We start from the raw sequence: 460,063 nt of genomic DNA, 5'->3' as shown, positions 1-460,063 counted from the left end.
ATGGGCGTCTCGCGCAATGCGCGCGCGCTGCTCAATCCGCTGATCGAGTTCTACCGACCGCTGCCGCCGCTCGGGCTCTATACGCTGCTGGTGATGTGGCTCGGGATCGGCGAGAGCTCAAAACTGTCGCTGCTGTTCCTCGCCGGCCTGCCAGGCATCGTCATCTCGACGATCCAGGCCGTCACCAGCGTCGATCCCGTCTATGTGCGTGCCGCACAGTCGCTCGGCGCGACTCGGCGCGACCTGCTGTTTCACGTCTACTTGCCCGCAGCCGGCCCGTTGATCCTCGCCGGCATGCGGATCTCGCTTGGCTTCACCTACACCGTTCTCGTCGCCGCCGAGATCGTTGCCGCATCCGCCGGCATCGGCTGGATGATCTGGGACGCCGCGAAGTTCCTGCTGTCCGATGTCGTGATCATGGGCCTGATCGTGCTCGGCCTCACCGGCGTCGTGCTCGACCTCATGATGCGCGGCGTCGCGAAACTATTGATGCCATGGGCCTGATTCCAATCCGAGGGGAGACCAGTATGATGAAGAGACTTGTTGCCGCGCTTGCTGTCGCCACGTTTGCACTCACGTCCACCGCACGCGCCGAGGACAAGCCGGCCAAGATCACGGTCGGCTATCTGAACCTGGTGAACGCGCAGCTCGTGACGAAACACCTCGGCCTGCTCGCCAAGGAGATGCCGGGGGTCGACATCAAATACGTCAAGGTCGGCGGCGGCGGCGACATGCTGCGCGCGATCGCCGGCAACGACGTTGATTTCGGCGGCCTCGGCAATCCGCCGACGGCGATCGGGGTAACGCGTGCCTTGCCGATCAAGGGCATCCTCGTCATCAACATGCTCGACTATGTCGAGGCGATGGTAGTCCGCGCCGACAAGAACATCACCTCGTTCAAGGACCTCAAGGGCAAGACGGTCGCCGCGCCGTTCGGCTCGACCACGCATTATCTGCTGCTCCAGGCGTTGAAGGACGAGGGCGTCGATCCCGCCTCCATGAAGATCCTGGATCTCGCGCCGTCGGATATCGCAGCGGCATGGCTTCGCGGTGACATCGATGCCGCCTGGTTCTGGGAACCGAACCTCGACAAGGCCGTGAAGAACGGCGGCAAGATCCTCGTCACCTCGGGAGAAATGGCCAAGCGCGGTTACCCGACCTGGGACATCGGGGTTGTCATGAATGCGTTCGCGGACAAATATCCTTCCTACGTCGAGAAGTTCGTCAAGGCCGAGTGCGAGGGGATCGATTTCTGGCTGAAGAACCCGGACAAGACGGCCGAGATCATCGCGGAGGAGCTGTCGCTGCCGCTCGAGGATGCAACGCGCATGATGAAAGGCACCGGCATGGTCCCCTGCGACAAGCAGCTTACCGGGGAGTATCTCGGCACGTCCGCGAAGAAGGGCAAGTTCGTCGATACGCTGGTGTCGACCGCCGACTTTCTGGTCAAGCAGGAACGACTGCCGAAACTTCTACCGCGCACCGACTTCGAAGCCTTCATCCAGCCGGCCTATATCGAGAAAGTCATCGGCCACTAAGGCGAGTGCCGGCGCGCTTGTCCCGCCGGCACAGTCCCGTTCCTGCAGGTACATCAGCGACAATGGATATCTCCCCCCGCCGTCTCCGCGCCGCCTATCGCAGCGGCGCGCTCAAGCCGTCCGATGTCGTCGCGCATGTGCTGTCGCGCCTTACGGACGCCGACCAGAGCGGCGTCTGGATATCGAAAGCCAAACCCGAGAATGTCATGGCCGCCGCGCGTGCGCTCGATGCGCGCGCCAATGAAATCGACAAGCTGCCGCTTTACGGGCTGATCGTCTCGGTGAAGGACTGTATCGATGTCGCCGGCGAGCAGACCACCTCGGCCTGCCCGGAATTCGCCTATGTCGCGAAAGATACGAGCCCGGTTGTCGCTGACGCCATCGCCGCCGGAGCCATCTATATCGGCAAGACGAACATGGATCAGTTTGCCACCGGCCTCGTCGGTGTGCGCTCGCCCTATGGCATCGCGCGCAACCCGTACAATGCGGACTACATTCCCGGTGGTTCCAGCTCGGGCGCCGCAGTGTCGGTCGCAACCGGCACGTCGTCCTTTGCCTTCGGCACCGATACCGGCGGATCGGGCAGAGTGCCGGCGTCCTATTGCGGTGTCACCGGCTTCAAGCCGGCACCGGGTGCGTTCAGCCAGCGCGGCATGGTCTATGCCTGCCGAAGCTTCGATACCATCTCGCTGTACACGCGGGAGCCGGGCGACGGCTATGACGTCTATCGCGTGCTGGCGCGACGCGACCCCGCGGATTGCTTTTCGCCGGTCGATTTTGCCGGCTGGACGGAGCAGATCTCTCCGGCTCGGCCCTTCCGGATCGCGACACCTCGACCGGACCAGCTCAGGTTCTTCGGCAACGAGGAGACGGAGAGGCTGTTCGGCAGCGGGCTTCGCAAGTTGCGGCGGCTTGACATGTCGGTCGCTTCCACCGATTTTTCGCCGTTCGCCTCGATCAACGATCTGATGTTCTTTGGGCCGTTCCTCGCCGAGCGTGATGTTTCGGTTGGCGCGTTCCTCGAGGCCAATCCGGACGCGGGCATCAGGATCGTGCGCGATCTTGTTATCGGCAGCCGGAAGTTCAACGCGGCCGACACTTATCGCGCGCTCTACGAGGTCAAGGAGGTCCAGCGCGTGCTCCGCGACTTCTGGCAATCTCACGACGCGTTGGTCGTGCCCACGGTCGGAACCGTGCTCAGGATTGACGACGTCGCGCGCGATCCGCTGACGGCAAATTTCAACAATGGCTACTACACGAACTACGCCAATCCGCTGGGGCTCACCGCAATCGCGGTGCCGAATGCGATGACCGGGGCAGGCGTGCCCCATGGCGTCACCTTTCTGGCGCCGGCGGGGCGGGAGCGCCTGCTCACCGACCTCGCCTGTGCATTCATGGAAGCGGAAGCCCAGGCTTGAACACTTTCCCTCGCGTTGCAATCTGACCGGAGACCTCCTAGCCTTCGAGCCGGCACTCGAAGGGAGACCGATGGTGGGGCGCAGTCATGCGCAGGAGGTGGCCGATCCGGGTGAGGCTCCAAGTGAGCCTTGCGCCGAGATGCAAAGGGCCGGGACCGGACGTTATGTGCTGAAGGCGCTCGACAAGGCCGATCTCGACCTGGTGATGCGGACCGGCAGGCTCGCGGCCTACCAGAACCGCGAATATCTGCTGCGGGAAGGGGAGCCTGCGAACGGCATCCACATCATCCTGAACGGGATCGTGGAAAGTACCCATGCCGGTACGCAGGGGCGCGAGCTGATGCTGGCGACCTGGGAGGCCGGCGACTTCGTCGGTGCGCCCTACATTCTCGGTGATCACCGCCATAGCTGGTCGGCCCGCGCGCTTGGCCGGGTCGAGGCCCTGCATCTCGACCAGGACGCGATCCGAACGTTGATCGCGCAATCTCCGTCGTTTGCGGTGGCACTGATCGAGTGCCTCGGCTTCAAGGGCGAGACTTATTCGATGCTGGCGCAGACGCTGGCGGGGCAGAAGGCGGCGGAGCGGCTGGTATTGCTGCTGGTGAAGCTCTGCGAAAACGCTGCTCAGGACGAGAGTGGCCCAATTTCGCTCGGTCGGATCACGCAGGCCAACTTGGCGCGCATGATTGGTGCGACACGACAGTCGATCAGCCTGATCCTCAGCCGCCTGCAGGACGACGGTATCATCTCGACCGGTCCGACCAAAATGGTCGTCAATGATCTTGCGGCGTTGAGGAAGCAGGTGACCGAGTAGCGAGCGCGCAGCAGAAAGTCATTTCGAAGCGAGCTTCGTTGGCGGCGCCAGCCCCATGCAGCGCTGCACCTCGGCCGGCACGTTGTAAGTCCGCATGATATGGCGGCTGTCGCGCAGGCCGGTGGCCTCGCGCTGGACCACGAACATCCAGAGCGCCTGACCGGCCTCCATTACCAGCTTGCGCCTCGCCGGCTGCATCGCGGCCGGCGTCTCCGAGGACGACTCCGAGGACTCATGGGCGGCGTCGAATTCGCGCAAGTGCGCCAGCGCCTGTTCGAGTGTGCGGCCCATCCGTCCAAGCGCTGAGGCCTGTTCCTGGACGATCTCATAATGGAGGATATCGACCGGCGGGCGAAGATCACGGGACATGGCGCTCACTATAATGCGGCGCCAACTGCAGGCGCAACGCGTCGCCGGCTTCCGCTCACTTCGCCTTGTACGCGGCCAGGAACATCCGCGTCGCGCTGTCGATCACTTCCGCCATGCGCTCTTCCGAGGGCGGCGGCGCGGCCTGGAAGACGAAGGGCAGGAAGAGCGAGGCCTTGCACAGTTCCATGAACTGCGAGGCCGCAAGGTCGCAATCGTCGATGGCGAGATCGCCGGAGGCGACATGGGCCTTCAGATATTCGGACAGCCGGTTGATGGTCTTGTCCAGCACGCGCAGATAATAGCGGCGGCCGACGTCGGGCATGCGCTCGGCAATCGCCATCACCGTGCGGATCGCCGATCCGCCGCCGGGCCGGCAGAGCAGGTGCAGATAGGCCTGGCCGAAATCCTTCAGCGTGGTCTCGGCGTCGCGCGCAGGGTCGAAATTGAACACGACCTGGCCGTGAAACAGCGCTTCCTCCTCGAGGATGGCCTCGAACAGCGCGCTCTTGTCGGCGAAGTAGACATAGAGCGTCCCCTTGGAGACGCCGGCCGCGCGCGCGATCTCGCCCATGCTGGCGCCGTCAAAACCCAGATCCATGAACACCTTACGGGCGCCGGCCAGGATCTGGCGGCGCTTCGAGCTGTCCTCCTCTTGGAGGATTTGCAGATGTTCGCGGCCGGCTACAACCATTGGTTCAGCGTCTCGGAAGGTTTTCGGATCAGGGGTCGAAGCATGAAACCCAAATAAAGGATTCGGGCCAATAGGGTTCGCCCGGGAATATTATGTATATTGACCGAACCGTTCGGTCAATGATATTTGGGATGGACGAACGGGATTGCGGCCGCGCGACGGCTGCCCCGGTTCGCGTTTTTATTGGGGAGGCCTTTATGGCCACATCGAGAGACCAGGCTGCGCGCGTCCTTCGCCAGGAAGCGGTGGAGACGAATGCGACGAACGGCGAAGCTGCGCCCGGGGCATCGGTAGCCCTCGCCGAGCAGCTGCGGTCTCATGTGGTGGAAGAAAGCAAGCGCCGCACCAGCGAGGCGCCGGAGAAGCCTGTGGCCGATCAGCCGGCTCCGACCGCACCCACCACTGCCGCGCCGAAACCCGGCAAGCGCAAATTCGTCATGATGGGTGTGGGCCTCGTGCTGGCGCTCGCGGCAGCAGGCTACGCCGGCTACTACACGCTGGTCGGCCGCTTCTATGTCTCGACCGACGACGCCTATGTCCGCGCCAACAACACCATGCTGGGCGCGCGCGTGGCCGGTCATATCTCCTCGATCCTCGCCAAGGACAACACGCTGGTGCATGCCGGCGACATCGTCATGCGTATCGATGACGGCGACTACAAGATCGCGGTCGATGCAGCCGCAACCCGGATCGCGACCCAGCAGGCCACGATCGACCGCATCGGCCGCCAGATCGCGGCGCTCGACAGCCAGGTCGCGCAGGCCAAGGCGCAACTCGTCTCCGCCGAGGCGGGGCTCAAGCGCGCCGATCTCGACTATGAGCGCCAGCAGGCGCTGAGCAGCAAGGGCTTTGCCTCGCGCGCCACCTTCGAAACTTCGGAAGCCGGCCGCGACCAGGGCGCCGCCGCGGTCAAGGCCGCGCAGGCTGCCTATGACGTTGCGGTGAGCAATGTCGATGTCGCCGAGGCCCAGCAGGCCGAAGCCCAGGCGCAGCTCGCCGAGCTCAAGACTACGCTCGCCAAGGCCGAGCGCGACCTCGCCTTCGCATCGGTGCGGGCGCCGGTCGACGGCACCTTCTCCAACCGTCTCGTCAACGCCGGCGACTTCATTGCCGTCGGCCAGCGCCTCGGCAATGTCGTGCCGCTCGACGAGGTCTATATCGACGCCAATTTCAAGGAGACCCAGCTCAAGCGCATCCGTCCCGGCCAGCCGGTGACGATCAAGGTCGACGCCTACGGCATGCGCAAGTTCTCCGGCGTTGTCGACAGCATCGCAGCGGGCGCTGGCTCGGTGTTCACGCTGCTGCCGCCTGACAACGCCACCGGCAACTTCACCAAGATCGTGCAGCGCGTCCCGGTCCGCATCCGTGTGCCGAAGTCGGTCGCCAGGCAGAACCTGCTCCGCGCCGGCATGTCGGTCTACGCCACCGTCGACACCAACAAGGGCGCGGCCGACGCCGACAGCGAGACCGATCTCGACGATCCGACCATGATCCATCCGCAATAGGCGCGCGATCGGCGCTGCGAGGGTCAGACCATGGCGAACGCCACGACTGCTTCACCTGCCATGATGGCAGATCCCGCTTCGGAGCGCATTGCGCCGAAGCGGCTGTTCGCCTTCATCATCATGGTGTTCGGGATGTTCATGTCGATCCTGGACATCCAGATCGTCTCAGCGTCCTTGAGCGAAATCCAGGCCGGCCTGTCGGCGAGCTCCAGCGAGGTCTCCTGGGTCCAGACTGCCTATCTGATCGCGGAAGTGATCGCGATCCCGCTGTCGGGATTCCTGTCGCGCGCGTTCGGCACGCGGCTTTTGTTCGCGATCTCGGCGGCCGGCTTCACGATTTCGAGCCTGCTCTGCGGCTTCGCCACGACCATCGAGGAGATGATCCTCTGGCGCGCGCTGCAGGGCTTTCTCGGCGCCGGCATGATCCCGACGGTTTTCGCCTCCGCCTACACTGTGTTTCCGCGTTCGAAATTCCACATTGTCGGTCCCATCATCGGGCTTGTCGCGACCCTTGCTCCCACGATTGGTCCGACGGTCGGCGGCTACATCACCGATTTGATGTCGTGGAATTGGCTGTTCTTCATCAACGTCGTGCCCGGCATCGGCATCACCCTCGGTGTGTGGGCGCTGGTCGATTTCGACGAGCCGCATTTCGAGTTGCTCGACCGCTTCGACTGGTGGGGCCTGCTGTTCATGGCCGGCTTCCTCGGCACGCTGGAATACGTGCTGGAGGAGGGGCCGCAATATGAATGGCTGCAGGACACCTCGGTGGCGATCTGCGCCTGGATCTGCGTCGTCTCGGCGATCGCCTTCTTCGTGCGCGTCTTCACGGCGGCCGAGCCCATCGTCAATCTGCGCACCTTCAGCAACCGCAATTTCGCCGTCGGCTCCACGCTGCAATTCTGCATCGGCATCGGCCTTTACGGCCTGACCTACATCTATCCGCGCTATCTCGCCGAGGTGCGCGGCTACAGCGCGCTGATGATCGGCGAAACCATGTTCGTCTCTGGTATCACCATGTTCCTGGTGGCGCCGCTGGTCGGCCGGCTGATGGCGAGCCTGGACATGCGCTACATGGTCGCGTTCGGCCTGATCGTGTTCGCGATGGGCTCCTACCAGATGACCTGGATCACGCGCGACTACGATTTCTACGAGCTGCTCATTCCGCAGATCCTGCGCGGCGTCGGCATGATGTTCGCGATGGTGCCGACCAACAACATCGCGCTCGGCACGCTGCCGCCTGATCGGGTGAAGAACGCCTCCGGCCTGTTCAACCTGATGCGCAATCTCGGTGGTGCCGTCGGGCTCGCCGTCATCAACACCGTGCTCAACGATCGTACCGACCTGCACATCACGCGCCTTCAGGAGCGCATCACCTGGGGCAATGCGACCGCGACCGAAACCCTGACCATGCTCCAGCAAAAATTCCAGGGCCTCGGCGACTCCGCGCTGATGGCGATGAAGCAGCTCACCCAGATCGTGCACCGTCAGGCTGTGGTGATGAGCTTTGGCGACGCGTTCTTCATTCTGACGCTGTTCTACCTCAGCCTCAGCGTGCTGGTCACGTTGCTGAAAAGGCCGGCCTCGCCATTTGGCGCAGGCGGCGGTGACGCACACTGACGCGAGCCATATATTTGGTGTCGTCGCCCGGCTCGACCGGGCACCCCAGTATCCCGGAGGCGTGCATTGGAGAGCTCGCTCTCACCATGTCCGCCGCGACGCACGGGATGCCCCGCCCCCCGCGCGCAATTGCGCACTAGGCGGGGCATGACAGCGACAATTGAGGCGGCAGCCCCTCGCACCAAAATGCAACACTCGTGCGTGATCTCGCGCAGGCCCCGTTGCAAACTGCAAATCACACATCTATAAAGCGCACCTCATTTCAATCGAACCGGGGAGAGATTTGCATGATTTCGTCGCATTCGCAGATCGTACGCCCGCGCTCGATGTTCTGGCTCGGTACCTGCTTGGCCGCCTAGAGGCCGCTTCCGCCAGCTTCGATCGGATTTTTTACCCCGATCGCTCCGCTTCCCAACTGTAAGCCAATTCAAGTGACGCTGCTTCGGCCCTCGCGGCCGGCTTGTGTCCATCGATGGAGCCGGCCCGCGCCAACAGCGGCCGGATAATGTCATGACCGCCTTGTCGAAAAAGCCCGCGGCTATCCGCGTGGTTCTGCGCTTTGTGTTCCGGCACTGGCTGAAGCAGCCGGGGCGGGCGCTTGCCATCGCCGTCGGCCTGTTAGGTGCGACCGTCGCCGATCTGTTTATGCCGGTGTTCTCAGGACATCTGGTCGATGCGCTGACGCGCGGGCCGTCCGATCCCGATGCGCGCCACGCCGCCCTTGTGGCGCTGGGTGGCATCGTGGTGCTGGGCGCTGCGTCGATGGTGCTGCGCCTGAGCGGACTCCAGGTGATCGTGCCGTTCACGCTGAAGCTGATGTCTGACGTCGCGCAGGATGCCTTCCTGCGCGTGCAGCGCTTCTCGACCGACTGGCACGCCAATTCCTTCGCCGGCTCGACCGTGCGCAAGATCACGCGCGGCATGTGGGCGCTCGACCTGCTGAACGACACCATCCTGCTGGCGCTGCTGCCGTCGCTAGCGGTGCTGATCGGATCGATGATCCTGCTCGGCGTGCACTGGGCCTCGCTTGGTGCGGTGATCGCGCTCGGCGCGGCTGCCTATGTCACGATGACGGTGCTGTTCTCGATGCGCTACATCGCGCCGACCGCGCGTGTCTCCAATGCCTGGGACACCAAGGTCGGCGGCACGCTGGCGGACGCGCTCACCTGCAACGCGGTGGTGAAATCGTTCGGCGCGGAAATGCGCGAGGATGCGCGGCTCGCCCGCGTCATCAAGCGCTGGCGCGTGCGGGTGCGACGGACCTGGTTCCGTTACAACTACACGGCCATGTCGCAGCTCTCGCTGCTGCTGTGCCTGCGTGCGTCCGTGATCGGCGGTTCGGTGCTGCTGTGGATGTCGGGTCGCGCCTCGCCCGGCGACGTCACCTACGTGCTGACGAGCTACTACGTGATCCACGCTTACCTGCGGGATGTCGGCATGCACATCAACAACCTCCAGCGTTCGGTCAACGACATGGAGGAACTGGTGGCGATCCATGACGAGCCGATCGGCATCGCGGATGCCGAAGGCGCGCTGCCGATCGCGATCGAAGGCGGCGAGATCGTGTTCGACGACGTCACGTTCCATTACGGCGGACATCGCGCGCCGCTCTACGACGGATTGTCCTTGACGATCCGCGCCGGCGAGCGTGTCGGTCTCGTCGGCCGCTCCGGCTCCGGCAAGACGACGTTCGTCAAGCTGGTGCAGCGGCTCTACGACGTCACCGGCGGCCAGGTGCTGATCGACGGGCAGGATATCGCGCTCGCAACGCAGCAATCGCTGCGCTGCCAGATCGCGATCGTGCAACAGGAGCCGATCCTGTTTCACCGCACACTCGCCGAGAACATCGCCTACGGCCGGCCCGGCGCCAGCCTGGAGGCGATCGAGCAGGCGGCGCGGCTCGCCAATGCGCACGATTTCATCCTGCGCTTGCCGAAGGGCTACGGCACGCTGGTCGGCGAACGCGGCGTCAAACTGTCGGGCGGCGAGCGGCAGCGCGTTGCGCTGGCGCGCGCCTTCCTGGCGGATGCGCCGGTGCTGATCCTGGACGAGGCGACCTCGAGCCTCGATTCGGAATCGGAGGCGCTGATCCAGCAGGCGATGGAGCGGCTGATGAAAGGCCGCACCTCGATCGTGATCGCGCACCGGCTGTCGACGGTGAAGAGCCTCGATCGCATTCTCGTGTTCGACCGCGGCGAGATCGTCGAGCAAGGCACGCATGCCATGCTCGCGAGCAAGCCCGGCGGGATCTATCGCAGCCTGTTCGAGCGCCAAGTGGTGGAGCTCGGGCATATCGCAGCAGCGGAATGACGCGCGGCGGCAGGGCGAAAGCCTTGCCGTCACGTCGTCGAGGATGGAATGACATGAAGGACCTGACGCGCGGCTCCATCGTGAGCCACATTCTGAGCATGGCGCCACCGATCGTGGTCGGCATGATCACGATCATGATCTGCCAACTCGTCGACCTGTACTTCGTGTCCGGGCTCGGCGACGCCGCTGTTGCCGGTGTCGCCGCGGCCGGCAACGCCGGCTTCCTCGTCAACGGGCTGATGCAGATGCTCGGTGTCGGCGCGGTCGCGTTGATCGCGCATGCCGTGGGCCGCAAGGACCGCGACGACGCCAATATCATCTTCAACCAGTCGGTCGTGCTGTCGGTGCTGTTCGGGCTGCTGACGCTGCTCGGCGGCCTGGCGCTGGCGCGCCCCTATATGCGCGCGATCTCGGTCGACGCGGCCACGATCGAGGCTGGCGCCACCTATTTTCACTGGTTCATGCCGGCCTTGGCCCTGCAATTCGTGACGCAAGTGATGGGGGCCGCGCTGCGGGCCACCGGCATCGTGCGGCCGAGCATGCTGGTGCAGGTGCTCGCCGTGCTCCTCAACATCGCGCTGGCGCCGGTCCTGATCACGGGCTGGGGCACCGGACACGCGTTCGGTGTCGCCGGAGCGGGCCTTGCGAGCTCAATCGCCGTCTTCATCGGCGTGCTGATGCTGTTCGCTTATTATCACAGGCTGGAGCGCTACGTCGCCTTCCATCCGGAGCAATGGCGTCCGCGGCTGCGGGAGTGGAAACGGATCCTCAATGTCGGTCTGCCCGCGGGCGGCGAGTTCGCGATGATCTTTATCTTCATGGCCGCGATCTATTACGTGCTGCGCGATCTCGGTCCGGCGGCCCAGGCCGGATTTGGCATCGGCACGCGCGTCATCGGCTTGATCCAGATGCCGGCGCTTGCCGTCGCCCTCGCGGCGGGGCCGATTGCGGGCCAGAATTTCGGTGCGGGCAACAGCGAGCGAGTGCGGGAGACCTTCGTCAGGGCGGCGTTGATTGCGACGGTCTTGATGATCGCGCTCACTGTCTTCGTGCAGCTCGCACCCGGATTGTTGCTCACCGGCTTCTCGAATGATCCGGAGACGATGAGGGTCGCGTTGCTGTTTCTGAAAATGATCTCGCTGAACATGGTGGCGCAGGGATTCATCTTTGTCTGCTCCAGCATGTTCCAGGGCCTCGGCAACACCAAGCCGGTGCTGTGGAGCTCGGCGACACGCGTCCTCACTTATTCTCTGCCGGCGATCTGGCTTTCGACGCGGCCGGGCTTTCGGATCGAGTACGTCTGGTACATATCGAACGCGGCGACGACGCTCCAGGCCGTCCAGAGCCTGTGGTTGTTGCGCCGCGAGTTCAGGAAGCGGCTGGTGACTCCGACGGAGAATGCTGAAGAGCCGGTGAGTTCGGAGCCCAGCGCGCCTCTGGCCCGCGAGCCTGCGTAGCGACGGCTTGTTCCATCCCCGCGGCTCCGGCTAATTTGCCGGGCTGCGAGGGTGGGATTGTCGAAGGGACGAATGGGCGGAGTGGCGAACGAGGGGCGGCCGGCGACCTGGCTCTCGGCGATCTGGGCGGCGCGCTACCGCACGCCGGCTCGTTTTGTCGCGCTGATCGCGCTGCTGCTGCCGTGGACGACGAGCGGGACGACGTTCGCGCTGATACCCTGGCTGATTGCCTTCGCGTTCCTCGATCTGCGCGACTTCCCGCGCTCGCTGCTGCGTCCGGTCTGCCTGCTGCCGATCGCGCTGGTGGTCCTCGCGCTTGTCGGCATGCTCTGGTCGGAGGCCCCGTGGCCGGAAAAAGTTCATGCGATCGGACCGGTGTTGAAGCTCCTGGTGATCCCGCTTCTGATCTACCAGTTCGAGCGTTGGCCCTACGGCGTCTGGGTGTTCGTGGCTTTTCTCACATCCTGCGCGCTGGTCATGCTGGTCTCCTTCGCCGTCGCTGTTGACCCCGATCTGTCGCTGAAGCTCTATCTGTCGCGCGGGCCGTATAAGATCGAGAGCGGTGTCGCGGTGCGCAACTATATCGACCAGAGCCAGGAGTTCGGGCTCTGCGCGATTGCGTCGATCTATCCGATCGTGGCGTTGTTTCGCGAGGGACGCGTCCGTATCGCGATGCTGCTTACCGCGATCGCGATCGGCTTTCTCGCCAATATGACGTTTGTCGTGGTCTCGCGCACGGCACTGGTGACGCTGCCGATCCTGCTCGTGGTCTTTGCTCTCCTGCATCTGCGTTGGCGCGCCGCCTTGCTGGCCGCGGGTGCGATGGCGTGGTTGGCTGTGTCACTCTGGACGGTCTCGCCGCATCTGCGCGCAACCGTCGCGAAGTTCCAGGGCGACTACGAGATGAGCGTGGAGGACAAGCAGGTCAGCGGCATGGGTTCACGTCTGGAGTACTGGCGGAAATCCCTGGGCTTCGTCGCTGATGCGCCGCTGGTTGGCCACGGCACCGGCTCGATCCGCGCTCTGTTCGCAGGCGCGGCTGCGGATGCGGAGGCCGATCCGCTGCGCGGCGAGATCGTCAGCAATCCGCACAATCAGACGCTGAGCGTTGCGGTGCAATGGGGCGTGGTGGGCGTGCTGGTTCTCTACGCGCTATGGTTTGCGCATTTGCTGATGTTCCGCGGCGAGGGGCTCGCCTGCTGGATCGGCCTATTGGTCGTGGTGCAGAACATGCTGTCCTCGATGCTCAACACCCATCTGTTCGACTTCACGCCGGGCTGGATCTACGTGCTCGGTGTCGCGGGCGGCATGGCGCTCGCGAAGAAGAGCTAGAACGCACTGACGCTGTTCCAAACCAGGGTCGCGCCCGAGAGGAATAGCAGGCCGAGCACGACGTCGCCAAAATGCTTGTCGCTGAGGGCGTGATAGACGCGCGCCCCCAGCCATGCGCCGATCAACGTGCCCGGGAATGCGACCATCGCGAGCCACACCACCTTGAATGCGACGAGGCCCGAGGCGGTTTGCAGCACCAGCGCGGTCGCAAGCACCGTGAAATTGAACAGCTGGAAGATGCCCCGCCGTTCGTGCTTGTTCCAGCCGCGGATATTGGCCCACAGGATCGGGAGCGGTCCGGACAGGCCGGCGAGCCCGCCCAAAATGCCGCCGGCAAAGCCGATCACGCCGTCGGCGATGCGGCCGCCGAAGGTGACGGCGAACTGCTTTTTGTTGAAGTAGAGCGCGCTCGAGAAGATCAGCAACAGGACGCCGACGCTCAGTTTGAACACTTTTGGATCGGCCGAAGCGACCAGCGTGGTTCCGATCGGCACGCCGAGCAACCCACCGATCAGGAACGGCCACACCAGCGAGAGGTCAAAGCTTTTCCACATCGATGGCAGCGTCGAGGTTTGTGCGATCACCGAGCAGATCAGCACCAGGGGCACCGCGAGCGAGGGCGGCAGCACGTAAAGCCAGATGCCGAGCGCCATCAGCGCGGTGCCGAACCCGGCCAGCCCCGAGACGAACCCGCCGGCCAGCGCGCCGAACAGCAGCAGCGCAATCGTGAACGTTTCCACGCCTAAGTTCCTGTTGTCGCGATCTCGTGATCACCGCACCGTGCATAGCACAGCCGCGGACGTCGAGGTCAATGCATGCTTGCACGCAAATGCGACCTGCAATCGTCGGGCATTTTCGAACGATACGCCCAGGAAAATGGAGAACAACCATAGGTGCGCCGCGCCGGTGATGCCACCGAAGTGACTAATCGTGAACCCGCTCCTTGTTGGAACGGCGGGACCTCATTCGTATCTGAGCCGGGGCGGCCGTCGATTGGAGAGACAGCAATGCGTATGATTCTGGCTTCGAGCCTTTTGATCGCCCTCATGGGCTCTGCGAACGCGGCTACGGTGCACCATGCGCACCGACAGCATGTCATTGTTCGTCCCGATCAGGGAGGAGGCGCCTCAGACCCCGCTTCGGCCTTTGGCTACGCACCATCCGGGCCGGCGATCTATCCCCGCTCGGCACCGTACGGTGAATATGAAATGTATCCGCGGGATTCCCAGGGCTACGCGCCTGGCGAACGCGAGCAATTTCTCGACAGCGTGAGACGAGGCGGCTGACGCGCCTTAGACGATCTGCCTGGTATCCGCGGGCCTCTGCAGCGTGCCGATCAGAATCCGGAGTGCTTGCGTCAGCTCCGCGCGATTGCGCGCGGCGCCGAGCGACAGCCGTGCAGCATTCGGCGGACTGCCATCGACCACGAAAGAGTCGCTGGCCACCACGGCGAGCCCATCGCGCAACAGCTGCGCGGCGACATCGCGGCGGCCCGATCCCTCCGGAAGCCGCAACCACAGATGATGCGCGGCGGGGTTGGCCTGGAACTGAAACCCCTTCAGTGCGCGCTGCGCCAATTGCTGGCGGCCGACGGCCTCGTTGAGGATGGCCGCGATGATGCGGTCGGCGACACCGTTCTCGAGCCAATGCGTCACCAGCGCGACCATCAGCGGCGCCGGCATCTGCACTGTCGCTTGCAGATGGCCGCGCATCTGAAGCTGCGCGTCGACGTCGGGCGCCAGGAGATAGGCAACGCGCAACGCCGGCGCGATGCATTTTGACAGTGTCGTCGCGAGATATGTCCGCTCCGGGATGAGGTTCGCAATCGGCGAGGCCGATCGGTCGAGCAGCCCGTAGGCATCGTCCTCGATCAGGGCAGTATCGGCATCGCGGACGATCTTGGCGATTGCACTGCGTCGCTCGGCGGAGAGTGTCGCCGTGGTCGGATTGTGCAGGGTCGGAATGAGATAGACTGCCTTCGGGCCGTGCGTGCGACAGGCCTTCGCCAGCGCATCCGGCAAAATGCCCCCGTCATCCATGGCGACACTGACGAGCTTGACGCCGAGCTGCGCAGCCGCCGCTTTAATGCCGGGAAAGGTGAGGGCCTCCGTCAGCACGACGTCGCCTGGCCGCGCGAGGTGGGCGAGGAGGTTGAACAGGATCGTCTGTGCGCCCGGAAAGATCACGAGCTTGTCGGCCTGCGCATGGGGAACGCGCGCACGCATCCAGCGCGCGGCGACCTCGCGCTCATGCGCGCTGCCGCCCGGCGGCTGGTAGTTCAGGAATGCGGTCAGGCCCGATTGCGCGCGAAGGGCCTCAAAGCCGGCGATGATGCGCTCGTCGAGCTGCGCTTCGAGCGGATGCGGCGGCACGTTCATGGAGAGGTCGATCGTGACCGGATGTGGCAGGTCGACCGTACGGCGTGCACTGGTCTCCGACACGAACGAGCCCTGGCCCACGCGGGCCTCCATGATGCCGCGGCGTCGTGCCTCGGTGTAGGCGCGCGTCACCGTGGTGAGGTCGATGCCCAGCGCTTTTGCCAGCGCACGCTGCGTCGGCAATTGCTGTCCCCGCACCAGCCGGCCCGTCGCGATGTCGGCCTCCATTGCGTCGACGATGCGCTGGTAGCGCGGCCCTGAGAGCTCCGAAATTGTAGGGGTCCAATCCATGCAATTTAGGCCCATATCCTTTGAATGTATGGATGCAGGATATTATTGTATGGATCATCAAAACGGAAGAGGTGTCGTCATGACGACCGGTTCAGTCTCTCTGGCAAAGGCGATGTGGCGTGGCTTTCGCGGCAAGTGCCCGAATTGCGGCGAAGGGCACGTGTTCGGCCGTTTCCTCAAGGTGGCCAGCGCTTGCGATCATTGCGGCGAGGAGCTGTTCCATCAGCGCGCCGACGACTTCCCGGCCTATCTCGTCATGGTCGTGGTCGGCCATCTCGTGGTGCCGGCGATCCTTGCGGTCGAGACCGCCTATGCGCCGCCGGTCTGGCTGCAACTCGCAGTGTGGCTGCCGGTGACGCTGTTTGCTTCGCTTGCTCTGCTGCAACCGACCAAAGGCGCGATCGTCGGCCTGCAATGGCAGATCGGCATGCACGGGTTTGAGGCGAGCAAGCTGCGGCGGGAAGCCGGCCAGCTTGCGCCCGTGCTGGTGAAGGCACAGCGCGCGGCCTGAGGCAGCTCGCGGCGTTTACATCGCGCGGCCCATTGCTACACTCCATCGCATCAAAACAAGAACGATGGAAACGCCAATGGCCGCACGCGCAAAAACCTTCCTGCTTTGTCATGGCGCGTGGTCCGGCGGCTGGTCCTGGCGCAAGATGCATCCGCTGATGGCGCAGGCCGGCCACCGCCTGGTCGCGCCCACCTACACCGGGCTCGGTGAACGATCGCATCTCGCCAGTCCCGCGGTCGATCTCGACACGCACATCCAGGACATCCTGGGCGTCATCAAGTTCGAGGATCTCGACGACATCGTGCTGCTCGGCCACAGCTATGGCGGCATGGTCGCGACGGGCGTTGCCGATCGCGCGCGTGAGCGCGTGACGCAATTGATCTATCTTGACGCCTTCGTGCCGCGCGATGGCCAGTCGCTGTTCGATCTCAACGAAGGTGGACGCGAGCCGATGCGCAAGGCTGCCGCCGCCGGCGATGGCTATCGCATCCCGCCGAACCCGCCGCCCCCTGATACGCCACAGGCCGATCTCGATTGGCTCAACGCCCGCCGAATCAACATGCCGATCAAATGCTTCGAGACGAAGCTGAAGCTTCAGCACGGCGAGCCGGCAATGCCGCGCAGCTACATCTATTGCGCCCGCATCCCGCCCGGTGATGTGTTCGGGCAATTCGCAAGGCGGGCGAGGAGCGAGCAGGGCTGGCGCTATTTCGAGCTCGACGCCAGCCACGCGCCGAACGTTACGGCACCGGGGGCATTGATGAAGGTGTTGCACGAGATCGTGGCGTAGAGCGGCGCCCAAAATTGGTGAGGGGTCCGATGCGTTGGCATCGAACCCCTCGTTGCAAGATATCAGCCGGCCTGTAAGCCGGGTTCTGTAGGGCACCGCCTGCTTGCGCAAACGATACGTGACGACCATTCCTCTGGGACCATGTTTGCACATGACCTCGAGCAACCTACCCGGACGGCGGGCCTGACATCGCCCCGCGGCGTTATCGCTTTCGCGAACAGCCCGCTATGCCGTCCCTATTCGGTTTTGCTCCCGGTGGGGTTTACCATGCCGGCTCCGTTGCCGGACCCGCGGTGCGCTCTTACCGCACCTTTTCACCCTTACCCCGCGAAGCCCGAAGGCGAAGCGGGGCGGTTCGTTCTCTGTGGCACTTTCCCTGGGGTCGCCCCCGCCGGACGTTATCCGGCACCGTATGTCAAGGGAGCCCGGACTTTCCTCCCCGGCGGCCTTTCGGCGCTTGCCGGAGCGGCCGTCCGGCCGACTGACTGACAAGGCAATGGGCATTTGTGACGGTTTCGTCAAGCCAAGATCGTGGCGCACGCGGCGGCGGAAATAATTTATCCTGAAGATGTCGTTGGGCGCGGACCCCGTTCGACTGGATGTCGGCGATCCAGCCGAAGCACAGGAGTAAAGCGATGCAATATCTGCTGCTGATCTACCGGAACGAAAACTACATGACCGACATGAGCGCCACCGACCGCCAGAAGCTGATGGGAGAATACGGCGCCTACACCCAGTCGATCATCCAGAGCGGCCATTTCAAGGCCGGCGATGGGCTGCAGCCGACGACGACCGCGACCACGGTGCGCGTTCGCGACGGCAAGACCATGACCACCGACGGCCCGTTCGCGGAAACGCGCGAGCAGCTCGGCGGCTACTATCTGGTCGAAGCCAAGGATATCGACGATGCCGTTGCGCTCGCCGCGCGAATTCCCGAGGCGAAGCGGGGCTCGATCGAGGTCCGGCCGGTCATGATCTACAATTGATCGCACCGAGCGACATCGACAAGATCTTCCGCGACGAGGCGGGGCGGGCGCTGGCCACCCTGATCCGCCTCGTCGGCGATTTCGATTTGGCCGAGGACGCGCTGCAGGATGCGTTCGCGGTCGCGCTGGAGCGCTGGTCGGCGTGCGAGATCCCTGACAATCCGCGCGCCTGGCTGGTCAATGTCGGCCGCAACAAGGCGATCGACCGCATCAGGCGCCAGGCCGCCTTTCGCGGCAAGCAGCAGGCGCTCCTGCATGAGCTCGAGCTCAACGCGAATACGCCGGCTGAGCCGCCCGCGGTGCTCGACGACGACATGCTGCGGCTGATCTTCACCTGCTGCCATCCGGCGTTCGCGGTCGAGGTCCAGGTCGCGCTGACGCTGCGCACCGTCTGCGGCCTCTCCGCCGCGCAGGTCGCGCGCGCGTTCCTCATTGGTGAGGATGCGATGGCGCAGCGCCTCGTCCGCGCCAAGCAGAAGATCAGGCTCGCCGGCATTCCCTATGAGGTGCCGGAGCGCGACGCGCTGGCGCCTCGGCTCGACGGCGTGCTTGCCGTGATCTATCTGGTCTATACCGAAGGCTATGTCGCAACCTCGGGCACGGACCTGATGCGGCCCGATCTCGCGACTGAGGCGATCAGGCTGGCGCGCTTGCTTGACCGTCTGATGCCGGATCGCGCCGCGATCAAGGGCCTGCTGGCGCTGATGCTGTTGCACGATGCGCGCCGCGCCGGCCGCGAGACCGCGGCCGGCGACATCGTCCTGCTGGAAGAGCAGGACCGTTCGCTCTGGGATCGCGCGCAGATCGAGGAAGGCTTGCGCCTCGTCGATGACGCGCTGCGCGTGCCGGGCCGGCCGCAGCCCTATGCGGTGCAGGCCGCGATCGCCGCGTTGCATGCCCGCGCGCCGAGCTTCGAGGCGACAGACTGGCCGCAGATCGCCGGGCTCTATGAAGTGCTGTTGCGCATCAGCCCGTCACCGGTGATCGAGCTCAACCACGCCGCCGCCGTGTCGATGGTCGACGGCCCCGCCCGCGCGCTCGATCTCGTCGACGCGATCACCGCGCGTGGCGGCCTCGATGGTTACGAGATGTTGCCGGCGGTGCGCGCCGATCTGCTGCGACGGCTCGGCCGCAAGGATGACGCGCGCGAGGCTTATCGCGTGGCGAGCGAGGCGACCCAGCTCGAGCCGTTGCGACGGCTGTATGCGCGGCGGCTGCGGGAGCTCGACTAGATGCCGAGCGCACTCTGATAGGCGAACAGGGCGGGGGCGCCGCCCGTGTGCAGGAAGATGACGTCCTCGTCATTGCGCCAACGCCCCATCCGGATCATCGCGATCAGGCCGGCGAGCCCTTTGCCCGAATAGACGGGGTCGAGCACGAGCGCCTCCGTTTGTCCGGCGAGCCGGATCGCCTCGATCGTAGCCGCGTGCGGCACGCCATAGGCTGGGCCGGCGTGACCGGCGACCACTTCGACCAAGGCCTCGTCGAAATCTGCGTCGAGCAGATCCGCCGCTTGCCGCGCAAGCCCCACCACGTCAGTGCGCACCCGCGCCGGCTCGGCATCGATGTCGATCCCGATGACTTTCGTGTCCGGCATGGAGATGGCCGCGCCGACGATGAGACCAGCCTGCGTGCCGGCACTACCGGAGCAATGCACGATCGCGGATGGTTTGAAGCCAGACAGCGCCGCCTGCTGCGCGATTTCGGCGATCGTGGTGGCATAGGCAACCGCGCCCAGTACATTCGAGACGCCGTAGGGCACGAAATATGGCTTGCGTCCTTTCGTCCGGAGATCGTCGACGAGCGTGCGGATGGCGGCATTGCGGTCGCCGGTCCAGGGCACGTCGTGCAGATGCGCGCCGAACAGCCGATTGAGAAAGGCATTGCCCGAGGTCTCGTATTCCGGTGTCGGCGGCGCGAGCCGGCCGTGATAGACGGCGAGATGGCAGGGCAGACCGAGCTTTGCCGCAACTGCCGCGACCTGCCGCTGGCTATTCGATTGCACGACACCGCCTGAGACGATCGTGTCCGCGCCTTTCGAGACTGCATCGTGCAGGACGTAGTCGAGCTTGCGCAACTTGTTGCCGCCGAAGCCAAGCCCCGTCGCGTCGTCGCGTTTGACCCACAGCCGCGGCCCGCCGAGATGAGCCGTCAGTCGCTTCATTGGCTCGAGCGGCGTGGGAAGATTGGCGAGGCCCAGGCGCGGAAAGGCTGCGAGGCGGTCGATCAGCGGCTTGCGATCCCCAGGCATCGTTTGCCTCGTCCCGTGTGTCCGACGATCTGACCATAGCCCGACGTCGGGAATTGCAGGGACGATAGTGCGATCACATTCAGGCGAACTCTGGGACGCGCTACTTCGACGCGGCAGCAGTCCCATCCGCCGGCAGGCTCGCCAGCAGCGCCTGCAAGGTCGACAGCGTCGAGTGATCGGCAACACCGTCGAGGCGCGCGGGGCGGAAGTGGCGCTGGAAGGCGGTGACGACTTCCATGGTCGATGCGTCGTATTTGCCCGACAGCGGCACGCCATAGCCGTAGCGGGCGAGCGCCTGCTGCAGGCTCAGCACCTCGTCGCTGATGGTGCCGAGCATCAGGGTTTCGCCTCGCACGATCGGCGCCGGCGTCACCCAGTGGCCGACACCGGAATTGGCGAGGGAATGCCAGGGAAATTTTTCGCCGGGATCCTTCTTGCGCGCGGGCGCGACGTCGGAATGGCCGAGCACCCGCTGCGGCGTTACCTTGCGGCGGAGCATGATGCCCCGGCACAGCGCGATCACGGCGGCGATCTGGCGCAGCGGATATTCCGGATAGCCCCAGTCGTGGCCGCGATTGATGATCTCAATCCCGATCGAGCAGGAGTTGATGTCGTCTTCGCCGGCCCAGGACGAGACGCCGGCGTGCCAGGCGCGGCGCGATTCCGGCACGCATTGCACGATGCGGCCGTCCTCCAGCACGACATAATGGGCCGACACTTCGGTGCCGGCCGTGCACAGCCGCGCCAGCGCGCCCTCGACGTCGGGCATGCCGGTGTAGTGCAGCAAGATCATGTCCACCTGCCGTCCCTTGTTGCGGTCGCCGTGATTGGGCGAAGGGATGATGTCGGAGACGATCGACGAATCCGGCTCGAACGTCCGCATGCTCGCTGCGGCCTTTGGAACCGGGAGAACGCGCTGACGCTTCGAATCAGTTCCAGACGGTGTGGACGGACCGGACGACATAAACAGCTCAGAATCGGAGGACGAGTGGGCCAAGCCCTTCTCTTTACTATTTCTTTACTGTCCGGTCCGCGCAATCGCGCAGGTCAGTTAACGCGTGCATTTTGGGCCCAGTGTGTGGACGACGCATCACCACCCAAGCACCTTTTCGAGATGTAATGAGCCGATCAACGCTTTCTTAACGCTAAGCGCCGTTACTGAGAGGTGAAGAGCCGACCCGCGTCCGGAGGCGGCCAAAAGCGCTTTTGGCTCGAAATCCCATGGCAGCCCGACATATTCCGCTGGGAACACCGGGTCTGCCGCCCGGGACGACCGGACGCGGTGCGCTTGCTGAACTGGGGCTTTGTCGTGGAACCGCCGCGACGCGGAGTTATTCGAGGCGTGATGGGCTTGCTCGCCCCCGATTTCACCTGTCCGTCCGACGGGTGCGGCGCATGAGTGATGCGCCGCACATTCCCGTGCTTGGCCGTGAGGCGATCGAGCATCTCGCGCCGCGCCAGGGCGGCATCTACGTCGATGCCACCTTCGGGGTTGGCGGCTACAGCCGCGCCATACTCGATGTACCGGGAACCCGCGTCATCGCGATCGATCGTGATCGCACCGCGATCTCCGGCGGCGCCGAGCTGGTCGCGCGCGCTGGCGGCCGGCTGACGCTGGTCGAAGACCGTTTCTCGAACCTCGCCGAGGTCTGCGCCGCGCAAGGCATCGATGCGGTCGACGGCGTCGTGATGGATGTCGGGGTGTCCTCGATGCAGCTCGACCAGGCCGGCCGCGGCTTCTCGTTCCGTCTCGACGGTCCGCTCGACATGCGGATGGGGCAGACCGGGCCGACGGCCGCCGATGTTGTCGCGCGCGCCTCGGAGAGCGATCTCGCCGACATTATCTATCTCTTCGGCGAAGAACGGCATTCGCGCCGCGTCGCCCGCGCCATCGTTGCCGACCGGCAGGAGACGCCGTTCACCACCACGCGCGCGCTCGCCGATCTCGTCGGACGCGTGGTGCGCTCGAAGCCCGGCGATATTCATCCGGCAACACGAACGTTCCAGGCGCTGCGCATCTTCGTCAACGAAGAGCTCGAAGAGCTCCAGACCGCGCTTGCTTCCGCCGAGCATGTGCTCAAGCCTGGTGGCCGTCTCGTTGTGGTCTCGTTCCACTCGCTTGAAGACCGCATCGTCAAGAATTTCCTTAGCTTGCGTGCCAAGACCGGCGGCGGCTCGCGGCATCTGCCCGAGGTGGCGCAAACAGCGCCGAGCTTCCAGCTTCTGACGCGGCGGCCCGTGATCGCCGGCGAAGAAGAAGTTGCGCACAATCCGCGGGCGCGTTCCGCAAAGCTGCGCGCCGCCGAACGCACTTCGGCGCCGGTGCATGCCGACGACGAGCCATCGTCCTGGCCAAAACTCTCCGACGTGATGAGGGGCGGCTAGCAGATGCGCTTCATCCACCTTCTCGTCATCGGCGCGCTGATTTTCGCGGCGGCCTATGTCTACCGGATCAAGATGGATTCCACCGCGCGCACCGAGAAGGTGCTGCGGCTGCATGCGGAGATCCGCGAGCAGCGCGATGCGATCGCGCAGTTGCGCTCCGAATGGGCCAGGCTCGATGCGCCCTTGCGCCTGCAAGGCCTCGTCGAGCGGCATCTGCCGCTCAAGCCCGTCAACGGCACGCAATATGACTCACTGAAGAACCTGCCCGACCGTCCGCCGCGGATGTTCCGGCCGGGCGAGCCTGATCCGATCGGGTCCATGATCAACACCATCGAAGCCGCGAGCGATCCCGACAGCGTGACGGGCTCGGTGCCGCAGCCCGAGGACAAGCAATGAGCGCTGTTCCGGCCAAACCGACCGAACCGTGGCGCCAGCGTCTGATCCGCAGCCTGCTCTACGGGCGCAATGTCGATCGCGCCGCGAAGGCGCGCGCGCGTGTCGGGCTGGCGATGGTCGCCTTTGCCATGGTCTATGCCCTGATCGGCAGTCGGCTCGTGATGTTCGCGATCGGCGCCGACGCCCATAGTGCGCGCCGCGCCGCCTCGCAGGAAGTGGTCGCGACCGCGCGGCCCGACATCGTCGACCGCAACGGCGCGATCCTCGCGACCGATGTCAAGGCCGCCAGCATGTTCGGCGAGCCGCGCCGCATCATCGACAAGGATGAGGCAATCGAGCTGTTGACCGCGACCGTGCCCGACCTCGACGAGACCGAGGTGCGCGAGCGCCTGTCGTCGCGAAAAGGTTTCGTGTGGCTGAAGCGCGAGATTACGGCGAAGCAGCAGCAGGACATCCACAAGCTCGGCATTCCCGGCATCGGCTTCCTGCGCGAGAACAAGCGGGTCTATCCGACCGGCAACGAAGTCGCCCACCTCATCGGTCTCGTCAATATCGACAACCAGGGCATCGCCGGCATGGAGAAGTGGCTCGACAACCAGGGCCTCGCCGATCTCCACCGCGCCGGTTTTGCGACCGACCGCCTGCAAAAGCCGGTCGAGCTGTCGGTCGATCTGCGCGTCGAGCACGCGTTGCGCGACGAGCTGCTGAAGGCCAAGGAAAAGTTCCACACCAAGGCGGCCTCCGGTCTCGTCACCAATGTCAACACCGGCGAAATCATAGCCATGGTGTCGGTCCCGGATTTCGATCCGAACAATCCCAAGGAAGCCCACGATCCCGATCGCATCAATCGGCTGACCACCGGCGTCTACGAGATGGGCTCGACGTTCAAGGCCTTCACGCTCGCAATGGCGCTCGATACCGGCAAGTACGGCCTCGATTCGATGTGGGATGCGCGCGGGCCGCTGCACTACGGCAAGTTCGCGATCCATGACGACGAGCCGAAGGGGCGCTTCCTGAACATGAAGGAAGTGTTCACCTTCTCCTCCAACGTCGGCGCGGCGCGCATCGCACTGTCGCAGGGCGTAGAAGCCCACAAGGCCTTCCTGCGCAAGATGGGCCAGCTCGAGCGGCTGCGGACCGAATTGCCGGAAAGCGCCTCGCCGATCGTGCCGAAACGCTGGGGCGATCTGAACACCATCACTATCGCCTTCGGCCACGGCATGGCCGTGGCGCCCTTGCAGGCCGTGATGGGCGTCAGCGCGCTGGCCAATGGCGGCCTGTTGATTCCGCCGACCTTCCTCAAGCGCACCGAAGAGGAAGCGCGGGCGATCGCAAAGCGCGTGATCAAGCCCGAGACGTCTGACAAGATGCGGTTCCTGATGCGGCTGAACGCTGAAATCGGCACCGCCAAGAAGGCCAACGTTCCCGGTTACTATATCGGCGGCAAGACCGGTACCGCGGAAAAGGTGGTCAACGGCCGCTACGCCAAGAAGAAGGTGCTGACCGCGTTCACCGCGATCCTGCCGGCCGACAAGCCGAAGTACCAGCTGCTGATCATGCTCGACGAGCCGCAGCCGCTGAAGGAGACCTACGGCTTCATCACCTCGGGCTGGAACGCCGTTCCGACGGCCGGCAACGTCATCACCCGTATCGGGCCGCTGCTCGGCATCGAGCCCCGCTACGACCTGCCGCCCGCGGACCGCCTTATTCTTGCAGCATCCAGGACAACCCAGTAATCAATCGGGTAGGCCGCAGCCGCTGCTGAGTCGGGGATTTTCCCTCAGGATTCGGCTTTTCCGGCGCGGCAACTGGAAGACCATGAAGCTGCGCGACCTCATAGGTCAGGATATTCTGGGCAATGATGCCGCAATCGAGCCCGCCGTTGCGGCGCTCGATGTGACAGGCGTTGCGCTCGACAGCCGGGTGGTCAAGCCAGGCGATCTCTTCTTCGCACTTGCGGGCAGCAAGACCGACGGGGCGCGCTTCATCGACGCGGCCGTTGCGGCCGGTGCTGTGGCCGTGGTTGGGGATCACGCACCCGACGGATGCAAGGTGCCGTTCATCACGGTCGCCAATCCGCGCCGCGCGCTCGCGCTGGCGGCGGCCAGATTTTTCCCGGCACAGCCTGCGACGATCGCGGCGGTGACCGGCACCAGCGGCAAGACCTCGGTGGCCGCGTTCACGCGTCAGATCTGGGAGCGGCTCGGGCATGCTTCGGCCAGCATCGGCACCATCGGCCTCGTCTCGCCCAAGCGCACCGTCTATGGTTCGTTGACCACGCCGGATCCGATCGCGCTGCATCGGCAACTTGATGAGATCGCGCGCGAAGGCGTGACGCATCTTGCGTTCGAGGCGTCCTCGCATGGCCTCGACCAATATCGGCTCGACGGCGTGCGCGTCTGCGCCGGCGGCTTCACCAATCTCACGCGCGACCACATGGATTATCATCCGACTGTTGCGCACTACCTCGCGGCAAAGCTCAGGCTGTTTCGTGAGCTCATTCCATCAGGTGGCGCTGCGGTGATCTCAGCCGATCATGATTGCTCGGCGGAGGCGATCGATGCGGCGAAGACGCGCGGTCTGCGCGTGATGGCGGTAGGACGCTACGGCGATGGGGCCGGCGAGGGCATCCGTCTCGTCGAGGCCACGGTCGAAGGCTTTTCGCAGAAGCTAGCCCTCGAACATCGCGGCAAGCATCACGCGGTGCGGCTGCCGCTGGTCGGCGAATTCCAGATCGAGAACGCGCTGGTCTCGGCCGGCCTTGCGATCGGCACCGGCAGCGATGCTACCAACGTGTTTGCGAGCCTCGAACATCTCGAAGGTGCCAAGGGCCGGCTCGAACGCGTCGGCGAGCGCAATGGCGCCCCTGTTTTCGTCGACTATGCGCACAAGCCCGATGCACTGGCGAAGGCGTTGCAGGCGCTGCGGCCTTACGCCAAACGAAGACTGATCGTCGTGTTCGGCGCGGGCGGCGATCGCGACGCCGGCAAGCGCCCGATCATGGGGCAGGTTGCTGCGGAGAACGCCGATCTCGTCATCATCACCGACGACAATCCGCGTAGCGAGAAGCCGGAAGCCATTCGCGCCGCGATCCTCGCCGCCGCCAGGGGCGCGCGAGAGATCGGCGACCGCGCGGCCGCGATCCGCGCTGCGATCGAGGAGCTCGAAGATGGCGATGCGCTGCTCGTCGCCGGCAAGGGCCACGAGATCGGGCAGATCGTAGGCCACGAGGTCCTGCCGTTCAGTGATCACGAGGCGGTCGCCGCCGCATTAGCAACGAGGGTCGCATGAGCGGGCCATTATGGACGGTTGCCGAGGTGGCGCGTGCACTGGGCGTGTCTGGATCATTCCCTGATACCCCGATCGACTTCGTCACCCAGGACAGCCGCCTGGTGAAGCCCGGCGGCCTGTTCGTGGCGCTATCAGGCACGCCGAGCGGCGGCTTCATCTCGGCCTTCGCCAGTGCGCGCGACGGCTGGGAGTTCGCGGACAAGGCGGAAGCGTCAGGCGCAGTCGCCATGATCGTGCCGCACGAGATCGCGGGCATCCGCATTCCCCAGATCATCGTCAAGGATACGCTGATCGACGGCCTCTGGGGCCTCGCGCGCGCCGCGCGCGCGCGTTTTAAAGGCCCGGTCATCGGCCTCACCGGCAGCGCCGGCAAGACCAGCACCAAGGAATTTCTCGCTGCCTATCCCAATGCCTATGCGAGCCCCTCGAGCTTCAACAATTTCTGGGGCGTGCCGCTGACGCTGTGCAATGCCCGGCCTGACGCCAGCCTTTGGGTCGTCGAGATGGGCATGAACCAGACGGGCGAGATCGCGCGGCTCAGCGAATTGACGCGGCCGACCGTCGCCCTGGTCGTCAACGTCCAGCCGGTGCATCTCGAAAAGCTCGGCTCGCTGGAGGCGATCCGACGCGAAAAAGTGTCGATCGCGCTCGGCCTGCCCGAGAACGGCGTGCTGGTGCTTCCCGCCGGGCTCAAGGCGTCGGAATGGAAGGGCAAGGTGGTGCGCTTCGGCGAGCATGCCGAGGTGCACGAGGTCAAGCACGCGCCGCATGGCGAGAGCTGGCAGGTCGTGGCCGCGATCGGCAGGAAGGAGATTGCCTTCAGCCTGACGCCGGGCGCGCCGCACCGCGTACAGAATGCGCTGGCCGCGCTCGCCTCTGTTCATGCCGCGCATCTCGATGTCGCGACGCTCGCGATCAAGCTCGATCGTGTCGGCATCATGACCGGCCGCGGCGTCGAGCAGGCGGTCGGCGGCGTCACCGTGATCGACGACAGCTTCAACGGCAATCCGGCGAGCGTGGCCGCCGCGCTGCAGAGCCTTCAGGCGCGTAACATGACCGGCGGTCGCCGCATTGCCGTGCTCGGCGACATGCTGGAGCTGGGCGACGATGCCCCGCACTACCACACCGCGCTGGCCTCGCATCTCGACGGCATTGACGGCATCTATTGCGTCGGGCCGCTGATGCGTCACCTCTTCGACACGCTTCCATCAGGCAAGGGGCTCGGCTGGCACGACGATCCCGCCACGCTGAAGGCCAGCGAGGTCGCTAACTTGCTGAAGGCAGGCGATGTCGTTGTTGTCAAGGGCAGCAAGAAGATGTTCTGGGTCAACAAGTTTGTGCCGGGCCTAGTGGCCGCCTTGCAGGCAAAGGCGTAAACTGCTTGGAAGGCGCAGTTCCCGAATCCCACCCTTTGCGGCGCGCCGCCGTCCGGTTTCTTTGAGGTCGCCGACCCCATGATGAAGACCAGAGAAGGTGCGTGAGAGATTGAGGCCTGCGCGAAGGCCGCGTGCGAAAGGCGCCATAGGACCGACTGAATGTTTTACTGGCTGATCGAGCTCTCCAACACATTTCCGAGCTTCGGTGCGGTACGCACCGTATTGAACGTCTTCCGCTACATCACTTTCCGGACCGGCGGTGCGATCGTCACCGGCGCGCTGTTCGTGTTCCTGTTCGGGCCCTGGATCATCGATCACTTGCGCATCCGTCAGGGCAAGGGCCAGCCGATCCGCACCGATGGTCCGCAATCGCATCTGGCCAAGAAGGGCACGCCCACGATGGGCGGGCTGATGATCCTGTCCGGGCTGACGGTCGCCACTGTGCTCTGGTGCAATCCGCTCAATCCTTACGTCTGGATCGTGCTTGCGGTGACGCTCGGCTTCGGCTTCGTCGGCTTCTACGACGATTACCTCAAGGTGACCAAGCAGACCACGAGCGGATTCGGCGGCAAGCTGCGCCTCTTGATCGAGGCCATCATCGCGCTGGTCGCCTGCTACGCGCTGGTGCGGTTGAACCGCGATCCCGCGTCGACCGCGCTGACGATCCCCTTCCTCAAGGACACCGTGCTGCATTTCGGCTGGTTCTTCGTCGTGTTCGGCGCCTTCGTCATCGTCGGGGCCGGCAATGCGGTGAATCTCACCGACGGCCTCGATGGCCTTGCCATCGTGCCCGTGATGATCGCGACCGCGAGCTTTGCGATGATCGCCTATCTCGCCGGCAACGCCGTCTTCGCCGACTATCTCCAGATCAAATATGTCGCGGGCACCGGCGAGCTCGCGGTGCTCTGCGGCGCGCTTATCGGCGCCGGTCTCGGCTTCCTCTGGTTCAACGCGCCGCCGGCCTCGATCTTCATGGGTGACACCGGCTCGCTCGCGCTCGGCGGCATGCTGGGTTCGATCGCAGTCGCGGTGAAGCACGAGATCGTGCTCGCTGTCATCGGTGGCCTGTTCGTGCTGGAGGCGGTCTCGGTGATCGTGCAAGTGGTGTCGTTCAAGCTGACGGGCAAGCGCATCTTCCGCATGGCGCCGATCCACCACCATTTCGAGCAGCTCGGCTGGACCGAGCCGCAGATCGTGATCCGCTTCTGGATCATCTCGGTGATGCTGGCACTCGCCGGTCTCTCCACGCTGAAGCTGCGGTGATGGTCCCGCAATGATCCCCGTCACATCCTTCGCCGGCAAGACGGTCGCGGTGTTCGGCCTCGGCGGCTCGGGGCTCGCCTCCTGCCGTGCGCTGAAGGCCGGCGGCGCCGAGGTGATCGCTGCCGACGACAATGCCGAGAACGTCGCCAAGGCGGCGCAGGCCGGCTTCATCACCGCGGATCTGCGCAATGTTGCCTGGGACAATTTCGCAGCGTTGGTGCTTGCGCCCGGCGTGCCGCTGACCCATCCGGTGCCGCACTGGAGCGCGCTGAAGGCGCGCGAGGCGGGCGTCGAGGTGATCGGCGACATCGAGCTGTTCTGCCGCGAGCGGCGCCGTCACGCCCCGAACGCGCCGTTCGTTGCCATCACCGGTACCAACGGCAAGTCGACAACGACGGCCTTGATCGCGCATCTGACCAAGGTCGCCGGCTACGACACCCAGATGGGCGGCAATATCGGCACCGCGATCCTGTCGCTGGAGCCGCCGCGCACGGGCCGCGTCCATGTCATCGAGATGTCGTCCTATCAGATCGACCTCACGCCCTTGCTCGATCCCTCCGTCGGCATCCTGCTCAATGTCAGCGAGGATCACATCGATCGTCACGGCACCATCGAGCATTACGCTGAAGTGAAGGAGCGCCTGGTTGCGAACGTGCAGGCAGGCGGCACGTCGATCGTCGGCGTCGATGACGGCTATTGCCGCGACATTGCCGATCGGCTCGACCGCGCCGGCAAGAACGTGGTGCGCATCTCCGTCAAGAATCCGCTCGCTTCAGGCATCCATGTCGAGCACGGAACCATCGTGCGCACCTCCGGCGGCGCCCGCAACGAGATCGCCAAGCTTGGCGGCATCGGCTCGCTGCGCGGCCTGCACAACGCGCAGAACGCCGCCTGCGCCGCCGCAGCCGCGCTCGCGATGGGCATCAGCCTCGACGTGCTTCAGAACGGCCTGCGCAGCTTTCCGGGCCTGGCGCACCGGATGGAGCAGGTCGGCCGCCGCGGCAATGTGCTGTTCGTCAACGATTCCAAGGGCACCAACGCCGACGCCACAGCGCATGCGCTGTCGTCCTTCGCGGACATCTTCTGGATCGCCGGCGGCAAGCCCAAGGCGGGCGGCATCACCAGCTTGACCGGTTTCTTCCCGCGCATCCGCAAGGCCTATCTGATCGGCGAGGCCGCGCCGGAGTTTTCCGGCACACTCGGTACGGTCGCGCACGAGATCAGCCAGACGCTGGACGTTGCTGTCGAGCACGCCGCGCGCGACGCGGAAGCATCGGGTCTTGCCGACGCGGTCGTGCTGCTGTCGCCGGCCTGCGCCTCATTCGACCAGTACCGCAACTTCGAGATCCGCGGCACAAAGTTCCGCGAGCTGGTGCAGGCGCTGCCGGGCGTGAAGCCGGCGGTGTGAGCATGTCGCGGCGACGCCGGATCGCAATTGTCGTCGCTGCTCTTGCTATTCCGATGGGTTTTTTGGGTGTCGTCCTCGTTGACAGCCTCATGCACCAATTCGGCGCGTGCCGCGTCGTTCGTCAAAGTGCATTTGCCTCCCCGGGCGGTGGTCAGTTGGTTGTCGTGGTCTGGAAGACCTGCGGAGCAACCGACAGTACGCAAGCCAGCCTCGTGGCGCGCGGCCGGACCTTCTCGCCCGAGGACACACCGACCTTTGTCAGCGTGGCCGGGCATCTCGATGTCGTGGTCGCCTGGAGCAGCGAGCGGTCGGTCAGGATCGGTTTCATTCCAGAGCCAGGCGAGGTCTACAAGCGCGATCAGCGCGCGGGTGACGTCGCGATCAATTATGAGTAAGGCCTCTCGTGTCCCGGACGCGGTGCAGCGCGCGGCTCTGCAGCGCACCGCGCCGCGAAGAGGCGCCGCGCTGCGCGGCGTCCGGGGCACGAGACTCTTCAAAACTTGAACGGTCTATTAACCTCCCGGTAACCAACCTCGGCGACCAATGGACGGACCTCTGTCCGAAAGCGGCCGCCCATGCTCTCCCGTGAAGAACGCACCCCCTTTTCCGAGTGGTGGTGGACCGTCGACAAGCCGCTGTTCGGCGCGATCCTGTTGCTGATGCTGACAGGCGTCATCCTGTCACTGGCGGCGAGCCCATCGGTCGCGACCCGTATCGGCCTCGATCCCTTCCATTTCTTCAGCCGTCACGTGATGTTCCTGGCGCCGTCCTTCATGGTGCTGCTCGGCGTTTCCTTTCTGTCGCCGCGCACGATCCGCCGTTCGGCGCTGATCATCTTCACGCTGAGCATCATCCTGATCGTGGTGACGCTCGCGGTCGGCCCCGAAGTGAAGGGCTCGCGGCGCTGGATCACGCTGCTCGGCATCAATATCCAGGCCTCCGAAATCGCAAAGCCCTCCTTCGTCGTCATCGCGGCCTGGCTGTTCGCGGAATCGACCAAGCGGCCGGAGATGCCGGCGACCTCAATGGCACTTGTACTGCTGCTGATGCTCGTCTCCCTGCTGGTGATGGAGCCGGACTTCGGCCAGACCATGCTGATCCTGATGGTGTGGGGCTCGCTGTTCTTCATCGCGGGCATGCGCATGATCTGGGTGTTTGGCCTTGCCGGCCTCGGCGCGGCCGGCCTGTTCAGCGCCTATCTGTTCGTCCCGCACGTCGCCGGCCGCATCAAGCGCTTCATGAATCCGGCTTCAGGTGACACCTTCCAGGTCGATACCGCGATGGAGGCTTTCTACAACGGCGGCTGGTTCGGCTTGGGACCGGGCGAGGGAATTGCAAAACGCAGCCTGCCTGACAGTCACACCGACTTCGTGTTCGCGGTTGCCGCCGAAGAGTTCGGCATTATCCTGTGCCTCGCCATGCTGGCGCTGTTTGCCTTCGTCGTGATCCGCACGCTGTCGCGCGCCTATGCCAATGAGGACATGTTCTCGCGCTTTGCGGCCTCTGGGCTAGCGATCCTGTTCGGCGTGCAGGCGGCGATCAACATGTCGGTCAACCTCCAGCTCATTCCCGCCAAGGGCATGACGCTGCCGTTCATCTCCTACGGCGGTTCCTCAATCGTGTCGCTCTCCTATGGCGTCGGCATGATGCTGGCCCTGACGCGCCTGCGCCCGCGCACCGAGGTCGAGGCCAGCGGCCACGCCGAGGCGATGCGCAGCTACGCGTAAGCCGTTATTGCGAGGAGCTCGTGACAAAATTGCAGAGCAATTTTGCACTGAAGCGACGAAGCAATCCAGACTATCCCCGTGAAGCGATTCTGGATTGCTTCGCTTCGCTCGCAATGACGGGAAAGACCTTGTAAAAGGCATCGTCATGGACACCTCCCCCTTGATTCTTCTCGCCGCGGGCGGCACCGGCGGCCATCTGTTTCCGGCCGAGGCGCTCGGCGTCCAATTGATCCGGCGCGGCTTTCGCGTGCGTCTCGTCACCGACGAGCGCGCGCTGCGCTATAGCGGGTTGTTCAGCAAGGACATGATCGACGTTGTCGCGAGCGAGACCGCGCGCGGCCGCAATCCATTGCAACTCGTCTATGCCGGCCTCACGCTCGCGACCGGCACGCTCTCTGCCTACCGGCTGATCAAGCGGCTGAAGCCCGCTGCTGTCGTCGGCTTCGGCGGTTACCCGACCTTGCCGCCATTGGTTGCGGCAAAGTTCGCGGGCGTGCCTGGGATCATCCACGAGGCCAATGCCGTGCTTGGCCGCGCCAACCGTTTCCTGTCGAGCCGCGTCCAGGCCATCGCAACGTCGTTGCCGGGCGTGCTCGACCGCGATCCTGCGCTCGCGGGCAAGACCACGACGGTCGGCACGCCGATGCGTCCCGCGGTCCTTGCGGCCGCCGCCGTGCCCTATGCCGCACCGGAAGTGAACGGACCGCTGCGTCTGCTCGTTGTCGGCGGCAGCCAGGGCGCACGCATCATGGCCGACATTGTGCCCGATGCGATCGAGCGGCTCGAGCCCGCGCTGTGGGGGCGGCTCGTCCTCACCCAGCAGGTCCGCGACGAGGACATGACGCGCGTGCGCGCGGTCTACGACAAGCTCAAGATCAAGGTGGAGCTCGCGCCTTTCTTCACCGATCTGCCGGCGCGTCTCGCCTCCAACCATTTGATCGTGTCGCGTTCCGGCGCGGGCACTGTGGCCGAATTGGCCGCGATCGGGCGGCCCTCGATCCTGGTGCCGTTGCCGGGCTCGATCGACCAGGACCAGTTCGCCAATGCGGGCGTGCTGGCCAAGGTCGACGGCGCGGTTCGTATTCCGCAGACCGAATTTACCTCCGATCGGCTCGCCTCGGAGATCTCCGCCTTTGCCGCCGAGCCGGCGCGCCTTGCCGCCATGGCTGCCGCGGCGAAAGCGGCAGGCCGGCTCGACGCCGCCGAGCGGCTGGCCGATCTCGTGGTCAAAGTCGCGGGAATCTGACGCGAAAAAGCCCTTGTCTTCGTCTTCCAAAGCGGGGCATCCAGTAAGGACGGCGCGGCTGATTTGGCCGTGATCCAGACGCCGCCTGCGCAAGGCGGCGAGGTCAGGGAACAGAGCATGAGACTGCCGCGCGAGATCGGACCCATCCACTTCGTCGGGATCGGCGGGATCGGCATGAGCGGCATCGCCGAGGTGCTGGTCAATCTCGGCTATGCCGTGCAGGGCTCGGACGCCTCCGACAATTACAATCTCGACCGCCTGCGCAAGAAGGGCGCAAAGGTCTCGGTCGGCCATAAGGCCGAGAATGTCGATGGCGCCGAGGTCGTGGTCGTCTCCACCGCGATCAAGCGCGACAATCCGGAACTGATGGCGGCGCGCGAGCGTCGCATTCCCGTGGTGCGCCGCGCCGAGATGCTGGCCGAGCTGATGCGGCTGAAGAGCTGCGTCGCAATTGCCGGCACGCATGGCAAAACCACGACGACCACCATGGTCGCAACGCTGCTCGATGCCGGAGGGCTCGATCCGACCGTCATCAACGGCGGCATCATCAACGCCTACGGCTCCAACGCGCGTCTGGGGGCCGGCGACTGGATGGTGGTGGAAGCCGACGAGAGCGACGGCACGTTCTTGAAGCTGCCGACGGATGTCGCGATCGTCACCAATGTCGACCCCGAGCATCTCGATCACTTCAAGACGTTCGATGCCGTGCAGGATGCGTTCCGCCATTTCGTCGAGAACCTGCCGTTCTACGGCTTTGCCGTGATGTGCATCGATCATCCCGTGGTGCAGACCATCGTCGGCAAGATCGAGGATCGGCGTATCATCACGTATGGCGAGAATCCGCAGGCCGACGTGCGGCTGCTCGATCTCGCCCCGATGGGTGGCGGCTCGAAATTCAAGGTCGCATTCCGCGATCGCAAGACCGGCGCCGTGCCCGAGATCGCCGATCTCATGCTGCCGATGCCGGGTCGCCACAATGCCTCCAACGCGACGGCCGCAATCGCGGTTGCGCGCGAGCTCGGCGTGTCGGACGATGCGATCCGTAAAGCCATCGCCGGCTTCGGCGGCGTCAAGCGCCGCTTCACCAAAACAGGCGAGTGGAACGGCGTCACGGTGATCGACGATTACGGCCATCACCCCGTCGAGATCGCGGCGGTGCTGAAGGCGGCGCGGGAATCCACCAACGGCAAGATCATCGCCGTGGTGCAGCCGCATCGCTACACCCGCCTGCAATCGCTGTTCGAGGAATTCTGCACCTGCTTCAACGATGCCGATGCGGTTGTTGTCGCCGACGTCTATGCCGCGGGCGAGACGCCGATCGACGGCATCGACCGCGAGCATTTCGTCGCGGGCCTGCGCGCGCATGGCCATCGCGAGGTGATCCCGCTGCCGGCAGCGACGGAGCTTCCGGGCATCGTCAAAGGGCTCGCCAAGTCGGGCGATCTGGTCGTGTGTCTCGGCGCCGGCAACATCACGCAATGGGCCTATGCGCTGCCGGATCAGTTGAAGGCGCTGGGGTAGAGCAGTGAGCTTCCCCGACATCACCCCCTCACTCAAAGCCGCGATGCCAGACTTGCGCGGTCGGTTGCTTGCGAACCAGTCGCTGGCCGAGCTGACCTGGTTTCGCGTCGGCGGGCCGGCGCAGGTGCTGTTCACGCCGGCGGATGAGGACGATCTCGCTTATTTCCTCGCGCATCTCGCCAGCGACGTCCCGGTCTATGTCGTCGGCGTCGGCTCCAACCTGATCGTGCGCGACGGCGGCATTGCGGGCGTGGTGATCCGGCTGGCGCCGCGCGCTTTCGGTGAGGCGACGGCGAGTGGGGATGTCGTCACCGCAGGGGCGGCCGCGCTCGACAAGCGCGTCGCGGAGGTCGCGGCTGGCGCCAATATCGGTGGGCTCGAATTCTACTTCGGCATTCCCGGTACCATCGGCGGCGCACTGCGGATGAATGCGGGCGCCAATGGCGGCGAGACCAAGGACGTGCTGGTCGAGGCGCGCGGGGTCGGGCGCGACGGCACCAAGCACGTCTTCTCCAACGCCGATATGAAGTTCGTCTACCGCAGCAGCGGTGTCGATCCCTCGATCATCTTTACGTCCGCACGCTTTCGCGGCGAGATCAGGGATGCGGAGGCGATCCGCGCGCGGATGGCGGAGGTGCAGACCCACCGCGAGACCGCGCAGCCGATCCGCGAAAAGACCGGCGGATCGACGTTCAAGAATCCGCCGGGCCATTCCGCCTGGAAACTTGTCGATGCTGCCGGCTGCCGTGGTTTGCGGGTCGGTGGTGCCCAGGTGTCCGAGATGCACTGCAACTTCCTGATCAACACGGGCGAGGCCACCGCGCACGACATCGAGACGCTCGGCGAGACCGTGCGCGAACGCGTGAAGGCAAATTCCGGAATCGAGCTGCACTGGGAAATCAAGCGGATCGGGGTTTCCGCGTGAGCGTCATTCCGGGGGCACGAAGCGCAACCCGGAATCCCGAGATTCTCAGGTGCGCAAGTGCGAACCATAGTTCGATGCTGCGCATCGCTCCGGAATGACGAACATAGACAGGTGACGGACCAAAAAACATGCGCATCACCATCCTCTTCGGCGGCTCCAATCGCGAACGTCTGGTTTCGGTCGCTTCAGCCCAGGCGCTGCACCAGGCTCTGCCCGAGGCAGATCTCTGGTTCTGGGACGTCGAGGACAAGGTGCATGTCGTGCAATCGAAGCAACTGCTCGAACATGTCAGGCCGTTCGAAGACGAGTTCAAGCCAGGAACGCGTGGCATTCCGCTGGCGCAAGCGCTCGACCAGGCCAAGGCGGAAGATCGCGTGCTGGTGCTGAGCCTGCATGGCGGCTGCGCCGAGAACGGCGAATTGCAGCTGATGTGCGAGACGCGCGGCGTGCCGTTCACCGGCTCCGGCTCGGCCTCCTCCCATCTTGCCTTCGACAAGATCGCGGCCAAGCGCTTTGCCGCGCTCGGCGGCGTGACGCCGCCTGTGGGCATTGCGCTCGAGGATATCGATGATGCTTTCGCCGACCATGGAAGGCTGATCGCAAAGCCGGCGCGCGACGGCTCGAGCTACGGCCTGATCTTCGTCAACGCGAAGCAGGATCTCATCGCCGTTCGCAACGCCGCCAAGCACGAAGAGTATGTGATCGAGCCCTACATCGCGGGCATCGAGGCGACCTGCGGCGTGCTGGAGCGGCTGGATGGATCGATCGTCTCGCTGCCGCCGATCGAGATCATTCCGGGCGAGGGCAATTTCGACTACGCCGCCAAATATCTGCTGTCGACGACCCAGGAGATCTGCCCCGGCCGCTTCACGCCCGAAATCACCGCCGCGCTCAAGACCCAGGCGATGCTGGCGCACCGGGCGATGTCCTGCACCGGCTATTCCCGCTCCGACTTCATCGTCTCGGAGAAGGGGCTGGTCTATCTCGAAACCAACACGCTGCCCGGGCTGACCAAGTCCTCGCTCTACCCCAAGGCGCTGAAAGCCGAGGGCATCGCCTTCGTCGACTTCCTCCGCGGCCTGATCGAGCTCGCCGAGCGGCGGGTGCGGAAATAGTTAGGATTGGTTAACGGCCGAACCGGCAAAAACGCCCGGTTTGGTGGCCAAAACCGGTAAAATGCCGGGGATCGTGGCATAAACGCCTCACAAGGTTGGGCAAAAAGCACGCCGCGTTAACGAACTTTACCTTTTGTTTACCAGGACGTCCGAAGGTTAACGCTGGCGGCGCATATGGCGTTTGGGCTGCCGGCGCGTGAACCGTTTCGGATTGTTCCCGATCGGCGAACGCTTTGAAGGGGAGCGGTTTCTTCTGCTGAAGACCATCACCCGGCCCGGCACGTCCGAGACGTCATGTTCGCCAGGACCCACGCGATGTCGTGGGCAAACTGTTGACGAGCTCGTGCAATGGATGGAGCAGGAAGCCTCACCCGATCGTTTATGAGATCGCTGAGGCCCCAAGCTGACCTGAAGGCGGCCGCTATCGGAGCGGTCGTGCTTCTGCGCGAGTGGGTGCAGGAGAAGCGTGCTGAGAAGCGCGCCGCCAGCAAGCAGAAAATCAAGGCCAAGGCTGTCGTCGAGCGCGAGCCGCCGCCGCGCCTGGTGGCGCTGGTCGAGCGCTATCTGCCGCGCCGGGTCGGGATCACGATGACGGTGCTGCTGCTGATCGGCAGTTGCGGCCTCGGCATCGTCAAGGGCGGCCATCTCCAGGATTTCATCACCGCGGTCAGCGACGCGCGCAACGCGATGGCCAATTCGGCCGGCTTCCGCATCACCTCGGTCGTGATCAACGGCCGCAAGCAGCTCAGCCAGGACGAGATCCTCGCGATCGGTGGGGTCAGCGGCCGCTCCTCGCTGTTGTTCCTCGATGCCGACGACGTCCGCGACAAGCTCAAGGCCAATCCCTGGATTGCGGACGCGACCGTGCTGAAGCTCTACCCGGGCCAGCTCATGATCGAGATCACCGAGCGCAAGGCCTTCGCGCTGTGGCAGGAGGCCGGCCGGCTCTCCGTCATCGCCGACGACGGCGCGCTGCTCGAGCCCTATGTCTCGCGCCGGTTCCTGTCCCTGCCGCTCGTGGTCGGCAAGGGCGCCGACACCCAGGCCCGCGACTTCCTGGCGCTGCTGGCGCGCTATCCGCAGGTGAATTCGGTGACTAAGGCCGCGATCTATGTCGGTGAGCGGCGCTGGAACCTGAGGTTGAAGGACGGCCTCGACGTCCGCCTGCCGGAGCAGGACGTCGGCAACGCACTCGCCGCGCTTTCCAAGCTCGACAAGGATGAGAGGCTGTTCTCGAAGGACATCGTCGCGATCGACATGCGCCTGCCCGACCGTCTGGTGGTGCAGCTGTCCGATGACGCCGCCAAGGCGCGCGAGGATCTGTTCAAGGACAAGAAGAAAAAGAAGGCCGGGGACGCCGCATGACCGGTCTTGATCGCACCCAGACGCCGAAGACGCGCCCGATCTCGCACAAGCGCGGCGGCCTTGTTGCCTGCCTCGACATCGGCACCAGCAAGATCGCCTGCATGATCGCGCGGCTGAAGCCGTCGGCGCCGAGCGAAGCCCTGCAAGGCCGCACCCATGCGGTGGAACTGATCGGTTACAGCCAGATCCAGTCGCGCGGCATGAAGGCCGGCGCGGTGGTCGATCTCGCCGAATGCGAGCAGGCGGTGCGCCAAGCCGTAGGGCTTGCCGAGAAAATGGCGAAAGTACGCGTCGAGTCCGTGCTGCTGTCCGTTTCCGGCGGCAGGCTCTCCGGCCAGCTGGTCGAAGCTGCCGCCGATATCCGCGGCGGCGCGGTCACGCCGGCCGATGTCAGCCGCGTGACCTCCACCGGCATGCGCCACGCCACCGGCGAGGGCCGCACCGTGCTGCATGCGCTGCCGGTCGGTTACACGCTCGACGGCGTCAAGGGCATCCGCGATCCCCGCGGCATGGTCGCGCATCAGTTCGGCGTCGACATGAATGTCGTCACCTGCGACGCCACCGTGGCGCGGAATCTGATGCTGGCGGTGGAACGCTGCCACATCAATGTCGAAGCCATGGCAGCGAGCCCATATGTGGCCGGCCTGTCGGTGCTGACCGACGACGAGGCCGATCTCGGCGCCGCCGTGATCGAGATGGGCGCGGGCACCACCACGATCGCGGTCTATTCCGGCGGCCGCTTCGTGCACGCGGCCGGATTTGCGGTCGGCGGGCAACACATCACGATGGATCTTGCGCGCGGACTCTCGGCGACCATTGCCGATGCCGAGCGAATCAAGACGTTATACGGCACCGTTATCACCGGTGGATCGGACTCGCGTGAGCTGATGTCTGTACCGACAGCCGGTGACGATCAGGATCTGCCGCAGATCGTTTCGCGCGCCACCATCGCCAACATCGTCAAGCATCGTGCCGAGGAAGTCTTCGAAATGGTTCGGGACAAGCTGAAGGATTCGCCCTTCGCGGCAGAGCCCAAAGGCCGTGTCGTGCTCTCGGGCGGCGCCTCGCAGCTCACCGGCCTCGTCGAGCTTGGAACGCAAATTCTCGGCCGGCCCGTGCGGGTCGGACGTCCGCTCGGTTTTGGCCGGCTGCCCAACGAGGCGAAGAACGCCGCGTTCGCGGTGCCGGCCGGACTTCTCGTCTACCCGCAATATGTTCACCTCGAACATGTCGAACCGCGGCATACGCGGCAGCAGGTCAAGACAGGGACCGGCGGTTATTTCGGAAAGGTCGGACGATGGCTACGCGAGGGCTTTTGATGACCCATTTCCGCAAATGTCTGATTTCACCAACTCCCGCGGCCGCAGGCCGGGGCGAACCCACGCGCGCGTGATCGAGAGGCAAACATGACCATCAGCATCAACGTTCCTGATATTCACGAGTTGAAGCCCCGCATCACCGTGTTCGGCGTCGGCGGCGCCGGTGGCAACGCCGTCAACAACATGATCACGGCGGGCCTTCAGGGCGTCGACTTCGTGGTCGCCAACACCGACGCGCAGGCGCTGACGATGTCGAAGGCACAGCGCATCGTGCAGATGGGCACCGCGGTGACGCAAGGGCTCGGCGCGGGTTCGCAGCCGAACGTCGGCGCGGCGGCTGCTGAAGAAGTGATCGACGAGCTGCGCGACCATCTCTCTGGCGCCAACATGGTGTTCGTCACCGCCGGCATGGGCGGCGGCACCGGCACCGGCGCAGCTCCCGTCATCGCCAAGACCGCGCGCGACATGGGCATCCTCACCGTCGGCGTCGTGACCAAGCCGTTCCACTTCGAGGGCGGCCGCCGCATGCGCACCGCGGAAGCCGGCATCAACGAGCTGCACAAGGTCGTCGACACGCTGCTGATCATCCCGAACCAGAACCTGTTCCGGGTCGCCAACGAGAAGACCACCTTCGCCGACGCCTTCGCGATGGCCGACCAGGTGCTCTACTCGGGCGTCGCCTGCATCACCGATCTGATGGTCAAGGAAGGCCTGATCAACCTCGACTTCGCCGACGTCCGCGCCGTCATGCGCGAGATGGGCAAGGCGATGATGGGCACCGGCGAGGCCTCCGGCGACAAGCGCGCGCTGACCGCCGCGGAAGCCGCGATCGCCAATCCGCTGATCGATGATTCGTCGATGAAGGGTGCCAAGGGCCTCCTGATCTCGATCACCGGCGGCAAGGACCTGACCCTGTTCGAGGTCGACGAAGCCGCGACCCGCATCCGCGAGGAAGTCGACCAGGACGCCAACATCATCGTCGGCGCGACCTTCGACGAAGCGCTCGACGGCCTGATCCGCGTCTCGGTCGTTGCCACCGGCATCGAGCAGGCCGCGATCGCCCGCAACAGCCAGGCGACCTCGGCTCCGGTCGCGAACGCCGCGCCGCAGCAGGTGCAGCAGGCTCCCGCGGCTCCGGCCGCTGCCGCCGAGAGCCGTCTCGCCGACCTGACCGCGCGCCTGCGCGCCGACAATCAGCGCCTGGCCGAGCGTGCCCAGAAGATGGAGGCGCAGATCCCGGCCGCCGCACCGGTCGCGGCTGCGCCCGCCGCCCGTCCCAATGTCGAGCGTGCTGCGCTCGCCGCCATTGCAGCGGCCGTTTCCGAAGTCCCGCCCGCGCCGCAGACTTACGGCGACGTCACCGTGCGTCCGATCGCGCAGAAGCCCACCCTGTTTCCGGAACCTGAGCAGGCCCCGCTTGCCATCCAGGAGCCGATGACGCCGGAAACCTTCATCCCGCCGCAGGCCGAGCGCGCCCCGGCTCGCGCGCCCCGGATGCCGCGCCTCGACGAGCTGCCGATGCCGGCCCAGGCCGAGCTTCGTCAGGCTCGTGGCGAGGTGGAAGAAGAGACTCCCCAGAAGACCCGCCTGTCGCTGCTCCAGCGCCTCGCCAATGTTGGCCTCGGCCGTCGCGACGAGGAAACCGAGGCGCCGATCGCGGCTCGCACCGCTGGCCCCGCCATGCCGGCGTTGCCCGAGCGCAAGCCGCAGCGGTCGGTAGCGCAGCAGATCGCTGCCAACGAGCCGGTCTCGGAGTATGCCCGCCGGCCCGCGCCGCAGGGACTCGACGCCCATGGCCGCCCGGCACCTGTTGCGCCGACGCCACAGGGAGACGACCATCTTGATATCCCGGCCTTCCTGCGGCGGCAGGCGACCTGAGAATTGTTACAATAAGGCAGACGCAAAAAGGCCCCGGCGGGATGCTCGCCGGGGCCTTTTCCTATTCCCCGTGCATATCCGGATTGCACGTTCAAGCAACTGATTTTAAATCATTAATTACCTGTTGGGTGTTTCAGTAAAGCTGCCAATAACGGCCCCAAACCCAGGTGCAATTTGGTTAAGCCTTGGCGCGAATACGGCGGGTTTGGGGTAACAATCGGTAAAAAAGCGTGAGTTGGCGCTCTTTGAGGCAGTGACTATGGTTTGCCGTGACTTGGGGATACGGAGATTCGAACGGTCGATCTCAATCGATCAGTCGAGTTGAGTATAAGTCGCAGTGGGTCGTAGTGGGGCGGGTTCCTGATGAAATTTAGCCGGCAAACAACGCTTCGTGCGCAAGCCACCGTGGCCGGCGTCGGCGTTCATTCCGGTCTTCCCGTCACCCTTACGCTTGGACCTGCACCTGTCGATGCGGGTTTTATTTTTGTCCGCACCGGGCTTGAGGGAAGTGACCGCGAGATCCAGGCGACCGCCGAGCAGGTGGTGGCAACCGATCTCGCGACTGTCCTCGGTGATCGCAATGGTCCGCTCATCTCCACTGCCGAGCATGTGCTTGCTGCGCTGCGAGGTATGGGTGTCGACAACGCCATCATCGAAGTCGATGGTCCCGAAGTGCCGATCATGGACGGCAGCGCCGCGGCTTTCATCGCAGCGATCGATCAGGCTGGCGTCGTGACCCAGCCGGCGCAGCGCCGGTTCATTCAGGTTTTGAAGCCTGTTTCGGTCAAGATGGGCGACTCCTTCGGCGAGCTCAGGCCCTACGCCAACGGCTTCCGTGCCGAGGTCGAAATCGACTTCACCAATCCCGTCATCGGCCAGCAGAGCTATGGCTTCGACGTGAGCCCCGAGCGCTTCCGCCGCGAGGTCGGCCGCGCCCGGACCTTCGGTCTGATGGGCGATGTCGCCAGGCTCTGGAGCGCGGGCTACGCGCTCGGTGCCTCCTTCGAAAATACCGTCGTGTTCGACGAGGAGCGGCTGCTCAACACCGAGGGCCTGCGCTACGCCGACGAATGCGCCCGCCACAAGGTGCTGGACGTGATCGGCGATCTTGCGCTGGCCGGCCTGCCGCTGCTCGGCGCCTATCGCTCTGTGCGTGGCGGCCACAAGCTCAACCACGCCGTCCTGACTGCATTGCTCGCCGACCGTACCGCCTGGCGGGTGGTCGAGGGTGAGGCAGCCCGCCGCACCACTCGTCCCGTGGTCGAGGTCGGCAGCGGTATTGTTGGCGGCCGGATCGCCGCGGCCTACGGTCCGGACGTGTCCTGAAGGGCAGTTGCGGCAGACGGCTAAGCGGGGATTTCTCCGGGAAACTCCTGGTAACCATGATCGGCTAGGATTGCGGCGCTTTCGCCTTAATCCGGGCGGAATGCCTGCCTATCCGATGGGTTAACGATCGTTTTCCGGTTACACCGACGTGGTCGCATGGCAGGCACCACGGACACATTTCGCGCCCATGACGGGGATCATGGGCTGGCGGGCACCGCATCACAGGGCGTCAGGTCTTAAATTCATGTCGGCACAGCGTATGACGCGCGGATATCTCTTGGTCTCACCGCGAGCCCGTGGGCTGCTTCAGGTCGCGACACTCGTCCTGCTCGCATTGCCGCTGGCCGGTTGCGGCACCGGCGCGCTCTGGGACAAGTTCATGAACAAGGACGACACCTTCGTCGAGGAGCCTGCCGACAAGATCTACAATGAGGGCTTGTACCTCATGAACGAAAAGAAGGACATGAAGGCGGCGAACAAGAAGTTCGAGGAGGTCGACCGCCAGCATCCTTATTCCGACTGGGCGCGCAAATCGCTGCTGATGTCGGCCTACGCATCCTACCAGGGCGGCGACTATGACAGCTGCATCGGCGCTGCGACCCGCTACGTCACCCTGCATCCCGGCAGCCCGGACGCCGCTTACGCGCAATATCTGATCGCCGCCTCGCATTACGACCAGATCCCGGACATCAACCGTGACCAGGGCCGCACCGAAAAGGCGATCGCCTCGCTGGAAGAGGTGGTGCGCAAATATCCGAACTCCGAATATGCGACCTCCGCCAAGGCCAAGATCGAGGGGGCACGCGACCAGCTCGCCGGCAAGGAAATGTCGGTCGGTCGCTACTATATGCAGAAGCGCGACTACACGGCCGCGATCAACCGCTACAAGGCCGTAGTGACGCAGTACCAGACCACGCGTCACGTCGAGGAGGCGCTCTACCGCCTCACCGAGGCCTATATGTCGATCGGTATCGTCGGCGAGGCCCAGACTGCCGCCGCCGTGCTCGGCCACAATTTTCCTGACAGTCGCTGGTACAAGGACGCCTATAATCTTGTAAAATCCGGCGGTCTCGAGCCGAGCGAGAATCAGGGGTCCTGGATCAGCCAGACCTTCAAGAAGATAGGCCTCTAAGTCTCGGCTAGGAAATCTGGTTCCATGCTGGCGCGTCTGTCGATCCGTGACATCGTCCTGATCGAACGGCTCGATATCGAATTCGCCACCGGACTTGCGGTTTTGACCGGCGAGACCGGTGCAGGCAAATCCATCCTGCTCGATGCCTTTGCGTTGGCCCTCGGCGGCCGCGGTGACGCGGGCCTCGTGCGCCATGGCGCGGAGCAGGGGCAGGTGACTGCCATCTTCGATATCCCGAAGAATCACCCCGCAACGAAGATCCTGGCCGAGAACGGGCTCGACGATACCGGCGAGATGATTCTGCGCCGCGTGCAGCTCGCGGATGGTCGCACCCGCGCCTTCATCAACGACCAGGCGATCAGCGTGCAGACGCTGAGGGCGGTCGGCGCCGCGCTGGTCGAGATCCATGGCCAGCATGACGAGCGCGCGCTGGTCGATGCCGCCACCCATCGCCTCCTGCTCGATGCCTTTGCCGGCCTCGAAAAGGACGTCGCTGGCGTCGAAACGCTCTGGGACGCGCGCCGCACCGCCAACACCGAACTGGAAGAGCATCGCGCCAGCATGGAGCGTGCCGCGCGCGAGGCCGACTATCTGCGCCATGCCTCGGGCGAACTGAAGCAGCTCGCGCCGACGGACGGCGAGGAGACCTCGCTCGCCCATCGCCGCACCACCATGATGCAGGGCGAGAAGATCGCCTCCGATCTGCGCGAGGCGCAGGAGGTGGTCGGTGGCCACAACTCGCCGGTTGCGGCGCTGTCGGCCGCCGTGCGCCGGCTCGAGCGCCGCGGCGTCAATTCGCCGGCGCTGGTCGAGCCCGCGGTGAAGGCGATCGACGTCGCGATCAATGCGTTGGAGGAGGCCGACCAGCATCTCCTGGCCGCGCTCGCCGCAACCGATTTCGACCCGGCCGAGCTCGAACGCATCGAAGAGCGGTTGTTCGCTCTGCGTGCCGCCTCGCGCAAATATTCGACGCCGGTCGATGGCCTCGCCGCGCTCGCCGCCAAATATGCCGCCGACGTCGTGCTGATCGATGCCGGCGCCTCGCGCCTGAAGAAGCTGGAGCAGGCCGCGATCGAGGCTGACGCACGCTTTGCGGCGGCAGCGAAAAAGCTCTCCGCGGCCCGGCAGAAATCGGCCGAGAAGCTCAACAAGGCGGTCAACGCCGAGCTCGCGCCGCTCAAGCTCGAACGCGCGAAATTCATCACCCAGGTCACATCAGACGAAGCGACGCCGGGGCCGCAAGGCTTCGATCGCGTCGAGTTCTGGGTGCAGACCAATCCAGGCACCAAGCCGGGTCCGATGATGAAGGTCGCCTCCGGCGGCGAGCTCTCGCGCTTCCTTCTGGCGCTCAAGGTCGTGCTGTCCGACCGCGGCTCGGCGCCGACCCTCGTGTTCGATGAAATCGACACCGGCGTGGGCGGCGCGGTCGCGGATGCGATCGGCGCGCGGCTGGCACGGCTCGCCGGCAAGGTGCAGGTGATGGCCGTGACCCACGCTCCCCAGGTCGCCGCCCGCGCCGACCAGCATCTGCTCATCTCCAAGGATGCGCTGGACAAGGGCAAGCGCGTCGCCACCCGCGTCAACGCGCTCGCCGCCGACCACCGCCGCGAGGAAATCGCCCGCATGCTCGCCGGCGCCGAGATCACGGCCGAGGCGCGGGCGGCCGCGGACCGGCTGCTCAAGGCGGCGACGGCTTAGTTGTGTATCCCGGACGCGGCGCGTTGCGCTGCATCCGGGGAACAAAGAGACTAACCCGCCTTTACCGTCCCGCCCGCTCCGTCGTATCCAAGCACCATGGCCAGAGCAGCAAAAACAAAACCGCTTCGCGACGTCGCCGATCTCACCAAGGCGCAGGCCAAGGTCGAGCACATGCGCCTGACGCTCGAACTCGAACAGCACGACAAGCGCTATTATCAGGACGACGCGCCGACCGTGACCGACGCGGAGTACGATGCGTTACGTCAGCGCTTCAACGCGATCGAAAAACGCTTTCCGGAATTCGTCAGCGCGGACTCGCCCTCCCAGAGGATCGGCGCTGCGCCATCGGGACGTTTCAAGAAGGTGCGGCACTCCGTTCCGATGCTGTCGCTCGACAATGCCTTCGCTGACGAGGACGTGCGCGACTTCGTCGGCCGTATCGTGCGCTTCCTGAAGCTCGATGACGACAAGATCAATTTCTCTGCCGAACCGAAGATCGACGGCCTGTCGATGTCGCTGCGCTACGAGGGCGGCGAGCTCGTCACCGCTGCGACGCGTGGCGACGGCGCAGAGGGCGAGGACGTCACCGCCAACATCCGCACGCTCGAAGACGTGCCGCAGAAGCTGAAGGGCCGCAACGTCCCTGACATCTGCGAGGTGCGTGGCGAGGTCTACATGACCAAGAAGGCCTTCCTCGCGCTCAATGAGCGGCAGAAGGCCGCGGGAGACACCATCTTCGCCAATCCGCGTAATTCGGCCGCGGGCTCCTTGCGGCAGAAGGACCCCGGCATCACCGCCTCGCGGCCACTCGGATTCTTCGCCTATGCCTGGGGCGAGATGAGCGCGATGCCGGAGGGGACGCAGACCGGCATGATCCACTGGTTCGAGCGCTGCGGCTTCAAGACCAATCCACTGACCAAGCTGTGTCACTCCGTTGAGGAGCTGATCGCGTTCCACCAGAGCATCGAGGAAGGGCGCGCCGAGCTCGACTACGACATCGACGGCGTCGTCTACAAGGTCGATCGCATCGACTGGCAGGAGCGGCTCGGCTTTGTCTCGCGCACGCCGCGCTGGGGCATCGCGCATAAATTCCCGGCGGAGCGCGCCATGACGGTGCTGCGCGACATCGAGATCCAGGTCGGCCGCACCGGCTCGTTCACGCCGGTCGGCAAGCTCGAGCCGGTCGGCGTCGGCGGGGTGATCGTGCAGAACGTCACGTTGCACAACGAGGACTACATCAAGGGTATCGGCAACAAGGGCGAGGTGCTGCGCGAGGGGCGCGACATCAGGATCGGCGATACCGTCGTGATTCAGCGCGCCGGCGACGTGATTCCGCAGATCGTCGATGTCGTGCTCGACAAGCGGCCGAAGAGCGCCAAGGAATTCTCTTTCCCGAAGAAGTGCCCGTGTCCGCTGCACACCGACGTCGTGCGCGGAGAAACGGCTGCCGGCGAAGAAGAGTCTCGCGCCCGCTGCAGTGGCGAGTTCGCCTGCCCCTATCAGAAGATCGAGCACTTGAAACTGTTCGTGTCGCGACGCGCCTTCGACATCGACGGTTTGGGGGAGAAGCAGCTTCAGTATTTCTTCGACGAGGGATGGGTCAAGGAGCCCGCTGACATCTTCACGCTGGAGAAGCGCAATGCGAAGCTGAAGCTCGAGGAGATCGAGGGCTACGGCGCGACCTCGGTGCGCAACCTGTTCGGCGCCATCGAGAGCCGGCGCAGAATCGCGCTGGAGCGCTTCGTTTATGCGCTCGGCATGCGCCATGTCGGCGAAACCACCGCGCTCGCGCTGGCGCGTGGCTACGGCTCCTGGGATGCCTTCCACGACGCCTGCCTCAAGGTCGCCAAGGGCGACGAGGAGGCGATGGCGGAGATGGACGCGCTCGACCAGATCGGCGACACCGTGATCAAGAGCATCGCCGATTATTTCGGCGAGAACCATAATCGCGGCATCGTCGAGCGGCTGACCAAGGAGGTCGAGATCGTCGACGCCGAAAAGCCGAAGAGCAACTCGGCGGTCGCTGGCAAGACCGTCGTGTTCACGGGCTCGCTTGAGAAGATGACGCGGGATGAGGCCAAGGCCACCGCGGAGCGGCTTGGCGCGAAGGTCTCCGGCTCGGTGTCCAAGAAGACGGACCTCGTCGTCGCCGGCCCCGGCGCAGGCTCGAAGCTCGCGGACGCCAACAAGCACGGCGTCAAGGTGCTGACCGAGGATGAGTGGCTGACGCTGATCGGGGACTGAAGGTCTCTCCTCGTCATTGCGAAGAGCTCTTGCGACGAAGCAATCCAGAATCTTTCCACAGTGACAGTCTGGATTGCTTCGCTGCGCTCGCAATGACGGGGATAGGACGCGCCGCGCCTCACATCATCCCCGTCTCTTCCTCCTCTGCCTGTTCGATCATTTCCTCGCTCACCACGATCTCGCGGCGCGGCACGACGAAGGCCATCATGCAGGCGCAGAGCAGCGAGATTGCAAGGACGGCCGAGGTCAGCGGCAGCGTCGTTGCGGAATGGCCGCCGAGATAGGCGCCGGATTGCGACATCAGCGCGCCGATGCCTTGCTGGAGGAAGCCCATGGCGCCCGACGCAGTGCCGGCGGCCTCGGGGCGGATGCTGATGGCGCCGGCGGCGGAATTGGCCATCACGAAGGCGTTGCCGACCATCACGATCATCTGCGTGCCGAACAGCCAGCTTGGAGCCTCGTTCCAGCCGATGAAGCTCCAGAGCAGGTTCAGCAGGCTGCCGCAGAGTTGCAGCGCCAGGCCAAACCAGATCAGCTTCTCCAGCGAGTGCCGCGGTGCAAAGCGCACGCAGAGCAGATTGCCGACGAGATACGCAAAGCCGGTCGTCGCGAACCACGCGCCATATTCGGCGCTGGTCCGGCCCATCTGCGTCACCACGATGTAGGGACCGCCGCCTGCGAAGGTGAAGATGATTTGCGACGCCAGCACCTGGCACATCACATAGCCGATGAAGGCGCGGCTCTTGATCAGGCTGCCGACGTCGCTGCGAAAGCCACCGCTGCCGACCGCGCGATCGCGCCGCGTCTCCGGCAGCGCGATTGCGATGCCGACGGCAACGGCGACCGCGCCGAACGTGACGGCGTAGAAGATCGCGCGCCAGCCGAACGCGGTCTCGATCAGGCCGCCGGTCAGCGGCGAGACCATCTGGCCGATCATCAAGGCTGCGACCACGAGGCTGATCATGGAGGCGACGCGCTCGCGCTCATAGATGTCGCGGATGATGGCGCGGCTGATCACCATGCCCGAGGCGCCGCCGAGGGCTTGGAAGAAGCGCGCCGCGATCAGCTGCGGCAAGGTCTCGGCGAAGATGCAGGCGACGCTCGCCGCGACCATCAGCGCAAGGCCGCCAAGCAGCACCGGACGACGGCCGAACTTGTCCGACAGCGGCCCCATGGTGAGCTGCGACAGCGCGATGCCGACCATGTACAGCGACACCGTCATCTGCGCGATCGAGATGTCGCGGCCGAACGTGGTCGCCAGCACGGGCAGTGCCGGAACCAGGATGTAGAGCGAGATCGGCGCGATCCCGGTCATGACGACCAGCAACAGCAACACCACGCGCGAGGTCGCGATGTTCTTGTTCGCCGTCTCCGGCGTCCTGCTGATCATGCCGTGCATGCGTGTCCGTCTTTCGAAGTCGAATCGGACTGTAGCGTGGTCGCACAGGACGGATATCGGCGTTTCGGAATGCGGCTATACCGATTCCGGGACCGTTATAATAACGGTGCGTGGGAAGCCGTCGCTTTACGGAGATGCGCAGCGAGGAACGCGCCGAGACAGTCGCAATCGCGGGCAAAAGGCGGCGGAGCCTTGCGCAAACCGCGTAGCGCCATGCGGAAGCCGCTTAAGCCTTCAGCTCCGCCGTAGCCTGATCGAGCCAGGCCTTTGTCGCCTCGTCCAGCGCCGGCCCCACTTCAGTGCGAACGCGCGCGTGGTAGGCATTGAGCCAGGCGAGCTCGTCGCGGCTGAGCATCGCGGCATCGATCAGCCGGCGGTCGATCGGCGCGAGCGTCAGCGTCTCGAACGCGTTCATCGCTTTCTCGGCGTCCTTGATGTCGGCCGCGACCACCAGCTCGAGGTTCTCGATGCGGATGCCGAAGCCATCGGTCTTGTAGTAGCCGGGCTCGTTGGAGAGGATCATGCCGCGCTTCAGCGGCGTGGTGCCGAGCTTCGAGATCCGCGCCGGGCCTTCGTGCACGCTGAGATAACTGCCGACGCCGTGGCCGGTGCCGTGCTCGAAATCGATTCCGGCGGCCCAGAGATATTGCCGCGCCAGCGTGTCGAGCTGCGCGCCCGTGGTGCCGTCGGGGAACACCGCGCGCGCGATCGCGATATGGCCGCGCAGCACGCGCGTGAAGCGGTCGCGCATCTCGTCCGTCGGCTCGCCGATCGCCATGGTGCGGGTGACGTCGGTGGTGCCGTCTTCATATTGTGCGCCGGAATCGATCAGCAGGAGATCGCCGGGCACGATCCGCCGGTTGCTCTTGCGGGTGACGCGGTAATGTACGATAGCGCCATTCGGGCCGGTGCCTGAGATGGTCGGGAACGACACGTCCCTCAACGCGCCGGTGTCGCGGCGGAACGTCTCCAGCGCCTCCACCGCGTCGATCTCGGTGAGCTTGCCGCTTCCCGCCTCGCGATCGATGAAGGCGAGGAAGCGCGCAAGTGCGATGGCGTCACGGCGGTGCGCCGTCTGCGTCCCCTTGATCTCGGTCGCGTTCTTGACGGCCTTCAGCAGCGCGATCGGATCGCTGCCGCGCAGCGGCTTGCCGCCGCCATCAGCGATCAAGCGGCTCAGCGCGTCGGCCGCGGTGGCGCCGTCGAGTGCGATCGCAGCGCCGCTCTTGGCCAGCGCCATCAGCGTCGGCGCCAGCGCATCGGGCTCGCGCACGTCGGCCGATTGCTCGAGATGGTCACGCGTCAAATTGGAGAGCTTGCGGTTGTCGATGAACACGGTGGGACGGCCGACCTTCGGCACCAGCGCGTAGGACAGCGGCAGCGGCGTATGCGCGACGTCGGCGCCGCGGATATTGAAGGTCCAGGCGACCGCGTGGCTGTCCGACAGCACCAGCGCATCGGCGCCCAGCTTCTCGATCTGGTTCTTGATCTGCGCCACCTTCTCGGCCTCGGCAACGCCGGCATATTGCAGGCCGTGGATCGCGACCGGTGCGATCGGCGGCTGCGGCCGGTCCTGCCAGACCGCGTCGATGGGATTGCTGTCGACCGCGACCAGCTCGGCACCGACCTTGGTGCAAGCGGCGGAAAGGCGCTCGGCTGCCGCAAAAGTGTGCAGCCACGGATCAAATCCTAGGCGATCGCCCGATTTGAGATGCGCCGAGACCCAGCTCTCCGGTGGGGGATCGATCAGCGATTCCACCGCCCATGCCTTGGCGTCGACCTGCTTGGCCGCCTGGATCGTGTAGCGGCCGTCGACGAACAAGGCGGCTTCCTGGGCCAGCACCACGGCAAGCCCCGCTGAACCGGTGAAGCCGGTCAGCCAGGCGAGCCGCTCTTCGGAGGGCGCCACATACTCATTCTGCTGCTGATCGGCGCGCGGAACGACGAAGCCGGTCAGCTTGCGGCGGGCGAGTTCTTCGCGAAGCGCAGCGAGGCGCGCCGTCAATGCGACGCCGGCCTCGGGCTCCTCGAATGTCTGGAAGTGTGCTTCGAACATGGCTCAGTTTAGGATCATGGGGATCAGTCCGCAATGTAGACGCAATTGCCCCCTCATCTGGCATGGACTGTGCTTGAAAATATCCCATTCGAATTGAGTGGAGTAATGGATGCGGCTGTTGCGCTTCGTCCGGATAACAGGGAAGTTCGAGCAAGTGGTTCATCTCAACGGCGAGGGGACACACGATGCCAGCGTTCACCTTTGAGAAGATTTCGCCGCCGGTGCGCCGCGCGCCGGCTGCAACGACACCGAAGAAGCCGCGCGGCCTCATCAGCCAGGTGATGGACCGTTTCGCCGAACGTCGGGCAAGGCGGGCGCTGCAGGGCGAGCGCGCGACGAGCCAGGACGAGAAGCCGGCGGAGTAGGGCGCTCTTTTTCCACCTCGCCCCGCTTGCGAGGAGAGGTCGATCGCGAAGCGATCGGGTGAGGGGGACTCTCCGCGAGTTCAACTCTCACCGTCCCCGTGGAGACTCCCCCTCACCCCAACCCTCTTCCCGCAAGCGGGGCGAGGGAGCGCACCTCGCTCACCCCACCTTCCTTAGCAACAGGCTGCTCCATCCCTCGATCCGCAGATGCCGCATCGGCACCAGGCCGCGGGCGCGATAGGCGGCGATCACGGCGGGGGCCTGGTGAGTCAGCAGGCCGGAGAGGATGACGCGAGCGCCGGGCGCAAGATACCGGGCCATCGGGCCCGCCAATTGCCGCAGCGGATTGGCCAGGATGTTGGCCAGCACCAGGTCGAACGGACCGCTTTTGGCAAAGTCCGGCGCGGCAAAGCCTGTGGCGCGGATCACCCGCAAATATTGACCTGTTTCGTTCAGGGCCGCGTTCTCGGCTGCAACCCGTACCGAGGGCGGGTCGATGTCCGAGGCCAGCACCGCCTGATGCAGCGCCTTGGCAACCGCGATCCCCAGCACGCCGGTCCCGGTGCCGAGGTCGAGCACGCGCTTCGGCCGCGCATGTTTCAGGACATGGTCAAGCAGAAGTAAACAGCCGCGCGTGGTCCCATGGTGTCCGGTGCCGAAGGCGAGCGCAGCCTCGATCTCGATGGCGAGCTTGTTTGGCGCCACATGGTCGCGGTCGTGACTGCCATGGACGACGAAGCGTCCGGCCGGCACCGGCACGAGGTCCGCCAGGCTCGCCTTGACCCAGTCCTTGGCCTCGACCGTGTCGAAGGCAAGCGTGGCGGCGATGTCATTTCCTGCTGAAGTTGCAACGAGTTCGCGCAGCAATTCCTGATCCGGCGCCTCGGCGAAATGCAGCGTGACGTCCCATTGTCCGTCCGGCCGCTCGAAAGCGGCGACCGCGGCATCGCCGTCGAAAAATACCTCCGTGAGCACATCGACGACACGCTTGGCAGCCGCCTCGTTGCCGATCGAAAAGCTGGCGCGATGGGTGGGCAGGGGCTGCATGCAAGGGTTCCGTTGAATTCAATTTGGGGAACTTTTGTTCCCAATTTTCCGCATAACTTGCGGTTCCCAGGTTAACTGGACCGTAGGTTGTCCTCCGTAGATTTCCTGATGTTCCAACCAACACCGCTCGGAATGGAAATGGAGGCGAGTCTTGAAGCATATGATTTCGAAGTTCTGGTCCGATGAATCCGGCGCGACTGCGATCGAATACGGCCTGATCGCGGCCGGTATCGCGCTGGCGATCATCACTGTGGTGAACAGCCTGGGCACCACGATGAACGACAAGTTCGGTTCGATTAGCACCTCCTTGAAGTGATTTCTGCCTCCCATTTCCCGGCGGGGCAATTTTCTTCATAGACGGCTTTTTCGACGACCGCCCGCCGGGGAGTTGCCCCCCGGTGGGCGATGTCGTTTTTGGGCAAGCGAGGCTGACATCGCCTGTGCCCACAGCTTATCCACTCGCAATTGTGCAGCCTTCCACCGGCTTGTCCGCCGTCGATCCAGTCCCTTCTCCACAGCTTGATACCTGGTTGCACCCGGCGGTAGCGGGAGGATCCCACCGCTTCATCACAGCTTTGCCAACAGAGCTGCCAACAGGCCCGTCCACAGCCCATCCACAGGCCTATCCACGGCTTGCGAACAGGCTGCGGTGATCTCGCAAGATCGTCTGTGCCGCATTGTGGCCGGGGGCGCCGGTGACGCCGCCGCCGGGATGAGCGCCCGAGCCACAATGATAGAGGCCCTTCAGCGGTCCGCGATAATCGGCATGACCCAGCATCGGACGCGCCGAGAACAGCTGGTTGAGCGTCAGCGCGCCATGAAAGATATCGCCCCCTAACAGGCCGAATTGCCGTTCCAGATCGAGCGGGGAGAGTATCTGGCGGCCGAGCACGCTTGCGGCAAAGCCCGGCGCGTAACTGTCCACCGTCGCGACCATGAGATCGGCGACCTCCTCGCGATGGTCGTCCCAGGACTTGCCGTCGGGCAACTCCGGCGCGACGTGCTGGCAGAACAGGCTCGCGACATGTTGCCCCGCAGGCGCGAGCGTGTCGTCGAGCGTCGAGGGGATCAGCATCTCGACGATCGGCTGTTTGCTCCAGCCCTGCACCCGCGCATCGAGATAGGCGCGGTCCATGTAGCCGAGATCAGGGGCCAGAATGATGCCGGAGGTGAGGTGGTCGCCGCTGCCGGGCAATGCCGTGAAGGAGGGCAGGCGGTCCAGCGCCACGTTCATGCGGAAGGTGCCGGAGCCGTTCTTCCAGTGGCGGATGCGGGCGAGAAAATCTGCGGGCAGGGCGTCGGTGGAGATGAGCCGCGTATAGAGCAGCTTTGGATTGACGTTGGCCGCGACATATTTCGCGCGAATGGTTTTGCCGTTCTCCAGCACCACGCCGACGGCGCGGTCGCGCTCGACGATCACCTCGCGCACGCCGGCATCAAGGTCGATCGTGACGCCGCGCCCGCGTGCCGCGCGCGCCATCGCCTGCGTGATCGCACCCATGCCGCCAATGGCGTGGCCCCACACGCCCTTCTTGCCGTTCACCTCGCCGAAGGCGTGATGCAGCATCACATAGGCCGAGCCGGCGGCGTAAGGGCTGGCATAATTGCCAACAATGGCATCGAAGCCGAACAGCGCCTTGACCAGATCGTGCTCGAACCGTTCGTCCAGCATCTCGCCGGCAGAGCGGGTGAAGAGATCGAGCAGGCTGCGGCTCTGCTCAAGCGTCAGGCCGCGCAGGATGTTTGCCGTCGCGAGCGCATTCGCGGCCTCGCGGATCGCGCCAATGCCAAAACTGTCGAGCAGGTTCGGCGGCGCGCGCAGCACGAACTGTCGCAGCACGTCGGCAATGTCCTCGAGCTCGCGCGAAAAGCCGTCGAGCGCATCGGCATCGCGCGCGCTGAGCCGCGCGACCGACGCTCTCGTCCGGCCCTCGCCAGTGAGGAGATAGGCGCCACCGGGCGCCGGCAGAAAGTTCTGCGCACGCCGCTCGACCACGCACAGGCCTTGCTCTGTAAGTCCGAGGTCGCGGATCACCTGCGGATTGAGCAGGCTCACCGTGTAGGCCGCGACCGAGTTGCGAAAGCCTGGATGAAACTCCTCCGTGACCGCGGCCCCGCCGACCACCTTGCGGCGCTCGACAACATGCACGCGCAAGCCCGCCATCGCGAGATAGGCCGCGCAGGTGAGGCCATTATGGCCAGCGCCGATGATGACGACGTCGGTTTCGGTCATGAGGAGTTCTGGTGTTCCGCTGTCATTCCGGGATGGTCCGAAGGACCTGGCCCGGAATCTCGAGATTCCGGGTTCGCCTCTTCGAGGCGCCCCGGAATGACATCTCTATATCAAGCATTCCTCGCTGCAACATCACGACACCCTTTATTGCCCGTTCAGGCGCGGTGTGCTCCATTGCGCGCGCCCGGCGCCCGCCGGGGGAAAGCCGGAGCTCCCATGGATTCGATCGTGCAACCCGCCGCCACGGAGCAGCCGTCCGCCTCGCGCAACCGGCTGCTGCTGACGGTCTATACCGCCGCGATCTTCGTCAGCGCGCTCCTGCTGTTTTCGGTGCAGCCGCTGTTCACGAAAATGGTGCTGCCGCGGCTCGGCGGCTCGCCGGCGGTGTGGTCCGTGGCGATGGTGTTTTTCCAGTCGTTGCTGCTGGCGGGTTATGCCTACGCGCATCTGCTGATGCAGGTCAAAAGCCGCATGGTCCCGATCGTGGTGCATCTGGTGCTGCTGATCGCGGCTTTCGTCACGCTCCCGCTTGGCATCGCCAGCGCCTATGGCGAGCCGCCGGCGTCGGGCTACGCATTCTGGCTGCTCGGCCTGTTCGTAATGTCAATCGGCTTGCCGTTCTTCGCGCTCGCTGCCAACAACCCGTTGCTCCAGGCCTGGTTCGTCCGCACGGGCCACCCTGATGGCCGCGATCCGTACTTCCTCTATGCGTCCTCGAATATCGGCAGCTTCCTTGCGCTGCTGTCCTATCCCTTTCTGCTGGAGCCGATGTTCACGTTGCATGCGCAGAACCGGCTCTGGACCGGCGGCTATGGCCTTCTCATTCTGCTGATCGCCGCTTGCGGAGTTCTGCTGCTTCGCTCGCCGAAGGTTGCATTGGCCGATGTGCGGACCGAAGAGGCGAATGCGCCGGCGCCAGGCATTGCGACGCGGCTGCGCTGGATCTTCCTCGCCGCGGTGCCGTCAGGCCTGCTCATCGCGGTCACAGCGCATATCTCCACCGACGTCGCGGCGGCGCCACTGCTATGGGTGCTGCCGCTGTCGCTGTATCTCCTGACCTGGGTGGTGGTGTTCCAGTCGCGGCCGCTGTTGCCGCACAAATGGATGCTGATGCTCCAGCCTGTCGCGATCGCGGGCGTCGTCATCCTGCTGGCCTTTGGCGGCGAGCAGAATTTGCTGCTGACGCTCGGCGGCCATCAACTCTGCTTCTTCATCATCGCCATGGCTTGCCACGGCGAATTGGCGCGGACGCGGCCGGCCGCAAAGTACCTGACCGGCTTCTATGTCGCGCTGTCGTTCGGCGGCATGGTCGGCGGCCTGTTCGCCGGTCTCGTCGCGCCCTTCACCTTCTCATGGATCGCCGAATACCCGATCCTGGTCGCGCTTGCCGCGCTGTGCCGGCCGTCGGCGAACGAGCGTCTTGCGGGCATCGTGAGATGGTACTGGCTGGCACTGGCCGTGCTCGCGGTCGCGCTGATTGTACCGTCCTACACGACGGGCGGACTCACGACCTGGTTCGAGGATCAGCGCGTCTGGGTCGCCGGCGCCGTCGGCGTGCTTGCAGCGCTGCTGGCGCTCGCGCTCAATGCCGGCCGCTGGAAGATCTTTGCCACCGTCGCGCTGGCGCTGGCCTTGACGCGGATCTATCCGGCCGACGAAGGCCGCGTCACGACGGTTCGCAGCTTCTTCGGCGTGCACAAGATCGTGGAGACGCCAGGCGGCTATTTCCATGTGCTGATGCACGGCACCACGATTCACGGTGCTGAGCGCTTCCGCAACAATGACGGCACGCCGGTCACCGGCCGACCCGAGCCGATCACCTACTATCACAAGGACGGTGGCATCGGTCAGGCCATCACCGCGATCCGCGAGCGCAAGGGTGCGCCGTTGAAGGTCGCGGCTATCGGTGTCGGATCGGGCACGCTTGCCTGCGCCGCCGAGCCCGGCGAGGACTGGAAATTCTTCGAGATCGACCAGTCCATGGTGGATGCTGCGCGCGACCCGAAGAATTTTCGCTACATCTCGAGCTGCCTGCCGAACCTGAAGCCGGTGATTGGCGACGCGCGCCTCACCTTCGCAAGAGAGCCCGACGGCATCTACGACCTCATCATCGTCGACGCCTATTCGTCGGATGCGATCCCGATTCATCTCGCAACCGAAGAGGCGATGAAGATCTACAAGGACAAGCTCACCCCGCACGGCGCCGTGGTGATGCACGTCTCCAACCGGCATCTCGATCTCGAGCCCGTCGTGGTGGGGATCGCCGACGCCAACGATCTCAAGAGCTGGGTCTATGACGAGGATTCGGGCCGCGATGCCGATTACATCTTCTCGACCGACGTCGTCATCTCCGCGCGCGAGGCCGAAGACGTCGGCAAGCTGGCGTCCTCCAAGCAGTGGGAGGAGACCGACCCCGACGAGAAGGTGCGGGTCTGGACCGACGACTATTCCAACATCCTCGGCGCGCTGTACCGGCGCTTGCGGTACGGGGAGCAGTAGCTCGCTTGCTAGAGCATGATCCAGAAAAGTGTGAAGCGGTTTTCCGAAAGATCATGCTCAAACAAAGAGCTAAAGCGCGACGACGATTCAGCCAAATCTCATCGCGCTTTACGGCTGGACCGGCGTCCCAGCCGGCAGCGCGATGCCCTTCTCGCCGGCGATCTGCCTCAGCAGGTCCGGCCTGTCGGAGATGATGCCGTCGACGCCGAACTCGATCATCCGGGCCATGTCGTCTGGCTTGTTGACGGTCCAGACCACGACGCGCAATCCCAGCGTATGGGCCTCCGTGACGAGCGCCGCGGTTACGTCACCGAAATAGGGCGACCACACCGCACCGCCCGCGGCCTTGATGGTGCGCGGCAGCGAGCCGCCGTGATCGGCCGGGTTGAAGCCGGCGGTCCAGCTGGTGGCCTTGTCGAGGGCGTTCGTCGGTGCCGAGCCGCGCTGCAGCGTCAGGTACACGGTTGGAATTTTCGGGGCCTGCTGCTGAACGAGCAGCAGCGTCCGCCAGTCGAACGACTGGATCATGACGCGGTCGAAGAATTTCTCGTCCTCGATCACGCCGAGCAGCTTCGTGACGAAGGCCTGCGGCCCCAGCGATTCATCGGGATGATCCGGATCGATCTTGGTCTCGATATTGAAGCGCACGCGTTCGTTGCCGGATTTGCGCACCAGCGCGAATAGCTCCTTCAGTGTGGGAATGCGCGTCCCCGGCACGGCACGCTGGTCGGGAAACTGCTTGGCGTAGGCGCTGTCCGGCCGGATCCGGCCGACATCGTAAGTTCTGACATCGGTGAACCGCAGCTTGACGAAGGGCGTGCCCGGTGCCGCGACATAAGCGCCGTTCGCATCCCGCGCGAGATCGGGATTGAGGCCGCGCTCATGCGACACGACCACCTCGCCGTCCGAGGTCACGCCGACGTCGAGCTCGAGCGTGTCCACGCCCATCGTGAGTGCGTTGGCGAAGGCTGGCAGGGTGTTTTCCGGCAGCAGCGCCCGTCCACCGCGATGCGCCTCGAGATCGAACGCCATCGCCTTGCCAGTCATGGCTTGTCCTGTGGTGAGAACCGAAAGCACGGTCAGAATTGTCGCAACACGTGACGGCATCAGAGCTCACAGCGCAAGTGAAAAGAAAAAGCATATGAAATCTTCGCTGCATTCGTCCAGTCCCGTGGTCGACAGGGGGCGCCGGCGCCCTTATCCTCTCAGGATTGCCATTCGATGCGCGTGACGGGATTTTCACATGAGACGCGCCCCCTTGTTCGTCGCATTCTTCCTCGCGGTCCTGGCTTGCGGACCAGCTTCCGCCCAGCGCGCCAATGACTTCGATGCGCTCCTCGCGCAGATGAACGCGGCGACGCAAGGAGGGCGCTGGGCCGAGGGGCTGGCTGCCGCGCAGAAGCTGGAAAACCTCGTGAGGCGCCGCCAGGGCGCCGACAACGTCAATTATGCAGGCGTGCTGCATAACGAGGGCATGTTCCTGCACAATCTCGGGCGCTACGGCGAGGCCGTCGACAAGCTCAATGCCGCGCTCGCCATCAAGCTTCGCAACAACGACGTTGCCTCGACGCTACGTACCTCCAACCTCCTGGTCGGATCGCTCGGTATGCTCGACCGGCGGGCCGAGGCGACGACGGTGGCCGAACGGGCGCTGGCGCTCGGCACCACCGCGTTCGGCGCCAATGACGTCCGTCTCTCGGACACGCTGGCCGCGCTCGGCGGATTGGCGCGCGACAGGGAGAACTACAAGGAAGCGGCCGGTTATTTCGAACGCGTGCTCGCGGGGTTGCAGGCTGCCAACGCGCCGCCGATCGATGTTGCTTCCGCCCTGGATAATCTCGGCGATGTCTACGGTCTGCAGGGGCACTTCGACGACGGCGAGCGGACGTTGAAGCGGGGGCTTGATCTGCTCGACCGCAGCTTTGGCGGCAACGCAGAAGCTGCGCCGAACTACGACAAGATGCTGAACGATCTCGGCAACCTCTATCTCGATGCCGGCCGGTTGTCCGACGCTGAAGCCACGATGCGGCGCGCGTTGGCCATCGCGCGGGCGCGCAGCGGCGATGCGCATCCGAACGTTGCCGCCACCATGGGCAATCTCGCGACTGTGCTGGAGCATGAGGCGCGCTACACCGAGGCCGAGAAGCTCTATCAGCAGACGCTGCAGGCCTATGAGCGGATCTACGGGGCGAACCATCCCACCACGGCGATCGGGCTGAACAACCTTGCCAACGTCTATTCGGCGCAAGGCAAGAACGAAGCCGTCGCCGGCCTGCAGGAGCGCGTGCTCGCAATCGATGAAAAGGCCTTTGGCCCCGATAGCCCCGATGTCGGACGCGCCCTCAATAATCTCGCCAACAGCTATGCCAGCCTCGGCCGCAACGAGCAGGCGCTCGACCTCTACCGCCGCTCGCTGGCGGTGATGGAGCGCAAATTCGGCGAAGGCAGCGGCGCGAGCGCGCTGGCGGCGGGCTCACTCGGACAGGCCTTGATGGAGGCCGGCAAGACCGACGAAGCCAGGCCATATCTGGTGCGCTGCCTCGAGATCGACGAGCGCGTGCTTGGCGAAGCGCACCCGCAACTGATCAAGGATCTGCGCGCCGTCGCGCTGCTCGACCTGCAGACAGGCAACCTAATTGAGGCTCGCGGCCGGCTCGACCGCGCGCTGACGATCGCCCAGAACAAGCTCGGGCCGAACCATCACGACAGCATCGCAACGCTCATCAACCTCGCCGACGTCGATCGTCGTGACGGGAAATGGCAGGATGCGCTGGCAAGGTTGCGGATCGCCGAGACCGCGCTCAATGCGCAGAGGACCGTTCAATTCACTCGTTTCACCGAGCTTGATCCCTGGCTGATCGATGCGGTCTGGCGTGTCTCCGGCGGCAGGCCCGACGCCGCAGCCAGGGACGAAGCCTTCGGTGCCGCGCAGCGCGCGCATGAGACCAAGGCGGGCGCTGCGCTGGCGCAGATGGCGGCCCGCTTCGGTGCCGGCAATGATGCGATCGCGGGGCTGGTGCGGCGGCAGCAGGATCTGAAGGCGAGCCTCGAGACGCTCGACAAGCGCGTGACGTCCGAGCTTGGGCGGGGAGATGGAAAGCGCAACGACCAGCTGATTGCGAGCCTGCGTGCGCAAATGTCGCAAACGCAGAAGTCGCTCGATGACGTCGCGGCGCAGCTTGATCGCAGCTTTCCGGCCTATGCCGACCTGTCCAATCCGCAGCCGCTGTCGCTTGCGCAGACGCAAGGCTTGTTGAAGCCGGACGAGGCGCTGGTGGCGTTCATCGTGCTCGCTGACACGACCTATGCTTTCGCGGTGACGCGCGAGGCGAGCGCGCTACGCCGGATCACCCTCGGCAGCCGCGAGATCAGCGACCGCGTCGCGCATCTGCGGCTGGGGCTCAGCGATCCCGAGGCGGCAAGATCCGCGTTCGACCTCGATGCGTCGTTCGATTTCTACAACGCCTTGTTCGGCCCGATCGGCGCCGATATCGCCGGCAAGCCGAAACTGCTGATCGTCCCTGCGGGCGCGCTGACCAGCCTGCCGTTTCACGTGCTGGTGACAAAGAAGCCCGATGGTGCATCCGCAGATCGCTACCGGCGGGCCGCGTGGCTGCTCAACGATCACGCCATTACGGTGCTGCCCTCGGTGCCGAGCCTGCGCGCGCTGCGCAGTTTTGCCAGGGACTCGCGTGCCCAAAAGCCGTTCATCGGCTTTGGCGATCCGGTGTTCCAAAGCACGCCCGGCGACAAGCGCGCAGGACGCAACGTGCAGCCTTACAAGAATTATTATGAGGGCTCTGCCGTTGATCTCGACCGCCTGCGCACCGGCCTGCCGGCGCTGCCGGAGACCGCAGGCGAGCTCCAGGCCGTGGCGAGGGCGCTCAGAGCCTCGCCGCAGGATGACGTCAAGCTCGGCGCAGCCGCGACCGTGACCAACGTCAACCAGCTGCCGCTGGACCAATACCGTGTCGTCGATTTCGCCACGCATGGGCTGGTCGCAGGTGAGGTCAAAGGCCTCAGCGAGCCCGCGCTGGTGCTGACGCTGCCGGACCGGCCAACCGGCGATGACGACGGTTTGCTCACCGCGAGCCGTGTCGCAAAACTCAAGCTCGATGCCGACTGGGCGGTGCTGTCGGCCTGCAACACCGCCGCGGGCGACAAGCCGGGCGCGGAAGGCCTGTCGGGTCTCGCGCGCGCCTTCTTCTATGCCGGCGCGCGGGCGCTCTTGGTTTCGCACTGGCCGGTCGATTCCGATGCGGCGGTGCGTCTGACCACGGGCGCGTTCTCCGAGCTCACCGCGCATCCCGGCATCGGCCGTGCCGAGGCGTTGCGGCGGTCGATGAAGGCCCTGATTGCGGATCGGTCGTCCCCGCGTAACGCCGATCCGGCCGTGTGGGCGCCATTCGTGCTGGTCGGCGAGGGTGGTTGACGACGGCCGAAGAAAGCCGAAACTGGTCTGCAAAAAAGATCCGGAGCTACTCACATGCGGATCATCTTCATTGCAACGACGGCGGCTCTGATGGTTGGACAGGCGGCGGCCAAGGACGTGTTGTCTGGCGCAAGTCTCTACGCCGATGTGGCGCGCTATGCGTCCTTCGGTCTGCACCGCTTCGGCTCATCCGGCGATCGTGCGACGGCCGACTGGATTGCGGGCGAGTTGTCCGGAGCCGGCTACGCGATCAAGTTCCAGCCCGTCGTGCTGGGCCGGCAGTATGCCGTCGAAAAAGCCAGCGCTGAAGCGGCCGGCACGTCTGTCGAGGCGACGCCGTTCTGGTGGCCGCCGGAGGACAAGGCCAGCTTCCATCTGTCGGCGCCGCTCGTGCGCGATGGCGATGTTGCCGGCAAGATTCTTTGGCTCGAGCTGCCGTTCGATCGTGGCGCCTATCTTGGTCCGGCCCATCGTGCTGCGATCGCAGAGGCCGCAGCAAAGAAGCCCGCCGCGATTCTGCTGATGATAGGCAATCCCGCCGATGATCGTTTCGCCTACAACGTCGCGCAGGAGGACACACCCTGGCCGGTGCCGGTGATGGTGGTCGGCGCCAAGGCGCGTGCGACATTCGAGCGTGCGCTCGCATCAGCCGCGCCTGTCACGTTCGAAGTTTCAGGTCATTACGAGCGCAATGTGTCCGGGCGCAATGTCATCGCCGAGACCGGCATGGGCCGTGGGCCGACCATCGTGGTCTCCACGCCGATGACCGGCTGGTACACTTGTGTCTGCGAGCGCGGTCCCGGCATTGCCAATTTCCTGGCGCTGGCGCGCACCGCGGCTGCGGAGAAATGGCCTGCGCATTTCGTCTTCATCGCCACCGCAGGCCACGAGATCGGCCATGGCGGCATGGAGCTGTTCCTGAAGGACGGTGCGCCCGCGCCGAAGGAGACGCTGGCCTGGATTCACTTCGGCTCGTCGAACGCGTGCTATGGCTTGGCGGAAGGCGCGCGTACCAGCACGCCGGAGGAGGAGCGCTATCTGGTGCTCAGCAAGTCAGCCGTTGCGCTGACGGACGAGGCCTTTGCTGGGGTTGCGGCCAAACGCCTGGTAACGGAGAAGCAGGCGGTCGGAGAGCTTCGTGACGTCCATGCGGCTGGCTACGCCAATTTCCTCGGCATGGCCGGCCGCCATCAAACCTTCCACACGCCCGCGGACGATCTCAGCGCGACCGGACCTGACATCCTCGAGCCGGTCGCGCGCGCCTTCGTCGATGCTGCGCGGACAATCGTTGAACGCGGCGAGGCCGCGTTCAAACAATAGCGTCAGTTCTGGTAGTAATAGTTACGCGGCTGGTAATACTGGCGCGGCTGTTGTTGCTGATAGTAGTAGCCCTGCTGCTGGCTATAGGCCGGATCGTAGCCGTAGCCCGGTTGTGGTTGCGGCAGCTGCTGGTAGACCTGCGTGCCATAGGGGCGGGAGATCGGGCGCGGCGCCGGATAGCGCGCACCGGTGTCGCTGCCGTCGGCGGGATAGATGTAGTTGTCGTCATAGCGCCGCGCAGGCTGCATCGGCGGCGTCAGGCTGACGGGATCGCCTGAGGTGGTGTACTGCTCTTCGGCCGGCTGCTGGGCGCGGGCCACCGCATTGTTGGCGCGGCCGTGCGGGTTGCGGGCCAGCGCGACCTGCGCAGATCCGGTGAGAGTCACAGTGGTGTTGAGCACGCCTTGCTCCTGCACCAGTGCGTAGAGCGTCGAAGCGTTCTGACGCGACAGCCGCACGCAGCCATGCGAAGCGGGCGTGCCCAATCGTCCAACCGAGTCGGTGCCGTGGATGGCGTGCCCGATCTTGGTGAAGAAGATCGAGTGCGGCATCGGCGCGTCGTCGAATTCCTTGGAGAAGTGATCCTCTTCCATGCGGAAGGCGCGGAAGGAGCCGTTCGGCGTCTCGCGCGAGGGGATGCCTGTCGACACCGGCCAGTGGTAGCGCGTCACGCCGTCGACCACGACCGTCATCTGCTGATTGTCCTTGTCGACGGTAATGTCGACCTTGGCCTGCGCGGTGCCCGCGCCCAAAAGCAATAGCGAAGTGAACGCAATGAAAAAGGAACGCATCTGACGTCTGGCCTCCGGCCTCCGGCCTGTTCTTGCTAGCGCCGCGGCTCACCGTCCCCCGGCATGCACTATGCCTGCAATCCGGCTTTCGTTCCAGCGGCCTGCCGAGCTAGCCTTCCTGCCATCGTTAACGCGATGCCGGGCGTAAGCAAGGCCGCTTTGTGCCGCGCCGGCTCTGGCGCCGCTGACATTTTCGCGAGCGGACAGACGTTCATAACGCCGACAATTCGTCACAAAGACGCAACCATTTGGCCGCCTCGCGCGTTGATCATGTCCTACCGTTCGGCGGCTTTCGCCGCCGTCTCTTCCGGGGACTCAAGATGAACAAAGCCCGTGCTATCGCCGCCGCTATGCCGGCCGGCTTGCCTGTCCGCCTGCTGTTCGCAGTCGCTGCCGTCCTGCTCGCCCTGTTGCCGCTACCGCGAACCGGCCACGCCCAGGGTATCGTGCGCGGTGCCCAGGAAGGGTCCTATGAAGGTAACAGGATCGCCGGTCCGGTGGGCGGTGCGGTCGGCGGTGTCGTCGGAGCCGGTGTCGGTGGCGCTGTGGGCGCCGTCGACGGCATCCTGGGCATTCCGTACCACGGCCGCCGCCATTGCCGCGGCTACTATGACGGCTATCACCACTTCCGTTGCTATCGGTAGGTGCCGCTCCATCCGAGCTACTGGCCGCATCAGTTCTTCAGCCGATAACCCGTCCGGAAGATCCACCAGATCACGGCGAGGCAAATCGCCAGGAACGCGACCGTCATGCCGATGCTGACGGAGACGCTGACATCAGCGATCTCGTAGAAGCTCCAGCGGAAGCCGGAGATCAGGTAGACGACGGGGTTGAGCAGCGCCAGCGTGCGCCAGGTCGACGGCAGCATGTCGATGGAATAGAAGCTGCCGCCGAGGAAGGTCAGCGGCGTCACCACCAGCATCGGGATCATCTGCAGCTTTTCGAACCCGTCCGCCCAGATGCCGATGATGAAGCCGAACAGGCTGAAGGTGACCGCCGTCAGCACCAGGAAGGCCAGCATCCAGACCGGATGATGGATGTGCAGCGGCACGAACAGCCCGGCCGTGGCGAGAATGATCAGGCCCAGAATGATCGACTTGGTCGCGGCGGCGCCGACATAGCCGAGCACGATCTCGAAGTAGGAGATCGGCGCCGACAGGATCTCGTAGATCGTCCCGGTGAATTTCGGGAAGTAAATGCCGAACGAGGCGTTGGCGATGCTTTGCGTCAGCACCGAGAGCATGATCAGGCCCGGCACGATGAAGGTGCCGTAGCTCACGCCCTCGACCTGGCTGATGCGGGAGCCGATCGCAGCACCGAACACCACGAAATAGAGCGAGGTCGAGACGACGGGCGAGACGATGCTTTGCAGCAGCGTGCGCCAGGTGCGTGCCATTTCGAAAAGGTAGATGGCGCGAATGGCGCGGTGGTTCATGACGTCCTCACGAGGTCGACGAAGATGTCCTCGAGCGACGATTGGGTCGTGTCGAGATCGTTGAAGCGGATACCGGCGGTGCGGAGGTCGCTGAGCAGGCTGGTGATGCCGGTGCGCTCGCCCTTGGTGTCGTAGTCGTAGACCAGCGTCGCGCCGCTGTTGCAGAGGTCGAGCTTGTATTGGCTGAGGCTCTCCGGCAGCGCACCGAGCTTGTTCTGCAGGTGCAGCGTCAGCCGTTTCCTGCCGAGCTTCTGCATCAGGGTCGTCTTGTCCTCGACCAGCACGATCTCGCCCTTGTTGATGACGCCGATGCGGTCGGCCATCTCCTCGGCTTCCTCGATGTAATGCGTGGTGAGGATGATGGTGACGCCGGATTGCTGCAGGCCGCGCACCACTTCCCACATACCCTTGCGCAGCTCGACGTCGACGCCGGCGGTTGGCTCGTCCAAAAACAGGATCTGCGGCTCGTGCGAGAGCGCCTTGGCGATCATCACGCGGCGCTTCATGCCGCCGGAAAGCGTGATGATCTTGTTGTCCTTCTTGTCCCAGAGCGAGAGGTCCTTCAGCACCTTCTCGATATGGGCGGGGTTCTTCGGCTTGCCGAACAGGCCGCGGGAGAAGCTCACGGTCGCCCACACGCTCTCGAAGGCATCGGTGTGCAATTCCTGCGGCACGAGGCCGATCAGCGAGCGGGCCTTGCGGTAGGAGGTCTGGATGTCCTCGCCGCCGACCAAAACCCTGCCTTCGCTCGGATTGGCGATGCCGCAGATGATTGAGATCAGCGTGGTCTTGCCGGCACCATTCGGGCCGAGCAGCGCGAAGATCTCGCCGCGCTTGATGTCGAGATTGACGTTCTTGAGTGCCTTGAACCCAGACCCATAGGTCTTCGACAGGTTGGCGACGGAAATGATGGAGGACATGAGGGCCCGCTAGGGGTGGGGGGATGCGCCGGAACCTGCACCCTGGCGGGGGCGTCCGGCGGACCCCCGAAATAGGAACGGCCTTGCCCGGTCGCAATCGCCTGGAGAAAAATGGTCTCAAAACCGGCCCTTCGGTGGTAGGTTTCGGGCAGGTGTTGCGCGATGGTCACGGACAGCGGCGAAGATCGCCGTTCACGCGGCTCTTTGTTGCGTCTGCGAGCGGGCCGGGGCTACGATTCCAGCCAATCGCAAAGCGTATGTCCCCAGGGAAAAACAAATGAGACTGAACGGCCGTCACACCGCCGGCGCAAGCCAGTTGCCCGCCCTCCGGGTGTGGGCGATCTGCCTGCTCCTGCTGTCAGCTGTTGCCATGAACCCGACCACCGCCAAGGCGGCGCCGACCCAGGCAGCCGCGACGACGCATGTCTATCTGCTCCGCGGTGTGCTCAACATCTTCTCGCTCGGGCTCGACACGATCGGCTCAAGGCTCGAGGCGCAGGGCATCCCGGTGACCGTCGCGAACTTCGTGTCCTGGTCCTCGCTCGCCGATGAAGCCGCGACCGCCTACAAGGCCGGCCGCCTCAAGACCATCGTGCTGGTCGGGCATTCCTCGGGCGCAACCGCGCTACCCGACATGATCGCCAAGCTCAACCAGCTCGGCGTGCCCGTGAAGCTCGCGATCGGCCTCGACTCCGTGTTCAAGACCAAGCTCTCCACCGGCGCCGAGCGCTACATCAACATCTATATCGGCGACGGTCCGGGCGAACCCGTGCGCGCCGCGTCTGGCCTCCGCGGCAAGCTCGACAATGTCGACGTTCGCGGCAGCGGCGTCGGCCACATCACCATCGACAAGAACGAGGCGATCCAGCGCCGCGTCATCGCCGAGATCGACGCAGCGATCGCCCGCTCGCGCGGTCCGGCTGGACCGGTCGCCGAACCCGGCACCGCACCGCGGGCCGCACGCTCGGCGGCGGCAACGGCGCCGGCGAGGAACTGAAGCCTGGCGCCTGAAGATGCTGATTTGATCGTGCCGCCGTCGACTTGAGTGTCGTCGGCGGCATTGTCTTGCCCATGCATCAACCAATCGATCGCGATGCCAACAAGTGGGTTCTTCGGAGGCGTTTTGAGGAACCCGGCGCACAATCTGGTGTTGTCACACCATGGCAAAGAGACGAGACGTCGGCCCCATGCTTGTCCAGCCCGAACGTATGTGGGCGGCTCGACCGGTCGCCGAAAGTGCGCCCGCAAACACGTCGCAGCCGCGATCGACCCGTTTGAGTGCGACGCGGGCCGGCTTGTTGCGGCAGCACGCACTCCGGATGCAGCGCGCGTTGCTTTCCGCTATAAGCGGTAAGGGCTCCGCGAAGTCATAGCCCGTTTTCCGGTGAGCCGTCGGTTCAGGACTGCAGTACGTGAAAGAATTTCAGTGTCCGTCGTGCCGAGAGCCCGTTTCGTTCGAGCACGTCGCGTGCGCAAATTGTGGCACTCAGTTGGCGTTCGACGCCGCATGCATCGACATGAGAAAGCTTGGGCCGAACCAGGCCTGCCGCAATCGCGAGATCATCGGCTGTAACTGGTGCGTCGAGGGTGCGGATTGGTATTGCGGATCCTGCCGTCTGACGCGCACGACTCCTGACCTTGGCGGCACGAGAAACATCATGCTCTGGCGGCGCATGGAGGAAGCCAAGCGCCGTCTTCTCTACGACCTCCGCCGCTTGCAACTCCCGCTGGTATCGCGCAGCGGCGCGCAGGTGACGTTCGACATTCTCTCCGACGACGTCAATCCGATCCTGACGGGGCATCTTGCGGGGGTGATCACGCTCAATCTGGCGGAAGCTGACGACGTCGAGCGCGAGGCCCGTCGCGTCGCATTCCGGGAGCCGTACCGCACCCTGCTCGGGCATTTCCGGCACGAGATCGGCCACTTCTACTGGGACCTGCTGGTCAACAGCACCACTTTCCAGGCGCCGTTCAAGCTGGTCTTCGGCGACGAGACGCAGGACTATCAGACCGCGATCAGTACCTATTACAGTCGGGCCGATCGTTCATACGACCGGCGCGGCTTCATCAGCGAATACGCGACGTCGCATCCCTGGGAAGATTGGGCGGAGACCTTCGCGCATTTTCTCCACATCGTGTCGACTCTCGACTCGTTGGCCGGCTTGCCGCTGTCCCTGGACGGGCGCGCCCGGCAGACCCTGACCGATCCTTATTTCGAGAGCGACTTCGAGGCGCTGCTGGCGTTATGGGTGCCGCTGTCCCGCGGCATCAACGAACTCAACCGGTCGCTTGGGATGAGCGACGCCTATCCGTTCGACATCTCGCCGGCGGTAAAGGGCAAGCTGCATCTCGTCCACATGGCGATCAGCGCGTTTCGCGATCAACAGAAGCTAGCGGCGTAACGCGGCAGCGGGCAGCTCCTGTTACGTCAAGAAGGCGCGAATCGCATCGGCGATCTCCGTTGCGTGCGTCTCCAGCGCGAAATGGCCGGTGTCGAAGAATTTCACGACGGCGTTGGGATTGTCGCGCTTGAACGCCTCGGCGCCGGGCGGAATGAAGAATGGATCGTTCTTGCCCCAGACCGCGAGGAAAGGCGGCTTGTGCTTGCGGAAATACTCATGGAAAGCCGGATAGAGCGCGACGTTGCTCTTGTAGTCGCCGATCAGATCGAGCTGCACTTCGTCGGAGTCCGGCCGTGCGAGATAGAAATTGTCGAGATTCTGGCCGTCCGGCGACACCATGGTCGTATCGGGGACACCATGCGTATACTGCCAGCGTGTCGTATCCGGTGTGAGAAATCCGCGCAGCGCCTCGCGATTGGCGGGCGAGGGGGCCTGCCAATAAGCCTTGATCGGAGTCCAGCCGTCGCTGAGGCCCTCCTCATAGGCATTGCCGTTCTGCGAGATGATGGCGGTGATCCTTTCAGGGTGGCTGAGCGCGAGCCGGAAGCCGGTCGGGGCGCCGTAGTCGAAGACGTAGATCGCAAAACGGTCGAAGCCGATCACCTCGGTGAAGCGCTCGATCACGCGCGCGATGTTGTCGAAGGTGTAGCTGAAGGTTTCGCGCGAAGGCATGTCTGACTGGCCGAAGCCTGGAAGGTCCGGCGCGACGATGTGAAACTTGTCCGCCAGCAGCGGGATCAGGTCGCGAAACATGTGACCTGCCCTCGGGAAGCCGTGCAGCAGCAGAAGCTTCGGCGCGCCGAGGCGACCGGCTTCGCGATAGAACACCTTGAAGCCGTTGACGTCGGCCGTGCGATATCTGGTGGAGGTCATGATAGTCTCCATTAGTGTTGCCTTGACGAGATGAGATCCGATGCTCGCGCGGTGGCGTGCTACTTGCCGTTCACCGCGTGCACTGCGTCGCCAATGATGTCGGCGACGACCCCGGGCGCGGTGACGCTTGGGGTGCGATCAACGGCGAGCGAACGGATGTTCGCTTTCATGCGCTCCGCCATGAAGCGCTGCGTCTCTGGAACGATCATGCGGTCCTGCTCGGCAATCAAGAACCAGCTCGGAACGTTCCTCCAGAGCGGGCGCCCCGCGGGCACGGTGATGCAATTCAACGAGATCGGCCGCTGCACGGCCGTCAGCACAGCGTGATCTTCCGAGGCGGCGTTCTGCGCGAAGGCCACGGCGAAGGCGTCCTCGGGCAACCAGATCAGGCCATTGTCGTCGGGCGCAAGCTTGGGGGCCTGTGGGTGCGGAGGAAGACGGTAGAACACGTCCGCAACCTTCTCGCCTTCGTCGGGCGCCAGCGCCGCCACATAGACCAGCGCCTTCACCCGCTCGGGGCGCGCGAGGGCGATCACCGCACCGGCATAGGCGTGTCCCGCGAGCACGATCGGGCCATTGGTACGATCCAAACTCCGGTTGAGGGCGGCGACATCGTCCGCGAGTGAGGTCAGCGGCAGCGGTGCCGCCTTCGCCTTGATGCCCTCGGCAGCGAGGGCCGTGATGACCCGCGCCCAACTCGACCCATCCGCCCACGCGCCGTGGGCCAGGACCACCGTGACGTCGCTCTTGGCCATCATTGCCTCTGCAGTAACCTGTATAATAGCACTAATAGGGTTACGACTGGCTTAGTAACTTGTCAATATGTATTTTACAGGTTACGTTGTGGTTGTTTTCGGCTGGGAGCCAAGCGTGCCAAACAGACCGCCTGCCATGTTCATCGCCGACTCGGTCGGTCTCGATTTCCTCAACTCGATCGCGACGCCGGTCGATACGCCCGTCGACTGGATCGACGATGGCGACGGGCTGATCGATTGGCTGGCGCAGGCGAAACTGGTGCCCACGGACGAGCTGGAGGCGTTGAGCGCACGCGCGAAGCCCGACGAGTTGGACAAGGTCGCGGATCAGGCGCGGGCCTTGCGCGAATGGTTCAGGGGCTTCGTGCGCAAGCATGCGGGCCGGCCGCTGACAGCGACGGCTCTGAAAGAACTCGGTCCGCTGAACAGTCTTCTGGAACAGGACGAAGTCTTTAGCCGGATCGAACCGCGACACGACGTCAGCCATCACGGTCTCGCGTTGCGGACCACGCGGCACTGGCGATCACCGGAGTCGCTGCTGTTGCCGATCGGCGAGGCGATGGCGAAGTTCGTCTGCGACGAAGACTTTTCGGACGTGAAAGCGTGCGAGGGCCATAACTGCACGATGCTGTTTGCGGACCACACACGTCGCCGTGCGCGGCGATGGTGCATCATGGCGGTCTGCGGCAACCGGGCCAAGCAGGCGGCGCATCGGAGCAGACTCAAGAGCCGTCAATAATCGGGCCACAGCCGCAACTGGTCGGCAACGATCTCAACGATGTCGCTGACCAGCTGATCGCGCGTCACGGAGCCGGTTGACCCGGCGGGTTTCGTGCCCCAAAAACCACCCAATCGGCGGTCACTAACCGCCGCGGAGGGGGCGCTTGCCCCCTCGTGGTAGGACTGCGGGACTTGATGATTGATCCAAGGCGACTTGTGGTGTTGGCAGCTCTTGTGCTGCTCGCCTTGAATCCTCCTCTGGCCGCGGCCTCACCCGCCAAGCCGAAGCCGGCTGCGAGTCCTGTGGTCGCGCCGCCGCCTCCTGCTCCGCCGGTCGAGCCGCTGCCGCCGCCGAAGATCTACTTGTTTCGCGGCGCCATGGGGCCATTTTTCTCGACCGGGATCGACCGGCTCAGCGAGAAGCTGACCAAGGCCGGCTTCTCGTCCGACGTCTACGAATTCACCTTGTGCCGCCTGATCGGCAACCGCGCCATCGCCAGCTACAAGGAGAGCCCGGCGCCGATCGTGCTGATGGGCCATTCGATGGGCGGTCTGTGCTCGGTCCTCATTTCCGAGATGGCGGCCAAGGAGAACATCCCGATCAGCCTCGTCATCGCTATCGATCCCGCGCACGCGACCGACGACGTGCCGCTCAACGTCGAGCGCTTCATCAACATCTTCCTGTCAGACAGTGTTCTCGGCGGCGGCGATGTGGTGGCGGTGCCCGGCTTTCGCGGCCATTACGCGAGCTACGATCTGAAGCTGAACAGCCGCGTCACGCACATCAACATCGAGAAGTCGGACGACATCCACCGCCAGATCGTCGAAATGGTGACGCAGTTGCCGCGCATCCAGGCGGGGCAGACCGAGGCCGATGCCGTGCCGCTGCGTTATCAGGTCCCCGGGGACACGCTGGTCGAATTGTGGGACAGCGGCGTGCGTATACCGGTCCGCACAGGCGATACGATGGAGAGCATCGCGGCAACCCATCGCGTGCCGGTCTGGGCCATCGCGCAGAGCAACTCGCTGACGGAGAATGCGACGCTCACGCCGGGCCAGTCGATCATTGTTCCCAGGCATTTGACGCCGCCGGACACAGCGGCCGCGGCCGCGATGGCGGTGCCGCCGCCGGCGGCACCTTCTGGACGGAAGAAGTAGCTTTCGCTCAGACGTTCGAGCCGTGGATCGCGTCGATCACGGCGTCGGTCACTTCCCTTGTCGTCGCCTTGCCGCCGACATCGGGTGTCAGCACGCCGGCCGCACAGACCTGCTCGACCGCCTTCATCAGCCGCGCGGCTGCATCCTTCTCGCCGAGATGCTCCAGCATCTGTGCGCCGGTCCAGAACGTCGCGACCGGGTTGGCGATACCCTTGCCGGTGATGTCGAAGGCCGAGCCGTGGATCGGCTCGAACATCGAAGGAAAGCGGCGCTGCGGATCGATGTTGCCGGTCGGCGCCACGCCGAGACTGCCGGCAAGCGCGCCGGCGAGATCGGAGAGGATGTCGGCGTGGAGGTTGGTCGCCACGATGGTGTCGAGGCTCTTCGGATGCAGCGTCATGCGCACGGTCATGGCATCGACCAGCATCTTGTCCCAGGTCACACCAGGGAATTCGGTCGCGACCTCGGCTGCGATCTCGTCCCACATCACCATGCCATGGCGCTGCGCGTTCGACTTGGTCACCACGGTCAGGAATTTGCGCGGACGCGACTGCGCGAGCTGGAATGCATAGCGCATGATGCGCGTGACGCCGACGCGGGTGAAGACGGCGACTTCGGTGCCTACTTCTTCTGGCAGGCCCCTATGCGCGCGGCCGCCCATGCCGGCATATTCGCCTTCCGAGTTCTCGCGCACGATCACCCAGTCGAGATCGCCGACGCCGACATTGCGCAGCGGTGAGGCCACGCCCGGCAGGATCTTGGTCGGACGCACGTTGGCGTACTGGTCAAAGCCCTGGCAGATCGGCAGGCGCAGGCCCCACAGCGTGATGTGATCGGGCACGTCGGGGGCGCCGACCGCGCCGAAATAGATCGCGTCGAACTTCTTCAGCTCCGTGAGACCGTCGGCCGGCATCATCACGCCATGCTTCTTGTAATAGTCCGAGCCCCAGTCGAACGTCCTCACGTTGAAGGCGATGTCGCCGCTGCGCCTGGCCAGCGCCTCCAGCACGCGGACACCGGCAGAGATCACCTCGGGGCCGATGCCGTCGGCGGGGATTGCTGCGATCGAATGGGTGCGCATGGGAAGCTCCGTTGAAGATGGCGGTGGAGTTGCGGAAACTGGATGGTCCACCTCGCCACCGAGTCTAGGCGGGCGTGTCGGGTTACTCAATTGGCGCTGGTTTATACAAAAAAATGATATAATCATCGCTTGGCGAAACGAGGAAAGTCCTTTTATGGAATTGCATCAGCTTCGATGCTTCGTGGCGGCCGCCGAGCAGCTGCATTTCGGCCGCGCCGCGCAGCATTTGCAGATGCTGCCGTCTGCGCTCGGCCGCCAGATCAGGCTGCTGGAAGAGGATCTGGGAGCGCGACTGTTCGCGCGCACGACCCGCGCGGTCTCGCTCACCGAGGACGGCAACACGTTGCTGCGCGACGCCCGCGCCATCCTTGCTAGAGTTGAGGCCGTCGAGAGCAATTTGCGCAACCGCTCGCGCGCAGGTGCCGCGCGGCGGCTGCGGATCGGTGCCGTCGATAGCGCGGCGGCAGGGTTGCTGCCGCCATTGCTGCGCGACTTCCGCGCCAGGCATCCCGACGTCGCGGTCCAGCTTATCGAGGACAAGACCATCAGGTTATTGCCAAAGATCCTGACAGGGGCGCTCGATCTCGCCTTCGTTCGCCCTCCCGACCCGGCGGACAAGCGGCTCGAGTTACGCCCGCTGCTCCAGGAGACCGCGATCGTGGCGTTTCCGCAGCGGCACGCGCTCGCGGCACGGAAATCGATCACGCTGGCTGATATCGCCGGCGAGGCGATGCTGGTGCCGGACCGCCGATCGCGGCCGCACAGCCACGACCTCACGATCAAACTGTTCGAGCAGGCGGGCTTGACGCCGCGCATCGTGCAGGTCGCCGATGAGAAGCAGACCATCATCAATCTCGTGGCAACGAGGCTCGGTGTTGCCGTCGTTCCGCGCTGGACCACGCGGATGGCGGTGACGGGCGTGCGCTTCGTGTCGCTCCGACCGAAGCAGAGCGGACCGGTCGGCCGGCTGCCGCTGGCGGCGGCCTGGCTGCGCGGCTCGCGTGATCCGGCCCGCGATGCGATGCTGGCGGTGTTGGAGGCGCGCCTGCGCTTCTATGCGCGGGAGGCGTGAGCGGCTATGACACTGGTCTGGATAAAAAGGTGGATGCGATGACCGATCAGAAAGCCTCGAACGACTTGCGAGTAGCGATCGCGGGCCTGGGCTCGATCGGCAGCAAGATTGTGACCGCGCTCGATCAGGGCATCGAAGGACTGGCGCTATCAGCCGTGGCGGTGCGCGATCCTGCCAAGCATCAGGCTTTCCTCAGTGGCCTGCGTCATCGGCCGCAAATCCTGCCGATCGACCAGCTTGGCGACGCCGCCGACATCGTGGTCGAATGCGCGCCGAGCAGCCAGTTACGCGCGATCGTCGAGCCCGCGGTGAAGCGCGGCAGGTCCGCGGTCGTCGTCAGCGTCGGCGGGCTGCTCGACAATTTCGATCTCGTCGATCTGGCCCGCGCCAAGGGCGGTCGCATTCTTGTCCCGACCGGTGCGCTGATCGGGCTCGATGCCGTCAACGCCGCGGCAGTCGGCACCATCCATTCGGTGAAGATGGTCACGCGCAAGCCGATCGACGGGCTGAGGGGCGCGCCGTTCATCGTTCAGAACAACATCGACATCGACAATCTGCGCGAGCCGCTCAAGCTGTTCGAGGGATCCGCACGTGACGCCGCAAAGGGCTTTCCGGCGAACGTCAATGTCGCCGTTGCGCTGTCGCTGGCGGGCATCGGGCCTGATCGCACCCAGATGCAGGTGTGGGCCGATCCCACCGTGACGCGCAACGTTCACCGTATCGAGGTCGAAGCGGATTCGGCGCGGTTCTCGATGAGCATCGAGAACATCCCGTCCGAGAATCCCAAGACCGGAATGATCACCGCACTGTCCGTGATCGCGCTGCTCCGCAAGCAGCGCGCCACGCTTTGCGTTGGAACGTAATTCTTAAGCGCCCGTCACGCGCCAGATCACGTTGCCGACGTCGTCGGCCATCAGCAGCGACTTCTTGTCGGGGCCGATCACGACGCCCACCGGGCGTCCGTAGGACTCCTTCTCGTCCGGGGACAGGAAGCCCGACAGGATGTCGCGACCGGGGCCGGAGGGTTTTCCGTTCGCGAACGGGATGAAGACCAGCTTGTAGCCGGACAGCGTGCTGCGATTCCACGAGCCGTGCTGGCCGATCACCATGCCGTCTCCGAAGCCGGGCAGGGTCCCTGCGGGCATCCAGCACAGGCCGAGCGAAGCGGTATGGCCGCCGAGCGCGTAATCAGGTTGCAGCGCCTTGGCGACCATCGCCGCATCCTGCGGCACCCGGTCGTCCACCGTCTTGCCCCAATAGCAATAGGGCCAGCCGTAGAAGCCGCCGTCGCGCACCGAGGTGAGATAGTCGGGCGGCGTCTCGTCGCCGAGACCGTCACGTTCGTTGACGACGGTCCAGAGCACGCCCGTCGTTGGCTCCCACGCAAGCCCGACCGGATTGCGCAGGCCCGCGCCGAAGATGCGATGCGTGCCGGCGGCGAGATCGAGCTCGTAGACCGCGGCGCGGCCTTGCTCGACCTCCATGCCCATTTCGGCGATGTTGCTGAGCGAGCCGACGCCGGCATAGAGCTTCTTGCCGTCGGGGCTGGCGAGCAGGCTGCGCGTCCAGTGGCCGCTCGGCTTGAACGTGGTGAGCCGCTTGCCCGGCGCGGTGATGCTGTCGGCATTGGCGACATAAGGAAAGGCCATCACGCCGTCGGTGTTGCCGACATAGAAGGTGTCGCCGACCAGCGCCATGCCAAATGGCTGGTTGAGGTTCTCCATGAAGGCGCCGCGGACTTCCGCAACGCCGTCGCCGTCCTTGTCGCGCAACAGTGTGATGCGGTTGGCGGAGACGCCCAGCGCCGCGGCGCGCCGCATCGTCGCCTGCATCGCGTAGTGGAACACGCTGCGCGGGGCGCCCGCGATCTGCGTCGCTTCAGCGATCAGCACGTCGCCATTGGGCAGCACCTCGATCCAGCGCGGATGGTCGAGCTCGCTCGCGAACGCGTTGACCTTGAGCCCGGCTGCGACCGTCGGCTTCTGGCCTTGGCTCCAGCCGCGCGCGGTCGGCATCTTCAAGGTCGGGATCGCGCCTTGCGGCTTGGCCTCGGGAATGGAAGGGGCCTGGCCCCAGGCCGGCGCCGCTTCAGTGCCGGTCAGCTTCCGCCATTGCAGCGCGATGCCGCCGAGCACTGCGACGAACTGCGCAAAGATGCTGGAAAAAGTCATGAGAAGCCCCTGTCGAACCCTGCGGCACAGTCCGGATCGCATCAAGCCCCGCGCGGGCTTGAGGCCTGACCGTCGATCTCGCCAGATCGACGATGGAACGTCGACGTGCCCTTTTTGCGCGCGCATCCAACTGGGTCACGGTCAAAAGGTCAACCGGGCCGGAACTCGATCCGTGGCTATTCCCGTGGAATGGCTGCTGATCGAATTTGCATAGGGGGATGCGGATCAGTGCCGAACCTGCTGCTCCGGCCGTCGAGCATGCCTGAAATCATCGAGATGATGGACGTTCGGCGTGAGCGCTGCCTCCTTGGACAGGAGATGATAGACGCGCGCGACGGTGCGCTGCTTCAGCTTCGGCCGCCCTGGCGGCAGCGCCCGCGCCTTGCAGAGTGCCGCAATCGCGTGCGCGCGAAAATAATCGTAGGCGTCCGACATGGCGCAATGCTCTGCGTCTGGAGCAGGTGTCACGGGGCTAACGGGTGAGTGGAGAGGCGGTTCCTGCCTGATCCCGCGCTTACCAATCCGTCATCCTGAGGTGCGAGCCATGGGGCGCAACGCGCGCCATGGGGGAGCCTCGAAGGATGAATGGCCCGGCTGCATCACGGCCGTGCATCCTTCGAGGCTCGGCTTGCGATGCATGCGCATCACAAACCTCGCACCTCAGGATGACGGGACGAGGGGAGCGCTCTGCGGCGAATGCGATAGGCGGACGTCCGCAGCTTCACCGCGGCGACGTGAACGGGATGATCATCGGCACGCGGCGGCAATAGGCGCCGTAGGCGTCCTCGCCGAGCTCCTTCGAGAGGAACACCTCTTCCATCCGGCCCTTCTGCCACATGCCGAGCGAGATCAGGATGGCGCCGAGGATCGTCGTCACCATGCCGATCGCAACGCCGGTCACCAGCATGCCGAAGATCAACCCGGTGTAGATCGGATGACGGACGATGCCGTAGGGGCCGGTGTCGATGACGCGGTGGTCTTCCTTGTGGGTGATGGTGTTGGACCAGAACTTCCCGAGATGCAGCCGCCCCCACCATGCGAAGGCGATGCCGGCGACCGAGAGGATCGCGGCGATGGCGATGCCGGTGTTGCCGAGCACCCAGAGCGGCTTCCAGCCCATGACCTCCGCAATGAATGGCGTGTACAGGATGCCGCCGACCAGGATCGGCAGGCGATAGCGCTGCGACTCCAGCGTCATGACCTGCTTCTTGGTCTGTCCCTGCCAGAACGAAGCGCCCACCCAACTGGCGAGAAAGGCGAGCCAGATCAGGGCCAGGAGCTCGGTCGGCCAGGTCGTGGTCCAGCCACCCCAGGCCACGGAGAGAAGCTTGCTGAAATCAAAGGACATGCGGAAAGGTTCTTTGGTTTGGGCGGCAGATCAGCTCGCGCGCGAGGAGAGCGCGTGATGCTCGATGGCGCCGGAGGGCTGCTGGCCGTTGCGGGCGAGCAGGTGGGTGATGGTTTCGCGCAGCACCGGCTCGATCGGGCGCGGCGCATAGCCGAGCTCGTCACGCGCCTTGCCGATTGAAAGGTCGCTCGCGGCCAGCGCGATGCGCACGCCCTCGGCGGTGCCGTTGGGCGGACGGCGCGTGATGTGATCGGAGACCTTCTCGAGCATGATCGCGGAGAGCTCGGCGATCTTGCCGGGAACGACGACCGGATATTGTCGCCGTCCGCTCATCGCCGACATCATGCGCAGGATCTGCCCGAGCCTGACGCAATCGCCGCCGAGGATGTAGCGCTGGCCGATGCGGCCACGCTCCATCGTCAGCAACAGGCCCATGGCGACGTCGCGGACGTCGACGAGATTGACCAGGAAGTCGAGATGCGGCTGCACCTTCTTCTGCAGGAAGTACCACAGCATCGCCGTCGGCGGCGTCAGATTGTGGTCGGCAGCGCCGATCGGCATGGTCGGGGTGCCGATCACGAGCGGGAAGCCGCTGGCCGCGGCCTTCGCGGCGTGATGCTCTGCGAGCGATTTCGAACGCGTATAGGCGCCGGGCATCGCGTCGGCCGGCTGCAAGGCTTCCTCGGCGGCCACGCCGTTGAGGTTGGCGTAGGGGAACAGGATCGATTCCGTCGAGCAATGCAGGAAGCGCGAGATGTTGCGCTTCATCGCAGCTCCAAGCACGACCTCGGTGCCGCGGAAATTGACGTCGTGGAAGTCCTGCTTGTTGGCGACCCACATGCCGGGCAGGCCGGCGAGGTGATAGACCTGATCAACTCCCGAAACCGCAGCATCGACCGTGGCAGCGTCCAGCACCGAGCCGCGCACATACTCGACGTCCGCATTCGCGGTCGCCGGCGGCCTGACATCGAGAACACGTACCCGCTGCCCACGGGCGCGGAGCGCTTCGACGAGATGCTGTCCGATGAAACCGCTGCCACCGGTAACCAGTACGAGAGTCATGCAGAAGGTTTGCTGTTTCGCTTCTAGAACTAACGGATCGAAAGGGAATTGGTCGGAACTGGCGCCAGAATCGCGGCAAGGTCGCGACGGAAGCCCAATGCAATGAATAATTTTGCCATAACGAACATCGGTCCAAGCAGGAAATGCGTGGGGTGGTCGACCATGGACGGTTGCCGTTCCTCGAACACCTTGTGACCAACGGTCTGGGCCGCGACGCCGGATCCGATCAGCACCACAAAAATAGACCACATCATGGCGGTCGAAACCTGATTGCCGATCGCGGTTGCGACCGATAGCAGCACGATCATCGACACCAGGATGCCGAGCCCGACGCCGGCATCCAGCATCAGCCAGTATACCAGCACTGGCAGGGCCAAAATCACCGCAAGGCTCACCTCGACCCCGAACACGGAGAAATGGACCAGGGTCAGCGGCAGCGTCGCGCCAGTGAAGAGCAGGACAATGCCGACCACATGCATCGCGCAATTCCAGGGATCGCGATGATATTCGACATAGTCGGCCAGTTGGCGTTGAAAATAGCCAGCCATTTCAGTCTCGTGCAGCACGGGGTCGGGAAGGGCGAAAACAGCCTATAGCACCTGACAGGGCAGTGCACAAACCGGCACTATTGTCGCGCAAGACCTTGATGTCGCGCTGTGAGACAGGTCACAAAATAATCAAAACTTCAACGGGTTCCGCTGCCGTGAAGGCCGGGCGCTCAGCGTTTCTTGGCGGGCTTTTTCGCCGCAGGCGCAGGGGCCGCCGCCGGATGCGCAGGCGCTTCTTCGGGCACTTTGGCAAAGGTCAGGATTTGCAACTGGCCGTTGACGGCCGAGGTCGGCTTGGCGCGGTCCAGGAACTGCTCCTCGCCGAGGCCGATCGGCTGGAGCCGCTTGGTCGAAATCTTGAACGTGTTCACCAGCACGTCGCGGATCGCATCCGCCCTGCGCTGGCTCAGGATCGCGTTGGCCTCGCGCGTCTTCTGATTGGACTCGACGTGGCCGACGATGAGAAACGTGTAGGGAAGCAGCGACGCGTGAACCAGCGCGTCGGCGATCCGGCCAACGGTCTGGTAGGACTCCGGCTGGATGATCGGCGTATCGGCGTCGAACTGGATCTGCGCGTTGAAGGCGGGCAGCTTGGCGAGGTCGGGCGCGATCGGCGGCCGGTTCACCGGACCCGGATCGTTCTTGATCCTCGCCTTGGCCCGCTCCATCACCTGCTGCTTCAGCGCGGGCAGGTCGACCTCGGGGGCCTCCTCGAAATGATTGAGCTTGCCGACGATGTCGTCGCGGGTCGGCGCAGTCTGCGCGGCCGCGGCGCCTGCGAGCAGCGCGAGGCCCAAGGCGATGCCGATGCCGGCGGTGCTGTGCCCGGTTGCGCGCATCATCGATACCCCGCCTCGTCGACGGCCTTCAGGCAGTTGTTGCTGATGCCCTTGGGCGTCGAGATCAGGCAGGGGATCGACTTGCTGGTCTCCTTTGTCGAGCCGCCGCAGACCTTGACGATCTCGCGCTGGCAGGCGTTCGCGACCGTGACACGGGCGGCGACGCGCTTCTGGATGGCGTCGAACGCGGTGAGGTAATCGCTCTGGCACTGCTGGGAGAGCACGTCCCGGTTGCGGGACAGGCATTCCTTCAGGCGGGTCGAGTCCGGATTGACGCCGCGGCAATTGGCGACGATCTCCGCACCGCAGCTCCTGGCCAGGAGCCCGATCGAATCGCCAAAGCTCATGGTCTCCGCCGCGCTGAGCGACGGCGTCCCCAATGCAAGCACGATCAGTGTGATGAAGCCCCGGATCATGGTTGCATCTGATACGGGGAAGTTCGCCATGGTCAAGGGCTGATCGCCCCCGAACTGTCGAGAGTCCGGCGAGTGCGGCGAACAGTCCTCACTCCTCGGCGAGGGGTGGCCATTCGATCAGGACGGCCGTGTGGTTCCGGATCGCGTCGGCAAATTCCGGGGCAGCTTTGAGCTCGTCCAGTGTTCGCGGCGGAGGAAGCTCGCCACCGTCCGCGATCACCTCCTCGGCATAGAATGCGATGGCCTCGGGTGCGTTCTCCAGGGCCTCGTCGATGTCGTCGCCGCCGGACATGCAGCCGGGCAGGTCCGGAAACCACAGGCTGACGTCGTCAGGGCCGTTGTCTTCAATGATGGCCACGTAGTGCGCCATGTCGGCGCTCACGCCCGCTGCACAAAGCTGTCCACGACCTTCTTCTCGCCGGCCTTGTCGAAGGCGATGGTGAGCTTGTTGCCGTCGATCTTGGTGACGCGGCCGTACCCGAATTTCTGGTGGAAGACGCGGTCGGAGAGCGAGAATTCCGACGTCGTGCCGGTGGATTTGGCGACCAACTCGCCTTCGATCGTCAGGGGACCGCGGCGGCGCGAGGAGAAGCTGCCGAAATCGGGGCCTGACGACGACGAGGAGAACGTTGCGGCTTCTTCCTCGAAGCCGCCGCGCCCGCCACCGCCATTGCGGCCGCCACCGCGGTTGCGATTGGCCTGCGCGCGCTGCCAGCCCGGCGTCGAATAGGTCGAGCCAAAGGCTTCCATGTCGTCGAAGCGCGAAGCACCGTAGCCGCCGGTGCCGCCCCAGGCCGAGCCGCCCTTGGATTCCGTGATCTCGACATTGGCCGCCGGCAGTTCGTCGAGGAAGCGCGACGGGATCGTGGTCGACCAGGTGCCATGGATCCTGCGGTTGGTGGCGAAATAGATCATGGCGCGGCGGCGGGCGCGGGTCAGGCCGACATGGCCGAGCCGGCGTTCTTCCTCGAGCCCCGCGCGGCCCTGCTCGTCGAGGGTGCGCTGGCTCGGGAACAGGCCTTCCTCCCAGCCGGGCAGGAACACGTTGTCGAATTCGAGGCCCTTGGCCGAGTGCAGTGTCATCAGCGACACTGCGTCGTCCTCGGCGCCGCCCTCGCGGTCCATCACCAGCGAGATGTGCTCGAGGAATCCTTGCAGGTTCTCGAACTCCTCCATCGAGCGCACGAGCTCTTTGAGGTTCTCCAGCCGGCCCGCGGCATCGGCCGAACGGTCCTTCTGCCACATCTCGGTATAGCCGCTCTCGTCGAGCACGATCTGGGCGAGATCCGTATGCGCGGTAACCTCGCGCTGGGCGCGCCAGCGATCGAACTGGGCAACGACGTCGCGCAAGGACCCGCGCGCCTTCGGCTTCAGCTCGTCGGTCTCGACCACCGCGCGCGCCGCGTCGAACAAGGGAATGCGGCGCTTGCGGGCGTGATCGTGCAGCAACTGTATGGTGGCATCGCCAAGGCCGCGCTTGGGCACGTTGACGATGCGCTCGAAGGCGAGATCGTCCGCGGGCGAATTGATGACGCGCAAGTAGGCCAGCGCATCGCGGATTTCGGCGCGCTCGTAGAAGCGCGGGCCGCCGATGACCCGATAGGGCAGGCCGAGCGTGACGAAGCGATCTTCGAACTCGCGCATCTGGTAGGACGCGCGCACGAGAATGGCGATCTCGTTGAGCTTCTCGCCCTTGCGCTGGATCTGCTCGATCTCCTCGCCGATGCCGCGAGCTTCCTCTTCGGAATCCCAGGAGCCCGTGACCGTGACCTTCTCGCCGTCATGGTCCTCGGTGCGCAGCGTCTTGCCGAGCCGGCCTTCATTATGCGCGATCAGGTGCGAGGCGGCGGCGAGGATGTGGCCGGTCGAGCGGTAGTTGCGCTCGAGGCGGATCACTTTCGCGCCCGGGAAATCGTGCTCGAAGCGCAGGATGTTGTCGACCTCGGCGCCGCGCCAGCCATAGATCGACTGATCGTCGTCGCCGACGCAGCAGATGTTTTTGACGTGGTTTTTCTCCCTCTCCCCGTCCTTTACGGGGAGAGGGTTGGGGTGAGGGGCTGCTTCCACGAACCCAGCTTGCGGAGAGTCCCCCTCACCCGCCGCGCTTTGCGCGTCGGCCTCTTCCCGCACGCGGGGAGAGGCGAGAGACGACGGCGCCTGCGACAGCAGCCGCAGCCACAGATATTGCGCGACGTTCGTATCCTGGTACTCGTCGACCAGGATGAATTTGAAGCGCTGCTGATATTGCCGCAAAATATCCGGGTGCTCGCGGAAGATGCGGATGTTCTCCAGCAAGAGATCGCCGAAATCGGCGGCGTTGAGGATCTTCAGCCGCTCCTGGTAGCTCGCATAGAGCTTGCCGCCCTTGCCGTTGGCGAACATCGCGGCTTCGCCTGACGGTACCTGCGACGGCGTCAGGCCGCGGTTCTTCCAGCCGTCGATCAGTCCGGCCAGCATGCGCGCCGGCCAGCGCTTGTCGTCGATGTTCTCGGCTTGCAGGAGCTGCTTGAGCAGCCGCACCTGGTCGTCGACGTCGAGCACGGTGAAGTTCGACTTGAGCTGCGCCAGCTCGGCATGGAAGCGCAGGATGCGGCCGCCGATGGAGTGGAAGGTGCCGAGCCACGGCATGCCCTCGACGGCATGGCCGAGCATCTGGCCGAGCCGGTGCTTCATCTCGCGCGCGGCCTTGTTGGTGAAGGTCACCGACAGGATCTCGGCGGGGCGGGCGCGGCCCTGGCTCAGGATGTGCGCGATGCGCGTGGTCAGCACGCGGGTCTTGCCGGTGCCGGCGCCGGCCAGCACCAGGACCGGGCCGTCCAGCGTCTCCACGGCCTCGCGCTGCTCGGGATTGAGGCCGGAGAGGTATTTCGGGCCCACGGAGGCGCGCGCACGCGCGGCGATGCCGCCGGCTGCGGGCTGGTGGTCGGGTACGCTGGTGATCTTGCTCGGCTCGGTCATGCGAATCATTGGCCCCACGATGGCACCGCGGGGTGGCGGAAGGGAGCCTTCTTAACAGGGATTGGCCCCTATATGGGGCGGCCCGACGAGGTTTTCCACGTGCACGGCGGGCCGATTTGTTCCTGGACGCCGAGCGAATTTCCGGCGGCCGGCGGCCGGAACCAATGTTCCGAGCCGGCGATTGTTTCTGCAAGTGAGGCGCCTCAGTCGCGCCGAACGCAGGCAGTCATCGAAACAGAGGTTTTGACCATGCTGAGCTGGGTTGTGACGTTTCTGATTATCGCACTGATCGCCGGTATCCTGGGCTTTGGCGGCCTCGCCGGCGCGTCGATCGAAATCGCCAAGATCATCTTCTTCGTCGCGGTCGTGCTGTTCCTGGTCTCGGCCGTGGTCGGCCTCGCCCGCGGCCGCAGGATCTAGCGCGCGCTCTTCACCTCTCCCCGTCGGGGAGAGGTGGACGGCAGCATCTTCTCTTATCGCTTCGAGGGCATCGCCACGTTCCGGCCGATGCCCTCGGGTCGCGGCACGGCGCTGTGGGTCTTGACGACGGCTGCGATGCGCTCGCGGATATCTGGCGGAAACGCCGCCACCTTTCGCGAGCCCATGTCGATGTGCAGCGACATGTTCTCGGAGGTGGCCGACAGCCAGCCTTCGGTCGCGTGACGCAGTTCCTGGAATGTGTGCAGGCGCTTGTCGTCGGCTTCCAGCAGCCAGACCGAGACCTGCACGGGATCGCCGAGATGAATCTCGCGCAAATACCGCACGTGGCATTCGGCCGTGAAGGTCGAGCCGTTGCGGTCCTTCATATAGGTTGGTCCGATCCCGAGCTGCAGCCACATCTGGTCGATCGCCCGGTCGAACATCACGTTGTAATAGGCCATGTTGAGATGGCCGTTATAATCGATCCATTGCGGCTCGATCTGCATGATCGAACTGCGGAACGGCTCGGCGGGCTTCGAAGCGGCACTCTCCGGCATGTCTCATTCCCTGGCTATGCGTCCGGTCGCTTGACTTGACCGGTGAGATGTCCTTTGCCACGGTTTCTTCTGTCGGGAGGACGATCCGTGGGTACATCAATCACCAATAATCCGCCGCGGCCGGAGCCGAAAGCCCTTGCAAGCGCGCTGGAGCAGCTTGCCGCACGCTTCGGCAACCGCCTCATCACCTCGCAGGCCGTCCGCGAACAGCACGGCCATACCACGACATGGATCGTCAACCAGCCGCCCGATGGCGTGGTGATGGCGCAGGAGACGGCCGACATCCAGGACGTGGTGCGGATCTGCGCGAGGAACGGCGTGCCCGTCATTCCCTTCGGCACCGGCACCTCGCTCGAAGGCCAGGTCAACGCGCCCGCCGGCGGCATCTCGATCGATCTGCGCGACATGAACAAGGTGCTCGCGGTCCATGCCGAGGATCTCGACTGCGTGATCCAGCCCGGCGTCACCCGCAAGGCGCTCAACGAGCATCTGCGCGACCAGGGCCTGTTCTTCCCGATCGATCCCGGCGCGGATGCCTCGCTCGGCGGCATGGCCTCGACCCGTGCCTCCGGCACCAACGCGGTGCGCTACGGCACCATGCGCGACAGCGTGCTGGCGCTGAAGGTGGTGCGTGGCGACGGCGAGATCATCACGACAGGGACGCGTGCGAAAAAGTCGTCGGCCGGCTACGACCTGACGCATCTGTTCGTCGGTGCCGAAGGCACGCTCGGCATCATCTCCGAGCTGACCATTCGCCTGCGCGGCATCCCGGATACGATCGCGGCCGGCGCCGTGTCGTTCGAGACCGTGCACGGGGCGTGTCAGGCGGTGATTCTGGCGATCCAGACCGGCATTCCCGTCGCGCGCATCGAGCTGCTCAATGCCGCGCAGGTGAAGGCCTGCAATGCCTATTCGAAGCTGACGCTGCCGGAGACGCCGCTGCTGCTGATGGAATTCCACGGCAGCGAGATCGAGGTCGCCGAACAGTCCAAGGCATTCGGCGAGATCGCGAAAGACTGTGGCGGCGGCGATTTCTCCTGGACCACTAAGCCGGAGGATCGCACAAAACTGTGGCAGGCACGGCACGATGCCTATTGGTCCGTCAAGGCACTGCGGCCCGGCGACAGCATCGGCGTGGTCGCAACCGACGTCTGCGTGCCGATCTCGCGCCTTGCCGATTGCGTCAGCGAGACCGAGGAAGATCTCAAGCGCCTTAATTTATTGTCGCCGATCGTCGGCCATGTCGGCGACGGCAATTTCCACTGCTCGCTGGTGTGCGACACCAACGATGCCGCCGAGATGGCCCGCGGCGAGGAGTTCATGCACCGCCTCGTCGAACGCGCGCAGGCGATGGACGGCACCTGCACCGGCGAGCACGGCATCGGCCAGGGCAAGCAGAAATATCTCAAGGCCGAGCTCGGCCCTGAAGCGCTCGATGCGATGCGTGCGCTGAAAAAGGCACTCGATCCGCAAAACATCTTCAACCCCGGCAAGATCGTGCCGGAGGCGTAGCCTGCTGCGTCGCGGAACTTTCCGTTGATATGCCGGTTCCATCTCCCGTCCATTTCCGATGCCTCAATGGCGGGAGGATGCGATGTTGCGACCGGTCATTGGAATCGCCGTGGCGGCGCTCGCCTGCATGCTGGCCGGAGCGGCTCTGGGTAAGGGCGGACACGGTGGCGGCCATGGTGGCGGTGGTCACGGTGGCGGGCATGGCGGTGGCCATGGTGGTCATCATGGTGGCGGACACGGTGGTGGACATGGGGGTGGGCACGCGCATGGCGGCGGGCATCATGGCGGGCCTCGCTTTGCGGCAGGCGCTCGACATGGCGGACCGAACTTCGGTCAGATACGCAATGCGGCCGTTCGCCCGGCGAATTTCCACAACGCGCTCAATTTGCATTCAAGCGCCTTCCGCAACGGTCGTCTGATCAGCAATCCGGCGGCGCGCGCCCAGATCGCAGCTGCGGCCGCCCTCGCCAGCTGGCATGGTGCGAGCAGCGGATGGTGGCAACATGCAGGGGGCGGTTACGGCTGGGTCGGACCGCTGTTCTGGCCGTTCGCGTACAACGACCTCTACGACTACACGATCTGGGGCGACGGGCTCGGCTTCTGGGGCTACGGCTTTCAGGACATCTATGCCGGCCTGTTCGCGCCCTATGGCTACGACGCTTTGTCAGCCTATCTGCCGTCACGACCGCGGGGACGCCGGCAATCGCGAGGCGTCGCGCTAGATCAGCTTTGCGGCAGCGACCGCCGCGAGATCGTCGGTCTGCCGATCGACCAGATTGCCGCCGCGGTGCAGCCGACTGAAGCACAAGGCGCAAGCCTCGACGAGCTCGGCAATGCCTCGATAGATGCGGCCGGATTGATCCGCGCGTCATGCCCGACGCAGGTCGCGGCGACGGCGCCCGGCCGGCTGGCGGCGATGCAGCAGCGCATCGAGGCGATGGAGAAGGCCGTCGATCTCGTTCAACCGGCCCTCGATAAGTTCTACGGGTCACTCGCCGACGAACAGAAGGCGCGCTTCAATGCGCTCGCTGAAGACCAGCGGCGCGCGACCAATTCCGGCAACGCCGGTGCATCGCTGATCCAGAATTGCGGTGCGCCTGCCGCGCTCGATTGGCCCGGCGCCGAGATCGAGGCGAGGCTCCATCCCAACGACACCCAGCGCGCAGCGCTGCAAGTGCTTCAGGACACCAGCGCCAGGGCCAGCACATCGCTGAAGGCGGCCTGCCAGCCTGACGAGGTGATGACGCCGCCGGCGCGGATGGCCGCCGTCCGCAAGCGACTCGATGTCATGCTCGACGGCGTCAAGTCGGTTCGCGCGGCGCTGGAGGATTTCTACGGCACGCTCAATGACGAGCAGAAGGCGCAGTTTGAGGCCATCGGACCGCGTCGAACATCCTGAATGCGCGCCCTGCGAAAGTTCGTGACGTAAAAATCGTCTCGCCGATCTCGATTGGTCTCTCTATGCTCAGTGAGCCTGGAGTGCGGCAGATCGACGTCTGGAAGACCGCGGATGGTGGGGCGATGAAGTGGTTTGCGAGGCAGCAGCGGGCAGACATCTGGGACGAAGCGATCGAATCGCCGCTCGGCGACATCGAGGCCGCCGCGCGTATCCGTGCCATCTGTGACGCTGCGGCCCAGAGCGCCATCGCCACTGCGCGAAACGACAAGGGCGAGAGTGCTCGTTATGAGCGCGCGGCGAAGGTCGCGATGGAGATCGCCATGAAGATTTCCGACGGCCTGATGCGCGACGATGCGGTGCATCGCATCGTCAATCTCTGCATGACGGCGAACGACCTCAAGACCGCGCAGATCCTGTTCCGCGCGATCCACACCAGTTGGATCCGCGAGGTGGCGCAGCGGGATCATCCGGCGCTGGTTCAGTAACGGCAGCTATTTCGCGAGCTTGTGTACGGCCTCGTCCACGCTGTGGAAGACGTGCTCCTTCGGCAGGACTTCGAACAGGCGGAAGCGCTCGAAGGCGTCCTGCGCCCGCACTGATTCCAGCCGCGCCAGTGCGACCGTGACCCCTTGCGCGTTGCACACCTTGAAGACATCGAGCAGGATCTGCGCGGCGGTGAAGTCGATCTCGACCATGCCGCTCGCCTCCAGCACCAGCAATTGCGGTGCCGCCGTGCCCAGAACCTTGCTCACGTCGCTGCGAAAACCCGGCGCGTTAAGAAAGGACAGCGGTGCCTGCAGCCCGATCACGGCAACGCCTGCCACGCGCTCGCCGGTGATGTGCGGATGCGCGGGCCACCAGATCGTGGTGCCCGGCACGCGCTCGAACTCGACGAGTCGCGCGCGCGTCGTACTCCAGATGCCGTGCAGCAGCGACAGCACGATGCCGAGGAAGGCGCCCTGCTGGATCGGCAGCACGATGATCAGCGCCGCGGTGGCGACGATCAGCAGGAACTCGCTGAACGACTGGCGATAGATCGTCACGATCTGTTGCACACGGATGATCCGTAGCGCCACGAACAGCAAGATGCCGCCAAGCGCGGCGTCCGGAACGTGGCGCAGCAATCCGGTACCGAATGCGAGCAGCGCCAGCACGATCGCCGCCGCGGCAAGGCCTGCGAGCTGCGACTGTCCGCCGGTCTCGGCGACGATGCCGGTGCGCGGTGGGCTCGCATTGACCGGAAACGCGCCGAACAGGCCTGACAGCACGCTGCCGGCGCCGGCGCCAAGGAAGTCGCGATCAACATCGGCGGGCTTGTCGGGATCGGACGGGAAGGACCGCGTCGTCGCGGCAGTCTGCACCATCACCACAACGGTGATCACAAAAGCGAGCGGCACCAGCCGCACCCAGAGCTCCGGCGCAAGATCAGGGAAGGTCGGTCGTGGCAGCGTGCCCGGTACAGTGCCGACCGCGTTGACGCCCTTGCTCTCGAGACCTAGCGCGATGGTGGCCAGCGTTGCGCCGACGAGGCCGATCAGCGCGCCGGGAATTTTTGCGCTGATGTTCTCGGAAATGAAGACCACGGCCAGCACGCCGAAGCCGATGCAGAACGTGATGGGATTGGTGCGCCCGATCTCGCTCGCGAGCACGCCGATGCGGTCGAGCGTCGGGCCACCTGGCGATTCCAGTCCCAGCACTCCAGGCAATTGCGACACGATGATGTGGACGGAGATGCCGGCGAGGAAGCCGACCATGACCGGCATCGACAGGAGGTTCGCAATGCCGCCGAGCCGGAATGCGCCGCCAGCCAGCATCATGGCGCCGACCATCAGGGCCAGCGCGATCGCAAGCCCCTGATATTCAGGTGAGCCGGTAGTAGCTAGCGCAGCAAGTCCGCCGGCGAAGATCGGCGTGATCGTGGAATCGGCGCCGCAGGACAGGAAGCGATTGCCACCGAGCAGCGCAAAACCGAGCGATCCCGCCATGAAGGCGAAGAAGCCGATCTGCGGCGCAAAACCGCCGAGCCGGGCGGTCGCCATCTGCTCGGGGATGGCGATGGCCGCGAGCGTCAGTCCCGCCATGAGATCGCCGGGCAGGGCATAGGGCGCGAGCGATCGAAACAGCGGCCATGAGTCTTTGGCGTGAGCGTCTTGCGGCATCGATGTCGAATCCCCGGAATGTGCGTATCGGCCGATCAGACTACAGCATTTCCGGAAGGGAGACAGGTAGCGGCCTCTCCATCGTCATTGCGAGCGCAGCGAAGCAATCCAGAATCCCTCCGCGGAAAGACTCTGGATTGCTTCGCTGCGCTCGCAATGACGGAGGGCAAGGTGGCCCTCCGCTTCACGATCAATAATCTCAGTATCTGTTCCCGCGGCCGTAATCGCCGTGTCCCATCTCTCCGCCACGGCCTCCGCCGCCCATTCCCATGCCAATCCCGACACCGATGCCGATGCCTTGCATGATGGCGGCCGGCGGCGGGCCTTGTTGGGGCGGTGCACGCTCGACCACGACTTCATCAGGCGGCGGCCGGCGCTTCGGCGGCGTGTCGACCACCTTGCGCTTCGACGGCGGCGGCGTGTCGTCCACGCGCTTCTTGATGATGGGGGCGATCGTCGGGTTGACCGGCGTCGATGCCGGCGGCGTCGGGGCCGAGCACGGGCAGGTCGGCGCCATGGCGACGGCGACCGGGACCGCAGCCGCGGCAACCGGCAAGACATAATTGCGGTTCTGCACGCGCAGCAAGAGCCGGCGCGCGGTCGCGGCGAGGTCGCTGTTGTCCCAGTTCGCCAGATAAGCCTCGTAGGACGCACGGGTGTTGATCGCCACCGCGCGGTCCCATGCCAGCATCTGGCGCCGCCGCTCCATGACTGTGCGCAAGCGCGGCGTGCGGAGATCCTGCGCGTACAGTTCGACATAGGCCTGATAGGCTTCCACCGTGTCGTCGGCGATCACGAGATCATAGGCGACCTTGGCATCCTTGCCCTGCAAATCCTTGCGCCAGTCAGCGACGCTGCGCGGGGTGCTGGCGAGCGCCATCGCGTTTGCGCCCGGTGCTGCAGGCTGGCCGCTGCTCTCGCCGAAGAACTTGAAGTCGGTCGTCAGCGACGAGCTTTCCCAGGGGATCTGACGCCCGTCGGTCGACTGCGCCACGGCGATGCGGATGCGCTTGAACACTTCCTCGATCGGAACGTTCGGCTGCTTTGCGACGGCCAGGGCTGCCGTGGTGTAGGGACTGTCGGCACCGGAGCCGTCCTCGGCTTCGGCGCCGGGCGAGGTCGAGTAGGAGATGAACGAGCCGGGCGCGCCGGCCTTGGTGTCGACGATGGCGAGCCCGTGGCCGGCGCCTGAGAGCGCCGGGAACGGGTTGTTGCGGCACGCATCCAGCATGAAGATGCGCGCCCGCGTCGGCAGCGCGCCGAGGGTGTTGAGCATGTCGTTCAGCCGCACGCCCTGGAGCGGGATGTCCGCCTCGCGCTTGGGATCGAGATCGACGGGAACGAGATAGTTCTCGCCGTCGATCTGCAGGCCGTGACCGGCATAGAACACCAGCGCGACGGTGTCGGCGCCGCTGGCGCTGACCTTGCCGGCAAAGTCCGAGATCGCCTGGCGCATCTCATTCTGCGCGAGGTTCGGTGCTGACGTGACAGTGAAGCCGGCATTGCCGAGCAGCTCGGCCATGCCTTTGGCATCATTGGCGGCGTTGGGCAGCTCCGGCACCGTGCGATAGGCGGACTGGCCGATCACCAGCGCAAGCCGGGCTTCGGCCGCAGCTTCCGTCGGCGTCATCAACTGGGTGAGCGCAAGGAGACCGGAGGCAAGAATCAAATTGCAAAGGACTGGACGGCGCATGATGTCACCTCCATTGGCAATGGGCGCGAGGATGTCACCTTTTCTAGTCGTCCGCCATTGCTCTGTCTGTGCGCTAGCTCACGCTCGAGCATGATCCGGAAAAGTGGGGCAGGGGCTCTGCCGCAGCCGTCGCGTCATGCCGTGCACTGTCAGAACAACCCGCGATCCCATGGTGGATCAGGTGCAAAGCGCGCAGCGAGGAAATCGATGAAGGCGCGCACTTTTGCCGGCGGGCGACGATCGGGCAGGTAGACCGCATGCACGGCAGATGACTGCATCTCCGGCTGGTCGAGTGGAAGCGCGACCAGCGTGCCGGCGCGCAAATCGTCGGCAACGATGAAGGTCGGCTGTCGCGCGAGGCCAAGGCCAGCCAGCGTCGCCGCGCGCAGCGCATCGCCATTGTTGGCGCGCAGATTGCCGGAGATCTGGACGCGGATCTCGCCATCCGCGCCGAACAGCCATTCCGCAGCGCTTGCCTGCTGCGACAGCGTGTAGCCGAGGCAATTATGCGCGGCGAGATCGGCCACGCTGCGCGGCGTGCCGTGCTTGGCGAGATAGGACGGGGCAGCGCAGACGACCAGGCGGTTCGGCGCGAGCTTGCGCGCCACCATGCTGGAGTCACGCAGTTTGCCGATACGGATCGCGAGGTCCCAGCCTTCCTCGGCGAGATCGACCAGACGATCGTTGAGGCCGAGCTCGATCGTGACCTCGGGATGACGCTCCGAGAAGTCGGCAATGAGCGGTGCGATCTGGCGTGTGCCGAACACGACGGGCACGTTGACCCGCAGCGAGCCGCGCGGCTCGACGCGCTCGCGCGCGACCGCGGCGTCGGCCGTCTCCATGTCGGCGAGAATCCGCTCGGAGGATTCCAGATAGAGCCGGCCGGCCTCGGTGATCGACAGCCGCCGCGTGGTGCGGTGGAACAGCCTGATGCCGAGCCGCGCCTCGAGCGAGGCGACATGTTTGGTCACCATGGTCTGCGACAGGCCCATCGCCCGGGCCGCGCCTGACAGGCTGCCGTTCGCTGCCACCTTGGCGAAGACTTCCAGGCTGGTCAGCCGGTCGAGCATCGATTTCACTCTGATAGTGTGAAGTATAATTCCAAAATAGCAGATTATCATTCTTCTGAGAATAGATCATAGATCGCGTAACAATGGAGACTGCTATGATCGATTCCCGTACCGCTCCCTACGCCGCGCTGGTGCTGCGCGTGACCTTGGGCGCGCTGTTCCTGGCCCATGCCGGCCTGAAACTGTTCGTTTTCACCCCCGCCGGCACCGCAAAGTTCTTCGGCAGCCTCGGCTTCCCGCCCGAGCTCGCCTACGTCGTCATGACCGTGGAGGTTCTCAGCGGCATTGCTCTGATTCTCGGCGTCTGGACCCGCTATGCGGCGCTGGTCGGCATTCCCGTTCTGCTCGGCGCGATCTTCACCGTGCATGGTGCGGCCGGTTTCTTTTTCACCAATCCGAAGGGCGGCTGGGAATATCCGGCGTTCTGGGTGATCGCGCTGGTCGCGCAGGCGCTGCTCGGCGATGGCGCCTTCGCGCTGCGGCCCTCGCGCGATGTCGAGGCGGCGAACGGACAGCTGAGCGTCGCGCCGTCGCGCTGATCTCGTCGATCGCTGAAAAAGGCAGAGCTGCGGGATTCCGGTCCCGCAGCTTTTTGCTGCGTGCCCATCAATCTGCGTTCGGCATTGATCCATACCTGAATTGGATCGATCTGCGTCAATCTTGCATGGAAGCCGTTCGGCCGCGATGCGGCATGATCGAAAACAACCGCAAATATAGGCATTTCCCAGCAATTCGTGCTGGCGTGCCTGCCGCTCGCACGCGCATCGCGCTTGACGGCAAGCCTTGCCTGCCTCGTCGCTTTGGCCATACTCTGCGCGCAACAGGCCGTGGCAACGACCGTGGCCAGCAAATAAAAACATATTGGGGAGAGACATCATGACCCTCGTGCCCGTCAGCCGTCGCACGTTCATCAAGTCGTCGACGGCGCTGACCGCCGGCCTCGTGCTCTCTCCCGCCATCATCGGCCGCGCCGAAGCTGCGACGCTGAAGCTGAAATGCTCCTCCTCGCTGCCGAACGATCCCAAATTCGCCAACGGCCGCGTCTACTACGACAATCTCGTGAAGCAGATTAAGGCCAACGGGCTTGGCGAGCAGGTCGAGGTCGCCTTCTTCCCCGACAACCAGCTCGGTCAGGAGATCGACGTCATCAACTCGGTGAAGCTCGGCGTCATCGACCTCATGATCTCGGGCTCGTCGATCTCGGCCAATCTGGTCCCGCTGGTCGGCACCTACGATCTCGGCTTTCTGTTCGCGAGCTTCCCGCAGCAGACCAAGGCGTTCGACGCGGGTGCGGCCAAGCCGATCGAGGACGCGCTGCTCAAGGGCAGCAACATCCGCATCATCGCCTGGGCCTATAATTTCGGCTCGCGCAGCGTGCTCGCGAAGAAGCCGGTGAAGACGCCTGAGGATCTTGCCGGCCTCAAGATCCGCACCCTGCCCAATCCCGTCATCACCGAATGCCTGCGCCTCATGGGTGCTGCCGCGACGCCGCTGGCGTTCGGCGAAATCTACACGGCGCTGCAGGCCGGGGTGCTCGACGGTCTCGAGCACGATCCGCCGACCATCCTTGCCAGCAAGTTCTATGAGACGGCAAAGTCCTATGCGCTGACGCAGCATAATTTCTCGCCGCTGGCGGTCTATTTCAGCGACATGACGTTCAACCGCATGGATCCGAAGCTGCGCGAGGGTTTCCTCGACGCCGCCAAGAAGGCCGCGGTCGACACGCGGGCCCACGGGCTTGCGGTCGAGAAAGAGGCGCTGACGGCCTTGACCGAGAAGGGCGTGACGGTAGCCGAATGCGATCGCGAGGCCTTCAAGAAGCGCGTGGCGCCGCAGATCGATAACTTCATCAAGGCGCGGCCGGAGTCCAAGGCCGTGATCGACATCATTCGTTCGACGCAAGCCTGAGATGGCGATGGCAGAAGCCGTATCGCTCCCGAGCGGCCGCCGCGGGGGCATCGGGTTGCTGCTTCGTTGCAGCGACGCGATCGCGGCCATCCTTTTGGCCGCCGATCTCGCGGTCGTCTGCGGATCGGTGCTGCTGCGCTTCTTTTTCAACGCTCCGGTCGAATGGTCCGATGACGTCGCGCGCGGATTGATGGTCGGATCGGCCTTCTTCGGCGCGGCGAGTGCGCTGGCGCGCGGCGAGAATGTCGGCGTGTCCTTCTTCCGTGATCTGCTGCCGATGCGGCTGCGCACGCTGGTCGATGCGGCAAGCAGCCTGCTCGTCGTGCTGATCTCCGGTTATGTCGCCTATAACGCGATCAAGCTGGGCTCGCTGACATCAGGACAGACAACCGGCTCGGGCCTGCCGCTGGAATTGACATTCTACCCGATGGGCATCGGCGCGCTGTTCATGACGGTGTTCGCGATCGATCATCTCTGCGCGCGATCGCTGCCGGAGATTGCCAGGGGCCTCGTCGCAGTCGCCGTCGTCACCGGCCTCTATCTCGCATGGGACACTCTGTCGCCGTCCTCGGTGCCGTCGGCGGGCACCTTGATGCTGATCGGCTTCTTCGCGACGCTGTTCGGCGGCCTGCCGATCGGCTTTGCGCTGGCGCTGGCCGCGCTGATCTTCATCTGGGTCGAGGGCGCGCTGCCCGGCGTCATCTTCGCCCAGCAGATGGCGCGCGGCATCGACAATTTCGTGCTGCTGGCAATTCCGTTCTTCATCCTCGTCGGCTACCTCATGGAAGCCAACGGCATGTCGGTACGCCTGATCGAGCTGCTGCAGCGCGCGGTCGGCCGCATGCGCGGCGGCCTGAATGTCGTGATGGTCGCCTCGATGGTGCTGTTCTCCGGCATATCAGGTTCGAAGATGGCTGATGTTGCCGCCGTCGGCTCGGTGCTGATCCCGGCAGCGCGCCGCTCGAAGCAGAATCCGGGCAGCGCGGTGGCGCTGCTCGCGGCGTCCGCGGTGATGGCGGAGACCATTCCGCCCTGCATCAATCTGATCATTCTGGGCTTTGTCGCAAACCTTTCGATCGGCGGTCTGTTCATGGCAGGCCTGCTGCCCGCGGCGCTGATGGCGGCGGTGCTGATCGCCTTCTCCATCATGTCAGGCAAGACGCCTGATGACGCCGAGGAGGTCGAACCGCAGGTTGCGGTCTCGGGCCTCTGGAGCGGCGCGATCGCATCGTTCGGCCTGATCTTCATGATCTTCTTCGGCTTCAAGAGCGGCTTTGCCACGGCCACGGAAATCTCCGCATTCGCCGTCGCCTATGCGCTTGTCGTCGGCAGCGTGGTGTTCCGCGAGCTCAGCCTCAGATCGACGGCGCAGAGTTTCGTGCAGGCTGCAACGCGTGCGGGCCTGGTGCTGTTCATCGTCGCCGCGGCGCAATCGCTGGCGTTCACGCTGACCTTGCAGCAGGTGCCGCATGCGGTCGGCGACTTCATGCTGGGCCTGTCCAAGACGAGCGGGACGTGGCTGTTCATCCTGCTCGCCATCGCCGTGCTGATCGTGATGGGCTCGGTGCTGGAAGGGGCGGCCGCGCTGATCATTTTCGGGCCGCTGCTGTTGCCGGTGGCAGTGCAGCTCGGCATCGATCCCCTGCATTTCGGCGTCGTGCTCGTGATTGCGATGGGCGTCGGCCTGTTCGCGCCGCCGCTGGGGCTCGGGCTCTACGGCGCCTGCCTGATCGGCAATGTGCCGATCGAGCAGACGGTGAAGCCGATCCTCGGCTATCTCGGCCTGTTGTTCCTGTGCCTGCTGGTCATCGCCTTCGTGCCGTGGCTGAGCACCGTCTTGCCGCGCGCGTTCGGCTACTGAAGGAGTGCTACCCGTGAAAGTCCTGCTGGCCCACACGCCGGAGATGCGCCGCAATTACTATGGTGATCGCAGCCTGAACGGCTTGTGCGCCATCGCCGAGGTGATCCTGCACGAAGGTGACCAGGCGCTCGACTCGGCGAACCTCGTCAATGCGGCCAGGGACGCCGACATCATCGTCGCCGATCGCATGACCGAGGGCCGCGGCGAGATTTTTGGGCAATTACCGCGCCTGCGAGCCTTCGTGCGCTGTGCCGTCGATATCAGGAACGTCGATGTCGAGGCGGCCTCGCAAGCTGGCGTGTTGGTGACGCGCGCCGGTCCCGGCTTCGTGCAGGCGGTCGCCGAGCTCGCGGTCGGCTTCATGGTCGATTTGTCGCGCGGCGTGTCGCGAGCGACGGCCGACTACCACGCTGGCCGCAAGCCGGAGGCGCGGATGGGCCGGCAGCTTGCCGGCAGCACGATTGGCATCATCGGTTATGGCAGCATCGGGCGCTATCTTGCCGAGATCGCGAAGGTGCTGCACATGCAGGTGCTGGTGGCCGATCCCTTCGCTGATGTCAGCGACAGCGCGATCCGGCATGTCGCGCTCGACGAGCTGCTCGCGGCCTCGGACTACGTCGTGTGCCTCGCCATCGCCAACGAGCAGACCGAGAAGCTGATCGGAGAGGCAGCGTTGGCGCGCATGCAGATGCATGCCGTCTTCATCAATCTCTCGCGCGGCAATCTGGTCGACGAGGCGGCGCTCGCCAAGGCGCTGCTGGAGAACCGCATCGCCGGCGCTGCGATGGATGTCGGCCGTGCGCCCGACCAGATGCCGACACCGGAGCTGGCGAAGTTCCCTGGTGTCATTGCCACGCCGCATGTCGGCGGCCTGACGCCGCAGGCGATCGAATACCAGTCGCTGGAGACGGTGCGGCAGGTCGATGCCATCATCAAGGGCGAAGCGCCGCAAGGCGCGGTCAACGCCGAACGCTGGACGCGGCGGTCGTGAACTGACCTACAGCCGGTCCACCGGCTTGAACGTCCCGTCCTTCTGAATCACGGTGAGAAACACCTTTGGCGGCGTCTCGATCGCGCGCGCGCCAACGGTGACAATGCTGCCGCTGATGTCGAAGCGGCCGATATCGCTGATCGTGCGTAACAGGCCGGCGCGGGTCGGATTCGGTCCGACTTTTTCCAGCGCAGCCGCCACGAGGCGGCCGGAGAGATAACCTTCGAGTGCCACGAAGTCTGGTGCCAGCGTGGGATCAAACGCGGTCTGCGCCGCCTGGTAGTCAGCCACGAGCTTGATCGAACGATCCCAGGGGAACGGCACGACCTGCGCGACGACGACGCCTTCCCCGTCCGGGCCGAGCTCCTTGGCGAGCGCGGTCGCGCCGACGAAGGAGATGTTGACGAATGTCGGATAGACGCCGCTGCGGTGTGCGAGCTTGATGAACTCTGCACTGGGGCCGTAGGTCCCGACCATGACGATCGCCTCGGGCTCGGCGCGTTTGATCGTGCGCCAGGCCGCGCCGACCGCGCGGGTGTTGCGTTCGAAAGTGCCTTCGGCGGCGAGCTCGAGGCCGCGTTTGGCGAGCGCGTTCTTCACACCCCTGAGCCCGTCACGGCCGAAGGAATCGTCCTGGTAGAAGATGCCGATCCGGGTGAAGTGGCGATCCTCGGTGAGATGCCCGATGATGGTCTCCGTCTCCGCGCCGTAACTGGCGCGGATGTTCACGACATTCGTCAGTTCCACGTCGCGCAGCAGTGCGGCCCCGCTGAGTGGTCCGATGAACGGCACTTCGCGGGCGCTCGTGATCGGGATCGTCGCCATCGCAGTCGGTGTACCCACCGCGCCGATCAGCGCGAACACCTTGTCGTCCTCGATCAGCCGCAGCGTCTGGACCACCGAACGATCAGGGTCGTAGCCGTCGTCGCGGCTGATGAGCTGGAGCTTGCGGCCGTGAATGCCGCCATTGGCATTGACTTCAGTGAACGCCGCGACGATGCCGTGCCGCATGCGTTGACCAAGTTGGGAGGAGGGACCTTCGAGCACCGCCGCCTGGCCGAACAGGATCGCGTCCTCGCTGACGCCGACTTCGTCGGCTCTTGCCGTTGGCATTGCCGCTGCCAGCAGCGCGGCGGCAAGCGCGATGCCTAGCGCTGCGCGCGGTCGTTTCATGAGAGAGTTCGCCGGAAGCTGGAAAAGTCGTGGCTACAATAGGCGCGCAGGCTGAACAGGGCGCTAACCGGCCTCGAGAAGATGATCCGTAGGATTCCGGGTAAATGCGGTAATTGGCCGTCAGATTGCGGGAATGCGCGGATCAATCGTTAACTACACCGCGCAATGCGCGGCGGGTCGGTTCCGACATTGTGCAGTTTTTAACCCCATTCCTTGTCCGATAGTCCCCACGGCGGCTCAACCCAAGGTACTGCTGGCGCGCCGAGGGGACGTTTCGGAATCAAGATGAGCGATCGCGATCAGAACGATCAGGATCGAAAGCGTATGACTGGACGGTGGCGCGTTGCGGCGCTGCTCGGCCTTCATCGCCCTGCGCTGGTCGCGGCTGCCGTTGGCCTGCTGTTCTCGCTTGCGGGCGCCGCTGCGGTGGCGCGCTGGGAAGACCGCGTCAATAAGATCGAGTTCGAGAACGCGGCCGAGACGCAGGCCATCGTCATGCAGAACGGCATGAACGAATATATCAGCCGGCTCGTGGCGCTGCGCACCCTGTTCGAATCCTCCAACGAGGGCGTCACCCGCAGCGAGTTCGAGACGTTCAGCGGCAAGCTGTTCGAACGTTATCCCGGCCTGTTGCGGATCGGCTGGCTGCCGCGGATCACCCGCAAGGAGCGCACCGAATACGAGGCGGCCGCGATTGCCGACGGCGTATCCGGCTATCACATCAAGGCGCTCCAAGGTGGCGACTTCGCCACTGCGCCGCAGGCCGAGGAATACTTTCCGATCTTCTACTCGACGCAGGCCAAGACATCGCGTGTCTACGGCATGGACTATATGAGCGTGCCTGACCGCAAGGTCGCGCTCGAGCGCGCCCGGGACAATGACAACATTGCCGCGATCCGCACCGAGCTCTATGCCCGGAACGGCGCCGGCCAATTGCCGAACGTACTCGTGATCGTGCCCGTCTACGCCAAGGGGACCTCGCGCGACGCCGTCGCCGACCGCCGCCGCAATATCTCGGGCTTCGTTGTCGGCATCTTCGACCTGCCCCTGCTGATGCAGGCCATCCGTGTCAGGACCGGCGCGAGCCCGGCGGTCAGCATCAACGTCTATCAACCCTACAGCGCCCGGATCATCAGCCTGGAGGGCATGCTGCCCGACTACGCTTCCGCAGCGGACGCACCGCAGTCGATGCGCGATGTCGCGCGCGGCCGGCACTGGTCGGGCGGCCTCAAGATCGGCGACGCCGATTGGCAAGTACGGGCAATTCCGACGGCCGGCGGCCCGCTGGAGACGAGCTATGACCGCGCCGGCGCCGTGCTGATGGTCGGCATGCTGCTGACGTTGTCGCTGTCGACCTATCTGATGCTCGCCAGCCGCAATTCGCGGCGACTGTCGCTGGCCAACCGGCGCGTGCTGGAGCTGGCGCAGACCGACGTGCTGACCGGATTGCCGAACCGCGCCTTCTTCCTGACCCGGCTCGACGAGCTCAACGGCCAGCTGGAGCACGGCGGCTGGTCCTTCTCGATCCTGATGCTCGATCTCGACCGCTTCAAGAACGTCAACGATTCCCTCGGTCATGGTGCTGGTGATGCGCTGCTGCGCCTGGTGGCGCAACGGCTGAAATCTGCGGTGCGCGCCACCGACGTGCTGGCGCGGCTCGGCGGCGACGAATTCGCCATCATCCAGGAGGGCTGCGAGGATCAGCGCGCCGCTTCGACCGAACTCGCGGCGCGGATCGCCAAGCTGGTCGCCGAGCCATTCCTGCTGCCCGGACATCGCGTCGAGATCGGCACCAGCATCGGCATTGCCGTCGCGCCGGATCACGGCAGCGACCAGGAGCAACTGCTGAAGAAGGCCGACCTTGCGCTCTATCGCTCGAAATCGGCCGGCCGCAACTGCTTCACCATCTATGACGAGGCGATGTCGGCCGAGCTCGAGGCGCGCAACACGCTGGAGGGGGACCTGCGCGACGCCATCGCGCTCTGCCAGCTCGAGGTGCACTATCAGCCGTTCATGGATGCCAGCACCGGCGCTCGGCGCGGCTTCGAGGCACTGGTGCGCTGGCGGCATCCGACCCGCGGGCTGATCCCGCCCGATCAGTTCATAGCGCTCGCGGAGGAGACCGGGCTGATCGTGCCGCTCGGCGAATTCGTGCTGCGTCGCGCCTGCGCGGATGCGGCCGGCTGGCCGTCCGACCTGATGGTCGCGGTGAACCTGTCGCCGATCCAGTTCAAGGAAGCGGATCTGTTCGACGTCATCACCATGGCACTGCGGGATTCCGGCCTGTCACCGGAGCGCCTCGAGATCGAGATCACCGAATCCGTTCTGCTGGAGCGCGGCGCCGAGAATCACGCCTTTATGGAGCGGCTGAAGAGCATCGGCGTCGAGCTCGCGCTCGACGATTTTGGCACCGGCTATTCCTCGCTGAGCTATCTCACCGCATTTCCGTTCGACAAGATCAAGATCGACAAATCGTTCATCCGCAATCTCACGTACCAGCCGCGCAGTTCCGCGATCATCTCCTCGATCGTGACACTGGCGCGCGGGCTCGACATGTCGGTCACCGCCGAAGGCGTCGAGACATCAGAGGAGTTCGAGCGTCTGAAGGCGCTCGGAGTCAACTTCGCGCAAGGCTATCTGTTCGGGCGTCCGCTGCCGATCGACCAGATTGAGCTTGATGGGTCCTCCGAAGGCTCGCGGCGCGACGCGGCCTGAGCGCGCCACGCATCCGGCATTCGCGAAAATCGCTTGACCCCGCCGTCCCCAGATGGTCCGAAGGATCGTCTAGGGGTGAAACAAAGAAAAATGCGGCTTCCGTTCTTCTACGGCTGGGTCGTGGTTGCTGTGACATTCGTCACCATGGCGATCGGCGTCAACGCGCGCACCTCCTTCTCGCTGTTCTTTCCGCCGATCATTGCCGAGTTCGGCTGGGAGCGCGGCGTGACTGCGGGCGCGTTCTCCTTCGGTTTCGTTGCCTCTGCCGTGGCCAGCCCGCTGATCGGACGGCTGATGGACCGCGCCGGCCCGCGCGCGGTGATGGAGCTCGGGGTGCTGCTGATGGGCGGCGGGCTGCTGCTCGCACCGCTGACCAGCCAGCCCTGGCATCTCTATCTGACGATCGGCGTCATGGTCGGAGCCGGTTCCGTGTGTCTCGGTTATTCCGGCCAGTCGCTGTTCCTGCCGAACTGGTTCATCCGCAAGCGCGGCTTTGCCATCGGCATTGCGTTCGCCGGCGTCGGCATCGGCTCGATCACGCTGCTGCCGTGGGTGCAGCATTTGATCGAGCAGACTGGCTGGCGCACCGCTTGCACCGCGATGGGCCTGATGATCCTGGTCGTGCTGGCGCCGATCAATCTGCTGCTGCACAAGCGCCCCGAAGACATCGGCCTGCAACCCGACGGTGACGCCGCGCCGGTCACAGGCGCCGCAAAGCCGGTCTCCAACATCGTCGATCCCGACTGGGCCGCCACCGACTGGACGCTGAAGCGGGCGGTTGCGACCGCGCGCTTCTGGTGGATCGCGCTCGGTTATTTCTGCGGCCTGTACATCTGGTACGCGGTGCAGGTGCACCAGACCAAATTCTTGCTCGACATCGGCTTCAGCCCGAGCGTTGCGGTCTGGGCGCTCGGTGCCGTCAGCCTGCTTGGTATCCCCGGCCAGATCTTCCTCGGCCACACCTCCGACCGGATCGGGCGGGAATGGGTCTGGGCCATCAGTTGCGCCGGGTTTGCGATCTGCTTCGCGGCGCTGATCGCGCTGAAATACCAGCCCTCGGTCTGGCTGGTCTGGCTGATGGTGTTCACGCAAGGCGCGCTCGGCTACGGGCTCACCTCGATCATGGGCGCAGTGGTGTTCGAGATTTTTCAGGGCCGCCAACAGGGCAGCATCTTCGGCATGATCATGCTCGCGGCATTGGCGGGCGGGGCGGCCGGGCCATGGGTGACAGGCCTGCTCTACGACCGCACTGGGAATTATACGTTCGCCTTTGCCATCGCCATCCTCGTAAGCCTCCTGTCGGCGCTGTCGGTCTGGCGGGCCTCGCCGGGCAAAGTGCGGGCCGTGGCCGGCCGGCTTCACACGCTCCGGGCGGGAACTGGCGCGGAATAGGTTCCACTCGCACTGGATTACCTCTGCATCTTTCGCGGACTGTTAAGCATGTCGCGGCTTGGCCGAACGCGGGTCGGTTGCAAAAAGGTCTTGGACACCATCGACGCGTTAACCTGGAGCCGATTGCCGTATCTTGCTGATGCTGCCGGGTTCAACGATGTCTGCCTCCGACTGCTCCGTGACCGAAATGCCCGACGTGCTGCGCGCCGTGCTCGAATGCGCCGACGACGGCATCGTCATCGTCGACGATGCGCATCGCATCACCTATTTCAACGCCGGCGCTGAGCGGATCTGGAAGCTCGCTCGTGCCGAGGTGCTCGGCGGCGATGCCGCCATTCTCACCCTCAAATGTCTTCACGCCGATCCGGTCGTGGACTTTCGCGACGAGATCAGCCTGGTGCGGCGCGACGGCAGCCGGATCAAGGCCACGATCGCGTTGTCCTCAACGACCATAAACGGCGCCACCCATTACATCGTGTTCGCGCGCGACGTCACCGCCGACGCCGAGCGTCGCGTCAGGATCGGGCTGCTCAACGCAGTCTCGGACCAGACCAATCGCGCGGTGATCGTCACCGACGTCGAGCAGAACATCCTCTACGTCAATTCCTCTTTCACGACGCTGTTCGGCTACACCAGCGAGGAGGCCGAGGGCCGCCGCGCAGGTGAGCTGATCGCCGGATGCCACACCAACCGCACCGCCATTGCCAAGCTCGTCAAGCGGCTCCTCGACGGCGGCCGGCGCGGCGAGGTCGAGACACTGGTCTATAACAAGGATGGCGAGGAGATCTGGATTTCCGCCCGGATCGACGCCTTCCGCGACAACAAAGGCCGCGCCAAGCACATCTTCGCACTGGTCGAAGACATCACCGAGAGCCGGCAGTTGCGCTCGCTGCAGCAGCTCATCATGAGCGCGCTCGCCGACGAGGTGCCGATCACCGAGATTGCCGACCGGCTCTGCCGCCGCGTCGAGGAGATCGCGCCCGACGTCGTCTGCTCGCTGCTGCATGTCGATGCCGCAGGCCTGATTCATCCGCTCGGCGGTCCGAGCTTGCCCGCGGACTATTCCCGCGCGCTGGACGGCATCGCGATCGGCCCCAATGTCGGCTCCTGCGGCACCGCCGCCTTCTATGGCGAACCGGTGTTGGCTGAAGATCTCGACACCGATCCGCGCTGGCAACCTTACAAGACCATGCCGCTGGCGACCGGCTTGCGTGCGTGCTGGTCGACCCCGGTCAAGGCCAAGGACGGCCGGGTTATTGCCACCTTCGCATTCTACTATCGCGAGCCTCGCGCGCCGAGCAATTGGCACCGGCGCATTGTCGATGCCTGCGTCGACCTCGGCGCCTTCGCCATCGAACGCAAGGAAGCGCGCGCCGAGATCGCGCGGCTTGCCTATCACGATATTCTCACCGGCCTGCCCAACCGCGCGCAATTGCGACACCTGATCACGACCGCGATCAACGCCTGTCCGACCGGCAGCCATGTCGCGCTGGCCTTCCTCGACGTCGATCACTTCAAGGACGTCAACGACACGCTCGGCCATGCCGCCGGCGACGAGCTTCTGATCCAGCTCGCGCAGCGCCTGCGCGAGCAGATCGGGCCTGAAGACATGCTGGGCCGGCTCGGCGGCGACGAGTTCGTCATCCTGCTGCCGCATCGCAATGCCGAGGGTGCCGAGCAGATCGCTGCTCGCATCACGGAAGCGCTGACCGCGCCGTTGCGGCTCGGATCGAAGCTGATGCCGATGTCGGCCAGCATCGGCATCAGCCTCTATCCCGACCACGCCACCGATATCGACACGCTGATGCAGCAGGCCGATGCCGCCATGTATATGGCCAAGCAGGCGGGCCGTTCGACTCATCGCATGTTCAACGCCGAAATGAACGGCCTGACCGAACAGCGGCTGGCGATGATCGCGGCGCTCCGCCGCGCCATTGCCGAGGGCGCGCTCAGCCTCAGCTACCAGCCGCAGATTCGCAGCTGCGACGGCGCCATCCACGGTGTCGAAGCGCTGGCGCGCTGGCACGACGCCGTGCTCGGCGATGTCTCGCCGGCCAAATTCATCCCGCTCGCCGAAGAATGCGGCCTGATCGAGCAGATCGGCCTGTGGTCGGTGCGCGAGGCCTGCCGGCAGATGGCGGCCTGGCGTCGCGCCGGGCTCAACATTCCCAGCGTCTCGGTGAATTTGTCGCCGATCAATTTCCGCCACGTCGCGCTGGCCGCACGGCTCGAGGACGTCCTTGCCGAATACGATCTGCCGCCGGATGCGTTGATGCTGGAGATCACCGAAGGGACCTTCATGCAGGACGGCGCCGCCGCGCTGGAGACGATGCACGCGATTCGCGCGCTCGGCATCGGCCTGTCCGTGGATGATTTCGGCACCGGCTATTCGAGCCTCAGCCGGCTCGCCCATCTGCCGATCCGCGAGATCAAGATCGATCGCAGTTTCATGCGCGACATCGAGCGTGACGCGGGCGCACTGGCGATCGCCACCGCCGTGGTGCGCGTCGGCCAGGGCCTCGGCATGACCGTCGTCGCCGAAGGCGTCGAGACCGAAGGCCAGCGCAAGATGCTGGCCGAGCTCGGCTGCGACGTCGTGCAAGGCTTCTTCTACGCCCCTGCGCTCGCGCCTGTTGCCTTCGAGCGCTGGCTGATCGAGCACTGTGCCGAGCAGGCACGGGCGATGCTGGGCCGGCTGGATGTCAAGCCTGCGGATGTGGTTGCGGTGAAGCGGTCGGCGTAGCGCGCGTTCCAATATGACACCGGCGACCTCGAGGTCGCCGGTGTGTTTGTTGAGGTCTCCGCCCGGCACAGGGCAATTTGCGCTTCACGCGGCGCGGATGAGGCCGAGCTGCTGCAAGGCCGTAACCCCGTCGTCAAGACCGATTTCCTCGAGGATCTTTCCGTCCTTGAGTTTCAACACGGTCGTGCCGGTGAACTTCATCTTGCGGCCGGTGTTGGCCGGCAGCGATCCTGCCAGGAAGTCGCCGAACGCCGGCCCGGTATGCGTGCCTCCGCCTTCCCATCGGCCGACGACATAGTCGCCTTCGGCGATGAGATCGGCAGCGCCCCAGAAATTGAGATCGGGGAACGCTTTCCGAAAGTCCGTCATGAACGCCTTGATGTCGTCGCGCCCACGCCGCGGCTCGTGCAGCGAGTATTGCAGCAGCATATCTGGCGCTGCCAGTTCATCGACAATTCCGAGGTCGCAGGTCTTGCCCCAGAACTTCGTGAACCACTGGCCAACGATGGCCTTGTTGTCGTCTTCAATCGACACGGTCACTTCTCCTGTTGTGCGCTTTGGCGCCCACCATGAGAAGTTATGACGATGTCATGGCCGCCGGCCCACCCGATTCCCGATGTCGTGGCCGCCTTGCTGCGTCCGTCATTCCATATGAAGCTCGTTCAGCGAATTCTCCGACATCCCCGCCGCAGAATAGAGCTCGCCGTCCTTCATGAAGAACACGGTGTTCTTCGGTACTTTCGCCGCGTACTTCATGATCGCGCTGCGACGGTCGCCTCCGAATTCCCGGACGCTCATTTGCCCCGGCCCGCGATACATGTAGGCGGTGTCGGATTTGAAATCCCAGCACGCTTCCGAGAACGCCTGGCTAGAGATGATCGCGAACGCAGCCGTTGCGATGGTCGTCTTTGACAGGAAGGCCATTGGAAGTTCCTTTCGGTGCCGGTGTGACGCGCGACCGCCGGCAGCGCCCGCCGCTACGAATGCGTTCGAAAAACTATCCCGCGCGACAAAGCGCGGCTCTTTCGAAGACGCATCCTCGTTTGCGAGAACACACGATATCGCGCGTCGCTGGCGCGCCCTAGTCCGACGCCAATCCCGTCCTGCGTCGCAAATCGCTTATCGCGCGCAGAAAGCTGTCGGCCGGCGTGGTCTCGGGATCGATCAGCCGGTGCAGGCGAAAGCCATCTTCCAGCGCCAGCACGACCGAAGCCATCCAGGGCGGGTTCAACGTCTCGCCTTTGGCGCTGTCCTTCAAGGTCGCCTCGACGATATCGGCGATCAGCTTGCGCCGCGCGCGCAGGCGTTTTGCAAGTTCCGGGCGACGCTTCTCGGCGCGCGCGACGAACAGGATCATCTCGATATGCAGCAGCGGCGAGCGGGCGAGGGGGTCCTGCCGGGCGCGGTCCATCGTCCTCAGCGCCGCGATGAAGTCGTCGAGGTTTTTGTGTTGCGCCAGGATCTCCATGTTGCGCCGGATCGATTGCTCGACATGGTCCTCGAGCATGGCGAAGATGAGCTCGTCCTTGCTGTTGAAGTTCGAATAGAACGCGCCGCGGGTGAAGCCTGCCTCGGCCGCGATCGCCTCTATGCTGGCGCCGCCGATGCCGTCCTGCTCGAACACGCGTGCGGCCGCCTCGAACAGCGCCTCGCGCGTGTCGTCCCTGGTCGGCCTGGTCCTCAGCCTTGACATCGCAGCAGTTTAGGGCAAAATGCAACTCGATACAACAATGTATCGAGTTGATAATTCATCAGGGATGGTTACGCCGGCTCCGGGGCTGCAACCGGCGTATCGTGTCATGCGGCAACCGATGTGAGGTCACCATGAACGAGCAAGTTCAGAGCGTCGCCAGCGATCCCCTGTTCAATCCGCTGGCGCCGGACTTCATTCGCAATCCCTATCCGCATTACGACCGGCTGCGCACGATCGACCCGATCCACGTCACGCCGTTCGGCCAGTTCGTGGCCAGCCGCCATGCCGATGTCAGCCTGGTGATGCGTGACAAGCGTTTCGGCAAGGATTTCGTGGAGCGCACGACGCGCCGCTATGGCCCCGACATCATGAAGGAGCCGGTGTTCCGCAGCATGGGGCACTGGATGCTGCAGGCCGATCCGCCCGACCACACCCGCCTGCGCGGCCTCGTCGTGAAGGCCTTCACCGCCCGCCGCGTCGAGGACATGCGGCCGCGTATCCAGGAGATCGTCGACCAGACCATCAATGCCGTGATCGACCGCGGTCATATGGACCTGATCGAGGATTTCGCCTTCCGCCTGCCTGTCACCATCATCTGCGAGATGCTCGGCATCCCTGAGGATCATCGCGAGGTCTTCTACAAGAGCTCGCGCGACGGCGGGCGGCTGCTCGACCCGGTGCCGATGACATCGGAGGAGATCGCGAAGGGTAACGCCGCCACCACGATGGCGCAGATGTATTTCCAGCAGCTGTTCGAGCTGCGCCGCAAGACTCCCGGGGACGATCTCATCACCCAGCTGGTGCAGGCCGAGGAGGACGGCAACAAGCTCACCAATGAGGAGCTGACGGCGAACATCATCCTGCTGTTCGGTGCCGGCCACGAGACGACGGTCAATCTGATCGGCAACGGCCTGCTCGCGCTGCATCGCAATCCGGACCAGCTCGCGCTCCTGAAGGCGCGGCCGGACCTGATCACCAACGCGATCGAGGAATTCCTGCGTTACGATTCCTCGGTGCAGATGACCGGCCGCGTCGCGCTGGAGGAGATTGACGATCTCGGCGGCAAGAAAATCCCCAAGGGCGAGACCGTGCTCTGCCTGCTCGGCTCGGCCAATCACGACCCGGCGGTTTACCCTGATCACCCCGAGAGGCTCGATATCACCAGGCCGAACGTCCGGCCGCTGTCGTTCGGCGGCGGCATCCATTTCTGCCTGGGGGCCCAATTGGCGCGCATCGAGGCCGAGATCGCCATCGCCACGCTGCTGCGGCGCCTGCCGGATTTGCGCATCGACGACGTCGAGAACCCGGAATGGCGTCCGACCTTCGTGCTGCGGGGCCTGAAGCAGCTTCCGGCGAGCTGGTGAGGCCTGTTAGTAAGGCTTGGGGCATTAACCGCCGCGCGCAACAGTCGCTGTGACTTCGCCACACTTCCCCCTATATAAGGGGCTGTTCCGGCGCGCCTGAAGCTTGGTTTGTCAGCTTGGGTTTGACCCGGGTGCCGGCTTGGCCGAGGGGAGACCCGTGCAGACGACGCTGCTCGGATTGGCGATTGCCTTCATCGTAGCGCTGCTGGCCGCGCTGATCGGGCCATATTTCGTCGACTGGAACCAGTTCCGGCCCCAGTTCGAGGCAGAGGCGACCCGAATCATCGGCGTCCCGGTGCGCGTGGCCGGCGAGCTCGATGCGCGGCTGTTGCCGGCGCCGAAATTGCGGCTGCGTTCGGTCACCTTCGGCGGCAACAACGATCTCGGACGCCTGCGCGCCGACAAGCTCGACGTCGAGTTCAGTCTGAGCTCGCTGATGCGCGGCGAATGGCGCGCCACCGAGCTCTCGGTCGGTGGTATGGCGGTGGACCTCGGCCTCGACGCCAAGGGCAAGGTCGATCTGCCCTCCACCGCGACCGGCACCTTCAATCTCGCCTCGCTCGCCATCGAGCGGCTCAACCTCACCGGCCGCATCGCCCTCCACGATGCCGCCAGCCGCTCGACGCTCGAGCTCAACGACATCGTGTTCTCCGGCGACGTCCGCTCGCTCGCAGGCTCGGTGCGGGGCGACGGCAATTTCAACGCCAATGGCGTGCGCTATCCGTTCCGCGTCTCCTCCGGTCCCAGCCCCGACGGCAGCGCGACCCGCGTGCACCTCAATATCGATCCCGGCGAGCGCGCCATTCTGGCCGATCTCGAAGGCGTGCTTGCCTTCGACAACCGCCTGCCGAAATTCGATGGCGCGCTGACGCTGGCCGTGCCGCCACCGAAGAAGGCAGGCGAGGCGGGGCCGACGCCCTGGAAGCTCGCCGCAAAACTCAAGGCCGATCCGGCCGGTGCCAAGTTCGACCAGATCGACGCGAGCTTCGGCCCCGAAGACAGCGCGCTGAAGGTCGGCGGCGTCGGCGACCTCAGGTTCGGCGCCTCGCCGCTGTTGCGTGCGGTGCTGTCGGCGCGGCAGGTCGATGCCGACAAGCTCGCCGGCCGCGCCGATGCCGAGCCGCTGCGCATCCTGCCGGCCCTGCGCGCCGGCCTTGCCGCGATCCCGCAGGCGCCGATCCCTGCGCAGATCGAGTTCAACTCCGACCAGATCATGCTGGGCGGCCGTCCGCTCCAGAACATCACGACCGAGCTTCAGACCGATGGCCGGTCCTGGACCTTTCAGCGGCTCGACCTGCGCGCACCTGGCATGACGCAGGTTTCGCTCAACGGCGCCGCGCCCGGCGCCGACAGTTTTAGCGGCCGCCTCGGCGTCGAATCCTCCGATCCCGATACGCTCATGGCCTGGCTCCAGGGCCGCAGCGAAATTATCAGGCGCAGCACGCGGCCGCTCCGCCTCAACGGCAATTTGACGATCGCCGCCAACCATCTGGCCATCGACGGGCTGAAGGCCGATATCGAAGGTGGCACCGTCGAGGGACGGATCGCCTTCGTGCAAACGGGCGCCAACAAGGGCTCGCGGATCGATGCGGAGCTGAAGGCGGATCGTCTCGATCTCGATGCCGCCGCGAGCTTTGTCCGCGCGCTCGCAGGTCCGCAAGGCGAATGGCCGGAGGAGGCGAAACTCTCGCTCGAGATCGGCCGCGCGATCTCGTCGGGGCAGGAGTTGCGGCCGTTCGCGGCCAGGCTGGGCTACGGCCCGACGGCGCTGTCGCTTGAGCAATTGCGGTTCGGCCAGGCCAGCGGCGTGACCACGGAGGCATCAGGCAGTTTTGACCGCACCAGGGCCACCGGCAAGCTCGCACTGAAATCCTCGGCCAATTCGCTGCGCGATCTCACGGCGCTGCTGGAGCCGATCGCGCCTGCGGTCCGCGCGCGCTTCGATGCCATCCCGGCCTTGCCGGGCGCGACGCGCCTGACGCTCAATCTCAGCCTCGACAAGAACGCCGAACATGCCGACCGCAGCGATGCGCGCGTCGCGCTCGACCTCGATGCACCGCAGCTCAAGGCCTCCGCGACGTTCGCCGCGCAGCCCCAGGTCGCTGATGTCAACGGCATCGACATCGACAAATTGCGCAGTAGCGACTTCACGCTGGAGACGAAAGTCTCGACGCCGCAGGCGACCGCCCTGACGGCGCTGCTCGGCCTCGATCGCATGGTCGCCGCAGGCGAGGGCGCCTCGCAGATCGAGGGCAGGCTCAGCGGCGCCTGGCGCAAGCCGATGCAGCTGAACGCAAAGCTCGGTGGCGGCGGCCTGGACGCGGATGCGCAAGGCAGCGTCGACTTGTCGGCGGCAGAACCGAAAGCAAACGTGAATCTGCGTGTACGCAACGCCAATCTGGCGCCGCTGTTTGGGACCGCTCCGGCCGACAAATCGGCTCAGACCGTAAGCCTGTCCTCCCGCCTCACGCTGTCAGGCAATCGCCTGACCTTCGACGATCTCGACGGCACCGCATCCGGTTCGCGCCTGCGCGGCCATCTCGCCGTGACGTTCGACCAGGAGAAAAGCGTCGACGGCGAAGTCGGGCTCGATACGCTCGACCTGATGCCGGCGCTCGCGCTTGCGGTGGGCGCTGCCGGGCGCGGCAGCGGCGAGCCGTTGAGCGCGGGCCTTGTCAGCGGCTGGCGCGGCCGCATCGCATTCCAGGCGTTGCGCGGCAACCTGCCCGGTGGAATCGAGATCCGTCCGTTCAGCGGCACGCTCAGGAGCGACGGTCAGTCGCTCGCCTTCGATACGCTCAAGGGCGGCCTTGGCGGCGGCGAGATGACCGCAAGCCTCGACGCGCGCAACGGCCCCAACGGTCTGGCGCTGAACGCGCATCTCGATCTCACCAATGTCGATGCGGCCTCGCTGCGTTACCGCGATCTCGCGCTGCCCAAGGGCCGCGCCTCGGCCCAGATGACGCTGACGAGCCAGGGCCGCAGCGTCTCGGCGCTGACAGGCGCGCTCGCCGGCAACGGCACGGTGACGCTCGATGCGGCCGAGATCAGCGGCCTCAATCCGCGCGCCTTCGAGATTGCCATCCGCGCCAGCGACGGCGGCCAGGTCTCCGACGACGCCAGGCTGCGTCAGCTGGTCGAGCCCGCATTGTCTGCGGCCCCTATCGCGGTCGCCTCGGCGCAGATCCCGTTCACGATCCGCGACGGTCGCCTGCGCGTCGGCGCAACGCCGCTGGAAGCGAAGAACGCCCATGCCATCGTCTCCGGCGGTTACGACATCCCCGCCGACCAGGCCGATATCCGCGCCAGCCTGACGCCGATCATGACCGGCCTCTCAGGCGCGCCGCCGGAGATCCAGCTGTTTGCGGCAGGTCCCCCCGACAAGCTCAGCCGCACCGTCGATCTCACGCCGCTGTCGTCGTGGCTCGCGGTGCGCACGATCGACCGCGAGACGCGCCGGCTCGACGCCATCGAGCGCGGTGAGCCGCCGCCGGCGACCGCCGCGCTGCCGACGCTGGTCTCGCCCGAGCCCGTACCCGAGCCGTCGCTGACCGACGTGCCGATGCCCGGCCGCGATCCGCGCCGCGCGCCGCCGAAGGCGAAGGTCGAGCCCAAGGTCGCACCGACGCCGAAGCCTCCGCTTGCCGCGCCCGCCGTGCCAAGCCCGCCGCTGGCGAGCCAGCAGGTCGCCCCCTTGCCGCCGCCGATCGACGTGCGGCCCGCCCCGGGCCCGCCGCCCGCAAAGCCCCGGCCGAAGCCGCCGCTGATCCTGACGCCACAGAATCCGTAACGTGGAGCAGCAATCCGCTGGGGCTCTCTCTCGGTGCTCACCTCTCCCTACGGGAGAGGTGAGCAGCCTTACGCCCCGGTAACCACATTCGCTCGCATTTGAACGAAGTTTTGTCTGCAAAACTGATGTGACGGTTTTACTGGATTCTCGCGTTTGTTCCCTAGTGTGGCTCCCAGAGGAATCCGGCGTCCTGCCCGCATCGGCAGGATGGCTCGCCAGGAACTGGACCAAGAACTGGGGTTATCGACATGGATGGGGCGAAGACGCTTCTACAGGATCTGGACGACGCAATCGCGCGCGGCACAGACGAGAGCCGGGCAAAGGCGTTGTGGCATGCGACTGATCTTCTGATCACAGGTCGCTACGTCGACGACGAGATCAGCATGTTCGGCGAGGTCATCGGCCGGCTTGCGGACGAAATCGAGGTCGCCGCGCGAACGCAGCTCTCCGAATTGATGGCAGGCTGCGATCACGCGCCGCTCAACGTCATCGAGAAGCTCGCGCTCGACGACGAGATCGCGGTCGCCGGCCCCGTGCTGCGCGACTCCAACCGGATCGGCGAGAAGGTGCTGGTCGAAAGCGCCATGACCAAGGGCCAGGCGCATCTGCTCGCGATCTCCCAGCGCGAGGCGATCGGCGAGGCCGTGACCGACGTTCTCGTCAAGCGTGGTAACCAGGAGGTTGTCACCTCGGTCGCCAGGAACGAGGGAGCGCGCTTCTCCGGCTCGGGCCTGCTGCACATGGTCCGCCGCGCCGAGGGCGATTCGATTCTTGCTGAACAACTTGGCCTGCGCAAGGACGTGCCGCGCCACATCTTCCAGCAGCTCATCTCCAAGGCATCGGAGGACGTCCGCCGCCGGCTCGGGACCGAGCGCCCGGAGATGATGTCGCAGATCCAGAGCTCGGTGACCGAGGTCACCGGCGATCTGCAGTCAAAGTTCGGCCCGTCCTCGCGCAGCTACTTCGTCGCCAAACGCGTGGTGACGACGCAGTACCGGCAGGGCAACCTCAACCAGGTCTCGATCTCGAACTATGCGCGCCAGCATCGCTTCGACGAGGTCCAGATCGGCCTGTCATTGTTGTCCTCGCTCCCGGTCGACGTGATCGAGCGCGCGCTGATGGATCGTAACCGCGAGATGATCCTTGTGCTGTGCAAGGCGCTCGACTTCTCCTGGGACACGACGATGTCGCTGTTGTTCCTCGGCGCCAAGGATCATCTGATCACGGCGCGCGAGCTTCACGACAACGAGCGCGATTTCAGCCGGCTGAAGATCGAGACCTCGCGCAGCATTCTGAAATTCTACCAGTCGCGCAAGAACAGCGCCGGCGCCGATCCCGCCACGGGTCGTCAGCCTGAGCTCCAGGTTCACTGAGCGGGATATCGAGGGAGTATTTGCAATGTTGCCTCAATTCGGCACCGCAGTTCGCAAGAACAAGAGCCTCGCCAAGCCGCTTCCCGCCGAGACGGGCGGGGCGGCTCCGGAGAAGGCCACAGTCGACGCCGCATGGCTCGTGCTGGAAGCCGCCAACGACCTCGGCGACCACGCCGCGATCGAAGCCTGCCGCCGCGTGATCGACGCCGAGCTGAACGGCACGGTCGCCGCCAGTGCGGACACCGATCTCGTGGTCGGATATTTCAGGTAAGCAAGCAAAGCTCAGTCTTGCTTGCGGGCGCTCGACCAGAGCCTGCTTAGCCGCAATTCCAGATCGCGCCGATCGGCGTCCGCGTCCAGCACGGACCGAAGCTGCCGCCATTGTAGCGAGAGCCGCCAAAGCCGGGCCGGCCGAAATAATGCCATTCGCCGTCGAAGTAGCGGTAATAGGCCGGCACCGGATCGATGTACCAGGGGCGCTGGTTTTCGCGCGCATAACGACGAAAGCCGTTCTTCTGCATGAAGATCGGCTGGCTGTTGCTGAGCGGCTGGCGATAGCCCGGCAGGAAGCCATAGCCATGCCAGCTTTGCTTGGGCTTCTTTGCGACGGCCTCGGTCGGCGCAACGGCCGGCAGCAGCGACAGGATGGCAGCAATAAACAGACATGAGATGCGCGACATGGTCAGACCATAGACAGTCGATTGCCGGAAAGCCATTCAAATCCCAGTGGTTTTTTTGCGGCCCTCGCGCGCATAAAAAATTCGGCCGGGCCGAATCGCTGGCCCGGCCGTCATGTCCTTGTCGCTTAGGCGTTGGCGCCACCATCGACGGTGAGCGTCGAGCCGGTGATGTATTTTGCCTTCGTGCTCGCCAGGAACGCGACCGCATTGGCGATGTCGTCAGGCGCGCCGTAGCGGCCGACCGCCATGAACTGCTTCAGCGTTTCCGCGGTCGGGCCGTGGGCCGGGTTCATGTCGGTGTCGATCGAGCCCGGCTGCACCAGATTGACCGTGATGTCCTTGGGACCGAGCTCGCGCGCCAGTCCCTTCGTGAACGCTGATAGCGCCGACTTCGAGGCCGAGTATAGACCGAGCACCGGCGCCGGCACGCGATCCGCAAAATAGCTGCCGATGGTGATGATGCGCCCGCCCTTGCCGAGATGGCGCAGCGCGGCCTTGCTTGCCACGATCGGCGAACGGACGTTGACGTTCAAGAGCGCGTCGATGTCGGCGAGCGACATGTCGTTGAGGCCGCCCAGGCGCAAAATGCCGGCATTGTTGACGAGGATATCGAGCCCACCCAGGGCGGCGACGGTCTTGTTGACGGAAGCCTGGACGGCGGCGACATCGGCGCTGTCGGCCTGGATCGCTACGGCCTTCCGCCCGCTCGCCTTGATCGCGTCGACGACGCCAGCGGCGCTGTCGGCGGATTTTTCGTAAGTGATGGCGACGTCCGCTCCTTCGGCGGCAAGCGCCTTCGCGATGGCCGCGCCGATACCTCTGCTTGCGCCAGTCACCAAGGCCCGTTTTCCCGTTAGCGTCATCGTGTTCTCCTATTCTGTAACGATCGACACAGAATATCTGGGATCTTGATCAGCCCGGTCAAGTCAATTATGTGTTGATCATTACAGAAAGAGAGGTCATGGCGGGACGGCCACGGGAATTTGATCGCGAGGCGGCGCTGGAGGCGGCCATGCTGCTGTTCTGGCGCAAGGGCTATGGGGCGACCTCGATGAACGATCTGTGCGAGGCCATGGGCGTGCGCTCGCCGAGCCTCTATGCCGCGTTCGAGAGCAAGGAGGTGCTCTACCTCGCGGCGATCGAACATTACGTCGAGACCGAGGCGCCGCCGGTCTGGGGCAGGCTCGCGGAAGGCGCCACCGCGCGTGAAGGCATCGAGAACTTCCTGTTCGCGGCGGCCGCGATCCTGCCGAAATCGCGCTCCGCGCCGGCGGGCTGCATGGCCGTGCTGGGCGCCGTCAGCGATGAGTGGCCAGCGCCGATTGCCCGCGCGATCAGGAAGATTCGCCTGGAGATGCTCGGCAATCTGCGTGCGCGGATAGAGGCTGCGATGACCGGCGGTGAACTGCCTGCCGCAACGGACGCCGATGCTCTGAGCCGGTTCTATCTCAGCGTCTATGAAGGAATGGCCATCCAGGCCAAGGACGGCGCGACGACCGACGAGCTCAAAGGTGCGGCGAGGGCGGCGATGGCGGCGTGGCCGGATCGTCCTTAGGCGGGGTAGAGGTTCGACGAGCTGCGAGCCCCGTCCAAGCAAAAAGGCCTCGCCGAAGCGAGGCCTTCTTGTTTCACGATGCTGGCACGACCTAATCGTCGTCCCAGTGATGACGGCGGATCACGACGCCGCGGTCGTAGTTGCGGTCGTGGTGGTACCAGCCATGATGCCAGCCGCGGTCATGCTCGTAGATGCGTGCACGCGGGCCGTAATCATCGCGGTCGCCGCCGACATAGACGCCGAAGCCAGCCGCGTTGGCGATGGTGGGGGCACCGATTGCAAGTGTCGCAACTGCCGCAAGGGCGTAAGTCAGCTTCCTCATCTGTTCCTCCTCCTTCTGCCTCGTCGGTTCGTCAACGGATGCCGCCGTCGCCTGTTGCAGGAACTGACAAGAAACTTTCTTGAACCGCTGTTCAGGTTTCATGCGGTTCATCGTGAGAAAGCCAAAAACACGTGGTGAACTCCGCACGGTCTGGAACATTCGTGTCGAGCCAAAGGCAAGCATGTCGGAACCGCCTTCGATCCTGATTGTGGAGGATGAATATCCGCTTCAAGGCGTGCTCGAGAGCGTTCTGGCGGATGCCGGCTTTGCCTCCGACATCCTTTCGTCCGGTGAAGAGGCGATGACGGTGTTCGTCGCGCGCGGCAAGCGTCACAGGGCGCTGGTGACCGATGTCAATCTGGGCGGCAAGCTCAATGGCTGGGATCTCGCCCGGAAAATGCGGGAAAAGGATCCGGCCCTTCCGGTCGTGTACATCACGGGCAGCGCCGGTGCTGCATTGTGGACGTCGCAGGGCGTGCCCGACAGCGTGCTGCTGGAAAAGCCGTTTCATCCCGAACGGCTGGTTGCGGCGCTGATGAGGCTGTGAGCTGCCGGCATGTCATGCATCATCGCCTGATGCGATAGATCACGACGTCTTCGCCGTGATGCGAGGTGTGTTTCTCTAGCGCATAGTTCGCCTTCTCCAGCACGCGCCGCGAGGCGCAGTGCTCAACAGCGACGAGACCAATGAGGGACGGCAGCTTCAGCTGTGATAGCCCGATCTCGGTCAGCGCGGTCGCAATCTCGCTGGCGAGCCCCTGGCCCCAGAGGTCGCGTTTGAACGTGTAGGCAATCTCGACCTCGTCCACGCCGTCCACGAGGATATGCCTGATGCCGGCCCGCCCGGCGAATGCGCCGTCTTTCGTACGCAGCACCCAGAGCCCAAAGCCGTGCTGGTCCCAATGCGCCATATTGGTCGCGAGATAGGTCTTCGTGACCTCGGCGGAACGCACGCCACCGAGATAGCGGGAAACGTCCGGATCGAGATGGAGTGCGACGAGGTCGGCGAGGTGGTCCTCGCGCAGGCGCTGGGCCGTCAATCTCGCGGTGCTGAAATGATCCATGATTTGATCCATGGGGGCAGATGGCCGTGTTCGTCGCCCTGCGTCAGTGGTCGATATCGCTGGCGTCTCCAGAATGCCGATTGCGGCAAAGTGCCCCGCAGTCTATTGGTCCGCGCAGCAGGTAAGGGATGATGACGAGCAAAGCCCGCGAGTACATCGATTTCTGGATCGAGACCAGCGTTCACGCGGCAGAGCAGTACGGTACCCCCGGTGCCTCCCAGAGCGTGAACGACCTGGTCAGTCGCCTCATTGAGGGAGCCAGGGGCCAGGGTATTTCCGAACGGGACATGGCGAACGAAGTTGGCGACCTGACGGGATACGTCCGGGACAAGCTCTCCGCTGCGAACCGGGCGGAAAACGATCGCCGTCACTAGGCCTTGTCATCGGCGTGTCGCAGCCAAGATGGGACGAACGCGGCGTTATTCCGGCGCTCGCAATCCGGGCGATCTCAGCCAGTCGCTCATGTGCGAGCCGGTCTCGCACTGGCGGGCTTTCCGGAGCATTTCGTCACGGATCGCTCCGGGCTCGAGCGCCTTGGCTTCCTCGCGAAGCCGCTTGGCCTCGGTGGCCAGGCGTGTCTCCAGGTTCGCGACCTGTTTGCTCCGACGGCGCTCCATGACGACACTCCTTGGCGAAAAGGCCGGAACCTCAATCCCGGATCGAGGAACAAGTTCCTCTGTGGGGCACCCCTCCGGATCGCAGTGTTCGAAATCGTACACAGTCGGGGGCTTCCCACAACTATCGTTCCACCGCTGATGGAACCAGTTGTTCCCTGCTGCGTTGGGCCCCGGCATATTGGGGGTCTCAGCGCGTCACGCTGGGCGATCGTGTTGCCGGGGGCAACGACTTACCGACAAATTCAGCAGGACGCAGGCGGGCATTTGCCACCGAAGTGCCGCCTACGCTCAACGAGTGGCTGCGGTTGTGCGTGATCAAGGAGAACAGGAATGGCTGGGCAAGTGGGCAGTGACGTCGCATCGCTCGTAACCCGAAACGAGCAAAACATTCTCCCCGAATGGGTCGAATTGCAAAAGAACGCCGGCACGCTGCACACCGGGCGCATTTCGGAAGGCGAACTGCAGTCCCAGTCCAGAAACTTCCTCCATCTGCTGCGCGACGCGCTGACGCAATCCGGAACAGACACGTTAGCGGCGCCTTACGAGCCCGCGAAAGCCATGCTGACCGAACTGTCGCGAAGCCGCGCATTGCAGGGCTTTTCTCCGAGCGAGACGGCCACATTCGTCTTTTCGCTCAAGCAGCCGCTGTTCAATGCGCTGAACCGCGACAAGACCTTGTCCGGGGAGCAGATCGCGTCGACGGTGTGGTCGTTGACCGTTCTGCTCGACGAGCTCGGTCTGTTCACGCTGGAAATCTTCCAGAAGAGTCGCGAAGAGATCATTGTCCGCCAGCAGCGTGAGATCGCCGAGCTGTCGACTCCCGTCGTCAAGCTGTGGGAGGGCATTCTGGCCCTGCCGCTGATCGGCACGCTCGACAGCCAGCGCACCCAAGTGGTGATGGAAAACCTTCTGCAGACGATCGTGGACTCCGAGGCCGAGATCGCCATCATCGATATTACCGGCGTGCCGACGGTCGACACGCTCACGGCCCAGCATCTCCTGAAGACCGTCGCGGCGGCGCGCCTGATGGGCGCCGATTGCCTGATCAGCGGCATCAGGCCGCAGATCGCCCAGACCATGGTGCATCTCGGCGTCGAGCTGAACGTGATCTCGAAAGCGTCTCTGGCTGACGCCTTCGCAGTTGCATTGCGGCAAACCGGGCGAGCCGTTGTCAAGGCCAGGAGGATCGAGGGCTTCGCGCTTCCGGAGAAGAGCGGCAGGCAGGGCGCCTGACGATGGATCGCATTCCCATCCTCAAGTTCGGCAATGCGCTGCTTGTCACCATCCAGGTCGACATGCACGACCGACTGGCGACCGCGTTGGAAGAAGATCTGACCAGCAGGATCGTCTCGAACAATGCGCGCGGCGTCTTGATCGACATTTCGGCGCTCGAGGTCGTCGACAGTTTCATCGGCCGGATGCTCGACAACATCGCAGCGGTCTCGCGTATTCTCGACGCTGACACGGTCGTCGTCGGCATGCGGCCGGCCGTCGCGATCACGCTGGTCGAGCTTGGCCTGTCGCTGACCGGAGTGAAAACCGCGCTGAACGTCGAGCGCGGCATGGCCATGATCCATGATCGCCTCGCCGGTTCGGAGGCTGACGATGCCGACGACGAAGACTGAACGTCTCGGGATCAGGATCTCGGACGACGTGGTTCGGGTGCGGCAGCTGACCCGGACGTTCGCGCTCGAGGTCGGCCTCGGTCTGGTCGACCAGACCAAGGTCGTCACGGCGGCCAGTGAGCTTGCGCGCAATACGCTCGACTATGGCGGGGGTGGCGACGTGACCGCGGAGATCGTGGAGCAAGGCGGCCGCCGCGGCGTCCGGTTGACCTTCGAGGACAAAGGCCCCGGCATTGCCGACATCGAGCAGGCCCTCAAGGACGGTTTCACCTCCGGCAAGGGCATGGGCCTCGGCTTAGGGGGCGCCAAGCGACTTTGCAACGAATTTTCGATCGTCTCGGAGCCGGGCTTAGGCACTAAAGTCACAATCGCACGTTGGAAGTGATGATGAAATCCGTCGGCGTCAACGATCCAAGCGGCGTCGCGGAGGCAAGGCGGGCAGCAACTGATCTCGCCCAACGCGTCGGCTTCAACGAGACTGATAAGGGCAAGCTCGCCCTGATCGCGACCGAACTTTCAACCAACCTCGTCAAGCACGGCTCGGGCGGGGAAATTCTCGTCGGAGCCTATGAGGACAATGAAAGCCAGGGCATTGAAGTTCTTGCCCTAGACAAGGGTGCCGGCATGAGCAACGTCGCCGCATGCCTCGAAGACGGCTACTCCAGCGCAGGCACCGCCGGGCGCGGCCTGGGCGCCGTGGTACGGCAATCGCACTTCGTCGATATCGGCTCGTGGCCGGGGGTAGGGACTGCCGTGTTGGCGCGTGTTGCGCCTGGCGCTGCGCCTTCCCTCAAGCCGCCGACTGTCCCAACCTGGGGCGCCGTCTCGATTGCCAAGGCGGGCGAAGATGTCTGCGGCGATGCCTGGAGCCTCTCCAACACGGGAGATGTCCGCACGCTCTTCGTGGCAGACGGCCTCGGGCACGGGCCGGAGGCGGCCGAAGCTGCCGTCGAGGCGGTGCGAATTTTCCATCGCTATAATGGTCATACCGTCGCCAACCTGCTTGACTACGTCCATGGCGGCCTGCGCGCGACACGCGGCGCGGCCGTGTCCATCGCCCGCTTCGACCCCGCAACCGGGAACGTCAACTTTGCCGGGATCGGCAATGTCGCCGGCGTCATCATCGCCGCGGGCGAGACCAAACGGATGGTGTCGATGGCGGGGACGGCGGGTTTCAACACGCGAAAAATCCGCGCCTTCGATTACCCGTTCACGCAAGGTCTGATCATTCTGCATTCGGACGGTCTGGCCTCAAGCTGGACGGTCGACCGTTACCCCAATCTGGCCGCGCTTCATCCCTCGCTGATCGCCGCGATCCTCTATCGCGATTTCAGTCGCCATCGCGACGACGCGACCGTGCTCGTGGCCAAATGGTGAAGGTTATGGCAGCAACCTCGAAACACTGGCCCATCGTCACAGTCCCGATCGAGAACGAGAGCGATGTCGTCACAGTTCGGCAGCGTGCCCATCGCGTTGCCGATCTCTTGGGGTTCGAAAGACAGGACCAGACCCGGATCGCGACTGCGGTCTCCGAGCTCGCACGCAATGCCTATGGCTATGCCGGCGGCGGCCGCGCCGAATTCGCGCTCGATGCGGCGACGATCCCTCAACGCTTCGTCGTTCGCATCTGCGACAGCGGACCGGGCATCGACAATCTCCAGCTCATCCTCGACGGGCAATATCGTTCGCCGAGCGGGATGGGGCTCGGCCTGATCGGCGCGCGCCGTCTGATGGACACGTTCAGCATCGATTCCGTGCCCGGCAAAGGGACAACTGTCGAAGTTGGGCAGAAGCTGCCGCTCCGCGTCGCGCCATGGCCGCGCGCCAAGCTCACCGACATCGTGTCCAGCCTGAAGAAGGAGACGTCGTCAGATCCGCTTGCGGCGCTGCGGGAGCAGAACCGCGAGCTGATGCAGAATCTGGAGGAGCTGCGGCGCCGCGAAGAGGAAAGCCAGCAGCTCAACCAGGAGCTCGGCGACACCAATCGCGGCGTGGTGGCGCTCTATGCCGAGCTCGACGGGCGCGCCGAGCAGTTGCGCCAGGCGAGCGAGCTCAAGACGCGCTTCCTCTCGAACATGAGCCACGAGTTCAGGACGCCATTGAATTCCGTGCTGGCGCTGTCGCGCCTGCTGCTTGACCGCATCGACGGCGATTTGACGCCGGAGCAGGAGCGACAGGTCGGCTACATCAGGCGATCCGCCGAAAGCCTGCTCGAACTTGTCAACGACATGCTGGACCTGGCCAAGGTCGAGGCCGGCAAGGCGGAGATCAAGCCCGTGCGGTTCGCGGTCGCCAGCCTGTTCGGCGCCTTGCGCGGAGCGCTGAAGCCGCTGTTGACCAGCACGGCGGTCGAACTTCTGTTCGAATCGCCGAAAGACCTGCCGCCGCTCTACACCGACGAGGCAAAGGTCGCGCAGATCCTGCGTAATTTGATCTCGAACGCGCTGAAATTTACCGAAGAAGGCGAGGTGCGGGTGACCTCGCGCACCAGTGACAACGGCGCCAGCGTGGTGTTCTCCGTTCGCGACACCGGCATCGGGATTGCGTCGGAGCACCATGAACGCATCTTCGAGGAGTTCTCGCAGGTCGACACGAAGCTGCAAAGAAAGGTGAAGGGCACGGGGCTTGGCCTTCCGTTGTCGCGATCTCTGGCGCGCCTGCTGGGCGGCGACCTCACGGTCGAGAGCGAACCGGGGCAGGGTTCGGTGTTCTCGCTGAAGATTCCGGCCTCGCTCGGCGATCCAGACCGCGAAATGCCGATTCCTGCCGGCGACGGCAGCAGGAGTGTGCTGCTGATCGACGATGACGAGACGTTCCGTTACGTCATGCGGCAGATCGTCGGCAACGAGACGCGTTACGAGTTCATGGAGGCCGACGGCGGCGAGGAAGGACTGCGGCTCGCGCGGGAAAGAAAGCCCGATGTCATCGTGCTCGACCTGCAAATGCCCGCGATCGACGGCTTCACCGTGCTCCAACAGCTCGCCGCGGACGACCGCACCAACGACATCCCTGTCGTCATCTCGACCTCGATGACGATCGATGGATCGCTCCGATCGCGTCTCCCCGAACATGTGCGCCTGATCTCCAAGAATGCGATCTCCCGGGAGAGCGTGTCCTCCTTCCTGCGTGACGCGGTTCAGGGGGCCACATGAGCGCCAGCGAAAAGGTCGTCGTGCTGAACGTCGACGATCTCGAATCTCAGCGCTATGTGAAGACACGCGACCTGAACGCTGCCGGATTTGCCGTGATCGAGGCCCAGACCGGCGCGGAAGCGCTCCGCCTGATCGAGCAGCACAAGCCGCCTGTCGTGCTGCTTGACGTTCAATTGCCCGACATCAGCGGCTTCGAGGTCTGCGCCTTCATCAAGCAGAAATGGCCCCAGGTGATGGTGTTGCAGACATCGGCGACCTTCACTGCGACAGAGGATCGAGTGAGCGGACTGAACGCGGGCGCCGATTCCTACCTCGTGCAGCCTGCCGAACCGGTAGAGCTTGCCGCTGCGATCAATGCGCTGCTGCGCGTGCGCCGCTCCGAGGATGCCTTGCGAACGCTGAACGCCACGCTGGACAAACAGGTTCGAGAGCGCACCGAAGAGCTTGAAAAGGCCAACGCGCAATTACATCGGGAAATCGTGCAGCGCCGCAAGGCAGAATCCGAGTTGTTGCAGGCCCAGAAGATGGAAGCCGTCGGACAGTTGACCGGCGGTCTCGCACACGATTTCAACAATCTCCTGACCGCGGTGGTCGGCAATCTCGACCTGATCCGTGCTCGCGCGACCGAGCCGCGCATTACGCGGCTTGCGGAGAACGCCTTCAAGGCGGCCGAGCGCGGTTCGAAGCTCACGGCGCAATTGCTGGCGTTTTCACGGACGCAGAAGCTTGCGACCGAATCCGTCGACCTCAATCGACTGATCATGAACGCATCCGAGCTACTCAACACCTCGCTCGGCGCCAGCATTTCGATCAAGACCGAGCTTGATGCGCGTGCGCCTTTCGTGGTCGCCGATTACAACCAGCTCGAGGTCAGCCTGCTCAATCTGGCGATTAATGCCCGAGACGCGATGCCAGATGGCGGAACATTGACGATCACGACCGCCTGCGACGATCCGGACAATCGCCGGGTCATGCTGTCAGTGGCGGACACCGGGAAAGGCATGCCGCCCGATGTCATCGCCCGCGCCTTCGATCCGTTCTTCACCACCAAGCCTCCCGGCAAGGGGACGGGTCTTGGCCTCTCGCAGGTCTATGGCCTGGTGCGGCAGATGGGCGGAGACGTCGACATCAAGAGCGAGGTCGGCAAAGGCACCTTGGTGCAACTGTCGCTACGCCGGTCAATCGCCGGCACCGAGACGGCCGCCGAAGCGCAGGCTGCCGCCGAAAGCGGACATGCCGAGCGCATTCTGGTTGTGGACGATGATCATGACGTCCGCGGCCTGATGACCAGCTTTCTGGCCGAAATCGGATACGTCGTGCACGAGGCTGACCACGGCAATGCGGCGCTCGCGATGCAGAAAACCGTGAACCCGCAATTGATGATCATCGATTTCTCAATGCCCGGCACTAACGGCGCCGAGGTCGTCAAGGCGGCGCGAGCCGTGCAACCCTCGCTCCCGGTCCTGTTCGTGAGCGGCTACGCCGATTCCGCAGCGCTGGAAGCTGCAATGGGGAACGCGCCGTTTCTGCGCAAGCCGTTCCGGCCCGCCGAGCTTGCGTCGGCGGTTCGGACGGCACTGGATTCAGACAGCTCGCATCAGTGAACCGATCGGGAGCGGTCTGTCCCCCAAGCCCGTCGTAATCCTTCGATGGTGTCATTGTGCCGGTGTTTTGCCCGACGCGTCAACGGATTTTCCGAAGCGTGTAGCCGGTTGGAGCGCAGCGTGGCCGGTCGGGCATCGCGCGAGGGACCCCCCCGTCTACTGTGCATGGGGTTGTTTTCGCGTTTTGGTTTTGCGGGGCGCTAGCCGGCGCCCAGCGCAACCGCGGCGTTGTAGGTCAACAGGCTCGCCGCATAGGCCAGCACCAACATGTAAGTGAAGGTCGCCGCCATCCAGCCCCAGCTTCCGGTCTCGCGCCTGATGACGGCGAGGGTCGAGGCGCATTGCGGGGCGAAGATGTACCAGGCGAGCATCGACAGCGCGGTGGCGAGCGACCATTTCGTCGCCAGCACCTGGCCGATCTGCTCCGCCGCTTCCTTGCCGCCCTCGATCGCATAGACCGTGCCGAGCGCTGCGACCGCGACCTCGCGCGCCGCCATGCCCGGGATCAGCGCGACCGCGATCTGCCAGTTGAAGCCCACAGGCGCGAGCAGCGGCTCGATCGCCTTGCCGATGATGGCCGCGAGGCTGAAGTCGATCGCGGGCTCTGTCGAGCCTGCCGGCGGCTGCGGGAACGAGGCCAGGAACCAGATCAGCACCATCATCGAGAAGATCGTGGTGCCGGCGCGCTGCAGGAACATCTTTGCGCGGGTGAAGATGCCGATGGCGATCGATTTCAGCCGGGGCACCTTGTAGTCCGGCAGCTCCAGCATGAAGGGGGCAGGCGCATAGTCGCGCAGCATGAAGAATTTGATGAGGAACGAGACGGCCAGCGCGCTGGTGATTCCGGCGGCATAGAGGCCGAACATCACGAGGCCCTGCAAATTGATGAAGCCCAAGACGTCCGTTGCCGGAATGAACGCCGAGATGATCAGCGTGTAGACGGGGATGCGCGCCGAGCAGGTCATCAGCGGCGCGATCAGGATCGTGGTCAGCCGGTCGCGCTTGTTGTCGATGACGCGCGTCGCCATGATGCCGGGAATGGCGCAGGCAAAGCTCGACAGCAGCGGAATGAAGGCGCGGCCATGCAGGCCGGCGCCACCCATGATGCGGTCCATCAGGAACGCGGCGCGCGCCATGTAGCCGAAATCTTCCAGCAGCAGGATGAACAGGAAGATGATGATGATCTGCGGCAGGAACACGATGACGCTGCCGACGCCCGAGATCACGCCGTTCTGAAGGAAGCTCTGCAACAGGCCCGCGGGCAGGGTGGCGTGCACGAACTCGCCGAGCGCATCGAAGCCGGATTGCAGCAGCTCCATCAGCGGCTGCGCCCAGGCGAACACCGCCTGGAACATCACGAACAGGATCAGCGCCAGCACGATCAGGCCGCCGACCGGATGCAGCACGATCGCATCGATCCGCGCGGTCAAGGTGTCGGGCCTGGCAGGCAGGCTGACGCAGTCCGAGATAATGCGGTCGGCCTCGCGCTGGGTCGCGCGCAGCTCGGAGACGCTGAGTGCGCGCCAGTTGTTTGGCTGCGGCTCGGCGGCGAGTTTTGCGGAGATCTCGTCGGTCAGCTTCAAGAGGTCGGCCGTGCCGCCCTTGCGCACCGCGATCGAGGTGACCACGGGCACGCCGAGCTCCTTGGCGAGCCTGTCGACATCGACTGAGATGCCGCGGCGGTTCGCGATGTCGAACATGTTGAGCACCAGCACCAGCGGCCGGCCGGTGCGCTTCAGCTCGAGCAGCAGGCGGATGGTGAGACGCAGATTGGTGGAGTCCGCAACGCACAGCACGAGGTCAGGCACGATCTCGCCGGAGGCCTTGCCGAGCACGAAGTCGCGGGTGATCTCCTCGTCGGGGCTGCGGCCGCGCAACGAATAGGTGCCGGGCAGGTCGACGATCGAGACCTGGCGCCCGAGCGGCGTGACGAAAAAACCTTCCTTGCGCTCGACGGTGACACCCGGATAGTTCGCGACCTTCTGCCGACTGCCGGTCAGCGCATTGAACAGCGAGGTCTTGCCGCTGTTTGGCGTGCCCACCAGGGCGAGATGCAGAAGGGGTAATTCCATGGAAACAGATATCCGGTCGCGCGCTTAAGCGACGATGATGGCCATGGCCTCACGGCGGCGCACCGCGATGGTGATGTTGTCGACACGCACGGCGATCGGGTCGCGCCCGACCAGCCCCTCGTGCAGGACCTCGACCCGGGCGCCCTCGACGAAGCCGAGCTCGATCAGCCGGCTCTCGAGCTCGATATCCGAGAGAGCCGAGCCCGCCTCCTTGGCGGCGAGGTGCTGGATGACGCCGGTGTAGCCGCGCTGGGCCAGGCCCAGCGGCATCTCGCGGCGCATATCATGAGTGTCGGTCATGCCCTGTATTTTCAACGCAAGGCATGTAGGTCAAGCGCGCGCGCCCATGGAAACTGCACCTTAGAGGGATTTTAAAGTGCAGATCACGAAGCCGTGCCCAGGCGCCGGCGCTATTGCGCCGGAACCTTGTCCGGCTGCATGGCGGCCAGGGCGCGGCTCTTGAAGTAGTCGAGCACGAACAGGCGGATCGCCGAGGACAAATTGCCCTGCTGGCGGGCGCCGTCGATCTCGCCGACGAGCTCGGACAGCGTCATGTTGCGCAGGCCCGAGATCTCCTTCATGCCGTTCCAGAACGCCTCTTCCAGGCTGACGCTGGTCTTGTGGCCGGCGACCACGATCGAACGCTTCACGACGGGCGACTTCATGGCTGCTCCTCGCGATCGATCCGGTGCTGGTCCAGATGCGCCTTCGTCTGGTCCGCCTGCTTCTCCTCCGCCGATCGATCGGCCTTCGTGCGGCCGAACTTCGTTCGGTTGGCGTCCGCCTGCTTCGCCGAGGCTTCCCGCTCGGCGCGCTTCCTGAAACGATTCAGGTTGATGACGTTCCCCATGCCGCGTCTCCATCACCTGATCCTCTGCCGGCAGGATGTTACATTCAGAAACAGGGCGCGGCCTCGCGCCCCACAAGGCTTGATCGTGGTCATTCGCTTGTCCTCGTCAATTGGCCTCGAGGGCCATCAAACGATGAATTTCGCCCCGTCACGGGCACGAAGGCATTGCGTAGCACGCACCTCCGCAGGAACATTGACGGTAATCAAATCCTGCGCCCTAAACCTCATAATTATGAGCTTCAGGGCTCCGTATCACTACGGATGACTATCGGAATTCGGAATTCACCCGGGCCGCGTCATCTTCTCCGGCTGTACCAGGCGGTCGAATTCGTCGGCCGAGACGAAGCCGAGCCGCAGCGCCTCCTCCTTCAGCGTGGTGCCGTTGGCATGCGCGGTCTTGGCCACCTTGGCGGCGTTGTCGTAGCCGATCTTCGGCGCGAGCGCAGTCACCAGCATCAGCGAACGCTCCATCAGCTCCTTGATGTGCTTTTCGTCGGCGCGAATGCCGCTGACGCAATGCTCGGTGAAGGAGCGCGCCGCGTCCGCCATCAGGCGGATCGAGTGTAGCATGTTGTAGGCGAGCACGGGCTTGTAGACGTTGAGCTCGAAATGACCCTGGCTGCCGGCGACCGTGATCGCTGTGTGATTGCCGAACACCTGGCAGCACACCATGGTCATCGCCTCGCACTGCGTCGGATTGACTTTGCCAGGCATGATCGATGAGCCCGGCTCGTTCTCCGGCAGGATCAGTTCGCCCAGCCCCGAGCGCGGGCCCGATCCGAGCAGCCGGATGTCGTTGGCGATCTTGAACAGGCCTGTGGCGACGGAATTGATAGCGCCGTGCGCCAGCACATAGGCGTCGTTGGACGCGAGTGCCTCGAATTTGTTGGCGGCGCTCGTGAAGGGAAGCTTCGTGATCCTGGCAACGTGCTTTGCAAATAGCCTTGCAAAGCGCGGCTTGGAGTTGAGGCCGGTGCCGACAGCCGTGCCGCCCTGCGCCAGCGGATAGAGATCCTTCACTGCGACCTTCAGTCGCGCGACGCCGCTTTCGACCTGCGCGGTATAGCCGGAAAATTCCTGGCCAAGCGTCAGCGGTGTCGCGTCCTGGGTGTGCGTGCGGCCGATCTTCACGATCTTGGCGAACTCCTTCTCCTTCTTGCGGAGCGCGCGGTGCAGTTCGCCGAGGGCTGGGACAAGATCGGCATTGATGCGGCTTGCGGCAGCGATGTGCATCGCGGTCGGGAAGGAGTCGTTCGACGACTGGCTCATGTTGACGTGGTCGTTGGGATGCACGGGCTTCTTGGCGCCGAGTTCGCCAACGAGGAGCTCGTTGGCGCGGTTGGCGATGACCTCGTTGAGGTTCATGTTGCTCTGGGTGCCCGAGCCGGTCTGCCACACCACCAGCGGGAAATGATCGTCGAGCTTGCCCTCGATCACCTCGTGCGCGGCACGGATGATGGCGCCGGCTCTGCGCTTGTCGAGCAGGCCGAGCTCGAGGTTGGACTGTGCCGCCGCAAGCTTGACGATGCCGAGCGCATGGACCAGCGAGATCGGCATGCGATCGATGCCGATGCGGAAATTCTGCCGCGAGCGTTCGGTCTGCGCCCCCCAATAACGATCTGCGGGCACCTCGATGGGACCGAAACTGTCGGTCTCGGTGCGGGTCGCGGGGCGGGCGGTCTTCGCAGCTTTGGCCATGAGCACATCCATTCTGCCGCGCGCGGTGCCGCACGGCGTATTCATGTGCTCTTCTATATAGGGAGTTTGGCCGGACGCGACGCTCTCGCGGCCAAGCCAGATCATTTCTTGCGGAAACGATCGAGCCGAACGACTTCGGCGCCGCCCTGGTTCGGCGGGCTCGGCTCTTCCGCGGTCTCCGTCGGCTCAACGGCCGGCGTGGGCATCGCGACAGCCGACGGGGCAGGGGCAGCCGGCAAATTCTCGCCCGCCACCTCGTCGACATCGGCGGTTTCGAACTGGAGGCCGAACTTCACGGACGGGTCGAGGAAGCTCTTGATGGCGCTGAACGGCACCACCAGCCGCTCCGGGATGCCTCCGAAGGAGAGGCCGACCTCGAAACGGTCCTCAAGCACAGTCAGGTCCCAGAATTGGTGCTGCAGAATGATCGTCATCTCTTCCGGATATTGCGCCAGCAATCGGCTGGATAGCTTCACGCCCTCGCCCTTCGATAGGAAGGTGATGAAGAAATGATGCTCGCCCGGCAGGCCATGGGCCGCAGCGTCAGTCAGCACTTTCTTGACCACGCCGCGCATAGCCTCGCTCGCCAGCACGTCGTATCGGATGTGATCGGTCGCCATGGTGGTCCTGTTGCATTCCAGGAGACGGGCCCCGCCGGTCCGACTCGCCAAGCCGCAATAGTACCGCGCCTGACGGGTCGGCAGGAGTCCCCGCCGGGAAGGAAATCAGAGGTAAGTGGAGGCTTCTGTTGCCAGGTGCCTCCGAACCCCGCCTAACGGAGCTTAACCCGTTAGGACTTTAAGTTGGTCTTTCAAACTGCGTTACGCAGCCTGAGCAACCGGAGCAAAGTTGTCGTTGGCAACTATTGCAGTAGCCCGATAACGGCGGAACAATACCGGGAAAAAGCACGCCCTTTACGCCCTCGTCGATCCTATTTCGCCCCCGCCAAAGCCCGCTTTCGGGTCAGCCCGTTGGTGGGCTTTGGTGGAGGCGCCGGGTACCGCCCCCGGGTCCGAATGGTTTATTGCGACGACCGTTTATTTCCATAGCCGGCGAACCGGCACCCCCAATATAGGGGGCAAAGGTTTCAAAAAACAGAGGTTTCGAGCGGTGAGGGCACGGTTCCCTTTGGATAGGTCCGAGATCGCCCGCAGCCTGATCTTGGCCGCCCTGCGGCTCGCGTTCTAAGCTCCTGACATGTCCACGGATTCAGCACCGGCCGCCCAAGAGCCGGATCATCCCGCCATCCACGCCCCTCCGCCCGGCCTGCCAGCGCTGTTCCTGGCCTTTGCCCGGATGTCGCTCGCCGGCTTCGGCGGCGTCCTGGTATTTGCCAGACACGCCATAGTCGACCAGCACCGCTGGATGACGGCGGATGAGTTCAACGAGACCTTCGCGCTCTGCCATTTCCTGCCCGGGCCTAACATCGTCAATCTGTCGATGGTGTTCGGATCGCGGCTGCGCGGCATCGCCGGCGGTGTCGCGGCCTTCACTGGGCTTTTGCTGCCGCCGACGTTGATCATGACGGTGCTCGCGATCATCTACGCCCGGTTCGGCGATGTGGAGGTGTTGCGCCGCATTCTCGCAGGTATCTCCTGCGCCGCGGTCGGCCTGCTGATCGCCGTGGTCTTCAGGATGATGACGCCGCTGCTCAAGCGGATGGACGTCGTCGTGCTCATCCTGATGCTTGGCGTGTTCACAGCCATTGGCGTGTTTCGCTGGCCGTTGCAGGCGGTGTTGCTCATTGCAATCCCGCTCAGCATCGCGGTCACCTATGTGATGCGACGGAAGGTAGCAGCATGAACAGCCAGAACCCGATCTGGGCGCTGATCTCCACCTTTGGACTTATGTCTTTGTTCGCGGTCGGTGGCGCTGCCGCCGCAGTGCCCGAGATGCACCGCGTCGCCGTCGATGTGCATCACTGGATGACCGACAAGCAGTTCGCGGATGCCTATGCGATCGCGCAGCTCTCGCCGGGTCCAAACGTGCTGATCGTCACCTTGATCGGCTATGCCGTTGCCGGCATTCCAGGCGCGCTGGCCGCGACGCTCGCGATGTGCGTGCCGACCGCGCTGCTTGCCTACTATGTCAGCCGGCTGCTGAATCGGCCGAACCAATCGCGCTGGCCTGCCCTGATCCAGGCTGCATTGGTTCCGCTGTCGATCGGATTGATGGCGGCGAGTGCCTTGATCCTCGCACAGTCGACCGATCGCACCATTGCTGCGCTGCTTCTGACCGCGACGGTTGCAGTGATCGCTTCCGTTACGCGGGTCAATCCGTTGTGGCTTCTACTCGCAGGCGGACTGTTGGGTTTTGCTGGTATTGTGTGATGAAAATCGCTAGGCAATGATCAGGGGCGGATCGATTTCCAGCCGATTAGAACAACAGTGCTCGTGACTTACGGGTCGCGGAGGAGACATGCATGGCCGACACAATGGGCCACTCGGCAACAGCCACCAAAAACACCTCGGTGGCCCTCGGCTTCTGCCTGCTGGCGCTCGCCCCTCAGATTTTCGAATTGATCTGGTCGATCGGGACGGTCTTCGGCTGGGGCGCCGGACGCGGTCCGGCCACGGTCCTGATCAGCCACACGACGGCGCTCGTCGCCGGCGCGCCGGCTGCGCTGCTCGGCGCGATCGGCGGTGAGACCAAGAAGGCATCATCGGATGTTTTGTTGGCGCTGATCTATTCCTATCCGTTGTTTGCAGTGGCGATCGTCACGCTGTTCATGACGATCAAGTCGGGGCAGGACTACATCGGCGGCGTCATCCTGATGGCCCTCGCGCTGTTCGCGCTGTGGGCCTCGAGCGATTTGCAGGGCATGCGCGGCTTCTCCTTCGGTGCGGGCACCGCGCCGCGGATGTTCGGCGGACTGCTGGTGGCTCTGTCCGCGGCCATCGCCCTGACCGGCCTTTTGCATGAGGGACCGGCACTCGCACATTATTCCTGGCGAGGGCCGCTGTTCGTGATGTGCGCGATCCTGTTCTTCGCCCTGGCGATCCGGCCTCTGGGCCTCGTGGTCTCGGCATTCGTGAGCTTCATGATCGCTGCACTCGGATCGCATGAAACACGCTGGGTGGAGGCCGCCATCGTCGGCGCCTGTTTGACGCTCGGCTGTGCGCTGCTCTTCCCCTACGTGCTCGGCCTGCCGATGCCGATGTTCCCGCGTTTCCTGGTTCAGTGAGGCTGTCATGGAGCTTTTTGCCAACCTCGCTCACGGTTTCGTCGTCGCTTTCTCTCCGATCAACCTTCTGATGTGCCTGATCGGCGCGCTCGTCGGCACGCTGGTCGGCGTGCTGCCGGGCATCGGCACCATCGCCACCGTCGCGATGCTGCTGCCGATCACCTTCGGATTGCCGCCGGTCGGCGCGCTGATCATGCTCGCCGGCATTTATTACGGTGCCCAGTATGGCGGCTCGACCACCTCGATCCTGGTCAACATTCCAGGCGAGGCGACATCGGTCGTCACCGCCATCGACGGTCACGCCATGGCCAAGCAGGGCCGCGCCGGTCCGGCGCTGGCGATTGCCGCGATCGGCTCGTTCTTCGCCGGCTGCGTTGCGACCGTGCTCATCGCCGTGCTTGGTGCGCCGCTCACGAAGCTCGCGCTGGCGTTCGGGCCGGCGGAGTATTTCTCGCTGATGGTGCTCGGCCTGATCTTCGCGGTCGTGCTCGCCAAGGGCTCGGTGCTGAAGGCGATCGCGATGATCGTGTTTGGCCTGCTGCTGTCGATGGTCGGCTCTGATATCGAGACCGGTGCCTCGCGCATGGCCTTCAACATTCCGGAGCTTGCCGACGGTCTCGGCTTTGCAACGGTTGCAATGGGCGTGTTCGGTTTTGCCGAGATCATCCGCAATCTCGACGCCGGCGCCGAGATGAACCGCGATCTCGTGCAGCAGAAGATCACCGGCCTGATGCCGACCAGGAAGGACCTGATCGACTCGGCGCCCGCGATCCTGCGCGGCACCGCGCTCGGCTCGATCCTCGGTATCCTGCCTGGCGGCGGTGCGGTGATTGCGTCGTTTGCGGCCTATACGCTGGAGAAGAAGCTCGCCAAGGATCCGCGGCGGTTCGGCCGCGGCGCGATCGAGGGCGTGGCGGCGCCGGAAAGCGCCAACAACGCGGCTGCGCAGACCTCCTTCATCCCGCTGCTCACCCTCGGCATTCCGCCGAACGCGGTGATGGCGCTGATGGTGGGGGCGATGACCATTCACGGCATCGTGCCGGGTCCGCAAGTGATGCAGAAGCAGCCGGACCTCGTCTGGGGCATGATCGCCTCGATGTGGATCGGCAATCTCATGCTGATCATCATCAACCTGCCGCTGGTCGGCATCTGGGTGCGCCTCCTGCGCGTGCCATACCGGCTGATGTTCCCCTCGATCGTGATCTTCTGCGCGATCGGCATCTACTCGGTGAACAACGCGCCGGTCGATGTCATCCTCGCCGGCGTGTTCGGCCTGGTCGGCTATTGGCTGATCAAGCATGATTTCGAGCCGGCGCCGCTGCTGCTCGGCATGGTGCTCGGACCGCTAATGGAAGAAAACCTTCGCCGTGCGCTGCTGATCTCGCGTGGTGACTGGAGCGTATTCCTGACGCGTCCACTCTCGGCTGCGCTGCTCGCGATCGCGGCCTTCCTGCTGGTGCTCACGCTGCTACCCATGCTACGCGCCAAGCGCGACGAGGTGTTCACCGAATCCGAGAATTGAGAAGTGGACTCCGGTGCTCGGCCGGCAAGTTTAATCAGAATAATCAAGCTGATAGGAGAGGGGCGGGACGCGAGTTCCGCCCCTTGTCGTTTGCGGCGGGAAGGGTCACCTTTTCAGGGTATAATCTGTGGGCGCAGCGAATCGCCGCTGTTGCAGCGGAGGGGGCGCCGTTATGTTCGCCGCCTCCCCAAAGGCTCATTTGGCACATGCACCAGTATCAGGACCTGCTTGAGCGGATTCTTTCAGACGGCGCCGAGAAGACGGATCGGACCGGCACCGGCACGCTGTCGCTGTTCGGCCATCAGATGCGCTTCAATTTGTCCGCCGGCTTCCCGATGCTGACGACCAAGCGGCTGCCGCTGAAGGCGATCGTGCATGAGCTGTTGTGGTTCCTGAAGGGCGACACCAACATCAAATATCTCCGCGACAACGGCGTCACCATCTGGGACGAATGGGCTGACGCCAATGGCGATCTTGGCCCGGTCTACGGGCATCAGTGGCGCTCCTGGCCCGCGCCTGATGGGCGCAGCATCGACCAGATCGCCGACGTCGTCGACATGATCAAGCGCAATCCGGACTCGCGCCGCCTGATCGTCTCGGCCTGGAATCCGGCCGAGGTCGACAAGATGGCGCTGCCGCCGTGCCACTGCCTGTTCCAGTTCTACGTCGCCAATGGAAAACTGTCGTGCCAGCTCTACCAGCGTTCGGCCGACGTGTTCCTCGGTGTGCCCTTCAACATCGCTTCCTACGCGCTGCTCACCATGATGGTGGCGCAGGTCACCGGACTGAAGCCCGGCGACTTCGTACATTCGTTCGGCGACGCGCATCTCTATTCGAACCATCTGGAGCAGGCGCGCCTCCAGCTCTCCCGCGCGCCGCGCGCGCTGCCGGTGATGAAGATCAATCCTGACGTGAAGGACATCTTCTCCTTCCGCTACGAGGATTTCGAACTCGTCGGCTATGATCCGCATCCGCATATCAAGGCGGAAGTCGCGGTCTAGAGCATGATCCGGAAAAGTGTGAAGCGGTTTTCCCTCGCGACAAGCGCAAAATGCGTTTGCGCCGCGATCATGCGGGCACTGTAAGGCGATGTCGCTCAACATCCGCCGCGCGCGCTCGGACGAAGCCGGGCTCGTTCTGGATTTCGTCCGCGAGCTTGCCGCGTACGAGAAGCTCTCGCATGAGGTCGAGGCGACCGAAGCTGACATTGCGGACGCCTTGTTCGGTCACGATCCCAGGCTGTTTTGTGCGATCGCCGAATGGAACGGCGAAGCTGTCGGGTTTGCAGTGTGGTTCCTGAATTTCTCGACCTTCAGCGGCCGTCATGGCGTCTATCTCGAAGATTTGTATGTGCGGCCGTCGCATCGGGGCAAGGGTCTCGGCAAGGCGCTGCTGATCTATCTGGCGAGGGAATGCGTCGATAACGGCTGGTCGCGCCTGCAATGGGCGGTGCTCGACTGGAACGCGCCCTCGATTGCGTTCTACAAGTCGCTCGGCGCCGCGATGCTGGACGACTGGACGCTGTGTCGTGTTACGGGGCCTGCGTTGACGCGACTTGCAGGGGGCTCGTCCTGATGGAGATCGTGTTCGTCGTCGCGATCGCGGAGAACGGCGTCATCGGCGCTGGCAATGCGATGCCGTGGCGTTTGAAATCCGACATGGCCCGCTTCAAGGCGCTTACTATCGGCAAGCCCGTGATCATGGGCCGCAAGACCTTCGAGTCTTTGCCGCGCCGGCCGCTGCCCAACCGCACCAACATCGTGATCACGCGCGATGCGGCCTATCGCGCCGCCGGCGCCATCGTCACGACATCGGGGGCGAACGCGTTCGCGGTTGCGCTTGGCGATGCCCTGCGGCGTTCAGCCGCTGAAATTGCCGTGATCGGTGGCGCCGAAATCTTCCGGCAATGGCTCCATCGTGCTGACCGCCTCGAGATCACCGAAGTGCATGGGCGGCCCGGCGGCGACACGCATTTCGACATCGACAAGGCAACGTGGGAGGAGACGGCGCGCGTCCGCCATCCCGCCGGCCCGGACGACAGCGCCGACTACTCCTATGTGACATATCGTCGGCGGCCGCCCCATTAACTGCATTCGCCAATGTTTACATTGACTTTTCCGCCCCCGAGCATAGCTCGTGAGACGGTCAGGCTTGCGTTGTAAGGGTCCTCTCGGTCCCCTATAAAGCCGGACCGGACAATGCGGGCCGGCTTTAGTTCTAGTCCCGGTCTGCCGAGGAGAACGTCGAATGCCGTGGAAGAATCAGGGCGGTGGCCCGTGGGGCTCGGGTCCGAAAGGACCATGGGGCACAGGCCCGCAACCGGTCGGGCCGAGGCCGCCGGATCTGGAAGATCTTCTGCGGCGTGGCCAGGACCGGCTGCAGCAGATCATGCCGGGCGGTTATTTCTCCGGTATCGGCATCACGCTGATCCTGCTCATCGTCGTCGCGCTTTGGCTGCTGTCGGGCTTCTTCCGGGTGCAGTCCGAAGAGCAGGGCGTCGTGCTCCGTTTCGGCAAGCATGTGCGCACCGTCGACCCGGGCCTGAATTATCATCTGCCCTATCCGATCGAGACAGTGCTGCTGCCGAAGGCGCTGCGCGTCTCCACCATTTCCATCGGTATGACGCTGATCGACGATCCGGCCCGGCGCGGCCGCTCGATCCGAGATGTGCCCGAAGAGAGCCTGATGTTGACCGGCGACGAGAACATCGTCGACGTCGACTTCACCGTGCTGTGGCGCATCAAGCCCAACGGCGTCGGCAATTTCCTGTTCAACATCCAGAACCCCGAGGGCACCGTGAAGGCGGTAGCCGAAAGTGCGATGCGCGAGGTGATCGGCCGTTCCGACATCCAGCCGATTTTGACTGGCGCGCGGACGCAGACCGAGGCCACCGTGCAGGATTTGATGCAGAAGACGCTCGACGGTTATGGGGCCGGCATCCAGATCACCCAGGTGCAGATGCAGAAGGTTGATCCGCCGGCGCAGGTGATCGATGCGTTCCGCGATGTGCAGGCGGCCCGCGCAAATCTCGAGCAGCTGTCAAACGAAGCGCAGACCTATGCCAACAAGGTCGTGCCGGAAGCGCGCGGCAACGCGGCCAAGATCCTGCAGGCCGCCGAGGGCTACAAGGAGCAGGCGGTCGCCGAGGCGAAGGGCCAGAGCGCGCGCTTTCTGAAAGTGTACGACGAATACAAGAAGGCGCCTGAAGTGACCCGTGAACGGATCTATCTTGAGACGATGGAGCGCGTGCTCGGCGGCTCGGACAAGCTGATTTATGACGGTGGTCCATCGGGCCAGGGCGTTGTGCCCTATTTGCCTCTCAGCGAATTGTCGGCCAAGAAGCCCACGACGCCGGGCCAGCAGCCGAGCGGAGGCACAAGATGAGGTCTCCGGTTACTGGCATTGTCGTGCTGCTTGCGGCGCTTCTGGTCGCGATCGTCGCCTACATGTCGCTGTTCACGGTGCAGCAGACCGAGCAGACCATTGTGCTGCAATTCGGCAAGCCGGTGGACGTCGTCACCGACCCCGGGCTGCACTTCAAGGCGCCCTGGAACTCCGTGATCAACATCGACAAGCGGATCCTCGACCTCGAGAATCCCTCACAGGAGGTCATTGCCTCCGACCAGAAGCGGCTCGTGGTCGATGCCTTCGCGCGCTACCGCATCAAGGATGCGCTGCGCTTCTATCAGAGCGTCGGCTCGATCCAGGCGGCGAACCTCCAGCTCACCTCGCTGTTGAACGCGGCGCTGCGCCGCGTTCTCGGCGAAGTCACGTTCATCACCGTGGTGCGTGATGAACGCGAAAAGCTGATGGGGCGCATCCGCGAGCAACTCGACCGCGAGGCTGGTGGTTACGGCATCGAGGTTGTCGACGTCCGCATTCGCCGTGCCGATCTGCCGGAACAGAATAGCCAGGCTGTCTACGACCGGATGAAGTCCGAACGCCAGCGCGAGGCGGCTGAGTTCCGAGCGCAGGGCGCCCAGAAGGCGCAGGAAATTCGCTCCAAGGCCGACCGCGATGTGACGGTGATCATTGCCGACGCGAACTCCCAGGCCGAGCAGACGCGCGGCGTTGGCGACGCCGAGCGCAACCGTCTCTTTGCCGAAGCCTATGGCAAGGATGCTGACTTCTTTGCGTTCTACCGGTCGATGGCGGCCTACGAAAGTGGGTTGAAGCCGAACGATACCCGTTTCCTGCTACGGCCGGACTCGGATTTCTTCCGGTATTTTGGTAACCCGTCCGGCAAGACGTCGACCGAGACGCCGGCGAAACCGTAAGTTAGACAAGGGCGGCAGGTTTGGCCGCCCTTCGTCCAGACAAAAACAGCACCACGGGAGGTTCCAATCCGATGAGGTCCATTGCGTTCGCCGACTTCCTCATCGGCTTGGGCATCCTGTTTGTGCTGGAAGGCTTGATGTTCGCGGCAAGTCCGAACTGGATGCGCAAGGCCATGAAGAGCGCCATCGCCACGCCCGATAACATCTTGCGGGCGGTCGGGATCGGCTCGGCCGTGGCCGGCCTGATCCTGATCTGGGCGATGCGACGTCCGATCTAGCGGCAGCGCCAACGCCAAAGTGAAGGCGAGCGGCGGGTTTTCGCCGTATTATCCGGGTGTTGAGGCCCGTTAAGCTCCGCGCTTGCGCCGTGCCCCCGTTCGAGCGCAGTCTTGACGCCGAATCCTTGTCTCTGGAGACCACAATGTCCGCTGCCACCATTGTCCCGACCCGCTTGCGCCAACACGCGCGATTTGGGCTGGCCGCGCTCGCGCTCGGTGCTTTCAGCGTGTTCGGCTCGCCGGCTGAGGCGCGCGGACCGGAGGGCATCGCCGACGTCGCCGAGAGGGTGATCGACGCGGTCGTCAACATCTCAACCTCGCAGACGGTCGAGGCCAAAGGCGGCGGCAGCAACACCATGCCGCAACTGCCGCCCGGCTCGCCGTTCGAGGAATTCTTCGACGACTTCTTCAAGAACCGCAAAGGTCCCGGCGGCGGCAGCAAGGGCGGCGACAATAGCCCACCGCGCAAGACCAACTCGCTCGGGTCCGGCTTCATCATCGATACGTCCGGCATCGTGGTCACCAACAACCACGTCATCGCCGATGCCGACGAGATCAACGTCATTCTCAACGACGGCACCAAGATCAAGGCCGAGCTGGTTGGCGTCGACAAGAAGACCGACCTCGCTGTCCTGAAGTTCAAGCCGCCGAAGCCGTTGATCTCGGTGAAGTTCGGCGACTCCGACAAGCTGCGTCTGGGTGACTGGGTGGTCGCTATCGGCAACCCCTTCAGCCTCGGCGGTACGGTGACGGCGGGCATCGTCTCGGCCAAGAACCGCGACATCTCCTCGGGACCCTATGACAGCTACATCCAAACCGACGCTGCCATCAATCGCGGCAACTCCGGTGGTCCGCTGTTCAACCTCGAAGGCGACGTCATCGGCGTCAACACGCTGATCATCTCGCCCTCCGGGGGCTCGATCGGCATCGGCTTCGCCGTGCCGTCGAAGACTGTTGCGGGCGTGGTCGATCAGCTCCGCCAGTTCGGCGAACTACGCCGCGGCTGGCTGGGCGTGCGCATCCAGAGCGTCACTGACGAGATCGCCGAGAGCCTCAACATCAAGCCGGCGCGCGGTGCATTGGTTGCCGGCGTCGATGACAAGGGCCCCGCCAAGCCCGCCGGCATCGAGCCCGGCGACGTCGTCGTCAAGTTCGACGGCAAGGACGTCAAGGATCCGAAGGATCTCTCCCGCGTCGTCGCCGACACCGCGGTCGGCAAGGAAGTCGACGTCGTCGTCATCCGCAAGGGCGAGGAGCAGACCAAGAAGGTTACGCTCGGCCGCCTGCAGGATCCCGACAAGGTGCAGGCCGCAGTAAAGACCGACGAGCCGCCGCCGGAGAAGCTGGTGACGCAGAAGGCGCTCGGCCTCGACCTCGCCGTGCTGAACAAGGATCTGCGCGCGCGCTACAAGATCAAGGACAGCGTCAAGGGTGTGGTCGTCACCAATGTCGACGCCACTTCGGATGCCGCCGAGAAGCGGCTCTCCGCGGGAGATGTCATCGTCGAAGTCGCACAGGAAGCGGTCTCGAGCGGCGAGGACATCCAGAAGCGGATCGACCAGCTCAAGAAGGACGGCAAGAAGTCCGTGCTGCTGCTGGTGTCCAATGGCGACGGCGAATTGCGCTTCGTGGCACTGAGCGTGCAGTAGGAGCGCGGTTCGCTCTACTCTCAACTGTCGTGCCCCCGCGAAGGCGGGGCATCCAGTACGCCGCGGCTTCTCGGCTTTTAGCACTGCGGCCTCTCGAATACTGGATCACCTGCCTTCGCGGTGATGACAGCGGAGAGGAGGCTATCCCTCCACAAATTCCTCCCGCCGATATCCTTGCGCATAAAGCAGCGCGGTGAGATCGCCATGGTCGATCCGTGCCGCGGCGGCAGCCGCCACCGCCGGCTTGGCGTGGTATGCCACGCCCAGGCCCGCCGCCTGGATCATCGCAAGATCATTGGCGCCGTCGCCGACGACGACCGAGTCGATGTCGTCGAGATCGAACGACTCCATCAGATCCACCAGCGTCGCAAGCTTCGCCGCACGACCTAAAATCGGCTCCTTCACCTCACCGGTGAACTTGCCGTCGCGCACGACGAGCTCGTTGGCGCGGTTCTCCTGGAAGCCGATCCTGGCGGCGACCGCGCTTGTGAACAGCGTGAAGCCGCCGGAGACGAGGCAGGTATAGGCGCCGTGAGCGCGCATGGTCGCGACCAACTCGCGGCCGCCCGGGGTCAGCGTGATGCGCTTGGCGAGCACCTCGTCGACGACGCTGGCGGGGAGGTCCTTCAGCAGCGCGACGCGCTCCCGCAGTGCTGGCTCGAACTCGATCTCGCCGCGCATCGCACGTTCGGTGATGGCAGCGACGTGAGCCTTCATCCCGACCAGATCGGCGAGCTCGTCGATGCATTCCTGGCCAATCATGGTGGAATCCATGTCGGCGAGAAAAAGCTTCTTGCGCCTGACACCGACAGGCTGCACCACGATGTCGATGGGCAGATCGCCGCGCAGCTCGCGGAGCCGCTCTTCGATGGCGTGACGGTCGCCTTCGAGGTTACTGTCGGCGCCAAAGGGGATGTCGACCGCAACCCCGTCGAACAGCCAGTGCGCGGGCGCTGCGCTGGGCAGTACGGCGCGGGCGCCATCGACGATGGTAGAGTCGAGCGCGGGATTGTTGGGGTTGCAGATCAGCGTGGCGACGAGGGACATTTGAGGTTTTCGTGAGCGAGGGGCATTCGAGCAAGGCCGTGCTTATCGCAGGCCCGACCGCCAGCGGCAAGTCGGCGCTGGCGCTCGAGCTTGCCCGCAATGCAGGCGGGGTCGTGATTAATACCGATTCCATGCAGGTCTATCGTGACCTCCGCGTCATCACGGCACGTCCCACGCGCGACGAAGAGGCACAGGTGCCGCATCGGCTCTACGGCCATGTCGATGCGGCCGTGAATTTTTCAGCCGGCGCCTGGGTGAGCGACGCCACGAAGGTGCTCGACGAGGTGCGGGCCGAAGGGCGCTTGCCGATCTTCATCGGCGGCACGGGCCTGTACTTCAAGGCGCTGACTGCGGGCCTTTCGGTGGTACCGCCGATCCCCGCGGAGGTGCGCGAGGGCGTGCGCGCGCGGCTGGAGCGGAACGGCGTCGAGGCGCTGCATGCGGAACTGGCGCGCCACGATCCGCGCGCGGCCGAGCGATTGAACCTGCGCGACCGCACCAGGATTGCGCGTGCACTCGAGGTGATCGAGGCGACCGGGCGTTCGCTGCTGGACTGGCACCATGAGGGCCAGCCGCCGCTGCTGCCCAAAGGCGGCTTTCGGGCAGTGTTCCTCGCGCCCGAGCGTGACGAGCTCTATGCCCGCATCGACGCCCGCTTCGACGCCATGCTGCGCGCCGGCGCCCTCGAAGAGGTCGAGCAGCTCGCTGCCCGTAGCCTCGATCCGCTGCTGCCGGCGATGAAGGCCCATGGCGTGCCGGCGCTGATCCGGCATTTGCGCGGCGAGCTCAGTCTGGAGGAGGCCGCCACGATCGGCCGGGCCGATACCCGCCACTACGCCAAGCGGCAATTCACCTGGTTCAGGCACCAATTGCCTGAATTCGAGTGGGTGAAGCCGACGGAGGCGAGGGGCTGGCTGACGGCCGCCAACCATGGGGCCCGGGAGCCCGATTGACGTGCTTTTGTGCGCGGGTTCCCGAATTTACCTCTCGCCGAACCCCGGGAACGCGGTTACACTGCCTAAATCGCGCGGAAGTGGCCGCTTTGCCTTGACATCGAGGCTTTGGTCGTTATGTTTCGCGCAACCTTTGGGAAGCCGAGCGCCTGCCATGCGTAACATTATTACCAAACTCCTTATCGCCGTCGTACCCAGGCACACCGCCGGGGATGGCTAGCTGCCATCCACATGACAGGCGGTGTGCAGGGTCCCTCTTCGGGGCCTTTTTTATTTCCCGAACCCGACACGAACGAAGCCGCTGACAACAGCGCATCCGGAGCAAGCCAATGAGCGACAAGAGCCACGATCCGAACCAGATGACCGGCGCAGCGATGATCGTCCGCGCGCTCATCGATCATGGCGTGACCGACATTTTCGGCTATCCGGGCGGCGCGGTGCTTCCGATCTATGACGAGATCTTCCAGCAGAGCGAGGTCCAGCACATCCTGGTCCGCCACGAGCAGGGCGCCGGCCATGCCGCCGAGGGCTACGCGCGCTCAACCGGCAAGCCTGGCGTTGCGCTGGTGACGTCGGGACCCGGCGCCACCAACATGGTGACGCCGCTGACCGATGCGCTGATGGATTCGATCCCGCTGGTCTGCATCTCCGGACAGGTGCCGACGCACCTGATCGGCAACGACGCGTTCCAGGAGTGCGACACCGTCGGCATCACGCGCCCCTGCACCAAGCACAATTGGCTGGTGCGCGACGTCAACGATCTCGCCAAGGTGCTGCACGAAGCCTTCTACGTCGCGACCACGGGTCGTCCGGGCCCGGTGTTGGTCGACGTTCCCAAGGACGTGCAGTTCGCGACCGGCACCTATCATCCGCCGCGCAAATCCGACGTGCACCGCTCCTACGCGCCGCGCGTGAAGGGCGATGCGACGCAGATCCGCAAGGCAGTGTCGCTGCTCGCGGGTGCCAAGCGCCCAGTGATCTACAGCGGCGGCGGCGTGATCAATTCCGGCCCCGAGGCGACGAAGCTGCTGCGCGAACTGGTCGAGGTCACGGGTTTTCCGATCACCTCGACGCTGATGGGCCTCGGCGCCTATCCGGCGTCGGGCAAGAACTGGCTCGGCATGCTGGGCATGCACGGCACCTACGAGGCCAACATGACGATGCATGATTGCGACGTCATGTTGTGCGTCGGCGCGCGCTTCGACGACCGCATCACTGGCCGTGTCGATGCGTTCTCGCCGAACTCGAAGAAGATCCACATCGACATCGACCCGTCCTCGATCAACAAGAACATCCGCGTCGACGTGCCGATCATCGGCGACTGCGGCAACGTCCTCGGCGACATCCTCCAGGTGTTCAAGGCCGAGGCGAAGAAGCCCGACATCAAGAGCTGGTGGCAGCAGATCGCGCAATGGCGTGCGCGCAACTCGCTCTATTACAAGAAGAGCAACGACATCATCCTGCCGCAGCACGCGATCCAGAGCCTGTTCGAGGCCACGCGCGGCAAGGACACCTACATCACGACCGAGGTCGGTCAGCACCAGATGTGGGCGGCGCAGTTCTTCGGCTTCGAGGAGCCGCATCGCTGGATGACGTCGGGCGGTCTCGGCACGATGGGCTACGGCCTGCCGGCCGCGGTTGGCGTGCAGGTCGCGCACCCGGATAGCCTCGTCATCGACATCGCGGGCGATGCCTCGGTGCAGATGACGATGCAGGAGATGTCGACGGCGGTTCAGTACGAGTTGCCGATCAAGATCTTCATCCTGAACAACCAGTACATGGGCATGGTGCGGCAGTGGCAGCAGTTGCTCCACGGCAACCGGCTGTCGCACTCCTATTCGGAGGCGCTGCCTGATTTCGTCAAGCTCGCCGAAGCCTATGGTGCCGTCGGTCTCCAGGTGCACAAGCCTGCTGATCTCGATGGCGCCATCAAGGAGATGATCTCGGTCAAGCGGCCGGTGCTGTTCGACTGCCGTGTCGCCGCGCTGGAAAACTGCTTCCCGATGATCCCCTCCGGCAAGGCGCACAACGAGATGCTGCTGCCCGAGCAGGCCAACGACGAAGCCACGGCCAAGGCGTTTGCCGGCGGCAAGGCGCTGGTGTGACGTCATGTTCGACCTGACGGAGCTCGAGCGCGCACATGCGGTCGTGGGGCAGGCGGTGCCGGCGACGCCGGCGCATGCCTGGCCGCTGCTCGCTGGGCGCCTCGGCACAGAGGTCGTCGTGAAGCACGAGAACCATACGCCGATCGGCGCCTTCAAGGTGCGGGGTGGGCTGGTCTATCTCGATCGTCTGAAGCGCGAGCGCCCGAACACGCCGGGCATCATCTCGGCGACGCGCGGCAATCATGGCCAGAGCCTGGCCTTTGCCGCGGGCCGTCATGGCGTGCCGGCCGTGATCTATGTACCGCGCGGCAATTCGGTCGAGAAGAACCGGGCGATGAAGACCTTTGGCGCTGAACTCGTCGAGCATGGCGAGGACTTTCAGGCTGCGCGTGAGGAAGCCGAACGCCGCGCGCAGTTCGCCGGACTTCACATGGTGCCGTCGTTCCATCGTGATCTGGTGCTGGGTGTCGCGACCTGCGCGCTCGAACTGTTCCGCTCCGCGCCGGATCTGGACATTCTCTACGTGCCGATCGGGCAGGGCTCCGGCATCTGCGGCTGCATCATGGCGCGCGACCTTCTTGGCCTGAAGACGGAGATCGTCGGCGTGCAGTCGACGGAAGCGCCGTCCTATGCGCTCTCGTTTGCCGCTGGCAAGATCGTGACCACCGAGACTGCCAACACGCGCGCCGACGGCATGGCGACCCGTATTCCGGATGCGGATGCGTTCGCGCTGATCTGCAAGGGCGCCTCGCGGATCGTCCAGGTGACCGACGAAGAGGTCGCTGCCGCGATCCGAGCCTACTGGACTGACACGCACAATCTCGCCGAAGGCGCGGGCGCGGCCGCGCTAGCCGCGGCGATGCAGGACAAGAACAAGCTGAAGGGCAAGCGCGTCGGTCTCGTGCTGTCCGGCGGCAATATCGATTTCGATCTGTTCCGCCGTTGGGTCGGGACGGACGCGCCAGCCAAAGCGTTGGGCAAGGCGTGAGGACGAGACAAGAGGGGACGACAATGAACCAGCCCGCATCCGCCTACTTCATCGAAGAGCGCCACGATCCCAACGAGACGCACACGCTCGCGGTGCTCGTCCAGAACGAGCCGGGCGTGCTCGCGCGCGTCATCGGCCTGTTCTCGGGCCGCGGCTATAACATCGAGAGCCTCACGGTCTCGGAGACCGAGGCCCAGAAGCACCTCTCGCGCATCACCATCGTCACCACGGGCACGCCCATGGTGATCGCGCAGATCAAGCATCAGCTCGACCGCATGATCCCGGTCTACCAGGTCGTCGACATGACCCAGACCCGCCGCTCGATCGAGCGCGAGCTGGCGATGGTGAAGGTGCGCGGGCAAGGCGAGCATCGCGTCGAATCGCTCAGGCTGGCAGATGCGTTCCGTGCCCGCGTGATCGACGCCACCACCGAGAGCTTTGTGTTCGAGATCACGGGCAATACCGACAAGATCAACCAGTTTATCGACCTGATGCGCCCGCTCGGCCTTGTCGAGGTGTCGCGCACCGGTGTTGCCGCGATCGGTCGCGGGCCTGAGGGGATGTGAACCATGCTGGCGCGCGACTGGTACTATAACGAGCGGAACCGGATGGGCATCGAGCCCGCGGTGGCGTCGATCTACGACGCCCACGACGATGCCGATCTGCGGGCGCGCGCCGCACTGAAGATGCTGGGAGTCCAGCGCGGCTGGCGTATCGCCGACATCGGCTGCGGCAACGGCGTTCTCGCCACCGAAGCGGCGCTGATGGGCGCCGAGGTCGACGCCATCGACATCTCGCCGGCGATGTTGGCGCTCGCCGAGATCTATGCGCGCGACCGCAAGGCGCCCGTGCGCACGCAGTCCGCCGGCTTGCTCAGCTTCGCCTACCGACCGGAATCCTACGATCTGATCGTGAGCGAATTCACGCTGCATCATCTGCCCGATTTCTGGAAGGTCGTGGCGATGTCGCGGATCTTTCGCGCGCTCAGGCCCGGTGCGAGCTTTTATCTGCGCGATATCGTCTATGTCTCGATGCCGGATGCGGTCGAGCGCGATGTCGAGCAGTGGGCCGACTACCAGATCAAGAACCACGATTTCTCCAGGGAGAGCGTGGTGACGCATATGCGCGACGAATATTCCACCTTCGGCTGGGTGATGGAGCGGATGCTGACCGATGTCGGCTTCATGCTGGTCTCGGCCGACTATCACGCGCCGATGCACGGTACTTATCTCTTACGTAAACCGAAAGCCGGCGAGCAAGGCTAGACGAGAAGAACAAGCAGGGCTGCACGACAGGGCAGAACCGGAAACAACAATGAAGCCGGCCGACATTCTCATCGCCCTCATGGTGGCGATCATCTGGGGGCTTGCCTTCGTGGCGAGCCGGATTGCGCTCGACGAGTTTTCACCAGAGCTGATGACGGCGATGCGCTTTTCCATTGCCGCGCTGCCGTGTCTGTTCATTCCGAAGCCGAAGGTCGCCTGGTCGTTGCTGATCGCGATCAGTTTTACGCTGTTTCTGGGGCAGTTCCTGAGCCAGGCTTACGGCATCGCCCATGGCGTGCCGGTGGGGCTGACCTCCGTCGTTGTGCAGAGCCAGGCGCTGTTCACGATCGGTTTTGCTGCGGTCGCCTTCGGTGAACGGCCGACCGCGATGCAGGCGCTCGGCATAGCCATTGCCGCAGCCGGTCTGCTGATGATCTGCGGCACTGTCGGCTATGATTTTAGCATCGGCGCTTTTGCGGTGCTGATGATCTCGCCGATCTGCTTTGCGATCGGTAACCTCCTGCTGCGCGGCGCCCGCGGGGCACCGATGTTCGACCTGTTCGCGTGGCTGTGCCTCACGGCCGCCGTGCCGCTGCTCGCGCTCGCGCTCGTCGTCAACGGGCCGGTCCCGACCTTCCACTCGCTGATCCACATGTCGCTGACGGGCCTGATCTGCCTACTGGTGATCGGCGCCGTTTCCACCAGCATCGCCTATTGGCTGTGGGGCCGGTTGCTGCGGGACTATCCCGCCGCGCAAGTGGTCCCGTTTGCGCTGCTGGTGCCGTTTGTTGGCTCGGCGGCGTCGAGCATTGTGTTCGGCGAGCGGTTTGGGCCGCTGCGCCTCGCCGGGATGCTGACCGTGATCGCTGGCATTGCGGTGATGGTGCTGGTCAGGCGGCTGCAGCCGCTTTCGAAGACCGCGTGAGGTGATGATGGCCAACTCGCTGTTCTATGCCTTTCTCGCCTTCATGGTGGTGATGTATTTCACGCCGGGGCCGAACAACATCATGCTGTTATCCTCAGGCCTGAGGTATGGCTTCCGCCGCACCATTCCGCATATCGTCGGCATCGTCCTCGGCTTTGCCTTCATGGTCGCTGCGGTGGGTCTCGGCCTCGGCACTGTGTTCCTGGCCTATCCGATCCTCCAGACCATCCTGAAATATGCCGGCGCCGCTTACCTGATTTACCTCGCGGCCGCGATCGCGTTCTCCGGCCCGGCCAAGCCGGGCGAGGCAGACGTCCGCGGCCCAATGACCTTCTGGGGCGCGGCGATGTTCCAATGGATCAATGCCAAGGGCTGGGTGATCGTGATCGGCACCATCACCGCCTATGCGGCCATTGCCCGGTTTCCGGTCAACATCGCGATCCAGACCCTGATCAGTCTCCTGGTCGGCACCGTCTCCACCGTGGTCTGGGCGTTCTTCGGCACTGCATTACGGCCGGTGCTGACCTCGGAGCGGCTGGTCCGGGCCTTCAATATCCTGATGGCGCTCCTGCTGCTCGCCTCCCTCTACCCCGTTTTCATGGATGCATGATGTCGCGGACTTCCATGCAGAAACGGGTTTCCCTCAGGGGCCGAAATGCTCTAGACAGCCCCCGAAATCCGCAAATTCCACCCTTCGGACACCGACCATCGGCCGATTTCCGGCCCTCAACGAGGAAACGACTATGCGTGTTTATTACGATCGCGACGCCGACCTGAACCTGATCAAGGGGAAGAAGGTCGCCATCGTCGGCTATGGCAGCCAGGGCCACGCCCATGCGCTCAATCTGAAGGACTCCGGCGTCAAGGACGTCGCCATTGCGCTTCGCAAGGACTCGAGCTCGGTCAAGAAGGCGGAAGCCGCCGGCTTCAAGGTGATGGAAGTCGCCGAAGCCGCCAAATGGGCCGACCTCGTCATGATGCTGACCCCGGACGAGCTCCAGGGCGACATCTATCGCGAGCACCTGCACGACAACATGAAGAAGGGCGCGGCCCTGGTGTTCGCGCACGGCCTCAACGTCCACTTCAACCTGCTCGACCCGCGCGCCGACCTCGACGTGCTGATGATCGCGCCGAAGGGCCCCGGCCACACGGTGCGCTCGGAATATCAGCGCGGCGGCGGCGTGCCCTGCCTGATTGCGATCGCCAAGGACGTCTCGGGCAATGCCCATGACCTCGGCCTGTCCTACGCCTCCGCTGTCGGCGGCGGCCGCGCCGGCATCATCGAGACCACCTTCAAGGAAGAGTGCGAGACCGACCTGTTCGGCGAGCAGGTCGTGCTCTGCGGCGGCCTAGTCGAGCTGATCAAGGGCGGCTACGAGACCCTGGTCGAAGCCGGCTACGCCCCGGAGATGGCCTATTTCGAGTGCCTGCACGAAGTAAAGCTGATCGTCGACCTGATCTATGAAGGCGGCATCGCCAACATGAACTACTCGATCTCCAACACCGCCGAGTATGGCGAGTACGTCACCGGTCCGCGCATCGTGACCGCTGAGACCAAGGCCGAGATGAAGCGCGTTCTCGCCGACATCCAGGGCGGCAAGTTCGCCCGCGACTGGATGCTCGAGAACAAGGTCAACCAGACCTCGTTCAAGGCGACCCGCGCCAAGCTTGCCGCACACCCGATCGAGGAAGTCGGCGCCAAGCTGCGCGACATGATGCCCTGGATCAAGAAGGGCGCGCTGGTCGACAAGTCGAAGAACTAAGGCCTGCGTGCCCCGGATGCAGCGCAGCGCTCAAGCGGTGCGCTGCTGATCCGAGGCCCATTGCCGCTTCTGGCTCCGGCTCTGCGCTTGTCCGGGACAGGAGCGAAAGCACAAGCTTCACTCGTCAAACCAAATCTTAAACCTTCGCGGTTATATCTGAGCGAGATCGCAAACAGCGGTCTCGCTCATTTCATCTCGCGCGAAGCATTGCTGCTTCATTCAAATTCTTCGCGAGTTGAAGTGCTTCCAGAGAGTCAAGAACTGACGCCTAAACCACATTCTTGTGTTCGCGTCGTTTCTCCAAGATTTTTTCAGAACTCGTAATCGCCAAAAGCGTTGTGTCCTCAGAGTCTAGGACTCGGCTCTTCGTCTGTGCTCTCAAGTCATCATCAGCAGCAATTTGCGACGCTCGCACGCTGCTTCATCTTAAGAGCGTACACCCGATACGCCTTCTTGCAAGCCGTGCTCTCAGCTCGCCGTGATGGCTTGCCCGCGCGGGTGGCGAGCCATCGCGATCATCCGTAGCGCCATCACCGCGAGCAGCGGAATGAGGAACGCCGCGTAGGCCGGCATGGCCGGTACGCGCTTGCCGAACGACACCACGAACTGGAACCAGAGATAGTAGCCGCCGACGAGGTGCAGCGTGCGCCAGGCGCGCGGTCCGATCAGTGCGGCCGTACGATCGAACGAGGTCGCGCTCATGGCAATGATCATGGCATATCCGACGCCGCCGAAGATGTAGGAGGCCGGCGAGGTGGCTTCAGCGAAGCCTGCCGGATCCATCCTGGCGAAGACGATGATCGCTACCGCATGGATGGCGTGGGAGACCGCAAAGCTCAAGCCGAGATATCGGCGGTTGCGGCGTTGCCAGCGCGTCCAGGCGTTGGGCCAGAGCCGGGCCAGCGCCGCAGCACTGAAAGCCAGGCAGAACAGCAGCAGCGAGCTGCGCGCCGTGAAGCGGATCACCATGCGGACGCCCTCGACCTCGAACTGTCGCATTGAGGCGATCCAGAGGCTCAAGGCGAGCAGGCTTAGCGTGAGCACGGCGAGCAGCCGCCAGCCCTCGAACCAGTTGTGACGTTGCGACATCGTGGTGGTCCTCCATTATGTAATCATCGATTACATTTCGGGGTGACGCGATCGTCAACGGTGTAATCGCTGCTTACATTCACGTTCGGGTGATGCTAGGAAGCTGTATGCCCGCCCGTCAGACCTCCAAGCCCCGGATTTCCAAGCCCCGCGCCCGTCGCCAGACACCCGAAACCCGGCCCTATCACCACGGTGACCTCCGCCGTGTGTTGATCGATGCTGCGTTGCAACTGGCTGCCGAGGGTGCCGAAGTCTCCGTACGCGAGGCCGCGCGCCGTGCCGCCGTGTCGCCCGGAGCGCCATTCCGGCACTTTCCCAACCGCGACGCCTTGATGGCCGCGGTGGCTGAGGAGGCGCAGCGGCGCTTTCGCGTCGAGATCGAGGCCGCGCTGGCGGAAGCGAGCTCCATTGACCCGCTGGCGCGCTTCCGCGCCTTCGGCATCGCCTATGTGCGCTGGGCGATGCACAACCCTGCGCATTTCGAGATCATCTCCACGGGACGCTATTTCGCGTATGGCAGCTCGGCCGAATTGATCCGCGACAATGCCGAGCTCGTCGCACTGTCCGAGCGGATGTTGGCGGAGGCAGCCTCGCAGGGTCTGCTACGTTCCCCGGATCTGAAACGCACCCTGATCGCCGGCCGCGCTCTGATCTACGGCTTTGCCCGGATGAACCTCGACGGCCATTTCCCGCGCTGGGGTGTGGAGGAGGGCGAGATCGAGCGGATGGCAGAGGGGGTGATCGATCTGTTCATCGCAGGGATCGCCAAGGGCTAGGTCGTGCAGGTGCGGCCCTTCGCCACCCGCTAACATTAAGCGAAGGTCGGATCGTCGCGCGCGTTGCCTGTCCGTGACCGTTCCGTTACAGTTTTGTGACACGGTGCAGCCGGCTGCGCCGGGTGCCCTGGCGGTCTCGAGGCCGGCCAACAGGCTTGGCATCACCGCGCCGGACCCAAGTTCAGCGTGTCGTCGATGGCGTCCGCGTCCAATCCTGGTCCTTCTGCCACCCCCGCCGTCCTGGCGAGCGTCGCCGCGCTCGGCATCTGGCGGCTGCTTGCGGTGGCCGCGCCGCATGTCGCTGCGCTTGCGCTGATGTATGAGACCGAGACCGATTTCGGCTCGCGTCTGTCCTTCCTGCTCGCTTGGGGCATTCTCAATTTTTTCTGGATCGCGCTGCTCCGCCGGCCGGCGCTGTCAGGCGCATTGTCGCTCACGATGGTCGTGGTGTTGGTGCTGTTGTCCCGGCTCAAGCACGACGTCGTGCAGATGACCGTCAACTTCATCGACCTGATGATGATCGATCGCGACACGGTCGCGTTCCTTTTCACAATCTTCCCGAATTTGCGCTGGTCGGTGATCGGGGCTGGCCTAGTCACGCTGCCCCTGATGTACGCGTTGTGGTGGCTCGATCCGTTCCGCATCCGCCGCCTTCCGGCGCTCGCCTGCAAGCTCGCCTGTCTCGCCGCCCTGGTCTTCTATTCCGCCTATCATCCTGACGAAGCCTGGCGCGGCTATTACGACGACGGCTATCTCTCGAAATTCTTCCGCTCCGGCGTCACTGCGGTCTCGGATTTCGTGCAGTACGGTTTCATGGAGTCGGCCGCCGCAACCAATGAGCGGCTCAATATGCCGCTGGTCGACGCCTGCCATCCGGCCGGCCGCCGGCCGAACATCATCATGATCCATGATGAATCGAGCTTCGACATCCGCGCCGCGCAGGGCATCAAGGTGCCGCCGGGCTATGGCAGCCATTTCAAGTCCTGGGACGGCAAGGAGCGCACCTTCCTGGCTGAAAGCAATGGCGGGCCGAGCTGGTTCACCGAATACAACGTGCTTGCGGGTCTGTCTTCGCGCTCATTCGGCCGCTTCGCCTATTTCGTGACGCGCATTGCGTCGGGGCGCGTCGAACGTGGCCTACCGCTAGCGCTACGCCGTTGCGGCTACGAGACCATGTCGCTCTATCCGGCCTATGGCGGCTTCATGGGCGCGCGCAGTTTCCAGCAGACGACCGGCGTCGAGCGCTTCCTCGATTCTCACGATCTCGGTGCGAAAGACGTCGAGCCCGACAGCTTCTTCTACGACAAGGCGCTGCGGCTCATGGGCGAGCGCACGCCGAACAAGCCGCTGTTCACCTTCATCTATCTCGGCGCCAATCACTTCCCCTGGGAGACACGCTTCCGCCCCGACCTGCTGCCGAACTGGCGTGCGCCGGGCAACGTGGCGTCCATCGATGAATATCTGCGCCGGCAGGCGATGAGCGCCGAGCAATACAAAGCCTTCCTCGCAGGCTTGAAGAAGAATTTTCCGGGCGAGCCGTTCCTGATCGTGCGCTATGGCGATCACCAGCCTGAATTTGCGCCCAACCTGCTCGAGCCGGGGCTCGACGAAGGCGCGATCGGCAAGAAGCTCGACGCCTACGATCCGCGTCTCTATGCGACCTATTACGCAATCGACGCGGTCAATTTCGAGCCGGTCAAGAGCGAGGCCGTGATGGACACGATCGACGGCCCCTATCTGCCGCTGGTCATCCAGGAAGCCGCCGGTATTCCGCTCGACCCGTCCTTCGCGGAGCAGAAACAGATCATGCTCCGCTGCAATGGGATCTTTTACGGCTGCAAGGACGGCGTTGAGGCGCGGCGGCTGAACCGGCTGCTGATCAACGCCGGGATGATCCATGGGCTTTGAGGCCGGACGTCCCGCTTGAGCCGGGCTCGGCCGACTGCTAACATTCCGGCATTCAATATCTTGCGGATTTTGCGATGGTCATGCGTCTGCTGTCGCCGCAATTTCTTGTGCTATGGGCCTTCATCGGCTCGACGTTCGCGGTCCATTTCCGCGGACGCGTGCGGCTGGGATTTTGGCGTCAGCTGTCAGATCACTCGACCCTGATGGCGCCGTACAATGTCCTGATGTACATGTTTTCTGCGGTGCCGAACCGACCGATCCTCGATGTCGGAATGGTTCCGGAACTCCTCATCTTGCGCCAGAACTGGCAGATAATCCGTGAGGAGGCGCAGCAACTTTTTGCGCAGGGCGCCATCAAGGCAGCCGACAGGTACAATGATTGGGGCTTTAATTCCTTCTTCCGTACAGGCTGGAAGCGATTTTACCTGAAGTGGTACGAAGAGCCGCTGCCGTCGGCCGTCGTCAATTGTCCGAAGACGGTCGCGCTGCTCGACGCCATTCCGATCATCAAGGGCGCGATGTTTGCGAACCTTCCGCCTGGCGGTCGGCTGGTGCAGCATCGCGATCCCTATGCCGGGTCGCTACGCTATCACCTCGGCCTCCAAGTGCCGACGTCGCCGGGCGAGTGCCGCATCTTCATCGACGGCGAGCCTTATGTCTGGCACGACGGCGAAGATTTGCTTTTTGACGAGACCTATCTGCACTATGCCGAGAACACGACCGGCGATGATCGCCTGATCCTGTTCTGCGACGTCGAGCGGCCACTCAAGACGCGCGCCATGATCTCCGTCAACCGCTGGGTCTCCAGGCATATCATCAGTGAAAGCGCGACGCAGAATGTGGAGGGCGAGCGCGTCGGCTGGATCAACCGCGTCTTCGCCTATGCCTATCAGGTGCGGCTGCTCGGCAAGCGGATGAAGGCCTGGAACAAGCGTGTGTACTATGTCGTGAAGTATCTGCTGATCGGTAGCGTCATCGCGGCCTTTCTGGCAACGGCGTTCGCGTGAGAGCATCGCATTACGATGTTGTAATCTTTCGAGCGCGCACGCAGTTCAAACTAAAGTCTGAGCCGAACATGGCCGAAATCACCGACTTGTAATTGGCGGGCCGCTTCGCTTCCAAAACTTTGTCACGATTGTTTCCATCATCCGTCACGCCGCTACACAGTCGTTCTGGCGTCGCGGTGCCCAATCCGATTCAACTTTCCTTGCAGGAGTATCGTCCATGCGAGCGCTTGATGCTGCGCGTCTTGCATTTGCCCTCATGTTGCTCGGCTCGTCCGCTTATGCGGCCGAGCCGGTGCACGACATCAAGGGCCTCTACCTCATGACCGACTATCCGGCGGTCACGGCGCGGCCGGGGACCACGACCAATGTGTCGCTGCGGCTGCAGGACTACGGCCTCGCGCCGGAGCGCTATCAGCTTTCGGTCGCCGGCGTACCGAGCGGCTGGACCGCGACACTGTTGGGCGGCGGCCAGCCGGTTGGTGCGGCGATGCCGGCGCCCGATGGCAGTGTCGCGCTCCAGCTTCGGCTCGACATCCCGGCCACCGGCGATCTCACCGCACATACGCTCACGGTCAGAGCCGAGGGGCAGGGCACCAACGCCGAACTTCCCATCGCCGTGTCGCTCGCCAAGGAGCTGCCCGCCAAGCTGACCTTGAAGTCCAGCCTGCCGTCGCTGCGGGGCAGTCCGAAATCGAATTTCGACTATACGCTCTCGATCAAGAACGACTCGGGCCGCAACGTAGTCGCCAGCTTCGCTGCCGATGCGCCCGCCAATTTCGAAACCTCATTCACCGAAGCCTATGGCACGCAGGAGCTGTCCTCGATCCCGATCGATGCCGGTCAATCCAAGGACATCAAGCTGAAGGTGCGGCCACCCAGCTCGACCGCTGCCGGCCATTTTCCGGTGAAGGTGACGGTTAAGGCCGGCGACGCCTCAGCCTCGACCGAGCTTGCGCTCGACGTGGTCGGCGAGCCGCAGCTCCAGATCTCCGGCCGCGATGGCCTGTTGAGCGCGCGCGCCGTCGCGGGCAAGCAGAGCTCGATTCCGATCGTCGTGAGCAACAGTGGGACGGCGCCGGCCGAGAATATCACGCTGGCCGGCACGGCGCCGAACGGATGGAAGGTGACATTCGAGCCCGCGACGATCGATCGTCTCGTGCCAGGCAAGGACAGCGAAGTCCAGGCGCTGCTCACACCGAGCGATAAGTCGCTGGCCGGCGATTATCAGGCCAATATCCGCGCCACCTCGAAGGGTGAAGCCGCTTCGAGCCAATTCCGCATCACGGTCGGCACCTCGACCGTATGGGGTATGGCCGGCGCCGGCGTCATCGGCGTCGCTTTGCTGTTGATGCTTGGGGCCGTCGCGAGGTTCGGACGGCGATGAACGAGCAGACTCAAACCATGACTTCTCCTGTCATCCACGCACGCGGCCTGACCAGGCGCTACGGCGATACGGCGGTGGTTGACGGCATCGACCTCGACATCGTCAGGGGCGAGGTGTTCGGCCTGCTCGGCCCGAACGGTGCCGGCAAGACCACGACTATTCTGATGATGCTCGGTCTCACCGAGATATCGTCGGGTGAGATCAGCATGCTCGGATTCAACCCGGCCCGCGAGCCGCTCAAGGTCAAGCGCCGCGTCGGCTATCTGCCGGATGCCGTGGGCTTCTATGACCAGCTCACGGCGGCGGAGAATCTCGCCTACACCGGCAAGCTGATGGGGCTCGCTCGCGCGGAGCGTGCGGGCAGGATCGAGCAGGCGCTGCGGCGTGTCGGGCTGATCGACGTCGCCTCGAAGCGGGTCGCCACCTTCTCGCGCGGCATGCGACAGCGGCTGGGCCTTGCCGAGATCATCATGAAGCGCGCCGAGATCGCGATCCTGGACGAGCCGACATCGGGCCTCGATCCGCAAGCGACCCAGGAGTTTCTGGGGCTGATCGGAGAGCTCAAGGCCGAAGGCATCACAGTGCTGCTGTCGTCCCATATGCTCGACCAGGTGCAGCGCATCTGCGATCGCGTCGCCTTGTTCAAGGCCGGTCATATCGTGCTGGTGGGGGCGGTGCCGGAGCTTGCGATCAAGGTGCTGGGCGCTGGCTTTGTCGTGGAGGTCGAGGCTGAAGGGCTGGGTATCGCCAGGCGGCTCGCCATGATTCCCGGCGTCACCCACGTCGAGACGCTCTCCGCCGATCGCTTCCGGATGACTGCGGAGCGTGACGTGCGAGCGGATGCCGCGCGCGCCGTGGTCGCGGTTGACGGCGCCCTGCGCAGACTGTCCGTCGACGAGCCGAGCCTCGAGGCGATCTATGCACGCTATTTCCAGGACCAGCCCGCGGGAGGCGTTCGTCATGCGGCGTGAGGGATCACCGTTCCAGGGAACGTCGACCGTCTTCGTCAAGGAGCTGGCCGACCATATCTCCAGCGTCCGGATGTTGATGCTGCAGCTCCTGATCGTCTTCACGGCACTTGCCGCCCTGTACGAAGCCATCAACAGCCTCAGGCAAAATACCGCCGAGGATCCGTTCCTGCTGCTGCGACTCTTCACGATCGACCAGGCGCCGTTGCCGTCCTTTGTCGCCATCCTCGGCTTCCTCATTCCCCTGATGGCGATTGGACTCGGCTTCGACGCGGTCAATGGCGAGCACAACAGGCGAACCTTGTCGCGCATCCTGGCGCAGCCGATTTATCGCGATGCCTTGCTGATGGGGAAGTTCCTTGCGGCGCTCGCCACCATCGGTATCAGCCTTGCCGCCCTGTGGCTGCTGGTGATCGGCCTCGGCCTGATCTTCCTCGGCGTGCCGCCCGGCGGCGAGGAGGTCGCGCGATCGCTGGTGTTCCTGGTTGTGGCGATCTTCTATGCGGGTGTCTGGCTATCGCTGGCGATGCTGCTGTCCACGGTGTTCCGCTCGGCTGCTACCGCGGCCCTGGTCTCGCTGGGCGTCTGGCTATTCCTGACAATACTCTGGCCGATGCTGGCCCCAGCCCTGGCACAGGTGGTCGCGCCCCCTGACCCGCGCTATGCGCTGCTCGGCCTGAACGATCCGGCGACTGCAGTGTGGGCGCAGGAGCTGTTGCGGCTATCGCCGAACGATCTGTTTGAAGAAGCGATGCTGGCGGTGCTGTCGCCGACGACCCGCTCACTCGGACCGGTGTTCCTCGATCAGCTCCGTGGTGCCGTTATGGGCGCGCCGCTGCCGTTCGGCGAAAGCGTCATGCTCGCCTGGCCGCAGACCGTCGGTCTCGTCGCCGGCACCATCGTCCTGTTCGCATTCAGCTATGTGCTGTTTCAGCGGCAGGAGGTGAGGGCGTGAGCTGATTGCGCTTTGCCCTCTCGTCCTCCAGGAGAGGGCAGGAGGGGGTGGCCGAAAGTCCCCTGCGGCTGCCCCCTCAACTCTGCCTACCGTCCCCCATCCTGTCGCAGAGCCAGTTTGCCGCATCCATGGTACATTGCTCGCGCCGTCCTCCGAACGAGGGACGCGACGAGAGGCGAGGCCGGCTAATGGAGGCGCTCGATAGAACCGCAAACGAGAGGAGGAGTCATTGGCAATTTCCGTCAAGCAGATGTTGGAGGCTGCCAACGCCGTCGTGACCAAGATCACGCCGGCCCAGGCGAAGGAGATGATCGGCAAGGGCAACACGCTCGTGCTCGACGTGCGCGATGCGCCGGAGGTTGAAAAGAGCGGCAAGATTCACGGCGCGGTGAACGTCTCGCGCGGCATGCTGGAGTTTCGCGCTGATCCGGAATCGCCGTATCACGACAAGGCTTTTGCCAAGGAGAAGACCGTGATTCTTTATTGTGCCTCAGGCGGTCGTTCCGCCTTGGCCGGCAAGATGCTCAAGGACATGGGCTACGCCCACGTCTACAATGTCGGCGCCTTCAAGGATTGGGTCGACGCCGGCGGTGCAATCGAGAAGCCGGTCATATAGCAAGCGGCGGTGTGGGAGCGTGCCGGGCGTTGCGCTTAGGAATATCCTAGCGCCCGCCGACCTTCTCCCACAGCCACTTCGCCACGGCATCCGGCGAGGAATTCGCATCGTTGCCGCTGGTGCGCAGGTTTGCTTCGCGCATGGTGGAGATGTCGATCTTGCCGAGCAGTGGGCTCAGTGCCGCCTTGAGCCGCTCGTCGCCGGCGCGCTTCGGTGCGAGCAGCAGGATCGCATCATAGGGCGGAATCGCCTGCTTGGGATCGTCGAGCGCCACCAGATCGTATTTCGCGATCAGGCCGTCGCTGGTGTAGCCTGCGATCACGTCGACCTCACCGCTGGCCACGGCCGCATACATGAAGTCCGGCTGCATCTGGCGCTGCGCGCTGAACTGAAGACCATAGGCCTTCTGCAGCGCCGCCCATTCCGGTCGTGAGAAGAACTCGTAGTCGCCGGCGATCGACATTGTCGACGTATGCGCGGCCAGATCGGCGATGGTGTGGATGCCAAGCGCGTCGGCCCGCTTCTTCGGCATCACCAGCGCATAGGCATTCTCGAAACCGAGCTCGCCGAGCAGGGTGATGTTGTCCTTGGCGAGGGCCGTCTTCAACTCCGCCACCAGCTCTGCGCGCGGCTTGATGTCGGTGCGGTGCAACTGATTGGCCCAGAGCGTGCCGGAATAATCGACATAGAGATCGATATCCCCGGCCTTCAACGCCCCGAAGACCACGCTCGAGCCGAGACCGGACCGTGCTGTAGCGGTGAGACCGGCCGCCTGGAGGCGGTCTCGAAGCAGGGCCGAGAGCACATATTGCTCGGCAAAGGTCTTCGCGCCGACAACGTAGCCGGACGACGAACGCCCCATTGTCGGCACCAGCGTTGCCGCAACCAGCGCCGCGATCCCGGTCGCGCCGAGCGCCGTACGCAGGCGGCCGCGCTGACGCAGGCCACTCTCGATCAGGCCCAGCAGCTGATCGACCGCGAGCGCCAGCAGCGCTGAAGCGAAACAACCGAACAGAACGAACACCCAGTTTTGGGTCTGGAGCCCGGCAAAGATGTAATTGCCGAGGCTGGTTTGTCCGATCGGCGTCGACAGTGTCGCGGTGCCGATTACCCACACCGCGGCGGTGCGGATGCCGGCCATCATCACCGGCAACGCCAGCGGCAGCTCGACCATGACGAGCGATTGTCGCGCCGTCATGCCGACGCCCTTGGCGGCTTCGATCAATGCGGGATCGATCCCGTTCAGCCCGGTGATCCCGTTGCGCAGCACCGGCAGCATCGAATAGAGCGCCAACGCCAGCATCGCCGGCAGGAAGCCGAACGCGGAGAACGAAACGCCGAACCATTTCAGTGTCACGGAGGCGGCGAGCAGCAGCAGCGGATAGAACAGGGCGAGCAGTGCGAGCCCTGGCACGGTCTGCACGATACTCGCGACGGCGAGCAGGATGGCGCGCGGCGCCGGACGATTGCGTGTCAGGATCGCGAGCGGCAGGCTGACAACGAGGCCGAGCGCGAGCGCGGCGAGGCTCACCCGCACATGATTGCCGAGATAGTCGGGCAAATGCGACAGCGCCTCGCCCCAGCGCGGATCATTGAAGAGGCTCATGCCGCACCGCCCTGTGGCAGCAGCGCGTTCAGCCGTTCAACCTGGCGCCGCGGCGTGCGCAGCAATTCCAGCACATAGGCGTCGGTGCTCGCTGACAGCTCTGCCGGCGTACCCTGCGCGAGCAGCCTTCCGCCGCGCATCACCGCGATTCGGTCGGCGAGCAAGATCGCCTCCGTCATGTCGTGCGTGATCATCACGGTGGTCAGGCCGAGCTTGCGGTGCAGCTCGCGAAAATCCTCGCCGAGGGCGTCGCGAGTGAGGGGATCGAGCGCGCCGAACGGCTCGTCCATCAGCATGATGCGCGGCTTGGCTGCCAGTGCCCGCGCCACGCCAACGCGCTGGCGCTGGCCGCCCGAGAGCGCTTCCGGCAGCCGGTCGCGATGGGAGGCACGGTCGAGCTGCATCAGCTCGATCAATTCGTCGACGCGCGCGGCAATATCGGTTGCCGGCGCGCCGAGCAGTTTTGGCGTGATCCCGATATTGTCGGCGACGCTCAAATGCGGAAACAGGCCGCCGCTCTGGAAGACGTAGCCGATCCGGCGCCGCAGCGCGACCGGATCGATGTCTTGCACGTTCCCGCCCTCGATCGTGATGGTCCCGTCATCGGCCTCGATCAGCCGGTTGGCGAGCCGCAGCAGCGTCGTCTTGCCCGAGCCCGAGCCGCCCACGACGGCCAGAAACTCGCCCTCGGCGATGTCGAGCGACACATCCTCGACGGCCCTGAGGGGACCGAAGCTCTTGCTGACGTTTCGGTAGCTGATCGCCGGCTTGGAAGGCATCGCTGGTGGGCTCGCTGTTCTCTTACCCTCCCCCTCCAGGGAGGGTGAGAGCAGGGCCAGCCCCATGCGTAGCACGCTTGGCCGCTTGATTGAACTTGGTCGCGCGAGCGGCTAAGGCATCAAGCCAAGTTTGGAGGGAACACATGACGACGCCCACGGCAGTGGCGCTGGAAGATGCCAAGGTCGCGTTCCGGCTGGGGGACGGGCGGGTCTATACAGCGGTGGAGAAGGCCCATCTGACGGTCGCGCAGGGCGAGTTCGTCGCCATTGTCGGGCCGACCGGCTGCGGAAAATCCACGCTGCTCAACGTCGCCGCCGGCCTGCTCAAGCCGGCCGCCGGCAGCGTCAGGATTTTTGATCGGCCGCTCGCGGGGCTGAACCGGGAGGCCGGCTATCTGTTCCAGGCCGACGCGCTATTCCCCTGGAAGACCGCGCTCGACAACGTTGCCATCGGCCTCGAGATCAGGGGCACGCCGCGTGCCGAGGCGCTGCCCCAGGCCCAGAAATGGCTGACGTCCGTGGGCCTCGGCGCCTTTGCGGGCCGCTACCCCCACATGCTCTCTGGCGGCCAGCGCAAGCGCGTGGCGCTGGCGCAGGTCCTGATCCGCGATCCCAAGATCCTCCTGATGGACGAGCCGTTCGGGCCTCTCGACGCGCAGACCCGCCAGGTGATGGGCAATCTGCTGCTCGATCTCTGGAACACCGACCGCAAGGCGGTGCTGTTCGTGACCCATGACCTCGAGGAGGCGATCGCGCTTGCCGACCGAGTCGTGATCATGTCCGCGGGGCCGTCCTCGCGCATCATCGGCGATTGGCGCGTCACGCTTCCGCGCCCGCGCGACATTTTCGAGGTGCGGCTGGACAAGGAGTTCCATGCACTGCATCGCGAGATCTGGAGCGTGCTCAAGGACGAGGTGATGAAGGGCTACGCCCAATCCACCCATGCGGCGGAGGCAGTCTGATGTCGCGCGTCTCGCTGCTTGCGCTGCAAGTCCTGGTCGCGATCGTCTGCATCGTGCTGTGGCAGTTGCTGTCGACGGTGCCGGTGTTTGGCAAGATCCTGCTGCCGCCCTTTTTCTTCTCCAATCCGGTCGACGTGTTCGAGCAGATCGTCAAATGGTTTGTCTCCGGCGTGATCTGGAAGCATCTCTGGATCACGCTCGTGGAGTCGATCCTGGCCTTCGTGATCGGCTCGCTCGGCGGCGTCCTCATTGGCTTCTGGTTCGCGCGGCAGCCGCTGGTTGCCGCCGTGTTCGACCCTTACGTGAAGATGGTCAATGCGCTGCCGCGCGTGGTGCTGGCGCCGATTTTCGCGCTGTGGCTGGGCCTCGGCATCTGGTCCAAGGTTGCCCTCGGCGTGACGCTGGTGTTCTTCATCGTGTTCTTCAATGTCTATCAGGGCGTGAAGGAAGTCAGCCGCACCGTGCTCGACAACGGCCGCATGCTCGGCATGAGCGAGGGGCAGTTGATGCGGCATGTCTATTGGCCGTCGGCGCTGTCGTGGATGTTCTCCTCGCTGCACACGTCGGTGGGTTTCGCCGTGGTCGGCGCTGTCGTCGGCGAATATTTGGGATCAGCGGCCGGCCTCGGCTATCTCATTCAACAAGCAGAGGGCGTGTTCGACGTCGCCGGCGTCTTCGCCGGCATGTTCGTGCTGTCAGCCTTCGTCATCCTGATCGATTTCGGGGTGACTTTGGTGGAGCGGCGGCTGCTGGTCTGGCGGCCGACCGTGGACGGGCGTGGCTAGCCGCCTCGCCTGACTGCTGACATTTATGTGATTGGCCGGTCGGAATAGAACGCACGGCCACGCGTCATACCCCCATGCAACCGCCTGCATGGGAGTTTTGGATGCACCCGTCCCCGTTTCACCGCGTCGCTGCGGCGCTCGCAAGCAGATGCCGATGGCCAAGGCCCGGTCTTGGCACGACGCTGTTTGCCGCGCGTATCCTTGTCGCTTTCGCGGTGCCTCCGCTGGTGTTCGCCCATGAAGCGCACCCGGCCGCTCCACAGGCTGCCCTGAGCGCAGAGGAAAGTGCGTTCCTGCAGGAGAACGACGCCGCCATGACCAAGATGATGAACGACATGGCCGCCAAGCCGACCGGCGACATCGATCGCGACTTCGTCGCGATGATGAATCCGCATCATCAGGGCGCGATCGACATGGCGGTGATCGAGCTGCGTTACGGCAAGAACGAGCAGTTGCGGCGCATCGCTCAGGAAATCATCGTCGACCAGATGCAGGAGATCGCGGCCATGAAGCTCGCGATCGGTGAGCCCGCGACGGACACGACGCCTGCGCCGACTCAGTCGCAATCCGTTCCAGTCGCCGACGTCCATCACCATCCCAGCATGCAGATGGATATGTCTGCCGGAATGAAGAAATAGGAGCCACGCATGACGAGTTTAAGAAACACGATCGGGAAGAGCGTTCTTCTGGCGGCCACCATGCTCGCGACGGGTTCGCTCGCACGGGCAGGACAGGCGCCGGGCGGATTGTCGGCTCCCGATATCCCGATTAGCCACCACGACCGCGTCTACGCGGCAGAACAGTTCTCGAATACGGTCTCCGTCACCGACCCCGCCGACAACAAGCTGCTTGGTGTGATCCGTCTGGGCGACCCACAGCCCAGCAATTTCAGCCCGCTCTACAAGGGCCAGGTGCTTGTGCACGGCATGGGCTTCTCGCCCGATCACAAGACACTCGCCGTGGTTTCGATCGGCTCGAACTCGGTGACGTTCATCGACACCGCGACCAACGCGGTGAAGCACATCACCTACGTCGGACGATCGCCGCACGAGGCATTCTTTACGCCCGATGGCAAGGAGGTCTGGGTCACCGTGCGCGGTGAGAACTACATCTCCGTCATCGACCCCGGGAGCTTTGAAGAGAAAACCCGCATCACGACCCCGAACGGGCCGGGCATGCAGATCTTCTCACCCGACGGCAAGTACGGTTACATCTGCTCGTCCTTCAATCCCGAGACCGATGTCGTATCGGTCGCCGAGCACAAGATCATCGCCACGGTGAAGCAGGAGAGCCCGTTCTGCCCGAACATCGCGGCGACGCCGGATGGCAGCCAGGTCTGGTTCACGCTGAAGGATGTCGGCCGGACCCAGGTTTTCAACGCCAAGCCGCCGTTCAACCCGATCAAGACGATCGACACCGGGCCGATCACCAATCACGTCAACTTCGCGCACACCGCCCAGGGCACGTTCGCCTACGTCACAATCGGCGGTTTGAACGAGGTGAAAGTGTTCCGCACCGACGATTTCTCGCAGGTCGCGACGATTCCCGTCGGCGATCTCCCGCACGGCGTCTGGCCGTCCGGCGACGGCACTCGCGTCTATGTGGGATTGGAGAACGCCGACGCGCTTGCAGTCATCGATACTACGACCAACAAGGTCGTTGCCAACGTCCCCATCGGCCAGGCGCCGCAAGCAATCGCCTATGTCCCAAACGCCGCACCTAATCCGGATGACCGCGAGAACTTACAGGCACTCGGCGTTGCCGGCCAGGTTGCTCATCTTGCGCTCATGCCGAAGGATGGCACCAAGGATGGCAAGACGGCGACCAGCGTGTCGCTGTTCGATCAGGGGTTGATTCAGGTGTTGCAAGCCTCGGTGACAGGACTTCAGCCCAAGCAGAAATATGTGCTTGCGCTGGCGGACCATGGCGACGGAAGTGGTAAATTGCAGCCTCTGGCGGCATTCATGACCAACCCGGCCGGATCGGCTATCGTCAATGCGGCCGGCCCGATCCGGCAGATTGTCGACCGTTCTGCTGCCCCCGCGAGGCGCTATCTCGTGATTGCCTCCGGCGACGCGGCGATGCCCGGGGATGCCGTCCAGATCGAGGCGCAATGACGTCCAGCCGAACGGCGATGGAGAGCAGGCGGAGCGCATCATGAAGGACATGCTGGTTCAGGTCGAACCGCTGATCCCCGCGCTCCGCCGCTATGCGCGCGCGCTGATGCGCGACCGCGCGGCGGCCGATGATCTGGTCCAGGATTGCCTGGAGCGCGCCGTCAGCCGATGGCATCAACGGCGTGACGGCAGCGTGCGCGCCTGGCTGTTCACCATCCTCCACAATCTGGCGGTCACGCAATTCCGCCAGGCGATAGCGCGGGGCAGACATATGCCGATCGACGAAGCAGGCGAGCAGGAACTCGTCAGCGCGGCCGGGCAGGAGCAAAGGCTTATCTATCAGGATGTTCTGGGCAAGCTTGCGAGGCTGCCGGAAGAGCAGCGGGCCGTCTTGCTGCTCGTTGCGGTCGAGGATCTCTCCTACGCGGATGCTGCAGCGGTCCTCAACGTTCCCATCGGCACCGTGATGTCGCGACTGTCGCGCGCGCGGGAGAGGCTGCAGCAGGAGATGGATGGCGTGGCGCCAGGAAATGTCGTGGCATTGCGGAGCGTGAAATGAGCCAGCGGCCGATCACTGAGGATGATCTTCACGCCTATGTGGACCAGGCGCTCGAGCCCGAGCGTCGCGCGGAGGTCGCATCCTATCTCGACGATCATCCTGATGTCGCCGGGCGCGTCGCGGCCTTCACTACCCAGCGCGAACAATTGCGGGGCGCGCTCGCCTCAATTGCCGACGAGCCTTTGCCGGCGGAGCTGAATTTGTCGCGCATCATCGAGAATCGGGCGCGGCGTCCTGTGCGGGGGTGGGGTGCGATTGCGGCGGTCTTGCTCCTCGGTATCGGCGCTGTCGGCGGCTGGTCCATGCGTAGCCTGCTCCAGGAGGGATCGAATGGGCTGTCGTCGTTGGCTCAGGAGGCCGCTTACTCCTACAACGTCTATGCACCGGACCGTGTCCGGCCGGTCGAGATACGGGCCTCCGACAGTGCTGAGCTCACGCGGTGGGTCTCCAACCGGCTGCAGCAGCCGATCAAGGTGCCGGACCTCTCGGTGTCAGGCTATCGGCTGATGGGCGGACGCCTGGTTGCAACGTCGCACGGCCCGGCCGCGATGTTCATGTATGACGACGATCGGGGCGACCGTCTCGTCGTGCTGACACGTCCAATGAGCAGCGGTGGTCGGGACACGCCGATGCTTCCGCACGTGGCCGGCGACGTCGCGGGCTTCGCGTGGGCGGACCGTGGCATGGGCTATACGCTCGTCGGCCAGCTTTCGGGGGAGATCCTCAAGCCGATCGCGAACGAAATCCGGAAGCAGGCAGGCCCGATCTAGCTTTCGTAAAAAGGGGCCCGCGCGCTGGCGCGAGCCCGGATCGCGCAACCTCAATCCAGCAGCTTGACGTCGTCAGGCGCCTGCGGCGGCGTCTTGATCGCGATCGCCTTGACCTGGCCGCTGATTGGCTTGGTGCCGCCATGCGGCGTGCCCTTGGGGATGATGACGAGGTCGCCCGGCTTCACCGTCACTTCCTTGTCGCCGAGCCAGATCGTCCCGGTGCCATCAAGAATGTACTGGATCTCATTGGTGTTGGGATGCAGGTGCTTCGGCACATTGCCGACCTGGATCGACACGGTCGAGCCATCCGCGGTCATGAACGTCTTGGAGCGGTATCCGACCTGGTTGGCGGGGCCCAGTGCATCTCCTTCCATCTCGCCGGTGTGGATGATCTGCGCTGTGATGTTTTCGGCGGCCAGCGCGGGCCCAAGCAAATAGGTCGCGCTGCATCCGGCGACGAAGGCGGCGGTGATCGACAGCCCGGCAACAAGGCGATTCATGGATGATCCTCCCCATCATAGATTGTTGTTGTGGGCGCATGCTATTGCGCCAAAAGGCTGATGGCCAGTGCAGTTGGGCGTCCTTCTCAAGCCAGCCCTGCTGCTCTATGGTGCCGCCAGCCGAACGGAGGAAACCAATGAAGAACACGATTGCGAGGCTCGCGGGCGCGCTGCTTGCGCTGACGCTCACCACCTCGCTTGCCGCAGCGCAAACCAAAATCACGGTTGCGGTCGGCGGCGGCGCCTGCCTGTGCTATCTGCCGACGGTGCTGGCCAAGCAGCTTGGCGAGTACGAGAAGGCCGGCCTCAATGTCGACCTCGTTGACCTCAAGGGCGGCTCGGACGCGCTCAAGGCCGTGCTCGGCGGCAGCGCGGACGTCGTTTCGGGTTATTTCGACCATTGCGTCAACCTGGCGGCCAAGAAGCAGGAGCTGCAGGCGTTCGTGGTCTATGACCGCTATCCGGGCCTCGTGCTGGTCGTTGCGCCCTCGCACACGGCGGACATCAAGTCGATCAAGGATCTTGCCGGCAAGAAGGTCGGGGTCAGTGCGCCCGGCTCCTCCACCGATTTCTTCCTGAAATATCTTCTGAAGAAGAATGGGATCGATCCCGCCGGCACCGCCGTGATCGGCGTCGGCCTCGGCGCCACCGCGGTGGCTGCCATGGAGCAGGGGCAGATCGACGCCGCAGTCATGCTCGATCCCTCGGTCACCGTGCTCAAGGGCAGCCATCCGGACCTGCGTATCCTCAGCGACACCCGGACGCAAAAGGACACGCTCGAGACCTTCGGCGGCGAATATCCGGGTGGCGCCTTGTACTCGACGGCGGCTTGGGTCGCTGGCCACGAGAAGGAGGTGCAGGCGCTCACCAACGCGATGCTGTCGACGCTCGCCTGGATCCATTCGCACTCGCCCGAGGAAATCATGGCGAAGATGCCGGAGGAGATGGTTGGCAAGAACAAGGGCCTCTATCTCGCCGCGCTGAAGAACACGATCCCGATGTTCTCCGAGACCGGCAAGATGGACCCGAAGGGCGCAGACGCCGTGCTCGCGGTGTTCAGCGTCGGCTCGCCCGAGGTCGCGAACGCCAAGATCGACGTCAGCAAGACATTTACGAACAAATTTGTCGAACAGGCGAAGAAGACCACGGGCAGCGCCAAATAACTGACGCGAAAGCTTGGTAATCAGGCGTCATGACGTCACCCTCCATTCATCGCGTCACGACGCTTGATCTTGCCGTGCACCCCGTCGTCTGGCCGTTTGCCGAGGAACGGCGGGATGAGATCACCGCGCACTTCGCCGAGCAGCAGCGCGCGCGGCCGAAGCTCTGGAACGGCCGGGTTTTGCTCGGGCGCGATGCCTTATTCACGGACGGTCATCTCTCGGCGACCTATTTCGAGACGGATTTCGCGAGCTTCCTGGCCTGGCGCGACTGGGGCTTTCCCGACCCTGCCGTGTTCAACGGCTTCGGCATGGGGGCGCTGCGCACCTCCGATGGCGCCTTTGTGATGGGCGAGATGGCACATCACACGGCCAATGCCGGACGCATCTATTTCGCGTCGGGTACCCCCGACCTCGACGATGTCAGGGACGGCACCCTCGACATTCCCGGCAGCGTCGTCCGCGAACTCCAGGAAGAGACCGGTCTCTCGCCTGCCGATTACTCGGCCGAGGCCGACTGGCACTGTGTCGTTACCGGCACCGCGCTTGCAATGATCCAGATCCTCAACCTGGACATGCCGGGGGAGGCGGCTCGTGCGCGGATCGAAGCCAATCTGGCTCGCCAGGCTGAGCCGGAGCTTTCGGCCATTCATCTCGTGCGCGGGATCGATGATCTCACCCCCACCATGCCGCGGTTTGTCACGGCCTTTATCGCGCAGCAGTTCACCTCGCGCTGAAGCGCAAGGCTTGACATCGCGCGACGCAGCCCATGTGATGGGCGAAAAGCAAAACAAGAAACTGCAATGCACAATCGTCCAGGGAGGTTTAGATGCGCCTGCGCATGGCTGCCCGCTTGGTACGTGGGCTGTTGATCGCGATTGCAGCGATGGGCTTGACCGTTTCGGCCCAGGCTCAAGACAAGAAAATCAAGATCGGCGTGATTTTCGACCTGACCGGCCCGCTTGCGGGTGGCGGCTCCGAGCTCGAATATCTCGGCACCAAGATCATCCTCGACCATTTCACCAAGACCGGCGTCGAGGGCTACAAGGTTGAGGCTGTTTACGCCGACGCGCAGAGCAAGCCCGACGTCGCCATCAACGAATCCGTCCGCCTGCTCGAGCAGGAGAAGGTCGACATGGTGCTCGGCTTCTTCTCCTCGGCGCAATGCGTGCCGGTTGCCGCCCGCGTCGAGCAGCTCAAGAAGTTCATGTGGATCACGACCTGCATCTCATCCGCCGTGGTTGCCGACAAGAACTACAAATACGTCTTCCGCCCGCAGGCGAGCGGTGATCAGTTCGGCACGATGACGATGGATTTCATCGCGCAGAACGCCAAGGCGAAGTTCGGCAAGGAGCCGAGCGACCTGCGTGTCGCCATCGTCCACGAGGACGGCGCCTATGGCGTCGACGTTGCCAAGGGCAATGAGGCCGGCGCGAAGAAAGCGGGCTTCAACGTCGTGCTGAAGGAAGGTTATTCCGCCACCGCGCCTGATCTGTCGGCACTGGTGACCAAACTGAAGCGCGCCAAGCCCGATGTCGTTTTCCACACCGGCTACAACCCCGACATCACCCTGTTGCTGCGGCAGGCGCGCGAACAGGGGCTGAAATTCGCGGCTCTCGTCGGCCATGGCGCGGGCTACGGGGTCTATGAGAAGCTGAAAGAGGGCCTTGGCGCCGACGCCAACTATCTCTTCGACACCGATCCGATCTCGATCTGGCTCGCCAACCAGAAGACCATGGATCCGAAGCTTGCGCCCGTCATCAAGATGATCGGCGAGGAGTTCGACAAGATCAGGCCCGGCGTCGCCATCCGCTCCGCCCATGTCGGCATCGGTGCGTCCAACACCTACGTCTTCATGGATGACGTGCTGCCGCGCGCCATCAAGAAGTATGGCGGGATTGATCCGGAGGCGTTGCGCAAGGCTGCGCTCGACACCGACATCCCAGAGGGCGGCACCATGCTCGGCTTCGGCGTCAAGTTCTTTGGCGAGGGCACGCCAATGGCGGGGCAGAACGAACGGTCATTCCCGGTCGTGATCCAGTATATCGACGATAAGTCCTCGGTGGTCTGGCCGAAGAGCCAGGCACAGCGCGAAGCCGTGCTGCCGCTGCCGAAGGGCACCACCTACAGCAACCAGTAGCGCAATACTTTTGACAAGGAGAGCGGGACGGTGCTGGAGGTCAGCGGGCTCGTGAAGCGGTTCGGTGGCTTCACCGCCGTCAATAACGTGTCGTTCAGGGTCGAGCAGGGCGAGATCCTCGGCCTGATCGGCCCCAACGGCTCGGGCAAGAGCACGATCTTCAACATGCTCTCAGGCACGCTTTCGCCGAGCGCCGGATCGATCCTGTTCGATGGTTCGGAGATCGCGGGCCTCGCGCCGCACCGGATCATCAACAGCGGCGTCGGTCGCACCTTCCAGATCCCGCGGCCGTTTCGCCGCCTCTCCATTTTCGAGAACGTCGCCCTTGCCGGCTTCTATGGCCAGGGTCGCCATAGCCGCGTCAAGGCCGAGGAAGCGGCCGAGCGCTCGCTTAGGATGGTGGGCTTGCCGGCCGATCGTCATGCCAGCGTCGACGGCCTCGGCGCGGCCGGTTTGAAGAAGCTCGAACTTGCGAAGGCGCTCGCCACCGCGCCCAAGCTGCTGCTCGCAGACGAAAGCCTCGGCGGCCTCGACGAGGCCGAGATGGACCAGGCGGCGGACATGCTGCGCAACATCCGCGATGAGCTCGGCATCACCATCATCTGGGTCGAGCACATCATGGGCGTGTTGATGCGCGTCGTCGACCGCGTCATGGTGCTCGACCACGGCGAGAAGATCTCGGAGGGGCTGCCCAGCGCGGTTGCGGGCGATCCGCGCGTCATCGAGGTCTATCTCGGCACCGATGCCGAGACCACCCAGGCCGCGGCCGCCGAAGCGCGCCGTCGCGCGGGAGGTCAATGATGCTGGAACTCCGTAGCGTCAGCGCCGGCTATGGCACCTTCCAGGCGCTGTTCGACGTCCATCTCGAGGTCAAGGCTGGCGAGGCAGTGGGCGTGATCGGCCCGAACGGCGCCGGCAAGACCACCTTGATGCGCGTCATCTCCGGCCTGATCCGCCCCTCGCGCGGATCGATCGCGATGGAGGGTGTCGACGTCCTCGCGACGCCGCCGCACAAGATTGTCAGCCTCGGGATCGCGCATGTGCCGGAGAACCGGCGGCTGTTTCCGCAGCTCTCGGTCGACGACAATCTCAAGATGGGCGCCTTCATGAAGGAGGCGCGCGGCCATTATGCCGAGCGGCTCGAGGTCGTGTTCGATCTGTTTCCACGGCTGAAGGAGCGCCGCTACCAGATGGCCGGCACCATGTCCGGCGGCGAGCAGCAGATGTGCGCCATCGGCCGCGCACTGATGTCGAAGCCAAAGCTTCTGCTGCTCGATGAGCCATCGGCGGGGCTGGCGCCGGTCGTGGTGCAGCAGGTGTTCGAGCTCGTCAAGCGGATCCGCGCCAGCGGGCTGACGGTGCTGATCGTCGAGCAGAACGTGCAGCAGGTGCTGAAGGTGGTCGACCGTGCCTATCTGATCGAGGCCGGCACGATCAGGGCGTCCGGCAGCTCGGCGGAGATGCTGGCGAGCGACACAGTCAAGGAAGCTTATCTCGGGGTGTGAGCGGCATATGCAGGCGTTTCTGGATATCTTCGACATCTATCTGCTGGAAGCCGTGATCAACGGCATCCTGCTCGGCGGCGTGCTGGCGCTGCTTGCGCTCGGGCTGAACCTGATCTTCGGCGTCATCGACGTGACCTGGATCTGTTACGCCGAGCTGGTGATGATCGGCATGTACGCCATGTATTTCATGGTCCAGTATTACGGCATCAGCTATTTCATCGCAGCGCCGTTCACTATCCTGCTCGTCGCGATCCTCGGCGCTCTCCTGCATTATCTGGTGATCGCGCCGCTGCTCACCGCGCCGCCGATCAACCAATTGCTCGCCACCGGTGGTGTGCTGTTCGTGCTGCAGAGCTTTGCCACCGTCGCTTTCGGCATCGACTTCCGCAACCTCGGCATCCGGCTGCCGGTGCTCGCGTTCGGCGACATGAATTTCAGCTATGCACGCCTCCTCTCGTTCCTGGCGGCGCTGGTCGGCATGGTCGCGGTCTATCTGTTCATGACCCGCACTTTCACCGGTACGGCGATCCGCGCCATCTCGCAGGACCGGCAGATCATGGCGCTGATGGGCGTCGATACCAAACGCATCTATCTCATAACCTCCGCGATCGGGGGCGGGCTGGCCGGGCTCGCCGCCTGCCTGCTCGTGCTGCAATATGACGTGCATCCCTTCGTTGGCCTCTCCTTCGGCCCGATCACTTTCCTGATCTGCGTGCTCGGCGGCCTCGGCAATTTCATCGGCGGCTTCATCGCCGCGTTCGTGTTCGCCGAGATTATCTCGCTTGGTGGCTTGTTCTCCGATCTCGAATGGGGCTACGTGCTCGCCTTTGCCTTCTTCATCGTCATGATGTTCATCCGGCCCGCGGGCCTGCTCGCGAGGCGCCGATGACGGGGCAGGGGCGATTTGCAGCGTGGGGGATCGGGCTGGCGGCGCTGGTCGCGCTGCCCTTCGTATATCGCGATCCCTATCATCTGCACATTCTGGTGCTGATCCTGATCTGGTCGTTCGCATACACATCGTGGTCGATGATGGGGCGGTTCGGCCTGGTCTCGCTTGGGCACGGCGGTTTCATGGGCATCGGCGCCTATGTCACCGCGCTCTTGTGGAACCATCTCGGCCTGTCGCCATGGATCGGCATTCCCATCGGCATGGTCGCGGCCGGCGCGCTGGCGCTGATCGTCGGCTATCCCTGCTTCCGCTTCCGCATCACCGGACACTATTTCGTGCTGGTGACGCTGGCGCTGTCAGGCATCGTGCTTCAGGTCATCACGGCAACGCGCGATTATACCGGCGGCTCGCTCGGCTACACGCCGAACCGCGCGTCCGGCAACAAGCTGCTGGCGCTGCAATTCGACGACAAGACCACTTGGTACCTGATCGCGCTTGCGGTCTGGCTCGGCGGCATCGTCGTCTGGCATCTGATCGATCGCAGCATGAGCCGCTACGCGCTGGAGGCGATATCGGAGGACGAGGACGCCGCTGCCGCCGCCGGCGTCAATGTCACCGCGGAGAAGCTGAAGATCACGCTGATCAGCGCCCTGATGACGGCGCTGGCCGGCGCGATCTATTGCCAGTACCAGATGTTCATCACGCCCGACACCGTCTCCGGCATCGCGGTGTCGCTGCAGATGGTGTTCGCGGCCATTGTCGGCGGTCTGTTCGTCTCGCTGGGTCCGACCGTCGGTGCCGTCATCACCATCCTGCTCGCGGAAACCTTGCGTATCGGCTTCGGCACCAGGGCGGTCGGCTGGGACAATCTCGTCTACGGCGTGCTGTTGGTGCTTTTCATCATATTCCTTCCGAAGGGCATCCTTGGTAGCCTGCTCGATCGATTGAAGCCGCAACGCAAGGTGCCCCGCGCTCATGAGCAAAAAGCCGTCCAAATCGCTCGCCCAGGAACTTGACCGCTACATCACGCCATTCCGCCATGACGGGTCCGGTAAGTTTCACCTGAAAGACTACAAGACCGACGCGAGGGGCGATCTGGACAAAGAGGCGGCGCAGGAGATTCTCGACGCCAACAAGAAGCGTCTCGTCGAATTCCAGGAAAAGCTCTACGCGCAGGATCGTTGGTCGGTCCTGATCGTATTCCAGGCCATGGACGCCGGCGGCAAGGACAGCGCGATCAAGGCGATCTTCGAGGGCATCAATCCGCAGGGCTGCGAGGTCTCCGCCTTCAAGGCGCCGAGCAGCAAGGAACTCGATCACGATTTCCTCTGGCGACACGTGGTCGCGCTTCCGGAGCGCGGCCATATCGGCATCTTCAACCGCTCCCATTACGAGGAATGCCTGGTGACGCGCGTGCATCCGGAGCTGCTCGTCAAGGAGAAGCTGCCGCAAAAGCTCGTGACCAAGAACATCTGGAAGGAGCGGTTCGAGGACATTGCCGCCTGGGAGCGCTACCTGATGCGCAACGGCACCGTGGTGCTGAAATTCTTCCTCAACGTTTCCAAGGAGGAGCAGCGCAAGCGCTTTCTCGACCGGCTGGAAGAGCCGGGCAAGCAGTGGAAATTCTCGATGGGCGATATCGAGGAGCGTGCTCTGTGGCCGCGCTACCAGGCGGTCTATCAGGACATCGTGCGCCACACCGCGACGCCGCATGCGCCTTGGTATGTCGTGCCGGCCGACCACAAATGGTTCGCGCGCGTCGTGATCGGCTCCGTCATCGTCGCGGAGCTGGAAAAGCTGGACCTGCGCTTCCCCCGTGCCGACAAGGCCTCGCTGCGTGAGTTTGCCGATGTTCGAAAAGCGCTGGAGAGCGAGGGGAAGGGAGGACGAAAGCGCGAAAAATGACCGCTCCCGAGACCAGCAACCAGAAGAACGTCAACTTCGCGCTGCAGGGCGGCGGCGCGCACGGCGCCTTCGTCTGGGGCGTGCTCGACCAGGTGCTCGAGGACGGCAGGCTCGCAATCGAGGCGATCAGCGCGACAAGCGCGGGCGCGATGAACGCCGTGGCGCTTGCCTCGGGCATGGCTATCGGCGGAGCCGAGGCTGCGCGGCAGAACCTGCATGCGTTCTGGAACGAGGTCTCGCGGATGGACCAGGTCTATGACCTGTTCTCACCAGTCAACCAGTTGATCCAGGCCCTCAAGCTGCCGCCGGAATATCACCCCGTCCATGCCTTCATCCACACGCTGACGCATACGGTGCCGCCGAACCTGCTCAACCCATTCCACTTGAATCCGCTCCGGTCCTTGCTGCAACGCGTGATCGATTTCGAGCGGCTCAATTCGTCGCCGGACGCACCGCAGCTCTTTCTCAACGCCACCAATGTGCGAACCGGCAAGATCAAGGTATTCCAGACGCCGTTGCTCAGCGCTGAGGCGGTGCTCGCGTCGGCCTGCCTGCCGCCATATTTCCAGGCGGTCGAGATCGACGGCGAGCACTATTGGGATGGCGGCTATCTCGGGAATCCCGCGATCTTTCCGCTGATCTATCGCAAGGGCAGTCACGACGTCATCATCGTGCAGGTGACCGCGATCCGGCGTGACGAGCTTCCGGCAAGCGCCGCCGACGTCCTCCATCGCATCAATGAGATCAGCTTCAATTCGTCACTGATGCGCGAGATGCGCGCGATTGCCTTCGCGACCCGGCTTATCGACAACGGCGAGCTCGATCGCGATACGCATAGCCGCATGTTCATGCACTGGATCGGAAACGACCAGCTGATGTCGCAACTCGGAACGGCGACGCAGTTCCATCCCGAATGGAGCCTCTTGTGTCGCCTGCGCGATGAGGGCCGCGAGGCCGCGCGAAGCTGGCTGACGAAAAACTTTGACCGGATCGGAAGGGCCTCGACGGTCGACCTGACAGACATGTTTCTCTAGGCCGCTCGGCCGGCCATCGACAAAGGTTGCGAAAACAACCCCATGCACAGTAGCCGGGGGCATGGAATCAGTGGCCTGCCGGCGAATGCACCCGATATTCGGATTTATAGAAAAATCGATTGACCCGTCGGGCAAAACACGTGCATGATGCCATCATCGCGGCAGGTCTCGCAGGGTGGGCAAGGCACTGACGCGCCTGTGCCCACCCTGCGACTTCTGTGCACGCCGCTAGTATCCCCGGCCCCACCAGTAGCAGAAGCGCTCGATATTGGCTGGCAGGCTCGCCTCGTAATTCGCCCACTTCTCGTACTTCGGCAGCTTCACTTCCTTCATCGCGGTGTCGAAGCACTTGCCGGCATCAGCCGCCTTCTTCACCTCGGTCGAGAGGTCTTCCATGTAGGCAATGTCGTCCTCGACATCTTTCTTGGTGCCCAGCCGGCCGCCGGCATAGGGATGGCCGGGGATCATGCGCTCCCAGTCGAGCGAGGCCAGCTTCTTCAGCGAAGCGATATATTCGAGCGGCGAGGCGTTATCAGGAATGTTGCGGAACTGGACGCTCTCGATCGGCGCGAAGTCGACGACGAAGACGATCTTCTCCTTCGGCAGCCGCATCACGAGCGAATTGTCGGAATGGTTGCGGCCGACATAGTCGAGCTCCAGCGTGGTGCCGCCGAGCGTGATGATCTTCTGGTCGTCGACGATCTGGTCCGGCATGACGATATCGGCCAGCAGCGAATTCTGCTTCTTCAATTCGAGCAGCCGCTCCTTGGTGCGGCGATGCGCGATGAAGGTGGCGCCGAGGTCCTTGAACGGCTGGCCGCCGGCGATGTGATCGTAATGATGGTGGCTGTAGATGACGTACTTGATCGGCTTGTCGGTGACCGCCTTGATCGCGTCGATATAGGGCTTTGCCGGACGCAAATAGGAGATCGGATCGGTCGCGATCACACCTTTCGGCGTCACCACGAACATCGACTGATGGCCGCCATAGCGGAAGATGTAGACGTTGTCGGTGCCGTCGACCTTCTTGGTCGAGGTCTGTGGCGCTTGCGCAAAAGCTGAACCGGTGACGAGGGCCGCGAGAACGGCGATGCAAGATAATGCTTTCATCTCTGGCTTTCTGAAAAAAGGATGGCGGGGAAGAGGGAGAATTGTCTCTCACACAAACGCTGCGGAGAGGGATTTATTCCGCGCTCTCACCCGGACAGTCTGTCGCGGAACAGCTGTGCAAATGTGATCCTTGGGGACATCGATCCCGCTTGACAGTTTTATGTCACGGGAGGAGCATGCCTGTGGTCGCGATCAGCGCGACGCGTAACGTCCACCTCATGAGCAAGGGGAGGTCTATGACTCCACCTCCGCAAATCCAGCCGCGTTAAGTGCGATGAAGCTCGTTCGGACTATCGCATAGCGGCAGAAACCGCGAACGGCACGCCGGGTCAAGGTTTAGTGGGCTGCATCAGCAAGGCAGAGCCCCTACCTGCCCGGCGCTGTGCGTTTTGTAAACCGCCTCGGTGGCTACGCCTTCTTCTGCAGGCCGAAGAGATCACCGATCCATTGATAGTAGATCGGCTGTTTGTCGTGCAGCGTGTGATGCCGCGATAGATGAAGCTGGGTCCGCTCTGTGCGATCGCTGACGGCGTGCCGAGCAGGAGCGCAGCTCCCGCAAGCATGAGCTCGCGCCGATCGAAATCTGCCATTTGATGCCCCGAATTCCGATCAGCAATTTTGCACGCCTTTGCAACATTGACCATGACGCGGTTCCACCGTTTGCGTTGCGGGAAATGCCAAGAGATGGCCGCCTGATCGGCAAATTTCCGACACACGATCGGGGCGAATAGCGCCGATCCGACATGACGCAGTGCTTCGCGCGGTCCCGATTCCGCCGGCGCGCTTCATTTATTTTGGGGAATCCGCGTGTCGCACAAGCTTGCCTCGGCGCTTCTCGCAGCGCTCTTCCTCGCCATCTCGTCGTTCTCCGGAGCCCGCGCTGAGACGCCTGCGCCTGCCCCCAGGAGCGCGGTCGCATTGTCGCCTGACGAGGCGAGGCGGGCGCTGGACACGCTCCAGGACGACAAGAAGCGCGCGCAAATGATCGATACGTTGCGCGCGATCGCCAATGCGTCTGGCCCGCAGCAGGCCGCACCGCCCGCGTCCGAGCAGAAGTTGCCGATCCCGCTCGCGGCCGATGGCCTCGGCGCCCAGCTTCTGCTCACGGTGTCCGAACAGATCGGAGAGATCTCGCGCGATGTCGTCGATATGGCGCGCACGCTCACGCATTTCTGGGCGTTCTACTACTGGATCGTCCGGACCGCTGACGACCCTGATGCCTACAATCTCCTGATCGAGATCGGCTGGAAGCTGGCGCTGGTGTTCGGCTGCGCGCTCACGGCCGAATGGGTTGGCGTCCGCCTGATCCGGCGACCGGTCGCCTTCCTCGAAGGGCGCGTGCCTCAGACTGCACGCCTGCCGGTGCAGGCGCTGCCCATCGCCGATCCACCGTCATCGGTCGCCGATGTCACGCCCGAGCCAGATTTGCACAAGCGACGGCACAGCCTTGCGCGTGTCTGGCAGCTAATGCTGCGGCTGCCCTTGGTGCTGGGACGATTGCTATTCGAACTGCTACCGGTCGTTGCTTTCCTTGGCATCTCGACCGCATTGCTCGGAACGGAGATCGGCGAGCCCGCTACCGTCCGTCTCGTGATCCTTGCGGTCGTCAACGCCTACGCGTTCTCGCGCGGGCTGATCTGCGTCATCCGCGCCCTGGCCGGACCCTTCGGCCTGTTTCCGGCGCGGGCCGAGACCGCGGCCTATATCGAGATCTGGGCGCGCCGCATTGTCGGTGTCGCGGTGACCGGCATTGCGTTCGCCAATGTGGCGCTGTTGCTCGGCCTTCATCGTGCCGGCTACGCCGCGCTCATTCGCATGGTCATGCTGGTCGTGCATCTGTTCGTCGTCGTCATCATCCTGCAATGCCGCCGCCAGGTCGCCGACGCCATCCGCGCGCCGGCGGATCGGCAGGGGATTGCGGCGCGTCTGCGCAACCGCATCGCCGGCGGCTGGCATTATCTGGCGATCGCGCTCGATTTGGCCCTGTGGGCGGTCTGGGCGCTCAACATCCACAACGGCTATTCGCTGCTACTGCAATATTTCGTCGGCACCATCGCGGTCGTGCTGATCACGCGGGTCGCCATCATGGTGACGCTGAGCTTGATCGATCGTGGCTTTCGCATCCGGCCAGACATCCTCCAGCGCTTTCCGGGGCTGGAGATCCGCGCCAATCGCTATCTGCCGCTGCTGCGCAAGATCGTCTCCGGCGCGATCGCCTTCGTCGGCTTCGTTGCGGTTCTCGAGGTCTGGGGCGTCGATGCCATCGTCTGGTTCTATGGCGGCCAGATCGGCAGCCGGCTGCTCTCTGCCGTTGCGACGATCGGCGTCGCCGTCGTCATCGCTGCGGCGATCTGGGAGGCCAGCAATGCGCTGCTGGATCGCCAGATCAACACACTGTCGCGCGACGGACATTATGCCCGCGCCGCGCGCCTGCGCACCTTTCAGCCGATGCTGCGGACAGCGCTCTTGTGCCTCATCGCCACCGTGGTCGGCCTCACGGCACTCAGCGAGATCGGTGTCAATGTCGCGCCGCTGCTCGCCGGCGCCGGCATCGTCGGCATCGCCATCGGCTTCGGCTCGCAGAAGCTGGTGCAGGATCTCATCACCGGCCTATTCCTGCTGCTGGAGAACACGGTGCAGGTCGGCGACACCGTCAGCGTGTCGGGGCTTACTGGCGTGGTCGAGAACGTCTCGATCCGCACCATTCGCCTACGTGCGGGTGACGGCGCCGTGCACATCGTGCCGTTCAGCGCGGTGACGACCATCACCAATGCCAGCCGTGGTGCCGGCAATGCCTCCGTCAGCGTCAACGTCGCCTACAAGGAGGACACCGATCGCGCCGGCCAGATCCTCAAGGAGATCGTCGAGGAGATGCGCCGCGAGCCCGACTTCCGCCCGCTGATCCGCGGCGACCTCGAGCTCTGGGGCATCGACAAGGTCGATGGTGCCATGGTCTCGATCGTCGGCCAGATCCGCTGCACCGAGGCTGGCCGCTGGCCGGTCCAGCGCGAATTCAACCGTCGCATGAAGCAGCGCTTCCAGCAGAACGGCATCGAGGTCGCATCAGCGACCCAGACCATCTTGATGCATGTCGCACCGCCGGTCGATCTCGCCGCCAACCTGACGCCAAGACGGGCAGCCGGATAGGTACGCGGTAAATTTCCGCCTTGCCTCCGCTCAACCGGCGGCGTTCACTCGCCCTCCAGTCCGCTGACGACATGCGGACGTCAAGAACGGTGGGAGAGAGTGATGCGGGGGCTGTGGGCCGGATTGCGCGGTCATGTAATCGTCGTGTGCGCGGTGATCGGATGCGCGGCGTGGACCGCACCGGCCGGTGCGCAATCGTTCCCCTCTCGGCCCATCACCCTCGTGGTCCCGTTCGCGGCGGGCGGGCCGACCGATACGCTGGCGCGGATCCTGTCGGAACGGATCGCGGCCGATCTGCATGCGACGATCGTGGTCGAGAACGTCGCCGGCGCCTCCGGCAGTATCGCCGGCGCCCGCGTCGCGCGGGCCGCGCCCGACGGCACCACCATCACCATCGGCCATTGGGGCACGCATGTGCTCAACGGCGCGATCTTCAAGCTGCCCTACGATTTGCTCGCCGATTTCGAGCCCGTCGCGCTGGTCGCGATGGGCACGCAGCTGATTGTCGGCCGGAAGTCGCTCGAGGCAAACAGCCTGAAAGAGATGATCGCCTGGCTAAAGGCCAATCCCGGCAAGGCCACCGCGGGCACGGCTGGCGCCGGCACCGGCGCGCATGTCGCCGGCGTTTTCTTCAAGGAAAGGACCGGCACCGACTTCCAGTTCGTGCCCTATCGTGGCGCGGGGCCGGCGATGATCGACCTCGTCGCTGGACAGATCGACATCATGTTCGACCAGGCCACCAATTCGCTGCCGCATGTCAAGAGTGGCGCGATCAAAGCTTTCGCCGTGACCTCGCCGACGCGGCTTGCATCCGCGCCCGACATTCCGACCGTCGACGAGGCCGGGCTACCCGGTCTCTACATCTCCTACTGGCACGGCATCTGGGCACCGAAGAATACGCCGAAGGAGACTATCACAAAGCTCAACACAGCCATTGTCGCAGCTCTTGCCGATCCCGCCGTCAGGCAGCGCTTTGCCGAACTTGGGCAGGAGATTCCGCCGGTGGACCAGCAATCGCCCGCAGCTCTCGGCGCCTTCCAGAAGGCCGAGATCGAGAAATGGTGGCCTGTCGTGAAAGCTGCGGATATCAGGCCGGAGTAGAGCTGTTGCGGCACATTTCGCCCTCATCTTGAGGATTTCTCGTCATTCCGGGGCGCGCGTCAGCGCGAACCCGGAAGCCATCGGGCGGCAGAGTTAGTGGATGAATGGATTCCGGGCTCGCGACTTCGTCGCGCCCCGGAATGACGAGGGGAGAGAGCAACCTGCGGATCGTTCGCGAAAACCTCGCTGCGGTGCGAGATCACAATCGTGGCCCAGGGGGCAACGTCCTTGATCTCGATGGACCGCTGGCCGACAATGCTCGCCCTTCAATAAGAAACTCCCTGGGGGAATTCGTGAATAGACCTGCTCGGGTCAGCGCCCATTCGACATCATCCGATTCCGCGCAAGGCATGACGCTGCTGCGCGACCCCCTGCTCAACAAGGGCACGGCCTTCACGGAAGCCGAGCGCGCCGCGCGCGGCCTGCGCGGCCTGTTGCCGCCCTGCGTGCTGACGATCGAGGCGCAGGTCGAGCGCGTGCTGATCAATCTGCGCTCGCTGCCGACGGATCTGGAGAAATACGTCGCGTTGAACGCGCTGCATGACCGCAACGAGGCGCTGTTCTTCCGCGTCGTCGTCGACAATATCGACGAGATCCAGCCGATCATCTACACGCCGACGGTCGGGCTCGCCTGCCAGAAATACGGCCTGATCTTCCAGCGGCCGCGCGGCATGTTCATCTCCTCGCACGATCGCGGCCAGATCGCCGAGATCCTGAAGAACTGGCCCTATCAGGCCAAGTTGATCGTCGTCACCGATGGCGAACGCATTTTGGGACTTGGCGATCTCGGTGCCAATGGCATGGGGATTCCCGTCGGCAAGCTGTCGCTCTATTCGGCCTGCGCCGGCGTGCATCCCGAGCAGTGCCTGCCCATCGTGCTCGACGTCGGCACCAACAACGCGGAGCTGCTGAGCGATCCCTACTATCTCGGTCTGCGCGAACGGCGGCTGACGGGCGAAGCCTATGACAGCTTCGTCGACGAGTTCATGACCGCCGCGCGAAAGACCTTCCCCGGCGTGCTGATCCAGTTCGAGGATTTCGCCAATCATTCCGCGTTCAAGTTGCTGCACAAATACCGGGACGAAGCCTGCGTCTTCAACGACGACATCCAGGGCACCGCGGCCGTCGCGCTCGCCGGCCTGTTCTCGGCGCTGCGTATCAGCGGCGGCAAGCTCCGGAACCAGCGCATCCTGTTCCTCGGCGCTGGCGAGGCGGCGACCGGCATCGCCGATCTCGTCGTCTCCGCCATGATGGCGGAGGGCGCAACGGAGGCCCAGGCGCTCCGTCGCAACTGGCTGGTGGATTCCCGTGGCCTCGTCGTCAGCGGCCGCGACGGCCTGCACGGCCACAAGCTCCGCTATGCCCACACCGACCAGGCGCCAATCGCCGACTTCCTCACCGCAATCAAGACGCTCAAGCCGACGGCGATCATCGGCGTTGCCGCGGTCGGCGGCGCCTTCACGCCCGAGGTGCTCAAGACGATGGCCGAGCTCAACGAACAGCCGATCGTGTTCGCGCTGTCCAACCCGACCTCGAAGGCGGAATGCTCGGCGGAGGATGCCTATCGCTACACCGAGGGTCGCGCGCTGTTCGCCTGTGGCAGTCCCTACGACCCGGTCAAGCTCAATGGCCGTACCTTCGTGCCGCGCCAGGGCAACAACTCCTACATCTTCCCCGGCGTCGGCCTCGGCGTCATCGCCAGCCGTTCGCGGCTCGTGACCGACGAGATGTTCATGGCGGCCGCTCATACGCTCGCCAATTGCGTCGGCAAGGAGGATCTCGATCAGGGCAGCCTGTATCCGGCTTTGCCGCGCATCCGCGAGGTCTCGGCCCGCATTGCGGCGGCCGTGGCTGATGTCGCTTTTCAGCGAGGGCTCGCCGATGGGCCTGCGCCCAATGACGTGAAGGGCCTGGTCCAGTCGCAGATGTACGAGCCGAAATACTGACGCTCACAATGCGGTCGAATCCGCGGAGGCAGCCCCTCATCCCACCCTCTCCCCGTGAGAACGGGGCGAGGGGGTGAGAGAAGCGCGTGCGCTCCTTACCGCGCGCGCCGAGTTGATGTGCCTAACCTCTCCCCGCTCTTTGCGGGGAGAGGTCGGATCGCCTCGGCGATGCGAAGCACCGTCCAGGGCGATCCGGGTGAGGGGCGAGGCACCCTGCCTGCCTCATCAAGAGCCTTTCCCCGGCCCGGTCGGCATCACCGCAATCGCAATTGTCTGCCGTGGCCTTATGTGCGACGCTTCGTAGCGTTACAAGAATCTCAATAGGTAAGCCACCATGGACGATCGTTTGCCCGACCTGGGCGATCTCGAGCACGAGGTCATGCAGATAGTATGGGCCCATGGGCCGGTCACGGCCGAAATCGTGCGCGAGCGTCTGTCGCGGCGTCTGAAGGAATCGACGGTGCGAACGGTGCTGCGCCGCCTCGAAGAAAAAGGCTATGCTCGCCACACGGTTGACGGACGCACTTACGTCTACCACGCCACCGAGGCGCGCGCCCGGGTCGCGGCCAAGGCGGTGCAGCGCATCGTCGACTGGTTCTGCAACGGCTCGATGGAGGAGGTCCTCGTCGGCATGGTGGACAATGCGATGCTCGACCAGCAGCAATTGCGCGCGCTGGCCGACCAGGTGGCCAAGGCGAAGAAGGCGAGGGGAGTGAAAAAAGAATGATCGCGGCTCTGGCTGAGGCGGCGTTACGCTCCTTCGCGCTGGGAGGCGTCGTCTGGATCGGTCTCATCCTTTTTCGTGTGCGCAATCCGCACGTTCATATGACGGTGTGGGTGGTCGTGCTGCTGGCATCGCTGGCGATGCCGTTCGTGATGCACTGGCCGACGCTCACCATCGACCGGCTGCCCTTGTCCGTGCCAGTGCCCGATGACGTCTGGCCGGCCGATATCGCGATGCTGGACCGGCCGCAGCCGTCCTTGCCGACCGCATCAGGTGCGGCCATCGCGCCGATGGCAAAGCATGGCATCCCGATCGACTGGTGGACAATTGCCACCACCGTTTATGCCTGCGTCGCAGGCCTGTTGCTGATGCGGCTGGCGATCGGCCTTTGCCTGACATGGCGTCTTGCGCGCGCGGCAAAGCCGGTGAAAGGCCTGATCGGAGCGGACGTGCGCGTCAGTCGCGACGTCGGCGGCCCCGTCACTTTCGGCTCGACCATCCTGGTGCCGCCGCAGTTTTTCGGCTGGGACGCCAAGAAGCGCCTCGCGGTGCTCGCGCATGAGGGCGCGCATGTCGCCAACAGGGATTTCTACGTCCTGCTGCTCGCCTCGCTCAATCGCGTGGTGTTCTGGTTCAGCCCGTTCTCGTGGTGGCAGCTGGCGCGTCTGGCCGAGCTTGCGGAGATCATCAGCGATGCCCGCGCGATCGAGATGATCGACGACCGGCTGTCCTATGCGGAAATCCTGCTCGATGTCGCGACGTCGGTGAAGCCGCGGCCGATGGAGCTTGCGATGGCGCAGGTCTCGACCGTGCGCGCACGGGTCGAACGCATCATCGCCGCTGCCGCCATGCCCGTGGCGGTCGGCTGGCGCAAGCGGCTGCGGATCGCGGCGGCGATCGTGCCTGTCGTGATCGTGTCGGCCGGCATGATCGCCTACCGCACGCCGGATCCTGTGCCATCAGGTTCTGATATCGGTCAGGTGCCGGCCGAGCATTACCATCCGTTTGTCAATTTCTACGCCATGGGCCCGGCTTCGGTGTTCGCGATCTTCCGCGAGGGCGACGACCTCTACGGTCAGCTCACCGGCCAGCGCAAGCTGCGCTTGACCGTTGCAGGCGACGGCACCGCGTCCTACGCGGCCTCATTTGGCGAGATCACGTTCGCTGTTGATATGGAGCGCCGCTCGTCCGAGCTGACGCTGCATATGAACGGCCGCGACGTGCGCGCTATCAACGTCGCCGAGATGCCGGCACCGACGACGGATCCGGTGTCGCTTGATCAATATGTCGGCTGGTACAAGATTGCGCCGAGCCGCGTGCTCACCATCAGGCGCGACGGCGATGGTCTGCAGGTGCAGGAGACCGGGCAGGGCCGATCGGCGGTGCTGGCCGAGGGCACTGACGCGTTCTCCGTCCATGGCGATCATCTCCTGATCTTCCTGCGCGACGATGCAGCCTCGGTCTCGCGCGTGCTGGTCCAGAACGCCGCGTCCGGCGCTCGCCTCGCGCCGCGGATCGACGCGGCGCAGGCCCAGGCGATCGAGGCCGACTTCGCCCGGCGCCTGGCGGAGGTGCCTGACAGGTTCAGGGAGCAGGTCCCGGCGGCCGGCAGCAAGGAGATGATCCTGAAAGGGATCGAGGATCTGCGCCGCGGCACGCCGAGCTATGATCGCATGAGCGCGCCGCTGGCCGCCAATATCCACCGTCGCCTCGACGAATTGCGCGCGACCTTTGCAGCGCTCGGCGCGGTCGAGTCGATCTTCTTCCGCGGCGTCGGGCCCGGTGGCTACGACATCTATGGCGCCAAGTTCGAGAATGGCACCGCGGAATTCCGCCTGCTGATCGAGCCCGACGGCAAGGCCGGCGACGTGATCTTCCGGCCCGACGGCAACGACGAGCTCGGCGGCATCGTCCCCTGTTCGGAGGAGGCCAACGTGCGCGGCCGCGCCGGCACGTCGCCGATCAGGATCATGCTCTACAACGAGACCGAGGACGACATTCAGGTCTTCAATCTCGATGCGAATGGCGAGCGCAGGGCGCAGAGCGTCGTCAGGTCGGATATGACCTGGGCGACGCTGACCAGCGTGAACAATCCGTGGGTCATTGCCGACAAGTCGGGCAAGTGCATGGAGATCCTGGTGCCGGGCCGGCAGACGCGCTTCCACAATGTCGAGGCCTCGAACCTTCTCGCGCGGCAGGGACGCGCCGCGCGGCGCGCCGTTCCGATCGCCAATGGTGAGGTGATGCTGCGGCACTATATCGAAGGCATCGGCCAGGGGCAGCCCGACTACGATCATATGACGAGCGAGGTCGCCAACATCACGCGTGCGCAGCTTCCGTTCGACCAGGCGATCCTGGCTCGGCTCGGTGCGCTGCGCGCCGTCTCGTTCCGCGGCGTCACCGCGCTCGACAGCGACATCTATCTCGCCCAGTTCGCCAACGGCTCGGCGGAATGGCGCATCGGCGTCAGGAATGGGACGATCACCAAGATCGCGCTCGGGCCCAATTTCTAGCTGCGTTCGCGTTGTCGTGATCAGGGGCGCAGGCGGCCGATCCCGGCTTGCGCCCGTCTGCCGCAACCGTTACGCTGTGTAACATTACGCTTGGCAGTCTGCCGCGGATGTTCGATGCGGGCGCCGGCTAGGGACCTCAGGGACGGCCCGCAGGCGGATCGGGTTCATGATGTGCATGCTGACGCAACGGGAGCTCGACTTTCTTGCCAGCCTGAAAACCGGCTGGCAGCTGCTCTATCGACGCGAGCTCGCGCGGCTCATGAGGGGTGAGGTCGAGACCGGCGAGGCGCGGCCGGAGACGCGCCCGGTCATCTGGCGCGTCGTATCGGGCTGATTTCTCGCCATTTTGTGTCGATTCAGGACAGGTGACTGTGGTGGATTCATCACAGCCGGCGCGAAACGATGGCGGCCGCAAGGCCGCTTTTGTTCAGCCAAGGTTCTGCCCTCATTGCCCACCGAAACTCAGGGGTGTTCGGAGGGCGCATCATGTCTCGCATTGCACGTGCCGAAACGACCCTGACCTCGCCGGCAACCTCGTCACGGTTGCTGCTGGTCATCATGGGGGCCGCATCGCTCGCCGCCTGCGCGCAATCACCGGTCGGCCGCCAGAGGGCCGATCTCGCTCCGACCACAAAGCAGGCTGCGATCGAGCGGCCGCACCGCGTGGCGGCGCTGCATCCGCGTCCGATCTACAGGCCGCATCGGTCGGTCGACACAGCAAGCGCCAAGTCGTCGGCCTCGCAGGGCGTGGCGAGCTTCTACTCGGACACGGAGACCGCGAGCGGCGAGAGGTTTGACAAGAACGAGCTGACTGCGGCCCATCCCACGCTGCCGTTCGGGACCAAGCTGCGCGTCACCGATGTCTCCTCCGGTCGCTTCGTGACGGTCAGGGTCAACGATCGCGGGCCCTTTGTGCGCGGCCGCGTCGTCGACATCTCGCCGTCCGCGGCCGAGGCGCTCGGCATGGTCGACAAGGGCCTCGCCAATGTCAGGCTCGACGTCGTGCAATAGAGCGTGATCCGGAAAAGTGTGTATCGGTTTTCCCTCGCGACAAACGCGGAACGCGTTTGCGCGGAGATCATGCTCAAACAATAAATCGCCTTTGCCGCGCTTAACCGACTATTAGCGGCTCTCCCGCACCATAGGCGTCCGGCAATTCGGGGCTTTGGGGGGACGGCGCTTGAACACGATCCAGTATCTCGAAGATCAGGCGGCGCGCGCCGAGCGGCTGGCCAAACGGATCACGGATACGCCCACGATCGAAAAGCTCCTGACTTTCGCCGGCGAGCGCCGCCGCGAGATCGAGGTTATCGCCGGCCGCCGGCGCGGGTAGTCTAACCCCATTAGATCCATGCTCTGAACGCATTTGCCCTCTCTGCCATCTGCGGAACTTCTTCTTCTCTCCGACGTCATGTCAGTCATGAATATGGAGGAGGAAGTCATGGGCTTTGGACGAGGTGCCTTGCTTTGGTTGCTTGGCGTGCCGCTGCCGGTCATCCTGCTGCTGGCGATCTTCTGGCATCATTGAGAGCGTGATAAGATGCGAAAAGCGCCGCGGAAGCGGCGCTTTTTGTTGCCTGCAAGCTTGTGGCGACGACAGCGCGCTCAGCTGTGGCTCTCGACGAAATCGCTGAGATAATCAGGAAGCGTCACGCCGTCGATGTCGCAGCGCGCCTGGATTTCATCGGCAACATCGGTCGAGATGTCTTTCATCCAGTGCTCGAGCGTGTTGAACGAGATCACCTTGATGGGATCGTTGAAGCAGCCGGCGACGAGATCGTTGATTGCTGCATCGAGATCGCTTCGCTCGACGCGAATTTCAGTGGCCTCGTCGAGGCGATCGATCACCACGAACAGAGTCTGGTCGGCGCCATAGGGCACGACCGGGGATGGTACGCCAGCGTCAAGCATCTGGATTGCTCACATCTCGGCTTTCCGATCTCCGTTAACGGGAAAAACCGGAGGAAGGTTCCTGCCGAGATTTCGGGATGCGGATTAGACTAATGTCGCTGGCGTGTAGGTGCTCGCCTACAGGTCAGAGAAATTCTCTCAAGCGCGACAGCTCGATGACATGCTCGGGCGAGAGGATGTCCGTGACCAGCGGCGGCTGCGCGGCCGTGCGGATCTCATAGAGATGCCTTGTGGGCGCGGGCTTTGCCATGAATGCCGAGATGCAGGCATCGAGCGTACCCTCGCTGACCTGATAGGGCTCGCGGTCCAGCCGGCGCTGATTTCCCAGGGAAGGCCATTTCTGCAGCACGGCGAGCGCGCTGAAATCAACCTTTGATGCGTCCCCCATTGTCCCCCGCCTCACGCAAAAAGAACCCTGACACGCTTACCTTGCGTGCCAGGGCCCATTACCCATCACTGCATCTCAATGCCACGCACCGAGAACGCGGCGGCCGGGAAAAGGTTCCCGGCCGATGGCGGCTCAGCTCGCGGCGGCTGCGATCTTATCCCCTGGGCTCGCATGGCCGTGGGCTCTCTCGTCGCGGCTGACCTCGGGCGGCAGCCCTGCAAAGCGCCGCAGGGCTTGCGCCATCTGCACCCGGCCCTGGACGCCTGTGATCACCACGTCCACCATCACAAAGGACGAGTGAAAATGGCCGTGCGCCTTCAGCTGCTCGACCTGGACGCCGGCAGCCGCCATCGCCTCGGCGTAGGCGATGCCCTCGTCGCGGAGCGGATCGAACTCGGCCGTCACCACAAAGGCCGGCGGCAGGCCCGAGACCTTGCCGCGCAGCGGCGAGACGCGCGGATCGGTGCGGTCGGCCGGTGAGCAGTACAGGTCCCAGAACCAGTACATCAGCGAGCGCGTCAGGAAGTAGCCGGTCGCATTGTCGTTGTAGGAGGGCCGGTCGAAGCTGCTGTCCGTCACCGGACATACCAGCAGCTGGCCTGATATCTCGGGCCCGCCGCGATCGCGTGCGAGCTGGCAGGTGACGGCCGCGATGTTGCCGCCGGCGCTCCAGCCGGCGACCAGCACCGGGCCCGGGATGCCGCCGAGTTCGGCCAGATGCTCCGAGATCCAGCGCGTCGCCGCGTAGCCGTCCTCGATGGCCGCCGGGAAACGATGCTCCGGCGCGTGGCGATAGCCGACGCTGACGAACATCATGCCGGTCCGTCGCACCATGTCGCGGCAGAACGGCTCGTCCGACTGCTCGTCGCCGAGCACCCAGCCGCCGCCGTGGAAATACACCACGACCTGATGCGGCCCCGGCGTGGCCGGCTTGTAGACGCGGTAGGGCAGCGGGCCGTCGGCGCCGGGGAGCGTGCCGTCGACGATCTCGCCGATCAGCCGTCCCGCAGGCCGGCCCTTGTTGAACTCATTGACGAAGGCGCGCGCGCCTGCCGCCCCCATCGACTCGATCGGTGGCAGGTTCAACGAGGCCAGCAGGTTCAGCACCAGCCGCACGTCCGGCTGCAGCCGCACCACCTCGCCGTCATTGCATTGTGCGGCGACATTGGGTCCGGTCAGCCTGAAGCCGAGCATGCCGCGGCTGGTGACCTCGTCGCAAAGGCTGCGATAGGGACCGACACCTCCGGTATAGGGCATCAGGCCCTGAACCTTGCCGGGCACGTTGGCGCCCGTGTACCAGGTGTTGGCGAGCCGATGCAGCGTCAGCATCGAGCAGTCGGCCATGTGCCTGTTCCAGCCGGCTTGCGCCGTCTCGGTTGGCTCGATGGTGGTGAAGCCGGCTTCGCCCAACGCTTTGAGGCGGTCCACGACCCAATCGACATGCTGCTCGATCGAAACAGCCATGTTCGACAGCACCGACGGGCTGCCGGGCCCGGTGATCATGAAGAAGTTCGGGAAGCCTTCGACCGTGAGCCCCAGATAGCTCTGCGGCCCCTGTGCCCAGACATCGGTGAGCGACTTGCCGCCGCGCCCGGTGATCGGATGCACGGCGCGGATCGCGCCGGTCATGGCATCAAAGCCGGTGGCGAACACGATGACGTCGACATCGACATTGCGCTTGGCCGTCGTGATGCCGCCTGCGGTGATCGCCTTGATCGGCTCCTGGCGCAGATTGACCAGCGTGACGTTCGGCCGGTTGTAGGTCGCGTAATAGTTGGTTTCGAGGCAGGGACGTTTGGCGCCGAACGGATGATCGTCCGGCATCAGCGCTGCCGCCGTCTCCGGATCCTTCACGGCCGCCGAGATCTTCTCGCGGATCAGGTCCTGGACGATCTTGTTGCCGTCGACATCGACCGCCTGGTCGGCCCAAAGCTGCGTCAGGATGTGGACGAGGTCGCCGGCAGCCCAGGCGCGCTCGAACCGCTCGCGACGCTCGGCATCGCTGAGCTGCCAGCTGACGACGGTCTGCTGCGGATAGGGTACGCCGGCCATCGACTGGCGCGCCTGCTCGCGATAGGCCGCGCGGTCGCTCTGGAACAGGTCCCTGCGATCGGCCGGCGAGGGGCCGTTATGGGCGGGCAGCGCGAAATTCGGCGTGCGCTGGAACACGGTCAGGTGGGCCGCCTGTTCGGCGATCAGAGGGATCGACTGGATGCCCGACGAACCGGTTCCGATCACGGCGACGCGCTTTCCCGCGAGATTGACGCCGTCATGTGGCCAGCGTCCGGTGAAATAGACCTCGCCCTTGAAATCCTTGACGCCGTCGATCTCCGGCGGTTTTGGCGCGGAGAGACAGCCGGTCGCCATGATGTAGAAGCGGCAGGAGACGGCAGCGCCGTTGTCCGTGGTGAGTTGCCAGCGCTCGGCCTTCTCGTCCCATTTGGCTTCGGTGACCTTGGTCCTGAAGCGGATGTCGCGCCTGAGATCGTAGCGATCGGCGACGAAGCCGAGATAGCGCAGGATCTCGGGCTGGGTCGCGTATTTCTCCGACCAGGTCCACGCCTTGTCGAGCTCCGGATCGAACGTGTAGCTGTAGTCGATGGTCTGGATATCGCAGCGGGCGCCGGGATAGCGGTTCCAGTACCAGGTGCCGCCGACATCGCCGGCTTCTTCGAGACCGACGGCGGAGAGGCCGGCCTTGCGCAGGCGATGGAGAAGATAGAGGCCGGAAAAACCTGCGCCGACCACGGCAACATCGACGTTTTGGACGGTTCCGCTCCCCGCCTTGGACTCACGTGCGGCGACCATTGCTTCCGGCATGGTTATTCCTCCCGTGTCTTTGTTTTGCCGGCAGGCTAGTCCCGCAGGCCCGGCTTGTCATCAGAACAAGTGCAATCTTCGGTAGTCCCTTTGCGGCATCATCGTGGCGGCGCGAACGTTGCTTCGATGCACGCATCGCGATGCACAATGGCCGTGATTGCCCGGGCTAATCATGGATGATCCGTCTGTGTATGCTTGCGGCTACTAGCCACGCGTATCCAGGGCGCCATGACAGAGCTGAGTGAGCGAACCAAAGCCAACATGGACGTCGTCCTGGAGGAGACGTGCCGGCAATTGCCGCATGGCGGCGATCACGACAGTCGCCGGTTCATCGCCGAGCGCCTGATCGAGGCGGCGCAATCCGGCCACTCCACGCTCGGCGAGCTCGGCATCATCGCGCGACGCGCGCTGGCGGACATCATCGCCAAGGGCGGTTAGCTGACGCGCCTCGGCGCTTGCCTCTTCGCGCGTTGCGGACGTAACCTGCCAGGGACCATTTCCGCGCATCGAGATCCCCTGAAGATGCGATCCCTGCTTGCGCTTATTGCAGCCCTTGCATTGCTCTGCGCCGGCCGCGCCGTCGCCCAGCCGGTCGGCCAGTATCCATTTGCATTGACGCGCGAAGGTCAGATGCTCGGCGCGGTCGAAGGCGAAGTGGCCTCCTTCAAGGGGCTGGCCTACGCGGCGCCGCCGGTCGACAGCCTGCGCTGGCGTCCGCCGCAGGACTTGCCCGAGAGCTCGGAGATGAGCACGGCCTACAATTATGGCTCGCCCTGTCCGCAGCCGTCGCTGCCGGCCGCGCGCGAGGATTGCCTCACGCTCAACGTGTTCAGGCCCTTCGGCGTCGACGGGCCGCTGCCGGTGATGGTGTTCATCCATGGCGGCGGCTTTGTCAGCGGCACCGCCAATGATCCGCTGTTCGACGGTGCAAGATTCGCGCAGGCCGGCCTCATCGTCGTCACGGTGAACTATCGGCTTGGCGCGCTCGGCTGGTTCATGCATCCCGCATTGTCGGAGAACAGCTCCGGCAATTTCGGCCTGATGGATCAGATCACGGCGCTCCATTGGGTGCACGACAACATCGCGGCCTTCGGCGGCGATGCGAACAACATCACACTGTTCGGCAACGGCGCCGGCGCGACATCGATCGCGCTGCTGATGCTGTGCGCCCAATCACGCGATCTCTTCCAGAAAGCAATCCTGCAATCGATACCCGGCCGTGCGCGTCTGGCTTCGTCGCAGGAGGCCGAGGCTGCGGGGCGGCAGTTCGTCGCCGCGCTCGGACAGGCGACGGATCTGCGTGCCGTCAAACCGGCGCGGCTGCTTGCTGCTGAAAGAAAATTGCTGGAAAAATCGCCGCGCAGATTTGCGCCGGCGATGGACGGAAACCTCACGACCGAAGACATCGGCGCGGGGTTTGCGTCAGGACACGAGAGCCGCATTCCCCTCATCATCGGTTCGAACGACGACGAGACCCGCTTCGACAGCGAACTGGAAGTCAAGGAAGCGCTGTCATCGTCCACCGAGAGCCTCGATGAGTTGCGCAAGCTCTATCCTGACGCCAGGACGCCCTCTGAAATTGCCGCCAGCCTCTACACCGACAAGGTGTTCTCCGAGCCGGTGCGAATGCTCGCCCGGCTTCATGCCGCAACCGGAGCGCCGACCTTCCGCTATCGCTTCACTTACGTGCCGGAAGCCCGGCGCGGCAACCCCGACGAGGGCCACGGGCGCGAGTTGCAGTTCGTCTTCGGCGTCGAGGGCGTGCCCGGCGCGGGCATCTTCTCGCGACGGGATCGCGAGGTCGCAAATCGGATGCGGTCCTATTGGATCAATTTTGCGAAAAACGGCGACCCCAACGGGCCCGAGCTACCGCATTGGGATGCGGCCGCGGACAGCGACCAGCTGCTGCTGATCGCAAACGATCGCATCGCGAGCGGCGACGACCCCTGGTCGGAGCGTTTGGACCGGCTCGCGCGCGAGAGCAAGAAGTGAGTTGGACTTAGGCCGCGAGCTCGACGCGCGGCGCCGGCGTCAGGCGGTCTTCTTCGAGATGGTCCATCGTGCCGTCCTTCTCGACGGCATAGAACTGCTGGCCTTCCTTGGACCGGTAGGCGGCACGGACCACGCCGCAACGGCCCTTGTCACTGTTGACGACGTCCCCCAGCGCAAACTTCTTCATCTTACGTCTCGCTTGTCTTCTGGCCGATTCCTTCGGCCACATCAGGATTGTGAGCGGCAAATCGTTAACGACTTGCTAACCATGCCGGTTTGCCTATGCTCGCCGCGAAGCGCGCGGAGGTCTCATCCGCGCAAGAAGTCTTCGAGGCGAGCCTGACAACATGACGCGATTTCCGACCCTGTTTCTGTCGCATGGCGGCGGCCCCTGGCCCTTCATGGAGGACCGGCGGGTGCAATATGCCAAGACGGCCGCGGAGTTCGGCCGGCTGCCGCAGCTGCTTCCTGAAAGACCGAAGGCGGTGCTTGTTATCACCGGCCATTGGGAGGCCGACGCCTTCACCGTGTCGACCTCGGCGCACCCGCCGATGGTGTACGATTACTACGGTTTCCCCGAGCATACCTATCACATCACATATCCGGCGCCTGGCCAGCCCAAGCTCGCAGCAGACGTGAAGGCGCTGCTTGCGCGCGCCGGCCTCGATTGCCGGGAAGATCCCAATCAGGGCTTTGATCACGGCACCTTCGTGCCGCTCGGACTGATGTATCCGAATGCCGACATGCCGATCGTGCTGCTGTCGCTCAAGTCGAGCTATGACGCAGCCGAGCACATCAAGGTCGGAGAAGCGATCGCCTCGCTACGTGACGAGGGCATCCTGATCGTCGGCAGCGGGCTCACCTATCACAACATGCGCGGTTTCGGGCGCGCGGAATCGAAACCCGTCTCCTACGATTTCGAAGCCTATCTGAACGAGGCGATCAGCAATCCGGACGCGGCGCGCCGCAACGCGATGCTGGTCGATTGGGAGAAGGCGCCGAGCGCGCGTCTGGCGCATCCGCGCGAGGACCATCTTCTGCCGCTGATGGTGGCGGCAGGTGCTGCCGGCAGCGATGTCGGCAAGCGCGTTTTCGTCGACGAGGTCGCTAGCGTTGCGATGGCGTCGTACGTGTTTGGGTGATGACCTCTGCTCCCTCCTCCCGCTTGCGGGGAGAGGGTTGGGGTGAGGGCGAGTCTCCGCGAGGAAGGTGAGAGTCGGACTCGCGGAGATTCCCCCTCACCCGGAATCCGCGCTACGCGCGAATTCCGGCCTCTCCCCGCACGCGGGGAGAGGCGAAGAGAGAGCCTCATGCGCGGCGTGACGCCATCAGGCCGCGATACAGCGCTGCATACTCACCCGCGCGGTTGCGCCAGGACACGTCGGTGGCAAGGCCGCTCAATTGCAGCCGCCGCCAGGTTGCCTTGTCGTGGAAGGCGGCGTTGGCTTTCCGCAGCGTGCCGGTGAGGGCGCCAGCCGTCACCGGACCAAACTTGAAGCCGGTGGCGTCACGTCCTGTTTCGCCGATGTCGATGATGGTGTCCTCGAGACCGCCGACACGGGAAACGATCGGGACCGCGCCATAGCGCAGCGCGCAGAGCTGGGTCAGGCCGCACGGCTCGAACCGCGAGGGCACGAGCAGCGCGTCGGAGCCGGCCTGGATCAGATGAGCGAGAATCTCGTCATAGCCGATCATCACGCCGATCCGGCCGGGATTGGCGCGCGCGGCGGCCTGATAGCGCTCCTGAAGATCGCGGTCGCCGCTGCCGAGCAATGCAAGCTGCATGCCCTGATCCAGGATCGTCGGGATCGCCTCGAGCAGCAGGTCGAGCCCCTTCTGCCAGGACAGCCGGCTGATGACGCCGAGCAGCGGCGCCTCGTCGGAGGAATCGAGATTGAACTGCTGCTGCAGCACCGCCTTGTTCGCGGCTCGGAACGTGAGGTCCTGCGCACCGAAGCGATAGGCGATATGCGTATCGGTTTGCGGATTCCACACGGCGATGTCGATGCCGTTGAGGATGCCGCTCAGCACGCTGGCGCGCTCGCGCAGCAGGCCGCCAAGTCCCATGCCGCCTTCGTCGCTCTGGATTTCATGAGCATAGGTGGGCGACACCGTGGTGATGCGATCGGCCAGTTGCAGCCCGGCTTTCAGGAAGCTGATGCCGCCGAAATATTCAAGGCCGTGGACGTCGAACGATGCGTCGTGGGGCAGGCCGATCGCGCCGGCCAGCGCGCGGTCGAACTTGCCCTGATAGGCCATGTTGTGAATCGTCATCACCGTGCCGGGCCGCGGCCCGCCGTCGTAGTGCAGATAGGCCGGCGCGAGCCCGGCCTGCCAGTCATGGGCGTGGACCACGTCGGGCACGAAACTTGCGACGAGACCGCGGCCGATATCGGCCGCGACCCGCGCCAATGCTGCGAAGCGCACACCGTTGTCCGGCCAGTCGACACCCTCGGCGGTGACGTAGGGATTGCCCGGCCGCGCATAGAGATGCGGCACGTCGAGCACGAACAGATCGAGCCCATCATGTGAACCGGCGAGCAGGCGCCCCGGTCCGCCGAAATAATCCGACCAACGTTGGATTTCGTCCGCGCCCGAAAGCCGCCGCATCACGTCAGGATAGCCCGGCATCAAGGTGCGCATCTCGACGCCATGCGCCTTCAGCGCAAGCGGCAGCGCGCCGGCGACATCAGCGAGGCCGCCGGTCTTGACGATGGGATAGACTTCAGAAGCGACCGCGAGGACGCGAACAGGCGTCATGTATTGAGCCTGTCGATCATCGGCTGAGTGATCAGCGAGATGCCCTGTTCGGTGGTGCGGAAGCGTTTGGCGTCGAGCTCCGGATCCTCGCCGACGACGAGGCCTTCGGGGATCTCGACGCCACGATCAATCACGACGTTTTTCAGCCGCGCGCCGCGCCCGACATTGACGTAAGGCATGATCACGGCGTTCTCGACATTGGCATAGGAGTTGATGCGCACGCCGGTGAACAGCAGCGAGCGGCGCAGCGAGGCGCCGGAGATGATGCAGCCGCCCGAGACCAGCGAGCTCACCGCCTGGCCGCGCCGGCTCTCCTCGTCATGGACGAACTTGGCGGGCGGCGTGATCTCCGCATAGGACCAGATCGGCCAGGCGCGGTCGAACAGATCGAGCTCCGGCACCACGTCGGTGAGGTCGATATTGGCCGCCCAATAGGCATCCACCGTGCCGGCGTCGCGCCAGTAGGCACGCGGGTCGCTGCCCGAGCGCACGCAGGAGGTCGAGAACCGATGCGCGATCGCGCGGCCGTTCTTGACGATATAGGGGATGATGTCCTTGCCGAAATCGTGACTGGAGTTCGGGTCCTCGGCGTCGCGCTTGAGCTGGTCGAACAGGAATTTCGTATCGAACACGTAGATGCCCATGCTGGCGAGCGAGACGTCAGGCTTGCCCGGCATCGGCGGCGGATCCTTGGGCTTCTCGAGGAATTGCTGGATCCAGCCGTTCTCGTCGACATGCATGATGCCGAAGCCCGAGGATTCCGCGCGCGGCATTTCGAGGCAGCCGACGGTGACGTCGGCGCCGCTGTCGACGTGCTGGCGCAGCATCACCTCGTAGTCCATCTTGTAGATGTGGTCGCCGGCCAGCACCACGATGAACCGGGCGTTGTGCGACTCGATGATGTCGATGTTCTGGTAGATCGCATCCGCCGTGCCGACATACCACATGCTCTCGGAGACGCGCTGGCTCGCAGGCAGGATGTCGAAGCTTTCGTTACGCTCGGGGCGGAAGAAGTTCCAGCCCATCTGGAGATGCCGGATCAGGCTGTGGGCCTTGTACTGCGTGGCAACCGCGATACGGCGAATGCCGGAATTCACCGCGTTCGACAGCGCGAAATCGATGATGCGGGATTTGCCGCCGAAATAGACCGCGGGCTTGGCGCGCCGGTCGGTCAATTCCAGCAGCCGGCTGCCGCGGCCGCCGGCCAGGACAAATGCCAAAGCCTGGCGGGCAAGCGGCTCATTTCCGGCAGCACTCATGTCTTCCTCCCACTCGTCTGGCGCAAGCCAAATTCTGGCGTAAGCCAAGGCCTTCGCGAAGTGCCTTCCGGCCGCGCATCATTGGAACCGATAGTAACGGTACGAATAGGTAATCGGGAAGGTGCTTGTTGGTTGCGAACGCACGGGAAGCTTAACGCTTTGGCCGCGGCGGGAGCGCCTCGGGTGCCGTCGCTCGGCGGTCATAAATCAGGCATGCCCAGCCGTCTTGTGCGCTGCACGCAAGGTTCGAGGCTTTGACTTGGCACTTTGACTTGGCACTTTGACTTAGCACTTTGACTTGGCGCAAGGATGAAAGATCCTGGCCTGCGATGCTCTTTTCAACGAAACGTCGGACAGGGAGTAAGACGATGAGTCTCTGGAAAATGGCAATGGCCTGCTCGTTGACGGTCGGCGTCATGACCGGCCAGATCGGGCAGGTATCGGCGGCACCGATGCCGACCAATGTGGCGACCATGAAGGCCGCGGCCGGTGATGACGTCACGCAGGTGCATTGGCGTGGCGGCGGCTGGGGCTGGGGCCTCGGCGGCTTTGCGGCCGGCGCCATCATCGGCAGCGCCATCGCCGGCGCGCCCTACGGCTATTACGGCGGCGGGCCGTATTACGGTTACGGCTATCCGGGCTACGGCTATGCGCCGTCCTATTATGGTTACGGCTACGGACCGGCCTATCCTCGTTATTATCGCCCCTATCGTCCGTATTACGGCTATCGCTACGGCTATTACCGGCCGTACTACCGTCACTACTACCGCCGCTATTGGTGACCGCGCAGGCGGACGAGGTCGTCGATCGCTCGTCCGCGTGATTGCAGCTGCGCGCATCGCTCTCGCAGATAGGCCCCGGCTCAGCAGCGCAACGTCGAAGACACGCATAAGCGCGCCCTTGGTGATGTGAAGACGCGCGTAAACGCGCTTATGGTGATGCGCGCGTCCGGGGCACGAGGCTTCACAAGCCTCTCAAGCGTCCGTGAAGTGCACGGAGCTATTCCAACTCGATCGGCTTCCCCGACACTTTCCTTCTGCATTTCATGCGGACAACGACACCCACATTGCTATTTGCGCCGCCTCCCTTGTCTCGCACGCCGCGTCGTCAAAAATCAACCGGACGACCACATCGGGAGACCGGCCATGGGCCTGCAAGAAACAAAAATCGAATCGCTTTCCTTCGTCACCGCTGAGCTCAACTACCTTGCGCCTGTTTCAGGCAAGCCGCGCACCTATGCTTTCGATCCGCCGCCGGGCGAGCCAAAAAGCACCTCGCTACCGGAGCCGCATCATGTCCCGATTTTCGACGCGCGACTGATCGCGCAGAATTTCTCACTCGACCGCGAAGGATTTGCGCTGGTGCGCCATCCGCATCGGGTGCGGGACTTCTACAACGACGAGGAAATCCGCAGCGTCTACTATCCGGCCGTCGAAGCCTTCCTGCGCGCGACCTTGAAGGCCGACCGCGTTGTCATCTTCGATCACACCGTCCGCAAGCGCGTCGAGGGCGCGCCTGATACTCGCGACGGCGGGCCGCGCCAACCGGCGACCCGCGTCCACGTTGATCAGACCATCATCTCCGGCGCCAATCGCGTGCGCGAGCATCTGCCTGACGAGGCGGAGGAATTGCTTAGAGGCCGTGTACAGGTGATCAACCTCTGGCGCCCGATCCGCGGTCCGTTGCGTGATTCACCGCTCGCCATGGCCGACGGCACGACGGTCGCGCCGGAAGATCTCGTCGCCTCGGACCTGATCTATCCCGATCGCCGCGGTGAGATCTATTCGGTGAAATACAATCCCGATCATCGCTGGTTCTATTTTCCGGAGATGACGAGCGACGAGGCGCTGCTGTTGAAATGCTATGATTCCGCAACTGACGGCCGCACCCGCTTCGGGCCGCACACCGCTTTCGTCGACCCGACCACGCCTGCCGATGCGGCCCCGCGCGAGAGCATCGAGGTGCGCACGCTGGTGTTCCACAAACAGTAACAATGTGTGATGGACCCGCCGGGCATGGCCCGGCGGAGTTCCTGGAACCATCTGGAACTTGACGACGTTGCAGCGCGGGGGAGGGCCAACCGGGAGCGGTGCCGTGCGAGCGCAGCCGACGCTATTGTTTTGTCTGACCACATTCTCGCTTTCTGCATTTTCCGTCGCCCACGCCGAAAGCGGACTTGCCTCATATTATGGATATGGAAAAGCCGCGAGGAGCGGCGAGCTGACCTGCGCGCACCGGACGCGCCCGTTCGGCAGCGTGCTGAAAGTGTCCTACAGCGGACGCACCATTCAGTGCCGCGTCAATGATCGCGGCCCCTTCATTCGCGGCCGCATCGTCGATCTCTCGGTGCCCGCCGCCCGTGCGCTCGGCATGATGAGCGCAGGCGTGGTGCGGGTCTCGGTGGAATAGCTCCGCCGTCGCGCTATAGTGCCCGCCAAAACAAGGGGGCGCCATGGCCAGGATCAGGGTCGGACTCGTCGGCTGCGGCTTCGTGTCGGAGCTGCACATGTATGCGTTCCGGCGCGTCTATGGCGTCGACGTCGAGGTGATGGCGGTCGCCGCGCGCGGCGACCATGTCGTCGCCTTCGCCGCGCGCCATAACATCCCGCGTGTCTATCGCAGCCTTGCGGAGATGATCGCGGACCGCGACCTTGACGTGATCGATATCTGCACGCCGCCCAATCTCCATGCCGAGATGATCGTCGCCAGCATGCAGGCCGGCAAGCACGTCATCTGCGAAAAGCCCTTTGCCGGCTATTTCGGCCGCGAGGGCGACGAGCGGCCGATCGGCAAGCACGTGCCGAAGGCGCTGATGTATGAGCGCGTGATCGAGGAGATGGACGCAACCCGTGCCGCGATCGAGCGCACCGGAAAACTCTTCATGTATGCCGAGGACTGGATCTACGCGCCCGCGGTGACCAAAACCGCGGAGATCCTCAAGGCGACAAAGGACAAGGTCCTGTTCATGAAGGGCGAGGAGAGCCATTCCGGTTCGCACGCCGCGCGTGCCGCGCAATGGGCGATGACCGGCGGCGGCTCGCTGATCCGGATGGGCTGCCATCCGCTCTCCGCCGTGCTTCATCTCAAGCAGGTCGAAGCGAAAGCGCGCGGCGAGATCATCAAGGTCGCCAGCGTCACCGGCGATGTCGGCAATGTCACTGAAATCCTCAAGCCGGAGGAGCGCAGCTACATCAAGGCCAACCCCGTCGACGTCGAGGATTGGGGCACGCTGACCGCGACCTTCTCCGACGGCACCAAGGCCACCGTGTTCTCCGGCGACATGATCATGGGCGGTGTGCGCAATTTGATCGAGACCTACACGTCAGGCGGCTCGCTGTTTGCCAACATCACCCCGAACAATCATCTGATGAGCTATCAGACGTCCGAGGAGAAGCTCGCCTCCGTCTACATCACCGAGAAGGTCGACCGCAAAACCGGCTGGCAATATGTCTGCCTCGAGGAGGAATGGACGCGCGGTTATCTCCAGGAGATCCAGGATTTCATGGAATGCGCAGCAACAGGACGGCAGCCGTTGTCGGACCTTGCGCTGGCCTACGAGACGATTAAGGTGAACTACGCCGGCTATTGGGCGGCGGAGGAGGGGCGGCGGGTGGTGCTGTAGCGCGCCGGCAATGTCTCGGCCTTCGCCTACCAGGCACCGACGGCCATCATCACGACGATGGTCAGGCACGAGAGGCAGGCGATCGACGCAGCATAGAATTCGGGGGTGTTCAATGTCGCCTCCTGAAATCGACCGCCTTCCTGAAAGACTGTTGTCGCGAGGTGATTATTCCCTCGAGCGCTTCAACTCGGCATCGTGCTTCCCGTCCATCCCATCCGGATCGGATGGAGCGTCATCCGGACGAAAGAGCTTTGGATGTTTGCCGACGAGCAGAAGCTGCCTGCGCATCTCGGCAAGGCGGGCACGGCAAAATTCCTTGTAGAGCAATTCGAATATGGCGGGCACTGTCACCCCCATCGTTGGAATTCAAGCTCTGAAATATGTGATCCCGCTGGACGGCTTCGAAAATGCGAGCCGGTTTGCCCTGCGATGCCAACCCAGGCTGAAAATGCCGTCGGCTGACCGGTTTGTACGTACGAAATCGAGCGCCACTAGTAACCCAGATCACACTCTAGAAGGCTTTTGTTTCAAAAAGACTTCGTCTCACAACCAGCGCGAGTTGTTCGAGGGGCGAAATTCCAACTCTAGCGCGAACAGGATGACCGGTGGGTGCAAGTGTTCCTGCTTGCACGCGGTTGTCGGCGCGTTGTCGGCGCGGCTCACTTACCCCTGTGATGCGTCAGTTTCACGCCCCGTAGGTCGATCCCTTCGGCAATGGAAACACCGGATCCTGCGTCCTGATGTTGGTCGGCCACACCACGGAAATGTGCTCACCGGCATTCTGCATCACCACCGGCGTCGAGCGTTCGTTCTGGCCGGACAGCGGCGTGCCCGGCGGGAAGAACTTCACGCCATAGCCCTGGATGGTGCCGCCGGGTGGGATGTCGACGTCGAGCGCGGCCTTGCGGATCGCTTCCGGCTCGAAGCTGCCATATTTCTCTTTCGCCACCGGCAGCACGTTGTTGAGCAGCACCCAGGTCTGGTTAAAGCCCATCGAGCAGTGCGGCGGCACGTCTGTCGCGCCGGTCTTGGCCTGGTAGCGCGTGACCATGGTCTTGATCAGGTCGCCCAAGCCCGGCGCGAGCTTCGACGGATCGAGCAACTGCGCAGGCACTGGATCGATATTGCAGAAATTGTCGATGTCGGTGCCGAAGGTCGCCCGCAGCTTGTCGAGCTGGCTGTAACCGGCGCCGTTGCCAAACAGCATCTTGAAGCGCAGCCCGCTCTCGCGCGCCTGCCGCAGAAGCAGGGTGATGTCGGGGTTGTAACCGGCATGCGAGATCACGTCGGCCTTGGCGCGCTTGATTTTGGTGACGAGCACCGAAAGATCGGGAGCCGATGCCGAATAACCCTCCTTCAGCACGATCTGGAGACCGGCTTCCTTGGCATAGGCCTCGTCCGCGGCCGCGACCCCGACGCCATAGGGCCCATCCTCGTGGATCAGCGCGATCTTGACGTCCTTTGGATCCATTCCAAGCTTTGCCTTGGCGTGCTCGCTCATGAAGCCGGCGAAGGCCTGACCGTACTGGTCGGAGTGGATCTGCGCGCGAAACACATATTGCAGGTTCTTGTCCTTGAACACGGCGGTCGACACCGCGGTCGTGATCCAGAGGATCTTCTTCTGCTGCTCGACCTTCGCGGCCATCGGCACGGCATGCGCGCTGGAATAGACGCCGTTGATGATGTCGATCTTCTCCTGGCTGATCAGGCGCTCGGCCTCGTTGATGGCAACGTCGGCCTTGCTCTGGGAGTCGGCGGGGACAGGCACGATCTTGGTCTTGCCGCCAATGCCGCCCTTCTCGTTGACGAGATCGATGGCGATCTGCGCGCCGACCGAGGAGGCGACCGAGCCGCCCGCGGCGAATGGTCCGGTGAGATCGTAGATCAGGCCGATGCGCAAATTCTCGGCTTGCGCCTGGGCCCGGGTCCAATCGAGGCTGAGTGTGGCGGCGGCAGCCGCCGTACCCTTCAGCAGCTGCCTGCGTGAAGTCGGCATCCTATCCCTCCCTCCGGTCAGTCGTTTGCGACTTGCCTTATGTTTTCCGGCAAGTATTTGGAGGGCGATTCCGAAAGTCAACATGCGCCGCACTAGGCAATTCGGATGCATGCAGCCGACCGTGATCGCGTCTGCATTTTTCCCTGAGTCTCATTCTTTTTGCGCAGTGCCGTCTTTGGTTCGCAATCATTCGCCGGCGCTGCATCGGGGTGGCGCTGAACATCCGCTTGTCATGCGGGTATTTTCAGCTTCGTCGCAACGCGGCATCATCTCCCGCAGATGTGATGGCATTGCTCCACGCGTTCGCAGCAGGGCAGGGCCCATGACCGGCATTCGGCTTGTGCGCATCGGAGGTTGCGTGGCATCCTAGCGCGGTAAATTGCACGGGAAGCCCAATTCCCGGCTTGGCCATTGCGCCGCGTTAAGGGTGGAAACAAAAGCTCAGGAGAAGAGATATGGTGTGGACGCTTCGTTTTACGGGGCTCGCTTGCGTTGGCCTGTTGCTGTCTTCGGCCAGCGCCCTCGCAGGGCCCAAGGTGGTGTCCGGTCCGGGCGCCGATCCCGCATGCTTCAAGCCCTGGTCTGCTCAAACCAAGTTCTTCCAGTGGGATAAGAAGCCCGGTCCCTACAAGATCGCCCTCGTCAACGGCTTCGTCGGCAACACCTGGCGCATCCAGATGGTGAAGACCGCAAAGGCCTTCGCCGCGCAGCCGGGCATCAAGGAGAACATCAAGGAGTTCAAGGTCGTCTCGACCGGCACCGATGTTGCAGCGCAACTCGGCGCGATGGAGGACTTCATCAATCAGGGCTTTGACGCCATCGTCACCATCGCCGTCGCCCCTGACGGCTTCGACCGCATCATCCGCCTCGCCGACAAGAACAACGTAGTCGTGGTGCCCTTCGACAACGTCCTCGACACCGACAAGGTGATGATGGTCAACGAGGACCAGAAGGAAATGGGCCGCATGTCGGCAAAGTGGCTGATGGATGAGAGCGGCAAGAAGGGCGGCGACATCCTCGAGGTCCGCGGCCTGCCGGGCAACTCGGTCGACCGTGATCGCCATCTCGGCTTCCGCGAGGTCATGGAAGCGCCCGGCAACAGCTTCAAGATCACCGAAGTGGTCGGCAATTGGGACACCGGCACTTCGCAGAAGGTGACGGCGGACGCGCTGGCCGTGCACGGCCATTTCGATGGCGTGTTCACGCAAGGCGGCTCGGACGGCACCGTGCAGGCGTTGATGGCCGCCAAGCACCCCTTCGTCCCGATGTCGGGCGAGGGCGAGAACGAGTACCGCAAGCAGATTGCCGATCACGCCAAGGACGGTCTCAAGGGCATGTCCTACGGCCAGTCTCCGGCGCTCGTCGCGATCGCCACCAAGGCGGCGATCTCCGCGTTGCAAGGCAACGTCATGCCGCAGCTGATCTCCATCCCGATCCCGGTCGCGACCTACAAGGACCTGAAGCCCGGCACCAATTACTGGCCGGACCTCAACGCCAACTTCTTCGCGCCGAACCAGTTCACGCCCTGTGGCGTCAACTTCACGGCTCCGGAGATCATGTCGCAGAGCGAAAAGAACACCCAGTGAGCCTACTGGAGACGTTACGGTTGCGGCCCGGCCTTTGCCGGCCCGCCGCTGCGTGAGCCCCGACATGTCCGATGCCGTCCTGACCCAACCAGCCTTCCTCACGCTCTCTGGAATTTCCAAGCGCTACGCCGGCGTGCGTGCGCTCGAAGGCGTCGACTTCGCCTGCGAGCGCGGCAAGATCCACGCGGTACTGGGCGAGAACGGCGCCGGCAAGTCGACGCTGATCAAGATCATCTCGGGTGTGGTGCAGCCCGATTCCGGCAGCATGCGTCTTGCCGGACAGGACGTCAGCTTTGCAACGCCCTCCGCCGCCAATGCCGCCGGCGTCGTCTGTATCTTCCAGGAGCTGTCGCTGATGCCCGACCTCTCGGTCGCGGACAACATCTCGATCGCCTCGCCGCCGCGCCGCTTCGGCCTGATCGACGCGCGAGCGCAGCGCCGTCGTGCCGAACAGCTGCTGGCCGAGATCGGCTGCGAGGACGTCAATCCCCTGATGCGCGTGCGCGACCTGCCGCTGTCGCGTCGCCAGGTGGTGGAGATCGCCAAGGCACTCGGCAAGAAGCCGCAGCTCTTGATCCTGGATGAAGCCACCTCGGCCCTCACCAGTGCCGACGTCGAAAAGGTGTACGCCATGCTGGCGCGGCTCAAGGCCGAGGGCGTTGCCATTCTCTACATCTCGCACCGGATGCATGAGGTCGAGGCGCTGGCCGACCGTGCCTCGGTGTTTCGCAACGGCCGCCATATCGAGACCTTCGACAAGGGCAAGCGCTCGACCGCCGATATCGTTCAGCTCATGATCGGGCGCGACATCGCGACCCAATATCCGCCCAAGCCCGCGCGTGGAGCGGTGAAGCCGGTGCTTGATATCGAGAATTTGAGCTGGGACAGGCACCTCGATCGCATCTCTCTCCGGGTGGGCGCCGGCGAGATCGTCGGCCTCGGCGGGCTCGACGGCCAGGGCCAGAAATCCCTGCTGCTGGCGCTGTTCGGCGTGCTGCGCGGCGTCACCGGGCGGGTGACCGTCGAGGGCCACGAGGTGCGCCCGGCGTCGCCTGCGGCGGCGAAGTCGGTCGGCATTGCGCTGGTGCCGGAGGATCGCAAGACCGAAGGCCTGATGCTGCCGATGTCGATCGCGGACAATCTGGTGATCGCCTCGCTCGACGCAATCTCGACCGGCCCTCTGGTCGACCGCGCGCGCGAGAATGAGGTGATCAAGCGCGCCATCGCGCGGCTCCAGATCAAGATCGGCGCGCCTGGCGACGCGGTCTCCACGCTGTCAGGCGGCAACCAGCAGAAGGTCGTTCTCGCCAAATGGCTGATGACCGATCCCAAGCTCATCCTGCTCAACGATCCCACGCGCGGCATCGATGTCGGGACCAAGCAGGAACTGTACCGCCTGATGCGCGAGCTCGCCGACCAGGGCGCGGCCATCCTGTTCTACTCGACCGACTACGACGAACTTATCGGCTGCTGCGACCGGGTGGCGATCATGTATGACGGGCGCATCGTGCGCGAGCTCGAAGGTGACGAGCTCACCGAGACCAACATCATCGCGAGCGCGCTGAACATCGACGCCGCGACGCCTGATGCTGCCGGAGCCGCCCATGCTTGACGATATCGCCATCAGGGTCCGCCAGAACGTCGGCATCGTCACCGCCGTCCTGTTGTTCGCCATCCTTTATCTGCTCTACAACCTTGCCCATCCCAAGGGCTTCTCGTCGGCGGTGCTGGTGCAGAACGGCGACGAGATCTTTGCGCTCGCCATGCTGGCGATGGCCCAGACAGTGCCGGTGCTGGCGTCGGGGCTGGATCTTTCCGTGGGCGCCGTCATGACCATGGTGGGGTGTTTCGCAAGCTATCTGCTCACGGGGGCGGCGGACGGCACGCCGCTGCATCTCGACATCTTCGGCCTGCAGTTCGGCCTCGGCACCTTTCCCGGCGGGGTGAGCGGCATCCTGCTCGGCATCGTGCTGTGCCTTGCGACCGGCGCGCTGGCCGGCTTCATCAACGGCTGCGTCGTCGTCTATGGACGCATCCAGCCGATCATCGCGACGCTCGCGACCGGCGCGGTCTATATCGGCATCGCGCTGTTCCTGCGGCCGACCCCGGGCGGCAAGATCGATGAGGATCTCAACTGGGCGCTGACCAACTCGCTCGGGGATTTCGCCGCGACGGTCCACATCTTCGACGACGGCGCCGCAAGCTGGTTTGCGCCGGTCGCCTGGATCCCGGTGCCGTTCGTGCTGCTCATTCTGATCGCGCTCCTGGTCTGGGTGCCGTTCCGCCGTTCCGTGATTGGCCGTGCCGTCTATGCGGTTGGCTCCGCTGAAGGCGCCGCCTACATGTCCGGCCTTCCGATCGAGCGCGCCAAGATCGCGGCCTTCACGCTCGCCGGCTTCTTTGCCGGCTGTGGCGGCCTGTTCCTCGCCATCCAGACCTCCTCCGGCAATGCCGACATCCCGCAGGCCGGAGCCTACACGCTCAACTCCATCGCCTCCGTCGTCATCGGCGGTACCTCGCTGTTGGGGGGCACCGGCAGCGCGATCGGCTCGATCTTCGGCGCCATGGTGCTGCGCGTCATCTCGTTCTTCTTCCGCATCTTCGACATCGCGCCGCTGCTGCAGCCGCTGTTCGAGGGGCTGATCCTGCTGGGGGCGGTCAGCATCAGTGCGCTCGGAGTCCTGCGCGTCAAGAATACGCTGGAGCTGTTTCGATGACGACTGCGTCCCTCGGGCTCTCTCGCGACGACCGTCCGATCCTGATCGCGGCGTTGTTCATCCTCGTCATCCTCGTCGCCGGCACGGTCTACACCGTTGCCCGGTTCGGCAGCGCGCCGCTGCTGTCACCGACCTATCTGTTGCAGCAGCTCCAGATCGGCGCTTTCCTTGGCATCGTTGCTGCCGGGATGATGATGGTGATCCTGATCGCGCAGATCGACCTGTCGGTGCCGTGGACGCTCGCCGCCGCGGCGATGATGGCGACATCGATCGGCGGGCCGCTCGCCATTCCGGTCGGGCTCGGGGTCGGGCTGGTTGTCGGTCTCATCAACGGCATCGGGATTGCTTACCTGCGCGTCCCCTCGATGATCTTCACGCTTGGCGTCAACGCGGTGATGCGCGGCCTGATGGTCGCTCATACCGGTGGCTATGCGCCGCAGACCGGCGCCACCGACCTGATGCGGATGCTCGCCGGCGACCGCACGCTCGGTATTCCCAATGCCTTGTTCGTCTGGATCGCCGTGTCGGTGCTCATCGCGATCGTTCTCCAGCGCACGACGCTCGGCCGCTACGTCTATGCCATCGGAAACAAGGAGGCCGCCGCGTATCTGGCCGGCGTCGATACCCGCCGCATCACCGTGATCTGCTTCGTCCTCTGCGGCCTTGCGGCCGCGCTCGCCGGCGTCCTGCTCGCCGGCTACTCCACCAAGGCCTATCAGGGCATGGGAGATGCCTATCTGCTGCCGTCGATCGCAGCGGTGGTGATCGGCGGCACCAACATTCTCGGCGGCCGCGGCCGCTATCTCGGCACGCTGATCGGCGTCGTGCTGATCGTGCTGCTCAACAGCGTGCTGTCGATCATGGATATGCCCGAGGCTGGCCGCCAGGTGATCTACGGCCTCGTCATCATCTTCATGTTGCTGGTCTACGGCCGCGGCGAACGCGTCACGAGCTGACGTTAGAGAAACGGCGACGCCAGGGCTGGCGTTTCGACCAGCGCGTGAGCGGCGTATTCGAGCGCGGATCTAATTTGCGCCCGCGTTGAAGGACCGCAGATGCATACTCTGACGGCTTCGGGGGGCGGGTCAGTTACCACAAAGGCGTCGCTTGCGACGACGCCGATGCCGGTCTGCCGCATGTGCTCCACGAAAGCCGAACGTCTCCAAGGTGTGGGCAGCTCGACCCACAGGTTGAAGCTGAGGGGATCGCCGCGATAGGACCCTTTGGGAAGGATTTCGGCGGCGAGCTTTTGCCGTGCCGACGTCTCGGCGCGGATGAACCGCAACATCGTGTCCGCGGTGCCGTCTTCGATCCAGCGCGTCGCGATCGCCACGGTGAGGGGAGATGCCATCACGGTCGCTGACCGCAGCGCCGAGGCGAACGGCCAGGCCGAGCGCGTATCGGGCACGACGACATAGGCGGTGCGCAAGCCTGCTCCGATGCACTTTGCCAGTCCCGCGACGTGCCAGGTCAGATCCGGCGCGATCGCCGCGAAGGGCGCGTGGCCGTGGCCATGTTCGGGAATGAAGCCGTAGGCGTCGTCCTCGATGATCGGCAGCTTGAAGCGTCGCGCGATCGCGACGATCTCGCGCCGTCGCGAATCCGGGATCGTCAGCGTCGTCGGATTCTGCAGCGTCGGATTGAGGTAGATCGCCTTGGGCTTCAGCTTCTTGCAGGCATCGGTCAGCGCCTGCGGCTCGATGCCATCCTGATCCATCGGCAGGCCGACGAGATTGATGCCAAGCTGCGCGGCGATCGACCTGATCCCGGGATAGGTGATGGCCTCGCACAGCACCACGTCGCCAGCTCTCGCAAGGATCGAGAGGATGCCGAGCAGCGCCGGATGGGCCCCCGGCGAGACGAAAATGCGATTCTGTGCCGGCACCAGCGCGCGGCGGCCGAGCCAGCTCGAGGCGGCATCCTTGTCGGCCTGCGTGCCGCCAAAGCCCTGGTAGCGCAGCAGCGATGCGATGTCGCGCAGCACATGTTCGGCGCCGGCCTGCATGCGCTCGATCAATTCAGGGTCGTCGGGCTCGGGCGGCAGGTTCATCGAGAGGTCGATGGGGCGAGGCGGAAAGCTCGTTGCCGAACGCCGCGGCCGCGGCTTGTCGCGCACGAAGGTTCCCTGTCCGACCTTGGATTCAATCAGTCCGCGCTTCTGCGCCTCGACATAGCCGCGCGCGACGGTCGTGAAATCGACGTCGAGGCGCTTGGCCAGCTTCCGCTGTGGCGGCAGGCGGTCGCCGATCACAAGCCGTCCGGCTGCGATGTCGTCGGCAATTGCGTCTGCGATGGCGAGATAACGCGGCTTGTCGCTGCTCGAGAGATCGGGTCCCCAGTCGGCCATAGTTCGGTTCCGGTCAATTACGTCAGTAGAATTGACTGTATATTGTTGCAAGCACAGACGCAATTGTATCGGTGATTTCTGCTGCTTTGGAAGAGGGCTCCGGTTGAGCGCGTTGCACATCGATCAGGCGCGCTGCTTAGTATTTTTCAGGCAATATTTTTCGAGCACGGCGCGAGCACATCCAAATCCAGTCAGGTCTCCATTCAACATTGAATGTATAAATGAATGCAAATTGAATGGTGTGATGATTTGTAGTGCAGAACGCTGCTTGGCACATTGATTGCAAAACCTGATCTCGATCCGGGAGGGCCGGACGTGAACAGGAGGTGTCTATGCCAGCAGTGAACATGCCCGCGCGTCAGAAGGGCGACTTTCTTGTCGACTACGAAGAGAAGGTTTTCGAGGACGTCAAAGCGAAGCCGGGTGAGAAGGCGCTGGTCACCTTCCATACCGTCGCGTTCGAAGGCTCGATCGGCCTCGTCAATATTCTCCAGGCGCTGCGCCTGAAGCGGAAGGGCTTCGAGACCTCGGTTCTGCTTTACGGTCCCGGTGTCACGCTCGGCATTCAGCGCGGCTTTCCAAAGATCGGCGACGAGGCCTTCCCCGGCGCGCAGAACTTCAACAACCAGCTCGCGAAATTCATGGATGAAGGCGGCAAGGTCTATGCCTGCCGGTTCGCGCTGCAGGCGCTTTACGGCCATGGCGAGCCGTCGCTGATTCCGGGCATCCGGCCGATCAATCCGCTCGATGTGCTCGACCTCATCCTGCTTCACCGCAGGGACGACGCGTTCATGATCCACACCTGGACAGTCTGACCTCGGTTGGCTCGCGCGACGGACGAGGGAGAGCACAAGTGACAGCGAAGCGCACGATCAGGGCTGGCGCTGTTCAGATCGCGCCAGATCTGGACACGCCGACCGGAACGGTCGACCGGATCCTGGCGGCCATCACGGAGGCGGCGGGCAAGGGAGTCCAGTTCGCCGTCTTTCCGGAGACGTTCGTTCCCTGGTACCCGTATTTCTCCTTTGTCCGTCCGCCGGCTCTGAGCGGTGCCGAGCACATCCAGCTTTATGACAATGCCGTCGTCGTGCCTGGTCCCGTGACGGACGCGGTCGCGCAAGCGGCCAAGCGCCACGGCATGGTCGTGGTGCTCGGCGTCAACGAGCGCGATCACGGCTCGCTTTACAATACCCAGCTCGTGTTCGATGCTAACGGCGCGCTTCTCCTGAAGCGCCGCAAGATCACGCCGACATTTCACGAGCGCATGATCTGGGGGCAGGGCGATGGCGCCGGCCTGAAGGTGGTCGAGACCGCGGTCGGCCGTGTCGGCGCGCTCGCCTGCTGGGAGCATTACAATCCGCTCGCCCGCTATGCGCTGATGGCCCAGCACGAAGAAATTCACGCGGCCCAGTTTCCGGGATCGCTGGTCGGACAGGTGTTCGCCGACCAGATCGAGGTGACGATCCGGCATCACGCGCTTGAAAGCGGATGCTTCGTCGTCAACGCCACCGGCTGGCTGACCGAGGAGCAGATCGCGAAAATCTCGCCGGAGGAAGGCCTGCGCAAAGGTTTGCGCGGCGGCTGCATGACCGCGATCGTCTCTCCCGAAGGCAATCATCTGGCGCCACCGCTGACCAGCGGTGAGGGCATCCTTGTTGCCGATCTCGATCTCGCTTTGATCACCAAGCGCAAGCGGATGATGGACTCGGTCGGCCACTACGCCCGGCCGGAGTTGCTGTCGCTCGTGCTGAACGACCAACCGGCGCGTCCGATGCACGGCTTTCACCCAAACCGCCTCACGCCCATGTCGAAAGACCAATCAGATGAGAGTGCAGATGTCGCAACCCCAGGCGATGCCGACCGAGCAGCTGATCAACGAGTTGCAGTCCTTCGGGGTTCGGCTCGCTGATCCCAAGACCGGGGGCACGAGCCGCCGCGGCGGCGCCGGGCCGTCGGATCACACGCCGTTCACGATCGATGGCGCCACCGTGATGATCCCGGTGCACAACGCGCCGGCCTTCGAGAGCCCCTATCTCGTCGAGCGCCCTGACGAGGCCGGACGCAGCCGCATCTCGCGCGACGGCGTGGTGCTGGCCGACGTCTCGTTTCCGTTGCGACCCAAGTTCTACGACCGCACCACCGCGGACGGCATTCCCTATTGGAAGATCGCGACCCTGCACGGGCGCGACGTTCTCGCCACCACGGTGCTGCAGACCTGCATCCGCTATCAGAGCCGCACCAAAACCTGCCAGTTCTGCGCCATCGGCCAGTCGCTCGCGGCGGGTCGCACGGTCGAGCGCAAGACGCCGGCACAGCTTGCCGAAGTCGCCAAGGTCGCCGTCGAGCTCGACGGTGTCAGGCATATGGTGATGACGACTGGCACGCCGCACACGTCGGACCGCGGCGCCGGCATCCTTGCGGAGAGCGCGCAGGCCATCAAAGCCACCGTCGATCTGCCGATCCAGGCGCAATGCGAACCGCCTGATGATTTTGCCTGGTTTCAGCGCATGAAAAGCTCAGGCGTCGACGCGCTCGGGATGCATCTGGAGGTGATCGGGCCAGCCGTGCGGCAAAGGATCATGCCCGGCAAGGCGCAGGTCCAGGTCGAGCAATACATGGACGCGTTTGCCGCGGCCGTGCCGGTCTTCGGCCGGGGTCAGGTCTCGACTTATATCCTGGCTGGCCTCGGTGACGAGCCGTCCGAAATCCTCGCGCTGTCGCGCCGGCTGATCGATCTCGGCGTCTATCCCTTCGTCGTGCCGTTCGTGCCGATCGCCGGCACGCCGCTGGAGAGCCATGCGACGCCGTCTGCGGCGTTCATGCATGAGATTCTGCGCCCGCTCGCCGAGATGCTGCGCGCCGGCGGCTTGCGCGCCACCGATATCAAGGCAGGTTGCGGCAAATGCGGCGCCTGCTCGGCCCTGTCCACCTACGAGCGCGGAGCAAGTGCATGATGTTCGAGCCGTTCAAGCCGTTCGTCGCGCCAGAATTCCAGGTGAAGTTTGCAACCGAAGCCTGGGAGCGCGCTGCCGCTGCAGCCTTGCGCCGCAAGGTCTTCTGCGAGGAGCAGGGCGTGTTTTCAGGCGATGATCGCGACGCGGTCGACGTTTCAGCCATCCCGCTCGTGGCCGTGTCGCTGCTCGGCGTCGCCGAGGACGAGGTCGTCGGTACCGTGCGCATTCATGCCGACGATCACGAGGCGGATGTGTGGTGGGGCTCCCGCCTTGCCGTCGAGAAGAGCTATCGGCGTCTCAGCGCGGTCGGCGCCGGCTTGATCCGGCTTGCCGTGTCCTCCGCGCATGCGCGCGGCTGCCGGCGGTTCCTTGCCAATGTGCAAAGTCAGAACGCGCTGCTGTTCCAGCACATGCATTGGCGCTCGCTCGGCGAATTCGAGCTCCATGGCCGGCCGCATCATCGCATGGAGGCCGATCTCGACCATTACCCGCCGTTCCGCACGCCCGAAACCGGCTTCCTCTCGCTCGCAAAGCTGGCAGCCTGATGATGCTGACCGACGCCGTACTCACAAGCCTCGCCGAAACGCTCCGCAAAAGCCGCGGCATCGCCGCCAAGGCCGATATCGCGGCTGTTGCGGCCGCGCTCGACCTGTCGGGCAGCGACGCCATCGCGGTGGGGGACGATTGCGCAGCGATCCCCGAGGGCGACGGCTACACCCTGTTCGCCATCGAAGGCTTCATGAACGAATTCGTTGCGGCCGATCCCTGGTTCGCGGGGTGGTGCGGCGCCATGGTCAACATCTCGGACGTCGCTGCGATGGGCGGACGACCGACGGCCATCGTCAATGCGATCTGGTCCAACGGCGCTGATGAGGCCGCGCCCATTCTCGAAGGATTGAAAGCCGCCGCGAAGACATTCGGTGTGCCTGTCATCGGCGGCCACACCAATGTGCGCAGCAGCCAGAGCCAGTTTGCCGTCGCGATCCTCGGTCGGGCCAAGCGGCTTCTCACGAGCTTCGACGCCAGGCCCGGCGACAAGCTCATCGCGGCGATCGACCTTCGTGGCCGCTACCGCGATCCATTTGCGAATTGGGAGGCAGCGACCGACGCGCCCGCGGAGCGGTTGCGCGGCGATCTGGAGATCCTGCCGTCGATTGCTGAGGCAGGGCTCGCACTGGCAGCCAAGGACATCAGTCAGGGCGGCATTGTCGGGACCGCGGCAATGTTGGCGGAGTGCTCGCAGGTTGCCATCACACTGGACGTCGAGGCGGTTCCGATTCCCGCCGGAGCGCCGCTCGAGCGCTGGCTGCTGACGTTCCCGAGCTTCGGCTATCTGCTGTCGGTCAAGCCCGGCGACGTCGACGCGATCCTGTCGCGTTTCCAGCGACGCGACATCGCGGCCGCCGCGATCGGAGACGTCAGTGCGGGAACACGCGTCGATATCAGCGCTGCTTCTGCCCGTGCAACTGTCTGGGACTTCGCGGCGCAACCCCTGATTGGCTGTGCGCCGGATCAGAACCATCAGCGGCGGAGCGTGGCATGAGCGGCAGTTCGTCCCGGCTTCGCATTGCGATCCTCACGCACTCCACCAATCCACGGGGCGGCGTGGTGCATGCGCTCGCGCTTGCCGATGCGCTCGCGGACCTCGGACATATGCCGGTCGTGCATGCGCCTGACCCCGCTGGCAAGGGCTTCTTCCGCCGCAGCATCGCCGCGACGCGTTCCGTGCCTGCATCGCCCGCCTCGGGCGACGTCGTCGCGACGGTCGAAACGCGCATCAAGGACTATGTCAGGTATTTTGAGGATTCTGCGCGTCGCCAGTTCGACATCTTCCACGCCCAGGACGGCATTTCCGGCAATGCGCTCGCGACGCTGAAACAGCGTGGCCTGATCCAGCGCTATGTCCGCACCGTTCATCACATCGATGCATTCACCGACGAGCGGCTCAGCGAGCTGGATCGTCGCTCGATCATCCACGCCGACGGCTTATTCGTCGTAAGCCGGTTCTGGCAGGAGCGGTTGAAGGCAGAGATGTCCCGCTCGGCGGGGCTGGTCGGCAATGGCGTCGACACGGTACGCTATTCGCCCGCAGCGACTCCTGGCGATCAGGTATTGCGCGCCCGGCTCGGCCTTCGCGCTGGCCCGATCCTGCTCTCCATCGGCGGGGTCGAGCAGCGCAAGAATACGCTCGGCATTATCGAGGCCTTCCGGCAGGTGCATGCCGTGCATCGGTCCGCGCAGCTCGTCATCGCCGGGGGTGCATCTCTGCTGGACCATGGCCTCTATCGGCAACAGTTCAATTCGCGGCTGCGCGACGCCGGGCTGCCTGCGGATGCCGTCATCGAGACCGGTCCGCTGCCGGATGCCGAGATGCCATCGCTGTTTCGTCTGGCCGATGTGCTGATGTTCCCGTCCTTGCGCGAAGGCTTTGGCCTTGCTGTGCTGGAGGCGATGGCCAGCGGCTTGCCGGCGGTGGTCTCGCATCTCGCGCCATTCACCGAATATCTCGGCGCCGATGACGTTGGCTGGTGCGATCCGCATCACGCAGGCTCGATCGCGGATGCCACCCTCAGTGCACTCGCCCAGCCCCTGCGCTCGCGCCTGATTGCGAATGGCGCGAAGGTCGCCCGATTTCACGACTGGGGCCGCACCGCCAAGGCTCACATGGCGACCTATCAGGAGATGCGCGAGGTGCATTATGCCTGAGATGCACTTCCATGTGCGCTGGCCCGATGAGCGGATCGAGGCCTGCTATTCGCCCTCGCTCGTCATCAAGGACCACTTCGTCGCCGGCACGACCTATGCGCTCGACGATTTTCGCGAACGTAGCCGCATTGCGCTGACGATCGCGGCTGAGCGTGTCCGCGAGAAGTACGGCTTTCTCTGCTCGCGTGCGCTCGGGCAACTCGCCCGGATCGAGGCGACGGCGGCACAGTTCGAGGCCACGCCCGGTGCTTCCGTCACCATCGTCTCGTTTGAAGACTAGCAGGAGCTGATCATGCCCGACCTTCACTCTCACTATCGGGTCGTCGTGATCGGCGGCGGCCAGGCTGGCCTTGCGATGAGCGCACAACTCAAGGCGCGCGGCATCGAGCATGTCGTGCTCGAGAAAAACACCGTCGCACATTCCTGGAAGACCCAGCGGTGGGACGCGTTCTGCCTGGTGACGCCGAACTGGCAATGCAAGCTCCCGGGATTTCCTTATGCCGGTAGTGATCCGCATGGCTTCATGCTGCGCGACGAGATCGTCACTTACATCGAGGATTTCGCCAGGCACATCGGTGCGCCGGTTCGCGAGGGCGTCGCTGTCACACGCCTCAGGCAATCCGGTCGCGGCTTCATGCTCGAGACCGACGCAGGCGAGATCGCTGCTGACAGCGTCGTGCTGGCCGTCAGCGGATACCACGTTCCCAAGGTGCTGCCGTTTGCCGACCGGCTTGATCCGTCGATCATGCAGATCCACTCGTCCGCCTACCGCAATCCGGATCAGCTGCCGCCGGGCGAGATCCTGGTGGTGGGAAGCGGGCAATCGGGCTGCCAGATCGCGGAGGATCTGCACCTGGCTGGCCGCAAGGTACATCTCGCCGTCGGCAGCGCGCCACGTTGCCCGCGCTTCTATCGCGGCCGCGACGCCGTCGACTGGCTCGACGATCTCGGCCAGTATGACCTGCCCGTGGACAAGCATTCTCTGAAAGAGGGGGTCCGCAAGAACGCCAACCACTACCTGACCGGACGGGACGGCGGCCGCGACATCGACCTGCGCAAGTTCGCACTCGAGGGCATGAAGCTCTACGGTCGCCTCAAGGACGGTCGTGGGACGCGCCTGCAGCTTGGCGATGATCTCCAGGTCAATCTCGACAATGCCGACCGGGTCTACAACGGCATCTGCCGAATGATCGACGAGCACATTGCAAGAAATAGAATTGCGGCGCCCGTGACGCCCCACTACGAGCCCGTGTGGTCCCCCGATGCGGTGCCCACAGAGCTCGATCTCGCGGCAAGCGGCGTCACTGGCATCATCTGGACGACCGGCTTTCGGTCCGACTGGTCCTGGATCGACCTGCCGATGTTCGATGGCACCGGCTACCCAACCCACAAGCGGGGCGTGACCTCGGTCGACGGCGCCTATGTGGTCGGCCTGCCGTGGCTCTACACCTGGGGCTCGGGCCGGTTCGTCGGCATCGGGCGTGACGCGGAGTTTGTTGCGAACCACATCGACGAGCGATCGAGCGCATCGCATTCCGGCACGTATCAGGCAGGCCCACGCGAGCAATATGCAGCGAGAGCAGCCGTGTAGCTTCCTCTCCCTACACAGCCGCCCGCGTGTTGAGATAGATCGAATACAGCGAGGTCTGTCCGCAGATATAGAGCCGGTTGCGGCGCGGGCCGCCGAAGCAGACATTGGCGACGATCTCGCCGATCGGGACCGTGCCGATATGAGCCCCGTCAGGTGCGTAGCAGAACACGCTGCGGCCCGCCGAGGTCCAGATGTTGCCATGGATGTCGACGCGGAAACCGTCATAGAGCCCGTCTGGACATGTCGCGAACAGTGAGGCGTCGCCGACAGTCTGTCCTTTGACCTCATAGGACCAGATCGTCGGCGGCAGTCCGCGCACATGCGTCGCGCCGGTGTCGGCGACGTACAGCCGCGTCTCGTCCGGCGAGAAGGCCAGCCCGTTCGGCTGCACCCGGTCGGATACGACGCGCGTGATGGCACCGGAGCTGCCGTCGATCCGGTAGACGTTGGAGGCGCCGATCTCGGACGGGCTCTGCTGTCCCTCATAGTCGCTGTCAATGCCGTAGGTCGGGTCGGAGAACCAGATCGAATGGTCTGACTTGACCACGACGTCATTGGGCGAATTCAGCCGGCGGCCCTCGAACTTGTCAGCGAGCACGGTGATCGAGCCGTCATGCTCGGTCCGGGTGACGCGCCGCATGAAATGCTCGCAACTGACCAGCCGCCCCTGGCGATCGGTGGTGTTGCCGTTGGAATTGAAGCTCGGCGAACGGAATACCGACACCGATCCGTCGGTCTCGTCGAAGCGCATCATCCGGTTATTCGGGATGTCGGACCAGATGAGGTAGCGCCCGGCGGGAAAATAGGCGGGACCTTCGGCCCAGCGGCAACCGCTGGTGAGCTTTTCGAGATTGACATGGCCGATGACCAGCCGATCGAAGCGAGGATCGTGGGTGACATAGGGGAGCATGCGTCCTCCTTGATGAGCCGCAGATTCTTGAGGGGGCCTGCGTGCGGTCGTTACTTTGATCGACCTTGCCGAATTTGCAAGATGGTTCGCTGCAAGGAGCAAAAACGAAATGCCCGGGAAGGCCCGGGCATCGCGCATGTGATCTGGCGTTGGGCCTGTTACTGCGACAGCTTCACGAAGTTCGGAAACTTCAGCTTGCCTTCCGCGATCTTCTCCGGCCAGACCACGACCTGCTTCTCATCCTGCCACTGGAAGACCAGGCCGGTCACGAAGCCGGCGCCCGACTTGATGCCGTGGGTGAACTCGTCATCCTTGCCGTAGAACTGAATCTTGCCGATCGTGCCTTCGTAGTCGGTCTTCTCCAGTTCAGTAACCATCTTGTCCGGGTCGGTCGATCCCGCGCGCTTGATCGCATCGGTGATCATATAGACCTCGTCATAGGCGGTGTAGCCGGTATAGGCCGGCGGCGCGCCGAACTTGGCCTTGAACGCGGCCGCGAACGGCTTTGTCTTCGAGGTCACGGCGACATCGGGCGTCGCGACAGCGAGCGATGGCACGCCGTCGGCGGCGCCGTTGGTGTCCTTCCAGAAGGTCGGACTCAGCGCCTGCGCACTGATGCCGAACATCGGCACCGGCACCTGCTGGTTCTTCCACTGCACCGTCGGCTGCACGCCGACATGGGAGATGCCGGTGACGATGACATCAGGCTTCTTGGCCTCGATGTTGTTGAAGATCGGCGTGAAGTCGGTGGTATCAGGCGAGAAGCGCACATGCTCGACGACCTTGAGGCCTGCCTTGGGCAGGCAGGCTTCGTAGCCGACGTCGAGTGGCTTGGTCCAGGCGGCGTCCTCGCTCATGATCGCGACGGTCTTCATGTGCATCTTGTCGACCAGCAGGTCCTTGGCGGCGTCGCAGACGAGTTGGGCCTGGGCGGCCGAGGTCAGATAGCCGTGGAAGGTGTACTTGTTCTTCTCGTAGTCGTTGTGGATCGCCTTGGTGATCTCGTTCGAGGCGGCGCCGGGCGTGATCAGCGGCATCTTCAGCCGCGCGGCCCAGGGCTCCAGCGCCAGCACGACCTCGGAGATGTAGCTCGCGATCACGGCCGAGACCTTGTCCTCGCTCACCGCGCGCTGGAATGCGCGCACGGAATCGGCCGAGGAGCTCTTGTTGTCATAGGTGACGATCTCGATCTTGCGGCCGAGAATGCCGCCCTTGGCATTGATCTCGTCGGCGGCGATCTGCGCGCCGCCGGGCGTTGCCGCGCCTGCGATCGACTGCACCTCGGCGATGACGCCGATCTTGATCGGGTCGTTCGACTGCGCGTAGGCGGGAGCTGCGAGGCAGAGCGCCAACGCGGAGCTGACGAGGGCGGAAGCCAAAACCGTCGATGATCGCATGGTCGTTTCCCTTTCGTTTTTTGTTGGTACGCGAACTCAAAGAAAATCGGCGCCGGCCTCAGCGGCGAAGCGGCCGGGATCGCCCTCCCAGACGATTCTGGCGTGCTCCAGCACATAGACGCGGTCGGCATGGGGCAGAGCGAAGGTCACGTTCTGCTCGCCGAGCAGCACGGTGATCGAGGTGGTCTGCCGCAGCTTCTCCAGTGCCTTGGACAGCAGCTCGAGGATGACGGGCGCCAAGCCCAGCGTCGGTTCGTCCAGAATCAGGATTTGCGGCTGCATCATCAGCGCGCGACCGATCGCCAGCATCTGCTGCTCGCCGCCCGAGAGCGTCTGTGCCATCTGGCCCTGGCGCTCCTTCAGGATCGGGAATAGCTCGAACAGCCACGCAAGCTGCGCGGCGCGCTTATCGTCGGTCAGATGCTGGCCGCCGAGATCGAGGTTTTCTCGCACGGTCATCTCGCCGAACAGCTCGCGCGACTCCGGGCACTGGACGAGGCCGCTGCGGGCGATCTTCGCCGGGCTCGTGCCGCGCAGCTTCTCGCCGTTGCGAATGATCTCGCCGGTGTAGGGCAGGAAGCCGGAGATGGTGTTGAACAGCGTGGTCTTGCCGGCGCCGTTGAGGCCGACGATGGAGACGAATTCGCCTTCGTGGATGTGGATCGAGACGTTCTCCAGTGCCTGCGCCTTGCCGTAATGCACGCTGACATTCTCGACCTGGAGCAGCGGCACCTTGTCCTTGAAGCTGGTTTCAGGTCGCGCATGGGTCTCGATGGCGCCGCCGAGATAGACCCGCCGCACGGTCTCGTTCTTCATGACGTCGTCGGCGTTGCCGGTGACGATCTCCTCGCCGAGATACATCGCCAGCACTCGGTCGACCAGCGCCGCGACGCTCTTGACGTTGTGATCGACCAGCATCACCGCGCGACCCTCGTCGCGGAAGCTGCGGATCAGGTCGGAGAACACGTCGACCTCGGCGCGGGTCAGGCCCGCGAAAGGTTCGTCGACCAGCACGACCTTGGGATCACGCGCGATCGCCTTGGCGAGCTCGAGCCGACGCAAATCGGCAAAGGGCAGCGTCGGCGGGCGGCGGTTCATCACGGAGCCCAGGCCGACGCGGTCGGCGATCCATTTGGCGCGCTCGACCAGCGCCTTGTCCGGAAACAGCATGAACAGGCTGTCCGGCAGCAGCGCCACCATGATGTTCTCCAGCACCGTCTGCCGGTTCAGCGGCCGCGAGTGCTGGAACACCATGCCGAAGCCTTTGCGCGCGATCTTGTGCGCAGGCAGGCCCGCGACATTCTCGCCTTCGAACACGACGTCGCCCGCGGTCGGGCGCTCGATGCCCATCACGCTCTTCATCGCGGTGGATTTGCCCGAGCCGTTTGGCCCGATCAGGCCAAAGATCTCGCCGCTGTTGACCTCGAAGCCGAGGTTCTTCACCGCGGTCAACCCGCCAAAGCGTTTGGTGAGGCCGCGGACTTCGAGCACGGGCCGGTTGGAAAGCCTCTGATCCATTACGAGCGAGCCTCGCGCGAGAGGGCCGCCCCTAAGAAGCCGCCGGGGAAGAACAGGACGACGAGCAGGGCGACCGCCGAGACGATGAAGGTCGCGAGCTCGCCGGTCGGACGCAGGAATTCGCCGGCGACGATCAGGAAGATTGCGCCCAGCGCTGCGCCCAGCACGGTGCGGCGGCCGCCGAGCACGGCTGAGACGATCACGTTGACGCCGACCGCGACATCGACGACGGTGCCGACCGAGGCGGTGCCGAAATAGAACACCAGCAGCGCGCCTGACAGCCCCGAGAAGAACGCGCTGACGATGAAGGCGGCAAGCTTGTGCTTGACGATGTTGAAGCCGAGCGCGCCTGCTTGCACCGGATCCTGGCCGCTGGCCTGCAACACGAGGCCCACGGGCGATTGCGACAGGCCGTAGAGGATCGCCGCCGAGATCGTCATGAAGCCGAGCGCGATCCAGTAATTGGCGCCGGCATCGATTGTGATGACGTCGGGGATGGTGAGGCCGATCTCGCCGCCGGTGAGGTCCGCGAACACCACGATGAAGTTTTGCAGCATCAACACCGCGACCAGCGTGGTCAGGCCGAAATACGGCCCGCGCACGCGCAGCGCGGGCAGCGCCAGCACGAGCCCTGCGACGACGGAAGCGAGCGCGCCCAGCACGATGCAGAGGTAGACCGACCAGCCGAATTGCGCATTCAAAATTCCGGCGGTGTAGGCGCCGACGCCGATCAGGAAGGTCGGGCCGAAATTGACCTCGCCGGCGAAGCCGAACAGCAGATCCCAGGCCATCGCGAACACACCGAAATAGAAAGCGACGGTAAGCAGCCCGAGCACATAGCCGGAGACATAAAGCGGCAGCGTCGCCGCGATGATCACGAGCGCCAGCGAGACGAAGAACAGGCGCGAGGTAAAGAAACCGGCCATCTCAGCGCCTCCCCAGAAGGCCCTGGGGCCGGATGTACATCACGAAGACGAGCAGCAAGAGCGCTGGAATGGTGCGATAGGCCGGCGAGACCAGATAGGCCGTGAGCGTTTCGAGATAACCGACAACGAAGGCCGCGATCAGCGAGCCGGAGACGCTGCCGAGGCCGCCGAGCACCACGATCGAGAACGCGCTCGCGGTCAGCGGCCCCACGCTGTAGGAGCTGACGCCGAGGAACATGCCGAGCAGCACGCCGGCGATGCCGGCCAGGATGCCGTAGATCGCCCAGACCACGATGTAGATGTTGGTGAGCTCGAGCCCGAGCAGCGTCACGCCGCGCGGGTTCATCGAGGCCGCCAGCACCGCCTTGCCGGTGCGGGTGCGATTCACCAAGAGCCACAGCAGTCCGATGACGAGGCAGCACACGATCGCCGTGAAGATCTCGTTCTTGGGCGTGCGGACGCCCAGGATCTCGACCACGCCTTCGACGATCGGCAGCACGGTCTTGGCGTTATTGGTGAAGAAATAGGCGATCAGCTCCTGGATCATGATGCCCCAGAGCAGCGTTCCCGTGAGGACGAAGATCTCCTTCTCCTCATTCGGGATGCGCCGGGAATCCTGGATCGGCTTCACGACGGCGAAGTAAGTGAGGAAGGCGGTGAGGAGGGCGACGCCGACGCCGATCAGCGCGCCGGCATAAGTGCCGACACCCAGAATGCTCGCGGCGGCCCAGGCCGCCACGGCGGCGGCCACCATGATGGCGCCGTGGGAGAGGTTGAGCACGCCGGAGACGCCGAAGATCAGTGTGAAGCCGGTGGCGCCGAGAGCGTAGAGAGCGCTGATGGCAAAGCCATCGATCAGAATCTGGAAAGCTCGCATTGATGATTGGCAATCCGCTCTATGAGCTGGCAGTCAGGCTGCCGCTTTGAGGAAAGGTGCAGCGCCGCAAGTGGAAGCTCCCGGGAGATGGTCCCGGGAGCAATTCCGATCAGTTGCTGAGCTTGATGAAGCTCGGGAACTTGATGTCGATCTTGGCGACTTCCTTGGGCCAGACCGCGCTCTGCTTGCCGTCCTGCCATTGCAACATCAGCCCGGTGATCAGGCCCTTGCCGTACTTGATCGAGTGCGTGAACGGATCGTCCTTGCCGTAGAACTGGACTCGGCCGATCGTGCCTTCCCAGTCGGTCTTCTCCAGCGCATCGACCAGCTTGTCGGCGTCGGTCGAGCCGGCGCGCTTCACGGCGTCGGCGATGTAGTAGACCTCGTCATAGGCGGTGTAGCCGGCATAGGACGGGTAGTTGCCGAACTTCTTCCTGAAGTTTTCCGCGAACGGCACCGACTTCGGCGTCACCGCGACGCCGGGCCCGGAGACGCCCTGATAGAGCACGCCTTCGGCGGCCTGGTTGGTGTCCTTGCCGAAGGTCTCGTTGGTGGCCTGCGATGAGATGCCGAACATCGGGATCGGCACCTGCTGGTTCTTCCACTGCACCGTCGGCTGCACGCCGACATGGGAGATGCCGGTGATGATCACGTCGGGCTTGGCGCCCTCGATCTTGTTGAAGATCGGGGTGAAGTCGGTGGTGTCAGGCGAGAAGCGGATATGGTCGAGCACCTTCAGCCCGATCTTGGGCAGGCATTCCTCGTAGCCGACATCGAGCGGCTTGGTCCAGGCGGCATCCTCGCTCATGATGACCGCGGTCTTCATGTGCATCTTGTCGACGAGCAGGTCCTTGGCGCCGTCGCAGACCGAGAGTGCCAATGCCGCGGAGGTCAAATAGCCGTGGAAAGTGTACTTGTTCTTCTCGTAATCGGCGTGGACGCTTTTGCTGATCTCATTGGAGGCAGCTCCCGGCGTCACGAACGGCGTCTTCAGCCGCGACGCCCAGGGCTCGAGCGCCAGCACCACTTCGCTGATGTAGCTGGCGATGACGATATTGACCTTGTCCTCGTTCACCGCGCGCTGGAAGGCACGCACTGAGTCTGCCGAGGAGGAGTGATTGTCGTAGCCGATGATTTCGATCTTGCGGCCGTCGACGCCGCCGGCGGCGTTGATCTCGTCGGCGGCGAGCTGCGCCGCCTGCGGGATCGAAGCGCCGGCAATCGCCTGCGCTTCCGCGATGACGCCGATCTTGATCGGATCGGCTGCAAAGGCCGCACCTGAGGCTGCTAACACCACGCCCGCCGCGGCCGCACCAAACGCACTTCGCAATGCACCAGAGAGTGCTTTATTCATTTTGTTCTCTCCCTTGAACCAAGCTTCTTTGAGCTATTGGGCCCGGACTATAACGGCGAGAGAATCCTCGGCAAGTGAAACTGTATTCAGGAGTGTACGATGGGGACTAAAGTCTAGCTGCGTAAATATCGGGCAGGACGGAGCGTTATTCCGCACGCAGGCATGCAGATTTCGCCGACGGGCATGCGCCTGTATCGCGGCGCGCAAGCGTGTCAGCGCAATCGCCGCCGCGGCAGATCGAGCGGCTAGAGGCGGGCCGGATCGAATGGCGCGAGGTCGACGTTGCGCGTTGCGCCTTCGACGATCAACTCCGCCAGCGCTTCGCCGGTCGCTGGGGCGTTGAGAATACCCCAGACACTATGTCCTGTCGCAACATAGAGCCGTTCATCCTGCGGTACGCGGCCAATCAGCGGCAAGCCGTCCTCCGTCACCGGACGATAACACGCCTGTTTCGCGATGATCTTCTCCGGTCGGAACAGCGGCGATAGTCGGCCCGATATTTCTTCCACCCATTTCATGCTGTTGGGCTCCGGCCTCACGTCGATCGGGTCAGTGGGAAAGGCTCCTGTGTCGGGGCAAGCGGTCACATAGGTGCTGCCATCCGGTCGAGGGAACACCTCGACAGAGGTGGTTTCGCCGTAGATCTTCGTCTCGAGAAACAAGGCGTCTGCCGACACATGCGTGCCCGTGTCGTACACGATGCTCGGGCTGCGTTGAGCATAGAGAGCAGGCAAGCTCATCCAGTTCGCGGCGAGCAGCGACCATGGTCCCATCGCGATCACGACGGCATCCGCCTCGATAATGCTATCGTCAACCTCGACGCCCTTCGCGCGCGCCCCATCCCCATCGCGCACGATGCCCGTGAAGCGGGTGCGGCGAAGCTCGGCACCTTGCACGATCGCCGCGTTCATCATCGCCGACGTGAACTTTTGCGGATGAACGATCGCGGTCGTCTCGGTCGTCCCGATGCGTTGCGCGATGACGACGCCATCGCTCAGCCAATCGAGTGCGGACGGCGTATTTCGGCGCGGATCGTTGTCGTCGGCAACAAAGCCGCTGTAGGCCGTCATCGGGCGATGGCCCCAATCGCCGGCAATCTCCTCAGGCAACTGCGCGTGAAGTGCAAAGCTGCGTCGCGCCAGCGCGTCGAGCGGCGTGCCTGCGCACCAGTCGCGCGCCAGAAAGCCACCGGCCTTTCCCGATGCGGCGGCCGCCACCTCGGTCCGTTCGACGACGATGACATCGACGCCATGGCGGCTCAGGAAGTAAGCAGTACAGGCCCCGATCACGCCGCCGCCGCAGATCACAACGCGCATGGCTTGTTCCCTGATCCGCGCCTACGTTTGCGAAGACAACCTAGCTCGAATACCCGCGTTCCAGCGCGTGACGCTGCTGATAGCGGTCCAGCGCCAGATGGACGAGGCGTGTCAGCAGCTCGCCATACGGCACGCCCGAGGCCTCCATCATTTTCGGATACATGCTGATCGAGGTGAAGCCGGGCAGGGTGTTGATCTCGTTGAAGCAGAATTCGCCGGTTTGCCGGTCGAGGAAGAAATCGACGCGCGCGAGGTCGCTGCATTCGAGCGCCGCGAACACCTGCACCGCCAGCGCACGCACGCGCGCCATCTGGGCTGCATCGAGCCTCGCCGGAAGATCGAGGCGTGCGCCGTCAGGATCGAGATATTTGGCTTCGTAGGAATAGAACTCGTGCTGGGCGTTGGGATTGAGCTCGCTGGCAACGCTTGCAAACGGCGTCTCGCCCTCGAGCACGGCGACCTCGATCTCGCGGGCGTCGATGCCCTGTTCGACCAGCACCTTGAGATCGTAGCGAAATGCGTCATCGAGCGCGGGCCCGAGCGCATCGGCAGTCTTGACCTTGTGGATGCCGACGCTGGAGCCCATGTTGCACGGCTTGACGAACACCGGGAGCGTCAGGCCCTGGATCGCCCTGGCGAGAGACGCAGCGCGATCGGCGACGAAAGCCTTGCGAGTGAGCACGCGATAGGGCGCGACCGGCACGCCGGCGAATTGCGCCAGCCGCTTGGCGACATCCTTGTCCATGCTGACGGCGGAGGCGAGAACGCCCGATCCGACATAGGCAATATCGGCCAGCTCCAGCAGGCCCTGCACGGTGCCGTCCTCGCACAGCGGGCCGTGCATGACCGGAAACACGACGTCGATCTCGATCGGGCCGCCTGTGCCCTCGACAACAGGCATGAGAACGCCGCGTCCGTCAGTGCCTCTGGCGAGCCGCATCTCGGGCGCATCGGACAGGATCGGCAGCGAGGCCTGCGCCGGGTCGATCGCCGAAAGATCGTTCCATTGCCACCGGCCGGTCTTGTCGATGGAAACAGGGATCACCTCGAAGCGCGCATGGTCGAGATGCCGGAGCACGGAGGCGGCCGATTTCAGCGAGACCTCGTGTTCACCGGACCTGCCGCCATAGAGAACAACGACGCGAATTTTGTCTGTCATGGCTCAATTATCACGCGCTTTGCCCGGAAGTCACAATAATTCGGCGCGGTATGGAGCAGGCTCGCGGCCAGGAACAGGCGCTTGCGCGGGCTTCTAGCACGCGGATGCGGCCGGCCCCGCTTGCGGGTACGGCGATCAGACCGTCATGCCGCCATTGCGACCGAGGAATCCGCGGTGCAAGCGCGGCGTGCTCCGCCGCGCAGGCGACAATGCGCGCTCTCCTCGTCGCAATCCGGCGGTCGGCGGCACCTGCGTCGTGTTTCAAAATGTTTCACGTGGGCGTCACAACCCCTCGATACGTTCATCGAGGCAATTTGGAGCCACGGGCGGGCTTCTTCTCATTTTCGTAAACCGGACTCGGCGCGGGGCAACTCAACGCTGCCTTCTGCGGTGAGCCCTCTTTTGTCCAAAGCAACTCTCGGGAGTGACGATGACGATGACGAGGCGAGGTGAGGGGAAGTTGAGGGCCATCTGCGGCAAGCTGCGCGCGACGGCCTTTCTTGTGCTTGCAGCCTGCTTTGCGATCTGTTCGATTGTTAGCGCGCGCGCCGACAATGATGACCGCGACAGGGGAGGCGAGAGCCGGGCTTACGCCATCGGGCTCTGGGGCGATTTGCCGTATTCCGACCTCCAGGCGCAGGTCGGCGTGCCGAACCTGATCGCCGACATGAACGCGCAGAGGCTGGCTTTCACGGTCCATGACGGCGACTTGAAGGCTGGCAACGGGACGCCTGGATCGGTGACGCCGACCACATGCAGCGATGCGCTGTACCAACAGGCGCTCGGCTATTTCAACGCGCTGAATTCAGCCGCGATGTTCACGACCGGCGACAACGACTGGACCGACTGCGATCGCGCATCGAATGGGTCGTTCTCCTCGCGCGAAAGGCTCGACTACGAGCGGAAGATCTTCTTCAGCACCGATCTCTCACTTGGCCAGCGGCCCATCAAGCAACAGGTCCAGCACGACAAGCTGTGCCTCGACCACAACAACCAGTTGACCGGTTGCGTCGAAAACCGTCGCTGGATCATGAAGGGTGTGGTTTACGCGACGCTCAACATTCAGGGGTCGTGCAACAACCGTTGCGATACGCTACCCGACGACGCCGAATGGGCCGCGCGCAACAACGCCAACATTTTCTGGATGCAGCAGACATTCGATGTTGCGAGAACATACCGTGCCGCGGCTGTCATGTTCATCTCGCAGGCCGATCCGGGTTGGGACCAGTCGGACGGAACCCGCGCTCCGTTGCGTGACCCGAAGACGCTCGCGGAAACCGATGCCAATCCCGACGGTTTCCAGGCCTTTCTCGTCGCGCTGCGCGATGAAGTTGTCGCCTTCGGCAGGCCCGTCGCTTACGTTCATGGCGACTCCCACTATTTCCGGGTCGATCGGCCATTTCTCGATGCCAAGGGGCGACGGCTCGAAAACTTCGTCCGCGTTGAGACGTTCGGTGACAATCAGGCGAACGGTAACAACGACGTGCACTGGCTGAAGGTATTCGTGGACGACCGCAGCCGCGAAGTGTTCGCATTCCAACCGCAGATCGTGCCGGCCAATCGGACCGCCGTGCCCGCGCCTCCGAAGCGTGGCGACGATTGACAAGCGGTGCCGAGCCTTGCTGCTCGGCGAAAGAAACAGGCGGTGTAGGCGCTGATCGCGCCACCGCCAGAGATGGTATGCCGTCGCGAGACTCGGCTCGTGGCTAGCGATCGCCTTTGCCTTTGCTTGTGGGCAATGGACAGTTGCTGCAGCACTGGTCGTCACACATCCGGCAGATCGTAAAGCGATCCATCTCGGATGTGTCCTGCCTCGCCAGCAAGTCATGTATCAGCGTTCCCAGGCGTTTGGTTTCAGCCGGCGACAGCACGTCCAAAAGCGATGCAACGGCTGAAATCCGTGACGCCAACAGCTCCTTCCTGCTTGCAGCGCCCTTCGTCGTCAAATGCAGGGCGACTTCGCGACCGTCCTTGCCCGGCCGGCGTTCGACAAGCCCATCGGTGACCAGCCGGTCGACGAGCCGGACCGTACCGGAATGTGACAAGTCAAGGATCCGCCTGAGCTTGTCGTTCGTCATGCCCCGGCCGTAGCCGATGACGATCAACGCCGCTGGCGTCTCGCCACCCCGGCCCACCACGTCGCGCGCGCCCTGCTCGATGCGATCCATGACGGCGAGCGACAGTGCACCCAGCAAATTCGCGATTCCTGTGTCCATGCGGAGGAGAATAGTGCGGAGCGCACAAAAAACAACTTGACCAAATATGTGCGCTACGCACATATTATTTGGATGATGATCCCTGCAGTCATTGGCGCTGTATGTGATCACCCGCGCTTCTGAGTTGGTGGAACAGGGCTGTGCCGCAGCGGGCGGCGCAGAGCGATTCGCTGGGGCGTGAAGACGAGGAAGAAACAGGGAGAAGGCGATGACTATGCAAAGCACAGCCGCAGTAGCGACGAACGCCTTGGGCAGCGAACCTGCCTTGAAATACGTGCAAGCCAACGGTGTGCGGTTTGCTTACCTCGAGCAGGGGAGCGGGCCTCTGGTCATGTTCATGCATGGCTTTCCCGACAACGCCTGGTCTTATCGGAAGCAGCTGCAAGTTTTCGCGGACGCAGGCTATCGTGCCGTCTCGCCGTTCTTGCGTGGCTATGCGCCGACCGAGATCCCCGCGGACGGAGTTTTCGATCCCGTCGCCTTGGGCAAGGATCTCGAAGCGCTCATCGCAGCGCTGAGCGGCGACGGCCGGGCGTGCGTCGTTGGCATGGACTGGGGCGGCACGTCGACGTTTCAGGCGCTCGCCACTGCGCCGCCGGCGATCAAGGCCGCCGTGGTCATGAACACGGCGCACCCGATCACGTTCTCAAGCATCAGGAGGGATCCGGACGTCGTTCGCTCCATCTTCCATGTGTACTATTTCCAGACTCCAGGGGCGGAATCGGCGGTTAACATCGAGGGACTTCCCTTCGTCGATTATCTCTGGAAGCTGTGGTCACCATCATTCAAGGACGAAGCGCATCTTCGTTCGATCAAGGAGACGCTCGGCTCTCCCGGCACGATGGCGGCCGCGCTCAAATATTACGGAGGACTGACCGAGGCCGGGCGTCTCGGCCGGCTGCCGATCAACGACATGCATACGCCAACACTGACGATTTACGGCAGCAACGATCCGACCGCAAAATATTCGCTCAAGGAAGAGTCGCTGTTCAAGGGGCCGCACAAGCGCGTTGTCCTGCCTGACGTCGGCCACTTCCCGCACCTCGAGCGCGAGGACGAAGTCACCACCCTGATCATGGATTGGTTCAAGACGCATGCACCCGATTGAGTGAATGCCTCACGATGAGGACTTTTCAACGACGACATCCTTCTGGCTTTTGATCGGGAGCACGGACCATGGACGCCAGCACGCAGCAGAAATACGCCGAGACGTTTTACGGTCTTCACAAGCGGGGAGACCCGCTTATCCTGTTCAATGCTTGGGACGTCGCGACCGCGAAGGCGATCGCAAGGGCGTCTCCGGCCATCGCCACCAGCAGCGGTGCGGTTGCGGCCGCACTCGGCTACGCGGATGGAGAAAACGTGCCGCTTGATCTCGTCGAGGGCTTGGTATCGCGCATGACTGCCGCGGTGTCGGTTCCCGTATCGATTGATCTGGAGGCAGGATATGGCGAAACGCCGGAAGCTGCGGCGACTTCAGTGGCTAGGATTCTCAAGGCCGGCGCGGTTGGTATCAACATCGAAGACGGGCTCTTCGGGGGCAAACGACAGCTCGCCGGACCGGACTATCATGCGGCGAAGATCCGGGCGGTGCGAGACGCAGGGCGGAAGTCTGGAGTCCGGCTGTTCGTCAATGCGCGAACGGATCCATTTTTGCTGAAATTCGGATCGCCGGATGAATGCCTCGACGAAGCTGCAAGGCGCGCGAAGGTCTATGCCGAAGCAGGGGCCGATGGCATCTTTGTCCCCGGCCTGACCGACCTTGCCCTCATCGAGAAGCTCGTTAAGGCCACGCCGCTGCCGGTCAATATCATGGTGACGCAAGGCACTCCGGAAATTTCGGATCTCGCCCGCCTCGGCGTCCAGCGGGTGAGTCTCGGGCCATGGCCCATGATGGCGGCGATGCGCGTCGTCGGCCAGGCTGCTGCCACGGTTGCGGAGGGCAAGCAGTACGGCACGTTCCTGCAACCGAACAGCTGAGTGACAAGGAGACGCGGCGCCGGCGAGAGATCCCGGCGCCGTGTCGCTTACGGCCTGCGTCGCTCAGCCGGGCCCTGCACCTTGCGTCGCCGTGTACACCGCGTAGAGAGACTGGCTCGCGGCCATGAAGAGGCGGTTGCGCTTGGGACCGCCGAAGGTGATGTTACCGCAGACTTCGGGCAGGCGAATGCGGCCGAGCAGCTTGCCGTCCGGCGACCACACCGTTACGCCGTTGTAGCCAACCGCGCGGCCGGCGTTGCTGGAGGCCCAGACGTTGCCATTGACGTCGCAGCGCACGCCGTCCGGCCCGCACTTCACGCCGTCGATCATGAAGTCGCTGAACCGCTGCTGGTTCGATAGCTTGTTGTCGCTGCCGACATCGAACACGAAGACCTCGCCCTTGCCGCCGGCGCCGGTGTCGCCGGGGCCTTTGCCGGTCGAGACGACATAGAGCTTCTTGTAATCGGGCGAGAAGCACAGGCCGTTTGGATCGGGCACCTGGTCCTCGGTGACGACGAGATCGACGCGGCCACTGGGATCGATGCGATAGCAGTTGGTCGGCAACTCGCGCTTCTTCGGTATGAAGTCCGCCGGCTGGCCGATCCTGGGATTGAGCTTGCCGCCCGTGTCGGGCTCGCCCTCGTAGAGCTGACCGCCATAGGGCGGATCGGTGAACCAGTAGCTGCCGTCGGGATGGGCGACGACATCGTTCGGCGAGTTCAGCTTCTTGCCATTGTAGTTGTCGCAGAGGATCGTTGCGGTGCCGTCGTTCTCGTAGCGCGTTACCCGCCGCGTCAGATGCTCGCAGGAGAGCTGGCGCCCCTGGAAGTCGAACGAGTTGCCGTTGCTATAGTTCGACGGCGTGCGGAAAACGCTGACATGGCCGTCATCCTCGCTCCAGCGCATCTGCCGGTTGTTGGGGATGTCGCTCCACAACAGATAGCGGCCCTGCGCGCTCCACGCCGGGCCTTCAGCCCACAACACGCCGGTATAAAGCCGCTTGATCGCTGTGTTGGGCTGCGCGAGATCGTTGAACGACGGATCGACCGCGATGATGTCGGGGTCCCAGAAATAGGTGGTCGGCGCGCCGCGCGGGCTGAAATCGCGCGGCGGTGTGGTGATCGTCGTCGGCGGGGCGGCAGGGCCGGTCTGGGCGAGCGCCGTGCCCGTTCCGGCCATCGTGGCCGCGGCACCAAGCGCAAGTCCCTGAACCAGCGTTCGTCGTGAAAGCGCAACATCCTGCTCACGCTGCTGTTGGCGTGTCATTCGCGTCCTCCCGGGTCATGTTGGCTGGCCGGTTGATCCGGCCGAGCAGGCGCAAGGTTAGTCCCATTCATTTCCGGTTGCGAGGGCTGGGAATGCAATTTGAGACACAACTAAAGCGCGCAATTGTGAAATTGCCGACTTTTCTCGCGCCGCATTTTGGTCCAGCATTCGAAGCAGGAGCGAGGGGGAGAGCGACATGGCTGGTGTTGCCCCGAAGAATGGTCCGTCGAAAACCGAAGACGAGATCAAGGCGGACGAATTGCACGTACGGCAGATCGAGGCGGAAAAGGCGCTCAAGTCCGCGAATGCCCCATGGTGGCGAAGGGCTGACCCGTTGACGCTCGCGATCCTCGCGGCGGCCGGGTCTTTGGTTGGAAACATCCTGTCAGAGCACAGCAAGGCGAAAGACGATCAGGCGTTGGAGCAGACCAAGGCGCAGTACAATCTGGTACTGCAAGCGATGGCGACGAACGATGCGGCTGCTGCAAAGCGCAACATACACTTCTTCATCGATGCTGGTCTGCTCGCGGACGGTGATTGCCGGATCCGCAACGCAATCGACAGCGACAATCCCGTGCTGCCGTCGTTATCGGGCACCGCGCCGGCAGGCCCGGCGAACCTGCTGTCGCCGCCGTTGGTCGCTTCACTCTACAACTTCCCGCCGGGCGTGGACGGGAGGGGACAAACCATCGGAATTGTCGAGTTCGGTGGTGGGTTCGACAGGAAGGACCTTGAGCAGTATTTCTCGAGGCTGAAGCTTCCGGTGCCGGAGATCATCGCTGTGCCCGTCAACGGCGGGGGCAATCATCCGTCCATGACCGACGACGGGACTGACATGCAAACCGCGATGGACATCGAGATCGCCGCCGGTACCGCGCCGCGCGCGCATTTAAAGGTCTATTTTGCGCCGGTACCCAAGACTGAGGGTTTCAATGCGGCGGATTTCGCCCAAGCGGTTCGGCAAGCCACGGCCGATCAGGTCTCGGTGCTGTTGATCGGCTGGGGGCTGACCGAGAGCCGGTGGAAGGATGAGGACATCAAGCTTGTTGACGGTGCATTGGAGCAAGCCGCCAAACAAGGCATCACGGTGATCGCACCTTCCGGCGAAAACGGTGTTACGGACGGTATGACTGACGGGCGCCGCCACGTCAGTTATCCAGCGTCGAGCCCTTGGGTCCTGTCGGTCGGAGGCACGACCGTCAAGATCGAGGATGGCAAAATCAAATCGGAGAAGATCTGGCGCGACGGTCAGTCGGCGACAGGTGGCGGCGTGAGTGAGAAGTTTGCACGACCAGACTGGCAAAATGGAGTCAAGGTGCCACTTCGGGCAGACGGTAGCACAGGACGCGGCCTGCCGGATGTCGTCGCCACGGCTGACCCTGCGGTGGGCTATACGCTCTTCGTGCATGGCAACGCGGTGGTCGTGGGAGGCACCGGAGCAGTCGTTCCACTTTGGGGCGGCCTCATCGCGCTGCTCAATCAGGCCAACGGCCACAACCTCGGCTACGTGACCCCGCGGTTCTATCGCGAGTTCGGACCGGCGAAGCTGTTTCGTGAGATCACCGAGGGAGACAACGGCGTGTCTGGTGTCACCGGCTTCAAGGCAGGTCCAGGTTGGACACCAGTTGCGGGTTGGGGCAGCCCGGATGGCGTCAAGCTGATCAATTGGCTGCGCACTCATCCTGATGGCACGTCGACAGCTGCGAATGTCACTGCTTGTCCAGCCACGACCAGCCAGTAGAGTGCGTTTTCCACCGCGGGTGCGCATGACGGTTCCACCGGCATGAACGACTGTTCGTTCGCCTGAGAATGATACAGCGGTCAGCCTTGACCTCGCCCATATTGCTGCGCAGAACTCGCGCCGGGACAAGTCTCGGAGTTGGTTGTGGGTGTCGTCATACTGATCGTACTGCTCGGGATCGCGTTTGCTGCCGGCTATTTCCTGCGCGATCTGAAGTCTCGCAAACGCCGTGCGGACGCCCGCCGTTGGAGCGATTACGCGCAGCCGGATTGGCTGAACGCCAATGCGCCCGCCAACACCAACGAAGTGACGGCCGCCAATCAGATGGTGCACGCGGCCACCGGCGAGCTTGGTCAGCTTGGTCTGATGCTGGATCGCTGGGAGACCAGGGCCCGCGCGCGCCGGGTGGGATAGGTTGAGCGCCGCGTATCGGCGGCTACAAGAATTCGCGTTGCTCGACGGGCAAAACACCCAAGCGCTGGGTCAACAGGCGTGGTTCAAAATATTCTGCCTTTCCGAAACTCGGATTTGTCGTATGTTTCGCCTATCCTGATCCGCGTTGTACGATGTCGCCTCCTGGGTCCCGGCCCCGCGTAGCAACGCTCCGCGCTGCAGCGCGTCCTGGACACGGACCGCGGTGCCCTGCAACCAGGTCAGCCCCCCTGACCATCTTTTGGCGTTGCAGTTGCGGCCATTTCTCGTCTAGAAACGGCGCACTGAGCCTTCCGGCAACCAACCGTCAACGGTTTTGACCGAGGATTTGGGGCTCAAAAGGGTCTGGCAATGCTGATTCGCGGCCAAATCGATGGGATTTTTGGGGAGGTGGCTCTGGCCGCCGCCACGATCCCGGCCGCGCTGCCCACCCTGCTTCTTGGCGGGCTTCTTCTTAGCTGCCCCTGAGGGCCGGCTGGGCGCTGCGCGCCTGGGCACTCAGGGGTTGGTCGAGATCACCGAACACCTCAAGCGCCCCTAAGACTGACGGCGCAAAAGCTCAAAAGGAAATTTTGCAATGGCCCCCGTGAACAAGTCCGACAAGGACCGCGTCATCATTTTCGACACCACGCTGCGCGACGGCGAGCAATGCCCCGGCGCCACCATGACCTTCGAGGAAAAACTCGAGGTCGCCGAGTTGCTGGATGACATGGGCGTCGACGTCATCGAAGCCGGCTTCCCGATCACCTCGCAGGGTGACTTCGAAGCGGTAAGCGAGATCGCCCGCCGCTCCAAGAACGCCGTGATCGCCGGTCTGTCCCGTGCCCATCCGGCCGATATCGACCGCTGCGCCGAAGCGGTGAAATTCGCAAAACGCGGCCGCGTTCACACCGTGATCGCGACCTCGCCGCTGCACATGCGGGTGAAGCTGAACAAGACGCCGGAAGAAGTGCTCGAGACATCGGTCGCGATGGTCGCGCGCGCGCGCAATCAGATCGACGACGTCGAATGGTCGGCCGAGGACGGCACACGCAGCGAGATGGATTATCTCTGCCGCATCGTCGAGGCCGTGATCAAGGCCGGCGCCACCACGGTGAACATCCCCGACACCGTCGGCTACACGGTGCCGGAGGAATATACCCACTTCATGAAGACGCTGATCGAGCGCGTGCCGAACTCCGACAAGGCGGTATTCTCGGTGCATTGCCATAACGACCTCGGCATGGCCGTGGCGAACTCGCTGGCCGGGGTCGTCGGCGGCGCGCGCCAGGTCGAGTGCACCATCAACGGCATCGGCGAGCGCGCCGGCAACGCCGCGCTCGAAGAGATCGTGATGGCGATCAACGTGCGCAACGACAAATTCCCGTACTGGAACAAGATCGACACCACGCAGCTGACCCGCGCCTCGAAGGTGGTGTCGGCCGCAACTTCGTTCCCGGTGCAGTACAACAAGGCCATCGTTGGCCGGAACGCCTTCGCGCATGAGAGCGGGATCCACCAGGACGGCGTACTGAAGGACGCTTCCACCTACGAGATCATGCGGCCCGAAATGGTCGGCCTGAAGCAGTCCTCGCTGGTGCTCGGCAAGCACTCGGGTCGTCATGCCTTCGTGCACAAGCTGGAAGAGATGGGCTACAAGCTCGGCCCGAACCAGCTGGAAGACGCGTTCACGCGGATGAAGGCGCTCGCCGACCGCAAGAAGGATATTTACGACGAGGACATCGAGGCGCTGGTCGATGAGGAGATGGCGGCCTCGCACGACCGCATCAAGCTGACCTCGCTGACCGTGATCGCCGGCACCCATGGCCCGCAGCGTGCGACCATGAAGCTGGACGTCGACGGCCAGATCAAGATCGAGGAGGCCGAGGGCAACGGTCCGGTGGACGCAGTGTTCAACTGCATCAAGCGCCTGGTGCCCCACGAGGCCAAGCTCGAGCTGTATCAAGTTCACGCCGTGACCGAAGGCACCGACGCGCAAGCCGAAGTCTCGGTGCGACTGTCGCAAGAGGGACGTTCGATGACGGCCCGCGCGGCGGATCCGGATACGCTGGTCGCCTCGGCCAAGGCCTATCTCGGTGCGCTCAACAAGATCGTCATGAAGCGCCAGCGCGACAACGTAACGACGGCTGCGGCGGGCTGACGCTCGTAGCTCGTCATTCCGGGTTTGGTCCTGCGGACCGCCCCGGAATGACGGTGCTTGTGGCGATGAATAGCTGCCCTGCTAACGGCCAATAGCGGCTCCACCTCGCAGCCGCTATTGATGCTGCCGGCTCAAGATCGGCCGCCCTGATGCCGGGCAGCCCAAAAAACAACAGGGAGAGAAAATGCGCACCTTCGCGATCGCGGCGTTCATCGCTGCACTGGCGCTCGGCCTTGCCGGGCCTGCCAGCGCCGACCCGATCATCATCAAGTTCAGCCACGTGGTCGCGACCGACACGCCGAAGGGCAAGGCGTCGGAGAAGTTCAAGGAGCTTGCCGAGAAGTACACGAACGGCAAGGTGAAGGTCGAGGTCTATCCGAACTCGACGCTGTACAAGGACAAGGAAGAGCTCGAGGCGCTGCAACTCGGCAGCGTGCAGATGCTGGCGCCGTCAAACTCCAAATTCGGCCCGCTTGGCATCCGCGAGTTTGAGGTGTTCGATCTGCCCTATATCCTCCCTGATCTCAAGACGCTGCGGAAGGTGACGGAAGGTCCGCTCGGCGCGCGGCTGCTCAAGCTGCTCGAGCCGAAGGGCATCATCGGTCTTGCCTATTGGGACAACGGCTTCAAGGAGATGAGCGCCAACAAGAAGCTGCTGACGCCCGCGGACTATCAGGGCGTCAAGTTCCGTATCCAGTCCTCGCGCGTGCTGCAGGCGCAGTTCAAGGCGCTAGGCTCGCTGCCGCAGGTGATGGCGTTCTCGGAAGTCTACCAGGCGCTGCAGACCGGCGTGGTCGACGGCCAGGAGAACACCTGGTCGAATATCTATACCCAGAAGATGCACGAGGTGCAGAAGTACATCACCGAGACCAATCACGGCTACATCGGCTACGTCGTGATCGTGAACAAGAAGTTCTGGGACGATCTGCCGGCCGACATCCGCGACCAGCTCTCGAAGGCGATGAAGGAAGCCACCGACTTCAACAACGCACAGTCGCAGAAGGAAAATGACGATGCGATGGCCGAGATCAAGAAGAGCGGCAAGAGCGAGATCATCAAGCTCACGCCCGAGCAGGACGAGGCGATGCGCAAGGCGATGGAGCCAGTCTACAAGGACGCCGCAAGCCGCGTCGGCCAGCCGCTGATCGACGAATTCCAGAAGGAAGCCAAGAGCACGACCAATTAATCTAGGCGCTCGATGAATGTAGGGGCTTCCGTGCTGCGACGCGGAAGCCCTTTGTTACAAATGATTTCCAGCTGGCGATTTTGATCCAGATCAAGGAGTTACATCTTCGTAAGAGTGGCCTCTCTGTCCAAGTTGTAAGTTGCACACTGGCTTCGCGACGCTCATCCTCAGGGTATCCTTCCAGAGGAGGTTCGGATGAGGAAGTTCACCATCGCCGCCATCGCCGTGCTCAGCATCGCCGGCTCCGGCGCGGTCTATGCCCAATTTCATCGCCCGTGGATGGAGCACTTCCACCACATGCGAATGAACCCGGAAGATCGCGCCGCCTTGGTCGATGCGCGGATCGCTGCCGTCCATGCCGGGCTGAAGCTCAACGCCGATCAGGAGAAGCTGTGGCCGCCGGTTGAGGCCGCCGTGCGCGACTTCGCCAAGCTGCGCATCGACCGCGCCAATGCGCGGATGAACGCCGGTCCAGGAGACTCGAACAGGGACGCCGACAAGCCGGACGATCCGGTCGCCCGCCTGCGTCAGCGCGCCGAGGACATGGGCGCGAGCTCGGCAGCCCTGAAGAAGATCGCCGATGCCGCCGATCCGCTTTACAAGACCCTCGATGACGGCCAGAAGCGGCGCCTTGCCCTGCTGACCCGCCACCGCGGCCCGTTCGGCGGCGGTGAAGACGGCCCGCCCCACCACTTCATGGAGCGCGGCATGGGTCGCATGATGGACCGCGGCATGGACCACATGCGCGGCGGCGATCGGGACGGCGGCGGAGACCGGGAAGGCCGGCTCTGAGCGCACCCGGATTTCCCCGGGATCAACCTCCGCGAAGCCGCTGGAATCCAGCGGCTTTTCGCATTTCAGGGGGCTGTGGAAGAACCTTGGAAAACATGCGTCACATCGCTTGCCAGACCCGGATCGCTTTGCTAAACGACCGGCCTCGCAAGGCATTGACCGCCTTTCGGGCGCATAGCTCAGTTGGTAGAGCAGCTGACTCTTAATCAGCGGGTCCCAGGTTCGAGCCCTGGTGCGCCCACCATATAAATCAAGCACTTAGTAGAACGTCGATCGCACAGACCGGAACTGTTTTACAGGTCATTTTACAGTTTTGTTCTCCCTTCGAGCTTCAGCACGGCCGCTTCGGCGAGCTGAATGTCGCGGCCGAGGTAATGCGCGTCGAGAATAGCTTCGACGTCTCGCAGACTATGACCGGTGAAGGTCGCAATCTGCGGCACCGTTGCGCCGGCGATTGCAAGCCGCACCACGGCCGTGCCTCTCAGATCGTGGAACGTCAGGTCCTCAATGCCGGCGCGGTCCGACAGCTTGCCCCACGACGACCTAAACCCATCAGAGGTCCACGGGCGACCCAAGGAGTTGGTGAGGATCACCGGGCCGCGGCGCTCGGTTATGTCCAGCACCGTCTTCAGCGGCGCGCCGGCAGGCATCACGATCCGGCGGCCCGTCTTCGACTGCTTAAGTCGGATGTGGGTGCCATCGTAGGCCGACCAGGGAAGGCGGAGAAGGTCGCCCTGGCGCTGGCCGGTCCAGATCGCCAGCATCAAGGCGAGCTGAATCTCCTTCGGCGCGATGGACAGCAGAGCTGCGATATCCTCCTCCGACCAAATCTTGTCTCGGCGACTGCCAGAATAAAGGCGGCCACCGCGCTCGCACGGGTTGGTCGCGATGATCCCACGGTCCTTGGCGAATGACAGAACTCGGGCGAGGACCGTCCAGGCAAAGTCCGCCTTCCGTGGTGTGTTGCCGAACCGGTCGCGCCACCCTTTGAACTCGCCGCGAACCCGACGGTCGGCCAACGCCGCCACCGGCAGATCGCCGAACTCGTCTTCGATCAGCTTGATGTAGGCGAGGTATGACCGTCTGGTTGCTGGAGCGAGCCCGCTGAATTCTGGTGAAGCCTTGTATCGCGTGATAATGGTCATGAACGTTCCAGCGCGCGGCTGCCGTGCGCCCGCGTGAGCTTCGTGGTACTCCCGGACGAACTCTGGTGTTCCGGGCGTCGCCTTCATCTGCGGGCCACCGCGCCAAGCGTAGTAGTAGGTTTTGCCCTCGCCCGTGGCGAGACGGGCTTTGACCTTATGGATCCCTTTCAGAACGACGCGCACGTGCGGCCCTCCATTCGTCCAATGGGGTTGTTTCGGTTTCGGCAGTCTCAGAAACTGTTAGTCCGCTCAGAGAGTCGAGCGCCAGATCAATCGCCTTGCGATCCCATCGAGATGTCCCAGGCAGCGCGCAAGGAAGCTTGCCGATCCGAACCCAGTTCGAAAATGCACTCAGCGACAGACAGCAATAAGCTGCCGCGTCCTGACGGGCTAACAGGCGAGCCGATTCCGTTCTCAGTCGACCACGCAGAGCTCTCTCTTGGTCGACCTCGCGACGGGCGCTCTTTGGGGGAATACGGCAGAGGTTTCGCATCCCTTCAATGTGTTCGAGTGTCGTAAACTCCTCTCCGGCGATGATCTCGATTATAAGCCTTCCGCGTGCAGCTTCTCCTCTTAGGCAAGACGCGGTCACAGTTCCGTCGGGAAACGCGAGGCGAGCCGCAACATCAAGCCTTAATGGCGCGTTGCGGCCGATGTCCTTGCGGTCGAGCGAATTGGACACGAGGTTCCGCGGCTGATGCCGCGCAAGTTGATCATGCTATTCTCCTTGAACACTTTATCAATCATCACTGTCGTCTTGGTCGCGTGCAATCAAATGAGCGAATTTTTCGAAATCAAAGTTTCCGGTCTCCACCTTGGCTAGCTCGCCAGCCAATCGCTTAGAGCTTAGGCGAACCCAATTCTCGACGACGTCCACGCGCACCATCGCGTAGACCCCGCCAGCATAGAAGATGGCCCAGCCCGCGCGCGCAAGCCACTCTTGAACGTCTCTCAGCAGGTCCTCGGTTATGCGAGTGCGCAACCAAATGCGTGACAGTTATCAGCGCTATGGAGGGCTGTAGGCGCTCCGGAGAGATCGTTCAGTCTGGGTGCCGATCAGCTCCGCGTCGCTGAAGGTGCCTGACTGACTAATTTTATCCCGGAAAGGAAGCGACCGGTCGGAGCAGGCCATTTCAAAACTTGTAAATGAGCGATGCAGCAAATGCGTGCTGTGTCGTTCCACCAAATTGGAGAGTTGAAATGAAAAGCCCTGCCAAAGCTAAGATCAGTTCGATCAGAAAAGTCGAGACGGGTGACGAGGGTTGAACGGTAGTCGGAGTGGACTACGAGGCCGGTACATCTCGATTCTGGAACGGCGAGGACTTTCATGGCACCGCCGTTGTCTATGTAGTCAAAGACGGGGAGTGCCTCTCGATTCAGTGTGACTACGAGCTCAATACATTGTTTGAATCGCGCCCTCAGGATGTGCGGGCGTTTCGCGAAAACCTGAGGCGAAAGGGTTTGAAGCCGCGACGACTGCCAGACGATCAGCTCCACAGTGAGGTCGTCGTCATCTTTGGTCCTGAATTGAGCCCGCAGCAGGCAGTTTATCAGCTCGAAGTTCTCATCGGAAAGATCAGGAAGCGCGGCCTGCAGACTGGCAAAGATTGTTCGGAAGACTACGTCATGGAGACGCTGACTGGCAAATTGGTTACGTGACTGTCGGCGGCTCCGACAGGAGCTCGCCACCGCGACTGATAAGGTTTGTCGTCTTTCCTGATCAGTGCCAACGAATGGCCGAGGCCGCAGTCTTCGGACCGGACCTCGGCTATTGTTGCGATTTGGGACGGCTGCTCCTTAGTCGAGGGAAGAACGTCGAAGGAAGCTGACTGTGCCGTGGTCCCGTTCGTGCCACTGGGCGGTCAGCTACTCACCGTTGGCAAAGGAATAAACAACCAGTCCTTTGTTGGTAACGATTTCGGCGCGAATGACTCGACACGATCCATAGGTCGAAATTTTGTCTCCGACCTGGAGAGCGTAAGGGAATGTGCCGTTCACCGGCATCAAGAACCCGACCCTGCAATCTGCTCGTTGGTTGATGTTGACAGCTTGAATCGTTATCGGGCTGTGGCCTGTGTTCACTATCTCCAAACTGGCACCGTCACCTCGAACCGCGAAATCGACTCGTCTGATCTCGAAATAATCTGCTGGTGGTTCGAGTACTGCCCGCAGAACGACGAGGCCGATCAAGCCGAGGATCAGCCATCCCACTATCTTGAGGAATCTCACAATTGTCTCCCGAATGTTGCGAGTGGATTGCTGTGCATGCCGGCTTTGATGTTGCGAGACGGATTAAAAGGGTTCTCCGTTATCAAAGCCGGCGGTTGGATGATCAGTATTCGTCTGCCAGCATCAGAGTGATCACGCGCTCAGTCACTGCCGGGTCCGCGGGATCTGGCGAGTGGTGCGTCATCGTCGAGTCGTAGTAATCGATCTTGAAAATCACTTTGGCGCCTTCGAAGTCGAACATGCCGAAGTCATGTTCTTCCTCGTGGGGATCGTTGGCGTTGCAAAAGTCGTCGAACACGGCGATGGTCTTGACCAGGCGCTGAACCGCCTCGGGGCCAAGAGCGGCAATGCCGGTAGTCATGACGGCACCACCACCTAGCAAGTGTTGGCGCAGGTCATCATTAAGCGCGCGAATCCGTGCCTTGTCGCAAGACATGGTTGGTTCTCCTACAGAGATGAAAGGGTGAGGGAGGGAGGTAGGAGAATGGCGCCGGTCCAGCGCCACCCTCGATCTTCTGAAGACCTATTGGACCTTTGGGCTCAGGAGGGCGACCTCTCGGCAGGCCCGATAAAACCTCGGGAGCTGCGGATAATCACGATACCTGAGGGTCAGCTGGTCATCCTTGCGGTCGATGACAATTGCTTCTGCCCAATTGTACCCTGGCGAGACTTCGGCAACGACGGGATGTCCAACCTGGATATCGTCCCAAGTGTTGGGCGCTCCTTTCAGCCGAGGGAGCGGACCGTCGGTCTCACCGCGCGGCACCGCGTCCTCATCGTCCGCGATCTCGACAATGACTTCGCTGTAAACATCTTGTTTTATCTCTGGCACCGCCAGGGCGCCGGTCGTCGCCTGGCTTCCAATCGGTAGGGATTTTGCCAGGCTGATCAGCTCGGCCGATCTGAGCTCAAACACATATAGCTTCAGGTCCGCCGCACGCTTGATCAACTGATCCTCATTTGGATCATGGAATCTCGCACCGCGCGGCTTGCGATCTTCGTCGAACCCGAGGACCACGAAAACCTTGGGACGGCCTTTAGGGACCGACCGGATCGATACGCGTGGACTCGCCTTCGCTGCGGCAATCGACGGTGTCGTTGCGGACGCTAGCTCGTCGTAGAGGCTCCGAGGAATTGACGGCAGGAACGCCTTTCCCTGAGCGTGAAGGCGGCCTACTGGGATCCTCGTGGCGATCTCGATGAGCTTGGGTCGGTTGACGTTGCAGAACGTCAGCTTGAGGGCTCTCGCGGCCTTCTTGGCCACGCTCCCGTCCTTCCCCGGAAATCGGCCTGCCTTTGGCTTGCCCGTTGCATCGAGCCCGAACACGATTACCGCTGGGATCGAAGAAGTCTTGGCCTTCGAAGTTTTGAGCTTAGCCATGGCGGCCTCCCTGAAAAGCAGAAGGGGCCCGATGCGGGCCCCTTGCTGAAAAGATTGATCTGTTCTGAACCCGGGGTGGCCCGGAAAGTCTAAAGCTTGGCATTTGTCCGCTCCTCTTTCTAAACGAGGCAAATCAACTTGCCTCGCCAAGTATACTCGATGAAATGACGTAATTTGTCAATTAAATCAATACTTTATATGGCAAAATATGACGGTCGAAGAGCCGACGTTACTTAGATTTCAGCGCTATTTTGCTGCAAGAATTGAAAATTATACATGAACTCTGTTCGCAAGACTTGCGATCATCAATATTGTTGCCGTTGCAGACGTCTAGCTCGCCGGCGGCGCAGTAACGCCAAAGAGCATGCTGAATAAAACGCGGAAAATCGGCCGGAAAACCAGAATCGAACTGCCGCGCGTCGATCTCTGTCGAGACAAATCGCAAGATATCGGCGCAGCCGTTCTCGCCGTAGCAGCGCGGGCCATAGGGATGATCGGCGCCAAATCTCGCCAAGATGCCAGTGCGAGCAAGGAAGTTATGGATGAGCCGGTCGATCACGATCATACGGCTGCCGACCTTGAACCAGGCAGGTCGCCGCTTCCGGTCTGCCATGAGAACGGAGGAAAGCGTCATCGTGAGGACTTTGTCCGAAACGCCGAAAATGTGGCGCATCGGGCCGACTACCGACTCTTGGGCGGATAAGTTGGCAGCCGCCGCAGTTGAGAGTTGACCATCAATCCAGTGGAAGAGATCAGCTTTGGCGACGTCTCTCACAAAAAAGAACAAGCTGAAAGCAGTCTGGTTGAGGCGGCCATTTCTGAGCGGATATTTGGGCAGGGGACATCGGCGAACCTGGCGAGGATGACTGCAGGTGCGCCGGGTCTTGTCGTATCGGCAGTCCTCGAAAGCCCAGTAGCTGTCCAAGAGGGGGCAAGCCGGAACCGACGCAAGTTGAGCTTTGAGCTCGCGCCAGGTTACGCTGCCATGCGTCTCGAGGTAAGACGCGGCGACCTTGTCGGAGATGCCTTGGAAGTTAAAGGTCTCGACCGTCCAATCAAAAAGGGCCGGTGAGTCCTCGGAGCGCACGATGCCTCGGAGCCTAAGATCAGGCTTGGCGACGTCTCTCTGACGGAGGCCCGCGGACCGATCCCCATCCCGGACGATGGCCGTAACGAGATCGGTCGCGTACCGGACAGCTCCTGCCGGCAGCCGCGCTGATCCGGTGGACGTCTGCAGAGGATTTCCTAAATCAGCGATATCAGCCTCCTTTGGACGTCGCTGTCCCCATCGATGTACCGCTGAGTGGTCTGGATCGATGCATGACCAGCCAGCTGAACATCTCTGAGAGAGCCCCCAGCCTTGTGAACCAATCGTGCGGCGCGTGTAATGAAGGTTCGCCGCCCGGAGTGCGACGAGCATCCGTCGAGGCCGGTGGCACGAAAAGCTCGATTGAACCAGACCACGACACTTAATGGCGTCATCGCGCCGCCGCGTTCAGATCGGATAACTGGTCCTTCTCCTTGGGACTTAAGTCGCCAAGCGATTAGCGCATTGCGCAGATCCGACTGAAGCGGGATACGACGGCCGTGGCGCTTCTTTGCCGCGGCGTCTCGCAGCTCGATCACCGTGCCGATCTGACCTTCGGCAGTCTCGATCATATCCCAGGTGAGTTTGGCGATTTCGGCCGCGCGCAAGCCTGCCTTCAATGACAGCAGTACGACCACGCGATTTCTATCCGGGTGTCTCGTCGTTTCGGCGAAGAGCATCAAGTCTCGCGCCGCTTGAGCAGAGAGAATCTTGGCTTGCTTGCCTGCCATCTCGATCAAACCGACTATCGAGATTCTAAGCGATCGGCCGTTCAGTGCAACAGAATAAAAGCTTATCAGTTCAGGCTTGGCTGCACGTCCGACTGACAAGGAAATGAGAGTTTGCTTATCAGTGCTATCGGGTTGTCGGCAATGGCGGCAGCTTGGACACGGAAGCGCAACGCGGGAATCGCTAAATTGGAGATGCAGGCACCCGAGGGGTAAGGATACTCGCAGAACTGAATACCGTTCATCGAAGCCTCTTCGCGGTTCACGCCGTGGCCTTGGACACACATTCCATGAGTCCTTTTGTTAGCAACATTCTATTCCTGCAAGGGGGGCTCTGGAACGCTGCCAATGGTGGACTAGGCGAGCTTAGCAAGATACCTTAATGCCCACTCTGAACTTAGCTGAATCTTCGAGTCATCGCTATCACGTCGGTTCCTGCAGTCGCTTGGATTTCTACTCCGGACGCATCCGTTCTCTCTAGGACAAATCAATCGCCGCCAGGACGAAGTCCTACTATTCGACTGTGAGCGAGGACCGTGCGTAAACGAGCTTGAAAGGGCGTGTATGGCTGCACAGGGGCAATGCCGACTCTGCCTGCAGGAGCGAGAACTCCGGAGCAGCCACCTGATTCCCAAATCTATGTATAGACTCCTGCGGAACGATGGGTTCTCGAATCCGAATCCATTCATTCACGGCGCGGAGCGCAGTCTTCAGACATCGAAGCAGGCACAACAGCATCTACTGTGCTCTGATTGCGAGCAACGGTTTAGCAAGCGGGGCGAAGCTTGGGTCATGTCGCACTGCTGGCGATCAGTCGGCGAATTCCGCATCCAGCAGATACTCTTCAAATCCAATCCGATCATTGCGAATGACACACTCAAGATCTACGCCGGTTCAGCTATACCCAAGCTTGACATGGACAAGCTCGTATATTTCGGCGCGAGCGTGTTCTGGCGTGCGGCGGTGTGTGAATGGAGCCTCTCGTCGGAACGCATAAATATTCAGCTCGGTGGCTACCGCGAGGAACTTCGCCGTTACCTGTTGGACGAGGCTATGTTCCCACGCAATGTCGTTTTGCACATCGGTGTGTCCGCACTATCGGGGACGCTCGACGCATGCTTGTTTCCAAAGAGTTCGCGGACAAAAACGGGCATCCACCGTCATCGATTTATCATACCGGGCATGTACTTCACGATGCTTGCGGGATCAAAGATCTCTGACAACGAGCGCTTCCTTTGCGCGGCACAGTCTTCCGGCCGACACATTAGTATCTGGCATCAGAGTGACCGAGAATTCCTTGCGGGAAGTATGAAGAAGATTTTCGCACGATAAAACATTAAGGTGTCGGGCTCGTCTAATCACCTCGGTTCGCGACCGTCGGCAACGGGTAGAAAAGAGTTGCGCGTGTCTGGATTATAGGTTCGGTTGAAGGCGTGTTCCCAGTCAAATAGCGGCATATCGGCGGCTGTTTGGCAGCATAGCGTGCTCAAGGTCGCTGCGAAACCAGCAGGAGACAAGCACGCTGGCATACTGCCTAATACCTGCGATCGCTATGTGGTAGGCTTCTATTGCAGATGTTCCTCTCAACATGAGCTGAGCTGCCACTGAACTTTCATCCAGCGGTGGTTAGAGCCTCGGGGTTTTGTACGCCAAGTGGCGCGGGTGGAGCAACGGACGATCGGCGGAGCTGGTCGGGGTTGCGCAGCCGGTCGTCCGTTGCGGTGAGGTGGGCGGCATAGGCCGCGGGAGTCAGGTATTTCAGCGACGAGTGAGGCCGCTGGAGATTGTAGTCGGCAACCCAGTTGGCGATCTTGGCGCGGGCATCGTCGAGATCGAAGAACAGGGTCTCGTTGAGCAGTTCGTCGCGCATCCGGCCGTTGAAGCTCTCGACAAAGCCGCTCTGCATCGGCTTTCCCGGGGCGATGAAGTTCCAGTCAATGGCTGTGTCCTTGCACCAAGCGAGCATGACGTTGCAGGTGAACTCGGTGCCATGGTCGGACACGATCATTCCTGGCTTGCCACGCCGCTCGACGATCGCCGTCAGTTCGCGGGCCACGCGCCGCCCCGAGATCGACGTATCCGGAATGGCGCCCAGGCATTCCTTGGTCACGTCGTCGACGATGTTGAGGATGCGGAAGCGTCGGCCGTTGGCGAACTGGTCGTGCACGAAGTCCAGTGACCAACGCGCATTGGGCTTGGCCTCCACCAAGATCGGGGCACGGGTCCCCACGGCCTTGCGACGAGCCCGCCGCTTGCGGACGATGAGCCCTTCCTCACAATAAAGCCGGTAGATCCGGTTGATCCCCGAGGGCTCTCCCTCCCGCCGCAGCAGGACGAACAGCCGACGGTAGCCGAAACGCCGCCGCTCGTTGGCGAGGTCACGCAGCCGGCCGCGTAGAGCCGCGTCCGGTGGACGGCTGGAGCGATAGCGGATCATCTTCCGATCCGCGCCCACGATCGAGCAGGCCCGCCGTTCCGACAGGCTCATGACGGCCTGCAGATGCGCGACAGCAGCGCGCTTGGCGGCGGGCCCTACCATTTTTTTGAAAGGAGCTCGCGAAGCGCGGCCGCATCAAGCATCTGCTCGGCCAGAAGCTTCTTCAGCTTCGCGTTCTCCTCCTCCAGGGCCTTCAATCGCTTCGCCTCAGAGACGTCCATGCCGCCGAATTTGGACTTCCAATTGTAGATCGTCGCTTCTGAGATCCCGTGCTTGCGAGCCAAGTCGGCCGTCTTCGCCCCGGCCTCATGCTCCTTCAGCAACGCGATAATCTGCTCTTCCGTGAACCTTGCTCGCTTCATCTGTCCGTCCTTCTTCGGGGCGGACTCTAACTCCTTCTGGAGGAAATACTCAGTGGCAGGTCAGAGCAAGGAAGAGCTAAAGTATCCACGCTCACTGCTGGTAAAAGCGGCAGCGTTGAATGTCGCCAGTGTTTGTTTTGGGGAAGCGGGGAAAATCTATAATCCCACTGGTCGGATGCGCCGTCTTGCCCCCGTTTTCCGTTGCATTGTTGTCGGATTGATATCTTGGAAATAGCGATCCGTCCATTTTATCCGATGCAGGGACCTAGCGGGTAGAATTTGTAGCCCGTTCAAGTAGTGACGCCCCTTCTCGATGAATCCAATAATCTGCGCATGACTACCCTTGTTAAGTGCAGCAACTTGCGGCATCCCCCCAGAATACTGATCTTCGTTCGAGAACAGCGAATCGCAGAAGCCCGAAAAGATGGCGCTGCCTCGATTCCCCACGTCGGAATTTACCCAGCGATCAATGTATTTCCGTGCGAAAGGCTTTCCGCTTCCGATAAGCGAGACTACGCCGGTAGTCATTGGAACTTCGAGCGACTTGCTGTGCCACCTCCGAGCCTTGACCGCATAAGAAATCTCCCAGCCGTAAAATTCTCTTGATTCCTCTTCGCCGGCTCTCATTAAGTGCAGGATTGAGAAGTCTTGATCCGGAGTTCCGTTCCTTCGAGTGAATGATGTTTTTAACGCCTCGCAAATGACATCTTGCTTTTCTTGAGCATCCGCAGTGCTTCGAAACAGAACGCCGTTATCAATCGCCGAAACAATCTGTGCAAGCACAAGGCTTGGGAAGACAACGTCGCCGCAGTAGCCAAACATGTGAGATTCTATTCGACACGCAAATACTTTCCGAGCTCCGTCCCAATGGCTCTTATGACCAAGCCATGTAATCCTGCTGTCGCTAGCAATGTAAATTGAGTTCGGACGACGAGCATCTCCAGCTCGGTACGTTACCCAAGACAGTACCGTTGTCATTCAATCCTCCTTCGCAATTTGCAAGTCACTGTCAGGAAAATTTTACCTTTGAGCAGATCGCGGCTGTCGAGCCATCCGTTGCGTCCTCAACACCTAACGCTGTCGTACAATCTCACGCCTGAAGGTCGTCGCAGAACGCTAGATTACTTCTCAAAATGGAGGCAGGCCACTGATAAGGAAATTAAGAAAAGTTAGTCAGTTGGAGTTATCCATTCGAGCTGATGCAGGTTGACGAGCCAAAGAACGGGAGCAGATCGCCATAGCCCCAAACCAGAGTTCCACCGGCCCCCAAAAACGGAAGCAGAAAGGCCGGGTTGTAAAACCAGAATTGCAGGACTGAACCGCCGCTGAGATTGGCGGTGCTCGGTTCGTGCCATTCAAGAACAGCATAGAGCGCGGCGGCGGCTAACACGACAATCGCGCCGCCTCTCTGGAAGTTTACGCTGGAATGTGTGATCGAAGCCCAATACCAATGTCCGGCCAGAGAGGACGCTGGTCCACAACGCTAGACGGGGAGCAAAGTATCTTACCGCCTTCCGTTTCATATACGGCACCGTGTCGGAACGTTGCCATTCGCGAACAGCTTGCCATGCCTGTTTGAAACTAAACTCTCCGTCGTGGGGTAGCTTCGGTCTGTTGCCCTGCATTACTTCATTCTCTCGCAATAGGGTTCATACACAAGGGGTCTGGCTGCGCCGCAATTTGGTAGGTCCGGTGAACTCGACCTATAAAATTCTTTCTTCGTATGACACTAGGAAATAGCAAGCGCAAGAAACCCCAATATACTCGGCGCGTTGCCCGGCCGTTGGCTCGCGCTGAAAAGCATCGGCAATGAGCCTTGCGACGCACCCTCCTGGTGCACGTTCCGGGCCAACCCGACACGCAGCTGCAAAGGTGCCGGCCCTAGACGTAGCGCCGGGCCATTCGCTTAATGACGTCGCACATCTTGCGTTGCCTCATATGGCGCGCTGCGCGTCGTTTGCGGCGCGAATAACGCCTTGCCATGCAGTTGCCCGGCTTCACGCCCCAGACCTTCGCAGCCCTCATGCAGACGACCATCCTCTCGTCGCGCTCCGCTTGAGGAAAAAGGGTCGACTGAGCCCAATCGAGCATCGCCCGGCTTGAGGGAAGGGCCGCCAGGACATGATGGTCAGTGAAGGTTCGGGAAGGATAGGCGTCGATATTGGCGATCGCGACGTTGTCGTTAACGGCGGTTGCTTCGCCAAGCCACGCCAGACGCTGCCTGCGCCATTTTGCGGCCTCAGGATGATCTTCGGTGAAGGCGGGCCGTCCGTCATGGAAATCCTTAAGTGCCCCTGAAGTAACAGCTGGATAGCACAATGATTGAATCGTGACTTTTGTACCGGGGACCGCGCTCTTTGTGAGCAATAGATCGGCCAAGAGGTTGGTGATAAGCTGAGGGATGAGGTGAACGACGCCGTCCTCGCACTGAGTACGGGCGCGAACCGCCGTCATGCTGGCTGACACAGGACAGCTCGACGGTTGGCCCCGAGCACCTTCGCCCAGCTGCTACGGCGATCGCTCAGGCCGCAATTCCTTGCTCGGTTCGGGCTGGCCGGACGCGGGGAGTGGAAATCAAGCCTTGGGGCCTTCGCTAACCGTGGCCTGCGCGGATCGCCGTTTAAAGATCATCTTAGCCGGAGTGTCTGCCGCGAGTTCGAACGGCGCCCACGTCATGTCTTCGACGAGCCGGTCCCGTCCGCAGATCATGTGCCGGACCTTTGGAAAATGCGCGAATTGGCCCGCGACATTGCGGTTGAAGCCGTGCGCCAGCTCGATCGGCATCTCCCCGTTCACGAAGGCTCCGTCGAAGTCGCCGACGACAACCTGGATCAGCGTGTGCGGGTCGACCGCCAGCACGCGCTGGAACGGCACCATGCCCGGGAGGGGCAAATGCATCGCGGCATGTGCAGGAGCAGGTGCGGGCAGTACGGGCGTGGTCGAAGTCCGGAGCGGGATCGGCGACCGTGCCACCTGGATCAACGAACGGTCATAATCGTCTGCAAACGAGCGCAGGGCCATCGCGTTGAACATGAGCTTCGCAACTTCTGGGTTGGCGCGCAGGGTCGCGTACATCTCCCGCTCGTCCTGGGTGAACTCCATCTCGGAAGAAGCATCGGCCGCCATCGCGGCGAGCTCTGCGCTTGTTTGAAGATAGTGGGGTGTGCGGGCCTCGAGATGCCGAACGAGCGAATAGAGAATAGGCCGGTCGGTCTGGTCGAGGTCGGCGGAACGTCCAGCGACAATCTTGGCCCAGGTGTCGCTCCGACTGATCGGCGTCTCGACCGTCCGGTTGATATCCGTCTCGACCGAAATCGGGCGATTGCCCTGCATATGTACATAAAAGTCACGCTCGTACCCGATGCTCTTGATCGAACGCTCCATCCACACGGCGACGGCTCCCTCCTTAGCCAGGGTGGTTACCTTGGTGTGAGCCTCGTCAATGGCGAAGTTGCGGAGGAAAAATTGTGGAACGACGTGATGATCGCGTGGATCGTCCATCGGAAAATGCTCCCTTCGCCTTCGATAGGACTGTGAATCGGCGCGATGCAATGTCCCCGCTCAGGTCAAGTTGTCAACGGGGTGCTACGCCGATCGGCGTCGAGACCCCACGCCAATTCCCACGAGCTAGCCCTTCAGGAATCTCGCGTATGCCCGCACGTCGATCATCGGGACGGTCGCGGACGTCTGCAGTCTCGCGATCAATTCCAGCAGGAAGGCTGTTGCGGCGCGCTTGTCGGCTTCGAGGACGTTCCCGTCGTCCTGCCTCATGAAGATGCCGTGGGCCGCCACGCATCCAAGGTCGAGCGATGCCGTCGCCTCAGCTGTCGCCAGCGCTTTCAGCAACGGGGCGCCCATCGGCGGATTCCACTCGCTTTCGAATGTCAGAAGCCCGCCAATGATGTGCCCGGGCGGCTTGGCAGGCTGCACACCGGCCGCAGACGGTATGGGTAGGCTGGTGCGATACAGAGAGCGCACGCTCGCGATCTTCTTGGCGGCATACTCGACCTGATCGGCATCGATGGATTGCTTGGCTTCAAAGACGGCGTACACGCTTTCAGCCGGGATCACTAATGTGCCGTCCTGCTTGAAGATCAGCGGCGTATATTGGCGATCATAGACGACAATGTCGATCTGCTGGCTGGTCGTATCGGTGCTGTCGATCACAAACGCCCTGTCGACGCGATACCGTTCCGGCAGATAGTTCTTGAGCAGCTCGATCCAAATGCCTTCAGTGGCATCGCCCTTTGCCACCGGATGGCCGATTGCCGCCCGGCTGCGTTCAAGGCGTAGCGAGATCTCGCCGTGAAGCCCGGCCAGAAGGGTCTCGAGCGACCAGCCGCTCATACGACAATGTCTCGCCAATAAGGCGCGGCGAGCGCAGCCGCGGCGGCCTTCTTGATCGCCTGCTTCTCGGCGGCAGTGAGATCGTCCGAGATAGTGTTGTTGGTGTTGGCAGGATCGACGAATCTTGCCGTGGCGATATTGTCGCGCAGATAGGCGAATACGGTGCGCATGTTGTCGCCGAGCGGCGTCAGCCATGCAGTTTCGAGTGCCCTAATGACCGCAAGTTCAAGACAGAACGACGGAAACTCCAGGCCCTTCTGCGTCCGCCAGAGCTTGATCAGCCGGATTTCGGCCTGCCGCCCGGAGTTTTTCACCTTCGTGATGTGCTGCGAGATGTCGGTCTTGGTCCAAGTGTCGCCGCGTCGCTTGTACAGGCTGTAGTCATTGAACAGCCAGTTCTGGCGCTTGCCCGGCACCAGATCGACCGAATAGCCGTGAACCTTGATCCCAATGGAGACGTTCTGGAGGCGCGGCTGGTAACCCGCCGCTTTGAGCGCAACGACCAGCGTCTTGTGAATATCGGACAGGGTTTCAGGGGTCTCGGGGGACAACGCGATGAACAGGTCGAGATCGGTGCCACTGTGGTTGGCGGTACCCTTGGCGTAGGAGCCGCTTGCCGTGACGTCTTGGAGGAATCGGCCCGCCCATTGCTCGATCACCGGCCTGATCGCGCCCGGCACAAAGAAGGCGGGCGAGGCGAGACCGGTGGCTACCTGCTCGCGCAGCAGAATGGCGTTCAGGTAGTCCTGTTCGGACATCATGCGCCAACCTTGAGGATTAGTGTAGCCGTAGAGATCGAGCGCATTCATCAAGGTATGCCTCTAAGAAAAGACCCGGACACCGGCCCGGATCGTGCCGGCACGGCCGCCCAGGTCGATGGCTACATGCCAATGACCCGACTGCGGCACCCGCAACCTGATCGGTGACCGGCGCGCCTCACCGCCGAAGAACTGGTGCTGTCCGCCCTGGCGGTAGCTCTGGAAGTTGCCAGCGTCCATCAGCCGCACGTTGGCGGCGTGATCGAGGCTGACCTCGACCACTGCGCCGCTGTTGAGAAAGCCCAGGTCGTTGTGAAGAAAGTTCATCGTTACTTGTCCTTCACAGTGGTGTTGGCGTGGGACTGGCCGCGCTTGGTGGTGACGTAACGGCCGGAGATCGCACTGCGGTAGTGCGGCCCGCTGGAGCCGTGCTTGCCGGCCGCCTCGTGGACCGTTGTGCTCGGGTGGCTGCGACCATACTTGGGGGTCACGTACTGCCCGGTGGTTGCGCTACGGTAAGGACCGCTGCCCTTGGACGATTTCGACATAAGTCACTCCTTTCCGATCCCCGACCCATGTCGACGATTCTGTACAATTATATCTGTACGATTTGCCCGTCGTCAATGGCCGTGGTACAAAATCGTCAGATCAACGGCGCGGCCCCAAAAGTCCGCGCCGTTGAGATTCGACAGAGGATGTGGATGTCACTGGCTTCAAAAATAAAAGAACTGCGCGTCAAAAAGAAAAAGTCGCTCCAGGACGTCGCCGACGAGGTTGGAGCCTCCAAGGCTCACATTTGGGATTTAGAGACCGGAAAGAGCAGCAATCCTTCCATCGAACTTCTCACCAAGTTGGCGAAATGCTTTGGCGTCAGCGTAGCGGAAATGATTGGCGAAAACCCTGCCGCCAAGGATGTCGATCCTCAGGTCGTCGCGATGTACCGGGAGCTGAAAGAGCTAAGTCCCGCCGACCGGCAGGCCATTCAGGTGATGATGGACCACCTAAAAACCAGGAAGCCGAAAGGATAGTCATGAAGATCACACGGATAGATTTGGCTGACACGGGCTCGCCGATGGGCCTCGCCACCAAGATTCTATCCGTTGAAAAAGACATTCCGATCCCGATGCCGATCGAGGAACTGGCCCGTCAACTGGACGTCGAGAAGATCGCGCCGTTGACCACGGTCGGGTTCGAAGGCGGGCTCTTGACGGATGAAGATCGCTCGACTGGCATCATCCTGGTCAATCAAGCGGCCCCGGAGGGGCGCCGCAGGTTCACCATCGGCCATGAGCTGGGGCATTTCCTAATCGCGACCCACAAGCCTGTCGAAACCGGCAAATTCTTATGCTCACGCGCCGACATGACCAATTGGTCGCTGGACCAGACGAACCGCTATGCGCGCATGGAAGCAGAAGCAAACGAGTTCTCCGGGCTCATCCTGATTCCGCCACCCATACTGCGGAAGTTCATTCCCAAAGGAGACCCAACGCTCGAACACGTGCCCATGATCGCGCAGCATTTCAATGTGAGCAAAGAAGCCGCCGCGCGTGCTTACGCTAGGTATCATCCCCAAGAAATCGCTGTCGTGGTGATCGAGGACGGCATCGTTAAGCGCGCGCATAAGCGGCCTACCTTCCCGTGGATATCGGTCCCCTACGGCAAGCCGGTCCCGAGAACGTCGATCTTCCGTGCAAAGGATCAGCGTCCACGGGTCGCAAGTGAACTTTCGGCGATCAGCCCGGAGCAATGGGTAGATCTGAAGCCCGGCCAGCGCGCCGAGCTTTTTGAGCAAATGTATCCTCAGCAAGACGGTTACGCGCTGTTGATGCTCTGGCTTGAGGTTGAGGAGGCCGAAGAGGCAGATGACGACCGGACGTCGGCGCAGCGCTTCAAAGATCAGCAGGCACGTTGGCGTTAGCCGTCGAGACCCCCGTCCTGAAACCGCTGATTAGCGTCGAGAAGTGGAGAATTTCCTCTAGCAAGTTGCGCAAAACCGCAGCTTCCGGCTTGACCCTCCAAAATGCTTTGTTCTAATTTTGTTCTCATGGCGACAGGGCGATTCCGCGCCGTAATTGAACACAACTGCAGCCGCCCCGATCCGGACAGGAGCCATGCACGAGATCATCTGTCCCCATTGCGATAAGGCCTTCAAGGTCGATGAGTCCGGCTACGCGGATATCTTGAAGCAGGTCCGCGACGCCGATTTCGCCCAACAACTCCACAAACGATTAGAGTTGGCCGAGCGTGACAAGCAGAGCACCGTGGAATTGGCGAAGGCCCAGGTCCGCAACGATCTGCAGAAGACTGCGGCCGCCAAGGATGCCGAGATCCTGGAGTTGAAGTCCAAGCTTGAGGGAAGCGAGGTCGCCCGGAAACTCGCCGTCAGCGAGGCGCTCAGCACAGTAGAAAAAGAGCGTGACCGGTTGGCAAACGCGCTGGCCGAGTCCGAGCGCGACAAGAAAGCGGCCTCGGAGCTTGCCGATGCCCTGTTGGCCGGCGAGCTGCACAAGGCCTCTGCTGCCAAGGAAAAGGAAATTCAGGAGCTGAAGGCCAAGTTGCAGGCTGTTGAGCTTGAGAAGAAACTCGCCGTGACCGAGGCGGTCGGTGCCATCGAAAAGGAGCGCGATGAGCTGAAGAACGGCATGAAGCAGGTCCAGCTTGAAAAGCAGCTCTCCGAGCAGTCGCTGAAAGACAAGTACGAAACGCAGATCAAGGATCGCGACGACGCGATCGAGCGCCTGAAAGACATGAAGGCCCGCCTCTCGACGAAGATGGTTGGCGAGACCCTCGAACAGCACTGTGAGACCGAGTTCAACCGGGTGCGCGCGATGGCCTTTCCGCGAGCGTACTTCGAGAAGGACAATGACGCGCGGACCGGCAGCAAGGGCGACTATATCTTCCGCGACTCGGACGACGCCGGCACCGAGATCATCTCGATCATGTTCGAGATGAAGAACGAAAGCGACAAAACCGCCACGAAGAGCAAGAACGAGGACTTCCTCAAGGAGCTTGACCGGGACCGGACGGAGAAGGGCTGCGAGTATGCCATCCTGGTCTCCTTGCTTGAGCCGGACAACGAACTCTACAACGCCGGCATTGTCGACGTCTTCCACCGGTATACGAAAATGTATGTGATCCGGCCGCAGTTCTTCCTGCCAATGATTACGCTCTTGCGGAATGCCGCGATCAACTCGCTGAAGTACAAGACTGAGCTGGCGCTGGTGAAGGCGCAGAACATCGACATCACCCAGTTTGAAAACCAGCTGGAGACCTTTAAGACGGCGTTCTCGAAGAACTACGATCTAGCTTCTAGGAATTTTCAGACCGCAATCACCGAGATCGACAAGTCCATTGATCATCTGCAGAAGACCAAAGATGCGCTGATCGGCGCGGACCGCAACCTGCGCCTCGCGAACGACAAGGCGCAGGACGTGACGATCAAGAAGTTGACTCGCTCCAATCCGACGATGGCAGCGAAGTTTGCGGAGCTCAAAAGCCATGTCGCTGAAGCAGCGGAGTGATTTCTAGCCAGGTCAGGCAGAAACTACCGTGACGTCAGATTGTGGGTGACCAATAGATGGTCGCAACGGGCCTGTTATTGCGCTGATAAGGTTTCTAACAAAGCGGAGTCAGTCTGCGGACTGATAAGGAAAATAGTGAAAGCTTATCGGTGGAGTGCCAGACGGAGATGAGAGGGCTGCTTTACAACGCTTTATTGGCAGAATTTGAATCGGCAATGCGCGCGGAGGCGTCAGGTGCTGAGGGTTATGGGCTGCTGTCTTCAACGCACACGGCTGCATAGATCGCCGACAGATGACGTCAGCGTAGCGTGGGCGGCAGCCGATCGCCGTGTTGCCTCGCGAGCATCCATTGTGGGTATTCCGCCGAGAGGGCGCTCGCCTGGTCCAGAACGGCAGTTTCATCTGCGGAGAGCTGAATATCGACAGCAGCAAGATTGTCGTCGAGTTGCTCGGTCGACTTTGCGCCGATGATCACTGTCGACACGCTCTTCTGGTGCAAGAGCCAGGCGAGGGCAATCCGGGCGACTGAAACGCCACGCGCGGAGGCGATCGGCTTGATCGCATCGATGACGTCGTAGGCGTGCTCCTTGTTCACCGGCGGAAAGTCGAACGACAGGCGCCTTGCGTTATTGGACGCAGCCGCGCCTTCGCGCGTGAACTTACCGGAGAGGAAGCCGCCGGCGAGCGGGGACCAGATCATCAGGCCGAGCTGCTGATCCATCGCCATCGGGATGATTTCGCGCTCGAGATCGCGTCCCGCGATCGTGTAGTAACTCTGAACGGATTCGAAGCGGGCGTAATTGTGCTGGTTGCAGATCCCGAGCGCCTTCATGATCTGCCAGGCCGACATGTTCGAAGCGCCGATGTAGCGGACGAGTCCGCGCGAGACGAGATTGTCCAGCGCGCGCATCGTTTCCTCGATAGGTGTCACGAGATCGGCGCCATGCACCTGGTAGAGATCGATGTAGTCGAGGCCGAGCCGTTTCAGGCTGGCTTCGACCCCGTGCATGATATGGCCACGCGTGAGGCCGACCTGGTTGGGTCCGGGGCCCGTGCGGCCACGCACTTTCGTCGCGATGATGACATCGTCCCGGTTCACTTTGAGACGCGGATCGCTTGCCCGAGAATGCGCTCTGAGTGGCCTTCTGCATAGACGTCGGCAGTGTCGATGAAATTCACGCCGGCGGACAGTGCGCGCTCGACCAGTACATTTGCGCTTTGCTGATCGACTTCGCCCCAGACCTTCCACCAGCCCTGGCCTCCAAAGGTCGCCGTACCCAGGCAGAGTTCGGAGACATAGAGGCCGGTACGGCCAAACGCACGATATTTCATCGCTCACTCCCTAGGGCAGTTGCCGCTTGGCGCGGCTATGGAATTTCGTTCGTCGTCGAGGCACTCACCATTTGTGACGAAGAAGTTCGTCGACCGTGCGCGCGGTGCGCTCGAAATGCTCTTGCAGGAGCTCGATGGCCGTTTCAGCGTCGCGGTGGAAACGGTCCATACCTCGGGACACGCCGGTCCATCCGACCTGAAGCGCCTTGCCGCCGCCGTGGCGGCGAAGCGCCTGATCCCCATCCATACGTTTGAACGGCTTCGGTTTCCTGAACTTTTTAGCAACGTGGAATTGGCAAATGATGGTGAATGGATTGAAGTCTGAATTGAGTGCAGGCATCCCCGCGCGGGGATTGCAATCGCCTTTTCCAAGATAGGGGGAGGGATGGAGAAGGGGGATTCGACTTGGGACGTGAAGAGCGCTCAGGACTTCTCGAGCCGCCGTAGAGCGGTTGCGTTGCGTGAACCCGCGCGCGGCTCCGCACTTCCTGGGCGCGTGGCGGCACTCAACTGCTTTCGGATTGGCTGGAGGCGGCAGCAAACTCGGCCGTGATCAGGACGTAATTGCCCCTCTCATCAATGACGGACCCGGAAACTGTGGATCGACTCCGAGCTTTGACCCCTATCGGCGCCAAACCGTGACCCCAGCCCACGGCTGATTTCCATCACAGTGTCAGGGACATCGAGCGGCACGGGTGGGGTCAACCTTGGGCTCTGACTCACTTTTGGTGCAGTTGTTTACGCGGCGCCGATGACGCGTGCCTCAAGCAGATCGAGTTTTGCACGCCGTACATCTGACGCTTCACCAGTTTGAGCTTTGTGATTTGACCTTCGGTCTGACCGTTCGACCATGGTTGGATGATTGCGGCTCGAACGGCGTCGCGATCCGCGATGATGCCCTTGGCGAACGAGCTTAGTGGACTGGCGATCGCGGCGGCGATCCATGGATTGAGGTCGGCGGCTGTTTGCTGGCGCATGATTTCGTGGAAGCGATCGACCAAGTCGCGGGCCTCGAGCAACGGTGGGACATCGTGCGCGATCTTTGCCATCAGCGATGCCTGATCCCTCGGTACTTGATCGCGTTCGATTGTCATAAGCCGCGCAATCTTGCGTGCCGACGGGGTCTTCCTCATCCGCCCGGCCGGATTCGATGACTCGTCGAGGCGGCGGCGGGTGACCCATTCGGCGACGACCCGAAGGGATCCTTGGAATCCCTTTGTCCGCAGCCGGCGCCAGAGTTCGGCGCCATTCCGGCAGCCGCCCGTCCAGAGCGCGTCGAGCGTCTCGGCGTACGGCTCGAGGATGCTCACGCGGCTGCGGAAGACCTCCAGTCCGCCGCCTCGGGCAATACGTCGAACGGTCTGGCGTGCAAGGCTAAGCCGACGGGTAATCTGTTTGAGTGGAGTTCCCTGTTCGAGCAGCCGCAACACCGCGTCGACCGTCTTCTTGCGGTGTTGGAAATTCTCCCACCGCTTGCGTTCGGCACAACTGAGTAATGCGGGGTCGATGTCGCCAGTGGCCGACGATTTGCGGATGGCGTGCATGTTCTGGCGCACGACATCAAGAAAGCTCGCGCTGGCGTTCTCGAAGAGGTGCCAACGATCCGCGATTTGTATGGCCTGGGGCGCACCCTTGGATGCGGCGTCGCCGTAGCTCGCGCCACGATCCCGGGCAATGAACTCGATGCTGGGGTGATCGCGCAGCCAGGCGGCACTGGTGCCACTCGCGCGATCTGGCAGGAGTGCAACGATGCGGCGGCGCTCGAGATCACAGATGACGGTACCGTACTGGCATCCTTTGCGCCAGGCCCAGTCGTCAATGCCGACCGCGCGCAAGGGGTCGCGAGGGCGTGCCGCGCGCCGGCGAACCGTTCTAAGCAAGGTATCTTTACTGACCGGGATTGCCAGGCGGCTTGCCAAGTTATGTCCGGGACGCCCACCCAGTGCGAGCCCGAGGCGATGCACGATGCCATCCATTCGCACCGTTCGCCGGGCTGAGGGCAATGCGACCGCGTCGCCGAGGCGCTGGACAAAAATGCGCCGCCGGCAGCCCGTTCTGACACATCGAAACCGGCGTGTCTCAACATTGATCTCGACGATTCGACCGTGGGCAGGCAAATCGATCAGGCGCCGCCTGTAGCGGCTATGGATCCGATCCGAAACGGCACCGCATTCAGGACAGGTCGCCATCTTCGTGCTTGGCCTTGCTAATACGATGATCTTCGCGGCCCCAATCTCGACGCCATCGATAGCAAGGCCCGCTGGTGTCAGCGGCGCGGCATGCATTTTACGGCACATCTGCGGTGATTCCCCCGAGAAGTTGAATCAGCCACTGTGCCATCCTTGGCACGTCAATCGCTGCACCAAAAGTGAGTCAGAGCCAACCTTGGAAGCCGATTGGGGGTCAAATAGCGTGCCTATTCACACCTGTCATGCTTATTGGGCCGTCGATCTCGGTCGATTCGCGGGCCCTTTGAGATGTTGCGATCACGTGGGGATTGGCGATTGGAACCAAGGCCAATCCTCGTCGTTGGCTAAGGTTTTGATCTCCGCGGCTCGATCAAGGTATTGGGAGCGGAAGAGCGGCTGCCAGGGGTAAGGGATGTCGAGTGGAGTTGAGCGACCGATCTCTGCCATAAAAGCAAAACCCTATCGCTCCGAGACGAACGAGCCCGGACCGGCGGTGCTATCGGCAATCCTGGCCGGCTCACCCGACCCGATCTGGTGTTGGCGCATCGACGGCATCATCACCCAATGGAATCCCGCGGCAGAACGCCTGTTGGGGTTCGAGGCATCGGAAATCGTCGGGCATTCCCTGCTGGATCTGGTCACACAAGCGGACCGCTCAGTCGCCGAGAACATTATTGATCGCGTGAGCGCCGGCGAATCCGTTGGCCCTTTCGAAACCGTCAGAGTGGGCAAGAAGGGCAGAGCCCTCTCCCTGGAGATTACAGCCGTCCCGCTGCGCGACCAGAACGGATTGATCGTGGGCGGAGCATCGTTTTGCCGGGACACCAGCGAGCGCAAGAGTGCTGCTGAATTTCTTTCGCGGACCGTTCGCGAGCTCGGAACTCTCTTTCACCTGACAGAGCGCCTGCAGGCTGCCAGAACCGCGCAAGAGGTCTATGAGGCGGCGCTCGAAGCGATCACGGAAGCGCTCGCGTGCGAGCGCGCATCGATCCTGCTGTTCGATTCGGCTTCCGTGATGCGCTTCGTCGCTTGGAGGGGCATCAGCGAGCAATACCGCAAAACAGTAGAGGGCCACTCGCCGTGGACACCCGAAACGACCGACGCGGTCCCGATCTTCGTTGCCGACATCAGGGATTCTAACGAACCTGATGCCCTGAAGAAGGTAATCGAGGGCGAAGGGATTCGGGGCCTCGCCTTCATTCCGCTGCTCCGCGATGGACACGTCATCGGCAAGTTCATGACCTACTATAGGTCTCCGCATCAATTCAGCGAGGGAGAAACCCGTCTAGCCAGCACCATTGCACGCCAGTTGAGCCTGTCGCTGGACAGAATAATGACGGAAGAGCAATTGAGGGAATCCGAACTGCGATTCCGTCTTATGTCGGAGCATGCTCCTGTCATGATCTGGATAAGCGACTCCGCAGGCAAATGCCTTCACCTCAACCGGCTACTCCGCGACTTCTGGGGGGTAGAGGAGGCAGGCATTGCCGACTTCGACTGGTCGTCAACCATACACCCCGACGACGCCGCAGCCGTCCGCGTACAGGTCGGGACCGCAATTGCGCAACGGGTTCCTATCGAGCTGAAAGGGCGATACCGCAGCGCATCAGGAGCATACCGGGTGTTAGAAACCGTCGCGCATCCTCGCATCGGCGCTTCCGGTGAATTTCTTGGGATGATTGGCGTCAACGTCGATGTCACCGAGAGAGAGGAAGCTGAGGCAGAACGTCGCCGCACCCAAGAGGAGTTGCAGGCAACGAATGTTGCGCTGCGAGAGAACGAAGAGCGGTTGCGGCTCGCGACGGCCAACGCGGACGTCGGCTTCTGGGATGTGGATGAAGTCAATCAAATCCTGCACTGGCCGCCCTTGGTTAAGGCAATGTTCGGTATCGCGCCGGACACGCCCGTGTCGATGCTGGACTTCTACTCGGGCCTTCACCCCGAAGACCGGGACGCCGTTAGCGCGGCTTACGCGGCTGCAGCGGATCCCGATATGCGCGCTCTCTATGACGTCGAGTATCGAACCATTGGCAAGGAAGACGGTCGCATCCGCTGGGTCGCGGCAAAGGGACGGGGCGTGTTCGATGCTGAGGGGCGCTGTTTGCGGGTGACCGGTACCGCCATCGACATTACTGCCCGCAAGGCCGATGAGGCAAAGCTCAAAGAGCTTAACGAGACTTTGGAGCGCCGCATCTCGGAGGTTCTGGCTGAAAGAAAGGTTTTGGCCGACATCGTCGAAGGGACGGATGCATTTGTCCAAGTCGTGGACCTCGAATTCCGCTGGCTCGCCATCAACAAAGCCGCGGCTAACGAATTCGAGAAGATATTCGGGGTTCGTCCGCAGGCCGGGGCATGCATGCTCGATCTGTTGACACATCTGCCTGCCGAGCGCGAAGCCTTACGCGCGGTGTGGGCCCGCGCGCTATCCGGAGAGGAATTTACGGAGATCGCAGCCCTCGGTGAGCGCGAACGTCGTCACTACGAAATGAAGTACAATACCCTCCGAAATAGCAAAGGAGAGCGGATCGGCGCGTATCAATTCGTCTACGATGTATCGGAACGTATCCGCGAGCATGAGCGGCTGGCAAGGGCGGAGGAGCAGCTACGTCAGGGCCAGAAAATGGAGGCGATGGGCCAGTTGACCGGCGGCGTCGCCCACGACTTCAACAACCTGCTGACGCCAATCGTCGGCGCCCTCGATGCCTTGCAACGCAGAGGCGTAGGCGGGGAACGCGAGCAGCGATTGATCGCCGGGGCGATGCAGTCCGCAGATAGGGCCAAGACGCTTGTGCAGCGGTTGCTCGCATTCGCACGGCGGCAACCGCTCCAGGCCAGAGCGACCCAAGTAGGCGACTTGATCCACGGAATGGGCGAGCTGATCGCCAGTACGTCCGGTCCGCAAGTCAAGGTCTCTGTCGAGATCGAACAGGACCTGCCGGCGGCAAAGGTCGATGAAAACCAACTGGAGATGGCTCTCCTCAATCTCGCGGTGAATGCGCGTGACGCGATGCCCGACGGCGGTACGCTGCGCATTACCGCCGACGCCCAACACATTGACGCGAAGCATGGGACAGACCTGAAACCTGGACGTTATGTCAGGATATCCGTTGCGGACAGCGGCATCGGCATGGACGAGTCTGTGAAGGCCCGAGCAATCGAGCCATTCTTCTCAACCAAGGGCATCGGAAAGGGCACGGGCCTCGGTCTGTCGATGGCTCACGGCCTGGCGTCGCAACTAGGCGGGGCACTGACAATTCAAAGCCGCCCAGGGCTGGGTACAAATATAGAAATTTGGCTTCCATCGACCGATGAGCCTGTAGCGCCGGAGAACCAGCAAACGGCCTCAGTGCCCGCCGTTGGCGCCCTAGGGACAGCGCTTCTCGTTGATGACGAGCCCCTTGTGCGTGCCGCAGCCGCCGACATGCTCATGGACCTCGGTTACGCCGTTCTCGAAGCTGGTTCGGCCGAAGAGGCAATTCGGTTGATCGGTGGGGGCGTCAAACCCCAGCTGCTTATCACCGATCACCTGATGACAGGAATGAACGGTACAGATCTGGCCCGTCTCGTTCGTTCCGAACTGCCCGGAACGCTCGTGCTAGTGGTGTCGGGCTACGCGGAAAGCGAGGGCGTCGCGCCCGATCTTCCGCGGCTGGTCAAGCCATTCGGCATTAACGATCTCGCTGCGAAACTTGCCAGCTTGTCGAGTGGTCGATAGGTGAAAGCAAAGGCCGCGCTCCGTTGCCAGCTGCAGTCCGCGAGCAAACTGCGTCCTCACGTTTCATTGCACATGCCGCCTGACCTCGCGTCTCGGCCAATGAGACGGTCAAGGCTGGTCAGGCGCCGGCACCGACTCGACGACCGCGTTTCCGGACGGCTTTTCGTTCGTCGCAAAAGGGGCCGTCCGCCAGACAGTCTTTGAGCTGGGCTCAGGTCTTCTTAACACAAGTTAGCCCGTCGCGTCCGATTAGTCCTTAACCGCCGAGCAATCATTGCGTCCTAGCTTGCGCGCAATGTGAAAGAAAGTGGGACTATGAACACGTGCGCGGGTTGCCGTCTCAGCGAGAGCTTGCCCTTCAAATTCAAAATGGCTTTCCAACCGATCGTCGATCTCTCGGCGGGAGAGGTTTGGGGATACGAAGCGCTCGTGAGGGGGGAAAACGGGGAACCTGCCCATACCGTCCTTGCGCAGGTCACCGACGAGACTCGGTACAGCTTCGACCAAGCGGCCCGAGTCACGGCAATCGAGGCCGCAGGCCCACTCTTCGCGGGCAGAGACATGCGGCTGTCGATCAACTTCATGCCGAACGCAGTATACGAACCCAAAGCGTGCATCCAAAAGTCGCTTGCCGCCGCCAAGCGCGTGGAATTTCCACATCGTAATCTCATGTTCGAGTTCACCGAGAACGAGCGGATGGTGGACCCTGCTCACGTCGCGAAGATCGTGGAAGCATACCGCAAGTTCGGCTTCTGGACGGCGCTCGATGATTTCGGAGCAGGATACGCTGGGCTCGGTCTCTTGGCTCGATTGCAGCCCGATCTGATCAAGATCGACATGGAACTGATCCGCGACATACATGTCAGCCACGCCAAGCAAACAGTTGTAGCTGGCATCGTTAATATCGCGCGGGAGCTTGACGTCCGCGTGCTCGCCGAAGGCATCGAGGACGAAGCCGAACTCGGCGTATTGAAAGCAGCTGGCATCAATCTGTTTCAGGGCTATTACTTCGCAAAGCCGGGATTCATGACGCTGCCCAAAGTTACTTTCATTGCGGACAGGCCGATTGAAGCCGCTTTGGCAGCAAGATGATGAATCAGCCCAATAGCTCCTCCGCCATACGATCTCGTCGGCTGTTCGTTCGATATTGAACTAAGCTGATGCGTCCAAGGCGAGCGGCTCGGCTCGATACTTTCCCGTCAGAGCAGCGTGCCGGCAGAGCGCATGCGACACTATCGACCTCGCCCGTTCCTCTCGAGCGAGACCCGCAGTCAGCCTATGAGGTGAACGAGATACCCATGCTGTTCCGATTGGTCTATCACAGTCGCAACTTGCTACGTCGGAAGGCCGTAGCCGGTGGCAACGGGCTGATGAGCATTGCGAAAGCTGCCGAACAAAACAATCTTCAATTGGGGATATCTGGCGCCCTTCTGTTCGACAAGGACACTTTTGCGCAAGTGCTCGAAGGAGACCGGCTAAAGGTCACGCAACTTTTCATCCGAATATGCAGCGATAGTCGACATACCGACATTAGTATTGTCGAGGCAAAGTCGGTCACCGACCGCCGGTTCGCCGATTGGGCTATGGCTCTTATTCCGAATCCTGCTGCGTCGCCCCTCGGACCGAACTTCATTTCCGGCGATGCGGTCGTCGAGATGATGGTCGAGCAGCTCCAGAATTCGGATGCCTCGCTGAGGGTCGCTGTTCCCGTCTGGTGAAAACGCTAGGCCGCCGCCAACCTTTTGACAGCTCGTTCAAGTCGCTTTCCTAGAACGAGGCGCTGTTGCCGTAATTACTTTTCGCGGACAATCGCTGCTTATCGATCTCTTCGTGCAGCTCGCCTCGAAAATACCTGTTCGTTGATTTCCTCTAGTGGAAAAGCGGGCCCGAATCGACGGTCGAACCGCTCGTGAGCAGAGTTCGTTATTTTTCACAGAGCTGCAGCGGTCGCCGTGCGCGCTGGCGGCGCGCAGCGGGCACCACATCTTGCCCGTGTGGAATTTTGCATTCAAGAGATGGCTATCCGCCTCGGTTTCCTGCGCTCCTTGCGTGAAGGGAAGTTGCGTTACGCGAGGGGGGCTCCACGAACCCGCTCGCCACGGCCTTTTTCCGGTGGCCAGCCTCCCGTCGACGACGAAATCTCGGCAATAGCGAACCGTTTCTTCACCGTGCCGAGCTTCGGTCCGGCCGATTCCTCCTTCCTAAACCCGCGTTTAATAAGCCGGATGCCCTGTTTGCCGCTGGACCTTGGTCGGGCGAGGCGGCGTTCACGTGCCGCTAACCCTTTCTCAACCTGCCCTGATCCAATCGCAGCCCTGCCTCGTATCTGCTTCCGGGAGAACAAATTCGCATGTGGCAAGCTCTGACCTGTCTGCCCGGCCAGCACGACCTGCGCTACGTCGCTGTCGCGGTGCTGGTTTGCGTGCTCGGGTCGCTTTTGTCGATGCGGCTGTTGGCGCGGGTCCGGCGCAACACCAGGGCGCGGCGTTTCAACCTCCTGTTCCTGTCCGGCCTCGTTGCCGGCGGCACGGTGTGGACCACGCATTTTGCGGCGATGCTCGGCTACAACGCGACGGTGGCTCGCGCCTTCGAACCCGGGCTGACCTTCGCCTCGCTGATGATCACCGTGATATTCGCCTGGGTCGGCTTCTTCATCACCACGCGCACAAGACTCGGACCCGCAATCGAGGGCGGCGGCTCGATCTTCGGTCTCGGCATCGCCGCGATGCATTACACCGGTATGGCCGCGTTCGAAGTCCCGGGCATTCTGGGCTGGAATTATCCGCTGGTTGCGCTCTCCGTCGTATTTGCGGCCGGCTTCGGTGCGGTCGCCGCCAACCGCATCGCACGGCCGATCACGCGCTTCTGCAAATATGGCGGCGCGCTCTCGATGTTCCTGGCGATCGTGTCGCTGCATTTCACCGGCATGGCGGCCATGTCCGTCTATCCTGCGTTCGACCTGGCGGTGCCGCCACAGGCTCGGTCGGATACGTTCATGATCACCAGCGTCATCGTCAGCATCAGCCTGATAATGGCGATGGCTGCCTCCGCCTACGCGATCGACCTTCAGGCCGCCAACGAGGCGACCGAAAGCTACAAGCATCAGGCGATGCACGATCCCTTGACGGGCCTGCCGAACCGCAACGGATTGGCGCAGCAACTGCATGATCTGCTCGCCGGACGCGGCGACGACACTGCGCGCGTGGTCGTGGTGGCAATCGATCTGGATCGTTTCAAGGACATCAACGACGTCCACGGCCATGTCGGCGGCGATCATCTGCTGCGGCAAGTTGCCCAACGCATCTCGGCGCAATTGCAGCCCGGGGAATTTCTGGCGCGGATCGGCGGCGACGAATTCGTGGCCGTGAAGAGCGAGATCTTTGCCCGCGGCGAGGCGGTCAAGTTCGCCGAGCGCCTGCGCAACGTCGTGCTCGACCCGATCGAGTGGCAGCACCAGACGCTCGCGGTCGGCTGCAGCATCGGCATTGCATTGTTTCCCGAGCACGGTCGGGCCGGCGATGAACTCACCCAGCGCGCTGATCTGGCAATGTACCGCGCCAAAAGCCTCGGCCGCGGCAAAATCTGCACTTATGAGCCGTCGATGGACGAGGCGAGCCGTGTCCGCGCCGAGCTCGCGATCGACCTCAAGCGCGCGCTCGCCGGCAATGAGCTCGAGCTGTACTATCAGGTGCAGAACGACACCAACACCGGCGGCATCGTCGGCTTCGAGGCCCTGATCCGCTGGAATCATCCGCAGAAGGGACGCATTCCACCCGACGCTTTCATCCCGATTGCCGAAGAGACCGGCCTGATCATCGATATCGGCGATTGGGTGATGCGGACGGCCTGCACCGCCGCCGCGCTATGGCGGCTGCCGTTCAAGGTCGCTGTCAATGTCGCGCCGATGCAGCTCAATCATGACCTGCCGCGGCGCGTAGCGGAAATCCTGAACGAGACGGGCCTGCAGCCGTCGCGGCTTGAAATCGAATTGACCGAGAGCGGCATTATCGCTGACCGCCAGCACGCGCTGCAGGTCGTGCTGGCGCTCAAAGCGATCGGCGTCACCGTCGCCATGGACGATTTTGGAACGGGTTATTCCTCGCTCTCGACGCTGCAGGCGTTTCCCTTTGATAAGATCAAGGTCGACAAGAGCTTCGTCCAGGCGGTCGAGACCAGCGTGCATGCGGCCGCTATCGTCAAGGCGACCTTGCTGCTCGGCCGCAGCCTCAACATCCCGGTGCTGGCCGAGGGCGTCGAGACGACGAGCCATCTCGACTTTCTCCGCGGGGAAGGTTGCGACAGCGTTCAAGGCTATCTTTTCGGCCGGCCTATGCCGGTCGACGTCGTGACCCGGATGATCGATGATGAGAAGGGGTCGCGTCCACAAGGGGCTGATGCGCACAATGAGCTCACGCAGGTTGCGGCCGCCTGAGATGGCCGCTCAAACCTCGCGGCTATGCAGCTTCCAGAGCTCGTAGATAGTGTCCCAATCAGGAACCTTATCGGGAGCATAGCCAAAGATCCTCCCGGTCCCGAGCTTTCGAAAATTCTTCATGGCCTTGAGGTGCGCGCCGCTTGTAACGAAGGCGCGCATGCTGACGAGATCCGACCAGGCTGTCAGCGTGTGATAGGTACCGCCGATGATTTTCGCTTGAACCACGACAATTCCAGTGGCACGACGTGCCTGCGCCAGTGATTGGACCGTTCGCCACCAGAACCTGGGCAAGTGCACGATGCCACGCGGGCGGAAGCCAGTCATGGAGACATAGACCATGCTGCACCTCGATTGTGATGAGGCAGGAACGATGCTCAAAAGGGATTGGATCACCTGGAGGCGCGGGCGACATTGGCCATCTGAGAAGTCGCACCATCGGTCGTGAAGCGACTTGGTTGGAACGTCGTTGATAGCGCCCCAAGCGAGCAGGCCGCACTATGCCAAGGCGCGAAGTAGAGAGGTGGGTCGTGCGCAATCGACGGTCGGCGCCCAGAGCGGGTACTAGGCCCTCGCATCATAGCGCAGCGGCGAAGCAAGAATGCCCCTCTTCATCGGCCGCGAATCACGCTCAACGTTGTCGGCCCTTTCAAGGAGCGCCGAATACCTGACATTAGTAGTCGCAGGAACTGGGAGAACGAACCTTACCTCCTCGATCCGCACAGCCCCGCCGGCTAGGGGCGGGGTTTTCCTCTCGCACGACGAGCTCAATAACCAAGTTGTCCTAGGCGCTTCGCTGCCCCGAGAATCATCCGCATGAACTGAGCCCGGCAGCCATGTTGCTTGATTTTGAATCCACCTTGCATCTGATGGAGCTTTCGTCTTCAGGGTTGCGTGGAGGGGGCTTAGAGAAGACCAGCATCCGGCGCGTCCTTCGCATTCGAGCGCGCTCTTAACTCGGCGGATGGCTGCTCTCTAGTGCGGAACAATCCGGAGGTCATACTCCGTTGCGTTCGCCCCGAGCATTTTATTCCAGAGCCGCAAAAAATTGTCGATCCTGCGAGAAAACTGAAACCGAACTCCACCGTTGCTCGTAGCTTGAGGCGCCTAAGTTTGGCGTGAAGATCGTCAACCATAATTGAACTCATGCGTAAAAGGTGGAGGTTCTGATGAAGTACAGCACTCTGATTGCCTCGGTCACTCTTGCAATCGCCGGCATAGCAGGCAGCGCAACAGCTCCGGCGGCGGCGAAGGAAAAGACAGTGATGGTCGGCGGTGCAGCAATGTACCCCACTAAAACGATCGTTGCTAACGCCGTCCATTCACGAGACCACACAACACTGGTCGCAGCCGTCAAGGCCGCTGGCCTCGTCGATACTTTGTCTGGCCCAGGACCCTTCACTGTATTCGCTCCAACCAATTCGGCCTTCGCAAAGCTGCCGAAAGGCACGGTCGAGACACTCGTGAAGCCGGAGAACAAATCGACTTTGACCAAGATCCTGACTTACCATGTCGTACCAGGCAAGCTCGAAGCAGAAGATCTAACCGATGGGCAAAGGCTGACGACCGTCGAAGGTGAACAACTGACCGTGAGGAAGGCCGGCAGCCGCACAATGATTGTCGATGCCAAAGGCGGTACGTCAACCATAACGATTCCCGACGTCAATCAGTCCAATGGCGTGATTCATGTCGTCAACACGGTGCTAATGCCGGCAAGCTGAATGATCGAACGAGGAGGGCGACCGGCACGGGCGCCAACTCCTCCGCCGCATCAATGGGAACTACGTGTTAGCGCCACAAGCGAACACCGACGCCGCTCGGTCATACCCACGACTGCGCGGCGTCATGCGCGTGGTTCTGGCCGTCTTCTACACCACAGCGGGGATCGCGCACCTGCTGGCGCCGGCACAGCTACTTGCGATAACGCCATCTTGGGTGCCATTTCGGCCCCAGGTCATCCTTATTACGGGTGTCTTCGAACTGACGGCCTCAACCGTGCTGCTCGTCGGACCTCAGCAAAAGTATGCCGGAATTCTGATGGCACTATATGCCCTCTGTGTCTGGCCGGCTAACTTTAAACATGCGATCGAAGGAATCGATTTGCCCTACATCTCGTCTAGTTGGTGGTACCACGTGCCGCGGCTGGCGTTTCAGCCCATCATCATCTGGTGGGCGTTATTTTGTTCGAACGCGATCAATTGGCCGTTCGGATCGTCAAGGGACTGATTGTGAGTCAGCAAATCAACACTGTAGTATGTGTCCCCGGACTTGGCCGATCGCCGCAGCGCCCGGGCGCTGCCGGAAAGCCGCCGCTGGAGCCCTGAAGGTCAGTGGCATTGAAAAATTATGCCGCGTCACTGTGCGGTGCCGGATCAACGACCCTTTCCAAGAACAGGGCATAGTCGCTTCCGAGGGAGTGATCTCTTCCGTCGCAGGCGGAGGTTGACCGAAAAGAAAACCGACGATTGGCGGAGAAAGTCTAAGTGCAAGAGGCGGCCACGCTGATCCTGCCAGTCTCTTCATGAAAAGCGAGGGGCCTATTCGATCACGGCGATGATCGACCTCTTGAAGACTTAACCGATCGAACAGGCTCCGTACCCCTCATTCGGCGAATTCGGCTTGCGCTGGGCGAACGGATCAATTCCGCGACCAGCGGATTTGGGTAGCGGCGTTGCTGGGTGACGGCGAAGAACTGCTCCTTCAGTGTATTCAGCCTGATGCGCTCGACCAGAAGGCCGGAGCGGAGTTCGTCGATGACAACGATCGGCGGAACCAACGCCAAGCCGCCGCTTTCGCGCGCCATCAGACGCAGCATGGCCATGTCGTCAACCTCCGCCGCTATGACCGGCCTGATGCCGCTGCGACCGAGCAGCGCATCGAAGGCCGAACGTAGCGCGTTGCCTCGTCCAGGCAGTACGATGGGCAGACGCGCGAGGTCCTGGGGAAAGCCAAGGCGCGTAGGCTTCGCCGGCTTGTGGCTGACAATGCTGACACCCTGCTCGTCGATCAGCGTGTTCTCAAAGCTACTGCGTGCATCGGGCGACGCCGGATGATTGGCAAGTACGATATCGAGCTTGTGCGCATCGAGCGCCTCGAGCAGATCATCGAACAGTCCAGTGTGGATGATGAGTTCGACATCAATGCGGCCTATCAGTGGCCGCAGAAAAGCGATTTGAAAGTTGCGTGATAAGGTCGCTGCAGCCCCGACCCGCAGCACTTGGCGTCCGGGCCGCAGGCCGGACAACGTCTCCATCAGTTCATGGCCTGACTTGAAGACGCTGCCGGCATAGTCGACCGCGATGCGCCCGGCCTCCGTCAGCTGCAGCGTGCGACCGACCCGCTCGAACAGCTGCTGGCCAAGCTGCTCTTCCAAAGCCTTGATCTGCACCGACAGCGAGGAGGGCGAGACGTTGAGCCGCTGCGCGGCGCGGCTCATGCTGCCTTCGGTCGCGATTATCCAGAAATAGCGCAAATGATGGTAGTTGAGGTGCGGCATGACGATCGTTCTATTTGATATAACGATCTAGTTCAATAATTGAATTTTTAACAAACGACGTCGTGCGGTATGGACGGGGACCGCCGGATCAACCCTGCCGAGATGCCATGTCAAAGTTTCTGCCTTGCCTCGCCGTACTCGCCCCGCTGACCCTCTGCCTCGTCGGGTTCCTTCCGTCTCGCGCCAGCGTCAGGGATTACGTCGGACTTGCAATCGTCGCCGCAGCGGCGTCGCTCGTCGTTGTCGTCGCGGCAGGTCTCGCCTGCTTCGTTGTCGGGCCGGGACGCTCGAGGCTGCTGGGAGCCTCCGGGCTAGGACTCTCGCTGCACGTCGATGCGCTCTCAACGATCCTCTGCGTGCTTGTCGGGTTCGTCGGGCTCGTCGTCGTCAAATACAGCCGCAACTATCTGGATGGCGATCCCGGCCAGATCAGGTTCACGCGCTGGCTGCTGCTGACGCTTGCCTCCGTACTGACCGTGCTGATATCTGGCAATCTAGTGCTGCTGCTGGTTGCCTGGATCGCCACCAGCGTCTCGCTAGGCCGGTTGCTGCTGTTCTACCACACGCGGCCGGCCGCCATCCGGGCCTCGCGCAAGAAGTTCGTCGCGAGCCGGCTCGGCGATGGGTGCCTCGCGATCGCCGCCGTGCTGCTCTACCTGCACTTCGGAACGCTCGAGGTCGCCGATCTGGCCACCAAGGCGCGCAGCGGTGCCGAGATCGGTTCGCCGGCCATCTCCGCGGCAGCGCTGCTGATCGTCGTGACCGCTATGCTGAAATCCGCGCAATTGCCGCTGCATGGCTGGCTGAGCGAGGTGATGGAGACGCCGACCCCGGTCTCGGCGCTGCTGCATGCCGGTATCATCAATGCCGGAGGCTTCCTCGCCCTGCGGCTCGGCGATGTGCTGCTGCTGGCGACGCCGGCCCTCAACGTGCTGGCCGTCGTCGGCGGCATCACCGCGCTGTTCGGCTCGCTGGTGATGCTGACGCAGACGTCGGTGAAGGTCCAGTTGGCCTACTCAACCGTGGCCCAGATGGGGTTCATGCTGCTGCAATGCGGGCTCGGCGCCTTCTCCGCCGCGCTCCTGCATATCGTCGCCCATTCCCTCTACAAGGCGCACGCCTTCCTGTCATCGGGCAGTATCATCGACCTGGCACGCGCGTCATGGACGCCTAGCCCCGGTGGCCAACCGCACCCGGCGCGGCTGATCCTTGCGCTCGCGGGCGTGATCGGACTGACGCTCCTGATCGGCTGGGGGCTTGGTATGACCTTGCGCAGCAATCCGGCGCAGATCGCGCTGGGATCGGTGCTGCTGATGGGGCTCGTGCACCTCATGGCCAATGCAATCGACGAGCGGCCCAACGCCTTCGTCGTCGCGCGCGGCATCGTCACCGCGGCCGGTGTCGCCGCGCTCTACTTTGCACTGCAAGCGGCGACGGCGTGGCTGGCCGCCGGAAGCGTCCCGGTCGGACGTCCGGTGGATGGCACAGCGCCGATGCTAATCGCCGCGCTAGTGGTGATCTCCTTTGCGGCGATGACGGTGTTTCAGAACCAGATGATGCGCCGCGCCGACGCACTGTTTTGGATCGCAGCTTACGTGCATCTGCGCAACGGGCTCTATCTGAATACGCTGGCTAACCGCCTAGTGCTGGCGCTTTGGCCACGCGCGTCGAACAAGCTCAAGACCAACCCCTGACGCCGAGATAACCATGAACCAGGCCGCCCTAGCCCTGAAGATCACAGCGACCGAAGCCGACACGGACGTCACGCTCGAGGCCCGCATCGCGGCCGCCTGCGCGCGCGTCGCACCGCTCTGGCCGCTCAAGCATTTCGTTGCGGTCAATCCGTTCCTCGGCTTCACGGGCCAAAGTTTTGCCGCCACCGCCGCGACGTTCGAGCGCGTGGTGCGGGCGCGCATCCTGATGCCGCGGGCGTTCTACCGTCACGCGCTCGCGGAAGGCCGCATCGACGATGCGGCGATGGCGCAGGCGCTCGCGCTTCACCCCGACGCTGGCCTCGACATCGACAGCCTCAAACAGGGGTTGCGCTCGGATGCGCCGGCCGGCGCGCCTCCGGCCGTCGTCGCCACTGTGGCCGAGGTGCTGGACGGGCTTGCTGAAGGCGACCGATACGTCTCGCTGGTTGCCTTCATGATCGACGAGATCTCGGCCTTCTGCGCCAGCTATTTCGACGAGGGCCAGGCCAATTGGCCGAACCCGACGCGCAGGCTCAGGCCCTACGCGGCCTGGCGGACGCTTGCGATCTACGACCGCAATCCCGAAGTCATGGGCATCAGGGGTTTTCGAACGTCTGTTGCGGCTCTGCCTACAGATCCCATCGAGGCCATCGGTGTCATCCTCGACCGCCTCGGGATTCCCGATCGCGCGATCGAGGATTATCTGGTGCGCGCACTGTTCGACCTTGGTTGGTCGGCCTACGCGCGCTATGTCGGATGGAGCGCGGAGCTCGAGGGCCGTCGGGACGACACTCTGCTCGAACTGCTTGCGATCCGGCTCGCCTGGGGTTTTGCGCTGTTCGAGGCGCGGACCGATGACGCCTTCAGGACAGCCTGGGCGCGAGCGATGGAGCAGGCGGCGAAACTGCCCGTCGATCACTGCCTAGACGAGACTCCCGAGCTCGCCGTCGACGTCGTCCTGCAGGAGGCCTACGAGATCGTCTTCCGCCGCAACTTGATCGCCCGACTCCTCGCCAACCGCGGCAGCGCGGCACCGTCTGGTCGGATGGACCGGCCTGCGGTCCAGGCGGCCTTCTGCATCGACGTGCGCTCGGAAATATTCCGGCGCGCGCTTGAGACCCTTTCTCCGGAGGTGGAAACGATCGGTTTCGCCGGCTTCTTCGGCTTCCCCATCGAATATGTTCCGATAGGCCACCTTCGGGGCGGCGCGCAATGTCCCGTGCTGCTCAAACCGGCGTTCATCGTCTGCGAAGAAGTCAAGGACGCCGAGCCGTTCGAGGAAGCCGAAGTGCTGGGCCAGCGACTGCTCCGGCGGCGAGTGGCGAAGGCTTGGAAATCGTTCAAGGTCTCCGCAGTGTCGTCCTTCTCCTTTGTGGAGACGGCAGGCCTCGGCTTCGCGGCGAAGATCGCGACTGACAGCGCGGGCGTAACCCGACCGGTGCCATCGCCGGTCAGCGATGGTCTCGATTCCGACGTCGCTGCGAGGGTCGGCCCGCGTCTCGCGCCTGGCAAGCTCAAAGGGCGTTCCACCGGCTTTACCGACTTGCAGGCCGTCGATATGGCCGAGGCGGTGCTGAAGGCGATGTCACTGACCGGGCCGTTCGCGCGCCTCGTGCTGCTGACGGGCCACGGTAGCACCACGGTCAACAATCCACACGCCTCGGGCCTCGACTGCGGCGCCTGTGGCGGTCACACAGGCGAGGCCAATGCGCGTGTCGCCGCCGCGATCCTCAACGATTCGCAGGTCCGCGATGGCTTGCGGGCGCGGGGCATCGACATCCCCGCCGACTGCTGGTTCGTCGGTGCGCTTCACGATACCACCACTGACGACGTAAAGCTGTTCGACGAGGAGGACCTGCCGGCGCAACTCGCCGACGATCTGGCACGGTTGAAATTGCGCCTGGCCGATGCCGCTCATCTGGCGAGGCTCGAGCGCCGCGCGCTGCTGGGCGTCGGAGATGCGGCGGATGCCGACGCCGCGATCAAGGCGCGTAGCAAGGACTGGTCCCAAGTCCGGCCAGAATGGGGCCTCGCGGGAAACGCCGCGTTCATCGCTGCCCCGCGCAGCGTCACGCGCGGTCTCGACCTGTCCGGCCGCGCCTTCCTGCACTCCTATATCCACGAGCAGGATCGGGATCATCGGGTGCTGGAGTTGATCATGACCGCGCCGCTGGTGGTCGCGAGCTGGATCAATCTGCAATACTACGGCTCGACCGTTAATAACGCGGCGTTCGGAAGCGGCAACAAGGTGCTGCACAACATTGTCGGCCAGCTCGGCGTGCTTGAAGGCAACGCCGGCGACCTGCGAGTCGGGTTGCCATGGCAGTCGGTCCATGACGGCAAGCGCTTTGTCCATGAGCCGGTACGTCTGAACGTCTTCATCGCTGCTCCCGAAACTAAGATGGACGATGTCCTGCGTCGGCACTCAGGCATCTGCGATCTCGTGACCAACGGCTGGATTATGCTGCACTCGCTCGGCGAGCATGGCCCAGTCATCCGCCGCTGCGTGCGGCCGGGCATTTGGGTTGCTTCATCTTCTGAATAAGATCGCGGCTGCATGTCGCCCATCGATCGGCTTCCCAACTTTGAGGCCTTGAGCGTGAAGGATCGTAAGGAAGTTTGCGCGCCCCAATCGCGTCCAAAGCAGGAGGCCCAGTGTGTGGATCGGCTCCGAGCTTGGGCTCTGACTCACTTTTGGTGCAGTTGTTTACGCGGCGCCGATGACGCGTGCCTCAAGCAGATCGAGTTTTGCACGCCCGTACATCTGACGCTTCACCAGTTTGAGCTTTGTGATTTGACCTTCGGTCTGACCGTTCGACCATGGTTGGATGATTGCGGCTCGAACGGCGTCGCGATCCGCGATGATGCCCTTGGCGAACGAGCTTAGTGGACTGGCGATCGCGGCGGCGATCCATGGATTGAGGTCGGCGGCTGTTTGCTGGCGCATGATTTCGTGGAAGCGATCGACCAAGTCGCGGGCCTCGAGCAACGGTGGGACATCGTGCGCGATCTTTGCCATCAGCGATGCCTGATCCCTCGGTACTTGATCGCGTTCGATTGTCATAAGCCGCGCAATCTTGCGTGCCGACGGGGTCTTCCTCATCCGCCCGGCCGGATTCGATGACTCGTCGAGGCGGCGGCGGGTGACCCATTCGGCGACGACCCGAAGGGATCCTTGGAATCCCTTTGTCCGCAGCCGGCGCCAGAGTTCGGCGCCATTCCGGCAGCCGCCCGTCCAGAGCGCGTCGAGCGTCTCGGCGTACGGCTCGAGGATGCTCACGCGGCTGCGGAAGACCTCCAGTCCGCCGCCTCGGGCAATACGTCGAACGGTCTGGCGTGCAAGGCTAAGCCGACGGGTAATCTGTTTGAGTGGAGTTCCCTGTTCGAGCAGCCGCAACACCGCGTCGACCGTCTTCTTGCGGTGTTGGAAATTCTCCCACCGCTTGCGTTCGGCACAACTGAGTAATGCGGGGTCGATGTCGCCAGTGGCCGACGATTTGCGGATGGCGTGCATGTTCTGGCGCACGACATCAAGAAAGCTCGCGCTGGCGTTCTCGAAGAGGTGCCAACGATCCGCGATTTGTATGGCCTGGGGCGCACCCTTGGATGCGGCGTCGCCGTAGCTCGCGCCACGATCCCGGGCAATGAACTCGATGCTGGGGTGATCGCGCAGCCAGGCGGCACTGGTGCCACTCGCGCGATCTGGCAGGAGTGCAACGATGCGGCGGCGCTCGAGATCACAGATGACGGTACCGTACTGGCATCCTTTGCGCCAGGCCCAGTCGTCAATGCCGACCGCGCGCAAGGGGTCGCGAGGGCGTGCCGCGCGCCGGCGAACCGTTCTAAGCAAGGTATCTTTACTGACCGGGATTGCCAGGCGGCTTGCCAAGTTATGTCCGGGACGCCCACCCAGTGCGAGCCCGAGGCGATGCACGATGCCATCCATTCGCACCGTTCGCCGGGCTGAGGGCAATGCGACCGCGTCGCCGAGGCGCTGGACAAAAATGCGCCGCCGGCAGCCCGTTCTGACACATCGAAACCGGCGTGTCTCAACATTGATCTCGACGATTCGACCGTGGGCAGGCAAATCGATCAGGCGCCGCCTGTAGCGGCTATGGATCCGATCCGAAACGGCACCGCATTCAGGACAGGTCGCCATCTTCGTGCTTGGCCTTGCTAATACGATGATCTTCGCGGCCCCAATCTCGACGCCATCGATAGCAAGGCCCGCTGGTGTCAGCGGCGCGGCATGCATTTTACGGCACATCTGCGGTGATTCCCCCGAGAAGTTGAATCAGCCACTGTGCCATCCTTGGCACGTCAATCGCTGCACCAAAAGTGAGTCAGAGCCGAGCTTGGCTCTGACGCAAGTTTGGTGCAACGCCGACTATTCTGCGCCGATCAACCTGGCTTGAAGCAGATCGATTTTCCCGCGACCGTACATTTGACGTCGAACGAGCTTGAGGCGTGTAATCTGACCTTCGGTCTGTCCGTTCGACCATTGTGAAGTGATTGCCGCCCGTACCGCAGCCTCATCTTTCGCGACGCCGCTGGCGAACGAGGCGACGAGGCTGGCGCGAGCGCGCTCGATCCATGGGATGAAACCCGCCTCGGTCTTGCGCCGGATCATCAGGTGGAATTCGGCGATGATCTCGCGTGCCTCGACCAGAGTTGGCACGCCAGCTTCGATCGCCGCGACCGTGACGGTTTCCGCTTTCGTGAGCAGGTCCCGCCCGATGGTCATGAGGCGAGCGATTGTTCTGGCTGAGGGAATCCGCTGAAGGTTCTTTGCATCGGCCTTTTCGGCCTGTCGTCTGCGGGTTGCCCACTCGCTGACGACGCGGAGCGAGCCGCGGAAGCCACGCGCTGCTAGGCGGCGCCAGAGTTCGGCCCCGCTTCGACAGCCGGACACCCACTGATTATCGAGCCATGGCAAATGCAGATCCAACGAACTTTGCCGGGTCCGAAAGACATCGGTGCGTTCGCCGCGGATCACCTGCCGTATCAGCTTCCTGCTATGGCCAGTCCGACGCACGATCTGCTTGATGGGTATGCCGTTCTTCGACAGTGCCAGGATGGCCGCATTGGTCTCCTCGCGGCGTAAGTAGCCCTCATACTGGAGCCGCTCGGCTGCCGTCAGCAGCTGGGGATCGATCGTGGTCGCACCGATGACAGTGCGAATCTGGCGCATCGATTTGCGGACGGCGTCAAGGAAGGCCCGACTGGCGTTCTCCATCAGATGCCAGCGGTCGGCGACCTGCACCGCGTGCGGCAAGGCTTTGGCCGCCGCTTCGCCATATCCGCCGCCACGATCGCGGGCGACGATCGCGATCGTGGGATGCGCAGCGAGCCAGGCTCGGGCGGTCGCGGGCTCACGATCCGGCAACAGGGTGACTATCCGGCGCCTTTCTAGGTTACAGATGATGCTGGCGTATCGGTGATTGCGACGCCAGGCCCAATCATCGATGCCGATAACCTTGAGCGGGTCAGCCGGCGGACGGTGACGGCGTCGGACCACGCACAGAAGCGTGTCCTTGCTCACCGGCAACATCAGCCGTTTTGCGAAGCCTGCCGCCGGTCGACCGCCAAGCGCCAGACCAAGGTGATGGACGATAGAGTCCAGCCTCGCCGTGCGTCGCGCTGATGGAGCCAATATCCCGTCGGAGAAACGCTCAGTGAAGATCTGGCGTCCGCACAGGACGGCATCGCAACGGAAGCGGCGTGCGATCACCAGGAGCTTCACGACCCGCCCCGAAAGCGGCAGATCGGTCACACGGCGCCGATAGCGGCTGTGGACACGTCGGGAAGCCGCTCCGCACAATGGACACATGCCGACGCTTCCGGACGCCCGGACCGTGATGACGGCTTTATCACCCTCGTAGCACGCACTCTCTACCACAAACCCACGCGGCACCAGACTGGAGCGGTGGAGTGCTTGCTGCATGGCGCTGATTCTCCTCCAATCAAAACGCCAGACATCCCTCGAACTGCATCAAAAGTGAGTCAGAGCCAAATTTGCAAGCCGATTGACACAAGTGGGATCTTTTCGCGGCCGCCGGCTAGTTCAAAGCATTAACCATCCCGATTTCGGCGGCAAAAAATCGAGCCGCGCCCCTTGAAACTTTCGCATCGGTTCTCATTTTTTTCGGCGACCGGGACGCCTGTAGGGTCCCGGCCGAGACGGGCGCCCGGACGGTGTCCGGAGCCTGCTCGTACCCATCTTGCTCCAAGGAGGATTTGGATATGAGGTATGATTGGACTCCCCTGTGGAGGTCGAGCATCGGATTCGACCGCCTTTTCGACGCCCTCGACGAGGTCCAGCGGACCGCCGAAGAGACCTATCCCCCCTACAACATCGAACGCATCGACGAGAACCGCTTCCAGATTTCGGTGGCGCTCGCCGGCTTTACGCCTGACGAGGTCGCGCTGACGTCCGAGCAGAACGTCCTGACCTTGGAAGGCAAGAAGTCCGAGAAGGAAGGCAAGACCTTCCTGCATCGCGGCATCTCGACCCGCAACTTCAAGCGCCAATTCACGCTCGCCGACTACATCGAGGTCAAAGGGGCCCACTTCGAGAACGGCCTGCTCGTCATCGACCTGCAGAGGGAGATCCCCGAGGCGATGAAGCCGCGCCGCATCGAGATCAACGGCGCCGCACCGAGCAACGTGACCCAAATCGAATCCAGGGCTGCCTGACCAGGCAGGCAGCCGGGTTCGATCCGAAGCCGCGCGGGTTTTCCCGCGCGGCGATCCCTCAACTCGTCTTTAGAAATGGAGCAAGCGATGCGGCCGACGACCGCCCCCGCCGACAAGGTCATGGACATCAATGCCCTGCTGCAGCCCGGCACGGCGACCGAACATCCGAGTTGCTACGATATCGTCTTGAAGCCGCGCGGACGCGGCCGGTGGAAGTGGGCCGTGCGCCGGGCTGGCGGAGAAATTCTGATGTCAGGGTCAGAGTGCAGCCGGGCGGCCGCGAGGTACAAGGCCGAGCGGGCGCTGTTTCTGCTGCTGAGCGCCAGCGCATCGCGCGCGGCGTCTGTCGGAGGAAGGGCGCCGGACTGGCTATAGGAACTCTCGACGTCACTCGCCGGTTGTCCGCCTCACGATCCCTGGAGTCGGAGGACAACCTTGGAAAGCACGATCATCGGAGAGTTCGCCACGCGGCACGAGGCCGAGCTGGCCGTCGAGCACGTCGTCCAGGAATGTGGCGTTGCGCGAGGCGACGTCTTCGTTCAGCCCGTGGGCGCCGCCAATTCGTCTGGAACACGATCGGCCGGTGCGGACGTGAAGGCTGCACCAGCGCCGGAAGGGCAGCAAAGGCTTGAAGGCGAGATCGAGGTGTCGGTAGATTTCCACGGCGACGAGCCGGACAAGATCGCCGAGGCGCTGAAGGGCGCCGGCGCGAAGACCGTTCGTACCAAGTAAGCTCTTCTGGATGGCAGGTCTCAGGCATCCCGTGACTCCGGACGGGCGCTACTTCGTCGTCCGGGGGAAACTCTGGCGGATGAGCGATCCGACCATAGCTCCCGGCGACAAGGCGCGGCTGGTGAAGCAGTTGATGGATGCGCGCCGCGCAGTGAAGACGGCCAAAGCGGCCGGAGATCCGGAAGCTGAAGCTGCAGCGCATCGGCTCGTCGATCAGACCAAGCGTGGCTTGGGTGAGCGCGGACCGGTGTGGTGGAAGGACGGCACGCCCGATTTCAATCGACACGCGGTCAAGAACACGCCGTACGCCGACTGGTACGCCGGGTCCAGGCGGCAAGCCTCAGACAATCGAAGCGCTTGCTCCCAAAGCCCAGCACCGTGACTCTGTAACGAGCGCGCTGGGGATAAGGACGCGCTCAATCGCTCGGCGGACACTCCGGGCAGGTATCACCGATGGAATCCAAGACGGAGCAGATTTCTGCGACAGCATCGGCGGGGGAGACGCCGTCGGGGTGATCGTGCCGAGCAAGCTCCAGTGCGCGTTCGCGGGCATGGGGGTCGGTCCGATCCTTTGCCCAGCCGTGCTCCTCGCATTCGTGAATCGCGCCGGCGTCCTGCAGCACGCTGATCGCCCAGCCGCGCAGCGCGCGGATCGCCGGCCGTCCTTCTTTCGTCATCAGCATCGAGATGGCTCCTGCCTGGACGAATCCTTCCGCCCGCCTGCTCGTTCCGGGCAGTTACCACGGGTCAGGGATTCGCAATCTGCAGGGCTGGGCCTTGTCCATCTGTTCCGCAGCGCTTGTGGAAAATGTTACGTCGCCGGCGCGGGATCCTCCTTCACGCCGCGGCCAACGATCCTCAACGTTCCGTCCGGAAGGGGCCGCTGTAGTTTGAGCGCCTCCTCGGCCGGCGCCGTCATCCACGTCTCGACCTCTTCTGGCGTCGTTAGGATCACCGGCATCGCCTTGGGATGGATGGCGAAGACCTCGGCGTTGGCCTCCGTCGTCAGGAACGCATAGAGATCGTTGGTCGTCTCGCCTTCCTTGACCTTCCGGACGGACGTCCAGTTGGTCCAGATCCCGGCGAAGCACGCGAGGGGGCGGGTTTCGTCGAGTGCGAACCAGATGTCGCCGCCTTCGGCCTTGTTGAACTCGCTGAAGGAGTTGAACGGCACCACGCACCGGTGCTCCGTACCCAGCCACCGCGTCCAGTGTTTGCTCTTCACGTTGCGGATGTTGGTGGTTCCGGAATCCGGCTCCATCCGGAGCAGCTCCTTGAAATCGACCTCCTTGCCCTTGGCCTGCAATTTCTCGGCACGCTTCTTCGTCGCGTCCATGAGTGCTTTCGATGACGACGGCATGCCCCAACGCGCTGTCGCGAGTTCACGCCCGTCGGCACCGGTCCGGATGATCGGTGCTCTGTGGTCCGGAAACACTCCGGGCATGGGTGCAAGATTGCCGACGTAGCGATTGACGACCCTGAAAAGGGCACTAATCGCCGCCTGGTTCGTCGTGATCGAATAAAGATTGCACATCTTTAAGCGGTCTCGGCGCCGGGAATGGCAATCGCTTTGCCGGTCGCAGTCAGTATTTGTCCTGTTGTTGGCTTCTTCGCATCCTGGTCTGCAAAGCACGACGTGATTACCTGATCGAGCCAGGGCGAGAACAGGGGTGGCCGTCCCGGCTTCAGGTCAACCATCTTTAGGGTCGCCGCTTCCACCAGGTGGCGCGCATGTAGTTCATCGCGTGCTTCGACCCACACAGTCTCCTGAATCGTAGAGGCAGACCACTTTTCGTCAGCGGCACGGATATCGATCGGAGCTAATCGGAACAGCGTCATCGTCGCCGTTTCCCATCGCTTGCCGCTCCTGACGACGGAGCATCGGGCTTGGCATTTGTAAGGCCAACGATGAACGCCCGCTGGCGATGAGTATAGTGTTTGCCCTCGCTGCACGGTTCGCAGAACAGTGCGTCTTCCAGCATCAAGATCGGCGTCCGCGCGGGTCGTCGAATTTCACGCAGTGAAACTAGTGAAAGGCGCCGGCATCGTTTGCACTTAGCCTCAAGCAGATCGTATCCGCCGTTGATAGCCTTGCCGATCGTAGGATTCGCTTGCCGGTCGTCGACCACCGGGCGCATCTCACCAGTTGTCCACGCCCACATGAGTGCATTCCAGCCTGTCGGCTTCACGTATCTTGGCTTCTGCTGTACTGCGGATCAGCTTCGACTGCTCGAAGTAGGTGTCGTGCAGCCCGTCAGCATGACGGACGCCTTTGGCCTGAGCTTTCCTCAGATCGCCGGAGAGGGGGATAGGAATGATGCGAGGGGACATTCAGTCATGGTCGCGCTGAATCCAACTTGGGGGAAGTCGCTAGGGCTAGGGGATGAGGAAAGTATCGGTACCCGTTGTTGGTCAATGTCTTGACGCGGGGCAACAGTTAGAGCTGTAAAGTCAGCTGCCAGGCAGGCTTGAACTGTTAGAGCAATCCCAGAGTATATTGATTTTGCTTCGTTTTTCGGTCCGTCGACTTTTTTTGTGTAGCACCTCTGAGAGGCATCATAATCAAAGTAGCACGTTCCGAGCGAGGTCACCAAGAAGGCAATGCGGAGTCAGCTCACCACTTCGAAGCAGACGTCGTAGCCCGCCCCGCGAAGGTCAGCCAAGGGCCCGGAAGCGGAACTTACCTCACCGTGCAGCTAATCAACTGTCGCGCCTTTCGCTTTCTTGCGCATAGCTTGGGGTGATAGGCCGTACATTCGCAGGAATGCGCGGCGCATTCGTTCGCGGTCCAGAAAACCCGCCTCTTGCGCCACCACGTTGACCGGATGGCGTCCCTCCTCCATCATGAATCTCGCAGCCTCTAAACGAAGTAGCTCAACAGCTTTGGCCGGAGGCTGACCCGTCTCGGTCAGAAAGGCGCGGCTGAATTGACGGGGGCTAAGACCAGCGACGCCTGCTAACTCCTCGACGGAAAGGGTACTCTTGAGGTTTTGGCGGACATAGGCCAAGGCCGACTGGATGCGGTCTGACTTCGGCGTCATGTCAAGCATCGCTGAATGCTGGTTTTGCCCTCCCATGCGGATCCGATCGACGACAAGCAGCCTCGCTACCAAATTAGCCGCTCGGGGCCCCAAGTCTCTATCGATCATTGCCAGCGCTAGATCGACCGCGGCGGTCATCCCCGCGGAGGTCCAGATTGGGCCGTCATTGATGAATATCTTGTTCTCCTCCAACTTTACGTTGGGAAAGCGGGCTTTGAAGCTGGCTACTTGGCTCCAATGCGTTGTTGCACGCCGACCATGAAGAAGTCCGGCTTCAGCGAGAACATACGCACCGTTGCAGAATGAAGCGACGCGCCGCGAGGCTGTCGCGGCTGCACGGACGAATGCAATCATGTTTGCGGTGGACGGAGCAGGCATTGCGAACGATGTAATCGCGCCAACTACGATCGTGTCAAAGGCTGGATGTCCGAGGGCCTCGGTTTCAACGATCAAGCCAGAAGAAGACCGAAGAGGCCCACCTTGCTCTGACAAGAGGTGCAGGTCGTACCGCGGCGAGCCCGACGATTCCGCCGTGAGTTCGAACGCGGTTAACGCGGCGAGGTTCAGCAATTGAAAATCGTATGGGAGAATAAGGCCGATCCGATGCATAGCCGCACTCCGTGTCAAAGTGTCTGGTCGGGAATTCCTGGAGGCTCTCCACATCTGGTGTCGCCGCCGGCTCCGCTGCTGCTTGAGCCAATACGCATGCGTTCTGCACTATTTCATCCGTCTTTGCGCGAGGCACGGTTCAGATGACCTGCCTAGCCATCAACCATGCCCGTTACAAAAGGCGGCAATAATGACCTACGCCAGAACTGACAGCACGGCTACGGTCATCGAGAACTTGCTGCAGTACGAACGTGAGATGGTTATGGCTGCCTAGGTTGGCATGGTACGCAACAATCTCGTTCCGGCGCTCGGAGAAATAGCGGTGTTGTTAGTTTTGACGCTATCACACGTCGCCATTAGCTTGATCGCAATCGTGGCCGGCTTTGTTGCCGCGGTGCACCATACCGATTGCGGAATCATACCCTGCTATTTGAACGTCACCGAAGACGAACTGAACAAGATGGCCATCATGGACCCGTATCGAGCCGTGCGGATCGATGTTGATGCATTGAAGGCGAATGCGAACCTTCCCGCCGCGATAATGGTGTCCGGCGTGGTCTACGATGTCGCAAACGGGAAGATCGAAATCACGGTCCCTCCGGCGCGCCTCCGGGATGAACAGGCTCCGTAGCCGAGGCGAAGGATAGTAAAATCCCAGGGAATACAAGAACCCCATTCTGGTGACGGGCGCGGCCGCGATCTGCGCGAGCTGGCGGATGTTCACCGCCCGATCGAAGGATGTGAACGCCTGTGCCAGCCATGTCTAGAGGTCGCAACCAACGTTGCGGCCGCCGAAAGGCATCACGACGTGAGGGCGTTCGTGAATCTGTCTCAGATGACCGTCAAGGAGATGGACGTCTTCGATACGACGGAAAGCCCTCAACAAAAGCAACATTGGCTGGCCGAGCAGATACTGAGAGCGAAGGCCGTGCCGTTTGTGCCATCAATCATTCGGTGGCGTCGTATGGTTTAACAATTGCGAGACAGCAGTCACGACCTGCGCAGGCGCGAACGGCTTGTTCAGAAGAACGCTGTTGGGTACCCCCCGCGACGCCCACTCGTCGGCGGCTGCGCCGGTCATGTAAATCACCGGAAGGTCGGTGGATAACTCTCTGGCGCGTTGTGCCACCTGCCAACCCGTGTAGTCGCCACGGAGATTGATGTCGGTGACTAGAGCGCAGTAGGTCCCGCCATCGTCCAGCAGGTGTAGCGCCTCTTGACCGGAGCCGACTACCTCGGGTTCGAACCCTCCATCAGACAGCGCGTCTCGGACCATTTCGGCAATGAGGTAGTCGTCTTCAACGATCAGAATCCGCAACAGATTTTGCACCGCCCGCCCCTCCGGCCACCCGGTGTGGCAAATAGCTTAAGTACAAAAGTGCACACAAGTTCTACGTTGAGGAAAAAACAACATAGACCACCGTCGACACAGCGAACTGAACGCCCGCTCTGAATGAGAGAGCCAAATTGCGCCAGGGCTTTCGCGAAGCGTCCTTCCTGAGTTCGCGCAAAGTCCGATATGGGGCAAACCTAAGTACGGAGACGGGGATCCTTTTCGTCTCCGTCTTCCACATCGTTCAGACATTGAGCCTCCGAAGCCCAAAGGCCCCAGGCGAACAACCAGCTTGGCCATCGTATTCACCGGCCGAATTGGCCAAAACTTTACTGAGAGCATCTACGGGGTAGTCGGACCCGGGAGTACCAATTGGTCGTAGCACGCAGTGGGTCATCATTCGTGCCACGACGTATGGTATCCACATGAGTGCAGTCGAAGTGGACAAGACGGTCAGAGAGATTAGCACGGACGAAACTTCCATGGGGCGTTTGCGTATACTAAAGCGTGGATTTGGATCACTCAATTATGTCGTCTGTCATAGATAGAAGCGATGATAACTCCAGCCGAAGCGAGGCTGCAGTCTTCCGGTTTACGACCAGTGAAACCTCTTGTGATCGCTGCACAGGCAACTCTGCTGGCTTTGCGCCTCGCAAGATTCTATCGACAAACTCGGCCGCCCGCTCAAATTGCTTCTGATAGTTCGGGCCGCAAGCCAGTAAGCCCCCGGCAGCGACAAAGCCGCGGCGTCGAAAAACGGTTGGTAAGCTGGATATCAGCGCAAAGGTGAGCACTTGGTCGCGGTTGCCCCAAGTCAACTGATCGCTGGTTACGTAGAGAGCGTCGATACCCCGGTAGTGGGCCTCTAGCGTTGGGATGATAGCGTCTTCCACTCGGACGTCTAATAGGTCGATGTCGATGCCGAGTAGGCGTGCAACAACTTGGAGTTCTCCTGCCTCTAGTAAGGCGGCGGGGCTGTTGCCGTTGACAAGAATTGCCAGTCGTCGAAAACTCGGCAGTATATCAGTCAAGGTCTCCAAAAGCCGCCGGCAAATGTCCTTGCGCCCCAAAGACACTCCGGTAACATTCCCACCCGGCCGCGCCAGGTTTGCGACTAAGCCGTCCGCGACCGGATCTTCCGCTTGAGCAAACACGATCGGAATGGCTGAGGTTGATTGCATCGCCATGGTCACCGCTTGTGTACCGGCAGTGACAATGACATCGACGGGGGCGTGGACACATTCGGAAGCGAGTGTTGCAAACCGATCGGGTTGTCCTTCGGCCCACCAATATCTTATGACTGCGCGATCTTCGGTCCAACCTAGCTCGCGCAATTTATCCGCAAAGGCAACGGTGGAGCCGCGTTGCGTTGCAGGCGTGTCGGTTCCTAAGAAACCGACGGACGCAGGAGCCGATCGTGTATTGACTGACATGTCTCGCTAACCTGGTTAGAACAAGAATTGCCGGCACAAATATGGATGTATTCAACCGGCTTATGCGAGAGTGATTGCGTCGACCCTACCGCTTGGATCGTAAGGGCCGGTTTCTTTAGTCGCAACTCCAGATACCAAGTCTAATCGAACGAGCGTATTGGACAGCGTGGACCTGCGAAGATGAGCCGGACGACTATTCGAACTTTTTCTGATGCTAAAGGCACGTCGATCATTCGAATTCAGTACGGATCTCACCGGCCACTAGCTTTGGATTCTGCAGGTGAGGGTAATGTCCAATGCCGCGAAGAAGCTTCAGCTGCGTACCGAGGCGCTTGGCGAGCTCCACTCCCATCTCTTTGTTGATAAAAAAATCATCTTCACCCCAGATTACCTTCACTGGCGTTGTGAGGTCGGCCAGTTTCGATTCGAAGTAATCTTGGTCCCGAGTGAAATGCGAGTAATATTGGGAGAATGCGTCGACTGGAGTCATCGGCCCGTGCGACCAACCTCGAAGCATGTCGTCCTTGAAATCAGCCGCCACCTCAAAATGTGCCTCCTTGGGCAAACCCATCGTGAAAGCGCTCTCAAGTATTTGGTCGCGACCGCCGTTCATGTTGGCACGAACCTGCTCCATCGCGGGTCCCGTCTTCAAACCCTGCAGACCCGCATACATGAATTGAGGTCTGTTGAAGGGCGCGAAGTCGCCGACGATGATCTTTCTTGCGATAGTAGGCGTTTTCACGGCCAACAAGAGCGCGGGCAGCGCTCCGATGTCGGTTGCGTAAATCACAAGCCTCGACGGTTCGATGCCGGTTTTCTGAATGTATCGATCCAGAACCTGCGCGTAATCCGCGGGCGAGTACGGAAATCGGTCGACCGTCGGCCGTGAAGAAAACCCATAGCCCGGCCAGTCCAAGGCGTGAACTTCGTAGTCACCCGCCAGAGCCCCCACAACGCCTTGCCATGCATAGAGTGTCTCTGGAAATCCATGCAGAAGAAAAACGATCCCGTTCGCACCTTCGTTGCGAACAACCGTTCGTCGCAATTCGATGCCTTCGCCGATTTGAAGGAAATCCACCGTTGCGGGCCGTGACATCCCGTTGTCTCCTATCGCTCATCGCTGACAGCTTTGAGTGCGACGCGCCTGGCGGCCGCACAACTTCGGCCAAGAAAGGCTGAGGGTATGCGAAAATCAACTATGCCAATGTATGCAGTCGTGGATGCTTGGAGTCCTGAAGCGACAAGACTGCGTTGTGAGCAGGCAATATACAGCCGTATAATTTAGCAGATCTCGGCAGTCAGATAGCTTGCATCTCGCCATCTGAGACAAGCGAGATTTTCCCATGAGCAATCCTTCGAGCTTCACCGAGCGCATGATCCCCGGAAGCGCGGGACGTCTCTACACGAGAGATTATCCTGGCGAAGGTCCTCCGTTTGTACTGATGCACGGATTTCCGGATCATCTTGGTATCTACGATCAGCTGGTGCCGGAGCTGACGGCAGCAGGGCGGCGCGTGGTCACATTTGATTTCCTTGGTTTTGGAAAATCAGACCGGCCGGATGGCGCCCAGTATACATTTGAAGGACAGTTGCAAGATCTCGCCGCTGTCGTGACGGCTCTCGGCGTGTCGACATGCGTGCCCGTCGCGCATGATTCCTCCGGCCCGGCTGGGATCAACTATGCGTTGGCATTCCCCGAAAAAGTTGCCTCGCTTGTCATACTCAATTCGGGTTACGACGATGACTTTCCGGTTTTGTGGCCGGAAATGGTGACGCTGTTCGCTACACCCGGTCTGGCCGCTTTGGCTTCAGCGATCGCGAACGATCCGGCCCAGTTCGGATGGCTTCTCAATTGGCAACAAGACGAGTTCATGGCGGCTCAGCCGATCGAACAGAGGAATGCCTTCAAGAGTAGCGTTGGCCAACTTATCGCCGACAATTTCATGAAACAACCAAGCGGCGGACCGGCCTTCGTGCAGTTGGCCTCGCATTTCCTCGCCGAGCTTCATCGCAATACTCAGCATCTTCCCGAACTGAAAAGGTTCGACTTTCCCGTCAAGGTGATTTGGGGAGACTTTGACCCGTACATGACGACGAGCGTTGGTCGCAATCGGGCATCCCATTTCAAGAATGCCAAGCTCAGCCCGCTTCCGGGAGGGCACTGGCTCCAGGCCGATATCCCCGACCTTGTCGCAAAGGAGATGCTGTCATGATCCACACTGGTGTTCGACTTGCTTTAGGCGCTTTGGTTGCCGGCTTCCTGTTCGAAAGTGCCCCGCTGTTCGCGCAATCGTCGGCGAACCCTGGTGCGGGCTCGGTCGCGGCTCAGCACCATACGACGCGGGTCCTCGCGATCGGTAAGTTGACGGAGAAAGCGAAGTCAGCTGACCTTCCGGAAGTGCTTTCCCGAGAGGTTCCAGCTACGCTTGAGCTTTATCTTCGGGGCAAGATTGCCGATTGGTATGCTACGGCCGAACAGACCGAGGTCGTTTTCCTCCTCAATGTCACTTCGGTCGAGGAGGCACGCGCCCTTTTAGAGCCTCTGCCCCTTGGGCAGGCGGGCATGATGACATTCGATCTCACGCCGATCGGGCCCTTGCTGCCGCTGGGCAGGTTGCTCAAAGCGAAAAACTAACGAGGGACGTTCGCGCTGCTGCAACGGTCGACGCAGGCCGTTGCGCGCGCAGCGCACCAAGCGGTCCTGCAAGAATAAAGCGATTTCAAAAGATTCCGAAGGGGAGGGTTGACATGGAATTTGTCAGCACGTTGGCCGAGAGAAATGCTCACTTTGCCAGCGAGAGTTTCGATAACACGCTGAAGATGTTGCCGTCGATGCGGACCGTGATTGTCGGCTGTGTGGACGGTCGGGTGGACCCGGCGGAAGTTCTCGAGCTTGAGCAAGGTGAAGCGGTCGTCATTCGCAATGTGGGAGGCCGCGTCAATGCCGCCCTCTATGAGACGCTTGAGATATTGCAGGTCGTTGCCAGTGCTGCCGGCAAGCCGCTGGGCGAGGGATGGAATCTGATCGTCCTTCATCACACAAATTGCGGGATCGTGCCGTGCTTCAAGCATGCTCCCGATCTATTGGCAAAGAATTTGAGCGTTTCGACCTCGGACCTCGATCACATGGCTATCGCGGATCCTTACGAGGCGGTTCGTCTCGACGCCGCCATGCTCGTGTCAAGCGATCGACTACCGGCGGGTCTCATAGTCTCCGGAATGGTCTACGACGTCGCTACCGGCAGGATCGACATCACGGTTCCACCCGAGCTGGTGCGCGGATAGGTCTGCGTGCCAGTCGCCCTGCCCGTGAAGCTAGAAGGTCCTCACGACAAATGGCCGCGAAACCGTATGGCGATAAGCAATGCTAACTGAAGTGCAGAGCACCACTTCCTCGGGGGTTAGCCTTTTGGCACGTCGAGAGCGACCCGGATCGGGCCGCGCAAAGGTTAACCCTTTGCAGAAATGGCGCCTTCGGCGTGTCGAACAGCACGTCGCCCTACATTTCGATCGCACGATCAGCCTGTTTGAACTCGCCAGTGTCGCTGGGCTTTCTAGAATGCATTTCGCGGCCCAATTCCGGGCCGCGACCGGATGCCGACCTCACGAATACCTCCTCAATCATCGTGTCGAGCGGGCCAAAGCCCTGCTGACGACAACCCGGTTGTCACTAACCGAGATCGCAATTGCGGCGGGATTTACTACACACCCGCGCTTCTCCAAGGTGTTCAAGAGCATCAGCGGCCAGGCGCCGGGACGATGGCGAACCGTCGCTAGACGTCAGCGACAAGGGATCGGCCCAGTGCCGCATCCACCGGTATCGTGTAAACTGATCGCGTCCCAACACGCCAGTGGCTTAGCCTAAGCTCCTGGCAGTTTCCATAACCGTCCAACTCTGAGAACAACACTGAAGTGATGATCTCAAAGGGTCTCGGAGCTCCGAGCGCGTTTCCGTTGTTGCCTACATCAGCGTTTGAGAGTTGGGAGCGATACGCTCGTATAATGGCCTGCGTCCCCCCGTCATGCACGACTGCAGCGTATGCAGGCGGCGACATTGCAACGGCCCAGGAGGAAACCGGGATGTCAGCGATAACCGAACGTAAAGATGACCAGAGCGGGGCGGGCTTCAGAACGGCGCGTGTCGAAACGCCAAGCGGGGGCGTGTATGCGCGCGATTACGCTGGGACCGGCCCCGCGTTTGTCATGATGCACGGGTTTCCGGACAATCTGCACATCTACGATGACCTTGTCCCCCGACTTACACGCGCAGGACGCCGCGTGGTGACGTTCGATTTCCTTGGGTTTGGCGCCTCTGACAAATCGCAAGAAGGTGGGTACAGTTTTGCTCAGCAACTCAGCAATCTGGAAGCGGTTGTCTCCCACCTGGCTCTGGAGAGTGCAATGCCGGTCGCCCACGACTCTTCGGGGCCCGCAGCATTGAACTTCGCGCTGAAGGATCCCAAACGCACCGCAGCCGTAGTTGTGTTGAACTCGTTTTACTGCGAAGCGCCGACGCTCAGGTACCCAGAATTCATCGAGCTGTTCGCCAGCAAAAGTCTCAACAAGCTGAGCGAGACGATTCGGAGGAGCCCTGAGCAGTTCGCGTGGGTCCTCAATTTCCAGCGGGCCGCATTCCAGGCCGAGCTTTCGGAACAGCATCGCGCGCACTACTCGTCGGTGTTGGGTCCAATCATCGATGCGAATTTTCGGGAGCAACCCAGTGCGGCCCGCGCTTTCGCGCAGATGACGGCAGGACTTTTCGAGGAAGTGCAGCGAAATACGCAGCGATTACCCGCGCTGTCCTCCATGACAGTTCCCGTTAGACTGATCTGGGGAGACAGAGACCCCTATCTCAATTTGGGCGTGGCCGAGCACTTGGCTTCTGCACTGAAATACGGAGAACTGGTATCGCTTCCAGCTGGACATTGGGTCCAGATGGACGAGCCGGGTGCGGTCGCGCGCGGAATGCTTCGACCGTTTTGAAGCAGCGCGTGCCCTTTGGCTGAATCGTATCGGTGATCATAACCAAACGCTCGGGGTGAAGAATTTGCGCCGGGCAGCACAAGCCTCTTCTGGTCCGATCAAGGTAAGCAATGTGACCGACGCTTCATCACAGATACTAGCAACGCCGGCCCGCGGAATTCTCGGGCGGTCTCTGATTCCGATCGTCGCCGTGATTATGGTGCTGATTTTGGCAGGGACTGTCGCGGTCCGCTGGGATGAGTGGGTCGCGATGCGCAGCATACAAGTCACGGACGATGCCTACGTTCGGGCTGAGACGGCGCGGATAAGCACGAGAGTTGCCGGGGAAATCCTCAAAGTCGGCGTCAACGATTTTCAACGCGTTCGAGCTGGCGAGCTCTTGGTGCAGGTAGATCCTGCCGACTATCAGGCGTTGGTTGACCAGTCGACGGCGGCCGTGGCTGCCGCCAAGGCTGGGCTCGACAATCTGGCGAATGAAATTGAACTTCAGTATGCAACAATCGCCCAGAGCAAGGCACAACGGCAATCCGTCATGGCGCTCGAAGTCGAGGCGGAGCAGGAACAGGAAAGGCAGCAAACGCTGTCAACCACAAGCTCCGGGACGAGGCAGCGACTAGAGCAGGCGGTCGCCGCTCTTGCGAAAGCACACGCTGACGTGAGATCGAACGCGGCGTTGATCGCAGCTCAGGAACATCAATTGGACGTGCTCGCCGGTCTGCAAAGGCAGCGTAGAGCTGATGTCGCCGCGGCGGAAGGTGCCCTAGCGGCTGCAAGACTTCGGCTGGGATATACGAAGATCACGGCGCCATTCGACGGCGTCGTGAGTGAACGCCAAGTGCAGACCGGCGATTATGTCAACATCGGCACTAACCTCATAAGCGTCGTACCACTGCCGAATGTCTATGTGATCGCGAACTACAAGGAGACGCAGCTAAGGAGGGTACGGGAGGGACAGGCAGTCGAGGTTTCGGTCGACACGTTTCGCAATCAACCCCTACGCGGAAGAGTACAGCGCATATCCCCGGCAAGCGGGTCTCAATTTGCTCTTCTGCCGCCGGATAATGCGACAGGGAACTTTACGAAAGTTGTTCAGCGTGTCGCGGTCCGCATTGTCCTGGAAGACGGGCAGCCCTTGGTGCAACAACTGTTGCCTGGAATGTCAGCCGTGACCAGGATCCACGTGATGGAAGATGCCGAACGGGCCGTTAGTAATGCCCGCTAACGTAGACGCCAGGTCAAGTCATCGCCCGATTTTCGCAGTGGGGGCAGTACTGTTCGGCGCGTTTCTCGCCAATTTCGATTCCAGGCTGTTTTCGGTGGGACTTCCAGACCTGCGCGGAGCGTACTCGCTCAGCTTTGATGAGGGGGCGTGGTTGAGCACAGCGGCCACGGCATCGCAGATATTTATCGCGCCCGCGGTCGCCTGGATGTGTACCGTCTTCGGTCTCCGCAAAATACTTGCTATTCCCAGCGTGGTCTATGCGGCGATCTCTATTGTGATGCCCCTCACTGATACCTACGGTGTGCTGATAGCTCTAAGCATATTGCATGGGCTCCTGCTTGGGACATTCGTTCCTGCAACGTTGCTGATAGTCGTGCGAAATTTGCCGCGTAAATGGTGGATCGTCGCTATGGCGATCTATTCGGCACGAGTTGGGCTGTCGCTGAACGCCGGGATTTCGATCGTCGGCTTTTACGTGAGCGACGTTGGCTGGCATTGGTTGTTTTGGCAGGACGTTATTATCGCGCCGCTCATGGGCATCTGTGTTCTCCTCGGGACACCGCATGAGGCCATCAACCGACGCTTAGTCGCGGAGGCCGATTGGGGGGGAATGCTGCTGCTCGGCTCTGGAATGGCGATGATCTATGCCGGTCTGGATCAGGGCAACAGGTTGGACTGGCTGCAATCGGGGGCCGTCGTCGCTCTTCTATCCGGGGGAGCGGCCTTATCGCTAGGGTTCTTACTGAACGAGGCCCTTATCCGTAAGCCCTGGGCACGGATAGACGTCATCCTGACCCGCAATATCTGCCTGGCGCTGATCGTGATCCTGCTCTACACGCTCACCGCGCTATCAAATGCGAGTTTGGTCCCAAACTTCCTGATTTCGATCGGCCGGCTACGACCGGAGCAGACCGGGGGGCTATTTCTAACGTTCGGCGTCCTGCCCATGCTGATCTTGCTTCCTTCGACGATCTATTTGGTTCAGCGCCACGACCCTCGGCTTGTATTAATTGTCGGCCTTGCTGCGTTCGGGTTTGCGGGGATACTCGGCACTGGCATCACCCATCAATGGTCGGTTGACGACTTCATCCCGATCTTGCTGCTTCAAGCTTTAGGACATTCCTTCTCACTTCTTCCGCTGATGATGATTGCTTTGGCAAGCTCCGACCCGACGCGGTCGACCGAATTTGCCGCGTACGTCCAGGTGATGCGGCTGGGGGGCGCGGAGATCGGCATGAGTGTGATGGCGACATGGCTGCGCGTGCGCGAGCAATTTCACTCGAATCTACTAGGGCAGTATATCGACGGAGGTAAATCCGACGTGATGCACTTCATTGCGAGACTGACGGAACACTTCGCGTTTGCGCCGGCCAACCTGGCGCCGGCACTGAGCATCAGATCGCTTGTGTCGATTGTCCAACAGGAGGCGAATACGTTGGCGTACATCGACGGATTCTGGCTGACGGCGTTGTTCGCTGGCTTGGGATTGGGGTTCGTCACGTTGATGACCAGATCTCCTCCAGGGCCGTTCTCGTCGGATCGATGAACGGCTCGACGTAACAGCCGGATCACCATGGCCGCGGGCGAGCCGGTTGGCAGGCCCGAAAGGCTCGGGTTGTAGGGTTTGCTGACGGCGCTGCCGACAGCGACGTGAAGCCGCGTCGGCGATAGTGAGACATGAAGAAGATCTGCGGTTCAAGCGCAATGAGGGGGTGGCTCGAATGGCACGCTGGCTCAACTTGCGGTCGCTGGTTCTGATCGCAACACTGGCAGGACTCTTACTGTTCTCCTGTGTGGTTGCCTATTTGGGGTGGACCTCTACCGATGCTCTTGTGCCGGCGTCAGGTTACGTCGCAATGGCGATTGGCGTCGGCTTTTCATTGGTTCTGGGCGTTGGTTTGATGGCGCTTGTATTCTATAGCAGCCGTCATGGTTACGATGAGCCGGCACATCGCTTAAACGAAGATGATTTGCCCGAGCGTTGAGGCAGCGCTTCATAGCGCAAGACCGAGACGGCACCGATCGTCGAGCGCTTTGTGTTGGTACGATGGCTGACACGATGGCGTTTGCCGGTGCGTTTCGGAAGCTGCCGCTTGGCCCTGAGCGCTCGACAACGAGCTCCTTACGACGCGCAGGCGTCGGAACCCTGCGCCGCGAAACCCCTGTATAGTTGTATAGTCGGTGCACTTGCGCGATCCAGGACGGGCGTTTTGCGCAACAACAGGAGACCGCATATGTCGACCAAACCTCTCGAATCCGTCTCGAACTCTCGTCGCACGCTGCTAATCGCTGCGAGCGGCATAGCTGCGGCAACGAACCTGCCAGCGGCGGCGAGCCAGCCGAAACAACTGATTCCGCGAGGAAGAGATAACGTGGAGACAGTCACGGCCAAGGACGGTACAACGATTTTTTTTACAAGGACTGGGGAATGGGCAAGCCGGTAGTGTTCTCCCACGGCTGGCCGTTGTCTGCCGATGCCTGGGACAGTCAAATGCTTTTCCTGGCCTCACAGGGCTATCGTGTCGTGGCGCATGACCGCCGCGGACATGGCCGGTCGGGGCAATCGTCAACAGGCAACGATATGGATACGTACGCCGATGATCTGTCGGCGGTTATCAAGGCGCTCGATCTCAAGGACGTGACCCTTGTGGGTCATTCTACGGGGGGCGGCGAGGTCGCAAGATACATCGGACGTCATGGGACCAGCAGGGTTTCAAAAGCCGTGCTGATCGCTGCGGTGCCACCCTATCTGCTCAAGACGGCAGACAATCCTGAGGCCGCGCCGAAAGAGATCTTCGACGGTCTTCGCAGCGGACTAGCGGCGGACCGTTCGGCTTTCTTCAAGAATCTTGCGGTCCCGTTCTTCGGATACAATCGGCCCAATGCGAAAGTTTCGCAGGGGGCTATCGATTCATTTTGGATGCAGGGCATGCTGGGGGGCATAACCGGCCAATACGAATGCATCAAGGCCTTCTCGGAAACGGACTTCACAGAAGACTTGAAGAAGATGACGGTGCCGACTCTCGTCATTCAAGGTGACGACGATCAGATGGTCCCGATTGGAATTGCCTCGCAGAAAACCGTCAAGCTCGCGCCCATGGCGCACCTTAAGGTTTACGAAGGTGCCCCGCACGGTCTCTGTGTCACGCATGCAGATAGGATCAACGCCGATCTGTTGGGATTCCTGAAGGCGTGATCCCGCTGGGCTTGGGCCGCATCGCTGCCTTGCGGCGCCCGATCGGCCATCCATCCCTGCAGTGGGTGGCCGGTCGACCCGAAAGAGCAGCAACACAGGGGTTGGGCTACCCCGACGCTTGAAGATCGGTGCCCTTCCAAGTCGCGCGCGTGAAGTTGTTTCGACGCAGGCGGAAACGAGGATCTCCGGATCAATGGGAGGGCGGCGCGCCTCTCGAGCGATCCCCAGACTAGTGATAGTCCCTTGGCAGCGCCGGCAGCGAGGTGCGGTATGAGAGAGCGGGGCCGTTTGCAGACGCTAAGGCTTCGGAGACTCGCACGAGGTCGGCCACCGTGCGGACCATCATCTTTCGCATCATCGATCCACGATGTACCTTGACTGTTATCTCGCGCAACTTCAGCTCACCTGCGATTTGCTTGTTCATCAACCCCCGAGCAACCAGAGAAAAGACTTCCTTTTCCCGAACCGTTAGTGTTGCAAATGATTGGGTCAGCTCAGAAAGGCGCGAATTCCGGCGGAGTCTGATGGCATCATACTCAAATGCCTCCGCCACTGCGTCCAACACTCGCACGTCCTCAAAGGGCTTGGCGAGAAAATCGACAGCCCCGGTTTTCATGGCCCTTACGGAAATTGAGACATCCGCTCGCCCCGCGACGATGATCGGGATTTCGACGCCTGACTGCCGCAATCCCCGGCAATCCGCAATCCGGGCATCGATGATGGCACAACCGCGGTTGAAGGGCTGCCAAGCAGCAACGAACTCTTGGGCCGAGAGGAAGGTTTTCACGGGAACATCAGCGGATTGCAGAGTGTTTACGAGCGAGATTGTCGCTCCAGGATCGTCATCGACTACGTAGACAGCGGCCTTGTTTGCCGGGCTTTGCATGAGTTGGCTCCACAATAGGTTGAGGCTGTCGGCAGGACCGGCGAACGTGCCCGATCCGTGCTTCTGCTGCGTCATAAGGATCCGGCGTGGCCGTAAAGTCCTTGGGCAAGACCTGAAAAATCCCTTAGGCCCTTGGGTTGAGGAAACGGGCCTTAGCCGATCGCGGCCAGAAGGTTTTGCGCGTCGACAAGGTCGAGGTTCGAAAAGCCTTCAGTAAACCACCTGTAGATTGGATCCAGGATATTGCGGGCTTGGGGGATCCGTGCTTGCTTTTTGAACAGTCTCGCCAAAGACGTTGCTGCCCTGAGCTCCCACGAGGGGACGGATTGCTGTTTTGCCAAGTCGATGGCCTGCAGCAGGCATTGTTCCGCAGCTGGGTAGTCCCGTCGCCCGAGCGCGATTTCACCCCTAATGCGGAGGAGCTCGGCGAGATACCATCGCTCTCCGGCTCGATCGGCATGACCGATCGCTTCCGAAATGGCCTGCAGGGCGGAAGCGTGATTGCCGGCCGCCAGCTCTCCCAGTGCCAGCTCTCCCAGAAAAGTCACGTACCGGGTCTGGAAAGTTTGTCGATCGAGAAGGGCGAGGCCTGACCGCAATCGAGCGATCGCCGTGGTAGAGCTTTGTTGCCGCAACTCCAAGGCTCCATCGTAGCATTCAGCCCATGCTGCAAGCGCCTGCGATTCTTGCGAGGAAGCGAGTTGCGATAGCATCCGCGTGAATTCCTTCGCCGCCTGATAGTCCCGTGACTGGAGCGCAATCGCACATGCCCCATGGATCAGTACGTTCGAAATTGTTGGAGCATGTCCGTCGGCCATGACGTCTGCCACCGCCTGCTTCACGAGTCGGCAGGCCTGTTCCTGAAATCCCTGGAGCCAAAGTATGTGAGCTTGATAGATGAGGGCTACCACGCGCTGCTCAAACCCATATCGCACCAGGTGTAATCGACCGGGGGGTGCCCTATACCGACTAAGGAAGTGCTCGAGGTGTTCACGTGCCTTAGTCTGTTCGCCAAGGACATGCAGCGTCATGCCAAGCAGCCGCTCCCCAATCAATCGATCTGGAATCGTCTCCGGCAAATCGGTGAAGTGCTCAGCGATCAGGAGCGCCCCCCGGTAATCTCCCGTGAGGTAGTGCCGGATCCAGAGCCCCCACATACTGCGCAATCGGTATTCATCGTCTCCAAGTTCATCCGCAAGATCAGCGGCGTGTTTCAGAACCTGATACATTCTGTCGTTGGGGCCGGCGGTCTGGATGATCACTGAGCCAAGCGCGGCGTACATGCGCATGTCTCGGAACCGATCCTCTTCGACAGATGACCCCACCAGCGAAACTGCGCTCTCGAGCCAGTTTCGGCATTCTGCCAGTAGTCCTTGCCGAATCCAGAGCGAAGCCGCGGCCGCTGCCAGCTCTACGGCAAGCAGTGCGGCGCCCGTGGAAGCGAAAGCCCAATCCAGCGCCGATCGTACTTCGTCAACCAGCCCGACGGGAACATCGGAAGGCCGGCTTTTGTCCGGTATGTCCTGCCGATCAATACCCGCGATAATGTTATAAATTACGACCGCGTGTCGGCGGGACAACCCGTCAAGCTCTCCGCTGTCCGACAGCTTTGTCAGTCCGTAGCTCCGCGTCAGCTCCAAAAGCCTATAGTATGCCACTGGCCCGCCAACATCGCTTGCAACGAGCGATTTTGTGACGAGACTTCCGAGAACCTCCGCGAGCTCAAGCTCGGTAAAGTCATCAGCGAGCATTGCGATCCAGTCGAGGGGGACGGGGGTTCTGAAAGCCGCCATGCGAAGGAGAAGTCGTTGTTCCTTCTCGGTAAGGGTCACAAAACTCCAGTCTAACGTTGCTTGCAGTGTCTGGTGACGGGGCAGGGCGGTCCGTTGTCGCCCTCTCATCATCAGCGCAAAGCGGTCACGAAGACGGATGTCCAACCCTTGGACACCTAGGAAACGCACCTGAGCTGCGGCAAGCTCGATCGCGAGAGGTATGCCATCGAGACGCCTGCAGATCCCCACAACGATCGGCGCCTGGAAGTCTGTGAAGTCGAACTGGTCGAAGCCCGCTCTGGCGCGCTGTACGAATAATGCTATCGCTGAAAAACCGAGGGCTTGGCTTGCGGACAGCGAACTCCCATCGGGGGGAAGGTCGATGGGACCGAGCTGGCGCGTCGTCTCGCCCCTTGCTCCAATGGGCTCTCGGCTCGTTGCGAAAATGGTGACGCCCGGCGCGCCGCTCAAGATAGCTTCGACGAGCAACGCAGCCGCTTCGATCTGATGTTCGCAGTTGTCGAGGATGATGAGAGCTTGTTGATCTCTAAGCAACCTGACGATGCCTTGTATCGGCATGTCAGACATCATCGACAACCCTAGCGCGGAACCAAGGGCGCTAGGCACATGGCGGCCGTCTTCAACGGGTGCCAGGTCGACATAACATACGCGATGTTCGTAGGTGGCCTGGATCCGTTCCGCTACGGCAAGGGCAACCGTGGTCTTCCCTATGCCTCCTGCTCCGACGACTGTAACCAGTCTCTGCCGCGGCAGCTCGGTCACAAGATCCCGGATGAACTGTTCGCGGCCGAGAGGCTGGGTCAGCTGACTGGGTGGATTTCGCCACCGTGGCTCACGTCCGCGGTCATCGGTTCTGGATTCGGGAAGCGTCCCCTTCGGGGGGCAAAGGATCCAATCCCCGACCAATCGGTAGCCGCGCCCCGAAACGGTTTTCAGTACTTCACGTGAGGCCGGTCCAAGTGCTTTACGAAGAACGGAAACATGAACCTGAAGGGTATTTTCGCCAATGGCGGCTCCAGGCCACACCTTGTCCATCAGCTCATTCTTTGTGACGAGCTCTCCCGCAGATTGCACCAGCACCTCGAGAATATCAAATGCGCGACTGCCGATCGCCACCGGAACGCGCCCAACGCGGAGTTCGCGGCGATCGAGATCGATCTGCGTGTCCCCACACTCGTATATGGCCTGCTGGCCTGGCGCCTCTTTGTTTTCTGAATCTTGCATGCAAATTGGCCCTAAGCCGCTTTGCGACTACGCTTCCTTCGTCCAAAGACACTCGATTGCGAAACCGCTCAGCCTACCGCCGGTCGATCCTTTCTTTAAACGCCCGAATTTCACGCGAGAAATTAGCTTCTGTGCTCTCAACGTTGTAGGACGTTTTTGCCACTCTTTATGCCGCGGCGATCACAAAGGTGTCGAATGCGGGCTAAATCGCAAGTAGAGTGCAGACTTCAGACACTCGGGTATTTGGATGCATCGGATCGGTTTCATCGTGCCGCAAGGCTTTCAAATCCTCAGCTTGGCTGCCCTGACCGGGTTTGAGGTCGCGAACTTACTGCCTTCGGGACCGCGCTACCAAGTTGAGCTTCTGTCGGAGCGAGGAGGGCCGGTCCCGTCGTCCACCGGTGTTGCAGTCTACACGGCCCCATTCACGGGCGCCACGTACGATACTGTTGTGCTTGGTTCCTTAACCGAGTTCGACATTCCGCCCGCGAGCGCCGCCGTGGTCGCGTTCGTGCGTCAGGCCGCTATGTCATCGAGACGAATTGCCTCGATCTGCAGCGGAGCTTTTGTGCTTGCCCAAGCCGGCCTGCTCGACGGACGGCGTGCCACCATGCATTGGGCGCACGCCGACGAGTTCAGGCGCCGTTTTCCTAACGTGCGGACAGAAGAGGATCGGATCTTTATAAACGACGGTCCGATCTGGACATCCGCAGGTATGACCGCGGGCCTCGATCTCGTTCTGGCACTGATCGACAGTGATCTCGGCGCAGAGGCAGCGAAGGCGGCGGCCCGCCTGTTGGTCATGCACCAACGGCGCATGGGCGGGCAAAAGCAACATTCGGCACTCCTCGACATGACGCCAAAGTCCGACCGAATCGAGTTGGTGCTAGCGCATATTCGCGAGAACTTGCAAAACGAGCTTTCGGTCGAGGAGTTGGCTGAAGTCGCCAATCTCAGCGCGCGCCAGTTCAGCCGCACCTTTCTTGCTGAGACCGGTCAGTCGCCTGCCAAGGCCGTTGAACGCATTCGGTTGGAGGCTGCCAGGTTCATGATGGAAGAGGGGCGGCACTCCGTTAAAGAGGTCGTCGAGTACACTGGATTTGCCGACCGCGAACGCATGCGCCGGTCCTTTATCAGGACTTTCGGCGTGCCGCCGCAGGCGCTGCGGCGGAAGGCTAGGCGCGAGCCGATCAGCGCCGCCTAGCGAACAGACAAAATTCTAATCTTCCATCTGGACGGGGATGATTATGATACGCTCGACAATTCGAGCGAGGGCGGCAATCTTTACAGCCAACCCCGGCAAGCGAGGCCACGCTTGCGTTTGAAGCATGAAACAACGTCCACCGGAATCAGAGCCGCCCTTTTCTCCGGTCCTCGTTGCTCTTCAAGATCGGGGTCTCGTTTTGTATATTTTGAGGTTGTACCCGCTCCCAAAGACCCCCCTTTCCAAGTTCTCTTCCAAGCTTGTCTTCGCGCCTCATCCATTCTTCGGCGCTTTTGATCCTTTTGGGGTGGATCTCATCCAACAACGCATAGTCCCGCTTCACAATGCCGTACTTCCACAGATTCCAGAAGCCGGTAAAGTTGTCGCGGAAAGTCATGGTGCTTTTGTCATTGGGATCTGCGTTATATCCCGCCGGCGCGTTTGCGATGAACTTTAGTGGTCCGTTCCAGTAGGAGTGCAGGTCCGTGTCAATATAGCGCGCAGGTTTCCCCGTGACCTTCGTGAACGCGGCCGCAAGACCAGCGTAAGCTACATGCTCGATGGCGACCTCAAGGTTCATGCCGTTCGTACGCTCGGGATGGTCAAAGAGCCAACGAACGTAGTAGCCGCAATCTTCGCTCGAGGCGTGCACTACGGCGCCGTCCCCCAGCGGCACCCTCCAGGTGACAATGCCGTCCTCAACGGTTGGCGTCATGGGCATCATCGGTTGAAATGCCATTTCAATGTATGGTCCCGATGTGAACAGTGCCGCTCCCATGCGACCCTTGTTCACCGTATTTTGGGACAAAATCCAATCTCCGATCCGTCCTTTTCCATCATAATGCCCGCTACGGAATCGGGAATCATACCCCGATTTCTTGAGCCCATAATCTAGGTTTCCGTAAACAAAAAACTTGATCCCCTCTTCGATCGCAATTTCGTAGCAACGGATTGCCCAATAAGTCTCCGTCTTTTCGCCAGTGTTGAAGCCGTCAATATTGATGAAGGCCCCATCGCAACCACGAAATCCCTCGCGCAGGGTAACCTCGTCGGCGAATGATCCTTCGAGCATCGAAACATTGTCTAGGGTGGCGAGAGATTTTGCGCGGCGCGAAAACGGATCGCGAGTGAGTACCCGTGCAGAATTCTTGCGATCAGCGACAAGGGCTCGAATGATCGGCATTCCCTGCGCGCCCGTGCCCCCGACTACAAAGATTTTGGACGTGTTGTGTGATGACATAATATCTCTCCGGGTAAATCGCGCCGTCGGATGGCCGCCTAATCAGGATGATGGCGTGAACGTCGCTGCGTTCTTTTCGACGAATTCCCGGACGCTCATTGGCCGTTGTCCGGTGATCTTTTCTACGTCGTCGGAATATCGATCATATCGATTGTCGCGGTGCAACTCGGTCATCGTCGTGATATGGGAGACGACGTGTGAGGGGAGCCCCAGCGTGGCAACTTTGCCCGCCCATATGTCCGGAGGGACATTTACGTAACTGATGGGTCGTCCAAGCGCGAGCGAGAACTCTCGGGCGATTGCGTCAACGTGCTGCGACACGGGCCCGGTCAGGTGGTAGGTCTGACCGATATGTTTGTCCGGGGCGCCGAGTATTTCCGCCACGACCCTAGCTACGTCGAAAGCTGCGATTGCGGAGTTGTTTCCGCCCCCCAGCGGTGCAAGGATCTTGTCCTGCGCCGCCACGGCTCCGGCGAGCTGAAGGAAGAGTCCTTCCATAAATGCCGTTGGGCGCACTTCGACAACCGGCAAACCGGACCAGGAAAGGACCTGCTCGGCCAGCCAATGCTGCTTCTGCTGCGGGCTCGACGTGGTCTCGCAGACGGACATCTCTTTGACTGTCATCTGAGACATATTCACAAAGGCTTTGACCTTATGGTGTTTGGCGACTGCCGCAACGTTAACGGACGCTTCAAGATATTGCGGGGACAGGGACATGCCGAAATAGAGGCGATCACACCCTTCGACCGCTTGATGCGCAGCTTTTAATTCGAGCAGATCGCCCACGACGACCTCGGCACCAAGCGCTCGCAGTGCTGCCGCCCGTCGGTCGTCTGTACGCACTTGCGCACGAACGCGGTATCCACGCGCGAGCAGAAGTTCAGTCGCATGCCTGCCGACGGATCCGATCTGGCCCGCGGCGCCGGTCACGAGAATCGGCTTACTGTGATCCATTGGAAACACTCTCATTGCTGCTGATGCGGAGATCGGCCTTCATCAATTGGTCTTTGGCTTATGCCGGCGATGGCAGCGGTCTAACGATCAGACGTCTCCGGTCAAACTATACATGGGTGTATCGGCCATTTCACAATGGCGGGTCTGGAGTGTCGGCGACGCACTAAACTCAATCCCGGAGGTCGCTCATCCTGTCCTTCGCGTTGTACACCTGCGTATAATTGCCGTGGTCAGTCTTCCAGTCTTCTCTGAACGGACGTTTGAATCGACCGTCTTGAGAATTCTTCCTGCGCGATGTCGTGGACTTGGCATTGCAGGCGTAAGAAAGGGCGAGCGAACCGACTGGAAGTGCGGTCGAGGAACAAGAACTTCTGTGCCTCCCGCAAAGACTGAAAGGAGATACCGCATGAGCAGCCTCTCTAGGCGCACCATCCTTGAAGCCGCGGCAGCGTCTGTGATTGCCGGCGGCATCGCAACATCGTCAACCGCAAGGGAAGAGCAGTTCACGGAGCATTTTGTGGGGCGCGAGCGGGGAAAGGTCTACGCGCGGGAGTATGCGGGATCTGAACTCCGTAACGGACGGGTCTCATGGCAGAGTTTATAATTTTTGGAATTAGCGTCGCGCTCAGCTTTGCTGCTTGGGGAGCCGTCTGCTATCGCTACATCTGGCCATTAATCCGATCGCGCTCATTGCCGGATGCGGCTGCGCCTTTGCTCTATATTAATGTATTTCGCTTCGTCGGTGCATCGTTCCTTGTTCCTGGCGTTGCGGGATCGCTGCCCCGATCCTTCGCAGTGGCCAGTGCGTTCGGTGACCTTTTTGCAGTCATACTCGCTTGGGTGGCCTTAATGCTCTTGCGTAAGCGCGCGGGATACGCCGCGCTTTGGATCTTTAACCTGTGGGGGGCCGCAGACCTTCTGTTCGCCTTCTACAAAGGCCTCTTTGATGCGAACTTTTTTCCCTCGGCACTCGGCGCCACGTTTTACATTCCGACTGTTTACGTGCCCTTCTTACTGTGCGTACATCTCATGCTTTTTGTGCTTCTCCTGAGAGCCAGTCGGCGCCGCCGCCTAAGTTTATATCCAATATGGCGAGATCAAAGTCCGCGTGAGTTGCAAGGGGCAGCGCCCTTCTTGACGTCGCCTGCTTCCGTAACGACCGAATGCCCAGCCTCTTTGATCATCTCGACCAACATCATTCGGATAAGGGCTTCATCTTTTATGAGGAGAACCGAAGCGGGCACGGATCGCTGAGCCTCACGCGGATCGCGTCTGCCGCGAGCCTGCGTTCAAGAGTTGAACGTCCAGCGGGTTCAAGCGGACTTTTCCGCGGCGAGGCGATCCAGACGCAACCGATGTCTATGGTCAGTGAGCAGGCGTGCGCCGCCCAGGACAGCAGCCAACGTTCCGAGTCCAGTCCCACCGGCGATCAGGAACATAATCAGCAATTGATATTTGACCGCATCCACAGGCTCGACGCCGGCAAGGATCTGGCCGGTCATCATCCCTGGCAAGGAAACGAGGCCGATCGCCGCCATACTGTTCATGATCGGCATGAAGCCGCTTCTCAAGGCGTCCCGTATGACCGGCAGCAGGGCTTGGTGTCGGGTGCCACCCAGCGCAAGACAAGCTTCCACGCCGGCTCGTTCGCGCACCAGGCTGTTCGTCAGCACGTCCAGGCCCAGGCTTGTTCCGGTCATGGTGTTGCCCAGCATCATGCCCAGCAATGGCAGCGCATAGCGCGGATGATACCAGGGATCGGGTCGTAGCTCGGTCAGGAGTGCGAACATCGTGACCGTCCCCGCGGCGAGCAGCGTGCATCCCGCGCCCAGGCCGTACTTCCAAACGCCCTGAAGGCGCCGCTTCTGCCGCGCGACGATCTCCCACGAGGCGAACAGGACCATGATCAGGGCGGCGAGAGCGGTCCAGAGCGGGGACACCGCAGCAAACAGGAACGTCAGCACGTATCCGACGAGGACGAGCTGGACCACCATGCGCACGGTCGCAACAGCCAATTGCTTCTCAAGCTTGAGGCGGAGAACAAGCGAGAAGACGCCGTCCATGACGACAAGGAGCGCGGGTAGGAGCAGGTCGCCGTACGAAAGCTGGATGTAGGTCACGGCCGGTTTTCCTCGATCCCGCCGTCGGCTCTCATCACAAAAATCCTGGCCCCGACCCGGCGGGCTTGGGCGCCGTCGTGAGTCGTCCAGAGGACACTCGTTCCATCCGAGATGCGTTCGGCAATCACACCTTCCACGGCCGCAGCGGCTGCCGGGTCGAGGGCCGAGGTCGGCTCGTCCAGCAGAAGCACCCGTGATCGCAGCATGAGCGCCCGCGCAAGTCCCAACCGCAATCTCTCGCCGGTCGAAAGTCTTTGGATCGACCACGCTCCGCAGTCGTCCGGCAAGCCCAGTCGCGCGACCAGCGGAAGGGCATCCTCCCAGGCGGCGAAGTGATCCTGCACGGTGTCGGACCACCAGCCCGGCTCGGCGGCGAGGTAGGTCACCCGCCTTCGCCATGCCGGGGCGGGCATCGCCTCTCTGAGCATGCCGTCCAGCTTGACCGTTCCTTCGTTGGGATCGAGATCCGCGATGGAGCGGAGCAGCAAGGTCTTCCCGACTCCGGACGGCCCCTGCAGGGCGACGCATTCGCCGTCCGGCAGGTCAAATGATACGGAGAGGTGCAGGCGCTTGAGCCCTCTGACCGTCAACATGCGTCAGAGCTTGAGCTGCAGCCGGTCGGCAACCCGCCGGGCGATCTCCATCGGGGCCTCGCTCGGATAGGGATGCACCGAGCTGACATTGATCTCGCCAAGCACGTAGCTGTCCGTCCCATCGGCCTGGACCGGCCCGAGCATGAAGTCGGCGTCCCAGATCGCGGGCAGGTCACCGCCTGCGATCTCCAGCAGCGAAATTAGCTGCGGCGTCCACTCGTCTTCCATCAGCCGCCGCAGCCGCTGAAAGCGCGGGTCCGCGTTCGAGCAGTAGAGCCGCGGTCCGGCCTCTGAACGCGCGGCAGGCGAGTCGACAAGGGCTTTAACCTTGTGATGGCCGAAGCCGGCGCAGCGGTCACCAGCCATGTAGCAGCGCACCACACCCTCGCTCAGGCGAGGCTGGAACGCCTGGTCGATCACGCTGCCGCTTTCGAAATACTCCGCGCAGCGACGAAGGAAATCATCGAGCGTGAGGTCCTCGGGCGTGTCCTTGGTGGCGTCCAGGACCTTGATCATGGAGGAGGCCGGCAGCTTCTCGACCTTCCAGACGCCTTGGCCGCCGTTGCCCCGGTTGCGTTTGATCACGCGCGGACCGGCGGCGAGCCGTGCAGGCAGCTCGGCGCGCATCGCGGCGGCGGTCTGATAGAGCGCCGTGTCCGATCCCCAGCCCATCGAGCGAGTGCGATAGAGGACCTCCTTGGTGCCCATCTTGAGGATGACGTCCGGATGAGCGCTCACCCACACGCCCTGCGCGGCGACGTCGCGCAACAGGGCGTCGAGGCCGGCGCGGTTCCGGCCGTCTTGAATCGGGTTGACCCAGACCAGCACGCCGTCCACCGCGAGCAGTTGCTCGCGGACTGCATCGGCGAAGCTTTCGTCGTAGATCGCAGGACGCCCTTCGACGCCAACGGTTGCGAGGGCGTCGAAGACGTCCACGAAGCGGCCGTTCTTCGAGGTGGCATCTCGGCGCGCGGCGGCATCTCCTCGCGAGAGGATGGCGACGGTACGACGAGGAGAGGGGTGTCTTTCGATATCCATGCGCAAGCTCCACGTGTTGCGTGCTGCGCAGAACTTGGACCGAAGTCTCGCCGGGAGTCTGCTTGGTCCCGGACCGACAGTCTACGTGAGACCGCGTGGATACTTCAAGCTGCGGTTTTCCGATGGGGAGGTTGCCTCAGAGGCGATATCGGATCCGTTCCAATCGGACGATGAAATCTTCGTGACGGTCCATCGATGGTTTCGGGGAGCACCGAGCGGACGCGGGTTGACAGCTCGAGGATCAGGGGTTCTATTTGCGTGACGGGGATTTGCGATCTCCCCGCGAGGCGTCATGCCCAAGAATCGCGTCCTGATCACCAAGGGCGCAGCATGTCAGCATCGTACTCCTCCATTTCACCCGATAAGGTGTCCCGATTGGTAGGTCCGTCGGCCGCGCGGACGCTCGTCGATGTGCCCATCGACCAGGATTTTTCAGCCGACCCGCGCCTGATTCCGGACGCCGGGCGGCGCTCGCATCTCGACGTCCAGGAGTGGGCCTCTCGCGTGACGGGCCAATCCGCCGTCGTGGTCTGTCAAAAAGAGCAAGAAGCTCAGCGAAAGCACCGCGGCCAAGCTCTGTTGCAAGTTGAACGCGGATCTCCAGTTCGACGACGCGTTCCACCGATGGTGCCGCGACGCGACCAAGCAATTGCAAAACTAGCCGACCAACAAGGGCAGGTAAGGCCGAAGGCCTGATGACTTCTGGGGCAGGGACAAACCAGGAGATCAGTTATGCGAACATCGATGATCTATCGGGCAGTGCTTTTCGTGGCGCTTGCGGCGGCCCTCTCGCCCGCTCATGCCCTGACCCAAGAGGAGCTGATCGCCAAGATCCAGGCGGCCGGCTACTCGCAGGTGAAAGACGTCAAATCGACGGCCGAAGGCACCACCGCCAAGGCGGTGAAAGACGGCAAGCCGGTAACGCTTGTCGTCGACAGCCGCGGCCAGATCAAAGAGCGAAACTGAGTTCGAGGAGCAGTACGATGAAACGAACAATTCACGCTTTGATCGCGCTCGGCGCATGCATCCTCGCATCTGGTCCCGGCTCCTTTGTTTCGGCGGCACGTGCGCAGAGCGTCGACTGGCAGAAGGTCGACGAGACGCTGGGGCGCAAACCCGCCGTCTCGGACGATGTCCACCGCTATGGCTTCCCTCGTACCGATCTTTCCGTGACGCTGGATGGCGTGTCGATAAAACCGGCGCTGGCGCTCGGCGGCTGGGTCGCGTTCAAACCAGGCCACGGCGGCGCGATGGTCATGGGCGACCTTGTGTTGCTTGAGACCGAGATCAACCCCGTAATGGCGAAGATGATTGCCAGCGGTCTCGAGATCACGGCCGTGCACAATCATCTGCTGCGGGCGAGCCCTGCAACCTTCTACATGCACGTCGCCGGCCATGGCGACCCCGTCAAGCTGGCCTCGGCCATCCACGACGCGCTGGCCGAGAGCAAAACGCCGCTGACGGTCGCTGCGCCGGCGAGCCCGCCGCCCGCCGTCGATCTCGACACCGCGAAGCTCGACCAGATCATCGGCGTAAAGGGTCAGGCCAACGGCGGCGTCTATCAGTTCAACGTCAAGCGGCGAGACCCGATCACGCAGGACGGCATGCCGTTGACCCCCGTCGGCCCGATGGGTGTCGCGATTGGCATCAACTTCCAGCCGACGGGCGGCGGGAAGGCCGCCATCACGGGCGACTTCGTGTTGACCGGCGAGGAGGTCAATCCGGTCATCCTGGCGCTGCGGACCCACGGCATCGAGGTGACCGCGCTGCACAGCCACATGCTGGATGAGCAGCCGCGGCTGTTCTTCATGCACTTCTGGGCGAACGACGACGCCTTGAAGCTCGCCGAGGGCCTGCGCGCCGCGCTCGACAAGACCGCTAGTACGAAGAGTTGAGCCACAGATTGAGCGAAGGAGTTGCCTATAATGCCCTACGAAATTAAGCCGCTGCCGTTCGATCCGAAATCGATCGGCGGCATCTCTGAAAAGGTGCTCGTCAGCCACTATGAGAACAACTACGGCGGCGCGGTGAAGCGGCTAAACGCGATCGGCGCCCAACTCGCCGAGTTGGACTTCGCCAAGGCGCCGAACTTCGTCATCAACGGCCTGAAACGCGAAGAGCTGATCGCGGCCAATTCGATGATCTTGCATGAGATCTACTTTGACGGTCTCGGTGGCGCGAGCAAGCCGGGCGGCGCTCTCGCCGATGCGATTGCACGCGACTTCGGCAGTATCGAGCGATGGCGCACGGAGTTCGCGGCGATGGGCAAGGCGGAGGGTGGTGGTTCGGGTTGGGTCATCCTTTCCTATTCCCCCCGGAACAAGCGGCTCGTCAACCAGTGGGCGGCCGATCATACGACGACGCTCGCCGGCGGCCGTCCCGTGCTGGTTCTCGACATGTACGAGCATGCCTATCACATGGACTTCGGTGCGGCGGCTGCCCGCTACGTCGACATCTACATGGAGGCTATTCGCTGGGACAACGCTGCCGCGCTCTATGATCAATACGCTAGGGAAGGCTGAGGAGAGTCGAGGTGAGCGAGATGAGAAACTTTGCTGTCGCCGTTTTCGCGCTGGCCGGTCTGCTTGCTGCCTCAGAGGCGGCTCGCGCGCAATCCTGCAAGGTCTGCGCCGAACAGCGCGCGGCTTGTATGAAGAACTACGCCGGCCCGGCCTGCAAGACCGAGTACCAGATGTGTCTGAAGGCCTGCAAGAAGTGAGGATGCCGGCTTCGAAAGGCCAACTTGCGAGGTGTCTCATCGCGGCACTCGCTACCGGCATCGGGGGACTGGCACCCTCGATGCCGGCTTTGTCGCCGCCGAAGGCGCTCGGAAGCTGACCGGTACACAGATTCGAGCCGGCTTTTCCGGGGAAGCAACTCACGGACGAGGTCACTATCGTTTTGTTTATGAGCCGGACGGTACGCTTCGGAGCTTCTCGATGGGCGTGAAGAAGGTCGGCAAATGGATCGTCGAGAAGGACGAACTTTGTCTTTACCTCGGAGAAATGGACGATGGTTGCTTCCAAGTGACGAGGGTCGGTGACCGGATCGAATTGACGCCGATGGGGCTCGGCGGCTCGCTCGATGGAATTTTGCAGCCCGCATATCACGGGGACGGGGAGAAGTGATGACGACGACAACGACAAGCACCGAGCGCAGAAGGATGGGTGAGATGGTGCGCTATTTCCTGCGACTGGGCTTTCTTGGTTTCGGTGGACCGGTGGCGTTGGTCGGCCAGATGGAGCGCGAGCTCGTCGACGACAAGAAGTGGCTCACCAAGGAGCAGATGCGCGAGACCATCGCCATTTGCCAATCGCTTCCTGGGCCGCTCGCCATTCAGGTCGGCATCTTTATCGCCTATTTGCGCTGCGGCTTTTGGGGGGCGTGGGCCGGGGGCTGGGCGTTCATCCTGCCGAATTTCGTCATCGTTGCGGCCCTCGGCGCGCTCTTCGTCCACCTTGGAGATCTCAGGGCTGTCACGGGTATCTTCTATGGCGTCAGCCCTGCCGTGATCGCCCTGATCCTGCATTCCTGCTACCGCCTCGCGAAGCTCGGCATGGAAGACTGGCTGCAGTGGGTAATCGCCGCGGTCTGTCTGGCCGTCACAGTCATTCTGAAGGCGGAGGTCGCCCTGCTGTTCATAGGGGCCGGCATCGTGGGTATCGTCTACTACGGCCACATCAGGCGTCCGGCCGTCGCAATGCAGCTTGCACTGATCCCCGCAGCGGCACCCGCGGCCGTGCCAGCCGCGACCGGCTCCACGTTGGGCAAGCTGCTGCTGTTCTTCCTCAAGGCGGGTTCGCTCACCTTCGGCAGTGGCCTGGTCATCGTTCCCTTCCTCGAGCAGGGGCTGGTGCAGCAATATGGCTGGCTCAACGAGCGCGAATTCCTGGTGGCCGTCGCGATCGGCATGATGAGCCCTGGGCCGGTCGTGATCACGGCGACCTTCGTCGGCTATCTGGTGGCGGGCTTCTGGGGATCGCTGATCTCGACGGTCGGCATCTTCCTTCCGTCTTTCCTGCTTGTCCTGATCGTGGCGCCATTGCTGGCGCGCCATCGCAAGAATCCGAACGTGCAGGGGTTTGTGAAGGGCGCCTATGCGGCAGCAATAGGGACCATTCTGGGTGCGAGCTTCCTGCTCGGCAAGATCGCGATCGGCGACTGGTTGACCGCGCTCATCGGGATCGTGTCGCTGGCCGTGCTGTTCCGCTGGAAGGTCAGCAATCCCATGATGATTGCGGTCACGGCCGTGGTCGGGCTGATCGCCTATCCGATCCTTCAGCCGGATTGGGTGCTCACCGGGCTTAAGTGAGGAGTGACCATGCGTGTGGCGCTTGAGAATGGTCAGGCGGTGGAGCGACGTGCGGCGATCGTTTCTTCGGCCGCACGCTCGACATCGCAAGTCTGGCCAGGTCGCCTATTGCCGATCCTTGTCGTCCGGACGAGCGCGCCAATCGCGGCCGACCGTCTGATGGTCCTCGTTCGGCGCGACTTGGCCGGTGTGATCGGCTTCGCCGCCCTGAGCCTTCCAGTCGCGTCCGATCGTGACGTCTTCCGCGTGGCTGCGATCCTGCTCGCGGGATTGTTCCGACTGCTGGGGCGACTGAGGTTGCTGGACAGGGGTGGACTGCGCTTGTGCCGCGCCTTCACTGAATGCGAACGCCAGTACGACAGAGGACAACAGGGCTGCCGCTGCTGAATTTCTCATGATGGTCTCCCTTCCTCACTGGAGGTCTGCATCAACTCGCCGGGATGGGCTTGGTTCGTAAAGAATGGGCTTAAAGACAGGATGTAATGATGCGCAAATCGATGATCTGCCCATATGTCCCTCCGCGCAGATTCTTTGCGCGGGCGAAGTTTGCCTTGACGGCCATGCTGGTTTTCTTGCTGGGAGGTAACGCCGTGGCCAACACCCTGAACTTTGACAGCACTCCTGTCGGAATGCCGCTGGAAGGATGGACTTTGACAAAGACCGGCCGGGGGCAACCGAAATGGACGGTTGAGGCCGACGCCACGGCGCCGAGCAAGCCGAACGTGCTCAAGCAATCCGGGCGGGCGACCTTCCCGGTAGCCATCAAGAATGATTCCAGTTTCCGTGACGGCTTCGTGGAGGTCAAATTCAAGGCCATCGCCGGCTCAGAGGATCGCGCAGCGGGAATCATCTGGCGCGCGAAAGATGCCGACAACTACTATGTCGTGCGAGCCAACGCGCTGGAGGACAACGTGGTGCTCTATAAGACCATCAAAGGCGTTCGTACCTCGCTGGATATTGTCGGGCGCAAGGGCGGCTATGGCGTCAGTACGCCGGTGGCGTCCGGGCAATGGCACGTGCTGCGTTGCGACTTCACGGGAAGTCGGTTCAAGGTAACCTATGACGGAAAGCCGATCTTCGAGGTGGAGGACACTACGATCGCTGACGCTGGCATGATTGGCTTGTGGACCAAGGCGGACAGCGTGACTCTGTTCGATGATCTGGCCTATGGCGAGGTCAGATAGTTTTCTGCACTACCTGCAGTTCCGAAGGGCCGTCCGGCCTCCGTCGAGCCGAGCCAATTCGCGCTGTGCGTGTGAACCGGCTCATATAACCGGCCGCCAGCTTCTCATATTCTTGTTCTTGGCCGCGCTTGCGGGCCAGGTCTTTGCGGCTATCCAGGCCATGCGCCTCATGGCTGCTTCAACAACGCCTCGAAAGGAGCTCTCCGATGCTGACCTTTCTGCGAAATGACCCCTCGACTCCAGTCGATATCCAGGACACAGAATTCACGCGTGATCTGCTCGGCAGGTATGTGTGCAGCACGTACGACGAAGCCGTGAACAATGGCGGCCGGCCATTTGATGTCGTCGTCATCGGCGCCGGAATGTTCGGCGCTTACGCTGCCAGCAAAATCTACCGCGCCGGCGCGGACCAGAATTTGCGGGTGCTGCTCCTGGACGCGGGCGGCTATCTTGCGCCGACGCACGTGCAGAACATGCCGCATCTCGGCCTGAATCCGCCTGATAGCGCGCTGGTCACGGCCAACAATCAGGATCCAGGCGCGCGCAATGGCGTATGGGGCATTCCTTGGCATAGCAACGAGCCGTTCACCGGACTGGCTTACTGCCCGGGTGGCCGCTCACTATTCTGGGGAGGTTGGTCGCCGCGGCTGATGCCGGCCGACCTCAATGCGTGGCCGAAAGGCGCGCGCGATTTTCTGAACGCGAACTACCCGGATGTGGAGCGAGAGATCGGCGTACAGGACAAGGCAGATTACCTATCCGGTCCCCTCAACACGGCGGTCAATGCCCAGTTGGGAGCCGTTGCTGCAGGTACGAACGTGATTCTGCCTGACGTGAGCTTGGATCTAGTCGAAGAAGCTCCGATCGCGGTGCAGGCGAACGCGCCGGGCCCCGGGCTCTTTTCGTTCGACAAGTTCAGCAGCGGACCCATGCTGCTCGAAAGCATCCGCGACGACATCGCCAAGCGCTGGACGCTGAATGACAATTCGCGGCGCCGCTTCTTCCTCGTTCCCCGGTGTCACGTCATACGCTTGCAGACCGCCGGAGGCAGGGTCAGCGGGATCGATCTGACCTATAATGGTCAATTCCGGTCGCTTTCCGCTCCGAACAATCTCAGTACCGATTGTCAGGTGGTCCTAGCGGTGGGCACCATCGAGTCGACGCGGTTGGCCCTTGAGTCGTTTCCGGTCACTCGCGGCCCGTTCAGCATGGGCGCCAATTTCATGGCCCATCTGCGCACCAATCTCACGGTGCGCGTCAAGCGTAGCGCCCTCGGGCTCGGCGCGCTCACAACGCTCGAACAGGCCGGCGCGATCGTTCGTGGCGAGATCACAAACCCTGACGGAAGCAAGCGCCGCTATCATTTTCAGGTGCTCGCATCGGCGGAGAGGGGACAGAACCCGGAAGCGACGATGTGGACGATGGTGCCCGACATCGACCTCTTGCGGAACCTGCTTTCGAACGAGGACCCCGATTGGGTGGCAATCGTCTTCCGAGGCCTCGGAGAAATGGACGGGGACAAGCGCAGCGGACCAGGCAGCACGACCAGCTTCGTGAACCTAACGAACGGAGCCGATCCGCTTCAGAGCGATGGTTTGAGCGCCCGCGCTTGGGTCAATTTCACGCCCACGCCGAACGACTACGCCGCTTGGAGAAAGCTCGCCGCAGCGGCTGTCGAGTTGGCTGGTCGCCTCGGCAAGAGCGCCGGCGACGTCCAGTATTTGTACAACGGCGGCTGGCAAGGCGTTCCGCCCCCCGATCCGTTTGCCGTCACGAAGGATCAGTTGGGCAACACCCATCATGAAGGGGGCACGCTGTGGATGGGCGATGATCCGGCGATGTCGATTACGGACCCCGTCGGACGCTTCCATCACATCTCGAACACCTACGTTGCCGGTCCTGCCTTGTTCCCCACCCTCGGCTCGGCCAACCCGTCCCTGACGGGCCTGGCGCTCGCGCGTGAGACCAGCGCGGCCGTCGTTGCCGCACTGACGCCGGCCCCGTCGGTGCAGTTCAAATCGCTCTACACCGGAAGTTTGGCCGATTGGCAGATGTCGGGCGTCGGAAGCTTCCTTCAGGTGTTCGACATTCTCGAGTCCGTCGGCGGATCCGGGCTGCTGTGGTACACGCGTGAAAGCTTCTCGGACTTCGTGCTCGAGCTCGAATGGCAGAACGCGAGCCGCACCGACAACTCCGGTGTTTTCATCCGCGTGCCGAACCTGAACAGTTCGAATCCGAACGATTGGATGGCGGCCATCGACCAGAGCTACGAAATCCAGATCGATCCGCGCGGATTTAATTCCGAGGCGCAGAAGGAGAATGATCCCTTACGGAGCACCGGCGCAATCTACAACATCAGCGCCCCGACCCGCACAGATGTTGCGAAGGGCCCGTGGCAGTGGAACACGTTCGTGATCGAAGCCATCGGCAACCGCATCAAAGTGACGCTGAATGATGTGCTTGTGAACGACTACACGGACCCGAACCCGCGCTCGCTTCGCGGCCATATCGCACTGCAAAACCATCATGATGGTTCGAAGGTGCAATTCCGCAATATTCGCATCAAGGAAGTGGTGCCGGGCGTCGCCCAACTGCCTCTGCCGAGGGTCGCGTAGCGTTCACCTCCGCTTGGTGCTGGTCGCGTTTAGCATGGCGGGACCAGCGCCGCCGTACTCGGGGCTTTCTGGCCGGCCTCCATAGCCGGCGACGGCTCTGGTTGACGAAGCGGCTTCTATCGTTAGCGCCGCGCGCCAGCCGAAATGGTCAGTATTTCGGCCGGTGCGAAGTGGCCCATTCGCGTGCGTGTTCGATCGGCAAGCGTTGCACGGACGCGCGCAGCCTTTGTGTCGCCGGCAAATGGTCCATGCGCTCCCGCCAGCGGCAGAAGGCCGGGAACTTGGGATACATCGACTGCCCCTCGGCCGTGAGGCTGAAGGCAAACGTGCTCGGCAGCAGGTAGAAATCCGCGATCGAGAGCTCGTCGCCGAGCAAGAAGTCCTTGCCGTGCGCAAGCTGGCGCTCGGCGACCGAAAGCGCCGTCTCGACTTTTGGCAGCGCATGCGCGACGACTTTCTCGTCAGAGGCAATTCCCAGCTCCGGGAAAACCAGACGCTCATGCGTCACGTGGTAGATCATATAGGGGTAGTAGTAGTTATTGACCGCGCTGATCCACTGGTTCATACGCGCCCGCGCTTTGATGTCTTTCGGCGTCAGTGACACGCCGCCAAAGGCCTCGTCGACATAGGCGGCGATTGCACTCGTTTCATAGACGGTGAGATCGTCATGCCTGAGGATCGGTACGCGATTGAACGGGTGTAGCGCCAGGTGATCGGGCTTCCCCATCACCGGCTCGAGGTCATGGAATTGGTAGGCTACGCCCTTGTGAGTCAGGATTAGGCGAACGATGTTCACAAAAGTGCTGCGTGGAAAACCGTAGACGATCGGGTCAGACATCCGTTTTTCTCCTCTGGGTTAGAGCATGAACCAGAGCCAGAACGGCTTGGTAGCCTCACACAGCGCCTGTTCGCGAGTTAGTCCCAGATCCTTGAGCAGATGCGGGTTATCGGCAATCTCGCGCAGGCCTCTGCGTTCGTGCTGCCGGTCGAGCCAGCTCCACCATCCCTGCCGCCGAACGGCTGGCTTGATTCCTGAGCTGAATTGATGAAGCGGGGTGGCCGGGTTCGTCGCCGGCACGGGAGGGATCGACCGGGGGACGGTCAGCAGGATGGACATAGATAGCTCCAAATGGCTTGAAACGCTGCGCTGGAGCTGTTCAATAATGCTGCGGGATGCTTCCCCGCAAAGCATCGTTTCTCCTGCCTGCCTTAGTTTTTCTCATGAAGTCGGTTCGATGCGCCCACGCCTGCCGCCGCTCAATGCCCTGAAGGCTTTCGAGGCCGCTGCGCGCCACGAGAGTTTTACGCGCGCGGCCGAAGAGCTTTGTGTGACCCAAGGCGCGGTAAGCCATCAAGTGAAAGCGCTGGAGACGGAGCTTGCGCTCAAGCTGTTCAACCGCGAGCGGCAGCGGTTGATCATCACCGAGGCCGGTCGCGATTATCTCACGGTGGTGCGCGACGCGCTCGACCGCATCGCCATCGGCACCGAGCGGCTCTTGCAGCGGCAGAATGCAGGCGTGCTCACCGTCTCGACCTCACCAGACTTCGCCGCCAAATGGCTGGTGCACCGGCTCGGCCATTTTGCGGAGGCGCACAGCGGCATCGACCTGCGGGTTTCCGCCACGCTGCATCACGTGGACTTCGCGCGGGAGGAGGTCGACCTTGCGGTCCGCCATGGCGACGGCAACTGGCCAGGGCTGGACGCGGTGCGGCTGAGCCCTGAACAGCTTTTTGCCGTCTGCAGCCCGAAGCTGCTGTCCGGCAAACGACGCTTGAGCAAACCCGCCGACATCCTGAAGTTTCCACTGATCCACATGGACAGTCGCGCCGACTGGAAGAATTGGCTTCAGGAAGCCGGACTTGATGATGCCGCCGCGACTCACGGCCCAGTCCTCAACCGCGCTAGCATGGTGATCGACGCCGCAATCAACGGACAAGGCATCGCGCTGGCGCGTACCGCTCTGGCGGCATGGGACCTCGTCAACCGCCATCTGGTGCGGCCGTTTCCGTTGTCGCTTCCGCTGTCGAAGACCTACTGGATTCTCTGCCCCAAGGCGACCGCGAACCTGCCGAAGATCGTGACGTTCCGCGAGTGGCTGCTCTCGGAGGCCGCAAGCGACTTGCGTCGGCTCAAAAAGCTCGGCGCGCCCAAGTGAGGTTATCAACTCGGTCCGGGTCGGCAAAGGGAGAGGCTTGCCGCCTATCTGTCGACAACTGATATCGCTGAAACAGACGATGCGGTGACGACCCTCTTGCGCGCGACATATCGCTCAAGCAGATCCCAGATAGGGGGTCCCTCGACCGCGTCGCCCGTGCAGCCCCAGCTTGCAACCATGTAGTCGCGGGAGGATTCGATCGGCTTACCGGTCTTCAAGATCACCATGTCCGAGATCCGCTGTCCGATCGGCTTGCGCCGATCAATGGAATACCCGACGCCGCCACAGCGGATCATGTCGCCGCCCTGCTGGTAGTAGGGATCAGGATGGAACAGGTTGTCGGCAACGTCCTCCATGATATTCTTCAAGCGTTCGCCAGTCAGCGGCGCGCGGCAGACTTCGGGATAGGCGATCGAAGTCATGTTGTGGATGTCCTCAACAGTGATCGGCGCGCCGGGCAAGAGGCTCGTCCCCCACCAGAAGCCTGGCGAAAAGCGCGATCTCGGCGTCGCGCTCCTCGAGCAGTGCGGCACAGATCATGTCGTCGGCGCTGCAGTCGAAGCGACCACGCCGGTAGAGAAGGCTATCCGAGCGGCCTACCACGCGGGCAAGCTCCGCCGCGAACGGCGCGCGAACCTTCGCAATCTGCGCTTGCACCTCGAGGTCGGGACGGATCACGTCCGAGAACAGCGGGATCAGCTTGAACAGATAACCCTCTACGCGGCCGCCGCGCACATCGAGATCGAGGCGGGCGAGGAATTTGCCGTGGCTGCCGCCAGCCACTAGCAGCGTTTTGCCGACCCGGACGACCTGCGGCCACGGATCATGCGTATGGGCAGTCAGGATCACGTCGATACCCTCGACCCGTCTAGCGAGCTTACGGTCGATGCCAAACCCGTTATGCGAGAGCAGGACGACCAGCGCGGCCCCTTGCTGCCTGGTCTTGAGGACGGTGGCCTGCAGGTCTTCCTCGCGAATGCCGAAACTCCAGTTGGGAATCAGCCTGCGCGGAATGCCGAGCCCGGTGAACGGAAACGCCTGACCGATGACGGCAATTCTGATGCCGCCACGTTCGATCACGGAATAGGCCTCGAACACCGGATCCTGCCACTCATTGTCGCGCATATTCTGGGCAAGGAACGGACAGCCCAGCGCTTCGACCAATTCCTTGACTCGGGCCTCGCCATGCGTGAATTCCCAGTGGCCGGTCATGGCGTCGGGCTTGAGCAGCTTGAGGTATTCGACCATGTCCTGCCCGCGCGTCCTGTAGGAGGTCAGCGAGCCCTGCCAAGTGTCGCCGCCGTCAAGCAGCAGAACCCGCTCGGCGCCGCGCTCGGCACGAGCGGACTTGACCACGGTCGCCGTGCGGTCGAGGCCGCCGATCCGGCCGTAGGCATTTGCCAGTTGCTCAAAATCTTCCGAAGTCAACGCGTGGGCGGCACCTGAGCCGGCCGGGATGCCGAAATGAGACAGAAGGTCCTTTGCTTTCGCCCCTTCCGGCAAGCCCATGACGCTGCCTGCGCCGACGTTGATCGAAGGCTCGCGCAAGTAAGCTGGCATCAACTGACCATGCAGATCGGCGATGTGCAGTAGGGTAATGTTGCCCATCGGTTCGAACCTGAGGAGTTCGGCTTCAGTCAGCCGTTGCTGGGCAGTAACGCGGCCCAGTTGTCCGAGGCCGTTCGCAGCGGCCAGCGTTGCGGCTGCTACGCCGACCTGAAGGATTTCGCGTCGCGTTGCCAAATTGAACTCCTCGGAAACCAAGCTTGTACAAGCGATTCTGTGCGGCTAGTGGCGGATGCCGGGAACGCTAAGTTTTTGTCCCGCGTTCTGGCTCGCGAGATAGAGCTCGAGGTCGCCATATTCGGGAGCGTCGGGGGGCAGATCGTCAGCCCAGATGGCGACTTGGCACCACTGGAAGCGCTTGCGGATATCCCACACCGACTGCTGGCTGGTGCGCCAGGTCGGGAAGTGATCGAACTGTCCGCGGAGTTCGCCGAGCCATTGGCTCAAGGAAGGCATGCGCGAGCACGGTTTGGTCGAGGGCGAAAACGTCGTATTCCATGAACGGATCGCATACGGGGACTCGACGAAACTCGCCGGATACGCGCAGGACATGGTGCGGCTCCGCGTCGATCTGATTGCAGCGGTCGGCGCAGTGACCGCGCGCGCAGAGAGAGCTGCCACGGCCGCGATTCCGATCGTCTTTGCGGTGGTCGTACAGCCGGCCGGGGACGAGCTCGCGCGTCCTTCGGGCGACCCTTTGGCAAACATGACAGGCGTTACGACCTTTGACGACGGCCATGCGGCGGCCCAGATCGCGCTGCTCCGCGCGATCAAGCCTGACCTGACAAGGATCGCCTATCTGTCCGACGCAGCCGTCTCCGATTGCCTTCGCAATGCCGGCACGCGCGCCGCGCGGGAAGCCGGTCTGCACGCAATCGACCTGCGTGTCGTCGGGCCTGAACCCGATCTGCAGACGGCCTTCGCCAGGATGGGCCAAGATGGCACGCAAGCTCTCGTGGCGCTGGAAAACCCGATCATCGGCGTTCATGCCGTCCAGATCGCGGAGCGTGCTCTGGCGCAGAACCTGCCGGCCTTGGTTGCGCTGGAACAGGCCGGCGCCGGAGGCCTTCTGAGCTACGGAACATCGCTTGGGCAAGCTGCCCACCGCATGGCGGGGCAAGCCTGCCGTCTCCTCGAGGGCCGTTCCGCAAACGAGTTGCCGATCGAGTCCCTGTGTTGCCCGAGCCTTGTCGTGGACATGCGCGCTGCGCGCCGCCTGGGCCTAACGGTTCCGCCGGAGGTGCAGCAGCGTGCGGCTCGGACTTCAGTAGCTCGAGGGTTCGCGCGGGGTCGGGTCGATAGCCGCCGGCCAGCCGAACGGGGAAACCATTTCCCGCGGTCGCGACACACTGCTGAAACCGAACGGGAGCACCCTGTTCGCATTAGATCGGATGGGGATTTGGTCATGTGGACATTCATCGAAGTTCTTTATCGCGACTATTGCCTCGCCCGCCTGCAAGAGATGCGGAAGCTCGAAGCGTCGCACTAGCCGTGGACAACACGAAATATCCCATCGCGTCGACCGTCCTGTCCGCGTTCGTGATCGGCGTCGCGATCCGGGCCGTGATGGGTCGCTGACTGACCATCCGAAAAAGCCCGTCTCTCGTCTTGTATCGAATCCCTGAGACGCTTCCCTCCGAACGCAGTAGGCAATGCAGGACCAAACCAATCTATTTCAGGATCTCGACCGCATTATCCACGACGCGCAGCATCGCCGGACCGCCGACCTTCTCGGGTGGCTGACGCGGTTTCTTTCGGAACGCCGACGGGCGAGAGATGCGGGCCGAGCACGCCCTGCCGACCTCGCGCCGACAAGCCGATCCGCCGCAGGTCCCGTGCCCGGTTGATCGCCGCTCAAGCCGCGCGATCACAACACAGTGCGGCGACGCGCTACCGTCGGCCCGGATTTGCGGGCAGCATTTCCGAGGCAGAAACGGAGAACGCGATATGAAACACCGTTGGATCCTTAGCTTTTGCGTCATCGCGGCGCTGGGATTGTCTCTTCCAGCGGACGGAGCCTGGGGGCAGCAATCAACCCTGAAGGACGAACTCGTCGGAACATGGATGGCGGTCTCTTGGGAGCAGAAGAAGAACGATGGCACCACATTGCAGCAGTTCGGAGCGAGCCCGGCGGGCATGGCCGTCTTCGACGCTGGCGGGCGGTACGTCATCACGGTCATGCGGTCGGATCGCGCGAAAAACGCCAGCAGCGCGCTTTGGCAGGGCACTGCCGAAGAGAACACGGTTACGGCGAACGGGACCCAGACCTACTTCGGAACATACTCGGTGAACGAGGCGGACCACAGCATCGCGATTCATGTCGCAGGGAGCTCGTTCCCGAATTGGAACGGCACGGACCAGAAGCGCTTTGTGGCGATCACAGGAGATCGGCTCACGCTCACCATCCGTCCGCTGAGCGGAGAGGTCGTCGACGTTGTTTGGACACGCGCGAAATGAATGCGACGAAGTGTCGGTGTCTGAGCGTCGCCGAACTTGAGATTGCTGACTCGAATCCGCCTCTCCCAAAAAAGCCGCTCCCGCTCCGGTAGCCTTATTCCAAGCGAGCTGCTTGAAAATCGTCTTAACGCCGTCGTCCCGGGGACGGAGTCAATAGCAACAAGGTGTCTCCATCGATAGAGACATCGCGCTTCAGGAGCGGTAGCCGTTTCGTAGGGAAGTAGAGATCCGCCCACGACGCTCAAACCGATCGCTACAGCTTCGAGGATTTGCGCCTGTATCTGATGCGACGCAATTGGGCTCCTCCACCTTTGCGCCGAACACCAATGCCTATGTCCAGGGTCTCCCGCTCGATCAGCCCGGCCTCCCACAGCCGATCGAGTGTCTTCGCGACTTCAAGCGTTTCTCCGCCGGAAATTCTTTGAATCTCGGCCGCCGTCTGCCAGTCGGGGCCAACCAGATTCCCCAGTCTTCTATCGAGCGGGACGCGTCCACCCTTTTCCATAGTTCAGAAGCTTTCTAGGCTTTAGTCGCCCTCCAGATCCCCCCGCACTTGGCGGTGCCCGAGTATCCGCTCCACGTGCCCGATCCGCTTGTCGCGTCTAGTCTCCCGGTGCCCTCGGCATGCTTGTCCTGAACTGTCACGGAGGCCCGCACCGCGCCGCTCCTCGATACGCGGCCCCGAAACCTGACAAGGTTCGGATGAGAAATGTTGCCATTCGAGACGTTGACGTCGAAACTATAGCTTGGGTCGCAAGATCCGGATCGCGTCTCGAAGATTAGATGCCACGAGCCGTCGAAGGCGTCGCTCCGATAGGAACGTGCCTCGGCGGAACCGAAATTGCCGAGAACCAGGCAGACCTCCGTCAAGCTGGCAACCAAGCGCATCGTCGTCATCACCTTAAAAATAGGCCTAATGGGTCTCGTCAACCCCTGTCCGGCAGAGAAGCGCCTTGCGGGTCCAGCAGCTTGAGAGCGGTTTCGATCTTGGCGAGCAGCGCCTGGATTTCGGCGCGCTCATTCGGGGCCGGATCGGCTCCGAGCCGCGCCAGCAATTGTTTTTTCTGTGCCGTCAGCCTTGCGAGAGTGGACATACGGTTCATCCCAGATTGTCAACGAAAGGGCCGCTCGGAAAGCGGCCCTTGTCTTGCTTGCCAGTTTTAGCGCCGAAGCCAAACCGTTGCTTGGGCTGCCGCTGCAATGGCCCCCAATCCTGGTAGCAACGACCGGGGGCCATCGAAGTCAGCGTAGCGACATCAGTCGATCTCTTCGATGACGCGGCGTTCGCGCGGCTCGACGATGTAGGTGTGGCTGTCGCGGTTGATGTACCGATACTCGCGCAGCGTCGGCGCGTCGCGATAGACCTCCTCCGGGAAAGTCTCGACCTCGACGCCCTCGGGCACGCGCTCGCCGGTCCGGATCTCGGTGCGGACGGTACTACCGGTGGTTACGTGCTTCTCACGCTCGACCGGCCGTGCCCTCGCGTGCTTCCGGATCACCTCGCGGTCGCGATCGCTGAAGGTGGTCTTGCGCTCCTCGCTGCGGGCCGGCGCGGAAGCCGTCGACCTGCCGGAATACGGCAGCGTGGCGACGATCTTGTAGCTGGACGGCTCCACGATGACGATCTCGTCCTTTACGATCACGAAGTCGTAGCCGCGGTACTGCGGAACGATCTCGACCACGTCGGCCGGCAGCTGCTGCAGGCGCACGTCGCGCGGAACGACCGTGCCGACGGACACCGAGAAGTTCACGCTGGTGAGCGGCCTCACGTCGAGACGCGCAATCGACTGGCTGACGCGGGTGCGCTGCTGATCGTTGATGTTGATCGACGCGTTCACGTTGATCGAAGACCGGTCGGCATTGTTCTGCCTATCGTTGGTCCGCTGCGCGGCGTTTGTGGAGTTCGAACCGGTCTGATTCTGCTGCGCCTGGTTGCTGCTCGACGCCGGCGGGTTGGCCGACTGGGTCGAGTTGCCGGAAGGCTGGCTAGTCTGGGCCTGGTTCGACTGCGGAGTGGTCGTGTTCGTCTGCGCCTGGCTCGGCGAATTCGAGGATGCCGGGGCCTGCGAGGTGCTGGTGTTGTTGCCAGAGTTGGGCGCCTGGCCAGCTGCGCTCTGGCTCGGGGACGAAGGCGGCTGCGTCTGGGCCGAATTTGTCGACGAAGGATTCGAGGTCTGCGCGGAGTTGCTGGGCGCGGCGCTCGACGTCGACGGGCTGGTGGTCGAAGCCGACGGCGAGCTCGTTGTCGAAGGTGTCGAAGTCGACGTGGAATCCTGCTGACGCTGCGCCGACGGCGCGGTCGTCGAGGTGCTCGGCGAAGACTGGGCGAAGGCCGAAGTCGCAATCGCGACGAAGGCGGTGGTTGCCAACAAAAGACGTTTGTTCATCTGAACCTCCTGAAACATGGTGCCGATCAACATGCAACGTCACCTTCAGTTCCAATCGGGAATTAACGGCAATTTTTTTTCGCTCTCTTTCTCGAAAGCCGTTACGATGAGGCCTTTCCACTGCTGCATCGGAATTGGGAAAAAGAGGAACTTTAGGTCCGCGCTCTCGTTTGCGTGATACTTGAAACGCTACTGGAGGAGAGGACATCATGAAGAAACTGATCTTGTGCAGCGCTCTCGCCGCTTTCGCCCTTGGCACCCAGGCCGCGAGCGCCGCGGAGTTCTACATCGTGCGCGACGCGACCACGAAGAAGTGCACGGTCGTCGACAGCAAGCCGACCACGACCACCACCACGGTCGTTGGCGACGGCGTGTACAAGACCAAGGTCGAGGCGGAATCCGCCGTGAAGACCACGAAGGTCTGCACCGAGTAACTGAAGGGCCGCCAGGTCCTTCCGATAGAATCGGAATGGAGGAGAACGTCATGCCCGTCATCTTGTTGTGGGCTGTCCCCGCAGTGATCTTCGTCGGCGGTGCCGGATACTTCCTGATTCACATGCACTGAACCGGTTGACGACGGAGCGGCCCGTCCGGGAAAAACCCGGCGGGCCGTTTTCTTTTGATGGACGCGTCTGCTTTTCAGCCCTCGACCACAAAGCGCAGCGCCATGACGATCGCGGCGGAGGCGAGACAGGAGATCGCGAGCAAAGTCCAGTAGGGCCTGGTGCTTCCGCGAGCCGCCCGCGCAACGAATGCTCTTAGCCGTCCTAGCATTCCTCTCTAGGGAGCCGGTCGAGATAAGCTATTCCGAAGCTCGCGAGTCCTTCGGTATCGCTTCGTCGTTCTTCCCATCTCCTCCGCAGATGACGCTGCAGCAGGCAACGCCGGTCATCTCGAGCGTCGATGCCGGGGTGCCGCGACCGGTACACCGTCCATGCCGTCTCCGCGGCAGTCTTCAACACTACATCGTCGAACATCGTCGCGCTCCGGCCGCCGGCATTTGCATCCGACGCAAACTCAACGCGCGCATAAAAGTTTCCAGTTTTTCCCGATCTGTACGCGGAGGCGTCTACGCCTTGGCACTTGCTTTCTCGCGTGCCGCCCGGCGGCGTTGCAGGCGCCTGCTTCGGGCGCTCCTTGTCCGGGCGAGGAGCCTTGGAGTGGCCTTCTCGGAGGCGGGGATTGCAGCGGAAGCGCCTGGCTTCGCTTGCGCCTCGACAGGCCTTCCTTCCATGAAGTCGAGCACCGCGCGCCCCTTATCGGTGATCCGCCATCCGCCGTTCAGGCGCTCGACCAGTCCCTGCGAGAAAAGGTCGAGATCGGGGACGCGGGCGGCAAGGCGACGAGTTCTGTCCGCCCACTCCCGGCCGCTGGTGGCCAGGATAGCCATGTCCCGCTTGAGATCCGCCATGACGGCGAACCCGTCGGGATAGCTGACGAGGATCTTGAGCACCGTGACCTGGAAGTTCACGCCGTATCCTGCTTTGCCGAATGCCGCCGCAGTAGCAACCATTGCCTATTTTTCCCGTTAACGGCCGGGGCACGCAATGAGAAAGGAATTCCGATGAAGAAGATTGCAATGTCGGCGCTCATGGTCGGCGCCCTCGGTTTGGCTTCGGTGGCCACGACATCTCCCGCCGAAGCTCGCTGGCGGGGTGGTGGCTGGGGCCCGGGCATCGCCGGCGGCCTCGTCGCAGGTGCCGTGATCGGCGGGCTTGCGTCCTCGGCGTACGGTTGGGGCCCCGGCTACGGATATTACGGCGGCCCCGGTTACTACGGCGCCGGCTACTATGGCGGCCCGTACGCCTACGACTACGGGTACGACGAACCCTATGGCTGGGGCGGCGGCTACACGAGCACCTACTACAGCGCCCCTGTCTCCTACGGCTACCGCTATCGGCGCGTCGTGCGACCCGCCTACGCCTACTATGGCGGATCCTATCCGGTGGTTCGACATCGATGGCATCGTCACCACTGGTAAACCTGTCGGTCCGACGCAGAAGAGGCCGCGCTCCGCAAGGCGCTGCCTCTTCCTTTTCTCTACCTCCATTCAGCTGAAAACCGGTCGTGTCGGTCGAAGGCAAGCTGCGGCTCGGGTACTCTTTTCGATGGCTTGGCAACGCGCTTGGGACGCGGACGAGGCGCTGTGGAGAAGCGCATCGGCTGATCGTTCTTGGACTCCGGAAGAGGCGCTGCGGGCGCGGCGGCCATGGCTTCGCGTCCAAGCTGCTGCGGCCGTTCAGCCACCGAATCGGCCTGCGCGATGGCTGGAAGGTCGGACCGCGGACGCGTATCGAAGACGATCCGGTCGGGAAGTCTTCTCGCCGAGGTGATCCGGATGATGGTTCTGTCCGGCTCGGCCGCCGCTGCGCGTTCGACGGGAGCCGGCAGGTATCGGCTGGCCGCGAAGAGCAACGCCAGCAGCAGCGCGCCGACGAAAACGAAGTACCGGATGATGGGCATGGACGGCCGCTCGCGGGGAAGGAATCAACACTCGGCGGGCGCCGGATTGATGTCGGGGCGGGCCACTGTTCGGCGACCCACCCCGAAGGACTTAGTCGATCTCCTGAACGACCGTGCGGGTCGACGGGTCGACCAGCATCACGCGTTCCCCGGAGTAGACGTAGCGATACCTGGTGAGAGATGGACCCCAGTCGGCGGGCACGGCCTCGAGCTCCACCTCGCGCGGCACCGGCTGACCGACGACGATCCTCTCGCGGGTCTCCACCGGGCGGATTTTGTGTTCGGTCACGAAGGTGCGGATCTTCGTGCGGTATTCCGGCTCGATCTGGACCGCGGCGGTGTGACCCGTGCCGGTGGTGGTGACGACCGTGGACTGTGCCATCGCGCCCGTCGAGATCAGCGCGGCAACCGCGCACGTCAGCATCAGCTTCTTCATGAATATCTCCCTCTCCGCAACATGCGGCCTGCGAGAACACGCGGATGGTGGCAAGGTTCCGGTTTTGTGAGAGGCCGATTGCCTGTTTTTCCCGGCTAGTGCATTTGCTTGCAGCCTCGGCGTGCTGCGGCCGCCGAGGAAGAAGCGATCTGGATGCTTCGGCAACTTGCGCTCTTCGAGCGCTTCGCTCGTTTTCCGTTGGGATGATATCGAACCAATGGCGCGTGCCCGGCGTTCCTGTCGCGTGAATCGAGGATCGTTGGTGCAGGATAAGACAAAATCGGTGGTGCGGGTGCTGGTCGTCGACGACCATCCTGTCGTCGTGACGGGATGCCGCGCGCTGTTCGCATCGGACCATTCCGTCGAAATCGAGGAAGCCTTCGACGCGAAGACGGGCCATCAGGCGTACTTGCAGCAGCATCCGGACGTAACCGTCGTGGACCTGAGACTTCCAGACCTGACGGGTTTCGAACTGACGCGCCGGATCCGTAAGGACGATCCCGCCGCGCGGATCGTCATGCTCAGCGTGAGCGATGATCCGGCCTTCGTGGTGCGCGCCGTCGACATGGGCATCCAAGGATACGTCTCAAAGAGCGACGATCCAAAGATCCTGGCCGAGGCCATACGGAAAGTTGCAGCGGGTGGGCGCTTCGTATCGCCTCGCTTGGCCGAAGCGACGACCTTCGCCGGCGCCGAGATCAAAGCCAGCCCGTTGACACAGATGAGCGCACGCGAACTCGAAATACTCAGGCTGCTGGGAAGGGGAGACCGGATAGCGGAAGTGGCATCCGAACTCGGCATCTCCTACAAAACCGTCGCGAACGTCACTTCGGCGCTCAAGACGAAGCTGGGCGCCAAGAGCCACTCGGACCTCGTCAGGGTGGCGGTTGAGATCGACCTGCACTGAGGGTGAGGCCGACAGCGCTCGCTTCGCGCAAACCCCACGCCCTGCTGCACGGCGCTCAGCCCGTTCCAGCATCGGAACATTTGCCATTTTATCCCGTTGGATGGGTCCATTACGAAACGAGGAGTTCGGATATGAAGAAGAATCTTGCGATCGGATGTCTGCTGGCCGCGACGACGGCGACCGGGGCCTTCGCTGCCACCACCGTGCTGACCGCGGCCCCGACGGAAAGCTGGACTGTGACGAACTACTACAAGCAGGCTGTGTACGATCCGAAGGAGAGCAAGATCGGCGACATCGATGATGTCCTCGTCGACAAATCGGGCAAGATCACGGGACTCGTCATCGGGGTGGGCGGGTTCCTCGGCGCGGGCGAGAAGGACGTCATCGTGCCGTTCAGCGCGGTCAAGACCGCCAAGAAGAACGACAAGTGGTGGCTGACCCTCGACGAAACCAAGGACGACCTGAAGGGCGCCCCGGGCTTCAAGTACGATCGAGCCAGCACCACCTGGGTGCCGGAAAAGAAGTAACTGGACCATCGCGGAGAGCGAATGCGATCGAAGCGCTCGCTCTCCGATCCAGGCGTGGGATCTCGGTTGTGACCCGTCCGCCCAATCCATGAGAGGCAGCTTCTCGATATAACCGATGCAATGAGGGAAGCTCGGCAGGAAAATAAAAGCGGCGCGTGAACCGATCCCTGAGCCACTCGTTTGGTGGCGGAGGCTCTGCCGATGACCCCGTCTGACCCCGGCCAGATCGCGCACAATGGACGCCAACGAAGGCTGCTGGTGGTGCTGGCGCTGGGATTCATCGTCTTCGCTGCTGCCGCCGCCGCTCTCTACTATATCCTGCAGCCCGAGACCCTCCGGATCGCGGTCGGCCCCGCCGGCAGCGACGACCATCAAGTGGTTGAGGCGATGGCCGAGGCCTTCGCCGATGAGAGCAGGTCGGTCAGGCTATCTCCGATCACAACCGAAGGCGCGGCCGAGTCGCTCGCACTGCTGGGCGCCGGTAAGGCCGACCTCGCGGTCGGTCGCGGCGACCTGAGCATGCCGTCGGACGCGCAGACGTTGGCCGTGCTGCGGAAGAACTACATCGTCCTGTGGACGCCATCCGGACGGCCGGGCAAGGAATCCCGGAAGAAGCCGAAGGGGACGATCGGAGAGATCGCCGATCTCGCCGGCCACAAGGTCGGCATCATCGGAAGGACCGGCGCCAATCTGGCGCTCCTGCGCACCGTTCTGGTCGGCTCCGGCGTAGAGCCGGACAAGGTGACGACGGTTCAATTCGGGACCGATCAGATCGAAAAGCTTGCGCAAGATACCTCCCTCGACGCCTATCTCGCGGTCGGTCCGCTCGACAGCAGGATCACGGCCGACGCGATCACCGCGACCTCGCGATCGCGCGGTGCTCCGAAGTTTCTTCCGGTCGATGCATCCGAGGCCATCGCATTGAGGCAACCGCGCTACGAAGCCGAGGAAATCCCGGGCAGCGTCTTCAACGCGAATCCGGCCTGGCCGGAGGACAAAGTCGACACCATCAGCGTCAGCCATCTCATTGTAGCCAGACGGGCGCTATCGGAGACCAAAGCGGCGGCCTTCTATCGCCAGCTGTTTGCGGTCCGCGACGCGATCACGCGACGCGTCGCCGGCGCCGCTCACATCACCAAACCCGACACGGAGAAGGAAACCGAGCCCTCCGTGCACCGCGGCGCCGCAGCCGTCATCAACGGGACGGAGCGTACCTTCCTGGATAAGTACAGCGACTACTTCTGGTTCGCCCTGCTTCTTCTCTCCGGCATCGGGTCGGCCGCCGCCTGGCTGCGCCGCTATTTGAACAGGGACGACCGGGACGACGACACCAGCCGCCGCAACCGCATCTTGGCGTTGGCGTCGGAGCTTCGTGAAGCGGGGTCCGAACAGGATCTGTTGGCATCGCGACGAGAAGTCGATGCGATCATCGCCGAAACGTTGAAGTGCTACGACGACGGAACGATCGAACAGGAGGACATGGTAGCGTTCAGCCTCGTCCTCGAACTGTTCGATCATGCCCTTGCAGACAGACGTGCGGCGCTGGAGAGCGGTCCGGACCCGGCGAGATCTCCGAGCCCGACGCTGGCATCGCGCCGGTAGGCCTCAAGCGCGGTGGCTCCGCCGCGGTCGACCGGTTTCTGCGCCGCGCGTGGGGTGAGTGAAGAAGGCGCTAGCGAAGTTTTCCCACGATCTCACGAAGATCTGCGGCATATTACTCTGCGATCCGACGCGCCTGCTCCAAACGCGAGGGCTTGGATTCCGACGGCGCGCTCAGCTGGTTCTGGTCGTCTGGCTGGTTCATGCGGATCAAGTTCGCTGAGTCCGGCGGCCGACCCTTGCGCTAGCTCAAAGCCGCCACGGAGCCATGTCGACGGCGTCCTAACGACTAGGTGAAAGAAATCGAACGGCCGGACCAGCGCGCTCCCGCTCTTTGACGGTATTTGAACCTTCGCCGAAGAAGCGCGGTAATTGCGGCCCTGCCTAGGCAGGCAGCGCCGATCAGTCGATTGACTCCAATAGGTAGCGAAATGATGAGGATCGCGAGGAGCTCGAATTTTTCTGTGAATTCAAGACCAAAGAATTGGAACGGCCGTACCGCCGGCATTTGTCCGTCAGCTCCTAGGATTTGTGTTTGGAAATCAACGCGAAAGTACCTTCCCGAATAATCGAGTGGGAGTAGTAGGGAAGGCGGCTGTCACGTAATTTGGCGTGGTTTGGTGGGGATGTTCTCACTTCCTCTCATATTCGAGCGTTGACCCCATTGAACCCCGATCGGTGCGTGAATTCCACGTGCTTCCGCGGGCAGAGTATTGTAGCGCATCATAGCGTGCAGAACAGCCAGAGCCACGAGAAGCAAGGCCTCGGAGTCACATCGGCTCGATGCCAATCTTCTTGATGATCCTCGCCCATTTCGCGGCTTCCGAGGTCATAAAGTCCTTCAGGCCTTGCGGGTCCATCACCAGCGGCTCGGCGCCCTGTTCGACGAAGAGGGCGCGCACTTTCGGATCGTTCACCGCTGCGACCATCGCCTTATATAGCTTTTCGACCACAGCTTTCTCGGTGTTCGCCGGCGCAAGCAGCGCGAGCCAGGCCGCGCTCTCGTAATTTTTAAGGCCGGCCTCGGCCGCGGTCGGCACATCCGGCAGTGCCGTCATGCGCTTGTCGTTGGCAACCGCGAGCGGACGTGCATCACCGCTTTTGATCAGACCGAGGACATTCGGCAGGAGTTGGAAGCCGAGCGGGACCTGTCCGGCGATGAAGTCCGGCGTGTAGGCGGCGATGTTGCGGTAGGGCACGTGGGTCAGTTCGGCGCCGGTGAGTTGCTCGAAGTAGGCGGCTGCCAGGTGCTGCGAGGAGCCCACGCCGACCGTCCCGTAGTTCAGCTCGCGCGGATGCGCCTTGGCGTAGTCGATCAGCTCGGCCAGCGATTTCGGCGGCAATTTTGAGTTGATCACGATGACATTCGGCAGCGTCGCGAACAGGCCGATTGGGGCTAGATCCTTCAGCGGATCGTAGGGGAGGTCCTTGTAGAGCGACTTGTTAGCGGCCAGCGGCCCGGAGGTGCTCATCAGCAGCGTGTAACCGTCGGAGGCTGCGTGTGCTGCGGCGGCAGTGCCGATATTGCCGCCGGCGCCGGGGCGGTTGTCGACCACGAAGGCCTGCCCGAGAGATGTGGACATACGGTTGAGCAGGATGCGCGTGACGACGTCGCTGGCGCTCCCGCCGGCAAAGGGAACGAGCACTTGCACCGGCCGGGCGGGATAGTCCTGTGCTCGTGCAGGACTAAGTCCTGTGGCGGCGAGCACAGCGCCCGCGCCGAACGACAGCAAGGACCTGCGGCTGAGGTGAAAGCCGTTGGCGCACGGCGCCGTGCTGTCCGTGATCTTGCCGCGACCGAATGGTGTCATCTCGGACTGGACCTCCCGACTGTGTCTTGTTCTGCAAGACCTGGAATCGTCCGGGACAGGAGTCGTCGGTGATGAGCGCCAGGTTCGCGAGTTTCTGCGCCTGGACCGTATTTAGCAGGCCATTGCGGCCGTGATGCCGGCTGGTCTCAAAACTTACCAACGCGTCTCATTTTGCAGCGGGCGCGACATCTTGTCCGTGCGGAATTCTGCATTCAGGAGATCGGTTTCCTGCGCGCGTTGCGCGAAGGCGAAGTTGCGTTGCGCGAGGCGGGCTCCACGAACCCGCTCGCCATGGCGGCGGCCTGCGCAAGATCCTGGCTGATGACGTCGAGCACGGCCTTGGCCGCGACCGACACGGCGCGCCTGGGGTGATGCACCCAGGCAATCGAGCGCACGATCCTCTGCTCGTCGAAGCGATGCGCCCGGATGCTGCCGCTGGCGAGCGATTGCCGGAGCGCAATGGTCGGCAGCACCGTCGCGAAATCGGTTGTCGCGATCACGTCGCAGAGCGCGGGCAGGGTGTCGAGCTCAAGGCGTGGCCGCAGGTCGATTCCGATTGCGGCGGCATGCTCGTCGAGGATCAGGCGCAGGCCGTGGCGCTTCGACGGCAGCACGAGATCGACCTTGGCGATGTGGTCGAAGCGTAGTTTTGCAGGCGGCCTGATCGGCCCGTCCTTCCGGCAGGCGAACACCATCTCTTCGTCCATGACATGTTGCGCGGCTAACGGCGTCTTGCGGCGCGGCACGTTGATCAGCGCGAAATCGAGCTGGCCGGTGCTGACCCAGTCGATCAGCGTTTCGGTATAGCCCTCGCAGACCGACAGCATGATCTCTGGATAGCGGCTGGCGACGGTCGCCGACGACCTCGCCATCGTGCTCTGCGCCACCGAGGTGATGAGGCCGACCGAGACGCGGCCCGAGATGCGCCCGCCGAGTTGGGCCATCTCCTGTCGGGCATATTCGGCGTCGCGCAGGATCGGCGCCGTCAGCCGCACCAGCGCTTCGCCGGCGCTGGTCAGCGTCATGCCCTGGACGCTACGGTCGAACAGCTTTTGACCAAGCTCGGCCTCGAGTTTGGCGATCTGCATGCTTAGTGCCGGCTGCACGATGTTGAGCTGGCGCGCGGCCCTTGTGACGTTCTTTTCCTCGGCTAGGCACAGGAAATATTGCATCTGCCTGAGTTCCACTGGCCTGTCCTTCGGTCGCTGATCTCCTGTTATCATCACAAATGATCGTCTGCATAATCAATCATTATTTGTGATGATGGATGCAACCACCTAGTCTGGCCACAGACCGGGTAACCTCGGGTGAAGTTCCAGGGAGCGAAACCAGACCTATGCAGGACGCCAGCCCCAAGCGGATGATTATCGGCATTTCCGGCGCCTCGGGCGTCACCTATGGCGTGCGCCTGCTGCAGCTTCTGCGCAATGCCGGCGTCGAGACGCATCTCGTGATGTCGAAGACCGCCGAGCAGACCTTTGCCTACGAGACCGACCTGAAGATCGCGGAGGTGAGGGCGCTCGCCAACGTCAACCATGCTATCGACGACATGGCCTCAGCCATCGCGAGCGGCTCGTTCCGCACCGCCGGCATGATCGTGGCACCGTGCTCGATGCGCTCGATGTCCGAGATCGCCTCGGGCGTGACAACGACGCTGCTGACCCGTGCTGCCGACGTCGTGCTTAAGGAGCGCCGCCGTCTAGTGCTGATGGTGCGCGAGACTCCGCTGCACACCGGGCACCTCAGGACCATGACGGCGCTATCGGAGATGGGCGCGATCGTCGCGCCGCCCGTGCCGGCCTTCTACGTCAAGCCGGAAAATCTTGAAGACATGGTCGAGCACACCGTCGGCCGCGTGCTCGACTTGTTCGATATCGACATCGGCGTGGTGCGCCGCTGGGGCGAGGACGAGGCCCTAAAGCGCCGCTCGCCGACGCTGCGCAAGATCGCGCCCTGATTTGAGACCTTGAGGATAGACCCGTATGGCAATGGACAATGTTGCGAGGAACGCGCCCGCCGATCTGCGCGCCTGGCTCGCTTATCTTGCCGAGCGCGGCAAGCTCGCGATCGCGCGCGAGGGCGTTGCGCTGGTGGACGAGCTCGCCGCCATCGCCAAGCGGCTGGAGCGCGACAGCGCGGTGCTGTTTCCGCGCCCTGACGGGCACGCGATCCCCGTGGTCGCGAACCTCTTTGCCGGCCGCGACTGGGTCGCCGATTCCATCGGTGTGACCGAGGACCAGTTGCTGCCGCGGTTCCTGGCGGCTGCCAGCCATCCGTTGCCGACGCACGAGGTCGCGAGCGGTCCAGTGCAGGAGGTCGTCCATGACGACGTCGACCTGCTGCGCCAGCTTCCGGTCCCCAAGCACAATGAGCGCGACAGCGGCCCCTATATCACAGCCGGCCTGCTGATCGCTCGCAACCCGAAGACCGGCGTCCAGAACGTCTCGATCCATCGTTGCCAGATCTCCGGCAAGAACCGCATCGGTGTACTGCTGCTGCCGCGGCACACTTTCTCCTATTATCGCCTCGCCGAGCAGCTGGGCCAGGCGCTGGAGATTGCGATCGTTATCGGCGCGCATCCGGCCTTGATGCTGGCCTCGCAGGCGATCGCGGCACTGGACGAGGACGAGATGGCAATTGCCGGTGCGCTGTTAGGCGCGCCCGTCGACGTCGTGAAGTGCCGGACCAATTCGGTCCGGGTTCCCGCCCATGCGGAGATCGTGATCGAGGGGCGCATTCTGCAAGACGTGCGCGAGCCGGAGGGGCCGTTCGGCGAATTCCCCCAATATTACGGCCCGCGCGCCAATCGCGAGGTGATCGAGGTCGACGCAATCACGCATCGCAAGAAGCCGATCTTCCACACCATCGTCGGCGGCGGCTTCGAGCACCTGGTCCTCGGCGGCGTGCCGCGCGAGGCGACGCTGCTCCAGCATCTGCGACGCAGCTTCCCCAACGTGCTCGACGTTCGACTGACGCGCGGCGGTACCTGCCGCTATCATCTCGCGATCAAGATCGACAAGGCCAATGACGGCGAGCCCAAGAACATAATGATGTGCTCCTTCGGCGCGCATTACGACATCAAGCAGGTGGTCGTCGTGGACAAGGACGTCGACATCTCCTCGTCGGACGAGATCGAATGGGCGGTGGCGACGCGCTTCCAGGCTGATCGCGATCTCATGGTCGTCTCAGGCGCGCTCGGCTCTAAGCTTGATCCGACCACCGACAACGGCATCAGCGCCAAGATGGGCCTAGATGCGACCGCACCGGTCAGCGCGCCCGAGCTCGCCTTCAAGCGCATCCGCGTCAAGGGCGAGGAGGATGTCGATCTCGTCACCGCGTTGCAGGCCGACCCCAGCGCCGCCATCGTGCGGCTTCTTGCGGAGGCACGAACGTGATCCGATCAACGCGTGCGAGAAACTTGCGTCGGTTTGCGCGGTTGGAATATGAAGCGGGTGCCGCTTATAGTGCCGCGCGAATGAGCCAACCGTGTTGCAGCGCAATGCTGTCGGGAGGAAGGAACTGATGTCGACGGCCCTGCGCATCGCTCACGGCGCTTTCGGCAGGGTCGCGCTGCTCGACATGGACCGTTCGCTGGTCCGTCACGCTCATCATCACTGTCACGTCCTGCTCAAGGTTGAGGGCGCCGACACGCAGTTCCTGGTCGGCGACCAAGTCACGCCGCTTACCGATGCCGCGGCCGTGCTCGTCGACGGCTGGAAGTCGCATGCTTACGTGCACGACGTCAATCGTCCGCGCACGCTGATCATGGCCCTCTATATCGAGCCGGAATGGCTGAAGGAGTTTCGCCCCGGTTGGGCCGCCAGCGGCGCGCCGGGTTTTTTCGAGCGTCCTTCGGGCGAGGTATCGCCGCGCATCCGCCAACTCACGCTGCATCTGGCCGCTGAAATGATGGCGAATCCGGATGCGGTGCGCACCCATGAGCAGACCCTGTCTGATCTGATGATCGCGGTGATCGAGCGTTTCACGCCCTGGCGCAGCTTTCCGACCTCGATCCGCGGCATGAGCGCGGTGGGCTGCGACTGGCGCATCCGCCGCGCCATGGACGCGATGCGCGTCCACGATTCCTTTTCCAATGTCGATCAGTTCGTGAAGGGCGCGGGCCTCTCGCGCGCGCAGTTCTTCCGCCTGTTCGACGCTTCGCTCGGCGTCTCGCCGAAGATCTATCTCAACGTCGTGCGCATGGAGCGCGCGCTGGAGGCGGTGATGCGCGAGGAGACGCCGCTCGGCGAGCTCAGCGAGCGTTTTGGTTTTCCAGAGCCGGCGCATTTCACGCGTTTTTTCCGCGATCATGCCGGCGTCAGCCCGCGCGAATTCCGCAACGTCTCGCGTCTCGCGGGGCGATGCTCGCGGATCGATGCTGCGCTGCACTCTCTCGAATGAGACGATTTGGTAAGTCGTGAGAGTGCGCGGTATGGCTCCCGCACGCCCTGTCCTGACAACTGTCACCGTCGCGTCAAAGAGCGCGTCGGGAGGTATGCCGGGACATGTTGCAGGCGGTCACATCCGCAAATCCGGGGAGTGGCGACGAACCGTGGGTCGGGCGTTCGATCGAGCGCGTCGAGGACGCTGCGCTGCTGTCCGGCCGCGGCCGCTTCATCGACGATCTCGGCGTCCAGCCCGGCTCGCTGCATGCGACCATCCTGCGCTCGCCGCACGCCCATGCCGACATTCTCTCCATCGACGTTGAAGCGGCAAAGCGCTGGCCGGGCGTTGCCGCGGTTCTGACCGGCAGCGACGTCAAGGCCGTCACCACCAGTCTCGTCGTCGGCGTGAAGGCGCCGGTCGAGTGCTGGCCGATTGCGATGGATCGCGTGCGCTATGTCGGCGAGCCTGTCGCTGTGGTCGTGGCGACAGATCGCGCGTGCGCGGAAGACGCGGCTGAGCTGATCAATGTCGACTATCGTCCGCGTGGGGCCGTCGTCGATCCGCTGGGCGCGATCTCGACGGGCGCGCCGGTGCTGCATGACGGCTTTCCCGGCAATCTCGCCAGCGACCGTGCGTTCCGCTATGGCGACCCCGACACAGCCTTTGCGGACGCGCCGCATCGGTTCTCCATCGATATCCGCTACCCCCGCAATTCCTGTACGCCGATCGAGACCTACGGCGTCATCGCCTCGCACGATGCCGGCGAAGATGCCTATGAAGTTCTCGCCAATTTCCAGGGACCGTTCAGCATCCACACCGTGATTGCGCGTGCGCTGAAGGTGCCGGGCAATCGCTTGCGGCTGCGCACGCCGCCGGATTCCGGTGGCAGCTTTGGCGTCAAGCAGGGGGTGTTTCCCTACATCGTGCTGATCGCCGCCGCTGCGCGCATCACCGGGCGGCCTGTCAAATGGATCGAGGACCGGCTCGAGCATCTCACCGCATCGGTGTCGGCGACCAACCGTGCGACGACCTTGGCGGCGGCGGTAGCCGCCGATGGCAAGATCCTCGCGCTCGACTGGGATCAGGTCGAGGATTGCGGCGCGCATCTGCGCGCGCCCGAGCCAGCGACGCTCTACCGCATGCACGGCAATCTGACCGGCGCCTATGACATCCACAACGTCAAAATCCGCAACCGCGTCGTCGTCACCAACAAAACGCCGACCGGTCTCAACCGCGGCTTTGGCGGACCGCAGGTCTATTTCGCGCTGGAACGACTGGTGCAGCGCATCGCGATCGGCCTCGGCCTCGATCCGCTCGATGTCATCAAGCGCAATCTGATCGATGCCGGCGCGTTTCCCTATCGGACCGCGACGGGTGCGTTGCTCGATTCCGGCAATTACCAGGAAGCCGTTGCGCTCGCAGTCGAGCAGGGCAGGCTCGCTGCACTCAGGGCGAAGCGCGATGAGGCGCGCGCACAGGGGCGTCTCTACGGCATCGGCTTCACCGCGGTGGTCGAGCCCAGCGTCTCCAACATGGGCTACATCACTACCGTGCTGACCGCCGCCGAGCGCCGCAAGGCAGGTCCCAAGAACGGAGCGCAGGCGACCGCGACCGTCGGGCTCGATCCGGTCGGCAGCGTCACGGTTCACGTCGCCTCGGTGCCGCAGGGGCAGGGGCATCGCACCGTACTGGCGCAGGTTGTTGCGGACGTCTTTGGCCTTCATCTGAAGGATATCCGCGTCAACACCGAGATCGACACCGCCAAGGATGCCTGGTCGATCGCATCGGGTAACTACGCCAGCCGTTTTGCCGCGGCGGTCGCGGGCACCGCCAAGATCGCTGCCGAGCGCGTCGCCGGCCGCCTTGCGCGCATCGCCGCCAGTCAGCTCAACGTCGAAGCGACCGACATCGTGTTCGCAAGGGGCTTCGTCGCCTCCAGGCACAATCCGGAGAACCGGATCGCGTTCTCGCGCGTCGCTGCGCTCAGCCATTGGTCGCCGGGCTCGCTGCCCGACGATGCCGGCCAGACCATCCGCGAGACCGTGTTCTGGACGCCGCCGGAGCTGACGCCGCCCGACGAGGATGACCGCATCAACTCCTCGCTCTGCCACGGCTTCATCTTCGACTTCTGCGGCGTGGAGATCGATCCGACCACGCTGGAGACGCGGATCGACCGCTACGTCACCATGCACGATTGCGGCACCATTTTGCATCCCGGCATGGTCAACGGCCAGATCCGCGGCGGCTTTACCCAGGCGCTCGGGGCCGCACTTCTTGAGGAATATGCCTATGCCGAGGATGGTAGTTTTCTGACGGGAACGCTTGCCGACTACCTGCTGCCGACCACCACAGAGGTACCGGAGCCCGAGATCTTCCACATGGAGACGCCGTCGCCGTTCACGCCGCTCGGGGCGAAAGGCGTTGGCGAAGGCAATTGCATGTCGACGCCGGTGTGCCTTGCCAATGCGGTCGCGGATGCGCTCGGCGTCGCCGACGTCACGCTGCCGCTGGTGCCGGCGCGGCTGGCAGGATTGGTGCGCGGCGCTGAGCCGCCGCCACCTGCGGGCGGCGCGACTGCCGCGCCCGCGCGCGGAGGCGATCGGCGGCTGCGCGGCGAGGGGCAGGCTTCGGTGAAGGGTGCGCCCGAGCAGGTCTGGGCCATGCTGCTCGAACCCGCCACACTGCAATCGGTCATTCCCGGCTGCCAGCGCGTCGACAAGATCACCGACACGCATTTTCGCGCCGACGTCACGCTCGGCGTCGGTCCCGTCAGCGGGCGCTATCGCGCCGACGTCGAGCTGTTCGATCTCGATCCGCCGCGCGCGGTGAGGCTGCGCGGGGGCGCCACCGGCGCGCTCGGGTTTGGTAACGCCGAGGGACGGATCACGCTCGCACCTGACGGCAACGGCGGCACGAAGCTGACCTACAGCTATGACGCCGCGGTCGGCGGCAAGGTCGCCAGCATCGGCGGCCGCCTGCTCGACGGCGCGACGCGCGTCATCATCGGCCAGTTTTTCACCGCGCTCGCCCGCAAGGCCGGCGGCGGCAGTGCAGAGAGCGGCGGCTTCTCGCTGTTTGCCGTGCTGGCGAAGCTGGCCAGCTTGTTCGGGGGGCGCCGATGAAGCCGCCCGCATTCGACTATCTCCGCGCTGAAACCACAGGCGACGTCCTCGACGGCCTCGCGCAGCAAGGCGGCGATGCCCGCGTGCTCGCGGGCGGGCAATCGCTGATGGCGATGCTCAACATGCGCCTCGCCAAGCCCAAACTGCTGATCGACATCATGCGGCTGAAGGAGCTCCGCCAGATCGAACGCAAGGGTGATGCAATCGTCATCGGCGCCGGCGTGCGCCAGGCCGATCTCTTGGCCTGGCCTCAGCTTGCCGAAACGCTGCCGCTGGTCGCGCTGGCGTTGCCCTGGGTCGGGCACATGCAGACGCGGAGCCGCGGGACCATTTGCGGCTCGCTCGCCCATGCCGATCCCAGCGCCGAGATGCCGCTGACGCTGGTTGCGCTCGGCGGCGAAGTGCTTTTGCGCAGCGCCAAGCGCCGCCGCCGCGTTAGCGCCAAGGACTTCTTCGCCGGCATGATGCTGACCGCGCGCGCCGATGACGAGTTGATCGAAGGCATCTCGTTGCCTCTCGTCAAGGGATCACGCGTCGCCTTTCGCGAGGTCGCGCGCCGTCACGGCGATTTCGCCATCGTCGCCTGCGCCGCGATGAGGACGCCGACCGGCGTGCGTCTCGCCGTCGGGGGCGTCGCCGACGTCCCGACCGCGCGCGATTGGCCTGTTCTCGACGGCAGCGCGCTCGACGACGCCCTCAATGCCTTCGCCTACGAGCTCGGTGCGCGTGACGACGTCCACGCCACCGCGCGCTACCGCCGCGACCTGGTCCGCCTGATCGGCCGCGATCTGATCGGCGAGGTGCTGCGATGACCCGTCTCAAGGCCGATCAGCGCCACTCCGTGCGCTTCACGCTCAACGGCAGGCCCGTCGAGGGAGAAGCCGAGCCGCGCATGCTGCTGTCTGATTTTCTACGGCATCAGTTGGGCGCGACCGGGACCCATGTCGGCTGCGAGCACGGCGTCTGTGGCGCCTGCACCATCGTCGTCGACGGCATGCTGACGCGGTCGTGCCTGACGCTCGCCGCGCAGGTCGACGGCTGCGAGCTCAAAACGGTCGAAGGGCTCGCGCCCTCAGCTGACCGGCTCGGCGTGCTGCAGCAGGCGTTCCGCCGCAACCACGCGCTCCAATGCGGCTTCTGCACCGCCGGCATCTTGATGTCGCTCGACCATTATCTCGCGACGCATCCGGCGCCGACCGAAGCTGACATCCGTGACCTCCTCAGCGGCCATATCTGCCGCTGCACCGGTTACACCCCGATCATCCAGGCGGCGCTGGAAGCCGCCGCCCAGCTCGCTTCATCCACAAAAGAGACGTCAGATGCTTGATCTCGCCAGCAGCTTCACGGCCAGCGCCGCGCGCGATCCGAACGCGATTGCCCTGGTCGACGGCGACCTTCGCCTGACCTACCGGCAATGGTACGACAAGATCTCCGCGCTGGTGGCCTCGTTCGATCGCCTCGGTCTCAAGCCCGGCGACCACGTCGTCACGCTGCTGCAGAACCGCTGGGAGGCAGCGACGCTGCATTGGGCCTGCCAGTTTGCCGGCCTCGTCATCACGCCGATCAACTGGCGCGCCAAGGCGGACGAGCTCGATTATTGCATCGAGAACGCCGAAGCCTGCGCGGTGTTCTATCAGGATATTTCCGCCGAAGCGGTGCAGGGCTCGGCGCTATCAGGCAGGCGGCTGCGGGTATCGGTCGATCCCGGGATCGGCGATGCAACGAGCTTTGACGATCTGATCAAGGATGGCGCGCCGGATGCCGAGCCGCGCGTCGGCGCCGATGCTTGGTCGATCATGCTCTACACGTCGGGGACGACCTCACGTCCGAAAGGCGTGCCGCGCCGGCATCGTGCCGAGCGGGCCGCGGCGATCGCCCATGTCGCGCAGAATCTCTACGGCCGCGGCGAGCGCACGCTCGGCGTGATGCCGCTCTATCACACCATGGGGGTCCGCTCGCTGCTGGCGATGTCGCTGATCGGCGGCAGCTTCGTCTGTCTGCCGCGCTATGACAGCCGCCAGGCGCTGGCGCTGATCGTGAAGGAGGCGATCACCAACCTCTACCTGGTGCCGACCCTCTATCACGACCTCGTTCATCACGAGGCCTTTGCCAGGACCGACGTTTCCAGCGTGCGCAAGCTCGGCTTTGCCGGCGCGTCGATGACCGATGGCCTGCTGAAGAAGCTGAACGAGGCGTTCGAGCCCGACCTGTTCGTCAACCATTACGGCAGCTCCGAGATCTACACCTTTACGATCGACCAGAACGCGACGGCAAAGCCCGGCTCGGCCGGCAAGGCCGGTCTGAACCAGCACGTCAAGGTGGTGCGCATCGGCGCGAAGTCGATCGCAGAGCTTGCCGCGGTCGGCGAGGAGGGCGAGATCATCGCGACGCTGAGAGGCGACGAGGCCTTTGAGGGCTATTGGCGCCGTCCCGAGGCCGACGCCAAGTCGCTGCGCGAAGGCTGGTATTTTACGGGCGACACCGGCTTCGTTGATCCCGACGGCGATCTGTTCGTCACCGGCCGCGTCGACGACATGATCATCACCGGCGGTGAGAACGTCTCGCCGGTCGAGATCGAAAGCTGCCTGTCGCTGCATCCCGCCGTGGACGAGGTTGCGGTGGTCGGCGTTGCCGACGAGAAATGGGGCAAGATCGTCGCCGCCTTCGTCAAGCGCAATCGCGCCGTCTCCGACGTCGAGCTGGAGCAGTTCTGCCGCACCTCGGGCCTTGCCAATTTCAAGCGGCCGCGCCGCTACGTCTTCGTCGACGCGATCCCGAAATCGCCGGTCGGCAAGCTGCTGCGGCGACTGCTCGTCGCCGGAGAATACGAGGCCGAGCGCCTGCCGCCGTCGGACGCGGCCTGATCATCACCCATCAACGATCAACAGAAGGAAGCCAAAATGCCGTCATCCTATACGTTCGCCGATCCTCGGCTTGCAAAAGTCGACGGGTTCAAGGTCGAGATCGACGAGGCGCATGAGCGCGCCGACATCATCCTGGGACGTCCGCCCTACAACGTCGTGGCGATGCCGCAGCGCGACCAGCTGCGTCTGACCTTCGAGACGCTGGACGAGGATCCGCGCGTTCGCGTCATCGTGGTGCGCGGCGAGGGCGAGCACTTCTCCAGCGGCGGCAATATCGGCGGCTTCATGGAGGCGAGCCCCGAGCACGTCTCCAAGCTTGCCTGGAACATCGCGGCGCCCGCGCGCTGTGCCAAGCCGGTGATCGTCGCCAACCGCGGCTATTGCTTCGGCGTCGGCTTCGAGCTGTCGCTCGCCTGCGACTTCCGCATTGCCTCGGAGACCACGCAATACGCGCTGCCGGAGCAGAAGCTCGGCCAGATCCCGGGTTCCGGCGGATCGGCCCGCCTGCAGAAGATGGTCGGCATCACCCGCACCAAGGACATCGTGATGCGCTCCAAGCGCATCTCGGCCAAGCAGGCCTATGACTGGGGCATCGCCACCGAATGCGTGCCCGATGCCGAACTGGAGAAGGCGACCGACAAGCTCGTCGACGAGCTCCGCACCTTCTCGCCGCTGGCGCAGCGAACCGCCAAGAAGCTGCTCAACGACACCGAGGATTCCACGCTCGCGATTGCCATCGAGCTCGAAGGCCATTGCTACAGCCGCCTGCGGCAGTCGGACGACTTTAGGGAAGGCGTCGAGGCCTTCAACGCCAAGCGCCCGCCGAAATTCGCCGGCCGCTGACGCACGCACTTGAAACGGCCGCGGTTCGCAATGACGCGAACCGCGGCGCCATTCAAACGGGGGAGGAATAACAAAATGGCTGAGATGGATATGCCGGTCGCGGGTGCAGAGGCATCAGCGGACAACAAACAGATGGTCAACGCGATCATCGCATCGGTGCTCGGATGGGCACTCGATCTGTTCGATCTGTTCATTCTGCTCTACGTGGCGCCGGTCGTCGGCGCGCTGTTCTTCCCGGCCAGCAATGCGGCGCTGTCGCTGGCCGCGGTGTACGGCTCGTTCGCCGTGACGCTTCTGATGCGGCCGATCGGCTCGGCGGTGTTCGGTCACTTCGCCGACGTGCACGGCCGCAAGCAGGCAATGCTGGTCGCCATCATCGGGGTGGGCATCAGCACGGCGGCGTTCGGCCTGTTGCCGACCATTGCTCAGGTCGGTGTGATCGCGCCTGTCATCTTCCTGGCGCTGCGTCTGGTGCAGGGCGTGTTCGTCGGCGGTGTCGTGGCCTCCACCCACACGATCGGCACGGAATCGGTGCCGCCGCAATGGCGCGGTGCGATGTCCGGTCTGGTCGGCGGCGGCGGCGCCGGCATCGGCGCGCTGCTGGCATCGTTCATCTTCCTGATCACGTCTTCGGTCTTCCCCGGCGATGCGTTCGCGGTGTGGGGCTGGCGCTTCATGTTCTTCTCGGGTCTGCTGAGCTCGCTGCTCGGCTGGTTCATCTTCCGGAACCTCGAGGAGTCCCCGTACTTCAAGGAACTCAAGCGCCAGCAGAGCAACAAGCAGGCAAAAGTCTCGAAGGCGCCGGTCAAGGACGTGTTCTCCGGCGAATATCGCGGCGTGCTGCTGATCAATTTGCTGATCACCTTCGGTGGTGGCGCGGGCTATTACCTGACATCGGGCTATCTGCCGAGCTTCCTGAAGGTCATCAACGCGGTCCCGAACCAGACCTCCTCGCTGATCCTGATGGGCGCGAGCGTCTCGGCGTTCTTTTCGGCCGTGCTGGTCGGCGCGCTGAGCGACCGCATCGGGCGCAAGAAGACGTTCCTGATGATCGGCGTCCTCGCAGCCGTGCTCTTGCCGCTGTGCTATCTCAACCTCGCGGCGACCAAGGACACAACGCAGATCACGCTCTATGCCCTCGCCATCGCCTTCATCGGCAATGCCGGCTACGCGCCGGTGCTGATCTTCCTGAACGAGCGTTTTCCGACCGCGCTGCGCGCGAGCGGCACCGGTCTGTCCTGGAACATCGGCTTCGCGCTGGGCGGCATGATGCCGACCTTCGTCTCGCTGGTGAGCGGCAGCCCGGCGGAAATCCCGATGTCGCTGGCCTACTTCGCGGTCGGCGTGTTCGTGATCTACCTGATCGGCGCGATCGTGATCCCAGAGACCAAGGGCAACTTCCGCTGAGCTCTACCGGCGCGGCTGCAACTGCGGCCGCGCCGGTCCATCGAATTGCGCAATGAGACGGGAATGGATGAGCTGCATTTCGACGATGTGATAGTCGGCGGCGGGTCGGCAGGCTGCGTGCTCGCCAATCGGCTTTCTGCGGATGGGAGCCGCCGCGTGCTTCTGATCGAAGCTGGCATGGACACCCCGCCGGACGCGACGCCGCCGGAAATCCTCGACAGCTATCCGATGACGCTGTTCTTCGGCGACAAGTACATCTGGCCGGGTCTGTCGGCGGCAGCCGGCCGCAATGCCGGGGGCAGGCCGGTCGTCCGCGCCTACGAGCAGGCGCGGGTGATGGGCGGCGGCTCAAGCATCAATGTGCAATCGGCCAATCGCGGCCTGCCGCGCGACTATGACGAATGGCGCGATCTCGGCGCGCGGGGCTGGGGGTGGGCGGACGTGCTGCCGTATTTCCTCAAGCTCGAGACCGATCTCGATTTCGACGGGCCGCTGCACGGCAAGCACGGCCCGATCCCGATCCGCCGCATCGCCCGCGAGGAGATGCCCGAGTTCGGCCGCGCCGTGGGCGAGGCGTTATCGGCAACCGGGCTGCCGTTCCGTAAGGATCAGAACGCGGAGTTCGAGAACGGCATCTTTCCGCCGGCGTTCTCCAACAGCAACGATCGGCGCGTCTCCACGGCCGCTGGCTATCTCGATGCAGCGACGCGCTCGCGGCCGAACCTCACCATTTGGGCTGACAGTGTGGTCGAGCAGCTTCAGCTCAACCGCCGCCGCGCGACGGGTGTGGTGGTCTCGCTTAGCGGGCAGAAGCTCACGGTCGGCGCCGGCCGCGTGGTCCTCAGCGCGGGCGCGTTGCAATCGCCGGCGATCCTGATGCGGGCGGGTATCGGTCCGGGTGCGGCGCTTCAGGCGCTCGGCATTCCCACGGTCATCGATCTCCCCGGCGTCGGCAACAATCTGCGCGATCATCCCGCGCTGACCTTCTGTCAATATCTGCCACGCGGCCTTCGGCTCCCGCTGGCCCGGCGGCGTCCTAATTTTGCGGCGATGCGCTACTCGTCGGACAATCCGGGCTGTGACGCCTCGGACATGTACATCACGGCCTCGGCCCGTGGCGGCTGGCACGCGCTGGGCACGCGGCTCGGTCTCTATTTCCTCTGGTGCAACCGGCCGTATTCGAGCGGCTCGCTCACCTTGGCGGCGCCTGATCCCAAAACCTATCCGGTGGCCGATCTCAACCTGCTGTCCGACCCGCGCGATGTCGAGCGCATGATCGCGTCCGTTCGGCTGCTCGCGAAGCTCGTCGTCCATCCCTCGCTCAACCCGGAGGGGGGTGATTTCTTCCCGGCCTCCTATTCCCCGCGGATCAAGCGTTTGAGCCGGTACAGCACGGCCAACCGCATCGTCGCCTCGATCCTCGGCCCGATGCTCGACGTGCCCGCGGGCCTCAGGCAGCTCCTGATCCGGCTCGTGCTGCTCAACGGCACTGCCTTCCAGACGACGCTTGCGGACGAGCGCGCCCTGGAGGCCTTCGTGCGGCAGAGCGTGTTCGGAGTCTGGCACCCCGTAGGCACCTGCCGCATGGGCGATCCGGCTGACCCCATGGTCGTGGTCGATCCCGAGGGCAGAGTGATCGGCAGCGACAATATCTTCGTGGCGGACGCCTCGATCATGCCGCGGCTGCCGACCGCGAATACCAACATCCCCGTGATCATGGCGGCCGAGAAGATCAGCGATGCGCTTTTGCGACAAAGTTAGACTTTGCGATGCGCCGACCGCGGTGCGCGCAAGATCGCCGAGATCGCCCGCCGCGTCACCGAACTTCCGGATCAGCTAGACTGGACATCGACAAATGGCAAACCGGACTATCAATGGGTTGCGGGCCATCGCTGACGGTATTGGCTGACAGTCGGCCAAAGCCAAAGAGGAGACCGCTTCGACCCGAATGTGGAGAAGGCGCAAGTGTTCGTCAGGCGTGTCGTCACCGACGCGCGAAAGGGCGGCTGAAATCGTCGACCGGATCCGCGCTATGGCAACTCGCGGTACGGTCAGGCAATCGGAGTTCGAGCTCGCCGACATCGTCAAAGAGTCCATGGCCTTCCTGCAGCACGAGTTCGATGTGCAGGATGTGAACGTATCGTTGGACCTGGACAACGGTCTTCCAATGGTTGCCGGCGATCGCACTCAGCTGCAGCAAGTGCTGGTGAATCTTTTGACGAACGCTTTGCAGGAGCTTACGAGCAGCGGAATAATTCAGAAGAGGATTGGCATTCGTATCGAGTTAGTCGACGACAAAGTGGTAAGCTGCATTATTGAAGATAGCGGACCGGGTATCGACCCGGAGCACTTGCCACATCTGTTCGACAGCTTTTTCACGACCAAGGAGTCCGGCATGGGCCTTGATCTGCCTATCGCCCAGTCGATCATTGAGTCACTTGGCGGACGGATCTGGGCCGACAATCAATCGACGCTGGGCGGTGCCAGGTTTGCTTTCGAGCTGCCGATCAGTTTGCCGGAAACAAACCACTGATGCGACGCTCGTCGCAGGTCTCCGTACCGTAGGAGATATCGCTGTTCTGGTGGGCATCAAAAGATCAGCAGCTCGCGCGTACCGGCGCTCTCCAGAACGAAAGACTAGGCGATTTCCACCTCGATCCATGTAGGGATCGAGCGATCGCTGATGGTATCAACTTAAGACCTTCGCAGCCACAATACAGCGGCTCGATCCCAGCCGATCACTCGATTGACCTCGATAGTTGCTGAAGAAGCGACTTCGCCGAGAAAGTTTCCTGGGAATTCGAGACCCAAATAATTGCGGCGGGTATAGTCGGGATCTCTTCGGTCGAGGTCTCGGCGACTTGCTTGGTGAGTTCCAAGACGAAGCCGACCAATACTCCGTTTTGCCTGAGCGCTACCGTAGGGAGACGAGGTCGTGCTCCCCCAAGGCTCCAGGCTAGCCCGCGAGAAATCCGCCGTCGACGGTAACGACAGTGCCGGTCGCATATCGCGACGCCGGCATGCAGAGGAACGCAACCGCGCCCGCGATATCCTCCGGCTGTCCCCAGCGTTTGAAGGCGGTGCGGTCAGCGATGCGCTGATAATGCGCGAGATCAGTCCGGCCGGCGGCGTTGATCGCCGTTTCGATATAGCCGGGCACAACCGCGTTGACGCGGATGTCTTCCAAGACCCATTTCAGGGCCAGAGCCTTGGTCAGAATCACGGCCGCCGGGCGGCGGCGGTTGCCGTCGCTACCGCCGTGGCCTTCGGCATCCGAGCGCGAAACCGTCTGAATTCCGGGTCGTCGGCTCGGAGTTATTTCCGCGACCAACTCTTTTCGCGAACGACTTCCTTGGCTTTTTTGTCGGACCGCAGGCCTAGATAGACCGGCTGACGCAGCTCGCCCTTGCTGGTCCACTCCGCAAATCTCACTTCTGCAACCAGCGAAGGGCGTACCCAAGTCGTGACCCGCTCATCCTTTACCTTGGCAGGAAAGGGCGACCTCGCCGTCTTAAGGCTCATGAGCTTTCCGTGGAGCTCTTCGAGAACCTGGTGACTGAAGCCGGTGCCGACGTGGCCGATGTACCGCCATCCATCATCTTCGCGCACTGCCAGGACGAGCGCGCCGAAAAAGGGCCGGGTTCGCCTAGGCGCCGTGAAGCCGGCGATCACGACCTCCTGCCGCTGGGCGGTCTTCACCTTCAGCCAGTCAGCGGTCCGGCGTCCGGACGCGTACGGGCTGTCGGCGCGCTTGGCCATGATGCCTTCGAGATGCCTTCGCTCGGCTTCCGCGAAGAACTTCGTTCCCTTGCCTTTGCGGTGGTTGCTGAACGCGATCAGCTTGTGGCGCGGCAGGATGGTCTTGAGCCGCTTCTTGCGCTGCAAGAGCGGCAGTGCGCGCAGATCCTCGTCGTCCGCGAACATGAGATCGAACGCGCAGTACAAGAGCTTGGCCTCATGGCGCAGGGCGTTCTGAAGCAACTGGAAATGGGATGCGCCGTCTTTGCCGATCGCTACGAGCTCGCCATCGATCACAGCGTCCGCCTTCACGCCCTCCAGCGCTTTCGCGACCTCGACATACGAGTGGCTGATGATTTTACCGTTGCGGCTGTAGAGCGCGACCCGACCACCCCGGATCTCCGCAACCATGCGGAAACCATCGAATTTGTCCTCGAAGACCCAGTTGGAATCGTCGAACGGTGCATCCGTCAGCGTGGCCAGCATGGGCCGCAGGCGAAGAGGCAGGGTCGATTTTCGGGCCATGGCAGGGGCTCCCTATAGCGCCGGCAAAGGCCGAAACGAGAAGGATGGAAGGCGAACCCGCGCGCTGTCGCCGGCCACGACCGTCCCGCCGGCCCGGACCACGCCCAGCACCCCGGACTTGAACGGAGGGCCCGTTTCCGCCGACGAGAGCACCTGCCGCTTGAGACCGGCTCGAAAGCGGTCGATCAGGACGCAGGGCGTCCGGAGGCCCGTCAGCTCGACGACCGCGGACGGCCCGAGCTCGATTAGGGTCCCGAGCGGCATTCGTTCGAGCCCCAATCCGGCGGTGGTGACGTTCTCGCCGAGGTCGCCAGCGCCAACCTCGAAGCCAGCTTCGAGGAGAGACGGGAAGAGTTCGGATGGGATAAGATGGACCTGCCGGAGATTGGGCAGACGGGGCCGGCGGCGTGCCAAATAGCGGTGCCGGACGAACGGGCCGGCGTGAGCGTCGCCTTCGACGCCGTGGCCTTCCACCAGGATTATGCGCTCCCGAGTTGGTTTGCTGAAGTGATGGCCGCGATCGGCGGCGACCGCCACGACCCTGCCCTCGAGCGCCAGATCGTGCCCCTGCGACATCAGGCGGCGCGGGCGAGCGGGCGCCGCTTCTGGCGAAGGTAGCGCGTGATCTCCGGGAGCGTCATCGCATTCAGCACCCGGTCGGCAGGGACGCCGCCCTTGCGGGCTATCTGGACGCCCCAGTGCATGTGGTCGAGTTCGGAGATCGAGTGGGCGTCCGGATTGATGCTCAGCATGCAACCGAAGTCGAGGGCTGCCTGGTGCCAGCGCCAGTCCAGGTCGAGCCGCCATGAGTAGATTTGAGCGCCGAGATAGGCGTAAACTCCTGTAAAGCGCCGCCTGCAACTCGTTGTGAATGCTACAAGAGCAGCTGACCGCGCGATCGAGTTTTACTTGAATGTATAACTTGGAAAGCAGCAAGGCGGCCACGGATGGACGCAAGGCTGATGAGCTTTTGGTCGCGAATGGCGATCTGTGCGCGGGCTACTACTAAATCGAAACGCTGGTAATGATAGTCGTTTGTCCATTGGGTTGGATAGGTCGAGATTTCTACGAAGGCGATTTTCGTTCACGTCTTCTGTCCAGGAACTGCGACAGTTGGTCTAACCCGCACATCCAGCCACGTCTTTCGTTCTGCGTGGGCTGCTTCTAAGTGAACTCGGTCACGGCTGTCCATCAAATCCACGGTCAATGTGCTGCCCCCTGTGACCCAGGTAAGGCACGTGGAACATCGCCGACATCGTCAAGGTCAGGCGCCTGGCCGTATCCCATGCGTTTCATCTGCTCGTGTACCTGCGCCATGTCAGCGTCGCTGAGGCGCGGCGGCTCACCGATCGCCAACGCATGGACATACATCTTCGCTAGCGTCTCCACCTCCACGGCGAGCCAAAGGGCCTTTTCAAAAGTCTGGGCCGTCACGATCAAGCCGTGATGGCCAAGCAGACAAGCGTTGCGATCTTCGAGTGCCTTGAGGACGTAGTTTGATAGTGCCTGCGTGCCGAAACAAGCATAGGGCGCACAACGGACATCGTTGCCGCCCGCAACTGCGACCATATAGTGAAAACAGGGAATACTACGCTCGTGAACGGCGAGAGTTGTGCTGAAGGTAGAATGCGTATGGAGCACGACGTTGACGTCCTCGCGTGCTCGCAGAATATCGCGGTGAAAGCGCCATTCGGATGAAGGCCGATGGTTGCCTCGGTAGTTCGCGGCAAAATCCATCGCAACAATGTCCTCTGGCTGCATTCGATCATAGGGCAGACTCGTAGGCGTGATCAGCATGCCGTTTGGAATCCGGTGCGAAAGATTGCCGGATGTGCCCTGATTGAGGCCGTTTCGATTCATCTGCCTGCAGGTATCGACAATGCCTTGGCGAAGATCGGCATGATTGTGGTCTGTCATAAGGCGGGCTCCGAGAAAGCGATCCAGGACTGGTAGGCAGCGGAAAGGTCGCGCAGTTCGAACCCATCGTTGCCGAGTGATGTGACGGCTTCAAGTGCCACACTTGAAACCGGAAGCGTACGCGAGAATCGCCGCCACAGCAGCGCAGCGCCAAGCGCCGTTCCGTCCGGAGATTGACTGACCCAGACGCTCTGCGAGGGTCGCAGGCTCGCAAGACAGCGCGCGAAGGGCAAGTTTGCGGCGAAGCCACCATCGATGATGATGCGTTTTGAGCTCTCAAGCGCATCAAGGCAGCGGTTTGCGCTGAACGCTGCATAGAGCACGGCCAATGCCTGCATTTCGGCAGGCGTTTCGGGGGGCGGCCCGATCACCCGACCGCGGCGAGCGGCGCCCGGAAATAGTCCATCATCGTCGACGAACGAGGGGAGCGCCAGGGTCCGCCTCGATAGCAGGGTGGGCAATGCGGCGAGGACGGCTGCATCAGTCGCACAATTCCGCCCGCGGATCAGGTCGTATTCGCGGCCGGTCGCGATCAATGTCGAAGGTGCATTCTCACCATCGACATCGATATTGAGAACCATCGCGCGCGCACAATTGAGTTTGTCCAGGGGGAGGCCGCGCTGAAAGCCAATCATCCAGGTGCCGGTCGATAGGATCGAGGCATCGGCCATGCCGGCGGCCTTGTAGCGAAACAGGTTGGCGTTTGAATCGTGTACGCCGCAGAGGATTTCGGTCGAACGCGCCAGGCCGGTACGCCGGGCTACGGACTCCGAAACCGTCCCTAGCACTGCACCGGCTGGTACGCGGTCGGGCAGTAGATGGCTCCAGCCGCGGTGACACATGAGAGAAGAGGGCCGATGATGGATGAGGTCCCAGATGTGGCTCTGAGCCGCGAGTTGCGAAATTTCGCTGGCCGCACGTCCGCCAAGCCGCAAGGCAAAAAACTGAGCGGTCGTCAGATAGGTTTTTGCGCGGGCGAACTCGACGGGATATGCGTGTTCCTGCCACAGCAGCTGCTTTCCGAGCCGCATCGCGCCTGCAATTCCACAGAATGCCTCATCGTAGCCGGGCGCGATCTGGGCATAGGCTTCATCGATTGCCGGCGGAGGGATGGCATCATAGTCCATCATCGGCAGAACCGGCTCTTCACCATCGACAAGAACAGCGCCACACCCATGCGCGGTCGTGATCACCGCGCCGATGGTATGGCGTTGCGTCACCACGGCCAAGGTGTCGAGGAACCACTCTTCCAGGCCAGCAAGGTCATATGCAAGGTATGGTCCTGCCGTGTTCGGCACATTCGGGATCGAATGCGTCTCGAGCGGCCAGCCATCCTCGCTCGCCACCAGCAATTTGAGATTGGTCTTGCCAATATCGAGAACCGCGATAAGTGGCGAGCGTATCATCGCTGGCTACCGTGGCGCTTTGCCGGCGAAATGAGGAACCGCCGCGACGGCAATCAAGATTCCACCCCAGATCGCCAGCGTGAGGAATTGGCTGAGGTTCAGAAGGTTGAATGCCGAGGAGATCACCTGAAGGATGATCAGCGCAAGCAATAGCCCGCCGACTTTGCCGAAGCCGCCAAACGGATCGATGCCGCCGAGGACGGCCGCGAGAATGGTGACCAGCAAGTAGCTTTCGCCGTAGGCCGCGTTGGCCGAATTGAAGCGGGCCAGCATGACTACCGCTGCCACACCGGCGAGCAGACTCGAGAGAACATAGAGCTTGAGCAGGACGGCGCGGGTATCGACGCCGGAGTAGCGGGTTGCCTTCTCGTTAGAGCCGATCATGTAAACCCTCGCTCCGAAGGGCGTTGCATTTAGCATGAGCGCGACGGGCAAGGCGCAGAGCGCTAGCACGATCAGCGCAAAAGGTACCCCGAAAACCGTTCCATTGCCGATGAAAACAATGGGCTCAGGAAATCCGGAGATGACGTTGCCGCGTGTCAGGCCGATCGCAAGCCCCTTGCAGAGTGTCATGGTGCCGAGGGTTGCCAGGATCGGCGAAACGCCGAGGTAGGCGATGACAAATCCGTTGACAAGGCCGACCAACGCGGCGACGGCAAATCCTGCCGCGATTGCCAGCACCTGAATGCCGACCCAGGCAAGGCCCTGACTCCCCGGGATGTAATGCGTCAGCAGGAAAGCGATGGTCAGTCCGGACAGATTGGCGGTCGCGATGATGGAAAGATTGAGTCCGCCGGATAGCAGCGCCAGCATCATCGCAAGTGAAAGGATGCCGAGCTCTGGCATCTGGAAGGCCATAGATTGTAGCGTGTTGACCGAGAAGAAACGGTCGCCGATCGTGATCGCGAACACCACCCAGAGCGCGAACAACAGCAGGGTGAGGGTGGCGACCGTGCCGCTACCGGCGAAGCCGACCATACGCCGGCGAAGTGAGAGCCCGGGCGCGTTGCTCATTGGCGCGCGCTCCGGGTTCGCCGCTCTCGCTGCGACCAGGCAGTCGCCGACACCGAAATGAGAATTACTAAACCGACGAAGAACGGCGACCAGTAGGACGAGACACCCAGCAGAACAATTCCATTTTGGAGCACCGCGAGCAGCGTCAGGCCCAAAAACGTGCCGAAAACCGTGCCGACGCCGCCCATCAAGCTGGCGCCGCCGAGCACGACGGCCGCGACCACGTCCAGTTCCTTGCCGACCAGCACTGTCGGGGCAACGGACTGGGCGAGTTGTGCCTGGATCAGCGAAGCGATTCCCGCCATGACGCCCATGTAGCAATAGACCAGTATGTTGAGGCCGAAAACGTGGAAGCCAAGTCGCTGCGCGGCATCTGCATTGCCTCCCATGGCATAGATTTGCCGGCCGATATTGGTTCGGTTAAGCAGGAGCCAAGTGACGAGAAATGCCAGCGCGAGTGCGAGGATCTGCAGGTTGACACCGTATGAGCTATCCTTGCCCCATTCGAATTCGAACCAGAATATTCCGGTCGCAAACCAGTCGGGTAACGAATAGATGTATTTGCCGCCGGTGAAGAAGATCAGAAGCCCATAGAAAATGTTCAGCGTTGCGACCGAAACAATGATCGATGGTATCCGAAGCTTCTGGATGAAGATCGCGTTGAGGGCGCCCAGCGCACCGCCAATCCCAATCGCGATGGCGAAGACGCTGATCCAGTTCGCTCCGTAAGCATTGGCAAGCGAGAGTGTAACATATTGTGCGACCGACGCCGTCGCGGTGAATGAGATGTCGATTCCCCCAGCGATCAGCACGACCAGTAGTCCGAGCGCCAAAATGCCGACGAAGGCGTAGGAGGTCAGCAGATCAAACAGATTCTGCATGGTCAGGAATTGCGCATTCGCGAAGCCCAGGCTGGCGCAGAGTCCGAGGATAACCATCAACAGCCAGAACTCATGGCTGCGACGAAACCTGTCGAATGATGCAACGCGCACTTCAGGCATTGACGGCCTGCCGCAGTGCATCTTCGGAAGTGGCTGCAGCAGCCACGTCGGTTGTCAAGCGCCCTTCGCGCATCACCAGCACGCGATGACTGTGATAAAGGACCTCGGGAATTTCGTCTGATATCATCAGCACCGCGACCCCGTCGCGGGCCAACCGTCGGATGATTTCATAAATTCCGTCTTTGGCGCTGATGTCGACGCCTACCGTGGGACTATCGAGAATAAGTACCCGCGGGCCGGTCGCCATCCATTTGGCGAGCACGACCCGCTGCTGATTGCCCCCGGAAAGGGTCTTCACCGCGTTGGCCGGGTTGGAGACCTTGATCCCGAGTTCAGCAACCCAGCGTGCTACATGGCTCTGTCGCGCGCGTGCGGCAATCAGCCCCAATGCGCCAACCAGATGTTCCAGCACCGTGAGCGTGATGTTTGCGGTGACGGACTGATTTAGGATGAGACCAAGCGTAAGCCTGTCTTCGGATACATAGGCGATCCCTCGATGGATCGCCTCTGCGTTCGTTCGGAGCTCGATCGGTTGCCCGTCAAGCAAAATGGTGCCGCGATCGGGCGGCTTCATGCCGAACAGCGATAACGCGAGTTCGGTTCGACCCGAGCCGAGCAGACCGGTGAGACCGACCACTTCCCCTGCGCGCAACTGCAAGCTTACGTCCTCATACTCACCCTGGCGGCCCAGGTCCTTTACTTCCAGCACGACCGGACCAGCGGCAAGCTCAGGCGCCTGTACCTGATACTCAAAGGACTTGCCGGTCATCAGGTGGCTAAGTTTGCGCCCGTCAATTGTGTCTGCAGCAAAAGTACCAACTTTGGCGCCATCCCGCAGAACCGTTACGCGCTCTGCGATTTCAAGTACCTCGTCGAGGCGGTGGCTGACGAAGACGACGCAGATGCCAGCGCGCTTCAGCTCGCTCACGAGCGCGATCAGGGCGTTCACCTCGTGGCGGGTCAACGATGCCGTCGGCTCATCCATGATCAGGAGTTTGGCATCCGCTGCCAAGGCCCGGCAGATCGCCACGAGCTGGCGTCCGGCAATGCTGAGTTCTGAGACTTTCGCGTCTGGGTCAAACTCGACGCCCACCCTTGCCATGGTGGCCTTCGCGGTGGCGCGCATTGAAGCCCAGTTCACCGAATGAAGGCCGCCAAGATGGTGCGCCATCGCGATATTCTCAGCGACGGTGAGGTTGGGGAATAGCGATAGGTCCTGGTAGATGACCTGAATGCCGCATTGCGTGGAGTAGACCGGGTTCAGTCTGGGATATTCCTTGCCGGAAATTGTGATCCGGCCGCCGGGCTCCGCTGCTTCTACGCCCGAGATGATCTTGATCAGGGTGGACTTGCCGGAGCCGTTTTCACCGACCAGGCAATGCACCTCGCCGACTTCCAGAGTGAGATCGACGTCGCGGAGCGCGTGCACGCCACCGAAGCGCTTCGATATGCCAGACATCTCCAGGAAAGTCGTCAAAGTTTCGCCTGCAATGGATCTCGCGATCGCTCTGGTGATACTGCATTCCCGACCGGAACAGCCGGGAATGCAGTGCCTTGAGGTGGCTAAACCGGTCTCGGCCTAGAGCCCCCCGGCGATCAGCCCATCGATCGTTTCCTTGTTGATGCGCATGATCTTGTCGACTTTGATCTGCTTTGCGGCAACATCGACCGCGGCCTTGCCAAGGCCGGGTACATCGACGCCATCCGTGATCGGCTTGCCATCGAGCACGAGTTTGGCCACCGCGACCATGGCGTAACCTGCATCGGTCGGATTCCACAGAAAGCCCTCGCGGATCGTATCATCAGCGATAAGAGACTTCGCTTGGCTCGGCAGAACGGTGCCGACCACGGCGATTTTCTTGCCAAGGCGTTGCTGACGCACGGCATTGCCGGCCCCAATTGGTCCGTTCGAACCGAAGCCGAGAATACCACGCAGATTCGGATAGGCCTTGATCACATCGAGGGTCGTACGTTGGCTGGTGTCGATCTCATCGGCGCCCGGGAAGCGGTCGGCGACAAGCTTCATTTTCGGAAAATTCTTCTGCTGGTAGGCAATCGCGGCGTCGGCCCATTTGTTGTGGAGCGGTGTCGTGAGAGTCCCAACATAGACGACATAGTCGCCTTCGCCGCCCATGTCCTTGGCGAGACGTTCCATCTGCACCTCGCCGAAGCGAACGGAGTCGATCAATTCCACATTCCAGTCGCGGCCTTCCTGTTCCGGACCCTCATGCGTGATGACCTTGATTCCGGCTGCCTGGGCGCGCTTCAGTACGGGCTCGCAGACTTTTACATCAAGCGGCACCAAGCCGATCACGTTGACCTTTTTGGCAATCAGATCTTCCAGGAGTTTTACTTGCTGCGCCGGATCGACGTTCGCCGGTCCAACCATAGTGGCATTGATGCTGAAATCCTTCGCACCCTTCTGGATTCCCTTTTCAAGTGCGTTGAACCACGGAATTCCCGCGATCTTCACGACCGTGACCATTTCCTTCTGGGCTTGCCCAAAGGCAAAGCCCGGAAAACCGGCACTGGCCAACGCGGCCGTGCCACCGATCAGCTTGAGCGTCTGGCGTCTGTCCATTGTTCCCTCCCAGGAAATTATCTTGGCTTCCGCACCCATGACCCGACAGTCGCCGAGTGGGCCGTCGATCCTGTTCTTGTTGGGTAGCAAAGTATTGCCTGTCCAACCGCAGGACCTTGAGGCAGATTAGAGACTGGCGCTCCAGAACGTGTCAAGCAAGTGGCACGTTCGCCAGCCGCCATCGCAGTGCGATACCCGATCGCGCTTTGGAGCTGCTGAGCGAGCAGCTGCAGGCGATAGCGACGTTTTCTACAGTCATCATGACGGCGAAGTCACCTTTAGCAAGCGGGGGTCGGTCAGCCTCGCACAGCGTTCACACTTTCCCCTGAGTGTCATTTTTTTCGTTACTCGCTTGGATGCGACCACGAAAGGCCAGCCATGGCCAGCTTCGCCGTTGCACAATCCCTTGCGAGGGCCGCCCATTCTTCGCGTTGACATGTGACGGCAGATTCATACCCTGCGCGTCGTTGCCAATGAGACCAGCGCGCGAGCGAGGCGCGGAGAAGGGGAGAGGAATCCACCATGGTTTCGCAATCAGCGTTGCCGCGTCGCAAACTTGGCCGGACCGGGCTTGAAGTTACCAGTCTCGGCTTCGGAACCGCGCCACTGGGCGATCTCTTTCTTGAGCTCGACGACCAGACTGCGATTGCTGCCGTAAGCCGCGCCTTCGAGCTCGGCATCAATTTGCTTGATACATCGCCCCACTATGGCAATGGCCTGTCGGAACATCGCTGCGGAACGGCGATCCGGCGCGTGCCACGCAAGGATGTGGTGCTTTGCACAAAGACCGGTCGCTGGATGGATCCTTTTCACCAGCCCGAGACCCGGTCCGGGTTCGTCGGTGGACAGCCGCACCGGGCCGTTGTCGACTATTCCTACGACGGCACCATGCGCTCGGTCGAGCAATCGCTGTTGCGGCTTGGCACCGACCGTATCGACCTGTTGCTGATCCATGATGTCGATGTGTGGACCCACGGCCAAAACGCGATCGAAGACCGCTTTCGGGAGGCGATGTCCGGAGCCTATGTAGCGCTCGACAAGCTTCGTTCCGAAGGCGTGGTCGCGGGCATCGGGATCGGCGTCAATGAGGCGGACATGTGCGTGCGTTTTGCGCGGGCCGGCTCCTTCGAGGTGATGCTACTCGCCGGACGCTATTCCCTGCTGGAGCAGCCGGCACTCGAGGAGTTCATGCCACTGGCACTGAAGCAGGGCATCGCGGTGCTCCTTGGTGGTGTGTTCAATTCGGGGATTCTGGCGACGGGCGCCACCAAGGGCGCCAAGTACAATTATCAGGATGCGCCGCCGCACATCCTTTCGAAGGTCGTCGAAATCCAGCGTATCTGCACAGCTCATGGAGTACCGTTGCCGACGGCCGCACTGCACTTCGCCCTTGGTCATCCGGCTGTTGCTAGCGTGGTGCTTGGGGCGCATGATGCACAGGAGGTCGAGCGTAATGTAGCTGCGCTGACCGCCTCAGTGCCAACCGCACTCTGGGGCGACCTCAAAGCGGCGCGCTTGCTGGACGCAGAAGCGCCCGTTCCGGGATAGAGCGGGCGATATACTCAAGAGTATCGACGCCGATAAATCGCCGCGCCGGAGATGAAGCAACCGTTCGCGGTTGATCCCGCCCTTCTACCCGGGTGGTGCCCCAACAGGCTGACCGCGGAGTAGGATAGGTCGGCTATCGCCACAACAAGGCGTTCAGGATCGCTCATTTCACAAATGACGGCGGCTTCATCCTGAGAGGAGTGGTTCTGGAACTCGCCTGCATATCCATTCGGGTCTAGTGCCTGGGATTCAGCGCACTATTGAGGCCGTCGCCGATTAGGTTGAAGCCGATGACGAGAGCGATGATTGCGAGACCTGGGAATAGCGCCATCCACGGCGCCTCGCCGAGAAATTGCCGAGCCACATCGAGCATAGCGCCCCAGGAGGGAGCCGGAGGCAATTGACCAAGACCAAGAAAGGCGAGGCTCGCCTCGGCGAGAACTGCAATCGCCATGGTGAGAGTCGCTTGGACGATGGTCGGTGCAAGCACGTTCGGTAGGACTTGGCCGGTCAGGATAGCAACATGACCGAGCCCTTGAGCGCGCGCTGCCGCAATGTAGTCCTCGGTACAGACAACCAGCGTCTCGGCACGCGCAACTCGTACGAATACCGGAATCGCGGAAATGCCGATTGCGATCATTGCATTCTGGAGGCTGGGACCCAGGAATGCTGCCAGTGCAATTGCCAGGACGAGAAATGGGCAGGCGAGAAGCGCATCCGCAACGCGCGAGATCACCATGTCGGTAACGCCGCCGAAATAGCCGGCTACCAGACCGAACGGCAGCCCGATCAGCACCGCAACGGTCACAGAAACCAGGCCGGCTGCAAGCGATGCCTGTGTTCCGAAGATGACGCGGGACAGCACGTCGCGGCCGAGATCATCCGTGCCGAACCAATGCGCGGCGTTGGGAGCGGCGCGGATCGCTATCCAGTCCGGTGCATTCGGATCGTAGGGCGCAATCCATGCTGCGAATACTGCTAAGATGACGAAGAACAAGATGATCGCGCCACCGATCAGAGCTGACGGCTCGCGTAGCAAGCGACGAATTTCAGAGCGCCCGGCTGCTCGCATCTGGGCAGGGACCGGTGCGGCCTCAATCGTGCTCATGACCTCAGCCTCGGATTGAGGAGCACATAGGCGACGTCGGCAACGAGGCTCATCAGCAGAAATACCGCCGCCGTGCAAAGCACGACCGCCTGAACCACGGCATAATCGCGGCTGAACACGCCATCGACAACCATCTTGCCGAAGCCGGGAATCGAAAAGACCTGCTCAGTCAAGACCGCGCCCGCCAGTAGCTCGCCAAATTGCAACGTGCCCAGCGTGACCACCGGGATCAGCGCATTCGGCAGAGCATGGCGCAGCACGATGGTATGTTCGCGGACGCCCTTCGCGCGGGCGGTACGGACGTAGTCCTGCTTCATAGCCTCGATCATCGCGCCGCGAACATGGCGCATCATGATCGCAGCTGTGCCGGTCCCCAGGACCAAAGCAGGCATAAGCATCGAAATCAGATTCCGGCCGACACTTTCGGTTGGTGGCACGAAGCCTCCGGCTGGTAGCCAACCGAGGTTTACCGAGAAGAGAAGGATCAACATGATCCCTAGCCAGAAATGCGGAATGGAAAGTCCGGCGAGGCCAAAAAGACTGGCACCATAGTCGAGTGGTGTCCCACGCCCCAGTGCCGCGATGATTCCGATCGGCAACCCGACGAGCAGCGCGACCAGCATCGACAAGACCGCAAGTTCGATCGTCACCGGCAGCTTTTCTACGAGCATGGTGCCGATCGGCAGTCGCGTGCGAACCGAGGTGCCGAAATCGCCATGCACCAAGGCCTTTAGCCAGATGCCGTATTGCACCGGAATCGGCTCATTGAAGCGATATTTCTGCCGAAGAAATTCGATGACCTCGGGATTGCGCTCCTCCCCGGCGAGCGCCAGCGCCGGATCCCCAGGCAGTAGCTTCTGCAGACCGAACACCATCATCGACACCAGCAACAGGGTCGGCAGCAGGACGGCAAGACGGCGCAGAAGCAGGGTCTTCATTGGAACAGACGAGTCGTCATCTGGAGAAAGTGTCGTGCGTCAGTTCGTTGGCTTGACGCCCACAAGGCGTAGGAGCCCATCAGGCACCATGACGATGCCGCCGACCGATTTGCGGGCAGCAAAGAACCAGTTGGGATGATAGAGCGGGATCGACGAGAGTGCCGTTAAGTAAATATCGGTCGCTTTCGCGTAGAGCGCCTTGCGCTTGGCGTCATCGGCCTCGCCCCTCGCTTGGGTCAGGATCGCATCGAGATCCTTGTTGCAGTATTTGTTGACGTTCTGCGAGCCGCTGCAGCTGAAGAAGGCGACCAGCGTCGGGTCCGGGTCGGGACGGCCGCTCCAGTTGCCGATGTAGGCTTCGAAATTGCCGTTCAGGTAGCGCTCGATCGCGGTGGTCGTTTCCATAGGCAATAGTTTCACGTCGAAGCCGGCCTCGGCCGCCATCGACTGCATGATCTGTGCGACACGTGAGTCGCCAGCCGCATTCTCGTATGAGATCTCGACCGGAACGCGGGTCATTCCGGCTGCTGCGATCAAGGCCTTGGCTTTGGCAACGTCGCGAGCCGGCGCCTTGTGAGCAGAATCGTAGAACGGAGACGACGGCGGAATCATCTGATTGTCCGCCAGGAACTCGCCGTTGAAGGCAACGCGATTGATCACATTGCGATCGATCGCGAGCTCAAAGGCCTGTCGAAGCGTCGGGTTCTTGCCGAGTGGCGTGTCGGCCTTCGCGCCTGCGCCGACATTGAACATCAGATGTGAGACTGCGAGTCCCTGGCCGGCATGGAGTGTGAGGTTGGGATCGTCGCGCACGGTCTTGAGATCGGTTGGCGCTACGCGTTCCGCGAGCTCGAGATCGCCCGCTCGTACCCGCGACAAGCGTACGGTCGAGTCGGGTACGTAGTAATAGACGACCTCGTCGTAGCCGACGGCCCCGGCGTTCCAGTAGCCAGGATATTTCTTGAGGCGAATGAGGTCGCGCGACTTGCGCTCGACAAATTGATACGGGCCGGCACAAACCGGTGCAGCTGCAAATTCGCCCGCTCTCTCCGTAGCGGCCTTCGGCGATACCATCATGCCGGCACGATCGCTGAGATTGGCAAGCAACGGCACGAACGGTTCAGAGAGGTTGAACTTGACCTTGTCCGCTGCGAGGGCTTCGACGCTGACGATCGGCGCGAGTTCGGCCTTGCGCTTCGAATCCGGCATCGTCTTCATGCGTTCGATGTTGAACTTGACCGCCGCAGCATCAAACGCGGTGCCGTCGTGGAACGTGACGTTCTTGCGCAGAGTGAAGGTGACCGACTTGCCATCCGCAGCCCAATCCCAGGCCTCTGCCAGCTGAGGCACGATCTTGAGGTCGGGGGAAATATCGACGAGCTTGTCGCACAGCGCGGCAAACACGAATCGGCCGGAATAGGTGCCGCTGAGTGCGGGATCGAGCGCATCGGGATCGTCCTGAATACCGACCCGCAATGTCGCTGCACCGGCCGACACGAGGCCGGATCCGATCATCAGAATGGCCGCCAACGCTGTGCCGATCCGCTTCATGCGAATTCCTTTCATCCCAGGGCTTCTCTGCCGAGGCTCCACTGCCGAAGGGCAAGACAAGCACGCTCGGTCGAGTTTGTAAATGTCTAGAACAAATCGACTTGTGGCGTAGAAAATATACGTAATATAATACCTATATCTAGGAGAAAAATCCCGAGTTGTGGCTCTTGACGGCGGCCATGAGTCAGCATTAGTTCGCTGTCCTGACAAATTGGATTCGGCCTGTATGTCCGACGCCCCCTCGTTGCCCATTGCGCGGCAGCAATCCGTGCGCCTCGTCGTCGAGCGGCTGTTGCGAGATCGAGCGGTCTCGCGCGCGGAGCTCGCTCGCAGCACGGGTCTGTCCAAGCAGACGATTTCCGAAGTCATGCGCGACCTCGAACGTGACGGCTGGGTCCGCGAGGACGGACAAGTCCAGGGCAGCGTGGGCAGGAGTGCAGTCACCTACGCGTTGCGACCGGACGCCGCTTTCGTGCTCGGGGTCGATTTGGGTGGCACGAAACTGCACGTCGCGCTTGCCGACCTGCAGGGAGAGATCGTTGCCGAGAGCATCGAACCGACGTCCGGCGACGGTGGTGCTGCCGTGGTTGCGCAGATCGGACGCATGCAGGAGTCTTTGCTTCAGCAAGCGTCTGTACCGGCACAACGTTTGCGCGGCGGAGTGATGGGAAGTCCTGGTATCATCGATCCGGCGTCGGGCAGCATCGTCATCGCGCCGAATATTCCCGGATTGGACAGCCTGGATGTGCGGGCCGCACTGCGCGAGCGACTCGGGATCGACGTCGCGATCGAGAACGACGTCAATCTTGCTGCGATCGGCGAGCATTGGCGCGGCAACAGCCGCAAGGCCCGTAGCTTCGCCTTTATCGCTGTCGGCACCGGTATCGGCATGGGCATCTTTTCGGACGGTTATCTTGTGCGCGGCGCGCGTGGCGCAGCCGGCGAAATCGCCTACTTGCCGCTCGGAGGCGATCCCTACGATACGCGCGGTCTTCGCTTGGGTACCCTGGAAACCGCAGTCGGCAGCGTTGGCATTGTCGAGCGCTATCTCGGACTTGGTGGCGTTCCGGGCGGTACGGTGCGTGATGTCTTCGATAGGCTCGATAGCGATGAGGCGGCACGTGTTGCAATCGACGAAGTCAGCCGGATTCTCGCGAGTGCGATTCTGGCCGTGCACTGCATCCTCGATTCAGAGATCATCATCATGGGTGGCAGCATCGGTGTACGGCCCGAGCTGAAGCTGCGGATCGAAGAGTATCTCGGGCGATGTATGCGACAGCCGGTTCGCATCGAGCTCAGCGCGCTCGGCAATCGCGCCACGCTGATCGGCGCGGTCGGCAGCGCGATAGACCTCGTGCATCGCTCTCTGTTCGGCATCGGTAGGGACGCGGGTCCGCTGGCCCTTCCCGCCATGGCGACAGATGTTGCGGCATGAAAGTCCAGCGGCCTCACATCAACGATCGGAGAAGGGCATGAGCTGGGGACAGCGCGATTTCATGGTGCCAGGCCGCTCCTTGGCGGTCGGCGATCGGGGCATGGTCGCTGCCTCCCATCCCGCCGTCACGTTAGCTGCGGTCGACATCCTGCGCAGCGGCGGCAACGCCGTCGATGCCGCGATTGCCGCAATCGCTCTTCAAGGCGTTATTGATCCGCACATGACCGGCATCGGTGGCGACTGCTTTGCGATTTATGCTCCTGCCTCGGGCAAACCGGTCGCCATCAATGGCTCGGGTCGAGCGCCGGCGAAGGCAGAGCCAGGCTGGTTCCGGCAGCTGGGATTGATGTCGATCCCGGATGACTCGCCACATGCTGTTACGATTCCGGGGGCGGTCGATGCCTGGTGCCGGCTCTCTGCCGATCATGGATCGAAGGGTCTGGACGAGGTTTTTGCACCAGCGATCAAAGCGGCTGAGAGCGGCTTCGTAGTCACGCCGCGCGCTGCCCTCGACTGGGCACGCTATGCCAATCGCATCGAACGGCATCAGACTGGGGCTCCCGTATATCTTCCCGGCGGCACTGCGCCCGTCGTCGGCGGCAAGCTCAGCCATCCGGCGCTCGGCGCCACGCTGCGTCGGATCGCACGTGAGGGCCGAGCCGCGTTTTACGAAGGTGCCGTCGCCGATGAAATCGTCTCGATCTTGAAGGCGCTCGGCGGCCTGATGGAGGCCGACGATCTAGCGACCGCGCGGTCGGACTACGTGACGCCGATCAGCGCCGACTACCGTGATCATCAAATCTGGCAATGCCCGCCGAACGGGCAGGGCGTGGCAGCGCTGTTGATCGCGCGAATCCTGGCCGGCTACGACATGACCGACACCACGCTCGGCGAGGCGGACCGCATCCATCTGCTTGCCGAGGCGACCAAGGCCGCTTACCGGCAGCGCGACGCGCTCCTCGCGGATCCCTCGTTCCGCCCATTCGATATCGATGCACTGCTCTCCGAGAGATCAGTCGCGACTTTGCGCTCTCGCATCAGCCGCGAGCGTGCGAGCGCACCGACAGACTTCGACATGCCTGTTCATCGTGATACCGCCTACGTTGCGGTCGCGGATCGCGACGGCAACATGGTGTCTCTCATCAATTCGCTGTTCTTCGCCTTCGGAAGCGGCATCTACGCTCCTCGCTCGGGCGTGTTGCTGCAGAATCGGGGTTCGGGGTTCTCGCTCATTGACGGGCATCCCAACGTCATTGCGCCAGGAAAGCGTCCATTCCACACGATCATTCCGGGTTTGCTCGCCAAGCATGACAGGCCGGTCATGGCTTTTGGTGTGATGGGCGGACAATATCAGGCGACGGGGCATTTGCAGATCCTGAGTGGCATGCTCGACCGCGGGATGGACATTCAACAGTCCTCGGATGCGCCGCGCAGCTTTGCATTCGATGGCGCAGTGACGCTCGAACCTACGATTCCCGGCGCCGTAGCTGACGATTTGATCGGTCGCGGCCATCGCGTCGTCTGGGCCGACGAACCGTTAGGAGGCTACCAGGCCGTGCACGTCGATACGTCTCGGGGTGTCATGTTCGGCGCGTCGGATCATCGCAAGGATGGCATCGCGCTGGCGGCGTGATCGGGACGAGGGAGAAGCGCGATGTTGGATCGGGCAGAATGAACCACATCGTCGAACCGATCCTGTCGATTGAGCACCTGACGTTGGCGCTACCCGCCGGCGCCGATCGAGCCTTCGCGGTCGAAGACGTCTCGCTTGACTTGCGTGCGCGGGAGATTCTCTGTGTTGTCGGCGAATCCGGCTCCGGCAAATCGGTCTGCGCCTATGCGGCGATGGGACTGCTGCCGCAAGTCATTCGCCCCGTCGCAGGTACTATTCGGTTCGAAGGGCGCGACCTGTTGGGGTTGCCGCCCACAGAATGGCGGACATTGCGCGGGCGGCGCATCGCAATGGTCTTCCAGGAGCCGATGACGGCGCTCAATCCCGTTATCAGGATCGGCGATCAAATCCTGGAAGCGTTCGAGGCGCATGAGCAGCTCACGCCGCCTGAACGGCAGGTGCGCATGCGCGCGCTCCTAGATGAAGTGGGTTTGCGTGATCTGGAGCGGATCATTCGCAGTTATCCGCATCAATTGTCGGGCGGACAACGTCAGCGGGCCATGATCGCAATGGCACTGGCGCTCGAGCCGTCGGTTCTGGTGGCAGACGAGCCGACCACGGCGCTTGACGTCACCACGCAAGCGCAAATCCTTCGGCTCATCCGCGACATCCAGCAGCGACGTGGCATGGCGGTGCTTTTCATCACCCACGATTTCGGCGTCGTCGCCGACATCGCAGACCGCGTCGCGGTCATGGAGAAGGGGCGGCTGGTTGAACGGGGGCCGGTCGATGATGTTCTCGGGCGACCGCAACATCATTATACGCGCCGATTGCTCGCCGCCGTGCCCGGTGGAGTTCCGCCAGAGCGCCCGCACGTCGAGGATGAACCGATCGCTTGTGCCACGATCGGGCTCGCAAAGACTTATCGCGGGAACGGATGGTTTGGAGCGCAGACCGAGGTCGCAGCTGTCAAGGACGTGAGCTTCGAGATTCGGCGTGGCGAGACGCTCGGCCTGGTCGGAGAATCTGGCTCGGGCAAGAGCACGATTGGGCGATTGGTCATGCGCCTCACCGACGCCGATGCAGGTGTGGTCCGCATCGGCGAACTCGATTTTTCCGAGGCGCGCGGAGCGAGCCTGCGGACCGCCCGCAAGCACATCCAAATGGTCTTCCAGGATCCGTTCGCCTCGCTCAATCCACGCCGTCGCGTCGGACGGATTATTGCTGATGGCCCCATCGCACACGGGGTCCCTGCGGCACAGGCTTTCGCCCGCGCCGACGAGCTTTTGGCGCTCGTTGGTCTCGATCCGGCCGCTGCGCGACGCTTTCCGCATGAATTTTCCGGTGGGCAGCGCCAGCGGGTCGGCATTGCGCGCGCACTGGCGCTCGACCCCGAGGTCCTGGTCGCAGACGAGCCCGTGTCGGCGCTCGACGTCTCGGTTCAGGCGCAGGTGCTGGCTTTGCTCGAGACGCTGAAGGAGAAGCTGCGGCTGGCGGTGCTGTTCATTACCCACGATCTCAACGTTGCAGCCCAGGTCTGCGACCGGATCGCCGTGATGCGGCTTGGCGAAATCGTCGAGATCAGGCCGACAGCAGACCTGCTTAATCGGCCGGAGCATCCCTATACGCAGCAATTGCTGGCTGCGATTCCGGGGCGGCAACGCAAAGCGCCGAACTGATCCAAGCCCAGCCATCATTGAAGGAGGCCTGATATGCAGAAGCTCAACGAACTTCCGATACTGCGTGTCGGGCTCATCGGTAGTGGCTTTATCGCTGCATTCCATTTGCAGTCGATGCTCGGCGTACGCAACGTTAGCGTTGGCGGTGTGTACAGCCGTTCCGCGGAGCGTCGTGCGCGTATTGCGGACAAGGCGCGAAGTCTTAGACTTGGACAGACGCAGGTGTTCGATAGCATCGAGGCGATGGCCATGTCCGGCGAGGTGGATGCGCTCTGGCTGTTGACACCGAACGACACGCGCCTCGACATCATGCGCGAGATTCATCGTGTGACCAAGGCCGGAGCCCCTCTGCGCGCCGTCGCCTGCGAAAAGCCGTTGGCACGTACACTTGCTGAGGCACGCGAAATGCTCAGGCTGGCCGAAGATGCAGGCCTGCTCCACGGCTATCTGGAAAACCAGATCTTCTCGACTGCGGTGATGCGCGGCAAAGACATCATCTGGCGGCGCGCCGTACCCGGCAGCGGTCGACCTTATCTTGCTCGTGCGGCAGAGGAGCATTCCGGACCGCACGAGCCGTGGTTCTGGCAAGGCGACAAGCAGGGTGGCGGAGTGCTTTCCGACATGATGTGCCATTCGGTCGAGGTCGCACGCTTCATGCTGACCGCGCCGGGCGCGAAGCGCGAGTCCCTGCGGCTGGTCAGTGCCAGCGCCACGACGGCCAATCTCAAATGGACACGGCCCCGCTATGCCGCCGATCTCAAGGCGCGAATGGGTATCGATTTTGCAAAGCGCCCCGTCGAAGATTTCGCGCGCGGCATCGTCACGATGGAGGACGCCGACGGACATCAACTGATGATCGAGGCAACGACATCATGGGCCTATGTTGGCGCCGGGCTGCGTATTCAGCTCGAGTTGCTCGGTCCCGAATACTCGATGGAGTTTTCGTCGCTTTCGACCGGGCTCAAGGTCTTCCTGTCGCGGACGCTCACCGGGTCGGAAGGCGAGGATCTCGTCGAGAAACAGAATGCCGAACAGGGCCTGATGCCGGTGGTGGAGGACGAGGCTGGTGCCTATGGTTACACAGACGAAAACCGTCATATGGTCGAAGCGTTCAGGCTTGGTAGAAGCCCTGCCGAGACCTTCGATGACGGAGTTGGAGTCATGGAAATGCTCATGGGCCTGTATCGTTCGGCTGAACTCGGCCGCGCGGTACAGTTTCCAGATCCTGAGCTCGAAGACTACGTGCCGCTAGTGGCTCGATGAGGCCATCTCATTGTCAGAGATTCCGACATTGCAGCTGCGGTCGGCGATTTGGAGCAGAGCAGACCTTCGCCGCTGCGGTGGCTCCTCTCATAAGCTTCATGCGAAATGGTCAGTTGGCGGACCGATGAGGTAATAGCTGAGAGCTGATCGGTTCAGAATCTAGATCGAGGGCCCCGCGCGACTCCAATTGCTATGCCGTTCGCGTCGTCCGGTTCGGCATTCCGCCGGCTGCCACGATCTCCGCGCTCAAGACCTCGATGGTCGTGCGATGCCGCATTGACGTTTGCCGAATGAGCGCGAACGCGTCCTTTTCTGACAGGTCGTGACCGCGCATGATCTGCAGTACGGCGGCGAACACGACCCGCCGGGACCGGATGCGATCCTCCAGCTTTTCAATGTGCGCGGCTTGCTCCAATCTTTGTTGCGCTGAATCGAACGCGACCACAAGTGCGGTATAGAGCCCGGCAGAACGGAGCGGCTTGACGAGAAATGACGCGGGTTGCAGGTCCAGTAGCCACTTCAATCGACTGGGCGTTTCAGTTCCGATCAGCGCAATAATCGGGATGCTGCCTTTCCACAAGATGGCATGGTCGGACTTGATGGGAATGCTGTCTGCATCCAACAGGATGACGTCGGAAGACTGGTCACGCGGCGGCTCGGCCGGATCATGCTCGGAGATCGTCATGCCGAGGCGACTGAGCTGGCGGCGTACAATCGGGATTTCGCGCTCATCCCTCATCACCATGAGAGCGCGACGGCCACGGACGGAAAAAGGGGATGGTCTGGTCATTTCACGATACGCAAATGGTTCGAGCGCTTCGCCATCGTATCATTGCTCTTTTCCGCCCTCGTGCCAATCGCCGTCAGGTCGAGGTTCGAAAGATAGGGGTCGGGACGTTCTGGGGCATCCGCTTCCCAGAAGATGCTGAACTGACACCCAGGCATCGAGCGCGCGAGCCGCGGCGTAAGGAAGCAGTGATTGTTGTCGGGATCCACCCAAACCGGACCTTGCGGAGAATCGTAGCGATGATTTGCCGCAGCGCGCCGCACGGCGCCGACCTCCGCCGAACCCGCGCGGCGGATGGCGCGGGCAAGCAGCATCACGCAGACATAAGTAGACTGCCCGTCCACCGAGAGGCTGCTGTCTCTGCCATGACGCGCCTTCCATCGCGCCACAAAGCTGCGATTGTCGGCGCCCTCGATGCTCTCGAAATAGGCGGACGAGGTGATGCATCCAACCGAGGCCGCAGATCCGATCAGCTTGAGTTCGGGCTCGCACAGGCTGCAGCTCAGCATCGGGATCGAGAGACCGGCGCGCGTCGCCGCCGCATGGAGGGCACGCATGAACGCGTAGCTGGATTCACCGACCAGCGTATTAAACACGACCGGCGGCCGCCGATCGATGATCTCGGTGACGATGTGGTCCACCGCGGTCTCGCCGAGTTCGAGCAAGCGTTCGGCAAGAACACGGCCGCCGGCGCTGGTCACGATTTCGCGGATGACGCGGTTCATTTCCCAGGTCCAGATATAATTGGACCCGATACAGAATACGTCGGCGGAGATGTGGTCGAGCATATGACGCACCAGCGGCACGACATGCTGGTTTGGTGCGGCGCCGACATAGATGACGTTGTCGCTGCTTTCGAAACCTTCGTAGCGCGCCGGATGCCAGAGCAGTCGCTCGGTCCGTTCGACGATCGGAATGACCTGCTTGCGCGAGGCCGACGTGTAACAGCCGACGATGTGGCCGACATGCTCCTCGCGAATGAGATCGGCGCACGCGGTGTGATACTCGGCGACGACGCCGCCGGGATCGCGGAGATGAGGTGCGAACGAGAAATCGAACGCGTCGCTCTCGTTGATTTCGTCGACCGCCATTAATGCGCTCTTGCGCATTTCGCCGGCCATCATGGCGTAGGGTCCCGACTGCGAAAATACGAGGCCGAGAGGGATGGACGGCTTGCTCATGAAGAAACCCGGGCGCGCTGTTCGGCGATAGTCTCGTCGCTGAAAGCTAGGCCTTGCTTGCTTGCATCGTCAATCGGCACTGCATGTCATTGATGCGACCCGCATAAAAAAGGTGCGGACCTCGCATTGACAAGGCTGGCGGCGCTAAGACACAATAATGGCCACGTGAACGCGTGCATGGCGAAAGAGTTCTCGCACAGCCGATGACGTCTGAGCGACGACTTCCAAGTTTCGATCTGCACCGTAACCTACGCGACCACTGATAGCATCGGCATTGTTGCCATTCGGGGCCTTCTCGGGCCGCGGGTGGCTTTTTTCGTTTTGTCTCCCTGACATGAAGGGTGGAGCATGGCGGTTCGCCTTCCGACGCTGGAGCAGATCGAGGATCTCGGTGCGGACTTTGGTCTGGTCCTCACCAATGAGGAGATCGCTGCATTTCAGCAGGCCTTCAAGGGACCATTGACGTCCTACGGCCGTCTGGACGAGCTGGTGCCGCCGGCGCTGGCGCCGGTCGCGCCGCGCTCGCCGGGCTACCGGCCTGCGGCGTCCGAAAATCCTTACGGCGCCTGGTACTGGAAGACGAATATCCGCACCGGCGCAGAGGGGCTGTTGAGCGGCAAGAAGATCGCGATCAAGGACAATATCTGCGTCGCCGGCGTGCCGATGATGAACGGCTCGGCGCTGCTCGAAGGTTATGTCCCCGAGCTCGACGCTACCGTCGTGACGCGCATTCTCGACGCCGGTGGCACCATCGCCGGCAAAGCCGCGTGTGAGGATCTCTGCTTTTCAGGCGCAAGCCATACCTGCGCCGGCGGCGTGATCCGCAATCCGCACAATCCGGCCCACAGCGCCGGCGGCTCCTCCGGCGGCAGCGCTGCGCTGGTCGCATCGGGTGAAGTGCCGATGGCGCTCGGCGGCGACCAGGGCGGCTCGATCAGGACGCCGTCGAGCTGGTGCGGCGTTTACGGCTTGAAGCCGACCTGGGGCCTAGTGCCGACCACCGGCTCGATGCCGATCAGCTATTCGGTCGATCATTGCGGACCGATGTGCGCTTCGGTCGAAGACGTCGCACGCCTGCTGACGGTCATCGCCGGTCACGACGGCTGGGACACGAGGACAATTGCAGCGCGCACCGGCGACTATATGGCGGCGCTCGGCCAACCGGCGAGGGGATTGCGCGTCGGCGTCCTGCGCGAGGGGTTTGGTCATCCCGAGAGCGATCCGGCGGTCAACGAGAAGGTGCGGCAAACCATTGCGGCGCTGGGCAAAGCCGGCATCGCAAGCGAGGACGTCTCCGTGCCCTGGCATCTCGATGGACCGCACGTCTGGAGCGGCGTCATCCTGGAGGGCGCCGCCGAGATGATGCTGAAAGGCTACGGTGTCGGCAACAACGTCCAGGGCTATTATCCGGTCTCGATGCAGGAGGCGCTTGCGCGCGGCATGGGGACACGGATCAACGACGTGTCGCCTACGGTGAAGCTGGTGCTGATGCTCGGCGAGTACATGCACCGCCACTATCACGGGCGCTATCATTCAAAGGCGCAAAATCTCCGGCTCTTGCTGCGTCGGGCCTACGATGATGCGCTGCAGAAATTCGACGCGCTGGTGATGCCGACGATTCCATTCACGGCGACGCCGATCCCGCCGCCCGATGCGCCGCTCAACACCGTGATCGACGTCGCGCTCAATATGCAGGCCAACACCTGCTCGTTCGACGTTTCCGGGCATCCTGCCTTCACCGTGCCATGCGGCCGCGTCAATGGTTTGCCGGTCGGCCTGATGCTGGTCGGGCGCCACTTCGAGGAAACCACGCTGATGCGGCTGGCGCGGGCGATCGAGGCTGCCGGAGACTGGAAATCAAACTGACCAAGGTGCATCCGGCGTCGGCGTGCTTGCAGCGCCGATTGCCTCAGAGGATTTCGCAATGACCGACGATAGCTGGCTGAAGAGCTCGATCATGGCAAAGCGCGGCCTCGCCAAGGGCCACGCGGGACGACGCCATGAGCTCACGATCGAAAAGCAGGGTTCCTTCCATTACGTCTACGGTCCTTACGCAAAGCCGGCTCTCACCATCGATCCGGGCGACGTCGTCGTCGTCGAGACTGAAGATGCCTTTGGCGGCGTCATTACCAGCGAGAAGGACAGTCCGACCGCAAAGCTGAAGTTTCCCTTCCTCAACCCGCAATGCGGTCCGATTGCCGTCAACGGCATCGGGAAGGGCCATTGTCTGGCGGTGCATATTCTTGCCGTCGAGACCCGCGGCGCGCAACCGGCCGGAAAGACCTGCATCATTCCGGAATTTGGCGGCCTTGTCGGAACCGCGTCGACCGCATTGCTCAATCCGCCATTGCCGGAGCGGGTGAGGGTCATGCATGTCGACAAGGACGGCGTGCGCTGGAGCGACAAGATCACGCTGCCGTACCAGCCATTCATCGGCACGATCGGTGTCTCGCCCGAGATCGAGGCGATCTCGTCGCTGCAGCCGGATTATCACGGCGGCAATATGGACCTGCCCGACGTAGCGCCGGGCGCGATCCTGTACTTTCCCGTACATGTCAATGACGGCTTTCTCTATCTCGGCGACTGCCATGCCGCCCAGGGTGACGGCGAATTGTCGGGCGTCGCGATCGAGCAGCGCGCGACCGTGACGATGCAGATCGACGTCATCAAGGACTGGAGCTTTGCGTGGCCGCGGCTCGAGACCAGGGAATTTGTCATGACGATCGGCAGCGCCCGGCCGCTCGAGGATGCGGCGCGGATCGCGTATCGCGAGCTGGTTCGCTGGATGAGTGCGGATTACGGATTCGACGAGATCGATGCCTACATGCTGCTCAGCCAGGCCGGGCGGATGCGGCTCGGCAACATGGTCGACCCGAAATACACGATGGGCGCGTCAATTCTGAAGAAATACCTGACTTCATGAAACATCGGCAACCGCGAGGAGGAGTAGGGCTATGAGGGTCAATCGCAGAACGTTCATGCAGGGTACGGCGGCTACCGCTGCCGCCGGGATGTTTTCCTCCAGCGCCTGGGCGGAAGAGCCAATCAACGTCGCCAGCATTCACGATCTCTCCGGCGGCCTCGACATCTACGGCAAGCCGATGGTCGACGCGATGACCCTTGCCATCGAGGAGGCCAATGCGGCGGGTGGTCTCTTGGGCCGGCAGCTCAAGCTGATCAACTACGACACCCAGTCGAACATGCAGCTCTACACCCAGTTCGCGCAGCAGGCGGCCCTGAAGGACAAGGTCGCGGTGGTCCATGGCGGCATCACCTCGGCTTCGCGCGAGGTAATCCGTCCCGTGCTCGACAAATTCAAGACGCTCTATTTCTACAACACCCAGTATGAAGGCGGCGTCTGCGATCGCAATCAATTCGATACCGGCGTGACCCCCGCACAGACGGTGGAAAAGCTGGTGCCCTATGCCATGAAGAAATGGGGCAAGAAAGTTTACGTGATCGCGGCCGACTACAATTACGGCCAGATCACCTCGCAATGGGTGAAGAAATACGTCACCGAGAACGGTGGCGAGGTCCCCGCGATCGACTTCTTCCCGCTCGACGTCACCAATTTCGGCCCGACCATCTCCAAGATTCAGGCGGCCAAGCCGGATTTCGTTTGGTCGGCGCTGGTCGGCGGCGCGCATATCTCTTTCTATCGCCAATGGGCGGCTGCCGGCATGCGCAAGAGCATTCCAATGGCGTCGACCACGTTTGCGGTCGGCAATGAGCACATCGTGCTGTCGCCCGATGAGTGTAACGGCATGCTGATCTGCTACAATTACTTCCAGGACCTGAAGAATCCGGTCAACGAGAAGTTCGTCGCGAGCTTCCTCAAGCGCTTCGGCGCCGACTATCCCAACATCACCGAGCTCGCGATGGGAACCTATCAGGGGTTCCGGCTGTGGGCGGAAGCGGTGAAGAAAGCCGGGAGTGTCGACCGGATGAAGGTTATCGAAGCCCTCGAAACCGGCATCAGCATCGACGCGCCGTCCGGCAAGGTCACGATCGATCCGCCGACGCATCATTGCGTGCTCGACGTCCACATCGCCGAGGTCGCCGACAAGAAGCTCAAGGTGCTGGAGGATTTCGCCCAGCAGAAGCCGGCCGATACCGCCGCTGTCTGCGATCTCATCAAAAACCCGACCGACAACCAGCAATATGTGATCAAGATTTGAGAGCGGGCCGACCCTCAATTCTTGCTTGGGAAAGGTGAACGTGGATCTCGTCGCTCTCCTGGCCATCCAGGTCCTGTATGCGATTGCCAGCCTGGCGCTGATCAGCGTCGGGCTGGCGATCATCTTCGGCATGATGCGCGTCATCAACCTCGCGCATGGTGAGTTCCTGATGCTCGGGGGCTATGCGGCCATCGTCGCGACCAGCCACGGAATCAGCATCTGGATCGCGATGCTGGTGGTGGCACCCATCGTGGTCGGCCTCATCGGCGTCATCGTCGAGCGGACCATCATCCGCTTTCTCTATGGCCGCATGATCGACACGATGCTGGCGACCTGGGGTCTCAGCCTGTTCCTGGTTGGGCTGACCACGGCGATCTTCGGCAATACCACGGTCGGCATTTCGGCGCCGCTCGGCAGCTTCCAGATCGGCGCCTATCGCACCAGCGTCTACACGCTGTTCGTGATCGCGGTCGCGGCGGTCGTATTAGCCGTGATCTTCGCGGTGATGCGCTGGACGCGGCTTGGGCTGATCGCCCGCGGCACAATGCAGAATGCCAACATGGCCGCGGCGCTTGGCGTCAATCCGCCGCGCGTCTACGCCGTCACGTTCGGCGTCGGCGCAGCGTTGTCGGGCCTCGCCGGTGCGGTGCTGGCGCCGGTCTCCGGCGTGTTTCCCACCATCGGGGTCGCCTATGTCGCCAAGTCCTTCATCACGGTGATCGGGGGCGGCGCCGCGATCCTCAGCGGGACGGTGTCGGCCTCGGCGCTGTTCGGGACCATCAACCAGATCGCGACCTTCGTCACCACGCCGGTGTTCGGTGAAGTGGCGCTGCTCGCGGCCGCCATCATCCTGATCCGCCTGCTACCGCAAGGCATCACCGGCCGCTTCTTCCGGAGAGGCCTGTGAACGCCCGCCTGCTCAATCTTGTCGGCCTCGGCCTCGTCGGCGCGGTCGGCGTGGCGTTCCTGGTGCTGGTGCCGCGCCTCTTCGAGCTCGACGTCGTGCTCGAGCTCACGGTCTATATGATCATGGCGATCCTGGCGCTGAGCCTCGCTCTGATCTGGGGCTATGGCGGCATATTGTGTTTCGGCCAGTCGGCGTTCTTCGGGCTCGGCGCGTATACCTACGCAATCGCGATGTTCAACATCGGCGAAAGCACGGTCCCGCTTCTGCTCGCTGTCATCGTGCCGGCGGCCTTTGCGGCGCTGCTCGGCTATTTCATGTTCTACGGTCGCATCAGCGATGTGTATCTCGGCGTCATCACGCTGACGGTGACGCTGATCCTGTTCAATTCCATCAATTCGACGGCCGGACCGGAATTCCATATCGGCTCGGCACGGCTCGGCGGCTTCAACGGCATTCCCGGTATCCCGCCGTTGAATTTGCCGGGCAACAAGGCCGCGCCGATCGATCTCGAAGGCATGTTCTATCTGGCGACATCAGCGCTTCTCGCGACCTATTTCGGATTGCGCCTGCTGCTGGCGAGCCGGTTCGGCCGCATCATCGTCGGCATTCGGGAAAACGAACGGCGCGCCGAGCTGCTCGGCTATGATCCGCGCGCCTACAAGCTTGCGACGTTCACCATCGGCGGTGCGCTGGCCGGCTTTGCCGGTTGCCTGTTCGCCAATTGGGGCAACTTCGTCAGCCCTACGATTTTCGGTCTCGCCCAATCCGCGCAAATCATCATCTGGGTCATCGTCGGCGGGCGCGGCACGCTGATCGGGCCGATCGTCGGCTGCATCGGCATTCAATGGCTCACCACCGCGCTCGGCGCCAACCAACCGAGCGGCGGCTCGGACCTGTGGGCCAAGATCTTCGCCAATGCGCCGTTGATCTTCGGCATCATCCTTATTGCTTTCGTGCTTCTGGTGCCCAAGGGGCTGGTGCCGACGCTTGGCGATATCGGCCAGTCGCTGCTCGTCTCGCGTGGCAAGGGAGCCAAGCGGCTCCAGCCCAAACGGGCTGAGGAGGGCTGATGGCCGCACCGCTGCTTCAGACCCAGGATCTCAGCATGCATTTCGGCGGCGTTCGCGCCGTGCGCCATGTCAATTTCTCGCTGGCCGAAGGCGAGCTGCGTTGCCTGATCGGTCCCAACGGTGCAGGCAAGAGCACCTTCTTCAAGATGCTGACCGGGCAATTGGAGCCGACCCATGGCCAGGTGCTGTTCCGCGGCCGGGACATTTCGCACGCGCACGCCCACGACATCGCCCGGCTCGGCATCGGCATCAAGACCCAGGTGCCGAGCGTCTTCGACGGGCTTTCGGTGCGCGAAAATATCTGGCTCGCGGCGAACCGCCTTCATTCCGGCGACAAGACGAGGCGCGTCGTCGACGAGATGCTGGAGCGGGTCGGCCTGACGGAAGCCGCCGATCGTCTTGTGGGGCAGCTTGCCCACGGACAGCGGCAATGGGTCGAGCTGGGGCTCGTGCTGGCGACCGATCCCGAATTGATTTTGCTCGATGAGCCCGCCGCGGGCATGACCCACGAGGAGGTCAACAAGACGGCCGAGCTGGTGCGCGAGATCAACCGTACCAAGGCGCTGATCGTCGTCGAGCACGACATGCAGTTCATCCGCATGATCGCCAAGCAGGTCACCGTCTTCAACCAGGGGAGCGTGCTGGTCGAGGACACCGTGGACAACATCATGCGCAATCCGCAGGTGCGCGACATCTATCTGGGCAAACAGGCGGCCGCATGATGCTCGATGTGCAGGGATTGCGAACGGGATATGGCCGGATTCCGATCCTCAACGGGGTGAGCTTCTCCGTCAATAAGGGCGAGTTCATCGGCATTCTCGGCCACAACGGCATGGGCAAGACCACGCTGCTGAAGGCGCTGATGGGGTTTTTGCCGGCGACCAGCGGCCGTGTGATGTTCGGCCATGACGATGTCACGGCGATCGAGCCCTACCGGCGCGCGCGGCTCGGCCTCGGCTACGTGCCACAGGGCCGCGAGATATTCCCAGGGCTCACCGTCTATGAGAACCTGCGCATGGGTTGCAGCACGCAGGACGGCGTGGAAGGCGATATCATCGCAACCGTGCTGGAGGAGTTTCCCCGCCTGAAGGCGTTGCTCGATCGCCCCGGCGGCGCGCTGTCGGGCGGCGAGCAGCAATTGCTGGCGATCGCGCGCTGTCTTTGCGGCGACCCGCGATTGATCCTGCTCGATGAGCCGACGGAAGGTATCCAGCCCTCGATCATTGACGAGATCGTCGACACCCTGCAGCGGCTGCGGGCCAGGAGCGGGCTCACCATGATCCTGGTCGAGCAGAATTTGGACTTCATTGCTTCGCTGTCGCAGCGGATTCTGATTATCCAGAAGGGCGCGATTACTCGGGAAGTGGCGCCGGGCGAGCTCGGCGACGCAAGCCTCGTCGGAGAATTCGTCGGTATCGCAACGTAGGCCCGCCGCACGCGGGCATGATCAGAGGGAGACCCAAGCCATGGCCGTCAGGAGACCCACACTCGATCAGCTGCGCAGCGTGGCCGAAGACCTCGGCATGCACATGGGCGATGCAGAGCTCAAATCCTACGACGCGCTGATGCAGGCGAACTACGCCGCCTACGATGCGGTCGATGCCATGCCGGACTATGTGCCGGCAGTGAAGTATCCGCGCACACCCGGCTATCGTCCCGAGGGCGAGGAAAACAAGTTCAACGCCTGGTACGTCAAGACCGAGATCAAGGGCGCCCCGAACGGCAAGCTTGCCGGCAAGAAGATCGCGCTCAAGGACAACATCTCCCTCGCCGGCGTTCCGATGATGAACGGCGCATCGACACTGGAGGGTTATATCCCCGATACGGATGCCACCATCGTCACCCGCATGCTCGACGCCGGCGGCACCATCGTCGGCAAGGTGCATTGCGAATATTTCTGCTTCTCCGGCGGCAGCCATACCTGCGCGGCGGGGCCCGTCCACAATCCGCACAGGATGGGATACTCCGCTGGCGGCTCGTCCTCAGGCAGCGCCGTGGTGGTGGCGACCGGTGAGGCCGATATGGCGATCGGTGGCGATCAGGGCGGCTCGATCCGTATTCCGGCCGCTTTCAGCGGCATCTACGGCATGAAGGCGACCTATGGCCTCGTGCCCTATACCGGCGTGATGCCGATCGAGCTCACGATCGACCACACCGGCCCGATGACAGCCAATGTGCGCGACAATGCGCTGCTGCTGGAGGTGTTGGCAGGGCCCGACGGACTCGATCCGAGGCAGGGCGCGCTCAAGGTCGGAAAGTACAGCGACGAGATCGACGGCGGCGTCAGGGGATTGCGCATCGGCATCGTGAGGGAGGGGTTTGGGCATCCGAGCTCGGAGCCGGACGTCGACGCGAAGGTCAAGGCTGCTGCCGACCTGTTCCGCAAGCTCGGCGCCACTGTCGAGGACGTCTCGGTTCCGATGCACCTCGCCGCGCCGGCGATCTGGCTGCCGATCGCCGCCGAAGGCGCCACCGAGTTCATGATGAAGGGCAACGGCATGGGAACGAACTGGCGTGGTCTCTACAACACCACGCTGCTCGACGCCCACTCCGCCTGGAAGCATCGCGCGGACGAATTGTCCGATAGCCTCAAGATCACGATGCTGCTCGGTCAATATTTCACCAAGCACTATCGCGGGCACTTCTATGCGAAGGCTCAGAATTTGAACCGCAAGCTGCGCGCAGCCTATGACGAGGCTTTGGCCAAATACGACCTGTTGCTGATGCCGACCCTGCCGATGACGGCAACGCCAATACCCCCGGCGGACGCGCCGCGCGAGCTCTACATCCAGCGCGCGTTCGAGATGGTTCCCAATACTGCGCCGTTCAACGCCAGCGGACATCCGGCGATGAGCCTTCCCTGCGGCATGAGCAACGGTCTGCCGATCGGGCTGATGCTGATCGGCAAGTATTTTGACGAGCCGACGATTTATCGCGCCGCCGCCGCGTTCGAAGGCGCCGGAGACTGGAAGACAATGTAAGCGAACCGAGGCGGCCTGCCGGTATGCGAGCAGGCCGCTGCACCAGCAACGGAGGTAAAAATGGATCTGGGATTGAAGGGGAAGAGCGCGCTCGTCACCGGCGGCAGCAAGGGCATCGGGCTTGCGATCGCCGAGCTGTTTGCGGCCGAGGGTGCCAACGTCGCGATCTGCGCGCGCAATGCCGACGAGGTTGGCAACGTCGTGAAGAGCCTCTCGGCGGGAGGCGTCAAATCGTGGGGCAAGGCGATCGATGTCGCCGATCCGGTCGCGTTGAAGGGCTGGATTGACGGAGCCGCGGCCGAGCTCGGCGGCATTGATACCATGGTCTGCAACGTCAGCGCGCTGGCGGTCGGCGACACGCCAGAGACCTGGGAGAAGTCATTCCGCACCGACATGATGCATACCGTTAATTCGGTCGCGGCCGCGGTGCCTTATCTGGAAAAGTCGAAATCGGCTTCGATCATCATCGTCTCGAGCGTATCGGGTTTCGAGGTCGATTTCGCCGCCGGCTCGTACGGCGCCTTCAAGGCGGCCCTGATCCACTATGCCAAGGGTCTCAGCAATCAGCTGATCGCCAAGGGCATCCGCGTCAACGCCGTGTCGCCGGGCAACACCTATTTCGAAGGCGGCATCTGGCAGAATATCGAGCGCGGCATGCCTGATCTCTATAAGACGGCGATGTCGCTCAACCCGACAGGACGCATGGGTACGGCGCAGGAAGTTGCTGCCGGCGTCGTCTTCCTCGCGAGCCCGGTCGCGAGCCGCATCTCGGGCACGAACCTCATCATCGATGGGGCGCTCACAAAGGCTGTCTAGCCAGACGTTCGTGGAAAGTGGTTGTTGTAACTCGCGTCGGGACCGCGACGATGTCGAGGCGCATGCCCGGGAACGAAAAGATCATGCGGATTTGAGTCGCGCTGGCTATCGAGGGCGCCAAATTGAATGCTGGACTCCTTCTTCTGCGATCTTTGTAGGGGCGAAGGCCGTTGTGAGTGGCGACGCGCATAATACGGCGCGCCATAAGAACCACTCGCAGGCCGCCTTTTTGGACGAGGCAACCTGGACGAAGGCCCAGGCCGGCAGCTCTTGGCGCAATTTCGGGGAACTCCATCGCGTTTGATCATCCGCGTCAATCACGCGATCAACTGGCCGTGATGAAGCATTTCGGGTTCCAAGCCGACGTCGGTCAAGGCAGCTCGCCACATCACTTTCTAGCCGATGCGCGTAACCGGCCCAGCAGTTCGATCCGGACCTTCCTCACGACGCGCGCCCACAAAGTTATCGAATAGAGCGACTGCCGGAGTTGGCCCTGACCTTACTGAGCTGACCTACCGTCAGCTTTTGATGCTGTGGACGGCTCGTCCACCGGCCTCGATTTCTGGAGAGGGTTTCCGTGGTTCAGCTCGCGCATGATTCCGATACGCGCGAACATGGTCGGGCCGCTTTAGTCGACGACCAGAAGCAGGGCTTCTAGGCAGCCTGCCATTCCGGCCGATCGTGATCGCGTTTCGGCAGCGCAGCGATCTATTCGTCGGTCGTCGCGCAGTGTCACAAGGTTGCGGCCATCTGGCAGCGGGATCGGCTCGTCGAATGTCCGCGACCAGGTCATCGTCCTAGCCGCCGGCCCTGGGGTCTTAAGGGATTGGTGGAAGGGCCGGCGGCATTGGACGCAAAGCCTTGGGGGGCCCATTTGCGCCAGGCAATAGTATTTGGTTGGTCACACCCAGCAACCGAAATTTTGAGCCGGTCAAAAGAACGGCCCTGAGCGCGAGCAGTACAGGGGGACCGGATGGCCTGGAGGTTGTCGATTCGCGGCGCGGCTGAGGATCGCGCAATCCATTCTCTGGCGTATCGCGATGCTGCTGGTTGCTTCGGGCGTTGCGGTCTCGGCAATCCTCGCCTTCGTCTTCTCGTGGAACTACTTCCTGTTTGCGATGGTGCTCGCCAATGGCGACAACCGCCTTGCCGAACGACACTCTCCACATTTCAGACAGCGATTTTTTGGAGTACAGCGGATGCCCAGTATCCTGGAAGATCTTTTCGCTAAAGGCGAGCTGATCAAGCCTGTACTGGCGCTGGACTGAGCGATCAAATTGCTCGGAGATTCCAGCACGCGGTCACTGGCCGGGCCATCGATCGAAGGAGCAACGCCCCAACGAAACGCCCCGAAATAGGCACGTGGCGGAAGCGAACGCCATTTCCATAAAAATCAACAGCTTAGAACTTTTGCACTGCGTTCGGGACGCAGGGGCCGCAAGCGCAAATCCTGCCGCTCCGATCAGTTTTCGAAGACTTTTATTCTCATCGGCGTCAACCATCGGCCTTAACTGCGAAATGTATTGCGATTATTGCCAGTCGCTGCGCCATGCGAATAGTCTGGATAGTGGCGGCTCTGGCCATCATTCACGACATCAGGCGACATGCCGAGGAGCCGCCCCCTTTTCTCGGTCGACCCGCATCGTGCATTCTTCCACTCTCCATTTGGCCGCGTGATCGAAGCACTTGACGTCATTTGGCCTGAGGCTTTCACAAACAAGTTGATCCGAGTGAAGGCCTTGATGCCGTTCTGTGGAAAGGTTTCCCTGTTCCACCACTGTTGAAGCCTTGGACGAAAGTCTATTTAATAGATCCCGATAAGTCTGTGAACGGAAACGTCGTGGAGGGGTAGTCCAATCGAGCCTTTCCATCGGCAGGGTATTGCTATTGATCACCTGGGGTCATGTCTATGGACCGACTCAGCGTGGACGTCAGCGCATACGTTCCGGGATGGGTTAGGACCGCTCTCGCCGAGAGTCGCCACGGCCCAGACGACTCGGTTCTCGAATCCGGACTCGCCATTATCCTTTTGTTCGACATAGCCGGCTTTGTCGAGACAACGAACCAGCTGGCCCGCAGAGGACCCCGCGGCGCCGAGGACGTTTCCGATCTGCTGAGCTCATGCTTCGGACCTCTTACCGAAATCATCGGGGAGCACGGAGGAGACATCATCGCATTCGTTGGCGATGGCATCCTCGCCATGTGGGATGACGCAGTAGCCCTGGGGCAGGCGTCTCTCCTTGCCGCGCGCTGCGGGCTTGCGCTGAAAGCCGAAATGAATAGGCAAGTGCAGGCGGGTCAACATCAGCTCCAGCCACGAATTTCAATCGACATCGGCCAGGTTCACTGCTGCAAACTCGGTGGCCTTCATGATCGCTGGCATTTCGTAATCGTTGGATCCCTATTCGGGCGCTTGGGAGATGCCTATCGCAAAGCCCAAATTGGCGATGTCGTGTTGTCCCGCGAGTTGCACAACTCGATACAAGATTATTGCGAGGGAGCTCTCTCGCCAGAACTCTTTACGCTCATCGGAATGTCGGGCGACCGCACGACGCCGACGCGTCGGTTTCGCATCAATGCGAGTTCCCTGCAGCTCCAAGCACTCGTCCCCGACATCGTCGTTGATCATCTTCGATTTGGCGAACAGCGATGGTTAGCGGAATTCAGGAACATTACCGTCGTCTACGTCAGCTTGTTCGAACTTTCGTTTGATCGGCCTTTCGCGGAAAAGCTTCAGGTTGCGGTCAAGCAGGTTCAACGCACCGCTCATAGATTTCACAGCGAGATTCACAAGATCATCATGGACGACAAAGGCTTCTGCATGTCGCTTGCCTTTGGCCTTCCCCGACTAGCCCATGAGGACGATCCGCAACGGGGCATCGAGGCGGCCCTTGAAATTTTCAAGGAGCTCGAATCCACGGGAGTGCGGGTTTCGATCGGCATTGCATCGGGAAAGCTGTTCTGCGGCGATTATGGCGGCCGCGAGCGCCGTGAATACTGCCTTATGGGACCCGCAATCAACATGGCGTCGCGGCTGATGGAGTTGGCCGCGGGGAAGATTCTCTGCGATGCCACGACGGCGGAGGCTGTTCGGGAGACTGTCAGCTTCTCGGTATTGCCTCCGCAACACGTCAAGGGCAACGACGCCCTGGTCACAGCGTATCGCCCGATAGCGGTCTCACGAGCCCATCGCGACCATCATGACGTCGTGATGGTCGGTCGAGCGAGTGAACGTCGCCAGTTGTACGATGCGCTTCTCAATCGTGTAGGGGGCGCAATCGTCGTTCGAGGCGAGCCCGGCATTGGGAAGTCCGTTCTTCTAGATGACCTGGCGATCTTCGCCAGGTCACATGACGCCTGGACCTTGCGAGGCTTTGCAACGTCGATCGAGAGGTTCACGCCATACTTTGCCTGGCGGAACGTCATCTACGACCTGCTCGGAGGCGACTCGCCGGAACACATCGGTCGCATTGCGCATGAAAAGCTGAGCCATGATCGGACGCTGCTGTCATGGCTGCCGCTGCTCCGTGACATCGTCAACATCAATCGCTCCGAAACCGCTCTCACGCGCCAGATAGTCGGCTCGGCCCGCGCCGCATGCATCGAAGCCCTCGTTGTGGCGCTGCTCTCGGATGGTGAACGTAGCCCACGTGCCCTAATATTCGAAGATCTTCATTGGTTTGACAGCGCATCAATGCACCTCTTGACGGCCGTCGCAAGGCAACTGCCCGATCTTCTCCTGGTCGCAAGCTGCCGCCCTCCAACGATTGTGCCGGCACGCCAGGAGGAAATTGAGTTCGCCACCGAGATCAATCTCGCCGCAATGAGTAAGCAAACAATTGAGCAGCTGGTTTGCAGGCGACTCCGCGCGAATAAACTTCCCGAAGCCCTGGTGGATTTCGTCTATCGGCAGGGTGAAGGTAATCCGTTTCATTGTGAAGAGCTGGCACTAGCGCTTCGTGATACCGGTGCGATCAACGTCAATCGAGGCGTTTGCGAAGTGTTGGCCGATCTTCGTGATCCGGCGAGGCGGACTCTTCCTGCCAATCTTGAGGGTGTGATCATCAGTCGCATCGATGAGCTTGGTGTCGAAGCGCAGCTTCTGCTGAAAGTTGCCAGCGTGATCGACGAGGACTTTACCGTCGAAACTGCTCAAGCGATCTATCCCGCACAGATGGCGTTGATTGACGTTGGTGGGATGCTCGATGAGCTGACCGCGCAAGACTTCCTCGTTGTCGAGGGCGGAGCAGGAGTTTCTGCGCGCTATTCGTTTCGCCATGCCATCAGCCAAGAAGTTACTTACAGGCTGCTGTCGTTTGCTCAAAGGGTCGCGCTTCACAAGACGATCGCAGACGTTATCGAGCGCAAGAATTCTGAATGGCTCGAGCCCTATTACTCGCGACTTGCCCAGCATTGGGAGCTCGCAAACGAAAGCGATCGTGCGATACGATATCTCGAGCTTTCTGCCAAGCAGGCGCTGAGGAGCTACGCCAATCGCGACGCCATACGCTACGTGCAAAGGGCGTTCACACTGATCGACTCAGCTCCGGTCGTCAGCGGTGACGTACTCCGGTCCGAATGGGAGTGGATCCTTGGTGACGCGAATAACGAACTGGCCGACTACGAGGAAGCGTTCTCTCACTTCGGCAAGGCGATGGTGCTCATGAAGCAGACGTCCCCTAGGGGGAGGGTTGGCCGGCTGGCCCGCGTCTTAGTAAACGTGCTGCGGCAAGTTCGATTGCGGCTATGGTCGCCATCATCGGAACATTACTCGACGATCGATAGGAGGAAATTCGAGCGGACCGCGCATATTCGGGAACGGCTGGCCGAGCGGCACTTCTTTCTCAACGAGTCGCTGGCGGTGCTCGATGAAACCTTGTCGGCGCTTAACTTAGCGGAACGCTGCGGCGCTGCCGACGAAGCGATCAGCGGCTACAGTGCTTTGGGATTGGGACTGGGAATGTCAGGATTGCGCGGGGTTGGCCGCTACTATCGCTCGCGCGCTTTGCGGTTTGCGGGTGAGGCGGGAAGTCTCCCGGCAGCAGCTCGAGCGCATCTTCTTGCCGCGGTGTTCGGTTATGGCACAGGCGAGTGGGATTTGACGGAACGCTGCGCACAGCACGCGCTCGAACTTTACCGCCAACTCGGCGATCGCTCTCGCTGGCACGCTCCGGTCACTATTTTGGCGTTCTCGGCGATTTTGCGCGGCGATCTAGCAAACGCTGAAGCACTGTTGTCGGATTTGGAGACGATGGTGTCGTCCGAGTCTACACATCAGGCAGGCGCATGGCTTGCGGCGGCAACCGTACTTTCTAGTTTGATGCGCAACAAGACGGACCCAAGTCAATTGCGGCGTCTAGATGAGCTCACTGAGAAGCGCTTGATCCGCGCGGATCGATTACTTTGTCTTGGTATTCTGGCTTCTGCGCTTCAACAGCGCGGCGAGGCCGAAGCGGCTTTCAAAGTCGCCGAACGCGCTCTTGCCGTTCTCCAGGAGGTCGATGTCGTTTGGGGTAGTTATGTTTATGGGGTGGTAGGGGTAGCTGAGGTCTTCCTGGCAAAGTGGGGAGAAGAGGGCGCCGGTTCGAATGCGATGCCACAGGCGCTGCTCGTGTGCAAACACGCGGCTCGGGTTACTCGAATGTCACCCGTTTGCCGGCCGCAGGCCCTGCTGCTGCGAGGCCGGGCCGCGCTTCTATCTGGCCGGCAGGCGAAGGCCCGGCGCCTCTGGGGAGCGGCTGCGCAGGCGGCGGCCCGGATGCACATGCCTCGCGAGCTTGGGCTCGCGCTCTACCAGATTGCCCAGACAAGACCTCTCGGGGATCCGGAGAGATCATCGAACCTCATTCGAGCGCAAGATATACTGTTGAGCGTAGGAGCTGAACCGGATCTCGCAGCCGTCCGCAAGGCGTTGTCGATTTAGAAGGTCAACTCGGGGAGTTCTTGTATGACAAAACAGAAGGTTGCCATTCTAGGTGGAGGAATGGCTGCACTCGCAACGGCATTCGAGCTGACGCAGCGTCAGCATATACGAGATCGCTTCGATATTACGATCTATCAGATGGGCTGGCGCCTTGGAGGAAAGGGGGCGTCCGGCCGCGACGATGAGAGCCGCGTCGTCGAGCACGGTCTCCATATCTGGTTCGGTTGCTACGAGAACGCATTCGGTATGTTGAGGACGGCTTACCAGGAGTGGAACTCACAAAACGGACAGGCAATTCGGTCGGTTGCGGATGCTTTGAAGGCGCAGTGCGACTCGGCGATTGGCCGTGGCGATGCTCCGGACGTGATTTGTCTCAATTGGCCGTCCGGCGCGGCGGGCGATCCTGGCGACGGGAGGGCCGACCTTTCGCCATTCAAAGCGTTCGCGCAAATGCTTAACGTCGTGCAATGCTTCTATGACCAGCTGATTTTTTTGCCGCCCGCCATACCGACTGAGGTGGAGTTGGACGACGACTCCAGAGCGCTTTTGGATGCGGCGAACGTCGACTACGGCAAGTACGTAACACCAAAGCCGGACTCACTCCGGTTCGGCCCCGATGCAAAAGTCCCCATCGACGTCAAGTGGTGCGCTGCGCTTGCACGTGATTGGTCGCATGCACTTGCGAGCGTGGTTGCCGATCCTAGTGACGTACAACTGCGCGGCTTTGTAAATTTCATCAGAAGCTTTGCAAAGGCGGTGTTGTCGCCAACCTTCGGAAAGGGTGGCGCTGGAATGTTCATGGCGCAACTCATAGACGTCGGAACGGCAACCATTAAAGGCATCATCATCGACATGATGCTTGGTGGAATAACCATTCGCGAGCTGGACCTGATGGATTTTCGTGAGTGGCTCTCCGTCTGTGGAGCGGCTCGCGATTCGACCTATGGCTCACCCATCGTCCAGGCGCTTTACGATTCCATGCTGCAATACTGCGATGGAGACCGGCGGCGTCCGAGCTACGGGGCTGGGACCGCAGCTCAGGCTGTCGTTCGGCTTTACGGTACCTACCGGGATTCGTTCGCCTTCGAAATGCAATCAGGGATGGGTGAAGTCGTAGTCGTGCCGATTTATCGGGTCTTGAAGCAACGCGGGGTGAAATTTGAATTCTTCCGGAAACTCAAGCGTCTGGAGCTGGATCCGCAAGAAGGTTCTGTTGCTCGAATCGTATTTGATCGACAGGTGAATCTTACAAACGGAGCATATTGTCCGACCATCCGCCCTCAACCCTGTAACGGAAATCTGGAATGCTGGCCGGAGACGCCATTATGGAACCAGATTTGCGATGGGCGAGCGCTTCAGGAGCAGGGAGTTGATCTTGAATCGCACTGGTGTTGTCACAACGTCGGTCAAGAGACGCTCGAGTGGGGAAATCATTTTCATGCCGTGGTCCTCGCCATTCCCGTTGGTGCATTCAAGAAGTTAAATGCTGGGCCGGGACCGTGCGATCAGCTCATCGCGGCCAGCAGCAAGTTTCGCGCGATGACGGAGACTGCGATTTTGGTGCCGACCATTTCGGTCCAGTTGTGGTGTACTGTGCCCACCGCGTCCGGGTTGGGCTATCCGCCTTCGCAGGCAATTCCCTCACATTCGCCGGCCAAGACCGTGATATCGACCGGACCGGATCCGCTCGACATCTGGGCGGACATGTCTCAAGTGCTGAAGTATGAGCGCCGGCATCTCGACGCGGACCAGCCGACGTCGCTTCATTACCTGTGTGGAGTGCTTGAGACCGAGCTCTTCCGTGAGCCAGCGTGGCGGACCAACGTGCCTGCTGTTGCGAAAAAGCTCGCTGAGACCCACGCGATCAGCTGGTTGAGCAGCAAATCGTTGTATCTCTGGCCCGACGCAATTTTCCACGGAGGCTTCAATTGGGATTACCTCTTCTGTCGCACTCCCACCAGCGGCCATTATCGGATCAAGCAGCAGGTCTATCGAGCGAATGTTGATCCATCGAGCTGTTGCGTCGTATCGGCGGCTGGCTCGACGCAGTGGCGATTGGCCGCCGACGCGTCCGGTTTTGACAATCTGTACCTCGCAGGCACATGGATCGACACTGGCTTCAATACCGAGTGCATCGAGGCGGCGGTGATGTCAGGGATGCAGGCAGCGCGCGCTATCTCCGGTGCGAGCATTGCAATTGTTGGGGAGGATTTCCTGAGATTTGGAGACGTTCTTTCCTCGCTCGCTGCTCTGGTCGTCGATGGAGCAACGTCGTTGCTGGAAGCCGGGCTCGGTGCCGCGTCCGACGTCGGCGAGGTCGACTTTCAATTGTGGAACGGGCGGTCACGCGAACGACGAACGAGACTTCGATGACGGAGAAGACACAAATTGCTATTCTCGGCGGCGGTATTGGCGCGCTCACGGCCGCTTTCGAACTGACCGAGCAGAATTCGGATGAGCGCCTCGACATCACGATCTATACACTCGGGTGGCGCCTCGGCGGCAAGGCCAGCGTCGGTCGCGACGAAACACGAAACTGGCGCGGGCTTGAGCATGGCCTTCACGTCTGGGCCGGATTCTACGACAATGCGTTCGACCTGGTGCAACGCCTCTACGCTCGGCTGAATCTCCCGCCGCAGGAATGGCGTAGCAAGTTCGAGGGCTTGAACCATTTCACGGTGATGGAATACGTCGACCCTCTGTGGAAGCCTTGGCTGCTGCACGCGCGTCCTAATACGTCCGATCCGGGGATCGATCTGCTGGACCTGGCTCCGACGGTCCTCGTAAAGAACCTGTTGTCTTGGGTTGAACAGGGTTTCCTTGGTTCAGTATTTGGATGCGCCGAAGAACCTGAAATGCGCCTCCAAATCCAGCATGAAACCATGAAGGTGCTCGACACGCGAGAAGTGTTTCCAACGCCGCTGTCCGCCATAGCGGCGCTGCTCGATAGACCAACGTCGGCGTTCAACACCATCAGTTTCGATGCGATGAAACTTGTGGCTGCATTCCGGAAGCAGGTCGGGAAAGCGCGCGCCGCCCTGGACAGAAAGTACGCGGCCTCGGGCCAGACCGATGATGACGAAGTTCGCCGCCTTCAGATACTCTTCGACCTGGCGGCGGGGCTTATACTCGGACTGTTGTCAGACGAGGTGCTGCAGGAGGGACTGGACGCCATCGATTATTTGGAATGGTCGGACTGGATGGCGGGCAACGGGTGCGCGGACGAGAGCTTAAAGTCCGGCGTCGTTCGGGGATGCTACGATTATGTGTTTGGTAGCGTCAAAGGCGTACGCAAGGTGGGAGCCGGTGTCGGGACGGTGGGATTACTCAGGCTGCTGCTTACTTATCGGGGGTCGATTTTCTACACACTGCGTGAGCCGATGGGCGACTTTCTATTCGCGCCGCTCTACAATTACCTTCGAGACAAGGGAGTAAAATTCAAGTTCTTTCACAGACTGGACAAGCTCGTATTATCGACCGACTTGAGTGCGATAGAAAGTATCGGGCTCGGTTGCCAGGTCAAGCTTCGAAATCCAGAGTGCGGCTACAGACCGTTAATCAAAAATCAGGAGACTGGTCTCGAGAGTTGGCCTTGCCACCCTCTCTACGAACAGATCGATGACGATGGCGCGTTAAAGCATCACGATCTGGAATCGTTCTGGACAGAATGGCAAGATGCAGGCTCGTTGACGTTGCGGCGGCGTCCGGCTGACGGCACCCCGATCAACGAAACATTCGACATTGCGATCCTTGCTACCGGCTTTGGAGGACTCAAGAAGATCGCGTGCGATCTCTCGACCGGTCATCCGGACACCTGGGGCAAGTGCCTCGCAAATCTCGAGACGATCCCGACATTGGCTCTGCAACTATGGTTGAAGAAAGATACGGCGCAGCTTGGCTGGCCGGATCCACGGACTGTCATGGTCGGCTTTGAATCAGACAGCGGAGGACCGGGTTCTGCACCGCTGAATTCGTGGCAGGACAACTCGCCGTTGCTCGCCAACGAAACCGGGCAGGGCGGAGATGCGGCGCGATCGTTAAGCTACTTTGTCGGTGTCTTTCCCCAAGACGGGTCGCCTAACGGGCCAAACTACCCGGACGTCGAACTCGCTCGGGCGAAGTCGATGATCATCAAATGGATGAACAAGGATTTACCGGGGATCTGGCCAAAAGCCCGCGATCCCGATTCGCCAAAGTTTGACTGGGATGTGCTGGTCGTTCCGGCGTCGGCTCCGCAGCAGGGCGAGGCCCGTCTCGACTCTCAATATGTTCGTCCGAACATAAATCCGTGGGAGCGTTATGTGCTTTCAGCACCGGGTACTCTTCGGTGGCGCCTATGGCCGGATCAATCAGGTATCTCAAACCTGTTTCTTGCTGGCGATTGGGCCCGCACCGGATTGGATTCAGGATGTGTTGAAGCGGCGGTGATGTCCGGCCGCGTAGTAGCGCGAGCGATAACAGGAGCTAGCATGAACATTCCCGGCTACGGCAATTTTCGTAAGATTCCCGTTCCCATCACGCTGCTGCCAATTGTCAATTTGCTCAAGCAGTTAAAGACACGTGCCGCCGGCGGCTTGGGAACGATGGAAGGCTACTGCGTTACAATTTGGCGCGATTCTGATGAAGTACAGAAATTGTTGCCACCAAGCCTTTCGCTCGATCGTCCACACGGCCTTGCCCGTACGGGACCAACAGGGAAACCCCAGCACCCGGTTGTGCTGCTTTTCTGTCGACAAAGAAACGTTCGGCCAGGCTTTATCCCGATTGGCGGTCTGAGATATCACGAGATCATCGAACTCGTCCCCTACGTGGCACGGAATAGTGCTGATGGGCCGAGCGGCGGTCCATTCAGCTATATGCCCCATCTTTTTCTTGACGAGCTTGCGCCCGTTTTGATTGGCGTCAATCTCTATGGCTATAACAAGCGCCTCGCCCGGATAGCGTCGGCGGGTGGAGCCTTTGAGTTGAATTGTGATCTCGGCGAGATCAGCACCAATCTAGCCGCAAAAGGACTGCCCGGAAGAGCCAGTACGCCACGCTTTCCGTACCTAAAGCTGGTGCGTCAGATGCTCGAGCGTCCGTTGATCTCCCAAACGACGAATGGCGTATTTGTCTACTCTCAACTTGATTTTTGCTTCGACACAGCGACTTTTCAGGGCGTGCAGGGAGAAGTCGCTATGACCTCCCCGTTTGATCCCTGCCCAACAGAGTCAGGCATGTTCCCGGTCACGAGTATTCTCGATGAAGCATATGGTGCGTTCAGGTTTGAGACGAATTGGAGCCTGAGCGTGCCACTCTCGACCGGCGACGATCAATCGAACGTCGTTCCTCCCGACCTTCAGGAGTTCGCCAGCAAGCTCCTTTCAATCTATAAATCTAAGTGAAAGCAGACAGTCTGCTCGGATGATTGAAGCCACGTGGCGTTTTTTTGAAAGCACGGCAGCGTGCCGTCACCGACGGTTGGTAGTCGTGCCGGCCGACCGGGCAAATCCCGAATAGCGTAGGGCAAGAAGGCTGGTCAGTCAGGATCGAGCTTTGTTGTTTTTGTTGATTTGTCGGTCGCTGATTGCGTTCGGGACGCTCGGGTCGCAGGTCAATGAAGTCGCCGGCTCGTGATTTACGATTCGGCTATAACCCATTGATTTGTATAGCTCTGCTATAGCCATCTTTTACATCTAAGTATTTGTCGTTATTCAGAAAACATCAGACTCTTAATCAGCGGGTCCCAGGTTCGAGCCCTGGTGCGCCCACCATTGGAAACCCCTTAATTTCCAAGCCCTTCGCAGAGAGATCGCCGCGAACAAGAATGGTCTCGCGCGGCGATTTTCTGAGGGCGGACGCGGCCAGTTCGTTGTTCGGCTTTCCTTTCGTATCTGTACCTTTCCGCATTCGATATAGTGCGCGGATCTTATGGGACAGATCGATTACGTGTCCGTCGTAAAATAGGACATTGGGGCGAGTAAAGCGGACAGTCTGCGCTGCTCCGTCCTTCGCGAGGTATCTGTAGCCGGACTATGCCCGGGCCAGTTGGTCGCGCCGCTGCACGAGCCAAAGCACGACGACGGCGGCCTCAGAAGCGGGGGCTGTCTCCAACTCGTCTAGGTCGATGCGCCGAACAGCCTCCGGAAGGCTGGCAGCCATTCGCCCGTCATCGTGAACTCGAGCCCAAGGTACGCGCCGCAGGCGATGGCCAGCATCGCTATCGGAGCCGATACGGCGAGCGTCGAGAATGCGCTCAGGCCCTGACCGATGGTGCAGCCCATCGACATGATGCCGCCGACGCCCATCAGGAGCGCGCCGATCATGTGACGCTTCAATTCGCGGGCGTCGTCGCAGGCTTCCCAGCGAAAGCCGCGCGCGAATATCGCGGCGGCAAACGAGCCTGTGACCACGCCGGCCACAGAACCGATCCCGAAGTTCAGCCGCGCGCCTGAGAACGTGGCGATGTAGAGGATGGTGTCGCCGAGTGGGGCCACGAAGGTGAGGGAAGAGACCCGCACGGGATCGAACTCGTCGTCCGCAAGCCATCCGGTCGCAAACCAGCCGAATGCGATCGCGGCGCCGACGGCCAGACCGGAGGCCAGCAGTCGTGGTGACCGAATCAGCCTGCCGTCCGCAAGCGCCCAAAAGGCGAGCGCGGTGGCAATTGTCACGACGAGAATCGCGCGTGCCGTGCTGCCTGCGCCGAGCAGCGATGTCAGAGTCTGGTTGCGCCCCTCTGCAAGCTGCAGGGAAAGTGGCTCGATCAATGCCACGCGCAGCATGCCGGTAATGCCGCGCATGGTCGCGAGCGCAGACAGGCCGAGCACGAGAAAGACCACGATGGCGCGCAGATCGCCACCGCCGACGCGTACCAGGGTGCCGAAGCCGCAAGTGCCGACCAGTGCCATGCCGACGCCGAACATCAGCCCGCCGATGATCACGCCGCCAAGCCCGATCGATGCCGTGAGATAGATCGACCGCGACAGGTCAACGATGCCGAAAGCTGCGAGCGCCTGCGTCAACAGCAGCGCCACCGCCGCAGCGAGCGCAAAGGATCTCAGGCGACGGTAATCCGATCCGAAGAACGCATCCTCAAGCATCGCGAGCGTGCAGAAACGGCCCGCTCTGCCGGCAATACCGAGGACGGCACCGGCGGCAAACCCGCATGCGAACGCTATGGTCGAGGGATTGAGCATTCCTCCCGCAAGATGTTTGTTCTGCCTCTTTGGGCAGTTTGCGCCGGAGGGTTGCGAAAATCCAGCGCGGAAAATTTACCGGCGGCGGCGGCGTACCGGCTCGCAGAACACATCATAGACGGCGGTGAGAATCTTGCGGACGTCCTCGTTGGCGAGGCTGTAATAGATCGTCTTGCCGTCGCGGCGAGTCGTCACCAGGCGGTCGAGTCTGAGCCGCGCGAGCTGCTGGGAAACGGTCGACTGCCGCTCGCCGAGGAACTGCTCGAGTTCGGTTACGGACTTTTCGCTCTCAGCGAGGATGCAAAGCAGCAACAAACGGGACTCGTGCGACAGCGCCTTCAGCATGTCGCTCGCCTCGCGCGCCTTCTCGATCATCTGCTCGAGCTCGGCAGAGCCCTCGATCTCCTTCAGCTTTGGCAACGGCATTACGTCAAAGTCCTCTGAGAAAAATCCAAAGAGCGGTCACGACTTGGCTGGCTCCAGTACTGTACTAGACAGGATCCGGTCCAAGAGGCCAAAAAAGAATGCATCCCCGGGATAGCCGCGAATGCGCCCGATCTCACGGCCTTCTTTTACCACGACGAAGGTCGGCGTGAAGATGCCGGGATCGATTCCGGCGAGGTCCGGGGGCAGGGGACTGTTCAGGTCGACCCGGCGCAGCGGCGCGACCTGGCTTTCCTCGGTCTTGGCATAGATTGGCGCGATCTCGGCATTGAAGCGCGCACACCACACGCAGCCGGCACGCTCGAACATAATGAGCTCAGCCGCGCGCGATTCCGTCGCGGACAGCGCGAGCGCGATGGCAACTGCGAGCGAGGCGATGATTCGGTTCATTCTAGGCAACAGGCCTCTGGACTTCCTGAGCGCTTTATATCATTAAATTCGTATATGTGCTAGGGATGAGACGCCATGACTTTGGACGTCACGCTGGGGGCAGCCTTCGTCGCGGGCCTATTGTCGTTTTTGTCGCCCTGTATCCTGCCCCTGGTGCCACCCTTCCTGTGCTACATGGCCGGCGTCTCGGTTACGGATCTGTCCGGCGATACGCCGAATCTGCGGCCACGCGTCCTGATTTCCGCACTAGCTTTCGTGGCGGGCTTTTCGCTGGTCTTCGTCGCCCTCGGCTCGACCGCATCGCTCGCCGGACGCTTCATCTCGGCGCATCTGTCGACGCTCGGCATCATCGCCGGCGGCCTGATCATCGTGATGGGCCTGCATTTTCTCGGGATGTTCAGGATTCCCTTGCTCTATCGCAGCGCGACCGTGCAGGTCGACAACCGGCCAGCCGGCGTGGCGGGGGCTTTCGTCATGGGGGTGGCGTTCGCGTTCGGCTGGACACCCTGCGCCGGCCCCATCCTCGCTGCCGTCCTGCTGATGGCAGGCTCGGAGGAGACGACGGGACGGGGGGCGCTCCTGCTGCTCGCCTATTCAGTTGGGACCGGTATTCCGTTCCTGATCGCGGCTGCCTTCACCAGCAAGTTCATTGTCGTGCTTGGCCGTGCCCGCCGGCATCTCGGCCTGGTCGAGAAGGCGATGGGTGCCTTCCTGGTCGTGACCGGCCTGATGTTCCTGACCGGGCTGATGCCAGCGGCCTCGGAGTGGCTGCTGGAGCGATTCCCCAGCCTCACCAGCATCGGCTAAGTCTCAACCAAAGCGAAAATCGAGCAATTGAGCGTAGGACTGCAGCTCGATCAGGTAACGATGCACGAGCGGGCCGTCGCCGGCCATTGCCGCGTGCGCAATCGCACCGCTGCTCGCGATCGCGCCGTCGATCAGGCGGCGGAACTCGCTTGTCTTGGCGATCTCCGCGCTCGCCCACTCGTTGCAGCGCTGCAGGCGATCGCGAAATGCTCCCCCGGCGGCAACGGTGTCCTCGGCGTTCGCCGGTGCAGGTTGCTCGCCGTACCGCATGGCCGCGACCCGCAGCTTCTCCATCGCCGGCGCGATCTCGAAGACGCAGTCGCCGAGATCGTAGAGGCCCGCATGAAACCTGAGCTCATGAAGTGACTGACGAAGCGCAAGCAGCTCGCGGCCGGCAGCGACGGTGTCTCCACTGTCGAGCGCACGCGTTGCTACCGTGAGGTGTTCGCGACCGCGGTCGAGAAAGTCCGACGACGCGGCCGGCGCATAGACGAGGGGGATGGATGTATTCGGCTCGAGCCGCTTCCACGCGGCTACTGCCTCGTCGGTTTCCATCTGCGCCAGCGCGACGTTACCGGTGCGCGCATAGCTCGCGGCGGTGCGCAGGTTGGCCATGATCGGTGCCATCGCCGATACGAAATCCGCGGGTTTTGCCGCGTCCGCGCCCAGGGCGAGTGCGTCCGAAGCCAGCCATGCCAGCAGGACGATGATGCAGCGCATGATCGGAAATCCTTGTTATATTCGTGTATTCGAATATCATAATGAAAATGACCGATGCGCAAGATCTCTCAGAGCACGAATCCCCGATCTCGCTTCGCGCAGCCACGCGGCGCGGCTTCCTCGCCCTAGCGTCCGGCGCCGCCCTTGCCGTGGGTCGTGGCGTGGCCGCAGCAGAGCCAGCGCTCGGGGAAGATGGACTCTATCATGAACCCTGGTTCCTGCAGAGCTTCCTCGATCTGCGCGAGGATCTCGACAGCGCCGCCGCCAGCGGAAAGCGCTTCGCCATCATGTGGGAGCTGCGCGGCTGTCCCTACTGCCGCGAGACACATTTGGTGAACTTCGCGGACGCTGACATCACCAGATACATCCACAACAATTTCGAAGTCTTGCAGCTCAATCTGATTGGCTCCCGCAAGGTTACGGATTTCGATCGCCAGGAATTGTCCGAGAAGGAGCTCGCACAGAAATACGGGATCAGGTTCACCCCGACCTTCCAGTTCTTTCCACCGTCATCCGACGCCATCGAAGCGAAAGAAGCGATGGCGCGGGAAGTGGCGCGGGCGCCCGGCTATCTCAAGCCGCCGCACTTCCTTTCGATGTTTCGTTTCGTGCGAGAGCGGGCCTATGAGCGCGGCTCGTTCCGGGATTTCCTCGCTGCAAACGGTTAGCTGATCGCGTCTTGCGAATTTCGCTTGACCTTGCCTTTTATATAAACATATCATAATACATGAATTTGATGGACTGTGAGTTCATCGCAATCAAGAGCGGGCGTCACCCCGCTGTAAGGGTAGGGAACATGCGGCGCTCGCTTGTGGCTGCGTTTGCACTGTGTCTGTCGGCCGGAGGCGCTCTTGCCCAGCAGCCGGCCGCGGCGCCGATCAAGCTCGACGTCGTCAATGACTCGCTGCCGAAATCCCTGACCGGCACACCCGGCAATGCCGAGGCCGGCAAGAAGGTGTTCTTGACGCGCACGCTCGGCAACTGCCTGGCCTGCCACCAGGTCACCAGCCTGAAATCCGAGGAATTCCACGGCGAGTTCGGTCCGTCGCTCGACGGCGTGGCCGGCCGCTACACCGAGGCACAGTTGCGCCTCATCGTCGCCGACCCCAAGCGCATCTTCACTGACACGGTCATGCCCGCGTTCTTCAAGAATGACGGCTTGAGTCGCGTGCGCCCGGAATTCGTCGGCAAGTCGATTCTGACGGCCTCGCAGGTCGAGGACGTAGTTGCTTTTCTCAAGACGCTGAACTGACGGCGAGGAGGACCAGGAATGAAGGCCATCAATCGACGGCAGGCTTTTGCGCTCGGGGGCGGCTTCGTCATGCTGACCCTGATGCCCATGGCGGCCGATGCCGAAGTGACGAACGACGCGGCCAAGTGGATCGAGAAGTTCACGGGCGGCAAGCAGCCCGCAAAGGGCAAGATCTCGCTCGACCTGCCGGAGATCGCGGAGAACGGCAACACTGTGCCGCTGTCGATCAACATCGAGAGCCCGATGACGGCGGACTCCTATGTCAAGGACGTCATGATCATCGCGGACGGCAACCCGAACGCGGGTGTCGCAACGCTGTCCTTCACGCCGCTGTCGGGCAAGGCGGAAGCCTCGATCCGCATCCGGCTCGCGACCACGCAAAACGTGGTTGCGATCGCGAAGATGAGCGACGGCTCGCTGTTCACGGAACAGAAGACCGTCAAGGTCACCATCGGCGGCTGCGGCGGCTAAGGGCTGAGGAGAGAAAAGATGGCAGACAAACCGCGCATCAAGCTTCCCAAGGAAGCCGCCAAGGGTGAGGTCATCCAGATCAAGACCCTGGTCTCGCATGTCATGGAATCGGGCCAGCGCAAGGACGCGCAGGGCAAGACCATTCCGCGCAAGATCATCAACAAGTTCGCCTGCGAGTTCAACGGCAAGCCGGTGTTTTCTTGCGCGCTGGAGCCGGCGATCTCGGCCAATCCCTACATCCAGTTCGACGCCAAGGTGGAGGAGGCCGGATCGTTCAAGTTCTCCTGGACTGACGACGACGGCACGGTGATCACGGCCGAAGAGAAGATCGCGCTCAAGGCATGATGCGCATCGCGCATTGAGGGAGGCTCGGATGGTGCCACGATATGTTGGGATAGCCGCTGCGATCGTGGCCGCCGCATCGATCGCGACGGTCGCCTTCGCAGAGGAGGCCGAGCGCAAGGGCATCCCGGCGCCGCCCGGCCACGTCTTCAAGACAATCATCTCGGGCTACGAGTTCCGCAGCAAGGAGACTCGTGCGCTGCAGGACGACGATCTCGAAAATCCGGGTTTCCTCGCTGTGGAGCGCGCGGCGGACGTCTGGAAGAAGGTCGAAGGGAGCGAGGGCAAGTCCTGCATGAGCTGTCACGGCGAGGCCGAGACCAGCATGAAGGGCGTCGGTGCCGCCATGCCGAAATGGGACGACAAGCTGAAGAAGCCGGTCAATCTCGAGCAGCGCATCAACATCTGCCGCACCGAGCACATGAAGGCGGAGCCCTGGAGGTTCAAGTCCCAGGAACTGACGGACATGACCACCTTCGTGCGCTACCAGTCCCACGGCATGCCCGTGACGGTAAAGACCGATGGTCCGATGTCGCCCTGGTTCGAGCGCGGCAAGCAGATCTACTACACGCGTTACGGCCAGCTCGATCTCGCCTGCGAGTCCTGTCACGAGCGCAACAACGGCAAGTTCATGCGCGCCGATTTTCTGAGCCAGGGCCAGACCAACGGCTTTCCGACCTACCGGCTGCGCGACCAGCGCCTGGTGCCGCTGCATGAGCGTTTCGAAGGCTGCATGTTCGACGTGCGCGCCGAGCCGTTCAAGCCGCTGTCGGACGAATTCCTTGCGCTTGAGCTCTATGTCGCCTGGCGCGGCATCGGATTGCCGGTCGAGACGCCGTCGGTGCGCAATTGAAACGATGAGCATGCAGGAGCATTGCGCATGATCTCTCGCCGCGAGTTCATTCAGGTTGCCGCCGCGACGGCCGCCCTTTCGGCCGGTGTGGGCCCGGGCCTGACCCGGGCGGTCGCGCAGCAGCGTCTGACCGAGAAGGAGTTGCTGGCCTTCGAGCCGCTCGGCAACGTCACGCTGGTGCATGTGACCGACATTCACGGCCAGCTCATGCCGCTCTATTTCCGCGAGCCCTCGACCAATCTCGGCGTCGGCGAGGCCAAGGGCCTTCCGCCGCACGTCACCGGCAAGGAGTTTCTTGCGCGCTTCGGCATCGCGCCCGGTTCGTCCGCGGCCTACGCCCTGACGTCGGAGGATTTCGAGTCGCTCGCCAAGAGCTATGGCCGGATCGGCGGCCTCGATCGCGCCGCAACGGTGATCAAGGCGATCCGCGCCGAGCGCGGCGACAAGGTCGCGCTGCTCGACGGCGGCGATACCTGGCAGGGCTCGTGGTCCTCGCTGAGGACGCGCGGCCAGGACATGATCGACTGCATGGCGCTGCTCAAGCCCGACGCGATGACCGGTCACTGGGAATTCACCTACGGCACCGAGCGCGTCAAGCAGGCGATCGAAAGCCTCGGCTTCCCGTTCCTCGGCCTCAACATCCGCGACACCGAATGGAACGAGGCGGCGTTCGACGCCTCGACCATGATCGAGCGCGGCGGCGTCAAGATCGCGGTGCTGGGGCAGGCGTTCCCCTATACGCCCGTTGCCAATCCGCGCTGGATGATTCCGAACTGGTCGTTCGGCGTCCGTGAAGAGGACGTGCAAGCGCAGGTCGACAAGGCGCGCAAGGATGGCGCGCAGCTCGTCGTGCTGCTGTCGCACAATGGCTTCGACGTCGACCGCAAGCTTGCGAGCCGCGTCAAGGGCATCGACGTCATCCTGACCGGACACACCCATGACGCGCTGCCCGAGGCGGTCAAGGTCGGCAAGACGCTGCTGATCGCGTCGGGCTCGTCCGGCAAGTTCGTGTCGCGGCTCGACCTCGACGTCCGCGATGGCGAGGTGAAGGCGTTCCGTTACAAGCTCATCCCGCTGTTTTCCGACGTCATCGCGGCGGACGCCGAGATGGCCGCCAAGATCGCCGAGGTGCGCAAGCCCTTTGCGGCCGAGTTGTCCAAGGTCCTCGGCAAGACGGACTCGCTGCTCTACCGCCGCGGCAATTTCAACGGCACGTTCGACGACCTGATCTGCCAGGCGTTGATGCAGGAGCGCGACGCCGAGATCGCGCTGTCGCCGGGCTTCCGCTGGGGCACCAGCGTGCTGCCGGGGCAGGACATCACCTTCGAGGACGTCACCAATGCGACCGCGATCACCTATCCGGCCGTCTACCGCATGGGCATGACGGGTTCGCGGTTGAAGGAGATCATCGAGGACGTCGCCGACAATCTCTTCAACGTCGATCCCTATTACCAGCAGGGCGGCGACATGGTGCGGATCGGCGGGCTGTCTTACGCGATCGATGTCACGAAGCCGCAAGGTAGTCGCATCTCGGACATGCAGATGGCCAAGACCGGCGCGCCGATCGACCCGAACAGGGAATACCAGGTCGCCGGCTGGGCCAGCGTCAACGAAGGAACCGAGGGACCGCCGATCTGGGAGGTCGTGGCCAATTATCTGACCCGACAGAAGACGGTTCGCCTCGAGCCCAATAGAGCCGTCAAAGTCACCGGAGCGTAAGAAGCGATGTCGAAGATGGACAGTCCCCGGCAATCCCGACGCAACTTTCTGGCCGCTGGTGCCGGCGTTGCCGCATCGGTGCTCGCCAAGCCGGCTTTCGCCGGCGGCGGGAATCCGGCGAACCAGCCGCCCAATGTTCCCGAATGGAGCAAGTCGCTCGGCGAGGGCGTCGCCGTGCGCCCCTACGGCAAGCCATCGAAGTTCGAGAAGGAGGTCATCCGGCGCGATGTGGAATGGCTGACGGCCTCCCGCGAGTCCTCGGTCAGCTTCACGCCGCTGCACGAGCTCGAAGGCATCATCACGCCGAACGGCCTCTGCTTCGAGCGGCATCATGGCGGCATCGCCGAGATCGATCCGGCCGATCATCGCCTGATGATCCACGGGCTGGTGGAGCGGCCGCTAATCTTGACGCTGGACGAGCTGAAGCGCTATCCGCGCGTCAACCGCATCCACTTCATGGAGTGCGCGGCGAATTCAGGCATGGAGTGGCGCGGCGCGCAGCTCAATGGCTGCCAGTTCACCCATGGCATGATCCATTGCGTGCAGTACACCGGCGTGTCGTTGCGCACGTTGCTCGAAGAAGCCGGCGTCAAGACGAACGGCAAGTGGCTGCTGGTCGAAGGCGCCGATGCGGCTGCGATGGATCGCAGCCTGCCGATCGAGAAGGCGCTCGACGACTGCATCATCGCCTACAAGATGAATGGCGAGGCGCTTTATCCCGAGCAGGGCTATCCGATGCGGCTCGTGGTGCCGGGCTGGCAAGGCAATCTCTGGGTCAAGTGGCTGCGTCGCATCAAGGTCGGCGACCAGCCCTGGCACACCCGCGAGGAAACGTCGAAATACACGGACCTGCTGCCGAATGGCAAGGCGCGCCGCTTCACGTGGTCGATGGACGCCAAGTCTGTCATCACGAGCCCGAGCCCTCAGGCGCCGATTAAGCACGGCAAGGGCTTTACCATCGTCTCGGGGCTCGCCTGGAGCGGCAACGGCAAGGTCAAGCGCGTGGACGTGTCGCTCGATGGGGGCCGCAACTGGTGGCCGGCACGGATCGATGGCCCGGTGCTCGATAAGGCGCTGACCCGATTCTACTACGAGTTCGACTGGAACGGCGAGCCGCTGCTGCTGCAATCGCGCGTGCAGGACGAGACCGGCTATGTGCAGCCGAGCAAGGCCGAGCTGCGCAAGATCCGCGGCGTCAACTCCATCTATCACAACAATGGCATCCAAACCTGGCATGTGCAGGCCAATGGTGAGGTCGAGAATGTCGAAGTCGCCTAATTTCATCGCAGCCGCGCTGCTCGCCTGCGCGCTGGTCGCACCGGCGCTCGCGCAACAGAAGGCAGACGCCAAGGGCGGTCCGCGCTATCACATCGGCCGCGCGCCGACCGCGGACGAGGTCCGCGGCTGGGATATCGACGTGCGGCCCGACGGCCAGGGCCTGCCGGAAGGCAAGGGCACCGTCGCGCAGGGCGAGAAGCTGTTCATGGACAATTGCTCTACCTGCCATGGCGAGTTTGGCGAGGGCAACGGCCGCTGGCCGGTGCTGGCGGGCGGCAAGGGCTCGCTGACGTCAGACAATCCGGTCAAGACGGTCGGCTCCTACTGGCCCTACGCCTCGACCGTGTTCGATTATGTCCGTCACGCCATGCCCTACGGCAATGCGGAGTCGTTTTCGGTCGACGAATATTATGCGCTGGTCGCCTACGTCCTCTATCTGAACGACGTCATCACCGACCAGAATTTCGAGCTGAACAACAAGAATCTTGCCACGATCAGGATGCCGAACGAGCAGGGCTTTGTGATGGACGACCGCGCCGCCACCGAGAAGTCGTTCTGGCAGAAGGACCCCTGCATGAAGGATTGCATCGCGCCGGTGAAGATCACTGCGCGCGCGGCCGCGATCGACGTGACGCCTGAGGACAGCAAGGACAAGAAGTCGCGGGGCGTGGAATGAACCGCAGGCAGGCGAGCCGCCGCGGATTGCTTCGCGGGCTGGTCGCCGCCGCTTTCATCGTGACGGGTTTCGCCGCCCCGTCGCGGGCGGCGGAGCCGCACAGGCTCGCGCTGCAGATCAGTGACGACGATCCGGTCAAGATGCGCGCCGTCCTCGATGTTGCGGCCAACGTCTCGCGGCATTATTCGGGAGAGGGCGGGGACGTCGAGATCGTGGTGATCGCCTTCAATGGCGGCCTCGACATGCTGCTCGAGGACCGCTCGCCGGTGAAGGAGCGCCTGGTGAACTTCCTGAAGTCGATGCCCAATGTGAGCTTCATCGCCTGCGGCAATACGCTCGAGACGCTGGCGGCGAAGGAAGGCAGGAGACCGCCTCTGATCGATGGCGTCAGCGTCACTCAGGTCGGGGTTGCCGCGCTGATGGATCTTGCGGAAAAGAACTGGACGATTGTCCGTCCCTGAGGGAGAGAGCGGCCGATGCGATGGTTGATGGGACTGGCCGTCTTGCTCCTTTTTGCGCAGCCTGTTGGCGCGACCGAGCAGGAACTCGAACTGTCGGTTAACGGCCGCACGACCTTGGCGACTCTGCGTGCGCCTACTCTGATGGGGCAAGACACACCGCTCGTTGTGATGACCCACGGTACGCTCGCGCACAAAGATATGGAGGTCATTCAGGGCGTCGCCAGGGCGCTCGAGCAGCGCGGCATCGCGTCGCTCGCCCATACGCTGTCGCTCGGGCTCGACCATCGTAAAGGCATGTACGACTGCGCCGTGCGACACGACTATGTCACCGATGATGCGGTTAGCGAAATCGGCGCCTGGGTTGCAAAAGCCAAGAGCATGTCCCGGTTCGTGTTCACGTTTGGTCATTCGCGCGGGGGCAACCAGGTGGCGCGTTATCTGGCGGCGAGCGAAAGCTCGGCCGCTGCGGGTGCGGTGCTGCTGGCGCCGGCGACCGCGAAAGTCGAGGTCGATTTGCGCGCCGCCTACGCCCAGACCTATGGCAAGCCGCTCGAACCGCTGCTCGAGAAGGCAATCAAGGCCGTCGCGGCGGGGCGCGGTGGAGAATGGATGGACGCGCCGGGCTTCATCTATTGCCGCAACGCCGTGGTGACGGCGCGGGCCTTTAAATCCTTCTACAGCCCTGATGCCGGGGAGGACACGGCGGCGCTGGTGGCGCGGACGAAGTTGCCGGTGCTGGTGCTCGCGGCAACCAAGGATACGGTCGTGCCCGATGTGGCTGTGTCCTTCGCACCGCTTGCCGATTCGAGCGGCGGCAGGGTGCAACTCGACAGGATTGAAGGCGCCGATCATTTCTTTCGCGACCTGTTCGCTGAAGACGTGGCCGATCGCATCGCGGAATTCATCAAGCAGACACGATAGGAGGGACCATGCGGCGTCGATCCATGCTTCGCGTAAGCCTAGCCGGACTATTTGGTGTTCTCGCCGTGCGCGAGGCGGCTGCTGCGACGGAGGCACCGGTGCGGCAGCGCGTCGTCTATCACCTCGCCGATTCCGATCGTGTCGTCTTCGTTCTCGGCAATCTCCAGAACCACGTTGACGGCGTCGGCGGGCCTGGCAAGGCCGACATCAGGCTGGTTGTGCACGGGCCGGCGCTGCGTGCCTTCCACGCTTCGCCGCCGATGACCACACCGTTGCGATGATGAAGAAGCTCATTGACGCAGGCGTCGGCTTCGATGCCTGCGCCAACACCATGAAGGCGCAGGGCGTCAAGCTCGACGACCTCACGCCTGGCTTCGTGGTGGCCGAGAAGGGTGGCGTGGTGCGGCTCGCCGAACTGCAGCAGCAAGGATACGCCTATCTGCGGCCATGAGTGATGCGCGAGCCTTGATTTGGCTCATATGGCGGGGCCAAGGCGTGCGGTAAACTGGCAAGTGTTAAAGGGAATACCGAGACGGCCGTGCTGACCACACTCATCGATTTCATGGGGGAAGAGCGGCTGTCATGGCTGGGTGGCCTCCTGGTCGGTGGCCTGTTCGGGTTCTTCGCCCAGCGCAGCCGCTTCTGCCTGCGCGCGGCGGCAGTCGAATTCTCTCGCGGCGAGGGTGGGCCGCGCCTTGCAGTGTGGCTCTTGACCTTCGGCGCCGCGCTGGTCGGTACCCAGGCGCTGGTCGCGCTCCGCTTGCTTGACGTGTCTGAGGCGCGCCAGCTCGCGCAGCAGGGCAGCATCTCCGGCGCGCTTCTGGGCGGGGTGATGTTCGGCTGCGGCATGATCCTCGCCCGCGGCTGCGCCAGTCGGCTGCTCGTGCTCTCGGCCAACGGCAATCTCCGGGCCCTGCTGTCGGGCCTGGTGTTCGCGGTCACCGCGCAGGCTTCCTATCGCGGCCTGCTGTTGCCGGCCCGCGAGTGGGTGACCAATCTGTGGCTGGTCGATGGCGGGCCCTCGCGTGACATCATGGCGGTGTTCGGCGGCGGCACGCCCGAGAAGCTCGCTTTCGGCGGACTATGGCTGCTCGCGGGGCTCGCCTTTGCGTTTCGCAGTCATCTGCAGCGCCGGCTGATCCTCGCCGCGCTGGCCACGGGCGTGGCGGTGGTCGCCGGCTGGTTCTTCACTTATCAGCTCTCACAGGCCTCCTTCGCGCCGGTGACGTTGAAGAGCCTCACCTTCAGCGGGCCATCGGCCGAATTGCTGATGCTGGTGCTGAATAGCTCGCAATTGCGGCTCGGCTTCGATCTCGGCATCATTCCCGGTGTCTTTCTCGGCTCGTTCATCGCCGCGGCCAGCGCGAGTGAACTGAAGCTCGAGGGGTTTTCGGACGGGCTCGGCATGCGCCGCTATCTGCTCGGAGCGGTGCTGATGGGGTTCGGCGCGATGCTCGCCGGCGGCTGCGCGGTCGGCGCCGGTGTGACCGGGGCCTCAGTGTTCGCGCTCACCGCTTGGCTCGTGCTCGGTGGCATGTGGCTGGGGGCAGGGCTCACAGATCTCTTCGTCGACCGCGCCGACATGCCGCAACCGCAGCAAGCGATGGGTTCGCCAGGCGCCTAGTATTTTAGAATTTACTAAATTATATTTTTTGAATATGATTTCCCCGATGCGGGCCGGTCGCGCCGCTTATCCAGGGAAACGCACATGACCACCATCACGGAAAGCTACGTTCGCGAAGCGCCGCGCACCGCACGGATCGACTGGTCGCCCTATCTCGTCGGCGCGGGAATCGGGTTGTTGAGCTGGATTGCCTTTGCGGTGTTCGGCGACCCGCTCGGCGTCACCACCGCCTATTCCCGCGTTGCCTCGCTGTTCGCCCTCCCGGTGATCGGGCCGGAGGCTGTGGCGCAGAATTCCTACTGGAAGAGCATGCCGCTGAAGTGGGACTACGGCGTCTGGTTCCTCGTCGGCATTCCCGCGGGCGCGTTCATCGCGGCTGTTATGTCGGGGACATGGCGGCTCGAGCTGGTGCCGGAGGTCTGGAAGGAGCGGTTCGGGCCGTCGATCGCCAAGCGCTTCGTCGGCGCATTCCTCGGCGGCATCGTCATCATGTATGGCGCACGGCTTGCTGGCGGCTGTACCAGTGGACACGGGATCTCCGGTGGATTGCAACTCGCGGTGTCGAGCTGGCTGTTCCTTGCGGTGATGTTCGCCACTGGACTCGGCATTTCCGCACTCATGTTCCGCAAGCGCTAGGGAGAAATGGAGATGGCTGCGATGATGACAATTCTGGGTCCGCTGCTGATGGGCACGGCGTTCGGCTTTCTGCTCCAGCGCGGCAAGGTGACGAACTGCAACGTGATCGAGAACCAGTTCCGCCTGCGCGACTTCACCGTGCTCAAGGTGATGGGCACCGCGATCGTGGTCGGCGGGCTCGGCGTGCTGCTGCTCGTCGATACCGGCAACACCAAATACTACGTCAAGGATGCCAACATGCTCGCGGTCGCGCTCGGCGCCGCGTTGTTCGGTGTCGGTATGGTCGTCTACGGCTATTGTCCGGGAACGGCGCTCGGCGCCATCGCCACCGGCAGCGTCCATGCCTTGGTTGGCGCTCTCGGCATGGTCGCCGGCGCCATCCTCTACGCGCTGAGCTTCGACTGGCTGAAGGCCCATGTCCTCAACGTGTGGGCGTTGGGCAAGGTTCGCCTTCCGGACGTCACGAACATTCCGGATGTCGCGTGGTTCGCAGCGCTTGCGGTCGGCGCCGGATTGTTCTTCTGGTGGGTTGAATCCGCCGAAGCGAAGCAGAAGCGCGGCTAGCTTCAGCGCTTGCGCGGGGTGCAGAACAGACGGTGCAGGGTTGAGAACAGCTCTTCGACCCGCCGGTCGGCGATGCGGTACCAAATGACCTGGCCATCGCGCCGGGCGGCGACCACGCCTTCCGCCTTCAGCTTGGCCATGTGCTGCGATAGCGCCGAGGCGGATAGGCCGACCTCCTCGGCGAGAGTGCCGGCGCTGGCCTCGCCATACTCGACCAGCTTGCAGACGATCAGCAGCCGATGCTCGCTCGCGAGCATGCGCATCAGGGCGGCCACCTCCTTGGCCTGCCGTTCCAGCGCGCGCGTGTCGGCCTTGCTCATGTTCGCTCTGCCTATCTGTAGTCGTCAATAGCATCCGTGCGCGGGCTGTCAAACGCGTGGGCCGGCTCGCACCAGCGATGCGGGTGCGTTCCGACCGGACTTTGGCGCGAGAAGCCTCGTTCCCGTCGAGCTACCATTACGCCGGTTTGGGCAATCCTCCGTAGTGGTATTGATTGCCGGACTGCCGCAAAGGGGGCTTGGATCGCGAAGTGGGCCGGCACACTGAACGCGGACGAATGCTCCGACGTCTCGCTCCATCAGCTATGGCGGTGCGGCACTTTGATCGTGCGATAAAGCCCATCGTCGGTCGGATAGGTCCATGGGTGCGACGGTCAAGTCATTAATTGTTTTCAACCCGTGGCTATCTCTTAATCAGCGGGTCCCAGGTTCGAGCCCTGGTGCGCCCACCATTTCAAAAGCATTCTTCTTCAATAAGTAACGGGAAGAGCTGCCGAGAACAAAATGGGTCTCGGGCGACGTTTTCACGTCGAGGAGGTTTGGGGCCAGATTGCCGTGCGACTTTCCTTTCGTTTCCGTACCTTCACCCCTGCGATACGGCGCGTAGATCCGGTGGTACAGGCCAATCGCGTACCCGTCGCCGAATAGGATATCGGGGCGAACAAAACGGATGATCTGTTCTCCCCATCGCCGCAGGATTCGGTCTGCTGCAGAACCGGAATCGAACTGTTCGCGTCGGGGATTCCATTCGCTGCCCGCTCCAGGTCGTCAGGACCACCTTTGAATACAGCGAACGACCGTTCTCTCTGACGTATTAAGGAGTTTCTGGCCGCGCATTCCGGTCAAGCTGATTGGGCGGCCTGCGATGTGGCCCGAAACCTACGGCTACGATTATGGGCGCAACACGGCGGCACCAATAAGCTTGCCGTCTCTTAGGCAGGCGAGCGCTTCGTTGGCTTTGGTGAGCGGGAACACTGTCGTATGTGTGTGAATCTCGGCGTTCGCCGCCGCGGCGAGGAAATCGATGCCATCTTGTCGCGTGAGATTTGTTACCGATATGACCTGCCGCTCGCCCCAAAGGATACTGTAGGGAAAGGCGGGAATGTCGGACATGTGAATGCCGGCGCAAATGACGCGACCACCCTTTCTCACCGCACGCAGCGCAAGCGGCACCAATTTGCCGACCGGTGCGTATATAATGGCGGCATCCAGCTCGATCGGCGGTCTTTCCTCGGACGCGCCCGCCCAAGCCGCGCCAAGCGAAAGCGCGAGCTGCTGCGCGTCTCGATCGCCGCTGCGGGTGAAGGCGTAAATCGACCGCCCCTGGGCTCGCGCAACCTGCGCCACGATATGGCCAGCCGCTCCGAAGCCATAAATGCCCAATGTTTTCCCCTCGCCGGCCATCACCAGAGACCGCCAGCCGATCAGGCCAGCGCAAAGCAGCGGCGCGATGGCAGCATCATCGCCGTGTTCGTCGAGCGGAAAGCAATATCGGGCATCGGCGACCAAGTGGCTTGCAAAGCCGCCATCGCGCGTGTAGCCGGTGAATCTTGGGTGATCGCAGAGGTTTTCCTTATCTGCGCGGCAGTAGAAGCAATCACCGCAGGTGTATCCAAGCCAGGGAACGCCGACACGCATTCCCGGCACCAGATCCGTAACGCCTTCTCCCATTGCGTCGACGCGGCCGACGACCTCGTGGCCCGGGATAATTGGATAGCGAAGATCGGGAAGGTCACCGTCGACGACGTGCAGATCAGTACGGCAAACACCACAGGCGCCGACCTTGACGCGGACTTCGCCCGGACCAGGTGTGGGGTCCGGTCGTTGTTGGAGCGTTAGCGGCCCGCCGCGCTTGGATAGGACCATTGCATACATGTCGTCATCCTGACCTTGGGGGGTGCCGGGGCGTTCATTCATACAATTCTCACGGGTCCATCATTGCTCGGTTTGATGTCGATCAAATTGATGGATGAGCAATGGTCCCAAACTGAACATTGGAGATTAGCAGGCGCGCTGCAACTCCAACTGTGATCGTTGCCGCCGCCTTGTTGAGCGGCGCCAGTCCGAGTTCAGTGGCAGTCGTGCGTTTGGCTCGTTTTCATTCGTTCGACCGGTTAGCGGGACATATGGGCGACGGTCGACGGCACTATTGCAAAATAGCGAGACGTTTGCAGGCGCACTCAACGCAAGCGAGATGCAGGAGCCATCGTGATGGGATCGTTAGCGCCAAATCCGGATCGCTCTGATAAGCTCAAGTCGTTTCCCGCGCTCCGGGCAGAGATGGTCAGGCACAATATCGCTGCGCGCGGTGTGCGTGACGAGCTGGTTCTCGAGGCAATGGGAAAGGTGCCGCGCGAGCTGTTCTTGCCAGAGCAGCTTCGTGAATTTGCCTATGAGGATTCGCCGCTTCCGATCGCCGGGGGGCAGACCATTTCTCAGCCCTACATCGTCGCTTTCATGGCGGAAGCGCTCGTGCTCAAGGGCGGCGAGAAGGTGCTCGAGATCGGCGCCGGCTCAGGTTACGCCGCTGCGGTGCTGTCGGAGATTGCGGCCCATGTCTACACGGTCGAACGCCTCGGTGCCCTCGCCGAAAAGGCGGCGGTCGCACTTGCCGAATTCGGTTACGATAACGTCCACGTCCTGCATGGAGACGGCACCAAAGGCTGGCCCGAACATGCGCCCTACGACGCCATCGTGGTGGCCGCCGGCGGTCCGCAGGTTCCAAAAGCGCTCAAGGAGCAGTTGAAGGTCGGTGGCAGGCTGGTAATGCCAGTTGGCACCGATCAGCAGGCTCAGGAATTGGTATGCATCGTCCGCGTTTCGAAGGATGAGTATCGAAGCGAAGACATTGCCGATGTCCGCTTCGTTCCATTGATCGGAGAAGAGGGGTGGGCGACCGCAAAAGGCGAGACTAGCGTTCCCGTACGACGAGCGCTTCGGCCGGTCGCTCCGGAAGAGGAAACGCTTGTCCGTAATCTCGCCGACGCCGCAGAATCGTTTCCATCCATCGAAGCGGCCGATCTCAGCCCACTACTGGAACGTATCGGGTCGGCGCGCATCGTGCTGCTCGGCGAGGCAACCCATGGTACCTCGGAGTTCTACCGGATGCGCGAGCGCATCACCCGCGATCTGATCGTCAAGAAGGGTTTTCGCCTCGTGGCGATCGAGGCGGATTGGCCGGATGCCGCCAGGGTCGATCACTACGTGCGGCATTTCGAGTATCCGCCCTCGGAGTGGACAGCGTTCGCGCGGTTTCCGACATGGATGTGGCGGAACACCGAGGTGCGCGATTTCGTCATCTGGTTGCGCAAGCATAATGGCACGGTGGAGAAGAGTGAGCGCGTCGCGTTTCGCGGTCTCGATCTCTACAGCCTCTACGATTCAATTCGGTCGGTTCTCGACTACCTCGATGAAGTCGATCCCACCTCGGCGCGCGTCGCCCGCGAGCGGTATGGTTGCCTGACTCCGTGGCAGCGCGATCCCGCCACGTACGGCCATGCAGCGCTGACCGGATCCTATCCGACCTGCGAATCCGACGTAGCACGCGCACTCGCTGATCTGCTGGCAAAGCGCCGGGCCTATGCCGAGCACGATGGCGAGCGCTTTCTCGATGCCGAGCAGAATGCGCGCCTGGTAGCCAACGCCGAACGCTATTACCGGATCATGTACTACGGCTCTCGCGCGTCATGGAACCTGCGCGACAGTCATATGTTCGACACCCTCAAGAACCTGTTGGCATTCCATGGGCCGGACAGCAAGGCTGTAATCTGGGCGCACAACTCGCACGTCGGTAATGCCGCGGCGACTGAGATGGCGGCTCGCGGCGAGCACAATATCGGGCAGCACTGCCGCACGGCGTTTGGCGACCAGGCCTATCTGGTTGGCTTCGGCACCCACAGCGGCACGGTCGCCGCAGCGTCCGATTGGGGCGGTCCGATGGAGGTCAAGACCGTTCGCCCGTCGCTGTCCAACAGCTATGAACGGCTATGTCACGCGGTGGGGCTTCCGCGCTTCATGCTGGGCTTGCGCGGTTGCGGCGATCTCTGTGGCGCAAGAGGGCTTGGCAAGGAACGGCTCGAGCGAGCCATTGGCGTGATCTACAGACCCGAAACCGAACTTGCGAGCCACTACTTCCGGGCCAGCCTGCCGCAACAGTTCGACGAATACATTTGGTTTGACGACACCCGGGCGATAACTCCGCTTGATACCGCCGAGATCGTCGGGCTTCCGGACACCTACCCGTTTGGGGTGTGATCGCGCTAGCGGATATCAAGGCATGGTCTTGTTGGTCTCAATCTCGACAACAGTGACCGGGGACAGGGGACGAGTGGCATCGACATCGAGGTGACGTTGGATGACGGAAAGTCCTACTCGCAGAGCACCAGCCCGTGTCCCTATAAACGCCGGCGACCTCATCTGACTGGTGACGGAGCTGGGCGGGCCGGCTCAACAGCTGATCTACCGCGGTGCTCCGCACGGCCTCGATTTTCATCCGGAATATGCAGGCACTAAGAAAGCCTCCGACCGGGCGCTCGCGTTTTTGGAGCAACGGCTCAAACGGGTAGCGGAGCGAGACTTGGTTTCGTCAATTGCCGATATCGGGCCATCTCCCTTGAATACGCAACGGGTCCAACAAGCGACATTGAGCCCGCCCAGGCCGGTATGTGTAAGCCTGTTTGCAGCCAATCGAGGTTGACTACCGGCACCTAGAACAACGCTGGCGCGCGCCGGTCGAGCTTGGCTTCCCATGTCAGAATGTTGGCAACCGCGACCATGAGAGCGATGCCGAGCGCGGTGACCGCGGCTTGCATCGGTAGCCCATCGGACACGCGGTTCAGGATAACGAATGTCATAAAAGAAGCCAGTACGCTGAAGCAGAAGATCGGTAGCGAGTTTTCGCCACACCGGATCAGTGCCGTAGTCCAAAGCCCCGGCGAGCGACGGCCGTCCGGGGGCACGATGCGCGTCAATAGCGCAACGATTGCCAAGAAGTGGATGATCCGAACTGGGTCCAAGTGACTCTTATAGATCGGATAGAGCCAGTCCTCGATCATTTGCGGGATCAGCCACTTGAACGCATCCAGACGCCAACTCAAGGCAATTACGAGGCTGAACAATACATAGGCTGCGGCAAGCGATATGGTGACGCGCCGTTGTAGGATAGTCGCGAACTTCTCGGCACATGGACCGGCGGAGCAAGCGCCGATGACGAAAAGTATCTGCCATGCAAATGGATTGAAATAGAGTTCGCCGGTAGGCCAGGCAGGCCAATGCCAGCTATACAGTTGCACCATTAGATAGAGCATGAATGATGCAGCGAGCGCGATTGCCGCATTGCGGGCAATGAGCCAGAGCACGATCGGAAATGCGAGATGCAGTAAGACGAACGTGGGCAATATGTCCGTGTTGACGGGGGCGTACTGAAGAGCCAGGAGACGGAGGAGAGCCGTCCCCGGATTGTCGAAAAACCGCCTCGTATTGGTCTCGTCGAGGTAGGAGCTCGTTAGCCAGGCCAGCCCAAGATAGACGATCACGAGCAGCAGGAAAGCAGCGTAGATCTCAAAGCTGCGCCTGAGGCTGCGAGCAATGACGGTTGGCCAGCCTTGGCTACGCAGTGCGCCACCATAAGAGACCATGCACGTATAGCCCGATACGAAGACGAATACTTCGGAGGCGTCGCTAAATCCGTAGTTGCGAAGGGTCAGCCAGTCGAACACATTGCCTGGGATGTGGTCGATGAAAACAAACCACAGCGCCAACCCGCGACAAGCGTCTAGCCGGAAGTCACGATCATCAGCAGGACGGAGCGGTATCTGTGACCTCCATGTAGACTTTGTCTGATCCGCAAGATCAAGATGACCATGTCGCGTAACCCTGCTGCAGAGGGGAGCGACCAGCATTGTTTAAGACTGCGGCCATATGGTTGCACGAGTCTTGATCTAGAGCAAAGTGGCTGCCGCCCCGGTCGTGCAGCATCTGGTTTGCTGGATTCTGCATTATCCTCCCAAGGGCTGGGAAGCCGCCGCCTGCGGTCATTCGAGCAGGCGGCGCTATTTGTGTGCCGATTGGTGAAGCTGCACATCGCCTGCGCTCGAGCTGATTGATTCACGTCAACGAATTGATTCGCGTTTAGTCTATTGTGAATGAGAGGCTCCGATATGCAGCTGCTCAATTCAGACAAAGACTACGGCGCCATAGCGCAGACCTTGCACTGGCTGACGGTCGTTCTGGTCATTCTTGCTTGGATGCTGGGCATTTTTGGCGACGTCTTGCAGAAGGGCGAATCTCGCCAGACCGGCCTTGCCATCCACATTGCTGCCGGAAGCGCAATTCTCATTCTGCTCGTGGCTCGCCTGATATGGCGATCGATCAATCCGCCACCTGTATCGGAAGCGAACGAATTTGGCGCATGGCTCGCAAGGTGGGGTGATCCTGCTGCTGCGATCGCGCACTATACTCTTTACGCGCTACTTGTCGCTGTGCCTGTCGCAGGGATTGTGCTGCAATTCGCGCGGGGTAATGCATTGCCATTGCTCGGTCTCGTCGCCATTCCGTCGCCGTGGCTCAAGGATGCAGCCTTTGCCCACAACGTGAAAGAAGTGCACGAGCTGCTAGCGCATGCGCTAGTGGCTATCGCAGCGTTCCACGCGATCGCCGCGCTCATTCATCATTGGGTATTCCAGGACCGCACTCTCATTCGGATGTTGCCTCACTCCAAGGAATGAGACGGCTTAGAACCAGCCGACGTTTTTGCTTGCTCATACTCCGATGCTGTCGTGCGCTGGACGCCGTTGGCTCAGGCGGACGATTTCCGGCGCCATGTCGAAATGCTCAACCAAACTTGATGCGAGAAGAAGAGGCAGTGCGCTTGGAATGCCTTCAGCGATCCAGCCGCTTGGTGCACACCGGATCGCCTTTGGGCATGGGTTGGCAATTCCAATCGGGGCCGAAGCCGGTCGGCTGACGGAGAAACGGAAGCCGTACCGCAATGAAAGCGCAGAGACTGACCAACACCACAGCAAACAGGATGCTCAGAATATCAGCGCGCGTTGGGTGCCAGTGAGGCCATCGCATCTCTTAACTCCGAATAGAAGTGACGTCGAAACTATGCCACTTGAAGCAGCCGTGAACGACGACGTTCAGCACAATCGAAGAGGCTGCCCATTTCCGCGCCGCCTCTTCGATGCAGGTGTCGCATTCATTAGAGGTAATTACGCTTGCAGGATTGAATGTTCTTGTCCCTACCCGGATAATCGGCGCCAAAGGCGCCCACATATTTCAGGCAGGCCATATACTGCTTGTTGCCCATCCAACCGTAGTCCGGACCGAATGCGCCGGCGGATGCGGGGGAATAGGACGCGGTCAGCGTGGCAAGCGCGATCGCAGCGGCGAAGGTAGATAGAATGATACGAGAGGCTTTCATTGTTGTGCTCCTGAGTTGAGGCCGCACCATGCGGCGTGGGGGCACTTTGACTGAAGTGGATCGTACGGTCAGTGATTCTGTGCACACTCAAGGACACTGTGCGACTTTGCCTCTTTACAATGAAGACCGACCTACTTCTTCAACAGCGACGCGAAAAATGCGATCGCCTCCGCGGTCGCATCCCGGGTCGCTGCGGCGTTGGCGGGAATGTCCTGGCGGCTTGGACCCGGATCATCGAAATCGTGCGTCGCGCCGGGATATATTTTGAGTGTGATGTTGGCTTGCTGGGCCCGACTCACGTCGACGAGCTCGCTGCATTCCTGCGGTGATATTTCTTCATCGGCCGTCCCAACATACACGCGCAGCGGCGCGTACGGGATCAGGCCGGCTTTGAAATGTCCCTTCAGGCCACAACCAGGATAAAAAGCCAGCGCGCCGCGAAAGCCGCTGCTGGGCGAGCGCGATTTGAGCGCCGGCGTGGCCGATGACATTGTGGCAAGCGTGGCGCTTGCGCCGTTCGACCAACCCTGTAGCGCGATGCGGTCCGCCGCCACGTCGTTACGCGTGTGCAGATAAGCGAGTGCGCCATAGGCGTCGTACGGCCGCACGATCACTTCGTTCACGCTTTCCGGGCGCTGCTTGTAGTCCTGATGCGAGAAGCCTTGCGGAAAACCGCGCGGCCCGAACCCGTCCACGAGAATGGCGAGATAACCCTGTTGCGCCCACAGGTGTCCCCATTTCTGGTGCCGCTGCGAAAGCGTGGTTGCATCGTATCTGCCGTCCGCAAGAGATGAATAGGGCCCGGCGCGGCCGTGCATCATGACCACGGCCGGGCTCCGTGCCGCATGCGGGCCTTCCGGCTTGAACACATAACCGACCAGCGTGGTCTGGCCGTCGGCGCTCGGAAACATGACACGGTCGGGCAGCGGGCCGATCGGCGGCGGGGACGCCGCGATCGAAAGGAGTGCAGCAGCGGTGATAGCAACGAGCCGGCTCACGGAAAACGGGCGAGCAGAAATCACGACGGCACCTCAAATGATTGATCACAAACGAAGGGGAGCCTAGCTGAATTGCGAGCGCGAAATCCATGCAAGGTTCCCGCATCGCTCGTTGATCAATCTAGTCCGACGCCGCCGCCTTGTCCCGTAAACGGGCTGTAAATCCGGTGTAAACGGCTGTGAACGCTTGGAGATACCCTGAACGCGAGGCGTGGCGGCGTGACAGATGGGCATGGTGTGAATGCTCACATCGCGTCCAGACAGGCTGAGAGCCCTGGATGCTCAACACGACCAACCACAGGAGATAGTCATGTTACGTATGTCAGGTTTCCTCGCGATTGCGCTCAGCGTGTTTCTTTACGCCTCCGGCCCCGCAGCGGCGGGATTTACGAAGACGCCTCAGGTCTCCAAGGCCTACAATCCGCATATGAGGACGACCGTGGGACGCGCGATGGATCCGATGTGGCCGCGCGTGAGGCGCAATCCGTTCAACTAGGCCGGTTCGTCAGTTCATGCGAAACAGCAAGAAACAGCGTCGGCAGAGGTGAGGTGCGGTTATGCACTGCCTCTGCCGTCGCTCGAATCTCTTGAAAATGCTCCTGGAAAATCCGGCCACAGGCCGCCGTCGCATCCTGTATCCCAGCGACGTTGCCGGCACATCATGCTGTCGGCTTGCTCCCGAATTCATCGAAATGATGCATCGCGCCGCCATAGCTTGACGGCGGTCTCGGCTGGAAGGCCTCGACACGCGTCGACCTGATCGCTCCATTCGCCTGCGGCGATATGCCGTCCGGCGAGCACCGAGGCTGCTCCCTGATCAATCAAGCCTGACGGTGCTCGCGTGTCCCGTAAACGAGCTGTAAAGTCGGTGTAAATGACTGTAAACGCTCGTAAATCTCCTGAACGCCAGGCGTGGCGCAACGACAGATGGGCAGGTGTGAATGGTCACACCGCATCCCAACGGGCCGTGAGCCCTGGATGTTCATCAAGCACAGGAGACAGTCATGTTACGCACTTCAACCTTCCTCGCGATTGCCCTCAGCGCGACTGCGATCTGCTCTGCCACCGTCCCGGCGGCGGCTTTTCCTCTGAAGCTCCCTTCGACGGCGCCGGTATTGACCAAGCCGCAGGAGAGCCAGGTGGTCAGCCATATTCCGACAAAAGTCGTCGACGCTCCCCAGACGATCCCGGCAGCGCCTGGAATGTCGTCCGTGAACAAAAAGGTCATGATCCCGGCGCCGGGCATCTCCTCGGTCGGAAAAGCCCTGGACAACTGCACAACCAATCCGAAATTGTGTCAGACCTCAGTCACCCCGCCCTGGCCGCCCAAGCCTTGGCCACCCATTCCGCATTGTGAGGCCATGTCCGGCGAGGCGTTGCGACGGTGCTTGCGCGGGCTCCCCAACCCCGGCCCCGACCCCGACAACGACAAGGATGAGCACCACCATCCCGTCGTGATCTTCGTCCCGCAGGCGCCGGTTCAGGTGCCGGTTGCCGTGCCCGCCGCCGTCCCCTACAGCGCGCCGGTGCGCGTTGCGACCGGAAGCGGTTCAACCTCCACCGCGACGGCGCAACCGCAGCCCGTTGTTACGCCGGCCTGCGTGACTGCCGCCGACATTCCGGCGTTGGGCGCGGCGATCGACCAGCTGCTGCCCACCGCTCAGCTTTCCGCAGCCGACATGAGCAAGATCACCGAGCTCAGGCAGTTGATCCAGTTGCTCGCGACGGACGGCAGAGTGGCGGCCGCGCGCGACGTTGAGGAAGACGCCATGAACCGTCTCGGCTACCAGAAAGTCTGGCTCCGTTGCGGTCTCGGCACGTTCGAGTGGGAGAAGCAAGCCGCAACCACGCAGGCCAATCAAGCCAAGTGACGGGCCAAGTGAAATGAAGCAGCAGATCCGGTGGAGGCAACGCTCCAGGGCGTTGTCTCCATTGTGGCATGCGGACATCTTCGATTAAGCTGGCTGCAGAGGCGGCACCTCGGAAATGGCCGCGACCCCGCGATGCGCGTGGAAGCGAAGTGAGAGAGCAGGCGTCATGATCGCACTCGGGCGTTGGATCCTTGGCAGCGTGCTGGCGCAGTGGCTCGCGGTGTCGGCGGCTGCGGCCGTTCCCGAAACCGTTTACTTCAAGAGCGCCGACGGCCAGGCCGAAATCGTTGCCTACCTGTTCAAGCCAGCAACCCGCGGGCCACATCCGGCCGTCGTAATGCTACATGGCCGCGCTGGACCTTACTCCGCAAACGACAACGCCGGGTGCACGTTTGTCGGACGAACCGTCCAGTCCCCCTGCAACGCGGCGACCCTGTCGATGCGGCATCAGATGTGGGGGCAGTTTTGGGCGGAGCGCGGCTATTTCGCGCTCCTGCCCGACAGTTTCGGCCCGCGCGGCAAGGCGCACGGCTTTGGCCGGTTCACCCACCACGATCCGGACCGCGATAGCGTCAACGAGTTGACGGTGCGGCCGTTCGATGCCGAGGGCGCGCTTACTTACCTGCTTGCGCGTGGCGACGTCGTCCAGAACCGCGTCTTTCTGCAAGGCTGGTCCAATGGCGGCAGCACGACACTGAACGTGATGATCCGGCAGGGCAAACAGACAGGCTTTCGTGCCGCGTTGGCCTTTTATCCCGGCTGTGGAAAGGAAGCTTTGCTTGACTCGACCGTCCTGACAACGACACCCATCACGATGTTCCTCGGGACGGATGATGAAGAGGTCTCGCCGGAGATCTGCCAGCATGTGGCCGAGCGTTCGCGCGCTGCCGGCACGCCGGTCGATGCGCTGCTATATCCCGGCGCGACCCATGATTTTGACGATCCCGGCGAGAAGCGTCAGTCCGTACCCGGTAATGTCGCGGCCAAGGCCGATGCGATGTCGCGCGCGATTGCGATCGTCAACGCCGCCGGGCACTAGGACGTCGTGCCGCGTGGCACGGGTGTTGTTCTTCCTGTCAGCCATGAGCAGATGGCCGCGGGCACCGCGCCGATGATTCCAAACAGAAAGAGGTGGGGCCCGTGAATTGAGCCGGTCAGCAGCGCCGCCAACAGCGGCGTGAAGATGAACACATACCCGGCGAACGCCGTCCAAAGGATGCGATACCTTATGTTTCTCCTTGCCAGGACATCGTCCACCACGGCTGTCAGCAGCGCCGGCAGCAGTGCGAGCATATAGGCCAGCGGCAGGAGCACCAATTGACCATAGTCTGCCGTGCCTTTCTCGCCCAATGCCCAGTTCAGGATTTGCAGCATTCCCCAGAACGCAACGATGAATGCGAGCGGCGGAAACAGGACTGCGAACACCACAAATCGCCTCATGTTTCCTCCATTTGCATGCTGGCAGCGCTGCCTATGCTGTTCATGTCCGGCACCTGGATTCAAACCTTGGCTAATCAGCGCGCCGATTGCTGAACGAAGTTCGCAATTGCATCGCTGAGGCCGGGAGCGAGCGGGAGATTCGGGTTCGAATATGCGTCCTGCTGGCTTGCGCGATCCGCTGGCGCCATCTTCAGCACGTGATTCATACCAGAAATGGTGAGACAAATCGCGTCGGGGCGTTCGGCGGATAGCGCGTCGGCGTCCGCGGAGCTGATCTGAAGATCGTGCCCGCCGGAGACGATCATCACCGGCAAGGTCAGAGTTTTGATCTCTGTCACCGGGTCGATCGCCAGTTCGGAAATCATGTAGCGCTGTATGCTCGGCCTGAACAGTGCGTGCAGAGCCGGGCTCACGTTGGGGACCAACTCACCTCGCTCGAGTGTGGCCAAAATAGTCGACGCCTCGCTCTGGAGCGCAGCATCCATCCTAAATCCCTGCAACTGCTCCCGGATGACGTCGCCGAGCTTCCTGCCGGGCGTGGCGAGCAGTACGATGCCGGCAACAGAGGTGCGTTTGGCAGCGAGCAGGGCGATCACGCCGCCTTCGCTGTGCCCGGCGATGATGCGGGGTCCGAGATCGGGGCGCCGTCGCAGCCAATCAAGCCAGGTGACGGCATCGTCGACGAAGGAGTTGAGCACAAAATCTTCCTCGCGAAGGCCGGCGACGGCACTGCGTCCGACGGCGCGCTTGTCGTAGCGCAGCGACGCGATGCCCTTTTCGGCGAGCTGTTCGGCAAGCTGCCGTAGTTCGCCGGGACCCGTGCCGCCCTGGTTGCCGTTCCGGTCGGTCGGGCCGGAGCCGCCGATGAGCAGCACGACCGGCGGGTGCTCGACATCCCTGGGCTTGAGCAACGTCCCCGACAGGCCGTCCATGGCAACGTCGTCGCCCCTGGTTTCGGGAGCCGCGACTGGTTTGAACAGCAGGCCCGCGATCTTGCCGGTCGGCGCCATGCGGATCCGCCAGCTGGCGGCGCCGCGTTCGAACGTCACCTCGTAGATATCAGTGCCGTTCTCGGTGCCCGCGAATTCGAGCTGCTGAACGCGGCCGAGCGATTGGAGCAATCCCGCGATCGCCGCGGCCTGCGCCTGCACGGCAGAGCCCAGCTCCGGCTCCATGCTGCCGGTATCGGGAGCTCCCTGCTGCAAATCCGCGATGATTTTTCGCAGCGGAGCTTCCGTCGGCCGGGAAGCGTCATTCTGTGCAAACGCCATGAGTGTTCCTTCAAAGGGAAGCGGCGAAATGGCACACCACAGGATGGCCACGGCGGTGACGGCGGCGAACCGGTTCAGGTGAAGCGAATGCGTTGGGATCATCACGGCCTCTGGGGTGGCGGCACAGATGTCCTGTAAACAGGCTGAAAACGCGATGTAAACGGCCGCAAACGCTGCGCAATACCCTGAACTTGGGCGGTGGCCGAGTGACTGATGTGCAGGTGTGAACATTCACATCCCGTGCAGACCGGTCGCGAGCCCGGATGCTCATCCATTCCGTACCCCAGGAGGTCATCATGTTGCGCACTCAATGTTTGCTGGCGATCGCACTCGGTGTTGCGTCGCTTGGCTCTGTCGCTCCGGCGTCGGCATTTCCGCACGCAGGCACGATGCTGCACCCGGTCGAGGTTCAGGGCCAGCAGTTGCCGCTGCCGCCACGCCAGCTGAAAGTGGCTCCGCAGTATTGCGAGACTCACAACTGCCTGATGCCGCCCCGGCCCGGCGGCGACCGCTAAGGCCATGGCAGGTGTTGGGCCGCAAATGCCAATGCTCACATCCGCCATGCTCAATCACCTCATATTAACAGGAGACAGTCATGTTCCGCGCTTCCATCCTCTTGACGATCGCACTTGCAATTGCAGCGATGAGCTCTGCCGTCAGCCCGGCGTCCGCGTTCCCCTCGCAGGTTTTCGGCGCCCGCAACGAACAGGTCTATACGCACTATCATCCGATTACATCGGCGCATCCGAGAATGTACCCGCCTCCCCCCAGGAAGAAGAAGTGACCTTTCTAACCTCGACTGGTGGGGTCTTGCTCATAGCGATCCAGTCCAGCGATCGTCTTCCATCACGATCACGCAAGGCTCGCCCTTTCGTTGACAGGCGTCCAGGGCGAGCTTGCGCGCGTCGTCGAGAGTGAGCGCGCTCTGGTATGAGGCATTCTGTTTTCCGGGCGTTCGCGCCAAGGCCTTTTCGCCTGGAGCGGCCAGATAGGCCTGTACATAGGCGCGCAACGACTGCGGCCACTGCAGTTTCTGCAGCACGACGTCCACGTTGAAGATCGGCCAGGTCGGAAGATTGTGCGCCCTGAGAAAACTGTCGAGCTCCACCAGCCACTGCGTTCGACCGACGATCGAATACATCCCGGTATGCCCGTCCTCGCCGATCGGCTCGAGCAGTACGAGCTTGAGATCGGCTCCGGCTCCAGCAAATGACGACCGCATGACCTCGATCTGATCGGGCGGATGATTGAGATCATTCTTCGCAAACAGCCAGAGATTAGGAGTGTGGCTCCGCGCGCCGAGGTTCCTGAAATCGACGGGAATGGATTCGCGCACGGCCGCGCAGCCGGCCCAATGCTCGCCGCCGGCGATGTTGACGACGGCCGCGAGACCTGGAAGGTTCCGCGCGCCCAGCGCGACGGAGGCTGCGCCGCCTGCCGATCCACCCACCGCAATCATTCTTGTTGGATCGGCATCTGGCCGCTTCGCGACGACTCCGATTGATGCTTCGATATCGTCGGCGTCCGCATTCATCCACGCCATGAATGCATCCGCTGCACATGACGAATCCGCCTGGGCCGGACCGTCGGATAGTCCGTACCCGCGCCGATGGATCGCCACGGCGAGCCAGCCCCGCCGTGCCATGTCAGCCAACAGATTGATGCCGGGATCGTTGACGGTGAGACTTTGATCCAACGTCATTTCACGATAGGCGGGCCTGCCGTGATTGAAGAAGACAATCGGCAATCGTCCCCTGGCATCGGCGCGTTTGACAAACAGCGCTTCCAGACGGACGTCCTTGCCTCCGATATTGACGCGCAGATATTGCCGTTCCTGAACCAGGTCACCTGATATCGCCGATGTCACCATCCCGATCGACAGGGCGATCGCTACGGTAATTGCCTTGGCGCAGAGCTGCGATGTTGCGGCCCGCTCGGACTTTCGCTCGCCAATCATCGTTCTTCCCCGATCCAATGAAAGTTCTCCATGACGATGGCGCAGTCCTGTGCGGCTTTCTGGCAAGTCGCCAGGGCGCCGCTGCGAGCGTCGTCCAGGCTTTTGGAGCTGATTTGATAGGTCACCGGCAGGCGCGGCTCAGCGCCGAGCTTGTTTTGGGGACGGACCCATGCCGCTTGCAAGGTCGGCGAGAAGGCGAGCGCCTTTTCGCCCGGTGCCGAATAATATTGCACGAGAAACCCTTGAAGATTCTCTCGTTCGATCCTGTCCGTAATTTTCAGTCTGTCGATCACATCCTTCACGTCCGTCATTCCCCAGGTCGGCAGGTTTCTTGCCCGCAGGAAGCCATCCATTTGCACATACCAGGCCCGGGTCGCCTGGCCGAAGATGGGGGTGCCCACGTCGCCGTCGTGGAAGAACATGACGAATTTGACATCGCCGCCGGCGTCGAGAAATGCGGTGTGCAAACGCTCGGCAAGATCGGGGCCGAATATCTTGTCGCTCTTGGAATAGATCCAGAGGTTCGGTACGCGGCTCGTGCTCCCGAATTTCCTGTATCCGTCGATCAGGACGTCATTCATCGGGCAGTTCGATTCAGACTGAAGCCCGCCCGAGATTGAAACGACTCCAAGGAGTCCGCGCGGGTTGCGCGCGGACAGCGCCACGGCCGCGACGCCCGCTATTTCGGATCCGATTACAATCACTCTGCTAGCGTCGGCGTCGGGCCGTTGCGAAATGTCACCGATGGTTGACTGCAGATCGTCCGCCGCCGTGGTCGCCCATGCGTCGAATGAAGCTGGCTGGCACGCGACCGGTGTCGGTTTCGGGCCTTCGGAGCTGCCAAAGCCGCGCCTTATCAAGACGACCGCCAGCCACCCACGTCGCGCCATGTCCCGCGCGTTATGTGCGTAGGTTGCCGTGGTCACGGTCGCTCCGGCCGTCGCGGTTGCTGCGCCGCCGTTGGTAAAGAGGGCGATCGGTAACCGGCCCTGGGCGTCGGACCTTTTCACGACGAGCCCCTCCAGACGAACCGTATTCGCCCCGATGGTGACGGGAAACGACACAGGCGTCTCCGTGAGATCGTCGGACCATGCGGGCGAGGCCGCCATGCAGACGAACGTCGCAAGCAGGATCGCAAGGCGGGCACCCATCACGGCGTTGTCCTTCTGCAAAGGTCCACGTGGCACGGCCGCATTGTGCACGGGTCTTGCGCAGGCGGTAGTCATTCCAGGCCGACGGTGGTTTCGCGGGGCGCGTTAATGGCCAGTGAACCGCATGTAAACGGCAGTAAAAGCTCGCAAATCTGGCGAACTTCGAAGCCGGGCCCGATGACAGATGGGCATGGTGTGAATGTTCACATCCATCCCAACGGGCCGCGAGCCCCGGATGCTCAACCCATCTCGAACCAACCAAAGGAGATCGTCATGTCCCGCAAATCAATCCTCTCGAACGCGAAGTTGCTTCTCGCTGGAAGCGCTCTGGCTCTCGCCATCTCGACCGGAGTTGCCACCGCTTCCCCGTTCGACGGCGTTTCGCTGTCGATCGGGGCGAACATCATCGAGGCTGCGCTGTCGTGTCCTCCGGGCACGCATGCCGGCTACGAGGGCAAATATTGCTGGCCCAATCGTCCGCGTGCTTGTCCGGCCGGAACCCATCTGGGCTACGAGGGCAAGTACTGCTGGCCCAACGGGTAACGGCAGCGTGTTGGCACGTGTCGCTCGTTCGGGCGCTGGATCAGATCATCATCGGCAGAGAACAGGCCGCCTCATTGGGCGGCCTGTTTCTTTTCGTGCCTCCGATCCTGCCGGCGGACACCACACGACGATCTGCGCCTCACGACATGGAGAGCATTCAGAGGGCAGGACGCAGCCCGCCTCCGCGGCCGTGAGCCAAAGCGGCGAGCTGGTGCGTAAACGGCCGGTTAACATGGTGTAAACACCTGTAAACGCTTGGGAATCTCGTGAACGGCGTGATGTGGCGGGAGTACAGATGTGCAGGTGTGAATGGTCACATCCCATCCCGACGGCGGTGAGCTCCGGATGTTCAACCGCCGCGAACCAACCCTGGAGACAGTCATGTTACGCACTTCGACCCTTATGGCGATTGCCCTCGGTGTCACCACCATCGCTTCCGCCGCCACCCCGGCAGCGGCCTTGCCGTCGCAGGTCTTTGGTGGCGTCAGCCCGCACATCGCCGGGCAACTTCACCCAACAACCGGCGTGCAGGCGAGCCAGGACGCCGTTCATGTGTTGGCCCCCAAGAAACCCACCCCCCCTGCGCCCGAGGTGCCGATGAAAATTCCGCCGGGCCAGGCGAAGACTTCACTCGACGGTAGGGCCGAGATCCCGGTGTCGAAGCTTCCCGTCGGGAGCCCGACGATGAAGCCGCCGCAGATCCCGGTCTCGGAATTGCCGCCGCCGCCCTACAAGCCTGGTCCCGGCGTCGACAATGTCTGCCCGCTCAATCCGTACAAGTGTCCGCCGAAGCAGAAGAAGGACGATGATGATTCAGATAAGGGCCACGGTCCGATCGTGATCCTGACGCCCCCGGTCGCCGTTCCGGTGCCGGTAGCCGTCCCCGCCGATCTCCCGGTGCACGTGGCCAATGCAAGCAGCGCCGGCGTCACCGCGCAAACGAGACCCGCTGTCAGTGCACAGCCCGCTGCTCCGCAGTGCCAGGCCGATGCCATTCCTGCACTCGCAGCGGGAATCGACGAATTGCTGCCCAACGCCCAACTCTCGAACGATGACCGCGCAAAGGTCGCCGAGCTTCGGCAGATGATTCAGGATCTGGCGACGGACGGAAAAGTGGCCGCCGCGCGCAACGTCGAAGAAGTTGCCATGTTCTATCTCGGCTACCAGAAGATCTGGCTCCAATGCGGGCTGGGCACCTTCGCCTGGGCGCCGGTCGTCTACAATGACGCGGTTCGGACCGCGGATCAGTCCAAATGAAGCCGCGGGGACTTGTGCAGGCGGAGGCAACGCGCCAACGTGTTGCCTCCGATTTCCTTTGAATACCATGTACCGATCATCAATGACGCCGCCGGCAAAGCGCGCGACGTCTGTCACTTCAAGTCGGACGCCGCGCCTGAGCGCCCGGCCAATTTAGCAAGTAGCTTGCCCTCCTGCGATTTTCCGAGCACGACCTCGTTCGGGTGTTCCGCCAATATTTCGTGCGCCTCGCTCTCGTCGACGCCGGACAGGATCGCCAGTCGCTCGACCGTGCGCCAAGTGTATTGATTGTCCTGCAGCGCCGCGACCATGCGCTTGTAGACGGTCGCGCGCTGCTCTTCGCGCGAAGTCGTTGATTGCGAGGGCGTTGGCGAAGGCCGCAAGTCTGGCGAGGCCGCGAGCGTCGGCGACTGGGCATCTCGTTTCAGGGCCTCCCGATTGCTCCACTCCTTCCACCCAACGACGGTCATGACCAGTACGACGGCGAGCGCAGCAGCCACAGCGAACACCGGCAATCTGTTCGATCGTTGTCGATCGAAAGGCGGGGCAGGTGCATCCGATGCCTGGACCGCTGCCGACTGGGCCGTTGCAGGCTGATCGGGCGCGATGATGGCCTGCGGTCGGGCGGTGAACCTGTAACCCTCGCCGGGTACGGTCACGACGAGCCGCGGTGTTTTTGGGTCCGTCTCGATCTTGCGCCGCAGGCGCGAGATCAGCACGTCGACACTGCGGTCTTCGGGCTCCGCGCCGCGACCGGTCACGACGCGCGTGAGTTCGTCGCGCGAGAGCACGCGGCCCGGGTTTTGCGCGAACGCCAGCAACAGGGAAAACTCCGCGCGGGTCAGCGTCATTTCCTTGCCCCGCGCGTCGAGGCAGGTGCGTGCACCGGCGTCGAGCGTATAGCCCTCGAAGCGGAGGAGCTGCGGGGTGGAAGGCGCTTCGCGGGCCGCGACCGGACGCAGCACGGACTTGACCTTGGCCAGCACGTCCTGCTCGCTCAATGGCAGCGTGATGCAGAGATCCGACGAGACTGGCGGTTCACCGGCCGCAGCGATGTTGTCGGGCGTCCCGAAAAACATGACGTGCTCGACCGCGTCCTCAAGCTTGTGTGCGAGTTCGATACCCGAGCCCTGCGGTGCCACAATCGCCAGGGCGATGGTAGCTTTTGCAACGACCTCGTGCGCACGCTTCGGGCTCTCGGCGAGTTCGACGGCGTAGCCGGCCTGAATCAGCCAGCGGGCAACCGTCGCGCGAAGCGAGGCATCGTCTGCAACGATCAGGATTCCCGGTTTCACCATGCGCCAACAAGATCCGCTGACACGGACTCTTCTCGGCGATCGGATCCCCTCTCAGGCGACATGCTCATCGGCTCCCCCTCACGGGCAACTATAGCAAAAACTCTTGAAAGCGGTTCGGCGCGGCGATGGCGCGCGGGCCGCAAGATCATCACCTCGCACAGCGCACGCCGAAAAAATTCGCCAAATCTGGATGCGGCGCGATTAATGGGCGGTGAACCGGATGTAAACGCCTGTAAATGCATCTGAATCCAAAAAACGCGCGAAGTGGCTGCGGCGACTGAAAGGCAAGGTGTGAATAGTCACATCCTGTCAAAATAGGAGCCTATCATGTCTCGTCGTTCGATGTTGCTTGCAACCACCATCTTCATCGCTGTCGGTTCGCTGACGGCCGTTGGCCCGGCGTCTGCCCACGGCTTCGGCGGATTTGGCGGCGGCGCCGCGTTTGCATCCAGACCGCCTATGGTCGCCGCCATGCCACAGGCTCCCGCGCGATCGATGATCAGCTTCAACGGCGGCCGGTTCGATCGACCTGCTTCGGTCAGTTCGACCACAGCTGTATCCGAACGGGGAAAAATAATTCTGAATGGCGGGCAGAGCGTGGCACCGGGCGCGAAAAGCTCGATCAACCCGCAACCACTGCCGCCGAGGGTCGAGCAACAAACGACCGGTGGCGGCACCATCTTTCAACCGGGCTCGCGCGTCATGATCAATCCCGCCGCTTCGGCCGCCACCGGCATCCAGCGTCCATTCATCGATGCCGCCGGGATTGTCAGGTCGAACGATTCCATCGCCGCGATCAGGAATGCCGAAGAACTGCGCGGCAGGCTGCCGAGGCCTGGCACGACGAACAACGTGCCCAACGTGGCCGGAGCGGATGGACTCGTCGTGGGACAGAACCAGTCGGGTGGCATTCCGAAAGTGCCCGGCGTGAAGAATCCGGACGGACCGGACGTCAATCTTCCCGGCTCGCAATTCAACCAGCACGGGCCGCGTGAAGTGCCGGGCTTTGGCGATGGCACCGGAGGCGCCGGGCATTTGAATGTGCCAGGGTCCATGGACCAGCATGGCGTCGACGACGCCAACAAGAAACTCTCCGAGTTGGAGAAAGCGGACCAGCAACTGCTGAATCAAGCCACCAAGGGCGGCGTCAATTCGCTCAATACGTCGGCCGGCCTCACACCCGGCGAACGGGAATCGGACAAGCATGGTGCCGAAACGGGTAGCGGCGCTGCAGGCGCGAACTTCGTCAACACCGGCAAGCCGGTCGATCCCGTCGTCAACACGGGAAAGCCGATGAAGGTCTGGACGTCGAAGGGATCGGACGGGAACGGCGGCACGGTCGTCGTAACCAACGCGAGCAGCGACACGCTCGACCAGACGACGATCGTGCACACCACCAAGGATGGCAAGACGACGACGAAGACCACCAGTTACGTCCCCAATACCGGGACAGTCATCTGGACCAACACGACGACGACCGGCGGCGACGGCAAGAACAACACGCCCAACGACGACTCCAGCAACAGCCATGACATCGGCGGCATCGCGGCCGGCAGCTCGCTCGGCAGAATGGGCCAGGGTGGCGGCACGGACAACAACGGCACCGAGTCCGCGAGCAGCCAAGCCAGCCAGCTTGCGCCTGGCACAACGTCCGGCCGCACCGGCAATGGAGACGGCAATGACGGTCGTGGCGACAATAATCATGTCGGTAACGACGGCACGCTGGCGGCGGGATCGATCCTCGCGCGCAAGGAGAATGGCGACGGCGGCAGCTCGGACACGCGTGAGGGTGGCACTTCGATGGGTGGCGTGAAAGTCCAGCCGGGCGGCGGTAATCCTAGCCAGTCAAATCTGATAGCGGGTGCCGCTATGGCGCATTGAGATCGAACGAGTTCGCTTGTCTCAAGATGCGTTTGGGGGCTGACCACGTCAGCCCCCAAACGATCGTACGGCGCGCACCAATCAAATCGTAGCTCGAGCCGAATGCCGGTATTGCGTTGGTTGCGTATTCCCGTGCAACAGCTGACTGATCGTCTCCTCCGCAAGCAAGACACCTCCTCTACGGCGCGCGGCGGTCCGTAGACGTATCGAAATCTCAACTCCGCTGGCCGCCTATTGCATTTACGCCACAAAAACGCTTGCGCCGCGATCTGCGCAGCTGACGCGCTCGCGGAAGAAGCCGAAGAGCTCGCGGCCAATCCCTGTATGCGCCGCGGAGAGATCGGCTTGCGCGCAGGTTCGCATGGCCCACTCGCTCGGGGCGACGAGCACGTCAAGCCGACCGGATTTGGCGTCGAGCCTGATGACGTCGCCATCGCGAATCCGCGCAATCTCACCGCCGTCAGCCGCTTCAGGCGTGACGTGTATGGCCGTGGGAACCTTACCCGAGGCGCCCGAAAGCCGCCCATCCGTCACAAGTGCCACTCTCAGCCCGCGGTCCTGAAGGACGCCAAGGAGCGGCATCAGCTTGTGCAGCTCCGGCATTCCGTTTGCCTTGGGACCCTGGAAGCGCACCACGGCAATCAGATCATTCGTGAGCTCGCCTGCAGCGAAGCTCCGTTGCAGATCCTCCTGGGAATGGAAGACGCGAGCCGGCGCTTCGATCACATGGCGCTGCGGCGCGACCGCGGATGTCTTGACGACGGCGCGTCCGAGATTGCCGTTCAGAACCCGAAGGCCGCCTGATGCCTGGAACGGGTCACCGATCTCTCGGAGCACGGCAGAATCGCCGCTTGCAGCCGGCCCATCGTGCCACGTCAGCGCTCCCTCGGCATCGAGCCGCGGCTCTTGCAGGTACGCATCAAGCCCGGCGCCGCAGACGGTCAGGGCGTCGCTGTGCAGGAGCCCGGCAGCAAGCAACTGCCGGACCAGGAAGCTCATCCCGCCGGCGGCATGAAAATGGTTCACGTCTGCGGAGCCGTTGGGATAGATGCGCGCGATCAGCGGCGTCACCTCGGCAAGGTCGGCGAAATCGTCCCAGGTCAAAGTGAGGCCGGCCGCCGCGGCCATGGCAACCAGATGCAGCGTCAGATTGGTCGAACCGCCGGTGGCATGCAGTCCGACGATGCCGTTGACGAAGGCGCGCTCGTCGAGTACGCGACCGATCGGGATGTATTGATTGCCGAGCGAAGTGATGTCCAATGCGCGCTCGGTCGCGGCACAGGTGAGCGCATCGCGCAAGGGCGTGTTCGGATTCACGAAGGATGCGCCCGGCAGCTGCAGGCCCATGATCTCCATCAGCATCTGGTTGGTATTGGCGGTCCCGTAGAAAGTACAGGTCCCCGCGCCGTGATAGGCCTGCGCCTCGGCTTGCAGCAAAGCGTCGCGGCCGACCTTTCCTTCCGCGTAAGCCTGCCGGATCTTTGCTTTTGCGTCATTGGCCAGGCCCGACGTCATCGGGCCTGAAGGAATGAAGACTGCAGGGAGATGCCCGAACGAGAGGGCGCCGATCACGAGGCCCGGCACGATCTTGTCGCAAATACCGAGAAATACCGCGGCGTCGAAAGTCTGGTGTGACAGCGCGACCGCGGTGGACAAGGCTATGACCTCGCGCGAGAACAGCGAGAGCTCCATTCCCGCTTCGCCCTGGGTGATGCCGTCGCACATGGCCGGAACTCCGCCTGCGACCTGGGCAACGCCACCGGCTTCGCGCGCGCTCCGTCGGATGAGCTCAGGGAAACGTTCGTAGGGCTGATGCGCCGACAGCATATCGTTGTAGGCCGTGACAATTCCGAGACTGGGGACGCGACCATCCTGCATCAGGGTTTTGTCGTGCGCGCCGCAAGCCGCGAAGGCATGGGCCTGGTTGGCGCATCCCAGCCGCCGGCGTACCGGCGCGCTCGCCGCGTTCGCAACGCGGTCGAGATACCGTTGTCGGCTATCGTGGCTGCGCCTGATGATGCGATCCGTCACCTCGCCGACCCGCGCATTGACCCTTGCTGCGATCGTCATACTGGCCTCCTGTTTGCGGGTTTGGCATTGGCGATGCACTGCCCCGTGGTCACGGACCGTCCTCCATCCATGTTCGACCGTCGCGTTCGATCAGTGCGACGGCAGCGGAGGGACCCCAGCTGCCGGCAACATAGGGGCGCGGGATTTCATTCGTCTGGCTCCACGCCTGACGGATCGGGTCGATCCAGCGCCAAGCCGCCTCGACTTCGTCCCGGCGCATGAACAGGGTCGCGTCTCCGCGGACCACGTCCATCAATAGCCGTTCGTAAGCGTCCGGTACCGAGACGTCGAACGCTTCCGCAAAGCTCATGTCGAGAGGGACATACTGCAATCGCATGCCGCCCGGTCCGGGCTCCTTGATCATGAGCCAGAGCTTGATTCCCTCGTCAGGCTGCAGGCGGATGGCGAGCCTCGTCTGCACCGCCTTTCCCGAATTCAAATTGAAGATCGAATGCGGAACCTTTCTGAAGGTCACGACGATCTCGGAACTGCGCTGCTGCAGCCGCTTTCCCGTGCGCAGGTAGAAGGGAACGCCGGTCCAGCGCCAATTCGCAACGGCAGCCTTGAGCGCGACGAAAGTCTCGGTCGAGCTTTGGCGATCATCGATCTCTTCCGCGTAACCGGGGACGGCGATGCCGTTGCATGCGCCCGGGCGGTATTGACCCGGCACGGTCAGGGACGCCGCGTTTGTCTCGTCGATCCGCTCGAGCGATTTCAGGATCTTGAGTTTCTCGTCGCGTACGGCATCGGCTTCGAGCGAATGTGGCGGCTCCATCGCCACCAGACAGAGCAGCTGCAGAAGGTGGTTCTGAACCATGTCGCGCAGCGCGCCGGATTTGTCGTAGTAGGGGCCGCGTTCCTCCACGCCGATGGACTCGGCGACTGTGATCTGCACATGGTCGATGTGGGCTGCATTCCACAGCGGTTCGAACAGCGCATTGGCAAAGCGCAGCGCCATCAGATTTTGCACGGTCTCCTTGCCGAGATAGTGATCGATCCGGTAGACGCGCTCCTCCGGGAAGATCATCCCGACGGCTTGATTGAGCCGGATCGCGGATTCGAGATCCTTGCCGATCGGTTTCTCGATGACGATGCGGGAATCGCCTGTTGAAAGACCGTAGTGACCGAGCCTTTCGCAGATCGGTCCGAACAGATGCGGTGCCGTCGCCAGATAGTGGACCTGGATGCGGTCGGCATAGGCTGATAGAAGGCCCGCGAGTTCGGTCCAGCCGTTCTCGCCTTCCGCATCGGCAGCCATGTAGGAGATGCGGGCCAGGAAGCGATCGAGTTCGGGTCCCGTCGTCTCCGATGCCGGCACATGTTTGACGATCGCCTCGCGCACCATCGTGAGGAAGTCATCCTGCGGCATTGCACCGCGCGCGACGCCGAGAATGGTTGCTTCATCCGGCAACTGACCCGCAAAATCGCGGCGAAACAGCGCCGGCAACAGCTTGCGGCGTGCGAGATCACCTGTCACGCCGAAAACGGTCAGGACGAAGGGGGCCACCGGGATGACGCGGCTTGTCATGCCCGCCGCCTTTTCAATTCGAACCCCTTTGATGTGCCCCGTTGTGTCCGTCACTCTGTCAAGCATGGCATGGCTCCGTACTCGCATCGATATCGGCGGCGGTGGGCAGGTCGGCTCCATCGCGGGACACCGTGATGGCCGCGGCAGCCGTCGCGTAAGCGAGCAACTCGCGGATTGCCGGCAGGTCGAGCGCCGCGATGGCTTCAGGACGGAGCCGGCCGGTTTTCGCAAGCTGCGCAAGCAGCGCGGCGTGGAATGTGTCGCCGGCGCCCACGGTGTCGCGCACGATCGCGGAACGACCGGGCACCGAGACGCTGCCAGTGGTCGAAAAGGCGGTTGCTCCCTTTGCTCCTTCAGTCACGACCACCAGCTGCGCACCGCACGCGAGCCAGTAGGCGGCCGCATCGGCTATCGAGGCGCGACCGCCCCACGCAATGCGGACATCCTCGTCGCTCGCCTTGATCATTGTGGCGGTTCGGTAGAAGCGTTCCGCGGCGTCGGCCCAGCCTTTCATGTTGCCGACGACGGTCGGTCGCACGTTTGGATCGACGCTGATGACGCGGCGGCCATGCTCGCGCTCGGCGAGCGCGGCGAACGTGGTGCCGACCGGCTCGACAGCCATGGAATAGGAGCCAAAGGTCAGAGCCTGAATATCGTCCGGCAGCGTGCGGGGCAGGTGGGCAAGCCCTAGCGAGCGGTCTGCCGCCCCATCGCCGTGGAAAGTGTAGTTCGGCTGGCCATCGTCGGTCGTCACCACGATCGAGATCGGGGACGGCCGATCGGTGCGCACAACAAAACGCCCATCGACGTCCTCGCGAGCGAGCCTGTCTGCGAGAAACGCGCCGAAGTGATCGCGCGAAATGCCACTCAGGAGGGCCGTTCGAACCCCGAGCCGGGCGAGGCCAACAGCAACATTGAAGGGGGAGCCGCCGGCAACGGCATGGGTCGTCATGTTGGACCCGCCGTGCGCCCTCACAAATAGATCGATCACGGCTTCGCCGCAGACAAGAATCATGATGTGCGACCCTCGTTCATCAGGATGACCATGCTCAATCCTTGAAGAGCACGTCGTGGTCGCGAGCGAACGCCGCGAGCAACGGCAGCGCCGCGCCGCCGATCGCGCGCGCATCGCGCCCGATCGAGCCTTCCACCACCACAGCGTCGGTGAGGCCTTGCCGGTCCATGCGGGTCCAATGTTCGTTTGTGCGCTCGACGAGACGACGGCGCACATCGACCGGAAAGGCCCCGTCGATGATGACGGCTTCAAAGTCGATCACTGCGAGCAGGGCGGTGATCGCCTGCGCCAGCGCCGCGGCAGCCTCGGAAAGCCACGCTTCGAGCGGCTCCTCGAAGCTCGACCAGTCGTTGGGCGAGAGCCAGATATCGGTGCCGGGTCGGCCGGCGGCGATCAGCCGGCGCTCGAGCTGATAGATGGAAGCGGTGCGGATCAGCTGCTGAAGGCTTGCCTCACCGTTTTCCTCCCGTCGCATGATCGGCATGGAGCCGAGCGCGCCGGCATTGCTGCTGCGGCCCGGGAAGAGGCTGCCGTTCAGAACGATGCCGCCGCCGATGAAGGTGCCAATGTACAAATAGGCGAAATCCCGATACGCCGCGCCGGTACCGAAGGTGAGTTCGGCTGCGCATGCCGAAGTCGCGTCGTTGCAGACGCGCACCGGCCAAGGAGCGAAACGGCGCGACAGTTCGGCGCCGACGTTGAAGTCACGCCATTTGCCGAGCGCGCCGGGTGGTGTCTGCAGATCAGCTTCCCAGTTCCACAACTCGAACGGCATTGCGACGCCGATGCCGCTGATCCTGCCACGCTGGGCGTCGGGCAATTCGGCGAGAAGGCCCGGCATCTCGCGTTCGGCAAAGGCCATGATCTCTTCGGGCGCGGGGTAGGAATAAATCATGCGTCGCCTGGCACGGATGCCGGCGGTGAAGTCCATCAACACCAGATCCGAGCTGCGCCGGCCGATCATCAGCCCCAATCCGAATGCGCCGTCCGGATTGAGCGAATAGGGGACCGAAGGCTGGCCGATGCGGCCTCGCTGCGGCTCGCCTGGTAGGAGCAGTCCATCGGCTTCCAGCCGATTGATGATCACGGTCGTGGTTTGGGTCGAAAGGCCAGTGAGGCGCGCGATCTCGACCTTGGCGAGACTACGATGGCGCCGAATGAGGGAAAGGATCAGGCGCTCGTTGTACAGTCGCACGCCGCTTTGAGTGGTGCCGCGGCTGTCGCCCGGGAAGGCCACCGTAGCTCCAGCAACCGGTGCTGTTTCTTCCATTCTCGGCTCCTCACAATGGGGAATCTGTCCTTGTGACAGGTCGATTGGCCCATTCCCGGCAGTCGGCCGCAACAATGAACGCAATCGGCGATGCCTGTCAATTAATAAGTCGGGATGATTTATTTATTGACAAGGTCGTTTGGCGCTCTCTAGGATGCCCCAACACGCGGTCGAAACCGTGCAGGCCAACAAGGCGTCAAACGAGGAGGGAATAGATGCGTCAGTCACTCGGACTATTCACAGCATTCGCGCTGGCTCTGGGCGGCACGAGCAGTTTCGCGGCCGACAAGCCGATCGTGGGTCTCATCACCAAGACCAACACCAATCCGTTCTTCGTGAAGATGAAGGCCGGCGCCGACGAGGCGGCGAAGGCGAATGATGTCGAGCTGCGCTCGTTTGCCGGAAAGGTCGATGGCGACAACGAGAGCCAGGTCGCGGCCATCGAGAACCTGATCGCCGCCGGTGCCAAGGGCATCCTGATCACGCCGAACGACTCCCGTGCGATCGTCCCGGCTGTCGAAAAGGCGCGGGCGGCGGGCATTCTGGTTATCGCCCTCGACACGCCGCTCGATCCGGCCAATGCGGCGGATGCGACGTTTGCCACCGACAATTTTCTGGCAGGTGAAATGATCGGCCAATGGGCTGCCAAGACGCTGGGTGCCAAGGCGGCATTGGCGAAGATTGCGCTGCTCGACCTCAATGTGAACCAGATCTCGGTCGATGTGGCCCGCGATCAGGGCTTTCTGAAAGGTTTTGGCATCGATCTCGGTAACCCCGCCAAGATCGGTGACGAGAAGGACGCGCGCATCGTCGGTCACGATGTGACGCTCGGCAGCGAGGAAGGCGGCCGCAAGGCGATGGAGAACCTGCTCCAGAAAAATCCCGAGATCTCGCTCGTCTATACCATCAACGAGCCTGCGGCGGCGGGAGCCTACGAGGCCCTGCGCTCGGTCGGCCGCGACAAGGATGTGCTGATCGTTTCCGTCGACGGCGGTTGCCCCGGCGTGCGCAACGTGAAGGACGGAGTCATCGGCGCCACCTCAATGCAGTTCCCACTGCTGATGGCGGCGAAGGGCGTCGAGGCGGTGAAGACTTTTGCCTCTGGCGGCGGCAAGCCGAAGGCCTCGCCCGGTCTCGACTTCGTCAATACCGGCGTCGAGCTCGTCACCGACAAGCCGGTCGGCGAAATGCCATCGATCGACAGCGCTGCCGCCTTGAAGAAGTGCTGGGGCTGATCGCAGCTTCGACTTGTAGCCAACGGCAAGAATTGGCGCCCGCGAGCCGGGCGCCAAAAGCCGGAAACCGTTCCGCGATTGGACGGGCAGATCTCCGCATGCAACGAGGAAAATGGCCATGACCGATATCGGCAGTAGCCGCCCGGCCGCCCAGGCCTTCGAGCTCGTGCTCGACAAGGGCGAGAGTCGCGTGGCCGAATTCGAGGTTCGCGCGCGATCGCCGCTGCAGAAGCTTCAGCACTTCCTGCACGCCAATCCGACGGCGGTGCCGGCAATCGTGCTCCTGCTCAGCGTCGCAGCATTCGGCTTCACCGTCGGCTCGCGTTTTCTGTCGATGTTCAACCTGTCGCTGATCATCCAGCAGGTCACGATCATCGGCGTGATCGGGGCGGCACAGACGTTGATCGTGATTACCGCCGGCATCGATCTCTCGGTTGGGGCCATCATGGTGCTGTGCTCCGTCATTATGGGCAAGCTCGCGGTCACCGTGGGATTGCCAGCTCCCATCGCGCTCGTCGTCGGCGTTGCCGCGGGTGCCGGCTGCGGCGTGCTCAACGGTACGCTGGTGACCCGGCTCAAGCTGCCGCCGTTCATCGTCACGCTCGGGACGTGGTCGATCTTTTTTGCTCTCAACCTTTGGTATTCGGCGTCTGAGACCATCCGCTCGCAGGAAGTCGCGAAAATCGCCCCGTTGCTGCAAGCATTGGGAACGCCGGTCAACGTTCTTGGCGCCCGTTTCACCTACGGCTCCTTCTTCATGGTCGGGCTCGTGGCGTTGATCTGGTTCGTGCTGAATCGCACGGCCTTCGGACGCCATCTCTACGCGGTGGGCGACGATCCTGATGCGGCGCGGCTTTCCGGCATCCGGACGGACCGCATTCTCTTTAGTGTCTACGTGATCGCCGGTGTGATTTGCGCACTTGGCGCATGGGCATTGATCGGGCGCATTGGCTCGATCAGCCCGCAGGCCGGGCAGACAGCCAATCTGGACAGCATCACTGCGGTGGTCGTCGGTGGCGCTAGTCTGTTCGGCGGGCGTGGTTCGATTATCGGCACGCTGATCGGCGCTCTGATCGTCGGCGTATTTCGCAACGGGCTCGCGTTGTCCGATGTCGACGTGCTCTGGCAGGAATTCGCCGTCGGCTGGCTGATCATCATCGCAGTGGCGCTTGATCAATGGATTCGCAAGGTGTCTGCATGAGCACAGGATCGAACGTTCCCGGAGCATTGCCACTCCTGCAGGCGCGCGGCCTCAACAAGCGCTATGGCCGTGTGACGGCGCTCGACAATGCGGACTTCGATCTCTATCCAGGCGAAATCCTGGCTGTGATCGGAGACAATGGTGCCGGAAAATCATCGCTGATCCGCGCGCTCTCAGGCGCACTCGTTCCTGATTCAGGCGAGATCAAGCTCGCCGGCAAGACGGTCGCATTTCGTTCGCCACTCGACGCCCAGGCGGCCGGCATCGAGACCGTTTACCAGACGCTTGCTCTGTCGCCGAGCCTATCGATCGCCGACAATATGTTCCTCGGCCGCGAATTGCGCCGGGCCGGGCCGCTCGGCACGATCTGCCGCATGCTCGATCGCAAGGCCATGCAACGCATCGCCCGCGAGAAACTCACCGAGCTTGGTCTCATGACCGTGCAGAGCATCAACCAGCGCGTCGAGACCTTGTCGGGCGGTCAGCGCCAGGGCGTGGCGGTGGCAAGGGCGGCGGCCTTCGGCTCGCGCGTTGTCATCATGGACGAACCGACCGCAGCGCTCGGGGTCAAGGAATCGCGTCGCGTGTTGGAATTGATCCTCGATGTGCGGCGGCGAGGCGTTTCGGTCGTCCTGATCAGCCACAACATGCCGCATGTGTTCGAGATCGCCGATCGCATCCATATCCACCGTCTCGGTCGCCGGCTCACGGTGATCGATCCCAAGGCCTACACAATGTCGGATGCGGTCGCCTTCATGACCGGCGCTCGGGCACCGATCGAAGTCGCAGCGGCTTCCGCCTGAATGCCGCGGGTAGCCGGGAAGGGCTTGGTGTTCGGCCCGACCTGTCCGCCTGGAGCAAGGCGATCGCAATGGTCGTGCCCTGGCAGCTGTTACCGGCGCCGATTGGCTGCGCCGTGCAGAGCACGGCTTTGCCATCGTGGCGGCACTTTGACTCTCGATGCCAATGTCGTTGCCTTTCAAAGTCGTCGCGAAATAGCCATAACACGCGGGCCAGGTTTCGGCAGACAGACGCATGAGACCGTTACGATGCTCTGGAAATCATCTCTTGTTTTGGCAGCAGCGCTCTATGTCGCCGCATTTTCTGCAAGCGCGCAGCAGAATGCGGAGTTCGATGCGTGCGTGGCCCAGGCCGACGGCGTTTCCTCCAAAATGTCGGATTGCGGCAAAGCCGAGATCGATAAGTGGGACGTGAGGCTGAATGCCGCCTATCAGACCCTTATGCATAGGTCCGCGGACAAGACGCGGGCGCAATTGCAGCAGGAGCAGAGGACTTGGCTCAAACACCATTTGACCGAGACCCGTCGTCTGGCTGCTGATCCCGGCAATGGGTCCGTCGCATTTCTCGACTCCCAGTCTTTTGAATTGGATGACCTGGTCGCGCGAACGTTGCAGCTTGAAAAGCGCGTCAGCGGGACGCCTTGATCGCAAAACCCCATCATTGTAAGCGTCACGCGTCTTGCGGCGCGGCGGCGACAGCGGCCCGTCGCCGTGCCGGCAGGAAACATCCCGCAATCGCGCCGGCCAGTGATAGCGTTGCGGCAAGCCGCATCGCCGCGGCGAATCCGCTATCGAAATGCGCGGCCGAGTAGGCCCCGCCGTGGGCCGAGAAGCTGGCCACCAGCGCTGCGATGCCGAACATGCCGCCGAGGAAGCGGCCCATGTTGAAGACGCCGGACGCCTTGCCCATTTCGGCCACCGCGACCGAGCTTAGAATGGCGTTCTGCGCGGCCGGCATCGCCATCGAGACGCCGACGCCGGCCAGCACCAGCGGTGCCACCAGAGCGGAGTAGGTCACCGCGGGACTCGCGATCTCAGCGATCCAGCCGAGGCCGATCGCCTGCATCAACAATCCCATCACCACCAGCGGCCGCTCGCCGAGCCTGTTGACGACTGCGCCGGCGATCGGGGAGGTGACGAACAGCGTCGCCGTCCAGGGCAGCAGGCGAAGTCCGGCGCTGAAGGCGTCGAAGCCCAGCGTGGTCTGCAGGAACTGCGGCAGCAGGAACAACACGCCATACATTGCGGCGTAGAACAGCACGCTTGCCGCCATGCCCGAGGCGAGGGCGCGCGACGCAAACAGTCCCATCGGCACCATCGGCGCGGCCGCGCGCAATTCCCAGAGCACGAAGCCCGCCGTGAACACCAGGCCTGACATCAGCGTGCCCATGACCTCGGCGCTCGTCCATCCCACGGCATTGCCGCGCAACAGGCTCCAGACCAGCGCGAGCGCCGAAAGGGCAACGAGCAGTAGTCCGGGAATGTCCAACGCGGCAGTAGGTCCGAAGCTTTCGCGCAAGCGTGTCCGCACCAGGGCGATCGCGATCAGGCCGATCGGCAGGTTGATCCAGAACACCCAGCGCCAGCCGAAATGTTCGGTGATGAAGCCGCCGATGGCCGGGCCGATGATCAGCGCGCAGCCGGTGAGGCTGCCGAAAATGCCGAGCGCGCGGGCGCGCTCCTCCCGGCCGAACGTGCCGCTCAGGATTGCCATCGCAAGCGGCATCACCAGCGCGGCGCCGGCGCCTTGCAGCGCACGGGCAGCGATCAGCGCGGCGGCGTTGCCTGCCAGCGCACAGGCGGCCGATGCAACGACGAACAGGGCGATCCCGGCGGCGAACATGCGGCGGCGACCGAAGCGATCGCCGAGAGCGGCGCCGGTCAGGAGCAGCACCGCGAAGATCAAGTTGAAGGCGTTGACGGTCCATTGCAGCGTCTCGACCGGGCTGCCGAAATCGGCGCGGATGGCCGCGAACGCCGTCGTAATGATCATGGCGTCCAACGCCATCATGAAGGATGCCAGCGCGGTGACGCCAAGCACCCAATTCTTCTCGGCGCGATCGGTTGGGGTCTGCATTGCCCACTCTCCGTGTCTCGCGCCGCCCTGTCGCGGCGCGTTCTGCGGGTGAGACGCGGCCAACGAGGCAAAGGGTGCGCCCGGAAATAATCTTTTGCGGACCGAATCCTTTGGTAACGGGCAAACGTCTTTGGGGTGACGCGGCCATTGACGCGAGCTTGATCCGGGAAAATCGCGGCCCGGACTTCCGGGAAGGTCGTGCTAAAGTCGACGATGGCGCGTGACGAGCAACTGGGTCGCAACATGAGCTGAGGAGCGCGTAATGAGAAGGACGTTGATCAGATACAAGGCCAAGCCGGAGCTGGCCGATCGGAACGCCGAGCTGGTTGCCGCCGTATTCGCGGAATTGAAGGCGGCGGGGCCCGCCGGCGTGCGCTATCTGACGCTGCGGCTGGAGGATGACACCTTCATCCATCTTGTCGAGGCCGCGGCCGAAGACGGCTCGAGCCCGATCCCGAAGCTGAAAGCGTTTCAGGCGTTCCAGGACGGCATCCGTGACCGCTGCGCGGAGCCGCCGCTGGTTCGTGATGTGAAGATCGTCGGCAATTATCGTATGCTGGACGAGTCCTGACCAGGCGAGGTGGAGGAGCAATGGCGCCAGAGCCGCTGGCTACCGTCGACATCGAGGCCCTGCTGGCGCGGATTCGGCCGAAGCTGCATCGCTACTGTGCCCGCATGGTCGGCTCGGTCATCGATGGTGAGGATGTGCTGCAGGATGCGCTGATCAAGGCGATGGACGCGCTGCCATCAGTCTCGCCCGTCGTCAATCCGCAAGGCTGGCTGTTCCGCATCGCGCACAACACCGCGCTGGATTTCCTGCGTCGCCGCAACCGGCAGGAGGCACTGCATTCGGCTGAGGAGGTGGACATGATCGCCGGCCAGCTCGATGAGGTGGAAAGCCGCCAGATTGCCGCGACCAGCCTGCGCACCTTCATGCGGTTGCCGGTGGCGCAGCGCTCCAGTGTGATCCTGATGGACGTGCTCGGCTGCTCGCTTGCCGAGGTCTGCGACATCATGGATTTTAGCATGCCTGCGGTGAAGGCCGCACTGCACCGCGGGCGCACGCAGCTGCGTGAGTTCGGTGAGGAGCCGGACGACGCGCCGCGGCCGGGCCTGTCGGACGCCGATCGGATGCGGCTCAACGCCTATGTCGGCCATTTCAATGCTCGCGACTTCGACGCGATCCGCGCCATGATCGCCGACGACGTCAGGCTCGAGCTCGTCAACCGCACCAGGCTGAAAGGCAAGGCCGAGGTGTCGACTTACTTCGGCAATTATTCGAAGATCAGCGACTGGCACCTGGTGGCCGGGCAGGTCGATGGGCGTCCCGCGATCCTGGTGTTCGATCCCAATGAGCTGAAAGGGCGGCCGAAATATTTCGTGCTGCTGAATTGGTCTGCCGAGAGGCTCGCCACCATCAGGGATTTTCGTCACGCGGCGTATGTCATCGATGGTGCTGAGTGCGTGGTGGATAGCGGGTGAGCGGAGGAGCGTCCGCCGCTCTACCTTTTGCTCACAGAAGTCGGCCTGATCTGGGCCTCGCCGTTCGGCCTGCTGTGGCTCGACTAGGCTGTGCCGTCGGCGAGAATCCGCCGGCAGGCGTCGACGAAGACTTGCGCGCCGGTGACGATATCCGCGTCCGCCGTGTTCTCGGTCCAGTGATGGCTGATGCCGCCGATCGACGGGACGAACAGCATGCCCGCGGGCATGATGGTCGCGAGCATCTGCGCATCATGGCCGGCACCGCTCGGCATGCGCAGCGATCGTCCCCCGGCAAGGGCCTTGCTCGCGGCCTCGATCGCATCCTGGAAGCCGGCGTTCATCATCGCGGGGGCGCCGGTGCGGATCTTTTCCACGGCGACGGTGCAGGGGCCCTTCGTGCCAGCCTCATCCGCCATGTTGCGCAGCAATCCTTCCAGCCGCGCGATGACGGAAGGATCGTCGTCGCGGATCTGGAACAGCATCTCCGCGCTGCCGGGAATGATGCTCGGTGCGCCCGGATCGAGCGTGATACGGCCCGTGGTCCACACCGTGCGCGGGCCGCGCGCGGCGGGGAAACGTTCGTCGATCTCCACGCAAAATTTTGCGAGCGCAAGCCCTGCATCCTTTCGCACGGCCATGCGCGTGGTGCCGGCGTGATTCTGCTCGCCGGTGAAGGTGATGCGGTATTGCCAGATGCCGACGATGGAGGTTACGACGCCGATCGCGAGTTTGCCGCTTTCGAGCGTGTCGCCCTGCTCGATATGCGCCTCGAGGTAGCCGATGTGCCGTCCTGGCTCAGCGGCGACGCGCGGACGTCCAGTAAGTCCCATGCCGCCGAGTGCATCTCGCATGGGGCGTCCATTGGTGCGGTCGCGCGCCGCGTCGATCTCGGCCTCGCTTACCTGACCGACATAAGAGCGCGAGCCGAGAAAGCTGCCGAAGTGACCTTCCTCGTCGACCCACGCGGCCACCTCGACCGCGCCTTTCACGGTGGGATCGGCATTGAGCACGCGCGCGGCCTCGAGCGCATAGACGACGCCGAGCGGCCCATCGAGCCAGCCGGCATAGTTCTGACTTTCCAGGTGCGAGCCTGCGAGCAGCTTTGGTCCCGTCTTCGCACTGGTGCCAATGATATTGCCGATGCCGTCGATCGCGCCGGTGAGCCCGGCGTCAGGCAGCTTCTGCAGCAACCAGCCCAGCGACTGCTTGTGCGGTTCCGAGAAGGTCGGCTTGTGCACGCCAGTCTTGTAGGTCCCGAGCGCGCGGAGAGCATTGAGATCGGCGAGAACGCGCGTCCCATTGGCGTGCGGCTTGGTGTCAGGCATGTTCAGCAACCTTCAGCGCCTCGGTGCGGATTTCTTCGACCAGCCGTTCCTTGAGCTGAACGAATTCGGGCGTGGTCTTGATCTTGTAGGAGCGCGGATGCGGCAGGTCCACGGCGATCTCGGCCTTGATACGGCCGGGACGGGCGCTCATGACGATGACGCGGCTGCCGAGGAAGATCGCTTCCTCGATGTCGTGGGTGACGAACAGCACAGTCTTCTGGTCGCGCTCCCAGATGCCGAGCAGCATCTCCTGCATCAGGGCGCGGGTCTGATTATCGAGCGCGCCGAAGGGCTCGTCGAGCAGCAGGATCTTTGGATCATTGGCGAGCGCACGCGCAATCGCCGTGCGCTGCTGCATGCCGCCGGAGAGCTGCTTCGGCCAGTGGTTCTCGAAGCCGGCAAGTCCGACCTGGCGGATGAAGGCGTCGGCGACCTTGTTGCGCTCCGCCTCCGGCACGCCGCGTTCGCGCAGGCCGAAGGCGATGTTCTCGCGCACGGTCAGCCAGGGAAACAGCGTGTAGGACTGGAACACCATGCCGCGATCGGCGCCGGGTCCGGTAACTTCGCGACCGTCGAGCGTGACGCGTCCGCTGGTCGGACGGTCGAGGCCGGCGACGATGCGCAGCAAGGTAGACTTGCCGCAGCCGGACGGGCCGAGGATGGTGACGAAGTCGTTGTTGCCGATGGTGAGGTCGGTCGGCTCCAGCGCGCGTGTCGGTGCATTGCCGTGGCGCGCCGGGAAGGTGCGCGAGACCTGCTCGATCCTGAGGACCGTCATGCGAGCCTCCACGGAAACAGCCAGGCGTTGAAGGCCTTGAACATGAAGTCCGAGAGCAGGCCGATCAGGCCGATCACGATGATGCCGAAGATGATCTGTCCGGTGTTGAGCAGCGCCTGGCTGTCGGTGATCATGTGCCCGATGCCGGAGGACGAGCCGATCAGCTCGGCGACGATGACATAGGTCCAGGCCCAGCCCAGCACCAGCCGCAGGATCTCTGCGATCTCGGGCGCGGAGGAGGGCAGCAGCACGCGGCGGATGATGCCGCGGTCGCTGGCTCCTAACGTGTAGGCGGCCTCCACCAGATCGCGTCGGGTCGCGCCGACGGTGACGGCGACCATCAGGATGACCTGGAACACCGAGCCGATGAAGATCACCAGCAGCTTCTGCAACTCGCCGATGCCAGCCCACAGGATCAGCAGCGGAATGAAGGCCGAGGCCGGCAGATAGCGTGCGAAGGAGACGAACGGTTCGAGGAACGCCTCGATCGGCTTGTAGGCGCCCATCAGCACGCCGAGCGGCACGGCGATGATGGCCGCGAGCGCAAAGCCGCCCACGACACGCCAGATCGTCATGCCGATGTCGAACACAAAACCTTGCTTGACCAGCAGGTCATAGCCTTCCTGCACCATGGTCAGCGGGTTGGCGAGAAAGGTCTTCGACACATGGCCACCGAAGGTCGCCCAGGACCAGAGGGCGACGAACAGTATGAAGAAGGCGAGGCCATAGGCCACGCGCTGCTTCGATGTCACGGAATCCAGGGGACGCATCGATAGGTGATCCGAATGGTCGATCATGTGCTGGTCCCGCGTCTGTGCAGGACCAGCGATCATGAGAGACTTACTTGATGAAGCTGGCGTCGAAGAGGTCCTCGACCTTCGGCGCTGCCTTGATGATGCCGATGTCGAGCAGCAGCTCGGTGGCGTCCTTGTTGAAGGCGAGGAAGTCGCCCGTGAAGAACTTCTGGTTCGCGGCCTTGTCCTGCCAGCGCAGATACTTTGCCGAGTTGCCGAACTGCTCGCCGGTCTGCTTCACGTCGGCGCCCATAATCTCATAGGACTTGGCCTGGTCCTTGGCGATCATCTCGAGCGATTCGAAATAGCTGTCGGCCAGCGCCTGCGCCGCCTTCGGGTTCTCGCTGAGGAATTTGGGCGTGCAGCCGAACGTGTCCATCACGATGGGATAGTCCAGCGTGGTTGCGATGATCTTGCCTTTATCGGGTGCGGCGCGCACGGTCGACAAATAAGGCTCATAGGTCATCGCGGCATCGTTCTGGCCGGAGACGAAGGCCTGCGCGGCGGCGGCCGGCTCGAGGTTGACGACGGTGACGTCCTTCACCGTGAGCCCGTTCTTCTTCAGCATCCAGGCCAGCGCGAAATAGGGCGAGGTGCCGGGCGCGGAGGCCGCAACCGTCTTGCCCTTCAGCTCCTTGATCGAGGAGACGTCGTTGCGCACGGCCATGCCATCGGCGCCATAGCTCTTGTCGAGCTGGAAGATCTGCTTGGTGGCGACGCCATTGGCGTTCCAGGAGATCCAGGTTTCGACCGTGGTTGCCGCGCACTGCACGTCGCCGGAGGCGATGGCGAGGTGGCGGTCCTTCTGCGGGATTTTCTTGATGGTGACGTCGAGGCCGTTCTTCTTGAAGATGCCGGCTTCCTTCGCCAGCGTTAGCGGCGCAAAGCCGGTCCAGCCGGAGATGCCGATGCCGACCTTGACGTCGTCGGCGAGCGCGGGAGTGGCGGCTGCGAGCGCAATGATTGTCGCAAAAACTGTCGAACTACGCATGATTGTCGTCCTCTTGCCCAGATGGTTTGACGTCCTGTTGATCTCTGCCGGCCCTATGGACCGTTGCCCGAAACGTTGCACGATTTGTGCCGACATATTTCCTCTCAGCCTCCCTTGAATCGCGCGACAAGGCGGTGAGAGTCACCGGGATAAAGCAGGCGCACCGCGGTGATCGTGCGCGCACTGCGCCAAGTATAGCGGTCGATCACAAGACAGGGCGCGCCGATGGCGATGTCGAGCGTCTCAGCCGTGCGGTCATCCGCAACGATGGCGCTGATCGTATGCTCGGCTTCCGTCCATGGAACATGATGAAGCAGCCACGATCCGGGCGGCTCGCGCGAGAAATCCGCGGTCGCCGCAGATGGCACGGACGCAAGATCGATTAGTCGGTCCTCAACGGCGAACGGCACGTTGTCGGCGCTGTGGCGGCAGGAGATCGCGACCACCTTGCCGGCTTTCTTGACGCCGAGCCGCTCGCGGTCGGCGGCGGTTGCCGCGCGCAGCTTGCGACCGATCAGCTCGTAGCCGTAAGTGCGGCCGAGCGCGGTAATCTCGGCGCGGATGTCGGCGATCTTGAGGACCGCTGATTGATGTTGCGGCCTACGCACGAACGAGCCGGCACGCCGCCGTCGCTCGATCAGATCGGCTTGTGCCAGTTCCGACAGCGCCTTGTTCACCGTCATGCGCGAGCAACCATAGCGCGCCACGAGCTCGTGCTCGAACGGAATTCGATGCCCGGGCGGCCATTCGCCGGTCAGAATGCGCCTTTCGATATCGGCGCGGATGCGCTTGTAGAGCGTCGGCTTGTCGGCCGCGTCGGTGGCGAGGCTCATGCGACGAGCCTCCGCACGGCGGTGTTGAAGCGCGCGCGCGCGTCCCGGCGCAGTTTATGCTGGCCGCCCTCAACCACCTTGTTGCCGCCGGCCCAGACGCAATCGATCGCGCCGTCGCCGGCTGCAAAGATCCAGCCGTCGATCACGGCATCGCGCGCGCGTCCTGCCAGCGACGGATGCATGGCGTCGAGGGTGACAATGTCGGCACGCGCGCCCGGGATCAGCCCGACGGTTGGCTGCGCCAGCGCCCGGGAGCCGCCCGCAAGGGCATCATCGAACAGCGTGCGACCAGTGGAACGGCCTGCCCCGCCGGAGAGCACGTTGCGCGTGCGATGCTTAAGCCGTTGGCCATATTCAAGCTGGCGCAACTCGTCGGCGACACCGACCAGCACATTTGAATCGGTGCCGACGCCGAAAGCACCGCCGGCATCGAGAAATTCGCGCGCCGGGAAGATGCCGTCGCCGAGGCTCGCTTCGGTGACGGGGCAGAGCCCCGCGACCGCTCCGGTCTTGGCGAATGCGCTGATTTCCTGGTCCGTCATATGCGTCGCGTGGATGAGGCACCAGCGTTGATTGACCGGCGCGTGCTCAAGCAGCCATTGCACCGGACGCTGCCCCGACCAGACCAGGCAATCCTCGACTTCTTTCGCCTGCTCGGCGGCATGAATGTGCACCGGGCCGCCATTTGCGAGCGGAACGATCGCCGCGAGCTCGTCCGGCGCCACGGCGCGCAGACTATGCGGGGCGATGCCGATGTTGGCGCCCGGCAATGTTGCGATCGCCTTGCGCGAGGCCGCCATCAGCGCGGCGAACTGATCGACCGAGTTGATGAAGCGACGCTGGCCGTCATGCGGCGCCGCGCCGCCGAAGGACCCATGCGCATAAAAACTCGGCAGCAGCGTGAGGCCAATGCTTGAGGCTTCGGCAGCCTGCGCAATTTGCGCGGCCATTTCTCCAATGTCGGAATAGTGCGCGCCGTCGCGATCATGATGCAGATAATGGAATTCGCCGACGCGGGTGAAACCCTGCTCCAGCATCTCGACATACAGCAACGTTGCGACGGCGGCGACGTCATCAGGCGTCATCGCCAACGCGAAGCGATACATCGTCTCGCGCCAGGTCCAGAACGTGTCGGCGGAATCGCCGCGCAGCTCCGCAAGTCCCGCCATGCCGCGTTGAAACGCGTGGCTGTGCAGGCTCGCAAGCCCCGGAAGCGCGATGGCGTGGCGCTCGTCGTCGGCAGCAGGCGCCACATCGGGCGTCACCGCCGCGATCGCGCCGGCGGTGATCACCACCTGCACGTCATTGGCCCAGCCCGAGGGCAGGAGCGCGGAGGCGAAATGCAGTCGGGTCATGATTGATTACACGCCGGCTGGACAGAACCGCCGTACGATTATATGTCTAGACATATAAGTCAAGCATCCCAGGGCGCAGGGACTTCGCGAAGGGACAGTGGCATGGCAGAGCGCTTCGACCGGATCTGGCATAACGCCCGGCTCGCCACCATGCGGGCCGATCGTCCCGATCTCGGCGAGATCGAACGCGGTGTGATTGCCGCGCGCGGCGGCCACATCATCTATGCCGGCGCCGCGGCCGATTTTCCTGGCGATGCCGACGCCATTCAGTGGATCGATTGCGAGGGACGCTGGATCACGCCAGGCCTCGTCGATTGCCACACTCATCTTGTCTATGGCGGCAACCGCGCGCGAGAGTTCGAGCTGCGCCTGAAGGGCGCAAGCTACGAGGAGATCGCGCGTGCCGGCGGCGGCATTGTCTCGACGGTCGCCGCGACGCGCAAGGCGAGTCAGGCCGAGCTGATCGCGAGCGCACTGCCGCGGCTGGATGCGTTGATCGGCGAGGGCGCAACCACGGTCGAGATCAAGTCCGGCTATGGTCTCGATACCGAGACCGAGATGCGGCAGCTTTCTGCCGCCCGCAGCCTTGGCCGTCAGCGAAAGGTTGCGATCCGCACCTCTTTCCTCGGCGCGCACGCACTGCCGGTGGAAGCCGGTGGGGACAAGGATCGCTACATCGATCTCGTATGTAAGGAGATGCTGCCGGCCGTCGCAAAGGCAGGCCTTGCCGATGCGGTCGACGCCTTCATGGAGGGCATCGCATTCTCGGCCGAGCAGACGGCACGGGTGTTCACGGCGGCGAGGGCACTCGGGCTGCCGGTCAAGCTGCATGCCGACCAGCTGTCGAACCTTGGCGGCGCCGCGCTCGCCGCACAATTCTCCGCGCTTTCGGCCGACCATCTCGAACATACCGACGAAGCCGGCGCCGCCGCGATGGCAAAGGCCGGCACAGTGGCCGTCCTTCTGCCCGGCGCCTTCTACTTCATCCGTGAAACGCAAAAGCCGCCGGTCGAGGCGTTCCGCAAGCACGCCGTTGCCATGGCGCTCGCGACCGACTGCAATCCCGGCAGCTCGCCGCTGACCTCGCTGCTGCTAACGATGAATATGGGCGCGACGCTGTTCCGGATGACTGTCGTCGAATGCCTCGCGGGGATTACCCGCGAAGGCGCGCGGGCGCTCGGCGTGCTCGATGAGACCGGCACGCTCGAGGCCGGAAAATGGTGCGACCTCGCGATCTGGGACATCGAGCGCCCCGCCGAGCTGGTCTACCGCATTGGCTTCAATCCGCTGCATCGACGGGTGTGGAGGGGCCAGTGACTGGGCAGGGCACAGCGATCGTCGTCAAGCCCGGAAGGGTGAGCCTTGACGATCTCGCATGCGTGCTGGCGGGTGCTGCTGTCGAACTCGATCCATCGTTCTGGCCGCGCGTCGAGGCAGCTGCGGAGATCGTTGCAAAGGCGGCGTTCGGCGCCGCGCCGGTCTACGGCATCAACACCGGCTTCGGCAAGCTGGCCTCGAAACGCATTCCGCCCGATCAGACCGCGCTGCTTCAGCGCAACCTCATCGTCTCCCACTGCTGCGGCGTCGGGCCGGCCACGCCCGAGCCGATCGTGCGGTTGATGATGGCGCTGAAAATCATCTCGCTTGGGCGGGGTGCCTCGGGCGTCCGCGGCGCGGTGATCGAGCAATTGCAGGCCATGCTGGCGCGACACGTTTATCCGCTAGTGCCGCAGCAGGGCTCGGTCGGCGCCTCCGGCGATCTCGCGCCGCTCGCGCATATGACCGCGGTGATGATCGGCGAAGGGCAGGCGATCCTCGACGGGAAAACCGTGTCCGGTGCCGAGGCGCTGGCGGCTGCTGGCCTTGTTCCGCTGACGCTGGGTCCAAAGGAGGGGCTCGCGCTGATCAACGGCACGCAGTTCTCGACCGCCTATGCTATCTCCGGCGTGCTGCGTGCATTTCGTCTCGCCCGTGCGGCACTGGTCACCGGTGCGCTGTCGGTCGATGCCGCCATGGCCTCGACCGCGCCGTTCCGCCCCGAGATTCAGGCCCTGCGCGGTCTTCCCGGGCAAGTCGCCGCGGCCGCGGCGTTGACCGCGCTACTTGACGGCAGCGATATCCGCCTGTCGCATCTCGAGGGCGACGAGCGCGTACAGGATCCCTATTGCCTGCGCTGCCAGCCGCAGGTCGCGGGCGCTGTGCTTGATTTGATCACGCAGGCCGCGCGCACGCTGACCGTCGAGGCCAATGCCGTCACCGACAATCCGCTGGTGCTGGTCGAAACGGGCGAGATCGTCTCCGGCGGAAACTTCCATGCCGAGCCGGTCGCCTTCGCCGCCGATACGATCGCACTCGCCTTGTCGGAGATCGGCGCGATCAGTGAACGGCGCATTGCGACGCTGGTCGATCCCGCGCTCAATTTCGGCCTGCCGCCGTTCCTGACGCCAGATCCCGGCATCAATTCCGGCTTCATGATCGCCGAGGTGACGGCGGCTGCGCTCTACGCCGAGAATAAGCAGCGCGCCGCAGCCTGCTCGATCGATTCGACGCCGACCAGCGCCAATCAGGAAGACCATGTCTCCATGGCCGCGCATGCCGCACGACGCCTGTCTGACATGGCCGAGAATCTCGCGTCCATTCTAGGCATTGAGCTTCTGGTTGCCGCCCAAGGCATCACGCTACGTGCGCCGCACGCCACAAGCGCGCCGCTTGTCGCGGTGATCGCTAAGCTGCGCGAGCAGGTGCCGGCGCTAGGCGCTGATCGCTACATGGCCGGCGATCTCGCCAAGGCCGCCGCGTTGGTCGAGGCCGACGCGCTGCCGGCCGTCGCGCTCACTGCGCTATCATCCGATCCGTTTCCAAGACTTGACTGAACAGGGCTCGACTAAGGGGTTTTCGCATGAACCGCCGACTGGATAATGACCGTACCATCCGCGCGCCACGTGGTAGCGAGATCAGCGCCAAGAGCTGGCTGACGGAAGCGCCGCTGCGCATGCTCATGAACAATCTCGATCCTGATGTCGCCGAGCGGCCGAGCGAGCTCGTGGTCTATGGCGGCATCGGCCGCGCCGCGCGCGATTGGGAGAGTTTTGATCGGATCACGACGGCGTTGCGCAAGCTGGAAGCCGACCAGACGCTGCTGGTGCAATCCGGAAAGCCGGTCGGCATCTTCCGCACCCATGCCGATGCGCCGCGCGTGCTGATCGCGAACTCCAATATCGTGCCGCATTGGGCGACGCTCGATCACTTCAACGAGCTCGATCGCCAGGGTCTGATGATGTACGGCCAGATGACAGCGGGCTCGTGGATCTATATCGGCAGCCAAGGCATCGTGCAGGGCACTTACGAGACCTTCGTCGAGGTCGGCCGTCGCCATTATGGCGGCAGCCTTGCCGGAAAATGGATTCTCACGGCGGGTCTCGGCGGCATGGGCGGCGCGCAGCCGCTGGCCGCGACCATGGCGGGCGCCTCGATGCTGGCGGTCGAATGCCAGCCCAGCCGCATCGAGATGCGCCTGCGCACCGGCTATCTCGATCGCCAGGCGGCAACGCTCGACGAGGCGCTGGCGATCATGGCGGAGGCCGCGAAGACGAAGAAGGCAGTCTCGGTCGGCCTGCTCGGCAATGCCGCAGAGATTTTCCCTGAGCTGGTCCGCCGCGGCGTCAAGCCCGACATCGTCACCGACCAGACGAGCGCGCACGATCCGATCAACGGCTATTTGCCAAAGGGCTGGACGTTGGCCGATTGGGAGGCTAAGCGTGCCTCCGATCCAAAGGCTGTGGAGCGCGCCTCGAAGACCTCGATGGTCGAGCATGTCCAGGCCATGCTGGATTTCCACGCGCAGGGCATTCCGACGCTCGACTATGGCAACAACATCCGCCAGATGGCGCAGGACATGGGCCTGAAGAACGCGTTCGATTTCCCGGGCTTCGTTCCCGCCTATATCCGCCCGCTGTTCTGCCGCGGCGTCGGACCGTTCCGCTGGGCTGCGCTGTCAGGTGATCCGGAGGACATCTTCAAGACAGATGCCAAGGTGAAAGAGCTGATGCCCAGCGACAAGCATCTGCACAATTGGCTCGACATGGCCAAGGCGCGCATCAAGTTTCAGGGCCTGCCGGCGCGGATCTGCTGGGTCGGGCTTGGCGATCGCCATCGCCTGGGCCTTGCTTTCAACGAGATGGTCGCGCGCGGCGAGTTGAAGGCGCCTGTCGTGATCGGCCGCGATCATCTCGACAGCGGTTCGGTGGCAAGCCCGAACCGCGAGACCGAGGCGATGAAGGACGGCTCGGATGCCGTGTCCGACTGGCCGCTGCTCAACGCGCTGCTCAATTGCGCCAGCGGTGCGACCTGGGTCTCGCTGCATCATGGCGGCGGCGTCGGCATTGGCTATTCGCAGCACGCCGGCATGGTGATCGTGGCCGACGGTACGCCGGAAGCGGCCAAGCGCATCGAGCGCGTGCTCTGGAACGATCCGGCCAGCGGCGTCATGCGCCATGCGGATGCGGGCTACGACATCGCGATCGAGTGCGCCCGCGACAAGGGGCTCGATCTGCCGAGCCTTGTGAAGTAGCTAGGCCTTAGGCCACGACTTTGGCTTCAGCGCCGGCAAGGCGCTGACGTTCCGTCGTCAGATACTCGTCGATCGCCGAGCCGCGCATGGGCTTTGCGAAATAATAGCCCTGGATGAAGTCGCAGCCGAGCCGGCGCAGCGTATCGAGCTGGGCCCGCGTCTCAACGCCCTCGACCACGCAGGCAATCTCCATGTCGTCGCAAAGGCCGGTGAGCGACTTGATGATCTTGTGGCTCACGGGATTATCGTTGATGTCGGCGACGAAGCTGCGGTCGATCTTGAGCTTGTCCAGCGGCAGGCGATGCACGTGGCTCAGCGACGAATAGCCGGTGCCGAAATCGTCCAGCGAAATGCCGCAGCCCATGGCCTTCAGCGCCGCGATCGACTGCTGCGCGCGCGCGAAGTCGAAGGTGACGGCGGTCTCGGTGATCTCGAAGTCGAGTCGGCGCGGCGGCACGCCGCTCTTCTCGATGATGGCGATCAGCGGCAGGATTCCGTCGGACGAGCAGATGTCGTGGGCCGAGAGGTTGAACGACAGGCGGGTGTGATCCGGCCAGGTCCTGGCAGCCGCGAGCGCGCGTACCAGCAACGCTTGCGTCAGCGGGCGGATCAGGCCGATGCGCTCGGCAGCGGGAATGAAGTCGGCCGGCGAGACCCAGCCGAGGCGGGGGCTTTGCCAGCGCGCCAGCGCCTCGAAGCCCGCGGTATGCTCGCTCATGGCATCGACGATCGGCTGGAACATCAGTTCCATCTCCGTGCTGAAATCGGCAGTGCGCAGCAGGGTCTCGATCACGCCGCGGCTGCGGATTTCGGCTTCTAGCTCGCTCGAGAAAATTACGGTGCGGCCGCGCTTTTGGCGCTTGGCGTGGTACAACGAATAGTCGGCGCACTCGTATAGCGCTTCCGATGTCGTTGCCGAGTCTGGATACAGGGCAAAGCCGATCGAGCACGACAGGCCGGTATGGGCGGTGTCGAGCTGGTAGGGCAGCTTGACCTGCTCGCAGATGCGTTCGCCGAGCCGCTCAAGGTCGGCATCCTCGGGATCGCCGCAGACGACGAGACCGAACTCGTCGCCGCCGAGGCGGGCGAACTCTACACGCTGCGGACCGAAGCCTTCGCAGACCTCGCGAATGCGACGGCCGGCCTCGATCAGGACGCGGTCGCCGACCGAATGGCCGTAATTGTCGTTGATCGGCTTGAAGCCGTCGAGGTCGATGATGCCGACTGCGACGCGCACATGCCTGCGCTCGGCGTCGTTGAAGGCGCTCGACAGCTCGGCAAAGAAGCGGCGGCGGTTCGGCAGCTCGGTGAGGGAATCCAGATTGGCGAGACGGAAGTTCTCGTCCGACAGCGCCTGCGTCGCCGCCTGCTGCACCAGCAGCGATTTGCGGCTGGCGACGAGATCGGCGAAGTCGCGGTAATAGATGAACAGCACCGTTACCATCGCGCCGGAGACCAGGAGGTTGTTGACCGCGATCGCCTTCAGCGTCGGTTCGCCCGTGGCCCAGAAGAACAGCACATAGGGCACGTCGACGATCAGCGTCACGATCAGCGCCGCCGAACGCAGATGCATCAGCGAAAAGATGCAGCCGATCACGGTCACGGCCATGTAGAACGCGACCTGGCTCTTGGCGAAGGGATCGCCATAGGGGTAGAGCGCGAACGACCAGGCGGTGAAGCCGGCGGCGATCGGCAGCGTCATCCAGTTGGTCGCGCGCAGATTGCGCAGGATGTCGGCATCGCTGCGCACGAGATGGCGCTGGCGCAACCACCAGAAGGTCCGAAGCGCGGCGAGCGCCGTGAGCACGCTCGGCACGATCATCGCCAACCAGTCCGGCGCGACGTTGACGTAGGTATACGCCACCGCGATCGTGTTGCTGATCAGGATGAAGTAGAGCAGCGGGATCTGCTTGGAGAAGGCGTCGAACTGGGCGCGCGTCAGGTCCGCGTCGTCAGACACGCGAAACAGCTCTATCGCTGCGACGAGGTAGGCTTTCAAATTGACGGCAGGCATTGCAATACGCGCCCCAAATCCCTTCAAAAACGAAGGCGATCTTGCACGGCGGGGGTAAAGACCGCGTTAGATGCAGTTGACGCGGATGCGCTAGCGCAGGTTGCGCGCTACCGCATGATTTTCCACCCGCGTGCATTGGTGAGGCGATGTTAAGGATGTGAGGCGGAAGGAAGCCGCTTCTGGCGCGGCAGATCGTCCGAAATCGATCGCGGCTACGTTCCGCTAACCATAGCTTCCTCCGCCGCGTGGCGCGGCCTGATGTCGCGGCGGTCATCAGCGATGACCGCCGCGCGCTGTCGTTTATTTCGCGGCCTGGAGCGCGGCCGTCTGCTTGGCGAGCGCCTTGTCGAAATCTTCCGACAGACCCGTGGCGTAGGTCGTAAGCTCGCCCGGCTTGACGAACGGGTTGGGCGTCTCGCTCTTGATCTGCTGGGCGCGCTTGTCCTGCATGCCATAGACCTCCGGATGCGGCCCGAGCAGGACGTCGACCTTCATCGCCTTGGCCTTGGCGAAGGTCGCACGATAGTCGTCGACGATGCCGGGATAGGTCGGCTGGCCGACCAGCCGGTTCAGCGCCACGGTTCCGCTGCAGAAGAACAGCACCTGGCGGTCCTGGCCGCCGTCCTTCACCGTCATCTCCCAGCTGGTGCAGCCGGGCGAGTGACCGGGCGTCGCGTGCGCCATCAGCGTGGTGTCGCCGAGCGTGACCTTGTCGCCTTCCCTCACCGCACGATCGACCTTGACAGGCGGAAAGGTGAGGTCCGCGTTCTTCTCGTCGCCCGGATAATAGCCGCCTTCGAGCAGCGGCTTGTCGCGCTCGCCCGCGACCAGTTGCGCGCCGCTCTCCTGCTTGATCTCGGCAAAGCCGCCGGTGTGGTCGAGATGGGCGTGCGAGTTGAGGATGTATTTGATGTCGGCGACCTTGAAGCCGAGCTTGGCGATGTTGTCCTTGATCATGCCGGTCGACTGCGGCATCGCGGTGTCGATCAGGATCAAGCCTTGCGACGTCCTGATGACGTAGACGGCGATGCCCTCGGTGCCGACATAGTAAATGTTATCGATCAGGCGGAACGGCTCGAATGGCGCGGTCCATTTCACCATGACCTGCGCCAGAAAATCCTTGATGGTCTGCGCCTGTGCGCCAGGTGCGAGGAGCGCCAGCGTACACAGCGCGGCCGCGAGCTTTCTCATGGATTGTCCTCCGGATGTGTTTTTGTCGTCGCGACCGCTTCTTTGCGCGGATCACCCAGCCGCACGCTAGATGTTGCGCGCTCCGGCAGCAACGGCCTGGGGTTGGAATTATTCCGCGCCATGCGCGGAATAATGATCGCTGTCCGATTTGAGCATGGCGATTGCCGCTGCACTGCGTTCGTCGCGTTTGACCATGCGCGAGGCGCCCGCCATACTTTTGCTTCAAGACGGGCCAGCAAGACCCGTCAGCACCGGGAGCTCACATGACCAGATCATTCTCCGTCCTCGCGGGGACGCTGATTTCCGTCGTCTCCTTCGCTTCGATCGGCTTCGCCCAGCCGACCTGCGTGACCCAGAACATGGCCGTGCCGCCAAGCGCCAACACCACGGATAAAGCCGCGCCGTTCTTCATCGACACCACTGGCCTCGATTTCAAGACGGCGCCGCCGACGCGCGATCCCTCCAATCCCGCATATCCACGCGCGACCGAGTTGCCTGATGGCACGCTGCCGCCGCCCGGCGCCGAGGGCAATTTCATCGTCGGTCCGACCCACAATCCCGCGCCCGAGACCGTCGCGAAGGAGGGCGTGCCGCGCGGCACGACAAAATCGTTCACGCTTTCCTCGAACGACAGCACCATCTACAATCCGGGCCTGATCCGCGACGATGTCGCCGGCTGCACCAATTCCTCGATCATGACGACCGTGACCGCGCCTGATGACAAGTCGAACATGATCGTCACCACCAGCCATCCCGGCATCTGGTCGCGCACCATCGACGTCTACGTGCCGGCGCAATATGTGCGCGGCACCGAGGCGCCGTTCATCGTGGTCGGCGATGGCGGCTCCAACGCATACAAGGATATCGCCACCACGCTCGACAATCTGATCGCGCAGCGCCGGGTACCGCCGATGATCGCGATCCAGGTCGGCAATGGCGGGCAGGATGCGCAGGGCAGCCAGCGTGGCCGCGAATATGATGCGGTGTCGGGGGTCTATACGGATTTCATCGAACGCGAGGTGCTGCCGCTGGTCGAAAAGAATGCGGACGTCAAGCTGACCAAAAATCCTGAGGGCCGCGCCACCATGGGCCTGAGTTCCAGCGGGGCTGCGGCCTTCACCATGGCCTGGTTCTATCCCGATCTCTATCACCGTGTGCTGGCGTTCTCGCCGACCATGGTCAATCAGCAATGGCCGCACGATCCGTCGCTGCGCGGCGGCGCCTGGGAATATCACAGCGCATGGACGGGGCCGGCCACGCCCAATCTCATCTCAAAGGCGGGTGTGTTGACGCCGGCCGATCCACCTGGCGTGCCGCTGATCGTCGCCGCGCCGACCAAGCCGATCCGCTTCTGGTACTTTGGCGGCGACCAGGATCTGTACTATCCCAACCCCACCATTCCAGATGGCATGCACGACTGGACCTTATCGAACGAGTTGATGGCAAAGGTGCTCGCCGAGAAGGGCTATCACTATCAGTTCCTGTTCGTGCGCAACGCCAAGCACGTCGATCGCCCGACCATCGCGCAAACGCTGCCGGCTGCGCTGGAATGGCTCTGGAAGGGCTATCCAATTCCGTGAGTGCGAGAGATGTTCGGCGCCCGATCGTCATCGCGGCGGTCGAGCGCATGGCGCCGCGCAGGCTCGTTGCGTCATCGCGTGAGGACAAGGATCAGGCGAGGGCGGCCTGGCGTTCCCGCACCGGCTCACGGCTGCGATCGGCGCTGCGCGGTTCGGCGAGCCGGGTGAAGCTGCGCTGGCCGGCGTGCACGGGCGCCTCGACGATGACGCCTTCGCAGGCGACTTGCCCGCCGAGCATCCTGAATTCCAGCTTGTCGTAGCGCGGCATGGTCTCGCCGGGCTCGGGCGGCAGCAGCCCGATGCGGCCCTGGATGTTCAGAGTGGCTTCGCCGGTGCCATGCAGCCGCGGATTCCACATCCTGATCCCGGTCTCGGCCCAGCGCTGCCGGATCAGCGCGGCGCGATCGGCGGGCTCGACGACCTTTGGGCGGATCTTCTTCGGCGCGGGCGCTGGCGGAGGCTCAATCTCTGCTGCGCCGACAGGTGCGTCGGTGATCGTATCCTCAGCGACGTCGGCCGCGACCGGCGCTGGATCGCTTGCGACGACCGGCTCGATCTCCATCACGACATCAGGCGCGGGCTCGTTGTCGATCTTGACCTCGGCGACCGCAGGCGCCGCGATGTCGTTGTCGTGCACAACAGCGGGCGTCTCGTCGACAGTTTCGATCTCCCCGGAAACGATAGAGGCGGGTTCGTCTTCAATGGCGGACTCGGAGACCGCGACGGTCTCGACCTCGACCAGCGAAACAAAGGCCTGCTCTGCAACATCAGGTGCAACCTCCGCGTCATCATCCGACGATGCACCGCTGCTGATGACAGGCTCTTGAGGTTCGATCGCTTCGACTGCGGCAGAAGAGACCGCGACCTCTTCCACGACGTCGTGCTCAACATTCGCGAGGAGTTCCACCGGTGGATTGCTGCTGATGAGTTCGGGCGCTGCAATCGGCTCGCTCGCGACCTCAACCGAAGGGACTGAACTCTCTTCGACGGCGGCGGGCTCAGCTTCAGCCGACGTTTCCGGGAATGAATCCTCGCTGGCGCTCGTATCGACGGTCGGAGCGGCTTCTGTGATCGCTGCGACGACGGGCTGCTCATCCGCGGCGCTCGGCGTCACGTCGATGCTGCCGCTGTGCGGCAGGGGCCGAAGCCGATTGAACGCCCATTTCACCGCAGGAATGCGGTTCAGCAACGATATCAGTCTCGAAAGCACTGGGAGTTGTCCAAGAGGTACTCTGGGCCGTGGGCAATCGCTGATTCGCCAGCAATGTGAAAAACTGCCCCGGCTGTTACGCCTATGTCAATTGAGGCGGGACCAATTGCAGAACATCTGCACAGACCTGCGCGCCACTGCGTTCATTCGAAATGCATCGACGCAAGCGGATCCTCGTCGTGATCGGGCAGATGCGACGACGCAAACGGCACGACGGAGTGCTCTGCTTTGTGGCTGCGCGCATGCGCCAGCGCGTGCTTGCGGAGGAGCGCCATGGTCAGTGCTTCGCAGTCCCCAGCTTCGCCGCCCCAGGCGCAGTCGATGCTTGAGGACTGTCCCGGCCAGGCCTGCGCCGGGCCCGCAATCGCCAGCGACAACACGATCCGCAAGGTGGCGATGATGTTCGTTTTTGTCATGGGAGGCTCCAAACCGTTCTATCCCTAGGGATCGATCGGAACGTGCGATATTCCGCGCCGCCACGTGATCGCGGGACAGATCACGCGAGGTTCAATAGCCGTGAGGCCGGCGTGAAGCGCCCACCAACACGGCTGCCAAGCACTCCGCCTTCATGATAGCGCTGGCGCCTATGGGGCGAACGCGCCCAACGTCGGGCTTTCCCACGTCATTGTCTCCGCCTAATTTGAATCATCTGGGAATGAGGAAGATGTCATGAAGAAGCTTGCCGCCATCGCAGCGGTTCTAATCTTGTCGACGGGCGCATGGGCGCAGGATCGCAGCATCACCGTGGCTTCCACGACGTCGACGGAGCAGTCCGGCCTGTTCGGCTATCTGCTGCCGCTGTTCACGAAGGCGGAGGGGATCGAGGTGAAGGTCGTCGCGGTCGGCACCGGCCAGGCGCTCGACATCGGGCGGCGCGGTGATGCCGACGTTGTGTTCGTCCATGACAGGCCGGCCGAGGACAAGTTCATGTCGGAAGGGCAGGGCGTGAAGCGCTTCGACGTCATGTACAACGACTTCATCATCGTCGGCCCGAAGAGCGACCCCGCAAAGATCGCGGGCGACAAGGACGTCGCCGATGCCTTGCGCAAGATTTCTGCTGCAAAAGCGACGTTCATCTCGCGCGGCGACAAGTCCGGCACACATGCCGCCGAGCTGCGGCTCTGGAAAGAAGCAGGCATCGAGCCCGCCAACGGCAAAGACGGCTGGTATCGCGAGATTGGCCAGGGCATGGGCCCGGCGTTGAACATGGCGTCGTCGTCGAATGCGTATTTGTTGTCGGACCGCGGCACCTGGCTGTCGTTTAGGAATCGGGGCGAGCTTGCGATCCTGACCGAGGGCGACAAGCGCCTGTTCAACCAATATGGCGTCATGCTGGTCAATCCGGACAAGCATCCCAACGTGAAGGCCAGGGACGGGCAGGCCTTCATCGACTGGCTGATCTCGCCAAAGGGGCAGGATGCGATTGCCGGCTACAAGGTCGGCAGCGAGCAGCTATTTTTCCCCAACGCGTCCCACTAGCAGGAAGGCGACGGTCGACACGGCGACGCTGAGTGCGAGCAGGATCAAGCCGAGGCCGAGCGCCAGCGGCAAGTCGCCCTTGCTGGTCTCCAGCGCAATGGCCGTCGTCATCGTGCGGGTAAAGCCGCGGATGTTGCCACCGACGATGATGATGGCGCCGACCTCGGCGATGGCGCGCCCGAACGCGGCCAGGAACGCCGTCAGCAGCGAGGTCCGGCCGAGCGCGAACAACAGGCCGATGCTGCGCAGCGTCGATAGTCCGTCAATCCGTGCAAGGTCGCCATATTCGGCCCACAACAGGGTTGCGGGCCGGTGCACCAGCGCAACCACGATCGGGGTTGCCAGCAACGTCTGCGCGATCACCATGGCCGCCGGCGTGAACAACAGGCCGGCCGCGCCGAGCGGGCCGGAGCGCGACAGCAAAAGATAGAGCGCGAGTCCGACCACAACCGGCGGCAGGCCGAGCAGCGCGTTGGTCAGCACGATGATGACCTGTCGCGCGCGAAAGCGCGTGATCGCCAGCAAAGCGCCGAACGGCGCGCCGATCAGCAGCGCGATGATGCTGGCCGTCAGGCTGACGCGCACCGACAGCGCGACGATGCCGAGGAGCTCGGGATCCGCTTGGCCAATCAGCGTGAATGCGGCAGCGATGGATCGCGCGAAATCGTTCATCCGGCGTGATGTCTCAGCGCCAGGCCTGATGTCAAGGGATGGTCACTGTCGTGGCCGCGATCTCGCTTCAAAACCCGCCCCTGCCGTTGTGGCGACTGTCGGAGAATACAGGGGAGGAGCGGCTGGGGCACTCCTTTCATTGGTGGGCAGCAGCGTGCTTCAGGCTTGCTTCACCCCACAGCCAGCTCGCAAGCGGAAGGGCAACGATCGCCCCGATGAGCTGCGCGGCAATGAAGGCCGGCACGCCGTGTGGCGCGATACCTGCAAATGTGTCGGACAGCGATCGGGCGATGGTGACGGCGGGATTGGCGAACGAGGTCGAGGCCGTGAACCAATAGGCCGATGTGATGTACAGGCCGACGGCGTAGGGGACGGCAGCCGAGGCTTTCGATGCGACGCCAAAGATCGTCAGCAGCAGGCCGAAGGTAGCCACGGCCTCGGCGAGCCATTGTCCCGCGCCGCTGCGCTCCGTCAAGGAAATCTGGAGGACGGGAAGCTCGAACATCAGATGCGCGATCCATACGCCGATGATCGCCCCCGAAATCTGCGCTGTGATATAGATCGCCGCATCAATCCAGGCGGTCTCGCCGCGCAGGGCAAAGGCCAGCGTTACCGCCGGATTGAAATGTGCACCCGATATGGGAGCAAACATCAGGATCAGCACCACGAGGATGGCGCCGCTGGGAAGCGTGTTGCAGAGGAGCGCCAACGCGATGTTTCCACCGGCGAGCTTCTGGGCCATGATCCCCGAGCCGACCACCGCGGCGAGGAGGAACGCCGTTCCGAGCCATTCGGCAAATGCGCGCTTTGCAAGGCTTGGCTGTACAAGGCTTGGCATCGTCAGACGCCGCGGTCGAGCCTGATACGCTCGCCGTCTTCCTTGACGAATTCACCCTGCTGCGGAGGCAGAAGATCCAGCACCTCTTCGGAGGGCCGGCACAGCTTGACGCCTTTTGGCGTAACCACGATCGGCCTGTTGATCAGGATCGGATGCGCCATCATGGCGTCGAGCAGTTGGTTGTCGGTCAGGTCAGCGTTGTCGAGCGCAAGCTCGGCATAGGGCGTGCCCTTTTCGCGCAGCAATTCACGCACCGAAAGCCCCATGCGTGCGGCAAGCTGTTGGAGCAGCGCGCGCGATGGCGGCGTCTTGAGATATTCGATCACGTGCGGCTCGATGCCGGCGTTGCGGATCAGGGCGAGCGTGTTGCGCGAGGTGCCGCAGGCGGGATTGTGGTAGATGATCACGTCCATGGCCGATACTTTCGGAGGGACAGGTGAACGTGCAGGCGTTTCATGGTCTGTCCTTTCAGGCTGGAGCCTTGTTGCGCTTTCGCGCAGGTTTCGAAGACGAGGCGGGTGCGCATGATACGCCGCCGCAGCAGTTTTCCGTGAGGAAGCCGACCAGCGAGTTCATGGTCTCGAACCGCGCCGCATAGATCATCGAGCGTCCCTCGCGCCGGACAGTGGCAAGCCCGGCCATCCGCAGCCGGTCGAAGTGAAACGTCAACGTGTTTGGCGCCAGATCCAGCGCGTCCGCGATCGCACCTGCGGTCAGGCCTTCAGGGCCGGACCGCACCAGCAGGCGGAATACGTCGAGCCGATTGTCCTGCGCCAGCGCGGCGAGCGCCGTGACGGCATCTGTCTTTTCCATATTTCAACGATTATTGAAACAACGGTGGCGCGTCAACTTTAATCTCGGCATTCCAGGGGCTGGAAAGAGCCGCAAAACTCGGGCCGATCAGGCCGCGAGGTCGCCAAGTCATGTCCTTTTCGAGCGGAAAGGCAGCTTTATTCTCGCCACGGATGCGCTAAGGAAGAGCCTGGATGCGGTGCAGCACGTAAGGCGCCGCGGCTCGAAATTCAGGTCAAACCGGGAACGCTGCCGCTCAAGGCCGGCCCGTTCAACGAGAAGGACGTCATTCTATGATCAATACCGTTGGCATCATCGGAGCTGGGACCATGGGCAACGGCATCGCCCAGATCTGCGCCGCGGCCGGGCTGTCGGTCGTGATGGTCGACATCTCCGATGCGGCGGTGAACCGCGGCATCTCGACCGTCGGCGGCAGCCTTGAGCGCCTGGTCAAGAAGGAGAAGATCTCGGCGGCCGATCGCGAGGCGGCGCTCAAGCGCATCACCGGCACCACTGATCGGGCGAAGCTTGCCGACTGCGATCTCGTCATCGAGGCCGCAACCGAGAATGAGGAGCTGAAGGTCAAGATCCTGAAGGATCTCTGCGCCACGCTGTCGCCGCGCACGCTGGTTGCCACCAACACCTCGTCGATCTCGATCACCAAGCTTGCCGCAGCGACCGATCGCCCGGATCGATTCATCGGCATGCATTTCTTCAACCCGGTTCCGGTCATGCAGCTGCTGGAACTCATCCGCGGCCTGCAGACGTCCGACGAGACCCACGCCAAGGCGCTCGATTTCGCCCAGCGCGTCGGCAAGGTGGCGATCACGGCCAAGAACAGCCCCGGCTTCGCGGTCAACCGCATCCTGTGCCCGATGATCAACGAGGCGATCTTCGCGCTCCAGGAGGGCATCGCGACCGCCGAGGAAATCGACGCCGGCATGAAGCTCGGCTGCAACCATCCGATCGGGCCGCTGGCGCTGGCTGATCTGGTCGGTCTCGACACCATGCTGTCGGTGATGGAGGTCTTTTATAAGGGCTTCAACGATCCTAAATATCGTCCGGCCCCCTTGCTCAAGGAAATGGTCGATGCCGGCCATCTCGGCCGCAAGTCCGGGCAGGGCTTTTACTCTTACGGCGCCTGATCCAGTAATCGCTACAATGACGGTGTCGTAGCAACCATTAAAGATCCGCCCGATTGCTTCGAGAATGACGCCGTGCTTGTGGCCGTCAAGGCGTGGCCTGGCAAGGGCGGAGTTTGGGGTGAGGCAGGAGCGACGGCCAGCCTTGACGTCCGCGGCGCGCGGCGT

At 62.8% G+C, this 460,063-nt stretch carries 419 protein-coding genes, 1 tRNA gene, 2 other RNA genes and 7 pseudogenes (1 of these 429 cut by a window edge); 262 read left to right on the top strand and 167 right to left on the bottom strand.

Annotated elements, in window-relative coordinates; genetic code table 11:
* The 4 genes from L6637_RS16465 to L6637_RS16450 all read left to right on the top strand — a co-directional run.
* Positions 1-504, top strand: partial view of an ABC transporter permease gene (locus tag L6637_RS16465; protein WP_237871334.1) — the 3' portion only. It extends 330 nt beyond the left edge of the window; 504 of the gene's 834 nt are visible here — the last part of the coding sequence; the start codon falls outside the window, past its left edge; the stop codon is at positions 502-504.
* A 23-nt stretch (positions 505-527) separates the two neighbouring features.
* Positions 528-1,538 (top strand): taurine ABC transporter substrate-binding protein, encoded by a 1,011-nt coding sequence (locus tag L6637_RS16460; RefSeq protein WP_237871332.1) that lies wholly within the window; start codon positions 528-530, stop codon positions 1,536-1,538.
* Positions 1,539-1,600: 62 nt separating this feature from the next.
* On the top strand, positions 1,601-2,956 hold the full coding sequence (locus L6637_RS16455) for an amidase family protein (protein WP_237871330.1): 1,356 nt from the start codon (positions 1,601-1,603) through the stop codon (positions 2,954-2,956).
* Between the two features lie 139 nt (positions 2,957-3,095).
* A complete protein-coding gene (locus L6637_RS16450) occupies positions 3,096-3,770 on the top strand; it encodes a Crp/Fnr family transcriptional regulator (RefSeq protein ID WP_237871328.1) in 675 nt (224 codons plus the stop codon).
* A gap of 18 nt (positions 3,771-3,788) precedes the next feature.
* On the opposite strand, the gene L6637_RS16445 is transcribed toward L6637_RS16450, so the two are convergent.
* Entirely contained in the window at positions 3,789-4,139 is a 351-nt protein-coding gene (locus L6637_RS16445) for a DUF6665 family protein (RefSeq protein WP_237865904.1), read from the bottom strand.
* A 55-nt stretch (positions 4,140-4,194) separates the two neighbouring features.
* Positions 4,195-4,830: a TetR/AcrR family transcriptional regulator gene (locus L6637_RS16440; RefSeq protein WP_237865905.1), complete on the bottom strand. Its 636-nt coding sequence runs from the start codon at positions 4,828-4,830 to the stop codon at positions 4,195-4,197.
* 197 nt (positions 4,831-5,027) lie between these two features.
* Between L6637_RS16440 and L6637_RS16435 the strand changes: the two genes are divergently transcribed.
* The 5 genes from L6637_RS16435 (at position 5,028) to L6637_RS16415 (ending at position 13,054) form a co-directional block, all read left to right on the top strand.
* Positions 5,028-6,335 (top strand): HlyD family secretion protein, encoded by a 1,308-nt coding sequence (locus L6637_RS16435; RefSeq protein WP_237871326.1) that lies wholly within the window; start codon positions 5,028-5,030, stop codon positions 6,333-6,335.
* A gap of 30 nt (positions 6,336-6,365) precedes the next feature.
* Positions 6,366-7,955: a DHA2 family efflux MFS transporter permease subunit gene (locus L6637_RS16430; protein ID WP_237865907.1), complete on the top strand. Its 1,590-nt coding sequence runs from the start codon at positions 6,366-6,368 to the stop codon at positions 7,953-7,955.
* Between the two features lie 510 nt (positions 7,956-8,465).
* Positions 8,466-10,265 carry an ABC transporter ATP-binding protein gene (locus L6637_RS16425; RefSeq protein WP_237871324.1) on the top strand — a complete coding sequence of 600 codons (1,800 nt, stop codon included), beginning with the start codon at positions 8,466-8,468 and terminating at the stop codon, positions 10,263-10,265.
* A 53-nt stretch (positions 10,266-10,318) separates the two neighbouring features.
* A complete protein-coding gene (locus L6637_RS16420; RefSeq protein ID WP_237871322.1) occupies positions 10,319-11,722 on the top strand; it encodes an MATE family efflux transporter in 1,404 nt (467 codons plus the stop codon).
* A 72-nt stretch (positions 11,723-11,794) separates the two neighbouring features.
* Complete coding sequence (locus tag L6637_RS16415; RefSeq protein WP_237865941.1) at positions 11,795-13,054, top strand: O-antigen ligase family protein; 1,260 nt, start codon at positions 11,795-11,797, stop codon at positions 13,052-13,054.
* On the opposite strand, the gene L6637_RS16410 is transcribed toward L6637_RS16415, so the two are convergent.
* Positions 13,051-13,794 (bottom strand): sulfite exporter TauE/SafE family protein, encoded by a 744-nt coding sequence (locus L6637_RS16410; protein WP_237865910.1) that lies wholly within the window; start codon positions 13,792-13,794, stop codon positions 13,051-13,053. The two genes, L6637_RS16415 and L6637_RS16410, sit on opposite strands and share 4 nt — an antisense overlap.
* A gap of 267 nt (positions 13,795-14,061) precedes the next feature.
* Between L6637_RS16410 and L6637_RS16405 the strand changes: the two genes are divergently transcribed.
* A complete protein-coding gene (locus L6637_RS16405; RefSeq protein ID WP_237865911.1) occupies positions 14,062-14,340 on the top strand; it encodes a hypothetical protein in 279 nt (92 codons plus the stop codon).
* Between the two features lie 6 nt (positions 14,341-14,346).
* On the opposite strand, the gene L6637_RS16400 is transcribed toward L6637_RS16405, so the two are convergent.
* A complete protein-coding gene (locus tag L6637_RS16400) occupies positions 14,347-15,723 on the bottom strand; it encodes an aminotransferase-like domain-containing protein (RefSeq protein WP_237865912.1) in 1,377 nt (458 codons plus the stop codon).
* A gap of 49 nt (positions 15,724-15,772) precedes the next feature.
* Between L6637_RS16400 and L6637_RS16395 the strand changes: the two genes are divergently transcribed.
* On the top strand, positions 15,773-16,234 hold the full coding sequence (locus tag L6637_RS16395; protein WP_271607129.1) for a DUF983 domain-containing protein: 462 nt from the start codon (positions 15,773-15,775) through the stop codon (positions 16,232-16,234).
* Positions 16,235-16,310: 76 nt separating this feature from the next.
* Complete coding sequence (locus L6637_RS16390) at positions 16,311-17,024, top strand: alpha/beta fold hydrolase (RefSeq protein WP_237865914.1); 714 nt, start codon at positions 16,311-16,313, stop codon at positions 17,022-17,024.
* A 58-nt stretch (positions 17,025-17,082) separates the two neighbouring features.
* On the opposite strand, the gene rnpB is transcribed toward L6637_RS16390, so the two are convergent.
* Positions 17,083-17,509: RNase P RNA component class A (gene rnpB / locus L6637_RS16385), an RNA gene on the bottom strand.
* Positions 17,510-17,659: 150 nt separating this feature from the next.
* Between rnpB and L6637_RS16380 the strand changes: the two genes are divergently transcribed.
* Both L6637_RS16380 and L6637_RS16375 read left to right on the top strand, forming a co-directional pair.
* On the top strand, positions 17,660-18,010 hold the full coding sequence (locus L6637_RS16380) for a YciI family protein (RefSeq protein WP_237865915.1): 351 nt from the start codon (positions 17,660-17,662) through the stop codon (positions 18,008-18,010).
* Positions 18,010-19,242: an RNA polymerase sigma factor gene (locus tag L6637_RS16375; RefSeq protein WP_237865942.1), complete on the top strand. Its 1,233-nt coding sequence runs from the start codon at positions 18,010-18,012 to the stop codon at positions 19,240-19,242. Before L6637_RS16380 ends, L6637_RS16375 begins: the two co-directional genes overlap by 1 nt.
* Here L6637_RS16375 and L6637_RS16370 read toward each other — a convergent pair.
* Both L6637_RS16370 and L6637_RS16365 read right to left on the bottom strand, forming a co-directional pair.
* Positions 19,239-20,261 carry a D-cysteine desulfhydrase family protein gene (locus L6637_RS16370; RefSeq protein WP_237865916.1) on the bottom strand — a complete coding sequence of 341 codons (1,023 nt, stop codon included), beginning with the start codon at positions 20,259-20,261 and terminating at the stop codon, positions 19,239-19,241. The genes L6637_RS16375 and L6637_RS16370 overlap by 4 nt on opposite strands.
* A gap of 100 nt (positions 20,262-20,361) precedes the next feature.
* Positions 20,362-21,144: an N-acetylmuramoyl-L-alanine amidase gene (locus L6637_RS16365; protein WP_237865917.1), complete on the bottom strand. Its 783-nt coding sequence runs from the start codon at positions 21,142-21,144 to the stop codon at positions 20,362-20,364.
* Between the two features lie 512 nt (positions 21,145-21,656).
* Here L6637_RS16365 and rsmH point away from each other — a divergent pair.
* From rsmH to ligA, 20 genes are all read left to right on the top strand, one after another.
* Positions 21,657-22,646: a 16S rRNA (cytosine(1402)-N(4))-methyltransferase RsmH gene (gene rsmH, locus L6637_RS16360; RefSeq protein ID WP_237865918.1), complete on the top strand. Its 990-nt coding sequence runs from the start codon at positions 21,657-21,659 to the stop codon at positions 22,644-22,646.
* 3 nt (positions 22,647-22,649) lie between these two features.
* Positions 22,650-23,042: a cell division protein FtsL gene (ftsL, locus tag L6637_RS16355; RefSeq protein ID WP_237865919.1), complete on the top strand. Its 393-nt coding sequence runs from the start codon at positions 22,650-22,652 to the stop codon at positions 23,040-23,042.
* The gene (locus tag L6637_RS16350; protein WP_237865920.1) at positions 23,039-24,778 is read left to right on the top strand and encodes a peptidoglycan D,D-transpeptidase FtsI family protein; all 1,740 of its coding nucleotides are present in this window, start codon (positions 23,039-23,041) and stop codon (positions 24,776-24,778) included. The genes ftsL and L6637_RS16350 overlap by 4 nt, the downstream gene beginning before the upstream one ends.
* Before the next feature lie 82 nt (positions 24,779-24,860).
* Positions 24,861-26,333, top strand: coding sequence for a UDP-N-acetylmuramoyl-L-alanyl-D-glutamate--2,6-diaminopimelate ligase (locus tag L6637_RS16345; protein WP_237865921.1), 1,473 nt, complete (start codon positions 24,861-24,863; stop codon positions 26,331-26,333).
* A complete protein-coding gene (locus L6637_RS16340; RefSeq protein ID WP_237865922.1) occupies positions 26,330-27,709 on the top strand; it encodes a UDP-N-acetylmuramoyl-tripeptide--D-alanyl-D-alanine ligase in 1,380 nt (459 codons plus the stop codon). Before L6637_RS16345 ends, L6637_RS16340 begins: the two co-directional genes overlap by 4 nt.
* Before the next feature lie 159 nt (positions 27,710-27,868).
* Positions 27,869-28,972 carry a phospho-N-acetylmuramoyl-pentapeptide-transferase gene (mraY, locus tag L6637_RS16335; RefSeq protein ID WP_237865923.1) on the top strand — a complete coding sequence of 368 codons (1,104 nt, stop codon included), beginning with the start codon at positions 27,869-27,871 and terminating at the stop codon, positions 28,970-28,972.
* A 10-nt stretch (positions 28,973-28,982) separates the two neighbouring features.
* On the top strand, positions 28,983-30,380 hold the full coding sequence (gene murD, locus L6637_RS16330; protein WP_237865924.1) for a UDP-N-acetylmuramoyl-L-alanine--D-glutamate ligase: 1,398 nt from the start codon (positions 28,983-28,985) through the stop codon (positions 30,378-30,380).
* A 2-nt stretch (positions 30,381-30,382) separates the two neighbouring features.
* Complete coding sequence (locus tag L6637_RS16325; protein WP_237865925.1) at positions 30,383-30,775, top strand: hypothetical protein; 393 nt, start codon at positions 30,383-30,385, stop codon at positions 30,773-30,775.
* A gap of 180 nt (positions 30,776-30,955) precedes the next feature.
* Positions 30,956-32,107: a putative lipid II flippase FtsW gene (gene ftsW / locus L6637_RS16320; protein WP_237865926.1), complete on the top strand. Its 1,152-nt coding sequence runs from the start codon at positions 30,956-30,958 to the stop codon at positions 32,105-32,107.
* 145 nt (positions 32,108-32,252) lie between these two features.
* Positions 32,253-33,353: an undecaprenyldiphospho-muramoylpentapeptide beta-N-acetylglucosaminyltransferase gene (murG, locus tag L6637_RS16315; protein WP_237865927.1), complete on the top strand. Its 1,101-nt coding sequence runs from the start codon at positions 32,253-32,255 to the stop codon at positions 33,351-33,353.
* Between the two features lie 117 nt (positions 33,354-33,470).
* Positions 33,471-34,874, top strand: coding sequence for a UDP-N-acetylmuramate--L-alanine ligase (gene murC / locus L6637_RS16310; protein ID WP_237865928.1), 1,404 nt, complete (start codon positions 33,471-33,473; stop codon positions 34,872-34,874).
* A gap of 4 nt (positions 34,875-34,878) precedes the next feature.
* Positions 34,879-35,799 (top strand): UDP-N-acetylmuramate dehydrogenase, encoded by a 921-nt coding sequence (gene murB / locus L6637_RS16305; RefSeq protein ID WP_237871320.1) that lies wholly within the window; start codon positions 34,879-34,881, stop codon positions 35,797-35,799.
* Between the two features lie 128 nt (positions 35,800-35,927).
* Positions 35,928-36,914: a D-alanine--D-alanine ligase family protein gene (locus tag L6637_RS16300; RefSeq protein WP_237865930.1), complete on the top strand. Its 987-nt coding sequence runs from the start codon at positions 35,928-35,930 to the stop codon at positions 36,912-36,914.
* Positions 36,915-37,262: 348 nt separating this feature from the next.
* On the top strand, positions 37,263-38,279 hold the full coding sequence (locus tag L6637_RS16295) for a cell division protein FtsQ/DivIB (protein WP_237865931.1): 1,017 nt from the start codon (positions 37,263-37,265) through the stop codon (positions 38,277-38,279).
* A complete protein-coding gene (gene ftsA, locus L6637_RS16290; RefSeq protein ID WP_237865932.1) occupies positions 38,276-39,598 on the top strand; it encodes a cell division protein FtsA in 1,323 nt (440 codons plus the stop codon). Before L6637_RS16295 ends, ftsA begins: the two co-directional genes overlap by 4 nt.
* Before the next feature lie 87 nt (positions 39,599-39,685).
* Positions 39,686-41,476, top strand: a complete 1,791-nt coding sequence (gene ftsZ / locus L6637_RS16285) for a cell division protein FtsZ (protein ID WP_237865933.1) — start codon at positions 39,686-39,688, stop codon at positions 41,474-41,476.
* Between the two features lie 363 nt (positions 41,477-41,839).
* Positions 41,840-42,802, top strand: coding sequence for a UDP-3-O-acyl-N-acetylglucosamine deacetylase (gene lpxC / locus L6637_RS16280; protein WP_237865934.1), 963 nt, complete (start codon positions 41,840-41,842; stop codon positions 42,800-42,802).
* A gap of 244 nt (positions 42,803-43,046) precedes the next feature.
* Positions 43,047-43,934: an outer membrane protein assembly factor BamD gene (locus L6637_RS16275; protein WP_237865935.1), complete on the top strand. Its 888-nt coding sequence runs from the start codon at positions 43,047-43,049 to the stop codon at positions 43,932-43,934.
* 24 nt (positions 43,935-43,958) lie between these two features.
* Positions 43,959-45,632 (top strand): DNA repair protein RecN, encoded by a 1,674-nt coding sequence (gene recN / locus L6637_RS16270; RefSeq protein WP_237865936.1) that lies wholly within the window; start codon positions 43,959-43,961, stop codon positions 45,630-45,632.
* Positions 45,633-45,728: 96 nt separating this feature from the next.
* Positions 45,729-47,876, top strand: coding sequence for an NAD-dependent DNA ligase LigA (ligA, locus tag L6637_RS16265; RefSeq protein WP_237865937.1), 2,148 nt, complete (start codon positions 45,729-45,731; stop codon positions 47,874-47,876).
* A 118-nt stretch (positions 47,877-47,994) separates the two neighbouring features.
* On the opposite strand, the gene L6637_RS16260 is transcribed toward ligA, so the two are convergent.
* A complete protein-coding gene (locus tag L6637_RS16260; protein WP_237866183.1) occupies positions 47,995-49,275 on the bottom strand; it encodes a multidrug effflux MFS transporter in 1,281 nt (426 codons plus the stop codon).
* A gap of 226 nt (positions 49,276-49,501) precedes the next feature.
* Positions 49,502-51,331: an aminopeptidase P family protein gene (locus L6637_RS16255; RefSeq protein ID WP_237866182.1), complete on the bottom strand. Its 1,830-nt coding sequence runs from the start codon at positions 51,329-51,331 to the stop codon at positions 49,502-49,504.
* 185 nt (positions 51,332-51,516) lie between these two features.
* On the opposite strand from L6637_RS16255, the gene L6637_RS16250 reads away from it, so the two are divergent.
* Complete coding sequence (locus L6637_RS16250; RefSeq protein ID WP_237866181.1) at positions 51,517-51,696, top strand: hypothetical protein; 180 nt, start codon at positions 51,517-51,519, stop codon at positions 51,694-51,696.
* A 159-nt stretch (positions 51,697-51,855) separates the two neighbouring features.
* On the opposite strand, the gene L6637_RS16245 is transcribed toward L6637_RS16250, so the two are convergent.
* Entirely contained in the window at positions 51,856-52,743 is an 888-nt protein-coding gene (locus tag L6637_RS16245; RefSeq protein ID WP_237871318.1) for a 50S ribosomal protein L11 methyltransferase, read from the bottom strand.
* 160 nt (positions 52,744-52,903) lie between these two features.
* Between L6637_RS16245 and L6637_RS16240 the strand changes: the two genes are divergently transcribed.
* Entirely contained in the window at positions 52,904-53,059 is a 156-nt protein-coding gene (locus L6637_RS16240) for a Flp family type IVb pilin (RefSeq protein WP_377802943.1), read from the top strand.
* A gap of 306 nt (positions 53,060-53,365) precedes the next feature.
* Here L6637_RS16240 and L6637_RS16235 read toward each other — a convergent pair whose 3' ends face one another.
* Positions 53,366-54,976, bottom strand: coding sequence for a phytoene desaturase family protein (locus L6637_RS16235; protein WP_237871316.1), 1,611 nt, complete (start codon positions 54,974-54,976; stop codon positions 53,366-53,368).
* 216 nt (positions 54,977-55,192) lie between these two features.
* Here L6637_RS16235 and L6637_RS16230 point away from each other — a divergent pair, with 216 nt between their 5' ends.
* Positions 55,193-57,475 (top strand): fused MFS/spermidine synthase, encoded by a 2,283-nt coding sequence (locus tag L6637_RS16230; RefSeq protein ID WP_237866177.1) that lies wholly within the window; start codon positions 55,193-55,195, stop codon positions 57,473-57,475.
* A gap of 108 nt (positions 57,476-57,583) precedes the next feature.
* Here the strand turns inward: L6637_RS16230 and L6637_RS16225 are convergent, their stop codons facing one another.
* Entirely contained in the window at positions 57,584-58,522 is a 939-nt protein-coding gene (locus L6637_RS16225; protein ID WP_237871314.1) for a glycerophosphodiester phosphodiesterase, read from the bottom strand.
* A gap of 196 nt (positions 58,523-58,718) precedes the next feature.
* Here L6637_RS16225 and L6637_RS16220 point away from each other — a divergent pair, with 196 nt between their 5' ends.
* Complete coding sequence (locus L6637_RS16220) at positions 58,719-61,907, top strand: CHAT domain-containing tetratricopeptide repeat protein (RefSeq protein WP_237871312.1); 3,189 nt, start codon at positions 58,719-58,721, stop codon at positions 61,905-61,907.
* A 54-nt stretch (positions 61,908-61,961) separates the two neighbouring features.
* Entirely contained in the window at positions 61,962-63,227 is a 1,266-nt protein-coding gene (locus tag L6637_RS16215) for a hypothetical protein (protein WP_237866174.1), read from the top strand.
* 2 nt (positions 63,228-63,229) lie between these two features.
* On the opposite strand, the gene L6637_RS16210 is transcribed toward L6637_RS16215, so the two are convergent.
* Positions 63,230-64,018, bottom strand: coding sequence for a L,D-transpeptidase (locus L6637_RS16210; RefSeq protein WP_237866173.1), 789 nt, complete (start codon positions 64,016-64,018; stop codon positions 63,230-63,232).
* 320 nt (positions 64,019-64,338) lie between these two features.
* On the opposite strand from L6637_RS16210, the gene L6637_RS16205 reads away from it, so the two are divergent.
* On the top strand, positions 64,339-64,662 hold the full coding sequence (locus tag L6637_RS16205; RefSeq protein WP_237866172.1) for a hypothetical protein: 324 nt from the start codon (positions 64,339-64,341) through the stop codon (positions 64,660-64,662).
* Positions 64,663-64,691: 29 nt separating this feature from the next.
* Here the strand turns inward: L6637_RS16205 and L6637_RS16200 are convergent, their stop codons facing one another.
* Positions 64,692-65,453: an ABC transporter permease gene (locus L6637_RS16200; RefSeq protein ID WP_237866171.1), complete on the bottom strand. Its 762-nt coding sequence runs from the start codon at positions 65,451-65,453 to the stop codon at positions 64,692-64,694.
* A complete protein-coding gene (locus L6637_RS16195) occupies positions 65,450-66,373 on the bottom strand; it encodes an ABC transporter ATP-binding protein (protein WP_237866170.1) in 924 nt (307 codons plus the stop codon). Before L6637_RS16195 ends, L6637_RS16200 begins: the two co-directional genes overlap by 4 nt.
* A 277-nt stretch (positions 66,374-66,650) precedes the next feature.
* On the opposite strand from L6637_RS16195, the gene L6637_RS16190 reads away from it, so the two are divergent.
* Together L6637_RS16190 and L6637_RS16185 are read left to right on the top strand one after the other, a co-directional pair.
* On the top strand, positions 66,651-67,370 hold the full coding sequence (locus L6637_RS16190) for a hypothetical protein (protein WP_237866169.1): 720 nt from the start codon (positions 66,651-66,653) through the stop codon (positions 67,368-67,370).
* Between the two features lie 415 nt (positions 67,371-67,785).
* Positions 67,786-68,775 carry a zinc-binding metallopeptidase family protein gene (locus tag L6637_RS16185; RefSeq protein ID WP_237866168.1) on the top strand — a complete coding sequence of 330 codons (990 nt, stop codon included), beginning with the start codon at positions 67,786-67,788 and terminating at the stop codon, positions 68,773-68,775.
* Between the two features lie 21 nt (positions 68,776-68,796).
* Here L6637_RS16185 and L6637_RS16180 read toward each other — a convergent pair whose 3' ends face one another.
* Both L6637_RS16180 and L6637_RS16175 read right to left on the bottom strand, forming a co-directional pair.
* Positions 68,797-69,648 carry an alpha/beta fold hydrolase gene (locus tag L6637_RS16180; protein WP_237866167.1) on the bottom strand — a complete coding sequence of 284 codons (852 nt, stop codon included), beginning with the start codon at positions 69,646-69,648 and terminating at the stop codon, positions 68,797-68,799.
* A 59-nt stretch (positions 69,649-69,707) separates the two neighbouring features.
* Positions 69,708-70,403: an alpha/beta fold hydrolase gene (locus L6637_RS16175; RefSeq protein WP_237866166.1), complete on the bottom strand. Its 696-nt coding sequence runs from the start codon at positions 70,401-70,403 to the stop codon at positions 69,708-69,710.
* A gap of 136 nt (positions 70,404-70,539) precedes the next feature.
* On the opposite strand from L6637_RS16175, the gene L6637_RS16170 reads away from it, so the two are divergent.
* A complete protein-coding gene (locus L6637_RS16170; RefSeq protein ID WP_237866165.1) occupies positions 70,540-71,142 on the top strand; it encodes a CGNR zinc finger domain-containing protein in 603 nt (200 codons plus the stop codon).
* A gap of 176 nt (positions 71,143-71,318) precedes the next feature.
* On the top strand, positions 71,319-72,281 hold the full coding sequence (locus tag L6637_RS16165) for a LysM domain-containing protein (protein ID WP_237866164.1): 963 nt from the start codon (positions 71,319-71,321) through the stop codon (positions 72,279-72,281).
* Positions 72,282-72,288: 7 nt separating this feature from the next.
* Here the strand turns inward: L6637_RS16165 and L6637_RS16160 are convergent, their stop codons facing one another.
* Entirely contained in the window at positions 72,289-73,362 is a 1,074-nt protein-coding gene (locus L6637_RS16160; protein ID WP_237866163.1) for a tartrate dehydrogenase, read from the bottom strand.
* Positions 73,363-73,516: 154 nt separating this feature from the next.
* Here L6637_RS16160 and L6637_RS16155 point away from each other — a divergent pair, with 154 nt between their 5' ends.
* Both L6637_RS16155 and L6637_RS16150 read left to right on the top strand, forming a co-directional pair.
* Positions 73,517-74,434: a LysR family transcriptional regulator gene (locus L6637_RS16155; RefSeq protein WP_237871310.1), complete on the top strand. Its 918-nt coding sequence runs from the start codon at positions 73,517-73,519 to the stop codon at positions 74,432-74,434.
* Between the two features lie 38 nt (positions 74,435-74,472).
* Positions 74,473-75,297, top strand: coding sequence for an aspartate dehydrogenase (locus L6637_RS16150; protein WP_237866161.1), 825 nt, complete (start codon positions 74,473-74,475; stop codon positions 75,295-75,297).
* 3 nt (positions 75,298-75,300) lie between these two features.
* Here L6637_RS16150 and L6637_RS16145 read toward each other — a convergent pair whose 3' ends face one another.
* The 9 genes from L6637_RS16145 to L6637_RS16105 form a co-directional block, all read right to left on the bottom strand.
* Positions 75,301-76,605 carry a PQQ-dependent sugar dehydrogenase gene (locus L6637_RS16145; RefSeq protein ID WP_237866160.1) on the bottom strand — a complete coding sequence of 435 codons (1,305 nt, stop codon included), beginning with the start codon at positions 76,603-76,605 and terminating at the stop codon, positions 75,301-75,303.
* Positions 76,606-76,830: 225 nt separating this feature from the next.
* Complete coding sequence (locus tag L6637_RS16140; protein ID WP_237866159.1) at positions 76,831-77,040, bottom strand: hypothetical protein; 210 nt, start codon at positions 77,038-77,040, stop codon at positions 76,831-76,833.
* A gap of 286 nt (positions 77,041-77,326) precedes the next feature.
* A complete protein-coding gene (locus L6637_RS16135) occupies positions 77,327-77,953 on the bottom strand; it encodes a methyltransferase family protein (protein ID WP_237866158.1) in 627 nt (208 codons plus the stop codon).
* A gap of 30 nt (positions 77,954-77,983) precedes the next feature.
* Positions 77,984-79,015, bottom strand: a complete 1,032-nt coding sequence (locus tag L6637_RS16130) for an NAD-dependent epimerase/dehydratase family protein (RefSeq protein ID WP_237866157.1) — start codon at positions 79,013-79,015, stop codon at positions 77,984-77,986.
* A gap of 29 nt (positions 79,016-79,044) precedes the next feature.
* Positions 79,045-79,563, bottom strand: coding sequence for an Mpo1 family 2-hydroxy fatty acid dioxygenase (locus tag L6637_RS16125; RefSeq protein WP_237866156.1), 519 nt, complete (start codon positions 79,561-79,563; stop codon positions 79,045-79,047).
* Between the two features lie 170 nt (positions 79,564-79,733).
* A complete protein-coding gene (locus tag L6637_RS16120; protein WP_237866192.1) occupies positions 79,734-80,402 on the bottom strand; it encodes an OmpA family protein in 669 nt (222 codons plus the stop codon).
* Positions 80,402-80,818, bottom strand: a complete 417-nt coding sequence (locus L6637_RS16115) for a hypothetical protein (protein WP_237866191.1) — start codon at positions 80,816-80,818, stop codon at positions 80,402-80,404. The genes L6637_RS16120 and L6637_RS16115 overlap by 1 nt, the downstream gene beginning before the upstream one ends.
* An 88-nt stretch (positions 80,819-80,906) precedes the next feature.
* On the bottom strand, positions 80,907-81,188 hold the full coding sequence (locus tag L6637_RS16110; protein WP_237866155.1) for a type II toxin-antitoxin system HicB family antitoxin: 282 nt from the start codon (positions 81,186-81,188) through the stop codon (positions 80,907-80,909).
* Positions 81,189-81,196: 8 nt separating this feature from the next.
* Entirely contained in the window at positions 81,197-83,785 is a 2,589-nt protein-coding gene (locus L6637_RS16105) for an ATP-dependent helicase (RefSeq protein WP_237866154.1), read from the bottom strand.
* Positions 83,786-84,025: 240 nt separating this feature from the next.
* Between L6637_RS16105 and L6637_RS16100 the strand changes: the two genes are divergently transcribed.
* Positions 84,026-84,196 carry a DUF1328 domain-containing protein gene (locus L6637_RS16100; protein WP_128950323.1) on the top strand — a complete coding sequence of 57 codons (171 nt, stop codon included), beginning with the start codon at positions 84,026-84,028 and terminating at the stop codon, positions 84,194-84,196.
* 53 nt (positions 84,197-84,249) lie between these two features.
* Here the strand turns inward: L6637_RS16100 and L6637_RS16095 are convergent, their stop codons facing one another.
* Positions 84,250-84,753: a thioesterase family protein gene (locus L6637_RS16095; protein ID WP_237866153.1), complete on the bottom strand. Its 504-nt coding sequence runs from the start codon at positions 84,751-84,753 to the stop codon at positions 84,250-84,252.
* 87 nt (positions 84,754-84,840) lie between these two features.
* Between L6637_RS16095 and L6637_RS16090 the strand changes: the two genes are divergently transcribed.
* The 4 genes from L6637_RS16090 (at position 84,841) to L6637_RS16075 (ending at position 88,149) form a co-directional block, all read left to right on the top strand.
* Complete coding sequence (locus tag L6637_RS16090) at positions 84,841-86,265, top strand: FAD-binding oxidoreductase (protein WP_237866152.1); 1,425 nt, start codon at positions 84,841-84,843, stop codon at positions 86,263-86,265.
* Between the two features lie 173 nt (positions 86,266-86,438).
* Positions 86,439-86,684 (top strand): hypothetical protein, encoded by a 246-nt coding sequence (locus tag L6637_RS16085; RefSeq protein WP_237871308.1) that lies wholly within the window; start codon positions 86,439-86,441, stop codon positions 86,682-86,684.
* A complete protein-coding gene (locus L6637_RS16080; protein WP_237871306.1) occupies positions 86,651-87,664 on the top strand; it encodes a Spy/CpxP family protein refolding chaperone in 1,014 nt (337 codons plus the stop codon). Before L6637_RS16085 ends, L6637_RS16080 begins: the two co-directional genes overlap by 34 nt.
* 122 nt (positions 87,665-87,786) lie before the next feature.
* On the top strand, positions 87,787-88,149 hold the full coding sequence (locus L6637_RS16075; protein ID WP_237866189.1) for a hypothetical protein: 363 nt from the start codon (positions 87,787-87,789) through the stop codon (positions 88,147-88,149).
* Positions 88,150-88,155: 6 nt separating this feature from the next.
* Here the strand turns inward: L6637_RS16075 and L6637_RS16070 are convergent, their stop codons facing one another.
* From L6637_RS16070 to L6637_RS16060, 3 genes are all read right to left on the bottom strand, one after another.
* Positions 88,156-89,823 (bottom strand): SulP family inorganic anion transporter, encoded by a 1,668-nt coding sequence (locus L6637_RS16070; RefSeq protein ID WP_237866151.1) that lies wholly within the window; start codon positions 89,821-89,823, stop codon positions 88,156-88,158.
* A gap of 199 nt (positions 89,824-90,022) precedes the next feature.
* The gene (locus tag L6637_RS16065; RefSeq protein ID WP_237866150.1) at positions 90,023-91,516 is read right to left on the bottom strand and encodes a caspase family protein; all 1,494 of its coding nucleotides are present in this window, start codon (positions 91,514-91,516) and stop codon (positions 90,023-90,025) included.
* Positions 91,517-91,665: 149 nt separating this feature from the next.
* Positions 91,666-92,586, bottom strand: a complete 921-nt coding sequence (locus tag L6637_RS16060) for a LysR family transcriptional regulator (RefSeq protein WP_237866149.1) — start codon at positions 92,584-92,586, stop codon at positions 91,666-91,668.
* A gap of 95 nt (positions 92,587-92,681) precedes the next feature.
* On the opposite strand from L6637_RS16060, the gene L6637_RS16055 reads away from it, so the two are divergent.
* The 4 genes from L6637_RS16055 (at position 92,682) to L6637_RS16040 (ending at position 97,346) form a co-directional block, all read left to right on the top strand.
* A complete protein-coding gene (locus L6637_RS16055) occupies positions 92,682-93,125 on the top strand; it encodes a DoxX family protein (RefSeq protein ID WP_237866148.1) in 444 nt (147 codons plus the stop codon).
* 337 nt (positions 93,126-93,462) lie between these two features.
* Positions 93,463-94,494 carry a TRAP transporter substrate-binding protein gene (locus tag L6637_RS16050; protein ID WP_237866147.1) on the top strand — a complete coding sequence of 344 codons (1,032 nt, stop codon included), beginning with the start codon at positions 93,463-93,465 and terminating at the stop codon, positions 94,492-94,494.
* Positions 94,495-94,501: 7 nt separating this feature from the next.
* Positions 94,502-96,355, top strand: coding sequence for a TRAP transporter large permease (locus L6637_RS16045; protein ID WP_237871304.1), 1,854 nt, complete (start codon positions 94,502-94,504; stop codon positions 96,353-96,355).
* Positions 96,356-96,368: 13 nt separating this feature from the next.
* A complete protein-coding gene (locus tag L6637_RS16040; RefSeq protein ID WP_237871302.1) occupies positions 96,369-97,346 on the top strand; it encodes an NAD(P)-dependent oxidoreductase in 978 nt (325 codons plus the stop codon).
* A 6-nt stretch (positions 97,347-97,352) separates the two neighbouring features.
* Here L6637_RS16040 and L6637_RS16035 read toward each other — a convergent pair whose 3' ends face one another.
* Positions 97,353-98,519, bottom strand: a complete 1,167-nt coding sequence (locus tag L6637_RS16035; protein WP_237866144.1) for an ABC transporter substrate-binding protein — start codon at positions 98,517-98,519, stop codon at positions 97,353-97,355.
* A 324-nt stretch (positions 98,520-98,843) separates the two neighbouring features.
* Here L6637_RS16035 and L6637_RS16030 point away from each other — a divergent pair, with 324 nt between their 5' ends.
* From L6637_RS16030 to L6637_RS16020, 3 genes are all read left to right on the top strand, one after another.
* Complete coding sequence (locus tag L6637_RS16030) at positions 98,844-101,234, top strand: bifunctional diguanylate cyclase/phosphodiesterase (RefSeq protein ID WP_237871301.1); 2,391 nt, start codon at positions 98,844-98,846, stop codon at positions 101,232-101,234.
* 90 nt (positions 101,235-101,324) lie between these two features.
* Positions 101,325-102,626, top strand: coding sequence for an MFS transporter (locus L6637_RS16025; protein ID WP_237871488.1), 1,302 nt, complete (start codon positions 101,325-101,327; stop codon positions 102,624-102,626).
* A gap of 157 nt (positions 102,627-102,783) precedes the next feature.
* Positions 102,784-105,369, top strand: a complete 2,586-nt coding sequence (locus L6637_RS16020) for an EAL domain-containing protein (protein ID WP_237866142.1) — start codon at positions 102,784-102,786, stop codon at positions 105,367-105,369.
* An 84-nt stretch (positions 105,370-105,453) separates the two neighbouring features.
* On the opposite strand, the gene L6637_RS16015 is transcribed toward L6637_RS16020, so the two are convergent.
* The 3 genes from L6637_RS16015 to L6637_RS16005 form a co-directional block, all read right to left on the bottom strand.
* Positions 105,454-105,903, bottom strand: coding sequence for an ester cyclase (locus L6637_RS16015; RefSeq protein ID WP_237866141.1), 450 nt, complete (start codon positions 105,901-105,903; stop codon positions 105,454-105,456).
* Between the two features lie 108 nt (positions 105,904-106,011).
* Positions 106,012-106,293: a hypothetical protein gene (locus L6637_RS16010; protein WP_237866140.1), complete on the bottom strand. Its 282-nt coding sequence runs from the start codon at positions 106,291-106,293 to the stop codon at positions 106,012-106,014.
* Between the two features lie 157 nt (positions 106,294-106,450).
* The gene (locus L6637_RS16005) at positions 106,451-107,062 is read right to left on the bottom strand and encodes a TetR/AcrR family transcriptional regulator (protein ID WP_237871299.1); all 612 of its coding nucleotides are present in this window, start codon (positions 107,060-107,062) and stop codon (positions 106,451-106,453) included.
* A 131-nt stretch (positions 107,063-107,193) separates the two neighbouring features.
* Between L6637_RS16005 and L6637_RS16000 the strand changes: the two genes are divergently transcribed.
* From L6637_RS16000 to L6637_RS15985, 4 genes are all read left to right on the top strand, one after another.
* Positions 107,194-108,426, top strand: a complete 1,233-nt coding sequence (locus L6637_RS16000) for a cytochrome P450 (protein ID WP_237866138.1) — start codon at positions 107,194-107,196, stop codon at positions 108,424-108,426.
* 157 nt (positions 108,427-108,583) lie between these two features.
* Positions 108,584-112,216 (top strand): AsmA family protein, encoded by a 3,633-nt coding sequence (locus tag L6637_RS15995; RefSeq protein ID WP_237871297.1) that lies wholly within the window; start codon positions 108,584-108,586, stop codon positions 112,214-112,216.
* A 248-nt stretch (positions 112,217-112,464) separates the two neighbouring features.
* On the top strand, positions 112,465-113,589 hold the full coding sequence (locus L6637_RS15990) for a DUF2336 domain-containing protein (RefSeq protein ID WP_237866136.1): 1,125 nt from the start codon (positions 112,465-112,467) through the stop codon (positions 113,587-113,589).
* Between the two features lie 25 nt (positions 113,590-113,614).
* Positions 113,615-113,860 carry a hypothetical protein gene (locus L6637_RS15985; RefSeq protein ID WP_237866135.1) on the top strand — a complete coding sequence of 82 codons (246 nt, stop codon included), beginning with the start codon at positions 113,615-113,617 and terminating at the stop codon, positions 113,858-113,860.
* A 46-nt stretch (positions 113,861-113,906) separates the two neighbouring features.
* Here L6637_RS15985 and L6637_RS15980 read toward each other — a convergent pair whose 3' ends face one another.
* Positions 113,907-114,305, bottom strand: coding sequence for a hypothetical protein (locus L6637_RS15980; RefSeq protein ID WP_237871295.1), 399 nt, complete (start codon positions 114,303-114,305; stop codon positions 113,907-113,909).
* A gap of 89 nt (positions 114,306-114,394) precedes the next feature.
* On the bottom strand, positions 114,395-115,132 hold the full coding sequence (locus L6637_RS15975) for a 3-oxoacyl-ACP reductase family protein (RefSeq protein ID WP_237871293.1): 738 nt from the start codon (positions 115,130-115,132) through the stop codon (positions 114,395-114,397).
* A 98-nt stretch (positions 115,133-115,230) separates the two neighbouring features.
* Between L6637_RS15975 and L6637_RS15970 the strand changes: the two genes are divergently transcribed.
* Complete coding sequence (locus tag L6637_RS15970; protein ID WP_237871291.1) at positions 115,231-115,824, top strand: TetR/AcrR family transcriptional regulator; 594 nt, start codon at positions 115,231-115,233, stop codon at positions 115,822-115,824.
* Between the two features lie 91 nt (positions 115,825-115,915).
* On the opposite strand, the gene L6637_RS15965 is transcribed toward L6637_RS15970, so the two are convergent.
* Positions 115,916-116,146, bottom strand: coding sequence for a hypothetical protein (locus L6637_RS15965; protein ID WP_237871289.1), 231 nt, complete (start codon positions 116,144-116,146; stop codon positions 115,916-115,918).
* A 100-nt stretch (positions 116,147-116,246) separates the two neighbouring features.
* On the opposite strand from L6637_RS15965, the gene L6637_RS15960 reads away from it, so the two are divergent.
* Positions 116,247-116,693, top strand: a complete 447-nt coding sequence (locus tag L6637_RS15960) for a response regulator (RefSeq protein ID WP_237871287.1) — start codon at positions 116,247-116,249, stop codon at positions 116,691-116,693.
* Between the two features lie 19 nt (positions 116,694-116,712).
* Here L6637_RS15960 and L6637_RS15955 read toward each other — a convergent pair whose 3' ends face one another.
* Complete coding sequence (locus L6637_RS15955) at positions 116,713-117,210, bottom strand: GNAT family N-acetyltransferase (protein ID WP_237866130.1); 498 nt, start codon at positions 117,208-117,210, stop codon at positions 116,713-116,715.
* Between the two features lie 128 nt (positions 117,211-117,338).
* On the opposite strand from L6637_RS15955, the gene L6637_RS15950 reads away from it, so the two are divergent.
* Positions 117,339-117,584: a hypothetical protein gene (locus L6637_RS15950; RefSeq protein WP_237871285.1), complete on the top strand. Its 246-nt coding sequence runs from the start codon at positions 117,339-117,341 to the stop codon at positions 117,582-117,584.
* 45 nt (positions 117,585-117,629) lie between these two features.
* On the opposite strand, the gene L6637_RS15945 is transcribed toward L6637_RS15950, so the two are convergent.
* Positions 117,630-117,827: a hypothetical protein gene (locus tag L6637_RS15945; protein WP_237866128.1), complete on the bottom strand. Its 198-nt coding sequence runs from the start codon at positions 117,825-117,827 to the stop codon at positions 117,630-117,632.
* Positions 117,828-118,157: 330 nt separating this feature from the next.
* Here L6637_RS15945 and L6637_RS15940 point away from each other — a divergent pair, with 330 nt between their 5' ends.
* Genes L6637_RS15940 through L6637_RS15915 form a run of 6 tightly spaced genes read left to right on the top strand, consistent with a single transcriptional unit; the run spans position 118,158 to position 124,208 of the window.
* The gene (locus tag L6637_RS15940; protein WP_237871283.1) at positions 118,158-119,060 is read left to right on the top strand and encodes an STAS domain-containing protein; all 903 of its coding nucleotides are present in this window, start codon (positions 118,158-118,160) and stop codon (positions 119,058-119,060) included.
* 2 nt (positions 119,061-119,062) lie between these two features.
* Positions 119,063-119,452 (top strand): STAS domain-containing protein, encoded by a 390-nt coding sequence (locus L6637_RS15935; RefSeq protein WP_148775837.1) that lies wholly within the window; start codon positions 119,063-119,065, stop codon positions 119,450-119,452.
* The gene (locus tag L6637_RS15930) at positions 119,433-119,837 is read left to right on the top strand and encodes an anti-sigma regulatory factor (protein ID WP_237866126.1); all 405 of its coding nucleotides are present in this window, start codon (positions 119,433-119,435) and stop codon (positions 119,835-119,837) included. Before L6637_RS15935 ends, L6637_RS15930 begins: the two co-directional genes overlap by 20 nt.
* 2 nt (positions 119,838-119,839) lie before the next feature.
* Positions 119,840-120,829 (top strand): ATP-binding SpoIIE family protein phosphatase, encoded by a 990-nt coding sequence (locus L6637_RS15925; RefSeq protein WP_237871281.1) that lies wholly within the window; start codon positions 119,840-119,842, stop codon positions 120,827-120,829.
* A 5-nt stretch (positions 120,830-120,834) separates the two neighbouring features.
* On the top strand, positions 120,835-122,604 hold the full coding sequence (locus L6637_RS15920) for an ATP-binding protein (RefSeq protein ID WP_237871279.1): 1,770 nt from the start codon (positions 120,835-120,837) through the stop codon (positions 122,602-122,604).
* Positions 122,601-124,208 (top strand): response regulator, encoded by a 1,608-nt coding sequence (locus L6637_RS15915; protein ID WP_237866123.1) that lies wholly within the window; start codon positions 122,601-122,603, stop codon positions 124,206-124,208. The genes L6637_RS15920 and L6637_RS15915 overlap by 4 nt, the downstream gene beginning before the upstream one ends.
* A 200-nt stretch (positions 124,209-124,408) precedes the next feature.
* On the opposite strand, the gene feoB is transcribed toward L6637_RS15915, so the two are convergent.
* The 7 genes from feoB to ssrA form a co-directional block, all read right to left on the bottom strand.
* Positions 124,409-126,280, bottom strand: a complete 1,872-nt coding sequence (feoB, locus tag L6637_RS15910) for a ferrous iron transporter B (RefSeq protein ID WP_237871276.1) — start codon at positions 126,278-126,280, stop codon at positions 124,409-124,411.
* A gap of 24 nt (positions 126,281-126,304) precedes the next feature.
* Positions 126,305-126,580: a FeoA family protein gene (locus L6637_RS15905; protein ID WP_237866121.1), complete on the bottom strand. Its 276-nt coding sequence runs from the start codon at positions 126,578-126,580 to the stop codon at positions 126,305-126,307.
* Between the two features lie 110 nt (positions 126,581-126,690).
* Positions 126,691-126,945 carry a ribbon-helix-helix domain-containing protein gene (locus L6637_RS15900; protein ID WP_194466717.1) on the bottom strand — a complete coding sequence of 85 codons (255 nt, stop codon included), beginning with the start codon at positions 126,943-126,945 and terminating at the stop codon, positions 126,691-126,693.
* Complete coding sequence (locus L6637_RS15895; RefSeq protein ID WP_237871274.1) at positions 126,942-127,130, bottom strand: DUF4169 family protein; 189 nt, start codon at positions 127,128-127,130, stop codon at positions 126,942-126,944. The genes L6637_RS15900 and L6637_RS15895 overlap by 4 nt, the downstream gene beginning before the upstream one ends.
* Before the next feature lie 282 nt (positions 127,131-127,412).
* On the bottom strand, positions 127,413-128,840 hold the full coding sequence (gene fumC, locus L6637_RS15890) for a class II fumarate hydratase (RefSeq protein WP_237871486.1): 1,428 nt from the start codon (positions 128,838-128,840) through the stop codon (positions 127,413-127,415).
* An 89-nt stretch (positions 128,841-128,929) separates the two neighbouring features.
* Complete coding sequence (locus tag L6637_RS15885; protein ID WP_237866119.1) at positions 128,930-129,448, bottom strand: SspB family protein; 519 nt, start codon at positions 129,446-129,448, stop codon at positions 128,930-128,932.
* A 114-nt stretch (positions 129,449-129,562) separates the two neighbouring features.
* Positions 129,563-129,929, bottom strand: a transfer-messenger RNA (tmRNA) gene (ssrA, locus tag L6637_RS15880).
* 96 nt (positions 129,930-130,025) lie between these two features.
* On the opposite strand from ssrA, the gene L6637_RS15875 reads away from it, so the two are divergent.
* The 11 genes from L6637_RS15875 to L6637_RS15825 all read left to right on the top strand — a co-directional run bounded on the left by L6637_RS15875 (position 130,026) and on the right by L6637_RS15825 (position 139,738).
* Positions 130,026-130,631: a chromate transporter gene (locus L6637_RS15875; RefSeq protein ID WP_237866118.1), complete on the top strand. Its 606-nt coding sequence runs from the start codon at positions 130,026-130,028 to the stop codon at positions 130,629-130,631.
* A complete protein-coding gene (locus L6637_RS15870) occupies positions 130,628-131,158 on the top strand; it encodes a chromate transporter (RefSeq protein ID WP_237871272.1) in 531 nt (176 codons plus the stop codon). The genes L6637_RS15875 and L6637_RS15870 overlap by 4 nt, the downstream gene beginning before the upstream one ends.
* A 92-nt stretch (positions 131,159-131,250) precedes the next feature.
* Positions 131,251-132,012, top strand: coding sequence for a tripartite tricarboxylate transporter TctB family protein (locus L6637_RS15865; RefSeq protein WP_237871270.1), 762 nt, complete (start codon positions 131,251-131,253; stop codon positions 132,010-132,012).
* 7 nt (positions 132,013-132,019) lie between these two features.
* Positions 132,020-133,534 carry a tripartite tricarboxylate transporter permease gene (locus tag L6637_RS15860; RefSeq protein ID WP_237866115.1) on the top strand — a complete coding sequence of 505 codons (1,515 nt, stop codon included), beginning with the start codon at positions 132,020-132,022 and terminating at the stop codon, positions 133,532-133,534.
* Positions 133,535-133,740: 206 nt separating this feature from the next.
* The gene (locus L6637_RS15855; protein ID WP_237871268.1) at positions 133,741-134,535 is read left to right on the top strand and encodes a thymidylate synthase; all 795 of its coding nucleotides are present in this window, start codon (positions 133,741-133,743) and stop codon (positions 134,533-134,535) included.
* A gap of 88 nt (positions 134,536-134,623) precedes the next feature.
* Positions 134,624-135,109: a GNAT family N-acetyltransferase gene (locus L6637_RS15850; protein ID WP_237871266.1), complete on the top strand. Its 486-nt coding sequence runs from the start codon at positions 134,624-134,626 to the stop codon at positions 135,107-135,109.
* Positions 135,109-135,621 carry a dihydrofolate reductase gene (locus L6637_RS15845; protein WP_237871264.1) on the top strand — a complete coding sequence of 171 codons (513 nt, stop codon included), beginning with the start codon at positions 135,109-135,111 and terminating at the stop codon, positions 135,619-135,621. The genes L6637_RS15850 and L6637_RS15845 overlap by 1 nt, the downstream gene beginning before the upstream one ends.
* Positions 135,622-135,781: 160 nt before the next feature.
* A complete protein-coding gene (hflK, locus tag L6637_RS15840) occupies positions 135,782-136,918 on the top strand; it encodes an FtsH protease activity modulator HflK (RefSeq protein WP_237866111.1) in 1,137 nt (378 codons plus the stop codon).
* Complete coding sequence (gene hflC / locus L6637_RS15835; RefSeq protein WP_237871262.1) at positions 136,915-137,811, top strand: protease modulator HflC; 897 nt, start codon at positions 136,915-136,917, stop codon at positions 137,809-137,811. The genes hflK and hflC overlap by 4 nt, the downstream gene beginning before the upstream one ends.
* 71 nt (positions 137,812-137,882) lie before the next feature.
* Positions 137,883-138,089, top strand: coding sequence for a DUF2065 domain-containing protein (locus tag L6637_RS15830; protein WP_128950366.1), 207 nt, complete (start codon positions 137,883-137,885; stop codon positions 138,087-138,089).
* A 143-nt stretch (positions 138,090-138,232) separates the two neighbouring features.
* On the top strand, positions 138,233-139,738 hold the full coding sequence (locus tag L6637_RS15825; protein ID WP_237871260.1) for a Do family serine endopeptidase: 1,506 nt from the start codon (positions 138,233-138,235) through the stop codon (positions 139,736-139,738).
* A gap of 141 nt (positions 139,739-139,879) precedes the next feature.
* Here the strand turns inward: L6637_RS15825 and serB are convergent, their stop codons facing one another.
* Positions 139,880-140,785 carry a phosphoserine phosphatase SerB gene (serB, locus tag L6637_RS15820; RefSeq protein ID WP_237866108.1) on the bottom strand — a complete coding sequence of 302 codons (906 nt, stop codon included), beginning with the start codon at positions 140,783-140,785 and terminating at the stop codon, positions 139,880-139,882.
* Between the two features lie 11 nt (positions 140,786-140,796).
* Here serB and miaA point away from each other — a divergent pair, with 11 nt between their 5' ends.
* The 8 genes from miaA (at position 140,797) to ilvC (ending at position 148,784) form a co-directional block, all read left to right on the top strand.
* On the top strand, positions 140,797-141,738 hold the full coding sequence (gene miaA, locus L6637_RS15815; RefSeq protein WP_237871258.1) for a tRNA (adenosine(37)-N6)-dimethylallyltransferase MiaA: 942 nt from the start codon (positions 140,797-140,799) through the stop codon (positions 141,736-141,738).
* Positions 141,739-142,067: 329 nt separating this feature from the next.
* Positions 142,068-143,843, top strand: coding sequence for an acetolactate synthase 3 large subunit (locus tag L6637_RS15810; RefSeq protein ID WP_237871256.1), 1,776 nt, complete (start codon positions 142,068-142,070; stop codon positions 143,841-143,843).
* A gap of 4 nt (positions 143,844-143,847) precedes the next feature.
* Positions 143,848-144,831: a threonine dehydratase gene (locus tag L6637_RS15805; RefSeq protein ID WP_237871254.1), complete on the top strand. Its 984-nt coding sequence runs from the start codon at positions 143,848-143,850 to the stop codon at positions 144,829-144,831.
* A 23-nt stretch (positions 144,832-144,854) separates the two neighbouring features.
* Positions 144,855-145,397, top strand: coding sequence for an acetolactate synthase small subunit (ilvN, locus tag L6637_RS15800; RefSeq protein ID WP_092228367.1), 543 nt, complete (start codon positions 144,855-144,857; stop codon positions 145,395-145,397).
* Positions 145,398-145,400: 3 nt separating this feature from the next.
* Positions 145,401-146,096, top strand: a complete 696-nt coding sequence (locus L6637_RS15795) for a class I SAM-dependent methyltransferase (protein WP_237866104.1) — start codon at positions 145,401-145,403, stop codon at positions 146,094-146,096.
* Between the two features lie 49 nt (positions 146,097-146,145).
* On the top strand, positions 146,146-147,021 hold the full coding sequence (locus L6637_RS15790) for an EamA family transporter (RefSeq protein WP_237866103.1): 876 nt from the start codon (positions 146,146-146,148) through the stop codon (positions 147,019-147,021).
* A gap of 7 nt (positions 147,022-147,028) precedes the next feature.
* A complete protein-coding gene (locus L6637_RS15785; RefSeq protein ID WP_237871252.1) occupies positions 147,029-147,631 on the top strand; it encodes a LysE family translocator in 603 nt (200 codons plus the stop codon).
* 133 nt (positions 147,632-147,764) lie between these two features.
* On the top strand, positions 147,765-148,784 hold the full coding sequence (gene ilvC / locus L6637_RS15780; RefSeq protein WP_057747255.1) for a ketol-acid reductoisomerase: 1,020 nt from the start codon (positions 147,765-147,767) through the stop codon (positions 148,782-148,784).
* Positions 148,785-149,252: 468 nt separating this feature from the next.
* On the opposite strand, the gene L6637_RS15775 is transcribed toward ilvC, so the two are convergent.
* Positions 149,253-149,873, bottom strand: coding sequence for a hypothetical protein (locus tag L6637_RS15775; protein ID WP_237871250.1), 621 nt, complete (start codon positions 149,871-149,873; stop codon positions 149,253-149,255).
* Between the two features lie 107 nt (positions 149,874-149,980).
* On the opposite strand from L6637_RS15775, the gene L6637_RS15770 reads away from it, so the two are divergent.
* The 7 genes from L6637_RS15770 (at position 149,981) to L6637_RS15740 (ending at position 157,487) form a co-directional block, all read left to right on the top strand.
* Positions 149,981-150,649, top strand: a complete 669-nt coding sequence (locus L6637_RS15770; protein WP_237871248.1) for a TetR/AcrR family transcriptional regulator — start codon at positions 149,981-149,983, stop codon at positions 150,647-150,649.
* A gap of 195 nt (positions 150,650-150,844) precedes the next feature.
* Positions 150,845-152,557 (top strand): sulfatase-like hydrolase/transferase, encoded by a 1,713-nt coding sequence (locus tag L6637_RS15765; RefSeq protein WP_237871246.1) that lies wholly within the window; start codon positions 150,845-150,847, stop codon positions 152,555-152,557.
* A gap of 74 nt (positions 152,558-152,631) precedes the next feature.
* A complete protein-coding gene (locus L6637_RS15760; RefSeq protein WP_237871244.1) occupies positions 152,632-153,564 on the top strand; it encodes an aspartyl/asparaginyl beta-hydroxylase domain-containing protein in 933 nt (310 codons plus the stop codon).
* A gap of 217 nt (positions 153,565-153,781) precedes the next feature.
* Positions 153,782-154,948, top strand: coding sequence for a COG1470 family protein (locus tag L6637_RS15755; protein ID WP_237871242.1), 1,167 nt, complete (start codon positions 153,782-153,784; stop codon positions 154,946-154,948).
* A 17-nt stretch (positions 154,949-154,965) separates the two neighbouring features.
* Positions 154,966-155,919 (top strand): ABC transporter ATP-binding protein, encoded by a 954-nt coding sequence (locus L6637_RS15750; RefSeq protein ID WP_237871240.1) that lies wholly within the window; start codon positions 154,966-154,968, stop codon positions 155,917-155,919.
* Positions 155,909-156,871, top strand: coding sequence for an ABC transporter permease (locus L6637_RS15745; RefSeq protein ID WP_237871238.1), 963 nt, complete (start codon positions 155,909-155,911; stop codon positions 156,869-156,871). Before L6637_RS15750 ends, L6637_RS15745 begins: the two co-directional genes overlap by 11 nt.
* 229 nt (positions 156,872-157,100) lie before the next feature.
* Entirely contained in the window at positions 157,101-157,487 is a 387-nt protein-coding gene (locus L6637_RS15740) for a rhodanese-like domain-containing protein (RefSeq protein ID WP_237866093.1), read from the top strand.
* 46 nt (positions 157,488-157,533) lie between these two features.
* Here L6637_RS15740 and L6637_RS15735 read toward each other — a convergent pair whose 3' ends face one another.
* Both L6637_RS15735 and L6637_RS15730 read right to left on the bottom strand, forming a co-directional pair.
* Entirely contained in the window at positions 157,534-159,093 is a 1,560-nt protein-coding gene (locus L6637_RS15735; RefSeq protein ID WP_237871236.1) for an ABC transporter permease/substrate-binding protein, read from the bottom strand.
* A complete protein-coding gene (locus L6637_RS15730; RefSeq protein WP_237866091.1) occupies positions 159,090-159,872 on the bottom strand; it encodes an ATP-binding cassette domain-containing protein in 783 nt (260 codons plus the stop codon). The genes L6637_RS15735 and L6637_RS15730 overlap by 4 nt, the downstream gene beginning before the upstream one ends.
* 143 nt (positions 159,873-160,015) lie before the next feature.
* On the opposite strand from L6637_RS15730, the gene L6637_RS15725 reads away from it, so the two are divergent.
* The 6 genes from L6637_RS15725 to L6637_RS15700 all read left to right on the top strand — a co-directional run bounded on the left by L6637_RS15725 (position 160,016) and on the right by L6637_RS15700 (position 165,065).
* Positions 160,016-160,834, top strand: a complete 819-nt coding sequence (locus tag L6637_RS15725) for an ABC transporter ATP-binding protein (protein WP_237871234.1) — start codon at positions 160,016-160,018, stop codon at positions 160,832-160,834.
* The gene (locus tag L6637_RS15720) at positions 160,834-161,619 is read left to right on the top strand and encodes an ABC transporter permease (RefSeq protein ID WP_237866089.1); all 786 of its coding nucleotides are present in this window, start codon (positions 160,834-160,836) and stop codon (positions 161,617-161,619) included. The genes L6637_RS15725 and L6637_RS15720 overlap by 1 nt, the downstream gene beginning before the upstream one ends.
* Positions 161,620-161,720: 101 nt before the next feature.
* Positions 161,721-162,257 carry a DUF305 domain-containing protein gene (locus L6637_RS15715; RefSeq protein ID WP_237866088.1) on the top strand — a complete coding sequence of 179 codons (537 nt, stop codon included), beginning with the start codon at positions 161,721-161,723 and terminating at the stop codon, positions 162,255-162,257.
* A 9-nt stretch (positions 162,258-162,266) separates the two neighbouring features.
* Positions 162,267-163,736, top strand: a complete 1,470-nt coding sequence (locus tag L6637_RS15710) for a YncE family protein (RefSeq protein ID WP_237871232.1) — start codon at positions 162,267-162,269, stop codon at positions 163,734-163,736.
* 40 nt (positions 163,737-163,776) lie between these two features.
* A complete protein-coding gene (locus L6637_RS15705; RefSeq protein ID WP_237871484.1) occupies positions 163,777-164,295 on the top strand; it encodes a sigma-70 family RNA polymerase sigma factor in 519 nt (172 codons plus the stop codon).
* Positions 164,292-165,065, top strand: coding sequence for an anti-sigma factor family protein (locus tag L6637_RS15700; RefSeq protein WP_237866086.1), 774 nt, complete (start codon positions 164,292-164,294; stop codon positions 165,063-165,065). Before L6637_RS15705 ends, L6637_RS15700 begins: the two co-directional genes overlap by 4 nt.
* A 50-nt stretch (positions 165,066-165,115) precedes the next feature.
* Here the strand turns inward: L6637_RS15700 and L6637_RS15695 are convergent, their stop codons facing one another.
* Positions 165,116-165,565, bottom strand: coding sequence for a cupin domain-containing protein (locus L6637_RS15695; protein ID WP_237866085.1), 450 nt, complete (start codon positions 165,563-165,565; stop codon positions 165,116-165,118).
* 137 nt (positions 165,566-165,702) lie between these two features.
* On the opposite strand from L6637_RS15695, the gene L6637_RS15690 reads away from it, so the two are divergent.
* The 9 genes from L6637_RS15690 to L6637_RS15650 all read left to right on the top strand — a co-directional run bounded on the left by L6637_RS15690 (position 165,703) and on the right by L6637_RS15650 (position 174,198).
* A complete protein-coding gene (locus L6637_RS15690) occupies positions 165,703-166,728 on the top strand; it encodes an ABC transporter substrate-binding protein (RefSeq protein WP_237871230.1) in 1,026 nt (341 codons plus the stop codon).
* A 29-nt stretch (positions 166,729-166,757) separates the two neighbouring features.
* The gene (locus L6637_RS15685) at positions 166,758-167,462 is read left to right on the top strand and encodes an NUDIX hydrolase (RefSeq protein ID WP_237871228.1); all 705 of its coding nucleotides are present in this window, start codon (positions 166,758-166,760) and stop codon (positions 167,460-167,462) included.
* A gap of 92 nt (positions 167,463-167,554) precedes the next feature.
* Positions 167,555-168,865, top strand: a complete 1,311-nt coding sequence (locus tag L6637_RS15680; protein WP_237866082.1) for an ABC transporter substrate-binding protein — start codon at positions 167,555-167,557, stop codon at positions 168,863-168,865.
* A gap of 30 nt (positions 168,866-168,895) precedes the next feature.
* Entirely contained in the window at positions 168,896-169,666 is a 771-nt protein-coding gene (locus L6637_RS15675; RefSeq protein ID WP_237866081.1) for an ABC transporter ATP-binding protein, read from the top strand.
* Positions 169,666-170,370, top strand: coding sequence for an ABC transporter ATP-binding protein (locus L6637_RS15670; protein WP_237871226.1), 705 nt, complete (start codon positions 169,666-169,668; stop codon positions 170,368-170,370). Before L6637_RS15675 ends, L6637_RS15670 begins: the two co-directional genes overlap by 1 nt.
* 7 nt (positions 170,371-170,377) lie before the next feature.
* Positions 170,378-171,259 carry a branched-chain amino acid ABC transporter permease gene (locus L6637_RS15665; protein ID WP_237866079.1) on the top strand — a complete coding sequence of 294 codons (882 nt, stop codon included), beginning with the start codon at positions 170,378-170,380 and terminating at the stop codon, positions 171,257-171,259.
* A complete protein-coding gene (locus L6637_RS15660) occupies positions 171,256-172,275 on the top strand; it encodes a branched-chain amino acid ABC transporter permease (RefSeq protein WP_237866078.1) in 1,020 nt (339 codons plus the stop codon). The genes L6637_RS15665 and L6637_RS15660 overlap by 4 nt, the downstream gene beginning before the upstream one ends.
* Complete coding sequence (locus L6637_RS15655; protein WP_237866077.1) at positions 172,235-173,164, top strand: polyphosphate kinase 2 family protein; 930 nt, start codon at positions 172,235-172,237, stop codon at positions 173,162-173,164. The genes L6637_RS15660 and L6637_RS15655 overlap by 41 nt, the downstream gene beginning before the upstream one ends.
* Entirely contained in the window at positions 173,161-174,198 is a 1,038-nt protein-coding gene (locus L6637_RS15650) for a patatin-like phospholipase family protein (RefSeq protein ID WP_237871224.1), read from the top strand. Before L6637_RS15655 ends, L6637_RS15650 begins: the two co-directional genes overlap by 4 nt.
* A 228-nt stretch (positions 174,199-174,426) precedes the next feature.
* Here the strand turns inward: L6637_RS15650 and L6637_RS15645 are convergent, their stop codons facing one another.
* Positions 174,427-175,308 carry an MBL fold metallo-hydrolase gene (locus L6637_RS15645; protein WP_237866075.1) on the bottom strand — a complete coding sequence of 294 codons (882 nt, stop codon included), beginning with the start codon at positions 175,306-175,308 and terminating at the stop codon, positions 174,427-174,429.
* Positions 175,309-176,115: 807 nt separating this feature from the next.
* Between L6637_RS15645 and L6637_RS15640 the strand changes: the two genes are divergently transcribed.
* The 8 genes from L6637_RS15640 (at position 176,116) to L6637_RS15605 (ending at position 186,072) form a co-directional block, all read left to right on the top strand.
* On the top strand, positions 176,116-178,455 hold the full coding sequence (locus tag L6637_RS15640) for a mechanosensitive ion channel domain-containing protein (protein WP_237871222.1): 2,340 nt from the start codon (positions 176,116-176,118) through the stop codon (positions 178,453-178,455).
* 102 nt (positions 178,456-178,557) lie between these two features.
* Positions 178,558-179,556, top strand: a complete 999-nt coding sequence (locus L6637_RS15635) for a tripartite tricarboxylate transporter substrate-binding protein (protein ID WP_237866073.1) — start codon at positions 178,558-178,560, stop codon at positions 179,554-179,556.
* Positions 179,557-179,849: 293 nt separating this feature from the next.
* Positions 179,850-181,502, top strand: coding sequence for an NAD-dependent malic enzyme (locus tag L6637_RS15630; protein ID WP_338076855.1), 1,653 nt, complete (start codon positions 179,850-179,852; stop codon positions 181,500-181,502).
* Positions 181,503-181,836: 334 nt separating this feature from the next.
* A complete protein-coding gene (locus tag L6637_RS15625; RefSeq protein WP_237866072.1) occupies positions 181,837-182,229 on the top strand; it encodes a BlaI/MecI/CopY family transcriptional regulator in 393 nt (130 codons plus the stop codon).
* Positions 182,226-184,739 (top strand): M56 family metallopeptidase, encoded by a 2,514-nt coding sequence (locus L6637_RS15620; protein WP_237871220.1) that lies wholly within the window; start codon positions 182,226-182,228, stop codon positions 184,737-184,739. Before L6637_RS15625 ends, L6637_RS15620 begins: the two co-directional genes overlap by 4 nt.
* A gap of 166 nt (positions 184,740-184,905) precedes the next feature.
* Positions 184,906-185,073 carry a hypothetical protein gene (locus tag L6637_RS15615; RefSeq protein ID WP_237866070.1) on the top strand — a complete coding sequence of 56 codons (168 nt, stop codon included), beginning with the start codon at positions 184,906-184,908 and terminating at the stop codon, positions 185,071-185,073.
* Positions 185,074-185,225: 152 nt separating this feature from the next.
* Positions 185,226-185,750: a septal ring lytic transglycosylase RlpA family protein gene (locus L6637_RS15610; protein WP_237866069.1), complete on the top strand. Its 525-nt coding sequence runs from the start codon at positions 185,226-185,228 to the stop codon at positions 185,748-185,750.
* A 169-nt stretch (positions 185,751-185,919) separates the two neighbouring features.
* Complete coding sequence (locus L6637_RS15605) at positions 185,920-186,072, top strand: hypothetical protein (protein WP_212298790.1); 153 nt, start codon at positions 185,920-185,922, stop codon at positions 186,070-186,072.
* A 272-nt stretch (positions 186,073-186,344) separates the two neighbouring features.
* Here the strand turns inward: L6637_RS15605 and L6637_RS15600 are convergent, their stop codons facing one another.
* The 3 genes from L6637_RS15600 to L6637_RS15590 form a co-directional block, all read right to left on the bottom strand.
* Positions 186,345-186,650: a hypothetical protein gene (locus tag L6637_RS15600; protein WP_237866068.1), complete on the bottom strand. Its 306-nt coding sequence runs from the start codon at positions 186,648-186,650 to the stop codon at positions 186,345-186,347.
* A gap of 124 nt (positions 186,651-186,774) precedes the next feature.
* Positions 186,775-187,038, bottom strand: coding sequence for a hypothetical protein (locus L6637_RS15595; protein WP_237871218.1), 264 nt, complete (start codon positions 187,036-187,038; stop codon positions 186,775-186,777).
* Positions 187,039-187,170: 132 nt separating this feature from the next.
* Positions 187,171-189,858, bottom strand: coding sequence for a flavin-containing monooxygenase (locus L6637_RS15590; protein WP_237871216.1), 2,688 nt, complete (start codon positions 189,856-189,858; stop codon positions 187,171-187,173).
* A 228-nt stretch (positions 189,859-190,086) separates the two neighbouring features.
* Here L6637_RS15590 and L6637_RS15585 point away from each other — a divergent pair, with 228 nt between their 5' ends.
* Positions 190,087-190,296: a hypothetical protein gene (locus L6637_RS15585; RefSeq protein WP_237866065.1), complete on the top strand. Its 210-nt coding sequence runs from the start codon at positions 190,087-190,089 to the stop codon at positions 190,294-190,296.
* A gap of 84 nt (positions 190,297-190,380) precedes the next feature.
* Positions 190,381-191,850 (top strand): carboxylesterase/lipase family protein, encoded by a 1,470-nt coding sequence (locus L6637_RS15580; RefSeq protein WP_237871214.1) that lies wholly within the window; start codon positions 190,381-190,383, stop codon positions 191,848-191,850.
* A 7-nt stretch (positions 191,851-191,857) separates the two neighbouring features.
* Here the strand turns inward: L6637_RS15580 and L6637_RS15575 are convergent, their stop codons facing one another.
* Positions 191,858-192,037 (bottom strand): hypothetical protein, encoded by a 180-nt coding sequence (locus tag L6637_RS15575; protein WP_237871212.1) that lies wholly within the window; start codon positions 192,035-192,037, stop codon positions 191,858-191,860.
* A 160-nt stretch (positions 192,038-192,197) separates the two neighbouring features.
* Between L6637_RS15575 and L6637_RS15570 the strand changes: the two genes are divergently transcribed.
* Entirely contained in the window at positions 192,198-192,992 is a 795-nt protein-coding gene (locus L6637_RS15570; protein WP_237871210.1) for a DODA-type extradiol aromatic ring-opening family dioxygenase, read from the top strand.
* 166 nt (positions 192,993-193,158) lie between these two features.
* On the opposite strand, the gene glgA is transcribed toward L6637_RS15570, so the two are convergent.
* Together glgA and glgC are read right to left on the bottom strand one after the other, a co-directional pair.
* A complete protein-coding gene (gene glgA / locus L6637_RS15565) occupies positions 193,159-194,610 on the bottom strand; it encodes a glycogen synthase GlgA (protein ID WP_237871208.1) in 1,452 nt (483 codons plus the stop codon).
* Positions 194,607-195,869, bottom strand: a complete 1,263-nt coding sequence (gene glgC / locus L6637_RS15560) for a glucose-1-phosphate adenylyltransferase (RefSeq protein ID WP_237866944.1) — start codon at positions 195,867-195,869, stop codon at positions 194,607-194,609. The genes glgA and glgC overlap by 4 nt, the downstream gene beginning before the upstream one ends.
* Positions 195,870-196,237: 368 nt before the next feature.
* Here glgC and L6637_RS15555 point away from each other — a divergent pair, with 368 nt between their 5' ends.
* The 5 genes from L6637_RS15555 to L6637_RS15535 all read left to right on the top strand — a co-directional run bounded on the left by L6637_RS15555 (position 196,238) and on the right by L6637_RS15535 (position 199,953).
* Complete coding sequence (locus L6637_RS15555) at positions 196,238-196,651, top strand: hypothetical protein (protein WP_237866943.1); 414 nt, start codon at positions 196,238-196,240, stop codon at positions 196,649-196,651.
* Between the two features lie 363 nt (positions 196,652-197,014).
* Positions 197,015-197,860, top strand: a complete 846-nt coding sequence (locus tag L6637_RS15550) for a CmcJ/NvfI family oxidoreductase (RefSeq protein WP_237871206.1) — start codon at positions 197,015-197,017, stop codon at positions 197,858-197,860.
* Between the two features lie 103 nt (positions 197,861-197,963).
* Positions 197,964-198,278 (top strand): septal ring lytic transglycosylase RlpA family protein, encoded by a 315-nt coding sequence (locus tag L6637_RS15545; protein ID WP_237866939.1) that lies wholly within the window; start codon positions 197,964-197,966, stop codon positions 198,276-198,278.
* A 43-nt stretch (positions 198,279-198,321) separates the two neighbouring features.
* Entirely contained in the window at positions 198,322-199,491 is a 1,170-nt protein-coding gene (locus L6637_RS15540) for a Gfo/Idh/MocA family protein (RefSeq protein ID WP_237871204.1), read from the top strand.
* Between the two features lie 255 nt (positions 199,492-199,746).
* On the top strand, positions 199,747-199,953 hold the full coding sequence (locus tag L6637_RS15535; protein ID WP_237866937.1) for a hypothetical protein: 207 nt from the start codon (positions 199,747-199,749) through the stop codon (positions 199,951-199,953).
* Positions 199,954-200,176: 223 nt separating this feature from the next.
* Here the strand turns inward: L6637_RS15535 and L6637_RS15530 are convergent, their stop codons facing one another.
* Complete coding sequence (locus L6637_RS15530; protein ID WP_237866936.1) at positions 200,177-201,487, bottom strand: ABC transporter substrate-binding protein; 1,311 nt, start codon at positions 201,485-201,487, stop codon at positions 200,177-200,179.
* A 455-nt stretch (positions 201,488-201,942) separates the two neighbouring features.
* Here L6637_RS15530 and L6637_RS15525 point away from each other — a divergent pair, with 455 nt between their 5' ends.
* From L6637_RS15525 to L6637_RS15510, 4 genes are all read left to right on the top strand, one after another.
* Positions 201,943-203,073, top strand: a complete 1,131-nt coding sequence (locus L6637_RS15525; RefSeq protein WP_237866935.1) for a sugar ABC transporter substrate-binding protein — start codon at positions 201,943-201,945, stop codon at positions 203,071-203,073.
* Positions 203,074-203,137: 64 nt separating this feature from the next.
* Positions 203,138-204,685 (top strand): sugar ABC transporter ATP-binding protein, encoded by a 1,548-nt coding sequence (locus L6637_RS15520; protein ID WP_237871202.1) that lies wholly within the window; start codon positions 203,138-203,140, stop codon positions 204,683-204,685.
* Positions 204,678-205,790: an ABC transporter permease gene (locus tag L6637_RS15515; protein ID WP_237871200.1), complete on the top strand. Its 1,113-nt coding sequence runs from the start codon at positions 204,678-204,680 to the stop codon at positions 205,788-205,790. Before L6637_RS15520 ends, L6637_RS15515 begins: the two co-directional genes overlap by 8 nt.
* Entirely contained in the window at positions 205,787-206,746 is a 960-nt protein-coding gene (locus tag L6637_RS15510; protein ID WP_237871198.1) for an ABC transporter permease, read from the top strand. The genes L6637_RS15515 and L6637_RS15510 overlap by 4 nt, the downstream gene beginning before the upstream one ends.
* Positions 206,747-206,748: 2 nt before the next feature.
* Here the strand turns inward: L6637_RS15510 and L6637_RS15505 are convergent, their stop codons facing one another.
* Positions 206,749-208,137, bottom strand: a complete 1,389-nt coding sequence (locus L6637_RS15505; protein WP_237871196.1) for an aminotransferase-like domain-containing protein — start codon at positions 208,135-208,137, stop codon at positions 206,749-206,751.
* A gap of 332 nt (positions 208,138-208,469) precedes the next feature.
* Here L6637_RS15505 and L6637_RS15500 point away from each other — a divergent pair, with 332 nt between their 5' ends.
* The 8 genes from L6637_RS15500 to L6637_RS15465 are packed head-to-tail and all read left to right on the top strand — an operon-like array spanning position 208,470 to position 215,388.
* Positions 208,470-208,952: an MSMEG_0572/Sll0783 family nitrogen starvation response protein gene (locus L6637_RS15500; RefSeq protein ID WP_027526573.1), complete on the top strand. Its 483-nt coding sequence runs from the start codon at positions 208,470-208,472 to the stop codon at positions 208,950-208,952.
* Positions 208,953-208,990: 38 nt separating this feature from the next.
* A complete protein-coding gene (locus tag L6637_RS15495; protein WP_237871194.1) occupies positions 208,991-210,046 on the top strand; it encodes a Nit6803 family nitrilase in 1,056 nt (351 codons plus the stop codon).
* Positions 209,973-211,091, top strand: a complete 1,119-nt coding sequence (locus tag L6637_RS15490) for an MSMEG_0568 family radical SAM protein (protein WP_237871192.1) — start codon at positions 209,973-209,975, stop codon at positions 211,089-211,091. The genes L6637_RS15495 and L6637_RS15490 overlap by 74 nt, the downstream gene beginning before the upstream one ends.
* Complete coding sequence (locus L6637_RS15485; RefSeq protein WP_237866927.1) at positions 211,088-211,636, top strand: MSMEG_0567/Sll0786 family nitrogen starvation N-acetyltransferase; 549 nt, start codon at positions 211,088-211,090, stop codon at positions 211,634-211,636. The genes L6637_RS15490 and L6637_RS15485 overlap by 4 nt, the downstream gene beginning before the upstream one ends.
* A gap of 2 nt (positions 211,637-211,638) precedes the next feature.
* Entirely contained in the window at positions 211,639-212,634 is a 996-nt protein-coding gene (locus L6637_RS15480) for a sll0787 family AIR synthase-like protein (RefSeq protein ID WP_377802942.1), read from the top strand.
* Positions 212,631-213,797: an MSMEG_0565 family glycosyltransferase gene (locus L6637_RS15475; RefSeq protein ID WP_237871187.1), complete on the top strand. Its 1,167-nt coding sequence runs from the start codon at positions 212,631-212,633 to the stop codon at positions 213,795-213,797. Before L6637_RS15480 ends, L6637_RS15475 begins: the two co-directional genes overlap by 4 nt.
* A complete protein-coding gene (locus L6637_RS15470) occupies positions 213,790-214,077 on the top strand; it encodes an MSMEG_0570 family nitrogen starvation response protein (protein ID WP_237871185.1) in 288 nt (95 codons plus the stop codon). Before L6637_RS15475 ends, L6637_RS15470 begins: the two co-directional genes overlap by 8 nt.
* A gap of 12 nt (positions 214,078-214,089) precedes the next feature.
* Positions 214,090-215,388: an MSMEG_0569 family flavin-dependent oxidoreductase gene (locus L6637_RS15465; protein ID WP_237871183.1), complete on the top strand. Its 1,299-nt coding sequence runs from the start codon at positions 214,090-214,092 to the stop codon at positions 215,386-215,388.
* A 10-nt stretch (positions 215,389-215,398) separates the two neighbouring features.
* Here L6637_RS15465 and L6637_RS15460 read toward each other — a convergent pair whose 3' ends face one another.
* The 8 genes from L6637_RS15460 to L6637_RS15425 all read right to left on the bottom strand — a co-directional run bounded on the left by L6637_RS15460 (position 215,399) and on the right by L6637_RS15425 (position 224,845).
* The gene (locus L6637_RS15460; RefSeq protein ID WP_237871182.1) at positions 215,399-216,298 is read right to left on the bottom strand and encodes an SMP-30/gluconolactonase/LRE family protein; all 900 of its coding nucleotides are present in this window, start codon (positions 216,296-216,298) and stop codon (positions 215,399-215,401) included.
* A gap of 158 nt (positions 216,299-216,456) precedes the next feature.
* On the bottom strand, positions 216,457-217,695 hold the full coding sequence (locus L6637_RS15455) for an ABC transporter substrate-binding protein (RefSeq protein WP_237866919.1): 1,239 nt from the start codon (positions 217,693-217,695) through the stop codon (positions 216,457-216,459).
* 36 nt (positions 217,696-217,731) lie between these two features.
* On the bottom strand, positions 217,732-219,213 hold the full coding sequence (locus L6637_RS15450) for an ATP-binding cassette domain-containing protein (protein WP_237871180.1): 1,482 nt from the start codon (positions 219,211-219,213) through the stop codon (positions 217,732-217,734).
* Positions 219,213-220,139: a branched-chain amino acid ABC transporter permease gene (locus L6637_RS15445; RefSeq protein WP_237871178.1), complete on the bottom strand. Its 927-nt coding sequence runs from the start codon at positions 220,137-220,139 to the stop codon at positions 219,213-219,215. Before L6637_RS15445 ends, L6637_RS15450 begins: the two co-directional genes overlap by 1 nt.
* Before the next feature lies 1 nt (position 220,140).
* Positions 220,141-221,016, bottom strand: a complete 876-nt coding sequence (locus L6637_RS15440) for a branched-chain amino acid ABC transporter permease (RefSeq protein WP_237866913.1) — start codon at positions 221,014-221,016, stop codon at positions 220,141-220,143.
* 109 nt (positions 221,017-221,125) lie between these two features.
* Positions 221,126-222,370 carry an ABC transporter substrate-binding protein gene (locus L6637_RS15435; RefSeq protein ID WP_237866911.1) on the bottom strand — a complete coding sequence of 415 codons (1,245 nt, stop codon included), beginning with the start codon at positions 222,368-222,370 and terminating at the stop codon, positions 221,126-221,128.
* Between the two features lie 245 nt (positions 222,371-222,615).
* Positions 222,616-223,686: an NAD(P)/FAD-dependent oxidoreductase gene (locus L6637_RS15430; RefSeq protein WP_237866910.1), complete on the bottom strand. Its 1,071-nt coding sequence runs from the start codon at positions 223,684-223,686 to the stop codon at positions 222,616-222,618.
* 40 nt (positions 223,687-223,726) lie between these two features.
* On the bottom strand, positions 223,727-224,845 hold the full coding sequence (locus L6637_RS15425; protein ID WP_237871176.1) for a D-alanine--D-alanine ligase family protein: 1,119 nt from the start codon (positions 224,843-224,845) through the stop codon (positions 223,727-223,729).
* A gap of 430 nt (positions 224,846-225,275) precedes the next feature.
* Between L6637_RS15425 and L6637_RS15420 the strand changes: the two genes are divergently transcribed.
* Positions 225,276-226,448 (top strand): hypothetical protein, encoded by a 1,173-nt coding sequence (locus tag L6637_RS15420; protein WP_237871174.1) that lies wholly within the window; start codon positions 225,276-225,278, stop codon positions 226,446-226,448.
* A 103-nt stretch (positions 226,449-226,551) separates the two neighbouring features.
* Here the strand turns inward: L6637_RS15420 and L6637_RS15415 are convergent, their stop codons facing one another.
* Complete coding sequence (locus tag L6637_RS15415; RefSeq protein WP_237871172.1) at positions 226,552-227,040, bottom strand: MarR family winged helix-turn-helix transcriptional regulator; 489 nt, start codon at positions 227,038-227,040, stop codon at positions 226,552-226,554.
* A 229-nt stretch (positions 227,041-227,269) separates the two neighbouring features.
* Here L6637_RS15415 and L6637_RS15410 point away from each other — a divergent pair, with 229 nt between their 5' ends.
* Positions 227,270-228,169 carry an alpha/beta fold hydrolase gene (locus L6637_RS15410; RefSeq protein ID WP_237871170.1) on the top strand — a complete coding sequence of 300 codons (900 nt, stop codon included), beginning with the start codon at positions 227,270-227,272 and terminating at the stop codon, positions 228,167-228,169.
* A 68-nt stretch (positions 228,170-228,237) separates the two neighbouring features.
* Positions 228,238-229,041 (top strand): isocitrate lyase/PEP mutase family protein, encoded by an 804-nt coding sequence (locus L6637_RS15405; RefSeq protein WP_237866898.1) that lies wholly within the window; start codon positions 228,238-228,240, stop codon positions 229,039-229,041.
* 63 nt (positions 229,042-229,104) lie between these two features.
* Here L6637_RS15405 and L6637_RS15400 read toward each other — a convergent pair whose 3' ends face one another.
* A complete protein-coding gene (locus tag L6637_RS15400) occupies positions 229,105-230,307 on the bottom strand; it encodes an SMP-30/gluconolactonase/LRE family protein (RefSeq protein ID WP_237871169.1) in 1,203 nt (400 codons plus the stop codon).
* Positions 230,308-230,503: 196 nt separating this feature from the next.
* On the opposite strand from L6637_RS15400, the gene L6637_RS15395 reads away from it, so the two are divergent.
* From L6637_RS15395 to L6637_RS15370, 6 genes are all read left to right on the top strand, one after another.
* Complete coding sequence (locus tag L6637_RS15395; RefSeq protein ID WP_237871167.1) at positions 230,504-232,048, top strand: S53 family peptidase; 1,545 nt, start codon at positions 230,504-230,506, stop codon at positions 232,046-232,048.
* Positions 232,049-232,186: 138 nt separating this feature from the next.
* Entirely contained in the window at positions 232,187-232,462 is a 276-nt protein-coding gene (locus L6637_RS15390) for a hypothetical protein (RefSeq protein ID WP_237871165.1), read from the top strand.
* A 595-nt stretch (positions 232,463-233,057) separates the two neighbouring features.
* Positions 233,058-234,620, top strand: a complete 1,563-nt coding sequence (locus L6637_RS15385) for a 2-isopropylmalate synthase (RefSeq protein ID WP_237866894.1) — start codon at positions 233,058-233,060, stop codon at positions 234,618-234,620.
* A gap of 184 nt (positions 234,621-234,804) precedes the next feature.
* Positions 234,805-235,806: a TRAP transporter substrate-binding protein gene (locus L6637_RS15380; RefSeq protein ID WP_237866893.1), complete on the top strand. Its 1,002-nt coding sequence runs from the start codon at positions 234,805-234,807 to the stop codon at positions 235,804-235,806.
* A gap of 195 nt (positions 235,807-236,001) precedes the next feature.
* Positions 236,002-236,598, top strand: a complete 597-nt coding sequence (locus tag L6637_RS15375) for a Spy/CpxP family protein refolding chaperone (RefSeq protein ID WP_237866891.1) — start codon at positions 236,002-236,004, stop codon at positions 236,596-236,598.
* Between the two features lie 168 nt (positions 236,599-236,766).
* A tRNA-Lys gene (locus L6637_RS15370) sits at positions 236,767-236,842 on the top strand.
* Positions 236,843-236,903: 61 nt separating this feature from the next.
* Here L6637_RS15370 and L6637_RS15365 read toward each other — a convergent pair.
* Positions 236,904-237,926 carry a tyrosine-type recombinase/integrase gene (locus L6637_RS15365; RefSeq protein WP_237871163.1) on the bottom strand — a complete coding sequence of 341 codons (1,023 nt, stop codon included), beginning with the start codon at positions 237,924-237,926 and terminating at the stop codon, positions 236,904-236,906.
* A 1,095-nt stretch (positions 237,927-239,021) separates the two neighbouring features.
* Here L6637_RS15365 and L6637_RS15360 point away from each other — a divergent pair.
* Positions 239,022-239,402: a hypothetical protein gene (locus tag L6637_RS15360; protein ID WP_237871161.1), complete on the top strand. Its 381-nt coding sequence runs from the start codon at positions 239,022-239,024 to the stop codon at positions 239,400-239,402.
* A gap of 207 nt (positions 239,403-239,609) precedes the next feature.
* On the opposite strand, the gene L6637_RS15355 is transcribed toward L6637_RS15360, so the two are convergent.
* The 6 genes from L6637_RS15355 to L6637_RS15330 form a co-directional block, all read right to left on the bottom strand.
* Positions 239,610-239,972 carry a hypothetical protein gene (locus L6637_RS15355; protein WP_237871159.1) on the bottom strand — a complete coding sequence of 121 codons (363 nt, stop codon included), beginning with the start codon at positions 239,970-239,972 and terminating at the stop codon, positions 239,610-239,612.
* A 103-nt stretch (positions 239,973-240,075) separates the two neighbouring features.
* A complete protein-coding gene (locus L6637_RS15350) occupies positions 240,076-240,408 on the bottom strand; it encodes a DUF3768 domain-containing protein (RefSeq protein ID WP_237871157.1) in 333 nt (110 codons plus the stop codon).
* 87 nt (positions 240,409-240,495) lie between these two features.
* Complete coding sequence (locus L6637_RS15345; RefSeq protein WP_237871155.1) at positions 240,496-241,353, bottom strand: hypothetical protein; 858 nt, start codon at positions 241,351-241,353, stop codon at positions 240,496-240,498.
* A gap of 229 nt (positions 241,354-241,582) precedes the next feature.
* Positions 241,583-242,440 carry a hypothetical protein gene (locus tag L6637_RS15340; RefSeq protein ID WP_237871153.1) on the bottom strand — a complete coding sequence of 286 codons (858 nt, stop codon included), beginning with the start codon at positions 242,438-242,440 and terminating at the stop codon, positions 241,583-241,585.
* A 158-nt stretch (positions 242,441-242,598) separates the two neighbouring features.
* Positions 242,599-243,171, bottom strand: coding sequence for a tyrosine-type recombinase/integrase (locus L6637_RS15335; RefSeq protein ID WP_237871480.1), 573 nt, complete (start codon positions 243,169-243,171; stop codon positions 242,599-242,601).
* A 65-nt stretch (positions 243,172-243,236) separates the two neighbouring features.
* A complete protein-coding gene (locus tag L6637_RS15330; protein ID WP_237871151.1) occupies positions 243,237-243,413 on the bottom strand; it encodes a hypothetical protein in 177 nt (58 codons plus the stop codon).
* Between the two features lie 547 nt (positions 243,414-243,960).
* Between L6637_RS15330 and L6637_RS15325 the strand changes: the two genes are divergently transcribed.
* Entirely contained in the window at positions 243,961-244,500 is a 540-nt protein-coding gene (locus L6637_RS15325; RefSeq protein WP_237871149.1) for a hypothetical protein, read from the top strand.
* Positions 244,501-244,780: 280 nt separating this feature from the next.
* On the opposite strand, the gene L6637_RS15320 is transcribed toward L6637_RS15325, so the two are convergent.
* The 8 genes from L6637_RS15320 to L6637_RS15285 all read right to left on the bottom strand — a co-directional run bounded on the left by L6637_RS15320 (position 244,781) and on the right by L6637_RS15285 (position 251,620).
* Positions 244,781-245,967 (bottom strand): IS3 family transposase gene (locus tag L6637_RS15320; RefSeq protein ID WP_237871147.1). Its coding sequence is split into 2 segments (ribosomal slippage): positions 244,781-245,715 and positions 245,715-245,967, totalling 1,188 coding nucleotides; the frame shifts between segments, so codons are not numbered across the junction.
* A 156-nt stretch (positions 245,968-246,123) separates the two neighbouring features.
* Positions 246,124-246,789, bottom strand: a complete 666-nt coding sequence (locus L6637_RS15315; protein WP_237871145.1) for a hypothetical protein — start codon at positions 246,787-246,789, stop codon at positions 246,124-246,126.
* A gap of 1,059 nt (positions 246,790-247,848) precedes the next feature.
* The gene (locus L6637_RS15310; RefSeq protein WP_237871144.1) at positions 247,849-248,433 is read right to left on the bottom strand and encodes a hypothetical protein; all 585 of its coding nucleotides are present in this window, start codon (positions 248,431-248,433) and stop codon (positions 247,849-247,851) included.
* Positions 248,434-248,541: 108 nt separating this feature from the next.
* Positions 248,542-249,468 carry a DUF4238 domain-containing protein gene (locus L6637_RS15305; protein ID WP_237871142.1) on the bottom strand — a complete coding sequence of 309 codons (927 nt, stop codon included), beginning with the start codon at positions 249,466-249,468 and terminating at the stop codon, positions 248,542-248,544.
* A gap of 126 nt (positions 249,469-249,594) precedes the next feature.
* A complete protein-coding gene (locus tag L6637_RS15300) occupies positions 249,595-250,314 on the bottom strand; it encodes a DUF6602 domain-containing protein (protein WP_237871140.1) in 720 nt (239 codons plus the stop codon).
* A complete protein-coding gene (locus tag L6637_RS15295) occupies positions 250,311-251,123 on the bottom strand; it encodes a nucleotidyltransferase domain-containing protein (protein WP_237871137.1) in 813 nt (270 codons plus the stop codon). Before L6637_RS15295 ends, L6637_RS15300 begins: the two co-directional genes overlap by 4 nt.
* A 12-nt stretch (positions 251,124-251,135) precedes the next feature.
* Positions 251,136-251,399 carry a DUF1883 domain-containing protein gene (locus L6637_RS15290; RefSeq protein WP_237871135.1) on the bottom strand — a complete coding sequence of 88 codons (264 nt, stop codon included), beginning with the start codon at positions 251,397-251,399 and terminating at the stop codon, positions 251,136-251,138.
* Positions 251,400-251,401: 2 nt separating this feature from the next.
* A complete protein-coding gene (locus tag L6637_RS15285) occupies positions 251,402-251,620 on the bottom strand; it encodes a hypothetical protein (RefSeq protein WP_237871133.1) in 219 nt (72 codons plus the stop codon).
* Positions 251,621-251,647: 27 nt separating this feature from the next.
* On the opposite strand from L6637_RS15285, the gene L6637_RS15280 reads away from it, so the two are divergent.
* The 3 genes from L6637_RS15280 to L6637_RS15270 all read left to right on the top strand — a co-directional run bounded on the left by L6637_RS15280 (position 251,648) and on the right by L6637_RS15270 (position 254,593).
* Entirely contained in the window at positions 251,648-252,100 is a 453-nt protein-coding gene (locus L6637_RS15280; protein WP_237871132.1) for a helix-turn-helix domain-containing protein, read from the top strand.
* Between the two features lie 2 nt (positions 252,101-252,102).
* The gene (locus tag L6637_RS15275) at positions 252,103-252,990 is read left to right on the top strand and encodes an ImmA/IrrE family metallo-endopeptidase (protein WP_237871130.1); all 888 of its coding nucleotides are present in this window, start codon (positions 252,103-252,105) and stop codon (positions 252,988-252,990) included.
* Positions 252,991-253,183: 193 nt separating this feature from the next.
* Positions 253,184-254,593, top strand: a complete 1,410-nt coding sequence (locus tag L6637_RS15270; protein ID WP_237871128.1) for a DUF2130 domain-containing protein — start codon at positions 253,184-253,186, stop codon at positions 254,591-254,593.
* Between the two features lie 298 nt (positions 254,594-254,891).
* On the opposite strand, the pseudogene L6637_RS15265 reads toward L6637_RS15270, so the two are convergent.
* Positions 254,892-255,925 (bottom strand): annotated as a pseudogene (locus L6637_RS15265) (aldo/keto reductase).
* Between the two features lie 73 nt (positions 255,926-255,998).
* On the opposite strand from L6637_RS15265, the gene L6637_RS15260 reads away from it, so the two are divergent.
* Positions 255,999-256,250, top strand: coding sequence for an MBL fold metallo-hydrolase RNA specificity domain-containing protein (locus L6637_RS15260; RefSeq protein ID WP_237871126.1), 252 nt, complete (start codon positions 255,999-256,001; stop codon positions 256,248-256,250).
* 413 nt (positions 256,251-256,663) lie between these two features.
* Here L6637_RS15260 and L6637_RS15255 read toward each other — a convergent pair.
* Positions 256,664-258,222: pseudogene (locus tag L6637_RS15255) on the bottom strand (ISL3 family transposase).
* Between the two features lie 304 nt (positions 258,223-258,526).
* Here L6637_RS15255 and L6637_RS15250 point away from each other — a divergent pair.
* From L6637_RS15250 to L6637_RS15235, 4 genes are all read left to right on the top strand, one after another.
* Positions 258,527-261,829: a PAS domain S-box protein gene (locus L6637_RS15250; RefSeq protein ID WP_237871124.1), complete on the top strand. Its 3,303-nt coding sequence runs from the start codon at positions 258,527-258,529 to the stop codon at positions 261,827-261,829.
* A gap of 315 nt (positions 261,830-262,144) precedes the next feature.
* A complete protein-coding gene (locus tag L6637_RS15245) occupies positions 262,145-262,921 on the top strand; it encodes an EAL domain-containing protein (RefSeq protein WP_237867234.1) in 777 nt (258 codons plus the stop codon).
* 206 nt (positions 262,922-263,127) lie between these two features.
* Complete coding sequence (locus L6637_RS15240) at positions 263,128-263,547, top strand: BLUF domain-containing protein (RefSeq protein WP_237867233.1); 420 nt, start codon at positions 263,128-263,130, stop codon at positions 263,545-263,547.
* A 632-nt stretch (positions 263,548-264,179) separates the two neighbouring features.
* Positions 264,180-266,261 carry a putative bifunctional diguanylate cyclase/phosphodiesterase gene (locus L6637_RS15235; RefSeq protein WP_237871122.1) on the top strand — a complete coding sequence of 694 codons (2,082 nt, stop codon included), beginning with the start codon at positions 264,180-264,182 and terminating at the stop codon, positions 266,259-266,261.
* 9 nt (positions 266,262-266,270) lie between these two features.
* Here the strand turns inward: L6637_RS15235 and L6637_RS15230 are convergent, their stop codons facing one another.
* Positions 266,271-266,603 carry a hypothetical protein gene (locus L6637_RS15230; RefSeq protein WP_237871120.1) on the bottom strand — a complete coding sequence of 111 codons (333 nt, stop codon included), beginning with the start codon at positions 266,601-266,603 and terminating at the stop codon, positions 266,271-266,273.
* Positions 266,604-267,430: 827 nt separating this feature from the next.
* On the opposite strand from L6637_RS15230, the gene L6637_RS15225 reads away from it, so the two are divergent.
* Positions 267,431-267,982: a fasciclin domain-containing protein gene (locus L6637_RS15225; RefSeq protein WP_128965729.1), complete on the top strand. Its 552-nt coding sequence runs from the start codon at positions 267,431-267,433 to the stop codon at positions 267,980-267,982.
* Between the two features lie 124 nt (positions 267,983-268,106).
* Positions 268,107-268,487, top strand: coding sequence for a DoxX family protein (locus tag L6637_RS15220; RefSeq protein ID WP_237867229.1), 381 nt, complete (start codon positions 268,107-268,109; stop codon positions 268,485-268,487).
* A 319-nt stretch (positions 268,488-268,806) separates the two neighbouring features.
* On the opposite strand, the gene L6637_RS15215 is transcribed toward L6637_RS15220, so the two are convergent.
* Complete coding sequence (locus L6637_RS15215; RefSeq protein ID WP_237867227.1) at positions 268,807-269,757, bottom strand: LysR family transcriptional regulator; 951 nt, start codon at positions 269,755-269,757, stop codon at positions 268,807-268,809.
* Positions 269,758-269,864: 107 nt separating this feature from the next.
* Here L6637_RS15215 and L6637_RS15210 point away from each other — a divergent pair, with 107 nt between their 5' ends.
* Together L6637_RS15210 and L6637_RS15205 are read left to right on the top strand one after the other, a co-directional pair.
* Positions 269,865-271,451 carry a proton-conducting transporter transmembrane domain-containing protein gene (locus L6637_RS15210; RefSeq protein ID WP_237867226.1) on the top strand — a complete coding sequence of 529 codons (1,587 nt, stop codon included), beginning with the start codon at positions 269,865-269,867 and terminating at the stop codon, positions 271,449-271,451.
* A 13-nt stretch (positions 271,452-271,464) separates the two neighbouring features.
* Positions 271,465-273,996 (top strand): YbcC family protein, encoded by a 2,532-nt coding sequence (locus L6637_RS15205; RefSeq protein ID WP_237871118.1) that lies wholly within the window; start codon positions 271,465-271,467, stop codon positions 273,994-273,996.
* A 162-nt stretch (positions 273,997-274,158) separates the two neighbouring features.
* Here the strand turns inward: L6637_RS15205 and L6637_RS15200 are convergent, their stop codons facing one another.
* Positions 274,159-275,718, bottom strand: a complete 1,560-nt coding sequence (locus L6637_RS15200; protein WP_237871115.1) for an ISL3 family transposase — start codon at positions 275,716-275,718, stop codon at positions 274,159-274,161.
* Positions 275,719-275,838: 120 nt separating this feature from the next.
* Complete coding sequence (locus tag L6637_RS15195; protein WP_237871113.1) at positions 275,839-277,395, bottom strand: ISL3 family transposase; 1,557 nt, start codon at positions 277,393-277,395, stop codon at positions 275,839-275,841.
* A gap of 299 nt (positions 277,396-277,694) precedes the next feature.
* Here L6637_RS15195 and L6637_RS15190 point away from each other — a divergent pair, with 299 nt between their 5' ends.
* The 4 genes from L6637_RS15190 (at position 277,695) to L6637_RS15175 (ending at position 279,261) form a co-directional block, all read left to right on the top strand.
* The gene (locus L6637_RS15190; protein WP_237866329.1) at positions 277,695-278,147 is read left to right on the top strand and encodes an Hsp20 family protein; all 453 of its coding nucleotides are present in this window, start codon (positions 277,695-277,697) and stop codon (positions 278,145-278,147) included.
* Between the two features lie 87 nt (positions 278,148-278,234).
* A complete protein-coding gene (locus L6637_RS15185) occupies positions 278,235-278,522 on the top strand; it encodes a hypothetical protein (protein WP_237866330.1) in 288 nt (95 codons plus the stop codon).
* A gap of 60 nt (positions 278,523-278,582) precedes the next feature.
* Positions 278,583-278,879, top strand: coding sequence for a hypothetical protein (locus tag L6637_RS15180; RefSeq protein ID WP_237866331.1), 297 nt, complete (start codon positions 278,583-278,585; stop codon positions 278,877-278,879).
* A 79-nt stretch (positions 278,880-278,958) separates the two neighbouring features.
* Positions 278,959-279,261 carry a hypothetical protein gene (locus L6637_RS15175; protein WP_333909324.1) on the top strand — a complete coding sequence of 101 codons (303 nt, stop codon included), beginning with the start codon at positions 278,959-278,961 and terminating at the stop codon, positions 279,259-279,261.
* Between the two features lie 34 nt (positions 279,262-279,295).
* Here the strand turns inward: L6637_RS15175 and L6637_RS15170 are convergent, their stop codons facing one another.
* The 5 genes from L6637_RS15170 to L6637_RS15150 form a co-directional block, all read right to left on the bottom strand.
* Complete coding sequence (locus L6637_RS15170) at positions 279,296-279,562, bottom strand: hypothetical protein (RefSeq protein WP_237866333.1); 267 nt, start codon at positions 279,560-279,562, stop codon at positions 279,296-279,298.
* A 128-nt stretch (positions 279,563-279,690) separates the two neighbouring features.
* Entirely contained in the window at positions 279,691-280,413 is a 723-nt protein-coding gene (locus L6637_RS15165) for an SOS response-associated peptidase (RefSeq protein WP_237866334.1), read from the bottom strand.
* Positions 280,414-280,415: 2 nt separating this feature from the next.
* Positions 280,416-280,718 carry a hypothetical protein gene (locus L6637_RS15160; protein ID WP_237866335.1) on the bottom strand — a complete coding sequence of 101 codons (303 nt, stop codon included), beginning with the start codon at positions 280,716-280,718 and terminating at the stop codon, positions 280,416-280,418.
* A 300-nt stretch (positions 280,719-281,018) separates the two neighbouring features.
* A complete protein-coding gene (locus L6637_RS15155; protein ID WP_237866336.1) occupies positions 281,019-281,210 on the bottom strand; it encodes a hypothetical protein in 192 nt (63 codons plus the stop codon).
* 365 nt (positions 281,211-281,575) lie between these two features.
* Positions 281,576-282,529, bottom strand: coding sequence for a GlxA family transcriptional regulator (locus L6637_RS15150; RefSeq protein WP_237866337.1), 954 nt, complete (start codon positions 282,527-282,529; stop codon positions 281,576-281,578).
* A gap of 280 nt (positions 282,530-282,809) precedes the next feature.
* Between L6637_RS15150 and L6637_RS15145 the strand changes: the two genes are divergently transcribed.
* Complete coding sequence (locus L6637_RS15145) at positions 282,810-283,160, top strand: carbonic anhydrase (RefSeq protein ID WP_237866338.1); 351 nt, start codon at positions 282,810-282,812, stop codon at positions 283,158-283,160.
* Positions 283,161-283,472: 312 nt separating this feature from the next.
* On the opposite strand, the gene L6637_RS15140 is transcribed toward L6637_RS15145, so the two are convergent.
* The 3 genes from L6637_RS15140 to L6637_RS15130 form a co-directional block, all read right to left on the bottom strand.
* Entirely contained in the window at positions 283,473-283,859 is a 387-nt protein-coding gene (locus L6637_RS15140) for a response regulator (RefSeq protein ID WP_338076854.1), read from the bottom strand.
* Between the two features lie 521 nt (positions 283,860-284,380).
* A complete protein-coding gene (locus L6637_RS15135) occupies positions 284,381-285,295 on the bottom strand; it encodes an ABC transporter substrate-binding protein (protein ID WP_237871111.1) in 915 nt (304 codons plus the stop codon).
* Between the two features lie 229 nt (positions 285,296-285,524).
* Complete coding sequence (locus tag L6637_RS15130) at positions 285,525-286,391, bottom strand: alpha/beta fold hydrolase (protein ID WP_237871108.1); 867 nt, start codon at positions 286,389-286,391, stop codon at positions 285,525-285,527.
* Positions 286,392-286,638: 247 nt separating this feature from the next.
* On the opposite strand from L6637_RS15130, the gene L6637_RS15125 reads away from it, so the two are divergent.
* From L6637_RS15125 to L6637_RS15085, 9 genes and pseudogenes are all read left to right on the top strand, one after another.
* Positions 286,639-287,508, top strand: a complete 870-nt coding sequence (locus L6637_RS15125) for an alpha/beta fold hydrolase (protein ID WP_237866341.1) — start codon at positions 286,639-286,641, stop codon at positions 287,506-287,508.
* The gene (locus L6637_RS15120; protein WP_237866342.1) at positions 287,505-287,930 is read left to right on the top strand and encodes a hypothetical protein; all 426 of its coding nucleotides are present in this window, start codon (positions 287,505-287,507) and stop codon (positions 287,928-287,930) included. Before L6637_RS15125 ends, L6637_RS15120 begins: the two co-directional genes overlap by 4 nt.
* 113 nt (positions 287,931-288,043) lie before the next feature.
* Positions 288,044-288,580, top strand: coding sequence for a carbonic anhydrase (locus L6637_RS15115; RefSeq protein WP_237866343.1), 537 nt, complete (start codon positions 288,044-288,046; stop codon positions 288,578-288,580).
* A gap of 124 nt (positions 288,581-288,704) precedes the next feature.
* Positions 288,705-289,160: pseudogene (locus tag L6637_RS15110) on the top strand (helix-turn-helix domain-containing protein); the annotation flags it as partial.
* Between the two features lie 215 nt (positions 289,161-289,375).
* Positions 289,376-290,278 carry an alpha/beta fold hydrolase gene (locus L6637_RS15105; RefSeq protein ID WP_237866344.1) on the top strand — a complete coding sequence of 301 codons (903 nt, stop codon included), beginning with the start codon at positions 289,376-289,378 and terminating at the stop codon, positions 290,276-290,278.
* A gap of 196 nt (positions 290,279-290,474) precedes the next feature.
* The gene (locus L6637_RS15100) at positions 290,475-291,500 is read left to right on the top strand and encodes an HlyD family secretion protein (RefSeq protein ID WP_237866423.1); all 1,026 of its coding nucleotides are present in this window, start codon (positions 290,475-290,477) and stop codon (positions 291,498-291,500) included.
* Positions 291,469-293,046 carry an MFS transporter gene (locus L6637_RS15095; RefSeq protein ID WP_237866345.1) on the top strand — a complete coding sequence of 526 codons (1,578 nt, stop codon included), beginning with the start codon at positions 291,469-291,471 and terminating at the stop codon, positions 293,044-293,046. Before L6637_RS15100 ends, L6637_RS15095 begins: the two co-directional genes overlap by 32 nt.
* 175 nt (positions 293,047-293,221) lie before the next feature.
* Positions 293,222-293,485, top strand: a complete 264-nt coding sequence (locus L6637_RS15090) for a hypothetical protein (RefSeq protein WP_237866346.1) — start codon at positions 293,222-293,224, stop codon at positions 293,483-293,485.
* A 387-nt stretch (positions 293,486-293,872) separates the two neighbouring features.
* Positions 293,873-294,696: pseudogene (locus L6637_RS15085) on the top strand (alpha/beta fold hydrolase).
* 229 nt (positions 294,697-294,925) lie between these two features.
* Here the strand turns inward: L6637_RS15085 and L6637_RS15080 are convergent.
* Positions 294,926-295,657, bottom strand: a complete 732-nt coding sequence (locus L6637_RS15080) for a response regulator transcription factor (RefSeq protein WP_237866347.1) — start codon at positions 295,655-295,657, stop codon at positions 294,926-294,928.
* Between the two features lie 77 nt (positions 295,658-295,734).
* On the bottom strand, positions 295,735-298,599 hold the full coding sequence (locus tag L6637_RS15075) for an ATP-binding protein (protein WP_237871106.1): 2,865 nt from the start codon (positions 298,597-298,599) through the stop codon (positions 295,735-295,737).
* A gap of 247 nt (positions 298,600-298,846) precedes the next feature.
* Between L6637_RS15075 and L6637_RS15070 the strand changes: the two genes are divergently transcribed.
* On the top strand, positions 298,847-299,803 hold the full coding sequence (locus tag L6637_RS15070) for a GlxA family transcriptional regulator (RefSeq protein WP_237866349.1): 957 nt from the start codon (positions 298,847-298,849) through the stop codon (positions 299,801-299,803).
* 145 nt (positions 299,804-299,948) lie between these two features.
* Here the strand turns inward: L6637_RS15070 and L6637_RS15065 are convergent, their stop codons facing one another.
* Both L6637_RS15065 and L6637_RS15060 read right to left on the bottom strand, forming a co-directional pair.
* Positions 299,949-301,043 carry an NmrA family NAD(P)-binding protein gene (locus L6637_RS15065; protein ID WP_237866350.1) on the bottom strand — a complete coding sequence of 365 codons (1,095 nt, stop codon included), beginning with the start codon at positions 301,041-301,043 and terminating at the stop codon, positions 299,949-299,951.
* A gap of 42 nt (positions 301,044-301,085) precedes the next feature.
* Positions 301,086-301,997, bottom strand: a complete 912-nt coding sequence (locus L6637_RS15060) for an NmrA family NAD(P)-binding protein (protein WP_237871104.1) — start codon at positions 301,995-301,997, stop codon at positions 301,086-301,088.
* 588 nt (positions 301,998-302,585) lie between these two features.
* On the opposite strand from L6637_RS15060, the gene L6637_RS15055 reads away from it, so the two are divergent.
* Positions 302,586-303,251 (top strand): hypothetical protein, encoded by a 666-nt coding sequence (locus L6637_RS15055; RefSeq protein ID WP_237866352.1) that lies wholly within the window; start codon positions 302,586-302,588, stop codon positions 303,249-303,251.
* A gap of 59 nt (positions 303,252-303,310) precedes the next feature.
* On the opposite strand, the gene L6637_RS15050 is transcribed toward L6637_RS15055, so the two are convergent.
* Genes L6637_RS15050 through L6637_RS15040 form a run of 3 tightly spaced genes read right to left on the bottom strand, consistent with a single transcriptional unit; the run spans position 303,311 to position 305,748 of the window.
* Positions 303,311-304,117: an ABC transporter permease gene (locus L6637_RS15050; protein ID WP_237866353.1), complete on the bottom strand. Its 807-nt coding sequence runs from the start codon at positions 304,115-304,117 to the stop codon at positions 303,311-303,313.
* Complete coding sequence (locus tag L6637_RS15045; protein WP_237866354.1) at positions 304,114-304,710, bottom strand: ABC transporter ATP-binding protein; 597 nt, start codon at positions 304,708-304,710, stop codon at positions 304,114-304,116. The genes L6637_RS15050 and L6637_RS15045 overlap by 4 nt, the downstream gene beginning before the upstream one ends.
* 3 nt (positions 304,711-304,713) lie before the next feature.
* A complete protein-coding gene (locus tag L6637_RS15040; protein WP_237866424.1) occupies positions 304,714-305,748 on the bottom strand; it encodes a Cj0069 family protein in 1,035 nt (344 codons plus the stop codon).
* 732 nt (positions 305,749-306,480) lie between these two features.
* Between L6637_RS15040 and L6637_RS15035 the strand changes: the two genes are divergently transcribed.
* From L6637_RS15035 to chrA, 6 genes are all read left to right on the top strand, one after another.
* Positions 306,481-306,714: a PepSY domain-containing protein gene (locus tag L6637_RS15035; RefSeq protein ID WP_237866355.1), complete on the top strand. Its 234-nt coding sequence runs from the start codon at positions 306,481-306,483 to the stop codon at positions 306,712-306,714.
* Positions 306,715-306,731: 17 nt separating this feature from the next.
* On the top strand, positions 306,732-307,643 hold the full coding sequence (locus L6637_RS15030; RefSeq protein ID WP_237866356.1) for a DUF1259 domain-containing protein: 912 nt from the start codon (positions 306,732-306,734) through the stop codon (positions 307,641-307,643).
* A 30-nt stretch (positions 307,644-307,673) separates the two neighbouring features.
* On the top strand, positions 307,674-308,270 hold the full coding sequence (locus L6637_RS15025) for a superoxide dismutase (RefSeq protein ID WP_237866357.1): 597 nt from the start codon (positions 307,674-307,676) through the stop codon (positions 308,268-308,270).
* A gap of 11 nt (positions 308,271-308,281) precedes the next feature.
* Positions 308,282-308,467, top strand: a complete 186-nt coding sequence (locus tag L6637_RS15020) for a hypothetical protein (protein WP_237866428.1) — start codon at positions 308,282-308,284, stop codon at positions 308,465-308,467.
* 220 nt (positions 308,468-308,687) lie between these two features.
* Positions 308,688-308,876, top strand: a complete 189-nt coding sequence (locus L6637_RS15015) for a hypothetical protein (protein WP_237871102.1) — start codon at positions 308,688-308,690, stop codon at positions 308,874-308,876.
* Positions 308,876-310,060 carry a chromate efflux transporter gene (gene chrA / locus L6637_RS15010; protein WP_237866359.1) on the top strand — a complete coding sequence of 395 codons (1,185 nt, stop codon included), beginning with the start codon at positions 308,876-308,878 and terminating at the stop codon, positions 310,058-310,060. The genes L6637_RS15015 and chrA overlap by 1 nt, the downstream gene beginning before the upstream one ends.
* Positions 310,061-310,165: 105 nt before the next feature.
* On the opposite strand, the gene L6637_RS15005 is transcribed toward chrA, so the two are convergent.
* On the bottom strand, positions 310,166-310,456 hold the full coding sequence (locus tag L6637_RS15005) for a hypothetical protein (protein ID WP_237866360.1): 291 nt from the start codon (positions 310,454-310,456) through the stop codon (positions 310,166-310,168).
* A gap of 86 nt (positions 310,457-310,542) precedes the next feature.
* Between L6637_RS15005 and L6637_RS15000 the strand changes: the two genes are divergently transcribed.
* Positions 310,543-311,244, top strand: coding sequence for a 3-keto-alpha-glucoside-1,2-lyase-like domain-containing protein (locus L6637_RS15000; RefSeq protein ID WP_237871100.1), 702 nt, complete (start codon positions 310,543-310,545; stop codon positions 311,242-311,244).
* 206 nt (positions 311,245-311,450) lie between these two features.
* Positions 311,451-313,859, top strand: coding sequence for a 3-keto-alpha-glucoside-1,2-lyase-like domain-containing protein (locus L6637_RS14995; protein WP_237866362.1), 2,409 nt, complete (start codon positions 311,451-311,453; stop codon positions 313,857-313,859).
* A gap of 148 nt (positions 313,860-314,007) precedes the next feature.
* Here the strand turns inward: L6637_RS14995 and L6637_RS14990 are convergent, their stop codons facing one another.
* Positions 314,008-314,697, bottom strand: coding sequence for a glutathione S-transferase family protein (locus tag L6637_RS14990; RefSeq protein ID WP_237871098.1), 690 nt, complete (start codon positions 314,695-314,697; stop codon positions 314,008-314,010).
* 397 nt (positions 314,698-315,094) lie between these two features.
* On the opposite strand from L6637_RS14990, the gene L6637_RS14985 reads away from it, so the two are divergent.
* On the top strand, positions 315,095-316,015 hold the full coding sequence (locus tag L6637_RS14985) for a transcriptional regulator GcvA (RefSeq protein WP_249798501.1): 921 nt from the start codon (positions 315,095-315,097) through the stop codon (positions 316,013-316,015).
* A gap of 44 nt (positions 316,016-316,059) precedes the next feature.
* Here L6637_RS14985 and soxB (L6637_RS14980) read toward each other — a convergent pair.
* Both soxB (L6637_RS14980) and L6637_RS14975 read right to left on the bottom strand, forming a co-directional pair.
* Positions 316,060-317,758: pseudogene (gene soxB, locus L6637_RS14980) on the bottom strand (thiosulfohydrolase SoxB).
* A 45-nt stretch (positions 317,759-317,803) separates the two neighbouring features.
* Positions 317,804-318,037, bottom strand: coding sequence for a hypothetical protein (locus L6637_RS14975; protein WP_237866366.1), 234 nt, complete (start codon positions 318,035-318,037; stop codon positions 317,804-317,806).
* Between L6637_RS14975 and L6637_RS14970 the strand changes: the two genes are divergently transcribed.
* Both L6637_RS14970 and L6637_RS14965 read left to right on the top strand, forming a co-directional pair.
* Entirely contained in the window at positions 318,036-319,070 is a 1,035-nt protein-coding gene (locus L6637_RS14970) for an ABC transporter substrate-binding protein (protein WP_237866367.1), read from the top strand. The two genes, L6637_RS14975 and L6637_RS14970, sit on opposite strands and share 2 nt — an antisense overlap.
* A 458-nt stretch (positions 319,071-319,528) precedes the next feature.
* Positions 319,529-320,038, top strand: coding sequence for a lipocalin-like domain-containing protein (locus L6637_RS14965; RefSeq protein ID WP_237871096.1), 510 nt, complete (start codon positions 319,529-319,531; stop codon positions 320,036-320,038).
* A gap of 926 nt (positions 320,039-320,964) precedes the next feature.
* Here the strand turns inward: L6637_RS14965 and L6637_RS14960 are convergent.
* Both L6637_RS14960 and L6637_RS42590 read right to left on the bottom strand, forming a co-directional pair.
* Positions 320,965-321,132: a hypothetical protein gene (locus tag L6637_RS14960; RefSeq protein WP_237866369.1), complete on the bottom strand. Its 168-nt coding sequence runs from the start codon at positions 321,130-321,132 to the stop codon at positions 320,965-320,967.
* 162 nt (positions 321,133-321,294) lie between these two features.
* On the bottom strand, positions 321,295-321,876 hold the full coding sequence (locus L6637_RS42590) for a DUF1236 domain-containing protein (RefSeq protein WP_333909376.1): 582 nt from the start codon (positions 321,874-321,876) through the stop codon (positions 321,295-321,297).
* Between the two features lie 94 nt (positions 321,877-321,970).
* On the opposite strand from L6637_RS42590, the gene L6637_RS42585 reads away from it, so the two are divergent.
* Both L6637_RS42585 and L6637_RS14950 read left to right on the top strand, forming a co-directional pair.
* A complete protein-coding gene (locus L6637_RS42585; RefSeq protein WP_338076574.1) occupies positions 321,971-322,318 on the top strand; it encodes a hypothetical protein in 348 nt (115 codons plus the stop codon).
* A 316-nt stretch (positions 322,319-322,634) separates the two neighbouring features.
* Positions 322,635-322,859 carry a hypothetical protein gene (locus L6637_RS14950; protein ID WP_237866371.1) on the top strand — a complete coding sequence of 75 codons (225 nt, stop codon included), beginning with the start codon at positions 322,635-322,637 and terminating at the stop codon, positions 322,857-322,859.
* Between the two features lie 635 nt (positions 322,860-323,494).
* Here the strand turns inward: L6637_RS14950 and L6637_RS14945 are convergent.
* Positions 323,495-323,896 carry a hypothetical protein gene (locus L6637_RS14945; RefSeq protein ID WP_237866372.1) on the bottom strand — a complete coding sequence of 134 codons (402 nt, stop codon included), beginning with the start codon at positions 323,894-323,896 and terminating at the stop codon, positions 323,495-323,497.
* A gap of 93 nt (positions 323,897-323,989) precedes the next feature.
* On the opposite strand from L6637_RS14945, the gene L6637_RS14940 reads away from it, so the two are divergent.
* Complete coding sequence (locus L6637_RS14940) at positions 323,990-324,406, top strand: hypothetical protein (protein WP_237866373.1); 417 nt, start codon at positions 323,990-323,992, stop codon at positions 324,404-324,406.
* A gap of 59 nt (positions 324,407-324,465) precedes the next feature.
* On the opposite strand, the gene L6637_RS14935 is transcribed toward L6637_RS14940, so the two are convergent.
* Complete coding sequence (locus tag L6637_RS14935; protein ID WP_237866374.1) at positions 324,466-324,888, bottom strand: hypothetical protein; 423 nt, start codon at positions 324,886-324,888, stop codon at positions 324,466-324,468.
* A gap of 91 nt (positions 324,889-324,979) precedes the next feature.
* The gene (locus tag L6637_RS14930) at positions 324,980-325,324 is read right to left on the bottom strand and encodes a DUF1236 domain-containing protein (RefSeq protein ID WP_237866375.1); all 345 of its coding nucleotides are present in this window, start codon (positions 325,322-325,324) and stop codon (positions 324,980-324,982) included.
* A 262-nt stretch (positions 325,325-325,586) separates the two neighbouring features.
* On the opposite strand from L6637_RS14930, the gene L6637_RS14925 reads away from it, so the two are divergent.
* From L6637_RS14925 to L6637_RS14915, 3 genes are all read left to right on the top strand, one after another.
* Positions 325,587-326,231 (top strand): response regulator transcription factor, encoded by a 645-nt coding sequence (locus L6637_RS14925; protein WP_377802876.1) that lies wholly within the window; start codon positions 325,587-325,589, stop codon positions 326,229-326,231.
* A gap of 131 nt (positions 326,232-326,362) precedes the next feature.
* Positions 326,363-326,758, top strand: coding sequence for a PRC-barrel domain-containing protein (locus L6637_RS14920; protein WP_237866376.1), 396 nt, complete (start codon positions 326,363-326,365; stop codon positions 326,756-326,758).
* 201 nt (positions 326,759-326,959) lie between these two features.
* Positions 326,960-328,360 carry a TAXI family TRAP transporter solute-binding subunit gene (locus L6637_RS14915; RefSeq protein ID WP_237871090.1) on the top strand — a complete coding sequence of 467 codons (1,401 nt, stop codon included), beginning with the start codon at positions 326,960-326,962 and terminating at the stop codon, positions 328,358-328,360.
* Between the two features lie 767 nt (positions 328,361-329,127).
* On the opposite strand, the gene L6637_RS14910 is transcribed toward L6637_RS14915, so the two are convergent.
* Both L6637_RS14910 and L6637_RS14905 read right to left on the bottom strand, forming a co-directional pair.
* Positions 329,128-330,168: a Bug family tripartite tricarboxylate transporter substrate binding protein gene (locus L6637_RS14910; RefSeq protein ID WP_237871088.1), complete on the bottom strand. Its 1,041-nt coding sequence runs from the start codon at positions 330,166-330,168 to the stop codon at positions 329,128-329,130.
* Positions 330,169-330,380: 212 nt separating this feature from the next.
* The gene (locus L6637_RS14905; protein WP_237871477.1) at positions 330,381-331,340 is read right to left on the bottom strand and encodes a LysR family transcriptional regulator; all 960 of its coding nucleotides are present in this window, start codon (positions 331,338-331,340) and stop codon (positions 330,381-330,383) included.
* Positions 331,341-331,504: 164 nt separating this feature from the next.
* Here L6637_RS14905 and L6637_RS14900 point away from each other — a divergent pair, with 164 nt between their 5' ends.
* The 11 genes from L6637_RS14900 to L6637_RS14850 all read left to right on the top strand — a co-directional run bounded on the left by L6637_RS14900 (position 331,505) and on the right by L6637_RS14850 (position 345,323).
* Positions 331,505-332,125: a UbiX family flavin prenyltransferase gene (locus L6637_RS14900; protein ID WP_237866379.1), complete on the top strand. Its 621-nt coding sequence runs from the start codon at positions 331,505-331,507 to the stop codon at positions 332,123-332,125.
* Between the two features lie 25 nt (positions 332,126-332,150).
* Positions 332,151-333,563 carry a UbiD family decarboxylase gene (locus tag L6637_RS14895; RefSeq protein ID WP_237866380.1) on the top strand — a complete coding sequence of 471 codons (1,413 nt, stop codon included), beginning with the start codon at positions 332,151-332,153 and terminating at the stop codon, positions 333,561-333,563.
* A gap of 127 nt (positions 333,564-333,690) precedes the next feature.
* On the top strand, positions 333,691-334,569 hold the full coding sequence (locus tag L6637_RS14890; protein ID WP_237866381.1) for a helix-turn-helix transcriptional regulator: 879 nt from the start codon (positions 333,691-333,693) through the stop codon (positions 334,567-334,569).
* 104 nt (positions 334,570-334,673) lie between these two features.
* Positions 334,674-337,676, top strand: a complete 3,003-nt coding sequence (locus L6637_RS14885; RefSeq protein WP_237871086.1) for a xanthine dehydrogenase family protein molybdopterin-binding subunit — start codon at positions 334,674-334,676, stop codon at positions 337,674-337,676.
* Positions 337,673-338,488, top strand: a complete 816-nt coding sequence (locus L6637_RS14880; RefSeq protein WP_237866383.1) for an FAD binding domain-containing protein — start codon at positions 337,673-337,675, stop codon at positions 338,486-338,488. Before L6637_RS14885 ends, L6637_RS14880 begins: the two co-directional genes overlap by 4 nt.
* The gene (locus L6637_RS14875) at positions 338,485-339,003 is read left to right on the top strand and encodes a (2Fe-2S)-binding protein (protein WP_237866384.1); all 519 of its coding nucleotides are present in this window, start codon (positions 338,485-338,487) and stop codon (positions 339,001-339,003) included. The genes L6637_RS14880 and L6637_RS14875 overlap by 4 nt, the downstream gene beginning before the upstream one ends.
* Positions 338,996-340,540: an AMP-binding protein gene (locus tag L6637_RS14870; protein ID WP_237866385.1), complete on the top strand. Its 1,545-nt coding sequence runs from the start codon at positions 338,996-338,998 to the stop codon at positions 340,538-340,540. Before L6637_RS14875 ends, L6637_RS14870 begins: the two co-directional genes overlap by 8 nt.
* A 36-nt stretch (positions 340,541-340,576) precedes the next feature.
* Entirely contained in the window at positions 340,577-341,383 is an 807-nt protein-coding gene (locus tag L6637_RS14865) for an enoyl-CoA hydratase/isomerase family protein (RefSeq protein ID WP_237866386.1), read from the top strand.
* A gap of 75 nt (positions 341,384-341,458) precedes the next feature.
* Positions 341,459-342,790: an MFS transporter gene (locus L6637_RS14860; RefSeq protein WP_237866387.1), complete on the top strand. Its 1,332-nt coding sequence runs from the start codon at positions 341,459-341,461 to the stop codon at positions 342,788-342,790.
* A gap of 63 nt (positions 342,791-342,853) precedes the next feature.
* Positions 342,854-344,551 carry a GMC family oxidoreductase gene (locus L6637_RS14855; protein ID WP_237866388.1) on the top strand — a complete coding sequence of 566 codons (1,698 nt, stop codon included), beginning with the start codon at positions 342,854-342,856 and terminating at the stop codon, positions 344,549-344,551.
* Positions 344,552-344,768: 217 nt separating this feature from the next.
* Positions 344,769-345,323, top strand: coding sequence for a sensor histidine kinase (locus tag L6637_RS14850; protein ID WP_237871084.1), 555 nt, complete (start codon positions 344,769-344,771; stop codon positions 345,321-345,323).
* A 423-nt stretch (positions 345,324-345,746) separates the two neighbouring features.
* Here L6637_RS14850 and L6637_RS42405 read toward each other — a convergent pair whose 3' ends face one another.
* From L6637_RS42405 to L6637_RS14800, 10 genes and pseudogenes are all read right to left on the bottom strand, one after another.
* Complete coding sequence (locus tag L6637_RS42405; protein ID WP_271607143.1) at positions 345,747-346,013, bottom strand: SDR family oxidoreductase; 267 nt, start codon at positions 346,011-346,013, stop codon at positions 345,747-345,749.
* A 92-nt stretch (positions 346,014-346,105) separates the two neighbouring features.
* Positions 346,106-347,053, bottom strand: coding sequence for a non-homologous end-joining DNA ligase (gene ligD, locus L6637_RS14840; RefSeq protein ID WP_237871082.1), 948 nt, complete (start codon positions 347,051-347,053; stop codon positions 346,106-346,108).
* 12 nt (positions 347,054-347,065) lie between these two features.
* Positions 347,066-347,629 (bottom strand): MOSC domain-containing protein, encoded by a 564-nt coding sequence (locus L6637_RS14835; protein WP_237866392.1) that lies wholly within the window; start codon positions 347,627-347,629, stop codon positions 347,066-347,068.
* Positions 347,629-347,865 (bottom strand): annotated as a pseudogene (locus L6637_RS14830) (DNA polymerase/3'-5' exonuclease PolX); the annotation flags it as partial. The pseudogene L6637_RS14830 and the gene L6637_RS14835, both read right to left, overlap by 1 nt.
* A gap of 391 nt (positions 347,866-348,256) precedes the next feature.
* A complete protein-coding gene (locus L6637_RS14825; protein WP_237866393.1) occupies positions 348,257-348,970 on the bottom strand; it encodes a class II aldolase/adducin family protein in 714 nt (237 codons plus the stop codon).
* Positions 348,967-350,376: an FGGY-family carbohydrate kinase gene (locus L6637_RS14820; protein ID WP_237866394.1), complete on the bottom strand. Its 1,410-nt coding sequence runs from the start codon at positions 350,374-350,376 to the stop codon at positions 348,967-348,969. The genes L6637_RS14825 and L6637_RS14820 overlap by 4 nt, the downstream gene beginning before the upstream one ends.
* A 6-nt stretch (positions 350,377-350,382) precedes the next feature.
* Positions 350,383-351,390, bottom strand: a complete 1,008-nt coding sequence (locus L6637_RS14815) for an ABC transporter permease (protein ID WP_237866395.1) — start codon at positions 351,388-351,390, stop codon at positions 350,383-350,385.
* On the bottom strand, positions 351,387-352,391 hold the full coding sequence (locus L6637_RS14810) for an ABC transporter permease (RefSeq protein ID WP_237866396.1): 1,005 nt from the start codon (positions 352,389-352,391) through the stop codon (positions 351,387-351,389). Before L6637_RS14810 ends, L6637_RS14815 begins: the two co-directional genes overlap by 4 nt.
* Positions 352,384-353,868, bottom strand: coding sequence for a sugar ABC transporter ATP-binding protein (locus L6637_RS14805; RefSeq protein ID WP_237866397.1), 1,485 nt, complete (start codon positions 353,866-353,868; stop codon positions 352,384-352,386). Before L6637_RS14805 ends, L6637_RS14810 begins: the two co-directional genes overlap by 8 nt.
* A 102-nt stretch (positions 353,869-353,970) precedes the next feature.
* On the bottom strand, positions 353,971-354,972 hold the full coding sequence (locus tag L6637_RS14800; protein ID WP_237866398.1) for an autoinducer 2 ABC transporter substrate-binding protein: 1,002 nt from the start codon (positions 354,970-354,972) through the stop codon (positions 353,971-353,973).
* Positions 354,973-355,494: 522 nt separating this feature from the next.
* Between L6637_RS14800 and L6637_RS14795 the strand changes: the two genes are divergently transcribed.
* Positions 355,495-356,520, top strand: a complete 1,026-nt coding sequence (locus L6637_RS14795) for an aldo/keto reductase (protein ID WP_237866399.1) — start codon at positions 355,495-355,497, stop codon at positions 356,518-356,520.
* Between the two features lie 235 nt (positions 356,521-356,755).
* On the opposite strand, the gene L6637_RS14790 is transcribed toward L6637_RS14795, so the two are convergent.
* The 3 genes from L6637_RS14790 to L6637_RS14780 are packed head-to-tail and all read right to left on the bottom strand — an operon-like array spanning position 356,756 to position 360,369.
* On the bottom strand, positions 356,756-357,628 hold the full coding sequence (locus L6637_RS14790; RefSeq protein WP_377802940.1) for an ABC transporter permease: 873 nt from the start codon (positions 357,626-357,628) through the stop codon (positions 356,756-356,758).
* Positions 357,625-358,566: an ABC transporter permease gene (locus tag L6637_RS14785; protein WP_237866400.1), complete on the bottom strand. Its 942-nt coding sequence runs from the start codon at positions 358,564-358,566 to the stop codon at positions 357,625-357,627. The genes L6637_RS14790 and L6637_RS14785 overlap by 4 nt, the downstream gene beginning before the upstream one ends.
* Before the next feature lie 39 nt (positions 358,567-358,605).
* Entirely contained in the window at positions 358,606-360,369 is a 1,764-nt protein-coding gene (locus L6637_RS14780) for an ABC transporter substrate-binding protein (RefSeq protein WP_237871078.1), read from the bottom strand.
* Here L6637_RS14780 and L6637_RS14775 point away from each other — a divergent pair.
* From L6637_RS14775 to L6637_RS14760, 4 genes are read left to right on the top strand one after another with little or no spacing between them, the layout of a single operon-like run.
* Positions 360,344-361,552, top strand: a complete 1,209-nt coding sequence (locus L6637_RS14775; protein ID WP_237871076.1) for an ROK family transcriptional regulator — start codon at positions 360,344-360,346, stop codon at positions 361,550-361,552. The two genes, L6637_RS14780 and L6637_RS14775, sit on opposite strands and share 26 nt — an antisense overlap.
* A gap of 37 nt (positions 361,553-361,589) precedes the next feature.
* Positions 361,590-363,185, top strand: a complete 1,596-nt coding sequence (ggt, locus tag L6637_RS14770) for a gamma-glutamyltransferase (RefSeq protein ID WP_237866403.1) — start codon at positions 361,590-361,592, stop codon at positions 363,183-363,185.
* A 47-nt stretch (positions 363,186-363,232) separates the two neighbouring features.
* Positions 363,233-364,843 (top strand): ABC transporter ATP-binding protein, encoded by a 1,611-nt coding sequence (locus tag L6637_RS14765; RefSeq protein ID WP_377802939.1) that lies wholly within the window; start codon positions 363,233-363,235, stop codon positions 364,841-364,843.
* A 33-nt stretch (positions 364,844-364,876) separates the two neighbouring features.
* Complete coding sequence (locus tag L6637_RS14760; RefSeq protein WP_237866405.1) at positions 364,877-366,106, top strand: Gfo/Idh/MocA family protein; 1,230 nt, start codon at positions 364,877-364,879, stop codon at positions 366,104-366,106.
* Positions 366,107-366,296: 190 nt separating this feature from the next.
* Here L6637_RS14760 and L6637_RS14755 read toward each other — a convergent pair whose 3' ends face one another.
* Together L6637_RS14755 and L6637_RS14750 are read right to left on the bottom strand one after the other, a co-directional pair.
* Positions 366,297-366,851, bottom strand: coding sequence for an ANTAR domain-containing response regulator (locus L6637_RS14755; protein WP_237866406.1), 555 nt, complete (start codon positions 366,849-366,851; stop codon positions 366,297-366,299).
* A gap of 41 nt (positions 366,852-366,892) precedes the next feature.
* Positions 366,893-368,074, bottom strand: coding sequence for a transporter substrate-binding domain-containing protein (locus L6637_RS14750; protein ID WP_237866407.1), 1,182 nt, complete (start codon positions 368,072-368,074; stop codon positions 366,893-366,895).
* Between the two features lie 348 nt (positions 368,075-368,422).
* Between L6637_RS14750 and L6637_RS14745 the strand changes: the two genes are divergently transcribed.
* The 13 genes from L6637_RS14745 to L6637_RS14685 all read left to right on the top strand — a co-directional run bounded on the left by L6637_RS14745 (position 368,423) and on the right by L6637_RS14685 (position 389,333).
* Positions 368,423-369,940, top strand: a complete 1,518-nt coding sequence (locus L6637_RS14745; RefSeq protein ID WP_237866408.1) for an amidase — start codon at positions 368,423-368,425, stop codon at positions 369,938-369,940.
* A gap of 58 nt (positions 369,941-369,998) precedes the next feature.
* Positions 369,999-370,997, top strand: coding sequence for an acetamidase/formamidase family protein (locus L6637_RS14740; RefSeq protein ID WP_237871074.1), 999 nt, complete (start codon positions 369,999-370,001; stop codon positions 370,995-370,997).
* 31 nt (positions 370,998-371,028) lie between these two features.
* Entirely contained in the window at positions 371,029-372,252 is a 1,224-nt protein-coding gene (locus tag L6637_RS14735) for an urea ABC transporter substrate-binding protein (RefSeq protein WP_237866410.1), read from the top strand.
* 40 nt (positions 372,253-372,292) lie between these two features.
* Entirely contained in the window at positions 372,293-373,159 is an 867-nt protein-coding gene (locus L6637_RS14730; RefSeq protein ID WP_237866411.1) for a branched-chain amino acid ABC transporter permease, read from the top strand.
* Positions 373,156-374,229, top strand: a complete 1,074-nt coding sequence (locus L6637_RS14725) for an ABC transporter permease subunit (protein ID WP_237866412.1) — start codon at positions 373,156-373,158, stop codon at positions 374,227-374,229. The genes L6637_RS14730 and L6637_RS14725 overlap by 4 nt, the downstream gene beginning before the upstream one ends.
* Positions 374,229-374,951 (top strand): ATP-binding cassette domain-containing protein, encoded by a 723-nt coding sequence (locus L6637_RS14720; RefSeq protein WP_237866413.1) that lies wholly within the window; start codon positions 374,229-374,231, stop codon positions 374,949-374,951. Before L6637_RS14725 ends, L6637_RS14720 begins: the two co-directional genes overlap by 1 nt.
* Positions 374,948-375,655: an ABC transporter ATP-binding protein gene (locus L6637_RS14715; protein WP_237866414.1), complete on the top strand. Its 708-nt coding sequence runs from the start codon at positions 374,948-374,950 to the stop codon at positions 375,653-375,655. The genes L6637_RS14720 and L6637_RS14715 overlap by 4 nt, the downstream gene beginning before the upstream one ends.
* Before the next feature lie 40 nt (positions 375,656-375,695).
* Complete coding sequence (locus L6637_RS14710; protein WP_237866415.1) at positions 375,696-377,210, top strand: amidase; 1,515 nt, start codon at positions 375,696-375,698, stop codon at positions 377,208-377,210.
* Positions 377,211-377,270: 60 nt separating this feature from the next.
* Positions 377,271-378,026: an SDR family NAD(P)-dependent oxidoreductase gene (locus L6637_RS14705; protein ID WP_237866416.1), complete on the top strand. Its 756-nt coding sequence runs from the start codon at positions 377,271-377,273 to the stop codon at positions 378,024-378,026.
* Between the two features lie 1,040 nt (positions 378,027-379,066).
* Positions 379,067-379,294: a hypothetical protein gene (locus tag L6637_RS14700; RefSeq protein ID WP_237871072.1), complete on the top strand. Its 228-nt coding sequence runs from the start codon at positions 379,067-379,069 to the stop codon at positions 379,292-379,294.
* 641 nt (positions 379,295-379,935) lie between these two features.
* Positions 379,936-383,949, top strand: a complete 4,014-nt coding sequence (locus L6637_RS14695) for an AAA family ATPase (protein ID WP_237871070.1) — start codon at positions 379,936-379,938, stop codon at positions 383,947-383,949.
* A gap of 24 nt (positions 383,950-383,973) precedes the next feature.
* On the top strand, positions 383,974-386,322 hold the full coding sequence (locus L6637_RS14690) for an NAD(P)-binding protein (protein WP_237871068.1): 2,349 nt from the start codon (positions 383,974-383,976) through the stop codon (positions 386,320-386,322).
* Positions 386,319-389,333 (top strand): NAD(P)-binding protein, encoded by a 3,015-nt coding sequence (locus L6637_RS14685; protein WP_237871066.1) that lies wholly within the window; start codon positions 386,319-386,321, stop codon positions 389,331-389,333. The genes L6637_RS14690 and L6637_RS14685 overlap by 4 nt, the downstream gene beginning before the upstream one ends.
* Positions 389,334-390,047: 714 nt before the next feature.
* On the opposite strand, the gene L6637_RS14680 is transcribed toward L6637_RS14685, so the two are convergent.
* The 3 genes from L6637_RS14680 to L6637_RS14670 form a co-directional block, all read right to left on the bottom strand.
* Positions 390,048-391,127 (bottom strand): YeeE/YedE family protein, encoded by a 1,080-nt coding sequence (locus L6637_RS14680; RefSeq protein ID WP_237864839.1) that lies wholly within the window; start codon positions 391,125-391,127, stop codon positions 390,048-390,050.
* 75 nt (positions 391,128-391,202) lie between these two features.
* Positions 391,203-391,553 (bottom strand): ArsR/SmtB family transcription factor, encoded by a 351-nt coding sequence (locus L6637_RS14675; RefSeq protein WP_237864838.1) that lies wholly within the window; start codon positions 391,551-391,553, stop codon positions 391,203-391,205.
* A gap of 36 nt (positions 391,554-391,589) precedes the next feature.
* Positions 391,590-391,961, bottom strand: coding sequence for a thioredoxin domain-containing protein (locus tag L6637_RS14670; RefSeq protein WP_237871064.1), 372 nt, complete (start codon positions 391,959-391,961; stop codon positions 391,590-391,592).
* 75 nt (positions 391,962-392,036) lie between these two features.
* Between L6637_RS14670 and L6637_RS14665 the strand changes: the two genes are divergently transcribed.
* Complete coding sequence (locus L6637_RS14665; RefSeq protein WP_237871062.1) at positions 392,037-392,768, top strand: cytochrome c biogenesis CcdA family protein; 732 nt, start codon at positions 392,037-392,039, stop codon at positions 392,766-392,768.
* A gap of 3 nt (positions 392,769-392,771) precedes the next feature.
* On the opposite strand, the gene L6637_RS14660 is transcribed toward L6637_RS14665, so the two are convergent.
* Entirely contained in the window at positions 392,772-393,488 is a 717-nt protein-coding gene (locus L6637_RS14660) for a hypothetical protein (protein ID WP_237871060.1), read from the bottom strand.
* A gap of 47 nt (positions 393,489-393,535) precedes the next feature.
* Here L6637_RS14660 and L6637_RS14655 point away from each other — a divergent pair, with 47 nt between their 5' ends.
* The 14 genes and pseudogenes from L6637_RS14655 (at position 393,536) to L6637_RS14590 (ending at position 404,285) form a co-directional block, all read left to right on the top strand.
* Positions 393,536-394,156, top strand: a complete 621-nt coding sequence (locus L6637_RS14655) for a SoxW family protein (protein WP_237864928.1) — start codon at positions 393,536-393,538, stop codon at positions 394,154-394,156.
* Positions 394,157-394,284: 128 nt separating this feature from the next.
* Positions 394,285-394,740: a sulfur oxidation c-type cytochrome SoxX gene (soxX, locus tag L6637_RS14650; RefSeq protein ID WP_237871058.1), complete on the top strand. Its 456-nt coding sequence runs from the start codon at positions 394,285-394,287 to the stop codon at positions 394,738-394,740.
* A gap of 18 nt (positions 394,741-394,758) precedes the next feature.
* Positions 394,759-395,211 (top strand): thiosulfate oxidation carrier protein SoxY, encoded by a 453-nt coding sequence (gene soxY / locus L6637_RS14645; protein ID WP_237871056.1) that lies wholly within the window; start codon positions 394,759-394,761, stop codon positions 395,209-395,211.
* A gap of 18 nt (positions 395,212-395,229) precedes the next feature.
* Positions 395,230-395,556 carry a thiosulfate oxidation carrier complex protein SoxZ gene (gene soxZ / locus L6637_RS14640; protein ID WP_237871054.1) on the top strand — a complete coding sequence of 109 codons (327 nt, stop codon included), beginning with the start codon at positions 395,230-395,232 and terminating at the stop codon, positions 395,554-395,556.
* A 28-nt stretch (positions 395,557-395,584) separates the two neighbouring features.
* Complete coding sequence (gene soxA, locus L6637_RS14635; protein WP_237871052.1) at positions 395,585-396,406, top strand: sulfur oxidation c-type cytochrome SoxA; 822 nt, start codon at positions 395,585-395,587, stop codon at positions 396,404-396,406.
* Between the two features lie 27 nt (positions 396,407-396,433).
* On the top strand, positions 396,434-398,125 hold the full coding sequence (gene soxB, locus L6637_RS14630; RefSeq protein ID WP_237871050.1) for a thiosulfohydrolase SoxB: 1,692 nt from the start codon (positions 396,434-396,436) through the stop codon (positions 398,123-398,125).
* A gap of 6 nt (positions 398,126-398,131) precedes the next feature.
* Positions 398,132-399,403, top strand: coding sequence for a sulfite dehydrogenase (gene soxC, locus L6637_RS14625; protein ID WP_237871048.1), 1,272 nt, complete (start codon positions 398,132-398,134; stop codon positions 399,401-399,403).
* The gene (locus tag L6637_RS14620) at positions 399,387-400,079 is read left to right on the top strand and encodes a c-type cytochrome (RefSeq protein WP_237864828.1); all 693 of its coding nucleotides are present in this window, start codon (positions 399,387-399,389) and stop codon (positions 400,077-400,079) included. Before soxC ends, L6637_RS14620 begins: the two co-directional genes overlap by 17 nt.
* Positions 400,076-400,540, top strand: coding sequence for a DsrE family protein (locus L6637_RS14615; RefSeq protein WP_237864827.1), 465 nt, complete (start codon positions 400,076-400,078; stop codon positions 400,538-400,540). Before L6637_RS14620 ends, L6637_RS14615 begins: the two co-directional genes overlap by 4 nt.
* Positions 400,541-400,555: 15 nt before the next feature.
* A complete protein-coding gene (locus L6637_RS14610) occupies positions 400,556-401,461 on the top strand; it encodes an alpha/beta hydrolase (protein ID WP_237871046.1) in 906 nt (301 codons plus the stop codon).
* 8 nt (positions 401,462-401,469) lie between these two features.
* A pseudogene (locus L6637_RS14605) lies at positions 401,470-401,912 on the top strand (DsrE family protein).
* A gap of 87 nt (positions 401,913-401,999) precedes the next feature.
* Positions 402,000-403,085 (top strand): YeeE/YedE family protein, encoded by a 1,086-nt coding sequence (locus L6637_RS14600; RefSeq protein ID WP_237864826.1) that lies wholly within the window; start codon positions 402,000-402,002, stop codon positions 403,083-403,085.
* Positions 403,086-403,169: 84 nt separating this feature from the next.
* A complete protein-coding gene (locus tag L6637_RS14595; RefSeq protein ID WP_237864825.1) occupies positions 403,170-403,721 on the top strand; it encodes a YeeE/YedE thiosulfate transporter family protein in 552 nt (183 codons plus the stop codon).
* A gap of 12 nt (positions 403,722-403,733) precedes the next feature.
* On the top strand, positions 403,734-404,285 hold the full coding sequence (locus tag L6637_RS14590; protein WP_338076852.1) for a YeeE/YedE thiosulfate transporter family protein: 552 nt from the start codon (positions 403,734-403,736) through the stop codon (positions 404,283-404,285).
* 2 nt (positions 404,286-404,287) lie between these two features.
* Here the strand turns inward: L6637_RS14590 and L6637_RS14585 are convergent, their stop codons facing one another.
* Both L6637_RS14585 and L6637_RS14580 read right to left on the bottom strand, forming a co-directional pair.
* Positions 404,288-404,605 carry an ArsR/SmtB family transcription factor gene (locus L6637_RS14585; protein ID WP_237871041.1) on the bottom strand — a complete coding sequence of 106 codons (318 nt, stop codon included), beginning with the start codon at positions 404,603-404,605 and terminating at the stop codon, positions 404,288-404,290.
* 849 nt (positions 404,606-405,454) lie between these two features.
* On the bottom strand, positions 405,455-406,438 hold the full coding sequence (locus tag L6637_RS14580; RefSeq protein ID WP_237864926.1) for a zinc-dependent alcohol dehydrogenase family protein: 984 nt from the start codon (positions 406,436-406,438) through the stop codon (positions 405,455-405,457).
* Between the two features lie 336 nt (positions 406,439-406,774).
* Between L6637_RS14580 and L6637_RS14575 the strand changes: the two genes are divergently transcribed.
* Entirely contained in the window at positions 406,775-408,817 is a 2,043-nt protein-coding gene (locus L6637_RS14575; protein WP_237864822.1) for a protein-L-isoaspartate(D-aspartate) O-methyltransferase, read from the top strand.
* 452 nt (positions 408,818-409,269) lie between these two features.
* Here the strand turns inward: L6637_RS14575 and L6637_RS14570 are convergent, their stop codons facing one another.
* On the bottom strand, positions 409,270-410,376 hold the full coding sequence (locus L6637_RS14570) for an OpgC domain-containing protein (RefSeq protein ID WP_271607233.1): 1,107 nt from the start codon (positions 410,374-410,376) through the stop codon (positions 409,270-409,272).
* 345 nt (positions 410,377-410,721) lie between these two features.
* On the opposite strand from L6637_RS14570, the gene L6637_RS14565 reads away from it, so the two are divergent.
* Positions 410,722-411,288 carry a cytochrome b gene (locus L6637_RS14565; protein WP_237864820.1) on the top strand — a complete coding sequence of 189 codons (567 nt, stop codon included), beginning with the start codon at positions 410,722-410,724 and terminating at the stop codon, positions 411,286-411,288.
* A gap of 476 nt (positions 411,289-411,764) precedes the next feature.
* Here the strand turns inward: L6637_RS14565 and L6637_RS14560 are convergent, their stop codons facing one another.
* Both L6637_RS14560 and L6637_RS14555 read right to left on the bottom strand, forming a co-directional pair.
* Positions 411,765-411,986, bottom strand: a complete 222-nt coding sequence (locus L6637_RS14560) for a hypothetical protein (RefSeq protein ID WP_237864819.1) — start codon at positions 411,984-411,986, stop codon at positions 411,765-411,767.
* Between the two features lie 131 nt (positions 411,987-412,117).
* Positions 412,118-412,984, bottom strand: coding sequence for a dienelactone hydrolase family protein (locus tag L6637_RS14555; protein WP_237871039.1), 867 nt, complete (start codon positions 412,982-412,984; stop codon positions 412,118-412,120).
* Between the two features lie 310 nt (positions 412,985-413,294).
* Between L6637_RS14555 and L6637_RS14550 the strand changes: the two genes are divergently transcribed.
* The 3 genes from L6637_RS14550 to L6637_RS14540 all read left to right on the top strand — a co-directional run bounded on the left by L6637_RS14550 (position 413,295) and on the right by L6637_RS14540 (position 415,894).
* Positions 413,295-413,480, top strand: a complete 186-nt coding sequence (locus L6637_RS14550; protein ID WP_237864817.1) for a hypothetical protein — start codon at positions 413,295-413,297, stop codon at positions 413,478-413,480.
* 508 nt (positions 413,481-413,988) lie between these two features.
* A complete protein-coding gene (locus tag L6637_RS14545; protein WP_237871037.1) occupies positions 413,989-414,855 on the top strand; it encodes a hypothetical protein in 867 nt (288 codons plus the stop codon).
* Between the two features lie 166 nt (positions 414,856-415,021).
* A complete protein-coding gene (locus L6637_RS14540; protein WP_237864815.1) occupies positions 415,022-415,894 on the top strand; it encodes a dienelactone hydrolase family protein in 873 nt (290 codons plus the stop codon).
* Here the strand turns inward: L6637_RS14540 and L6637_RS14535 are convergent.
* Positions 415,891-416,295 carry a DUF5413 family protein gene (locus tag L6637_RS14535; protein WP_237871035.1) on the bottom strand — a complete coding sequence of 135 codons (405 nt, stop codon included), beginning with the start codon at positions 416,293-416,295 and terminating at the stop codon, positions 415,891-415,893. The two genes, L6637_RS14540 and L6637_RS14535, sit on opposite strands and share 4 nt — an antisense overlap.
* A 74-nt stretch (positions 416,296-416,369) precedes the next feature.
* Complete coding sequence (locus L6637_RS14530; protein WP_237871033.1) at positions 416,370-417,566, bottom strand: alpha/beta hydrolase family protein; 1,197 nt, start codon at positions 417,564-417,566, stop codon at positions 416,370-416,372.
* Between the two features lie 296 nt (positions 417,567-417,862).
* On the opposite strand from L6637_RS14530, the gene L6637_RS14525 reads away from it, so the two are divergent.
* On the top strand, positions 417,863-418,081 hold the full coding sequence (locus L6637_RS14525; protein ID WP_237864812.1) for a hypothetical protein: 219 nt from the start codon (positions 417,863-417,865) through the stop codon (positions 418,079-418,081).
* 80 nt (positions 418,082-418,161) lie between these two features.
* Positions 418,162-418,350, top strand: coding sequence for a hypothetical protein (locus L6637_RS14520; RefSeq protein ID WP_237864811.1), 189 nt, complete (start codon positions 418,162-418,164; stop codon positions 418,348-418,350).
* 30 nt (positions 418,351-418,380) lie between these two features.
* Here L6637_RS14520 and L6637_RS14515 read toward each other — a convergent pair whose 3' ends face one another.
* Positions 418,381-419,523: a dienelactone hydrolase family protein gene (locus L6637_RS14515; protein WP_237871031.1), complete on the bottom strand. Its 1,143-nt coding sequence runs from the start codon at positions 419,521-419,523 to the stop codon at positions 418,381-418,383.
* Positions 419,520-420,695 (bottom strand): alpha/beta hydrolase family protein, encoded by a 1,176-nt coding sequence (locus L6637_RS14510; protein WP_237871029.1) that lies wholly within the window; start codon positions 420,693-420,695, stop codon positions 419,520-419,522. Before L6637_RS14510 ends, L6637_RS14515 begins: the two co-directional genes overlap by 4 nt.
* Before the next feature lie 252 nt (positions 420,696-420,947).
* Between L6637_RS14510 and L6637_RS14505 the strand changes: the two genes are divergently transcribed.
* Positions 420,948-421,217, top strand: coding sequence for a hypothetical protein (locus tag L6637_RS14505; RefSeq protein WP_237864808.1), 270 nt, complete (start codon positions 420,948-420,950; stop codon positions 421,215-421,217).
* A gap of 345 nt (positions 421,218-421,562) precedes the next feature.
* Complete coding sequence (locus L6637_RS14500) at positions 421,563-422,474, top strand: hypothetical protein (protein WP_237871027.1); 912 nt, start codon at positions 421,563-421,565, stop codon at positions 422,472-422,474.
* 113 nt (positions 422,475-422,587) lie between these two features.
* Here the strand turns inward: L6637_RS14500 and L6637_RS14495 are convergent, their stop codons facing one another.
* Positions 422,588-423,772: a response regulator transcription factor gene (locus L6637_RS14495; protein ID WP_237871026.1), complete on the bottom strand. Its 1,185-nt coding sequence runs from the start codon at positions 423,770-423,772 to the stop codon at positions 422,588-422,590.
* 299 nt (positions 423,773-424,071) lie between these two features.
* A complete protein-coding gene (locus L6637_RS14490) occupies positions 424,072-424,281 on the bottom strand; it encodes a hypothetical protein (RefSeq protein ID WP_237871024.1) in 210 nt (69 codons plus the stop codon).
* Here L6637_RS14490 and L6637_RS14485 point away from each other — a divergent pair.
* Complete coding sequence (locus L6637_RS14485) at positions 424,268-425,653, top strand: hypothetical protein (protein ID WP_237871022.1); 1,386 nt, start codon at positions 424,268-424,270, stop codon at positions 425,651-425,653. The genes L6637_RS14490 and L6637_RS14485 overlap by 14 nt on opposite strands.
* Positions 425,654-425,893: 240 nt before the next feature.
* Here the strand turns inward: L6637_RS14485 and edd are convergent, their stop codons facing one another.
* The 4 genes from edd to L6637_RS14465 are packed head-to-tail and all read right to left on the bottom strand — an operon-like array spanning position 425,894 to position 431,536.
* Complete coding sequence (gene edd / locus L6637_RS14480; RefSeq protein ID WP_237871020.1) at positions 425,894-427,723, bottom strand: phosphogluconate dehydratase; 1,830 nt, start codon at positions 427,721-427,723, stop codon at positions 425,894-425,896.
* 49 nt (positions 427,724-427,772) lie between these two features.
* A complete protein-coding gene (gene zwf, locus L6637_RS14475) occupies positions 427,773-429,251 on the bottom strand; it encodes a glucose-6-phosphate dehydrogenase (RefSeq protein ID WP_237871018.1) in 1,479 nt (492 codons plus the stop codon).
* A gap of 58 nt (positions 429,252-429,309) precedes the next feature.
* The gene (locus L6637_RS14470; RefSeq protein WP_237871016.1) at positions 429,310-430,380 is read right to left on the bottom strand and encodes a carbohydrate kinase family protein; all 1,071 of its coding nucleotides are present in this window, start codon (positions 430,378-430,380) and stop codon (positions 429,310-429,312) included.
* Positions 430,301-431,536: an ROK family transcriptional regulator gene (locus L6637_RS14465; protein WP_377802937.1), complete on the bottom strand. Its 1,236-nt coding sequence runs from the start codon at positions 431,534-431,536 to the stop codon at positions 430,301-430,303. The genes L6637_RS14470 and L6637_RS14465 overlap by 80 nt, the downstream gene beginning before the upstream one ends.
* Positions 431,537-431,751: 215 nt before the next feature.
* Here L6637_RS14465 and L6637_RS14460 point away from each other — a divergent pair, with 215 nt between their 5' ends.
* From L6637_RS14460 to L6637_RS14445, 4 genes are all read left to right on the top strand, one after another.
* On the top strand, positions 431,752-432,771 hold the full coding sequence (locus tag L6637_RS14460) for a sugar ABC transporter substrate-binding protein (protein ID WP_237871012.1): 1,020 nt from the start codon (positions 431,752-431,754) through the stop codon (positions 432,769-432,771).
* A gap of 118 nt (positions 432,772-432,889) precedes the next feature.
* Positions 432,890-433,972 (top strand): ABC transporter permease, encoded by a 1,083-nt coding sequence (locus L6637_RS14455; RefSeq protein WP_237864799.1) that lies wholly within the window; start codon positions 432,890-432,892, stop codon positions 433,970-433,972.
* Positions 433,969-434,775: an ATP-binding cassette domain-containing protein gene (locus tag L6637_RS14450; RefSeq protein WP_237871010.1), complete on the top strand. Its 807-nt coding sequence runs from the start codon at positions 433,969-433,971 to the stop codon at positions 434,773-434,775. The genes L6637_RS14455 and L6637_RS14450 overlap by 4 nt, the downstream gene beginning before the upstream one ends.
* Before the next feature lie 246 nt (positions 434,776-435,021).
* Positions 435,022-435,417 (top strand): lysozyme inhibitor LprI family protein, encoded by a 396-nt coding sequence (locus L6637_RS14445; protein WP_237871008.1) that lies wholly within the window; start codon positions 435,022-435,024, stop codon positions 435,415-435,417.
* Positions 435,418-435,442: 25 nt separating this feature from the next.
* Here the strand turns inward: L6637_RS14445 and L6637_RS14440 are convergent, their stop codons facing one another.
* Complete coding sequence (locus L6637_RS14440) at positions 435,443-436,849, bottom strand: MFS transporter (RefSeq protein WP_237871006.1); 1,407 nt, start codon at positions 436,847-436,849, stop codon at positions 435,443-435,445.
* A 262-nt stretch (positions 436,850-437,111) separates the two neighbouring features.
* Between L6637_RS14440 and L6637_RS14435 the strand changes: the two genes are divergently transcribed.
* A complete protein-coding gene (locus tag L6637_RS14435) occupies positions 437,112-437,420 on the top strand; it encodes a hypothetical protein (protein ID WP_237864795.1) in 309 nt (102 codons plus the stop codon).
* Positions 437,421-437,440: 20 nt separating this feature from the next.
* Complete coding sequence (locus tag L6637_RS14430; RefSeq protein WP_237871004.1) at positions 437,441-438,331, top strand: RNA polymerase sigma factor; 891 nt, start codon at positions 437,441-437,443, stop codon at positions 438,329-438,331.
* A gap of 83 nt (positions 438,332-438,414) precedes the next feature.
* Here the strand turns inward: L6637_RS14430 and L6637_RS14425 are convergent, their stop codons facing one another.
* From L6637_RS14425 to L6637_RS14400, 6 genes are all read right to left on the bottom strand, one after another.
* The gene (locus L6637_RS14425) at positions 438,415-439,656 is read right to left on the bottom strand and encodes a Zn-dependent hydrolase (RefSeq protein WP_237871002.1); all 1,242 of its coding nucleotides are present in this window, start codon (positions 439,654-439,656) and stop codon (positions 438,415-438,417) included.
* Positions 439,649-440,434 (bottom strand): ABC transporter ATP-binding protein, encoded by a 786-nt coding sequence (locus tag L6637_RS14420; protein WP_237864792.1) that lies wholly within the window; start codon positions 440,432-440,434, stop codon positions 439,649-439,651. The genes L6637_RS14425 and L6637_RS14420 overlap by 8 nt, the downstream gene beginning before the upstream one ends.
* Positions 440,431-441,204 (bottom strand): ABC transporter permease, encoded by a 774-nt coding sequence (locus tag L6637_RS14415; RefSeq protein WP_237871475.1) that lies wholly within the window; start codon positions 441,202-441,204, stop codon positions 440,431-440,433. The genes L6637_RS14420 and L6637_RS14415 overlap by 4 nt, the downstream gene beginning before the upstream one ends.
* A gap of 70 nt (positions 441,205-441,274) precedes the next feature.
* Positions 441,275-442,219 carry an ABC transporter substrate-binding protein gene (locus L6637_RS14410; protein WP_237870999.1) on the bottom strand — a complete coding sequence of 315 codons (945 nt, stop codon included), beginning with the start codon at positions 442,217-442,219 and terminating at the stop codon, positions 441,275-441,277.
* A 104-nt stretch (positions 442,220-442,323) separates the two neighbouring features.
* Positions 442,324-443,052 carry a histidine utilization repressor gene (gene hutC, locus L6637_RS14405; protein WP_237870997.1) on the bottom strand — a complete coding sequence of 243 codons (729 nt, stop codon included), beginning with the start codon at positions 443,050-443,052 and terminating at the stop codon, positions 442,324-442,326.
* Positions 443,049-444,407 carry a formimidoylglutamate deiminase gene (locus L6637_RS14400; RefSeq protein ID WP_237870995.1) on the bottom strand — a complete coding sequence of 453 codons (1,359 nt, stop codon included), beginning with the start codon at positions 444,405-444,407 and terminating at the stop codon, positions 443,049-443,051. The genes hutC and L6637_RS14400 overlap by 4 nt, the downstream gene beginning before the upstream one ends.
* Positions 444,408-444,509: 102 nt before the next feature.
* Between L6637_RS14400 and hutI the strand changes: the two genes are divergently transcribed.
* From hutI to hutU, 3 genes are read left to right on the top strand one after another with little or no spacing between them, the layout of a single operon-like run.
* Positions 444,510-445,724 (top strand): imidazolonepropionase, encoded by a 1,215-nt coding sequence (hutI, locus tag L6637_RS14395; protein WP_237870993.1) that lies wholly within the window; start codon positions 444,510-444,512, stop codon positions 445,722-445,724.
* A complete protein-coding gene (gene hutH / locus L6637_RS14390; protein ID WP_237870991.1) occupies positions 445,721-447,280 on the top strand; it encodes a histidine ammonia-lyase in 1,560 nt (519 codons plus the stop codon). The genes hutI and hutH overlap by 4 nt, the downstream gene beginning before the upstream one ends.
* Positions 447,281-447,306: 26 nt before the next feature.
* On the top strand, positions 447,307-448,977 hold the full coding sequence (gene hutU, locus L6637_RS14385) for a urocanate hydratase (RefSeq protein ID WP_237870989.1): 1,671 nt from the start codon (positions 447,307-447,309) through the stop codon (positions 448,975-448,977).
* Positions 448,978-448,984: 7 nt separating this feature from the next.
* Here the strand turns inward: hutU and L6637_RS14380 are convergent, their stop codons facing one another.
* Both L6637_RS14380 and blaBJP read right to left on the bottom strand, forming a co-directional pair.
* Positions 448,985-450,991 (bottom strand): putative bifunctional diguanylate cyclase/phosphodiesterase, encoded by a 2,007-nt coding sequence (locus L6637_RS14380; protein WP_237870987.1) that lies wholly within the window; start codon positions 450,989-450,991, stop codon positions 448,985-448,987.
* A gap of 300 nt (positions 450,992-451,291) precedes the next feature.
* Entirely contained in the window at positions 451,292-452,182 is an 891-nt protein-coding gene (gene blaBJP / locus L6637_RS14375) for a BJP family subclass B3 metallo-beta-lactamase (RefSeq protein ID WP_237870985.1), read from the bottom strand.
* A gap of 263 nt (positions 452,183-452,445) precedes the next feature.
* Between blaBJP and L6637_RS14370 the strand changes: the two genes are divergently transcribed.
* Positions 452,446-453,762, top strand: a complete 1,317-nt coding sequence (locus tag L6637_RS14370) for an alpha/beta hydrolase (protein ID WP_237870983.1) — start codon at positions 452,446-452,448, stop codon at positions 453,760-453,762.
* Positions 453,763-453,853: 91 nt separating this feature from the next.
* Here the strand turns inward: L6637_RS14370 and L6637_RS14365 are convergent, their stop codons facing one another.
* Both L6637_RS14365 and L6637_RS14360 read right to left on the bottom strand, forming a co-directional pair.
* On the bottom strand, positions 453,854-454,951 hold the full coding sequence (locus L6637_RS14365) for a hypothetical protein (protein ID WP_237870981.1): 1,098 nt from the start codon (positions 454,949-454,951) through the stop codon (positions 453,854-453,856).
* Between the two features lie 164 nt (positions 454,952-455,115).
* The gene (locus L6637_RS14360) at positions 455,116-455,388 is read right to left on the bottom strand and encodes a hypothetical protein (RefSeq protein WP_237870979.1); all 273 of its coding nucleotides are present in this window, start codon (positions 455,386-455,388) and stop codon (positions 455,116-455,118) included.
* 253 nt (positions 455,389-455,641) lie between these two features.
* Between L6637_RS14360 and L6637_RS14355 the strand changes: the two genes are divergently transcribed.
* A complete protein-coding gene (locus L6637_RS14355) occupies positions 455,642-456,451 on the top strand; it encodes an ABC transporter substrate-binding protein (RefSeq protein ID WP_237864779.1) in 810 nt (269 codons plus the stop codon).
* On the opposite strand, the gene L6637_RS14350 is transcribed toward L6637_RS14355, so the two are convergent.
* The 4 genes from L6637_RS14350 to L6637_RS14335 all read right to left on the bottom strand — a co-directional run bounded on the left by L6637_RS14350 (position 456,425) and on the right by L6637_RS14335 (position 458,774).
* Entirely contained in the window at positions 456,425-457,123 is a 699-nt protein-coding gene (locus L6637_RS14350) for an ABC transporter permease (RefSeq protein ID WP_237864778.1), read from the bottom strand. The two genes, L6637_RS14355 and L6637_RS14350, sit on opposite strands and share 27 nt — an antisense overlap.
* Positions 457,124-457,259: 136 nt before the next feature.
* Positions 457,260-457,961 carry an aquaporin gene (locus L6637_RS14345; RefSeq protein WP_237870977.1) on the bottom strand — a complete coding sequence of 234 codons (702 nt, stop codon included), beginning with the start codon at positions 457,959-457,961 and terminating at the stop codon, positions 457,260-457,262.
* A gap of 2 nt (positions 457,962-457,963) precedes the next feature.
* Positions 457,964-458,374, bottom strand: coding sequence for an arsenate reductase (glutaredoxin) (arsC, locus tag L6637_RS14340; protein WP_237870975.1), 411 nt, complete (start codon positions 458,372-458,374; stop codon positions 457,964-457,966).
* A 55-nt stretch (positions 458,375-458,429) separates the two neighbouring features.
* Positions 458,430-458,774 (bottom strand): ArsR/SmtB family transcription factor, encoded by a 345-nt coding sequence (locus L6637_RS14335; RefSeq protein WP_237870973.1) that lies wholly within the window; start codon positions 458,772-458,774, stop codon positions 458,430-458,432.
* Positions 458,775-459,046: 272 nt separating this feature from the next.
* Here L6637_RS14335 and L6637_RS14330 point away from each other — a divergent pair, with 272 nt between their 5' ends.
* On the top strand, positions 459,047-459,898 hold the full coding sequence (locus L6637_RS14330; RefSeq protein ID WP_237870971.1) for a 3-hydroxybutyryl-CoA dehydrogenase: 852 nt from the start codon (positions 459,047-459,049) through the stop codon (positions 459,896-459,898).
* The last annotated feature ends 165 nt before the right edge of the window (positions 459,899-460,063 follow it).

The organism is Bradyrhizobium zhengyangense, from assembly GCF_022012435.1.
Classification (GTDB): domain Bacteria; phylum Pseudomonadota; class Alphaproteobacteria; order Rhizobiales; family Xanthobacteraceae; genus Bradyrhizobium; species Bradyrhizobium zhengyangense.
The sequence above is the reverse complement of the archived record's forward strand: the minus strand, read 5'-3'. Positions and strand labels throughout refer to the sequence as shown.

Bases quoted from the DNA above. Each gene is read 5' to 3' on its own strand.
- L6637_RS16460 (WP_237871332.1), top strand. From the start codon at position 528: ATGATGAAGAGACTTGTTGCCGCGCTTGCTGTCGCCACGTTTGCACTC.
- L6637_RS16455 (WP_237871330.1), top strand. From the start codon at position 1,601: ATGGATATCTCCCCCCGCCGTCTCCGCGCCGCCTATCGCAGCGGCGCG.
- L6637_RS16450 (WP_237871328.1), top strand. From the start codon at position 3,096: ATGCAAAGGGCCGGGACCGGACGTTATGTGCTGAAGGCGCTCGACAAG.
- L6637_RS16445 (WP_237865904.1), bottom strand. From the start codon at position 4,139: ATGTCCCGTGATCTTCGCCCGCCGGTCGATATCCTCCATTATGAGATC.
- L6637_RS16440 (WP_237865905.1), bottom strand. From the start codon at position 4,830: ATGGTTGTAGCCGGCCGCGAACATCTGCAAATCCTCCAAGAGGAGGAC.
- L6637_RS16435 (WP_237871326.1), top strand. From the start codon at position 5,028: ATGGCCACATCGAGAGACCAGGCTGCGCGCGTCCTTCGCCAGGAAGCG.
- L6637_RS16430 (WP_237865907.1), top strand. From the start codon at position 6,366: ATGGCGAACGCCACGACTGCTTCACCTGCCATGATGGCAGATCCCGCT.
- L6637_RS16425 (WP_237871324.1), top strand. From the start codon at position 8,466: ATGACCGCCTTGTCGAAAAAGCCCGCGGCTATCCGCGTGGTTCTGCGC.
- L6637_RS16420 (WP_237871322.1), top strand. From the start codon at position 10,319: ATGAAGGACCTGACGCGCGGCTCCATCGTGAGCCACATTCTGAGCATG.
- L6637_RS16415 (WP_237865941.1), top strand. From the start codon at position 11,795: ATGGGCGGAGTGGCGAACGAGGGGCGGCCGGCGACCTGGCTCTCGGCG.
- L6637_RS16405 (WP_237865911.1), top strand. From the start codon at position 14,062: ATGCGTATGATTCTGGCTTCGAGCCTTTTGATCGCCCTCATGGGCTCT.
- L6637_RS16400 (WP_237865912.1), bottom strand. From the start codon at position 15,723: ATGGATTGGACCCCTACAATTTCGGAGCTCTCAGGGCCGCGCTACCAG.
- L6637_RS16395 (WP_271607129.1), top strand. From the start codon at position 15,773: ATGGATCATCAAAACGGAAGAGGTGTCGTCATGACGACCGGTTCAGTC.
- L6637_RS16390 (WP_237865914.1), top strand. From the start codon at position 16,311: ATGGCCGCACGCGCAAAAACCTTCCTGCTTTGTCATGGCGCGTGGTCC.
- L6637_RS16380 (WP_237865915.1), top strand. From the start codon at position 17,660: ATGCAATATCTGCTGCTGATCTACCGGAACGAAAACTACATGACCGAC.
- L6637_RS16370 (WP_237865916.1), bottom strand. From the start codon at position 20,261: ATGCCTGGGGATCGCAAGCCGCTGATCGACCGCCTCGCAGCCTTTCCG.
- L6637_RS16365 (WP_237865917.1), bottom strand. From the start codon at position 21,144: ATGCGGACGTTCGAGCCGGATTCGTCGATCGTCTCCGACATCATCCCT.
- rsmH (WP_237865918.1), top strand. From the start codon at position 21,657: ATGAGTGATGCGCCGCACATTCCCGTGCTTGGCCGTGAGGCGATCGAG.
- ftsL (WP_237865919.1), top strand. From the start codon at position 22,650: ATGCGCTTCATCCACCTTCTCGTCATCGGCGCGCTGATTTTCGCGGCG.
- L6637_RS16350 (WP_237865920.1), top strand. From the start codon at position 23,039: ATGAGCGCTGTTCCGGCCAAACCGACCGAACCGTGGCGCCAGCGTCTG.
- L6637_RS16345 (WP_237865921.1), top strand. From the start codon at position 24,861: ATGAAGCTGCGCGACCTCATAGGTCAGGATATTCTGGGCAATGATGCC.
- L6637_RS16340 (WP_237865922.1), top strand. From the start codon at position 26,330: ATGAGCGGGCCATTATGGACGGTTGCCGAGGTGGCGCGTGCACTGGGC.
- mraY (WP_237865923.1), top strand. From the start codon at position 27,869: ATGTTTTACTGGCTGATCGAGCTCTCCAACACATTTCCGAGCTTCGGT.
- murD (WP_237865924.1), top strand. From the start codon at position 28,983: ATGATCCCCGTCACATCCTTCGCCGGCAAGACGGTCGCGGTGTTCGGC.
- L6637_RS16325 (WP_237865925.1), top strand. From the start codon at position 30,383: ATGTCGCGGCGACGCCGGATCGCAATTGTCGTCGCTGCTCTTGCTATT.
- ftsW (WP_237865926.1), top strand. From the start codon at position 30,956: ATGCTCTCCCGTGAAGAACGCACCCCCTTTTCCGAGTGGTGGTGGACC.
- murG (WP_237865927.1), top strand. From the start codon at position 32,253: ATGGACACCTCCCCCTTGATTCTTCTCGCCGCGGGCGGCACCGGCGGC.
- murC (WP_237865928.1), top strand. From the start codon at position 33,471: ATGAGACTGCCGCGCGAGATCGGACCCATCCACTTCGTCGGGATCGGC.
- L6637_RS16300 (WP_237865930.1), top strand. From the start codon at position 35,928: ATGCGCATCACCATCCTCTTCGGCGGCTCCAATCGCGAACGTCTGGTT.
- L6637_RS16295 (WP_237865931.1), top strand. From the start codon at position 37,263: ATGGATGGAGCAGGAAGCCTCACCCGATCGTTTATGAGATCGCTGAGG.
- ftsA (WP_237865932.1), top strand. From the start codon at position 38,276: ATGACCGGTCTTGATCGCACCCAGACGCCGAAGACGCGCCCGATCTCG.
- ftsZ (WP_237865933.1), top strand. From the start codon at position 39,686: ATGACCATCAGCATCAACGTTCCTGATATTCACGAGTTGAAGCCCCGC.
- lpxC (WP_237865934.1), top strand. From the start codon at position 41,840: ATGAAATTTAGCCGGCAAACAACGCTTCGTGCGCAAGCCACCGTGGCC.
- L6637_RS16275 (WP_237865935.1), top strand. From the start codon at position 43,047: ATGTCGGCACAGCGTATGACGCGCGGATATCTCTTGGTCTCACCGCGA.
- recN (WP_237865936.1), top strand. From the start codon at position 43,959: ATGCTGGCGCGTCTGTCGATCCGTGACATCGTCCTGATCGAACGGCTC.
- ligA (WP_237865937.1), top strand. From the start codon at position 45,729: ATGGCCAGAGCAGCAAAAACAAAACCGCTTCGCGACGTCGCCGATCTC.
- L6637_RS16260 (WP_237866183.1), bottom strand. From the start codon at position 49,275: ATGCACGGCATGATCAGCAGGACGCCGGAGACGGCGAACAAGAACATC.
- L6637_RS16255 (WP_237866182.1), bottom strand. From the start codon at position 51,331: ATGTTCGAAGCACACTTCCAGACATTCGAGGAGCCCGAGGCCGGCGTC.
- L6637_RS16250 (WP_237866181.1), top strand. From the start codon at position 51,517: ATGCCAGCGTTCACCTTTGAGAAGATTTCGCCGCCGGTGCGCCGCGCG.
- L6637_RS16245 (WP_237871318.1), bottom strand. From the start codon at position 52,743: ATGCAGCCCCTGCCCACCCATCGCGCCAGCTTTTCGATCGGCAACGAG.
- L6637_RS16240 (WP_377802943.1), top strand. From the start codon at position 52,904: ATGATTTCGAAGTTCTGGTCCGATGAATCCGGCGCGACTGCGATCGAA.
- L6637_RS16235 (WP_237871316.1), bottom strand. From the start codon at position 54,976: ATGACCGAAACCGACGTCGTCATCATCGGCGCTGGCCATAATGGCCTC.
- L6637_RS16230 (WP_237866177.1), top strand. From the start codon at position 55,193: ATGGATTCGATCGTGCAACCCGCCGCCACGGAGCAGCCGTCCGCCTCG.
- L6637_RS16225 (WP_237871314.1), bottom strand. From the start codon at position 58,522: ATGACTGGCAAGGCGATGGCGTTCGATCTCGAGGCGCATCGCGGTGGA.
- L6637_RS16220 (WP_237871312.1), top strand. From the start codon at position 58,719: ATGAGACGCGCCCCCTTGTTCGTCGCATTCTTCCTCGCGGTCCTGGCT.
- L6637_RS16215 (WP_237866174.1), top strand. From the start codon at position 61,962: ATGCGGATCATCTTCATTGCAACGACGGCGGCTCTGATGGTTGGACAG.
- L6637_RS16210 (WP_237866173.1), bottom strand. From the start codon at position 64,018: ATGCGTTCCTTTTTCATTGCGTTCACTTCGCTATTGCTTTTGGGCGCG.
- L6637_RS16205 (WP_237866172.1), top strand. From the start codon at position 64,339: ATGAACAAAGCCCGTGCTATCGCCGCCGCTATGCCGGCCGGCTTGCCT.
- L6637_RS16200 (WP_237866171.1), bottom strand. From the start codon at position 65,453: ATGAACCACCGCGCCATTCGCGCCATCTACCTTTTCGAAATGGCACGC.
- L6637_RS16195 (WP_237866170.1), bottom strand. From the start codon at position 66,373: ATGTCCTCCATCATTTCCGTCGCCAACCTGTCGAAGACCTATGGGTCT.
- L6637_RS16190 (WP_237866169.1), top strand. From the start codon at position 66,651: ATGAGACTGAACGGCCGTCACACCGCCGGCGCAAGCCAGTTGCCCGCC.
- L6637_RS16180 (WP_237866167.1), bottom strand. From the start codon at position 69,648: ATGACCTCCACCAGATATCGCACGGCCGACGTCAACGGCTTCAAGGTG.
- L6637_RS16175 (WP_237866166.1), bottom strand. From the start codon at position 70,403: ATGGCCAAGAGCGACGTCACGGTGGTCCTGGCCCACGGCGCGTGGGCG.
- L6637_RS16170 (WP_237866165.1), top strand. From the start codon at position 70,540: ATGTTCATCGCCGACTCGGTCGGTCTCGATTTCCTCAACTCGATCGCG.
- L6637_RS16165 (WP_237866164.1), top strand. From the start codon at position 71,319: ATGATTGATCCAAGGCGACTTGTGGTGTTGGCAGCTCTTGTGCTGCTC.
- L6637_RS16160 (WP_237866163.1), bottom strand. From the start codon at position 73,362: ATGCGCACCCATTCGATCGCAGCAATCCCCGCCGACGGCATCGGCCCC.
- L6637_RS16155 (WP_237871310.1), top strand. From the start codon at position 73,517: ATGGAATTGCATCAGCTTCGATGCTTCGTGGCGGCCGCCGAGCAGCTG.
- L6637_RS16150 (WP_237866161.1), top strand. From the start codon at position 74,473: ATGACCGATCAGAAAGCCTCGAACGACTTGCGAGTAGCGATCGCGGGC.
- L6637_RS16145 (WP_237866160.1), bottom strand. From the start codon at position 76,605: ATGACTTTTTCCAGCATCTTTGCGCAGTTCGTCGCAGTGCTCGGCGGC.
- L6637_RS16140 (WP_237866159.1), bottom strand. From the start codon at position 77,040: ATGTCGGACGCCTACGATTATTTTCGCGCGCACGCGATTGCGGCACTC.
- L6637_RS16135 (WP_237866158.1), bottom strand. From the start codon at position 77,953: ATGTCCTTTGATTTCAGCAAGCTTCTCTCCGTGGCCTGGGGTGGCTGG.
- L6637_RS16130 (WP_237866157.1), bottom strand. From the start codon at position 79,015: ATGACTCTCGTACTGGTTACCGGTGGCAGCGGTTTCATCGGACAGCAT.
- L6637_RS16125 (WP_237866156.1), bottom strand. From the start codon at position 79,563: ATGGCTGGCTATTTTCAACGCCAACTGGCCGACTATGTCGAATATCAT.
- L6637_RS16120 (WP_237866192.1), bottom strand. From the start codon at position 80,402: ATGCGCGCAACCGGGCACAGCACCGCCGGCATCGGCATCGCCTTGGGC.
- L6637_RS16115 (WP_237866191.1), bottom strand. From the start codon at position 80,818: ATGATCCGGGGCTTCATCACACTGATCGTGCTTGCATTGGGGACGCCG.
- L6637_RS16110 (WP_237866155.1), bottom strand. From the start codon at position 81,188: ATGGCGCACTACGTGGCCATCATTGAAGACAACGGCCCTGACGACGTC.
- L6637_RS16105 (WP_237866154.1), bottom strand. From the start codon at position 83,785: ATGATTCGCATGACCGAGCCGAGCAAGATCACCAGCGTACCCGACCAC.
- L6637_RS16100 (WP_128950323.1), top strand. From the start codon at position 84,026: ATGCTGAGCTGGGTTGTGACGTTTCTGATTATCGCACTGATCGCCGGT.
- L6637_RS16095 (WP_237866153.1), bottom strand. From the start codon at position 84,753: ATGCCGGAGAGTGCCGCTTCGAAGCCCGCCGAGCCGTTCCGCAGTTCG.
- L6637_RS16085 (WP_237871308.1), top strand. From the start codon at position 86,439: ATGGTGGCGGTGGTCACGGTGGCGGGCATGGCGGTGGCCATGGTGGTC.
- L6637_RS16075 (WP_237866189.1), top strand. From the start codon at position 87,787: ATGAAGTGGTTTGCGAGGCAGCAGCGGGCAGACATCTGGGACGAAGCG.
- L6637_RS16070 (WP_237866151.1), bottom strand. From the start codon at position 89,823: ATGCCGCAAGACGCTCACGCCAAAGACTCATGGCCGCTGTTTCGATCG.
- L6637_RS16065 (WP_237866150.1), bottom strand. From the start codon at position 91,516: ATGCGCCGTCCAGTCCTTTGCAATTTGATTCTTGCCTCCGGTCTCCTT.
- L6637_RS16060 (WP_237866149.1), bottom strand. From the start codon at position 92,586: ATGCTCGACCGGCTGACCAGCCTGGAAGTCTTCGCCAAGGTGGCAGCG.
- L6637_RS16055 (WP_237866148.1), top strand. From the start codon at position 92,682: ATGATCGATTCCCGTACCGCTCCCTACGCCGCGCTGGTGCTGCGCGTG.
- L6637_RS16050 (WP_237866147.1), top strand. From the start codon at position 93,463: ATGACCCTCGTGCCCGTCAGCCGTCGCACGTTCATCAAGTCGTCGACG.
- L6637_RS16045 (WP_237871304.1), top strand. From the start codon at position 94,502: ATGGCAGAAGCCGTATCGCTCCCGAGCGGCCGCCGCGGGGGCATCGGG.
- L6637_RS16035 (WP_237866144.1), bottom strand. From the start codon at position 98,519: ATGAAACGACCGCGCGCAGCGCTAGGCATCGCGCTTGCCGCCGCGCTG.
- L6637_RS16030 (WP_237871301.1), top strand. From the start codon at position 98,844: ATGACTGGACGGTGGCGCGTTGCGGCGCTGCTCGGCCTTCATCGCCCT.
- L6637_RS16025 (WP_237871488.1), top strand. From the start codon at position 101,325: ATGCGGCTTCCGTTCTTCTACGGCTGGGTCGTGGTTGCTGTGACATTC.
- L6637_RS16020 (WP_237866142.1), top strand. From the start codon at position 102,784: ATGTCTGCCTCCGACTGCTCCGTGACCGAAATGCCCGACGTGCTGCGC.
- L6637_RS16010 (WP_237866140.1), bottom strand. From the start codon at position 106,293: ATGGCCTTCCTGTCAAAGACGACCATCGCAACGGCTGCGTTCGCGATC.
- L6637_RS16005 (WP_237871299.1), bottom strand. From the start codon at position 107,062: ATGTCAAGGCTGAGGACCAGGCCGACCAGGGACGACACGCGCGAGGCG.
- L6637_RS16000 (WP_237866138.1), top strand. From the start codon at position 107,194: ATGAACGAGCAAGTTCAGAGCGTCGCCAGCGATCCCCTGTTCAATCCG.
- L6637_RS15990 (WP_237866136.1), top strand. From the start codon at position 112,465: ATGGATGGGGCGAAGACGCTTCTACAGGATCTGGACGACGCAATCGCG.
- L6637_RS15985 (WP_237866135.1), top strand. From the start codon at position 113,615: ATGTTGCCTCAATTCGGCACCGCAGTTCGCAAGAACAAGAGCCTCGCC.
- L6637_RS15980 (WP_237871295.1), bottom strand. From the start codon at position 114,305: ATGGCTTTCCGGCAATCGACTGTCTATGGTCTGACCATGTCGCGCATC.
- L6637_RS15975 (WP_237871293.1), bottom strand. From the start codon at position 115,132: ATGACGCTAACGGGAAAACGGGCCTTGGTGACTGGCGCAAGCAGAGGT.
- L6637_RS15970 (WP_237871291.1), top strand. From the start codon at position 115,231: ATGGCGGGACGGCCACGGGAATTTGATCGCGAGGCGGCGCTGGAGGCG.
- L6637_RS15965 (WP_237871289.1), bottom strand. From the start codon at position 116,146: ATGAGGAAGCTGACTTACGCCCTTGCGGCAGTTGCGACACTTGCAATC.
- L6637_RS15960 (WP_237871287.1), top strand. From the start codon at position 116,247: ATGCGGTTCATCGTGAGAAAGCCAAAAACACGTGGTGAACTCCGCACG.
- L6637_RS15955 (WP_237866130.1), bottom strand. From the start codon at position 117,210: ATGGATCATTTCAGCACCGCGAGATTGACGGCCCAGCGCCTGCGCGAG.
- L6637_RS15950 (WP_237871285.1), top strand. From the start codon at position 117,339: ATGATGACGAGCAAAGCCCGCGAGTACATCGATTTCTGGATCGAGACC.
- L6637_RS15945 (WP_237866128.1), bottom strand. From the start codon at position 117,827: ATGGAGCGCCGTCGGAGCAAACAGGTCGCGAACCTGGAGACACGCCTG.
- L6637_RS15940 (WP_237871283.1), top strand. From the start codon at position 118,158: ATGGCTGGGCAAGTGGGCAGTGACGTCGCATCGCTCGTAACCCGAAAC.
- L6637_RS15935 (WP_148775837.1), top strand. From the start codon at position 119,063: ATGGATCGCATTCCCATCCTCAAGTTCGGCAATGCGCTGCTTGTCACC.
- L6637_RS15930 (WP_237866126.1), top strand. From the start codon at position 119,433: ATGCCGACGACGAAGACTGAACGTCTCGGGATCAGGATCTCGGACGAC.
- L6637_RS15925 (WP_237871281.1), top strand. From the start codon at position 119,840: ATGAAATCCGTCGGCGTCAACGATCCAAGCGGCGTCGCGGAGGCAAGG.
- L6637_RS15920 (WP_237871279.1), top strand. From the start codon at position 120,835: ATGGCAGCAACCTCGAAACACTGGCCCATCGTCACAGTCCCGATCGAG.
- L6637_RS15915 (WP_237866123.1), top strand. From the start codon at position 122,601: ATGAGCGCCAGCGAAAAGGTCGTCGTGCTGAACGTCGACGATCTCGAA.
- feoB (WP_237871276.1), bottom strand. From the start codon at position 126,280: ATGGAATTACCCCTTCTGCATCTCGCCCTGGTGGGCACGCCAAACAGC.
- L6637_RS15905 (WP_237866121.1), bottom strand. From the start codon at position 126,580: ATGACCGACACTCATGATATGCGCCGCGAGATGCCGCTGGGCCTGGCC.
- L6637_RS15900 (WP_194466717.1), bottom strand. From the start codon at position 126,945: ATGAAGTCGCCCGTCGTGAAGCGTTCGATCGTGGTCGCCGGCCACAAG.
- L6637_RS15895 (WP_237871274.1), bottom strand. From the start codon at position 127,130: ATGGGGAACGTCATCAACCTGAATCGTTTCAGGAAGCGCGCCGAGCGG.
- fumC (WP_237871486.1), bottom strand. From the start codon at position 128,840: ATGGATGTGCTCATGGCCAAAGCTGCGAAGACCGCCCGCCCCGCGACC.
- L6637_RS15885 (WP_237866119.1), bottom strand. From the start codon at position 129,448: ATGGCGACCGATCACATCCGATACGACGTGCTGGCGAGCGAGGCTATG.
- L6637_RS15875 (WP_237866118.1), top strand. From the start codon at position 130,026: ATGTCCACGGATTCAGCACCGGCCGCCCAAGAGCCGGATCATCCCGCC.
- L6637_RS15870 (WP_237871272.1), top strand. From the start codon at position 130,628: ATGAACAGCCAGAACCCGATCTGGGCGCTGATCTCCACCTTTGGACTT.
- L6637_RS15865 (WP_237871270.1), top strand. From the start codon at position 131,251: ATGGCCGACACAATGGGCCACTCGGCAACAGCCACCAAAAACACCTCG.
- L6637_RS15860 (WP_237866115.1), top strand. From the start codon at position 132,020: ATGGAGCTTTTTGCCAACCTCGCTCACGGTTTCGTCGTCGCTTTCTCT.
- L6637_RS15855 (WP_237871268.1), top strand. From the start codon at position 133,741: ATGCACCAGTATCAGGACCTGCTTGAGCGGATTCTTTCAGACGGCGCC.
- L6637_RS15850 (WP_237871266.1), top strand. From the start codon at position 134,624: ATGTCGCTCAACATCCGCCGCGCGCGCTCGGACGAAGCCGGGCTCGTT.
- L6637_RS15845 (WP_237871264.1), top strand. From the start codon at position 135,109: ATGGAGATCGTGTTCGTCGTCGCGATCGCGGAGAACGGCGTCATCGGC.
- hflK (WP_237866111.1), top strand. From the start codon at position 135,782: ATGCCGTGGAAGAATCAGGGCGGTGGCCCGTGGGGCTCGGGTCCGAAA.
- hflC (WP_237871262.1), top strand. From the start codon at position 136,915: ATGAGGTCTCCGGTTACTGGCATTGTCGTGCTGCTTGCGGCGCTTCTG.
- L6637_RS15830 (WP_128950366.1), top strand. From the start codon at position 137,883: ATGAGGTCCATTGCGTTCGCCGACTTCCTCATCGGCTTGGGCATCCTG.
- L6637_RS15825 (WP_237871260.1), top strand. From the start codon at position 138,233: ATGTCCGCTGCCACCATTGTCCCGACCCGCTTGCGCCAACACGCGCGA.
- serB (WP_237866108.1), bottom strand. From the start codon at position 140,785: ATGTCCCTCGTCGCCACGCTGATCTGCAACCCCAACAATCCCGCGCTC.
- L6637_RS15810 (WP_237871256.1), top strand. From the start codon at position 142,068: ATGAGCGACAAGAGCCACGATCCGAACCAGATGACCGGCGCAGCGATG.
- L6637_RS15805 (WP_237871254.1), top strand. From the start codon at position 143,848: ATGTTCGACCTGACGGAGCTCGAGCGCGCACATGCGGTCGTGGGGCAG.
- ilvN (WP_092228367.1), top strand. From the start codon at position 144,855: ATGAACCAGCCCGCATCCGCCTACTTCATCGAAGAGCGCCACGATCCC.
- L6637_RS15795 (WP_237866104.1), top strand. From the start codon at position 145,401: ATGCTGGCGCGCGACTGGTACTATAACGAGCGGAACCGGATGGGCATC.
- L6637_RS15790 (WP_237866103.1), top strand. From the start codon at position 146,146: ATGAAGCCGGCCGACATTCTCATCGCCCTCATGGTGGCGATCATCTGG.
- L6637_RS15785 (WP_237871252.1), top strand. From the start codon at position 147,029: ATGGCCAACTCGCTGTTCTATGCCTTTCTCGCCTTCATGGTGGTGATG.
- ilvC (WP_057747255.1), top strand. From the start codon at position 147,765: ATGCGTGTTTATTACGATCGCGACGCCGACCTGAACCTGATCAAGGGG.
- L6637_RS15775 (WP_237871250.1), bottom strand. From the start codon at position 149,873: ATGTCGCAACGTCACAACTGGTTCGAGGGCTGGCGGCTGCTCGCCGTG.
- L6637_RS15770 (WP_237871248.1), top strand. From the start codon at position 149,981: ATGCCCGCCCGTCAGACCTCCAAGCCCCGGATTTCCAAGCCCCGCGCC.
- L6637_RS15765 (WP_237871246.1), top strand. From the start codon at position 150,845: ATGGCGTCCGCGTCCAATCCTGGTCCTTCTGCCACCCCCGCCGTCCTG.
- L6637_RS15760 (WP_237871244.1), top strand. From the start codon at position 152,632: ATGGTCATGCGTCTGCTGTCGCCGCAATTTCTTGTGCTATGGGCCTTC.
- L6637_RS15755 (WP_237871242.1), top strand. From the start codon at position 153,782: ATGCGAGCGCTTGATGCTGCGCGTCTTGCATTTGCCCTCATGTTGCTC.
- L6637_RS15750 (WP_237871240.1), top strand. From the start codon at position 154,966: ATGACTTCTCCTGTCATCCACGCACGCGGCCTGACCAGGCGCTACGGC.
- L6637_RS15745 (WP_237871238.1), top strand. From the start codon at position 155,909: ATGCGGCGTGAGGGATCACCGTTCCAGGGAACGTCGACCGTCTTCGTC.
- L6637_RS15735 (WP_237871236.1), bottom strand. From the start codon at position 159,093: ATGAGCCTCTTCAATGATCCGCGCTGGGGCGAGGCGCTGTCGCATTTG.
- L6637_RS15730 (WP_237866091.1), bottom strand. From the start codon at position 159,872: ATGCCTTCCAAGCCGGCGATCAGCTACCGAAACGTCAGCAAGAGCTTC.
- L6637_RS15725 (WP_237871234.1), top strand. From the start codon at position 160,016: ATGACGACGCCCACGGCAGTGGCGCTGGAAGATGCCAAGGTCGCGTTC.
- L6637_RS15720 (WP_237866089.1), top strand. From the start codon at position 160,834: ATGTCGCGCGTCTCGCTGCTTGCGCTGCAAGTCCTGGTCGCGATCGTC.
- L6637_RS15715 (WP_237866088.1), top strand. From the start codon at position 161,721: ATGCACCCGTCCCCGTTTCACCGCGTCGCTGCGGCGCTCGCAAGCAGA.
- L6637_RS15710 (WP_237871232.1), top strand. From the start codon at position 162,267: ATGACGAGTTTAAGAAACACGATCGGGAAGAGCGTTCTTCTGGCGGCC.
- L6637_RS15705 (WP_237871484.1), top strand. From the start codon at position 163,777: ATGAAGGACATGCTGGTTCAGGTCGAACCGCTGATCCCCGCGCTCCGC.
- L6637_RS15700 (WP_237866086.1), top strand. From the start codon at position 164,292: ATGAGCCAGCGGCCGATCACTGAGGATGATCTTCACGCCTATGTGGAC.
- L6637_RS15695 (WP_237866085.1), bottom strand. From the start codon at position 165,565: ATGAATCGCCTTGTTGCCGGGCTGTCGATCACCGCCGCCTTCGTCGCC.
- L6637_RS15690 (WP_237871230.1), top strand. From the start codon at position 165,703: ATGAAGAACACGATTGCGAGGCTCGCGGGCGCGCTGCTTGCGCTGACG.
- L6637_RS15685 (WP_237871228.1), top strand. From the start codon at position 166,758: ATGACGTCACCCTCCATTCATCGCGTCACGACGCTTGATCTTGCCGTG.
- L6637_RS15680 (WP_237866082.1), top strand. From the start codon at position 167,555: ATGCGCCTGCGCATGGCTGCCCGCTTGGTACGTGGGCTGTTGATCGCG.
- L6637_RS15670 (WP_237871226.1), top strand. From the start codon at position 169,666: ATGCTGGAACTCCGTAGCGTCAGCGCCGGCTATGGCACCTTCCAGGCG.
- L6637_RS15665 (WP_237866079.1), top strand. From the start codon at position 170,378: ATGCAGGCGTTTCTGGATATCTTCGACATCTATCTGCTGGAAGCCGTG.
- L6637_RS15660 (WP_237866078.1), top strand. From the start codon at position 171,256: ATGACGGGGCAGGGGCGATTTGCAGCGTGGGGGATCGGGCTGGCGGCG.
- L6637_RS15655 (WP_237866077.1), top strand. From the start codon at position 172,235: ATGAGCAAAAAGCCGTCCAAATCGCTCGCCCAGGAACTTGACCGCTAC.
- L6637_RS15650 (WP_237871224.1), top strand. From the start codon at position 173,161: ATGACCGCTCCCGAGACCAGCAACCAGAAGAACGTCAACTTCGCGCTG.
- L6637_RS15645 (WP_237866075.1), bottom strand. From the start codon at position 175,308: ATGAAAGCATTATCTTGCATCGCCGTTCTCGCGGCCCTCGTCACCGGT.
- L6637_RS15635 (WP_237866073.1), top strand. From the start codon at position 178,558: ATGCGGGGGCTGTGGGCCGGATTGCGCGGTCATGTAATCGTCGTGTGC.
- L6637_RS15625 (WP_237866072.1), top strand. From the start codon at position 181,837: ATGGACGATCGTTTGCCCGACCTGGGCGATCTCGAGCACGAGGTCATG.
- L6637_RS15620 (WP_237871220.1), top strand. From the start codon at position 182,226: ATGATCGCGGCTCTGGCTGAGGCGGCGTTACGCTCCTTCGCGCTGGGA.
- L6637_RS15615 (WP_237866070.1), top strand. From the start codon at position 184,906: ATGATGTGCATGCTGACGCAACGGGAGCTCGACTTTCTTGCCAGCCTG.
- L6637_RS15610 (WP_237866069.1), top strand. From the start codon at position 185,226: ATGTCTCGCATTGCACGTGCCGAAACGACCCTGACCTCGCCGGCAACC.
- L6637_RS15600 (WP_237866068.1), bottom strand. From the start codon at position 186,650: ATGCTTGACGCTGGCGTACCATCCCCGGTCGTGCCCTATGGCGCCGAC.
- L6637_RS15595 (WP_237871218.1), bottom strand. From the start codon at position 187,038: ATGGGGGACGCATCAAAGGTTGATTTCAGCGCGCTCGCCGTGCTGCAG.
- L6637_RS15590 (WP_237871216.1), bottom strand. From the start codon at position 189,858: ATGCCGGAAGCAATGGTCGCCGCACGTGAGTCCAAGGCGGGGAGCGGA.
- L6637_RS15585 (WP_237866065.1), top strand. From the start codon at position 190,087: ATGACAGAGCTGAGTGAGCGAACCAAAGCCAACATGGACGTCGTCCTG.
- L6637_RS15580 (WP_237871214.1), top strand. From the start codon at position 190,381: ATGCGATCCCTGCTTGCGCTTATTGCAGCCCTTGCATTGCTCTGCGCC.
- L6637_RS15575 (WP_237871212.1), bottom strand. From the start codon at position 192,037: ATGAAGAAGTTTGCGCTGGGGGACGTCGTCAACAGTGACAAGGGCCGT.
- L6637_RS15570 (WP_237871210.1), top strand. From the start codon at position 192,198: ATGACGCGATTTCCGACCCTGTTTCTGTCGCATGGCGGCGGCCCCTGG.
- glgA (WP_237871208.1), bottom strand. From the start codon at position 194,610: ATGACGCCTGTTCGCGTCCTCGCGGTCGCTTCTGAAGTCTATCCCATC.
- glgC (WP_237866944.1), bottom strand. From the start codon at position 195,869: ATGAGTGCTGCCGGAAATGAGCCGCTTGCCCGCCAGGCTTTGGCATTT.
- L6637_RS15555 (WP_237866943.1), top strand. From the start codon at position 196,238: ATGAGTCTCTGGAAAATGGCAATGGCCTGCTCGTTGACGGTCGGCGTC.
- L6637_RS15550 (WP_237871206.1), top strand. From the start codon at position 197,015: ATGGGCCTGCAAGAAACAAAAATCGAATCGCTTTCCTTCGTCACCGCT.
- L6637_RS15540 (WP_237871204.1), top strand. From the start codon at position 198,322: ATGGCCAGGATCAGGGTCGGACTCGTCGGCTGCGGCTTCGTGTCGGAG.
- L6637_RS15535 (WP_237866937.1), top strand. From the start codon at position 199,747: ATGTTTGCCGACGAGCAGAAGCTGCCTGCGCATCTCGGCAAGGCGGGC.
- L6637_RS15530 (WP_237866936.1), bottom strand. From the start codon at position 201,487: ATGCCGACTTCACGCAGGCAGCTGCTGAAGGGTACGGCGGCTGCCGCC.
- L6637_RS15525 (WP_237866935.1), top strand. From the start codon at position 201,943: ATGGTGTGGACGCTTCGTTTTACGGGGCTCGCTTGCGTTGGCCTGTTG.
- L6637_RS15520 (WP_237871202.1), top strand. From the start codon at position 203,138: ATGTCCGATGCCGTCCTGACCCAACCAGCCTTCCTCACGCTCTCTGGA.
- L6637_RS15515 (WP_237871200.1), top strand. From the start codon at position 204,678: ATGCTTGACGATATCGCCATCAGGGTCCGCCAGAACGTCGGCATCGTC.
- L6637_RS15510 (WP_237871198.1), top strand. From the start codon at position 205,787: ATGACGACTGCGTCCCTCGGGCTCTCTCGCGACGACCGTCCGATCCTG.
- L6637_RS15505 (WP_237871196.1), bottom strand. From the start codon at position 208,137: ATGGCCGACTGGGGACCCGATCTCTCGAGCAGCGACAAGCCGCGTTAT.
- L6637_RS15500 (WP_027526573.1), top strand. From the start codon at position 208,470: ATGCCAGCAGTGAACATGCCCGCGCGTCAGAAGGGCGACTTTCTTGTC.
- L6637_RS15490 (WP_237871192.1), top strand. From the start codon at position 209,973: ATGTCGCAACCCCAGGCGATGCCGACCGAGCAGCTGATCAACGAGTTG.
- L6637_RS15485 (WP_237866927.1), top strand. From the start codon at position 211,088: ATGATGTTCGAGCCGTTCAAGCCGTTCGTCGCGCCAGAATTCCAGGTG.
- L6637_RS15480 (WP_377802942.1), top strand. From the start codon at position 211,639: ATGCTGACCGACGCCGTACTCACAAGCCTCGCCGAAACGCTCCGCAAA.
- L6637_RS15475 (WP_237871187.1), top strand. From the start codon at position 212,631: ATGAGCGGCAGTTCGTCCCGGCTTCGCATTGCGATCCTCACGCACTCC.
- L6637_RS15470 (WP_237871185.1), top strand. From the start codon at position 213,790: ATGCCTGAGATGCACTTCCATGTGCGCTGGCCCGATGAGCGGATCGAG.
- L6637_RS15465 (WP_237871183.1), top strand. From the start codon at position 214,090: ATGCCCGACCTTCACTCTCACTATCGGGTCGTCGTGATCGGCGGCGGC.
- L6637_RS15460 (WP_237871182.1), bottom strand. From the start codon at position 216,298: ATGCTCCCCTATGTCACCCACGATCCTCGCTTCGATCGGCTGGTCATC.
- L6637_RS15455 (WP_237866919.1), bottom strand. From the start codon at position 217,695: ATGCGATCATCGACGGTTTTGGCTTCCGCCCTCGTCAGCTCCGCGTTG.
- L6637_RS15450 (WP_237871180.1), bottom strand. From the start codon at position 219,213: ATGGATCAGAGGCTTTCCAACCGGCCCGTGCTCGAAGTCCGCGGCCTC.
- L6637_RS15445 (WP_237871178.1), bottom strand. From the start codon at position 220,139: ATGGCCGGTTTCTTTACCTCGCGCCTGTTCTTCGTCTCGCTGGCGCTC.
- L6637_RS15440 (WP_237866913.1), bottom strand. From the start codon at position 221,016: ATGCGAGCTTTCCAGATTCTGATCGATGGCTTTGCCATCAGCGCTCTC.
- L6637_RS15435 (WP_237866911.1), bottom strand. From the start codon at position 222,370: ATGAATAAAGCACTCTCTGGTGCATTGCGAAGTGCGTTTGGTGCGGCC.
- L6637_RS15430 (WP_237866910.1), bottom strand. From the start codon at position 223,686: ATGCGCGTTGTGATCTGCGGCGGCGGCGTGATCGGGGCCTGTACTGCT.
- L6637_RS15425 (WP_237871176.1), bottom strand. From the start codon at position 224,845: ATGACAGACAAAATTCGCGTCGTTGTTCTCTATGGCGGCAGGTCCGGT.
- L6637_RS15420 (WP_237871174.1), top strand. From the start codon at position 225,276: ATGACGATGACGAGGCGAGGTGAGGGGAAGTTGAGGGCCATCTGCGGC.
- L6637_RS15410 (WP_237871170.1), top strand. From the start codon at position 227,270: ATGACTATGCAAAGCACAGCCGCAGTAGCGACGAACGCCTTGGGCAGC.
- L6637_RS15405 (WP_237866898.1), top strand. From the start codon at position 228,238: ATGGACGCCAGCACGCAGCAGAAATACGCCGAGACGTTTTACGGTCTT.
- L6637_RS15400 (WP_237871169.1), bottom strand. From the start codon at position 230,307: ATGACACGCCAACAGCAGCGTGAGCAGGATGTTGCGCTTTCACGACGA.
- L6637_RS15395 (WP_237871167.1), top strand. From the start codon at position 230,504: ATGGCTGGTGTTGCCCCGAAGAATGGTCCGTCGAAAACCGAAGACGAG.
- L6637_RS15385 (WP_237866894.1), top strand. From the start codon at position 233,058: ATGGCCCCCGTGAACAAGTCCGACAAGGACCGCGTCATCATTTTCGAC.
- L6637_RS15380 (WP_237866893.1), top strand. From the start codon at position 234,805: ATGCGCACCTTCGCGATCGCGGCGTTCATCGCTGCACTGGCGCTCGGC.
- L6637_RS15375 (WP_237866891.1), top strand. From the start codon at position 236,002: ATGAGGAAGTTCACCATCGCCGCCATCGCCGTGCTCAGCATCGCCGGC.
- L6637_RS15350 (WP_237871157.1), bottom strand. From the start codon at position 240,408: ATGTCTTGCGACAAGGCACGGATTCGCGCGCTTAATGATGACCTGCGC.
- L6637_RS15345 (WP_237871155.1), bottom strand. From the start codon at position 241,353: ATGGCTAAGCTCAAAACTTCGAAGGCCAAGACTTCTTCGATCCCAGCG.
- L6637_RS15335 (WP_237871480.1), bottom strand. From the start codon at position 243,171: ATGGCAGGCAAGCAAGCCAAGATTCTCTCTGCTCAAGCGGCGCGAGAC.
- L6637_RS15330 (WP_237871151.1), bottom strand. From the start codon at position 243,413: ATGAACGGTATTCAGTTCTGCGAGTATCCTTACCCCTCGGGTGCCTGC.
- L6637_RS15325 (WP_237871149.1), top strand. From the start codon at position 243,961: ATGTCGCACTGCTGGCGATCAGTCGGCGAATTCCGCATCCAGCAGATA.
- L6637_RS15315 (WP_237871145.1), bottom strand. From the start codon at position 246,789: ATGTTTGGCTACTGCGGCGACGTTGTCTTCCCAAGCCTTGTGCTTGCA.
- L6637_RS15305 (WP_237871142.1), bottom strand. From the start codon at position 249,468: ATGGACGATCCACGCGATCATCACGTCGTTCCACAATTTTTCCTCCGC.
- L6637_RS15300 (WP_237871140.1), bottom strand. From the start codon at position 250,314: ATGAGCGGCTGGTCGCTCGAGACCCTTCTGGCCGGGCTTCACGGCGAG.
- L6637_RS15295 (WP_237871137.1), bottom strand. From the start codon at position 251,123: ATGAATGCGCTCGATCTCTACGGCTACACTAATCCTCAAGGTTGGCGC.
- L6637_RS15290 (WP_237871135.1), bottom strand. From the start codon at position 251,399: ATGAACTTTCTTCACAACGACCTGGGCTTTCTCAACAGCGGCGCAGTG.
- L6637_RS15285 (WP_237871133.1), bottom strand. From the start codon at position 251,620: ATGTCGAAATCGTCCAAGGGCAGCGGTCCTTACCGTAGCGCAACCACC.
- L6637_RS15280 (WP_237871132.1), top strand. From the start codon at position 251,648: ATGTCGACGATTCTGTACAATTATATCTGTACGATTTGCCCGTCGTCA.
- L6637_RS15275 (WP_237871130.1), top strand. From the start codon at position 252,103: ATGAAGATCACACGGATAGATTTGGCTGACACGGGCTCGCCGATGGGC.
- L6637_RS15270 (WP_237871128.1), top strand. From the start codon at position 253,184: ATGCACGAGATCATCTGTCCCCATTGCGATAAGGCCTTCAAGGTCGAT.
- L6637_RS15250 (WP_237871124.1), top strand. From the start codon at position 258,527: ATGTCGAGTGGAGTTGAGCGACCGATCTCTGCCATAAAAGCAAAACCC.
- L6637_RS15245 (WP_237867234.1), top strand. From the start codon at position 262,145: ATGAACACGTGCGCGGGTTGCCGTCTCAGCGAGAGCTTGCCCTTCAAA.
- L6637_RS15240 (WP_237867233.1), top strand. From the start codon at position 263,128: ATGCTGTTCCGATTGGTCTATCACAGTCGCAACTTGCTACGTCGGAAG.
- L6637_RS15235 (WP_237871122.1), top strand. From the start codon at position 264,180: ATGTGGCAAGCTCTGACCTGTCTGCCCGGCCAGCACGACCTGCGCTAC.
- L6637_RS15230 (WP_237871120.1), bottom strand. From the start codon at position 266,603: ATGGTCTATGTCTCCATGACTGGCTTCCGCCCGCGTGGCATCGTGCAC.
- L6637_RS15225 (WP_128965729.1), top strand. From the start codon at position 267,431: ATGAAGTACAGCACTCTGATTGCCTCGGTCACTCTTGCAATCGCCGGC.
- L6637_RS15220 (WP_237867229.1), top strand. From the start codon at position 268,107: ATGCGCGTGGTTCTGGCCGTCTTCTACACCACAGCGGGGATCGCGCAC.
- L6637_RS15215 (WP_237867227.1), bottom strand. From the start codon at position 269,757: ATGCCGCACCTCAACTACCATCATTTGCGCTATTTCTGGATAATCGCG.
- L6637_RS15210 (WP_237867226.1), top strand. From the start codon at position 269,865: ATGTCAAAGTTTCTGCCTTGCCTCGCCGTACTCGCCCCGCTGACCCTC.
- L6637_RS15205 (WP_237871118.1), top strand. From the start codon at position 271,465: ATGAACCAGGCCGCCCTAGCCCTGAAGATCACAGCGACCGAAGCCGAC.
- L6637_RS15200 (WP_237871115.1), bottom strand. From the start codon at position 275,718: ATGTGCCGTAAAATGCATGCCGCGCCGCTGACACCAGCGGGCCTTGCT.
- L6637_RS15195 (WP_237871113.1), bottom strand. From the start codon at position 277,395: ATGCAGCAAGCACTCCACCGCTCCAGTCTGGTGCCGCGTGGGTTTGTG.
- L6637_RS15190 (WP_237866329.1), top strand. From the start codon at position 277,695: ATGAGGTATGATTGGACTCCCCTGTGGAGGTCGAGCATCGGATTCGAC.
- L6637_RS15185 (WP_237866330.1), top strand. From the start codon at position 278,235: ATGCGGCCGACGACCGCCCCCGCCGACAAGGTCATGGACATCAATGCC.
- L6637_RS15175 (WP_333909324.1), top strand. From the start codon at position 278,959: ATGAGCGATCCGACCATAGCTCCCGGCGACAAGGCGCGGCTGGTGAAG.
- L6637_RS15170 (WP_237866333.1), bottom strand. From the start codon at position 279,562: ATGCTGATGACGAAAGAAGGACGGCCGGCGATCCGCGCGCTGCGCGGC.
- L6637_RS15165 (WP_237866334.1), bottom strand. From the start codon at position 280,413: ATGTGCAATCTTTATTCGATCACGACGAACCAGGCGGCGATTAGTGCC.
- L6637_RS15160 (WP_237866335.1), bottom strand. From the start codon at position 280,718: ATGACGCTGTTCCGATTAGCTCCGATCGATATCCGTGCCGCTGACGAA.
- L6637_RS15155 (WP_237866336.1), bottom strand. From the start codon at position 281,210: ATGTCCCCTCGCATCATTCCTATCCCCCTCTCCGGCGATCTGAGGAAA.
- L6637_RS15150 (WP_237866337.1), bottom strand. From the start codon at position 282,529: ATGCATCGGATCGGCCTTATTCTCCCATACGATTTTCAATTGCTGAAC.
- L6637_RS15145 (WP_237866338.1), top strand. From the start codon at position 282,810: ATGGTACGCAACAATCTCGTTCCGGCGCTCGGAGAAATAGCGGTGTTG.
- L6637_RS15135 (WP_237871111.1), bottom strand. From the start codon at position 285,295: ATGTCAGTCAATACACGATCGGCTCCTGCGTCCGTCGGTTTCTTAGGA.
- L6637_RS15130 (WP_237871108.1), bottom strand. From the start codon at position 286,391: ATGTCACGGCCCGCAACGGTGGATTTCCTTCAAATCGGCGAAGGCATC.
- L6637_RS15125 (WP_237866341.1), top strand. From the start codon at position 286,639: ATGAGCAATCCTTCGAGCTTCACCGAGCGCATGATCCCCGGAAGCGCG.
- L6637_RS15120 (WP_237866342.1), top strand. From the start codon at position 287,505: ATGATCCACACTGGTGTTCGACTTGCTTTAGGCGCTTTGGTTGCCGGC.
- L6637_RS15115 (WP_237866343.1), top strand. From the start codon at position 288,044: ATGGAATTTGTCAGCACGTTGGCCGAGAGAAATGCTCACTTTGCCAGC.
- L6637_RS15105 (WP_237866344.1), top strand. From the start codon at position 289,376: ATGTCAGCGATAACCGAACGTAAAGATGACCAGAGCGGGGCGGGCTTC.
- L6637_RS15100 (WP_237866423.1), top strand. From the start codon at position 290,475: ATGGTGCTGATTTTGGCAGGGACTGTCGCGGTCCGCTGGGATGAGTGG.
- L6637_RS15095 (WP_237866345.1), top strand. From the start codon at position 291,469: ATGCCGAACGGGCCGTTAGTAATGCCCGCTAACGTAGACGCCAGGTCA.
- L6637_RS15090 (WP_237866346.1), top strand. From the start codon at position 293,222: ATGGCACGCTGGCTCAACTTGCGGTCGCTGGTTCTGATCGCAACACTG.
- L6637_RS15080 (WP_237866347.1), bottom strand. From the start codon at position 295,657: ATGACGCAGCAGAAGCACGGATCGGGCACGTTCGCCGGTCCTGCCGAC.
- L6637_RS15075 (WP_237871106.1), bottom strand. From the start codon at position 298,599: ATGCAAGATTCAGAAAACAAAGAGGCGCCAGGCCAGCAGGCCATATAC.
- L6637_RS15070 (WP_237866349.1), top strand. From the start codon at position 298,847: ATGCATCGGATCGGTTTCATCGTGCCGCAAGGCTTTCAAATCCTCAGC.
- L6637_RS15065 (WP_237866350.1), bottom strand. From the start codon at position 301,043: ATGTCATCACACAACACGTCCAAAATCTTTGTAGTCGGGGGCACGGGC.
- L6637_RS15060 (WP_237871104.1), bottom strand. From the start codon at position 301,997: ATGGATCACAGTAAGCCGATTCTCGTGACCGGCGCCGCGGGCCAGATC.
- L6637_RS15055 (WP_237866352.1), top strand. From the start codon at position 302,586: ATGGCAGAGTTTATAATTTTTGGAATTAGCGTCGCGCTCAGCTTTGCT.
- L6637_RS15045 (WP_237866354.1), bottom strand. From the start codon at position 304,710: ATGTTGACGGTCAGAGGGCTCAAGCGCCTGCACCTCTCCGTATCATTT.
- L6637_RS15040 (WP_237866424.1), bottom strand. From the start codon at position 305,748: ATGGATATCGAAAGACACCCCTCTCCTCGTCGTACCGTCGCCATCCTC.
- L6637_RS15035 (WP_237866355.1), top strand. From the start codon at position 306,481: ATGCGAACATCGATGATCTATCGGGCAGTGCTTTTCGTGGCGCTTGCG.
- L6637_RS15030 (WP_237866356.1), top strand. From the start codon at position 306,732: ATGAAACGAACAATTCACGCTTTGATCGCGCTCGGCGCATGCATCCTC.
- L6637_RS15025 (WP_237866357.1), top strand. From the start codon at position 307,674: ATGCCCTACGAAATTAAGCCGCTGCCGTTCGATCCGAAATCGATCGGC.
- L6637_RS15015 (WP_237871102.1), top strand. From the start codon at position 308,688: ATGGGCGTGAAGAAGGTCGGCAAATGGATCGTCGAGAAGGACGAACTT.
- chrA (WP_237866359.1), top strand. From the start codon at position 308,876: ATGACGACGACAACGACAAGCACCGAGCGCAGAAGGATGGGTGAGATG.
- L6637_RS15005 (WP_237866360.1), bottom strand. From the start codon at position 310,456: ATGAGAAATTCAGCAGCGGCAGCCCTGTTGTCCTCTGTCGTACTGGCG.
- L6637_RS15000 (WP_237871100.1), top strand. From the start codon at position 310,543: ATGATGCGCAAATCGATGATCTGCCCATATGTCCCTCCGCGCAGATTC.
- L6637_RS14995 (WP_237866362.1), top strand. From the start codon at position 311,451: ATGCTGACCTTTCTGCGAAATGACCCCTCGACTCCAGTCGATATCCAG.
- L6637_RS14990 (WP_237871098.1), bottom strand. From the start codon at position 314,697: ATGTCTGACCCGATCGTCTACGGTTTTCCACGCAGCACTTTTGTGAAC.
- L6637_RS14985 (WP_249798501.1), top strand. From the start codon at position 315,095: ATGCGCCCACGCCTGCCGCCGCTCAATGCCCTGAAGGCTTTCGAGGCC.
- L6637_RS14970 (WP_237866367.1), top strand. From the start codon at position 318,036: ATGCGCGAGCACGGTTTGGTCGAGGGCGAAAACGTCGTATTCCATGAA.
- L6637_RS14975 (WP_237866366.1), bottom strand. From the start codon at position 318,037: ATGCCTTCCTTGAGCCAATGGCTCGGCGAACTCCGCGGACAGTTCGAT.
- L6637_RS14965 (WP_237871096.1), top strand. From the start codon at position 319,529: ATGAAACACCGTTGGATCCTTAGCTTTTGCGTCATCGCGGCGCTGGGA.
- L6637_RS14960 (WP_237866369.1), bottom strand. From the start codon at position 321,132: ATGTCCACTCTCGCAAGGCTGACGGCACAGAAAAAACAATTGCTGGCG.
- L6637_RS14950 (WP_237866371.1), top strand. From the start codon at position 322,635: ATGAAGAAACTGATCTTGTGCAGCGCTCTCGCCGCTTTCGCCCTTGGC.
- L6637_RS14940 (WP_237866373.1), top strand. From the start codon at position 323,990: ATGAAGAAGATTGCAATGTCGGCGCTCATGGTCGGCGCCCTCGGTTTG.
- L6637_RS14935 (WP_237866374.1), bottom strand. From the start codon at position 324,888: ATGCCCATCATCCGGTACTTCGTTTTCGTCGGCGCGCTGCTGCTGGCG.
- L6637_RS14930 (WP_237866375.1), bottom strand. From the start codon at position 325,324: ATGAAGAAGCTGATGCTGACGTGCGCGGTTGCCGCGCTGATCTCGACG.
- L6637_RS14920 (WP_237866376.1), top strand. From the start codon at position 326,363: ATGAAGAAGAATCTTGCGATCGGATGTCTGCTGGCCGCGACGACGGCG.
- L6637_RS14915 (WP_237871090.1), top strand. From the start codon at position 326,960: ATGACCCCGTCTGACCCCGGCCAGATCGCGCACAATGGACGCCAACGA.
- L6637_RS14910 (WP_237871088.1), bottom strand. From the start codon at position 330,168: ATGACACCATTCGGTCGCGGCAAGATCACGGACAGCACGGCGCCGTGC.
- L6637_RS14905 (WP_237871477.1), bottom strand. From the start codon at position 331,340: ATGCAATATTTCCTGTGCCTAGCCGAGGAAAAGAACGTCACAAGGGCC.
- L6637_RS14900 (WP_237866379.1), top strand. From the start codon at position 331,505: ATGCAGGACGCCAGCCCCAAGCGGATGATTATCGGCATTTCCGGCGCC.
- L6637_RS14895 (WP_237866380.1), top strand. From the start codon at position 332,151: ATGGCAATGGACAATGTTGCGAGGAACGCGCCCGCCGATCTGCGCGCC.
- L6637_RS14890 (WP_237866381.1), top strand. From the start codon at position 333,691: ATGTCGACGGCCCTGCGCATCGCTCACGGCGCTTTCGGCAGGGTCGCG.
- L6637_RS14885 (WP_237871086.1), top strand. From the start codon at position 334,674: ATGTTGCAGGCGGTCACATCCGCAAATCCGGGGAGTGGCGACGAACCG.
- L6637_RS14880 (WP_237866383.1), top strand. From the start codon at position 337,673: ATGAAGCCGCCCGCATTCGACTATCTCCGCGCTGAAACCACAGGCGAC.
- L6637_RS14875 (WP_237866384.1), top strand. From the start codon at position 338,485: ATGACCCGTCTCAAGGCCGATCAGCGCCACTCCGTGCGCTTCACGCTC.
- L6637_RS14870 (WP_237866385.1), top strand. From the start codon at position 338,996: ATGCTTGATCTCGCCAGCAGCTTCACGGCCAGCGCCGCGCGCGATCCG.
- L6637_RS14865 (WP_237866386.1), top strand. From the start codon at position 340,577: ATGCCGTCATCCTATACGTTCGCCGATCCTCGGCTTGCAAAAGTCGAC.
- L6637_RS14860 (WP_237866387.1), top strand. From the start codon at position 341,459: ATGGCTGAGATGGATATGCCGGTCGCGGGTGCAGAGGCATCAGCGGAC.
- L6637_RS14855 (WP_237866388.1), top strand. From the start codon at position 342,854: ATGGATGAGCTGCATTTCGACGATGTGATAGTCGGCGGCGGGTCGGCA.
- ligD (WP_237871082.1), bottom strand. From the start codon at position 347,053: ATGGCCCGAAAATCGACCCTGCCTCTTCGCCTGCGGCCCATGCTGGCC.
- L6637_RS14835 (WP_237866392.1), bottom strand. From the start codon at position 347,629: ATGTCGCAGGGGCACGATCTGGCGCTCGAGGGCAGGGTCGTGGCGGTC.
- L6637_RS14825 (WP_237866393.1), bottom strand. From the start codon at position 348,970: ATGACAGACCACAATCATGCCGATCTTCGCCAAGGCATTGTCGATACC.
- L6637_RS14820 (WP_237866394.1), bottom strand. From the start codon at position 350,376: ATGATACGCTCGCCACTTATCGCGGTTCTCGATATTGGCAAGACCAAT.
- L6637_RS14815 (WP_237866395.1), bottom strand. From the start codon at position 351,390: ATGAGCAACGCGCCCGGGCTCTCACTTCGCCGGCGTATGGTCGGCTTC.
- L6637_RS14810 (WP_237866396.1), bottom strand. From the start codon at position 352,391: ATGCCTGAAGTGCGCGTTGCATCATTCGACAGGTTTCGTCGCAGCCAT.
- L6637_RS14800 (WP_237866398.1), bottom strand. From the start codon at position 354,972: ATGGACAGACGCCAGACGCTCAAGCTGATCGGTGGCACGGCCGCGTTG.
- L6637_RS14795 (WP_237866399.1), top strand. From the start codon at position 355,495: ATGGTTTCGCAATCAGCGTTGCCGCGTCGCAAACTTGGCCGGACCGGG.
- L6637_RS14790 (WP_377802940.1), bottom strand. From the start codon at position 357,628: ATGAGCACGATTGAGGCCGCACCGGTCCCTGCCCAGATGCGAGCAGCC.
- L6637_RS14785 (WP_237866400.1), bottom strand. From the start codon at position 358,566: ATGAAGACCCTGCTTCTGCGCCGTCTTGCCGTCCTGCTGCCGACCCTG.
- L6637_RS14775 (WP_237871076.1), top strand. From the start codon at position 360,344: ATGTCCGACGCCCCCTCGTTGCCCATTGCGCGGCAGCAATCCGTGCGC.
- L6637_RS14780 (WP_237871078.1), bottom strand. From the start codon at position 360,369: ATGGGCAACGAGGGGGCGTCGGACATACAGGCCGAATCCAATTTGTCA.
- ggt (WP_237866403.1), top strand. From the start codon at position 361,590: ATGAGCTGGGGACAGCGCGATTTCATGGTGCCAGGCCGCTCCTTGGCG.
- L6637_RS14760 (WP_237866405.1), top strand. From the start codon at position 364,877: ATGCAGAAGCTCAACGAACTTCCGATACTGCGTGTCGGGCTCATCGGT.
- L6637_RS14755 (WP_237866406.1), bottom strand. From the start codon at position 366,851: ATGGTGATGAGGGATGAGCGCGAAATCCCGATTGTACGCCGCCAGCTC.
- L6637_RS14750 (WP_237866407.1), bottom strand. From the start codon at position 368,074: ATGAGCAAGCCGTCCATCCCTCTCGGCCTCGTATTTTCGCAGTCGGGA.
- L6637_RS14745 (WP_237866408.1), top strand. From the start codon at position 368,423: ATGGCGGTTCGCCTTCCGACGCTGGAGCAGATCGAGGATCTCGGTGCG.
- L6637_RS14740 (WP_237871074.1), top strand. From the start codon at position 369,999: ATGACCGACGATAGCTGGCTGAAGAGCTCGATCATGGCAAAGCGCGGC.
- L6637_RS14735 (WP_237866410.1), top strand. From the start codon at position 371,029: ATGAGGGTCAATCGCAGAACGTTCATGCAGGGTACGGCGGCTACCGCT.
- L6637_RS14720 (WP_237866413.1), top strand. From the start codon at position 374,229: ATGGCCGCACCGCTGCTTCAGACCCAGGATCTCAGCATGCATTTCGGC.
- L6637_RS14715 (WP_237866414.1), top strand. From the start codon at position 374,948: ATGATGCTCGATGTGCAGGGATTGCGAACGGGATATGGCCGGATTCCG.
- L6637_RS14710 (WP_237866415.1), top strand. From the start codon at position 375,696: ATGGCCGTCAGGAGACCCACACTCGATCAGCTGCGCAGCGTGGCCGAA.
- L6637_RS14705 (WP_237866416.1), top strand. From the start codon at position 377,271: ATGGATCTGGGATTGAAGGGGAAGAGCGCGCTCGTCACCGGCGGCAGC.
- L6637_RS14700 (WP_237871072.1), top strand. From the start codon at position 379,067: ATGCTGCTGGTTGCTTCGGGCGTTGCGGTCTCGGCAATCCTCGCCTTC.
- L6637_RS14695 (WP_237871070.1), top strand. From the start codon at position 379,936: ATGGACCGACTCAGCGTGGACGTCAGCGCATACGTTCCGGGATGGGTT.
- L6637_RS14690 (WP_237871068.1), top strand. From the start codon at position 383,974: ATGACAAAACAGAAGGTTGCCATTCTAGGTGGAGGAATGGCTGCACTC.
- L6637_RS14685 (WP_237871066.1), top strand. From the start codon at position 386,319: ATGACGGAGAAGACACAAATTGCTATTCTCGGCGGCGGTATTGGCGCG.
- L6637_RS14680 (WP_237864839.1), bottom strand. From the start codon at position 391,127: ATGCTCAATCCCTCGACCATAGCGTTCGCATGCGGGTTTGCCGCCGGT.
- L6637_RS14675 (WP_237864838.1), bottom strand. From the start codon at position 391,553: ATGCCGTTGCCAAAGCTGAAGGAGATCGAGGGCTCTGCCGAGCTCGAG.
- L6637_RS14670 (WP_237871064.1), bottom strand. From the start codon at position 391,961: ATGAACCGAATCATCGCCTCGCTCGCAGTTGCCATCGCGCTCGCGCTG.
- L6637_RS14665 (WP_237871062.1), top strand. From the start codon at position 392,037: ATGACTTTGGACGTCACGCTGGGGGCAGCCTTCGTCGCGGGCCTATTG.
- L6637_RS14660 (WP_237871060.1), bottom strand. From the start codon at position 393,488: ATGCGCTGCATCATCGTCCTGCTGGCATGGCTGGCTTCGGACGCACTC.
- L6637_RS14655 (WP_237864928.1), top strand. From the start codon at position 393,536: ATGACCGATGCGCAAGATCTCTCAGAGCACGAATCCCCGATCTCGCTT.
- soxX (WP_237871058.1), top strand. From the start codon at position 394,285: ATGCGGCGCTCGCTTGTGGCTGCGTTTGCACTGTGTCTGTCGGCCGGA.
- soxY (WP_237871056.1), top strand. From the start codon at position 394,759: ATGAAGGCCATCAATCGACGGCAGGCTTTTGCGCTCGGGGGCGGCTTC.
- soxZ (WP_237871054.1), top strand. From the start codon at position 395,230: ATGGCAGACAAACCGCGCATCAAGCTTCCCAAGGAAGCCGCCAAGGGT.
- soxA (WP_237871052.1), top strand. From the start codon at position 395,585: ATGGTGCCACGATATGTTGGGATAGCCGCTGCGATCGTGGCCGCCGCA.
- soxB (WP_237871050.1), top strand. From the start codon at position 396,434: ATGATCTCTCGCCGCGAGTTCATTCAGGTTGCCGCCGCGACGGCCGCC.
- soxC (WP_237871048.1), top strand. From the start codon at position 398,132: ATGTCGAAGATGGACAGTCCCCGGCAATCCCGACGCAACTTTCTGGCC.
- L6637_RS14620 (WP_237864828.1), top strand. From the start codon at position 399,387: ATGTCGAAGTCGCCTAATTTCATCGCAGCCGCGCTGCTCGCCTGCGCG.
- L6637_RS14615 (WP_237864827.1), top strand. From the start codon at position 400,076: ATGAACCGCAGGCAGGCGAGCCGCCGCGGATTGCTTCGCGGGCTGGTC.
- L6637_RS14610 (WP_237871046.1), top strand. From the start codon at position 400,556: ATGCGATGGTTGATGGGACTGGCCGTCTTGCTCCTTTTTGCGCAGCCT.
- L6637_RS14595 (WP_237864825.1), top strand. From the start codon at position 403,170: ATGACCACCATCACGGAAAGCTACGTTCGCGAAGCGCCGCGCACCGCA.
- L6637_RS14590 (WP_338076852.1), top strand. From the start codon at position 403,734: ATGGCTGCGATGATGACAATTCTGGGTCCGCTGCTGATGGGCACGGCG.
- L6637_RS14585 (WP_237871041.1), bottom strand. From the start codon at position 404,605: ATGAGCAAGGCCGACACGCGCGCGCTGGAACGGCAGGCCAAGGAGGTG.
- L6637_RS14580 (WP_237864926.1), bottom strand. From the start codon at position 406,438: ATGTATGCAATGGTCCTATCCAAGCGCGGCGGGCCGCTAACGCTCCAA.
- L6637_RS14575 (WP_237864822.1), top strand. From the start codon at position 406,775: ATGGGATCGTTAGCGCCAAATCCGGATCGCTCTGATAAGCTCAAGTCG.
- L6637_RS14565 (WP_237864820.1), top strand. From the start codon at position 410,722: ATGCAGCTGCTCAATTCAGACAAAGACTACGGCGCCATAGCGCAGACC.
- L6637_RS14560 (WP_237864819.1), bottom strand. From the start codon at position 411,986: ATGAAAGCCTCTCGTATCATTCTATCTACCTTCGCCGCTGCGATCGCG.
- L6637_RS14550 (WP_237864817.1), top strand. From the start codon at position 413,295: ATGTTACGTATGTCAGGTTTCCTCGCGATTGCGCTCAGCGTGTTTCTT.
- L6637_RS14545 (WP_237871037.1), top strand. From the start codon at position 413,989: ATGTTACGCACTTCAACCTTCCTCGCGATTGCCCTCAGCGCGACTGCG.
- L6637_RS14540 (WP_237864815.1), top strand. From the start codon at position 415,022: ATGATCGCACTCGGGCGTTGGATCCTTGGCAGCGTGCTGGCGCAGTGG.
- L6637_RS14535 (WP_237871035.1), bottom strand. From the start codon at position 416,295: ATGAGGCGATTTGTGGTGTTCGCAGTCCTGTTTCCGCCGCTCGCATTC.
- L6637_RS14530 (WP_237871033.1), bottom strand. From the start codon at position 417,566: ATGGCGTTTGCACAGAATGACGCTTCCCGGCCGACGGAAGCTCCGCTG.
- L6637_RS14525 (WP_237864812.1), top strand. From the start codon at position 417,863: ATGTTGCGCACTCAATGTTTGCTGGCGATCGCACTCGGTGTTGCGTCG.
- L6637_RS14520 (WP_237864811.1), top strand. From the start codon at position 418,162: ATGTTCCGCGCTTCCATCCTCTTGACGATCGCACTTGCAATTGCAGCG.
- L6637_RS14515 (WP_237871031.1), bottom strand. From the start codon at position 419,523: ATGATTGGCGAGCGAAAGTCCGAGCGGGCCGCAACATCGCAGCTCTGC.
- L6637_RS14505 (WP_237864808.1), top strand. From the start codon at position 420,948: ATGTCCCGCAAATCAATCCTCTCGAACGCGAAGTTGCTTCTCGCTGGA.
- L6637_RS14500 (WP_237871027.1), top strand. From the start codon at position 421,563: ATGTTCAACCGCCGCGAACCAACCCTGGAGACAGTCATGTTACGCACT.
- L6637_RS14495 (WP_237871026.1), bottom strand. From the start codon at position 423,772: ATGGTGAAACCGGGAATCCTGATCGTTGCAGACGATGCCTCGCTTCGC.
- L6637_RS14485 (WP_237871022.1), top strand. From the start codon at position 424,268: ATGATCAGCTTCAACGGCGGCCGGTTCGATCGACCTGCTTCGGTCAGT.
- edd (WP_237871020.1), bottom strand. From the start codon at position 427,723: ATGACGATCGCAGCAAGGGTCAATGCGCGGGTCGGCGAGGTGACGGAT.
- zwf (WP_237871018.1), bottom strand. From the start codon at position 429,251: ATGACAAGCCGCGTCATCCCGGTGGCCCCCTTCGTCCTGACCGTTTTC.
- L6637_RS14470 (WP_237871016.1), bottom strand. From the start codon at position 430,380: ATGCGCGCGCGATCGGCGGCGCGGCGCTGCCGTTGCTCGCGGCGTTCG.
- L6637_RS14465 (WP_377802937.1), bottom strand. From the start codon at position 431,536: ATGGAAGAAACAGCACCGGTTGCTGGAGCTACGGTGGCCTTCCCGGGC.
- L6637_RS14460 (WP_237871012.1), top strand. From the start codon at position 431,752: ATGCGTCAGTCACTCGGACTATTCACAGCATTCGCGCTGGCTCTGGGC.
- L6637_RS14455 (WP_237864799.1), top strand. From the start codon at position 432,890: ATGACCGATATCGGCAGTAGCCGCCCGGCCGCCCAGGCCTTCGAGCTC.
- L6637_RS14450 (WP_237871010.1), top strand. From the start codon at position 433,969: ATGAGCACAGGATCGAACGTTCCCGGAGCATTGCCACTCCTGCAGGCG.
- L6637_RS14445 (WP_237871008.1), top strand. From the start codon at position 435,022: ATGCTCTGGAAATCATCTCTTGTTTTGGCAGCAGCGCTCTATGTCGCC.
- L6637_RS14440 (WP_237871006.1), bottom strand. From the start codon at position 436,849: ATGCAGACCCCAACCGATCGCGCCGAGAAGAATTGGGTGCTTGGCGTC.
- L6637_RS14435 (WP_237864795.1), top strand. From the start codon at position 437,112: ATGAGAAGGACGTTGATCAGATACAAGGCCAAGCCGGAGCTGGCCGAT.
- L6637_RS14430 (WP_237871004.1), top strand. From the start codon at position 437,441: ATGGCGCCAGAGCCGCTGGCTACCGTCGACATCGAGGCCCTGCTGGCG.
- L6637_RS14425 (WP_237871002.1), bottom strand. From the start codon at position 439,656: ATGCCTGACACCAAGCCGCACGCCAATGGGACGCGCGTTCTCGCCGAT.
- L6637_RS14420 (WP_237864792.1), bottom strand. From the start codon at position 440,434: ATGACGGTCCTCAGGATCGAGCAGGTCTCGCGCACCTTCCCGGCGCGC.
- L6637_RS14415 (WP_237871475.1), bottom strand. From the start codon at position 441,204: ATGCGTCCCCTGGATTCCGTGACATCGAAGCAGCGCGTGGCCTATGGC.
- L6637_RS14410 (WP_237870999.1), bottom strand. From the start codon at position 442,219: ATGCGTAGTTCGACAGTTTTTGCGACAATCATTGCGCTCGCAGCCGCC.
- hutC (WP_237870997.1), bottom strand. From the start codon at position 443,052: ATGAGCCTCGCCACCGACGCGGCCGACAAGCCGACGCTCTACAAGCGC.
- L6637_RS14400 (WP_237870995.1), bottom strand. From the start codon at position 444,407: ATGACCCGACTGCATTTCGCCTCCGCGCTCCTGCCCTCGGGCTGGGCC.
- hutI (WP_237870993.1), top strand. From the start codon at position 444,510: ATGGCAGAGCGCTTCGACCGGATCTGGCATAACGCCCGGCTCGCCACC.
- hutU (WP_237870989.1), top strand. From the start codon at position 447,307: ATGAACCGCCGACTGGATAATGACCGTACCATCCGCGCGCCACGTGGT.
- L6637_RS14380 (WP_237870987.1), bottom strand. From the start codon at position 450,991: ATGCCTGCCGTCAATTTGAAAGCCTACCTCGTCGCAGCGATAGAGCTG.
- blaBJP (WP_237870985.1), bottom strand. From the start codon at position 452,182: ATGAGAAAGCTCGCGGCCGCGCTGTGTACGCTGGCGCTCCTCGCACCT.
- L6637_RS14370 (WP_237870983.1), top strand. From the start codon at position 452,446: ATGACCAGATCATTCTCCGTCCTCGCGGGGACGCTGATTTCCGTCGTC.
- L6637_RS14360 (WP_237870979.1), bottom strand. From the start codon at position 455,388: ATGACAAAAACGAACATCATCGCCACCTTGCGGATCGTGTTGTCGCTG.
- L6637_RS14355 (WP_237864779.1), top strand. From the start codon at position 455,642: ATGAAGAAGCTTGCCGCCATCGCAGCGGTTCTAATCTTGTCGACGGGC.
- L6637_RS14350 (WP_237864778.1), bottom strand. From the start codon at position 457,123: ATGAACGATTTCGCGCGATCCATCGCTGCCGCATTCACGCTGATTGGC.
- L6637_RS14345 (WP_237870977.1), bottom strand. From the start codon at position 457,961: ATGCCAAGCCTTGTACAGCCAAGCCTTGCAAAGCGCGCATTTGCCGAA.
- arsC (WP_237870975.1), bottom strand. From the start codon at position 458,374: ATGGACGTGATCATCTACCACAATCCCGCCTGCGGCACCTCGCGCAAC.
- L6637_RS14335 (WP_237870973.1), bottom strand. From the start codon at position 458,774: ATGGAAAAGACAGATGCCGTCACGGCGCTCGCCGCGCTGGCGCAGGAC.
- L6637_RS14330 (WP_237870971.1), top strand. From the start codon at position 459,047: ATGATCAATACCGTTGGCATCATCGGAGCTGGGACCATGGGCAACGGC.